Here is a 461,373-nt window from a genome sequence, read left to right on the forward strand (position 1 = left end):
TTTTATTTTTTGCAAACTCCGGATCAAGCACGCTTCCACCATGAACATAGGGAAAGCCAAAATGTTCTTGTGTTGTGTTCAGTCGATTCAGTTCATCTGGCGGAATATCATCCCCCATCATGTCACGACCATTATCGCTAAACCACAACTTGCCAGTTTTTGGATTAGTATCAAACCCAACAGAGTTTCTAACGCCCTGTGCAATTGTTGTCAGCTTTTTGGTTTCCAGATTCAAAGAAAATATACGACCAAATTGTGGTTCGTCTGCACACACATTACATGCCACCCCGACAGGAATAAGCAGTTCACCATTATCCGCAAAGCGAATAAACTTCCAACCATGATGGCGCTTGTTAGGCAGTTCGTCAAAAACCACTTCATAATTAAACTGCTTGTCAGTACCGTTTAGCTGCTTGTCTACATTAGAAAAGCGAATAACTCTATTTACTTCAGCAACAAACAAATCATCACCTTTCATGGCTAAGCCAGAAGGCATATTCAGCCCATGTGCCAACACTATTTTTTGATCTGCTTTGCCATCTTTATTAGTATCAATTAAAGCATGCACCTTACCTGCTTTACGAGAACCAACATACACAACCCCCGTCGCTGATACAGCCATTTGCCTAGCATTTTCGACGTGTTTTGCGAAGTAGCTAATTTTGTAGCCTTCAGGCAGCGATAACTGTTGTAATAGCGATTGTGCATTAGAAACTGGTACAAACATGCATACCAGCAATGCCAATAAATATTTCATAGCAACTCCCTACGCATCAAACTCTGCTTTATCACCATGATTTTCTAACCAAATTTTGCGGTCACCTGAGCGCTTTTTTGCGAGCAACATATCCATCATTTCCATGGTTTGTTCCGGCTCATCAAGAGTCAACTGTACCAAGCGACGCGTGTTCGGATCCATCGTCGTTTCTCTAAGCTGAAGCGGGTTCATCTCACCTAGCCCTTTGAATCGTTGCACGTTAACTTTACCGCGTTTTTTCTCGGCTTCTATCCGTGCCAACACCCCTTTTTTCTCATCTTCATCTAGGGCGTAATAGACATCTTTACCCACATCAATTCTAAATAATGGCGGCATGGCCACATAAACATGCCCTTTGTTGACAAGCGTTGGGAAATGACGCACAAAGAGCGCGCACAATAAGGTCGCAATATGCAACCCATCCGAGTCAGCATCTGCCAAAATACAGATTTTGCCATATCTTAAACCCGATAAATCTTCTGAATCGGGATCAATACCTAACGCAACTGATATATCATGCACTTCTTGCGACGCTAATATTTGCCCTGACTCAACTTCCCATGTATTTAATATTTTTCCACGTAGTGGCATTATGGCCTGAAACTCTCGGTCTCGAGCTTGTTTTGCAGACCCGCCCGCAGAATCACCTTCCACTAAAAACAGTTCTGAACGCTCGGTTTCAGTGCCAGAACAATCGGTGAGCTTACCCGGTAATGCAGGACCTGAAGTAACTTTTTTACGCACCACTTTTTTAGCTGCGCGCATACGCTTTTGTGCATTGCTAATACACAGTTCAGCCAATAATTCAGCCGTATCGGTATGCTCATTTAGCCATAGGCTAAATGCATCTTTTACGATGCCCGATACAAAGGTGGCACATGAACGTGACGAGAGCTTTTCTTTCGTTTGCCCGGCAAATTGTGGGTCTTGCATTTTAGCTGACAATACATAACTACACTTATCCCAAATATCATCCGGCGTTAATTTAACGCCCCTTGGTAATAAGTTACGGAACTCACAAAACTCTCGCATAGCTTCAAGCAAGCCTTGACGTAAACCGTTAACATGAGTACCACCTTGTGCAGTCGGGATCAAATTCACATAACTTTCTGTGATTGATTCGCCCCCTTCTGGTAGCCAATGTAATGCCCACTCAACTCCTTCAGTAGAACCACTAAAACTGCCTGTAAACGGGCTTTTAGGTAATACCTCAAACCCGCTTGCACTGTCTTTTAGATAGTCTTCAAGGCCAGCCTCATAATGCCACTCTTGCGTTTCTTTGCTTTGTTTATTAATGAGGCGAATTTTTAAACCTGGGCATAATACCGCTTTGGCTTTAAGAATGTGGCATAACTTAGATAAAGAAAAGTTAGCTGAATCGAAGTAGCTCGCATCGGGCCAAAAGTGCACAGATGTGCCGGTGTTTCTTTTACCCACAGTGCCAGTGACTTCAAGATCTTGAACTTTATCACCACTTTCAAATGCCATTTCATGCACTTGACCATCTCGTTTAACGCTGATTTCAACGCGCGTTGATAACGCATTTACTACCGAGATACCAACACCATGCAAACCACCAGAAAATTGATAGTTTTTATTTGAAAATTTACCACCCGCATGCAGTTTTGTCAGTATTAGTTCTACCCCTGGAAGGCCTTCTTCTGGGTGAATATCAACAGGCATACCTCGGCCATCGTCGCAGACTTCTAAAGAGTTATCTTCATGCAAAATAACATCAATTTTGGTAGCGTGGCCCGCAAGCGCTTCATCTACACTGTTGTCTATTACTTCCTGGCCCAAGTGGTTAGGGCGTGTGGTATCGGTATACATGCCAGGTCGACGTTTGACTGGCTCTAAACCATTTAAAACCTCAATCGCTTCTGCGTTATAGTTTTGTTCGCTCATAAATGGGTTCTTTTTATTAAATTCGTTCAGTTTTACGTGATTTCTAAAAAATTGACTATGTCGTCAAAATAGCGCTGAAAAGCCACAAAACTGTGATCTCCAGCAAACTCAATACGCTGCTCACTCGCGCTAAAGTAGTGCACTGCTTGTTGATAGGGTAACACTTCATCCCCCATTTGCTGTAATAGCATTAATAATTTCGGCTGCACTAACCTTGGATAATACAATTGCTCGAGCGCATCCACATGCGCTAACGTTAATTCATAGTGTACCTTTTGATATGGATTATACTGCGCTCCTAAATAATCCGCTAATAAATCAAATGGTTTTACCGAAGGGTTTACTACAACTGCTTTTAATCCGTACAATTGTGACAAATACGTCGCATAATAACCGCCTAAAGAGCTACCAACCAACACAGTATCCGCTTCAATTAGAGCTGCGAGCTGTGTGATAGCAATACGAGGATCAAAGCTCAATCTCGGCGTTAAGTATTCACACTTAAAGGACTGCTCAGTAAGCCACCGCCCTAGCTGTTGAGCTTTTAATGACGCTTCTGAACTGTTAAAACCATGGATATAAATTACCCGTCGAGCCATATTACCTCTGAGTCATACCCGTTCTTATCTAAGTTTATCACGCGTACTGCCGGGCCTAAATTTTGTTGTTGCCACTGCGCAGTGAATTTACTAAATTGAATCGAGGTTGCTGGGGTTGCCATTATATTCATCATTCGATATTCGCTTTGATAATCATTGTGAACATGGCCATGTATTAAACCCACAACCTTATTACTATTAACCAAGCAATTCAGTAACTCAGGTCCATTTTCTAAAATGTGTTTATCTAAATAACCATTTATTGGTATTGGGTGATGGTGACAAAACACCAGTACTTGTTCAGAACCTTGTGCCAATACTTGCTGAAGCTCATTTAAATGAGCTTGTTCACACCACCCTGCAGGGGTCTTGCCTTTAGAGTTAACTAATAAAACATCAGCGCCTTGAATCTGCAAATGTTTGGCCGAATGTATTTGCCCACCTGAAATTGCCTCTAATTCCGTCAATTCATCATGGTTGCCAGGTAACCAAAAAACGGGAACCTGCAATCGTGAGCTCTCTACTAACTCTGCAAATAACTGGTATGAAGCTGTACTATGATCTTGGGTTAAATCGCCCCCAAAAATCACGGCATCAATATCTATGGTTGCCAAAAAACCAAGTGTCTTTTGTAAGTTCTCCGCGGTGTTTACAGAAAAGTATTCACCCGATTTATTACTAAATAAATGGCAATCCGTAATATGGGCAAGCTTGATCCGGGCTTTATCAAAGTAATACTTTTGTTCAAACCATGCCATTATTCACATCCCAGTTCAGCGGTACTCTGCCACTTTCAAGACACGCCATTAGCCAGTCCCCTAAGAAAGCATTTAACTGATATTTTTCATCTTTTTGATGCATACTCGGATTAGGGTAGCCATAAGAAGGCTTTACACGCTGGTGAAAATCATGGTGCACCACTTCAGCGACTTTGGCATCATGATACAAACGAACAGAGAACCGTAATTGAGGTATAAAGTCGCTGATACTAGATGTTTGATTAATTGAAATATCTGTGGTGTATTTCGCGCAGTTATCAATCTCAATGACATACTGAGCATCAGCCAATGTCACTGTGCGTGTTTCACCAACGGCTTCAGGAGGAAGTACCTTTAATACTCGCAAGTAATTACGCTCACATAACGTTATATACTTTGGAAGAGATTGAATGTACCCCTGCGTTGTTACTACTTCACTCAAAGTTAAACCTCAACTTTTTCACATCATGGTGCTAAGACCTTGGCCTTATTTATTGCTAACCATTGTAGACTAATCACTGTTGCAGCGTTATCAATTTCGCCACTATTTAGCCGTGTTATCGCATCATCATATGCCAGAACATGGGTTTTTATATCTTCCCCTTCAGTTTCTAACCCGTAAATGCCGCCCGCCTGTGATAAATCTGTTTCCGCCAAATATAAATACAACCGCTCCGTTGTGCCCCCAGGACTTGATAAATACGACATCATAAAGTGCAGTTTATCTAACTGGAGGCCAGCTTCTTCATGAGCCTCTTTTCGCACAACATGCTCATAGTCAGTAGACCCTTCAGCCATACCTGCAATACACTCAAGAAGCCATGGCGAAGACTTCGTCGCCATGGCGCCAATACGGATTTGCTCTATCAACAACACTGAATCTGTTTTGGGGTCATAAGGAAGTACAGCCACAGCATGACCGCGTTCTAATATTTCTCGGCGAATTGTGTGTGATACCCCACCGGCAAACAACGCATGTTTAAAGTGATAGGCTTGTATTTGGAAAAAGCCTTGGTACACATTTTCAATTGAGCTAATTTCCACATCATGATTGCAAAACTCGCTTAGTGAGGCCATTTATTTTCCTATTTTATTTAAGTCTAGGGTTTAAAAATCATTCATTCGGCCCAATATTTAGCGTCATTAAAAGTAAGGTTTTATGGACCCATTTAACTCTTATATATTCTGTTACACTTGTTGGCTTTGAATTACGTATTTATTTTTTCGTTTCTAAAAAAAACAGGGTAACATGCAGTTAGCATAAAAATTGTCTAAGGACTGAACGAAAAATGAAAAAAAGCTTATTATCACTTTTTGTTGGTTTGTCTTGCGCATTAACCAGCAGCCTAACGTACGCAGAAGATCTGCTTCAAGTATACGATATTGCCACAGCCAATGACCCTGTTGTACTCAAAGCAAAAGCACAGGCTGATGCGCAAAAGTTTGCTCAAGATAGCGCGCTTGGAGCCTTATTACCACAACTTGGATTTAGTGCAGGGTACACTCAAGTAGACTCTGATGGTTTTTCTGGAGTTCAAACTGATGCAACTGGCTATACCATAGGAAGTGGCTTTACAGACACATTCAGCCGAAGCCTTTCGCTCAGTCAAACTATTTTTGATATGTCAGTTTGGGAAGCGCTAAGCATCGCAGAAAAACGTGCTATCCAAGCAAGTACACAATATGAACTTGCCCAACAAGAGCTCGTCGTTCGTATTGCACAAGGTTATTTTGACGTACTAAGTGCACTTGATAACTTGGAGTTTGTACAAGCTGAGAAACGTGCTATCGAGCGCCAGCTAGAACAAACCAAACAGCGTTATGAAGTTGGTCTAACGGCCATTACTGATGTACATGAAGCGCAAGCTCGGTTTGACCGAGCTGTCGCAAATGAAATTGTGGCAACCAATGATGTTGAAACAGCACGTGAAGCGCTGCGTACAATTACGGGTAAATACCACAACAAACTTGATTCACTGAATACTGAAACGTTCTCAACGGTATCTCCTAGTCGAAAAGCGACTGATTTTGTAGAAATAGCAAAAGATAAGAATTTATCACTCGCGATTTCAAAAGCCAGTTTAGATATTGCCGATGATCAAATAAAGCAAGCTCAGGCCGGTCATTATCCAACATTAAGCCTAAACGCAAGCTACGGAGATTCACTAACTGACTCTAACGGCAAACTTCACAAACCTCGTGAAGATCAAACATCGGTTGGTATAACGTTTAATGTACCAATTTATTCAGGTGGCCGCACCTTGGCTGCAACGGAGCAAGCCCGTGCACTATATGTTGGTGCAAGTGAAGATTTAGAAGCGAGTATGCGTGAAGTAACTCGTTCAGTGATCACCTCATACAACCAAGTAATGTCAAACGTTGCAACTTATAGAGCACTAGAGCAAGCTGTTATTTCAGCAGAAAGTGCTTTACAAGCAACCGAAGCAGGCTTTGAAGTAGGTACTCGTACCATTGTTGACGTATTAATTAGTACACAGAACCTCTATGATGCAAAACGAAACGTAGCGAATTTACGTTACCAATATGTACTTTCTTCATTACGACTGAAGCAAGCTGCTGGTACGCTGTCTCGTAATGACTTAGAAGCCATTAATAAAGGGCTTACCCAGGGCTAATTCATTACAATTAGTAATCCATAAGTAGTATATTTATAGAGCCGGCCTAGCCGGCTTTTGTATTTTTTAGCACATATAGATAAACTACTCCCATATTAGCAGTGAGAGAAAAGTTTAGTGGTCAAAAACCCCCCTTTCAAATCCGCATTTTTAGCACCTAAGTATTGGTTAACTTGGTTAGGTGTACTGTGCCTGTATACAATTTCTTGGTTACCTCAAAAGGTGCAATTTATACTCGGCAAGGGGTTAGGGAGGCTAGTACATCGCTTTTTGAAAAAGCGCCGTCATATTGCAGAAGTGAACGTTAAGTTGTGCTTCCCAGATCTTAGCGATGAAGAACGCGCAAAGATGGTACTTCAAAATATGGAGAATACTGGCCTTGCCACGTTAGAAACAAGTATGGCTTGGTGGTGGCCCCAGTGGCGTATAAATCGAGTGATCGGTTCGATTTCAGGTATTGAGCATATTCTATCAGTACAAGATAGCGGCAAAGGTGTGCTCTTACTCGTGCCACATATGCTTCACCTCGAAATGCTTGGCCGTATCTTAGGCGTAGAGCAACCCGGCATTGGTTTTTATCGGCCACACAATAATGCGTTAATGGAGTACTTCATGACTAAAGGCCGACTCAGATCCAATGAATTTCTGATCGGCAAACGCGATGTGAAAGGTTTATTACAGGCACTCAAGAACAAAAAATTATGCTACTACTTACCGGATCAAGATTACGGAAGAAATCGCTGCGAGTTTGCGCCTTTCTTCCAAGTCCCTGATGCTGCAAATACCACTGGTACATTACTGTTTGCAAACAGCAAAAATTGTGAAACATTAAGCTTAAGTGGTGTCAGAGATAATAAGGGTCAGTATCATTTGACGATATATCCGGCATTGGAGAACTTTCCAAGTGACGTAGCAAATGATGATGTTCGACGCGTTAATTCTCGTATGGAGCACTCTATCATGCAAGCACCAGAGCAGTACATGTGGCTGCACCGTCGCTTTAAAACCCGTGCTGACGAAAACGCACCATCCTATTATTAATTATTGAGCATGTGAGACTATGGCCAAAAAAAATAAAACGCTTTCATCTGTGTTCTTTTGGGTAAAGCACCTTTCACTCGGCATTATGCTTGTTTGGGCTGCCTATTACTTTTTATATGGCGCTTTACCTAAAATGGATATGAAGCAATCTACTAATGCTGCCGCACAAGGCTTATCACAGTTTTATGAGAGCTTTAAAAATAGAGTTAATAATAGAGACACTGAGCGAGAACAATTTGTCATCGATATTGGCAAACCCACTTTCCCCCTGGACGATGCGCTCGCTCAGCGAGGCTTAGTTGTAAAACCTTCGAGTCAAAACTGGACGGGAGAAGTCGCTCCTCGACGTTTTGAAATGGGGAATACCCTCAAAAGTGCTTTATCATCCTACGCAAAGAAAGAGAATATAGAGCTATTTTGGTATCTGGAACGAGACTATGTTGTAAAGCATAACTTTCGTGTCGATACCGATTTCGTGTCTACCTTATATCAAGTTGGCACAGCCATTAATGATGACTTTGAGTATGAAGTGTACACCTTTTTCTGCCACCGGCAACGTGCTGCAATCATTACCAAAAAGCCATCACAATTTGTGCGAGAAAACTGCCGTCGGCTAACCAATTAATTAAATACTGATGCTGACTTTAACTTAAAGCTCAGTATCAGTTAATTAGCTTTGCAAACGACTCTCATACACCACACGAACCCCTTCAGAAAGTAAGCTAAAGCTGTCTGTTTTTGTTACACATCGCCCTTGTTGGTCTAGGCTTTGTTGGTGGTAACTGTCTCGATATAAACAATAAGCATCGGTTAAAAGCTGCTTCTCTTCCTGAGTCAATATTCCATCTCGTTCCGCATATTCAAAAATACGAATGTTATCTGTATAACGCGTTAGCTCATTCGAATGGTGACTGTGATTTAATACTAAAAATTGCGCAACAAACTCAATATCAGTCATACCACCGCGGCCTTGTTTCAAATCAAATAGCGAGTCAGAATCTTGAGACAAGTGTAAACGCATTTTTTCTCGCATTTGCGATACATCGTCCCTCAGCTTCTCGCTGTCACGAGCTTGCCTTAAGATACAATTCCTGATCTCATCAAAACGCAGCTGCATACTTGGTTCAGCTAAAACCATTCTCGCACGCACCAGAGCTTGATGCTCCCACGTCCAAGCTTGAGTTTGCTGGTAGTTAAAGTAACTCTCTAAATTAATGGCAAGAAGCCCTGAATTCCCTTCTGGCCGCAGTCGCGTATCCAACTCATATAAAATGCCTGATGCCGTTTTAGTATTAAACAAATGCATTAAGCGCTGTGCTAACTTAAGATAAAATTGCCGCGATGAAATAGACTTAACCCCATCGGTATCACTGTCACCATCACGATTATGTACAAAAACCAAATCAAGATCTGAGTCATAACCAAGCTCTAGCCCGCCCGCTTTGCCATAGGCAATTACAGCAAAGCCTTTCTCAGCCTCAGTAGCACCAGTTGGTTTACCATAACGGGTTTTCATTTGTTGCCATGCTAGGTCTACAGCTTGCGCAATTATTGATTCTGCCAATGCGGTTAGATGATTGCTTACTTGAGTGACACTGATTACCCCAGTTGCATCTGCTGCAGCAATACGTAATTGATGGGTTTGTTTAAACTGTCGTAAAGCTTCCATTTGTAGCTCTAAATCGTCAGGTTCTATACGCAAAAATTGATGTCTAATTTCATCTTTATAGGCCGATAATGGCAGCGGTTTATACAACGCAGCAGGATCTAATAACTCATCAAGTAAAATAGGGTATTTCGCTATATGCTCTGCAATCCACCGACTATGGCCACATAAATTAATTAACTGCTTCAGTGCACCTTGGTTTTCATACAGTAACTCTAGATATGTGGTGCGAGAAACCACCGTGCTAATAACCTTAAGAACATGATTAAAAACATCAAACGATGCTTTTTTTGTCACTAACAGTTCCAATAAATGAGGCATGAGTTTATCGAGTATATCCCGGCCTCTCGCACCCATTTGTCGCTTGCGTAAACCAGTTTTAAACTCATCAAGCTTTATCGCCCATTGCTGCACCATATCCTCTGTAAAGTCATCATCAAAGCTTGAAAAATCACTTTCTAACCAAGCGAAAGCATAGCTTTCTTCACAAGGGTTTTGTTCTTGTGGTTGTTCACCAATAACCAAAGCAAATTCTTCTCGTACCGATTTCATTATTTGTTCAATACCATCGAGGCTTTCTTTAAAGTCGATTTTACCAAGCAAGCAGTTCAAACGTTCCACATCCAAACCTGTGTCTGGAAGTGTTTGCGTTTGCTGATCATCAAATGCCTGTAGATACTGTTCCACTTGTCGTAAAAACAAATAGTTACTTTCTAATAATTGTGCGGTCTCAACGGGCAATACTTCCGAGAACTTTAGTTGCTTAAGTGCCCCTAATAATGAAGGTGTTTGTAAAGCAACATCACGGCCGCCTCGTACCATTTGCAGCGCCTGAATAATAAACTCGACTTCTCTAATGCCACCAGCACCCAGCTTGATATTATTAATAAGCCCCTTACGCCTGACTTCTTGCGCAATCATTTGCTTCATTTTACGGAGTGATTCGATGACTGAAAAATCGATGTAACGTCGATACACAAAAGGCCGGAGTAACTTTTTAAAGTCATCACTGTACGAGGTATTAGGGCCCAATACTCTCGCTTTGAGCATCGCGTAACGCTCCCATTCCCGCCCTTGATCTTGATAATAATCTTCCATGGCGGCAAAGCTCATCACCAACGGGCCGCTCTCGCCAAATGGCCGCAATCGCATATCAACGCGAAATACCTGCCCATCGACCGTTACTTGATCCAATGCTGCAATGAGCTTGCGTGCCACCTTGGTGTAAAAAACTTGCGCTTCATATTGCTTGCGCCCACCGCTGGTCGCCACATTTTTGGGGTAGGTAAAGATTAAGTCGATATCGGATGAAAAATTTAATTCTCCCCCGCCCAGTTTACCCATGCCGAGCACAAGCATAGGTAATTCATTGCCAACCTCATCACAGGGAAAGCCACATTGTTTTGCCGTTTGAGCAAATGCCCAACAATTCGCTGCATTAATTAAGCATTCCGACAACTTTGAGATATAGGCAATACTGTCAGCAATCTCATTGTGACAAATAAAGTCTAGCCACATCACCTTTAACCAGTATTTTTGCCGATATCTGCGCAATAATTGAAAGCAATCCTGCTCACTGAGTGTTGCTAACTCCTCTGGTAATGGCGCAGGCGTCTCACGCTGTAACATTTGCTCATGATCCAATAACCACTCGCCAAGTTCAGGCTGCTGCTGCAATAGCCGAAATGCAAAATCACTCAGAGCCATTAATGTCGCTAAAGGCTGTTCAATATCTTGCTGTGGATATATGCCATACCAGCGCTTATTTGCTAATTGTTGTAAAACTGAAGGCAACTCACGGTGTGACATAAAAAATCTCCATTGCTTGGTGGCTCAATAAGTTGGGAGTCGTTATAGTAATAACATTCATAACCAACAGTACAGTGCCCATGAGTTATTTGTCTCTTACTAATATCAACTTTTTTGCCATTATTAGCAGCTTCCTCGTTATTTGCTTAGTGGTTGTGGCACTGCGTTTGGTTGTGCAATACAAGGCAAAGCAAGTATTACATGAAGAAATAGCCAAAAGAGATAACTTTGCTTTAGGCATTAATTATGCTTGCCAAATTGCAGTTATTTGTATCAGTATTGCTTACTTGTTTGATGATATCAGCATGGCAACCGCGCAAAAACAACCGTTACACGCAACCTTATTATTAGTGCTCATATTAGCCTATATCTGGGCGGGTCAATACATACATAGAAAATGGATATTATATAAATTTAACGAAAGCCAGGCCATTTTAAAGCAGAATATCTGCGCAGCTTTGGTTGACTCAGGTATGCTCATTGCCAATTGTATTTTAGTGCTCGCTTTGTATCACTGGGTACACCCAAGTGGCATTAGTGACTTGCTTGTTGTTACACTGGGTTTTGTATTGCTACAAGGTATTTTTGCCTTAGACAGTAAATTACGTGAAAGCCGCTTTGCGAAGGTGAACCAAGGTGCATCATTACAACAAAACTTTAACTTGGCGAATACGTCTATTGGGATACGCTATGCAGGTAAAACGATAGGCTTATCTTTAGCCATCTACGCAGGTTTACATAGCGCTCCATACCATGGAGCAACTGTTGTTGAAAACCTATTTTCAATTGTTTTGCATTGTGGGGCAATGTGGGCACTCCTTTACATCGCCAGTACTATTTTACTCCATTTATCATTACCTAAAGTAAATATAGGATTAGAAGTTGATCATCAAGATAACATTGGCGTCGCTTGTTTAGAATTTGCTGTTTTCGCAGCAATAGGCTATTTACTTATAAACATGTTTTCTGTGTAGTCTGCAATTGGATAAGACTTCACAAGGTGGAGCTATGTCAATTAACCTCGACAATTTTTTATTGGTTGATAGTAACTCAGAGTTTAGCCGAGAGTTCACAGAGTATCTAAAAGCCAACAATCAAGCCGATAATCTAATCGTTGCGGGCGATAACACTCGCCATTTAGTAAAAATGATGTTTGATAACCTCATTAGTGATTATAGCTACTGTGACTTTGCAAATGAAATCAGCGTGTCTGAGTTAGCGACATATCTGCATGAACACCATAAAATCCAAGGGGTGCTAATTTCTTCTGTTGATTACCATTTAGCCAATGAGGCACAGTTGTTTATTCTTGACTCACTGCACCCAAAACGTTATTTGGTAGAACAAACAGCTAATGGCTACCAATATACATTGATATCATCTCATGGACATAATAACCATTTGTCTTGCAACTTTAGTGAAAGTGAAGATATTACCTAACATCGTTCGTTTACATCGTTTTGAGAATGACTAGACGACGGCGTCACGAACGCTTAATATTGGCGCATTCCCCGTTATATCAGGACATTTATGCGCGTTCCACATATCTACCAACCATCAAGCATTACCTTAAAGACTCCCCTTTACCTAGATGATGATGCCGCAGGTCACATTGCCCGTGTATTGCGTATGAAAGTGGGTGAGCAAGTTTCCCTGTTTAACAATCAAGGCGGTGAATACTTGTGTGAGATCTCCGAAATAACGAAAAAGAAAGTCAGTGTTACACCCATTAAATTTGAAGATAAAGACTGTGAATCGCCGCTGCACGTGCACTTAGGGCAAGGTATTTCTCGCGGTGATAAGATGGATTTTACGATTCAAAAAGCAGTCGAATTAGGTATCTCAGAAATCACCCCTTTGTTCACTACCCGTTGCGGCGTGAAACTTTCTGGGGAACGCTTACAAAAAAAACATCAACAATGGCAAAAAATAGCCATTGCTGCAGCGGAGCAATCTGGACGAAATACCATCACGACCATCCATCCCCCCATCGAACTACATGAATGGTTAGCACAGGACAGTGACGCACTTAAACTGACTTTACACCCTCGAGCACAGCACAGTATAAAAACACTACCAAAACCCGAACAAGGCATTCGCTTTGTGGTAGGTCCTGAAGGGGGATTTACCGATCCTGAGATGGAGAACACCACAGAGCAGGGATTTATTGATGTGCGATTAGGGCCGAGGGTATTACGTACTGAAACAGCCGCTTTGACAGTACTCAGCGCATTACAATTGCAATTTGGTGATTTAGCTCTTTAATTTTTTCTGACGACCCCCATATCACAGATAAATAATTCTAAGGTAAATAATAGGTATCAACATGGCAAAAAAGTTAGGGATCATTTCTGATCCAATCAGTGGTTTTAATATTAAAAAAGACACCGGCTTTGCCATGATGATGGCAGCGCAAGCTAGAGGGTATGAGCTGTACTATATGGAGATGGATGACCTCTATTTATACCAGGGTAATGCCATGGCGACAGCCGCTAAAGCGCAAGTGTTCGATGATGAAAAAAATTGGTATCAACTTGAAGAAAAGCAAAGTGTTGCGCTAAGTGAGTTAGATGTCATTTTAATGCGCAAAGACCCGCCATTCGATACCGAATACATCTATGCGACCTATATGCTTGAGCGAGCTGAAGAAGCCGGTACCTTGATCATAAACAAGCCACAAAGCTTGCGTGATGCCAATGAAAAGTTGTTTACTGCTTGGTTCAGTGAACACACTCCTGATACGCTAGTAACTCGTTCACAAACCCAGATCAGAAGCTTTTTAGATAAGCACCAAGATATTATTCTTAAGCCTCTCGATGGGATGGGCGGCGCATCCATTTTTAGAGTTAAACATGACGACCCAAACATTGGGGTGATCTGTGAGACCCTCACCGAACATGGTAGTCGTTTTGCGATGGCTCAACAGTATATTCCTGAAATTAAACAAGGCGATAAACGAGTGCTGGTTGTTGATGGTGAAGTGATCCCTTATTGCTTGGCTAGAATTCCACAAGGCGGCGAAACACGTGGTAACTTGGCCGCAGGTGGACGTGGTGAAGCCCGCCCAATTAGCGAAGAAGATCGAAAAATTGCAGAAGCTGTCGCGCCGACTTTAAAAGCAAAAGGACTGGTATTTGTTGGGTTAGATATCATTGGCAACAAACTGACTGAAATCAACGTGACCGCGCCAACTTGTGTCAAAGAAATAGAAGCAGCGTACGATATCTCAATTATGGACAAACTTTTTGATGCCATTGCACGTAAATTAAACCATACTCATTAAAAACATTAAGAGGGTCTGCTTATGCAATCGTTAGAAAACCACTTTTTAATCGCTATGCCAAGTCTACAAGACCCTTTCTTCAAGCAAACGGTCACCTATATTTGTGAGCACAATGAAGATGGCGCAATGGGGTTGGTCGTCAACCACCCGATTGATGTTACCGTAGGTGAATTGCTTGATAAGATTGACATTGATAACGACAAATCGAATTCTTCAGCACAGCAACAGGTTTTTGCCGGTGGCCCAGTGCATACTGACCGTGGTTTTGTTTTACATACCCCGAAGCCCGGTTACTCATCAAGCCAAGAGCTCAGTTCTGACATTATGATCACCACCTCTAAGGATGTACTCGCTTCGTTAACCACTAATAATAGCCCTGACTCATTTTTAATTACGCTTGGGTATGCTGGATGGGAAAGAGGTCAATTAGAACTTGAACTCCTTGAAAACTCATGGCTCGTGATTGAAGCCCAATCAGGTATAATCTTCGACACTCCACCAGAAAAAAGATGGGAAAAAGCAGTTCAAATGCTCGGTATTGATATTACACAGCTAAGTTCACAAGCTGGGCATGCTTAAAATTTATGACGAAAAAAGAAAAAACACCACAAGGCCAACGTACCGTAATGGGCTTTGATTTTGGCACCACCAGTATCGGTATTGCCATCGGTCAAGAAGTGACTGGAACAGCCAGTAGTATCGGGGCCGTAAAAGCCCGTGATGGCATCCCTAACTGGGACGATATCGCTACCCATATTGAGCAGTGGCGACCCGATTTACTCGTTGTTGGGTTACCGCTGAACATGGATGGTACTAATCAGCATGTAACATTTGCAGCGAAAAAGTTTGGTAATCGCTTACATAACCACTTTAAAACGCCAGTGGAAACGCAAGATGAACGCTTAACTACGGCAGATGCGAAAGCCAGACTGTTCGAGCAAGGCGGTTACAAAAACCTCGGTAAAGGCAATGTCGACGGTATGTCTGCGGTGATCATTCTTGAGAGTTATTTCGAAAATTTGTGGCAATAATAACGCTGCTTTAACGGATTTTTTTCGCGGTATCATCCAGTGTATTTAATACTTTAAAGTGGCTCAGATCAGGAATAAAACCCGCTTCTTCATAAGCTTTTCTGATCGCGCCCTTTTCTCTTAAAATAGCCAACCCGATTTGCAATGCTTTAAATGCGCGCTCACCATCAACATGATGCCGAGACACCACAAAATGACGGCTGCCCAATAACAGTACCACTAAGTTTTTATGCGCGACTAAATGAATATCTGCTAATTTATATTCATTCCCTTGGCTCGGCATCAATGGCATCAACATAAAATCAACCCACTGTTTGCTGACCATCTGAGCTTGTGCCACCCAACTGTGCTCAACAGCCAATCGCTTTAACGGCATTAAGCTCAGCGTTTGCCAGTCAGTGCGCCAACGCGGCGTGCTCACAGCGGTCAGTTCAGCTAAATCGGTAAGCTGTTTCACACCCTGCACTTGCGTGTTATCTGGTGAGTAGTAAATACCGGCATAATATTGACCATACTCAATTACGGCATCACTAATAAATACATGCGCTTGTTCTGCTTTAGCATCAGCAAGCCAATAGCTATCAAAGCTCAATAAAAGTTTGCCTTGGCGAAGCAAGGATGTATTTCTAAAATTGACATTACCAGTTTGGTATATGAACTTTTTTGTAAATCCACCCAGTAATAACGCCTGCTGCACTATAATCATATCAACCACATCGCGACGAATATAGCCGCCACGAAAGTCGCTAATATCAAGTGCAGACCGCCCTGCTAAAAACTTTTGGTAATCTATAAATACATCATCTCTAATGTACATTTGCACACTTTTCTCGTCACTACCATAAGCACTAGGTAGTAACGAGAGTAAAGCGGTTAATATTACTTGCTTAGCCTTTTGTGTCCAAGCCATCAACAGTCACGCCCTGTAAAAAACCAGCACCTTGTTGTTCATTGTTTTGCAGTTTAATCATCAACCGTAAATCATTTGGAGAGTCGGCATGATGCAACGCATCAGCATAATTAACCCGTTGCTGTTTATATAGCTCAAACAATGCTTGGTCGAAAGTTTGCATCCCTATATCACGCGATTTACTCATTGCTTCTTTAATGCCGCCAATATCACCTTTTTTAATTAACTCAGCCACCAAAGGAGAGTTCAGTAATACTTCAATAGCAGCCTCTCGGCCATCGCCTTTTGACGAAGGCACTAATTGTTGTGCGACAATCGCACGCAAATTAAGCGCCAAATCATATTTGAGCTTGTCATGCTTTTCTTTTGGCACCAAGTGCATTATCCGATCAATTGCTTGGTTTGCATTATTGGCATGTAAAGTGGCCACACATAAATGCCCAGTTTCAGCAAAGCTTAGTGCATATTCCATGGTTTCTTGAGAGCGAATTTCACCAATCAGAATAACATCAGGCGCTTGACGTAGTGAGCTTTTTAACGCCGCTTCAAAACTTTCAGTATCAAGGCCCACCTCTCTTTGCGTTATGATGCTCTTGGCATGTTCGTGCACAAATTCAATGGGATCTTCAATGGTTAAAATATGGCCGCGTTGATTTCTATTCCTATAACCAATTAATGCTGCCAAAGAGGTCGATTTACCTGTACCAGTACCGCCTACAAATAACAATAAACCGCGCTTTGCCATGATCACATCAGTGAGCGTAGAAGGCAGGCCTAAGTCATTCACATCTGGAATTTTTGTGACTATGCGCCTCAGCACCATGCCCGCACAGTCTCGTTGCCAAAAAGCAGATACCCGAAAACGGCCTTCCTCTGTGGCTATCGCAAAGTTGCACTCTTTTTCTGTATGAAACTGAGCTTTTTGCTTATCACTCATGGCCGACTCTACAATAGCAAGTGATGTGTCAGCATCTAAGATTTGATCATCAAGCGCTCTCAATTCGCCATCAACTTTGGCACTAACAGCTAAGCCACTTGACACAAATAAATCAGAGGCCTGCTGCTCTACCATCATTTGTAAATAATTACTCAACATTACAGATTAACCTCTTAATATCCTGTACCAAATTGCTTTTTATCTTGTGCTTTTTGCTGTGCATCTTGTTGCGTGATCAAGCCTCGATTAATCAAGTTTGTTAAACATTGATCCATCGTTTGCATACCATGCACTGCGCCAGTTTGAATCGCAGAATACATCTGTGCAATTTTATCTTCTCTGATCAAGTTGCGGATCGCCGGAATACCCAACATGATCTCATGTGCAGCAACACGCCCTCCTCCCACTTTCTTCACCAGCGTTTGTGATATAACTGCCTGTAGTGATTCAGAAAGCATTGATCGAACCATATCTTTTTCTTCACCAGGAAATACATCCACAATCCGGTCAATGGTTTTAGGCGCCGATGTGGTATGCAACGTACCAAACACTAAATGCCCGGTTTCAGCAGCCGTCATGGCCAAACGGATCGTTTCTAAGTCTCGTAATTCCCCCACCAAGATCACATCAGGATCTTCACGTAAAGCGCTACGTAAGGCCGCATTAAAGCTATGTGTGTCACGGTGCACTTCACGCTGGTTAATTAAACTTAATTGATTTTGATGTACAAATTCGATGGGATCTTCAATAGTCAATATATGATGGTGCTTATTTGCATTGATGTAATCAACCATTGCCGCTAAGGTCGTTGACTTACCTGAACCGGTTGGTCCAGTTACTAACACCAAGCCTCGAGGGTTCTCTGCAATATCTCTGAAAATATCAGGTGCACCGAGCTCATCTAACGTCAGTACTTTTGCCGGAATAGTACGAAACACTGCAGCAGGGCCTCGACTGGTATTAAACGCATTGACCCTAAAACGTGCAAGATTCGGTACCTCAAACGAAAAGTCGACTTCAAGATTTTGCTCATAGTCTTTGCGTTGGTTATCATTCATAATATCATAGACCAATGAGTTCACATCTTTTGCTTCTAAGGTAGGGATGTTGACCCGGCGAACATCGCCATCAACCCTTATCATTGGCGAAACGCCTGATGATAAATGTAAATCCGAGGCTTTATGTTGAACACTAAAGGCCAATAATTCAGTAATATCCATGTATGACTCCACAACGAGCTGATAATAATATGGTTACAATAGCAGAACGACTCACATCCGCCTATTCTCGGGTCGAAATAGCCCAGCAAAACTGTCAATTTGAACACCCTTTGACAATATTAGCAGTATCTAAGACTAAACCCTTAGAAATGATTGAAAATGCCTATCAAGCAGGTCATCGTCAATTTGGCGAATCGTACGTTCAAGAAGCCGTGGAAAAAGTTCAGGCTCTCAAACATCTCCAAAATATTGAATGGCACTTTATCGGGCCTATTCAATCGAATAAGTCACGCTTGGTCGCTGAAAACTTTAGCTGGGTACAAAGTGTAGACCGAGAAAAGCTGGCTAGGCGCCTCAATGAACAGCGTCCGAATAACTTGATGCCTTTAAATATACTGATCCAAGTTAATATCAGTAATGATGACAATAAATCGGGCTGCAGTGTCGAGGACATAGACGCATTGGCTAACTTCATTGAAAACAGTAGGCAATTGAATTTACGCGGCTTAATGACAATCACTGAAAATACTTCAGATAAAACCAAACAATTAGAATATTTTCAGCAAATGCGCGCTTGCTTTGATAGACTAAAGAACCAATATCCACAAGTAGATACTTTATCAATGGGCATGAGTGGCGACTTAGAAACAGCGGTTTCGGCCGGTTCGACCATGGTGCGCATTGGCACTGACATATTTGGAAAAAGACAATAAGGTAAGCAGAGTAATGTCAAATAAGAAAATTGCATTTATCGGTACTGGCAATATGAGCTACGCTATCATTGGCGGCATGATAAAAAGCGGCTTTGCACCGCAAAGCATTATCGCTACGAACCGAAATGAAGAAAAGCTCGCCAAGGTTTCAGCCGATTTTAATGTTAAAACAACCACTGATAATATCGCTGCATTACAAGAGGCCGATGTTATCGTCCTATCCGTTAAGCCACAGATGATGGCTCAATTATGTGATACCTTTCAAAACGCGAATATCGATTTAAGCACTAAGTTATTTGTATCAGTTGCCGCAGGGATCACCGTAACAAGACTACAAGATATGCTAGGCCAGCCAGTGAAAATGGTACGCTGTATGCCTAATACTCCAAGCTTACTCGGCTTGGGTGTATCTGGATTATTCGCCAAAGGCATAAGTGCTGAAGAGCATACTTTCATAGAACGTGTATTTTCCAGTACCGGCATTGCAACTTGGGTAGACACAGAAGAGCAGATAAATGATATTATTGCAGTTACAGGCTCGTCTCCTGCTTATTTCTTCTTATTTATGGAAGCGATAGAAGAAAAAGCCCGCTCTCTTGGCTTTGATGCTGAGCAAGCGCGTGCACTGGTACAACAAACCGCCCTAGGAGCAGCTAAAATGGCCGCAGCTCAGCCAGAAATAAGTATTTCACAACTGCGTGCTAACGTCACATCAAAAGGCGGTACAACCCATGCCGCAGTTGAACACTTGAAAGATCATAATTTACAGGCCACAGTTGCAGATGCGATGGATGCTTGTATTTCACGCGCGCAACAAATGGAACAAGAACTATAAGGTTTTACTATGAATGCCATGCAATTTTTAATTGGGATCGTCTTTGATCTTTTTCTGATGGTGGTTTTATTACGCTTTTGGCTGCAGCTTGCTAAAGCGGACTTTTACAACCCACTCAGCCAAACGGTGGTTAAAGCGACCTCTTTTGCCGTAAACCCTCTGCGTAAAATTATCCCGGGAGTTGGCGGGCTAGATTTAGCATCTCTGATACTTGCTTTTTTAGTCGGGTTTGCAAAAATATCTTTGTTAATGGTGCTTTTCTATGGTGGTTGGAACCCTGTTGGCGCGGCGATTACTGGCGCGATGACCGTATTAAAAGAAGCATTTAGCCTCGTTTTTTGGGTGCTAATTATTCGCGCAATCCTAAGCTGGGTAGCACAAGGGTATAACCCAATTGCCGCTGTGTTTGATCAGTTAACTGAACCTATGCTGCGTCCAATCCGTAAAGTTATACCTCCACTTGGTGGTTTAGACTTATCAATTTTAGTCTTGATCATTGGTATGCAATTTTTACAAATCCTAATGATGGACCTTTTAGGTTAATTTAACTGGGCACAATGGTGCCCTTTAGGACTATATATGAAAAACTATTTTTTAGCGCTAGTACTTTTAGCGGTAAGCATCTCGGTTAGCGCAAACTCAACGCAAGGTGGGCAATTTAAAAACCTTGGCCCATTACAAGTACACTACATCGCTTTCCCCTCAACTTTTATTCAGCCAACTATCGCAAAAGCCTACGGATTAGAGCGAAGCAATTATAAAGGCATTATCAATATTTCGGTGCTTGCAAATAAGGAAGGCAACCCGGCTTTAAAAGCGAAGCTGACTGGTGAGGCTCGCAATTTATTAGGCAGTAAACAAACTTTAGAGTTTAAAGAAGTCATTGATGGTGAAGCAATATACTATTTGGCCCAAGTTGATTATCGTAATGAAGAAGTATATCGATTTAAAATCAATATAAACCAAGGTAATACGTATCAAGTGCTTAACTTTCAACAAAAATTTTATGTGGATTAAACAACCATGAGTCAAAGAATAGTCCTTGCTACGGGCAATCAAGGTAAAGTGAAAGAACTCGCAGTCATGCTCAGCGAACTCAATATTGACATCGTACCGCAAAGTCAATTTAACGTAAGTGAAGTCGCAGAAACCGGCACTACTTTTGTCGAAAATGCCATTATTAAAGCCCGTCATGCAGCCAAAGAAACTGGACTACCTGCCATTGCCGATGACTCTGGCATTGAAGTCGACGCTTTAAATGGCGCACCAGGCGTATACTCAGCTCGCTATGCTGGCACCAACGTAACTGACCAGGACAATATCGATAAACTGTTGCACGAGTTAGCAGGTAACGCTGAACGTATCGCACGATTTTGGTGTGTGTTGGTGTATATACGCCATGAGCATGACCCTACCCCAATCATTTGTCAGGCAAGCTGGGAAGGCGAAATCACTCAAACCCAGCAAGGCAGAGAAGGGTTCGGCTACGACCCTGTATTTTATGTACCCAGTGAAGGATGCACGTCAGCGCAATTAACTAAGGATCAGAAAAATGCTCTAAGCCACCGCGGCCAAGCATTAAAAATGTTACTTGCGCAGTTTAAGGCGATTGCGTGAAGCTACCTCCATTAAGTTTATATGTGCACGTACCTTGGTGTGTGCAAAAGTGCCCATATTGTGACTTTAATAGTCATGGTAAAAAAGGCGACATTCCAGAGCAAGAATATGTTCAACATCTGATTGATGATTTAAAATCAGACCTACCTTATGTACAAGGTCGAAAAATTCATAGCATCTTCATTGGCGGCGGAACACCTAGCCTTTTATCAGCAGACGCATACGTGCGATTGCTTTCAGAAGTAGAACTCTTAATTGGTTTTGAACAAGGGATTGAAATTACCTTAGAAGCCAATCCTGGTACTGTCGAAACTGACCGTTTTAAGCGCTATGCCGAAGCGGGCATTAACCGCATTTCAATTGGTGTACAGAGTTTGCAAGAAGACAAACTCAAAGCTTTAGGGCGAATACATGGAGAACAAGAAGCAGTCAATGCCGCCCATGAAGCACAGTCTGCAGGTCTTAATTCATTCAATATGGATTTGATGCATGGACTACCAGGGCAAAGTATTGATGATGCATTGAGTGATTTACAGCGTGTTATAGCATTGAATCCACCACATATTTCTTGGTATCAGCTAACTATTGAGCCTAATACGCAATTTGCTTCAAAGCCCCCTAAATTACCGGAAGACGAAACTCTTTGGGATATCCAAGAACAAGGTCAAGCATTACTAGCCGCTGCAGGTTATCAACAATATGAAATTTCAGGTTATGCTAAACCCGAATTTCAGTGTCGTCACAACCTTAATTATTGGCAATTCGGCGATTATCTTGGCATTGGCTGTGGTGCTCATGGCAAAATTACGCAACCTGAACAGCAAAGTATTTTGCGTACTGAAAAGGTGAAACATCCTCGCGGTTACATGGACTTAACCAAGCCATACTTATATAAAAGTTGGCAAGTTGATGAGCCAGACCGAGCTTTTGAGTTTTTTATGAATTGCTTTCGCTTGCAAGTGCCATGTGACAAAAAAGCATTTGAAAATTATACCGGACTAAAACTTAACGCTGTACAACCGGCGATCAACCTCGCTGTTACACAGGGTTTGCTCTGTGATGAGCCTCATTCATGGTTGGTTACAAATAAGGGCCACAGATACTTAAATGACCTGCTAGAATTGTTCGTTTAAGCTGGCTCTTTTGCCAACTAAAAATAAATAATTAAAAATTACCGCCAAACGGCATATTAATAATAAGGGTATTATGATGCGTAAATTGACCTTTGTAGCTGCAGCAATCAGTGTTGCTCTATTAGGTGGTTGTCAGCAAACCGCAGACAAGCCAGCTCCTGCGCCACAAGTTCAAGTGGAACAAAGTGAAATCACCAAAGCCAATGCATTTTTTGAAGAGGTATTCACCAGCAGTGTAATGCGTAGCCCAATATATCAAACATATATGGGTATTAAGCAAGATTATGATAAGTGGGACGATGATAGTGAAGAAACGACTCTGAAAGAGCTGGCTATCACTAAAAAGAACCTAGTAACACTTAACAGCATTGACCGAAACAAGCTAGATGAGGCGACTCAGGTAAGTTATGACTTGATGAAGCAAAATCTAGAAGACAACATTGCTGATTATAAATGGCGTCATCACAATTACCCTGTAAACCAAATGTTTGGCATACACTCAATGGTGCCAGCATTCTTAATCAACCAGCATCAGATCAGTAATGTAAAAGAAGCCAAAGACTATATCTCACGTTTAAATGGCGTACCAAAAGTTTTTGATCAACTGATCACTAACTTAGAAGTCCGTGCTGATAAAGGAATTATTGCACCTAAGTTTGTGTTTCCACATGTAATTGATTCAAGCAAAAATATCATCGTCGGCGCACCATTTGAAAGCGGTAAAGATTCAACATTACTTGCAGACTTTAAACGTAAAGTTGATAAGTTAGACATCTCACAAGATGAGAAATCAGCCTTAATCAGCGAAGCGACTGACGCACTAAAAGTCGCAGTGAAACCAGCGTATAGCAAGCTAATTAACTATTTAGCAAAACTCGAGAAAAAAGCTGACTCTCGAGATGGCGCATGGAAATTCCCTGACGGTGAGCAGTTCTTTAATAATGCCCTTGCTCGCACAACAACCACAGATTTAACTGCGAAAGAAATCCACCAAATTGGTCTATCTGAAGTTGCACGTATTCATGATGAAATGCGTGAAATTAAAGAAAAAGTGGGTTTCAAAGGCGATTTAGCTGCATTCATGGAGTTCATGAAAACAGATAAACAGTTTTACTTACCGAACACGGAAGAAGGTAAAGAAAAATACCTCAATGATGCGACTGCAATGATTGATAATATGAAAGTTCGCCTTGATGAGCTGTTTATTATCAAACCAAAAGCAGACATGATTGTAAAACGTGTTGAAGCATTTCGCGAAAAAGCTGCAGGCAAAGCCTTCTATCAACAACCTGCGCCTGATGGCTCTCGCCCGGGTATTTACTATGCAAACCTGTATGACATGGAAGCAATGCCAACTTATCAAATGGAAGCGCTGGCGTACCATGAAGGCATTCCTGGTCACCACATGCAAATAGCCATAGCACAAGAACTTGAAGGCGTACCTAAATTCCGTAAGTTTGGCCGTTATACCGCTTACACTGAAGGTTGGGGACTTTACTCAGAGTTCGTTCCGAAAGAGATGGGCCTATATGAAGACCCATATTCTGACTTTGGTCGCTTAGCAATGGAGTTATGGCGCGCATGTCGCTTAGTAGTAGACACTGGCATTCACGCGATGAAATGGACACGTCAAGAAGGTATTGATTATTATGTAAATAACACACCAAATGCAAAATCTGACGGTATCAAAATGGTAGAACGCCATGTTGTAATGCCATCTCAGGCGACCGCATACAAAATTGGTATGTTAAAAATACTTGAACTGCGTGAAGCGGCTAAAAAAGAGCTTGGTGATAAGTTTGATATACGCCAATTCCATGACGTAGTACTAAAAAATGGCCCACTGCCATTAAACGTACTAGAAAAATTCGTCGATGAGTGGGTTGCAAGTAAAAAAGCATAATTTTACTTAATTTAGAAAAGGCTACTTATATGTAGCCTTTTTTATTTATGATATTGACCTGACTGCACCCACCTCTTAGTCAGTACACTCACACAAAGTGATAACCGACTACGTTTTTATTAAACAGATGCATCATCTGCATCATCTGCATCATCTGCATCATAGGTGTACGCTGTATTTTCAAGAATAATATGTAAACATGCGCCACCATGCGCAGGACTTTGCATTTTTACCTCCCCTTTAAGCTTTTGCGTAACTAAGTTATATACGATGCTTAAGCCTAGCCCCGTGCCGCCATCATTTCGTTTTGTGGTAATAAAGGGCTCAAAGATAACCGGAATCAGTTCTTTATCTATGCCATTGCCATCATCTTTAAAGTAAAAATGTACAAAATCATTAACGACCATCGCTGATACAACGATATTAAGTGGCTTACTTGCGATTTTCCCATGTTTAACGGAGTTATTGATGCAATAACTCAAAATCTGGCTAAACGCCGCAGGATAACTTGTTAGGATTAAATCTTCAGGGATCTCGCACTCAACACTGTACTGCTCAGGAACAAGCTCTGATTGATAACAATCAAATACCCCCATAACCAATGTTTTTAAATTAAAGTCATTCATATCATCATACTGTTGATGAACGGCAACCTTTTTAAAGTCGTCTATCAATGAAGCTGTTCGTAGTAAGTTATTCTCTAGTAAAAACAACGCTGACTCAGCTTCACAAATAAGCTTGGTTAACGCTTTCTTTTGTAAAATACCTGACTCTAAATCTGATTTGATAACTTGCACTTGTTCTTTCAAATGAGATTGGCTAGTAATAGCCACGCCCAATGGAGTATTTAACTCATGGGCAAAGCCACTCACCATATTACCTAGACTGGCTATTTTTGCCTCTTCAATAAGTCGAGCTTGCGCGGTACTCAACCTAGCAAGCAAGGTCTCGATATAGAGAAACAAACTATCCAAGTGATGGCCAATTTGTGCAATTTCGTCATCCCCGTGTAAGTTAGTTCTAATCGAGAAATCTTCACCATCAGTGACTTGCTGTAAGACTTTATTGATCTTTAATATATGATTAGATACGCGATTATTAAGGTAATTTAACAAGACTAAACAAAGAACACTAATTAGTACAATTGCCGATAGGTCATAGAATATCAGCGACAACTTATTGTTATGCCTTGCATTTAAAATCCCTTCATTGAGTATTTTTCGATGTGTTTTTATGGCTTCAATACTTTGGTTAAGTGCAGCTCTGAGCCCCTGATTATGTGTCAGGCCTTGCTGCTGTATTAGCGCAACATATTCCAAAAAGCCATGCTGATACTTGGCTAAGTATTGTAAATAAATTGCAGCCTGTTCTGGCAATGCCGTTTTAACCAAATATGTTGTTTTTTCAAAGTACTGCTGATGTAACGTTAAGTAATGAGGCTTTAATCTCAACAGGTAGTCTTTCTCTGCACGCCTTAATTCCAGCACAAGTATTTCTAATTCATTTAAAGCTTCTTTACTTGCCACTGACTGAAGTTGATGTGCATGATAGCGAAACTCACCATACACTCCCTCATTTTCATTATAGCCTAGCTGAGCCTGAGCCTGTTCAAATTGGGCAAAGACCTGTTTGAACTCCTTCACTTTTTCATCTACATTTGCCAGCTGTGTGACTTGCTCTGGTTCATCGATGATCAATACCAGAAGTTGATTAAAATTATCTTGAAAATTAAGATAAAGTGGCTCCATCCCCTGTGCGATATGTTTGTCACGCTCAACAATAAACCGTTCTTTTTGCGAAATAAGCCGGCTGACTGAGTTTTCCAGTTCACTAAACCTACGCTCTAATTTTATGCCATTCGTTATTTCACAATACAAAAACCAGCTTACAGCGCACACGACCGCAGTGCTTATCAATGCCGCACTTTTAAACAGTAATACTGAATGTCTTAATTGCACACAACTCATCCTCTGATCACTATTTCTTTGAGTTTAGTTCAGATAAGTACGAGTACCAGTTATAACAACTGTCTTTATAACTACAAAAATATAACTCTGCCGTATACAAAACGGTATAGCGCAAGAGGGAGTAATGAAATTAAAGGTCAGGGTAGGTACAAAGAAACATCGGGCAATACATTATGCGAGAAGTATTTCTAAAAAATAAAAAGAAGGGTATTCAAAATTCAGACAAGAAAAAACCCGCTGATAAATCAGCGGGCTATAAAAAGTGGTACCAGTGGGCGGACTTGAACCGCCACGCCCGAAGGCAACGGATTTTGAATCCGTCATGTCTACCAATTCCATCACACTGGCATAATTTTTCTTTCATCTTCTAAAACAAGAGAAAATAAAGAAAAACCACTTTGAGCTAAGGCTTTGTTTGTATGCCCTCGTCTCTATGCAATGCATTATACAAATATAACTCTGCCCGGCAAGCTGTTTTTTGCTTATTTGCATCAACTGCTTAACATTTGTTCAAGAATGATGAATTACACACTATGTTCTCTATTCAACTCACTAAAAAGTTATATAGCTAATAGATTTCGCCATTCGTAAAAGCTTTGTGTAGAATAGCCAAAATTTTATTTCCTCTGCCACATTGTGAGTATTGTTATGTCAGACTTTCCAAAAGCGGGCCTACTACGTCGCTTAGCATCGTTAATGTATGATGGCCTTGTTGTTATCGCGTTTGCTATGTTAACCACCATTGTGTATTTAGTTCTTATACAAAGCCTAATTTCCTTCGGCGTACTATCACTTGCCGGACATGAAGACGTATCAGCCTTAATTCAAGACTCACCAATGCTATATGGTTTGCGAGCAGTGTTATTGGTATTAGTCAGCGTGCTGTTTTTTAGTTACTTCTGGACCAAAAGCGGTCAAACCATTGGGATGCGGGCATGGCGGTTAAAAGTTCAAACACCTGATGGTGCTTTACTTAGCTGGCCAAAAGCGATGCTACGTAGCCTAACTGCCCTACTGGGGCTCGGTAACCTACTTGTATTAGTCGATTTTAAGCAAAAACGTGCGTTACAGGACCTGATCTGTGGGACCGAAGTCGTGTTTCTCACAAAAGAAGAAAATAAAAAGGTGTACAACAGTTTAGATTAAGCTTGTTTTTTTGATGGTTAAAAGGGCGCAAAGCGCCTTTTTAACCATGCGGTGCTTATTGCTTTCTCTGTAGCAAATAACTCGCAATAACAATAAAAATAACACTTGGCATCGCCGCCCCTACAAAAGCAGGTACGTTGTATACCATCACAATCGGGCCAAATATCTCATTACTTAGGTGGAATACCAGCCCTGTCACCACACCCATAATGATCCTTGCGCCCATACTCACGGAACGTAGAGGGCCAAAAATAAAAGACAATGCCACCAGCAGCATAACGGCAATGGTAAATGGCTGCATCACTTTACGCCATAATGCCAAATCATAGGTACTTGTATCTTGCTCATTTTGCTCTAAATAAGACAAGTATGACCAAAGCCCACTAAAGGACAAAGATTCAGGCTCAACTGATACTACATCAAGCTTCTCAGAAGTAAGCTGTGATGTATAAAGCATAGACTCTTTATACTCTGTAAGTATGTTAGACTCACCCATATTTACTTCTTCGATACCGCTAAATTGCCAACCTTGGGGAACACTCTGCGCTTGTGCTACACGTGTAATTTTTTCTAACTCTAGAGAAGTATTAAAATGATAAATACTGACATTTTTTAAATCCCCTGACGCTTCAATATTCTCAATATTGATAAAGTTATTACCATCTTTGGCCCACACGCCTTTTTGCGCATTAAAGACTTCACCACCATAAATGGCGTTATTTCTAAGTTGCTTAGCTTGCTTCTCGGATTCTGGAACTCCCCACTCACCCAATGCCATCATAAATACAGCAAGCACAATCGCCGTTTTCATCACCGAGGCGATGATTTGTAATCGAGACATACCAGCCGCTTGCATCACCACTAATTCACTGCTTGAGGCCAAGGCGCCAAGCCCCGTTAAACCACCGATAAGCGCCGCCATCGGGAAAAACACCACGATATCTGAAGGCATACTATAAAATGTATATAGTAGCGCGCTAGTCATATCATAGCTGCCACGACCTACCGACTTAAGCTGCTCTATATATTTGATTAAGGTGTTGATCCCAACAAAAACCAATAACGCAAAACCGGTTGTTTGTAGAATACTGCGCCCGAGGTACCAGTCTAATGTTTTCATCATGCTGGCTGCTCCTTGTTAGCAAACAGCGACCTGATCCACACCCCCATGGGCCGCCCTTTCACAATTAAGTAAGTGCCAATAAACAGCGCGCTTAAGTGTATCCACCATAATCCCACTGTCGCTGGGATTTTGCCCTCAGCCACTAAGAACTTACCCGCATTCAGCAAAATAAAATATCCTAGATATAGGCAAATAGCAGGCACTAATTTTGCAAATTTTCCCTGCCTGGGATTAACGACACTCAACGGCACTGCCATAAGGGTCAATAAAATAATTGAAATTGGCACCGATAAACGCAATTGAAACTGAGCTTGCGCTTGCGGAGTGTCCATTTCGAGTAAGGTCAATGAAGGGATCGCTTCTAATTTTCGTCGCTGATGCTCAATTTCTTGTTCGCGTATTTGTACTTGATAACTCGCAAATTCGGTTTTATTTAGAGCTTGGCTTAATCCATCGGTTTCGTAACGCTTTCCTTGGTCGAGTAACAATTGCTGCTCACCAGACTCAAGCTCTATCACTTGGCCTTTTTGTGCGTAAACAATTCGCGCTCCTTGATTCGACTCTTTATCTGGCATTTGTGCCACAAACACCTTATCTAATTCACGTCCTTGATCAACAATATTATGCACAAAGACAACGGCCTTCTCATTACCTGTTTGTTGAAAACGTCCAGCACGTAACGCTGATAAACCTGACTCAGCATCGGCTTGCTCTTTGAGCTGATATTCTTTTTCACTGGCCCACGGCGCCACATACAAGCTAACTGTACCTGCAATTAATGCGAACAATACACTAGAAACAAGCGTGACTCGCACGACGTACCATTCACTCACACCACACGCACGTAACACCGTCATTTCACTGTCTGCGTAAACACGGCTATAAGCTAAGATAATCCCCAGAAACAAGCTCAAAGGCAAAATATAGACTGCTAATTGAGGCAGTTTTAATAATAAAAAAGCCGCGACCATTTGTGACGGTAAACCCCCTTCGGACGCATCACCTAAAATTCTCACAAACTTTTGAGATACAAAAATGGTCATTAATGTGAGGAACACCGCAACTTGCGATTTCAGCACCTCAGCAGTTAAATAACGAAATATTAGCAATGCTTGCCCCTATAAACGTCTCGTTTCACTGGAATAGTAGGAAATTTTGAGTAAACTGGTTATTTTAGTCACTTTATTATATGTCATCAAATCTAATTATTATACTGACACACAATAGATAATCCTGCATTTATGGTATTGATTGCAGAAGGCATATAAAGTTCAAAAAGACATAACATAGACTCAGGAGTCGTAATGGAATTCAGCGTTAAAAGTGGTAGCCCCGAAAAGCAACGCAGTGCGTGCATCGTAGTTGGCGTATATGAACCGCGCCGCTTATCTCCAATCGGTGAGCAGCTGGATAAAATCAGTGATGGCTACATCTCAAATTTACTACGTCGTGGCGACTTAGAAGGTAAGCCTGGACAAGTTTTATTGTTACACCATGTACCTAATGTACTGAGTGAACGAGTATTGTTAGTTGGTTGTGGTAAAGAGCGCGAACTCGATGACAAGCAATATAAACAAATTATTTCTAAAACCATTAACACCCTAAATGACACAGGTTCAATGGAAGCGGTCTGCTTCTTAACTGAGCAACACGTAAAAGGGCGTGATACTTATTGGAAAGTGCGCCAAGCAGTAGAAACAACACAAGACTGCTTATACACATTCAATCAATTAAAAAGCAAAAAAACAGATCTTCGTCGCCCACTACGCAAAATTGTTTTTAATGTGCCTACAAGGCGCGAACTGACCATAGGTGAAACAGCGATTGAGCACGGCTTAGCCATTGCCTCCGGTGCTAAGCTATGTAAAGACGTTGCGAATATGCCACCTAATATTTGTAATCCACGCTATTTGGGCGAGCAAGCCAAAGCGCTTGAAGAGTTTAATAACGTCTCTGTGGATCTCATTGGCGAGAAAGAAATGGAAGAGCTGGGTATGCATTCATATCTAGCAGTAGGTCGTGGTAGCGTAAATGAGTCTGTAATGTCAGTCATCAATTACCAAGGCGGTAATGAAGACCAAGCACCGATTATCTTTGTCGGTAAAGGCCTCACCTTTGATTCGGGTGGTATTTCACTCAAGCCCGGCGAAGCCATGGATGAAATGAAATACGATATGGGAGGTGCAGCAGGCGTTATTGGGTTGATGCGCTCATTGGTAGAAATGCAGTTACCAATAAACGTTATAGGTATTCTCGCTGGGTGTGAAAATATGCCTAGCTCAAACGCTTATCGCCCGGGTGACATACTGACCACCATGTCAGGACAAACCGTCGAAGTACTCAATACCGATGCCGAAGGACGCTTGGTACTGTGTGATGCACTGACTTACGTTGAAAAGTTTGAACCTGAAATCGTCATTGACGTTGCCACCTTAACAGGTGCCTGTATTGTTGCGCTCGGTGCGCATGCAACAGGTTTATTATCAAGCCATAACCCACTCGCCCACGACTTACTTAAAGCGGGTGAACAAAGTGGCGACAGGGCATGGCAATTACCATTATGGGATGACTATCAAGACCAACTTGACAGCCCATTTGCCGATTTCACCAATTTAGGGGGCCGTGCCGCTGGCACCATCACGGCTGCATGTTTCTTATCTAAGTTTACTAAAAAGTACAATTGGGCACATCTAGATATTGCTGGAACAGCATGGAAAAGTGGCAAGAACAAAGGCGCTACAGGCCGCCCTGTACCGATGTTGACTCAATACTTGCTAAACCGTATTGAAGTGAGCGACGCACAACAGGATTAAGCACTGTGCTAGATTGATGGCGCGGGCTTTCTGTGTCAAAATGCGGCTTTATTTTGAACGCAGTAAATGATGCTATAAAACATGACTTACTGCCTAAGATTAAGCCAACGCCATGACCATCAATGCACAGTTTTATGTGTTAAAGCATGACAATGAGCTGGGAGCAATATGCCCGGCTCATTTTGATCTAGCCGCTCGAACGGCAGCCAAACAGTATCGTGCCGGGCAGCGCATATTTATTTATGTAGACTCGATTGATGATGCACATGTTATTGATGAACATTTATGGTGTTTTGAGCCCGATAGTTTTGTACCGCACAATTTACAAGGTGAAGGTCCAAAAGGCGGCGCTCCGGTCGAAATAGGTCAAACACCGCCAGTAGGAAAACGGACGGTACTGATCAATTTAGCGACTCATCTACCTGATTTTATTCGACGCTTCAGTATGGTGTACGATTTTGTACCCGCTGAACAAAATGCCAAGCAAGCCGCTCGCGAGCGATTTAAACGTTTGCGTCAGTTTGGTGCCAATATTTCTACCAAAGAAATTGAAAATTAAAGTATTTTATTAAGGTTCTGTGAAATGGATAAAACCTATAATCCACAAGATATAGAACAGTCTTTATACCAAGACTGGGAAGAGAATGGCTACTTTAAGCCATCAGGCAAAGGTGACGCATATTCAATTATGATCCCACCACCAAATGTCACGGGTAGCCTACATATGGGCCATGCATTCCAAGACACTATCATGGATACCCTAACGCGTTACAAGCGTATGCAAGGCAACAATACTTTATGGCAAGTCGGTACAGACCATGCTGGTATCGCGACACAAATGGTTGTTGAACGTAAACTCGCAGCCGAAGAAGGTAAAACGCGCCATGATTTAGGCCGCGATGAGTTCATTAACAAAATATGGGAATGGAAAGAGCAATCAGGTGGCACCATCACCAAGCAACTTCGTCGCCTTGGCGCATCAGTTGATTGGGAGCGTGAACGTTTTACCATGGACGATGGCTTATCTGAAGCGGTAAAAGAAGTCTTTGTTCGCTTGCACAAAGAAGATTTGATCTATCGTGGTAAGCGCCTAGTAAACTGGGATCCAAAACTACATACTGCCATTTCTGATTTAGAAGTTGAAAACAAAGACAAGCAAGGCCACATGTGGAACTTACGTTACCCGCTGGCTGATGGTGTTAAAACCCACGATGGTAAAGACTACATTGTTGTCGCTACCACGCGCCCTGAAACCATGCTTGGTGATACAGGTGTTGCGGTTAACCCTGATGATGAACGTTACCAAAACTTAGTCGGCAAAGACATTTTGCTGCCAATTGTGAATCGCCGTATTACTATTGTGGCTGATGAACATGCTGATATGGAAAAAGGCACTGGCTGTGTGAAAATCACACCAGCGCATGACTTCAATGATAATGAAGTGGGTAAGCGTCATCAGCTACCTATGATCAACGTCTTTAATAAAGATGCAGCCGTACTAACCGCGGGTGAAGGCTATACATTTGATGGCAAAGAACTTGAGCTAGATGCGCCAATTCCTGAACGCTTCCATGGGCTTGACCGCTTTGATGCCCGTAAGCAGATCATCGCTGAATTTGAAGAAGCAGGCTTACTAGAAAAAATTGACGATCACAGTCTAACCGTTCCTTACGGCGATCGTTCAGGGGTTGTGATTGAGCCACTGCTTACTGATCAATGGTATGTACGTGTTGCACCGCTTGCCGAACCTGCAAAAGATGCGGTAAAAAATGGTGACATTCAATTTGTACCTAAGCAATACGAGAATATGTACTTCTCTTGGATGAACGATGTACAAGATTGGTGTATTTCTCGACAGCTGTGGTGGGGCCACCGTATTCCAGCTTGGTACGATGCAGAAGGTAATGTATTTGTTGGTCGTGACGAAGCAGAAGTTCGCCGTGACAATAATATTGCTGAAGACGTAATACTGACTCAAGACGAAGACGTGCTTGATACCTGGTTCTCATCTGCTTTATGGACTTTCTCTACCCAAGGTTGGCCACAAAATACTGACGATTTAAAAGTCTTCCACCCATCGGATACGCTCGTCACTGGCTTTGATATTATTTTCTTCTGGGTTGCCCGCATGATCATGATGACCATGCACTTTGTTAAAGATGACGATGGCAAACCACAAGTACCATTTAAAACGGTTTATGTTACTGGCCTTATTCGTGATGAAAATGGCGATAAAATGTCAAAGTCTAAAGGTAACGTACTCGATCCGCTTGATATGATCGATGGCATTGACTTAGAAAGCCTTGTGACCAAACGTACCAGTAACTTAATGCAAGAAAAAGTCGCTGCGAAAGTTGAGAAAACAACCCGTAAGACCTTTGCTGATGGCATCGAGCCGCACGGTACTGATGCGTTACGCTTTACCCTTGCGGCAATGGCATCAACTGGCCGTGATATCAATTGGGATATGAACCGTCTAGAAGGGTACCGTAACTTCTGTAATAAGTTGTGGAATGCCAGCCGCTACGTGTTAATGAACACCGAAGAGCAAGATTGTGGCTTTAGTGGTGGTGAAAAAGAATACTCATTAGCTGACCGCTGGATTTTGGGTCAATTCCAAAATACAGTACAAACGTTTACTGAGCATCTTGATAATTACCGTTTTGACCTTGCTGCTAACACCATTTATGAGTTTACATGGAACCAATTCTGCGATTGGTATTTAGAGCTCACAAAACCAGTTTTATTTAAGGGTAATGAAGCACAGCAACGTGGTACACGCCATGCACTGATCACCGTATTAGAAGGTTTGCTGCGCTTAATGCACCCACTCATGCCATACATTACAGAAACTATCTGGAAACGTGTTGCACCACTGGCCGGTATTGAAGCAAATACCATCATGCTACAAAGCTTCCCTGAATTTGATGCAAGCCAAGTAGATGCGCAAGCAATGTCAGATTTAGAGTGGGTAAAACAGTTTATTCTGGCCATTCGTAATATTCGTGGTGAAATGGACATTAGTCCAAACAAACCATTAAGCGTTCTACTGGCAAAAGTAGATGCGGAAGATGTGCGTCGTTTAGAACAAAACAAAGCATTCTTGAGTGCGCTTGCAAAGCTTGAAGAGTTTACCGTGCTTGAAAACACAGATGATGCCCCAGCGTGTGCCACTGCATTTGTTGGTAACCTAGAGATCTTGATCCCTATGGCTGGCCTTATCGATGTTGAAGCTGAACTTGCACGTATTGCAAAACAACTTGAAAAAGCCGAAAAAGGCCTCGCGCAAGTGGAAAAGAAACTTGCGAATGAAAAGTTTGTAAATAATGCACCTGAAGCGGTATTAGCGAAAGAGAAAGAAAAGCTCGCTGAATTTTCTGATGCTAAAAGCAAGCTGTTAGAGCAAAAAACAAAGATTGAGAGTTTATAAAACCACCGTTTTGTATTCTTAAATTTAATAAAAAAGGGCAGTAAATACTGCCCTTTTCTTTTTAACAAAGCGCTAATTAAAAGTGCATATTGTATTGTGCACCAAATACTGTCGCATGACCTTTTGATTCAAAACCCCACTGTTGACCAAGGTTATCTGATTCTACAAAGTTTTGTGTTTTACCACGCAGCACACTCACACCAACATCTACACTACTCGTAGCGGTTAATTGATATTCACCACCAAATGAAAACCAAGTTCTATCAGTATCAGGAATAGAAATTGACATATGATGCTGATCGGCTGGCGATTCATCATACGCAATACCCGCACGTAACTTTAAATGTTCGCTATACTGGTAATCTCCACCGACAGCGTAACGCAGTGAGTTAGAAAAGTTTTCATCTTTACTAAACACCGTGCCACGTCCTTCAACTTGCGCCGCTAAGGTTTTAAAACTACTCCACCCTGTCCATACAACGCTATAATGCAAAGCCGTTTGCTTATCAATTTGATGAGAGCCAGACACTTCAGCAATCGCTGGTAAAGTAAGTTCTACAAAACCAGGCAACTCTCTTCCTTGCGTACCATAAAACGGGGCACCTGCTGGCAACTGGTTACTAAACTCGCCTTCAAAACGCACATCAGTTTCACTTCTATAATGCACACCAAAACGATTATGATCATCTAGCTGATAACTTAAACCCAAGTTCCAACCATATGCATGGTCATCACCTTCTAGGTGAACCGCTTCTGTTGATGCTGGTATCGCCATTGGCGACGCACCAAACGTACGTAAAATTTTAGCATCGGCATAGACGTGATTTAAGCCAAATGCCACCGTTAAAGCCTCATCAAACTTGTAGGCAACGCTTAGGTTAGTATTGATAGTTACAATCTCAGTTTCACCAGCAAGTTGACCAGGTGCATAGTCGGCCGCAAACTCGGTGGCAAGCCCAAATTGAGAGTATGAACCGACACCAACATACCAGCTATTACCAAGGTCTGTGGTATAAAAAGCCGCTGGCACAACCGCACTTGGTGCGATGCTGCTGTTATTAAGTAAACTTGGGCTTAAACCATTATTCGTTGACGTGCCAGATAAGCTCACATCGGGTTTAACATACATTGCAGCCACACTTACTTGCGACCCTTTAAACTGGCTCATTAATGCCGGGTTACGTGCCACAACGGACGCATCATCAGCCACCGCGGCTTCACCAGCATATGCACGCCCAAGACCTGATACACTTTGCTCTGCTAATTGAAATGCTGCTGCAAATGTTTGTCCAGATAACACCATCATACTCGATGCTAATAAAGTTTTCTTAAATCCTGTCATTCTCAATCCTATCTGTAAACCCGGCTATGTACCGACACCTAAATAATCGCCTACACCCTACCTAAAATCGCAGCAAAGATCTTCATATTCACCAACTTTAACGTCACAACTGCGCAACTTAACATCAATATTAAGATTATAGGAACAGATCGGATGACTTATCAACCAACCTCAATTGATATTAATTCTTATTTGTATTGACGGGACAATGTAACTTCGTATACTCTTGCTCAAGCTTGATCTTGTATGGAGAACTAAATAATGATCACGATGATAATGCTCATAGTCGCCGCGCTGCTATTTTCTGGTGCCAGTGTATTTAGTTTTTGTAAAGCCAATTATTGCGCATGCAATCATGCTGGTGAGTGTGATAATCCAATAAATCATTATTGGCTAGCCTCCATTGTATTCTCACTGTTTGCACTGGCATGCTGCTGCATTGCCTTACACGCACAAAATGGCACTTATTTATGGATATTATTAATGAGTAGTTGCTTATCTGGCGCTTTGCTATCAGCACGAAAGCAGAAGCTCAAACAGTGCGATAAAACTAAACCAGTAGATGATCTTTTAACAGGCGGGATAAATTAATTTGGTAGTCTAACGGTCGAACACTAGCAACAATTTTGATTTCATGTTCCCCATCGCTTAAATCTAGCTCTTTTGCCGTTATATGATGTAAATGCTTGGTGTTGTAAAACACCCTTACTTTAGGTGCTGTCGGCGCTTGCTTATTCCCCTCTAACACCAACGCCAAGCGCTCATTCGTAAGCTTAACAATAGTGCCTACAGGGTGTACGCCCATACATTTAATAAATCTTTGCACTAACTCTGCATCAAATTGCTCTTTATTTGCCAATAGGTATCGCAGCGCATGGACTGGTTCTTCACTCATTTGGTAAGGTCTATCTGAGGTCATTGCATCATACACATCAACAATGGCCATAATACGTGCAGCTTTACTGACTTTACTACCACTCAACCTTCTTGGATATCCACTGCCATCAACTCGTTCATGATGGTTAATTATGACATCCATCATAATAGGGGTGATCCCTTTTTCACCTTTTACTAACCCCAAAGATTGAACGACATGCTTTTTGACCGCTTTATATTCCAGCGCTGTAAGTTTTCCTTCTTTATTAACTATCCCCTGTGGCAATCGAGCATGCCCTATATCATGTAGCATAGCCCCCATAGCTAACTGCTGTATCACCGAGTTTTTTAACCCTAAGTACTTAGCAAATACACTGATTAAGATGGTACAGTTGATCATATGTCGCCAGTTATAACCATCTTTATCCTTCAACCGTGTAAGAATGGCCATTGCACTGCTATTGCGCAGTACTGATTGCACAATTTCTTTGCTCACATCGCTTATCAAGCTAATATCAACTTTACCACCCGCCGTTATGTCACCATATAAAGACTGAATTTTACGATTATGCATTTCAAAGTGCTGACTGGCTTTTTCAAACTCCTTTTCAAGTGATTGTGGTGCAATCAACTTGCTGACTTTTTTAACCGCAGGTTCTGTTGTCGCCGGATCTGTTGATGAAGTTGTAGCTTGGGGTTTAGTAGGTATCGGATCTGGGGCTGAACGCTCAACGTCCTTGGCTTGGTACTTTTCTGGTATCTCAATATCACTTTGTGCAAAGTCGATATTCAGCTCCAACACCCCCTCAGACAGAAGCTTGGCAATAATAGCTTGATCTCTGACCATGCCACGTGATTTTATTTTAACACCAGCATCGCTACGCTGCTTGCTAACACTGTCAACAAACATACCTGGGAGAAGTTCTGATATTGGAAGCGTTACCCGCATATTAGATTTAATACACTATTGAATAGGAAAAGTGATTAATAGCACTTTTTACTATAAAAAGTCTATAATACGCACAATATTTAATAATTTTTACGTAGTGCTTGACAATAAACCCTGACTTTATATTTAACGCCAATTTTATGGTTCTACTTTGATAAGCGAAGGTCAGTTATAGTAAAAAGGAAGCATTGGCTTCCTTTTTTAATTACGAGTGGGTTTATACTTACTCTTGAAAGTAAGTGCCCCAGCCATCATATTCAATATTGTGCTCAACCGCCAACGCAGCTAGCTTATCAACATCTTCCATAATTACGTCAGCATCGAGCTCAACTTCAACCACCACATCAAAGCCCCAGATCTTGCCACCATCTTCAAGTTCTAATTCAGCTGGTTCTTCAACGTCATAACCAAGTTTAAATGCAGCCAATGCCGCACCTTCTAACTTATCAAAATCTTCGCAAACAAAGTGGTGCTCAACTTCATACAATGTTTCTGTTGATGAGCCATCTTCTAATAAAGACTCCACAATTTCTTCGCTAATTTCGCGCCAGTTTTCCATTCGTTTCTCTCATTTTCACATCAAGCTCTGCAATTCTAGCACTCATTAACGCCTGAACTGCACTAGCGTGGTCTCGAGCGCTGGTTTCTTTATCAAGGTAAACCGGCGCTAACATATCAATGTATATTGTACCATTGTCCCATCGGTTTAGCTTAATACAATTGTGCGTGGTATTCATGCATACAGGAATGACGGGCACATCTGCATTCATTGCGGTATGAAATGCCCCCGTTTTAAATGGCAATAGACCTCGGCCGTAGCTGCGGGTTCCTTCTGGAAACATCCACACAGATAAACCTTGCTGTTTAATTTTATCAGCCGATTTTCCCAAGGTGCCCATTGCTTTAGAGCGATTAGTTCTATTAATCAATATATTCCCAGATAACCAATACATTTGACCAAAAAATGGGATCCACTTAAGGCTTTCTTTACCCATACTCACAGTACTCTTTGGCACCGCCGCGGGTAATGTGAATAAGTCATAATTATTCTGGTGATTAGCAACATAAATAGCAGGCCCGGCCTGCTCGCTATCAGGGTGACGTGTTATGACAAGCTTTACACCGATAACACGCGACATTTTGCCAAACCAACTGGCGATGACATGCACGTTGTTTCGGTGAAATGGTCTCACCAAACACATCAACAACCCTAAAATCCCACTTATAACAATAAATAATGCCATCGCGACAATACGCAACAAGACTAACAAAATAGGCGCTCCTCATTTTTATTGCTGCGCATTATAATCAAAATAGCGAACACTTGTAAGCTCAAACTTTTCATAAACACATAAAAGCAAAATGCCGCTTATTTAAGCGGCATTTTTATATTTATACGGTGTGTTTATGACAAATTAAAGGTTAGCTCATCGCTGCCTGTAATTTTTTCATTGCTGACTTTTCTAACTGCCTAACACGTTCAGCAGAAACACTATACTTTTCAGCAAGTTCTTGTAATGTGGCTTTCTCATCTGCTAGCCAACGTGCACTCACTATATCTTGTGAACGCTCATCTAGCGTTTTAAGCGCAGAGAATAAACGATTTTGTGATTGTTCTTTCCATTGCTCCTGTTCAACTTCTTCAGCGAGATCACTGGCTGAGTCAGTTAAGTACTGTACTGGAGAAAAACTTGATGCTGGCGTGTCATCGTTATCGTCATTTGTTAAATCAAAACCCATATCTTGACCACTCATACGTGATTCCATTTCACGTACTTCTTTTTCACTCACTCCCAACTCTGAAGCCACTGTTGACACTTCATCTTGGTTAAACCACCCTAAACGCTTTTTGTTTTTTCGTAAATTGAAGAATAATTTACGCTGCGCTTTGGTTGTTGCTACTTTAACTATGCGCCAATTTTTTAATACATACTCATGTATTTCAGCTTTGATCCAATGCACAGCAAAAGAAACTAAGCGAACGCCCACTTCGGGGTTAAAGCGCTTAACAGCCTTCATCAGGCCGATATTCCCTTCTTGAATAAGATCTGCCTGTGGTAGGCCATATCCTGAGTAGCTTTTTGCAATGTGTGCAACAAACCGTAAATGAGACACAATAAGTTGTTTAGCAGCCTCTAAATCCCCTTCTTGTTGAAGGCGGGTAGCTAACACTTTTTCTTGCTCAGCATCCAACATAGGGATAGTACTTACCGTTTGTAAGTAACCTTCCATGCTTGCGCTTTGCTGACTAGACAATAATGCCATTGCGTATAAATCTTTACTCATTTTTCACCTCAGTGATAAGTATCTTAGTTCAAATTAGCACTCTCTCCTTGAGAGTGCTAAGGTGTATATAATAGGTTTTTCACTTAAAAAGCAAGTTTTTTATTATCCAAAAAAAATAAAAACATAACGAGATGAAATTATTGAACTTTTTAGTTTTATACTACAGGGCAATTTTGACCTTTTTGTACTATAAGTCAAAATTGTGACTGCTAAATGACTAAAATGACTGCTAAAGCGCTTTAATTAACGGTGATCCCACCCTTCACCAGCTAAACCCTATCCGGTTCTATCTCTTTAATATATTTTGCTACAGCGATAAATGAGCCACTAAAACCAAGCCCAACAGCAAGTCCTAATAGTATCATTAACTCATGACCATTGAGGCCCTGTAATATATAACTACTTTGGTATACACCCGCCACCATGCTTACAGCAGACTCTAACCACCAGAGCATCAGCACAACACAAATAAATGCAACAAGGCCACCAATAACGCCATACCATACACCTGTCCAAATAAATGGTGTATGAATAAAGGTATTCGTCGCACCAACTAACTTCAATACTTGGATCTCTTCCTTTTTATCCATAATAGATAACCGAATCGTATTACCGATAATGAGTATGACCGCACTCAACAGCAATAGACCGACAGTAAAGACGCTTTCTTTCAATAAACTGAGTAAAGCGTTTAGTCGCTCCAACCATTCAATATCAAGCTTGCCAAATTCCACCTCTCGTTCCGTTTCGAGCTTATCTAACAACTTTTGCGCTGCCTGAGGTTTACGAAATCGGCTTGTCGGTGTCACTAACACAACATTGGGTAGCGGGTTATCCTCTAAATAATCAAGCGCCTGACCAAAGCCAGAGACCCGTTTAAATTCATCTAGTGCTTGCGTACTTGATATATAGCTAACATTTTCTATTTCTGGGTAGAGTGCCAGCCTTTTGACCAACGTTTGTGTTTGTTGTTCACTCATTTGTTCTTTAACAAATAATGAAATCTCTGCGGCATCATTAAAACCACTGCTTACTTGCTGCACATTTTTAACGACCACGTACAACGTTGCCGGTAGCGTTAAACTCAGCCCCAATACTAAGATAGTCATTAAAGATGCGATTGGTGTACGCCACATTTCACCAAGGCTATGTACTCCTTGGCGGATAATAGTCAAAACAAAAAAGTATATACCTAACAAAAAAGGCTTTTTCTGAGTATTGCTTTGCTTATCCCTACTTTTAAATAATAAGCTCATAAACGGTCCTCAGCTAAAGGGTCCTGCATCAAGCGGCCATGATCTAACGTTAAACTGCGATATTTCATGCGTGCTATCAAGCCTAAGTCATGAGTTGCAATAAGTACTGCAGTACCATGGCGATTAAAGTCTTCAAATAGTTTGAGGATTTCCATTGATAGCTCAGGGTCTAAGTTACCCGTTGGTTCATCTGCTAATAATAACGGGGGAGAATTAACAATGGCACGGGCGATCCCCACCCGCTGCTGCTCTCCGCCAGATAAGGTACTAGGCTGGCATTTCACTTTGTCTAACAACCCGACCTTATCAAGTGCTGCATGAACGCGCTTTGCAATGTGTTTATGGTGCATTCCCTCAATCACTAAAGGAAGCGCAACGTTGTCAAACACATTGTAGCGCTCTAATAGCCGATGATTCTGGAAGATAATACCGATATCACGTCGTACAAAAGGAATTTGCCGATTATTAATGGCATTTAAGTCAATGCCATTAATATAAACATGTCCCGCAGAAGGACGCTCCATAACACTAATAAGTTTGAGTAAAGTACTTTTCCCTGCGCCACTATGACCGGTTAAAAAAGCCAATTCATTATTCGCTAATTGAAAAGTCACTTTTTCAAGTGCTCTGTGACCTCCGGGGTAGGTTTTGCTGACTTGCTCAAATTTAATCATGATAAGCTCGCTTTTTGTATTATTTTTTTAGAGCAAAAATAAGGGAGCGAAAGCTCCCATAAACTGTATAAAAGATTAATCGTCTTGACTAAACAACGCGTCAATAAAGTCGTCGCTTTTAAACGTACGTAAATCATCGATGCCTTCACCCACCCCGATATAGCGGATAGGCACTTGGAATTTATCTGCCACAGCAAAAATAACCCCACCCTTTGCGGTACCATCTAGCTTAGTAAGTGCAATACCTGTTAAGCCCACAGCCTGATTAAACAAGTTAACTTGGCTGATGGCATTTTGCCCAGTGCCTGCATCAATCGTCAGCATCACTTCATGCGGTGCATCTGGGTCAAGCTTCTTCATGACTCGTGCTATTTTTTCAAGCTCTTGCATTAGGTTATCTTTGTTTTGTAAACGTCCCGCCGTATCAGCTATCAAAACATCAACGTTGCGTGCTTGTGCGGCTTGAAACGCATCAAACACCACTGACGCACTGTCTGCCCCCGTGTGCTGTGCAATAACAGAAATATCATTTCTCTCACCCCAAACTTGCAGCTGTTCAACCGCCGCGGCCCTGAATGTATCACCGGCAGCCAGCATCACGGATTTACCTTCTTGCTGAAACTGCTTCGCTAATTTACCGATAGTCGTAGTTTTACCTACCCCATTTACACCAACCATTAAGATCACGAATGGCTTTTTATTTTCAGGGATTTCTAGTGGTTTTTCTGCTTCTTTAAGCATTTCAGCCATTTCTTGCTTCATTAATTCATAAAGCGCATCACCATCTTTTAATTGCTTGCGATCAGCGGCATCCGTTAAGCTATCGATCAGCTTCATGGTTGTGTCAACGCCTAAGTCGGCGGTCAACAACTGAGTTTCTAGCTCTTCAAATAAATCATCATCAATTTTCTTACCTTTGAAAATTGATGCTATACCTGAACCAAGATTAACTTTGGTCTTTAATAAGCCTTTTTTAAGCCGTGCAAAAAAGCCTTCTTTTTTAGGTTTTTCTTTGTTCGCTGCTTGCTCAGCATCTAGCTTCGCTTTTGCTTCTTGCTCAGCGGCTTGTTTTTCTGCAGCAAGCCTTTCTTGTTCAAGCTTGGCTTCTGCTTCAAGGCGCTGGCGTTCAGCTTCTTGCTCCGCAGCTTGTTTTTCTGCAGCAAGTCTTTCTTGTTCAAGCTTGGCTTGCGCTTCAGCTTCAAGGCGCTGGCGTTCTGCTTCTTGCTCTGCAGCTTGTTTTTCTGCTTCAATTCTTTCTTGTTCAAGCTTGGCTTGCGCTTCAGCTTCAAGGCGCTGGCGTTCTGCTTCTTGCTCTGCAGCTTGTTTTTCTGCTTCAATGCTTTCTTGTTCAAGCTTGGCTTGCGCTTCAGCTTCAAGACGCTGACGCTCTGCTTCTTGCTCTGTAGCTTGTTTTTCTGCAGCAAGTCTTTCTTGTTCAAGCTTGGCTTGCGCTTCAGCTTCAAGGCGCTGGCGTTCGGCTTCTTGCTCAGCTACAAGTCTTTCTTGTTCAAGCTTAGCTTGCGCTTCAGCTTCAAGACGCTGACGTTCGGCTTCTTGCTCCGCAGCTTGTTTTTCTGCTTCAATTCTTTCTTGTTCAAGCTTGGCTTGCGCCTCAGCTTCAAGACGCTGACGTTCTGCTTCTTGCTCTGCAGCTTGTTTTTCTGCTTCAATTCTTTCTTGTTCAAGCTTGGCTTGCGCTTCAGCTTCAAGGCGCTGGCGTTCTGCTTCTTGCTCTGCAGCTTGTTTTTCTGCTTCAATTCTTTCTTGTTCAAGCTTGGCTTGCGCTTCAGCTTCAAGACGCTGACGCTCTGCTTCTTGCTCTGTAGCTTGTTTGTCTGCTTCAAGCTTGGCTTGCGCCTCAGCTTCAAGGCGCTGACGTGCTGCTTCCTGCTCTGTAGCTTGTTTTTCTGCTTCAATTCTTTCTTGTTCGAGCTTGGCTTGCGCCTCAGCTTCAAGCCGCTGACGTGCTGCTTCTTGCTCTGTAGCTTGTTTTTCTGCTTCAATTCTTTCTTGTTCAAGCTTGGCTTGCGCTTCAGCTTCAAGACGCTGTCGCTCTGCTTCTTGCTGTGCAGCTTGTTTGTCTGCTTCAATTCTTTCTTGTTCAAGCTTGGCCTGCGCTTCAGCTTCAAGACGCTGACGCTCTGCTTCTTGCTCTGCAGCTTGTTTGTCTGCGTCAAGCTTGGCTTTCGCTTCAGCCTCAAGACGCTGTCGCTCTGATTCTTGCTCAGCAGCTTGTTTGTCTGCTTCAAGCTTGGCGAGCGTTTCTTGCTCTTTAGCGAGTTGCACTTCTTGCTCTTGTATCTGTGATTGTTGCTCAGCATCTTTTTTGCCAAATCCTAACCAAGACAAAAATTTATTCTTTTTTCCCATACTCGCTAAATACCATTTCAATAAATCTGATAAACTAAACTCTGTTTTCGCCTTATTAATAAGCAATAATGCCAAAACACCGTGTATGATCAGGTTAAAATCATAATTTCTTCACCTAAAACGGCAGAAATACAATTAACCAAATCTTCATTTCAAAATTGTTGGGCAGTGTAACATGTTCCGAAGGGATGAAAAATGCACGCCGAATGATTTATAACACATGAAACATTAAGATATTACGAACAAGTAGAGAATGAGAAAAAAAGCCCCAATAAATAAAGTGAATACCGATGGATTTATTCGAGTTATTAGCGGTAAATTCAAAGGCAGAAAACTGCCCGTAAAAGATGTTGAAGGATTAAGACCAACAACTGACAGAATAAAAGAAACAGTTTTCAATTGGCTTATGCAAGACACGAGAGACGCAAGAGTATTAGATTGCTTTGCCGGTTCTGGCGGGCTTGGTTTTGAGGCTTTATCTCGCTTTGCAGCACATACTGACTTTATTGAACTAGATAAGCAAGCAGCCACTCAGTTACAAAAAAACATTACCACATTAAAACTCGATAATGCGAGTGTCATAAAGGATAATGCACTGACTTTTTTGCAAAAAAATAACGCAGCAACGCCATACAGCTTAGTATTTATTGACCCACCATTTCGAAAAGGATTAGCGCAACCCTGTTGTGATGCACTAGAAGCGCAAAACTGGCTCACAAGTGACGCGTTAATTTACGTAGAAGTAGAGAAAGAACTGAGTTTTTCAGCACCAAAAACTTGGCAAGTCATTAAAGAAAAGCAAGCTGGACAAGTACTTTGCCAACTATATCAGCGTGTATCAATCGATAGCGATTAATTAGCGATAATTTAAGCTTTACATGTGGTAATGCTTCGGATTACAATACCGCACCATTTTTGAACCACTTGATCAATCTTTGATCAGCGTGAGCATAGCTCATTAATTAGGTAGGTGAATTTTTAATGCCAGTAATTAAAGTAAGAGAGAACGAACCGTTTGACGTAGCACTTCGTCGTTTCAAGCGTTCATGTGAAAAAGCAGGTATCCTTTCAGAAGTTCGTCGTCGCGAGCATTATGAAAAGCCAACAGCAGAGCGTAAGCGTAAAAAAGCTGCTGCAGTAAAGCGTCACATGAAGAAGCTTTCTCGCGAAAACGCACGTCGCGTTAAATTATACTAATCTGTTTAGGTCTTGTATAAATGAGCCTTTTAATTAAGCTAAAAGACGCACAGAAAGATGCTATGCGTGCTAAAGACAAAATTCGTCTTGGTGCAATTCGTATGGTACTTGCTGAAATAAAACAGCGTGAAATTGATAACCGTGTAACATTAGACGATGCAGGTATTACCTCTGTTCTAGTGAAGCTGGTTAAGCAACGTCGTGACTCATACACTCAGTTTACTGATGCCGGTCGCGAAGATTTAGCTGAAGTTGAAGCTAATGAGATCAAAGTACTTGAAACTTTCTTACCTCAGCCTTTGACTGATGAAGAAATCATTGCTTTGATTGATTCTGCCGTTACCGACACTGGTGCAGCAGGTATGCAAGACATGGGTAAAGTTATGGGTATAATCAAGTCAAAAGCTGAAGGTCGCGCCGATATGGGCAAAATCTCAGGTTTGATTAAACAACGATTAAGCGCATAACCCCCACATACACAGAGTATGATTAAGTAAACCGAGCCTTGCGCTCGGTTTCTTCGTATAGGCATTAAATTTTTGTTAGGAACGCTATAGTAGCGGCATAAATTATGGCTGGAAAAATCCCAAGACAGTTTATTGATGACTTGCTTGCTAGGACTGACATCGTCGATCTGATTGATGCACGTATCGGATTAAAAAAAGCAGGGAAAGATTATCAAGCTTGCTGTCCATTCCATAACGAAAAATCCCCCTCATTCACCGTTGCAAGAGACAAGCAGTTCTATCATTGTTTTGGCTGTGGTGCTAATGGCAATGCTATTTCATTCATCATGGAATATGACAAACTCGAATTTGTTGATGCCATAGAAGAGCTTGCTAGCCTACTAAACCTAGAAGTCCCTCGAGAACAAGGCTCAGGTGCACCTGAGCGGAGTATTGAACAAAAGCGTTCAGACTATGATCTGATGCTCCAAACAGCACAATTTTATCAGCATCAACTGAAGCATCATAAAAATGCTACCAGTGTGATTGAGTATGTGAAAGGCCGTGGTCTATCCGGTGAAACTGTACAACGTTATATGATGGGCTACGCCCCACCTGAGTGGGAAAGCCTCTGCAAACAAATTGGCCGAACCCCCGCACATAAGCAACAACTCGTTGAACTAAAGCTCGCGTCTGAAAAAACGCCTGGGCGACAATTTGATTTTTTCCGTGATCGGTTGATGTTTCCTATCCGGGATAAACGAGGGCGAGTCATTGCATTTGGTGGCCGCGTTATGGGGGCAGATCAAGGTCCTAAATATCTAAATTCACCTGAAACCAGAATATTTCATAAAGGCTTTGAACTTTATGGCTTATACGAGGCCAAACAAGCTAATAATAAGCTTGAGCAGATCCTTATCGTGGAAGGGTATATGGATGTTGTTGCACTCGCTGAGCAAGGGATCTCTTACTCAGTTGCGGCGCTAGGTACAGCAACGACCGCTGAACACATGCAAACCCTGTTTCGCACAACGGACAAAGTAATATGCTGCTACGATGGTGATAGAGCAGGACGAGACGCCGCTTGGCGAGCTCTTGAACATGCTTTACCCAATTTAAAAGATGGGAAGTCATTACAGTTTGTATTTTTACCTGATGGCGAAGATCCTGACTCACTGGTTCAGCAAGAAGGGAAAGAGGCATTTGAAGCCCGTTATGATGCTGCGGACGACTTCTCAAAAGTGCTTTTTAACAAATTGGCGCAAACGTGTGAACTTACCGCTGATGCAGGAAAAGCTAAGTTAATGAGCGAAGCGTTACCATTGATCAGCAAAGTGCCGAGTGAATATTATCAAGAAGGCCTACTTAATACCTTAGCGAAGTTAATTGGCCGGACTCGAGAGCAACTGAGTACTAAACTCACAACACCAAAGCAGCAACAAAGTATTGAGCGTAAATTCAAAGTAACACCGATGCGCAGAGCCATAGGTTTACTGATCCAATATCCTAAATTAGCAACCGATATTGAGTATTTACCCGATTTAGTACAAATGAAAATACCGGGCATCGAACTTCTATTGCAACTGCAGTCTGTGTGTTTACAACACCCTGAATATACAAGTGCGCAATTACTTGAATACTTTAGAGAGCAGCCAGAATATGAGCCTTTAAAAAAGCTTGCTGTATGGCAACATGACATAAATGAGCAAGCGTTAGTTACAGAATTCCAACACACTTTTAAATTTATTGAAGATCAGTGTTTAAATTTTCGATTAGAGACACTATTAATCAAAGACAAAACACAAGGTTTAAATAGTGAGGAAAGACTTGAGTGCGCATTATTAACTCAAGCATTAACGAGTAGAAGAACTAGTCAAAATTAATTTTTGCTGTTATAATGTTCTATTCACGTGCGTCACGTAAAATTATTAGGTGTAGTAGCTGGCGCCTGTTGTATCAACTTATCAGAGTGGAAGCATAATTCTCTATGGATCAAACTCCTCAGTCACAACTCAAACTTCTGATTCAGAAAGGTAAAGAGCAAGGTTATTTAACGTTTGCAGAAGTTAACGATCACCTTCCACAAGACATAATAGACTCAGATCAAGTAGAAGATATTATAAGCATGATCAATGATATGGGTATCAAGGTTGCTGAAAATGCACCAGATGCCGATGAATTGATGATGCAGGAAACCACAACCGATGAAGACGCGGCAGAAGCTGCGGCGGCTGCATTGGCAACGGTAGAAAAAGAAATTGGTCGTACAACGGACCCTGTCCGCATGTATATGCGTGAAATGGGTACGGTTGAGCTATTAACTCGTGAAGGCGAAATTAAAATTGCCAAGCGAATTGAAGAAGGTATCAATCAGGTACAAATCTCAGTCGCTGAGTATCCTGAAGCGATTACATATTTGCTTGAGCAGTGGGACAAGTTTGAAGCGGAAGAAATGCGTCTTAGTGACATTGTTTCTGGTTTCTTTGATCCTGATGCAGAAGAAACACAAATCTCTGCCACACACATTGGCTCAGAGCTAAGTGATAAAGACTTAGCTGATGAAGACAATGAGTCGGACGATGACGATGACGAAGATGAAGTAGACACAGGTCCAGATCCTGAAGAAGCGCGCGAACACTTCGAAAAGCTACGTGAACTTTATACTGCTGCACGTAAAGTGTTTGAATCTAAAGGTCGTTCACATCCAGATGCACAGATAGCAATTCAAGAAATTGGTGATTTGTTCCGTACCTTCAAACTTGTGCCAAAACAGTTTGACCGTATGGTTAATAACATGCGTGAAATGATGGACCGTGTTCGAGTTCAAGAACGTATTGTTATGAAGCAAGCTGTACAAATTGCCAAAGTACCAAAGAAAACGTTCGTAAAGCACTTTGCTAACAACGAAACGGATATGGCATGGGTTGATGCAGAAATTGCTGCTGGCGAAAAATACTCGGCAAAACTTGCTGAAGTCAAACCTGAAATCGAACGTTGCATCAACAAACTGAGTGTAATTGAAGAAAGTACCGGTTTGAGCATCGAGCGTATCAAAGACATCAACCGTCGCATGAGCATTGGTGAAGCAAAAGCCCGCCGAGCTAAAAAAGAAATGGTTGAAGCAAACTTACGTCTTGTAATATCTATTGCTAAAAAATACACCAACCGTGGTTTACAATTCTTGGATTTGATCCAAGAAGGTAACATTGGTCTGATGAAAGCAGTTGATAAGTTTGAATATCGCCGTGGTTATAAGTTCTCGACTTATGCAACGTGGTGGATCCGTCAGGCTATTACGCGTTCAATTGCTGACCAAGCTCGAACAATCCGTATTCCTGTGCATATGATTGAAACGATTAATAAATTGAATCGTATTTCACGTCAAATGTTACAAGAAATGGGTCGTGAGCCTAGCCCGGAAGAACTGGCTGAGCGCATGATGATGCCAGAAGACAAAATTCGTAAAGTACTGAAAATTGCCAAAGAGCCAATCTCAATGGAGACGCCAATTGGTGATGATGAAGATTCTCATCTTGGTGATTTCATCGAAGACACGACTATTGAGTCTCCGATTGATTCAGCAACAATGGAAAGCCTTCGTGGTGCTACCAATGAAGTACTGGCAGGCTTAACAGCTAGAGAAGCGAAAGTATTACGTATGCGTTTTGGTATTGATATGAATACCGACCATACACTTGAAGAAGTAGGTAAGCAGTTTGACGTAACCCGTGAACGTATTCGTCAGATTGAAGCTAAGGCTTTACGTAAGTTACGTCACCCTTCTCGCTCAGATCTATTAAAAAGCTTCTTAGATGTAAAAGGCTAATCCCTTTTTACAAAAAGATTTTTATCTAAAAAAGGCCGCTTTAGCGGCCTTTTTGTTGACATATTAATTAGGAATAACCATGGCTTGGATCCAAATCCGAATTCACGCAAATAAAGACTCAGCTGACCAATTAAGTGATTTATTACTGGACGTTGGTTGCCCTTCAGTCACCTTTATGGACGCCAGTAACAACCCTGTATACGAACCTAAGCCAGGTGAAGTGATCTTGTGGCCTGATACACTCGTTATCGGTCTCTTTGATGCGGCACATGATATGGATGTAGTGGTTGCCTACTTAAAAGCTAACAGCGAATCTGAGCTTACCTATAAGATTGAGCAACTTGAAGATAAAGACTGGGAGCGTGAATGGATGGATAACTTCCACCCCATTAAATTTGGCGAGCGTCTGTGGATCTGTCCAAGCTGGAGAGATATTCCTGAACCAGACGCTGTGAATGTATTACTGGACCCAGGCCTCGCCTTTGGCACAGGGACCCATGCCACCACTTCACTGTGCTTAAAGTGGCTTGAGCGCCAAGATTTAACTGGTAAAACTGTGGTTGATTTTGGCTGCGGCTCAGGCATTTTAGGCATTGCCGCCATTAAGCTTGGTGCAGAACGTGTCATCGGTATCGATATCGACCCTCAAGCACTTGCTGCAAGTAAAGATAACGCCGGTCGTAATGGCGTTGCTGATCAGCTTGAAGTCTACTTACCAGAAAATCAACCTGAATTCAGTGCTGATATTGTAGTAGCCAATATTCTGGCTCAGCCCCTAAGGGAACTGCATGAAATCATTTTAGCATTTCTAAAACCTGGTGGTGAAATCGCCATGTCGGGTATTTTAGAAGAGCAAGCTCAAGCGGTTGCTGACGTTTATGACCCGCATATTGACCTTGATAGCATTGCCCAAGAAGGTGAATGGACGCGTGTAAGTGGTCGTAAAAATATCAAGGCGAGTTAGTAGTTTGTAACTGGTAAAGCCTCTACGTAACAGGCTTTACCTTTTATTATCACAAATCAATCTGACTATTTTGCAACCAAGTTGAATTTTTTAGATTAAAAAACAGCCAAATAAATCCAACTCTCAAACTGTTATAAAAAGTCAACCCACTAAGTTCAAAAAAAAAACAATAATGTTCAATTTATAGCCTTTGATTTTTGCAAAAAAAACCGTAAACTTAGCGCCCCTTGAAAAGAGGCAGATTAAACTACTGTGCGTATTGGTCCTTACCAACTTGATAACAACATTATTGTGGCTCCTATGGCAGGGATCACTGATAGACCGTTTAGACAACTTTGTCGCCGTTTGGGCGCTGGGTTAGCTGTATCGGAAATGATGTCTTCAAATCCAAAGGTATGGAAAACTGACAAGTCAATGAACCGAATGGATCATAGCGGTGAGTCAGGCGTGCGTTCAGTACAAATTGCAGGTGCTGATCCTGAATTAATGGCACAAGCAGCTCAGTTTAATGTTGCAAACGGGGCGCAGATCATAGATATCAATATGGGCTGTCCCGCAAAAAAAGTGAATAAGAAACTGGCAGGCTCAGCACTGTTACAGTATCCGGCATTAGTGGAAGAGATAGTTGAGGCGGTAGTAAATGCCGTTGAGGTACCTGTTACACTAAAAATTCGCACAGGGTGGAATACGGATAATCGTAACGGCGTAGAGATTGCCAAAATTGCTGAACGTAATGGCATTGCCTCACTTGCCGTACATGGCCGCACAAAAGCGTGTATGTACAAAGGTGAAGCTGAATATGTCACGATTAGGGATATCAAACGTTCAGTATCAATACCTGTGGTTGCTAATGGTGATATTACATCTCCAGAGAAAGCGAAGCAGGTACTGGAATATACGGGTGCAGATGCCATCATGATTGGTCGAGCCGCCCAAGGTCGCCCTTGGATATTTAGGGAGATAGACCACTTTTTGCGAACTGGAGAACATCTACCTACGCCAGAAATATCTGAAGTACGTAGTATTTTGATGGAGCATTTAATTAATCTTCATCAGTTTTACGGGGAGCCGATGGGAGCGCGCATCGCACGAAAACATGTATCTTGGTATTTGCAAACCCATGACCAAGCAGGTCAGTTTAGGCGAGTATTCAATGCCCTCGAAGCGCCAAATGAGCAAATCGAGGCTTTGGAAAAATACTTTGAAACACTAGCAGCTAACTAAGAAAGAAAGAGACATACGATGTTCGAACAAAATGTGACTTCTCCATTTATTACTAACGCTCATGTTCAGTCACAAGAGAAACCGCAACCTTTACGTGATGCAGTAAAAAAAGCTGTACATCACTATTTAAAGCAGCTTAATGGTCAAGATGTACAAGACGTATACGACCTTGTTCTTTCTGAGCTAGAAGCGCCATTGCTTGAAGAAGTAATGACGTACACACGTGGTAACCAAACACGTGCAGCGATCTTACTAGGTATCAACCGTGGTACTCTTCGTAAGAAGCTTAAAAAATACGGTATGAACTAAGCACTCGCTTAATTCAGACTAAATACAAAAAGCACTTAATTGTGCTTTTTGTATTTTATAGCTCCCCTTTTCAAGCCAACTTTATTCTTGCCTAACATCTTATCGTTACATTAAACCCTTGCTCATAAAATAAATTGTAATTTTCTCAACAGCACTTTTGTGTTTTCCATCGTTTTCTTCTCTCAGATAGGCTAAAATAGCGCCCTTCTAAGCTAGCCCTTAACTTATCATTGAGGAAACCCTAACCATCATGGATATACATCGTCCAATTCGTCGCGCACTATTAAGTGTGTCAGATAAAACCGGTATCGTTGAATTAGCGCAAGCACTCAGTGCACAAGGCGTTGAAATTTTATCAACAGGCGGTACATATAAATTATTAGCTGATAACGGCATTGCTGCCACGGAAGTATCTGACTATACAGGTCACCCTGAAATCATGGATGGTCGCGTTAAAACACTTCACCCTAAAGTACACGGCGGTATTTTAGCCCGTCGCGGTCAGGACGAAGGCGTAATGACAGAAAACGATATTTCTGCAATTGACATGGTTGTGGTTAACTTATACCCCTTTGCACAAACTGTTGCAAAAGCTGACTGTAGCCTTGAAGATGCCATTGAGAACATTGATATCGGCGGGCCAACTATGGTACGCGCAGCGGCAAAGAATCACAAAGACGTGACAATTGTTGTTAATGCGCAAGACTATACTCGTGTGATTGCTGAACTAAACGAACACAATGGTTCAACAACCTACCAAACACGCTTTGATCTTGCTATTGCCGCATATGAGCACACAGCACAGTACGACGGTATGATTGCTAATTACTTTGGTAAAATGGTGCCTGACTACACTGAAGAAGCAGCCGTTGAAACTAAGTTTCCACGCACAATCAATATGCAGTTCACTAAAAAGCAAGATATGCGCTACGGTGAAAACTCGCATCAAGACGCCGCTTTTTATGTTGAAAATGATTTACAAGAAGCTTCTGTTGCAACTGCGACACAGCTTCAAGGTAAAGCGTTATCTTTCAACAATATCGCTGATACTGATGCAGCCCTTGAGTGCGTAAAAGAATTTGACGTACCAGCGTGTGTTATTGTTAAACATGCAAACCCATGTGGTGTTGCCGTTGACGAGAACATTTTAGCCGCCTATGACAGAGCGTTTAAAACAGATCCTACTTCAGCCTTTGGTGGCATCATCGCGTTCAACCGTGAGCTTGATGCTACAACGGCTGAAGCGATTGTTGCACGCCAGTTTGTTGAAGTGATCATTGCTCCTAGCATCAGTGAAGAAGCAGCACAAATTGTCGCTGCTAAGAAAAATGTTCGTTTGCTAGAATGTGGACAATGGGATGCAAAGACAACCCAGTCTGATATCAAGCGCGTTAATGGTGGTATTTTGGTTCAAGACCGCGACCAAGGCATGGTAACGCTTGGTGACTTGACTGTAGTTTCAAAACGCCAACCTACTGAGCAAGAGCTTAAAGACTTACTATTTTGCTGGAAGGTCGCTAAATTTGTTAAATCAAACGCCATTGTTTATGCCCGTGACGGTATGACAATTGGTGTAGGCGCAGGTCAAATGAGCCGCGTTTACTCAGCAAAAATTGCCGGTATTAAAGCAGCTGACGAGAACCTTGAGGTAAAAGGTTCTGTTATGGCATCTGATGCTTTCTTCCCATTCCGTGATGGAATTGATGCCGCTGCCGCCGCAGGTATTACTGCGGTTATTCAACCGGGTGGGTCAATGCGTGATGAAGAAGTTATTGCCGCAGCAGATGAAGCTGGTATGGCTATGGTCTTAACTGGCATGCGTCACTTCCGTCATTAATCTATGAGCACGAAACGTTTATCGTTTCGTGCTTTTTGTTTGCCCTAAATTCAAGTATTCTGCTTAAAACACAATCACAAAAGTGAAGGACAGAAAAATGAAATTTGGATTAAAAACACTTCTTGCTGTAAGCGTTGTTACTGCTATCGCAGGTTGCGCGAGCAATGGTAACTCAAGTTCTAACGTTGCTTCTGAGCTTGTTTCTGCAGCCAGTAATTCCGAACGTTCTGAGAAAAACCGAGCACGTGACCAATATAGAAATCCGGTAGAAACCCTGGACTTCTTTGGTTTAGAAGCGGATATGACCGTGGTAGAAATTGCACCTGGTGGTGGCTGGTATTCAGAAATATTGGCACCCGCGGTTAAAGGGTCTGGCATTTTATATGCGGCACACTTTCCAGCAGATTCTCAGGTAAAATACTACCAGCGCTCGCTAGCTGGCTTCAAAGGTAAAGTTGCTCAAGATAGCCGTTTCAGTGAAGTGAAAATAACCGAATTTGCACCACTTACGCATTCAGACATTGCCCCTACTGGATCTGCGGATATGGTGCTAACATTTAGAAATGTCCACAACTGGTATATGCGCCAAGGTGATGAAGGTGTATTAAATGCATTTCAAGCGTTTAATAAAGCACTCAAATCTGGTGGCGTATTAGGTGTGGTTGAGCACCGTCTACCAGAGCATCGTGATGACGCAGACCAAAAAAGCTCTGGCTATATGAAACAAAGCTATGTGGTAGATATTGCGAAACAAGCAGGATTTGAATTAGTGGCTCAAAGTGATGTGAACGCTAACCCTTTAGACAGTGCTAATCACCCTAAAGGTGTTTGGACATTGCCACCGCGCTTGGCATTGGGTGACAAAAATGCCGATCAATATAAAGCGATTGGGGAAAGCGACCGCATGACTCTCAAATTTAAAAAGCTTTAATAGGAAAATTAAGCCATGAATGTACTGGTCATTGGCAGTGGCGGTCGTGAACACGCTCTTGCGTTCAAAGCCGCTCAAAACCCTTCAGTAAAAACTGTATTTGTTGCACCTGGTAATGCAGGGACAGCCCTAGAGCCTAAACTAGAAAATGTGGCTATCAAGGTTGAAGACCTCGATGCACTTGTTTCATTTTCAAAAGAAAATAATGTTGAGTTGACCATTGTTGGCCCTGAAGTACCACTGGTACTTGGCGTTGTTGACAGGTTTCGTGAAGAAGACCTTGCGATTTTTGGTCCAACCGCTGCGGCAGCGCAGCTTGAAGGATCAAAGTCGTTTACAAAAGACTTCTTAGCACGTCACGATATTCCTACTGCTGACTATGAAACTTTTGAGCAAATCGAGCCTGCGCTTGTCTACTTGAAAGAAAAAGGCGCACCAATTGTCATTAAAGCCGATGGCTTGGCAGCTGGTAAAGGTGTTATTGTTGCGATGACAGAAGCAGAAGCTGAAGAAGCCATTCGTGATATGCTCGCTGGTAACGCATTTGGTGAAGCTGGCAGCCGCGTCGTAATTGAAGAGTTCCTTGAGGGTGAAGAAGCTTCATTTATCGTCATGGTAGATGGTAAAAATGTTTTACCCTTTGCAACCAGCCAAGATCATAAACGTGCATTTAATGGTGATTTAGGTCCAAATACTGGCGGTATGGGTGCGTATTCACCTGCACCAGTTGTCACAGCTGACATTCATCAACGCATTATGGATGAAGTTATCTTTCCAACCGTCAATGGGATGGCAAGTGAAGGTAACCCATACACAGGTTTCCTATACGCAGGCCTGATGATTGCCGCTGATGGTACGCCGAAAGTGATTGAATATAATTGTCGCTTTGGTGATCCTGAAACACAGCCTATTATGCTTCGTCTACAATCAGATCTCGTAGAACTGATTGAAGCTGCTAATCGTCAAGAGCTTGATAGTACGCCTATTAAGTTTGACCCACGCGCAGCTGTTGGCGTAGTACTCGCAGCGAAAGGTTACCCTGCGAGTTACCCTAAGGGTGATGTCATTTCTGGGTTACAGGTAAGCTATGCTGAGGGTGAAAAAGTCTTCCACGCCGGTACTAAGCAAGATGGTGAAAACGTTGTCACGGCAGGTGGACGCGTGTTATGTGCGACAGCATTAGGCCACACAGTGACCGAAGCACAAAAGCGCGCTTATGCACTGGCAAAAGATATTAAGTGGGCCGGTGTTGAATACCGTACCGATATTGCCTACCGTGCTATTGCCAGAGAGCAATAGGCAACGAAGTTAATATAATAAGGCCAGCACTCGCTGGCCTTTTCTTTACTCTCTCGTAACTTACGTCATTCGCATCACACTAAAAATTGGGTATACTCAATGCATTAGTAAAATAATTAGGATTGCGCTCATGACTGACAAATACCGAGTCGTATTTGCGAGCTTAAATGACGGAATAGCTGCCTCTGATGCCATTACCAATTTAAGCCAAAGACTGAAGATCCCCGAGTCAAAAGTACAAGCATTCTTTGCCAATAAACCCTTATTTTCACCCGCAGATAAGGAAAAAAGTGCAAAACAAATTAAATTACTCAATTCGATGGGGATCAATGCTAAATTACAAGCCTTTGGCACCCCCTCTTCAACCGTAGAGCAAACCGCTCAAACCCAACGAGATGAAAGATTATTTGGTGCATTAGATTACATCACAAGCAGCTTGATCAGAATTGAAGAGCGCCTAGAAGAGTTGGAACAACGTCTTCCTGAACAGCCTGCAGAAAGTATGGAACAAGCTGCTGAGCAATGGGAAGATGATGAGTTATTTGAGGAATTGGAATTAGATAGCCCAGCCCCTAAACGTAGTAAAGTACAATACGGCCTAGGTGTCGTGCTGATACTTTTATTAATCGTTCTCGCAATCGCGATTGCTTTTCCTGAACTCATTACATTAGAAATATGACTGCAACCACATCAGGTACAATTCAAGAAGAACGTGCATTAATTCGTAAAACCGTACGAAATGCACGCAACAGCTTGTCTATAGCTGAACAAAAAGAAGCCGAAACGGCCCTGTGTATTAATTTTTCTCAACATATAAAACTCGATAAACCAGCCCATATAGCCCTATATTTGAGCAACGATGGAGAACTAAGTACGAAGCAATTAATACAACACCTTACAGAAGAAAATCACACCATTTACCTGCCCATAATACACCCTTTCAACGGCACAACATTACTCTTTCAAAGATATGAGAAAAATTCACCCATGATCGCTAATCGCTATGCTATCTTGGAACCTAAGTTGAATTGTAGCCATATATGCCCTCTTTATTCGCTTGACTACCTATTTACACCGCTCGTTGCTTTTGACGAGGTTGGCAATCGCTTAGGTATGGGCGGCGGTTACTACGACAAAACATTAGCAAACTATCACAATACTGGTGCGACAAAGCCCGTTATTGTTGGGCTGGCTCATGATTGTCAAAAAGTCCAACAGTTGCCGATTGCGGCGTGGGATGTACCATTAAAGCATATATTAACACCAAGCAAACTTTACAGTTGGTAAATCATTTGGCCAGTATTTTATGACATTTTTTAGGGTATACTGCGATAAATTTTGACAACAAAGTGAATTGCGTTATGACCCAAGATGAAATGAAAAAAGCAGCTGCGTGGGCTGCACTAGATTACATAGAAGAAAATACCATAGTTGGCGTGGGCACGGGATCTACCGTTAACCACTTTATAGATGCACTGGGCTCAATTAAAGACACCATTAAAGGCGCGGTTTCTAGTTCAGAAGCATCAACGGAAAAGCTAAAAGCACTCGGAATTGAAGTATTTGAGCTAAATGATGTCGCTCAACTCGATGTTTACGTAGATGGCGCCGATGAAATAAATCATAGCAATGACATGATCAAAGGCGGCGGTGCGGCTTTAACTAGAGAAAAAATTGTTGCTGCTGTGGCAAATAAATTTATCTGTATTGTTGATGATACTAAGCATGTTGACACACTTGGTGCATTTGCATTGCCCGTAGAAGTTATTCCTATGGCAAGAAGCTATGTAGCAAGAGAATTATTAAAGCTTGGCGGCGACCCGGTATATAGGCATGGCGTAACAACTGATAATGGTAACGTTATCTTAGACGTTCATGGCTTAAGTATCTCTGAGCCAAAGCAACTTGAAGAAAAAATTAACCAAATCGTGGGCGTAGTGACAAATGGTCTATTTGCACAACGCGGCGCTGACATTGTGATAACTGGTACCCAAAAGGGGCCAAATATAAATTAACAGGAATGAGTCATGAGTACGGTATCGTTAGCAAAAGAGAAGATCAAAATATTGTTGTTAGAAGGTATTCACCAAAGTGCCGTCGAAACGCTAAAGCGCAATGGCTACAGCAACATTGATTATGTCAAAACCTCGTTACCTGAAAGTGAACTTATTGAGCGGATCAAAGACGTTCACTTTGTCGGGCTCCGCTCACGTACGAATCTATCACAAACCGTATTAAACGCCGCAGAGAAGTTAGTTGCTGTAGGTTGCTTTTGTATTGGTACCAACCAAGTTGCACTAGATGCAGCCAGAGAGCGCGGCATTGCGGTGTTCAATGCACCCTTTTCAAATACTCGCTCAGTTGCAGAGCTCGTCTTAGGAGAAATTTTACTACTACTAAGAGGGATCCCGCAACGAAATGCCATGGCACACCGTGGAGAATGGTTAAAATCTGCAGTCGGCTCTTATGAAGCTCGAGGAAAAACACTCGGCATCATTGGCTATGGACATATCGGTACTCAGCTTGGGATCATGGCAGAAAACATTGGCATGCGTGTTGAGTTTTACGATATTGAAGACAAGCTCACACTCGGTAATGCCCAACAAGTACAAAACTTAACGCATTTATTGCAACGTGCAGACGTGATCAGCCTCCATGTACCAGAAACCCCGTCTACCAAAAACTTAATTGGTATGGCAGAGTTAGAAGTCATGAAGCAAGGTGCTATTTTAATTAACGCATCTCGTGGTACTGTTGTGGATATTGACGCTTTGGCTGAGTCACTACGTGACCGTAAACTCTCTGGTGCAGCGATTGATGTATTTCCAACAGAACCTAAATCAAATGACGAAGAGTTTGTATCGCCATTGCGTGAATTTGATAATGTGATTTTAACCCCTCATGTGGGTGGCTCTACTCAAGAAGCACAAGAGAATATTGGCATAGAAGTGGCAGGTAAGATTGCGAAATATTCAGACAATGGGTCTACACTGAGTGCTGTGAACTTTCCTGAAGTGTCTCTTCCTGAGCTTGCTAATCGCAGCCGTTTACTCCATGTTCATCAAAACCGTCCAGGTGTATTAACACAAATTAACCAGGCCTTTGCTCAACATGGTATCAACATCGCTGCGCAGTATTTACAAACTGATGAGTCTATTGGTTATGTGGTTATCGACGTAGACAGTGATCACTCAGAAGTCGCGTTGAAAGAATTGAGCGCGGTTGAAGGCACTATTAGAGCGCGGATCTTGCATTAATCGCAGGCTTTTATCAGAGGGAAATGACGTTGTTCGCCATTTCCCCTTTTTTATGAGTACTTAATTTACCGTAGAGAGCTTAGGCTATTTACCTTGAACCTCTAAGTTTAGTAATTTAGCCAATTCCTCTGGCTGCCCAGCCAACATCATAGCCTGTTGAGATAATGATTCAATATCACTATTCTCTGGCAAAGACACAGACAAACTAAACGACTCTTTACCCTGAGCGAATGCGATGACAGCATCCTTTGCTGCTTGCGGGATCGGAGCCTGTGCTAACTGCATTTGGAGCATATTTTCGAAGCTGGCTTGATCTAACCCAGCCGCCGCGACCTGCTCATCAAGCAACTGAGCCAGTTGTCCTTTATCTCCAATCTTAACTTTTAAAGACTTAGGCGCCAATTGCTGCATTGCATCCATTACTTTGGTTTGCATCTGCAACTGCTCTTCAACAGTTAATGCTGATGTATTTTGTGCCTTTTGCATTTCAAAAGACACCTCCATTAATGGCGTGCTATTATTGAGTTCCATGTCAAAGTTAAGCCCCGAGATCCCTTGCGCAGCCAGATCCATTTTTAGTCGGCTATATCCTGTTTGCGCATCATATGCTAAAGACGTCCCAAAATTATATCGCGCATCTAGCAAAGCTTTAGGTACATTTGTATTGTCTGCTTTAATTGCATCTGACAGTGTAAAGCCTTTCATATTGATTTCAGTAAACTCACTGATTTTGTCTTCTTCGTAACCAATAAGAACAATTTCATCAATGCTAAATGCTACCGCACCTTCTAGGTCTGACACAGTCAAGCCATTAACCACAATATTGCCATTAAATACATTTGCTGATGCATCCGCATAATCAAACTGCATACCAGACTCACTCGCTGAAAGTGCAAATTGTGCTTGCAACTTGTCATCAACAAGCTGATTTACATGCGATTGCATTGCCACATAACCCGCAGCAAGTGCTCCCGTGGCCAACAAAATAATGACTGATTTTTTCATTTACTTTTCCGTATTAAAATAAAGCTTCAAGGGCATCGCTTAAGCAATTAACTGCTATGATCTCCATCCCCTCGATGATTTCCTTTGGTTTATTTGCACTTGGTACAATAGCACGTTTGAAGCCATGCTTGGCCGCTTCTTTTAACCTTTCTTGGCCGCTTGGCACTGGTCTTATTTCACCGCCAAGGCCCACTTCACCAAAGACCACCAGCTCTCGGTCAAGAGCATAGTTTTTAAAGCTAGACACAAGCGCTGTGATCAAGGCCAGATCGGCACTGGTTTCAGAGACTTTGACACCCCCTACCACATTCACAAATACATCTTGATCCGCAACTTGCAAGCCCCCGTGACGGTGCAGCACAGCTAATAACATAGCCAATCGATTCTGCTCTAAACCAACCGTCACGCGTCGAGGGTTAGCTAATTGAGAGTAATCAACTAGAGCTTGTACTTCAACAAGCAAAGGGCGCGTTCCCTCCCAAATAACCATTACCAATGAGCCTGGCGTTTGTTCTTCACCGCGATTAAGAAAAATAGCTGAGGGGTTACTTACCTCTTTAAGCCCCTGTCCCGTCATCGCAAATACGCCTAGCTCATTCACTGCACCAAAACGGTTCTTGTTTCCGCGCAATGTTCTAAATCGACTATCGCTACTGCCTTCAAGTAAAATAGAGCAATCAATACAGTGCTCAAGTACTTTAGGACCTGCCAAAGAGCCATCTTTGGTCACATGTCCTACCATAAAAATTGCGACCTGATTTTGCTTTGCAAAACGCGTTAAATAGGCCGCACTTTCTCGTACCTGCGACACACTACCCGGTGCTGACTGCACATCACTCATATGCATTACTTGAATAGAGTCAATAACCATGATGCTGGGCTTTTCTTTAAGTGCTAACTGACAAATTGTCTCTACATTAGTTTCCGCTAATGTGCGTAATTTATTAGTAGGTAACCCTAATCGGTGTGCGCGCATGGCCACTTGCTGCAAGGACTCCTCACCAGTGACATATAGCGTATTCATCGACTCGGCCAACATACACATAGTTTGTAATAACACAGTACTCTTACCGGCTCCAGGTGAGCCACCGATTAAAATGGCACTGCCAGGAACCACCCCACCACCTAATACTCGGTCAAATTCTTTAAACCCCGTAGTAAAACGCGGTAGGCTCTCTAGGTTAACCTCATCTAGCGTTTGCACGGTTGCTTCAACCATGCCGGCATAGCCAGACATCGCTGAGCTTTTAGGCGCGGCTTTAACTGACGGTACTCTAAACTCCGTGATCGTATTCCAAGCACGGCATTCCGAGCATTGGCCTTGCCAACGCGCAAACTCCGCACCACAATCATTACATACAAATGCAGTTTTCTTTTTTACCATAATACAGGCACACTTTTTGCTTATTTAACTTTTAATCCAACTTATTCGGCAATATATACGAAATACTGGCACTAACAAGCTGAGTTTCTTTAATTGTTTAAGAATAATGTTAACTATGACCTAATATTGTCATAGTATTGGCTAAGTATTTAAAAAATTATAACGATATAGCCTCACGGCACGAATACAGGTATGAATACGGTTCATTATGGCTGAAGATAAGCTGCAAAAATATCAACCCCTCATCGACGACTTAAAGTTGCAATTAGGCGATCCTAATTTTGACCAAATTTTTGCACAAACGACTTCCTCACTTTCGAAGCCTGATCAATTCCTGTTAAAAATGGAAATGTCCCGCCTTTCTCAGCCGGTCGCCAGATTTATAGATTTACGAGGTCAAGTTGCCGGAGAAGTAAAACCTTATGAGCACGATGGCAAACAGCACTTCATGGATAACGTCGCTATTGACGTATTTGAAGAAGAGCTGGCACGCCATGGTAAATATACCTTAGCCGTCTATGAAGCGGTCATGCACACCGAAAATAACTATAAGGTGATGCAAAAAAACCAAGACGAAGAAGAAAGCACACCACAAGCTGGCATTAAAACGGAGAGCGGAGCAAAGTTAATTCGCTTCGCATCATATGAAAGCCGCTGTGAAGAGCGCATGAATTACTCGATAAAAATCACCGTCGATTTTGGTAAAGATGGTACGGTGTCGGCCACCACTTCAGATATTTCTCTCAGTGGTGCAAAAATCAAAGTGTCACCTAATTACAGCGCTGTACCCGGTCAATTAATTGGTATTCGCCTTGTCGGGCTTGAGCAAGATTTTGAATTAGGGCTCAAAGGTGGCATTCAATATGAAGTGGTTGCGATAGAACCCGTTTCTCGTGATTACCAGCATATTCGCTTAAAGCGAACTTTCATTGAAAACAATTCCGGTTTTGACGAATTTTTACAAAGCTTCATTCATGGTAATAAGCGCCGTTACAAAATAAATTTAGATAACACCATGGATGCGGTCGTTTGCAAAGGTTATGAGCAATTTTACTTACCCAGAGTCAGCTCACTATTTGTGTATTTTGCCAAAAAAGGCAAACACTTACTGCCTACAATTGCGCTCACCAATGAAAACAATGCGTTTGTTAACTATTACTTTGAAGATGAAAGAAAAGTCTCATCTTTATACAGCATCTTTAGTCAAAGTCGATTAGCGAAGATCCTCGCGTTTCCCAATGCGGTGAAAGAAGCCACAGTTTATACATTCACACACTCCAATAGCGGAAAAATTTACTATTACTCCGCGTTTGGTTATGAATTAGATGAGCACCCAGAATTAAAAGCCTTATTTTTAGGTTTTGGTAGCCAAAAAGACAGCTGGCGTACTTATAAAGTACAGCTAATGCCAAGCCATCACGAAGATGCCTATATTCCTTTATCTTTGCCTCTTAGTGCCGGTAAAAATGTAGAAAAGCTTAATAAACGCCCGACTCCCCGAGTACAAGGCATTATTCAAGATGTGAAATTTTTAATGTTGCTCACTGATATTTCGAGTAAACAACAACTCGATGTATATCAAGCGCAGCAATTTGATAGCAACTCAGTTAACAAGCTCAAACAGTTTGGCCATGGCAGAGCGGCTAACCCTCCCGCGTTAGAAGTCGTTGCGCTTGAATATGTTAATTTACGCTCGCATAAACGCTACTTGTATAAAACAGCAGTAACCATGCACCTAGATGCAGACCATGCACTTACAGGTAATACGCGTGATTTCTCGGTGATGGGGCTGCAATTGGAAACCCCTACCCCCTCGACGGTTAAAAAAGGCGATATTGTTCACCTTGAATTGCCTGATTTGCAAAAAATTACTAAGCAGCACCAATTAAACCACTTACGCTATGAAGTGATGGCAGTGAGTAAATCAAAAACCATTATTAACCTTAAAGTAAGTAAGTTAACTGACTTACCGCATGTGGGAATGGCGTTCTTCAAACAGTTAATTGATATGAACAAAAGTAAACTACATGCATGTGAAGAAAGCCCCAAGATCCCCGGCCTTTCGACCGCGTTGCGTAATATGGTGACAAAAACGGTCTGCCAATTTCCGCTTTATATCCATAAGGAATCTGCCTTATTCAGTATTGGTGCCATTGGCTTAGGTTTATACCCAACAAATTTACATAGACTGTTGATGGCCTACCATAAAGGTGGCCCTGAACACTTAAATGCAACCAGTCTATTTCCAGAAAACTTTATTGAAGAACACTTAAATGAGGCGTTTCGCCATGCATCACGTCAAGATAAGCCTCTCAAGTATACTGTATTTGTTCGCTTTGACTGTATGAAAGAGCGACTGTCTGAGGCATTAAAAAGCCAATGTGTTGCTTATGATGAGCCCATAGAGCCACTTTATCTCTTTTTGAAAAAAGCGGTGAAAAAAGACATCTTATTTGTCTTCCACTTACATATTTCAAAAACAGGCCGACCAGATACTGACTATCTGGCTAACGAGTTAAAATACGTGAGCCATTATGCATTGCATAAAGCAAAAGATTTAGAAGAGGCGTTATGGTCTGTAACTGGGGTATGTGACTTAATTGACATCAGCGATGAAGCAATACGCCAACTGGATATAGAACCAAGGTATGTTAGCGCCATGCAAGAACGCAAGAGAGCATGGCTTGATGGGCTACTACATTAAGAAATAAAGAGTAGCCCAAGCCAGCATCAAACTATTTATAAGCGAATACTAGGCTAATTGCCCAAACAGTGTTAATCCAGCAACGAGTGCTAAAAATAGCAATACATTACGTTTAACTAACCGCATCATACATGTCGCTTCATAGGTACACCCTGCATATTGCTGTTCAATTTGTTCAGCAGCTAAGGCGGTGGTCGTAACCAACTTACGGTTTGTGATAGAAAAATTTAACGCGTATTTAACCCAATAATGAGTACCTTTTGAAAAGTTCCCAATGATCAAATAACCAAAGCTGGTCAAACGTGCAGGTAACCAGTTTAAGCAAAATAATAACCCGTCTAACCGAGACTGGTATTGATAATGCGCCGCAGATTTTTGCTGCTCAATGGTCATATCAAAAGCAGCCCGAATAGCAGCGTATAACACCGCCCCCGGAACGCCTAACACCACAAACCAAAACATCACCGCACAATAGTGGCGAAAGTTTACCCACGCGAGCGTTTGCCCAAACCATTCACCACCTTGCTCTTGCTCTGTACGCACTTGGCCCATTTGCAAGGCATATAAAGTAGCCGCTTCACTGTCGCCTCGTGTTAGCGCATTTAAATACCCTTTATATTTTCTTCTGGGTTCATTACACCCAAAGCAAACTATTAAAATTACGATATTGAGCACAAACTGCCATAGTGCAAAGTCAGACAATTGATAAAGGTAGGCCACAGCAACAACCGGCAATAGCAAATAGCACATAAACCCAATGCCACTATTTAAGTATTTTTTTATTATTGGGTTGCCATATCCCATGTTTAAATAACGCTGTACATAATAGTCGATTTGCCAGTGTGCACTTCGAGCACCTAAGCGCTCCAGAGTTAAAGCTAAAATAATCGAGATTAGAATCATTACGTTGTCTCATTTCATTTAATCAAGTCAAAAAACCGTTGCCACTCAAATGCAGCGCCAGGATCTGTTTTTCTACCAGGTGCAATATCACAATGACCAACTATCCTCTCGTATGTCATTGCTGGATATTCACGCATCAATTTTTTCGTAAGCCTACTCAGCGCTCTGTATTGCGCATCGGTATAGGCCGTATCATCGGTACCTTCAAGCTCAATGCCAATACTAAAGTCATTACAACGACTTCGCCCAGCAAACTCTGATACCCCAGCATGCCAAGCCCGCTTATTAAATGGCACATACTGCAATAAAGCGCCATCACGACGAATAAAGCAATGCGCTGATACTCTTAACCCATCTAAATCAACAAAGCTTGGGTGCGCATGACAATCAATCACCCCGGTAAATAAATCATCAACATAGGATGTACCAAACTCACCAGCCGGCAGCGAAATATTGTGGATCACTAATAATGATATCTCTTCACCATCAGGTCTGTCATCAAAAAATGTACAAGGCCTGCGCTGCGCTGTATCAGACCAGAACAACTCACTCATAATATGCACTTTTTATTGTTTATATATTTATTTTAACCATACCAACCTTTATTTAAATGCACTACCTTGATTGTGTAATAGCGCGCTACACAGTAAAATTTGTATCAAATCAATCTGGTCAATACAACTTACAAGTGGCGTACTATGCACAGCGAACTCATGACACCTGAACACATTACTTTATTAGTAAAGCAAGCACTCAACGAAGACCTCAACTTCCAATCGGCCAATGATGGCGATATTACTGCGCAGTTAATTCCTGAATCTCAGCAAGCGAATGCATTTGTGATCACACGAGAAGACTGTGTATTTTGTGGTGAAGCGCTTGTACTCGAAGTATTCAAACAGGTCGACGCAAGCGTTAAGGTCATAATGCTGGTAAAAGACGGTGAGCAAGTAGCTGCCAACAGTAAGCTATTTACCGCAGTTGGCTCAGCACGCTCAATACTCACCGCAGAAAGAACCGCACTAAACTTTGTGCAATCGCTCAGTGGCACCGCCACCACAACCGCTCATTATGTGGCAGCATTAAAAGACAGCAACACCCGCCTCCTGGATACCAGAAAAACCATCCCCGGGCTGCGCGCTTTACAAAAGTATGCTGTAACGTGTGGCGGAGGTAAAAACCATAGAATAGGCTTGTTTGACGCCTTTTTAATTAAAGAAAACCACATTGCCGCCTGCGGCGGTATAGCTGCGGCAGTCAACCAAGCCCGAGCAAATCACCCAAATAAGCCTGTTGAAGTCGAAGTGGAGAGCTTATCTGAATTACAGTTAGCATTAGATGCAGGTGCCGACATTATTATGCTAGACAATTTTAGCGTAGCGGATATCAAAAGCGCTGTTTCTCTAACACAAGGCCAAGCGAAACTTGAAGTATCAGGTAATATGACCCTCGACATTCTCACAACCTATGCACAGGCAGGTGTTGATTTTATTTCTAGTGGCGCACTTACAAAAAACTTACAAAGCATCGACCTATCAATGCGCTTCGATACTTAATCGAAATCAAATAGGTGGTGATTAGACGCAAAGTCATCACCTAATAGATTGACAAGTAGGCAAAAAAACCATCTAATACGAACAAAGAATGAGAGTGTAACAAATAATTTATCAAACCAACCACGAATCATGATAAAGTAGTAATTATTGATTAATGTAAATGCTTTAAAACTGAAAAAGTCGTATTTTACCTTGTTACGCTCAGTAAATGTTATTAAAGTATTAGCCTGTATTGCCCGATAATAGAGATATAATGCACCGCGGTGTTAGCAAAGTAACACAGCACTCAAAATGAAACCTTGATAATTATCATAGATTAATTTGGGGTAAATGGTTTGATACTCTAAACTTTGTTAACAACATTGCATGCTAACGAAGGAGATTGTAGCTGGGGTAACGCGCTTAGCGACATGCTAATAATGCGGCAGCTCAAGTTATTGCAATAATTTTAATAATCATCTAACTTAGAATCGAAGTTAGGTATACATCCTTTAGGAGACACATCATGACTAAACAACAACAGGGTGGTTTTACCCTTATTGAATTAATGATTGTAGTTGCAATCATCGGTATTTTGGCAGCGGTTGCATTGCCTGCCTACGAAAACTATTCCAATCGCGCACGCTTCGCTGAAGCCGTTTTAGCGGTTACACCAAGTAAAACAGCTGTTGAATTGGCAATACAGACTAAAAGCCCTGAAAAAATAGACGACTTAAACTCTGCTGTATTAGGTATTCCTGCAGCTATCACGGCAACCACAACAGCTCATGGTGTCGCTGTGGCTAAAGGTGTAATTACTGTAACTTGGAAAAGCGATGGAAGTGCACTTGCTGGTGTGACTTACACCCTGACAGCCGGAGGCGTTAAACCTCCAGTTGCTTGGACACAAGGTGGTACTTGCTTAACAAGTGGTTTGTGTTAATTAATGCTCCGTACCTCGAAAAAGTATAGTTTTTCTGCACGTTTAGATGGCTTTACTCTAATCGAGGTACTCATTGTTGTCAGTATTATTGCACTATTAACATCAGTGGCTTTACCGCGCTACCAACTTTACTTAGATAGAGCACGGTTCTCAGAAGTGGTACTGGCAACGTCTTTATATAAAAATAGCATAGAAACAATATTCTTATCCGGTAGGACTCGAGACTTAACCGAACTAGATGGCGGAAAACTCGGTATTCCAAACAATGACTCTGATCAAGTTTTGCCTCACCGTTATATTGAAACTGCCTCTGTAACAGACGGAGTTATCAGAATTGAAAGCAATATAACGTCAAACAATCAACGTGTTACTTATATTTTAACACCCAGTGTCAGTAGTGCTGGTAACACGCTCACTTGGCAAGTATCTGGCACGTGTAAAGATGCAGGATTATGCTGATGGGTAGGTTATTAGTAAAATGAATGACAAGAAAAAAGAGCCGTCGTTAGATACATTTCAGTGGGTTGGTGTAAGCAGCAGAGGTAAGCGCTTAGAAGGCGAAATGGCTGGAACCAGTGTTGCATTGATAAAAGCACAGTTACGTAAGCAAGGTATTACCCCCTCTAAAGTAAAACGAAAGCCTAAAGCGCTTTTTGGCTTAAATAAAACACAAAAAATCACCGCAAAAGACATATCAATCACGACTCGGCAAATTGCCACCATGCTGATGGCTGGCGTGCCTTTAATTCAAGCTTTAGAGATGATCTCCTCTGGCGTAAAAAATAAAAGCCTGAGTAAATTAATTGCCAGCATTGCCGACGAAGTCAAAGCTGGGCAACCTCTTTCCCGCTCTTTGAGGGCATATCCCCGCTATTTTGATGACTTGTACTGTGATTTAATACAATCAGGGGAGCAATCTGGTGCATTGGATAAAATATTTGACCGTGTCGCGCTTTACAAAGAAAAAGCTGAAGCCTTAAAATCTAAAATTAAAAAAGCGCTTTTTTATCCTATTGCTGTTGTTGTTGTTGCGCTAATCGTCACATCGATACTGTTAATCTTCGTTGTTCCACAATTTCAAGACATCTTTAATGGCTTTGGTGCAGAGCTACCCGCATTCACGTTAATGGTTATTGCCATCTCAGAGTTTATGCAAGAGTATTGGTGGCTGGCGGTCATACTCATTGCCGGGGGCATATATACTTACAAAGAAATGCTGCTGCGCTCTAAGGAATTACGTAACTTTAATGATAGGCTCTTACTTCAGCTCCCCGTTGTCGGTGCCATATTAAATAAAGCTGCTGTTGCACGATATGCTAGAACCCTATCAACTACATTTGCGGCTGGTGTGCCATTAGTGGATGCATTAGATTCCGCCGCTGGCGCGTCTGGAAACGTCATATACCGAGATGCAATCCTTGATATAAAAGGTGATGTTAGCTCAGGAAATCAAATGAATTGGGCAATGCGCAACTCAAAAGTATTCCCCGATATGGTAATACAAATGGTCGCAATTGGTGAAGAGTCTGGCGCGCTTGATAGCATGCTGGCAAAAGTTGCCAATATTTACGAGCAAGAAGTAGATGATTTAGTAGACGGATTATCTAGCTTGCTAGAGCCGCTAATCATGGCGGTATTAGGCGTATTAGTTGGTGGGCTTATTATTGCTATGTATTTACCCATATTTCAGCTTGGCGCTGTTGTTTAACATCATAACTTTCATATCAAACAACCTATTAATAACAAAAACTATGAGCAATAGATGCAAGATGTAATACAGCTTTTACAAAGCGAAACGTGGTTTTTTCTACTCACTGTCGGCCTAGTCAGCCTATGTATTGGTAGCTTTTTAAATGTGGTGATTTATCGCCTACCAATAATGATGAATAACACATGGCAGTCTGAATGCCGCTTGTTACTCACAAACGAACTACCAAACAGACAAGTAGAGAATACCAAAACCTTTAACCTCTCTACCCCCCACTCAAGCTGCCCAAAATGCGGCAATGCGATAAAAGCTTGGCAAAATATTCCTGTGCTTAGCTGGTTGTTATTAAAGGGGCGTTGTTTCCATTGTAAAACATCCATTTCAGTGCGTTATCCCTTAATTGAAATGGGCACTGCGTTGGTATCTCTATTGCTTGCGCAACACTTTGGTCCTGTGCCTATCACCATGCTTTACCTCATCATAACTTGGGCATTGATCGCATTAATCTTTATTGATATTGATCATATGCTGTTGCCTGACCAAATTACCTTACCGTTATTATGGTTAGCATTACTGGCTAGCTGTTTCGATATGACTATCCCTCCTTCAGAGGCCATAATCGGTGCAGCAGTAGGTTATTTAAGTTTGTGGAGTGTCTATTGGCTGTTTAAACTCACAACCGGTAAAGAAGGTATGGGCTTTGGCGACTTCAAGTTACTTGCTATTTTTGGCGCGCTTTTAGGGTGGCAAGCGATCCTTACCATTGTGCTCCTCTCAAGTTTTGTTGGTGCCATTATAGGCAGCGTACAATTGGCGATTCAAGGGAAAGACAAAAGCACCCCAATTCCATTTGGCCCCTACCTCGCTATCGCAGGCTGGCTATGTATTTTGTATGGTGAACAAATACATACTTGGTATTTTAATTTACTGGGGTATTAAAAATGGCACAATGGATTTTAGGGTTAACCGGTGGCATTGGTGCCGGAAAAACAGCCGTGAGTAACGCACTGGCTGACAAAGGTATTTGTATTGTTGATGCTGATGTTATCGCCCGTGAGGTTGTTGCACCTAATAGCGATGGGCTTCAAGCCATAATCGATAAATTTGGTCGTGATATGTTGCAAAGTGATGGCATGCTTAATAGAGCAGCCCTCAGAGAACTGATTTTTAGCAATGAGGCACATAAAAGCTGGTTGAACAATTTATTGCACCCTATGATCCGTGAAACAATACTGAGTCAGCTATCTAGCGCCAACTCGAGTTATGTGGTGCTATCCGCCCCATTACTGTTTGAAAATCAGCTAGATGCACTATGCAATCACACATTGCTAGTTGATGTCAGTGAAGAAATACAAATACACAGAACCACGCAACGAGATAAGGTTAGCAGTGCACATATCAAGCAAATCATTACAGCGCAAATGCCAAGGCAAGAGAAGTGTAATAAAGCTGACAGCATATTAGATAACAGCGGCTCGCTCACACAGATGCATAGCAAGTTAGAAGTATTGCATCAGGGTTTCTTAAAACAAGCACAATCACTATAAATACAGTGTACTAACAACGTACTCTGTATAAATTAATTGGTTACCCCCTAGTTTAGCAACTCATATTTTTGCTAAGCTTAACTCAGTACACGTAAGTATTAGAGGCATTATGGAGCATCATTCACCGCTACTGCGTAAGTTTATTACGTTAGGTAAAGTCACCCCAGAGCAGCTTAAGCTAAAGCAAGCAGAAGCACACTCCACCGCTGAGCTCATTTGTTTGTGCACAGGCATGAGCGGTAAAGAGCTTGCTGAGCAGTGCCTTGACTTATTTAGAGTGCCACTATTTGATTTAACAGACTTCGACGTAGAGCAGCTACCCTCTGACCTGGTAAAAGAAAAGCTGATAAAACAGCATCATTTACTTCCTTTGGTAAAAAAAGGCCGCAAGCTTTACATTGCCACATCAGACCCAACCGATTATGGCGCCTTCGAAAACTTTGAATTCAGTACCGGGTTACAATGTGAAGCTGTGGTTGTCGACTATAAACAACTTGAGCAAAAAATTGATTTACTGTTTGATTCAACCGGTGGGCTATCGCTCAGTGACGAAGAATACAAAGAATTTGCCGATTTAGACATTGAAGACGCACAAAGTTCACAGCAAAAGAATGATGAAGGCGACAAAGATGATGCCCCCATCATTGTCTACATCAACAAAATTTTAATGGATGCCATTAAAAAAGGCGCATCAGATTTACACTTTGAGCCCTATGAGCATAAATATCGTGTGCGCTTTCGTATTGATGGGCTGCTACACGAAATGGCAAGCCCACCCACCAGCCTAGCATCACGTCTCTCTGCACGTATTAAAGTTATGGCGCGACTTGATATTGCCGAAAAGCGTAAGCCACAAGATGGCCGTATTAAATTAAAAATCTCAGAGCGTAAGAGCATTGATTTTCGTGTCAGTACCCTACCAACGCTGTGGGGTGAAAAAATTGTAATGCGTATTCTAGACTCATCCAGTGCCATGCTCGGTATTGATGTATTAGGATATGAGCCAGAACAAAAAGAACTGTACATGAATGCGTTAGAGCAACCGCAAGGCATGATCTTAGTTACCGGCCCAACGGGGTCAGGTAAAACCGTGTCTTTGTATACAGGCCTCAATATTTTAAATCAACCACAGCGTAATATCAGCACCGCAGAAGACCCTGTCGAGATAAACTTAGAAGGTGTAAATCAAGTACAAATTAACCCTCGCGCCGACATGACGTTCGCCAATGCGCTCAAAGCATTTTTACGTCAAGACCCTGACATCGTCATGGTAGGGGAAATACGTGACTTAGAAACCGCCGAAATATCCATTAAAGCGGCGCAAACGGGTCACTTAGTACTAAGTACGTTACACACAAATTCAGCACCCGAAACACTAACACGTTTGTTGAATATGGGGGTACCAGCGTACAACGTTGCCAGCTCAATAAGCCTGATCATTGCACAGCGCCTAGCACGGCGCCTATGCCCTAAATGTAAGCAAGCTGAAACGCTGCCAGAAGAAGAGCTACTTAAGCAAGGCTTTACTGCTGAACAATTGAAAGACATTACCCTCTTTTCACCAAAAGGCTGTGAAAGCTGCACCGATGGCTACAAAGGCCGAGTGGGTGTTTATGAGGTTGTAAAGATAACCCCTGAAATAGCACAAGTGATTATGGAAGGTGGTAACTCAATTAAAATTGCACAAATGGCTGAACAACTCGGGTTTGATAATTTACGTAAGTCAGGCTTAAAAAAAGCAGCAGCAGGCCTAACATCTTTGTCTGAAATAAATCGTGTCACTAGCTTCTAAGCGAGGAGTTTATTACACTGTGGGCTGAGTTAACGACATGGTTAATTATAATGCCCACAGTAGTAAAATGCCCCACCTGCTCTTCACCTGTTACTTGGTCTGAAGAAAGTCAATTTCGCCCTTTTTGTTCAAAGCGATGCCAACTTATTGACCTAGGCGAGTGGTCTTTCGAAAATAATAAAATCTCCACCACGATTCAAGCCGATGCAGAGCTAGATCCAAAAGCCGCGCAAGACTTAATTGAAGATATGGAAGCTTTGCTCGCCAAAAATGATGACTTTTTTAAATAATAAGTCATCAAATTGAACTCACCAATAATGAGTAAAATAAGCTAGATGTTCAGAACCACATACCTGAACATCTTCTCGCTACACCCTATTAGGCGTAAGTGTCGTTACCATTTTATTTGCAGGTAAGTACCAGACGCTATTTTTGTCATTGCTATACGCTCGTTTAGCTGTTTTGTTACTTATAATCCAAAAGGCTACGCCAAAAGTCGCAGCGACCAGTTCAACACTGATTGTGGTTAAATCATAAGCTGACCAAAGACCGGTAACAGGCAGCACAAGGGCAACCACTGAGGTAATGGGAATGCTGAAACATAGCAGCGCAATTATGCGCATGCCTAGTATTGCAGTTCTCGGTGCACCATAAATAAACGCAGCGCCAAGCGTCACAAAAAATGTTAGGTAATAGAGCCACATGTAGGCCACATTTATATTTAAGCTCATCAAACTTAACCACTTTGACGCAGCAAAAGCGCAGGCAATACCAGCAATAGAGCCCAAACTGATCCCAACCGTTAATTTCGCCAATATTGTACTGGCTCTAGATTGCTCTAACACTTGTGCTTTACGGCGCTTTTCAAGCCATAATAAGTTACCAGTATAAAATAAGATGGCACCCAATAGACCCATAATAAAATACGCCCAGCGGCCAAAATCGCCACCAAAGCTGCCGAAATGTAGACCAAAAAAGCTCGACACAATACTGCTCCAAACACCTTGATCCCCCCCTTCTACGCTACTTGTCGATATCTCAAAGGTATAAGGCTGCATATAGAGAAAATCTGTAATTGGACCACGCATCAGAGTATCGGCATTCACAAGTTTAATGGCAGCACTGGGCCCTTGCTTATTTAAACCACTGAAGTCTATATTGTTTATTGTATAATCAGGTGCATACTCACGTACCGCCTGTCGTAATTCTAGCAGTTTAGGTAACTGCTCTACTTGGTACACAATTTCAGATTCAGCAGTACGCTTAAACATCGGCTTATCTCCATACACCTGCGCTAACCCGCCATAAAGTAGGTCGTGAAAAGCAAAAACAAAAACGGTGAATGAAATAATAATGTGAAATGGTAAACTACTCACACCAATTAAATTGTGGGTATCAAGCCAAAAACGTGCTTTTGACTTAGTACTCCTTAACGCAAAAAAGCTTTTTGTGAGCGTCGGTAGCAAGAAGATCACGCCAGAGATCAATGCTATAAAATATAAAAAAGAGGCAATACCTAATACATAAACTCCCGCCTGATCATGGCCTATTTCACCGATTATACCTGCGGTACGATGTAAATAATCCACCAGCATTGATAACTCATTGACGTGGCGAAGCTCTGCAACTAACTCTCCGCTGTCATTAAGTGTGGCATGATAAACCTGATCATCTAACGATAGCCCCCGAGCACTGCCAGCCTCATACCAAGTGATAGGCGAATGGCCTTCTGCAAAATGTAAACTCACAGAGTTAGCAGCTTTCGGATAAGCGACTAATACTTTTTGCAACAATTCATCATATTGCGCCTCTTGAACTTGCGGTAATTGATAACTTGCAGGCGTCGCCCACTGGTCGATTGCCCCTCGGAACATGGTCAATGAACCCGCGAAAAAGCCAATAAATAATAATAAACCTGCGCAAATGCCGGTCCAGGTATGTAGTGTTTGATATGTCCGTATTATGTCGGCGCGAATCTTCATACAAAGCCCCTAACAATGAACAAGCAGCCAAACACACATAAGTTTCCGATGCCTAAGCTGATGGCGGCTTCCTTTGCTGTTTTAAATAAGTAACTAAACGTCACAATTAACATCCACACAGGCGTTACCATCCACATATGCATTTGTGATTTCCATAGCAAACGCTCACCACTGAGTTCGCTGTTGAGATTATCAGGGCCTACCCATGCAAAAAGTCCAACTAGACCAAAGCTTAAGGTTAAGCCAAGTACAACACCTATTACGGTTTTCCATAGCCACTGAACGCGACTTGTTGCTATTTTATGTGTATTCACTTTTGCACCTTACTGAAGAAAACAACGCTGGGTAATATTACTAAGCACAGCATGGTTATCATCAACCAGCTTACTAGCCCTGCCACCCCACTAAATTGCAGCGTTGCTATGTACAATGCCCCGGTTATAAACAGCATGCCCAACCACTTGAAGTACTTGGGTAGTGGCTTTGCACGTAACTGCTGGTGTTTATTACTGCAGTACAACAAAAAAACAGCACACACAATTAGGCCAACGAATAAACTTACAATCACACAAACTCCATCTTTATTTTAATTAGCAAGTATTTACTATGGGAACAGCTCGAATTATACCCAATAACTAAAAACACAACAATGCCAAAAAAAAAAGATACTAACAATCATTTGTATTTGAACTATTGGTGGGGAGATAAATAATCGACGCTAAATAGAGTGAAAGCGTGCCCTAGAAAAGGGCACGCTCATTGCTGGTATATGGATAAGTAATAAGTCGGTGCTAATTTCGGCGCATTTTTTTGTTTTGAATACGTGCTAACTTTTCGCGCTGTTGCTCATCTAACAGCTGCCAAATTTGTTGTTTACTTTTCAACTTAGCTAGCAACACTTGTGCTTTAACGGTCTGCATTTTTGCGATGGTATCTTTGGCTTGCTGCTCGTCAAAATTGTCTGACTCAACAATATTTTTGAAGGCTTTTTTATTGCCAGATCCCATCGCTTTTGCTGCTTTCATTTGGGCACGTTTATCAGAAAGTATTTCTGCTATTTTTGTTTGCTGTTCATCAGTTAAAGACAGCTTAGCGGCCGCATGGCCTGTAAGTAAAAAGTGCTTACCATTATGATGCGAGCTGCCAGTATGGGCCAGTGAGGCAAACACCATACCTGAACACAGTACAACTGAGGCTAACTTAGTTTTAATATTCATATTATCGACCTTTGCAGTGAAAAATTAAACGACCAACCCAGTGTATTCGTTGTAATGAAAAGCAACGAAAAGCAATGTAAAGGCTGTGTAAAGATCTGCAATTTAATGTTCAGCACGGTAAACTAAGATAAAACATACCTTGTATTGGATCTTATGAGCAAATTACTTTTAATAGAAGATGACCATACACTTAGCGATTTATTAAGTGACTATTTAACATCACAAGGGTGTAATGTAGACCAAGCTTTTGATGGCTTATCTGGGTTAGAACAAGCTACCTCTCAACACTATGATGTTATTTTATTAGATGTTATGTTGCCGCATCTTGATGGCTTTGAAGTGCTCAAACGGATACGTCTTACCCACTTAACCCCCATCATTATGCTCACCGCAAAAGGCGATGACTTTGACCGTATATTTGGCCTCGAGCTCGGTGCCGATGACTATTTGCCCAAACCCTTTAATCATCGAGAGTTGCTTGCCAGAATACATGCTATTTGTCGTAGAATCGATTTTATAAAACAAACAGAGCAGCATGAACAGCTGTTGTCATCATCACATGTAAAACTGAATATTGCAGCACGCAAAGTCACGGTTAACGATCATCTACTGGTACTGACCGGAACCGAGTTTTCAATACTGCAAAAGCTTATGAGTAAAACCGGCGAGGTCGTCAGTAAAGACGTATTGAGTCAGCACGTATTAGGTCGACGGTTAGCTCCTTTCGACCGCTCCATCGATATGCATGTGAGTAATTTAAGGAAGAAAATCACGCAATATAATAAAACACCGTGCATTCAAACGGTGCGAGGGAGTGGTTATGTCTTTTTGGCAGAATAAACCCCGCTTTGCGCGATGTCAGTTTAACCGGCCTGGTTCATTATTTTACCAAGCTTTTTTTGGGTTTTGGCTGACTATTTTAGGTATGTTTTTAATGTTACTACTGCTAAGTCAATTACACCCAGAGCAACTAAAGTCAAAACAGCTACATGGAAAAATGCTCGGCTCATTATCACATTTACAGCGCAATATTGAGCGGCTCGTTAACATTAAAAACAAGCCAGTCGACACGGTACTCAAACACTCACGCTTTACAAAAAACAAATGGCTTTATTTATCACACCCAAAAATAGAACAAAGCCTCAGCTCTAAAGCAAATAAACACAATATGGATCTATCACTGTTGTATTTTGACACTCCAACCCCCCCTCTTTTTATTGCAACTGACAGGTATTATGCGTATGGCCCGCTTTCTATCACTTTAAATAACGAGCAATATCAGTTATTCCAAATTAAACCACTGCGCGATCCGCCCTTTGTTACCCGTATCAAGATGCTGCCATTTTGGCTCAAAGCATTGGCAATTTTACTGCCATCAATTGTACTCAGTATTTTATTTAGCCGGCGTTTAGTCGCTCCTTTAAGCGAACTTGGCCAAGCAGCTAAAAAGTTAGCACAAGGGGAATTATCCACTCGAGTTAAAGCACCAAAAAAGCGCCACGACGAAATAGCCTCACTTATGCATGACTTTAATTTTATGGCTGAACGCTTGTCAAATAGTGTTCAAGCTCACAAACAACTGTTAGCTGATGTTTCACACGAGTTGCGATCTCCCCTCACTAGATTGACGCTAGCAAACGTAATGGCACAAGATACCCAAGGAGAAACGCAAAAAAACTATCTAATACGGATTGAAAAAGAGGCCAAGTGTTTAGATAAAATGTTATCGGATGTTTTGACTTTGTCTCGGTTAGAGCAAAACCAACAAACACTGCAAGTTGAAGCAATTAGCCTTGATGGATTAATAAGTAATCTACTTAGTGACGCTCAATTTGAAGCACACCAGAAAGGCTGTACATTCATATCCGAGCTGCCACCTAGCTTGCTATTAAAGTGCGATGCAGCTTTACTTAATAGTGCAATCGAAAACATCATACGTAATGCGATTAAATATGCCCATTCTACGGTCACGCTTACCTTCAAGCATACTGACACAACAATCAGTATATGTGTTCGTGATGATGGTTATGGTGTGAGTGATGAAGCATTAATGCGGCTTTGTCAGCCATTTTATCGAGTATCTGATTCTCGCAACAGAAGTAGCGGTGGAATTGGTTTGGGTTTAGCTATCACAAAGCGCGCAGTTTCTGCACATAATGGTAAACTAATATTAAAGCATAATACCCCAAATGGGCTCGCGGCAGAGATCAGGCTTCCACTATGAACTTTTATAGTCACAGTAAACAACTCGCACAGTACCAACAAGACATAGAACAGCATTGGCAATCATGTCAGCAAGGCTATTTTTCAGCTAAAACCGCTAAGCTGTTTTACGCTTATCACATCCCTAAAGCGGCTAAATATAGTGTTGTACTTGTCAATGGTCGCATTGAATCAGTGTGGAAGTATCAAGAGTTACTTTGGGAGTTTGCAAAAAATAATATTGCCGTATTTAGTTACGATCATATTGGGCAAGGCTTATCACCCCGAATAGTATCTAATTCACACATTGGGCATGTTGAACGCTTTAGCGATTACACGGATGACTTGCACTGCTTTGTCAAGTCCGTCGTTGAGCCGAATGCAGTTGGCAGTACTTTTATATTGGGTCACTCTATGGGCGGGGCAATCAGTTACAACTATCTTGCCAATTACCCTCATCAAATGAGTGGGGCATTCTTGAGTGCGCCGATGTTTGACATTCACACCCATGAAGTACCTTATTCTTTGGCCAAGTTAGTAGCCCACACAGGCAGTCTACTTGGCTTTTCTAAACACTACGCGTTTGGTCAAAGCGACTATGATCCACCGGAGTTTTGGGAAAATAAGTTAACCCAATGCGCCATACGCTATCAGCGCTTTAGAACACTGTATCAAAATGAGCCAGAGCTGCGTTTAGGTGGAGTGAGTTTTAATTGGCTATCACAAGCATTTAATATAATTACCAAACTACCGACTTTTACGCCTAATATTCCAACTCATATCGCCAGTGCCGAGCATGATGTTATCGTAAATAACCACGCACAAGTCGCCATTGCCAAATCACACCCTAATATATCTATTAGTCATTTTGCCAATGCCCGTCACGAATTATTATGTGAGGTGGACGACATTCGTCATGCCGTCTTAGCTGAGATGTATCATTTTTATGATGCGTTAGCATTTACCGCTAAAGAAACCGGATCTTGATGAATAAGCACATCAACGTCTCCCTCGAATGCCGCCTCGATACTGTGCACGACTTCATCTGCCACATGGTGCGCTCTGATCAATGGTAAATCATCATCTAATTCCAAATGAAGCTGAATAAACTTAACTTTACCACTTTGCCGAGTACGTAACTCATGGACGCCAAACACGTCTTCATGGCTAGAGGCAAGTAGGATGATTTCCGCTTTTTCATCATCAGGTAGTTCTTTATCCATTAAATGATCGGCACTTTCTTTGGCTATATCCCAGCAGTTATAGAGTAAGTAACCCGCAACTCCTATCGCAAAAATAGGATCCGCATATTGCATACCATAATACGACAATAAAATAGCTATCAATACGGCAATATTGAGTAAGATATCTCCTTTATAATGCAAGGCATCTGCTTTTACAGCGATCGATTGCGTGCGTTTAACCACTTGATGCTGCACAAATACTACTAACAGCGTACACACAATCGCAAATAGACTCACCCATACACCCAATAACGAATGCCCCAGTTCAACAGGATTGAATATACGTTCAACACCATGAAACGCCAATAAGCATGCTGAACCGGCAATAAAAGCGGCTTGACCAAGCCCTGCAAGTGCTTCAGCCTTGCCATGCCCAAAGCGATGATCATCATCAGCAGGTCTTAGTGCATAGCTAAGTACCAAAAAACTCATCATTGAGGCGCTGATATCCAACATCGAGTCAGTTAATGACCCAAGCATTGCTGCGCTACCTGATGATAACCAAGCCCAGCACTTGGTCGCGATCATAAGGCTGACCATCAACATCGTAAACACACTGGCAAACCGAACTAAAAAATTATAACTACGTTTCACATTATCCTCCGCCGTTACCTCTTGGCGATACTACTGCAAGAAATTTATCACATACAAATTAAAGGCATATGACACCATTACTAAAATAGTTATCGCACTACTCACTTTTCGATATACTAGGGTCATTACATTATTCGAGGTTCTTATGTTAGACATTGTACTATACCAGCCAGAAATCCCCCCCAACACCGGCAATATAATCCGTTTATGTGCCAATACCGGGTATTCACTGCATTTAATCGAGCCATTGGGGTTTGAGTGGGATGACAAACGCGTAAAGCGAGCAGGGTTAGATTATCATGAATTTAGTGATGTGCAACGCCATGCATCCTTTGCTGAGTATGTAGAAAAGCAGCAACCAAAACGCGTTTTTGCTTGTACAACAAAAGGGACTAAATATCATCACCAACCTGAATATCAGCCGGGTGATTGTTTGTTGTTTGGGCCTGAGACGAGAGGCTTACCAGATGATATTATCTATTCATTGCCTGAAGAGCAGCGCTTACGAATTCCAATGCGCCCAGATAGCCGCAGTATGAACCTATCAAATGCAGTGGCTGTTTTCGTCTATGAATCGTGGCGACAACTCGACTTTGCGAACGCTAAATAGCATGTTTGTATTATAGTGAACACTTACATACGAAAAAGCGGAGGTATTACTCCGCTTTTTGTTCTCGACTTAATAATGCCATCGCCGCTTCTTTCACATCCTTTTGTTGATAAAGGACCTGATAAATTTGCTCTGTAATAGGCATTTCAATGCCTGAACGCTGTGCTAACAAGTACACTTCTTTGGTGTTCCGATAGCCTTCAACCACCTGACCTATACTGTCCATGGCTTCTTGCACCGCAAGGCCTTTACCCAAAGCAATACCAAATCGTCGATTCCTCGACTGATTATCTGTACAAGTTAAGATCAAATCACCTAACCCTGCCATCCCCATAAAGGTTTCAGAGCGCGCACCTAGCGCACATCCTAAGCGGCATAGCTCAGCTAATCCTCGGGTGATCAATGCCGTTCTCGCATTGGCACCAAACCCAAACCCGTCCGACATCCCTGCACCAATGGCAATGACATTTTTAACTGCACCGCCTAATTGAATGCCAATAAAGTCGTCATTGTTGTAAACACGGAATGAGCGGCCACAATGCAATAGCTTAGCTAATTCAGCAGCAAACTCACTGTGTGTCGCCGACACAGAAATCGCAGTTACAAGCCCAGCCGCCATTTCTTTAGCGAACGTTGGTCCAGATAGAACGGCTAACGGGATCTCACTGCCAAGTTTTTGTGTTGCAACATCTTGCAGTAGTCGACCCGTTTCTGGCTCTAGCCCCTTAGTCGCCCATGCTACTCTTGCATTAGGTAACAAATCACCACGGATCTGCTCCAAGGTTTGACCAAAAGCATGACTTGGTACAACGACTAACACTAATTCACTTGTCTGTACCGCTTTTTGCAAATCAGCTTCTAGTTCTAGAGAGTCAGGAAAGGTAATGTCTGGTAAGTAACGTTGGTTCTTGCGCTCAGCTGCTAGCGTCTCAACGTCTTGCTCGTTTCTACCCCATAAAGTCACTTTGTGACCATTTCGGGCAAAACAAATAGCAAGGGCGGTGCCATAAGACCCCGCCCCTAAAACAGTTACAGCTGTTTGTGCTGATGTCATCAATTATGCGTCAGCAGTTTGCTCTGCTTGCGCAGCTCGTTGTTGCATGTACTGAGTGAACAATGCATCAAAGTTCACAGGTGCTAGATTTAACTGTGGGAAAGTACCACGGTTAACTAAACCTGCAACCGCTTCGCGTGCGTAAGGGAATAAAATATTAGGGCAGTATGCGCCAAGCATATGTGCCATTTGCAGCTCTTCTAATTCTGCAATAGAGAAGATACCTGCTTGTTGAATTTCACATAAAAATGCTGTTTCTTCACCAATCGTTGCTGTCACAGTCAGTGCCAGAACAACTTCATATACATTTTCATCGAGCTTATTTGAACGCGTGTCCATGTCTAACTTAACTTCAGGTGTCCACTCTTTTTGGAAGATAGCTGGTGAGTTAGGCGTTTCAAACGATACATCTTTAGTAAAGATACGTTGAATGTTAAATTGTGCGCCTTCTTGTTGCTCTGCCGCTGCGTTTTGATTTTGTTCAGTCATGAGTGTTCCTAAATTAAATTTTTTGTTTGTATAATTATGCTGTTAGCAAGGTATCAAGTTTACCTTGAGCTTCTGTGGCCATAAGATCATCACAGCCACCAATATGCTTATCATTGATAAAAATTTGCGGTACAGTATATGCCCCATTCGCTTTATCAATCATCTCATCGCGTAGCTCAGGTTGAACACCAATATCATACTCTGTATATGTGACACCTTTTGCATCAAACAATGCTTTAGCACGATGACAGAATGGGCAGTAATCTTTGCTGTATATAACAACCTGGCTCATTGAATTCTCTCTTTATTTTCCTGATGTAGTTGGTAAGCCTGCATTTTGCCAAGCTCCCATACCACCGTTTAATACGTAAACCTGCTCAAACCCAGCTTTGTGCATTGTATTTGCAATGCCAGATGCAGTCATACCTGTAGTACATACCAATATAATGGGTTTGGTTTTTTGTTTTTCAAGACCAACAAATTCACTTTGTTTTGCTTTTTCAGCACTTAAGTGTTTTGCACCAGCAATTTGCCCAGCATTAAATTCTTTAATCGCTCTAATATCAACAACCTGGCCTTCTTCACGATTAACTAACAAGGTCAATTGTTGCGGGTTTATTTGTCTAATTGCAGAAAACTTACTTTTAATAAAGCTGCTTACTATCATTGCGACTATCGCCAACCAAATAATACTTAATACAGCATGATTGCCAATAAATTCAATATATTGTTCCATGAACCTTCCAACTTTAGTCTCGCAGCAAAACGCAGCGATTATGTATGATTTTTAATAACCCCGAAGTATACATTTTGCGATCACTTGGGTATAGCCCTTTATTAACTCACCCAATAAACAAATCAAAACTTAAACTTGTTGGACACCCGCAAACTTATTACCTGATCAACAACAACGTGAGCATAAATCATCGTTCACAGGCTGAACATTGATGTAAAACAAGGTATGCTAGACCCAGACATCGTGCCATATTTCAGGAGCTCAAATGACTGCACAGAAAAAACCACTTGTTCTAATGATTTTAGATGGTTGGGGTTACAGAGAAGAAACAGAAAGTAACGCAATTTTAGCCGCAAATACCCCGGTATTAGATGAGCTATGGCAAACTCAACCACATACACTTATTTCAGGTTCAGGTTTAGATGTGGGTTTACCTGATGGCCAAATGGGCAATTCAGAAGTTGGCCATGTTAATTTAGGCGCAGGACGTATCGTTTACCAAGACTTTACTCGTATTACCAAAGCGATTGACGATGGTGAGTTTGAGCATAACCCCGTACTAGTATCTAATATTGATAAGGCGGTTGCTGCGAATAAAGCCGTTCACTTAATGGGCTTATTGAGTCCTGGTGGCGTGCATAGTCATGAAGATCATATCATCGCTGCCATCGAGTTAGCAGCACAACGTGGTGCACAACATGTCTACTTTCACGCATTTTTAGATGGCCGTGATACGCCACCTCGCAGTGCTGCTACATCCATTGAACGCGTTGAAGCAACATTTACGTCATTACAATGTGGCCGCTTGGCGTCTGTCGTCGGCCGATATTATGCCATGGACAGAGACAACCGCTGGGAGCGGGTAGAAACAGCCTATGACCTCATCGTTGATGCTCAAGCGCAACATCACTATAGTTCAGGTGTTGAAGCACTAAATGCCGCGTATGAACGTGATGAGAACGATGAATTTGTCACCGCATCTGTCATCCAACCACAAAATGCTTCTGCTGCAACCATTAACGACGGTGATACCGTTATTTTTATGAATTTCAGAGCTGATAGAGCGCGCCAAATAACCCGAGCATTTGTCGATGACGGATTTACAGGCTTTGCTAAAAAACGTGCGCCTCAATTAAGTGCATTTGTGATGATGACCGAATATGCCGCAGACATTGATGCCCCCGCGGCATTTGCGCCTGAAGCGCTCAACAATGTGCTGGGTGAATGGCTTGCCAAGCATAATAAAACTCAACTGAGAATTTCTGAAACAGAAAAATACGCACACGTTACTTTCTTCTTCAGTGGTGGACGCGAAGACCTATTTGAAGGTGAAAAACGAGAACTCATTCCTTCACCTCAGGTAGCAACTTATGATCTGCAACCTGAGATGAACTCCGAACTACTCACTGATACCCTAATTGCAGCAATTCATAGCGGTGAGCATGATGTGATAATCTGTAACTACCCAAATGGCGATATGGTTGGCCATTCAGGCGTGTTTGAAGCGGCAGTAAAGGCCTGTGAAGCAGTCGATAGCTGTATTGGCCGAGTCGTTGCTGCACTTAAGGAAGTAGGTGGTGAAGCACTTATTACCGCCGATCATGGTAACGCCGAGCAAATGGCTAATCCTGCAACAGGCCAAGCGCATACAGCACATACCAGCGAGCCAGTGCCCTTTATTTATGTCGGTCGTGACGCGCAACCTCATTCAGGCAAAGCGCTCAGCGATGTTGCACCAACCATTTTACACTTAATTGGTATGGAGCAACCTGCTGAAATGACTGGTACCCCTATTATGACGATAAAATAACTATGCACATCACCTTGATCAGGTGTGTTTTGTTTATATGTTCATTGGCCGCAACATCTGTTGCGGCCAATGAGTCTCGTACTAAACAAGACTTAACCGAAGTACAAAAAGAGCTTAAAAAAAGCCAACAAACTTACCTACAGCAACAAAAAAATATTACTGCGTTACAAAATACCGTAAAAGCACACGAACTTGATATTGCCAAAAACGCCAAAGCACTGGCGTTGACCCAACAAAGTATTAATGAAAACCAACAGCAACAATATGCTTTGCTCAATGAGTCAAAGAGGCTCAACAAGAAAAAACAAAAGCTGCAAGGCTTACTTGCATCACAGCTAAAAAGTGCATATATGACTGGTACTCATGACTACTCAAAAATGCTGCTCAACCAAGAATTAAGTGCAACCTTTGAGCGCACCTTGAGTTATTATGACTACTTCAATAAAGCAAGAATTTCACAACTAGAAAGTTTAAAAATGGTGGTGGCAGATTTAGCTGAAAACCAAAACAAACTGGCTCGAGCACAAAATCAGTTAGCCAAGCTGCTTACGCAGCAAACGTCACGAAAAAACGCATTAGCTCGTTTACAAACACAACGCAAAACGAGTTTAGCGACACTGAACAAAACCCTCAGTAAAACAGAACAAGCCATTTCATATTTAAAAGAAAACGAAAAAACATTACTCGCGACACTCGAAAATTTAACCAAGATAGAAGTCCCAGAAAAGATTGTACTCAATGGTCTTGCACAACAAAAAGGTAAATTGCTTTTACCAAGTAAAGGGCGAATAAAACACCGCTTTGGACAACGTAAACATGCCGGTATGAACTGGAAAGGTATTGTTATCAAATCTCCAGCGGGTAAACCAGTTAATAGTATTGATCAAGGACAGGTCGTTTATGCTGACTGGCTAAATGGATTCGGCTGGGTCATTGTGATTGATCATGGTAAAGGCTTTATGAGCCTATACGGTCATGCACAAACCTTGCTGAAAGATGTTGGCGACCTAGTCTCCGACGGTGAACCTATCGCTTTAGTAGGGCAAAGCGGCGGACAGCCTAGTTCTGGTCTATACTTTGAAATACGGCATAAGGGAAGCGCTGTCGACCCAGTAAAATGGTGCAGAGCTAGTTAATTGATTAACTGTGCTGCCCAAGACATTGGAGCAGCACATGATAAAGACACACACATTTGTAACTCAAGTTCAACACGCATTCAATCAGTGGCGGGTGTTCTGCTTTGGAATATTACTCGCGTTAACGTTGCAAACGCAAAGCGCGAATGCCACAGCACAGTTTGATAGCGAACAAATTAATGAAATTGTTTATCACATTCATACGTATTATGTGGAAGACATTCCACTTAGTAACATTCAATCGAGTAATATCGACACCTTGTTTGAACAACTCGATGCTTATTCTAAATACTTATCAGAACACGAATTAGACGCCATTTTTAGTGCCGCAAATGGTCGCTATACCGGTATAGGCATAGAAGTTGAACGCGTAGACAATCGCATTGTAATTGTGAATACATTGCCTGGTTCCCCTGCCGCGCAAGCAGGTATTGAAGGCGGCGACAAGCTAGTCGCTATTGGCTCCGATGACGTTACTAGCAAAGATATCGAACATGTTTCTAAGTTGCTCAGAGCCGCTGAGTTTGCAACCATTAACATTACTGTTGAACGCGCAAAAACAAATGTTACATTGGCATTACGCAGACAAGAAATTAACCTTGAGAGCGTTAATAGCAAGCTGTTAAAGAGCGGTAATGGGTACATTGAATTAAACAGTTTTAATAATCATAGTTATCATGATATCTCGCGACACATTAATAAACTGATCAGCAAAAACGGTTCACCTTTAGCTGGGCTTGTGCTCGATCTACGAGACAACCCAGGAGGCACATTGAGTAGCGCTGTGGCCATTTCAGACTTGTTCTTACAAGCTGGTACAATTGTTACCACCAAAGGGCGCTTTTTTGATGCCAACCAACGCTTCACTGCTCAAAGCGGTGACATTCTCAATGGCGCACCCATTGTTGTGCTTATTAATGAGCAATCGGCTTCAGCTGCTGAAATACTCGCAGGTGCATTACAAGACAACGAACGTGCTCTTATTATTGGTAAGCAATCTTATGGGAAAGGATCTGTTCAGTCTCTCATTCCTTTGGGTAACGGGACCACCGCTTTAAAACTGACTACCGCCCGTTATTTTACCCCATCAGGGCAATCGATCGAAGGTGTGGGCATTAAACCAGACGTGATAATAACACCGCAAAACCTTTCGAATTTAGACAAAACAGTTATAATGACTGACGAACAAACGACCAATCTCGCAATATTGGCCAAGCTTGATTCACATATAGTAACGGCGAAAAAGTTACTTAAAAAATAACAATAACTTTATAAAAACAATGATAAGTAGGAACCGTGCTACGGATACTCACTTGGGGAATACTCTTGTTTTGCTTGGCGCTCGCACCTTGCCATGCAAAACAAATTGCCATCGTTATTGATGACGTTGGTAATCATGAGCGTGATCTTGAACTTCTGAACCTTCCCGGTCAGTTGTCGTTTTCGATCTTGCCTCATACTCCTTATTCTCAATTATTTGCTCGACGCGCAAGTCAAGAAAACAAAGAGTTACTCTTACATATCCCTATGCAAGCAATAGAAAGTAAAGAGCTTGGCCCCGGAGCTCTGACATTGAGCATGAATAAGTGGCAATTACAAACCACATTAGGTCATGCACTCGCAACACTGCCACAAGTTAAAGGAGTGAATAACCATATGGGTTCTGCGCTCACCCAATACATCACGCCAATGACTTGGACAATGGAAGTTTTGAAAAAGCGCGATCTATTTTTTCTAGACAGTCGAACCACTGAGCAAACCCAAGCGCAGCATGCTGCCAATTTATTTGGTGTAAGAAATATTGGACGGCATGTCTTTCTAGATAATGTACTCACACAAGCTGCACTCGAATCCCAGTTAACACAACTTAAAGCGCTTGCTGAACACCAACAAGCCGTGATTGCAATTGCACACCCTTATCCAGAAACGGTTAAATTTTTACATAAAGTGCTACCAGAGTTAGTCAGTCAAGGATATGAACTCGTTCCCGTTTCAGAGCTGGTTCAACACAAATATATTCAACTCGCTCAACAGCAAAACCTTCATTTCACACAGGTACCAGCGAGAGACTAAAGTTTTTTGGGTAAAAGCACTTTAAAACTAAGTGCTCAAATTATTTTAACGTTTTTCTTGATATCAGTCAGATAAGCTGCATTTTTTTATACAAAATGCTCTTTGTTCAGTTATAACTAAATAAACCAGCAAAAAATAGGTAACGTGATGCTACATACTGTTGCAGACTTAATGACGCCAACCCCATTCAGTATTACGCAAAATCAAACATTGCGTGATGCACATGACTTAATGCGCACTGAGAGTATTCGACATATTCCAGTCGTTGATCATCAAGGAGCCTTATGCGGCATGCTGACACAAAAAGTCATGGTCGCTGAGGTAATGCGTATTTTGGCTACCTATGGTCCAAGCGCGTTAGAAAGAAAAGAAAAACACACCGCAATATCTGAGATCATGGCAACCGATTTTACCACCATAACCCCAGAGCAAAGCTTAAGTGACGTGGCTCAATTTTTTGTCGATAACCGACATGGCTGCATGCCGGTGGTCAATGATGACAACACCTTGTTAGGTATTTTAACGTCATCAGACTTTGTCAGGCTCGCTGCGGCTTTATTGTCTTAACCCGGTCATAAAGCATCATTATTTTGGCAATAAAAAAGCATGCCTGAGCATGCTTTTTTTCAGTTAAAACACTTTATTCAATTAGGCTTTTTCTTGTAATGTACGTGCAATCGTACGCATACCTAACGTTGTTGCACCCGCCGACCATTGACTGCCGGCATTATTTTGAAATGCAGCAGCTAAATCAATATGTACCCAACCTTGCCCTTCGTTTGGTACAAAGCGCGCTAAGAATCCAGCCGCATTCGATGCACCACCAAAACCACCGCCTTTTTGTGCTCTGCTGTTTGCTGTATCAGCATAAGGTGATGGGCAGTTGTTTTTATGCCAAGGCTCAAGCGGAAGTGGCCAAGCGGCCTCAAATTCATCACTTGCAAACTGTTGAACATCATTAACAAGTGCTTTATCTAAGCCAAATAGCGCGTTATATTCTTGTCCAACTGCAACCAATGCCGCGCCCGTTAACGTTGCCGCATCAATGATCAGTTCAGCACCCGTTTCACCCGCTGCCATCAAGCCATCAGCTAACACCAAACGCCCTTCTGCATCGGTATTGACTATCTCAACGGTTGTACCATTTTTATACGTTAAAATGTCACCCAGCTTATAAGCATGACCAGAAATTAAGTTTTCTGCACAGCACAAGAACAGCTTAATACGCTTTTTCATACCACGTTGAATTGCCAACGCAAGGCCTGCAGTCACCGTTGCCGCACCGCCCATATCACACTTCATACCTAGCATGCCTTCACTAGATTTAATTGAGTAACCACCGGAATCAAAGGTGATCCCTTTACCAACTAGAGCTGCAGCCACTGGCGCATTAGCGTCTCCCGTCGGGTTGTAATCTAGCTCAAGTAACACTGGTGGACGCTCACTGCCACGGCCTACTTCGTGAATACCTATCCACTGCTGCTCAAGCAATGCTTTACCCTTGATGATCTGGTAACTTACATGTTCAGGAGCAAGAGACTGAATAAACTCAGCAGCATTGCCAGCTAAGCTTTCAGGGTACACATCTTCAGCGGTGCCGTTGATCATATTGCGTGCCCATGCCGCTGCTTTTTGCAAAGCAGCCAATTCATTCAAATCCGACTGCGCATTTTCAACAAATGAAACACCATCAAGCTGCTTAGGGCTCACAAACCCTTGATAAAATGCCCACTGTGATTCAGTACACCACGAGTCTCCTGACAAAGATACATTCTTAATACCTTGCTGCGAGATACTACGTGCCGCTTTTTGAATGTTCTTTAATGTTTCAGTTTCTTGTAAATGGATAGTCGCGCCATCTTCAGAAAACGATAGCCCAGTACCTTGACCCCAATGAGATGCAGCAGCTTGCTCACTCAAACGAACAATAAATTTATCAGACATTTTATCTTAACCTTTGCGCTTATATTATAACAGTCAGTGTACACTAGGCCTTTGTATCACCCAACAGACTTGCGATTAAACCATGAAATTTTCTAGCGCATTAAATGAAGCGCAATTAATTAAACGCTATAAACGATTTTTGGTCGATTTAGTCGACCTAAATGGCACTGAGTTCACAGTGCATTGTGCAAACACAGGCAAAATGACAGGGTGTGCCGACTCTGGTTTTAATGCGTTCTATTCCACAAGTAAAAATACCAAACGGAAATATCCACACTCACTTGAGCTAACACAAAACACACTCAATCACTTGATTTGTGTCAATACTAACCATGCCAACAAAGTAGCCATTGAAGCATTGAAAGCGCAACAAATACCGGAACTTACAGACTATAAAGTACATCAAAGCGAAGTGAAGTACGGTACAGAAAATAGCCGTATAGATATACTGCTACGCGACCCTAATCGTGCAGACTGCTACATCGAAGTCAAATCAGTGACATTGTTAGAACAGCAGCAAGGGTATTTCCCCGACACACAAACACTCAGAGGTCAAAAACATCTGAGAGAATTAATGCAGATGAAACAGCAAGGTCACCGAGCTGTGCTTTTATTTATGGTTATGCACACTGGCATAGAATCCGTAAAGCCCGCTGCGCATATAGACCCTGAATATGCTAAACTGCTTGTTAAAGCTAAAGAAATGGGTGTTGAGGTTTATGCGTATAACACCACTATCAGTCTTGAAGAGATAAAAATAAAACACAGTGTGCCAGTGTTTATGGCTTGAGTTTTAAAAACTCGCCCCCATATCGCTGCTCATTAGAATTTAACCTCTATGACTGATTCTTGCTCACTCAAGCAGTAATTTTTGAGACAAAATATTTGCTAAGGGTGTGAGATTCTGCTATTTATAGCCGCCGGCGTTAGCTGGGGTATTGTGTTAAGGATTTAGGAGAATGCTATGCCAGACCAAAAGAAACTAGGGTTGTTGGCTCAAGCCGGTTTACAACCATATCAGGAAAAACCAGGCGAAGAATACATGAATGACGCACAACGTGCGCATTTTAAAGCAATATTAGATGCATGGCGTAAAGACCTACGAAATGAAGTAGATCGCACAAAAACGCATATGCAAGATGAAGCAGCAAACTTTCCAGATCCTGTAGACCGTGCAGCACAAGAGGAAGAGTTTTCTTTAGAACTACGCACACGAGATCGTGAACGTAAACTCATTAAGAAAATAGAAAAAACACTGCAATTAATAGAAGACGATGATTTTGGCTTCTGTGAGTCTTGTGGTATTGATATTGGGATCCGTCGCTTAGAGGCACGTCCAACCGCTGATTTATGTGTTGATTGTAAAACACTGGCCGAAATTAAAGAAAAACAAAACGGTAGAGGTTAAACTCTGCCATTTATGCTTACCCCAGCATTGCCCACTCAAGGGAGCTATCGTGGCCGGTTTGCTCCTTCGCCATCAGGACCATTACATTTTGGTTCATTGGTGGCTGCACTTGCCAGTTACCTTGCAGCAAAACAATACCATGGTAAATGGCTTGTCCGTATGGAAGATATTGACACGCCCAGAATGGTCAAAGGGGCTGATAGCCATATTTTACGTACGTTAGAAGCTTTTGGCTTGCACTGGGATGAACCGATTATCTATCAGAGCTTGCGTCATAACTATTACAATGATGTACTCAGCGAGCTACAACAACAAGACTTAATCTATTCATGCGTGTGCACTCGCAAAGCAATAAAACTCAATGGCGGAATATACACTAACCAGTGTAGAGCATTACAACACCCCGCCGACGGTAACGCACTGCGCCTAAGACAAAATCACCCAGTATTACAGTTTACAGATATGATCCAAGGTACAATTAATACTGCACCGCCACTGGCGCATGAAGATTATATAGTTAAACGCCGTGATGGTTTACATGCATATCAACTTGTCGTGGTACTGGATGATATAGCACAAGACATTAGCCACATCGTTCGTGGCGCTGATTTACTTGAACCCACAGCCCGACAGCTCGGATTATTTCAACAACTCAATAAACCTGCCCCACAGTTTGCACACGTACCCGTGATAGTCACAAAGCCAGGTTTAAAATTATCAAAACAAAACCACGCCCCAGCCATCGACCAGAACAATCCACAACCTGCTTTATGTCGTGCCCTAAATTATTTAGGCCTATCTGTCCCACAAGATATTGCACATAGTCGCAGCGAGGATATTTTAAGCTGGGCGCAAAATCATTTTAATTTACAGGCTATCCCTGCTGTTGGTGAGCTTCAACTCGACGAATGTTCCTAATCTAAGATTATTTATCACCTGTAACTTAATTTTTTCACTTGGCTGGTATATCATAGCGAGCCTTATAAAATCGCCTACACTATAAGCGATTTACAGCAAGCATTTTAGGTCCCTGATTAACCGCTCATAAATAAAGCAGTTAGCTTCAATACACTGGGTCTGATATTTAGTTCAAACATGCATCGGTATGAGTTTTTAGGAGACAGGTTATTATTTCTAAGCTATTAAAATTTTGCAGACAGCTGGTCAATGGCGAAAAAGCCTCATCAGAACTTGTCACTTGTGCTGAACCCCAAGTAATCCCTCGCAGTGAGCACAGCATATCTCGCAAACAGTTTAGCCCTAATGCTATCAAGGTGCTGTATCGCTTAAAAGACGGCGGATATGACGCGTATTTGGTCGGTGGATGTATTCGCGACATTTTACTGGGGGTTGAGCCAAAAGACTTTGATGTTGTAACCAACGCGACACCAGAGCAAATTAAAAAGCTATTTCGTAACTGTCGACTAATAGGTCGACGTTTCCGCCTTGCACATATTGTATTTGGCCGTGAAATCATTGAAGTCGCAACGATGCGTGGACACCACGAAGCCAGCGCCAGTAAAAATCAGACCAGTCAATCAAGTGAGCATGGTCAATTACTGCGTGATAATGTTTATGGCTCTATCGAAGAAGATGCTGAGCGTCGTGATTTCTCTATTAATGCCCTTTACTATTCGATTAACGATTTTACTATTCATGATTTTGCCAATGGCATGAACGCAATTGCTAATCGCAAAATCGAATTAATCGGCGATCCCGAAACACGCTATCGTGAAGATCCGGTGCGTATGCTTCGCGCTGTTAGGTTTGCAACTAAGCTAGATATGGAAATTGCACAACCTACTAAAGAACCTATCTATGAGTTATCAGAGCTATTATCGCATATACCTGCCGCACGTTTATTTGAAGAAACTCTCAAACTATTTTTAAACGGTAAAGCAGAAGAAAACTATCACTTACTACGTGAGTTTGGTTTATTCAAACAGTTATTTCCAGAACTTGACGCCATTATCGAAAGCAGTGAAACCGGGTTTGAGACTCGCTTCATAGCACAAATGTTTGCCAACACAGATAAACGTATTAATGCTGAGAAAAAGGTAACTCCAGCGTTTGTTTATGCCGCTCTACTATGGTTCCCACTACTAAAGCGCAGTGAGCAACTACAAAAAGAAAATATGCCGCTATTTGACGCATATGCACAAGCTATGAACCAAGTATTAAGCGAAAATGCCCAAAATGTAGCTGTGCCAAAACGCTTTACCTTAGGTGCTCGAGATATCTGGCATATTCAACTGCGCTTGGACAAACGAGCAGGACAAAGAGCTTACCGCCTGAGTCAACAGCCGCGTTTCAAAGCTGCTTACGATTTCCTACTCTTGCGTGTGGAAAGCGGCGAACAAGAACAAAGTGACCTTGCACAGTGGTGGACCGAATATTTACAACAAGATGTAAACGGCCAAAAAGACATGGTTAAAGGGCTAGGTCATAGCGATTCAAATAAGCCGCGTCGCCGTTTTCGCCGTAAACCGAAAAAGAAACCGAGTGAATCATGAACACCGTATACATCGGCTTAGGTGCAAACTTAAATGATCCGACAGCTCAGCTACATCGTGCTGTCGATGCGCTAAACACATTAGCTAACAGCCAACTAAATGCGGTATCTAAATTTTATGCATCAAAACCAATGGGCCCACAAGATCAGCCGGATTATGTCAATGCAGTGGCTAGATTAGAGACCTCTCTTGCACCTGAGGCCTTATTGGATGCATTACAAAAAATAGAACTAGAACAAGGCCGACAACGAAAAGATGAACGCTGGGGCGCCAGAACTTTAGATTTAGACATTTTATTATTTGCGAATGAAATAATAAATACACCAAGATTAGTGGTACCTCATTATGGCTTATGTCAGCGTGAATTTGTGGTTTACCCTTTACTAGAACTGGAGCCAGAGCTCACTCTGCCTGACGGTAGAACATTGCAAAGCATCAGTAAAGATGTGGCGTTAAATAATCTAATTCCACTTAATTAATAAAAATGACTTCCGTACTTAAAAGGAAATGACATGCCTAAAATAACTGTATCAACATTGGCAAAAATGAAGCTAGAGCAAACAAAAATTACGGCATTAACCGCCTATGATGCTAGCTTTGCAAAGTTATTTCATGACAATGGCGTCGACATTGTCTTAGTCGGTGATTCCTTAGGTATGGTACTGCAAGGTGGTGATGATACATTGGCTGTCACTACGGATGAAATTGCCTACCATACTCGCTGTGTGCGAGCAGGAAGCAAAGATTTATTTGTTGTTGCTGATATGCCTTTCATGAGTTACGCAAATCCACAGCAAAGCTGTGAAAACGCAGCAAAGCTGATGCGTGCGGGTGCAAACATGGTAAAAGTTGAAGGTGGTGAATGGCTTCATGAGAGCATTCAAGCACTTACTCAACAAGGGATCCCGGTTTGTGGCCATTTAGGCCTGACACCCCAATCAGTACATGTATTTGGCGGATTCAAGATCCAAGGCCGAGAACAACAACAAGCAGATAAAATGGTCGCTGACGCACAAGCCCTAGAACAAGCTGGTGCACAGCTGTTGGTTATCGAGTGTATTCCATCAGCATTGGCTAAGCGAATTACCGATGAAGTAACTATCCCAGTTATAGGCATCGGTGCAGGTAAAGATACCGATGGACAAATTCTTGTAATGCATGATTTAGTCGGTATATCTGCTGGATACATTCCTAAGTTTTCAAAAAATTACTTAGCTGAAAGTGGTAATATGCCTGACGCTGTTAAAAATTATTGTTCAGACGTTAAGTCCGGCGCATTTCCAACTTCAGAGCATGAGTTTAACTAATGCAGTCTACTTCAGAAATTAAATCACTGCGCAGCCAAATCAAAGCTTGGCGACAACAAGGATTAAGCATTGCCTTTGTACCAACTATGGGCAATTTGCATTTAGGGCACTTTTCTTTGGTAGAAAAAGCAAAAACACTCGCCGATAAAGTCGTAGTGAGTATTTTTGTTAACCCAATGCAATTTGGTGCGAATGAAGATCTAGATAATTACCCTCGTACCCTAAGTGAAGATAAAAACGGCCTAGCTGAGCTTGGTACTGATATGGTATTTACCCCTAGCGTTGACTCTATTTATCCAAATGGGCTCGCTGCACAAAGTTATGTAGATGTGCCTGATATTTCACTTGGCTATTGTGGAGGCACGAGACCGGGGCACTTTAAAGGCGTAGCGACCGTGGTTACTAAGCTATTTAATATGGTGCAGCCTGACTTTGCTTGTTTTGGCGAAAAAGATTACCAACAATTGCAAGTGATCCGCACCATGGTGCGAGATTTATCAATGCCTATTGAAATAGTTGGCGTAGCAACACAACGAGAATTTTCAGGGCTTGCTATGAGTTCTCGCAATGGTTACTTAAGTGATCATGAAAAAGACACAGCAAAGGTGCTCTACCACACGCTAAGAGAAGCAGCTGATAAACTAAAAATGGGTAATATCGAATTTACTCAAATAGAGAATCAAGCGAAAGAAACATTACAAAAACAAGGCCTAAAGCCTGATTACTTCGCCATTGCAAATAATAATACATTAAAGCCTGCTACACTTGATGATGATCATTTTGTGATTTTAGCTGCCGCCTTTTTAGGGTCGGTTAGATTAATAGATAACTTACAAGTCTCTCTCTAGAAGGAAGTAAGATGAAAGCAGTGCTACCTCTGTGCGCTATCGCATTATTGAGTGCGTGCCAAAGTAATAATTCAGCTGAGTTAAACCACTGCGCTCAGCAAAACTATCAATGTGAAAGCAGCTGTGGGCAAAGTAGTTTACCAGATACGATGTCTCAGCAGCTCTGTAATAACGAATGCATCGAAACCTTTAATCAATGTAAGGTTCAAGCAGAGAAGTTGACGAAAAATAGTGACTCTCAATATCAGTAATACTAATTATGTGAGGTGTCCTGTCAGACTTACTCTTGCACGCGAAAGCTGTGTAGGAGCGCTGATAGTCTTTTGAGCATTACAGAACTGTAAGAGGGTAATTCACACCATAGGGTGTCGTTTTAGCCTATAGAGCAGCCTTAATGCATAAGATGATGGTTGACCTTATTTGACATAAAAAAGCCGCTCAATTGAGCGGCTTTTTTCTGACATTTTGTTTCTTATAGTAGGCCTAGCTTCTTAAGCTCGATTGTTGCCATCTTACTAGACAAAGGCACGTAACCATCTTTCTCAACAATTTGCTGCCCATCTTTTGACAGCACCATTTTTAAGAACTCAGCCTCAATGGGTGATAATGGCTTGTTTGGGTGCTTATTTACATAAACATACAAGAATCTTGATAACGGATACTTACCCTTCGCAACATTTTCGAGTGTTGCATCAACAAAGTTATCGCCTTTTTTCGCTAGAGGTACAGTTCGAACACCTGATGTCTTATAACCAATACCAGAGTAGCCAATCGCATTCACAGATGATGAAATTGACTGAACAACAGATGCAGAACCTGGTTGCTCATTTACATTATTTCGAAAATCGCCCTTACAAAGCGCTTTTTTCTTAAAGTACCCGTAGGTGCCTGATACTGAGTTACGTCCATATAACTGCACATCTTTTGCAGCCCAGTTACCAACTAAACCCACGTCACTCCAACGCTTTACCTCTTCCCCTGCACCACACTTACGTGTTGATGAGAAAATAGCATCAACTTGGTCAATGCGTAAGCCTTCAATCGGGTTATCTTTATGTACAAATACAGCCAGTGCATCTATTGCAACACGCACTTCTGTTGGTTTGTAACCATAACGCTTTTCGAATGCTTCAATTTCTTTAGACTTCATTTTACGGCTCATTGGGCCAAAGTTAGAAGTCGCTTCTGTTAAAGCTGGCGGCGCTGTTGAAGAACCCGCTGCCTGAATTTGAATATTAACATTTGGGTAAATACGTTTGTACTCTTCTGCCCAAAAAGTCATCATGTTAGCAAGCGTATCAGAGCCAACCGAAGAGAAGTTACCTGAAATACCGCTAGTTTTATTATACTCAACTAAATTTTTGTCTAATGCAGACGCCTGTGTTGCGACTAGTGTTGTAACAGCTACGCCCATTGCGGCGACTAAACTTTTGAATTTCATTTGGGTTGCTCCAATTGTTCTTCCCATTAAATTACGTGTTTTATTCTGCCGTGCTTTAATGACAGTAAAATTACCCTTACATTACACTTTTATGACTTTCATCATTTGTCATAATGTTTACTTTCTCTGGTGAAAATCTAAAAGCAAAACACGATCCCTCACCCACGGTACTTTGAATCTCTAAGCTCGAATCATGCCGCGTTAATACATGTTTGGTGATAGCAAGTCCCAGCCCCGACCCGCCAGTTTTTCGACTCCGAGCTTTATCAACACGGTAAAACCGCTCAGTCAGGCGGTTAATATGCTCAGGTGCGATCCCATCACCATTATCTTCAACCGAAAAACACGCTTGCTCTTCTATAAGCTGCCACTTAACAACGACTCGACCTTCTGGTTTTGTGTAGTGGATCGCATTAAAAACTAAGTTAGAAAACGCACTACGTAACTCATCAGCTGAACCAGCTATGTCTAAACTACTGTCTATTTTAAAAACTAATTGATGATGTTTATCTTGGTTAACTGAGTCCGCTTCAGTTTGGATCAATGCCAACATACCAGGTACGTTTACTGGTCGGTCTTTTTCTTGGCGCCTTGCACCTTCAATACGCGACAAAGATAACAGCTGATTTACCAAACTATCCATACGTTTACACTGTTCTATCATGGTGCCATGTGCTTTTTCCCACATCATAGGTGGGGGCATGTTATCAGCATCCATCATTTCCAAGTAACCTGTCACCACTGTTAATGGCGTTCTTAGCTCATGAGATACATTAGCAACAAAGTCTTTACGCATTTGCTCTAGCTGTTTTAAGCGCGTGATATCACGTACAACCATCATGAGTTGCTCAGCATAGGGCATAACCCTAAATTCTAGCACTTGCTCATTTGAATGACTCGAATCTAACTCTAAGGGATCGTCAAAATCATGTGATTGCATATATTTAACAAATTTAGGATCTCGGATAAGGTTGTCCAAGCGCTGGCCATGATCAGTTGGCCATTGCAGACCAAGCACTTTTAGCGCAAGTTGGTTACACCAAACAATGCTCAAATCCTGTTGTAGAACGACCACCGCATCAGGGACGGCTTCAGCCCCTTCTCTAAAACGGCGGATCAACACGGCTAATTCATTGCGTTTTTTACGATTACGATGCTGGAGGTGGTAAATTCCTTCAAATATCTGTTCCCAAGCCCCCTCTCCTTCCGGTGGATTAAAGCTGCGCTGATTTAGCAACCAATCACTTAATCGGTAAAGTTGATGATAATGCCACAGCAATAATGACAGCGCACCGATAAACAATAAAACAAACGGTGCTCCAATCAAAATACCGATTAATGTTAATGGCAAAAAATACAAAAACAGGCGCTTAAACAACGCCTGTTTATTAATCACTCGGTACATAAATGGTAGACCCTAATAACAATGTGCCATGTGCTTACAATTTACTTGAGAATCGATATCCTGCACCACGCACAGTTTGCACCAACCGATCGTGACCTAGTGGAGCTATCGCTTTGCGCAAACGACGAATATGTACATCAACCGTGCGGTCTTCAACATAAACATTAGTGCCCCATACATGATCAAGCAATTGCTCTCTACTATATACACGCTCAGGGTGCGTCATAAAGAAATGTAACAAGCGAAATTCTGTTGGCCCCATATCTAACTCACTGCCAGCCGAAGTTACTCGATGTGAAATCGGATCTAACCTTAGTCCATGTACTTCGATGGCTTCTTCAAGTGAGGTTGGAGATACCCGGCGGATCACGGCTTTAATTCTTGCCATAAGTTCTTTAGGAGAAAAAGGTTTAGTAACATAATCATCAGCACCTACTTCTAGGCCTTTCACTTTGTCTTCTTCTTCTCCACGCGCAGTCAGCATAATGATCGGTATTTGTCGTGTATATTCACTTTGCTTAAATTTTTTCGCAATTTGTATACCACTGCCACCAGGAAGCATCCAATCGAGCAATACCATATCTGGATACGGTTCAACCATAGCTGTGATCGCAGAGTCGTAATCTTCCGCTTCAATCGCTTGAAACCCATTTTGTTCCAGCACAAATACCAACATCTCTCTGATAGGTGCTTCATCATCAACTACAAGTACTTTACGTGACATTCCCAATGTTCTCTTTCATTACCGAAGATGTTTTCATTATTATGACTAAGTGTGACAGTTTTATGAAAGTGTAACGTGGAATGGCAAAAGGTGCTAAAAAATCGCTTAACTATTTACGCTAAGCGATTTCTCTATCAAATAAACATGACAAGTTTATTGCGATATTTAGGATTTTACTTTAAAAATCATACCGTAATGTCAGCGCCATATGATCCTGATCGGGTGTGTTGTCTAAGCTGAATTTAGAGTACCATAAATACATACGAGCTTGTTTCGATAACTTCTTCTCAACCCCGACTGATGTTGAATTTCCAGAGTCTTCCAACTTACCTTCGGCACCGTCAGTATCCTGATACTGCGCTAATAACTTATAACTGTTAGGCAGCTTGTACGACGCGCTCACTACAAAGCTGTCAACCGAGTTATCACTGTCCACTTTCTCACTTTGTTGATACAAACCGCCTATAGTCGCATCACCAAGCTTTCCTTGCACAACAAACCGAGTAATGTCTCGCCCTGCCACTTTTGTATCTCTTGCAATGCTGGCGTAAATAGAGGTTTTTTTCAGTTTACTGTCACCATATACCCCCGCCATAGACAACCCCGTTTCTCCATCTTGCTTACTGTTGTCTTCAGCAATATAACTGACAACAAATTTCATATGGTTCAGCGACGGTGATGTATATTGAATGGTATCGCCTAAACGATTATCTCCAGCAAACAACGCTTTATTGTCCGAGGTGAAATCATTCATCAAATCAATTTTTCCTTGCGACTTTTTCACCGGTGTATCATCGCGTCCCACCAGTACTTGTCCGTATTGACCCTTTAATCCAACATATTGAGAGCGTGCAGTAATGTTGTCGCCACTTTTTCCATCTTTGTCATTATCAACGGGGTTTACTTCAAATTCATATTTGAAAAAAATATCAAGGCCATCATTCACTTTAGCCTTGCCCTTTAAACCCATTCTAGACGCATAACTTTTAATTGATGTTTCATCGTCATCACCGGTGTCGCTAAACTGTAATCCAGCATGGACTCGGCCATAAACTTTAACGTCATTTGCAAATGTGATGTCAGACACAGCCAGTAAACTGACTGTTGATAAGCACAGGAATATTTTAGTCTTCATAGTAGCGCAGCCTCAAACTCGTGAGAGGAAAACACCAGTTCCATATGGTATTTACATAAATGTCTTATAAATTAAAAATTAGCTGCAATTTGGGATAGATCAAGTTAGCAATTAGGAACAGATCAAATTTATATCAACAATGTAATCACAAGATCAAAATCTTACCAACACGATCCTATCAGGGATCAATATTTTACTAGCTATCGGATCATACACAATGCAATTCGTACGATAAGACTCGCTAATACCCCCTTTAAACTCCACTTCAAGCCACTAAAACACTGATTTTTGATCCAAAACTAATGACATTAAAATGCGGTTAGTATAATGATGATCTCTACTTGATCTTAACATCAATATCATGTATCCCTGCCAGTGAAAGCATAGAATAACAATATTTATCATGGACTTAAATTAAAGGCGGGATACGTGATGTTAATAAAATAATGATCCAAAAAAAAGCCCCTTAAAGGAGCTTTTATATAGAATTAACTTAACGTTAGTAATTATTTGATCTGTTGCTCAAGCTCACCTGATAAATACTTCAAGTGCATATCATCCAAAGAAATTGGTTTGATCTTAGCGGCATTACCAGCCGTTCCGAAAGACTCATAACGATCAACACATATCGCTGTCATTGCTTTGGTTGCCTCAGCTAAATACTTACGAGGATCGAAATTAGCTGGGTTCTCTGCTAAATGGCGACGAATTGCTCCAGTCGATGCTAAACGCAGATCTGTATCAATGTTTACCTTACGTACACCGTGCTTGATCCCTTCTATGATCTGCTCGACCGGCACACCATACGTTTCCGGGATCTGACCGCCATGTTCATTAATCACTGCTAACCAGTCTTGCGGAACAGATGATGAACCATGCATAACCAAGTGGGTATTAGGAATACGTGCATGGATATCTTTAATACGGTTAATTGCTAAAATATCTCCCGTAGGTGGACGTGTAAACTTATACGCACCATGAGAGGTACCACAGGCAATTGCTAAAGCATCAACCCCTGTTTTACTCACAAAGTCAGCAGCTTCTTCTGGATCTGTTAGCAGTTGTTCTAAGCTAAGCTTACCAACAGCACCAATCCCATCTTCTTCGCCAGCTTCTCCAGTTTCTAAAGATCCTAGTACACCAAGCTCACCTTCAACGGATACGCCACATGCATGCGCCATATCGACAGTGCGGCGTGTAACATCAACGTTGTATTCATAGCTTGACGGTGTTTTGCCATCTTCAAGCAACGATCCATCCATCATTACGGATGAAAAGCCAAGTTGAATCGAGCGCTGACAAATGCCTGGAGATGTACCGTGATCTTGGTGCATTACTACTGGAATATGAGGCCACTCTTCGACAGCGGCAAGGATCATATGACGAATAAATGGGGCACCCGCGTAAGCGCGAGCACCAGCAGAACCTTGAACAATAACAGGACTATTTGTCTTGTCTGCCGCTTCCATAATTGCGCGCATTTGCTCTTGGTTGTTTACGTTGAAGGCAGGAACGCCGTAACCATACTCGGCTGCATGATCAAGTAATTGACGCATACTGATTAAAGCCATATTGCTTTCTCCAATAGTCGATGACAGTCTCTATCATCTAGTTTGAACGGGATAATTGTATCTGTGACTAACTTAGCCACCTCGCCTGCTACCGGCGAATCTCTATTTATCAAATATCAAATGTGAGAGAGATATAAGACAAATAATTAGGCCAGCAAACGCTGGCCATAATTCTTTTTACACGCTAGCTCTTTTCTCAAGCATAGCTACTGCTGGCAATTTTTTCCCTTCTAAAAACTCTAAGAAGGCTCCACCACCAGTTGAGATATATGAGATATCATCTGCCACACCATATTTGTCAATCGCTGCTAAAGTGTCCCCACCTCCAGCAATTGAAAATGCATCAGACTTTGCAATCGCATTCGCTATGGCCTGTGTACCATTGCCAAATTGATCAAATTCAAAAACGCCTACAGGTCCATTCCAGACCACTGTACCCGCTTGTTCGATGATTTTTGCCAATGTATTTGCTGTATTAGGACCAATGTCAAAAATCATATCTTCAGCTGTAACATCCGCGACATCTTTGATGGTCGCAACGGCTGATTCTGAAAACTCGGTACCCACAACCACATCACTCGGTACTGGGATTTCACCATTATTAGCTGCCGCTGCCGTAGTAAGCTTATTTGCTTCAGCAATTAAATCTGCTTCATATAGTGACTTACCAACTGGGTTACCCGCAGCGGCAATAAAAGTATTCGCAATACCGCCACCAGCAACTAATTGATCAACCACAGTCGACAATGAATCTAATACTGTTAGTTTTGTTGATACCTTAGATCCACCAACAATTGCAACTAATGGTCGTGCTGGATTATCAAGTGCTTTGCCAAGTGCTTCTAACTCATTTGCTAATAAAGGGCCTGCGCATGCAGTTTCAGCAAATAGTCCAACACCATGCGTTGATGCTTGTGCGCGGTGCGCTGTACCAAAGGCATCCATCACATAAACGTCACACAACGCAGCAAGTTGTTTTGATAACGTTTCATCATCTTTTTTCTCACCAACGTTAAAGCGCACATTTTCAAACACAACAACTTCATTGTCAGCTACTTCAACACCATTTAAATAGTCTTTTTCTAAACGGACTGACTGTTCAAGTGCCTCATTAAGATAGTCAACAACTGGCTGTAATGAATATTGCTCATCATATTCACCTTCAACAGGGCGGCCTAAATGAGACATCACCATGACTTTAGCACCTTTCTCAAGTGCTAATTTGATAGTCGGCAAAGATGCGCGGATCCGTGCATCAGAGGTGACCTTTCCACCTTTGACAGGCACATTCAAATCTTCACGAATTAATACGCGCTTACCGCTTAAATCTAAATCTGTCATTTTGATGACTGACATGAACATCTCCTTACTATACGATACTTATGATTATGAACTATTACTTAGCAGCCATCATGGCTACTGAGGTGTCGAGCATACGGTTAGCAAACCCCCACTCGTTGTCACACCAAACTAATAATTTTACGAGTCTTTTATGACTAACACGTGTTTGTGTGCCATCAATAATACAAGAATGCGGATCATGATTAAAATCAACCGAGACCAATGGTTCTTCAGTATAACTTAAGATGCCATCTAAACGACCGCCTGACGCTTGGCTAAGCACATGATTAATAGTGCTTAAATCAACATCTTGATTCACCGTCACACTTAAGTCCATCGCCGTGACATTAATTGTCGGCACACGCACTGCTATGGCTTCAAAACGTCCATGAAATTTAGGTAGTATACGTTCAATGCCACGTGCAAGTTTTGTATCAACCGGAATAATCGATTGGCTGGCAGCTCGCGTCCTACGTAAATCACTATGGTAGGCATCAATCACTTGTTGGTCATGCATTGAAGCATGAATAGTAGTAATAGCCCCAGACTCAATGACAAATGCATCATCTAAAACTTTGATAACCGGCACTATACAGTTCGTTGTACAGGATCCATTCGACACGATAGTGTCTTCAAAAGACAACTCTTCATCATTAATACCAAAAACAATGGTCGCATCGACATCGGCGTCAGCTGGCTGTGAAAATAACACCTTTTTAGCGCCCGCTTTCAAATGTACTGTGGCGTCTTGGCGAGAATGAAACACACCTGTACACTCTAAAACCACATCAATATCCAGCGCCTTCCATGGAAGGTTACTCGGATCTGGCTCAGAAAATAATTGAATGTTATCGCCTGCGACCCTAAGGTTAGGCGCCTGATAGTCCACATCAAATGCAAAACGACCATGGGATGTATCGTATTTGAGTAAGTGTGCAACCCCTTTAGGATCTGCAAGTTCATTTACCGCAACGATTTGAATATCGTGCTGGCGTCCAGACTCGTACAATGCACGCACTATATTGCGCCCTATACGACCAAAACCATTAATAGCCAGTTTGATTGTCATTGAATTGAAAATCCAGCCTTTAATATAGAAGAAGGGGTGTTCCCCTTTAAGATGGCGCTATTGTAATCGACCAAAGAAAAATGTCTAAGAGAAAAACAACATTTTTTACATTATTGCACTAAGTTTTTCACGACTTCCTCTATTCATCGAATGATATTGGGCTAATAATAGCTCCGCAGTTGCTAACGCATCACTTAATGCATTGTGTTCACTGTATTTCGGTAGGGCATAGCGAGCGCGGCATGCCGTGAGTGTTAGATCCTGTTGTTTGAGCGGCTTACCTTGCACTAACAAACGATGCTTTTCTATTTTTAAGGTATCAATAATGGCTTTGGGTTGGATCACTCTTTGCTGAGCTTTGGCGGCATGTTGAATAAACCCCCAATCAAGTTGTGCATTGTGACAAACTAAAACCCGGCCATTTATCACCTTTGCTAGCCCATCAAGCAATTCACTTAAAGACACGCCTTGAGCGGTTAATTGCGTATTATTCAAGCCATGATAAATAGGGCTTTGCAACAAGCTTGTTACGTTCCTGTTGAGCATATACCCTGCGGTGCTTAAGTCAATTTTTAACGACTGCATCGTCAACCAACCTGCTGACACAATCTCATGCTTTTTCGGCTCTAAGCCCGTTAATTCAAGATCAACAATCACATAATCATGTTCATCAAAATAGCTTTGCCTCAGTTGGAGTGATACCCACTGATTATGTAGCCATTTACCTAATGTCATTACAAACTCCCTCTGGCAAATTTAAATACACTTGCCTGTTGGGCCTGTTTGATCAAGAAAAATGCTTCTTTTAGCTGATGTTTTTGTAGTGACGTGAGGACCTGCGGATCAATACAATTACTGGGTAGTCCATCTCGGTCTATTTGTGTTTTTACGCGCAACTGCGTGAGATAACGCCAGCAATCTTGCAAATCAAAAATATCTTTTTTGCTCAACATATCATATTGTAATAATGCTTCTAACCTCTCAAGCGTATTCGCTTTAAATACACCCGCTTTTAACGCGTATAAACGAACAAGATCATTAATGATCACCACACCTCGGTGCTTTAGATCCAAATATTTATGGTCCGTCGTACCTTTTTTAAGTTTAAATTGATGAAATAACCCAATGGGCACCGAATTTGTATTTATGTCCGTCGCCATCGCGGCATAAAAAAGATCATCTTTACAGATCTGTTCTAATTGAGTGCTTAAATCTCTAAATAACGATGCAGAACCATCTATTAATCGTAAATCAAAGTATATTTTACAATTGAGCATGGCTTTGGGGGTAGGAGATTTAATCCACTTATCAAAGCGTTCACTCCATTGCTTCACAGTCCCTCTGCAGGCATCATTACTTGCCATGATATTACCAGGACAACGTTTAATACCACATGCAACAAGGTGCTCACATACATATGCACCCAAGCGGGCAAAGTATAAAAGCTGCTCATTAGTTACTGTCGCTTCGAGTACTAAGCCATTATCTTGATCTGAATGAAGTGTTTGCTCTTCCCTAGCCTGTGAACCAAAACACACCCAACAAAAAGCACAAGGTGCAGCGCCATACTCCACTTGATATAACTGAATTAAACGAGTGGTTAACGCATCCGTCACGCCACTCAGTATTTTACCTATCGTTGAAATATCTTCGATTTTATTGGAAAACTGTTTAAGCAATTCAGGAAGTTCACTGGCACAGCGTTTAACTTCCATAACACTGCGCGCTTTATAAATTTTACTAATTAGCTGTACCGGATCACTTTTTTGCAGTTTAAGTAGATCCGTACTGGTGATCATCCCTTTAGGAACATATTCTTCGTCTAATACTGGCAAGTGATGTATATTGTGTTTCAACATTAAATGAAGTGCAGAAAATACACGGTTATTCTCAAAAATAAACTTTGGCTTTTCAGTCATAATCGTCTCGACGGGCAGACTAGGGTCAAGCCCCACCGCCAACACACGATTCCTTAAATCTCTATCGGTGATCAAACCGAGTAATTGGCTACCATCGGTAATGATCAAAGATGAAATACCATGGCGTGACATAACCTGAGCTGCCTCTGCAATACTCAAAAGTTTATGTGATGTGATCACCTGCGCTGACATCATCTCATTGACTTTGAATTCTGACCAATTCCGGCTTTTAGACTGATAATAAGTACTTAGTAAGCGATTAGTGTGCGCTCTGACAAAGTGTTGCTCAAACTCTTTATATTCTCTGCGAAGATAATCAAAACTGTGTTGACCTAAAATGTATACCAGTCCAGCAGTTACAACACGCAAACGGTTACTTATCTTATCGCCAGTCAAAAGAGATGGAAAACCAAAGTAATCCCCCTCAGCTAATCGTGTTACGACCTCGCCTTGCACCGACACCAGATCAAATGTGCCAGAACGCACGAGATAAAGATTAACATCTGTCGGGTTTAGCCAATCTGCTTGGTTTTCTTGCGTTAGATATACAATACTTAAATGTTTTGAAAAGTAAGCACTTGCAGCTTCTGGAAGATGACTGAACGGCATTTGTTGGTGTGCAAATGCCATGACATCCTGTACATGAGCAGTCATAATTTGTCCCTGAAAAACACAATTTATAGCAAAGCATTAAAAATGAAGTACAACCTGCTTTGCTATAAATTGTTAGCTCAGTAAACTGAGCTAACAATACTTAGTCTTACTTAATGTGCTTGCGCCGCTAGCGACCCTTTAGGGTTACGAATACTTTCGACCATATCTTGCACTTCTTGAGGCGTATCCGCGGTAAGCTTAAGCACGACCGCCGCTACAGAGAAGTTCACCAACATACCTACAATACCGATCCCTTCTGGTGAAATACCAAATAACCAGTTTTCTGCAGTATTGAGATCAGGACTCACAAATTTAAAGTAAATAATATAAGCCGCGGTAAAGGTTATGCCCGTTACCATTCCAGCAATTGCGCCTTCTTTATTCATACGCTTTGAGAAAATCCCCATGACAATCGCAGGGAAGAAGCTCGCCGCGGCTAAACCAAATGCAAAGGCGACTACTGATGCAACAAATCCAGGCGGGTTAATGCCAAAGTATGCCGAAATCACAATGGCAATCATTGCTGCCAACCTCGCAGCCAATAACTCTTGTTTATCACTGATGTCGGGTTTTAGGGTTCGTTTAAGTAAGTCATGAGAGACCGAAGTGGAAATAACCAACAACAAACCCGCTGTCGTAGACAGTGCCGCAGCGATGCCACCGGCGGCAACGAGCGCAATTACCCACGCTGGTAAATCTGCAATTTCAGGATTAGCTAGTACCATAATATCACGGTCAATTTGAACCTCATTGGCACTATTTGGATCGCTTATCTTACCCGCTGAATACGACATTTTTCCGTCGCCGTTCTTATCTTCGAACGTAATTAACCCTGTTCTTTCCCAGTTTTTTACCCACTGTGGTGCTTCGCTATACAAAGTACCACTGCCATCTTTACCGTTTATGGTATCCACCATATTCACTCGTGCGAATGATGCAACAGCAGGCGCTGTGGTATAAACAATCGCAATAAAGACCAATGTCCAAGCCGCTGAAATACGGGTATCTTTTACTCTCGGAACCGTGAAGAAACGAACAATAACATGTGGTAAACCAGCTGTTCCGACCATTAATGCTGCCGTGATCGCAAATACATCAATCATGCTTTTGGACCCTTCGGTATATTGCGCAAAACCGAGTTCAGCACTGAGCCCATCAAGTTTATCCAATACATACATACCGGACCCATCAGCCAATGTCGCGCCAAACCCAGTTTGCGGCAAGAAATGCCCAGTCATCATCAATGAGATAAAAATAGCAGGAACTAAATAAGCAAATACCAATACGCAGTACTGTGCTACTTGCGTATAGGTGATCCCTTTCATGCCGCCTAATACTGCATAAAAGAAGACAATCACCATACCAATATAAACACCGGTTTCTATGTCAACTTCTAGGAATCGAGAAAAGACCACACCTACCCCACGCATTTGACCTGCGATGTAGGTAAAACAAATAAAGATGGCACATAAAATAGCAACGATGCGAGCAACTTGAGAGTAATAACGATCGCCGATGAAATCTGGCACCGTAAACTTACCAAATTTTCTTAAGTACGGTGCTAAGCATAACGCCAGTAGTACATAGCCCCCCGTCCAGCCCATCAGATATACACCCCCATCATATCCTGCAAAGGAGATGATCCCTGCCATAGAAATAAAAGATGCTGCACTCATCCAGTCAGCGGCAGTTGCCATACCATTGGCAAATGGCGGTACACCGCCACCGGCCACATAAAACTCATTAGTTGAACCTGCACGGGCCCAAATTGCGATGCCGATATAAAGTGCAAAACTTAAACCAACAATAATAAATGTAAGATTTTGTACGTCCATTTTATGCCCCTACTCGTCTACGCCATATTTTTTGTCTAATGAATTCATTTTGAATACATAAACAAAAATCAAAGCAACAAACGTATAAATTGCGCCTTGCTGTGAAAACCAAAAGCCCAGTTTAAAACCAAAAAAACGTACCTCATTGAGCACGTCGACCAATAAAATGCCAAAACCAAATGACACAACAAACCAAATTGCCAATAGCTTAAACATCAGAGCGAGATTTTCTGACCAGTATGCTTTTGCTTGTTCTTCGTCTTTAAAAGCCATTTTTATCCCCTTTCACTTGCTCACAATTGAGCTGTGTTGGTATTAATTGTCACTATTTACCTTAGCAACGTCATTGCAATATGAAATTGAGACCTTAGTCGTAACGGCAGCTTTACGTTTACGTAAACTGCTACACCGAGTGATTCAGTAAATAAAAAAACTAATATTTTACAAGCAGTTATGAACTTCAATCGACTAACTTTATTCATGATTTAATCACAACGGTGTTTATAAGACATTAGTCTAAAACATGATATGAAAGTTAAAATTAGTCATATAAAACATGTAGCTACAGATTGATATCGATAATCTGCATGACAACATATTAGGCAAGTATGTTATGGTAGAAACACCAGAAAATAATAAGAAAAACCATGACTGTAGCTTTAACATTTGTCGCATTGTGTTATATCGGGATTTTGTTTTGGATAGCGAATTGGGGCGATAAAACTACACCCAATGCACTAAAAATCAGCCACCACCCGTTCGTTTATGCGCTTTCTCTAGGGATTTACTGCACGTCATGGACTTATTATGGATCTGTGGGAACTGCAGCAACAAGCAGCTGGCATTACTTACCAATTTTATTAGGTCCTGCCCTGCTTTTCTTATTTGCACATGGCTTTTTAAGAAAACTGGTACTGGTGAGTAAAAAGCAAAATATTACGACCATTGCTGATTTCATTTCGGCTCGCTACGGAAAGCGCCAAGCTACAGCCGTGATGGTGACACTCATCGCATTACTCGCCACCATCCCCTATATTGCCTTGCAGTTAAAAGCGCTTAGCAGCAGTTTTTTACTATTACAGCAAGACGAGAATGTATCAGGCACTATTTTAGCACTAACAGGTACTCTCATCATGGCGCTATTTGCCATATTCTTTGGTACTCGTAAAGTAGATGTCACTGAATATCGTTCAGGATTAATGCTCGCAGTGGCATTTGAATCATTAATAAAGCTAATCGCATTAGCAGCCGTCGCAACGCTTGCATTTATTACGCTATACAAACAACCCGCTCCTCTACTATCATTGACGACACACTGGCAGGGTTTTGATTTTTTAAACTTCAACTTCATAGGCCAATCCTTAATGGCCGCTGCCGCGATTATTTGTTTGCCTCGCCAGTTCCATGTCACAGTAGTCGACAATCAAGATAGGCGTCATTTACATACTGCACGCTGGGCATTTCCCCTCTACTTACTGCTAACCGCAGCAATGATAATTCCCATTGCTACTGCTGCAATACATCCTAATATCGGGTTAGGAGTCGCGGCCGATAGCTTTGTATTAGCTTTACCTCTCATGCACGGGCACTCTATCATTACCACCTTTGTGTTTATTGGAGGATTATCCGCAGCAACGGCTATGATAGTAGTTGCAACGCTCACACTGAGCACCATGCTGTCAAATGATGTTGTTCTGCCATTACTGATCAAACGTAATTTTAGATATAACCCATTAACCAAAAACTATAAATCTCAGATCCTGTTAATTCGACGCTTTATCATTGCTGCAATATTACTATTGGCTTATTTATATCAGCAATGGTTTGGTCATGGAGAGGCTCTAGCCAATATGGGTTTAGTCGCTTTTTCCCTAGTAACACAGCTTCTACCAGCCATTGTTTTTGGCCTTTACTGGCGTAAAGGCCATGCCTATGGGGTATACGCAGGATTATTTGCCGGTTTAGTCTGTTGGGTATTATTTCTAATGCTTCCAGTACTCGATGCCGGCGCAATGATGAGTTATGACTTTCGCCAAAGCGTGATCACCCAAGGTACACTCATTGCTCTGTTTGCAAATATTTGTTGTTATATTAGCTTTTCTTTGGCGGCACATGAACGATTAATAGATAAGATCCAAGCCGCCGCTTTTGTAAACCCCAAAGAGCAAGCCACCTTAGCTAAACGGTTAAATAAAAACGTTAAAGCCAGCGTGTATGACTTTAAAGTATTACTACAAACCTTTTTAGGTGTACAGCGCTCTAATCAATTGCTTGGTCACTATTCACTGAGCCACGATATCGATGACAATAATGCCTACCCGACACCCGAATTCATCGCTTACTGTGAACGCTCTCTTACCGGTGTTTTAGGGGCATCATCAGCTCAAGCTTTAGTCCATACCGTTGCCTCAGGCAAACAAATGGCCTTTGAAGAAGTCGTCAATTTCTTTGATGAAACAACACAAGCCCTGCAATTTAACCAAAACTTACTTTATACCTCTTTAGAGAACTTAAGCCACGGTATTTCCGTTGTCGATAAAGATCTCAAATTAGTTGCTTGGAATAAGCGCTACAGTGAAATGTTCCATTACCCTGAAGACTTTCTTGATGTAGGGTTACCCATTGAACAAGTGATCCGTTTTAACGCCAATCGCGGAGAATGCGGACCAGGAGAAATAGAACGTCAAGTTGAGAAACGCGTACAACACTTACGTAATGGCACATCTCATCACTTTATTCGCCACCGTCGTGACGGGCAAGTCTACGAAATGATTGGTAACCCGCTACCTGAAGGGGGGTTTGTAACCAGTTTTTCTGACATAACAATGCACATCGCAACCCAAAATGCGCTAGAAGAAATCAACATGGATCTCGAAAACCGTATTGAGGCACGGACTCAAGAGATCAGAACTATTAACACGGATTTAGAATCGCAAATAGCAAGTCGAATTGAAACAGAACACGCACTCATTGGTGCAAAAAAAGAGGCCGAGCGAGCCAATGATAGTAAAACACGCTTTCTGGCACTGGCCAGTCACGATATTTTACAGCCACTGAATGCAGCAAGACTCTATCTAGCCGCCATTAATGAACAAACACTAACACCACAAGACCAGGGCAACTTCAATAAACTTGGGGATAGTTTAGATTCAACGGTACATCTCATGTCGGCTCTTTTAGATATTGCCAAACTTGAACAAGGCGCAATGAAGCCCTCTCCTCGCCATTTTGATATTGAGGATATTCTGAACCCACTGGCGAATGAATACGCAATGCTCTCCAAAGAGAAAGGGTTACTCCTAAAAGTACGTAGTGCATGCCATATTGTGCATAGTGATACCACTTACTTACGGCGAATTATTCAAAACTTGGTGTCAAATGCGGTGAAATATACCGATACAGGTAAAGTACTCATTGCCTGTCGTGCCCGAAGACATAATTTACGTATAGAAGTGTGGGACACAGGCACAGGAATAAGCCCATTAGAACAAGAAAAGATTTTTAATGATTTTTATCGTGTGAAAAGTGATGACAATAAAGGCGTTGGGCTCGGACTTGGGGTTGTAAAACGCCTCTGTGATTTGTTATCTATCACACTCGATGTCCACTCAATCCAAAGTAAGGGAAGCCGCTTTAGTATTGAAGTCCCTTATGGCGATGTATCGCTTGCCCCACAGCGACCAAATAAACAAACATTATTGCAAAGCAACAGTGAAAATAAGCAAAAATTATCACTCATTGCCGTTGATGATGATCCAAAGAACTTATCGGCAATGGCTAGTTTATTAGATAAATGGCAAACCAATTACCAGCTATTCGATAACATCAATGACGCATTGGCATATGCACAAGAAAATAAAGCGCCGGATATAATTTTAATGGATTACCAGCTTGGTGTTGATTGCGACGGCATCACGTTAATTAAAACCTTACGTGAAATTTGGCAAAGCCAAGTACCCGCCGTTTTAATCACCGCAATGCGCGATCCACAACTAAAAGCCCAAACAAAAGCGCTCAATATTCACTATTTATCAAAGCCCATAAAACCTGCAAAACTCAGGGCACTATTAATACATCAGCATTAGAAACAGAGAAATATAAAATATTGGAAAATAAAAAATTAATACTGTGCATTCTGTGAGAAATTAACATTCCAAAATGTCCCATTTACTTTTAAAGTAGAGGGATATTATTCATATAGGAATGAGGAAAAATGAATTATATTTTAACAACAGAGTGTAGCGATGATGTCGGCCTCATCGCCAAGATCACTAACTTGTGCTTTGAGCACACCCTAAATATTACCCGAAATAATGAATTTGTAGATAAAGCTGGGCAACGTTTCTTTATGCGTACAGAGTTAACCGGGCAACCCAGCGATAACTTTTTAACTCAGCTGCGCCAACAACTCCCATCAGGGGCGAAAGTCACCATGTATGGTGAGGAGAAAACCAAGGTTGTCTTGCTCGCCACAAAAGAAGCACACTGCTTAGGCGGGGTATTACTTAAACAATTTGAGCAAGCGCTAAATATTGAAATTTTAGCCGTGATCGCAAACTATCCTGACTTAGCCCCATTGGTAAATGGTTTTAACGTCCCTTACCATCACGTATCGCACGAAGGGCTTTCTAGATCAGAGCATGATAAAGCAGTAGGCGATCTCATTGAAAGCTACAATCCTGACGTTATAGGTTTAGCAAAATACATGCGTATTCTTAGTCCTGAGTTTGTCGCCCGCTTTAATAATAAAATTATCAACATTCACCACTCATTTCTTCCGGCATTTATTGGTGCAAAGCCCTATCATCAAGCCTTTGAAAGAGGAGTTAAAATCATTGGCGCAACGGCACACTTTGTTAACGATGAGCTAGACGAAGGGCCCATCATTGCCCAGAATGTCACTCAGGTTAGCCATGCAGATACAGCGCAAGCAATGGCAAAAATGGGCCGAGACATCGAGAAAACAGTATTTTGTAAAGCACTGCAATTAGCATCGGAGCACAAAGTGTTTATCAATGGCAATAAAACAGTGGTTTTTAGCTAAATAAATTGGCAATGAAGTGCGATAGTCGCACTTCATAACTCATACCTTTAAGACATCGCTTCAACAGGTTCAAGCTGCAGTTTTGAAGCTATTAATACCGCTTGTGTCCGATTATAAACACCTAACTTTCTGAAGATAGCCGTAATATGTGCTTTTACTGTGGCTTCTGATATATGCAGCTCAAATGCGATTTGTTTATTCAATAGCCCTTCATGTAAATAGCGCAGTACTTTATATTGCTGAGGCGTCAGTGAGGCTACTTGTTGCGCAACTTCTTTGTCTGCAATTTCCAACCCTGATACTTTGTCTTTAATTGATGCAGGTAACCAACTATCCCCTTCGAGTACGTGCTCAATAGCGCGTGCAATATCCTGTGATGAAGAGGCTTTCGGAATAAATCCCATGGCACCATAGCCCATCACTTTTGAAATAATGGCCAAGTCTTCACTGCCTGAAATAACCACAATAGGTAAGCTGGGGTAGTCTTCTCTTATTCGGATCAAGCCGTACAAATCCCCACTACCAGGCATATGTAAGTCTAACAGGAGTAAATCTAACTCTTCCTGAGAGGATAAAACTGATAATGTTGTCTCGAAGTTTTCCGACTCAAAAACCTCTAAACCTTCAAATTGAGTTTGAAGCGCGCCTTTCAAAGCCTCCCTAAATAAAGGGTGATCATCCGCGATTAAAAACTGATTCATGCTTTACTCCTAAAATTTCGGCTGTCATCTTAAAGAGGACAGCCGATATAGTACGTTTAGAATCCAATGAAATTCAAGCTTTTAACGCATTATTAACGATTCAACCTGTTTTCAATAAGCTCATCCACAACACTTGGGTCTGCTAACGTAGAGGTATCTCCCAGCTGTTGATACTCATTTGCAGCGATTTTACGTAAAATACGACGCATGATTTTTCCTGAACGCGTCTTAGGTAGACCCGGTGACCACTGGATCATATCCGGCGATGCTATTGGGCTTAACTCCTTACGAACCCAGTTTCTCACTTCTTTTGTCAACGCATCGCTTATCTCAATGCCTTCATTTGGCGTGACATAAACATAAATTCCTTGTCCCTTTATTTCGTGAGGGTAACCAACCACAGCTGCTTCAGCTACCGCTTCATGTGCAACGAGTGCACTTTCTATTTCTGCAGTACCAAGACGGTGACCCGACACATTAAGCACATCATCTACACGTCCAGTGATCCAGTAATAACCATCTTCATCACGACGACAGCCGTCACCTGTAAAATAAACTCCAGGATAGGCAGAGAAGTAAGTTTGCTCAAAGCGCTCATGATCGCCATAGACCGTGCGAGCCTGAGATGGCCACGAATCTAGGATCACCAAGTTACCATCCGTTGCTCCCTCGAGTGTTTCACCCTGAGCATCAAATAGTGCTGGTGCAATACCAAAGAAAGGTCGAGTCGCCGAACCAGGTTTCATATCTGTCGCCCCAGGCAATGGCGTGATCATGATGCCACCGGTCTCAGTTTGCCACCAAGTATCTACGATTGGGCATGTACTATTACCAATACTTTCGTAATACCAAGTCCATGCTTCAGGGTTAATGGGTTCACCTACTGAGCCTAAAATTCTTAAGCTTGAACGATTTGATGTTGCTGTTGGTTCATCGCCTTTAGCCATGAGTGCACGAATAGCCGTTGGCGCCGTATATAAAATAGTGACATTATGCTTATCCACTATTTCACCCATGCGACCTGCTGTCGGATAGGTAGGCACGCCTTCAAATATCACTTGGGTACAGCCATTAACAAGTGGGCCATATGCGATATAACTGTGGCCGGTGATCCAACCCACATCCGCGCTACACCAATATACATCCTCTTCTTTTAGGTCAAAAACATATTCATGGGTCATTGATGAATAAACTAAATAACCCCCAGTTGTGTGTACCACGCCTTTAGGCTGACCCGTAGAGCCTGAGGTATATAGTATAAACAAAGGATCTTCAGCATTCATGGGGGTTGGTTCGCATTTCGCTGGCAACTCGCTAACCAAATCATGCCACCATATGTCGTGAGCGTTCCACTCAACTTCTCCACCCGTCAGCTGATGTACAATAACATGCTCAACGCTGGTCACGCTCTCTTGGGCAACGGCTTCATCAACATTTGCCTTAAGTGGTACAGCATTGCCACCACGACGGCCTTCATCAGATGTGATCACCACTTTAGCACCAGAATCTTTTATCCTATCTGCAATTGCTGAAGGAGAAAAACCACCAAATACCACAGAGTGTACCGCTCCGACTCTTGCACAGGCTTGCATCGCATATACGGCCTGTGGTGTCATTGGCATATATATCGCTACTCTGTCGCCCTTTTCAACGCCTAACTTTTTTAAACCATTTGCAAGCTTAGCCACTTCATCATGTAGCTGCTGATAAGTAATATTTTCGCCATCTTCAGGGTTGTCGCCTTCCCAAATCAGTGCGACTTTATCTGCTTTATCTATTAGGTGTCGATCGATGCAATTGTATGAAGCATTCAGTTGTCCATCTTCGAACCACTTAATATCGATATGGCCTTTATCAAATGAAGTATTTTTTACTTTGCTATAAGGGGTCGACCAGTCTAGTCGCTTTCCATGCTCAGCCCAAAAACCGTGCGGATCTTCTATCGATTGCTTATACATTTCGTTGTATTGGTCATTATCAATAAGTGCGGCGTTCTTGATTTTTTCAGGAACAGGATAAATGCTCTGTGACATAGTCATCTCCATGGTAAATTACTTGCCGATAGGCTTTCATCAAGGATCACTCAGCTACGCACTGGAGAGTATTAGACCTTAGTTGTATATGACTCGAAAAGAGTTGTAATTTTAAGCAAATTATAATTTTGTTGAATTAAACAGCACAATCATATAATTAACATCATAAAAGCATGAAATAACATAATTTTACACGATATACATTGTCCCTAATATCAATATAATCCCTTCCAACTTCTCATTCGTGCCACCTTAGTCTCATAGACCAATAGGTAATTGAGTAAAAATCATGCTTAATCAAAAGTGATGATGAACCCTACTTCAATAGTCGTTGCCTATTCAACGTGGCTATAAGGAACAAAAATTATGACAATAAAACATTTCGCAATAAAAACCCTTACAGCAATTGCCGTTTCAGGCGCTTTAAGTGCTCCAAGCTACGCAGCCGCCATTGGTGAAACCAAGGTGAATTATGGCGGGTATGTTAAGTTAGATGCTATCTGGAGTGACTTCTCTGATGGTACATTACCTAGCTCCCATATAGGCAGGGATTTTTACGTTCCGGGTACAACGCCGGTATCCGCGAGTAGCTCTGAAGATGCAGTATTTGATATGCATGCTCGTCAATCTCGGTTTAACTTTTCGACGGCGACTAAACTGGCTGATGGTAGCGACATTAAAACAAAAATAGAGCTAGACTTTATTGTCACAGGCGGGGGAAATGAACGAGTCAGTAATTCTTATTCTCCCCGTTTAAGACAGGCCTTTCTAACATATAAAGGTTGGTTATTTGGTCAGGCATGGTCAAACTTTCAAAATGTAGGTGCATTACCAGAAACGCTGGACTTTGTTGGGCCAAGTGAAGGTACCGTGTTCGTGCGTCAAGCGATGGTAAAATATGCCGTGGGTAACTGGTCGTTTTCCGCTGAGAACCCGGAGAGTACAATAACAACCGCGCAGCAAGGTAGAGTTGTGACCGATGACGCAAGTATGCCTGACTTTACTGCGCGTTATACCCATAAAGGTGATTGGGGCAACGTGGTAGTCAGTGCACTTGCTCGTCAGCTAACCTATAAAACAGGTGCAGCCGATGAGAATGAAACATCATTTGGTATTAGCGCATCGGGCAGAGTTAACTTTGGTAAGAACAACCTCAAGTTTATGCTGACTCAAGGTAAAGGACTTGGCCGTTATGTAGGCCTAAATGTTGCTAATGGCGGTGTATATGATGGTAATGAGTTACATGCAATAGATTCAACATCTGGCTTCATAGGCTATCAACATCACTGGAATACGCAATTGCGCTCAACATTCTTATATTCTTTCTTCTCGGCTGATAATGACACCAATTTACTTACAATCACTGGTGACCCAACAGAATCGAGCATGAGTTACAGTGCTAATTTACTTTACTCACCGGTTAAAAAGCTTACTTTTGGGGCCGAATACAAAGTGGGTACTCGTGAGACTCAAAGTGGCTTAGAAGGTGATATAAATCGCTTACAATTCTCAGCAAAATACGCATTCTAATGCGAATTATGTTTTAGAGAGTTTTAAATAGAATTACCTTAACGAGTGTCTATTGTCTAAATAAAACAGGGGCAAAATTCAAGTGCCCCAAGTCTTAGGCAATAGCCATTTTATTTTACGAAAAGTATATCTTCAGCACTCTATCGCACTTAGGCACTCGTTGAGTATTCAGAAACAGCCTGACAAAAAGTGGTAATATCATCTACCGTTAAGTCTGCACGCCCCATTACTCTCAGCCCTGCATGGCCTTTAGGCACAATTGGGAAAAACACAGGTGAAGTATAAAAACCTCGTTTATAAACTTCACTAGACGTTTGTATCGCCCTTTCAGCATCAAACAATTCCACGACTCTAATAGGTAAATTATTATTTGCATTTATAGTAGGAATTAATTCATCAAATAATGACATAACATGGGATAACTTTTTTTGTAATTGAATGAGCTCATCTGATTCGTGAATCGAAATGGATGAATTAATTGCACCTAAAGAAGCCACATTAGCGGTTTGAGACCACCCTAGCGGGCCACCAAAAATATCAATTTTTCTGCGCATTAACGGATCACCTAAAAGCACTACTCCTCCGGTCGCACCAAACGCTTTCCCTAATGAAGCGACAATTATTGTTCTTTTGTTAAGCTCTTCATAATTTGCTCTGACAAAGCCCACCCCATTTTTTCCATACATACTAATAGAATGAGAGTCGTCAAAATAGACATATAAGCCGTACTTATCTTGTAATGCCTGAAGCTCTTTTACTGGGGCATACCCACCCATACTATATGCGCCATCAGCGATATAACACACGGGACGATCTCCAGCCTCTTTCAATTGTTTTTCGATAAAGTCTAGATCATTATGATCACATGTAAGTACTGTTGTTTCATCTCCGCAAAAAGCTTTCATGTGATTCATAGAGAAATGGGCGAAGCGATCGAAAATCATCACTGGCTTTTTATCGTTAGTCAAAACACCAGATGAAATAAGAGGCAAAACCCCACTGGAGGCCGCCGCACATGAGACTGTCACAATTGCTTCAGCTTTAAACAACCGACTCAGGTTAGTCTCAACTTCATCGAGTAAACTCAACCCGATCCTCGTTCGCGACGTTGGTAATATTGTGACCTTCTCAGTCTCCAACGCCTTAATTGCGCCTGAGATAATTTTAGGATGTTTATCCAACCCAAGATAAGAGCAAGAACACATATTTATAAATTCGTGTCCATTTTGCGTTTTTAGTTTGTTGGACTCCGTATAACGGGTTCTAATATGCGTGAGGTCATTAGATGAAGCTGCATCCCAAGATGCTTCAGCTAAACTGACCATTTTCTTAATATTAGAAAAATTATTCATAATTAATTACTCCTTTAAATTGATACAATTTAAATTTGAAGTCTCCTCAAGAGACAGTAAATACTCTACAAAATAGAGATCCATCAACGCAGTACCTATTGAACTAAATATAGAAATCTTCGAAGCTAGGTCATCATGAGGCATCTCAAAGAGCTCATTGGGTTCAATAGCCTTACTATGCACATCACCGGCTTCCACAATTGCAAACTCTCTATTTTCTGTCACAACAGTATGTTGAGACATTTCTTGATGTGATAATTCTCGGTTTACTCGACTGTGAGAGCCAATTAAGCCAATGTGTGTGCCTGGTGATACTTTCTGCAAAGAGAAAACAGGTTCATTACTTGTCGTTGCAGTAATAACGATTTTTTTATTGCTGACACAATCGGAAACATTGTCTACAACATCAACCACAATGTCGCTGTACTGCGCTAAAAGTACAGCTCGCAACTTAAGCGCTTTAGCATGGGTACGGGAATAAATGCTGATCTGCTTGATAGGCCTTATAGATAAGATTGCGTGTACTTGATATTCCGCTTGCACACCAGCGCCAATTATTCCTAACGAATCAGCTAACTCAGGTGTACAATGCATAGCAATTGCAGCTGAAGCTGCTGCGGTTCGTAATCCTGTCATTGAATCGCCATCAATTAAAGCTAGAGGTACACCTGTTTTAGTACAAAATACATTTGTAATAGCATGAATTGCGGAAAGATTACCTCCTGTAACTAATGCGGCATTTTTTACAATAAATAACTCACTACACTCATCCACTGCAGGCATAGAACCAAACACTGAAAATGGCTTATCTTTAAATATCAATGTCCGTTTCGGCACATTTGATTTCGTTACGGCAAGCTGATGTAACATTTTTCTTTGAAAGAATTGAGTTAATCTTTTTATATCAATAAGCTGCTCTACTACAGAGGCTGTGTATACTCTCATAACAGAGCATCTAAAATAGATTGTGGTTCAACAGGAACTAAAAAGCTACGTTCCCAAATTAAAACAATATCAGATGAGTTTTTTAATCCTTTTGTTTCAACAGTAACAATCCCCTGTCCAGGTCTAGAATTAGAAAGACGCTTACTTAGGATTTTTGACTCGGCATACAGAGTATCTCCGATAAATACGGGGGACAACAGTTGCACGTTTTTCCAGCCTAAATTTGCAATGGCTCTGGCACTCGTCGCAGCTAAGCTAAGCCCCCCTATAATTGAAAATGTAACTAAGCTAGATACTAGCGGCTTTCCAAATTCAGTTGATTCGGCATATTCCGAGTCAATATGTAGTGGGTGCGTATTCATATTAATTAAAGATTGCCAAATATTATCAACCTCTGTGACTGTTCGACCTGGTTTATGCTCAATTACATCACCAACTTCAAAATCATCATAATATAAACCATGACTTTCTACATAACGCTGTCCGCCTACATGTTTCAATTTACTTAATACTTTACTTTTCATAACTTCATCCTGCTGCATTTATTATTTTTCTGGCCATTTTTATAAATGGGGGACCAATCATATTACTTTTCACTGTAGATATACTTGAGCAACTCTTATGGTTCAGTCTTTCACTGGCTTCAATAACTTCATTAGAAAAATCTAATTCCTCCTGTGTTGGAGAAAACACCTCATTAATTAAAGAGACTTGCTTTGGATGTATTGCAATTTTTCCGTGATAACCTAGCCTCCTTGCAATTCGGCATTCTTGATCTAATTCGTTAATATTCTCTAATGAAAAACACGGTGAATCTATCGCATAAGCATTAATTTGATTTGCGGCCAAGGAAATTTCTGTTCGTGCAAATGTTAAGTCTAATGCACTAGGGACTTTCCCCATACTTTCAGAAAAATCTGCTGAACCAAATATAAGCCCATCAATATATGAACTAGCATTAACAATTCTATCAAGAGATTTAAGTGCTTTAATACTTTCAATCACACAAAACAGCTTAACATTTGGAAACGCTTGCCTTAATATATCACCGACGATATTAACGCTTTCAGGAGCTTCAACTTTTGGCAATATAAAAAAGTCTGGAGAAACTTCTCTATTTATAAAAAACAAAATATCTTCCAGTCCATATTTTGTATCTATTGCATTTATTCTAACTGCCGTTTTTATCTGGTTATTTCTTAATAAACTTGCAGAAATTAAGTCCCTTGCTTTTTCTTTTTGTCTTTCAGGAACTGAATCTTCCAAATCAAAATGTGCAACGCTTGCGTTCACTTCTATTGACTTACTAACTACATCATATTTATTCGGTGGAGCACAAAGTAAACTTTTAATCATATATACCTCCAGAACATAAACCCATATAAATTAAAAAACAGGAAACTAAAAAACACTCCCATAAAATGGAAAAAAGACAACGAAAAAAACGTAACACACAGACAAGCTAAAAATCAAATCCGTGAAAAAACAAAAAAAACAAAATAAAAACATAATAAAAACAAAAAACACAACAATTTAAAAACCAGAACCTTATTACTAATATTTGGTAAAATAAAAAGGAATTAAAATTAAAACCACACACTATCAAACACAATAAAAACCAAAAAAAAAAAAATATTAAAAATTAAATAAAAAAATTAAAAACCACACAATTAAGAAGCTAAAATAAAATTCCATCATATTGATAGTTAAATTTTTCATCAAAAAACCTTACCCCCTTAAATACTAACAAGAATCAACTAATATTAGGCAGTATGCCAATCGTATTTGTGAGGTTCATAAAGAGTGCGAAGCTTTACCTAGCCTACAAAACATAATTTATAAATAATGTGTACTTTCCTAATATGAACGCTGTCAGATAAATACAAGTGGTTGTTGATTCTGTGACTATGAGATAATCTCGAGAAATAAAAGGCGATGCAATTTCCCCTCTTCCTTCTGACGAAGTGGTGTATAAAAAGCATACTAATATTCACCATCCAAAAAAGCACAATACTAAATATTAGGACTGTTACCCTAAGTACTGCATAGCTTAATTTAACGAATTACTGAATTTATAAGGAATAAGAACCTAAAGCTTAAATCAACGCTATCTAAGTAAAAATCCTTAGTTTTAATTTGAATAAGCCGGACAATAAATAGAGGGATTAATAGTTTAGTGCTGCATTCAATACAAAAAAAAGCGAAATTTAGCTATGATATAAATGTTATGAAAGCTGTTTACACTCAACTATCCACTTATTTTCACCTAATGACGGCGTTGTTTCCTAAATAATTGAGCTTCTTTGATTTGGTGCGATCAGATCATTAAATACCTTAACTCATGACGCGAAATGAAGAAGAAAACTAGGAATTGGTCACAGTGCAATCGTGCTTTGCTTCAACGCGATAACATCAATATTTGGCTAAGTGATAGTGCCATCTCAAAAAATATCGAAAAACACGGTGCCTGTGGTCGTTCAAATCACTATTCTGATTTAGCAATTGAAACCTGTTTAACTTTAAAGGCTGTATTCCATTTGCCACTCAGAGCCTTAGAAGGGTTTGTAAATTCCTTGCTCACTATGATGGATACCTCGTAGCAATCACCCGTTATTTATATGTATGAAATTTAATGACTTTTGCTAATTATTTGGTATTGACGTGTCCGTTTGACCATCATACTATGTCTCCGTAGTATGACTACATAAAACCAAATCAGACAGTACAATAAGGAATTGTTTTGAAAAAAATGTCTATCGCTGCTTTACTCGTATCTTCATTCGCAATTAGCAGTCATGCACTTGCAACTGATTATACAGTCACAAAGAAAAAACAACCGAGTAGAATGCTAGTATTAAGTTCTGCTGGTGGACTCTCAAGTGAATTATTCGCTGTATTGAACATGGATTTAAGTGATATTCCATATAGAGACAAAACAGGAACTATCACTGGAATTAGCTATGTTTCTGCAAGCTTTTCAGACTCAGCTACCGAAACAGCTGAGTTGTGTTTTTATCGCGCGTATAGCTCAAACCCATTAATGTGTGAGGAAATTGTACCTAACTCATCGGGCATGGTGAATACCTTTAATGGCCAATGGTTCAAAGCAGGTGTTGAAGCTTCAATTGTTCACAGAGTTGAAGCAACGGGCCGTTTTCATTATTTAGAACCAAACAGGGAAGAGAGTGTTACTTTCCACTATACTACGGACTAGTGAGTCTGTTGCCCCTAGCTAAGGGGCAATTTTTTACGCTTAGAAGAGATAGATAATATGGATATATCAAGCACTAAGTGGAGTTCAAACACAGGCGTAACGCCTAAAAACTCTCTAAGGTCACAATCAGTATTAAGCCAATACAAGCAAAACGAGACAAATGTGTCGTTCTCTTCGTTAGCAATAAAGCTAAAGGATGCACAACGAGCGATTGATAACACACAATTCAATCAGCTATCATTGTCTTGGAACAAAGGCAATGGTCTTGCCAGTAATGAACGTAACGAAAAAGAAATTGCTGCTGCGAAGTGGGAATTCGAGAATTTGTCAAAAGGTCAGTTGGAGACAATTGCATTAGACCCAAGTGGTACATTTTCTAATTCGCAAAAAGTATCGGCATATGAACAGTGGCATGTGCTAGATCAAATGATGCTGTCTGATTTACAGAGAAATAGCCTCAAACACGAACGACTATCTGATGCAACGGCATCATTTGAAGATGCATTGCAAACTCATGTCAGTTCATTTTCTGCACTAAGCAAAATGATGGTTTCTGAGCAGTATGTCTCAAACGCGCAATCTCAATTCGCTGCCACAGTCAACGAGCACAGTAAAGCATCATCTAAAAACACAAACCAGTCTGAACATTATTACGCGGTAATGGTGAAAGAGATTTTTGCTGGTGATGAACCCGATATACTTAGTGGTGCTGATGGCATGTCTCTTTCTAACGCCTCAAAAAGTCCATTTGAGTTTTTAACTCAAGAGGATAGAGAGTTACTGTCAGGTATGTACGAATATGTTGACCAAAATGAAATTGACTTTAAATATATTAAGAGGCTTGCCAGTGATCTGGGTGATTATAGAAAGCACAATAATGGCAAGCTTGTAAGTAACTTTAATGATGGTCATTTTGATGCTTCAGGGCGCCAGCTTACTGTTGATTTTACAGCGGAAGATCGGGCCACGATTGATTACTTGCTTTCGAGTGACGGGCTGTCTTCGAGCAAACTAGATCAAGGTTTCATTTCATTTATGACGGAGCCCGGCCTAGGGGCCTTATCTCATGTTGGAAGTTACCAGTTTTTACAGCATATGGTTGAAGTGACTGGCGGCATAGAAACAAGTGTATCGGCAACTGATTTCAATACTTTTAAAGATTTTTCGAGTACTGGCGAGCGATATGTCTTGAGTACCTCAGGCGAAGCTATAAACATCCCAGAGCCTGATGTCGTTTGTAAGAACGGCCATTGCGAAGTTACGGAAAAAGGCCGACAAAATGGGGTTATATTGGAGCAAGACAGAGAAGTGTTTCAGCCTGCTTTCGATTCAAAATCTGCATCAGTTGAATTTTTAATGCAGCAGCTTACAGATACTGAAAAGCATGGTAACATTTGGTATAAATGGCTTAAAAATGAATAGAGTCAGTATAATTAACCAATTAACGTAGACATCAACGGCGTTGCTTCCTAAATAATTGAACTTCTTTGATTTGGTGCGATCAGATCATTAAATACCTTAACTCATGACGCGAAATGAAGAAGAAAACTAGGAATTGGTCACAGTACAATCGTGCTTTAGTTCAACGCGGTAACATCAATATTTGGCTAAGTGATAGTGCCATCTCAAAGTGGCAGAATACCGAATAACACGATGGCCGTGGTCGTTCAAATCCCCTTCTGACTTAGCAGTTGAAACCTGCTTAACCTTAAGAGCCGTATTCCATTTGCCACTCAGGGCCTAGGTTTGTAAATTCCTTGCTCACTATGATGAATACCTCGTTACAATCACCCGGTTGTAGCTGTTTATGCAAATGCAGAAAAATACTTGATGTACAATATAGAAAAAACGCAGGCAAAGGCTTTATAGATACCGTGGTTGATAGCACCGACCTTAAAGTGCACGGAAATGGAGAATGGCATGCGAGAAAACATCGTGCGACTAAGCGCCGAGCTAGGCGAAAATTGCACTTGGCCATTGATGCGACAAGTCACAATATTGTGGGTGCTAAACTGTCGATGGTAAATGTGTCAGATGATTGAGCATATGACACACGAAGTTGCTATGAGGAAGTCGCAGTAAAAAAGTGATTATGCGGACGTCCCCAAGAAACAATGCCGTATTTATGATGCACCAAATAGGGTTAACGCAGTGGAAAGTGAATTCAGGGTACCATCTTCGTTCACTTGCCAAGAAGGCGATGTATCATTTTAAACAATTAATGGGTGATAAACTAAGAAGTCGTCAATTCAATAGTAAGCGTACTGAACGATGATTAAAGTGAAGACAACAAATAAAATGACTAGGCTGGGTATGCCCAAATATCAGCAACAGAGTTAAAACTGAGAAATTGATTGCTAATTAGCTATTTGATCAACACGGCCAAATAGATATCATTCTTTTATAGACTTTGGATATTAAAACAGCCAGATACATTGAATTACCTGGCTGATATCAATTTATGCTTCAGCATCTGCCGCAGCAAGGCCTTGATCTTCACCGTCTTCTGGTTTGATCGTGGCTTGAAGTAATAACATTTCGCGTAATTGACCTTCAATCTCATTCGCAATTTCAGGGTTTTCTTTCAAAAACTTAATTGAATTAGATTTACCTTGGCCCACTTTACTGCCTTTATAACTATACCAAGCACCTGCTTTTTCAACCAGTTTATGCTTAACACCTAAGTCAATCAATTCACCATGTTTAGAAATACCTTGTCCATACATAATAATGAACTCAGCTTGCTTAAACGGTGGTGCGACTTTATTTTTAACGATCTTAACTCGTGTCTCATTACCCACAACTTCGTCACCGTCTTTTACAGAGCCAATGCGACGAATATCAATACGAACAGATGAGTAGAACTTCAGCGCATTACCACCAGTGGTCGTTTCTGGATTACCGAACATCACACCAATCTTCATACGAATTTGGTTAATGAAAATACATAAGGTGTTAGAACGCTTAATATTACCCGTTAATTTACGTAATGCTTGTGACATCAAGCGAGCTTGCAAACCAACATGGTGATCACCCATGTCGCCTTCAATTTCAGCTTTTGGCGTAAGTGCAGCAACCGAGTCAACAATCACAACGTCTACCGCGCCAGAGCGCACTAGCATGTCACAAATTTCAAGCGCCTGCTCACCAGTATCTGGCTGTGACACTAATAAATCATCAACATTTACACCTAATTTTTCAGCATAGACTGGATCTAGCGCATGCTCGGCATCAACAAAGGCACATGTTTTGCCCTTCTTTTGTGCTTCTGCAATAACTTGAAGAGTAAGCGTTGTTTTACCAGATGACTCAGGACCATAAATTTCAACAATTCGCCCAGTCGGTAAACCACCTATACCCAAAGCAATATCAATCCCTAGTGAACCAGTTGAGATAGCTTCAATATCTAGAGCTTGGCTATCACCTAGCTTCATAATTGAACCTTTACCAAATTGACGTTCAATTTGTGACAATGCAGCATCAAGTGCTTTTTGTTTATTATCGTTCATTTGCTTCTCCAATCTTGCGTAATGCGAGTAAGTATACTGTATGGAATCACAGTATCAAGCATATTTTTTATTTAAATTTATTAATTACAATATCTAAAGCAAAAGCAATCACTTGCATTCTTACTTGTGCTCTATCTCCAGAAAAAATACACTTTTTAACTTCAAGTTGTCCTGCTATATAAAATGCAAACCAGACTAACCCTACCGGTTTTTCAACACTGCCACCACCAGGCCCCGCGACACCAGAAACAGCAATCGCGACATCCGCTTTTGCATTGCGTGCTGCGCCTGTAGCCATTTCCCGCACTGTTTGCTCACTGACTGCACCATATTGCTCTAAGACTGCATTCGATACGCCAAGTAAATCATGTTTAGCTTGATTGCTGTAAGTAACAAAACACCGATCTACATACGCTGAACTCCCTGGTGTATCGGTGAGCGCAAAACTAATACCGCCACCAGTACATGACTCAGCGGTAGTGATTGTCAGACGTTTATCCGTTAAAATAGTGCCCAATTGTGCAGCGAGGGCCTTGATCTCTTGTTGTAGCTCCATATTCACCCTTTTAGGTAGATGCATGTCGATAGATTTATATTCTGAACATACTATAAAACAACAAACACCTATGATGCAGCAATATCTTAGGATCAAAGTCGAACACCAAGATATTTTATTATTCTATCGAATGGGCGATTTTTATGAATTATTTTTTGATGACGCAATTCGCGCCGCGCAGCTGCTAGATATCTCTCAAACACACCGTGGTAAAGCTGGGGGGGCGCCAATTCCGATGGCGGGTGTACCTTATCATGCTGTTGAGAATTACTTGGCTCGTTTAGTACAAATGGGTGAGTCCGTTGCTTTATGTGAACAAATTGGTGATCCTGCGACTAGTAAGGGTCCTGTAGAGCGTAAAGTCGTACGTATTGTAACGCCTGGGACTGTCACCGATGAGGCGCTATTACAAGAGCGCCAAGACAATTTACTCGCCAGTATTTGGCAAAATAAACAAGGGCACTACGGCCTCGCCTATTTAGATATCAACTCAGGTAGCTTTAATATTGTAGAATTACAAACAGATGAAGCTTTAAGTTCCACCTTACAAAGGTTACAACCTGCTGAGCTACTCTATCCAGAGTCATTTCAAAACTTATATTTAATTGAACAAATTAAAGGGTGTCGACGCCGCCCAGAGTGGGAGTTTGATTTAGACACTGCCAAACATCTTCTATGTCAGCAATTTAACACCAAAGACTTGATAGGCTTTGGTGTGGAACAAGCACATACGGCACTTGTCGCTGCAGGATGTGTTATGCAGTACATCAAAGATACTCAGCGTACCGCACTGCCACATATTCGCGCTATTACATTAGAAAAAAATGAACATGCTGTCATCCTTGATGCCGCAACGCGTAAAAACTTAGAATTAACCGTCAATTTATCGGGCAGTATTGATAATACGCTCGCGCAAGTACTTGATAAAACCTCAACCCCAATGGGCTCTCGATTATTGAAAAGGCGTATCCATACCCCTATTCGTAATCGCTCAGAACTGAATGCTCGTTTGTCCGCTATTACTAGCTTAATTGAGTCACAACTAAGTATAGAGGTTTATGATGCGCTAAAACACATTGGTGATATAGAACGTGTCGTTGCCAGACTAGCACTGTGTAATGCACGGCCACGTGATTTAACACGTTTACGCTCTGCCTTGCAGGCTCTTGGACCATTACATGACATTTTATCTGACTGTAATGACGCTCGAATCACGCAAATTTGCCAACACTCTACCCCTTTACCAAAGTTACAAGACTTATTAGAGCGCGCAATTATTGATAATCCCCCAGTGCTGATTCGTGATGGTGGCGTGATAGCAACGGGCTATAATGCCGACCTTGATGAGTGGCGTGCACTCAGCCAAGGTGCTACCGATATACTTGAGCAACTTGAAGAACGTGAACGAGAACGCACCGGGATCAATACACTAAAAATTGGCTACAACAAGGTGCATGGTTTTTATATCGAAGTTAGCCGCGCAAATGCACATTTAGTCCCTGTTGAATATATACGTAGACAAACATTAAAAAACAATGAACGCTATATCATTCCAGAACTTAAAGAGCATGAAGACAAAGTACTCGGCAGCCAAAGTAAAGCACTGGCACTAGAGAAACAGTTATATGAACAGTTATTTGAATTTATTGCACCTTACCTTGAGCAACTACAAGTCATGGCAGCATCACTTGCCGATTTGGATGTACTCAATACATTAGCTGAACGTGCTCAAACTCTTGATTACTGTCGACCACACTTGACCGAGTCTGATGAAATTAATATCAGTGCAGGCCGTCATCCAGTTGTTGAACAAGTGAGTAAAGACCCGTTCATTGCTAACCCAGTCCACTTAAGCCCTCAACGAAAAATGTTAGTGATAACAGGGCCTAACATGGGTGGTAAATCAACTTATATGCGCCAAACAGCTTTGATTGTGCTAATGGCGCATATAGGAAGCTATGTACCAGCAAGTCATGCAACTCTTGGCCAAGTTGATCGCATTTTTACACGAATTGGCGCCAGTGACGATTTAGCGTCTGGGCGCTCAACATTCATGGTCGAAATGACTGAAACTGCCACTATTTTAAACAATGCATCACACCAATCATTGGTTCTCATGGACGAAATTGGCCGAGGCACAAGTACCTATGATGGTTTATCTCTTGCCTATGCAACAGCAGACTATTTATCACGAAAGATAAACGCAAAAACTTTATTTGCCACCCATTATTTTGAGCTCACAGAATTAGCAGAACAGCAAAATGGATTAGTCAACGTACACCTCGATGCGGTAGAGCACAACGACACCATTGCTTTCAAGCATACTGTACTAGATGGCGCCGCCAGTAAAAGCTTTGGATTACAAGTTGCGGGTCTTGCCGGCGTACCAAAAGAAGTGCTAAAAGTCGCCAAACAAAAGTTGGTTATGTTAGAGAACCATCAAAGCGTTGTGGAATCGAGTGCACCTGCACAACAAACGCTGGCACTGGCAACTGAACCATCCGATCTTGAACTATCCATTCAAGCAATTGACCCTGATGAACTTTCCCCTAGAGAAGCTCACGCGCTATTATATAAGCTTAAGAAGCTTATATAATCCGTTACTCGACTTATAAAAAAACCACTCAAAGAGTGGTTTTTTTATTAAAGGTTCTAATCAATTACATTTGCTCAAATAGACTATCTGTACTTAAACCTTCATGCTGTAAAATATCTTTTAAACGGCGTAGCGCCTCAACTTGAATTTGACGTACCCGCTCTCGCGTTAAGCCAATTTCTCGACCCACATCTTCCAAAGTCGATGGCTCATAACCAAGTAGACCAAAGCGACGTGCTAACACTTCACGCTGCTTAGGATTCAACTCTCCTAACCAATCAACAATATGCTTGTTAATATCATTGCTTTGTACTTCATTCTCCGGACCATGTCCTTTTTCATCGGCAATAATATCTAATAACGCTTTATCATTCTCACCACCTATTGGTGTATCAACTGAGGTGATCTTTTCATTTAAGCGCAGCATTTTTGTTACGTCTTCCACAGGTCTATCTAAACACTCTGCGATTTCTTCCGCTGTGGGCTCATGATCTAACTTTTGTGTGAGTTCACGTGCCGTACGTAAATACACATTAAGCTCTTTAACGACATGAATAGGTAAACGAATGGTACGTGTTTGATTCATTATGGCACGTTCAATTGTCTGACGTATCCACCATGTTGCGTATGTAGAGAAGCGAAATCCTCGTTCTGGATCAAACTTTTCAACGGCACGAATTAGGCCTAAATTACCTTCTTCGATCAGGTCCAATAATGCGAGACCACGATTGTTGTACCGTCGAGCAATTTTCACAACAAGGCGCAAATTACTTTCAATCATACGTTTTCGAGAGGCTTCACAGCCTTTTAAAGCTTTGCGCGCAAAATAAACTTCTTCTTCAGCACTAAGCAGCGGAGAGAAACCAATTTCGCCTAAATATAACTGAGTTGCATCTAGGTTCTTTACTGTTTCGTCTTTAGCGAAAATGTCTTCATCTTCAATGTTCTCTAAAAGCTCAGTTTTAGGTTCATCCAATGTAACATCATCGTTTTTTTCTTCAAAATCTTCCGTTTTTTTGGTCTTAACATTTGCAGTTTGAGCCATATGCATCCTCCCAAGCGAATGAATGGTTTAAATCATCATACTGTCTGTCAGTGTCTTAATTCTTAGGTAAAAACCTAAGTGGGTTTACAGCTTGCCCTCTATAACGGATCTCAAAGCGAAGCGCAGTTTCAGTGGCGTCTGTACTTCCTATGTCGGCAATTCTTTGACCAACTTTAACTTTTTGCTGCTCTTTGACCCATAACTTCGAGTTGTGTGCATAAGCACTCAAGTAATCGTCATTGTGTTTCAAAATGATTAAATTACCATACCCTCTTAATGCACTTCCCGCATAAACCACAGTGCCCGCTGCGGCAGCTTTTACAGGTGTTCCATGTTTATTAGCAATTAATAATCCTTTATAACCATTATCTTTAACAGAAAAACGTTTTATCACCTTACCCAAAACGGGTCTTTGCCACTGTACCTTTTTAGAAATCATCTGCTTAGGCACTTCGGCACTGCTCTTCTGTTCTTTTTGAACATACTCCCGTTGTTTTGGCTTATCAAGTTCTTTTTTCTGTATTTTGTTACTTTTTTGTTTATTAATTTTAGGGTTAGGGTGTTTTACTGGCTTTTTTTTAACCTTATTATTCTTATTTGCAAAACGCTTTAAATGGATAATTTGCCCGGGATAAATTACGTAGGGCGCTTTTATATTATTTATCCGAGCAACAGTCCTCACATCTTTATTTGCGCTAAAGGCAATAGAAAATAAGGTGTCACCTTTGTGAACTTTATATTGATTATTTTTAATGTGAATTTTATGAGTCGAAGTGGTCTTACCAGAATACAAGGAAGTAACAGGAGCTGGTTTATGGCGAGAAGAGCAAGCACCCAACAACATAGCAACCAGTAAGAGTATTAACAGACGCATTTTCATCATTATTTACTGTTCGCCATATAAAATCGTAAATGCTTAATTGGTATTGTCTCTCAATTAAAAATAGAAATTAAATAATATCACCAGCGACCAAAGGTACAAACTTTACTGGTGCTAATGGGTGTTCAATGAATTGCTCACCTTGACGCACAAAAAGGGTTAACACCTGTTCATTCTCACCTAAAGGTACTATCAACGCCCCACCATCTTGTAACTGCTCTAGTAACGACTGTGGTACTGATTTCGCAGCAGCAGTAACAATGATCCCTGCAAAAGGTGCTTTAGACGACCAACCCAACCAGCCGTCACCATGCTTCATAGCCACATTATATAAATCAAGTTGATGCATTCTACGCTTCGCCTGCCACTGTAAGCTTTTGATTCTCTCAACAGTACACACGCTCTCAAAAAGCTGAGCTAAGATTGCAGTTTGATAACCCGATCCGGTGCCTATCTCAAGAACATTACCCGCTACACCAACCTGTCTGAGTACTTCAGTCATTTTACCAACAATGAACGGCTGGGAAATCGTTTGCCCTTGCCCGATAGGTAACGCCGTATTTTCGTAGGACTTATGCTTTAACACATCATCAACGAACAAGTGTCGAGGGGTTTGCTCTAATACCGCAAGTACTTTCGTATCGACAACTCCGAGTTCTTTAAGCTGCTCAATTAAAACACTTGCACTGCGCGCATAATTGTTTAATAACATTACTTTGACTCTTTTAACCAGCTCGCCATCGCCGTCAGGCTGTCATGCGCCGTCATATCAACTTTTAAAGGCGTAACCGACGCATAACCTTCATTGACAGTATGAAAATCAGTACCCGGCCCTGCATCACTTTCACGGCCTAACGGCCCATACCAAAAAATATCCCGCCCCCAAGGATCAACTTGCTGTGTCATTGTTTCAGCTTGATGCCTCGAACCAAGCCGGCTTACTTTCAGTCCCTTGAGTTGAGAAATCGGTAAATCTGGTACATTGATATTAATGATTTGATCAGTCGGTAGGGGGTGTGATTGCAACTTTTTAATTATCTCAACAGTAACATGCGCTGCAGTTTCATAGTGCACTTCGTCTTTTGAGCACAATGATACAGCAATCGCAGGCAACCCCATGTGCCGCCCCTCGATTGCAGCAGCCACTGTTCCTGAATATAACGTATCATCCCCAAGGTTTGCGCCCTTGTTAACTCCAGCTACAACGAGATCAGGACGTTCATCCATTAATTTGTTTATCCCTATATGTACGCAATCCGTTGGAGTCCCGTTGACTGACATAAACCCATTAGCTAGCTTAGACATACGTAACGGGTTCATCAGTGTTAATGAATTGCTTGCACCACTGCAATTGCGATCAGGTGCCACCACTGTCACTTCGGCAACTTGGCTCAATGCTTGATACAATACCTCAATACCTTTTGCATGCACCCCATCATCATTACTGAGTAGTATTCTCATCTTTATTATTGTCCGTTATGTTATCTTTAGAGGCATCTCGGTGCTTCACCAGCTCCCTGAGTAACGCCGTCGCAAACGTACCTTTTGGTAAACTAAACGATAATTTTATCGTCGTTTCGTCCAATGTTTGCACTTCTAGATCTTGCGGAACTAAACGCAATGCACGGCGCTCATTCTTTAACCCTAATTCAGCAAGACCTTCTTGCCAAGCACTAAATGGTAACAGCCATGTTTTCTCTTGCTCTGTTAAGCCTTTTTCACCTTTGCCCACCAGCGGTGCTGACAAAAGAATATCACCGCCAGTTAACCGAGATATGGTGTTATCACTGATATTTTCTTCAAAAAAGGCATTACTACCACTCAACATAAAGACTTCTTTATGCCACGTTTTGGCCAACCCATGCTCCGCAACGCGCTGGCTAACAATAGCGTTAAAAATGTGAGAGCGCGCGGCCGATATAATGATACCGCGTAATTTCTTATCTCGAATACGTTCACCTGCAAACATGCGTTCGGCCATGTCAAGATTATGCCCATCATGACCAAAACGCTGCTCACCAAAGTAATTTGGTACTCCTTGGCGTACGGCATTAATACGAGATAAAATATCTAATGGTGTACTAATATTACGCAAGGTTATTTGAAACTTATTTCCTGAATGGCAGCCAGTGCGTAGTTTTCTATTGTGTCTAACTTGTTTAATAACAAAAACACTGTCGCTGTTTAATTCTGTAAAATCAATACTCTGCTTAATCGGAACTGGTACACTAAACCATTGACTGGTTACACCGTGTCTGTCTTTTAGGCCGGCATAGCTCACATCTCGTGGCGCGACATTGGCAAATTTTGCAATCATCTTCGCCACGTATTGCGTATTTTCACCTTTTTTGATCACTTGTAGACACACATGCTCACCTTCACCAGTAAGCTCAATATCAAGTATTTCGTCTACAACAAAGTCTTCTGCGCTGGTTTTATAATCTGCCGATGATAATGGCTCACCATATAGATAGTTTAAATCCTTCATATTTTTGTTACCAATACCACTGCGTGTGCAGAAATACCTTCTTTTCGTCCTTCAAAACCGAGTTTTTCAGTTGTCGTAGCTTTGACGTTAACTTGGTCAATAGCAACGCCACAATCTTGTGCTAAATTGGCTCTCATTGCATCAATATGCGGTCGCATTTTAGGCGCTTGTGCCACAATAGTGACATCACAATTTGCCAATGTATAACCTAACTCAGTAACTTGCTCAACAACACGGCGTAATAATATGCGACTGTCTATATTTTCAAATTCATCAGCGGTATCAGGGAAGTGTTTGCCAATATCACCCAAAGCTAAAGCCCCTAGTAAAGCATCACACAACGCATGTACTGCAACATCACCATCTGAGTGTGCAATAAAGCCATATTGATAGGGGATCTTTTCACCACAAATAACCAACGGACCTTCACCACCGAATTTATGTACATCAAACCCATGGCCAATTCTTATCATGTTGCACTCTCTTTTTGCTGTTGAGATATTAAAAAACACGCCAAGGCGTAATCTTCTGGCGTGGTAATTTTTATATTGTCTGAGCGCCCAGCAATAAGCTGTACAGGCTCATTATTCCATTCCATCGCGGATGCTTCATCCGTGATCTTAACGTTGTTTAACAACGCACTTTCAAGAGCAATCCGCAATGCTGCAAATGGAAACATTTGCGGCGTTAATGCTTGCCATAGTTCATCACGCGGCACGGTACCTAAACTATATTCATTGCCACGTTTAATCGTGTCTTTTACTTTAGCAGCTAAAATCCCACCTTGTTCCTTATCGATACACTGGGTCACTAACTGTGTAATATCCGATGCTGTCACCAACGGTCTGGCCGCATCATGAACAAGCACCCAATCAGGCGCATACTCAACTAGCATATTTAAGGCATTTAACACCGAGTCTGACCGTTCTTGTCCACCTGGCGTGCGAATTATTCGCTCGTTATCAATATTTAGCTCTGGGAAATAAGCGTCTTGCTCACTAATAGCGACAGCTATTACGCCCACATCAGGGATATCCAACATTTTGTCTAACGTATGTTCTAGCACCGTTTTCCCCGCAATATTTAAGTATTGCTTTGGATGGGACAGTTGCATACGACTCCCCACACCCGCTGCGGGCACAACAATGGCTATTTTAGGCTTTTTATTCATGGTGTTTTTTTGGCAGAACTCTTATGAATGTTTCATTGGGTTTGATCATACCTAGCTCATGTCGCGCACGTTCTTCTACGCCCTCTAAACCAAGTTTTAAGTCTTCGATATCAGCTTTAAGTAGCTTGTTACGTTTTTCCAGTTTTGCATTGACTTGTTGGTGCGCGGTGACCGCATCCTTAAGCCTTATGTAGTCTTTTAAGCCATTGTGGCCAAACCAGAGCTGATACTGAATAAAGGCCGCTAAGCAAACTAAAGCAAATTGAAATAAGCGCACTATTTAGCTCCTAACGCCTGTTATGCATTTCTAAGATTAATATGGACGTTTTTTTATTGTTCTTACGTTTTTCCAGTTAATCATACTGGCTAACAGCATTTCCCTTAAGCTTAATATCCTGGGGCTTATCGCCTTGCCAAATCGCCATTGATGTCCGCAACATGCGGCGCTGAGTAGCGCTTTTGACGGTTTAAGCATCATGGTAAAGTCATTATCATGACTTCGCCCTGAACAATTGAACCATTGGTGTTGGTTGCAATGTACAGTATTGTCTCGCACTTGATCTATGGTGTCTATGGCTAACCGTGTTAGACCGTCACTTGAAATGATAATGGGTACCACCAGCCCCACAACAGCATAGCGTTTAAAATAACCTTCACATACATCAGCTTGCCATTTTGGTTGTGCTTTTTGACTGCATAACCAACTGCCATTGTGACTGTCTAACTCTAAAGGGACACATCCTTGTACTATATGACGTGCCGCGCGCTCCACATAGTAAGGCAGGCTTTGTAAAGCGCGTGATATCTGTTCTTGATCCGCTCTTTTAGCCAAAGCAGGGATCTCTCTTGCATAAAAGACATTAACTAATTCTGCAAATTGTAATCGCTCATGTTCATCATGCCATAAGCTGTTTTGCGTATTTGATGTCGTTAACAGGTCTTTATCCACGCTATTTCTCACTGAGTATGAAAGTTATAGCATGGCCTATCACTGCAAGCTAGCCTTTCGGCTTTTCCCCTAAGCGTGCCTCACCATTTTCCATAAACTGCACCACTGCCGTGCGTTTTTTCCCTACCAATAAGCTGCCATCACATAAAAACATAAAGTTTTGCCAACAACGCTGGAATACTGCAAAGTTAGTTTCAATCACCTGCTCTCGTGACATACAAAAATACACTGTGGTATTTGCTTCCCAGCCAAGGTGCGTGGAGATTGATTCTGGTAATGACTCCTCACCTTGCTCCCAAGGCTGCTCCCAATCTACATTTTCTGACCAGCTATCTTCTTTACCAACCCACTCTGAAGGGTTAAAAAAGTCAGGGTGATCTTGGTCACGACTTATCATCGTGCTCCACAAAACCGCCGCACGCTCTTTCGTCATGGGCTTTATGGCAGCTAAATCACTTTCTGATATTGGTAAATCTTGATGTTTAAAAACCCATGCTTTTCTAAAGTCTTCAAGCGCAATATAATTCATACAACAGGCCAGTTTGGCAAACATTAGTGCGCAGTATACCGCACAGTAAACGGAGCGAACAGTGAAGCAAACACTAAAACCCGGTATTTATAAGCATTACAAAGGTCAACAATATCGCGTATTCCACTGCGCAACACACAGTGAAACGCAAGAATTGATGGTTGTTTATCAAACGCTATATGGCGATTTTGATTTTTGGGTACGCCCCTTCAGCATGTTTATCGAAAATGTGACGATAGAGGGAGTTGAAATCCCTCGCTTTAAATATATCGCGTCATAGCAACACATTTATCCCCCCTAGCGACAGGTCACCTTTTTATGGCAAGATAAGCCATTGTCATCAGACCAGTCGTTAGGTAACACAGTGAACTTTCAAGGTACTAATAATTACATTGCGAGCAACGCATTAAAACAGGCAGTAAATGCCGCTATTATTTTAGAGAAACCGCTCCTTATAAAAGGGGAGCCTGGTACAGGTAAAACCTTACTCGCAGAAGAGCTTGCCAACAACCTTAACACTCGCCTTATTCAATGGCATATAAAATCAACCACCAAAGCACAACAAGGTTTGTATGAGTATGACGCAGTATCACGCTTAAGGGATAGTCAATTAGGTGAGCAACGCGTACATGACATAAATAACTACATCGTTAAAGGCAAACTATGGCACGCCTTTACCGATGTACAACGCCCCGTCTTACTTATTGATGAAATAGACAAAGCTGACATTGAATTCCCCAATGATTTATTACTTGAACTCGATAAGATGGAGTTTCACGTATATGAAACCGGTGAACGCGTCAAAGCAAAAGTCCGTCCTATCGTGATCATTACATCCAATAACGAAAAAGAGCTCCCAGATGCTTTTTTACGTCGCTGCTTTTTTCACTATATTGATTTTCCATCAGCCCAGCAAATGCAGCAAATTATTGATGTACATTACCCAAATATAAAAGCCGAGTTGGTACAGCAAGCACTGGAAAGCTTTTTTAAATTGAGGGATATACCAGGGCTTCAGAAAAAGCCCAGTACCAGTGAACTACTTGATTGGCTTAAGCTGCTTATGGCAGAAGATATTGACAGCTCAACGCTACATGATAAACAGCATCAAGGTGGTCTTATGCCTTTGTTTGGCGCTCTATTAAAAAACGAACAAGATGTGAGCTTAATTGAAAAACTGGCTTTTATGAGTAAGCGATAAACCATGCTAATTGAGTTTTTTTTCACGCTTAAACGCTATGGGCTAAAGGTAAGCCCACGCGAGCTACTCGACTGCTTGAATGCATTAGACAAAGGGTTAGCCTTTGCCGACATCGATGCTTTTTATGAGTTAAGTAAAATCATTTTTGTAAAAGATGAAACGCAATTTGATAAATTTGACCGTGCATTCGCTCATTACTTCCAAGGTATCGAATCACAAGACTTACTCTCGAAATTACAATCCACGACAAAGCTCCCCAATGACTGGTTGAGAAAAGAGTTTGAAAAAAATCTATCAGAAGAAGAAAAGCAGCAACTCAATGCACTCGGGGGGCTTGATAAACTGCTTGAAACACTCAAGCAGCGCCTCACTGAGCAGCAAAAGCGTCATGCTGGAGGCAATAAATGGGTCGGCACCGGCGGCACGTCCCCATTTGGCGCTTATGGTTATAACCCAGAGGGCGTTCGGATAGGTCAAGATGGTAACCGGCAACGCAAAGCCGTTAAAGTGTGGGATAAACGTCAATACCGCAATTTAGACGCCAACACTGAAATCACCAGCAGAACGATGAAATTGGCGTTAAAGAAACTCCGAAAGTTTGCAAAAAGTGGCGCCAGTGATCAGCTTGACCTCAATGAAACCATCGCTGCAACCGCTAAACAAGGGGGTATGCTCGATGTAAAAATGATGCCTGAACGACATAATGCAATTAATGTCATTATGCTGTTCGATATAGGTGGTTCAATGGATGACTATATTCATTTATGCGAACAATTATTTGGTGCTGCACACAGTGAATTTAAACATTTAGAGTTTTTCTATTTTCATAATTGCGTATATGAACAAGTTTGGCAAGACAATGAACGACGCGATAGCGAAGCACTAGATACTTACCAACTCATAAATCGTTTTGGCAAAGATTACCGACTAATTTTTGTCGGAGATGCCACAATGGGGCCCTATGAAATTACCTATCCCGGTGGCAGTGTTGAGCATTGGAACCAAGAAGCTGGCAGTGTATGGCTAAATCGCCTGACACTGCATTTTGAAAAAGTCGCATGGTTAAACCCACAGCCGGCCACTCATTGGCCCTATTACCAATCAATAGAGATCATTGCTGAATTGATGAAAAATCGCATGTATCCCTTGACGTTAGACGGTATCAGTAAAGCGATAAAAACATTAACTTAATGATTTTAATTATATTTCCCAAAAAAAAAGCCGCGTTATACGCGGCTTTTTTATTTTCATTGTCTACTAAGACATGAAATCAACACCCTCTTGGATGTCTTTAGTTAGTGTTGCAAGCATGTCTTCTTTTGCTTTTTGCTCAAATGCACTTAGCTCGCCGTACGAAAGAATTTCTTCTACGCCGTTTTTGCCTAAACGTACAGGGTGTGCAAAGTATGGAGCATCGCCATTTTCAACAGCAACATATGCATAATCTACAACGTCTTGACCTTGTAGACCTTTAACCAATGAGAAGCAGAAGCGTGCAGCTGCAGCACCCATTGAAAGCGTAGCAGAACCGCCACCCGCTTTAGCATTAACAACTTCAGTACCCGCATTTTGGATGCGAGGTGTTAGTGCTGCAACTTCTTCATCAGTGAATGAAACACCCTCAACTTGTGAAAGAAGTGGTAAAATGGTAGTACCTGAATGGCCACCAATCACTGGTACTTTCACTTCAGATACATCAACACCTTTCAATTCTGCGATGAAAGCTTCAGAACGAATAACGTCTAGCGTTGTTACACCAAATACGCGTGATGCTTCATAAGTACCCGCTTTTTTGAATACTTCAGCAACAATTGGCACAGTGCCATTTACTGGGTTTGTGATAACACCCACAAGCGCTTTAGGACAGTTACGTACAATACCTTCAGCAAGCGTTTTGATGATGCCTGCATTTACATTGAATAGGTCAGCACGGTCCATACCAGGCTTACGAGGCATACCAGCAGGGATCAATACGATGTCAGCACCTGTTAGTGCAGCATCAAGGTCATCCGCACCAAAACCAGCTACTTTCACTGCCGTTGGGATGTGAGAAAGATCAACAGCAACACCAGGAACAACTGGCGCTACGTCGTATAATGATAATTCAGAACCTGCAGGCAAGCCATTTTTAAGTAACAGTGATAAAGCTTGACCAATACCGCCAGCGGCACCCAATACAGCAACTTTCATGTGAATTCTCCATACATTGAAGGTAAATATAGAACGCGTCTCTCTTTCGCAGCTAACCTTCGCATATTGATATGCACTTTACTTGGTGTGCACATTAGCACTCACTTTCTGCCATATGAGACAAAAATAACCACGAGTGCTCAATAATTGAGTTTTTGTGTAATCAACGAATATGAATTTTGATCAACTGCCATCATCATAAAGGTCATAAAGTGCGGTTAATCCCAGTAAAATTCATACAAATTACTAAAAATATAGCCAAAAAAGATAAACAGGCTCAAGTGTGCAGTAAAGATAATGAAAAGCGCAGGTAAAAACAAATTTATCCGAGTTATTTTCATGATTTTTTCGACTATAGTTGTAAAGATCACGGCACTTAGCGTTTACGCTCGCTGAGCTACCCGATTATCCGGCCGCTAAAATTTGGGTCACAACGTAGTTTTGTGTAGAATCCTATACATCGTAATTTCAATGATGGGTCGTTATGCAGCCTCAAGAAAAACAAGAAGCGCTTGTTAAAGCATTTAAAGCTTTACTCAAAGAAGAAAACTTTGGTTCACAAGGAGAAATTGTTGACGCGTTAAAAGAACAAGGTTTCGACAATGTCAGTCAAAGTAAAGTTTCTCGTATGTTGAGTAAATTTGGTGCGGTAAGAACACGTAATGCGAAACAAGAGATGGTGTATTGCTTGCCAGCTGAGATGGGTGTACCAACCGCAAAGAGCCCATTGCGTCAACTTGTTATTGATATCGTGCACAATGAAATGATGATCATCATTAGAACCAGCCCTGGCGCTGCTCAACTGATCGCACGATTATTAGACTCTTTGGGCACTGCAGACGGTGTACTTGGTACTATCGCAGGTGACGACACCATTTTTATTGCACCAGCAAAAATATCAGAAATAGATGCCACACTCGAACGAGTTAAGACGTTATTTGATAACGTATAAAGCGCTATTTTGCTACAAGGTTTATTCGCAGCTTTGCGCCATGGTATTCAGAAATTGAATTGATGGTGCAAAGAAAGCAGCCCCCATATCCGCTTGATTATAGTCTAGCCATAAATCGTAATTTTCGTCCGTCCCTAATCGGGAGTGTAATACAGTATCGAAGGCATCACCCTGAGCGGAGCAACTCACCCATAAACTCCCTTGTTCAAATACATCACCAAATGGCATACTTTGATCAAGTAATAGCGCCAAACCTTTGTCATTGGTAAGTTCTGCTAAAAAAGCATGGCTATTGTCACGTGCCGGCTCAATCAATTCGTTATCTAATCGAGTTCGTCCCATTATTTGTTCTTGCTCATCAAGTGCCAATGCTTGCCAAGCATCAATGTTGAACTTAACTCGCTGCACATGAATATAGCTGCCTTGATGGTCCAACTGCTGAGGATTATCTACTAGAGCAACTTGGCGTTTAAAACGCCCATGAGGCGCATTACCACCATATATAAACCCATTAAAGTCCCTGCCATCCAAAAAGCGAAACCCTCGCACATGCGCCACAAGCTCAACACTTGATGCAAGCATATGTAAAACACTTTGTGCAAAAAGATGATTTACATCCTCACGGTCTGAGCGGATCACATACATTAAATCAAATGGCTGGCTGTGCACCAAATGCTCGGTATTACTGATATGAGGAAAGCTTTTTAACTCTGGTGGAATATATTCCGGATAAATATGCGGCCAATACTGAGCACCAATAGCAACAAAGCTACTGACCATCGATTCAGAGAAGCGATCACTTAATTCGTTTTGCAATCTCTCACAATTTGCTAATGCAGCACGCACAACCTCGTCGTGTCCATCTAGTACATTAAAAAATAAATGAAGACCATGTAGGTTTGCTTCAGCACATACCCCTGATTGCGCTTGCGCCATACTAGTCCTTCCTTAATTCAGCTCTTGCTCAGAAAAGAAATTTACCGCATGTGTCTTTATTTTGAAAGAAACAGGAAGGTTTGCATCAATTACTTTATCCGCTGGCGCAGGCACTTCAATTAACTGCTCAGCAAAGCGTACCCGATAAACGTATTCGGTTCCCACAAAGCGCTGCTGTTCTACTGACACTTGACCTGAGGGGTCATTAACTAACTCTAAATGCTGCGGGCGAACAAAAATCTTACCTTGCTGCTGTGACTGCGATAAAGGCACCATAGAACTTACGTCACCAAAATCTGTGGTAACCCCTGCGCCATTATATCTGGTCGCATCAAGGTAGATCCCTTGCCCTAAAAACTCGGCAACAACCTTATTTTTTGGCTGCTGAAAAAGCGTTTTTGCACAGCCTAATTGCGCAATTTGACCTTCATGCATAATGGCTAATTTATCTGAAAAGGCAAACGCTTCATCTTTTGAGTGACTAACAAAAATAGCCGACACTTGCTGATCTTTAATAATGGCGCGAATATCATTAATTAACTGATAACGCACTTGTGCATCTATATTTGAAAAGGGTTCATCGAGTAGTAATAAATTAGGTCGATAGGCCAACGCCCTTGCGATAGCGACACGCTGCTGCTGGCCACCAGATAGTTCATGCGGGTAACGCCCTCGAAAGTTTGTTAGATGTACTAACTCCAGCATTTCATCGACACGCTTTTCACGCTCAGATTTATCGAGCTTGTTTAACCCAAAGGCTATATTTTGCGCAACGGTTAAGTGAGGGAACAGCGCATAATCTTGAAACATCATACCGATATTACGATGCTGAGGCGCAACAAAGAGCGATTCATCACTCATACATTGACCGTTAATAACGACTTTACCATGCTGAGGTTGAATCAATCCTGCAATAGCCTTTAAAGTTGTCGTTTTACCGCACCCACTGGCCCCTAACAAACATACGATCTCATTTGGCTCAACCGTTAGATTAAGGTTTTTAATCACTGACTGACCGTCATATTTATACGATAGATTTTGTAAAAGTAAGCTACTCATTAATTATGCTGCTCCATAGACCGATTAACAAAATACAACGGAATTAACCCTACCAACACGATAAACAAAGCAGAAACTGAAGCCAACTCTAACTGTTCATCACTCACATATTGAAATACATGTGTTGCTAATGTTTCAAAATTGAATGGACGTAATAACAGCGCCGCGGGTAACTCTTTCATACACTCGATAAAAACCAGCAAAGCTGCTGTTAGAATTCCTCGGCGCAGCAGTGGAAAATGTACAAGCGTCAATGTTTGAAAAAAACCTTTCCCCATACTTTGACTCGCCATATCAAGTGATGGACTTATTCTGACATAGCTTGCCTCAACGGCACCATGCGCAATAGCATAAAAACGCACGACATACGCAAGTATCATCGCGAAAATACTACCACTGAGTAATAAGCCCGGCTCAAAACTTGTTTCAGCAAACCACTCATTGAGTTTAGTATCTAGTAACGTTAATGGTAGTAATACTGCAATTGCGAGTACCGTGCCCGGTAATGCATACCCAGTACTGGCAAAACGCCCTGGTACAGACTTTCTTTTTCCTTCGCCAATCCGTTGATAAAATACAACTAACACACTCAACAAAATAGCAATGGCACTCACCCACAACGATACCTTTAAACTTTGCCATGCATATAAGAAGAACTGGCTGTTCCATGCTTCATCAAAGTAGTCAATCGCGTAACCAGCTAGAATGCTTACGGGTAAAACAAAAGCAATCATTAACACAGCGACACAATACGCTGTTGCACCCCACGCAGACTTACCCTGTAATCGATACAAAGCCGTATCGTTAACCGATGATTGACGTTCATGAATAGTGTCATTTTTACGGCTTAAACGCTCTAGCATGAGAGATACAAATAAAAATAACAGCATGATCCCTGAGATTTTTGCCGCAGCGGTTAGCGAGTAATACCCCAACCACGTATCATAAACAGCGGTTGTCAATGTGCTCACAGCAAAATAATGTACCGTCGCAAAGTCAGCCATTGTTTCCATACTGATCAAAGCAAGTGCTGCAACAATAGCGCCCCGTGCTAGCGGTAAACTGACTTTAAAGAAGCTCTGTAGCGGGCTCATACCCATTAACTGGCTTGCTTGCACCAATTTAAATGATTGCTCTCTTAAAGCTGTTTTAAAAATTAAATATAAATAAGGGTAGAGTACTAACGCAATCATCACAATCGCACCAGGCAAAGTACGAATATCAAAAAACCAATAATCATTAGGAGACTGCCAACCAAACCACTCTCGTAATGTTACTTGCACTGGGCCTGCATAATCGAGCAAATCGGTATAAATATACGCAATAATATAAGTGGGCATGGCAAGTGGCAGCATTAACGCCCATTCAAAGACTTTACGGCCCGGAAACTGGCAATACGCCGTTAACCAGCCAAGCGGCAGTGCAATGACACAACTTAAAGATATCACCCCAAGAATCAGTAATAGGGTATTAGAGGTGTAGTCCCAAAGAACTGTGTTCCACAAATGTGTGAAGACCTCTGAATCTCCTTGCAAAGATTCAAAGATCAAAAAAGCCAGCGGTGCTGATAGACACATGCCTATCAGCCACGCAAATACCTGCCATTTAGACAGTGAAGACGATGCTTGCATTAAAGATCAAATTTAACCTCATCGATCAGCTTAAGTGCTAATGGACGATATTTACTAATTTCAGACAATGGTAAAGCGTCTTCCTTAAACGTGCCCCATGATGCCACCAAGTTCGACAATGCTACTCCAGGTTTAACCGGATACTCCATATTCATTGACGCATACATATTCTGGGCTTTATTGTCGGTCATAAACTCTATAAGTTTCAAGGCATTTTCTGGGTTTTTAGCATATTTAGTCATCACAACCCCTGAGACATTTAAATGCGCACCACGGTTTGTTTGATTCGGGAAGTTAATATGAACAGCATCTGCCCACGTTTTTTGCTTGCTGTCTTGTAACATTTTTCCAAAATAATAACTATTACCTAACGCCACATCACATAAGCCTTCTTTAACCGCTTTCACTTGAGCACGATCGTTACCTTGTGGTTTGCGCGCTAAGTTACTCTTCACCCCTTCTAGCCACTGCTTTGTGTCAGCTTCTCCATGATGTGCGATCATAGACGCAATTAACCCTAAATTATAAGGGTGCTTGCCTGAACGCATGCAAATTTTGCCTTTATAAGTCGCCGACGCTAAATCTTCGTAGCCTAAATCAGCAAGCTTACCGACACGCTCTTTTGACGAATAAACATTACGCACACGCTTCGTTAACGCAACCCACTCTCCAGCAGGATCGCGAAAAGCAACAGGGATGTTACGAGTCACCACATCGCTTTCTATTTTTTGCGTTAGGTTGAGATCATCTAGTTGCATCAAGGCACTAAAGTTTGACGTTAATACTAAGTCAGCTCGGCTATGCTTACCTTCACGTTTTACGCGTTCAATTAGCCCTTTTTTAGCGAAAACGACATTGGTTTTTATGCCTGTCTGTTTGGTGAAGTCATCTAAAATTGGCTGGATCAAGAACGGTTGACGAAAAGAATAGATATTAACCTCGTCCGCTGCCAATGCGGGTAAACAAGTCAAAGATGTAAAAACAATCGCTAATGCTTTTTTCATTAAAGCCTCCAGATAAAAACAATAATTATTATCAGCTAATAATATCTCTTATGATGCTAAAAAACACCCTCTGAATAAAACTAGCTTTATGCTGTTGCAAATAACTGTATCACTAAATCAGAAGTTGCTTGTGAGAAATATCTCACTTCTCATGTGGAGATCAATGATACACATGCTGAAAATAACACCAGAAAAAACATAAGTAACTGTTTTGAATGGAATTAATAAATCATTACTGTTCTTAATCAAAAATAAAAGGCCTTTTAACTGGTTTTGTACCCGTTAAAATTCTCTATAATTTATCTCGTAGTCAAGGAGATGATTACTTAGAAATAAATAAAACTACACAGTTTAGCTTATTTAACATTGCCGGACGCAATTACAGAGGACAATCAGCCGGATGCTGAGGTTTAAGGAAACGCTATAGGATATAGCAAGCACTACAGGGAAATGGACAATCAGCCGGATGCTGAAGTTTAAGGAAATGCTATAGGATATAGCAAGCACTACAGGGAAATGGACAATCAGCCGGATGCTGAGGTTTAAGGAAACGCTATAGGATATAGCAAGCACTACAGGGAAATGGACAATCAGCCGGATGCTGAGGTTTAAGGAAACGCTATAGGATATAGCAAGCACTACAGGGACAAACGGCAGGATGCTGTGGCTACAAAAGGACAAATCACACTAAGTGATCAGGAGTTATACAGGAAGTATCTTTTAAGGGATTATACTAGGACATACGTTAAGCCTTGAAGCAGGCATCATCGTTAATAAACGAATTTTCGTATATTACGGACCAATGGCAGGCAGCCATGTTCATCGGATGAATATAGTGTGTAAGGACAGCAAAGGACCTTAGCAGTGACGCTAATTTTCGCAGAAACAGAACACCAAGCGAAGCCACGGATGCGGACAGTTTTAGGAGTTGATCAGATCAACATTGCAGGATGGACCCTGTAAATAATTCTGTGTAACTGCTCTTAGTTACAAGTATTCAGTTAGTCGGTCTTCAAACATAATCATAAAACGGTTTAGAGCTTGCTTCCAGTTATGAATAGGCATTGTCCACCTCTTGGAAGCATCCATTATCGCTAAGTACACCACCTTGCTAGCGGATTCATCTGTCGGGAACAGTTTACGTTTCTTGGTCGCTTTTCTGATCACACTGTTCAGAGATTCAATAGCATTTGTCGTGTAGATAGCTTTACGAATATCTTGAGGGTAGCTAAATAGAGTATTGAGATTATCCCAATGAGCCGTCCAGGAGCGGCTGATTTGAGGGTACTTTTCATCCCATTTATCACCAAAGTGCTCTAACGCCAACAGGGCTTCATCTTCCGTTGTTGCTTGATAGATTTCTTTTAAGTCAGCGGTAATTGCCTTGTAGTCTTTCCATGGGACGTATTTCATTGAGTTTCGCACCATGTGTACGATACAGAGCTGAATTTGAGTTTTTGGATAAACAGCGTTGATGGCATCAGGAAAGCCCTTCAGGCCATCTACACACGCGATGAGGATATCATTCACGCCTCGATTTTGAAGTTCGGTGAGCACGCTAAGCCAGAACTTCGCTCCTTCGGTTTCGGACATCCACATCCCAAGAAGTTCTTTCTGACCTTCCATATTTACGCCAAGTGCGAGATAAATGGCTTTGTTGATAACCTGTTTATTCTGGCGTACTTTCACGACGATGCAATCGAGATAAACGATGGGATAGACCGTATCAAGCGGGCGAGATTGCCACTCAACCACTTGTTCTAAAACAGCATCTGTAACTTTAGATATTAGACTGGCGGAGATATCCGCATCGTACATTTCTTTGAATGTTGCGACGATTTCACGGGTGGTCATTCCTTTGGCATATAGGCTTAAGATCTTGTCGTCCATCGATTGAAATCGGGTTTGATGTTTACGAACAAGCTTGGGTTCAAAGGACGCGTCACGGTCACGAGGGACTTCTAACTGGATCTCACCATCGTCTGTAATTAGGCGTTTAGATGAGTAGCCATTTCGACTGTTACTATCGTTAGTTGGTGAGTTTTTTTCGTAACCGAGGTGCTCATTAAGTTCAGCATTTAAGGCTGTCTCAACCGTCACCTTGGTTAACATTTTCCTAAAGTCATCAAGATCAGAAGGAGTCTTAATCGACTTAGCTGCTTCGCGAGCGAAGGCTTCTAGAGCTTTCTTATCCATATTGCTTATCCTCAGCCATTACTGGCTTAATTATAAGCAGATACACAATTTAAATTACAGGCTCGCAGGATGCGTTTAGAAGATTCCGTCAGCGCGGCTCTTACGAGTCGCGCGCTTTCTTTTTCAACAACTTGCCCAATTAAGCCATTCTTTACTTCGTTATTAGACATATCATCACAGCTTTTTTCGTTTACTCTTTAAATATGCATCTCTAAAGTCAATAAAGTGGCTCGTCAATTTTTGCGCAGCATCTAGTTCATTATTTTGCTCCAATACCACACATGCCACTTCCGCGGTACCGAGCTGATGTGCATGTGCAGCAACACGTAATTGATAATCAGACAAAGACTCTGGCGATATTGATAAAATAGGTAGTTCATCAAGGTAAGGGCTCTTTCTAAACATCTTTTTGGCTTCTCGCCAAGTGCCATCTAAGAAAATATAAAGCGGCGTTTTACCCTCAATACCCTCTACTTTTGTGATCACTCTCGCCAGCTCTGATTCTCTGTCATCTACCGGAAAAACAATAACAGGGAAATAACGTGGATTATTGAGCAACTCGAGCAATTTTGGATTTGGTTCTGTTCTGTCCCATCTAAACGCATAATTATCTGGTATAATGTCAGCGATCAAGCGCCCAGTATTAGATGGTTTAAAGCTTTCATTGTGATACATAATGAGACACACTGCACTCTGGCAAGTATCTGCTACAGTAACGCCATCGCAAATACATAAGTGCTGTGCCAGTAAACACGCTTCACATCGGTTTAACCTTGATCCTCTGGCTTTATACTCACGCCTTGCAACCGCGATTTGTTGTTGGCGTAAGGCCAATACAGAATTACTCACTAGATACCCTCAAAACAATCAAGCGTGTATTGTAATAAAATTCAGCTATAAAAACAGTAAGGAGCCTCGATGAATATTCAAAACTCTGCAAGATTACACTTTCGCCTTATGACGCAAGACGACGCCCAATTACTATTTGAACTCGATCAAGATCCTGCTGTTATGGCACACATTAACGGTGGCATCGCGAATTCAATGGCCGATATACAAGAGACTTACATTCCTCGGCTAATCGCATTTACAAATAAAGAAAAAGGCTGGGGACTTTGGCATACCAGTCTATTATCAAATAACGAATTTATAGGGTGGATCCTAGTAAGGCCTATGGGCTTCTTTGAAGGTGATAAAAATATGTTAGATTTAGAGCTCGGTTGGCGCTTTAAGCAATCATCTTGGGGCAAAGGGTATGCAACAGAGGCTGCTCAACAAGTTGCCAATTCCATTAGTAAAGCGCACCCTGAGTTAGAAGCATTTTCTGCAACGGCTCTTGTTGAAAATCATGGCTCTTTAAAAATCATGAAAAACATTGGAATGAAATATATCAAAAACTATATTTACAACGATCCGCGTGGCGATCATGATGCCGTACTGTATCGCAAAAGCTTAAAATAATGATGAATATCAGCACACAACTATTTAAAAGAGGTATGTCATGACACACTCTATTGATCAACAACGCATGAACTCAATTCTCAGCAATGACAATACACAACGTTACAAATACTTAATCAAAGAAGTCTCAAGCACAGAACTTGTATGGATCCTCACTGACGAACACGGTTGCGTTATGCTCAATAGCGATGATGAGGATTGTGTGCCTATTTGGCCTAATGAAGAATTTGCCACATTATGGGCTACTGGCGACTGGCAAGACTGTAAACCTCAGTCAATATCACTCAAGAAATGGCATGCTAAATGGACTGATGGCCTAGCAGAAGACGAACTTGCTATCGCAGTATTCCCCATTCCAGAGCAAGATGGTTTAATTGTCTACCCTGATGAGTTCGATTATGAACTCGTGAAGTATAGGAAAAGCAAAAAATAACACATACGACAGAACTTACGCTCTGTAGTTAACAGCTCTCGCTAGAAAACAAAAAACCCAGCTAATGCTGGGCTTTTTTTAACTCTAAGAAAAAGGCTTACTTTTTCTTCACTGCTTTTTTATTTGGTAAGTCAGTGATTGACCCTTCAAATATTTCAGCAGCAAGTCCAATAGACTCATTCAATGTTGGGTGAGCATGAATTGTTAGCGCCAGGTCTTCACCATCTGCACCCATTTCAACGGCTAGACCAATTTCACCTAGCATTTCACCAGCATTAATACCGACCATTGCACCACCGATCACACGGCCAGAGTCTTTATCAAAGATAAGTTTTGTAGACCCTTCAGTACGTGCAGAAGCGATAGCACGACCAGATGCAGCCCATGGGAATACCGCAGTTTCAATACTCAGGCCTTGTTCTTTTGCTTCTCTTTCAGTAACACCAACCCATGCAATCTCAGGGTCTGTGTATGCAATTGAAGGAATGCATTTAGGGTCGAAGAAATGCTTCTGACCTGAAATCACTTCAGCAGCAACATGCGCTTCATGCACCGCTTTGTGTGCAAGCATTGGCTGACCAACAACATCACCGATTGCGAAGATGTTATTCACGTTAGTACGCATTTGCTTATCAGTATTAATAAAGCCACGCTCATCAACATTTACGCCAGCTTTATCAGCATCTAAAAGCTTACCATTTGGCGTACGGCCAACAGCCACTAGTACTTTATCATAACGTACTGGTTCAGCTGGTGCTTTCTTGCCTTCAAACGTCACATATAGACCATCGTCTTTCGCTTCTACAGCAACAACTTTAGTCGACAACATCACGTTAAACTTGTCTTTAACGTAGCGTTGGTAAATCTTAATGATATCTTTGTCTGCAGCAGGTACTAGCTGATCAGCAAATTCAACCACATCAATTTGAGAGCCTAGTGCACGGTAAACAGTACCCATCTCAAGACCGATGATACCACCACCTAATACAAGTAGTTTCTCTGGTACGTCTTTAAGCTCTAAAGCACCGGTAGAATCAATGACGCGATCATCTTCTGGGATGAAAGGTAGGTTAACTGGCTGAGAACCGGCTGCGATAATAGCGTTGTCAAAAGTAACTGTTGTAGTACCCGCTTCGCCTTCAACCGCAATCGTGTTAGAACCAGTAAATTTACCATAGCCACTCACTACGCTAACTTTACGCATTTTAGCCATGCCGTCTAGGCCACCAGTCAACTGACCGATAACAGACTCTTTCCACGTACGGATTTTATCTAAGTCAATTTGCGGTGCGCCAAATGTAACACCGTGTGAAGACATTTCAGCTGCATCATCAATGACTTTAGCAACGTGAAGTAGTGCTTTTGAAGGGATACAACCAACGTTCAAGCATACACCACCTAGAGTGTTGCGAGATTCAATTAGTGTAACGTCTAAACCTAGATCCGCAGCACGGAATGCTGCTGAGTAACCACCAGGACCACCGCCTAGTACAACAACTTGAGTTTTGATTTCGTTGCTCATGTTATTACCTTAACTATTATTCGAACGGGACTGTACTCAAAAAGAGTATCCGTACCAAAATGCCTGCCACATACTCAATATTTGGTACAAGGCAGAGAGAGTTTAAAAATTGTATCATTCACACAAAAAGATGTCCCGCCTATTTATGAGGCGGGACAGCAAATTACATTACTAACTGACGGATATCGCTTAAGTAGTTAGCGAGTGTCACAGTAAAGCGTGCAGCTAATGCACCGTCAATTACACGGTGATCATATGAACAGCTTAGCGGCACCATTAAGCGCGGCTCAAATTCTTTACCATTCCACTTAGGTTTCATTTCTGATTTAGAAACCCCTAAGATAGCGACTTCAGGCGCATTGACGATAGGTGTAAACGCCGTACCACCAATACCGCCTAAGCTTGAAATTGTGAAACAGCCGCCCTGCATGTCTGATGCGGTTAACTTACCATCACGGGCTTTCTTAGAAATGTCCATCAATTCACGTGATAGCTCAATAATGCCTTTGTTGTTCACATCTTTAAATACTGGAACAACCAAGCCATTTGGCGTATCAACCGCAACACCAATATTGACATATTTCTTAAGAATTAGGCTTTCACCGTCTTGCGACAGTGACGAGTTAAACGTTGGGAACTCTTCCAACGCTTTTGCAGCCGCTTTCATCACAAACACAAGTGGTGTGATCTTAACGCCAAGCTTTTTCTTCTCAGCCAAGACATTCTGTTCTTTACGGAATGCTTCAAGCGTTGTGATATCTGCTTCATCAAACTGCGTTACGTGTGGAATTTGAACCCAGTTACGATGCAGGTTAGCACCTGAGATTTTCTGAATACGTGATAGCTTCTTCTCTTCAACTTCGCCAAACTTAGCAAAGTCAACTTTTGGCCAAGGGATAAGGCCAAGCTCACCACCGCCAGAATTGTTGTTATTAGAGATTTGACCTGATTCAACTTTCTTAACCAGCTCTTTCACATAGTTTTGTACGTCTTCTTTAACGACACGACCTTTACGGCCTGTACCTTTAACACGCGCTAGGTTTACACCAAACTCACGCGCTAAGCGACGTACGACTGGAGATGCATGCGCATAAGATGCGTTTGCTTCAAACTCTTCTTTAACATTAGAAGAAGCCGCAGGGGCTGAGGCAGGCTTAGCCGCAGGTGCTACTGAAGAAGCCACTGGCGCTGCTTGCGCAACAGGTGCTGCAACTGGCGCGCTGCCTGCTACTTCAAATACAAATACCAATGAACCCGTTGATACTTTATCGCCAACGTTTACTTTAATCTCTTTCACAGTACCTGCAAATGGTGCAGGTACTTCCATAGCGGCTTTATCGCCTTCTACGTTTAAGATTGATTGGTCTTCGCTGACTGTATCGCCAACCGCGACCATAATATCGGTCACTTCAACTTCGTCGCCACCAATATCAGGAACATTTACTTCTTTATCTGCATTAGCAACTGGTGCCGCAGGCGCTGTTGCTTCAACCACAGGGGCTGCAACTGGCGCTGAGCTAGCTGTTTCAAAAACAAACACTAAGCTGCCCGTTGATACTTTATCGCCAACGTTGACTTTGATCTCTTTAACAGTACCCGCAAATGGTGCAGGTACTTCCATAGCGGCTTTATCGCCTTCTACGTTTAAGATTGATTGGTCTTCGCTAACCGTATCGCCAATAGCAACCATGATATCGGTCACTTCAACTTCGTCACCACCAATATCTGGAACATGGACTTCTTTTAACTCAGCGCTAACCGCCGGGGCAGCAACTTCAGCCGCTACAGCAGGCGTCGCTACTTCAGCCACAGGGGCAGCAGGCGCTGCACCTTGGCTTTCAAAGACCATAATTAACGACCCGGTTGCAACCGTATCGCCTTCTGAAATTTTTATTTCTTTCACTACGCCAGCATGTGCAGAAGGCACTTCCATAGAAGCCTTATCACCTTCAACAGTAAGTAAAGATTGATCTTCACTTATTGTATCGCCCACACTTACTAGGATCTCGGTTACTTCAACCTCATCCGCGCCAATGTCAGGAACATGAATTTCGATTGTCATGATTAAACCTCTTATGCGTAAAGTGGGTTAGTTTTTGTTGTATCGATATCAAACTTCTTAATCGCTTCAACAACCACTGATGATTCAACTTTGCCTTGCTTAACAAGCTCTGTTAGCGCAGCAACCACAACGTAACCCGCGTTCACTTCAAAGTGACGACGTAAATTCTCACGGCTATCTGAGCGACCGTAGCCATCAGTACCTAACACTTTGTAAGAAGTGCTTGGCATAAAGGCACGTACTTGCTCAGCGTAGTTTTTCATATAATCTGTTGCAGCAATGGCTGGTGAGTCACCTAGCACAGTGGCGATATATGGCACTTGCGCATCGTTTTGCGGGTTAAGCATGTTCAAACGTTCAACCGCTTGACCATCACGCGCTAACTCATTGAATGAGGTTACCGAGTAAACATCAGAAGCAACACCGTACTCTTCACTTAGAATAACAGCCGCTTTACGTACTTCGTTTAAGATAGTACCTGAACCCAGTAACTGAACATGGGCTTTTTCACCCGTGTTAGATTCTAGCTTGTAGATACCCTTACGAATACCTTCTTCAGCACCTTCTGGCATTGCAGGCTGATGATAGTTTTCGTTCATTAGCGTCAAGTAGTAGAACACATTTTCCTGCTCAGGACCGTACATACGACGAATACCATCTTGCATAATTACCGCAACTTCATAACCGAACGTTGGGTCATAAGAAATACAGTTAGGCACTGTTGCAGCTTGAATATGACTGTGGCCATCTTCATGCTGTAAGCCTTCACCGTTGAGTGTTGTACGACCTGCAGTTGCACCTAATAAGAAACCACGTGCTTGCTGATCACCCGCCATCCATGCCATATCACCAACACGTTGGAAACCAAACATAGAGTAATAGATATAGAATGGGATCATCGGTAAATCACTGGTGCTGTATGACGTTGCAGCAGCAACCCATGAAGACATAGCACCTAGCTCATTGATACCTTCTTGCAATACCTGACCTGATGTTTCTTCTTTGTAGTAAGAAACAATATCACGGTCTTGCGGCGTATAGTTTTGACCATGCGGGTTATAAATACCGATTTGACGGAATAAACCTTCCATACCAAACGTACGTGCTTCATCGGCAATAATTGGCACGATATTTTTACCAATGCCTTTGTCTTTTAGCAATACATTCAGGGCACGAACAAAAGCCATCGTGGTAGAAATATCACGCTTTTGCTCTTGTAATAATGGCGCAAACGCATCAACTTCAGGTAATGTCAGTGCTTGCGTAAAATTAGGTAAGCGCTGCGGAGTATAACCATGTAGTGCTTTACGACGAGCATGAAGGTACTCATATTCTTTAGAGCCTTCTTCTACCGTTAAATACGGTAAATCTTTAAGCTGTTCGTCAGTTACCAAGTCTTCTAGTCCTAGACGTGAACGTAAATGCTCAACGTGCGTTAGATCCATTTTCTTAACTTGGTGTGCAATGTTTTTGCCTTCTGCCGCTTCACCCATGCCATAACCTTTTACGGTTTTAGCTAGGATAACGGTTGGACGACCTTTCTCTTCTTGTGCGGCTTTAAAGGCTGCAAACAATTTAGACGGCTCGTGTCCACCACGTTTCAGGGCAAAGATTTCGTCATCTGTCATATCAGCAACCAATGCTGCTGTTTCAGGATAACGACCAAAGAAATGCTCACGTACGTACGCGCCATTCTTTGCTTTGTAAGTTTGATAGTCACCGTCGATAGTTTCGTTCATCAACTCAAGTAACTTACCGGTTGTGTCTTTAGCTAGAAGCTTGTCCCAACCTGATCCCCAAACAACCTTGATCACATTCCAGCCAGCACCTTTAAATAGGCCCTCTAGCTCTTGAATGATTTTACCGTTACCCATTACTGGCCCATCTAGGCGCTGTAGGTTACAGTTGATCAAGTAACACAGGTTGTCTAGCTTCTCACGCGCAGCAAACGAGATAGCACCACGTGATTCTGGCTCATCCATTTCGCCATCACCCAAGAACGCATATACACGCTGTGCTGAGGTATCTTTCATACCACGGCCATCAAGGTACTTTAAGAAGCGCGCTTGATAAATTGATGCAATTGGGCCAAGACCCATAGATACCGTTGGGAACTGCCAGAATTCAGGCATCAGCTTAGGATGTGGGTATGAAGAAATCCCCTTTCCATCCACTTCTTGACGGAAGTTATCTAGCTGCTCAGCAGTTAGACGCCCTTCAAGGAAAGCACGCGCATAAATACCCGGTGAAATATGACCTTGGTAATATACTAAATCACCGCCATCTACTTCATTTGGTGCGCGGAAGAAATGGTTAAAACACATTTCATAAAATGCTGCTGACGACTGGTAAGACGCCATATGTCCGCCAAGCTCAAGATCTTTCTTTGACGCACGTAATACGATCATAATCGCATTCCAACGAACGATAGAGCGAATACGACGTTCAATGTTTACATCGCCCGGGTAAGCTGGCTCTTTATCAGCTGGAATTGTGTTTACATAGTTAGTCGTGATGCCAGTTGGCATATCAACGCCATCAAGACGTGCCTGCTCTAATACTTGCTCTAGCAAGAACTGAGCGCGCTCTACACCTTCTTCTTTTACTACCGACTCAAGCGCTTGCAACCACTCTTTGGTTTCTAACGCGTCTACGTCAAATTTATTGACTTCAGACATATGGAGTGTTCCTTATGTTTAAAATACGAATTTATTTATTCAGTTTTAACAAACCAACTTAATTACTGTTGCTTAGTCCGTCTTAGGCTTCGCTCTATTCGAGAGCGCTCTTTACCTGCTTGTAATAAGGCTTCTTCAATGAACGCCAAGTGTGCATTACTCGCTAACCGCGCTTGCTCTGGATTGCCATTGATCACGGCATCCATTAATACTTTACGATGTTCAGCTAGCTGCTCACTGACATCTGACTTTTGTACTAGAACCGTTAAGTTCTGTAATACATTTTGTTCCAATAACGTTTGCATTCCGCGCATTAAGTGCAGTAACACCACATTATGTGACGCTTCTGCTACGGTAAAATGAAATGTGTTAATCGCGGCAGCTGTTTGTGCTAAATCACCTTGAACAGAGGCAATACGATCAAAACTATGTTGTACTTTTTCAAAGTCAGTGCCTGTACCACGTAATGCGGCATAATAAGCAGCAATACCTTCCAGCGCATGACGAAACTCAAGCAAATCAAATTGAGATTCAGGGTGTTTACTGATCAAATCAAATAAAGGATCAGTAAGTCCTTCTTCTAATTGGTTCTTTACATACGTTCCGCCACCTTGACGTCGTGTAACCAGTCCTTTCGCCTCTAGCTTTTGAATCGCTTCACGTAATGAAGGGCGAGACACATCAAACTGTTTGGCAAGCTCTCTTTCTGGCGGCAACTTAGCACCCGGCATCAATGATCCTTCTAAGATCATGTTTTCGAGTTGTTCCAAAATAACATCTGATAACTTAGCTGCTTTTATCTTTAAAGACATTAATCAATCGCCGAATTTAGGTGTATTGCCAACCGCTGAAACCATCAGTAAGTTGGAGTATTAAAACCAAAAGGTAAATTGGTCATACCAAATTTGGACAATACGGTACCAAAATCAAGCTGTACTGTCAAAAATCTGCGTATTATTGCCTTAAACAACTGCAAACTAGAGTCTAAACTTTATACAAAAATATCTATTTGAGAAGCGATATAAAAAAGGTCTGACCAGTTAAGTGTTTTGAAAACACTGTGGTCACTTTTAAACACACTCGATATTATCCGCTAATGCGCTTACGTCCCTCTTTGTAATAAGCCCCTTTATAAACAATAATGAAAGAAACCCTGAACATAATTAAAGGTGCACTATGTCAATGGCTGTCGTCGGCGGTATTGTCTTTTCGGTCTTTCTAATGATTCTATTATTTGTTCGAGGCGAAAACATCAAACGAGAACTTAAAAGAGCCAATGCAAAATTAGAGTCTGCAAGTCGTCAAAAAACACACCTTGGTGGCATTGTGATGGAATTAGCAAAAGAAGAGCAGCTAATGCTCAAAGAACGCATGGCCAGAATTCAAAAGGAAAGCGCTCCAAATGAGCGCTTTGTCGTCTGCACTAAATTATTAATCGACGCGAGTGACTCGGTCATTAGTGATGCCGCATTAGACAACCGAACAGTCAAAAAAGCGTTTGAATATTACCTTTGCCATTTTTCTGATATACCTTTTAGCGAGTTCAAAACCGTCATTTTACAAGATCAAAAACGCCAACAACTTTGGGCTGGTGACAATATTCATGCCTATTTGGAGTTATGTAAAAGCTGCATTGCAACCATTGAATAACCCCGCCACAAGTTTACTTTTCCGTATTACTTTGATGGCTTCTTTAAACGGTAATTAAGAAATATCACCTCACACATTTGTTTACCCATAGCACGTCGATGTAAAAGTTGAATATTCTCTAACGCAACATGACCCCTTGCTGCGACAACCGATACAGGCGTGCGCCTAGTCTTTTTACTTGCGTATATCCGCCCCAAACCACCTAACATGGTTCGCCATGAATTTAGCATAAAAGGGTCTGGGATCACTTAATGAGGGCTACACTCCCCATCAACATCAGATAAATACACCATCAGAGTAAGTGAAATAAAATCCGGAAAATCGCGATGAAATGTGGTTGCTCGTGTAATTGCATGTTCTTGCTCTGGTAAAGTTCTAACAAAATAAGAACTGTCTAACTCTGGTGTCGACTTAAAATAATGACTAACCAGTGCTAATACCAGAGGGTCTTCTGCCAATCCCCTAACAATCGTGTGGTTTCTATGGGGGTTTTCGTAAAAGTTTACATTCAGTTCTATAAACAGTCGACTCAACTGATCACAGACATTCGGCTTAATTTGTAATCCACAAAGGCAATGTGCGTCGAGCAAGGTATCCAGCATAAGATCTGTTGGCTTTGCAAGCAACACACTTGATGACAATGGGACGTTTAACACCTCATCTTTTGTCACGCTGAGCGGGTATTTCCGTTGATAGTAATAAATAACCGATTTTTGCCATGGACCTGAGTAAAAAAGCCGCCTGATAGGGACGATCAAAACCGTATAAATAACAGTGTGCCGTATATAGTGTTGTAAGTTTTTAGATAGCACACTGAATCCTGTTGCCAATTAAATTGAGCCCCAAATTAACACGCTTTATCGTTGGGCTTTCCTGAACTTTCTTCCCACAATGACATGCTAGCATCACAGTCTTTCACTTAGGCACAATAAAAATTCATTATTTCACTCTAGTTGAAAACCTTGCTTTATTCATTTAAAAACTTAAATCAAGTCAGCAAGTTAAACTAACTTTGAAAATTAATTTAAAACTTTTCCTTGAAATACCTCTACGCTGACCATAGATATGTTTTAGGACGCCGACAGGGTCCAAAATTGAAATTAACTATATGTTTATATTGATGTTTATTGCTTATCAAAAAGAATAAACACCATCATTAATCGCTTTATGAGGATGCAAATATGCGAACTATCGACTTAACACCACTACACCGTTCATTCATTGGTTTTGACCATTTATCATCATTAATGGAAGCGGCACAGCGCAATGGCGAAAAGCAGCCTAGCTACCCACCATACAATATTGAAGCGCTAGATAACGACAGATATCAAATTACTATGGCTGTTGCCGGGTTCAACGATGCAGAGTTATCTATCGAGTCAGAAAATAACACCTTATTGGTTAAAGGTGAAAAAGCCGCAAGTGATAACACTGCGCAGCGACAATTTATCCACCAAGGTATTGCAGAACGTAACTTCGAACGCAAATTCCAATTAGGCGATCATGTGCGCATCCTTGGCGCCGAACTAGATAACGGCTTACTTATTATTGATCTACAGCGTGAAGTGCCTGAAGCACTCAAACCTAGAAAAATCGCAATTAATACCGGCAATTTATTGCAAGATTAACTCGCGTTTCAATCCTTTTTCATGTTGTGACATACAGAGCTGCTTCACTGAGTGACAGCTCTGCTTTATGCGTGTAACACATGCCCTGTTTTATTAAATATTTTATCTCACTGGTATAGTAAGTAAATAAAGCACTTGTAATAATGAGCCTTGGCAAATTGCCGCATCGGCTTTAGCAACCACCTTGGGCTTACCGTGCACGGCAATACCAGTGCCAGCTTCGGCCATCATCACTAAATCATTAGCACCATCACCAATCGCTACACTCTGATGCTTAGGTAACGCTAATTTAGTTCTAATATCAGATAAAATATCCGCTTTGCGCTGAGCGTTAACAATATCGCCAATGACATTGCCTGTTAATTTACCCTGCGAAATTTCTAATTCATTAGCATAATACGCATCTAGCTGAAGGGGCTTTTGTAGTGCTTCAGCAAACCAAGTAAAGCCACCGGATGCAATTACTAAATGCCAATCATGGCTTTTTAATATATGACATAAAGCTTGAATTCCAGGCATTAACGGTAAATCATCTTTTAACGTTTGAATCAGCGGTAACTCAACGCCCTCGAGCTTAGCCACTCTTTGATACAAGCTGTCATTAAACGCCAATTTGCCTGCCATCGCTTGTGCCGTTACACTGGCAACCTCATCATACACACCGGCTAACCGCGCTATTTCATCAATGCATTCTATCGTAATGGCTGTGGAGTCCATATCCATCACCATGAGGCCTTTTTGTTGTAGATCAGCTGGATTGGCAATACATGCGCTCTGTAACCCTTGATCATTCGCTACCCCACGCAACCCATGACGAAACTCAGCTAACATCGTATCGCTTAATTCAGTGTTACTATGAAATACCAACGCCGCTGGTAACTGAACATCAGGCTGATACAAGCAAAGAGCTGAAATATCTACTTTATATTGCGCAGCGAAAGAAAGTAGCGTAATCGTACTTATCGCCGTTAACTCATCGCCAAATAACGTAATAAAAAGCCCTTGCTGACGTGAAGGCTGATTATCAGTTAAACGTAATTGTGCATTTTCAACTTGATACCATTTTGTTAAGGTAAGGACTTGTGACAATGGTTGTTCACTAAGGTGAGTAAGACTAACGGATGACATGTTTAGCTCCTAAATAACGTGCAGACCCTTTTTACCATCTCAAGTGTAACCTGTCAGCAAACATCCGGGGCACTATGAAAAATACACAAGCTATTGATTTGATCACTTCCTCCCGTGGCCGCAGAATGATCCGCTTACTTATCGCTGCCGCCTGCTTCATTTTATTAACCAGAATAGCCTTCAATACCAGTTTTGAGTCACACCAGTTGCTTCACAAACAAGCTGACAATACAGCGAAAAGTTTAACGAAACAGCTTGCCTTGAACGCAGCTCAACCTCTTGTTCGTGATGATATTCCTGCATTAAGGAAACTGACCAATCACTTAGCAAGCGACCCGTTTGTGCTCGGAGTCAGTATTTATAGTCAACAGGGTAAGTTGAAAATCAGTAATGATGGTTTTACCCCACAAGAAAATATTCAAGGGCTACCCACTGCGTTACCAGGGATCAGCAAAATAAAAACACCTATCATCGTACAAATTGTTAATATCGAAGAGCAGCCAATCGGGTTTGTCAGTGTCGTTTATTTAACTGAATCAGCGATGGCTCAAAGCCACCAGCACTTTCATGAATTAGGCCGAATGGTATTGCTCATGTTAATGATCACCTGCGTGTTTACTTGGCAGATTGGCCGTGGTTTAAAACGCTGGGAAGTAAAACGTCAAATTCGAAAAAGCGTACAAGATGACGTATAAAGCTGCTCAGCAATGACATCTGCTGACTCATCTCGTAAGTGACACAAGTGAGTAAACACCTCAGCTAAGCGTTTTGGTACATTTATTTGCCCTTGATAACCGGCTAACGGCATAGAGGGGGCGTCAGTCTCTAATAACAATGTATCGAGTGGCACTTGAGCAAAAACGCCCTTGGTTTTATTCGCCCTTGAATAGCTGATCGTACCGCCTACACCTAATTTAAAGCCCTTTTCAATATAGTACTGCGCTTGTTGCAGCGACCCAGAAAACGCATGAATAACGCCGCCGTATAACGGGGAGGTGAGTTTAAAGCTTTGGGCAATCAAGTGATGGCTTTGTCGGTGGTGGACGATTAACGGTAACTTTAAAGTATTGGCTAATTCAATATGCTGCTGAAATAAGTGCTGCTGGTAGACTAACTGCGCACACGTGGCATCTATGCCGCATTCGCCAATAGCAACGAGCCGCTCTACATGCGCCGCTGCAAACTCGGCAAGCTCAGCAAAATGGTCGCTGTGATGCTGAGCAATAAAGTAGGGATGCAAGCCCAGCGCAATATGGCAACTTGCATACTGCTGCTTAAACGTCACTAACGACTTACTTTGTGCCAATGTCACGCCAGGGACTAAAAAATTACTCACGCCTACACTGCGTGCTTCAGATAAATGCAGTGCTAATCCCTCAGCTAATTCAGGAAAATCTAAGTGACAATGGCTATCAAAAAAGCGCATGTTACAGGCACCTGCGCTGCATTACGGGTTCAAGCGCTCGATATTCCATGTACCATCCGCTTGCTTAACGTACATAAACCGGTCATGTAAGCGATGGTCTCCCCCTTGCCAAAATTCAATTTTGCTTGGCTCTACACAATACCCGCCCCAAAAATCAGGAAGCGGAATATCTCCATTAGAGAATTTAGCTTTCATCGCATGAAATGTCTCCATCAAGGCTTTACGAGATGAAACAGGACGTGATTGTTGCGATGCCCATGCAGCCAGTTGGCTTTCTGCTGGGCGAGACAAAAAGTATTTAGCAACCGCAGCCGTCGAAAGCGGTTTAGCTTCACCATAAACAATCACTTGTCGCTCAATAGCGTGCCAAGGGAAGTGTAAGCTCACCTTATTATTACCTTTAAGCTCTTGTGCTTTACGTGAGCCCGTATTGGTAAAAAATACAAACCCTTTCTCATCTAAATGTTTTAATAACACAATGCGCTGAGAGGGCTGACCTGTTTCATCGACCGTTGCCACCACCATGGCTGTAGGGTCGCTAAATTTTGCGTCGACGGCTTGCTGTAACCACGCTTCAAATTGCGCAGTGGGTTCATCCGCAAGCATTTCACGGCGTAGCCCACCTTTACTATATTCACGGCGAATATCTTCAAGCTTCATAGTCTTTCCTTACAAAAAAGCCGCATCAACAACGTTGTAATGCGGCTTTAATTTAACATATCAGGGTTAGTCCTAATGCATACAAATGTAAATTACATTTGCTCCATCACTTCAATACCCAATAAATCTAAGCCGGTACGTAATGTATTGGCAACTAAGTTACACAGCACTAAACGGCTATCTCGTACATCGCTTGCCACATCGTCTTTTAAGATTGGGCAAGCTTCGTAGAACGTCATATACAAACTAGCTAACTCATACAAGTAACCACATAATACGTGTGGTGTTGCCTCACTGATCATCAGATCCAGCACTTCTTCTAGTTGCAACAATTTAATCGCCAGCGCTTTTTCTTGTGGCTGCTCAATATTGATGGTCGCAGTTAAGGCACTGCTATCAATGTCAGCTTTACGGAAGATACTGCGTACGCGTGTATAAGCATATTGTAGATATGGTGCCGTCGCGCCTTCAAAGCTCAACATGCTGTCCCAGTTAAAAATATAGTCGCTGGTACGGTGCTTAGATAAATCAGCATACTTAACTGCACCAATACCTACTTTACGAGCAATTTCAGCACGTTCTGTATCCGATAAACCTGACTCGCGATCAGCTAACTTATCAGTCGCACGGCTAATGGCTTCTTCAAGTAAATCAGCAAGTTTAACGGTGCCGCCAGTACGTGTTTTAAATGGTTTACCATCACTGCCCATCATAGTACCAAACGGGCTGAATTCATAACTGGTTTCATCACGTAGCAAACCGGCTTTACGGGCAGTTAATTCAACTTGGTTGAAGTGCAAACTTTGACGCGCATCAACAAAAATTAAAATACGATCTGCACCCAGTTTATTTGAGCGATAGTCACATGCGGCTAAATCAGTAGTGGCATATAAAAAGCCACCGCCAGATTTTTGCACAATAAATACCGATGGCTCACCATCTTTATTTGCTAACTCATCTAAAAATACAACTTGTGCGCCTTGGTCTTCAACCGCAATGTTTTTGTCTTTTAACAATGAAATAATCGTGTTCAGCTCACCGTTATAGGCACTTTCAGCCATAATGTCATTGCGCGTAAGTGTCACATTCAAACGCTGATATACTTCTTCTGAATGCTTCACAGAAGTATCAATGAACAATCTCCATAACTTCTCACAATGTGCATCGCCACTTTGCAGCTTTACAACGTAATTACGGGCTTTGTCGGCAAAGCCTTCTTCGTCATCAAAGCGTTTCTTCGCGTCACGATAAAACGTTTCTAAGTCAGCTAATGCCACAGATTCTAAATCAATACCTTGGTTTAATAAGTCTTCTAAATGTGCGATCAACATACCAAACTGCGTACCCCAATCACCCATGTGGTTTTGACGCACCACCGTATCGCCACGGAACTCTAAAGCACGTACGACAGAATCACCAATGATGGTTGAGCGTAAATGCCCTACGTGCATTTCTTTCGCCAAGTTAGGCGAAGAAAAGTCAACCACGACTTTCTGTGGCTGGCTATGTTCAGCAACCGCTAATTTCTGGTCTTGGTTTGCTGCCGCAAGACTATTTGATAAAAACTCAGGCTTTAGGTGAATATTAATAAACCCAGGACCTGCAATTTCTGTTTTTTCAGCAATGTCTGATACGTCTAAATTATCAATAATTTTTTGTGCCAGTTCGCGTGGGTTGGTTTTCAGTGCTTTTGCCGCCCCCATTGCGCCATTAATTTGGTAATCACCAAATTGTGGGCGCGTACTTTGCGTTACTGCTGGGTTTGAACCTTCAGGAATGCCAGCTGCACCCATCGCCGCGTTGGCTTTTTCAATTAATATCGTTTTAATATTCATTCTTCATCCTATTATGTGCTGCTTAGGAGCTTGCTCAACTGCACAGCACACTATAAATCTATCACTTAATTTACATGGTTAAAGCCAGTTGATAATACCTAGCATCATTTGGCTTAATGTATATTAGTGTTCGCGTGTGTGGTGGAATTCCACCTCAGGGTAACGTTCCATAGACAAGTTTAGATTCACTCGACTTGGCGCAACGTATGTTAAGTTATCACCACCATCTAGCGCTAAGTTTGTTTCACACTTGCGTCTAAATTCAGCCAGCTTTTTCTCATCACTACAATTTACCCAACGGGCAGTTTGTACGTTAACGCTTTCATATATCGCATCTACGTTATATTCCGCTTTTAAACGGGCCACAACCACGTCAAACTGCAGCACACCAACAGCACCAACAATCAAGTCATTATTCGCCAACGGTCTAAATACCTGTACTGCGCCTTCTTCAGACAACTGTACTAAGCCTTTTAATAACTGCTTTTGCTTCAGAGGATCTTTAAGGCGAATACGTCTGAATAGCTCAGGAGCAAAGTTAGGAATACCACTAAACTTAAGCTTTTCACCTTGTGTGAAGGTGTCGCCTATTTGAATCGTGCCATGGTTGTGTAAACCAATAATGTCACCCGCATAAGCATCTTGGGCACGCTCACGATCACCGGCCATAAATGTCACCGCGTCAGAAATACTGATTTGCTTACCTAAGCGGACGTGATTCATTTTCATACCTTGGTTATATTTACCAGATACAATACGCATAAATGCGATACGGTCACGGTGCTTCGGATCCATATTGGCTTGAATTTTAAATACAAAACCAGAGAAGTTCTCTTCATCTGCTTTAACTTCACGATCATCTGTTTGGCGAGGCATAGGCGTTGGTGCCCACTCAGTCAAACCATCAAGCATATGGTCAACACCAAAGTTACCTAGTGCAGTACCAAAAAAGACCGGAGTTAATTCACCTTTTAAAAATAGTTCGTGATCAAACTCGTGCGATGCACCAATAACCAGCTCTAGCTCTTCTCTTAGTTGCTCAACCAACTCTGAGCCAATTTCAGTATCTAGTTCAGGGTTATCTAGCCCCTTAATGATACGCTTTTCTTGGATCGTATGACCTTGGCCTGTTTGATATAAAATCGTTTCGTCACGGTGAATATGGTAAACCCCTTTAAACTCTTTACCACAGCCAATTGGCCAGCTTACCGGTGCACAGGCAATGTTTAGCTCTGTTTCAACTTCGTCCAGCACTTCCATCGGATCACGAATATCACGGTCAAGTTTGTTCATGAAAGTAACAATCGGCGTATCACGTAAACGAGTTACTTCCATTAACTTACGGGTACGATCTTCTACACCCTTAGCTGCATCGATCACCATCAAACATGAATCGACTGCCGTAAGCGTTCGGTACGTATCTTCTGAGAAGTCTTCGTGTCCAGGTGTATCCAGTAAGTTAACTAGCGCGTCATTATAAGGAAACTGCATTACGGAAGTGGTCACTGAGATACCACGTTCTTTTTCCATTTCCATCCAGTCCGATTTAGCGTGCTGGTTTGAGCCTCGACCTTTAACAGTACCCGCTTTTTGCAACGCCTTTCCGAACAACAATACTTTTTCAGTGATGGTGGTTTTACCCGCATCTGGGTGCGAGATAATAGCAAAGGTACGTCTTTTAGAGACCTCTTGCGTAATTACAGTGTGTGACATTAATAGGTTCTTCTAATTTTACACAGGTTGCGTCTTACCTTTCCAAGAGCGAGTTTTCTGCTCTGTGTCGGGCAACCTATAATTGTTAATCATGATTGAAGACTATTTTCGCTGATCTGACACTGATAAACAATCAATGTGATGGATTAAGTTGCCTATTTTTTGAGGTGATAGGCAACTTTTGTATAAAAACCTGTTTTGATTAATTGCTAAACAGCAGTTTGTGGTTCTTTGTAGGTATTTTTCAGGGTATAAAATAACGCAGTGGCATCGTCAAAATCGTAATCATCAACGACTTCCCCCAGTTTAATTAGCTGCGATTTAAAAGGCGTCTGCTGCAGTAAGTTTAGTAACTCTTCAATTTTATCTGACGCTTCAATATCCGACTCTGCGAGTAGCTCTTCTAACTGCGCAAATAACACATATACCTGCGTATCATCCACCTCGGTATTAGCCACCAAAGGCGGAACTGCAGACGACTCTTTTTCTCAAAGACACGTTAGGCCCACTCTCGGGTATGATCAATCAAAAGCAAATCACTGTTCATAATACCATCGATACTGACAGTTATTTTTTTGGTGAACAGAGCATTACGCATGCATTGCTTACCCACCTGCTAAAGAACTCACTGGAAGGCACAAAGAGCGATCCATCTATCAAACTCAGTTCAAAGCAAAATGAGCAATTCTTAGTGGTGAAAATCCATAATCCAGATCCGGTACCAGAACCTATCAGGGCACAGTTTTTTGCTAAGTTTGTTACTTATGGCAAGCCCGAACATGCAGGCGTTGGCACCTACGCAGCAAAATTACTGACCGAAGTTCAACGTGGTTTTATCGAATATAGAACAGATGACAAGTTAGGGACCGAAGTATTTGTTAGTTTACCATTGTCACAATAATATGATGAGTACACTAATGAGCGGCACCTCAAGTGGCCTTAAAGGTTCCATAGATATTGCTGAAGTCAATATTCTATAGCTAAGCTAGGCCACATTTCTAATTTAGATCTGTTGTCAAATGCGCATCCGCAATTTAGATGTACCGGAGAGCGACTGCCTTCCGGTTACACTGTTTATTTAGTAAAAGATGGCTCAGCGCTTGTTTTAAGCTGCTCAGCTATATTAATTGTCCACTTCCGCTTATTGAGCAAATAGCCTGTGGCCTCTCTTTGTTTATCGTTGTTTCGGCTTTGTGTGATCATTTCTTTAAAATCGATGATCTCAGCAAAGTTCCCTTCGTTGACATCATATTTCCCCCAGTACTGACTCGTGCCTGAACTGCCTCGTTCTATTTCCAGGCCTTCTAAAAAGTTGTTTTTAAAGTCTTTCGCTGCACTGACTAACTTGTCATTACCATTCAACACCTCTTCAACAAGCTGCTTATCAGCCAGATTCAGATGGCCTGTTGCAATCAATTTACCCGAACCGTCAATTGAAAAGCCCCAGTTTTTATTTTGCAGCTCAGGGTTTTGAACGTACAAATCTGCAGACGTTTTGTCATACTCTTGTGCAACTTGATTTGCGGCAGCTGGCGTATCATGCAAATACAGCGTGCTGGTGGAGTTTGCTACACGCTCAATTAACTCTCGATGCGCTTCAAATCTAGCGGGTAGATCGAGTTTACCGTTACTCTTATAGTTAATTACTGTCAATTTGCCGTTGTCAGACTTGGCTCGCATTTGTTCAGTAGGGAGTGTCGGTTCTGAGCTGATAAATTGTGTGGCTGGATCTACTGTAAGAACTTCCTTACTGCTTGAGCCGACATTTTTTATTTTATCAGTAACTTGATTGTTTTTTGCGTGCAAGAATAGCCCTGCACTTGCGTCAATCTTCATGTCATTATCCTTATCACACGTTTCACGCTTAATACCAAACAGTATTAATCCTTCGTCAATTTTAAAGACCCAACTTAACTCCAACCTTATTCGATATTTCTTATTTGCATAACTAACTAGAAAAATCTCCGTCAAGTTAGCTTAAAGTCTGTATGACCTACATTAGGCCACTTAATTAATCTAATTGGAGTAACTCTTCGTTATATCGGTATTAAAGATAAAATATTTAGCAGACTTTCATTTCCATTTAAATCTAACTTAAGAGTGTAAATTACTATATGTTTATACTTTAGCCGAACTGCGCTTACTATGTCATAAAAAACAACACAACCCTCCCTTTGAGACAAAAATGTAAATGAGAAAGAGAACAGGATCAAGGCGTTGTATTTTTAATTAGTAGCGAGTCATAAAATCAAGCCGCTGTTTTCTCGTTCAAAGCAGGTATGTTTTTATATCACAGTTTTTTGCTTTCTGGCGTTCGCTAAATCGCCTCCGTCATGCGCGACGAAGCTATAGATTTTGTAGGAAATGGGTGTTTTTGTAGGAAATGGGTGTTTTTGTAGGAAATGGGTGTTTTTAAAATGCGCTGTAAGCGAGATAGGATGGTGCCCAGAGGCGGAATCGAACCACCGACACGAGGATTTTCAACCCTTAACGCTTGTGCATCTAAAATACTGTTTTTGCTACACAAACCCACAAAATATTTCCTATAACTTTCGTCTAGTTTAATATTTATGGTTAATTTAGCTAAAATTACTTTGTTTTTAATAGCTTAGAAATTTTAGCTAAACATACAATTCTTAATTTTAAAATAATGCCTTTTTTATGACTACTTTTCAATGCTTTGTTTTTTCTTATCATCTGGCGACTTAGGCGTGACCGGCGTTACTTGTGAGTAACCTCGCCGATAAACACGCTTTGTTGTTGCCACACTTGAGTGGCCCAATAACTCAAATGCCTGAGTAATCGTCTCACACTCACTTGCTGTTTTAGCTCGTAAGTCACGATCCTGAAAGCGCTGCTCTGGTTGTAACTCACCACTTTCGATTGCTGCACGCATCGCTTTGTTCCACGCAGTTCTAAAACCGTCGGGGGTCAATGCTTGTTCCTTTCGTGCATTAGCGCTTGATGCAAAGAAATACCAATGCAGTAAAGGCGTTCTGTGCTTTCTCGTGGTACGGTAACCATTAATTTGTTTAAGCTCGCTGATGATAAAGCTAAGGTGATCCACCGCTTCGAACTGCAATCGGCTACCTGTTTTTGATGCTTGGACTTTTAGTCCTTTTTCGTCATCCCAGTCTTTGTTGCTAAGTTTAAGCATGTCGGTTTGCCTTAAACCGGTTGCCAGCTTTAGCGCCACATATAATTGCAGCCATCGAGGGCAATACTTAACAAACACTGCCAATTCATCATCTGTGACTAGTCGATCTCTTGGCTGTTCTGGGTTACGTATAATTCCATGAAATGGTGTGTCGTCAATTACGCCCCAACGCACAGCATGAGACATAATGGTGCTCAGTAACGCAAACTCACGATTGCCTCTTACCGGTGCCCCCTCTCGATTCCTAAGGTCAAGGTATTGATAGGCATGCCTGGCTCTAAGCACTCTCGGGTTCATATGACCAAAGCGCTTTATCAAATGCTTTGACGCACTAATATTACTCTTGTGGGTCGATTCTGCCTTAGTGGGTGAAATCTCTTTGAGATAGCGGTCAATCAAATCATGCATCGTTTGACATTCAAAGTTAATCGATGCGTAAGCGTAGTAATTGCGAAAAGCTTCACTCAGCGTTTTACCAAGGCGGATATCTTTCTGGCCACTTGCCCTCAAGTAATAGGTATTCCCTTTTTTATTAAAGATCATGCCCTTAGGCAGGTTTGCATTTTCTGCAGAACGTTTTCTTCCCATGACCGCTTACCCCGTGTACAGCTCGTCATCACTAAGCTTAGCCCCGCCACGCTTAATTTGACAGCTATCGCCAGCGCCCAGCTCTGTTTCAATCGTTTTACGCAAAACTTTAGGCCAGCCAAAGGCATCTAGAGTGAAAGTAATATGCATTGAGAGCAGTTGCTCAACTTGCTTCTGGCGCTGCTTACGGCCAGTTAACTCAGCAACTTCTGTTTTAGATAGGAATGTGCTCACAAAATCCTCCAACGAATAAGTAACCACGACTAACAACTAGCCGTGAATCAGCTTGGGACTAACCTTATTCGCGATAATCAGAATCTCGCTTTTGCTTATTTCTGCTGATTTCCCAATATTTCAGCGTTTTTTACTCTACTTTATGAGTTTTTGGTTTGCAATAGTGCGAATGAAATTAAAAGGGGCTATTTGTAGTATTTGGGCTACTTTGGAATTATTGTTGATTTATTTAGCTATAAAACTCAATATGATACAAAATCAGATTAGTGGAATTTTTTATGAGCAAGGAGCAGCACAACAACTTAGCTGAAGTCACATTAGAAGGAGACGCAGCGCTAGATCTGTGGCTTCAAGGTAAAGATGCTTGGAATGAATGGATAGAGAGGTATTCAATTCGTGATATATCATTTAAAGGGGTGAGATTTTCTTATAAGAGCCTTGAAGGAAAACTCTCTAATAAAAGGGTTGTAAATAAGGACTCCGAGCTTAATGTCATTGATTTTTCAGGCTTTAAGTTTCACAACGTTACTTTTAGTGGCGCACATTTCCACGGAAAAGTCGACTTTTCCTCTGCTGTTTTCCAAGGAAATACAAGCTTTAATGAAGCTAGATTTTCCGCATTAGCTACATTTTCAAATTCTGCTTTTGAAGGTCGCGTAAGTTTCGAAAAGGCTAATTTTTTTGATAAAGCAGTGTTCACAAAAGTAAAATGTGAGTCGCATATAAATTTCGAACTAGCTTCGTTCAATGGGCCTTTAGATTTTCAAGAAGCACAAGTTTTTGGCCAAGCAGTTTTCAAAAGCTGTAACTTTTCTGGGCATTTAACTTTACTTCACAGCGAGTTTCATTCGCTCTTTCTTTTCGAATATGCTCATATTGGCGGAACGGCTGTTTTTTCTCGAGCTACGTTTAGTGACTGGGCTATTTTTCACGATTCAAACTTTAAAAGCTCATCTTACTTTTCAGGTACATCTTTTAAACACTATACCGATTTCTCTGCATCAACTTTTCGGGATAATGTAGCATTTGAAAATAGCTCCTTCTATGGGGAAAAAGTTAGCTTTAAAAAGTGTCAGTTCCACGCAACGTTTGACTTTCAGCCAGAGGAAACAGCTAATTTAAAATGTCTGGACTTTGAGGGAGCTTCTTTCGACAAGCAATTTACCCTTTCCGGACACTTCAACTGTATCCCAGATCTGAGGCAGACCAAGACATCTCACCATATAGACTTGAGTTTATTAACTATCAAACTAAATCGCCATTTTCTAAAAAATACTGGAATGGAAGCAACCGTAGACCAAGTAGATCCAGACCGTTTATGCCGCTTAAAAGAAATTGCAGAGTCAAACAAAAATCATGAAAGAGCACTCGCATTTCATGCCGACGAATTACGCGCAAAACGCTGGCATGTATTTAGCCTTTGGCAATCAATTCTAGATGGGTTGTACTCACTCACAAGCAATTATGGACAAAGTATCATGCGACCGTGCATGTACCTATTAGCTAGTGTCTTTATTTTTGCTTCTGCCACACTTAGCCAAACTAAACAGTCCAGCTATAACATAGCTCAAATGAAAGCGGCTCTTACGATTTCAGTCGCAACCGCCACACCATTTTTAGCAATATCCAAAGAAGCAAGAACCAAGGGCACCGAAGAACTTTTTAATAAAGAACTCCCTGATAACTACTACCTATACAGTTACATACACTCAGGGTCATCTTTCGTGTTTATGTTCTTGATAGGCCTTGGTTTGAGGAATAGGTTTAGAATCTAAACGATTAGAGCCTAATGATTTTTATTTCAATAGAGGGCGTTAGAGATGTTAAATGACAGAATAGTTGCTTATCTTAGTTTGATTTTCAGTGTTGTAGGGTTTGGCCTCGTAGTTTACCAAAGCCATGAAGTAAAAAAATTAAATGAATATGAAGCTATACGTCAAATCCAAATTTCAGAACCATCTTTTACCATCACTGACTTTAAAAGGTGGGAGCAAGAAGGCAAACTTGGCTCATATAAGATAGAAATATTTAAGCGGTTCGTGATCAACGCTAATATCGACCCTGTAAATAATTCTGTGTAACTGCTCTTAGTTACAAGTATTCAGTTAGTCGGTCTTCAAACATAATCATAAAACGGTTTAGAGCTTGCTTCCAGTTATGAATAGGCATTGTCCACCTCTTGGAAGCATCCATTATCGCTAAGTACACCACCTTGCTAGCGGATTCATCTGTCGGGAACAGTTTACGTTTCTTGGTCGCTTTTCTGATCACACTGTTCAGAGATTCAATAGCATTTGTCGTGTAGATAGCTTTACGAATATCTTGAGGGTAGCTAAATAGAGTATTGAGATTATCCCAATGAGCCGTCCAGGAGCGGCTGATTTGAGGGTACTTTTCATCCCATTTATCACCAAAGTGCTCTAACGCCAACAGGGCTTCATCTTCCGTTGTTGCTTGATAGATTTCTTTTAAGTCAGCGGTAATTGCCTTGTAGTCTTTCCATGGGACGTATTTCATTGAGTTTCGCACCATGTGTACGATACAGAGCTGAATTTGAGTTTTTGGATAAACAGCGTTGATGGCATCAGGAAAGCCCTTCAGGCCATCTACACACGCGATGAGGATATCATTCACGCCTCGATTTTGAAGTTCGGTGAGCACGCTAAGCCAGAACTTCGCTCCTTCGGTTTCGGACATCCACATCCCAAGAAGTTCTTTCTGACCTTCCATATTTACGCCAAGTGCGAGATAAATGGCTTTGTTGATAACCTGTTTATTCTGGCGTACTTTCACGACGATGCAATCGAGATAAACGATGGGATAGACCGTATCAAGCGGGCGAGATTGCCACTCAACCACTTGTTCTAAAACAGCATCTGTAACTTTAGATATTAGACTGGCGGAGATATCCGCATCGTACATTTCTTTGAATGTTGCGACGATTTCACGGGTGGTCATTCCTTTGGCATATAGGCTTAAGATCTTGTCGTCCATCGATTGAAATCGGGTTTGATGTTTACGAACAAGCTTGGGTTCAAAGGACGCGTCACGGTCACGAGGGACTTCTAACTGGATCTCACCATCGTCTGTAATTAGGCGTTTAGATGAGTAGCCATTTCGACTGTTACTATCGTTAGTTGGTGAGTTTTTTTCGTAACCGAGGTGCTCATTAAGTTCAGCATTTAAGGCTGTCTCAACCGTCACCTTGGTTAACATTTTCCTAAAGTCATCAAGATCAGAAGGAGTCTTAATCGACTTAGCTGCTTCGCGAGCGAAGGCTTCTAGAGCTTTCTTATCCATATTGCTTATCCTCAGCCATTACTGGCTTAATTATAAGCAGATACACAATTTAAATTACAGGCTCCTAATATCCCAATAGACTAGTCTCACTGCTCAGCTAGGTAGTTCCTATACTTGAATATTGTTTTGTTACACTTACACCACCTAAATAGATTTCAGCACTCTGCCCCGATCTTTGGTCAAGTCCATGGTCAGTCCCTAATATATGATAGCTAATTACGCCTAGGGAGAAATACTAATTGTAGTTCCTCAGCTAACTTGATTGGAAAATTTAGCTCTTCAGATACCAATATCCATTCGAAGCACTTTATAGTTACAGATGCTAACTCAGGTAAACTAGGGTTGGCTTCTCCAACAGATATATATGGAACTGGCCCTGATATGAAATACGCAAACCAATCACCTATTATTGGTTTAGATACACTTTCAACTACCTTCTTTTTGTCGTTTTTCCCGTCTAACTTCCAATGCTTAGAGGCATTTGCCACATCTCTCAACACAGCAAATAGTTGCTTGCCCAGATCTGGTAAACGATTCACTTTTTGTCTCTGAATTTTTGTACCTTGACTGGTCACCCAGTCTGCGTATAGATGGTTAGCAGTAAGAACAAAGTTAAAGGTAATATAAGAGTTACTCCAATCATCTTGTAGTTGCGAATATTCCCATTTTAACTTTTCAAATAGCTCTTCACATAAATGAAGCCCAACCCTCAGGGAAGGGCCAGTATAGTTATTTTTTTCAAGCATTGGTGCACACCTCATAAATACAGTATCAACCATAATCCATTGTGGTTCTATAACATAAAATAGAGACTTATTATCTCAATTTGTACTAAAAGAAGCATATGTGATTGGAGGCTTGAATACCTAACATAAATTTATAAGAATTTGAAAACAGTGTAACCTTACCAGTCGCCACTCAACAAAAAAGCTTAAATTATCTATTTTAAATTTTTCCGCTGGGTCAACTGTCTATCCTTGCGTTGAATGATTCTTGCCAGCTTTTTTAACTTGTACTGTTGCTCACCGTTTACTTTTTCCAGTTCTGTTGAGCGCTGCTTAATAGTATTTACATCATCTAAAAATTGTGCCCATTCAGCGTCAGGAATAAATATACCGTTCACATCGCAGTACTTTATTTTTTCTGCCATCTATTGCTCCTATCATCGACCTAAATATATGACTGTGATCTGCTCTCGACTGTGGCCGAGTTCATTCGAAACTTGTAATCGCGCTTGCCTATCAAGTTGTTTTTGTTCTGGCGTGAGCTGTTTGCTTGTTGGCCCACCGGCGATTGGGGAGCGCCAGCCTGTTAGCTCTAAGTAGCGCTGTTGGGCATACATGTGCCTAAGCCCGTGGTTTTTATCTAGACCTGCTTGGCTTGTCTGTCGTTCATACGCTTTGAGTTGTTGAATATAGTTTCGGTCGGGGCGGATCAGCGCGCCTCCACCGACTTGCTTTTGCACTTGTTGAAGTAAGTGCCGCTGAGATTCTGTTCTAATAGGAATGACTCTGGGGCGACCGCCCTTTGTCCAGCTGGGTTTTAGCACCAACTGTTCGCCTCGAATGGCATAATTAGGTCGAAATTTAATGGCTTCTTCTCTACGTAAGCCAAACTCTCGCTGCAGCCGAAGTGAGAGTTTAACAAGCGGGTCACTGACTTTCTCAAGCTTATTTTTTTCTAGCTCTTTTGCTTTTGACTCGGTAGGTGTGTGGGTTCGCTTTTCCAAATCCAGTGTGATTGCTTGGTTTGCACCATGGTTAGACTTTGGCAGCATCGAGGCTTTGCCGATTTTTTCCGCCCACCATCTTACATGACTAAGTCGGTTTTTAATGGTGCCAGCAGATAGCCCTTCCCCCTGCCAGCGCTCAACAAGATAGTTTACGTGTTTGGGTTTGAGTGATTGCACCGATTGCAAGCGGTACCCGCCTTGCTTAAGCTGCGCAGAGATCTGGACCAGTACTTTTTTACGCTCAGCCTTAACTCCAAAACTACCGTCTTGGTTTCTGAGCATAAGCCCTTGAAGCTGATATTTTAAATTACTCAATACTTGTTCACTCACCGTGTTTATAAATTCGATTACACGTTATCAACCCAACTAACTATTTGAACCAATATCCAAATGGTAAGTTTTAAATGCCAACTGCACGTTGGAGCGTACAATTTCCGTATAAATACGGATAAGGGCACAACAGTTCAAAATGGCCAAATTAGCCTCGCTTTAGATGCTTCCCGCAGGGGCGTGCATGATAAAGCGCAAATAAAAATGTGCTTAGCACAGGTCAGTTAGGTCATAACATTTCTCCTATTTGGGTTCGTTAGGGATCGCTTAATTCTCTGCAAAACGCAGGTACAAATAGCCAAATTCAAGGCATAAAAGTGCCTAAATCAGATGAACTAATTTGTGAAGTAAAAAGCTCGAAAGCTTGGTTTCTAGTTGTGAGTAAATTTCACGGGTATGACAAAGCCAAAGGCTTTGTTTGATGACGCGATGACCGATGTCTCGCTATTGTTGGAATCGTGTTTAGATTGTCATAACGCGCTCAGAACGTCAACTATTGATTCCCCCCTCTTTTTTCTTCTTGGTTTAGCGCGGGGTTTGCCACCGCGTCACTCCCCCTTACAAAGGGAGTGACGCGTTCTGTCAGTGTCTTCACTTTTTATTTTGAGCAAGGTTGTTATTCTGTTTCAATACCAGTGGGAAAGCACTTAACAATATCAAAGTTGTTCCCGTCTTTAAAAAGCACCATCGATGAATTCGGTCCGATGAAAATAACTGGTAACTTCTTTTCATCTTTAATCAGTACATCATTCTTACAATGATGGTTACTGTTCATATCTGTTGCTTGAGCAACTCTTATCAATTGGTTTTTAGTGAAATTTTCATCTCTAGCTACACTCTGTAAAATTAAAAGCACAACACTTAACATAAACAACGTTTGGATGATTACCTGACGTGAAGAGTCCCAAATTTGGTGCTTAGCAGTTAATACACTCAAAAAAGTCAAAAGCATGGTTATTGGCACCAAGATCACTGCTAATTGAGAAATAACTTTAAAAACATTGATGAATATTCCGATGACTATTGTAAAAGGAAATAACGAAGCCTCTATACCAAAAATCATATTGATTTGACTGAAGGTAGTAACAGTGGCCCAATAACTAAAGCTAGCAAAGAAGAAACTAAAGACTACTTTCGTAGAAGTATATGAAATCAAGTTCTTATATATCGAAGTGTCCTCAAAAAAAATCATAACCGCCCAAGCCATTGTAATTGTTCCGAATAATAGAAGAGGAATTACTAAATTCCCCTCCTTTAAAAATATGGCTAGTACCCATGCAATAGTACCCACTTTGGCTAAATTGTTGACCTGTGAATTACCTCGCTCTTTTTGAGCATAGCGATCTAATCGATACGCCAGATATTCCATAATATTCGGCCAGTTGATTTTCATGAAGAAGGTAAACGAAACTATGAAAAAAACAATCACACAAAGCCAACGGAAAAATTCCGATAGACTTTTTATAGGTATCGATATGTTTTCACCTAGCCCAAACGCAATTGTTACTGAAATGAATAAAAAAACTAGACTTCTAGTTAGATTAATAGAATTACCTTTAGTGATTTCCTTAACTACAGCGCTGTTGTTCAATGCGTTATCATTACCCATATATTTTTCTTCTTTTGTAAAACAAACTTAAAAATGATTTTGCCAAACTACGCTTTGGTAAAAATCTATTTATTTATATTTAAACACTGTATTTAAAGGTATCACCAGCTAAAAGTGATAGTTCACTAAGTTTACAGCTTTAAGCACTGATTTATACTGAACCTAAAACACCTATCACTAATTCACCGACACTGTGCTCTAAAGGCGTTGCAAGGAGCGAATTAAGGCCTTTAAGCTGCTTAAACTAGGAAAATACTAGATTTCATTTATCAGGTAAGGCCTACCATGAAGCAATATGCATTATTTATTGAATTTCAGACACGACAAAGCCCTGCATCGAGGCAGTTCTGATTTGGCTTTGCGAAAGCTTTATCAAGCTATAGGAATATCGCGGTATCGCTCGATAGGTGGTGCTTCGCACTCTTTTTTGGGGATTATCGCTTGGCACACTTTGGCTTTACTTGCCTTCACTTCACCAAACACAAATTTTGCTACACGACTTACTTGCTCTTTGATCACCAAAAACAAACCAAGTGGCTGCATGGTTTCAATTAAAGACTTTACCGTCATATACGCCCATCCCAACTTTTTAGAAAGCTGAGAAATACTTTGTTGGTAGGTATCTCGCTTATTACGAGTCGATAGTTTGCTGGCTTTGATTTTACTGCTGATCAACGCATGTAACATCAGCATTTTGTGTTGGTGACGAGAGTCATATCGGCTTTTTGAGTCGAATAAATGTAGCTGAAGACCATAGAGGGGAAGTGTATGCCCTGCTTGTTGGCCATGAATAATTTGCGTGTAGCTTTGAAGTAGCCGGTAGCCTAGTGAGTGTTTTAAATTAAGCCTCAATGTACGGCTGTAGCCTTTTGTACACTCTTCAAACAGAAATGGCTGTTTTTCATCACTTTCAGCGCTGAGAAGCTGACTCAGCGCATTTTTTACCGCGTTGACTGAATAGCAAAGGTGTTTTGCGATAGATGAAACGCTGGAATTAAATTTTCCGTGTTTAGCATGGTGATACGCAATATGGCCCAAAACTAATGCCTGGGTATCAGATTTAGTCTCATGCAACACTTCTAGTGAGAAGAAGACTTGCTTCTTTTTACCTTGGTTGCCCAAGTTTTGCTTTGCACCTGGTGCAAATTTATTTTTTTGATTGTGACTCAACTCATTTTCGACAGGAACGTCGTCAGCAAATTTTTAACTACCTACTAGACACAGGATTACCCTACAGCTAAGATAGCCATATAAACACTTTCGAATGTTTATGAAAGCCGCGTTGGAAACTTAAGTCGCCAAACTTAATCTGAGTTTCTTTATCGCGGTTTTTTGCTTTCTGGCGTTCGCTAAATCGCCTCCGTCATGCGTGACGAAGCTATAGGTTTTGTAGGAAATGGGTATTTTTGTAGGAAACGGTATTTTTAAAATGCGCTGTAAACGAGAGGGGATGGTGCCCAGAGGCGGAATCGAACCACCGACACGAGGATTTTCAATCCTCTGCTCTACCGACTGAGCTATCTGGGCAAATTTTTTGGCTTGTGCCGAATTAAATGGTGCCGACTATCCGAGTCGAACGGATGACCTACTGATTACAAGTCAGTTGCTCTACCAACTGAGCTAAGTCGGCACACTTAATAATGGTGCCCAGAGGCGGAATCGAACCACCGACACGAGGATTTTCAATCCTCTGCTCTACCGACTGAGCTATCTGGGCAAAATTTGTTGCTTATATTTTAATTCCTAGCAAGGAAATGGTGCCGACTATCCGAGTCGAACGGATGACCTACTGATTACAAGTCAGTTGCTCTACCAACTGAGCTAAGTCGGCGCACCTAAAATGGTGCCCAGAGGCGGAATCGAACCACCGACACGAGGATTTTCAATCCTCTGCTCTACCGACTGAGCTATCTGGGCGTGCGGCGTATTAAACGGGTTTTGCCCTTTCAAGTCAACTTTTTTTTCAAACTTCTGCTTGTTTGAATATTTTTCAAACAAAGGAATGAATTTATTGCTCAAAATGGCTAAGTTTCAAACAACTTAATTTACGTTCAGCTAACCTAAGCTACCCTTTTATCTGATTAAAACAGGCTGCTTAGCGTAAAAACGTAGAGAAAAAAACATCAGACAATGGTACGATTGTCGGTATATTAAGCTTTAACTTAGCTTTAACATTGTGTCGCGAAATATCGGAACATTTCAATGCAAAACTCATCTCCAATAAAAATTGCTGGGCTATTGCCTTTAATACTGATGATAGCCCTTGTCACGGGGGCTATTTGTGCAGCAGCAGCTTATATGCTGCCGCAGGCCAATCAGATAAGTCAGGTGCCTAATATTCAAAAACAAGCCGACGAACTTGCATCGCCTCTTGCCGATATAATGATGAAAACAGGGTTTTCACAGGCTAAGCAAATCCTGCAAGGCATAAAAGAAGGCTCACCCGATGTCGATATCTATTTATATAGCTCAACAGGCATGGCGGAACCGTCTCTTATCTTTCAAACAAGCGACACCCCAGTAGCAGCAATTTCACAGCAAAAGAAAATCATTGAGGGAGATATAGTTACAGTCTATAAGCCTTTAAAGTTGGACGAACAAGCCGTTGGTGAGCTGGTGCTACGTTATCAATCGAGTACCTCTACACAAAGTCCAATGATGGGGTATATGCTCTTTGCTTTAGCGCTGGTTTGTGCATTTTTATTAGCAGCCGTTGCTAAAAAGCGTATTGTGTCACAGCTTAATAATGACACCAAAAAATTAGAAGCTGAACTAAAACTCGTGGTCGATAAACAAGACTATCGTGTACATCTTAATAGCGATTTAGGCTTTGGCCTAGAAAGCATCGCCTTTGCAATTAACAATGTACTGCAACAAGTACAGTCTGTGATTGATAATAACCAAGAGTCACAAAAAGAACTTAAACAATTACAAACAAGCCTTGAAACCGAAGTCCAAGCGCGAACGCTTGCCTTAGAAAAAGCAACACTTAACGCAGAGCGCGCCAATGACGCTAAAACCACCTTCTTGGCCACGATGAGTCACGAGATCAGAACCCCAATGAATGGCGTCATTGGTACCATTGATCTACTACGTCAAACAGAACTTGATGGTGCTCAACATCGTTTAACCACCATTATCCGCGATTCTGCCTTCTCACTACTGGGGATTTTGGATGATATTTTAGACTTCTCTAAAATAGAAGCGGGTAAGCTGCAAATCGACAACAGTATATTTTCAGTTTCAGAAACCATTGAAGAAGTAGCACGCGTACTCTCGTCAGTTGCCAAGAAACGTAAACTCGACTTACAGCTCGCGATTGCCCCTGATATTCCAAACAATCTCGTAGGTGACACGGTTCGTGTTCGACAAGTACTATATAACCTATGTAGTAACGCCATTAAATTCACAACAACTGAAGGTGAGCGACAGGGTTATGTAAAAATCACCGTTGAGGTTGCACAAAACACGTCTGAACATTACACCTTGCGCTTTAGAGTAACCGATAACGGCAAAGGGATGACACAAACTCAGTTACGTGAAATCTTTAACCCATTTATTCAAGCGGAAGGCTCTATTACCCGAGAATTTGGTGGTACAGGCCTTGGTTTATCAATTTGTAAGAGCCTAATTGAATTAATGTTAGGCTCAATTCAAGTCAATAGTGACATTGGCATGGGCAGCGAATTTGTTGTTGAATTGCCGTTTAGCACGCAAGGCAAAGTTGAGTACGCACATAAGAGTAAACTCGGCCAACGAAGAGTTGTAGTTCTGACCGGTAATAATGATAGGCGTAATATTTTATGCCGTTATTTATCATTTATGGGCGCGAATACCGTAGCGCTTGGCTCCATGGATGAGTTTGATGAGTTTCAGTATCAAGAAGGCGTTATTTGGGTCTTAGATGGTTTAGAAGGTATGGCACCCGTTAATGATCAATTACGTTCTTTATTGTATTCATTAGAAAACAACAAACAACAAGTCATCGTGCTAAGCACGATGGATGAAGCCGCTGTAAACCATGAGAATATTTTCTACCTCAATGCGGCACCACTGTGTAAAAGCTCGTTCATGACTTCGGTGATGGTCGCTGCTGGGCTACATAAACCGAAAGCACTTAAACCGTCACGTAGTATGAATAACTACCTTAACGTAGATCAAGCACGTGCTGAAAATAAACTCGTCTTATTGGTTGAAGATAACGTGCTGAATCAGCAAGTACTCACCGATCAATTACACTTGCTTGGTTATGGCGTAGAAGTTGCTGAAAATGGTGAAGAAGGCCTCGAGGTTTGGCAAAAAGGTAACTTCCCTATCATTCTTACAGACTTACATATGCCCAAGATGTCTGGGTACGATATGGTTACTCGAATTCGAGATATTGCAGAGCAAAGTAAAGATATTAACGCTCAGCCGTATATCATTGCAGTAACTGCTAACGCGCTCAAAGGTGAAAAAGAACGCTGCATTGCCACCGGTATGAATGATTACATCACTAAACCTGTAGAGTTGAATGTACTCGAAGCGACATTAATGAAGTGGCAGGAAAAACATGCCAATGACTTACCAACGCCTGAGTCAACCAACAGTGATATTAACACCAACACCACCGATACACCTGCGACTCAAGAACTTAAAAACCCACTTGTTCAAGAACCCAGTAGTGAACCTGAAATATTGGTTACGCCGGCGGTTAATCTAGAAACGCTAAATAAATACGTTAATCATGATGAAGCTAAGCAATTACGTTTTTTCCGGATGTACTTAGAGCAAAGCAGCATGCTAACCAGAGAGGTGAACGGCGCTGTGATTTCTATGGATCAAGCTGCGATCATTGAGGCCTGTCATCAGCTTAAATCAATATCAAATACGATTGGCGCAGAAAAAGTAGCTGAAACCGCGACAGAATTTGAAAGCCAGTGTAAAGCCGGCGATTTAACTGCTGATGAGCTTATCTCATTGCGTGATAGGCTTGACCATGATTATGCTGATGCGACGCAGTTTATTCAAACTCATTTACAACAAGCAGAAGTGAGCGAGTAGCAACCGTTAGTTTAAATGATAAAAAAGGCGCTATAGCGCCTTTTTTGTCTCAGTTTGACCTGCATATAACTATATAAAAAAGTAAAGCTTTGATAGTACGGTGGTTTACATACCCTACTTCCGCCACCTCACATAAACAGCGGATATAACCGCGGTTTAAATATGGTCAATCGTACTTTACTCATTCCAAAGTACATAGATCAACTTAACCACTAATGACGCCATAACAAGCGGAAATATATACTTGCTGTAACGCTGCATTTTATCCAGCCCCAATTTATGCTGATAACGCTCCAATAATGGTACCAAGATCAGTAAAGTAGCAAATAAAACCCCTAATATGATCAATACATTCATTGTGCTACTCCCCCTTCCATCTCTTAACTGTGCCTGTTATATCATAAAAATGAGGAACAAAAAAAGCGCAGCCTAAACTGCGCAGTCGGTTGGAGACGTTAAAATTCTGTCGATTTAGCCTACTAATGCCAGAAGTATCCCTGCTGCTACCGCACTACCCAGTACACCAGCAACATTAGGGCCCATTGCGTGCATTAATAAAAAGTTATGCGGGTTACTTTCAAGCCCTACTTTATTAACTACTCGCGCCGCCATTGGCACCGCAGATACGCCAGCCGCACCTACTAGCGGATTAATAGGGTTACTTGATAGCCTATTCATCAATTTAGCCATGTACACACCGGATGCAGTTCCGATTGAAAATGCTAATGCGCCAAGCAATAAAATACCCAATGTTTCAACTGTTAAGAAGTGCTCGGCCGCTAATTTAGAGCCAACGGCTAACCCCAAGAATATTGTTGTGATATTGATTAACTCGTTTTGTGCGGTATTACTGAGTCTATCCACTACACCACACTCTCTCATTAAGTTACCTAAACAAAACATGCCAACTAAAGGAGTTGCTGAGGGCAAAAATAAGATGGTCAAGCTCAGTACCATCAAAGGAAACAAAATCTTTTCCTTTTTAGAGACCACACGTAATTGCGGCATCGCAATAGAGCGCTCTTCTGGTGTCGTTAATAAGCGCATAATAGGCGGCTGAATAATAGGAACCAATGCCATATAAGAGTAAGCAGCAACAGCAATTGCGCCAAGCAACTCAGGCGCCAATTTTGATGCCAAGAAAATTGCCGTTGGGCCATCCGCACCACCGATGATCGCTATAGCCGATGCATCTTTAAGCGTAAACTCAAAACCAGGTACATAGTTTAACGCGATGGCGCCAAACAGGGTGGCAAAAATACCAAACTGCGCGGCAGCGCCTAAAAATAGCATTCGAGGGTTCGCAATTAACGCACTAAAGTCGGTCATTGCGCCCACCCCCATAAAAATTAAGAGGGGGAATACACCACTGTCTATACCTATGTAATAAACGTAATACAACAACCCACCGGGATCAGCTAACCCAGCCACAGGGATATTGGTTAAAATAGCCCCAAAACCAATGGGTACTAACAACAATGGTTCAAAACCTTTGGCAATGGCCAAATACAATAAGCCACAGCCAACCGCCATCATAATTAGCGCGGGCAGCGTGAAGTTGGCAATACCAGTGGCTTGCCATAAGTTCAATAATCCGTCCATATTAGCTCCTAAGCCAATGCTATCATGGCGTCGCCAGTTGCGACTGAGTCACCTTCGGCTACAAAGACTTCTGATACAGTACCTGTTGAGGTAGCTCGTACTTCAGTTTCCATCTTCATGGCTTCCATGATCAAGACAACATCACCTTGGGCAACCTCATCACCCGCGCGTACTTTCATTTTGAAAATATTACCAGCCAAGGGTGCATTGAGCGTATCTGACGAACTCACCGATGCTGATTGTGGAATAAGCTCGCTGTCTTTCACTTTTACTTCTTTTAATTCTCCGCCAGCTGCAACCACAACGTCATAGACTTTGCCATCAACTTGTACACTATACCGCTCAGGGCTCGCCTTGCTTGGGGTTGGCTTGTTCTGTACTTTTGACTGACTGGATTCGACTAACGTTGGTTTAGGTTCAAACGCATCTGGGTTATGTCTATTTTTCAAGAACTTTAAGCCAACCTGTGGGAATAACGCATAGGTTAAAACATCATCAATTTGTTCTGAAGCAAGTTCAATCGACTCTTCTTTTACCTTCCCTAGCAATTCAGTATGTAAACTTTCTAATTCAGGCTTAATCAAATCCGCCGGGCGGCACTGTATTTCTTCAGCGCCATCCAGCACTTTAAGTTGTAGTGCTTTATCTACCGGTGCCGGTGTCGAACCATATTCACCTTTTAATACACCCGCGGTTTCTTTGGTGATAGTTTTATAGCGCTCCCCAGTGAGTACGTTCAATACCGCTTGGGTCCCGACGATTTGTGAAGTGGGTGTAACCAAGGGTAAAAAGCCTAAGTCTTCTCTTACTTTTGGAATTTCTTTTAGTACATCATCTAGCTTATCAGCTGCGCCCTGCTCTTTAAGCTGATTTTCCATGTTCGTCAACATACCACCTGGAACTTGTGCCAGAAGAATTCGACCATCAACTCCCTTTAAGCTACCTTCAAACGCGGCATATTTTTTACGTACTTCGCGGAAGTAACTCGCAATTTCTTCAAGTTCCGCTAAATTAAGCCCTGTATCTCTGGCTGTTCCTTCTGTAATAGCGGCAATAGTTTCCGTCGCGCTGTGCCCGTAGGTCATACTCATTGACGAAATTGCGGTATCAAGCATATCAATACCCGCATCAATCGCTTTTTGATACGTCGCGGTGCTTAACCCTGTTGTTGCGTGACATTGCATCGCAATAGGCACTGATACGGTACTTTTTAGACCCAATATCAACTGCTCTGCATCATATGGCTTGAGTAACCCCGCCATATCTTTTATACAAATTGAGTGACATCCCATATCTTCAAGCTGTTTTGCTTGCGCTAACCACATATCAAGAGTATGCACCGGGCTCACTGTGTAAGAAATAGTGCCTTGTGCATGAGCACCAACTTTAATCGCAGCTTTCACCGCAGTTTCTAAATTTCTTACATCATTCATCGCATCAAAAATACGGAATACATCCACACCATTTTTGTGCGCGCGCTCTACAAATTTTTCAACAACATCATCAGCATAATGACGATAGCCCAATAAATTTTGGCCTCGTAATAACATTTGCTGCTTCGTATTTGGCATCGCTTCTTTTAAGGCACGAATGCGCTCCCAAGGATCTTCACCTAAATAACGAATACACGAATCAAAGGTCGCTCCACCCCAAGACTCAACTGACCAGTAACCTGCTTTGTCTAACTTTTCTGCGATTGGTAACATATCTTCTAGACGCATACGGGTAGCTAGCAAAGACTGGTGAGCATCTCGTAAAACGAGCTCTGTAAGTTTTAATTGTGACATGAAAGACCCCTATTATTGTTTTGTTCGGTATTGCGTGATTGCAGCACTAATCGCGGCAATGTGAGCATTTGGCACCCCGCCTGACGGCTGGCGACGCGTGGTTGGAACACTAGGAGCTTCTGCATCTGGTTTGGCAATCTTGGACAAATTCGTCACTGCCAAAATTAAAATAGATAAAAACACAAAGACTCCAATCATGCCTGTTAGCATTAGGCTAGCTGCCTGAATTAACAATGCGCCTATATCCATAACTCTCCCCTTTAGTCTCTCGACAAATACAACCTGCGTTAATAATCATTTTTTATAAATATTTATTCACCCATCATACCAAAACATCATCACATGTAAATAACATTGTAAATTGGTAATACCAAAAACAATTTACACATATTTATCATGAAGTTAAAAACAAAGGCGCTATACATGAAGACTAAAAACAGCATAAACATGAAAAATATTCAAAATAAAAGGTGAGAATATCTAAGATTATTTATTTACAACCTCATAAAACTGTCACTAAAACACCACAAAAAAATTGGTAATACCAAAGTAACCATTTATTTAAGTGCATTAAAAAATCGTATTAGGGCCTGCTAAACCAGAGATGTAGAGCACGGTTAATGCGCCCTGCAAAGCAATACGGTACAATGTGATAAACGTTAGGAGCGTATATGTACACAGAAAAATTTGTATTAGATAAGCCGTATTTTCAAGAATGCTTTGATGAATCGATTAAACTTGGCGATCACAATAAACCCAAATATTTTTTACTTGTATTACTCATCGCCTTGGGTCTATTCAGTATTTATGGGCTGACAGAACATTATTTAGGAAACTTCCTGATCCTACTTGCGGTAGTTGAATGTTTAGCTTTTTACTATCGCCGACCATGGTGGATAGCACGTCAAATGTTAAGCCGCGCGAGTGGCAGTACTGTAGAACTTCATATTGATGACACACATATCGAAGCAAAAAATCCTTACAAACACTATCAATTAAGTTGGCAGGAGATTGACAGCATCATTGAAACAGATAAAGGGTTGGTTTTAAAAAGTAATAAAAGGATGCAATACCTTTCTAATCGTTCTATCAGTGACGACACACGGACATTTATTTTATCACAGGCAAAAAAATAGCCACATGCTGTGGCCATTTTCACAAATTCTTGTGCTGATCAGATATTGCCGGTCGTTGGGTTAGACTTTTCAGCCTGAATACGCATGTAGATCTCTTCACGGTGAACTGAAACATCTTTAGGTGCATTTACACCAATACGCACTTGGTTTCCTTTAACACCAAGTACAGTTACAGTAACTTCATCACCAATCATCAGGGTTTCACCTACTCGACGAGTTAGTATTAGCATTCTCTTGCTCCTGTTATTCCAAAAATTAAAAGATTCCGCGTCTTTTTCATTTTAATGAAAAGTTACAGTAAAAGTAAGCAAAAAACGTCCTTACTCAGTACTTTCCGAGAAAAATGTAGCGTGTAATGTCCTTACAGCTAATTCTAGATATTTTTCTTCCACTAATACTGAGACTTTTATCTCAGAACTAGCGTCCATTAGTGTTTTTATGCCTTCTTGGGCTAAAGCACTAAAAAATTGACCGGTCACAGTACAATTTGATTTCATGCCCAAGCCAACAGCAGAGACCTTAGCAACGTCCATGTAACTTTCAACATGGTGTGCTCGTATATACCCTAAGTTTGACTGCAATATCTCAATCACCTGTAAGTGATCATTACTATGCACAGTAAAAGCATAGCCTATTTTTTCGCTATGTTGCTGAGTTTGCGTGATCATATCTATTGCAATATTATTCTCAGTACACAACGCCTCTATCAATTCTAAATTAGGCACATGCGGCATACTACCTATGACAGTAACCTGTACTTCATCGCGTGATGCTGCAATACCTGACACAACCCTCTGTAACATCGAATTGTCGTCATAGGTTATTAAAGTGCCTGCATCAGGAGAAAAACTAGAGAGTACCCTCAATGGCACTTTGTGTCTGCCAGCAGCTTCTACAGAGCGAAGGTGTAATACTTTCGCACCCAAACCAGCCAATGAAAGCATTTCATCACAAGTGATACACGCTAAACGCTGCGCTTTAGGTTCAATCCGCGGATCAGTCGTATATACGCCATCCACATCCGTAAAGATCTGACATTCGTCCGCCTTTAATGCAGCAGCTAATTCAACTGCGGTGGTATCTGTGCCACCACGACCTAAAGTAGTGATATTGCCCTCGTTATCTCGGCCTTGAAAGCCTGCAATAATGGCAATGCGATTATGCTCTAGTTCTTGCGCTAATCGTTTGGTGTCGATGCGCTCAATATGCGCTTTACCAAAATGATTAGTCGTTTGGATCCCGACCTGGTCAGCCAGTAGGCTTATTGCAGAATGACCACGTTTAATGATTGCCATCGCCAACAATGCGACACTCACTTGCTCACCAGTCGTAAGTAACACATCGAGTTCACGGCTATTTGGACGAGTATCTAGTTGTCGGGCCATGTCAATTAAACGATTTGTTTCGCCTGACATGGCTGATAGCACAACAACAACTTGATGACCTTGCTGTCTTGTCTTTACGACTAATTCAGCAACAGCTTCGATACGCTCTAACGAGCCTACCGAAGTGCCACCAAACTTTTGTACAAATAATGCCACCTGTTACTGAGTTTTCTCAGCAACCCATGCATTAACACTTGCCAGTGCAGCATCTAGATTTTGCGGCTCTGAACCACCCGCTTGCGCCATATCAGGACGACCGCCGCCTTTTCCGCCAACTTGTGCAGCCATGTGATTCACTAACTCACCAGCTTTAAGCTTGCCAATAAGATCTTTTGTCACACCGGTGATCAAACTCACTTTATCGCCGTTGGCAACACCGAGTGCAATCACCCCTGAGCCCATCTTATTTTTAAGGTCATCCACCATGCCGCGCAGCGCTTTTGATTCAGTACCAGCCACATTAGCAACCAATAGCTTGATGCCGTTAACGTCAACTGCTGAATCAAGTAATGATGCACCTGCTGCACTTGCTAACTTATCGTTTAATTGAGAAACCTGCTTTTCCAGGCCTTTGGCTTTTTCTAGTAGCGCACTGACTTTTTCTAGTGCGTTGTGGCTATCGCCTTTCACAAGGGCAGCAATATCAGCCAGCTGCTGCTCTTGCTGAGCAACATACGCAATCGCATCTTCACCGGTAACAGCTTCAATACGACGCACACCCGCTGCGATACCGCCTTCAGATACAATCTTGAACAAGCCAATATCACCTGCACGCTGAACATGTGTTCCACCACAAAGCTCTATCGAATAATCACCAATCGATACCACTCGGACTTCATCATCATACTTTTCACCAAACAAGGCCATCGCCCCTTTTGCTTTGGCGTCATCAATATCCATTAACTGCGTATCAAGCGCAAAGTTACTGCGAATTTCAGCATTAACGGCATCTTCAAGTTCACGTAATTGCGCCTTAGTAACCCCTTCAAAATGTGAGAAGTCAAAGCGTAACTTATCAGGCATCACCAATGAGCCTTTTTGTGCAACATGATCACCTAATAATTGGCGAAGTGCTTCATGAAGAATATGTGTCCCAGTGTGATTTTTCTTGATACGGTCACGACGCTCGCCATCAATCTGTGCGTCAGCTTTATCATTAATGCCAATGCGCCCTTGTACTTTACCGTGATGAGCAAATGCATTACCTAGTTTACGCGTATCAGCAACTGCAAACTCACCACCTGTTACTGTCAAAGTACCTGAGTCACCAACTTGACCACCAGACTCTGCATAGAAAGGTGTTCTGTCTAAAACTACAATCCCTTCTTGCCCATCTTCTAGTACGTTAACCGCTTGCCCTTCAAAAAACAGCTCAATGACGGTACCGGTGTAGTGTTCAGCATCATAACCTTTAAAATCTGTTGATTTTTCAGACTTTAATTGTTCATTATAATCTGCACCAAACTTACCAGCTTGTTGTGCTTTTTTACGCTGAACTTCCATACAGTCTTGGAAGCCACGTTCATCAATCGTCATAAAGCGTTCACGCGCTACATCAGCGGTTAAATCGGCTGGGAAGCCATAAGTATCATAAAGCTTAAATACCAGTTCACCCGGAATCACATCGCCTTCGATATTCGCTAAGCTTTCTTCTAAGATTGCTAAACCACGCTCTAGTGTTTTACCGAATTGCTCTTCTTCTATGCGTAGCACTTTTTCAATGATTGCTTGTTGCTTAGCAAGCTCTGGGTAAGCATCACCCATTTGTTCAATTAATGCAGCCACCAACTTGTAAAAGAATGCACCTGATGCGCCTAACTTATTGCCATGACGCACAGCACGACGAATGATCCGACGTAATACATAGCCACGACCTTCGTTTGATGGCATAACACCATCTGATACTAAAAACGCACACGAACGAATATGGTCGGCAACAACGCGTAAAGATTTATCTTCTAAATCTTTGGCATTGGTTACAACAGCAGCAGCTTTGATTAGCCCTTGGAATAAATCAATTTCATAATTTGAGTGTACGCCTTGCAAAATAGCAGCAATACGCTCCAGACCCATTCCCGTATCAACTGATTGCTTTGGCAAAGGCTCCATAGACCCGTCAGCGTGACGGTTGTATTGCATAAATACCAGGTTCCAGATCTCAATAAAGCGATCGCCATCTTCTTCTGGAGATCCTGGAGGACCACCCCAAATATGCTCACCATGGTCGTAGAATATTTCAGAACATGGTCCACACGGGCCTGTATCACCCATTGACCAGAAATTATCAGCAGTATCGATGCGAATAATTTTATCGTCACTTAGACCAATCTCTTTTGACCAAAAGTCATACGCTTCTTCATCCGTATGGTAAACCGTGACCAACAGCTTCTCTTTTGGTAACTTCACCACATCTGTTAAAAACTGCCACGCAAATGTAATGGCTTCTTGCTTGAAGTAATCACCAAAACTAAAGTTACCCAGCATTTCAAAGAAAGTATGGTGACGTGCCGTATAACCGACATTTTCTAAATCATTATGCTTTCCGCCAGCTCGTACACAACGTTGAGAGCTAGTTGCTCGGGTGTAAGGGCGAGACTCAGCCCCTAAAAATACGTCTTTAAACTGCACCATGCCCGCATTGTTAAATAACAAAGTCGCATCATTGCCCGGAATAAGTGAACTTGAAGGGACAATTTGGTGTTGTTGAGTGGCAAAGTAGTCTAAAAACGCTTGCCTGATCTGTGCGGTAGTCATGTGCTGCATGTGATTATTCACCCATTGTTGCTGCTTGCATTGCAAAATCTATTTCTTCATAGCCAAAGCCACGGTACATCATGTATCGTACCCGCTTTGCCTTTTCTTTGTAATCGAGGTTAGGGGCCGTTATTGCATATTTTTTTTCATACGCGGCCTGCGCCAACTGAAACCAATCAACTTCAAGGGCTTCTATAAGTTGCACCAACTGGGCTCGATCAACCCCTTTATTCACTGCCTCAGCCAATACTCTTCTTTGGCCAAGACCTTTATTTATCTGTCGTCGTAAAAAGCTTTCACAATATCGATCTTCATCGATATATCCAAGCCTTTCACACCAGCTTAAAAGCTCTTCAATATAACTTTCAGATGCTTCTTTTGCCTTTAGCTTTGTCGTTAACTCTTTCTTTGAGTATTCTTGGCGAGCTAATAACCACAATACATAATTCTTAAGTTTTTGTTTACTTTTATCATCCATCTAAGCGTCAAATCGCCCTGTATTATTGTCTTCGTTTGTAACTTCGTGCGTTGCTGAATCTTTATTATCAGAAGGTTTTTCATCAGCCATAAAAATAGCCTGAAATGAAACAAAAAAACTAATATAAGACAAGGGGATAATTACCAATAATGGGATCATGCTAAGCGGTATTGACGCAACGATTAACAGCGCAATCACAAAGCCATAAACGCTTAATGGCGCCATATTTTTTTGGAATACAGTTAAAGACTGCATGATCGCTTTAAATATACGCGCTTCACCTTTAAAAAAGACTAAGGGCAATGCATAAGCAAACGCCATTAAGTTCACACAGTGTGCAATTGCAAACAGCATTATATCTGACATCGATAAACTGGCTAACACTGCATTTAACAGCTCATCTGGCTGCTGGTTTGGCGTTGCATCTTGCATAATCGCAAACGCATCAGAAAAGAGTAAATCAGCCAGTAAGGTCAACAAAATAATCACCCCCATCTGGTACAAACCTAAGCGAAATAAGTTTAAGCGCCGTCCTTTTGCACTAAATGGTGCCAAAATATCAGCAAGACTGATACTTTTCCCCTGTTGTTTGCTGATCACAGCCATATACATTCCCGCTGTTAAAAACGGCGATGCAAAAGCAGCCACTATCTGAAGTGGTGGCGCAATCAGCGGAATAAGTGCTGTGATCACGATAAATAAATACATAAAAACAAACGTCATGGGCTGAGTTTTAAAAATAACCCAACCGGCCTTCAACCACTGTATACCCATGGCGGCTTTAAATACTTTAAATTCTGGTGACATAACGGCTCAAAGCTAATAAAAACATGCAGATTATACCCAAGAGGAACAAAATTGCGAGTTTATCGCTCGATTCTAGCGGCGTAAAAAGTAAAAATGCGGCACTCAGGGCCGCATTAAAAAATAAAGTGTATTAAAGCTTATTCTGATTTTGATATTTTCTTAATATTCAACATGTGATCGCCATGTTTTACTTTTGTCTCAAGATAGCTTCTGTTACCGGCTTTAACGTGTGCTTCAGTGCCTACAACTTCATCAACTGTTATCCCTGCATTACGTAGTGCATTGAGTTTTTTTGGGTTATTGGTCATCAATTTGACATGAGATAATCCCATCGCCTTAAGCATTAACACGGCATCTGAAAAATCACGTAAGTCATCATCAAACCCTAAGTGATTATTAGCTTCATAAGTATTCATTCCCTGAGATTGCAACACATAGGCGTCTATTTTATTGTATAAACCAATACCGCGGCCTTCTTGACGAAGATACAATAATATTCCACCTTGTTGGTGCATTGTTTCAATACACTCGTTTAGTTGCTCACCACAGTCACAACGTGAAGAGTGAAAAACATCACCCGTTAGGCATTCTGAATGCATACGGATCAGCGGGATCTCTTGCTGTGACTCAGCCTGGTTAAAAATCAATGCAACATGCTCTTGCCCATCTTGTAAGCCACTAAATGACACGATTTCCGCGGGGATATGACTATGCTGCCCCACATTCAGCTGAACTCTCGCTCTTACTTCTGCCACGACTTCAGAACCTATAAATTTAATTAATGTGATATTATCACAGTCATTCTCTGCAATAATATAGATATGGTGTTCAAATAGAAAAAAACAAGCTCGTTATACGTAACCACACCATCATGAGTTCAATGCTTAACAACAAATAATCACCCTTAAGCCCTCTCTATTATTGAAATACAAATAACACCAGCTAATCTTAATTTAAGATCATATCTTCAACGCGCACTGTACCGTCGGACCTGAACAATGAGAATATTGGCTGCCTTATTATTATCCACACATTTAACAGCTGAGTGTTCAACTTTGAATTTGGACGGGTTTGCCAATCTATCATTAACTACCAGTTCATCTGAGACAGCAAAAATACGGCATTTGATCTCTCAACCTCATGGGGTCAGAGATAATGAAATAGGCTTATACAATTCATCTATCGGTATGCAATTAGAGTGGCAACATTCCGCTCGCTGGCAAACAGTTGTTCAGGCTGTAATAAAAGACCAAGAAAAGCATGGTCTAGACACACTCGCTCAACTGGCATTTATCCGTTTTATGCCCAGTGCAAACTGGACACTACGGGCAGGAAGAACTGGGCTAGATCTATTCATGATGACCGAATACCGTGATATAGGCTACTCCTTTACCCATGAACATTTGCCAACAGAATTTTACGCCATCATTCCGCATCAAAACATTGATGGTATTGACGTACGGTATAAAACACCAACCTCTCTAGGGTTATTGGGTTTACATGCCTTTATTGGCCGCTCAACTGCACCTATTGTGAGTGATGATAACTTCTATTGGGATGCGGAGCTTGCCAACATTAAAGGGCTTACCCTTAACTTAGACAGGCACAATTGGTCATTTCGGATTAACTATACCCAATCCAAGTCAGGAAATGAAAATGAACAACAAAAACAACTAAAAGAAGCTATCTCCCAGGTTCCAGTGCAAATTTGGCCCAATCAAGCGCAATTAACAGACTCATTAAATATTGTGGGTAAACAGTTCAATTATGGTGCTTTGGGCGTCAGATATGACAACGCTGTTTGGCTTGTTCAATCGGAACTCTCTTATATCAATTCTAATTCCGAAGTGCTGAACCACCTAAGAAGTGGTTATGTCAGTGTTGGCAAACGCTTTAATGAACATACATTAATGGCAACCGCATCAATTGCCAAGTCAAATAATCAAGTGCCCGAGCCCCCGCTTGTATCAAACCCTGAGCTCGACTACCTTTACCAGAGTATCATTCGTCACACCAATTTTTATCTGATAGATCAAAATACGCTATCATTCACTTGGCGAATGGAACTAAATAATACCGTAGCCTTAAAAGTTCAAATTGACCACACGAGCGTACAACAGCTGCCATCAGCTTTTTACTTACATAAGCCAAGCCTTAACCCTGACAATGACTTCAATACGTTAGGCGTTAGCCTTAATTGGGTGTTCTAATGTTAAGAGCAACCCTCCTTGTACTCTTATTATTTTGCTCATGGACGCAGGCTCAGCAAGACCTTGTCGTGATCGTCAACAAAACGAACCCTACAGATACACTTTCCCACAAAGCCGTAGTGGATATGTTTATGGGGAAATACCTTGCCTTTCCTGACGGCTCTATGGCGCAAACCTACGATTATCAAAAAGACAGTCAGATCCGTTCTACTTTTCTCAGTGCCATTACTGGGCGCTCAATAAGTCAAATTAATGCTTATTGGTCACGGGTGCGCTTTAGTGGCAAAGTCTCGCCACCACAGGTATTCCCAGATGTCATGACCGTGTTAGATAAAGTTGCACACACAGCCAATGCAATAGCCTATGTGCCAGCCCACACTGTGACTGCTCAAGTGAAGGTGGTATATACAATTGCTCAATAAACATAGTTTAATTACCCGGTTACTGTTCATCGTTATCAGTGCAGCGATTTTATTTGCACTTATTTATGCCAAATTGCATTACAGTAATGTGTTTGACAAAGAAATGCAGCGCTCAAATAATACTATATTACAAATAGGCCAAACCGTATCAGCAACTGCGTCAATTGCGGCATACTTAGAAGACAAAGATTTAGCCAATGAAGTATTAAATGGCCTAGTTAGTAATGATGTGATTTTAGCTGCTCAACTCAATGGCTTGAAAAGCGTACTAGCGAAAAGCATCCTTTATAAAACAGACCTCCCAGTTTCATTCTCGTTGAGTAACCCATTCATTATTGGTGAGAAAATAGGGGCTATTTATATTGAGCCAAACACCATTTTCATTGAACAAAACGCACAAGCGATTGCATTATCGAGTGTACAAACTCTGATGGTTGTCATTGTGCCTATGCTACTGATTTTTGCCGTACTAGTTTACCTCCTCATCACACAACCTTTAAACAATTTAAGTGGCCAGCTCTCGGTAATAAATCCTGGAAGGGGTCAACGCATCGCCATTCCAAAAACGCATAAACACAGTGAAATAGGCACAATATCTAACAATATTAATAAACTACTCTCTCGTACTGAGACGCTTTTTATGCAAGAACGTAACCTCAGGCAAGAAATAGAGCTATTTGAAAAGCGCTTCAGGCTAATGTTTGAAAAGTCCTCATCTCCGACTCTATTAGTAAAAGAGAGGGGCGACATATTACTCATAAATGAAGCTGCTCAGGATTTATTGATTGGACTCGGTCTTGATTTAGAAGAACGCTTCCCTGATGCACTCGGTAAAGCATGTAAGACACCGGATATTCTCTATACCTTTACCAGTAATAGCGTTAACCAAAAGCAAGTAATGCAATCTGAATTTGAATTCTGTAACCAACTCACGCAGGAAACGGTGTGGCTCAACATTATCATTATCAATACAGAAAGCGATGATCAATGGTATTTACAAGTATTTATTAGTGACATTACAATGAAAAAAGTAATGATTTCACAGCTAAAACAAAAGGCCCAGTATGATAGATTAACGGGCCTAAATAACCGATATGGCGCTGAGTTAATTTTACTCGAATGGCTCGATCAACAACGTCCATTTAGCCTTATATTACTGGACTTAGATGAGTTTAAACCCATCAATGATATTCACGGCCATAATGCCGGCGACGCCATGCTGCAACATATCGCTGAACAATTAAAACTGAACGTACGGGAAGACGATTTAATATGTCGCTGGGGCGGAGATGAGTTTTTAATTGCGCTAGCCAATATTTCCAATCAAGAAACAAAAGATATTGCAACCAACCTAACTAACGTTATCTCCACCCCACTAAACTATACCAAAGCAGATCAGGTACATACGTTAGTGGTGAGTGCGAGTTTGGGCATAGCCTGCCACCCACAGCATACAACATCACTCAAAGCTTTGGTGGAATGTGCAGATGTTGCCATGTATACGATAAAAAGAACCAGTAAAAATAACTTCGCTTTTTATCAAATATAAATGTGCTTTAAAATTGCTTTAGTATGTTTGACTGATATTGAGTGATATCTAACTCAATATTATAACGCGCAGTGAGTGTATCCAATTGCGCTTGCCACATCGTTAAATCTTCCATCGTGATGGTATTATCATCCAGCTCCCACAATTGTTTAGAGCCGGTATAACTAAACTGAATCGCCAGCATTGCATCGGCATTGCCCTGCTCAGCTGCTTTCTTTAATTTCGCCATTTTTCGGGTAATTTTATTAAGCGCTTGCTTTAAATCCCATACATACGCCACTTCATACATAAATGGATGATGCTTCACTTTTAACAGTACAACACCAATTGCCGCGCTCGTAAGAATGACCCCCGTTAAATTCCAATGAAAATGACTTCCATCAGAGTCTGGAAACAGTGCGATCAAACACTGCGCGATACCTAAACTGCCCGCCGTTAATGCAACAACACACGCGCCAATAACATAGTTCAGGTGCTTACGATATCTGGCTTTATTTATTGTCTCTAACTGCATAGGGTAATCTCTAAAATACAACTGCTGCGGATTGTACTCGCAATTTAGAAACAAAAAAATAAAAGTCACCCCTTTTTTGATCTTGTTCCGTTCTATGAAATAACTAACCTACAAAAGGAATATGCTATGTCAGCGATCATATATAGTCCGACCCCCTCTATTGCTAAAATAGTTGTCTCTGCGGCTGGTGCCTTAATGGTGACATTTGCTGCATTTGTGTTTATGGATCATTTGATCAGTCAAGATCAAATAAAAGCGCCAACAGTACCAGAGGTGATAGATCTATCCCTTTTCGTAAATAAAGAAGATTCAGCAGTAAAGATCAAAAACGTACTGCCGCCGCCACCAACCCCAAAAGTACAGCCTCCAAGGCCAATAGAGAGTACCTCTTCAACTCCCGTAGACCCAGCCTTTACATTTACACCCACACTTAACATCGGTGAAATCAAGCATGTGTCCCCCATATTGAGCCCGCAAGATACCGAAGCAACTGCGATTGTACGCTCTGAACCGAAATATCCAATTACTGCTGCGCGTGAGGGGATAGAAGGATGGGTACAACTGCATTTTACCATTGCACCCAATGGTCAAGTCACCCATGCCACCGTCGTTAATGCACAGCCAAAGCGTATTTTTAACAAAGAAGCCCTGCGTGCAATAAAACGCTGGAAATACAGACCAAAAATAGTCGATGGACAAGCCATCGCTCAACCTGATCAAAATGTTGTGCTAGAGTTCAAATTAAATCAGTAACTTTATTGGGTAAATACAAGCTGTATTTACCCAATAAACTTTGAGGAAAGCCTATGCTAATAGCCTTAAGATCATGGTTAAAGTTAAATACGCCAGCTAATGATCCACTGCATGAATACAAAAAAACAGGCCAAGACTACTTTCTTGAGCAAGCTATTGATGAGTATAGCCATGATATATTTCACTTTATCAGCAGCCAAAGTAATCGCATATTGGCTGATGATATTTGCCAAAAGACGTGGCTAAATGTCGTAGAAAAACGCCATACTTATCATCAGCAAAGTACCCCTAAAGCCTGGCTATTTTGCATTGCTCGCAACGCATTAATTGACGAGTTACGCAAAACAAAAAGAATGGTACAACTCGATGAAACAACGTTAATCGCTGCACAGTCAGATAGCACAAACGTAGATGCTCTGGGCCAAGCAATGATCACATTGCCATTTTTGCAGCGAGAGGCACTCATGCTTCAGCTTGAAGGATTCTCACTACAAGAGATTTCACAAATTACACATCATAATCAAGAAACCATTAAGACCCGTTTACGATATGCCAAAAAATACTTAAAGATGAATATGGAGAGCAATGATGGGTAACGAAAAGCAATTCGATCAAGCACTCAAACGAGCGTATAAAAAAAATAGAACGCCGCTAAGTGCACATCAGCTTGATGCTTATAAACAAAGTTGTGCGAAGAGTAAAAAGTACCTATCTTGGCAAAGGGCGCAATGGTTGTTGGCTTGTACTGGAGTCGTCTTTTTATGCGCACAATTATTTATTGCCACACCAAATAATGACCCTATTACTTCAGATACACGAGCGAATATCCACTATAACAATATTGAGATACATCGCGTTACAGACGGGCAATACCAGCGTGAAATTGTTGCACAAAAGCAGAACCTCGATGCACAGTTAGCGAAAAGTCAGGCACTACGTCAGGCCACTATTTATCATGGTGAAGTAATAGAACAAGACGTCAATGGCTGGCTTATCGCTGATTGCCAAAGGAACACCTTAATAAGCCTTGAACAAAGCTTATTGGAACAGTTAGTACCAGATTGGAGGACTCTCCCTTCTCATGTTGGTAGGTATTTAGCACTCAATCACAACCGTGTAGGGCAAATCACGGGGTTGCAAATTTCAGGACCAAGCGCTGTTACAAATGGGCAACAAATATATAGTTGCCCATAGTGGCTCACGGCTTATACTCTCATACGCTTAACTTCGCTTAAGACTTTGTTTGTACATACTTAAAAATGCTTCGCTTAAATTAAAATGATGCTAGCGACAAAAAAGCCTATAAGCGCAAGAGCGCCACCCACTAATGCATAAGGCAATTGTGTTTTCACATGCGTTAATAGATCACAACCCGATGCCAGTGCTGAAACGGCACTTGTATCAGAAATAGGCGAGCAATGATCTCCAAAAATACCCCCACTTAAAATTGCCCCAACAACCAGCGAAGGAGGTAATCCCAACGTCTGAATTAGAGGTACACCAATAGGGATTAAAATCGCAAATGTGCCCCATGAAGTCCCGGTGGTAAATGACATCACCGCGCCCGTTAAAAATAGCACTGGCACAATAAAGTAAATAGGTAAGTAGTCACCCACTAAAGAGGCGACGAAAACCCCCGTTCCTAACTCTTTAAGGCTTGCACCTAGTGTTAATGAGAGCAATACAATAGAAACAAGCGGTAATAACTCACCCATTCCTTTAAACCCCACATCAACGAGCTGATGATGTGTGAAACGTTTATGGGTCAACAATAATAGATAAGCGACTGCACACGCCAATACGGTTGCGTACAACACCGACTTTGAACCACTCCCCTGCGCAAGCTCACCACCCCCAGTCCAAAACATAAAGCCAACCATACTGACAATTAAGGTCAATAATGGAATAAGCATAAAGCGTGCTTTACTTGCTGCAGGGCCGCTATCCATTTCCACTGAGTGCTTTGTAAGCTGCTGCTCCGCTTGTTTCATTGGGCCGTGAACTTTGTCGAACACGATGGTGTATAACACAATAAGCAGTGCAATAATGGCGTAAAAATTAAATGCCACACTGCCCCACAAAATGCTAACCGCCGATTGCTCTAACTCATAGTTACTTAGCAGCCCCAGCACATACGCCCCCCAACCATTGAGCAAAATCAAAATGCATACTGGAGCACTGGTACTGTCAATAATGTAGGCCAATCTGGCGCGACTCATTTTAAACTTATCAAACAAGCCACGAGACACGATACCTGAGGTCAGCACACTCATATTCGATTCAATAAATACCGCAGTTCCGGTAAACATCGTTAATAAACCAACTTGTCGTTTGCTCTTAGCAACCCCTCGATTCATCAACACGTTCACAGTAGCAGCCACACCACCAGACTCTCGGATATAGGCCAGTAATGCGCCAATCACGATGCTAAAAATTAGTATTCGGCTATTCCCTGCAGATGTTGCGACTGAAACAACACGCTCAACACTATTCACAACTGTCATAAGTATATTGCTTGCATCACCCTGCAAAACCAGCAAAAACTCTGAGCTTAATAGCGCTAATACCAACGCTAAAATCACTTCCTTGCGCCAAAAAACCACTAAAATGGCTATTAATGGCGGTAATATAGAATACCAAGTCATAAGTTCCCTTACAGGTCGCAATAGCAACAATCGAAAATAATAAATTCAGCCAAACAGCTTAATCAGTTCGACAATAAAAACCAAGTTTTTCAGTTCAATCAAAGTCATAAATGTAACATTAGTACCCATACTGGTACAATGTGTGAAAAAATAGCAATAATCCTAACTGTAAACACTATCGCAACGTTCCAATTGCACCTATAATAAGTACAATTACAAGTTAGTTACAGGTGAAGTATCAAACATGTCTACATTCGTAAAAATAAAGGCTTTAAGGCCTAGTCTATCGAACAGCGAGGCTAAGCTTGCTGATTTCACATTAAACTCCAGTGCTAAAATTAGAGCCCTCTCGTCAGTGGAACTTGCAAGAGCAGCCGGTGTTAGCCAATCTAGTGTTGTAAAGTTTGCACAAAAGCTCGGGTATAAAGGCTTTCCCGCTTTCAAACTGGCTGTCGTTGATGATCTTAACTTACAAGTTCAACAACCACGACCTGCCACAGGGATCATTAATAGCAATGATCCTCTAGAGCAAATCGCCGACAAATTATTATCAAACCAGCACGCAATTTTGTCTGAAACGCATAAACTCAATACCCCAAATCAATTCGAGAGTGCGATCCAAACCATAAAGTCAGCCAAAAAAATCATGATATGTGCGGTTGGTGGAAGTTATACTATGGCCCAAGACTTTGCGCTTAAGCTGCAAAAGCTCGGTTTACCTGCAATTGCACAAGTTGATGAATTATCAGCATCAAGTTACGTCGCAACTATGGGTAAAGATGACTTATTGATTTCTATTAGTGATTCAGGACAGAGCAAAGGTGTCTTAAAAGTAACCAAACAAGCTGCTGTTAATGAGTGCACGATTATTACGATGTCTCGCTATGGCAGTAACCCTTTAAGCGATTTAGCGAATATAAAGCTATTTACCGTCATTGATCATGAGCCAATTAAACATGCATCAATATTAACGCGCACATCGCAAAGTTACTTGATTGACGTGCTATTTATTGGTTTAACGCAGTCAAATTTACATTGGCAAAAACGTGCAGAGCGCGCCAATGAACATATGAGTGAATTACGTCATATTTAACGTTTATATAGTAAGTATGGTTGGCGGCGCTGCAAATAATGCTGCAACGGCCGCTGCCAACGCTGCTTAATAACTCGTTGAGAATCTCCGCCTTCTATTGCCAATCTTAATTTATCTGTTCCCGCCAACTTATCCATAAAGCTTGCGTGTGTAAAAAGCTCAATTCTCTGTTTCGATAGTTGTTGATGGGCGGTTATTAACCAGCTTAAATCTAGTCCGTTACTTTTATGGTTTCTCAAATCAACCCCAAACACGGATTGACCGTTCAGCTTTGGGTTTAATGCAGCGCCAATAATGGGTTCGGGTGTAAATGAAAATTCACCAAGCTTTACCGGTGCGTACCCATACACCTGAAAAGGAAATTCGGTGCCCCGCCCCACTGAGACCGGTGTTGCTTCAAAAAAGCACAATGACGGATATAAAGCAATCGCTCGAGCGTTGGGTAAATTTGGACTTGGTTTGATCGGTAAATCATACGTCATACTAGCGGTATACCCCTCAATAGGGATCACTTTCAAATCAAGCGGCTTACTTTCCTCGAGCCAACCTTCACCCACTATCATCTTAGCTAACTCCCCCACAGTGAGACCATGCAACACTGGAATTGGATGTAGACCAACAAATGATTTAAATTTCGGCTCTAAAATTGGCCCATCAACATAAGTAATATTCGGATTAGGTCTATCAAGTACAATAAAGATTTTATTGTACTCTGCGGCCGCCTCCATCATGTAATGCATGGTACTAATATAAGTGTAAAAACGTACACCGACATCCTGTATATCAAAGATTATTACATCAACGTCATGTAACTGCTCAGCTTTAGGCCGCTTATTTTTACCATAAAGAGATAAGATGGGTATGCCTGTTTTTATATCCGTATTAGAGGCAACATGTTCCCCTGCATCATGGTTGCCACGAAAACCATGTTCAGGTGCAAAGACTTTACTTACTGCCACACCCTTAGCCAATAAACTATCCAATAAATGTCCATCTTTGGTATATGCGCTTTGATTAACCACGAGAGCCACACGCTGCTGTTTTAAGAGTGGTAAATATTGCTCATAGCGCTCAGCTCCAACCTGCAAAGCGAATGAGTTTAGAGAAAGTAAAGTAAATAGAGCTATAAAGAAGAGGCGCATAATCATTATGAGAATAGAAATTTTTGCCATGATGACTGAGAAGATAAAGCGATGCAATAGTCAGATCACCATGCATGTCTATAAATAAGAAGCATAAAAATGATACCAAACTCACATGTCGCAACGCAGCTTTGGTCTACAAAAAATAAAATGGAAGAACTTGGTAGATCATTCGTGAAATTTAAACACAAAAAAACCGATTGACTATAAATAATCATATCGGTTGATTGCTCACTTCAAAAGAAGTGGCGGACGCGGGAGGATTCGAACCTCCGACCGCCTGGTTCGTAGCCAGGTACTCTATCCAGCTGAGCTACGCGTCCGCAATTAAGTTTTTATTTATATCGAACTTTACCGATATGAACGTTGTTCGTAGCCATCATAACTAAATAAACTATCCAGCTGAGCTACGCGTCCGCAATTAAGTTTTTATTTATATCGCTACTTACTGCGATCTCTTTTATATTTTACCACTTAAAGAAAAGTGGCGGACGCGGGAGGATTCGAACCTCCGACCGCCTGGTTCGTAGCCAGGTACTCTATCCAGCTGAGCTACGCGTCCGTATTAAGTTTTTATTTATATCGAACTTTACCGATATGAACGTTGTTCGTAGCCATCATAGCTAAATAAACTATCCAGCTGAGCCACGCGTCCGTATTAAGTTTTTATTTATATCGCTGCTTATTGCGATATCTTTTATATTTAACCACTTAAAGAAAAGTGGCGGACGCGGGAGGATTCGAACCTCCGACCGCCTGGTTCGTAGCCAGGTACTCTATCCAGCTGAGCTACGCGTCCGTATTAAGTTTTTATTTATATCGCTGCTTATTGCGATATCTTTTATATTTAACCACTTAAAGAAAAGTGGCGGACGCGGGAGGATTCGAACCTCCGACCGCCTGGTTCGTAGCCAGGTACTCTATCCAGCTGAGCTACGCGTCCGTAATAAGTACTATTTTAATCGATACTTCATCGATACGACAAACCATTTATAAATAAATGGCGGAGAAGGAGGGATTCGAACCCTCGATAGGGCTACAAACCCTATACTCCCTTAGCAGGGGAGCGCCTTCAGCCACTCGGCCACCTCTCCGTGTCGTGGGGCGTATAATATAGGCTAGAAAAAATATGTCAAACACTTTTCTTGTAAAATCAGGTCATATGGTGATAGATTAACCAGCTTGGTCAAAATGGTGACTTTTCCACAAAAAATTAGTCTGAATTTGGTAAATGAGGGAGAGGATATTGATCTAGTAATGCCTTTTTCGAGCTTTTCAACTCTGCTAAATACGCATCTTGATAACCTAAACGCTGAAATTCGCAAATACACACTCTGCAGTATGCCATTCTTCTTTGTTCGGAATCTTCTTCTGAGACCCTTAATTCATCTAACTCTTTCATGATTATTCCTTAGTTATTCCAAGCAGTATAGAAAACAACTAAGCAGTTACCAGCCATGAACTGAGCCGAATTAAAAGGTAAACAAAAGTCGTTGCAGCTAGTGTATTGTTTTATTTGAGTAATACCTCTAAAAAGCATTAGACTAAAGTCGTAAACTACGATATTTCGCACATAAATAGCAGAAAAGCGCCATTAAGGCGCTTTTCTCATTTAAAACCACATAAGGTCTCAGCGTTAGTCTGCTTGAGGTCTCATATGAGGGAACAAGATCACATCTTTAATCGTTGATGAGTCAGTAAATAGCATCACTAAACGGTCAATACCAATACCTTCACCAGCCGTAGGCGGTAATCCATATTCTAATGCGCGAATGTAGTCTTCATCATAATGCATTGCTTCATCATCACCTGCATCCTTCTCTTCAACCTGACGAGCAAAGCGTGCAGCTTGATCTTCAGCATCATTTAATTCAGAGAAACCGTTCGCCAATTCACGTCCACCAACGAAGAATTCAAAGCGGTCTGTGATAAATGCATTGTCGTCGTTACGACGTGCAAGCGGAGACACTTCCCATGGGTATGCAGTGATGAAGGTCGGTTGAATAAGTTTATGCTCTGCCACTTCTTCAAAGATTTCACATAAGAACTTACCAGGTCCCCATACACACTTTTCAGGAATTTTAACGTGAACTTGTTTAGCAAACGCTTTAAGCGCCTCAAAATGATTTTCAGGATCTTGGAAGATCTCAGCTTGCTTAGCCGCTTCTTCGCTGTGTTCAATGATCGCATCAGCCATGGTTAAACGCACAAATGGCTGACCAAAGTCATACTCAACGCTGTCAGTAACTTCACCTTCTGCATTCTTAGTAGTATTAACAATGGTCGTCGTACCCAACACATCTTGTGCTACTGTACGTAACATATCTTCAGTTAAGTTCATCAAGTCATTGTAATCTGCATACGCTTGATAGAATTCAATCATGGTGAACTCAGGGTTATGACGTGTTGATAAACCTTCATTACGGAAGTTACGGTTTATTTCAAATACACGGTCAAAGCCACCGACTACTAAACGCTTTAAGTACAGCTCAGGCGCAATTCGCAAATACATATCAATGTCTAATGCATTATGGTGTGTCGCAAATGGGCGCGCCGTCGCACCACCAGGAATAACCTGTAGCATAGGTGTTTCAACTTCCATGAACTCGCGCTCAGCAAGGAAACGACGAATACCTTCAATTACTTTTGAACGGATACGGAATGTTTCACGCGTATCAGTATTAGTGATCAAATCAACATAGCGCTGACGATACTTGGCTTCTTGGTCAGTTAAACCATGAAACTTCTCTGGTAGCGGACGTAAAGATTTAGTCAATAACTCGTATTGCACCATATCAACGTATAAATCGCCTTTGCCTGACTTGTGGACTGGGCCTGTTACACCAATAATATCGCCAATATCAAGCTGGCCATATTTTGCTTTTAGATCTTTTTGTACATCTTTAGAAGCATAAGCCTGAATGCGGCCTTTCATGTCTTGCAGCACTAAGAAAGGGCCACGTTTTGCCAGTACACGCCCAGCAACCGATGCCTGCTGGTTTAATTCAACAAGCTCTTCTTTCGATTTATCACCAAACTTAGCTTGTAGATCTGCCGTATAATCTTCACGGCGGAAGCTGTTAGGGTGGCCATTGGCACTGCAATTCTCGCGAATCGCATCCAACTTAGTACGACGCTCAGCAATGAGTTTATTTTCGTCTTGGATTTGATCTGTCATTTTTTAGCTCTTAGTTTAGCTTGTTGATTAAAGGCCTGATTTCAGGCTAGCTTCGATAAATTTGTCTAGGTCTCCATCGAGTACGACTTGCGTATTTCGATTTTCGACACCAGTACGTAAATCTTTGATTCGAGAGTCATCTAATACGTAAGAACGTATTTGACTGCCCCAACCAATGTCTGATTTAGCGTCTTCTTGTGACTGTTTCTCAGCGTTCTGCGCTTGCATCTCAAGTTCAAACAACTTGGCTTTTAATTGCTTCATCGCTTGTGCTTTGTTTTTATGCTGTGAACGCTCATTCTGACACTGTACCACGGTATTGGTGGGTAAGTGGGTAATACGTACTGCTGATTCAGTGGTGTTTACATGCTGACCACCCGCGCCAGAGGCACGATATACATCAATGCGTAATTCAGCTGGGTTAATGTCAATTTCAATGTTGTCGTCAACTTCAGGATAAACAAACGCAGACGCAAATGAAGTATGGCGGCGGCCACTTGAATCAAATGGGCTCTTACGAACCAAACGGTGTACGCCAGTTTCTGTGCGTAACCAACCGTAGGCATACTCGCCACTAAAGCGTACCGTAGCACCTTTAATACCGGCAACATCACCATCAGTGGCTTCAACTAGCTCAACTTTAAAGCCTTTTGCTTCACCCCAGCGCAAATACATACGCAGCAACATGTTACACCAATCTTGGGCCTCTGTGCCGCCTGAGCCTGACTGTAAATCTAAGTATGCATCATTGTCATCGTGTGGACCTGAGAACATTCTACGAAACTCGAGCTTTTCAAGACTCGCAAGTAACCCTGCTAACTCTTGTTCTGCTTCATCAAAAGTTTCTTGATCTTCGGCCTCAACCGCAAGCTCCACCAGCCCTTCAACATCATCTGCGCCAGCAACGAGGTTATCTATCGTTTCCACCACTATTTCTAATGCTGATTTTTCACGGCCAAGTGCTTGAGCTCTTTCCGGTTCATTCCACACTGCTGAGTCTTCAAGTTCAGCGTTAACTTCTTCTAAGCGCTCTTGTTTTAGAGCGTAGTCAAAGATACCCCCGAAGCAGCTCAGTACGCTCGCGAATGTCCTTGATTTGATTAATCACAGGATTCACTTCAAACATGCACATTACTCCAAAAATGTTACTACTGTTATTGGTTATCACACCAGTGTTACGACGGTATGTAATAACCCAAGTGTTAAACGCGCCATATTAACAAAGTTTGTCCCTGCTATAAATCTCTTTATGCGGTTATTGCGCTGATTTCTCGTACTATTAACTGCAATGAAAACTTACCCCGAAACTCATTTATGTCGAGCTGATAAGCAACTTGCGCCGATTGCGCTTGATTATTCGGCCATGCCCTAACATCGACGTTAAATGCAATCGCATCGACTAACTTGCCACTAGGGTGTTTCAATACCAGCTTTAAATGTTTTTCACCCACTATACGCTGTTGAATTAACTCAAATTCACCACAAAAAACCGGCTCAGCAAAGTGCTGTCCCCATGGCCCTGCTTGTTGTAATAGCTGAGCAAAATCCATTGAAAAGCACTCTGCAGGTAAAGCACCATCAGTTAACAAGACACTTTGTTTATGCTCTTCTGACAACAGCTCACCCACCGCACTTTCAAATGCACGCTTAAATTCTTCAAAATGCGTTTCTTGGATTGTTAACCCTGCCGCCATGGCATGACCGCCAAATTTTAAAATTAAACCGGGCTGTTGGGTATTTAGCTGCTCTAATAAATCTCGCATATGTAAGCCGTCAATCGAACGGCATGAGCCTTTTATTTCACCATTATCGCCTTGTGCAAAAATAACCGCAGGTCGATGATATTTTTCTTTTAACCTGCCCGCTAAAATCCCTATCACCCCTTGATGCCAATCATCTTGATACAAACACACTGCATCTGGCACGCTCTTACTGCTCAATACCAATCGCTCAAGCACTGCCTGAGCTTCTTGCTGCATACCTTGCTCTATTTCTCGTCGTTCGTGATTTAAGCTGTCGAGCTCACCTGCGATACGCCGTGCTTGATTCATGTCTTTTGAAAGTAAGCAGGCTATACCCAAACTCATATCATCTAATCGGCCAGCAGCATTAAGACGCGGTGCTAATGAAAAACCAAAATCACTGGCACTCAAACGTGCAGCATTACGGTTTGCAACTTCAATCAATGCCTGTATACCTGGGCGCGTATTTCCACTGCGGATCCTTGCTAAACCTTGGTGTACTAAAGTGCGATTGTTTGCATCAAGTGCCACCACATCTGCCACAGTACCCAATGCAACAATATCTAATAAAGCTGCTAAATTAGGTTGTGGATGTGTTGTGAAGTGCCCTTGTTCTCGCAATGCATTGCGCAGTGCGATCAATAAGTAAAACGCCACCCCAACCCCAGCAATTGACTTAGAAGGAAACCCACAGTCATGGCGATTTGGATTGACGATTGCGTCAGCATTGGGGAGCTGCTCTCCCTGCAGGTGGTGATCGGTGACAATCACAGTAATACCCGCTTGCTTAACAATATCGATACCAGCGACACAGGAAATGCCGTTATCCACTGTGATCACTAAGTCAGGGTTAAGTTGCACAATTTGTTCAGCCAACGCAGGGCTTAAGCCATAGCCTAAGCTAAAGCGGTCTGGTACCAAATAATCAACGCGTGTAAAACCAAATTGTGGCAACCCTTCCATCAGTACAGCCGTACTTGTTGCCCCATCCGCATCAAAGTCTCCGACGATTAATACATTTGATTTTTTACCGAGCATATCGATTAAAATATCACTGGCTTTATCTATATCTTTAAATAACTTGAAATCCAGCAGTGTTTTAGCACTATTGTCTAATTCACAGGCATCTAGTACGCCTCGGGTTGCATAAATCTGTTTGATGACGGGGTGTAAATGGGCGGGTAAATGACTGTCCTCAACAAACGGACGTGTGCGTATCTCTGTGTTCATTCAACATCTCAAGTATTTTAGGCAATAAAAAAGGCCTTAAGGCCTTTTTTAGTCATGATAGTAGTATATCAAAATTACGATTTTTTGCTGTTGTCATCCAATGCTTTAGATAAAGAAGCTGCTGGTTGATAACCCGGGATCAATGTGCCATCTTCTAAAATAATAGCTGGCGTACCAGTAATGCCAAAACTTTGGCCTAACTCATAATGCTCAGCAACTGGCGCACTACAGTTTTCAACTTTCGCCACTGCCTGACCAGCTTTCGCATCTGTCATGGCTTGCGCTGCATCTTTTGCACACCACACATTTCTTAAATCTTCATACCCTGAACCACGTAATCCACCACGCGGAAATGCCATATACTTTACTGTGATCCCTGCCGCCAAGTAATCATCTAACTCACGATGCAACTTACGACAATAACCACACGTGATATCTGTAAAGACCGTGATCTGGTGCTTTTCATTTTCTGCCTTATAGACAATCATAGACTCTTGGTAATCGGCAACCCCTTCCTTACGCAAGCCACTTAACGCGCCTTCCGTAATATTTTCACGATTATCAAGATCAATCACCGTGCCTTGTATAAGATACTTACCGTCTGCACTGGCATACAATACGCCTTTATCGGTGATCACGGTTTTCAAGTTCGCGATTGGGCTATCTGAAATACTCTTAACAATAACCCCTAAATTCGAAAACTGTTCTGTAATTGGATCTGCCACCATCGGGCTTGGAACTGCTAACTCTGGCTCACTGGTCGCCAGTGTCGAAAAGCTACATGCTAAGGCAGCAGCTAAAAATAGTTTTTTCATATTCTGCTCATTAATTATTATGTGGTACCCACTAAGACCGGAGAATTTCAAAAAAATTCCCTTATGCTCGGGGATGATGCTGTTGGTGTAGCGATTTTAATCGTTCACTTGCAACATGTGTATAAATCTGTGTTGTCGACAAATCACTATGGCCAAGCATCATTTGGACGACTCGTAAGTCAGCGCCATGATTCAGCAAATGTGTTGCAAAAGCATGACGCAACGTATGGGGTGATAAAGGCGACGTTACATTTGCCAAAATAGCATAGTGTTTAATACGATGCCAAAAGGTTTGTCGTGTCATCCCAACCCCGCGCTTTGACGGAAACACAAAATCAGTGGCATGCTTAATCAACTGTGAGCGACCAACCTTTAAAAATTGTTCGATCCAATGCAATGCTTCTTCACCCATCGGTACTAAGCGTTCTTTACCACCTTTACCTCTGACTAATACAACCGCTTGGCGCAAGTTAATTTGTTCTATACGCATACCAACAAGTTCTGTTACTCGCAAACCCGTTGCATATAAGAGTTCTAGCATAGCTTTATCACGTAAACCCAGCGCATCATCGGTGTCAGGGGCGTCTAGTAACGCTTCAACTTCTTGCTCAGTCAATGTTTTAGGTAAAGACTGCGCTATTTTAGGTTGCGCAATACTGAGCAATGGCGTCACAGCAATTACTTTCTCTTTTACCCAATATAAAAAAAATCTTTTTAACGCACTAATTGAACGTGCCGTACTTCGTGATTTAAGGCCCGAATCAACCCGATAAGCCAAATACGCTTCAATGTCGTGGCTTTCAACCTCCATCAATGAAATATCTCGGCTCGATTTAATTAAGAACTGGCAGAATTTATCCAAGTCTGAACGATACGCAGATAAGGTATTATCACTCAATCCTTGCTCTAAAAATAAAGAGTCTAAAAATGCTTCTATATAGTCAGCATTACTATTGGTGCTGTCACTGTCATTGAGGTATTCGCTCACAGGCTTCCTGTATCAATTTTTAACGTCATAGGGTAGACTTCGCGCCTATCATAACAGTCAATTAGAAAGTGATAAACACCATGCAGATAGCGTTATTTTATGGTTCAACAACCTGCTACACCGAAATGGCAGCTGAGAAAATCAGAGAAATTATAGGTGAAGAAACGGTTTCATTACACAATATCAAAGATGAACCATTAAAAAATGCAGAGCAATATGACTTTTTGATCCTAGGGATCTCAACATGGGACTTCGGTGAATTACAAGAAGACTGGGAGTCGTGCTGGGATGACATCGAGAATGTCGACCTAGCGGGAAAAACCATTGCCTTATTTGGCATGGGCGATCAACAAGGTTATGGCCAATGGTTTCAAGATGCGCTCGGTATGCTACATGATAAAATAAAACCACAAGGCGTTAACTTTCTTGGTTATTGGCCAAATACTGCGGATTATGAATTTGAAGCATCAAAAGCACTCACCGAAGAGGGTACTCACTTTGTCGGTCTTGCCCTTGATGAAGATAGCCAATATGAAAAAAGCGACGACCGCATTGCTAGCTGGATAGAACTTATCATGACCCAGTATAGTGACTCGCTTTAACTCTAACAAAGCACCGCGCGCCCACGCTGTGAAACACTAAAGTCATGTGGTTTAATTGGCATTCTCACCAATTAGACCATCGCAGGGTCCACCCATGACACCTCGCGGATCCAAGTTCTTACGTTCGGAAAATCTTCAACAGAATCTATCATATCCCATGCGGCTAACAAGGGCTGACCATACAATTCATTGTTTTCAAAAACCATAATCAGATTCTCGCTAGATCCCTTATATCCATCAGGGTGTAATACCACACTGGTTGGTAAACCAACATGTTGAATCGCTGCAACAGACCATGCTATTGCGGCAATTTCCTCTCCTTTCATCCAGCTTTTATTACTACGACATTTATAAACATCATCACTTAATAGGTGCCTCTCAGTCGGCTCACACACTGCTATATGCCCTGCCTCATGCAATATATCACCCGCATAGAGTAATTTATCAATATCGATATGCAAAACACCTTGCTGCAACCTCAACCCTGGCAAAAAGGTATCATGTGTTAAGTGACTTAGTTGAAAAGGTAATTCTATGCGCTCTAAAAATGTCAAAATCTTACGTATAATCGGATCCATCACCAGCTTTCCTTTAAGTTATCACCTACAAATAGTATTCAATGTCATTTTGAAGAATTTTATTGCATAAATAAAGCACCTGTAAGGTGGTGTAATTTGAAAACAGCAATGGCCTACCTGTTTCATAAAGTCACACTTGATTCTAGGTTATCTTGGTATTACATCTTTAAATAAAAACCCCGACATAACGCAATGTACTCTGTCGTATACGTATTATCACTATTACGAACACACAATGAACTCACACACCTTGTTTCAGTAGATATCAATGAAAACTCCATAAGGCGACGACTGGCAGGTTTTGTTGGCGTCATCTGAACATTACACACTCTATGCAGGTGTAAACCCATCATATTGGCATGTTCAGTAAACATATCAGCTTCTACACAGGGTAAAATAACCATCAATTTGCTATGCGAATGACTTACACGAATATAGGCGCTGAGCAACTCACTAAAGCTTAGCCCTTCGGTATGGCGCGCTTTCGTCCGCGCGCTATCAGGGCTTTGTAAACTATGATTGAAATACGGCGGGTTACTGATCACTACATCAAACTTTGTTTCACTAGAAAAGTCCTGAATCGCAGATTGATGAACGGTAATATCAGACCAAGGGCTATTTAAGATATTGGCACGCGCATCTCCCACTGCTTGCGCATCAATTTCCACCGCATCAATCTCCAAGTTTTGATTACGTTGTTTACACATCAGCGCCAATAACCCCGTACCAGTTCCTATGTCTAATAAGCTGCTCGCATCATGAATATTTGCCCAAGCGCCTAGTAAGATCCCATCGGTCGATACCTTCATTGCGGCATTATTTTGTTGTACCTTAAACTGTTTAAATGCAAAGCCAGCCATTATTCACCTTTTCGAAAATCGCCATCACGCGTATAATTGTCACCATTGTCCTTTATTTATGATGTGCTATGCAATTTTCTGAATTTGATCTTGATGCCAAAGTGTTGACCGCTATTGACAAAATGGGTTATCAAACCGCCACCAGTATTCAACAGCTGGCAATTCCTGAAGCGTTAATTGGACGCGATATTTTAGCGTCAGCCCCAACGGGTACCGGTAAAACCGCTGCGTTCTTGATCCCTGCCATTCAACATTTGCTAGACTTCCCACGCAAAGAACCTGGTTTTGCTCGGGTCTTAATTATGACACCAACCCGTGAACTTGCTTACCAGATTCATGAGCAGTGCCAATTGCTTGCAGCCAGTACTCACCTAAAAATCGGGGTGGTTACTGGAGGTATTAATTATGGTACCCATAAAGAGATCTTTGAAAAAAATAACGATATTTTAATTTCAACCCCAGGTCGGTTGATGGAATACCTTGAAACTGAAAACTTTCATGCGGAAAACGTAGAACTGCTCATTTTGGATGAAGCTGATCGCATGCTTGATTTAGGTTTCAAAAAAGAAATGCTGCGCATATGTGAAGAAGCCAAAAATCGTCGTCAATGTTTCTTGTTTTCAGCCACATTAGAAGGCGACAGCGTCGAATTGTTCGCTGAGCGCATCTTAAATGACCCTGCACTGCTTGAAGCAGAGTCATCGCGTAAAGAAAAAGCCAAAATTCACCAGTGGGTTCATTTGGCTGACAACTACACACACAAGTTAGAATTACTGCTGCATTTACTGCAAAGCGAAGAAGAAGTACACAAAGCCATTGTCTTCGTCAAAACCCGCGAGCGTCTAGAGCAGTTAGTGGGTGAACTTTATACGCATGGCGTAAAAACAACATGGCTACGTGGTGAAATGCCACAAGACAAACGTATGACTGCCATGGCTAATTTCCAGAGCGGTCGGACCCGTATTTTGATTGCCACCGATGTTGCAGCCCGTGGTATTGACGTTGCCGACATCACGCATGTGATAAACTTTGACTTACCGCGTACCGCCGATGTTTACGTACACCGCATTGGTCGTACTGCCAGAGCGGGTAAAAAAGGCACTGCAATTTCATTTGTTGAAGCCCATGACGTCGCGATTTTAGCAAAAATTGAGCGTTATATTGATTTAGGTTTAAAACGACGTGTTATTAAAGGGTTAGAGCCGCAAAATAAAGAAGCGCGACCGCCTAAAAAGAAAAAAGATCCAGTCAAAATGAAAGCGAAGAAAAAAGCAAAAACGAAAATTAAGAAAAAGAAATAACCTGAATAAAATGGCCTCTATGAGGCCATTTTAGTTTTACTCTTGCGTAAAAAAGCGCGATACACTAAACGGCGTTAAATCTAAGCTCGTTTGTTGCCCTGTAACTAACTCCATGATCAGCTTTCCTGTGATCGCCGATGTAACTATTCCGGTACGAAAATGTCCACAGGCATTAATATAGCCTTCAACACCGGGCACATAACCCAGTATCGGTAGTTCATCAGGTGTCCCTGGTCTGAGTCCTGCCCAGCAGCGTTTGATATTACTGTCTTTTAAAATAGGTAGGCACTTCAATGCCCCTTGAGAAAGCTCGGTAATTTTATCCAAACTATTCGTCGTATCAAACCCTTTTTCTTCGGTAGAAGAACCAATTAAAATTTCACCATTGTCTTTTTGGGCGATATAACAATCACTGGTACTGACACAGCCATTTAGCACTTTTGGTAAACGTTCAGATAGCACAATTTGGCCTTTAACCGGGTAAACCGGCATATTCAAACCCGTTGCTTTATTAAACAAAGTATCAGCCCAAGCTCCTGCGGCATTTATCAGCGTATCACAGCGGTATGTGTTTTCTTGAGTTGTCACCCCCGTAACCCTGTCGCCTTCTCGTAGTACTTGATTCACTTCACTATTTAGCACCAGCTCTACACCATTTTGCCGTGCACCTTCTAAGTACGCATCAACCAATCGATAAGGGTTAACTTGATGGTCACAGATAAAATCTATGGCGCCAATGGCATCATCAGTAATGTAGGGTTCCTCTTCTTTGAGCTGCTGTGCATCTAACCAGCGAATTTGATCTGCTAAGTGTGGAATACCACTGGTGATCTGATCGGCATAAATACGGTCGTCTTCATTATACATAATGAACTTAAGGCCCGTTTTCTCAAATTTAAAATCTACACCATGTTGCTCAAGTAGCTCTTTATGTAATGATGGATACATAGCATTAGAGGCTAGCGCAAATTCAAAAAAGCAATCTGGAAGTTGATGCGGCCGCATGACCGGTATATCTTTCCCTTTAGCTTCACTTTGTAATTTAGAAAGCGTTTTAAAAAAAATCACGCCACAACCTAACCCTACAGACTCGCCTATAGCCCACAGTCCACCAGCTGACGCCCGCGATGCGTTTCCTGGTTTTTTTATATCAATTAAAGCCACTTTTAGCTTTGTATCTCTACTCAAAAAATAAGCACATGCGGCACCAATCACACCACCGCCGGCAATAACAACATCAAATTTTTTCATTATTGCTCCTCCAAAAAAGTAAACGGGATGGGATCTAGAGGGAAGCGGGGTTTAATAGCCCCGATGTTATCTTTGCAGCCAGATTGATGTAGCCTGTCAATCGCATAACTTGCACATGTTTTCCCTTGGCAGTCTCCCATGCCCAGTCGAGTTCGCATCTTCAAACTGGTGATATCTTTGACACCTTGCGCTAATGCGATATCGACTTGTGCCCGCGTAGTTTTTTCACATCGACATACTACTGTTGCTGGTTTAGTTAACTCCATTAGGCCAACTTGCCTTGCTGAAAACCGATCGAAACCAAATCGAAAACGCTTAATTCGATCTAGTTTTCTCATCACTTTTCCAGCATGCTGCGCGGCTTCTTTACCCGTTAAGACTCCCCGACTTTGCGCTATCCTGAGCGCAGCAATTTGCCCTTCACAAATTGCGGCATCCGCACCGAGTAAACCACTGCTATCACCTGCAACATAAATATTATATACACTACTATGTTGCCACTGATCTAGTGTCGGGATACTGCCACTCACGCTGCTATACTCATGATCCAAACCCATTAACATACCCAGTTGACTGCGAGCTACAAAACCATAACCAACACCAAGGGCTTCTACATCAAGTGTTTTTGTTTGATTAAGATCCGCTTGCCAACGGTCATTGTAAGGCGCTACTGTAATATTTTTTAATGAGTGTTCTCCTTGAGCATTAACAATGCCCCAACCATAATAAAACGGAATATCATGCTTTTTCAGATAACCCATCATGCTCAAGCCCGACAAAGTTAGTTTTGGCTTATTCAATAATGCGACGGCTTCTTTCGCTAATTTACTAAACTGACTCGCCTCATAAACCCCCACAACATCAACACCTGATTTGTGCAGCTGGCAAGCCACTAAGGGCAATAACGGCCCCGTACCTACTAAAGCCATTTTTCGGCCTGGCTGTACTAAGCCACTTTTGATCTGTAACTGCACACCACCCATGAGCATTACGCCAGGTAGCTGCCAACCTTCAAAGGGTATACTTCTCTCGTGGCAACCCGTTGCTAAAATGAGCTCTTGGTATTTAATATTGCTTAGCGTTTCATTTTTATTCAATAGTAAAGAATGTTCGCCTTCAGGCCCAAGAACTCGGGTGTTTTCTAATAATTCGATATGAGTTCGACTAGCGTGATAACGTGTTTGCAGTGCCGCCATTGCCCGTTTTAAATTATCATCTAAATGAGGAAGACTGTGTGTATTTCGTAACGGGCCACGATAAATAACCCCGCCAATTTTTGAGGCTTCTTCGATGACTTTGCTCGTAATACCCAACTTTCCTAGTTGAGCCGCTGCGGCTATGCCTGCAGGGCCTCCCCCAACAATCACCACAGGACATGAATGTGTCATTTTATGCCCTCTTCTGAAAAACGATTCGTTAACGTTTCAACAACCATTTGGGGCTTTACAACCGTTTGACATGCACGTTTTTTATAGCGCTTATTCACTTTCACATGACAACAATGACAAACGCCCATACCACAATATGCACCAGATATACCTTGATGGTCATTCACCATCAGAGCCTTGTGTTCTGTTGCTAAGAGTACGGATAAAATAGTCTCCCCTTCACTTGCTGTAACCTGTCGCTGATTAACGGTTATTTCAAATGACGGTGATGTAATGGGCACAATGTCCTTTGTTCGCCTTAAACACTTCATAACTTGCCTCTATTTTTAAATCTCACTTGAAGAAATTTGAACTTACCCTGCTGTGCGCAGGTTAAATTCAACAGGGATAAAAAACAAACAACAAAGTTACAAAGAGTTAACTTTTTGTGTTTTTTTTGATCTAGATCTTGATTTACTACCCACAGAACCCTTACTCACGGTATATTGAGCAAATAAAGTGGCCAATATCAAAGGAGCAAATGATGAATATTTCGAAAGAACAACAAGGAGCATTATGCAGTGCGTTGGCTCAGCTGCGCCTAAAAGCAGACTTAACATTAGCACCAAAATACCCACACTTTGCAGGTAAGCCATACCCTCTTGGACGCTGCAAAGAGATCAGGGATGAAATGTATAGCTTATTGATGCAACATCAAAGCTACACTGAATTCCCGATATTGAATATACTGAAAACCGCTCAACAGCAGCGACCTGAATTACAAAAAGTGTGGGGCTCCTTAAGGGATGAGTTTTTTCAAAATGCCATGGTGATCGATCAGTGGTACATTGATGTAGCCAACGATACTGTTGATGCAAATAAACCTAGAGTAGAAATAGTGCCTTTTGCACAGTCTGGGTTTAGTCAAATTACCAGCTTCAAGCAATTTGCTCATATCGCACGCCCTTATTGGCAAGTAGAATTATATCGAAATGAGGTATGCCCTGCACTGGCACCTTTTTTACCCATTATATGCGTCGGAAAAAACCAAACAAGCTGGCTGGCCGCTGCCAATGATGAGATGTTAAAAGTTGCCATGCACAGTGAGTTCAAAAGCGCACAAGAAATTATTGAGCTTCTGCCGAGCCCGCCGGCACATATTACAAATAAATGGCAGACAGTATTAGACAAATATGCCCATATTGGCCTACTCAAACAAACGGGATCCGCACGTGATTTTTGTCAAAAATATCGTATTGAGCAGCGACATTTAGACAGTGCGTTTAGAGATGAAATCGTGATCGCCTACACTCACCTGCCTAAAGGTATCTGAGTTAACGGCGTTTCTTTTTGTAACGTAAACCAGTAAATCACGCCAAGCGCTATCAGCATGATTGGAATACTCATCATATTCAAAAAACGCCAACCAGCAACAGCCTCTAACCAACCAGCACCTAACGAGGATATTGCAACCATGCTAAATACAGAAAACTCATTACTGGCTTGTGCTTTCGCCCTTTCACTTGAGTGATAAGTTTCACTCACCATATGGGTGGCCGAAATAAACATAAAATTCCAGCCAACACCTAAAATGCACAGTGCGAATAAAAAGTGCCAATGACTCACTCCCAATAAGTTAATAACGCAGCACGCAATGATCAATAGCCCGCCTGACGCCATAATGGGTGTTTGCCCAAAGCGCTGAATCAACTTTCCGGTGAAAAAGGAGGGCACAAACATACCTAATACATGCCATTCTATGACCAGAGCCGAATCAGCTAAGTCAAAACCATGACGATGCATGGCCAAGGGGGTTGCCGTCATCAATAGGTTCATTATCGTATAGCTCAACATCGCAATTAACACTGCCGTTATAAACTGCGGCTGCATCACAATTTCTCGTAACCCTCTCGCCTTTTGTGAATTCGATGTCTCGCTTACTTCATTAAACCTGACTGCTTGCAGTAAAAATAGCGCCAGTAAGTACAAGCCGCTCAGTGAAATAAAAACATTCGCATAATTAATACTAGGAAAGTAACTCGTTACCCATACCGCTAAATTTGGCCCCAGTATGGCTGCAACCACTCCACTTGCCATGATTATAGATATCGCTGTGGCTGGATTATCACTTGCCTCTATCGCTGCAAAACGATAAAGAGTCGCAAAACCAATGCCGATACCAATTAAAAGAGTAGCAATACAAAACAACAAGAACGCACTTTCATGCAACGCAAAGTAGCCTAAAAATGTACCACTTAATCCCACAATATTGCCTAAGCTAAACCCTCGCCGACGCCCTATTTTTGCCATCACCAATGATGCAGGGATCGTCGCGATAAGTAAGCCAAACATTTGAGTCGCTACAGGTAAGGTCGTCAATGCAGCTGAAGGGCTCAAGGCTTGGCCCACCAATGCCGCAATGGTAACGAGTAAAATGTTGCCCGTCGTAATTAACCCTTGGCACATTGCTAATAGCAGTACGTTTTTGTTCATATCGGGTAGCTTAATTTAAAAAAATTCGGTCGCATGGACGTTACCACCCCACAGTCGGTTTGGGGATCACAAACGGATCATCAGGTGACACTCGGCAACTATTGCGTGTTTCATAGCATCTATCTAAACACGTTTGTTGCTGAGCTCCGGGCTGTGACGTATCATCATAACAATACGATTTGCATTGTGAATGTGCTTGCTCGCAACTCAATCCTTTGCTCGTGATCGATGTATTGACGCTACCACACCCAGTTATTAAACACACAAATGATGTTATTAATATCGCACTTTTTACCATATCGACTGCTCCTTACAAATACGATATTACTTAGACCTATAAACCTAAGTTTATGGAAAGGTATCCGTATAGCATCATAAACGCTTTTAACACTTGAGTACTTATCGTATTTTGTAAGAATATGTAGCGAGCTTAACCTTGTTCAGCACGTAAAAACACCGGCTCGTTAGCTTTAACCGTTGCTTCTTCACTAAAATAATAGCCCGCAACATCAAACGCTTTAAGCGCATCAAGGCTTGTTATTTTATGCTCCATAATAAAACGTGCCATCATACCGCGCGCTTTTTTGGCATAAAAGCTAATGACTTTAAATTGTCCATTTTTACAGTCTTTAAATATGGGTGTAATAATGTCTGCGCTTAATGTCTTTTTATTAACCGCTTTAAAGTATTCATTTGACGCTAAATTCACTATGTGTGTTGCCTGTTGCTCAGCCAACGTTTGATTTAAATTCTCAGCAATAACCGTCCCCCAAAATTCATATAGATTTTTGCCACGGCTGTTTTCTAACTTAGTGCCCATCTCTAAGCGATAAGCTTGCATCAGATCAAGCGGCCTTAATACACCATAAAGCCCAGATAAAATACGGAGATTATTTTGCGCATAGTCTAATGTCGCGTCATCTAAGCTTGCTGCATCTAAGCCGGTATATACATCACCATTGAATGCCAGTACCGCTTGCTTCGCATTCTCTGGCGTAAACGGCTGAGACCACTCACTAAATCGTGCGGCATTTAATCCTGACAATTTATCACTGATTTTCATCAAGCTGCCGATTTGCTGAGGAGATAATTCACGGCATACCGTCATTAATTCCTCACTATGCTCAAGCAATTGCCCTTGTGTATGGCGTGAAATATGTGCAGGAGTGTCGTAATCCAAATTTTTTGCAGGAGATATTACCGTGATCATGGCTAGCCTATTGACTTGAAAATTATTTAATGTCAATTTCAACACTATCCCTGTTTGACTTCAAGCTTAGAATAACCTTTGAATCAGTATGGGATAGCCCTAATTCGTGTAATTACCTAAATGTTCCTTCTGGTTGTGCTTATCTACCTTGAGTCTTTTTAGATACGGACAATTGACCTATTAAAGCAAATCACAGTACTGCAACATAGCGTAATTACACTTTAAATTTGCTGCAAATAGGAATGAGGACAGCTAATGACATCAGCACTAGATAGGCTAAAACAACATTCATCGATTGTTGCCGACACCGGCGACATTGAAGCCATTCGTAAGCATCAACCAGAAGATGCTACAACAAACCCATCGCTATTACTTAAAGCAAGTGAAATGCCTGCATACCAAGCTTATTTACAAAAAGCATGGGACTTTGCCAAAGCAAATGAATCAGACGCTCAACAACAGCTAGAGCTTGCTTGCGATTACTTCGCAGTACTGATCGGTAAAGAAATTGCGGAGATTGTCCCAGGTTACATTTCTACCGAAGTTGATGCTCGTTTGTCTTTTGACGCACAAGCCATGATCAATAAAGCCAACACTTTGTTGAAACTGTATGAACAAGAAGGTGTAAGTAAAGATAAAATTCTGATCAAGATTGCATCAACGTGGGAAGGTATCAAAGCCGCTGAGCAACTTGAAAAAGAAGGCGTAAAGTGTAATTTGACTCTACTATTTAGCCAAGCACAAGCCAGAGCTTGTGCCGATGCTAACGTATTTCTCATCTCACCGTTTGTTGGTCGTATCTTAGATTGGCATGTGGCTAATGGCCTAGAAAAGCCAACCGACCCACTTAATGATCCTGGTGTACAGTCTGTGTGCAGTATTTATGAATTTTACAAACGCCATGGATATACTACTGTTGTTATGGGTGCCAGCTTCCGTAACACAGGTGAGATCATTGCTCTAACAGGCTGTGACAAGCTTACTATTAGCCCAGGGTTACTTGAAGAGCTCGGTAACTTAACGGATGCACAAGAATACCTACTTGAAAACAACTACCCACTGGAAGCAAAACCAACTCCTTTAACAGAAGCACAATTTCGTTGGTTACATAATCAAGATGCTATGGCAACAGAAAAGCTAGCTGAAGGTATTCGGTCTTTTGCAGACGCGCAAGAAACACTGGAAGCACGCTTTAAAGCGCTATAACCCACTAGTCAGCTTACTTTATTTAAAAACGCCGTTTTATACGGCGTTTTTTTATGCCAGGTTCTTTTTGACCTTCATCAAACTGTCACTTTGTTTTAACCTATCTGACACAATATTGTTTTATTTTTAGCCGAGTTGTGGTATACCAAAGTTGCTTGTAGTGCTAGGGCACGCACACAAAGCTGGCGCGAAAGCGTTATTGAGGTTAATAATCAATTAGGAGATATTCATGGATAGCCTAGACGATATAATTGAAATACTAGAAGGTCCTGAAACAAAAAAACGAGCCTCTCAAAAAAGTAAAAAGAGAAAGTGGCGCGAAATTGAAGCGCTAAAAGATAAACAGCGTCTTCGCAAAGAACTACAGGAACTAGACTACTTCGCAGACAACCTAGACTTAGATGATTTGGATCTTGTTTAAGTCAGTCAAAAAGGCTCCTTAGGAGCCTTTTTAAATACACACTTATCTTAATGAAAATATTGATTAAGTAGTTAAGTAAAAATATTTATTGAATATTAAACGTGCGTAATGATTGGAGTATATCTCCACTCATTGAATAACGAAGGTACTCAAATAATACAAAGTCATCTGATTTGTAAAGCATTTTATAATTTTCATACTCCGCATTGACATACTCTTGACTGTTTAAATAGGCTTCGCAAGCCTCAAATGAGTCAGCTAAATCACAAGAACCACGTAATACTGTCACACTGCCATTCGCTTCCCAGCGGATGAAATTCCCTGACTCTAATTTGTTCTCATTCGGTATTATTTGCATGACGCGATGCCCTGCTTCACGATTAACAAAAGTATGAAAGTAATCATCTTGTGTAATGCGCGTATCCACCTCTTTAAAAATGACCAAATTTCTCGAACGACGCTGACTCTCTCCGTCATTAAAAAATGAGATGTCCATACCGACATGTCCATTGGGCATCATTAAAAAGCGATGTGATGTGGTTTTGCCATTGCGCGTTAGCTTTAAGAGCTCACCTTCAAAAGCATACTCAAAGGAATAGATTTCTGCAGGTATTTTGCCTGAAAAATTCCATGATATTTGCAACGTATTTTGATCAAGCACTTCAAATACAGCACTATTTAAATGGACATCTCGCTCATTGAATTGCACGTTTTCTTGTATCAGTAAGCCTGATGTATACACGCCCCCCACTTTGAACGTCGGCGCTTCAGCCTTTAAAAGTGGCTGCATAATGAGCGTATTTGTGTTGACCACTGGGCCTGCAAGAACACTTGCTAACCACGCTCTGTCATTGTCCTGGACCTCTTCAGGTGTCACAGCTGATGTATAACTCACAACACTATTATAAAATAACACCCCATTAAACACCCCTAAAATAGACAGACTTTCAATAGTCGCTTCAAGTTCTGCAGTTTCCAGTTCCCAACTCTCAGGTATCGCATAAGTACCATCTAAAAATGTCGGTGATGCAGCCATAAACTCTCCATTTGCAGAGTTATATGATCCTGATAAATTATTGTAGTTTGATTCTCCCTTTGCTTTTGGGATACGAATCAAAGACTCACTCTCCGGCGTATTTGCCAATTCAAATAACCTTATACGTGAATCAGCGCCATCATCAATAGAGAATGTTAGTGTCTCTTCTGGCCTTTCTAATCGTGCGAGGGTCAATGCTTTGACCTGTTTATCATTTCGCATGACCACACGTAATTGCCCGTCACGTTTATCCAAAATATCGAAACTAAACAATCTTTTATTTTCACCCACCTCATCATCAAACCAAGAAACCTCTACACCTTTCTCAATCTGGTAATCAATTTCTTTAAGCTCATCATCCGCAAATAAAACGCCGCGCTGTTTTGAATTCATCACTAGCGCCAAATTTTCTTGCTGGTTTTGCCACCCGCCCTCAATATCACTTTGGGTAATGTCTATCGGCGCCCACTTAGTCTCATTATCTAATACTGAAATAGCCAGTTTATAGTCTGTAGATAAAACACCATCGGTGACCTTTAAATCTACTTGGTATTCACCAATATCTAAAAAACCAGGGGTGCCTGTTAATTGAATAACACTGTCTTTCTGTTCATAGTTTAACCACTGAGGTTTATTGTCAATCCTAAATGAGATGACATCGCCTTCCTTGTCAGAAGCTGCTAACTCCAGCACAAACTCCTCTAGCGCTTTTATGTCTGTATCCACAATACCTGATAAAAGTGGAGCGGTATTGTTCACTGTCGATGTAGTCGGCTCCTGATTATTAGACCCACCGCCACAGCCATTTAATAACACCCCACAAAAAAACAAAAATATTAACCTTTTTGCCACTTTATCACCCTCATTATTTTAATTACCCATATTATATACAAACGGCCTCGATTATTCTATTTGTTCACTCTCCAATTAATCCATTAAACTCCGGAAAATCAGCACCTCTTGTTCAGCATCAAGCAATTCAAAATCACTACTTGATTCAACTTTAATCGCAAAACGGCGCTTGTCTTTAATCACATATATGCCCTTAGGAAAAGCAGTATATTTGGCATAAAAGAGCTCAGGATTTATCTCTTGCGCAATCAGCCTTTTTTTTCGCTCAGTTCCCGAACTACCCTCATAAATTGCATACTCACCCACCACACACTTCAACGCGTAAAAAACCTCCCCCTCCATAAAAATGGCATAGCTTTTCATACTCTGTACAGTTGCTCCTGCACGGAGCTTTGCATAGATCTCACTAAGGCAGGTGACATGCTGATCAAAGCCATGTTCTTTGGCTATAGTTGAAGCTTCTAATGAGTCTCTCATGGTGATTATTCCTTCTTGACTGCCCATTTAAAAATAAGCCTACCTATTTGATTGGCATATATTTTTATTAATAGAACAAAATAAGGCCCTAGTAGGGCCTTATGTAACATTACAATTGGATAGGTCTATTTACGTGCTTCTAAATCATCTTTAGCTTGCTTTGCTTTATTCAATAATGGCTCTAAATGCGGTAATAACTGCTCACGGAAGTGATATCCAGCCCCACCAGCGATAATAAGCAAGAAAAGCCAGACTAGAAACGACCCTCCCACCGGGTGGTCTTCAGCACGACCAAAAACAAGGATCTCTTTTTCGCCGCCGCGCCAAGTTTTAAACGTCTTTTTCTCTAATACTACATAGGCTTCTAAAGGCAACCTAGCATATTGGCCATACGAGCCGTCAGAGGTTTTTTCTAATGCAATTAAACGTGTATGTGGCGAGGCATTATCTGTCCCTTGATAAATCGCATAATCACCTATTACACGTTGCATCGTATAACGCTCAGCATCTTCTGCTGGCACCATGGCGTACTCTGCCAGCTCATCAATACTTGCCCCAGCATAATGCTTTTGATAGAACGCTCGAATACTCCCAATATATGCATCATAACCATGCTCAGCAGCAATATCCGTTAGTTTCACATCTAAGTCTTGTGCAGCCATCTGCGCAGCATATTCTTTGTCTGCTTTCGCCTGTGCCTCTTCTTCTAACCGTATACGTTCAGCTTCAGCTCTGGTGACTTTCAGTTCCGCTAATTCTCGGGTGTAGCGCTTTAGCGCTGTCATTTTGTCAGAGCAATAAGTGATAACGTCATTAAACGGCTTGGCAGCGCGCCCTGAAATATCAACTCTTTGTGTATTTTGGGCATAGTTTGGATTTAACGCTTCGAGTTGTAACCGTAGCTGTTCATATTCATTAGCAAAGACGGTTTCTTGTGCCAGCTTGTTGTCGGAGCCGATTGACGGTTCATCGAACCAATCTGTTGCGCGCATTTTATAACATGCAGCTGCAACTTCTTCCATTAGACCAGACTCGTCTGAATTGGCAAAAGATAAAGTGGGTAATGTACAAAGTAGGGCTAAGCCAAGAGCTCTTCTCATTAATAATCCTTATTATTTTTTATGAGTATTACATAGAGGTGGGCTTTAAATACGGGAACAACGAGCACCTATTCGTGCATCGTTATTTACTACTTTTAAAGTCCATTTCTCAAGTAGTTTAATTGCGAAAAGTGATACTATAATTTTCTAAATAAAAAGTCATTATAATTATAATAAAATCATAAGGTCATGAGTTTTATTATAAAATAAATCATAAAAAAGAATTAATAGTAAAAGTTACCGCAATTCATTGTTACCACCAAAGTAATAACTTAGCCATGACGCGCTCTATACCTGCCAATTGATCGGCTGTTTATCCATGTCCAATAACAACTGATTCGTTTTAGAAAAATGCTGACAACCGAAGAACCCGCGATGAGCCGACAATGGAGACGGGTGTGGTGCGTGCAATACGTGGTGGCGGACAGTATCGATGTTTTTCCCTTTTTTCTGAGCATGTGCGCCCCATAATAAAAATATAGTGCCCGTGGTGTGCTCATTCACATGTGCAATCACAGCGTCAGTAAAGCGCTCCCAGCCAAGTTTTTTATGTGAATGTGCGGCTCCTTGTTCAACCGTTAATACGGTATTTAACAATAAAACTCCTTGCTCAGCCCATGGCAATAAAAAGCCATGATCTGGGATGGTAAAATCCGCCACATCTTGTACCAGCTCTTTATACATATTTGCCAAAGATGGAGGTGGTTTGACCCCTGGTAACACCGAAAAACACAAGCCATGCGCTTGTTTAGGCCCATGGTAAGGGTCTTGTCCTAATATCACGACTTTTACTTTGTCTAAATCAGTGGCATTCAGCGCTTCAAATACATACTTATCTTGCGGGTAAACCGCAATACCCTCAGCACGACGTTGTGCGACATAACTGAGTGTATCTTGTAAGTAAGTTTGCTTATGCTCTTGCTCTAAAAGTGTTTTCCAACCGCTCATTTGGATAGCCTCATTAATTAACCTCACCTCAATACATCGCACGATCAATTATTGTCATAACGAATTATAATGTGCTTTAGCATCCAGCATTTTATCACACATATCGGTTACTCCTTGGAGCACTCGGGTACTATAACGATGTAGTAAGTCTGCATTCACTTCTATAAATTGCTGATTCGCCACAGCTGGGATCTCAGGCCATTTTTGCCAATCAACCATTTGTATTTGCTTCTTGGTTTTTTCATTAGGCAAGACAATAACGTGAGGACTGGCTTTGATCACATTTTCAATGCTGATTTGTGGGTAGTCAGTACTGCCCTTTGCGAACACATTCTCAACCCCACACACTGATAATAACTGGTGGATCCACGTATTTTTGCTTACCGTCATCATAGGGTCGGGCCACAATTGATAAAAAACCCTAAGCGAATTACCTGTGGCGTAACGCGTTTTTATTTTCTCGAACTCAGCCGTAAATTCGGTTGCAGCTTGTTCGCCTTCTTTTACCTTCCCTGTTAATTGGCCAAACAACCGTAATTCATCGGCCACTTTATTAATGTCTTTTGCCTCGCTATAAACGACTTTAATGCCCAGCTTTGCTACTTTTTCTAAGTCTATTTTTTTACTACCCGTTTGCCATGCAATCACTAAATCTGGCTTTAGTGCCAATAACTTTTCAAGCTGAATACCATTGTAACCCCCGATACGCGCAATAGAGTTGGCTGCATCAGGATAATCAGCATAATCAACCGTCCCCACAATCAAATCACCGGCACCGATTGCAAATAAGTTTTCAACCACATGTGGCGCCAATGCCACAATACGCTTGGTACTGTCAGCTTGAATATGACTACTTACTAATAACAACAGCGCTGTCAAAAAAGTGAACAAACGCATTAAAAATCAAACCCTTTTTGCGCTTTAATGCCCGCTTCAAATGCATGTTTTACATTGCGAACTTCACTGACTGTGTCAGCAAGCTCAGTTAAACGCCGGTGTGCAGCACGACCCGTGATAATGACCGATTGCATTTTCGGGCGGTTTTCTATGGCACTGATAACGTCATCTAAATCGATATACTCATAGGTCACCATGTATGTCAGCTCATCCAATAATACAAGGTCGATACTTTCATCAGCTAACCAAAGTTTAGCCTGTTGCCACGTATCTTGTGCTGCTTTGGTATCCGTCTCTCGATTTTGTGTTTCCCATGTAAAGCCCGTTTTCATTACCGAGAAAGGTACGCCTGCTTTTTCAAGCAAATTACGCTCGCCACACTCCCACATCCCCTTAATAAACTGGGCTACAGCGGCGTTCATACCGTGTCCAACACATCGAGCGACGGTGCCAAACCCCGAGGTAGATTTGCCTTTACCATTGCCGGTAATAACTTGGAATATCCCCTGTTCAGTTTGTGCAGCAGCGACTTTAGCATCTACACTTTCTTTCACTTTTTGCTGGCGTTTTTGGTGCTTATCATGATTTTTTTGTTGTGCTTCTTGTGTCTTATTTTGCTTATCGGTGCTCATATATTCCTCTACTCACCACATGTGATCGCGGTAATTTTTGTTATATCTAAATACTGTTCACATACATCAGCAAGATGCTCTAACTGCGTTTCACGATGTGTATGAAGGTCAAACATATCATTGCCTAATTGACCTTCACTGGCCCAACTCAAAATAGCAGATGCTGCTTCTGTGTTATCAAATAAACCATGTAAATAGGTACCCGCTATTTGGTTATCGTCGCAAATAAAACCATCTTGTTCAGTGCCATCAGGGTGAGCTGTAAAACGCATAAACGGACGTGCCATCGCAGGTCCATGACTGCGTCCACAATGGATCTCATATCCCGCAATGGCAACATTGTTGCCATCTAATTTGCAGGTTCCACTCACTTGAGTCAACGTTTTCTGTGCACTTAGCCGTGTCGTAAATTCAGCCAAACCTAAAGTGGCAATATACTGAACTGATGATTCAACCCCTAACGGATCTGAAATCGATTTACCCAGCATTTGCAATCCCCCACATACGCCAAGTACCTTTCCACCGTAGCGTAAATGGCGCTTGATCTCTGCTGACCAAGTTTGCGACTGTAGAAAGGTGAAATCACTGATCACATTCTTGCTACCGGGAATAATGATCAAGTCTACATTACCAATACTTTGGGTGTGACGCACATAGCGTAAATCAACATTTGGGTGTAGACGTAACACATCAAAGTCTGTGTGATTGCTAATATGAGGCAATAGCAGTACCGCTACTGACAGTTGCTTATCTTCAAGCACATTATCCATCGCCACTGCGTCTTCTGCATCTAGATTCAATGAATGTAAATAAGGCAACACACCCAATACCGGCTTACCGGTTCTTTCTTCCAACCAATCCAGCCCTGATTGTAATAATCCAATATCGCCACGAAAGCGGTTAATCACAAACCCTTTTACCAGTGCTTGTTCTTCCTCACTGAGCAACATAAGCGTACCAACGAGATGCGCAAATACCCCCCCTTTGTCAATATCAGCAATAATGATCACAGGGCAATTTACTTGGGTAGCAAATCCCATATTGGCAATATCATTTTCTCGCAAATTAATTTCTGCAGGGCTGCCCGCCCCTTCAACCATGATCATGTCATACGCGTTTACCAGCCGGCCATGTGATTGTAGCACCGCCTCCATCGCCACTTTTTTATAATCATGATATTTGGCCGCTTCCATATTACTAATGGCCTTCCCATGGATAATAACTTGTGCACCAGTATCGCTATTAGGTTTGAGTAAAATAGGATTGAAATCGGTATCTAAATCTACCTTTGCCGCCACGGCCTGTAAAGCTTGTGCACGTCCAATTTCACCACCACAAGGCGTCACGGCACTATTTAATGCCATATTTTGCGGTTTAAATGGCGCCACTTTATAATTTTTTCTGGCAAACACACGACATAACCCAGCAACCAGTGTACTTTTGCCTGCATCTGACGTGGTCCCTTGTACCATTAATGTTTTCACTGTTTTCTTCTCTATTTTATTCTCAAGGTGCAACCAGCCATAATGAAGTCGACGCGATCGGCTAACTGCGCAATATCTTGATGTAACCACCCTGATTGGTCTACAAAAGTACGGCTCAATTCACCTAAAGGGACAATGCCATGCCCTACTTCATTGCTCACTAAAATCACTTTGGCTTGAGTTTCCCTCAATGCACGCAACAAGGCTGATTTTTGCTTTATATAAGCATTGATGCCTTGCTCACATAAGCCATAGGTTAACCATAACGTTAAGCAGTCCACTAAAATGCACGTTTGCTCATCAGTACCGGCAATAATTTCAGGTAATGTCCAAGACTCCTCGATGACTGTCCAATGCATGCTGCGCGTTTCGCGATGATGCTTTACACGTTGCGCCATTTCCGTATCTTTAACTTCTGCGGTTGCAACATAGAGCAGCTTTTCAACCTGCTCATTTTGTAAATAGTGTTCAGCAAGCTGCTCCGCCAAGCGACTTTTCCCTGAACGGGCACCACCGAGCATCAAGGTTACTCGTTCCGTCATAGCCACACCTGTATACAAAAGCTATAAATCACCAACTCTGCGATTTGTTGTGCCGCGCCCAAACAATCGCCAGTATAACCACCTAACTGATGCTTAAACCACATAATACACAACAAACGTGTTAACCATAAAACACCGACCAAAGCCACGCTTTGCAAGAGGGTAAAGGCACCCAACAACCACATAAGAAGCAAAATACTGCCGGCGCTTGCATATAACACCTGTCGACTGCCAGCTGATAAACACTGCGCTACAGGCTTCACTTTACTTTGAGCATCTTCTTGTGCATAACGTAACAACCCTATAATACTGGTTGCCATCGCACGACTGAGCGTGTGTGCACAAACTAATGCCATTGCTAACCAACTCGCCTGTCCACTCAACAACATAAGTTGTTGATATTTAGCCAACAGCAGCAACACCAAAGCGGCCGTGCCATAGGTGCCTAAGCGGCTGTCTTTCATAATGGTCAGTTTCTGTGATACCGACCACCCGCCTCCAAAACCATCCCACACATCAGCAAATCCGTCTTCATGAAATGCGCCAGTGAGAAGCAAACCCGCTGCCAATAATAAAACGATGGAAATTTCATTGGGTAAAAAGAGCTGTAAAAAATAATAAAGCAGGCCCAAACCTGCGCCAATGCCCCCCCCGACTAATGCAAAATACCGGCTGGCTTCATTTAAACTAGTAGCGTCAATGGGTGCAGGCACTTTAACAGGGATACGTGTTAAAAAACTGACGGCTAACAGCAGCTTTTGCTTATTCACTCTCTACCACCTGAGTTACTTTCGCTTCATCAAAGCTCGCCATATCATTATAAAGCGCTAATGCACTTTGAATAAGTGGCAGGCTCATGGCTGCACCAGTCCCCTCACCCAGCCGTAAATCTAATGCTAATAAAGCTTCAGCGTTTAAATATGCCAGCATTTTTCGGTGGCCCTGTTCACCTGAGCAATGCGCAAAAATCATATACTGTTGTGCGTTCGGTGAAAGGGCGCAAACGATCATTGCCGCAGCCGTCGCAATAAACCCATCGATCAGCAAAACCATTTGTAATTTTGCTGCTTGTTGCATAGCGCCCACCATTTGGCAAATCTCAAACCCACCCAAGCAGCGTAAAATATCAGTTGGACTTATTAACTGAGCTTTATGTCGTGCCAAAGCCTGTGAGATCAGCTGCTGCTTTTTTAAAATAACCTCATCACCGACCCCTGTCCCTTTGCCGACAGTCTCCTGTGGTGTAAACCCACTCAGCGCAGAGAAAATCGCTGATGCCGCAGTGGTATTACCAATACCCATTTCACCAAAAGCAATTAAATTAGTCCCCAATTGGTGGTACTGCGTTGTAAGATCAGCCCCCATTTTTAAGCCCGTGTGAAGCTGGGTATCATCCATTGCTTCATCTATATGCAAAGCTCGCGTGCCATTGCCCAAACGTTGAGAAACAATACCCAGTAAGTCAGCCGGAGGCGTTAAAATACCGCAATCGACAATACTTAATTGCCAGCCTAATTGTCGACATAACACATTAATTGCCGCGCCCCCAGAGGCAAAATTCGCAACCATTTGCCCCGTTACTTCACTGGGTGCAATCGAAACGCCTTGTGCCGCCACACCATGATCTCCCGCAAAAACGATTAGTTGTGGCGCAGTAATTTCAAAACGCGCCTCAGCAAATTGCTTGTCATTTAATTTTTGAGACAAAATACTGACCACTTGGTAAGCCACATGCTCTAATTTACCCAGTGCACCCAAAGGCTTGGTTTTCAGGTCTATTTTATGCTTAATTTGCATTGCAAAATTTTTCTCTAGCGGCGCTATCATCCGTTAACTCTCTGCGTTGGGGATTAAGATTACTAAGATGAACGTTTACGAAACATCAATAAAAACAGGAAAAACACACTACCAATTGCAGAAGTAATTACACCAATCGGCAACTCTTGATTTTCAAAAGAAACTCGCGCGATCACATCTACCCAAATCATCAATAACCCGCCACTCATTGCGGTCGTGATCAGGCCAAGTGTGGTTGCTTGTGATATAAAAAATCGCACAATATGGGGGATCATTAAGCCTACAAAACCCACGCCACCACACATAGCAACAAGTACCGCCGTCAATAAGGAACTTAATAGCAGCATGCCTAGACGTACTTTTTCAACACTGACACCTAACGTGGTGGCGCTCTCATCCCCCAATAATAAAGCGTTAATAGGCCGACGTAATAGCAACATGATCAGCATGCAACCACTCACCACCGAAGAAGGTAACCATAACCACTGCCAGTCTGCTCTGCTAAAGCTGCCTAAGTTCCAGAACAAAATTGCGCTGATCGCTTGTGGGTCGCTCCAATACAAAAGCAAACTGGTAAAAGAACTAAATAAGAAAGACAGTGCCACACCCGCCAGTAACATCGCTTCAACTTGACCTGACGTACGCCCTTTTGCGATCAGTAACAACAATGTCATCGCCAGTAAACTACCAGCAAAAGCAGCACCAGAGAGAGCCAGCCCGGCTTGAATACCCGTGACAGCAAATAACACCACAACCCCAAACGATGCGCCCGATGAAATACCAAACAAATAAGGGTCAGCCAAAGGATTACGCGTTACCGTTTGTAAAATAAGCCCAGCCATAGCCAAACCACTGCCCGCGATAAATGCCAAAATTACTCGAGGTAAGCGTAGTTCAACAATAATTTTCTGCGAAAAATCCCCTGCATCATACTGCCACAAAGCCTGTAATACTTGCTCTGTGGTAATGGCAATAGCACCTAGCTTTAACGCTATGAAAAAGCTCACTAAACAACTTATAAATAGCGTAGCAACTATCGTTGCCCCCTTCATGACTTGCACCCATAGTGATAACGAATATGGGGAACTTGCACAACACCCTCATATGGACAAGGCACAGGAACCACCGATGCACGCACATCATATACGTCAGCTAAAAGCTGTGCAGTTAAGACATCAATAGGTACTCCTTGCGCGACTAACTCTCCTTGCTGTAAAACAAGTATTTCATCACACAATGCCCCTGCTAAATTCAAATCATGAAATGACGCTAGTACTGTAATATTCAGTGACTTTGCCAGCTCCATAATTTGAATTTGATATTTCACATCTAAATGACTGGTGGGCTCGTCCATAATTAAAAAAGTGGGCTGTTGCACTATCGCGCGCGCGATCAATGCCCGTTGTTTTTCTCCCCCTGACAAATGAGAAAAAGGCTGCTGTGCTTTGTCATTCAAGCCAACTTTATCAATCGCATTGAAAATATGTGTTTTGTCTTGCTGGTTAACTGAACTAAACAATGTTTTATGTGGTAACACGCCCATCGCGACAACATCAAATACCGTTAAATTAAATTGATCAGGGATCTCTTGCAGCACAACCGCAACCTGTTTGGCATATTCTTGCCGAGGATAATCAAATAACGACTTTCCAAAAAATGTAATACGTCCAGCGCTTGGCGTTACATAACGATATAAGCAGCGCAGTAATGAAGATTTACCCGCGCCATTAGGCCCTATTAACCCTACAAAGTTGCCAGCTTGAATTGTAAAATCAATCTTGTTCAGTATATGGTGTTCAGCAATTTTAAGGTCTAAGTTACAGACCTCAATAACAGGTGAGCGGTTAGACCCTCGATCGTCCATAGTGACCCTCATGTCTGCATTTAATCAGCTATGATCAGTTTGAAAGCTATATTTCACGGGCTATTAAAAACGACAATACAAGAAAGCATGTCATATCACTGATATAACATATAAATTAATTGAATCACCCAGAGTATGCCCGCTCATGAGAAAGTTGCCGGTCTTGGTATCTGACTTGAGCATATCCAATGCTTTTACAGTTGCGGGGACAGTTGAACACTTTCAGTTCATTCCCAAGAAACACCAACAAACAGTCACTATTATGCTGTCTAGATGTCTAAAATACAACTTTTGGCCACGCTATGCCCTGCTCATCATAGTAGACTTGTACTTTAATCATTGCCCCATAACTCACATCGAACAGGCTTTGCTGTATGGTATTGTACTTTGGAAACGCGAAGATCAACGCCAGTAACTGCTTGATCACGCCGCCATGTGTAACCACTAAATTACATGAGTCATTTGGTGACGCTAATTGTGTATGCCACCACTGTTGAACACGCGTGTAAAACGCTTCCATCGTCTCAGCCTCTGGCGGAGTGCATCGCCAAGGGTTTTGCCAAAAATCACCAATACTCGGGTTATGGGTATTATTCCAAAGCCATTCAAACGATTTGCCATCCCATGCGCCAAAATCCATCTCTTGCAATGAATCAATAATAGATAATGGGGTCTGCCAGCTATCGCTTAAGCTTGTAGAAAATTGACGACACCGCTGTAAGGGGGAAGAGAAGATGCGGTCTATATCAGTCAGCGTATTGGTCTTAGCATACAGCTGCTCTATACCCAATTCACTGAGCGCAATATCAGTACGGCCAGACAACACGCCACTTTGAATAAGTGCGCCGTGGCGTAAAAAGTACCATGTTTGTTGCATAGCGCTCCTGAAATGCAGATACAAAAATGCGAGCTATACGCTCGCATTACACAGAGTAACTGAAGTTACTTCCATCACCCAATTATAAAATTTGGTTTTCTTTCCAAACTTGCTCTTTTTCTAGGCGCTTTTTGCGTTTATCACACGGGTCATCACAATCACATGCTTTATCAATGCCTACAGCACCTAAACCACCACAGCTACCCGCCATAGATTTTTTTTGAACAATAACACCTACAGCCATTGCCACGACAATTAAAATCAGTAAACCAAATGTAAGTAAAAACAGCGACATTGCACAGGCCCCTTAAAAGCAAATAAATAGCTCAACAATTGAGCTCATGACGGTGTAAAACACCCCTCATTATAACGCGGTTATTCCGTACTCACAAATATGGTTTGAACCGCTTACTTGCATAGGTCACTAAGCCATCATCACTTTTACTGATCAAATACACCGCTAGGTCATGCTGCTGTGCATATGCTTTAGCCCGCTCAGTGCCCATTACAGTTAAAGCCGTAGCTAAACCGTCGGCTGTCATTGCTGATGGATGTAACACGGTTACCGACACAAGTTCATGTTTTACTGGCATTCCCGTCATCGGGTCAATCAAATGCGTAAACGTTTCGCCGTCCATTTCATAAAAAATACGGTAATCACCAGAAGTCGCTATACCATTATTTCCAGGTTCGATAGCTTTATGTATTTGCCTTTGGCCCATAGGAGCATCAGGCTGCTCAATGGCAATTACCCACGGCTTATTATTGGCTTTAGTACCGGCGACTCGTAACTCACCGCCGATTTCAACCATATAATTACGAAACCCTTGCTGCTCCAATAATAAAGCAACCTTATCGATACCATACCCTTTCGCCGTGGCCGAAAAAGACAGCTCTAAACCATTTAGAGTCTTAGCCAAACCTTGCTCATTCAGCACTAATTTATCCACGCCAATATGAGCACGCATATCATCTAATTGCGTTTGTTCTGGGCGCTTAGTTGGCCGCTTATCTGGCCCAAATCCCCATAAATCAATCAATGGTCCCATGGTCACATCTAAAGTCTTTGTAGAACGACCCAATCTAATTGACTCAGCAATCACAACTCGAAAATCATCACTGATCTCCATAACCTCATTCGCCTTAAGACCATTAAAACGATTAATCTCAGAGTTTTCGACCCACGGCGACATAGAAGCATTTACCGCAATCAGTGCATCGTCAATTTTCTGCTGTAATTCGCGCTCTTCAACCTGCTTACCTTGGGTAAATACTTTGACATTATAGGTAGTGCCCATCGTTTGACCATGCAATGTCAGAGGTTTAACTGGATCGTGCGATGCATTGTCACAGCCAACTAAAAACAAACCCAAAGACACGGTTAATACAGTACTCATTCTATTCATTTAACTACTGCTCCCTAGAAAGTAAAAAGCCCTCAAGTACATGACTTGAGGGCTGATATCTATTTCAAAACTATGTTTAAAAAAACAAGTGTGCTATTTAGCCACCGAAGTCATCTAGTAAGATGTTTTCTTCTTCTACACCCAAGTCTTTCAACAAGTTGATAACTGCTGCGTTCATCATTGGAGGACCACACATGTAGTACTCACAATCTTCTGGCGCTTCATGGTCACGTAGGTAGTTTTCAAACAATACGTTATGAATGAACCCAGTGTAACCTTCCCAGTTATCTTCTGGTTGCGGATCTGACAATGCAGTGTGCCATACGAAGTTTTCATTTTCAGCCGCTAAGCCATCAAAGTCTTCAACGTAGAACATTTCACGTTTAGAACGTGCACCGTACCAGAACGACATCTTACGCTTCGAATTAAGACGCTTAAGTTGGTCAAAGATATGTGAACGCATTGGCGCCATACCAGCACCACCACCAACAAATACCATTTCAGCATCTGTGTCTTTAGCAAAGAACTCACCGAATGGACCAGAAATCGTCACCTTGTCACCTGCTTTCAATGACCAGATGTATGATGACATCTTACCACATGGTAGCGTTAGGTTGTTTGGCGGCGGAGAAGCGATACGCACGTTAAGCATGATGATACCCTCTTCTTCAGGGTAGTTAGCCATTGAGTATGCACGAATTGTCTCATCATCAACCTTAGATTCAAGGTTAAAGAAGCCAAAACGTTCCCAATCGCCACGGTACTCATCAGGCACATCAAAGTCTGCATATTTAACATGGTGTGCAGGTGCTTCAATCTGGATATAACCACCGGCACGAAACGGTACTGACTCACCATCAGGGATACCTAACTTAAGCTCCTTGATGAAAGTTGCTTTGTTATCGTTAGAGATAACTTCACATTCCCACTTCTTAACACCGAAAATTGACTCTTCAAGTTCGATGTCCATGTCTGTTTTAACATTAACCTGACATGCTAAACGACACCCTTCACGTGCTTCACCTTTAGAAATATGGTCAAGCTCTGTAGGTAGAATGTCACCACCGCCATCATGAATGTGTACACGACACTGGCCACAAGAGCCACCGCCACCACATGCAGATGATACGAAGATACCTGCATCAGCTAAGGCACCAAGTAACTTTGTACCAGCCGATGTTTTGATGCCCTTCTCAGGATCACCATTAATACTAATTAATATGTCACCGCTCGCTACTAACTTAGATTTAGCTGCAATAATAACTAAAACAAGTAGTACAACGATAGCAATGAACATTCCTACGCCTAAAAATACCTCAAGCATGATTTTTCCTCGCTACCTTACAGTGAAATACCAGAGAATGACATAAAGCCAAAGCCCATCAAGCCTACAGTGATGAAGGTAATACCTAAACCACGTAATCCATCAGGTACGTCTGCATATTTCATTTTCTCACGGATACCGGCAAGTAATACAATTGCCAATGCCCAACCAACACCAGAGCCAATACCGAATACCACTGATTCAGTAAAGTTCAAGTTACGCTCTACCATGAATGATACTGCACCAAATATTGCACAGTTTACGGTAATAAGCGGTAAGAAGATGCCCAGTGCATTATAAAGTGCAGGGAAGAACTTATCTAAAGCCATTTCTAAGATCTGAACCAGTGCTGCAATAACACCGATAAAGGTCAAGAAGCGTAAGAAGCTTAAATCTGCTTCTTTAAAGCCTAGCCATTCTAACGCACCAGGTGCAAGCACTGCGTAATACACTAAGTTGTTTACGGGTACCGCAACACCTAGTACGAAGATTACTGCAACACCTAACCCTAATGAAGTCGTTACTTTCTTTGATACTGCTAAGAAAGTACACATACCCAAGAAGAAAGATAACGCTAAGTTTTCAACGAAAACTGCTTTAACGAATAAACTGATATATTGTTCCATCTCTCTCCCCTTATGCCTTCGCTTCTACTTGATCTTTCTTGTATGTACGAAGTATCCAAATGAAGATACCGACCAAGAAGAACGAGCTAAATGGCATAATTAGTAGGCCCATAGGACGATACCAACCACCATCAGAAACCAAAGGTAAAATCTCAGCACCAAATAATGTACCTGAACCAAATAATTCACGTACAAAACCAACTGTCAGAAGTACTACTGAGTACCCTAAACCGTTACCAATACCATCTAAAAATGACATTGTTGGTGGTGATTTCATTGCATAAGCTTCAGCACGACCCATTACAATACAGTTTGTAATGATCAAACCAATGAAAGTAGATAACTCTTTTGCCGTGGTATAAACAACGGCCTGGAGTACCTGGTCAACAACGATTACCAACGAAGCAATAATCGTCATTTGAACAATGATACGTACACTTGAAGGAATATGGTTGCGTATCATTGAGATGAATAAGCTTGAGAATGCAGTTACCACAGTCAAAGCGATTGACATGATAAGCGCATTTTTAAGACTTGAAGTTACTGCAAGTGCAGAACAAACACCTAATACCTGAAGGGCAATTGGGTTGTTAGCAAAGACAGGTCCAAACAAGACGTCTTTCATTTCTTTAGCATTAGCCATTAGTTCAACGCTCCTTTACGTACTTTCGCAAGGAATGGACCAAAACCAGTGTTACCAGTCCAAAAATCAATTGTATTATCTACACCAACTGACGTTAATGTCGCACCTGATAACCCGTCAACCTTGTTGACGTCGCCACCAGAAGTGCCTTTAACAATATCAATTGGAAGTGACTTTCCAGCCCAAGTTGCCGTCCACTTAGGGTTTTGGATTTCACCACCAAGACCTGCCGTTTCATTATGCTTATAGAACTGGATTGCATTGATTGTTTGACCATCGCTGTCTAACGCTAGGAAACCAAACATTACGCCCCATAATCCATACCCTTGAATAGGCAAGATCACAGACGCCACATTACCATTTTCATCTTTACTAAGATAAACAGGCGAGTTGTTTGTCATGCGCTGAACGCCAGCAATGTCATCCGCTTTAGATAACGCAATGCTTCGTGCGTCATCAAACTTCGTCATTTCAAAATCAAATGACATAGGGTCAACGTCAACGAAATCACCTGTTTTCATATTGATAACGCGTGATTCAATGTTAGTACCAAAGGTTGCTTTTACATCAGTAACATCATTAAAGCCTGCTGCCGCTAAAATATTGCGCTGCACGTCTTCAATCTTGTTAGCTTGTTGCAGTGGACGTAACTGCACAGATGCAGCCGATACCACTACCGCACACACTAAACATAGACCAATAACAACGCCTAATGTTTTGCCTATAGATTCATTGTTACTAGACACGTGCTAATCTCCTCTTAACATTAGACTGCACAACAAAGTGGTCAAATAATGGCGCGAACAAGTTAGCAAAAAGAATAGCCAACATCATGCCTTCAGGGTATGCAGGGTTAACTACGCGAACAAGTACAACCATCACACCAATCAATGCACCGTATGCAAATTTACCTTTATTTGTGAATGACGCAGAAACTGGGTCAGTCGCCATAAAGAACATACCGAATGCAAAACCACCAAGTACTAAGTGCCAGTGCCAAGGCATTGCAAATGCTGGGTTTGTTTCAGAACCAAGTACATTAAATAGCGTTGACATCACAACCATACCTAGGAAAACACCTAGAACAATTCGCCATGACGCAATACGTACATATATTAAGAACAAGCCACCAATCATCAGTGCAAGCGTTGACGTTTCACCCATTGAACCTTGAATGAAGCCATAGAATGCATCCCACCAAAGCGCCATGTTGTTAAAATCAACTGCACCTTGTGCAACTTGACCTAAGTACGTTGCACCTGAGAATGAATCTACCGCAGTCCAAACCGTGTCACCAGAAATGTCAGCTGGGTATGCAAAGAATAAGAATGCACGACCCGCTAGTGCAGGGTTTAAGAAGTTACGACCCGTACCACCAAATACTTCTTTAGCAACAACAACACCAAAAGTAATACCTAGCGCAGCTTGCCATAGTGGAATAGTTGAAGGAAGAATAAGCGAGAACAACACAGAAGTTACGAAGAAGCCTTCGTTTACTTCATGCTTACGGATTGACGCGAATAATACTTCCCAGAATCCACCCACTAAAAAGACAGTGCCATAGATAGGTAAGTAGAAACACGCACCATAGAATATTTTAGCGCCCCAGCCAGCTTGTGCGGTTAATTCACCACCCAACGCTTGGAAAATCGCTACCTGCCATGTATTAGCAATTTCAAATCCGTTACCCAGCGCTAAAGCAGCTTGGTGACCGATATTGAACATACCAAAAAACATGGCAGGAAAAGTTGCCATCCACACTAAAATCATAATACGTTTTAGGTCGATGTTGTCACGCACATGCGTGCCGCCTTTGTTGACATAACCAGGCGTATAAAAGACAGTTGCTATCGCTTCATACAGAGCGTACCACTTTTCGTGCTTACCGCCTGCTTCAAAGTGAGGTTCAATGTCTTCTAAAAATTTCTTTAAGGCCATTTTAACCTTCCTTCTCGATAGTAGTCAGGCAATCACGAAGGATTGAACCGTACTCATACTTGCCAGGACACACGAATGTACACAATGCCAGATCTTCTTCATCTAGCTCTAATGCACCTAAGGTAATCGCACCATCTAAGTCACCTGCAATTAGGTCACGAAGTAAAGGTGTTGGTAAGATATCGAGTGGCATAACACGTTCATAGTTACCAATTGGTACCATCGCACGTTTAGACCCACCCGTAGACGTTGTCATTTTGAATAAACGACTCGGTGCTAAGTGTGAAACAAACATACGTGTTACTGAGAACTTGTTACTACCAGGCGCTATCCAACCAAATAGTTCTTTTTCGCGACCTTCAAGTAATACACATACTTGAACATGGTAACGGCCTAAGAAAGCATGAGGTCCGGCTGCTGTTTTACCAGCTAACACAGAGCCAGAAATGACTCGGTTATCACCGTCTTCAAGCTCACCGGCAACTAAATCAGTTAACGATGCACCTAATTGTGTTTTAATTAGACGTGGGTTTTTCACGCGAGGGCCAGCTAAGGATACAACACGCTCAGTGCTGATTTCGCCAGTTAAGAATAACTGACCAAACGCAATCACGTCTTGATAACCTAGATGCCAAACCTGCTTGCTAGCAGACACCGCGTCTAAATGATGGATATGAGTACCAACCAGTCCTGCTGGGTGTAAACCACCAAACTCATGCACTTCTACTTGAGAAAGCGACGAGCTAGGAACTTGACTACCAGCTTGTTTACAAACGAATACTTTACCATCAGTTAGTCTTGATACCACAGCAAGACCCGCTTCAAATGCTTCCACATTTTCAGCGATGATCACTGCAGGATCAGCAGCTAACGGATTAGTATCCATTGCAGTTACAAACACAGAGCTAGGAGTAGCATCTAGTGAAGCAACTTTGCTAAAAGGACGGACACGAAGCGCTGGCCATTGACCAGACTCAACAAGCACTTCTTTTACTTTATCACGCTCAAGGTTGCTTAATTCAGCAGCCGAGAACTTTTCAAAGGTAATTTGCTCATTGCCTTGTACTTCAATCACGATGGATTGTAGTACACGCTTAGCACCACGGTTGATTTCTTTAACTACACCAGCAGCTGGTGCAGTAAACTTGACGCCAGGATTCTTTTTATCTAAAAAAAGAACTTGGCCTTTCTTGACTTGGTCATCCACACGAACATGCATGGTAGGACGCATACCAATAAACTCTTCACCTAGCACAGCTACTCGTTTGACGGCAGAGCCATCATGAATAACTTGCTGAGGTGCGCCCTCTATGGGTAAGTCCAGACCTTTTTTTATGTTGATCATACGCACTTGCATTACATTAACGGAAAGAAATTGAAAAATCTTTTAATTACCACGGCGCTTGTTGCCTCGTATTCGTCAGGTATAAAAGAGCCACCTGTCCAAGTACCGAAACAAGCATCGTAGTCGTGTTCTCACATATTGCCGAGATTTTAACATTAATCACACTGACTATGCGAGGAGAAATATTAAATTAATACGTCTTTACAATGGTTTTTGTGTAGTTATGGGTCTTATATTTATTTCAACATAGACCAAAGTCGAATTGATGAAAAATATAGAAGGGTTTTGAGCAAAAATAAAGCTAGATGGGCGTAAAAATGTAGAATAAATGAACTAGACATACTAAAAAGTTAGGCCTAGTTCATAATTATCAAAATGTTACAACAGGTGATTAATCGTCACTACCGAGTCAACTTCTTGATCGTAATCTACCGTTTCGATACCAAAGCCAAACAAACGTAAGAACTCGTTGTGATAACCAACATAATCAGTCAGTTCATCAATGGTCTCAGTATTAACCGAGTCCCAAATTACTTGAATACGAGACTGAACATCATCTTCTAGCTCTTTATAGTTTTGGAATAAGTGCCCGCCCTCATCAAAACGTGGCGTTTCACCATAAAGACTTTCGCGGAACAATCCATTTATTTGCTCAATCGTGCCCTCATACGTACCATCCGCTTTCATCACTTTAAATAATGCAGAAATATAAAGCGGCATAATAGGGATCGCAGAACTGGCTTGAGTCACCACTGCATTTAACGAAGAAACATATGCTTCTCCCTTTAAAGACGCAGTCGATGCTTTAATGGCAGCTGTTGCTCTATCTAAATCTTCTTTTGCTTTTCCAATCGTTGCATGACCATATATTGGCCAAGTCAGTTCTTTACCAATGTACGTATATGCGGTCGTTTTAAAGTTGTCAGCTAGCACATCAGCTTCTTTTAAGGCGTCAACCCATAATTCCCAATCTTCACCACCCATGACTTTTACTGTATTGGCAATTTCATCTTCATTTGCCGCTTCAACAGTAATATCACCGATTGCACGCGCTGATGTATTTAAATTTTTGGTTGTAACGTCATTGCCAATTGGTTTTAGTACCGAAGAAAACACCTCACCGGTTTTTGGATCGGTACGACGTGGTGACGCTAAACTATAGATAACCAGATCAACCTTGCCCATTTCAGCTTTAATTGCCGCAATCGTCTTTTGCTTTATCTCGTCAGAAAATGCATCGCCATTTATGTTCTTAGACCATAAACCAGCTTCATCTGCCGCTTGCTGAAATGCCGCGGTATTGTACCAACCAGCTGATGCTGTTTTACGCTCAGTGCCTTCTTTTTCAAAAAAGATCCCTAACGTCTTTGCGCCTGCACCAAACGCCGCCGTAATACGAGATGCCAATCCATATCCCGTTGATGCACCAATAACTAATACATTCTTAGGGCCATTTTCAATTGGATCTTGCGCTTTTACATAATCAATTTGCTCTTGAACGTGAGCGGCACAACCAGCAGAGTGTGCGTTAGTACAAATAAAACCACGAATTTTTGGCTTAACGACCATGATAAATCCTATTTACTTTTCAAATAACTGCCATAGTTTAATGGTTGATCAGACAAACACAGGTCTGATCAGCTACTTATCAAACTTTGAACCACCTAAACATGTTGGTGAATCAGGAGTTTGTCCATTTTTATCACTATACTCTTCTGGAGTATAAGCATGGATAGAAAGTGCATGAATATGGTTAGCGAGTTCATCTTTTAAGATTTCATTGACGATACGATGACGCGGCAACAAACGCTTCCCTAAAAACTCTTCACTTACAATAACAACTTTAAAATGTGACTCTTCACCTCTGCTATGCATATGGCTTTCATTCACCACATTCAAGTGCTTACAGGCAATAGCAGCTGCAAGCTTATCATGAATTTTTTGTTGCATTGACATTTCAAGTCCTTATATAACTTTGTAATTTGCAGCTACTATACGCTTTTGCGTGTTATTGACCAACACTACGAAAGGTTAAATTTATGCGCCCACCTTTCACCCGCATTTGTTTTGGCAATGCATGTTGGTAGTGTGATTGACTATTACTGTGCATGAGTAACCCGCTGCCGTTTTCAAGCATTAGATCATAAGTCTTCTTTGAAGATTTCTCTTTTATTACAAATTTTCTTGCAGCTCCGAGCGAAATCGACACGATAAAGGGGTTTATACCAAGCTCGGTTTCATCATCACTGTGCCAGCCCATACAATCTTTACCATCTCGATACCAATTAACCAACAGCGCGTTAAAAGTATGGCCATACGTATTTTGCAAACGTATCCGCATATCATTTAGCACACTAGGCCAGCGTTCAGGGCTTAAAGCCTGCTTTGAATAACTGTAATTGACATCATTGTCTGCAATAAAGCTTTGCAACCGAGGAATATGATGTAACTTACCAAAGACTTGAATTTGTGGCTGCTGCCAATTTAAGTGAGCAGCTAAGTGTTCATACAGAGCAATCCCTTTACTATCGCTCATTACACTCTTTATATAGTCGAAGCCATGAGGCAAGAGCAGTTCAGGGTTTTGCAATGTCATGATACCATTCTCCTATTCTCTATGACTGCTACTATATTGACTATGACAACTGACGCGATACTGGGTGAGCATCACCTTACACTACACCGTTTTCCACTGGAACAAAAAAATCGCAGTTTACAAGCGTGGGATTCGGCCGATGAATATTTACTAGATTATACCTTTGAGCATCATGCTACACCCAGTCATGCGCTTGTTTTCAATGACGCTTTTGGCGCATTAGCCGCAGCATTTATAGCTCAATACCCAACGATTAGGGTTACGTCTGTATCTGACTCATTTGTTAGTCATCAAGCCTGCCAATATAATTTAGCCCAGAACACACTCAACATAGATCAGGTTAGTTTTCAAAATAGCTTAACTTCCCTACCCCAAGATGTTGATTTGATTTTAATGAAAGTGCCAAAAAACGCAGGCTTTATGCAGCATCAATTAGCTCAAATAAGCCAATTAGCGGCTGACATTCCGGTTGTCATTGCAGGTAAAGTTAAAGAAATACACAGCTCTACTCTTAAAAGTGTCACCCATTTTTTATCAGAGCCAACAACCAGCTTAGCCGTTAAAAAGTCTCGACTGATATTTGCCACCAGCACAGGCAAGCCTGTCAAAGACAAGTTCCCAACTAGCTGGGCTTTAGAAAAAACAGAATTTACCATTCACAATCATGCCAATGTATTTTCAAGGGACTCTCTCGATATCGGTGCGCGGTTTTTTTCTAACTACTTACCACAGGGTAAAAAGCCAATAAAAGTCATAGATCTCGGCTGTGGCAATGGCGTAATAGGCCTTTTAACGCTCGCTAAAATGCCTAATGCCAAACTCACATTTGTGGATGAATCAGCAATGGCTGTTGCAAGTGCAGAATATAATGTACTGCATAACTTACCTGAACAAAGCAGTAACTGTACTTTTATTCAAAATGACTGCTTGTCAGACTTCACGCCAGGTTCAGTTGATTTAGTGTTATGTAACCCTCCGTTTCACCAAGCACAAGCAATCACCGATCATATTGCTTGGCAAATGTTTGTTCAGGCAAAACAGACTTTAAAACAAGGTGGTGAATTACGTATTATTGGAAACCGTCATTTAGAGTATCAAGAAAAATTAAACCGCCTATTTGGCAATTGTAAAATTATCGGCAACAACAAAAAGTTTACCGTGCTAAGCGCAACAAAAAGAGGTTAGTCCATGTTAAAACTGTGTATTTTATTCATTAGTCTTCTCGCACTTTCAGGGTGTGCTACACAGCCAAAATCCGTTATTTTGAACCCAATCTATACGAGTGGGAAAGTCAGTCAGATCAATACCAGTATGCAAGCTAATGTGATTGATCATCGGATCACTAACTTTACAATTAAGGTGTTAAATCAAGAGCCCGCAGTATACTTACCTGACGCAAGCTTACCGCTGAAAGTGCAAAGCGCTTTTGCTAATGCACTTACCAGCAATGGGGCGACTGTAATCACCTCCTCAAATCGTAAAATCACACTTAAAATTAATGCTTTTCACAGCAAAATTACCGAAAGCCTAACGCAACATGAAAGCAACGCAACAGCAGACTGGCAAGTTATTGCTTCACACAACAACAATACTTTTGAAAAACGTTATACCGGTCAGTCAAAAATAACGGGGCCGTTAAAACATGACCAAGCTAAAGTTGAAACACAATTGAATGGCTTAATTCAAAAAATGCTTACTCGCATTGTTTCTGATCAAGCGCTAATCGACTTTTTACAAGGACAATAAAATGAAAAATATACTGTTTATCTGTGCGATACTGCTTTTGACTGGGCAATCGTTGGCAGCCAATAAAGAAGGCCGCTTTGTTCAAAAAGACAATCTATTCCCGCGTGTCGAAATCACCACCAGCCTTGGGAAGATCTCGCTTGAACTGGATCGCTCGCGTGCACCCATTACCGTAAATAATTTTCTGACATATGTGATCAATGGTGACTATAAGGGTTCAGTCTTTCACCGTGTTGAGCGTGACGATGCTAATGAACAAGATTTTGTGATCCAAGGGGGTGGCTATGACAAAGACTATGACGGTATGTTTGAACGCCCTCCGATATTCAACGAAAGTGGCAATGGTATGAAAAATGATATTTATAGTGTCGCCATGGCATACCAAGACAGTAAACCTCACTCAGGTACCCGACAGTTCTTTTTTAACATGGACAACAATAAGCACTTAAACCCAGGCCGCGATTGGGGCTTTGCAGTATTTGGCAATGTTACTGAGGGGTATGAAACACTCGATAAAATAATGCAAGTAGAAACGGGCTTTAATGAAAAACTTGGTTATACGTTTATTCCCAAAACACCTGTCATTATTTACGACATTACTGTCTTAAAAGCGATCGAATTTTAAATTATAATAAGAAGCACGAAAATGATCCTCAAAGCAAATTTACGCGACTATTTGGGTTACTATAAAGACCGACGATTGGTCACTATTTTTATGTTGGGGATCAGCAGTGGCTTCCCTTGGGTCTTAATTGGCTCCGTTATGTCTGCATGGTTAAAAGATGAAAGTCTAAGCCGCAGTATGATAGGGCTATTTGGTATCGTCTTCGGGGCCTACACCATTAACTTCTTATGGTCCCCTTTACTCGATCGGGTAAAGATCCCAAAATTAACCAAACTATTGGGCCAACGTAGAAGCTGGATTGCCCTGTGCCAAGTGATCACCGCGATAGCCACTATTGCAATGTCATATATTGTCATTAATGATAATTTGTTCAGTGCCGCCCTACTATGTTTTCTTATCGCCGTAGCGTCAGCGACACACGACATAGCAATTGATGCTTATCGCATTGATATATTACCTGAAGAAGAAAGTGAAAAAGCGACTGCCGCCGCCGCAATGGCCACTTCTGGGTGGTGGAGTGGCTATGCTTTATTAGGTGCCATCCCCTTTTTCTTAGCTGATTCACCCAATTTCGACTGGCCAAAGATTTATTTAGTACTTGGTATGATTATGGGGTTGCTAGTACTCGTTACACTCTTTGCCAAAGAGCCTGAGTCACAACGTGAACATATTCATAAACAGTTAGAATTAGCTTATCAAGCTCGGTTAGGTCACTCACAAAGTACCATAAATAAAGCTTTAGCGTGGTTTGCAGTGACGCTCATAGAGCCTTTTAAAAGCTTTTTCACTAAAAACGGCATAAAAACAGCACTTGCATTATTGCTATTTATATTCTTGTTTAAAATAGGTGAATCGTTTTTAGCAAGAATGTCGATTGTGTTTTATAAGGAAATTGGTTTCAGTAACACCCAGATTGGGCAATATTCAAAGCTAGGAACCGGAGTTATCACCATTATTTTCGCATTTTTAGGCAGTGTCTTTAACCATAAATATGGAATTGTTAAAGGACTATTTATCAGTGGATTAGCGATGGCTGCATCTAACCTCATGTTCTCCTGGATTGCGATATCAGGCCCTAAAGAACACTTATATGCAATGGCGATTGTAATTGATGGTTTCACACAAGCTTGGTCATTAGTCGCAATGGTCGCCTTTATTTCAATGATGTGTGACCGTGCATTCAGTGCGACGCATTACGCCCTACTTGCCTCATTAGGAAGCTTAGGGAGAACGGTTATGTCGAGCTACAGTGGAGTAGTCATAGATGACTGGTTAAATGGTAATTGGGCTGCATTCTTTGCCATAACCGCATTAATGGTAATTCCATCATTATTGTTGCTTTATATGATACGTCAAAAGCTATATGACATAGAGTTCGCGTACCATATTGCAAAAAAATAGAGGTAAGAGTGAGAGAATTGAGGTGCAGTTCCTTGCACCTTCTTACGCTAACTTATTTAATTAGTCTTCGTCTTTATTCACTAGGTTAAGACCTTCATACGGGTCTACCTCTAATGCTTCGCAATAGCGTAAAAATTCAATAACATCTAAACGACGTTCTTGATTTTCAATTTTACCAATAAAAGAATGCGGTGTGCCTAGAACCTGCGCCAGACTGCGCATTGTGTGGCCTTTTTCGTGACGCTTCGATTTTAACCATTTCGTTAATTTACCGTTTTCTTCTGAAGAAACCGTTTTACCCATCATATTTAACATCTCCTACTCGATGATTATTCTAATTTACACTGATATGAAATTTGCCCGTCTCACACCAGCGGTGTACTGTATACCATAGGCATGATTAAAAAATCTATCATTTGTTCCTATGTACCAAATTAGGTATAGCCTATATTTCTGTTAACACCTAATTAAAATTTAACTTTTTACCGACTTTTTATCCAAGCGTATACAGGCATTAACTTTAACAAATTTTTTATAAAATGCATCAGAAAATGAAATAATTTATTTTTTGATTTAAAACAAAGGCTTAGATAAACAAAAGAACAGGTAAACCTGAAAAAGAGAATCTTTTATGTTTAGACTGCTGTTTTTGTTACCTATTTTATTATGTATAGGGTGGTTTTGGTTTTTACGAAGTAATCAAGTTCCGCTGAAGCAAGGCAAGCAAGGATTTATCTACATTCTGATATTTAGTTCTTTTGTATTAGGATTCTTTACATTAATGATCCAAGTCACAAAGACATAAAAAAAGCCACGTTAACTCGTGGCTTTTTTCGTATTGTTCGTGGGGGTGCTTATTAAACGCTGAAGCTTGCCCCACAACCACATGTCGTGGTTGCATTTGGGTTGCTTACAAAGAAACGCGCGCCTTCTAACCCTTCAGTATAATCCACTACACCATCAATCAAATATTGAATACTCATAGGGTCTACAACCATAACCACACCATTTTTTTCAATTTCTAAATCGCCAGGGTTGGCTTTTTCATCAAAAGTGAATCCATATTGAAAACCAGAGCAACCACCTCCAGTTACGTAAACACGCAGCTTCAGCTCAGGATTCTCTTCTTCTTCAATTAATTCTTTTACACGATGCGCCGCAGCATCACTAAATTGAATTGGTAACTGTTCAGACATACTATTCGACCCTTGTACATTTTATGGCTGGATTATCTAATACCCGAGTGTTTTAATCAAGTATAGTCACAGCCCCATAATTGATTAAAATAGCTACATATCAAATATGATTCAGGGACTGTTGCTAAATTACTTATTATGACGGTTGTCTACCATTAACAATTATACGTATATGCCGATACAAAATTTCAGTTTAGCAATAAGACGAAGTGACATTTTTTTGATAGACTTAAGTCTTTAATATGACATGGAATTAAGATATGTCGCTGGATACATTACGGCGTAGTTTGGCCAAACCTAAAACATCAGTACAACTATGTTTGCTTGGGGTCTGTGCGGGCTTAATTGCAGCGATTTTAATCATATTATTTCGTCTCACCATCGTACTGGTGCAATCAACCTTTTTAGATGCCCCCGATCACTTTTCGCAACTTCCTGAATTTCAACGTGTCGCGCTACCAGTACTTGCAGCTCTACTCATTGCTCTATTCGCTAATTTAACTGGTTTTAGACATTACAGATTAGGGATCCCTTTTGTGATCCATCGTATTAAGCATCATTACGGGCAAATGCCAATTTGGAATACAGCAAATCAGTTTTTTGGTGGTGCAGTGGCACTTATCAGTGGCTTCTCTGTTGGCCGTGAAGGGCCTTCAGTGCACATGGGAGCCACAGGTGCCAGTATTTTAGCAGAAAGACTGCACTTACCTATGAATGCATCTCGTACCCTTGCTGGGTGTGGTGTGGCAGCCGGTATTGCAGCATCATTTAATACCCCACTCGCCGCCGTTATTTTTGTTATGGAAGTCGTTTTAAGAGAATATAAAATACATATTTTCGTGCCCATAATGCTCGCTGCTGTCACAGGTGCATTAGCAACCCAATTTGTATTTGGGGCTGGGTCGGAATTGGCGCTGATCAATGTGACCCCCTTGAGCTTTTGGCATTACCCTTATTTAATTCTCTGTGGTGCAGTCCTTGGTGCCGTCGCCTTTAGTTTTAACCAAAACCTTATGCTCATTATCAAAACCTTTAAACCATTGAGTATGTTGCCACGATTGCTATTAGCAGGCTTAATTGCAGGCCTTATCGGTTACATGGTACCTCAGGCCATGGGCTCTGGAATGAGCGCCATTACCATAGCTGTTGATTCACCAGAGAACATTCAATTACTGACCACTATCTTGATCGCAAAATTACTTGCAACACTGTTTGCTATTGGTTTAGGTATACCTGGAGGCCTAATTGGCCCCGTTATTGGTCTGGGCGTTGTCATGGGCACTTTGATGTCCTTTTTTGCACAGTTTATTACTCCAGGGGTAGATGTCAGCGGCACCTATGGGGTTTTAGGCATGGCAGGGTTACTTGCAGCTACCTTGCATGCGCCTTTGGCTGCTTTAACAGCTGTGATGGAGCTCACCTCTAGTCCTGAAATTATCGTCCCCGCTATGCTGGTGATCTCTACCGCCTATGTCACCGCACTGCAAGTATTTGGTAATCGTTCTATTTTTTTACAGCAGCTTGATTTTCAGGGCTTACCTTATCAAGTTTCTCCCGCCAGTGAAGCACTGCAAAAAGTGGGTATAATGGATGATATGGACGAACATTTTAAATTGTTATATTCCGATGACAAAGAACAAATAAAAGAAACACTCGATGCTGTTAATAGTCAAACCCCGCTGATCGTTTATGATGAAGAACACGGTTATCGGTTAGCAGAATATGATCTGAATTTAATGAGCGATCAAAGCATGAATATCTCCTATATTCCGCTTCAAGGTCTGAGCAGTCAAGCAACCTTGTCAGACGCATTTGATGTACTCAAAGATAAACGCAGTGGCGCTGTATATATTTACAATCAAAAAGATGATCAACAAATAATGGGCATATTACGCTGGGACCATATCCGTCATATTTTAACCACGCGTAATAGTTTACTTTAACATTGAGGGCACAATGAGCTTACTTTTAACTTTTAAAGCGTTACATCTCTTTTTTATGATCGCATGGTTTGCGGGTATTTTTTATCTTCCTAGATTATTTGTCTACCACGCAATGACCGAAGAAAAGTCATGCAGTGCCATGCTTAAAATAATGGAGCGTCGGTTACTTTACTTTGTTACCCCATTTGCAATCCTAACTCTGGTTTTCGGCGTATTAACTATCGTTGAGTATGGACGCGAGTGGTTCAGGTACAGTATGTGGCTACACTACAAATTAGTACTGGTGATCATCCTTTATATTTATCATGGCTTTTGCTTTAAATTACTCGCTGATTTTAAGCATGACAGAAATAAACGAAGCGATCGCTTCTATCGTTACTTTAACGAATTTCCAGTGCTGGTATTACTTGCAATTGTATTACTCGCGGTACTCAAACCAAGCCTTTAATTGTGTTACAATGGCGCGCCAAATAACCATGCGACTGCATGCGCGTTATGATGGTGGTTTGCTGCGCCGCAAGCCCGTTGTCAATCAGTGATTAGGAACCACCCCATGTTAAGTTTCCAAGGTGAAAACATTCTTTCCGTAAATCAATTGGACCGAGAGGCAATTGAGCATATTTTTGCTGTCGCAAAACAAATGGAACCTTATGCAAAAAAGCATAAGCGTACGCGTGTTTTAGAGGGCGCTATCTTAGCCAACCTATTCTTTGAACCCAGCACTCGGACACGAGTGAGCTTTGGTACCGCATTTAACTTACTCGGTGGCATTGTCCGAGAGACAACGGGTATGCAAAGCTCTGCATTAGCGAAGGGTGAGTCTCTATACGATACTGCACGTGTCATTTCAGCTTATGCTGATGCTGTCGCAATGCGCCACCCTGATGCAGGTTCAGTCTCAGAATTTGCGACAGGGTCAGACGTTCCCGTTATTAATGGTGGTGACGGGCCCAATGAGCACCCCACTCAAGCCTTATTAGACTTACTGACGATCGATAGAGAGTTGGGCCGTTTTGAGCGTGGCATTGATGGGATGCATATCGCACTGGTGGGCGATTTAAAATATGGCCGCACGGTACACTCTTTATCAAAGTTACTTTGTCATTATAAAGATATTCGCTTCAGTATGGTTGCACCTGACGGATTACAAATGCCCGATTACATCTTAGATAGTGTCAGTAATGCCGGTCATAAAATAGAAATCGTGTCACAAATGGAAGGCAACCTAGCCGCTGATATCGTCTATCAAACACGTATTCAAGAAGAGCGTTTTCCTTCTCAAGAAGAAGCAAATAAGTACCGTGGTGGCTTTCGGATAAGCCAAGCCATTTACAACGCGCACTGCAAACCAAACTCAGTATTAATGCATCCACTGCCGCGTGATAGCCGCAGTGATGCCAATGAACTAGACAATGATCTCAATAATAACGACAACCTCGCAATATTCCGTCAAGTACAAAATGGTGTCTTGATCCGAATGGCGTTGTTTGCATTAACGCTTGGCGTAGAAAACCAAATTACTCAATATGAAGCAGATGTACCTTGGTTCAGCCGTAAGCGTAATAGCTAAGCAGATAGGAATTTAACATGACCATAAGCCAAGATTTATTTTCTCGTGCACAGACCTCTATCCCAGGTGGCGTAAACTCTCCTGTGCGTGCATTCAATGGTGTAGGCGGTACACCTTTGTTTATTACCAAAGCCGAAGGGCCTTTCACCTACGATGCCGACAATAATCGCTATATCGATTATGTGGGATCGTGGGGACCGATGATCTTAGGGCACAATCACCCAGAGATAAAACAAGCTGTTTTAACCGCAGTAGAAAACGGACTAAGCTATGGTGCCCCAACTGAAGCTGAAATTCTTATGGCGGAAAAAGTCAAAGAGCTAGTTCCTTCAATTGAAAAAGTACGTATGGTAAGTTCAGGTACAGAAGCCACCATGAGCGCAATTCGTTTAGCGCGAGGCTACACCAACCGTGACAAAATCCTCAAATTTGAAGGGTGTTATCATGGCCATGCAGATTCTTTATTGGTTAAAGCAGGCTCTGGCGCACTCACCATGGGCGTACCTAGCTCACCAGGGATCCCAGAAGATTTTGCCAAACACACGCTCACCGTATCATTTAATAATTTAGATGAAGTGAAAGCCATTTTTGCACAATACCAGGATGAAATATCTTGTATTATCGTGGAGCCAGTTGCCGGTAACATGAACTGTATCCCACCTGAACCTGGTTTCTTGCAAGGTTTACGTGAAGTGTGTGATGAACACGGCGCAGTACTGATCTTTGATGAAGTCATGACAGGATTTCGAGTTGCACTTGGGGGCGCTCAAGCTTATTACGACATTCAACCTGATTTGACCTGCTTAGGTAAAGTGATTGGTGGCGGTATGCCTGTCGGTGCGTTTGGTGGTAAACAAGCCATTATGGATTATATTGCCCCGGTTGGCCCTGTATACCAAGCTGGTACTTTGTCAGGCAACCCAATAGCTATGGCCGCCGGCTTAAAAGCGCTGGAGCTTTTATCTGCTGAAGGCTTGCATGATGAACTTGAAGCAAAAAGTAAAGCACTATGTGAAGGCTTCCAACACGCTGCTGATGCCGCGGGTATCCCACTGACCACCAATTTTGCCGGTGGTATGTATGGGTTCTTCTTCACTGACGCTGAATCTGTTACCAGTTATCAGCAAGCTACAGAATGTGATTTAGAGCGCTTTAAACGTTTCTTCCATCTAATGCTAGAAGAAGGGGTGTATTTAGCCCCCTCAGCGTTTGAAGCTGGGTTTGTTAGTACAATGCACTCAGATGAAGACATTCAAAATACGATAGCTGCTGCGCAACGTGCCTTTGCTAAATTGTAATACACTGAGTGTTATTACAGTAAATTATTGAATAAAAAGCCCGAAAGGGCTTTTTTTATGCCTGTCTATTTTATTTTGAACTAATATTAGTCATTACACGGTCTACTCTTCTCGAATATTTTTAACATTCAAAAGTGAATCATATGCAAGGACTAAGAACGCTCAGCGCGCCCGCAACTCAATTTATGGCGCAATTAAAATACAAAACAAAAATAACCTTAGTGTTCGGTATTTTACTGGTTCCATTGAGTTTAAGTTTATTTTTTCTTACCAACATTCTGTCTGACTCTATTCGTGTTAGTAAAGAACAGCAACATGGTTTAAGTATCTACCCTAAATTGCTGTCGAATATTATGCAAGCGCGAACGCAAAGCAATAAACAAGTCGCTGAAGCTGCGGGTTTTAAGCTAACAACACAAAAAAACTCCTCCGTCTTAGAGCTGGTTTCTATTCAATCTAAGCTAGCGATTGATGATAATTTAACCCGCTCCTATATAAACCGAACTTTGGTTGAGTCAACGCCTCGCCTATTGGCACAAATAAATGCTGTTGCAGAACAAGCTAATAAAGTCATTAATGCCGGTCGCTTTACTCCGGATAGCTTTATTGCACTGTCTAATTTGAATAAAGGATTACCAGCTTTTAACGAACAACTACAAAGCAAGTTACTTGTAGCCTTGCACGCTATGCCAAGTACAAAAAAAGCGCTTCAAAAACATGTTGAGGCATTAGAGAAAAGCTTAGATGAATACAGAAATGCCGTCACCAATAAGCTCTTAGAACCTGATGACTTAGAGCTCAACGCCAGTCAGTTTTCTCGCTTTCACCAAAAGGTATTGGATGACGTTAATGCCTTAGTCAATACGGCTACCCCACAATTAAAGTCTTTATTAGCGCAAAAATTAGAACAGCAGCGCCTGATCCGAAATACCGTGGCATTTGCCGCACTCGTTAGTTTGTTAATTGCAGTTTATTTAATGTTAGGGTTTTATTTTGCAGTTTCAGATAGCATTTCAAACTTTTCGCAGACTGCAGCACGAGCTGCGCGTGGTGATTTAAGTGCCAAAGCCACAGCGTATGGTAAAGACGAGATGTCGATCATTGTAGAGCAATACAACAAAGTAATTGATGCTTTCGTGCATCTATTAGAAGATGTGAACGTGACCAGTAGTGATTTGCACACCGCGACTAAACAACTGAGTCAAATCAGCCAAGACACTCGGGATGATGTTGATCAGCAACAAAATAAAATCCATACCATTCATGCTGCTTTAAGTGAAATGGCGCACTCTGCAGACTCTGTTGAAACCTCTGCTCAGCATGCAACCGAACTTGCAACCACCGCAGCAGAACACGTCAAGCAAGGTACCACCAATACCACCGAACTAGCTCAACATATGACAGAACTACAATTAGAATTTGAAGAAAGCAGAGTCGCACTCGATAAACTTGCACAAGATAGTCAAAATATTAGTAAAGTCAGCGCCGCTATTAGTGAAATCGCAGAGCAAACCAACCTACTGGCACTCAATGCCGCGATTGAAGCCGCCAGAGCTGGAGAACAAGGCCGCGGCTTTGCGGTTGTAGCCGATGAAGTACGCACACTGGCAAAACGCACACAGCAGCAAACAGAAGAAATACACAGTATTATTAGCTCCTTACAAAATGCCTCAAACGACACCCAAAGCAAGATGCGTAATAGTGTTGAAAAAATGGAGCTTGGCGTAAACGCGGCGAACCAAACCAACCAAGTGCTAAAAGCTGCGGAACAAAGCATGAACGATATTGACCAGCAGGGACACCTTATTTCAGGTTTGGTCAAGCAGCAATCTAACGCAACACAACAAGCACTGACTGACTCAAGTGAAATAAGTAACTTAGCAGAACATACTTTGGTGTCTGCCGAAGCTACTCAAGAGGGAGCGCATAAGCTGTCTGCTATGGCCACCAATTTACAAACCGCGATGAGCCAATTTAAGACTTAATGATATCCAGTAAGTTTTCAAAGCCTCAGCTACTTAATACAGCTAGGCCTCGGCTCAAATTCACTGGTCCGCAGCGGCAGTTGGATCACCTTACCACACCCTGGAGGGGCTTGCTTACCGGTTTTTTCGTTAACAAAAGCCCAACGAATGCCATCTGGCCGCGAGTCTGCAATGGCTTGCGGGTTTAGCGGTTTTAAGTAACGAATATAGAGCTCTAAAGCACCGCTGGCACCTGTGAGGCCCGTTGTGCGGTTATCATCTCGCCCTAACCAGGTCACAGTTACCGTATTATGGTCAAACCCAGCAAACCAGCTATCACGTAAATCATTACTCGTTCCCGTTTTACCTGCAAGTTGAATTGACGGAAAGTGTGCATTTATGCGCCGAGCGGTACCATCTTTGGTCACCCGTTTTAGCCCATACTTAATCATATAACTTGCTTCTACTGAAAAGCGTGTATCTGCATCAACATTATGCTCATATAACACTCGCCCAACTGAATCTGTCATCGCAGAAATGCTGGTTAATTTTCGATATTGTCCGCCACTTGCGATGGTGGTGTACATTTGCGCCACATCAAAACTAGATAGCTCTATCGCGCCTAACAATAAAGAGGGGTATTGGTTTATTTTATCTTCTATTCCCAGTTTATTTAGTGATTCAGCAACGTTGTGAACCCCAATATCAAGCCCTAGATTCACCACAGGAATATTAATACTGCGACTAAATGCCCTGAACAAAGGCATATAACCCCTAAACTTATGATCAAAATTTTCAGGTTTCCATGTATCGCCCGCTTCATCTGTTACTTGAAGTGGAGAGTCATCTAATAACGTGCCTAAATTATATTGTGATTGCTCCAACGCCGTTAAGTACACAGCGGGCTTCACAAGAGAACCTATATTACGTTTGGTGTCTAGTACTCGATTAAAACCGTTATAACGCACTTCTCGACCAGCAACTAAAGCAGAGACGCCGCTTTTTTCTATGTTAACTGAAATCATGGCTGTTTCTAGTTGCTTGGTTTTAAAGCGCCGCTCTAAATAGGGTAATCCTGCACCAATGGCTTGCTCCATAGCCGTTTGCTTTTGCAAATCAAAATAAGTAAAAATCCGCACTCCGGCATTCACTATCTCTTGATTTGGTAAGCGCTTTTTCAGCTCTCGATTAACCAACTCAAGATAGCCTGGGTAGCTCTTATGTAGACTGTTTTTGAGAGTCTGGATTTTGATTGGCCTCGCTAGCGCCTGACGGAATTCATTAGTGCTAATATGGCCGGACTCAGCCAGCAAACGTAGTACCAAATCTCGGCGTTCTTGTACTCGTTCAGGGTAACGTCGCGGATTATAATAAGAAGGCCCCTTAACCATCGCCACCAGCAAAGCAATTTGATCAAACTCCAGCTCATCTACAGGCTTTGCAAAGTAAAACTCTGCCGCTAATCCCATTCCGTGCACGCCTTGATTATAGGCTTGGCCTAAATAGACCTCGTTTAAATAGGCTTCAAGGATCTCATCTTTGCTGTATCTATAATCCAGAATCAACGCGATAAACGCTTCATTAATTTTTCGAACAATGGATCGCTCTCGGGTTAAATAGAAATTTTTGGCCAATTGCTGAGTGAGTGTACTACCCCCTTGCACGGTACGACCAACTTTTATATTGGTATAAAACGCGCGCATAATCGACCATAGCGATACCCCATGATGTTCATAAAAATCTCGATCTTCGACGACTAATAACGCTTTTTTAAGGATATTAGGGAATTGGGCTAACGGTACAAATTCACGGTCTTGATTACTTTCATTACCAATACGAGCTATCTGAACGGGCTCAAGTCTGGCTGAATTAACCCTGCGTCCACTTTGATCAACAATGCTGGCGAGCTTTTTACCCGCGAAGTTTAAAGTAAAGATACGTGCGTGCTCACTGCCATCGTGAAAATTAAAGCTGCGCCGATGTACCTCAATAGTCCGCCCTTGTAAAACATACTGCCCTGTGCGATTTATTCTATTAACTTGTGAATAATTTAAGCGCTTTAGCTCCCATAGCACCTCCTCTTCTGACAAATATTGATCTGGGTAAAAGGTCATTGCACGTGCATACACTTGCACTGGGAGTTGCCACTTATTGCCTTCAAATTGTTTGGTGATTTTGGCATCTAAATAGACCACATAAAACGCCACCACAACAATACACGCCAAGCTACCTTTCCATAATAAGTTCCAAAGGGTGCGTAATGTTCGTTGTTTAATTCGTTGAAATAATGACTGGGCAGTAGGTTTTTTTACCGCTTTTTTTCTGGGTTTTGGCTTGGTTGCTTTTGCTTTGGTTTTATTGGCTGACTTATCAGCTTTGTCAGTGCTTTTTTTAGAACCTGTGTTTTTTTCTGCCATGCCTACCGTACAAAAGAAAGTTATAAATAATTGATAAGCGTAGGTTACCGCAGATTAACCAGACCTGAAAGTAACAACGGGCCCACAGGCCCGTAAATATTACAGATAAGGCTGTTATTTTATTGTGAGCGAACACTCACAAACTCTGGATAAGCATCAATGCCGCAGTCATGCTGATCCATACCATTTATTTCTTCTTCTTCCCCTACTCGGATCCCCATTGTCGCTTTGAGCAATGCCCAGACTAAGTATGACATTATAAATACAAACCCAACAATACATACCAGCCCTATAAGTTGAACCCCATAAGATGCATCGCTGTTTGACAATGGCACTAACATAACACCCAACATCCCACATGTACCATGTACAGAGATAGCGCCAACCGGATCGTCAACCTTTGCTTTATCTAAAAATATAATACTAAACACCACCAGCGAACCACCCAAAGAGCCCAATAAACACGCCATCAGAGGTGTCGGTGAAGCTGGCTCTGCAGTAATGACCACAAGACCTGCTAAAGCACCATTTAAAATCATTGTCAGATCAGCTTTACCCCACAAGATTTTGCAGACTAAAAGTGCAGCAATAGCACCAGTAGCAGCAGCGGCATTGGTATTGAGTAATATTTGACTTACTGCAATAGCATTATCTTTATCCGCCAAAAACAACTGAGAACCGCCGTTAAAACCAAACCACCCCATCCACAGTATAAAAGTACCTAATGTTGCCAATGGCATATTTGATCCTGGGATTGGGTAAATCTCGCCATTACGACCATACTTTCCTTTGCGCGCTCCGAGCAATAAGACACCCGCTAATGCTGCTGCTGCCCCAGCTCCATGCACAATCGCAGATCCTGCAAAATCCACAAAACCTAGCTGAGATAAAAACCCTCCTCCCCAGGTCCAGAACCCTTCAACTGGATATATAAAGCCCGTTAACGCCACTGTAAACGCTAAAAATGCCCACAGTTTCATGCGCTCTGCAACCGCACCTGAGACAATCGACATTGCCGTCGCAACAAAGACGACTTGGAAGAAAAAGTCAGCCTCTAACGCATGTGTCGCATCTGTACTTGCCATGCCAATTAAAGCACCAAACGCCGGCACTACCCCACCTTCAGTATTTCCCACATACATAATGTTGTAGCCAATCAGCAAAAACATGGTGCACGCAATAGCATAAAGTGCGATGTTCTTGGTCAGTATTTCGGTGGTATTTTTAGAGCGAACAAGCCCCGCTTCAAGCATGGCAAAACCTGCCGCCATCCACATAACTAGCACGCCAGAGATCAGAAAGTAGAAAGTATTTAATGAAAATTTAAGTTCTATGATTGCGTTTTCCATATTCCAACTCCTCAAATAGCTTCTTCATCTAGTTCACCAGTACGGATCCGCACTATTTGATCTAAATCGTAAACAAATATTTTTCCATCCCCAATTTTCCCTGTATGCGCAGCCTGTGTTAATACATCCACAACACGCTGAGCATTTTCTGTATGCGTAGCAATCTCTAACTTTATTTTGGGTATAAAATCCACTTGGTATTCAGCACCACGATATAATTCCGTATGACCACGCTGGCGCCCAAATCCTTTAACATCGACCACCGTCATCCCTTCTACGCCTAAATCAGCAAGCGCTTCTCGTACTTCATCCAATTTAAATGGTTTTATTATTGCACTTATCATTTTCATTGTTAGTCCCCTTAGGACAGGCTTATCCTGTACACTGGGGTAATCCAACCTTTATGCCATAATTTTTTATTGTTTAATTTGAAAAACTTAACATATTAAATATTACGATGCGCATAAAAAATGCACCATCGAGGTGCATTCTATTTGTTTATGTTCTGAACTGGTGCGTTAATTGTGAACTACGACACAATTACGTTGCCGTGCCTTGGCTTGATAAAGGGCCTTATCTGCTGCCCGCATTATTTGACTTAATGAGCCATGATTGCAAAAAGCTAAGCCAATGCTCACCGTACTAAATAGTGTTTCTCCATTTATATCAAATTGCGTTTTTTCTAACCTAGAACGAAAATCATTCATTACCCGCTCTGCAACTTGCATATCATTGCCCGGTAATACCACCGCAAACTCTTCTCCACCTATGCGCGCAACAGTACAATGATTAAAAGCACTTTTAAGTAACTCAGCAACTTGAGTTAAAACAGAATCGCCTCCCTCATGCCCATATTGATCATTAATACTTTTAAACAGATCTAAATCAAGCAGCGCCAATATATATTGGTCAGGTTTTGACTTGAATAATTTTTCAGCTTGCTGACAAAAAAAGCGGCGATTATATAAACCGGTTAAATAATCCCGATGCGCATACTCTTTTATTTCCGCAATGAGGTTTAATTGCTCCATCGTTTGCATAATACGGCAATGGAACTCTTCATTCATAAATGGTTTTGCTAAAAAGTCATTCGCGCCAAATTTAATAAATTTAGCCGATAAACCATGGCTACCCGCACCTGACAAACCAATAATTGCCAACTCATCTCGGCCTCGATTATTTCTAATGGCTTTAACCAACTCAAATCCATCCATCGTTGGCATGGCATAATCAGTTAAGAGTAATTTGATCTCATAATCTTCTTTGAGCATGTGCAATGCTTGCTCACCGTCTTGAGCTTCAAGTACAGTAAACAGCTGCTTTTCAAGCATTTGGCGCATTACTGCTCGGCTGATCATCGAGTCATCAGCAACCAATGCTTTACAGCCTTGATTACGCAGCAGGCGAGAAACCAACTTCACAGCATATAAATATGAATCACGATTGTCTTTGATAACATAATCAACCACACCGAGTTCAAGCATTTGCTGGCGGCTGTATTCATCAATCTTTGACGTGAGCACAACGGTCGGTACATTTTGTCGTAGCGTATGCTGAACAACTTCTCCATCCATTGCATCGGGTAACGTCAAATCAACCAATGCTAATGTATATTGGTGCTTACTTAAGTATTCTCGACTTTCTTTTAAAGACCACGCAAAGTCAATTTCGACTTCTAAATATAAGCTGGATAAATGACGCAGCACTTGCTGTACCACTTTACTGTCTTCAACAATTAACACTCTTTGCATGGTAACGAGGCTCTATAACTACTAAGAGAAATGGGACGATTCAAGGATTTAAGAGACTAAATACTTTAATACGACATAATAAAGTCGTAAATATACGCGATTTTTGTTACAAAAAAAACCACAAACGCGTTACAAATTACAATCAATTTAGCATTTATACCTAGGTCAATTTCATTAGAAGCAATGGTCTCATCATGCGGCTATTTAAACTCAAATCCTTTGCAATATACAAAATATTCCTCTTTAATTAATCAATTGCAAAACATAGGATTATTATGAAACCCATTACAATCTTGCTATTTATACTTGCGTTTGCTTGTCATAGCATCAGTGCCAACGAGCATGCACGAATCATAGACATTGATAGTCACGTGATTACTAAGCATAAAGCGACCATTAATGATCAAAAGCTCAGTTATACCGTTAATACCGGTACCCAACCAGTATGGGATAATGAAGGTCAGCCTATTGCAACCTTACACTATACCTATTACAAAAGAGATAAAATCAAAGACGACAGTAAACGGCCTTTATTGATCTCCTTCAACGGAGGCCCAGGTTCCGCATCAGTATGGATGCATGTTGCTTATACCGGACCTCGCGTACTTAACATTGACGAAGAAGGTTACCCAGTTCAACCCTATGGTTTGCAAGATAACCCTTTTTCTGTGCTTGATGTGGCAGACATTGTTTTCGTGAACCCAGTTAATACTGGCTATTCTCGAGTACTCCCCAATAAAGATGGTAAAATGCCGAGTAAGGCAGAGCAAAAGAAATTGTTCTTTGGTGTAAATGCCGATGTCACGTATTTAGCAGAATGGTTAAACACCTTTGTAAACCGTCACAACCGCTTTCGCTCTCCAAAGTTTTTAATCGGTGAAAGCTATGGTACAACTCGTGTTTCAGGATTAGCTCATGCATTGCAAAATCAGCAATGGATGTATATTAACGGCGTCATTTTAGTCTCACCGACAGATATTGGTATAAAGCGTCAAGGCCCAGTAAAAGCGGCAAATAGACTCCCTTATTTTGCGGCAGCCGCTTGGTATCACAAAGCATTAGACTCAGAGCTACAAAACCAAGATTTATTAGATGTTTTATCAGAGGTCGAAAAATATACCATTAATCAATATTTGCCAGCGCTTGCTAAAGGGGCATTTATTAGTGAAAAAGAAAAACAAAAAACCATTGCGCAAGTAGCTAAATACAGTGGCCTATCGGAAAAATTTGTAGCGCAAAATAATCTCGATATTCCTAATGACGCATTTTGGAAAGAGCTATTACGCGATAAAGGCTATACATTAGGTCGTCTTGATTCTCGTTACTTAGGTATTGATAAAAGAGATGCCGGATCACGACCTGATTACTGGCCTGAACTAACCTCTTGGTTGCATTCATTCACCCCTGCAATTAATTATTACTTAAGAGAAGAACTGAATTATAAAACCGACGTAAAATACAATATGTTTGGCAACGTCCGCCCGTGGGATCGCAGTAACAATAATACAGGTGAGCAATTGCGATTAGCGATGGCACAAAACCCGTACTTAAACGTTATGATCCAAGCCGGTTACTATGACGGAGCGACGAACTACTTTGATGCCAAATACACCCTATGGCAACTCGATCCAAGTGGTAAAATGCGCGATAGGCTCAGCTTTAAAGGGTATCGCTCAGGTCATATGATGTATTTACGTCGAGCTGATTTGGAAAAGTCTAACCAAGAATTACGCGAATTTATAAAAGCGTCATTACCAAGCCCAGAACAGGCCGCTAAATACTAAGCAATTTAGCACCGCAAAGGCGTAATCATATTGCGCCTTTCTCTTTTTTGTATTCATAAATTCTCTTCGAATATTCGCGCTGTGTCGTGTGCTTTGATAATATCGCTTTTTTAAACATCTTTAGGGGCGTAAAGATGCAAGGTACTTTGAGCAAATTAAAAGCACAATTGACCAATCCTATCCAATATCAGCTACCCGTTGGTGAAGAACTCATTAATTTAAACGACTTTATTGGTAAAACAATCACATTGACTCACACGGGTAATATTTTCTGTAGTAACTGTGGGAAAAAAACCAAAAAAAGTTACTCGCAAGGCCACTGTTTTGTATGCATGAAAAAGCTCGCGAGCTGCGATATGTGTATTATGAAGCCTGAAACTTGTCATTATGATCAAGGGACATGCCGTGAGCCTGAGTGGGGTGAGAATAACTGTTTTGTTCCTCATTATGTCTATCTAGCCAATACATCAGGTTTGAAAGTGGGTATAACACGCCATACGCAGATCCCAACACGCTGGATAGATCAAGGCGCAACACAAGCATTACCCATTTTTAAAGTACAAACCCGACTACAGTCAGGGCTGGTTGAAGTCGCCTTAGCTGAGTTTATTGCCGATAAAACAAATTGGCGTAATATGCTTAAAGGGGTAAGCGTTGATGCTGATCTTAAAGCCGCAGCAGCGGAGTTGATCCCACAGATCCAAGCTAAATTAGATGAACTTGCAGAGCTATTTGGTGCAACGGCCATTGAAAAGCTCGATGAAGATGTTATCGATTTATCGTTTCCAGTCGAGACATTTCCAAGCAAAGTCACCTCATTTAACTTTGATAAAAACCCTGAAGTCAGCGGCGTACTTCAAGGTATTAAAGGTCAATACCTTATATTCGATACTGGCGTGATCAATATTCGTAAGTTTACTTCTTATGAAGTGAGCTTTGCTGAAGTATAAAAGTTAACCCAATTATCTGCAGTCAGAGGTTTGCAAAACAAATAGCCTTGTAATGTATGACAGCCCAGTTTTTGTAAGAACTGGCGCTGCTCTGGCTTTTCAACACCTTCAGCGACAACATGCAGATTCAGCGCTTTAGCCATCGCTATAATGGCGCTGACAATTTCACTGTTTCCATACTCATCTGGGATTTTTGCGATAAAACTTGCGTCAATTTTTAGGATATCAATCGGTAGTTTAGTTAAGTAACTTAATGCCGAGTAACCGGTGCCAAAATCATCTAGTGCAAGCGAAACACCTAAGCTCTTTAGTTTTTTCAACTCCGCTTTTGCATCATGCAGATTGCTAATAAAACTACGTTCGGTCAGCTCAATTTCCAGATACCGACCACTCAGACCATGTTTATTTAATGCAGTGGCTACTGTTAGAACTAATTCCCCCTGACACAAGCACTGTGCAGACACATTAATCGCGATACGACGAATATCAATGCCTTGATAACGCCAAAGTGCCATTTGTTCACATGCTCGATTGATCACCCATTGATCTAACTTGATGATCAGCCCGAGCTCTTCAGCCAATGGAATAAACTGTGCTGGGGAGATCATACCTAAATTAGGATCCTGCCACCGAAGCAAACACTCAACACTATTGATACGACTGCTAACCAAGCACTGTAACGGCTGAAAGTATAATTCAAATTCATTATTATCTAACGCGTTTTGAAAACGGCTCAACATAGATAAACGTTCCAACGAACGTGCATTCATTGACGCTTTATATAACTGAAATGAATTTCTACCTATTTCCTTCGAACGATACATAGCAACATCAGCATGTTTCAGTAACGCTTCACTTTCTATGCCATCCTCTGGGTAAATCGCAGCACCAATAGAGGCGGTTGCTGCCACACAGATCTCTCCCAATTCAAAAGGGAGGCTCAATTGCTGAAGAATGTGATTGGCGAAACGTACTACACTGTCAATTTCTTTGACTTCTGTCATCAAAACAACGAACTCATCGCCCCCAAGGCGCGCCAAAGTATCGCCTTCTTTTAACATACCCTTTATGCGCTCGCTGACGTGTATTAATAGTTGATCTCCTGCACTGTGTCCCAATGAATCATTCACTTCCTTGAAACGATCTAAGTCGATAAACATTACAGCTAGGGTTTGTTTATCTCTATGTGCACTTGCTAGTGCCATAGATAATCGATCATGAAACAAGCGCCGATTGGGCAAGCTCGTCAGCTCATCAAAGTACGCCAACCGCGCTATTTTTTCTTCAGCATTCTTTCGTTCGGTGATATCACTAAAAATCGCAGCATATAATACATCTTCGCTATAAGGCTCTTTGATCTCTATGATCGTCAACCACTCAACATAGACATCACCACCTTTCTTACGATTGCAGATCTCCCCTTGCCATACACCTTTGTCACTGAGCTGCGCCCACATCTGTTGATAGTATTCTTCAGTGTGCAGCCCTGAACTCAGCATACTGGGATCATGACCAAGGACTTCATAATCTTGGTAACCCGTCAGAGCACTAAAAGCAGGGTTAACTTGAATGATCTCACCAGAACTACGCGTGATCATAATGCCATCTAAAGATGCATCAATGATCCGGTTGGCCAAGTATAAGTTCTTTTCCGATTTCCTTAACGCTATATCTCGTTGAACCAATACCTTTTCAAGTTCACTACAATACGCTGTTTCTATTTCAGTCAGCACATTTTTTAATCCTAACAAACCGATCACCGCATCACTATCCGGCTCTTTTACAACTAAGTGCCTAATTGATTTGGTAGTCATCAGTCTATATGCATCAAATAGGCTGTCTTTTGGCGTGACATAGTGCATTGGATGAGTCGCCAATTGCCAACAGTGCATTGTCCAATCTGGGTTGAGCACCATGTAGGCAATATCACGCTGTGTAATAATGCCATATTGTTCTAATACCTCGTTATGCACCAGCACAGCCGTGACAGTGTTGGTTTTCATCATATCAATTGCATTTGATATACACTCATCACTTTTTAGTATGTAAACTTTTCGTTCAAAATGTTCTTCTATCGGTCTAAAATGCAAATAATGATCAAGCCCTTGATTACGAACAATATCAGAAAGTGACACAACCCCCACCGCCTGATTTTGCTCATCTTTTACTAACAAATGACGAATGCCTAATTGATGAAACTTAATCGTCGCTTCTCCTAGCGTTTTATCAATACGTACATCGTGTACAGGCTGCGCCATTAAGCCACCAATAGGTGTTTGAGTGAAATTAGGGTTTGCAAAGTTTAATTTTACGCAGTCTGATTCAGTCCATATTCCGACAATTTCATCATCATCCAATACAAATATGGCACTGACCTTATGTGCCCTCATTTGCTTTACAGCATCAATTAAGGGTGTATGACATCCACAAGATACTAATTGATTAGAAAAGATATCTTTAACTTGTAATTGGCGGTTATCAGTTTCCATCAGCTCGACCTCGCTTTTTAGCACTGCGAACCAGTATAATATTGCTCACCATCTATACTTTGATTGAAAACAAAAAATGTCAATAAAGCACTACCCCATACTACTTATCATACATGACGATATAGAGCTTATTGAAAATCAGGATACGCTTAAAGAATCTACTTATGGCATTGATAAAAAAGAATTTAAGGATATTTTCGTGATTTATGAGAATGGCGAGTGCTACTCATTAGATACACAACAGCACGAGCCTTTTTGTTTAGTAAAACTAACCAAACTAGTGCAACAGTCTCTTATTGACGAGGGCCATTGCTGTGTAGAAAAGGTAAAAATAATAGATACGCGCCAGGCATTTCATTTACTGCAGGGATCAACTTAGCCACTGCGTCGATATTTAGCCGTTTACCAATGCTTTTATATGCGTTACGGCGCTTCGCCCGAGCGAAGACAGATCATAGCCCCCTTCCAAATAGGAAATGATCCCCAACGCGCCTGAGTCTCTCACAAAATTGATCACCTGCTCAGTAAACCATTGATAATCTGATTCAATAAATTTTAAGCTACCCATTTCATCTTCTAAATGCGCATCAAATCCTGCACTTATCAAGATCAATTGTGGTGAAAAGGACTTCAGCTTAGGCAACCATTGCTGTTCGTACAATGCGCGAAGATCATTGCCGTCACTGGCAATCGCTAAAGGTGAATTCAATACTGAATCGGTGTTTTCAATTACTGTATTTGGATAAAATGGATATTGAAATAACGAGCAAAACAACACATCTGGGTCAGACTTAAAAATATCTTGGGTCCCATTACCGTGATGTACATCAATGTCAAGAATCGCGATACGCTCAATACCCTGTTGTTTTGCATACGCCGTGGCTATTGCCACATTATTAAACACACAAAAACCTGCTGAGGTATGTTGGTTAGCATGGTGCCCTGGTGGACGTACATTACAAAATGCTGCATCTAAGTTACCAGCTAAGATCTCATCAACCGCTAAAATCCCAGCTCCCACAGCACGTTCAATGGCTTTGAAAGAATCAGGGCAAAGCCAAGTATCACCGTCTAGCTCCGTTAACCCATGCTCAGGCAGTTGAGTTAAAACTCGGTCTATAAGAGCGTGATCATGTACCAACGCAATATGATCAAGCGTGGCTGAAGGCGCTTGCTTTTGCGACACAGCAATATCGAGCCCAGATGCCAACAACCTATCTGATATGGCATCTAAACGAGCTGGGCATTCAGGATGATCAGCGATCATCTTATGCTTGCGACAATGAGGGTGACTGATCACAGCGGTGCGCATCTTAGATCCTTTCTAAAAACTTATACACAATAAAATAATATGTACAAAGTGTAGCAAAGCTTATGTCGCCCTACTTTGCTACTTTGGTGTAATGAATACAAACTCAGTTTTTATTTAGCCGTCAAGCTTAGATCATGAAAATCAAAACTAAAATCTGAAATATCAGGGTTCACAAATTCCATTGTGGCCGATTTTACTTGCTGGGTTTTGTCAAAAACAAAATCAATATAGGCATCTGCCTCAAGTAGCCTTTCGTCCCATCGCACCACAAAACGATTTCCCGAGACATGCTCTAATTTACCTTTGAGCATTTTAGTATGCGTAAAGTCAATACGCAGTTCACCCACTAACTCTTCAATAATTACATCACCATACCAATCACTTTTTAATGTACCGGTGTAATACTGTGCTGGAAAAGCTTTTCGGATCTCTTTAGGAAATGTAATGCCGGCGTTGGCATATAGCTTAGCTTTTTCATTTTTGTATTCTGTTGCTAATAACGTTACCCAGTCTCTATCCGTTTGCCCTAGTGCATCTTCAAACACTTCATGAATTATCGCAGTCAACGCTGGGTAAGCCTGTTGATTCGAAAGCACCACGACCCCAAGCTTCTTTTCTGGGATCATCGCAACCTGTGAAACCATCCCTAAAATCCCACCACCATGGCCCACTTTTTTATAACCAAAGTAATCCTCAATTGACCAACCTAAACCATAACCCCTAAATTGCTGTCGGTATGCATTAAAAGAAGTGGGTTCTGTCAGGCGCATAATATGCGGGTGCCACATTTGTATCTGATGTTTACTGTTATACAACTGCTCACCAGCTGACGATTTGCCCGATGCGAGTTGAGTAAGTAACCACTTACTCATATCATCAACATTAGACGCAATTGCACCTGCACCTCGAAAGTCTTCTAAGTAATTAACAAAGAATGGAGTCAATTGACCTTTGTCAGGTATATTACCAATCGCCCAGTTAGTATTGTGCTTTGTAATACGCGAGAAACCAGCTCTAGATCCATCCATTTTGAGTGTTTTGAAAATCCGCTGCTCGATGAATTCTCTCCAGCTCATTCCAGATATTCGAGCAACCACTTCTCCTGCAACCACAAACATTAAATTATTATATGCATATTCACTACGAAAACTTGAAGTCGGCGGAATGTACTGTAGTCCTTTAATAATATCTTGCACCGACTTATCCGTATCAGGCCAAATCATTAAATCCCCGGCGCCTAAACCCAAGCCACTGCGATGACTCAATAGGTCTCTGATAGTCATGTGAGCCGTAGCATACTCATCATATAAGCGAAATTCAGGTAGATGCTTAATAACCTTGTCATCCCAGCTTAACTTACCTTCATCAATAAGCATCGCTAACCCAGCAGCAGTAAACGCTTTAGAGTTTGAAGCAATGCCAAATAAGGTGTTTTTATCTACTTTTTTACCAGATGCTAAATCTCTTACACCGTACCCTTTTGACACTACAACTTGGTCATTTTCTACCACGGCAATTGCGATACCTGGCACATTAAATTGTGCCATTGCAGCGTATACAGCATTATCAATATCAGTAATATTCACTTTCGCGGTAGGAGCCGCGCCAAATGAACCCAAGCTCACAGTAAGTAAAGTCGCAGCGACCAATGTATTAAGGTATTTCATTATTAATAACTTCTTTATTTTGTATAGATTGAGAGTTCGATTTCTTTGCGCTGAGTTTGCCTATCAATAACAGACGCTTGCTCCTTGATGCGTGCCAAATAATATGTTGGGAAATTGTGCTCTAACCCGCCGGCATATACATGCTGAACATACCAATCAAACGGTAACTGGTCGGTTATCAAAGTATTGGCAATATAACAATACGCACTCACACATTGACCTGAATTTAATTGAACTGATACTTCTGTGCGGTCGTAACGTACACCTTCAATTTCATCGAGTAATGCTTGTTCGTGCTCATTCAACGCATACACAACGCCAAAAACCTTATCTTTTTTGTTACTGCTCTGATGAATATTGCACTTTGCAGAGCCATCTGTACTGAGCATCGAGAACTGCAACTCAAAACTAGGCAACTGAGCTACCCCCACCTTTTTCGCTAGCGGTAATCTAGCTAATAGTCGCTGACTTGACATATTAGAGCCAAATGCAAAATTGTAGAGGGTTCTTTCTTTCATGACCAAATTCTCTTTAAATAACCACACGAATCGCAAGTGCAATTAAAATGACACCAATCCCTCTGTCGAACCAATGTCCCGCTTTATGAAAAAATGCACGTACTGAACTTTTCGATAAAATAATCGACAAAAATGAAAACCATAACCATGTAGCAACAGCCATATATCCGCCATAAAAGGCTTGCACAACGCTTGGCGTTTCAGCCGATATAACCAAAGTAAATAGTGATAAAAAGAACAAGGTTGCTTTTGGATTAAGGGCATTAACCAAAAAACCTCTTCGCAACGCCGCCAACGGTGACTCAATTTCTGAGTACTCTGCATTCATGGTTTGCGCATCTGTATTCGCTTTGACTCTTAATGCTTGAATACCCATATATGCTAAATACGCACCCGCGACATACTTCAATAGATTAAATGCCGCTTCAGACTGAGACAGCACAATCGCTACGCCTAATAAACAGTACGTTACATGTACCAAAATACCCAAAGCAACACCACCGCTAGTCCATAATGCATTGGTGCGGCCACGTTGCACGCTTTGTTTTAAAACAATTGCAAAATCAGGTCCAGGGCTCGCTACAGCAAAAAAGTGTGCAACCGCTATCAATAAAAACTCATCAAGATAGCCGAGCATGGCGCTGTTCCTCAAGTGCTAATAGTAGCGGGTTAGGAGTATCACTAATGTAGTGTTTAAGTTGCTTTTGTGCTTTTTTATATACGCTACGCAAATGGGGTTTTAAATGCTTTTTACCATCGACTTGTGGTTTAAAGTGGCAGATGAGCGCATGCATAAAGACTGTTTGTGGCTCGGTCAGTGCCGCTTGACGATTCGCATAGGGGTTGTAACATGACCCACATCCCCCTTTAAATTGATATACCGTGTTACTCATCATTACACCGAACCCTAAAAAACAGGCCAAAGCATCACTTGCTGCAGCGACTTGTGCTTCACCTCCAGGTGGCAAAATACCTCGATGGTATATCATCACCGTCGCCAGTGACCCTGCAAAACTTGCAACTAAATCTTGTGGTTGATTAATCTGATTAGGATTATAAGAAAGCTGCATATTAATAGTCGGTGCATTTACCAATTGGGCTTTCTCACCACGAATTTCATCTACGAAGCTAAATTTAGGCATACTTTGCTGTTGCATATGTTGCTGCGGGTTTACCACACTTATGGGCCATGATTGCATGCCTGCATAGTTACTAACCCGTGTAAACACGGTACTGGCCATTTGCTCAACGCTATTGACTTGCTCTGGAAAAAACGTGCCTGTTGGCTCAACTATTTGTGTTTCAGCCATAAAATACTGACCGTCAAACTGCTCACATGCCCATACAAAAGTGTCAATTAACCATTCGACTTCAGAATCGCTTAATAAAGGAGATGATTTAAAAAGTGCCAACATAGTTTATTTTTCCTTATTAGCCCATTTCCACGCATCAGTGCCATATAGTGGCACTGTTGATAATGCATGATGATGGCTGCCACTGGTCTCTTTTGTAGAATACGACAAATAAATCAAGCTACGTGTTGGGGCATCAAATATGCGTCTCACTTTCAGTGATTTAAATAAAATGCTTTTCGAGGTTTTAAACACAATCTCACCGCTCTTTGATAAATTAATTTCCTCTAATTGCTCAGCAGTAATTGGCCCTGTTTGGCGACAGGCAATCGACATATCAGAGGGATCTGAGAAATCAAGATCCGCTTCAACGTGACTAATATGGCAGGTAACACCTGTTACTAAAGGGTCTTGTTGCGCAGAGACTACAACATCTTTGGTAGTAAATAACCCTAAGCTCACTTTAGCAGCATCATCCGAGCAAGCACTCAGTAGACTAACGCATAATACTAGCGCTATCAGTTTGTAATTAACCATTTGGCTTTCCTTCCTAATTTACTTAGTATATTTGGCATTTACGCATAAACTACATAATAAGTCATCATGCCACACCTGATCATCGAACACTCTAACAATTTGCCTATGTCTGAAATGCACTTACTCGACGTATTACACGAAGCGGCGGCATCAACACAACTATTTGACCCTACAACAATAAAATCTCGTGCGATGGCGTTTAAGCACTTCAAACTAGGTAATAATAAATGCGGGTTTGTGCATGTACAGGCCCATATTATCGAAGGGAGAACCGTAGAGCAAAAACAGTATTTAAGCGACACCCTACTTCAACAGTTAGAGACACACTTGCCCGGTCACTATCAGTTAAGTATTCATATTTACGATTTAATGCCACAAATATATCGAAAAAACTGAACTGAGCTATTAGCTATCGTATAATGAAATATGAGTTACATTTTCCTAATGAGTTTATATGAAATTTCCTTGTAGAATCGACAAGTTTGTCAGTCACCTTACTGAATTACCCCGCACCAAAGTCAAAGCGGGTATCAAAAAAAATAAAGTCACTGTTAACGGTGAAATCATTACTAAGTTTGATCATTCAGTAACTTTGAATGACGAAATCACATGGCAAGGAGAACCACTCAAGTATCTAGGAAAACGGTACTTTATGTTAAATAAACCAGCTGGATATGTTTGCGCAAATAGTGATGAGTTACATACCACGGTGTTTGATTTGTTAGATGAAACACACTTAAAAGATTTTCATGTTGCAGGCCGTTTAGATATTGATACAACCGGGCTGGTATTAATGACAAATGATGGCGATTGGTCACATAAAATTACCTCGCCAAAAAAACAAAAATATAAAACGTACCTAGTTGAAACACAAGATATCATCACCTCCGACGCTATTGAACAGCTCCAAACTGGCGTGCAATTACATAACGAAAAACACCCAACTGCTCCAGCAATAGTTGAACAGTTGGCAAGCTACAGCCTACGCCTATCAATTTATGAAGGTAAATATCATCAAGTAAAAAGAATGCTTGCCGCTGTAGGTAATAAAGTCGTTGAACTGCATAGAGAAAATATTGCAGGTATCGCATTAGATGAGAGCTTATCAGCAGGAGAATATCGCCTGCTTACAGATGAAGAAATTAACATAATTAATGCAAAATAGCCTTATTTTACGGGAATATGAGTAAATATCATCTCATTTTCCCGTAAATACGTTATATGTTACTTACATGATTTCAATAAACGTGATAATTAATATAACTGGCATGTTTAAAGGGGCATTTTGTGTTTTCATCATTAACGTTAAGAATTAAAATAATTTTATTCGCAGCAGCATTTTTCCTGTCGTTGCTACTTGTTGCTATATTGGGCTTACAATCACTTAGACATGCAAGTGAGGTAGACAACATTGCGCGTATTAACCAGCTAATGAAAACCACGGTTAATATTGTCGAGCAGTTTGAGCAATATACGTTAAGTGGTGAACTATCAGAAGCACAAGCCAAACATCTTGCCATTGAGATGCTTCGTAGCAATAAATACCACGATTCTGAATACGTCTATGTGGTTGACGATAGGTTAAATTTCGTGGCTACACCCCATGATCCTCAACTTCATGGCACCAGCTTTAATGACTTCAAAGATGCCAAAGGACAAAGTATCGGGAGAATGGTAGAGCGCTTGGTCGGCAGAAAAACCAATCAAATAATTACTTATCACTGGGACTCGGTACGCGATGGTGAAACAGTCGACTTGACGTCTGTGGTACAAAAAACAGCTAAATTTGGCTGGTATATTGGCACCGGAATTAGTTACAAAGAGGTCGATGAGCGATACTGGGAAACCGCTCAGTGGCTATTATCTTTATCTTTGATTATCGCCGTTGTACTCACATTTGCGCTCAGCAAATTTGGTATTGGGCTTTCCAATAAGCTAGGGGGAGAGATCAATGATGTACTGACCATTGTGAATCAAGTTTCCAGGGGCAATCTAACTTCTCCTATTAATACCTCTGAAGCACACCCTGATAGCATGATGTCAGCAATGGATTACATGCAAAAAGGCCTCCGAGATGTAGTCGGTGGTATTGTCACTGTGAGTGACTCTTTAAAAGTGCAAAGTTTTGACGGTGAAAAACGCTCTGATGAGTTAGAGCATTTAACGCAAAGCTTAAGCGATGAAACACAAATGGTCGCATCGGCAATTACAGAGCTTACTGCATCCGCTCATACTGTGGTAGAACATGCAGAACAAGCCGCAACATCTGTACAAGAAGCTGAGAACCAAGGTCAAAATGCAGACAGATTAACCTCAAATGCGGCTGAAGCAATCGAGGTATTAGAACAACAAATTGATAGTGCAGGAAATAACATTCAAATACTTGATGAAGAAGTAAATAACATCGCAAACGTTTTGAGTGTGATACAAAGTATTGCTGAACAAACCAATTTATTGGCTCTGAATGCTGCAATTGAAGCTGCGCGAGCGGGCGAACAAGGACGAGGTTTTGCGGTTGTTGCTGATGAAGTTAGGCAGCTGGCACAACGCACTCAAACAAGTACCGAAGAAATTCACACTATGATAGGTAAACTTCAATCAGCCACACAAGATGCAAAATCATCTGTATCTCTAAGTATAACTACCAGTGAAAAAACCGTAACCATGTCAAAAGAAGCGAGTGAAGAGCTACGCAGAGTCGCCAGTTCTTTGGGCGCAATCTCTCAAATGAGTCACCAAATTGCATTGGCGGCTAAAGAACAACTTGATGCGGGTGAAGATACTGCTAGACGAGTAGTAACCATTTCAGATACTGCATCACAGACCGCAAATGTATCGCAGCAAGCACACTTGGCAACGGATAGTATTAAAGAACTAACAGCGACTTTAGAGCGTGAAATGGATAAATTCAATGCTTAGTTTGACTATTAAAAACATAGTAATCAAAAACTTAATACGGAAAAGTTAGCATAATTTGATGTTTAATTCTTTTTTCGTAAAAATTAATTAATTCATTTCTTTTTTTGTTTAATTAGTGTTAAATTCTTAATTGTAACTAAAGATAATTGTAACGAACCATATCGTTTCAATTTTTATGGTTACAGTTAACCCCAAAAGTACAGACATAAATTGAAATACGGATAATATATCTATTTAATATAAATACTTTGCAGAAGGAATATCAAAATGAAAGCACTATCATTAGAAGCGTGTAAAAAAGTCTGCGGTGCAAATATTTGGGCCCCAGAAAAACCAGCAATTTCAGTCAAACCAAATAGTCCTATCGAAAAACAGAAACGTAGTTAGCCTAGATGAAATCGGAAAAAAGCTTATATCGGTTGCTATTGATTTACGCTGTATCAATAGTAACTTTGTTTATTTTAAAAGACGACCCAGCTGTTTTCACTTACTCACTGTTTGCATTAGGTGTATTGGCTTTTTTTTTAGCGCTTAGAATTGGTGATGTGAACATTGTAACAGTCATTATCTTAGTAGCTCTATCTCCCTTAGCTGAGTTTATTATTTTTGGCTTTGGTTTGGTCGATCTGAGATCTTCAAGTGGAGATCGATTGATTCAAAATAGCATTATTTTTGGCATTCACCTTGTTATTGATGTTGTTGTATTAATTCCTATGACATACAGAGTTGAGATATCTAAAAAACTATTTCCCATTGAAAAAATTAAATACAATATCGCTGACAGTTTGCTACCCTGGGTACAGCTGATCGGAATATTCGTCAGTGTTTTCGCTCTTGTAGAAAATTACTTACGAAATGCTAAAGGTTATGATATCGCTTTATTCTTTTATTCTTTTTCGATATCTGGCTACATTGTATACTCATTTTCTGCTATTTTAATAACCATATTATTAGTAATGTCTTACAAAAACCACTATGGCTTTAAAACTCCGACTCTACTTTCACGGCCATCCAAATAATTGTATTTAAAGGGCTATAAGCCCTTTAATTCACACTTAACTATTTAATTTCAACCCTTTGCGAGCGCATAACGATCTCATCATTCAGCTCAATACCGATACCTGGCTCTTCTGATACTTTGAAGATACCATTTTCAGGTTGAGGATCTTGAATACATAGCTCACGGTTCCACTTTTTAATCGCGTAGGTATGATGTTCGTGAATAAGGAAGTTTGGAATAGCTGTTTCTAAATGCAATGACGCCGCGGTTGCAACTGGTCCACCACAAACATGCGCTTGTACGCGTACATCAAAAATATCTGCATAATCACACACTTTCTTAGTTTCAGTGAAACCACCACACAAGCCCACATCTGGCTGTAATACATCAATGCTTTGATCTTCAAAGTAAGGACGAACACCCCAACGATTATACAGGCGCTCACCACCCGCAATGGGCACAGCAACTTTATCTGCAACTTTCGCATGTAACGAATGGTTTAAGTAATTCACAGGCTCTTCATAGAACATGCAATCAAACTCTTGTGCAATTTCTCCGATTTGAATCGCTGAAGTCGCGCCAGGTAAACTGTGGCATTCAAAGATAATGTCTACTTCATCACCCACCGCTTCACGAATCGCTTGCATACGCGCGCGATACAATTTCATTTCTTGGCGAGAGATCAGCTTAGTACGATCATAATAGGTGTTACCCGCCTTATCATACATAATTGGATCGACCTTAACCGCATCATACCCTTGTGCAATGGCTTTTAAAGCAGCTTCTGCGTATTCTTGTGGCTGCACAAGCGCTTTAAATTCATCATCCCAATCAAATTGTAATTGTGATGCATAAGTACGTAGCTCTGGATTTACTTTACCACCAAGTAACTGATACACAGGCAGCTTAAGCGCTTTACCCTTGATGTCCCATAAGGCAATATCAATTGCGCTCATCGCGGCATAAACCACTGGCCCACCACCAAGTCCCCAAAAGCTCTCTCTTAGCATACGAGACCAAAGCAGCTCCGTCTGGAATGGGTCATGCCCTATCAGAAATGCTTCTGCCATTTCTTTAATCATACTAGCAGCAGCACTATGACCTAAATCATACGCTAAGCCAGCTTCTCCCACCCCTGAAATACCTTCGTCAGTATGAATTCGAATAAAAACAGGGGTCCAAGCTGGTCGTTCTGGACAGTGAATATCAAATACTTCGACGCGATTAACTTTCATGTAAACTCCTATTGAGCAAAACCAGGATCAAGACGATACGCCTTTCTCAACATGGCTGGCCAGGCTAACTGCCCACCTGTACTGCCGCTGTGTACCACGCTTGCTTGTTTATAAATATTATCAATGATGGGTTTTGGAACTTGAACAGCTTTTTGTCCTGTTGCCTGAATGGCGACCTGAATTTCACACGCTCGCTGTAAATCGTAAAAACGCATAAATGCATCACCTACCGTAGGCCCAACAGTTAAGCCTCCGTGATTGACCAAAAGCATATGATTCGTAACTCCCAAATCATCTTGTAACCGCTTTCGCTCATCATCATTAACAGCCAACCCCTCGTAACCATGGTATGAAAGTGAAGGTAATGAAAACATAGAATGCTGACTTAAAGGAAGTAACCCACACTCACTACTAGCAACGGCAATGGTTTCTTTGGTATGTAAATGAATGACACAATGTGCATCCTCACGTACCTCATGAATGGCACTATGAATTGTAAATCCAGCAGGGTTTATTTCAAATGGCGTGTCGTCGATAATATTACCAGTCAAGTCTACTTTGACAAGGTTGGACGCAGTAACTTCGTCAAAGCTTAGACCAAAAGCATTCACAAGATAATAGTCTGTGCCGGGCAATCTAGCGGACATATGGGTATAAATTAAATCTCCCCAACGCATGTGTTCTACCAAACGGTAACATGCAGCTAAATCAACTCTCAGTAGCCATTCTTGCTCACTAACCTTGTCTTTTAAATCAAGTTTTGGCAGCTCTAGCATATACTTTCCTTTTAACTTGGTAACATACCCATCAATATAGATGTTTAGAAGTCTAAATCACTCAGCTCGTTTGTTCAATGAAAAATAAAAACCACCGACTAGCGGTGGTTTTTCACTAAGCAAAATAGAGTATTATTTTACTTTAGATAAATACTCTGCAATCGCGTCAATCTCAGCATCAGATACGTTCGCTACCATGGCTTTCATTGCCATCGACATACCATTATTTCGTTTACCTGACTTAATATCTTTCATCTGCGCAGCTAAATACTCTTTGTTCTGACCATTTAATTTCGGATACATTGCCATTATAGGCGCTTTACCTTCAGCACCATGGCATGTTTGGCACATTTTAGCTGTATAAAGCGCTGCGCCATCTGCAGCGCTCACCGCAGTGGTACCCATCGTGGAAAGCGCCAACCCGACTCCCATTATTACTTGTTTTATCTTGCTCATAACTTTACTCTTTTTTAAATAAACGGATAAATCTTTTATAGTGTAGACCAATTACTTTCACTACACATACGCACTTACTCGCTTCAAAGATCGCAATGAGTACTCCCCTAGCAACGATAATTGGCCTAGATAAAAACACTGTAACCAACCATAGTGAGTGGCAATTTTACGTTTTACCAAACTAAATCGTCTGGGATCTCATAATCTGCATATGGGTCGTTTTCATCTGGCCCCTGGCTGTCATCTTCAACATGGAATACGATGTATTTCTCATCCACCTCTGCAACCTTTCTTGCTGGTTCATCTTGAAGAACAAAAAACTGACCTTCTAGAACACAAATAGCTAAACGCCCCTTAGATAATGCATTCTTAGTTGGTTCGTCTACATCCAATTCTTTTACTTTATTGTTGTAAGTAAAATTGAAAGTCAACTCCCCACGGATCTCATCTTGATTGTGGTGCTCAAGAATTTGTTTAACTCGAGCAACTTGCTCTCGCTCTTTGAGCTCAGTTTTTTTCGCTTGATTCTGCTCTTCAGCTTTTTTCTGCTGCTCTAACTTCGTTTGCGCTATGTGCTTTTGTAAATCACTCGGATCGCTCGTAGCGCCTTTTTTCTTTTTCTTCTGCGCTTTACGCTTTTCAGATTTAGCCACTTTGGCTTTATGTTCCGACGTTAATCCGGCTTTCAAAAGCTGGTCTTGTAATGAACCCATAATGCAGTGCTCCATGAAAATATAATGCGCTATATTTTAACCTAGTTGATTTTTTTCACCAGATAGAAAACACACATTTCTGTGGCTTATTTACTAGAAAAGGCACAAACAGTAATTTAGCAAGTCCATCAGCAGGTACCATGATTTAGCGCAAGTTATTTGTATCTATCAAATTTAAAGTTATGATGACGAGTGAATTTAATAAAAAATATCACCCACTTGTTCAATACTGACACTTGAGTTATTCCATGCCATTAATGCTATTACTTAGCTGCTCTCTTTTTACATTTTTTGTATTGTATGCACCGCAGCCTTTGTTAATGGTATTGGCAACGCAATACCAAGTAAGCCCTGCCAGCAGTGGCAGCTTGATGTCTGCGACCATGCTGCCACTTGCAATCGCACCAATTTGTTATGGCATTTTATTTGCGCGGTTTAACCCGCTAAGGATTTTAAAGTATGCCATGTTCTTACTTGCATTCACCTGCATCGTCTTTGTCCATGTGCCCAACTTTGAATTGCTGCTCGCCACACGTTTTATACAAGGTTTGATCTTACCCGCCGCGTTGACAGCCATGACAACTTACATCGGCTTACAGTACCAAGGGCTAAATTTACATAGGAATATGACGCGATATATCGCAAGCTCAATTATGGGAGGGTACTTAGGCCGGGTACTGGCAGCAAATTTCGCCGCTTTTTTTACTTGGCAAAGCTTTTACTATTTAATTGCTGTAATGCTTGTGATTTTAGCATCTGCTATAAATATTCAACCAAGCAAACAAAGCTCTGCCAAGCAGACTTTGCCCAGACCACTGAAAGACTATATTAGCTCATTGAAAGAAAAACAGTTGCTCAGACTTTACTGCGCGGTGTTTTGCATGTTCTTTTGCTTTTCAGCCTTACTCAATTATTTACCCCTGATTTTACAACAAAACTTTAATATCACTGATAGCAAAATAATAGGCTGGATTTATACAAGCTATTTGATTGGCGCAATACTGTCGCTCTCAACAGCCTGCCTTAACCGATTTATTAATAACCGATGGGTATTTTTAAGCTTAGTATTTGCGGCATATGCCATAAGTATCGCGCTATTATCAATCGCTAATTTAAGCCTCTTTGTTGTTATGTTTACACTTTTTTGTGCCTGTATGTTTATGATCCACTCAACAGCAGCGCCATTAGTAAATCAATTAAGCAAAGCACCGACTTCTATAACCAATGGAGCATATGTCTCATTTTATTACAGTGGTGGCGCACTGGGCGCTTACCTACCAGGGCTTATTATGCAGAACCATGGCTACAGCGCCTTTATTATCAGTTTATTGCTCGTAAGCTTAGTGGGTCTGGTTTTAGTAGCGAAGAATTACAAACACGGGATGTCAACTATGCGTGGGTAATGTCCTGTTTGTCGCCAAAAAGTGTAGAGATCATGCTGCTGTAACACCCAGGTTTTATCATTTTCAAACGGATGGCATTGCCATTCTAGCTCATTTAATAAGCCACTATCTAGCCACAGTTCAACCGCTTTATTATCATCATTCATTAACGCAAGTGCAGACACACAACCGGGTTTGACCCCTAAATATTTATCTAACCGTTCCGTAGAAGCTAATCCTAAACGAGATAGTTTTTGCTGTGTAGATAAGGCTTTTAAATCAACCTTCAAATCAGCACGGGTCAAACACAAAATGTGCTTCTTTCCTCTATTATCGCGTAAAAACAAGTTTTTGATCTGGACACCACTGCGTTTGAGTCCAATTTTTTGTGCATCTGTACAAGTAGGTAAAGGTGGATGTTCGTAACTTTTAAAGCTGATATTGAGCGTGTCTAATACCGTTTTGAGCTGAAGCTGTTCAGGTGTCATGAGCACTCACCTCTGAGCTGAACACTTCTTTGCCGCCAAAATACTTGGCTTACTTGATATCCTTTCGGACAATACCCTCTTTCTTTCAGGTTTGCTTCTAAAAGCGTGACGGCTTCTTCTTCCAAAGCCAGTTTTAATTCAGCAGAGTCTTCAACTCGTTCATATTCAGAGAAACGCTTAAGCTCACTGCGTGTCATTGCTTTACGGCCATCGACTTTCATCATTGGTGTAGGGGCAACCGTCACTATAAAGGCAAAGAGATCAGCCCCTAGCTCCGATTTTTTTGTATGAAGAACCTGTTTTTCGATTTCATAGCTTGGTTTGGGTGTACTACTACACCCCAAAATTAATAATACGCTAGGGAAAATAACGGCTAGGCTTTTTATCAAAATATTCTACCCTCTTAAACTTTATAGCCAGTCTAACAAAGGCAGCAGTAAAATTGTTAATTTTTTAATATTGAAAAAACTTGACTCAAGAGAGAAAAAACTATAAATTTCTGCTCGTCTTTGACGGAATGTGGGGCTATAGCTCAGCTGGGAGAGCGCCTGCCTTGCACGCAGGAGGTCAGCAGTTCGATCCTGCTTAGCTCCACCACTTTCCGTATCTTATTTTGAAATTTCAAGATTCTATTTATACTACTCTTTAGTTATTTATATACCCTTGAGTCTATGTACCTCACATAGCTATATCCAACTTTAAATCATAAACGCCGCCTTCGTTTTAAACATGGTGTTAGTTTGAACTGTAAACAATACCAATAGCATCATTGAAATTCGATTAGCCTATTATTGCTTTAAATCATGAGAACTTCACCACCAATCATGTCAACGCGCATTCTTTAAATTTTAATCCATCGTAGTTATCGAATTCTTAAGAATTAACCCTAGTCACAATTAAAGTTAGACACCGTTGAAATGCAATATATTTACGGTAATTTTCACGGTAAAGCATCAATAAACAGTCTATTGTTAAAGTGAGATCGTAGTTCGAAAACTCAATATCAACGTGTTTTCTCTCAACTTAACTATGCGACAATTACAAGCAAGTTGGACTTCAACTTTGCTGATACTAAAGTCAGCCGGAGACGCTATGTCAGCTATTTACATTGCTGGAATTGCTTTATTTTCTGTTTTTGCACAATGGCTTGCATGGGTTTTTAAAGTGCCAGCGATCCTATTCTTACTGTTAGTTGGGCTTCTTTTAGGCCCTATTTCAGGCCAGCTAAGCCCAGATGATTTATTAGGGGACTTACTGTTCCCTATCGTTTCTCTTTCTGTTGCGGTGATCCTATTTGAAGGCTCGTTGACGTTACACTTTAGAGAGCTCAAGGGGATTGGAAAAATTGTCCGCAACCTATGCTCCATAGGGATGCTTGCAACTTTCGTCATTATTGCTCTCAGTGGCTATTTTATACTGAATTTAGACTGGCGGGTCGCAGCTGTGTTAGGTGCTGTGCTTGTCGTTACAGGGCCCACCGTCATTGCCCCAATGCTCAATGCGATGCGCCCGACACAAGACATTGACCGTGTATTACGCTGGGAAGGTATTGTTATAGATCCAATCGGAGCGCTATTTGCTGTACTGGTGTTTGAAGCGGTTAGTTTTGTTGGCCAAGGCGAAGTTTTAAGTCACACCTTAATAGCACTTTTTACCACCTTAGGTGTTGGAATGAGTGTCGGTATTATTTGCGGCTGGTTAACCAGCTTATTGATCAGAAAAGAGTGGCTTCCATACGAACTGCACAAGTTTGGGATCCTTGCCTTGGTGCTTTTTAGCTTCTCTTTATCCAACTTCTTAAGTCACGAATCAGGATTATTGGCTGTTACTGTATTTGGTATTTGGTTGGGTAATCAGGATGATTTAGAAATAGACTCAGTGCTTGAATTTAAGGAAGATCTTTCCATGATCCTCATCTCAAGCTTATTTATTTTACTTGCTGCTCGTCTGCAAATCAGCGATTTGATGTTACTCGATATCAATATTTTTATCTTCCTTGCCATCGTACTCTTTGTCGCAAGGCCTATCTGTATTGCCATCTCAACATTTAATAGCGACTTGCCATTTAAATCTCGATTACTACTCTCATGGATAGCACCTAGAGGCATCGTCGCAGCAGCTGTCGGGTCAGTTTTCGCACTTAGCATGTTTGAGTCAGGTATCGCTGACGCTAACAAAATTGTGCCTCTGATATTTACCGTGATAATTGTCACCGTCGTGCTGCAAAGCTTAACTGCCACTCCGCTTGCTAAATTACTGGGGGTGCGCCAGCCAAGTCCTAATACTTTACTCATTATTGGGGCTAACCATGTCGCACGAGCGATAGCATGTGGTTTGAAAGACCAGAATATTGACGTTCACTTATCAGATCCAGCTTGGGAGAACTGTAAAATGGCACGCATGGATGGATTACCCTGCTATTACGGTAACCCTCAATCTGAGCACGCAGAACGTTACTTACCTCTCACACAATTAAAATCGGTCATTGCACTTTCCCCTAATCGTCACCACAACGCCTTGGGTGTGCAGTATTTCTCGCATTTATTAAACGAGCAAAGTGTGTTTTCACTGCGTTCTTCAACCAACCATGCGAAAGCAAACAAGGATAGTGCAACCTTTTTGTCACGACAGATATTATTTGGTGAGCAAGGTAACTACGCACGTTTAAGTAGTTTAATTGCAAAAGGAGGTAAAGTAAGTGCTACCCGTTTGTCGGAAGAATTTACATGGCAACAGTATCTAGACATAAATAAAGAAGCGATCCCATTGTTTATTATCTCTGAGCGCAATAAGGAAGATGATCCTTTACTCATTCGGCCATTTATTATTGATATGCAGAAAGCGCCAGCAGAAGGAGAGAAAATTGTCGCTTTACAACCGCCAAAAATGACCGTGCTCAAGGACACAGCATTTAGTAAAGAAGCACCCGAGCAAGCGCAGATAGAAAGTTAGCAACATAGAGGCTGGCTATAAAGTACGATGTAGCCCACTTTTTACCAGCCTACATAGGCAAACGAGCCCGACGTATAACACTTGGTGGCATGCGCTCCGCGAGCTTACTTAAAGCACGTTCTATTTGTTGATGCTGTTGTTTATCCGCAACGGCAGAGTGGAACAACCATCGATACGCGTCTTCATAATCTCTCGGGCTACCATGGCCATTATTAAATAAACCAACTAAACGTAGCTGTGCGCTTAAGTTACCTTGAGCTGCAGCCTCGCGTAAATAGGTTATCGCCATTGCTTTATCTGCTTGAACAAGCTGCCCTACATCATAATATCGACCTAGTTGTTCAAGGGCCGATGCTAACCCCTGCTCAGCAGCACTGCGCATATAATAAAGCCCTAATTCGACGTCACGCTCCACGCAAACTGCATACGCTAACATATCACCATATAAAAATTGATAAGACGGTAACGCCATTGTCTCCGCTCTGGCTTCAATATCTTGAACCAGCTGACATTCATCAGCTTTCACACGCTCTAAATGCGTGTTCTGTTTTATAAGCTCTATTAACTCAGCCTGAGTATACAAGGGAACAGCCTCTATGGGCTCCTGTGCGGCAGATATTTGCCAACAGAGCAGAAAACCCACACTACACCACTTCTTCAACATAAGTACCTTGACGTCAATAACACACCTGAATATTTATACAAAGACTATACCAACAATCAAATTTTAGGCATAAAAAAAGCTGCAATTGCAGCTTTTTTTTATTTGGTTGAGTTTACTCGCCAAATGGGTTGCGTAAAACCATCGTTTCTACGCGATCTGGGCCAGTTGAAATAATATCAATTGGCACACCAGTAATTTCTTCTAAACGCTTAACATAGTTAACAGCTGCTTCTGGAAGCTGTTCAACTGACGTTGCACCGAATGTATTCTCAGTCCAACCAGGCATTTCTTCATAAACTGGCGTTACTTTTTCGTAACCTTCAGCGGCTAATGGAGTGATATTTGTTACCGTTCCATCTTCTAACTGATAACCAGTACAGATTTTAATTGTTTCTAAGCCATCCAATACATCAAGCTTAGTTAAACAAAAGCCTGTGATACTATTGATTTGAATTGCACGACGCATCGCAACCGCATCAAACCAACCAGTACGACGTAAACGACCTGTCGTAGCACCAAACTCATGGCCTTTGTCACCTAAGTGCTTGCCTACAGGGTCTTGCTTATCCAAACCATCGTATAGTTCTGTTGGGAAAGGACCTGAACCAACACGAGTCGTATACGCTTTAACAATACCAAGTACGTAATCTAAGTTTAACGGACCAAAACCAGCACCCGTCGCAACACCACCTGCTGTGGTATTTGAAGACGTTACATATGGGTATGTACCATGGTCGATATCAAGTAACGTACCTTGTGCACCTTCAAATAAGATGTGTTCACCTGCAGCACGCTTTTGATCAAGTAGTTCTGTAACATCAACAACCATTGATTTCAGAATATCAGCAACAGCCATTGCATCATCATACGTCTTTTGGAAGTCTACTGCGTCAACTTTGTAGTAATTAACAAGTGCGAAGTTATGGTATTCAAGTACTTCTTTAAGCTTAGTTGCAAATTGCTCAGGGTTGAATAAGTCACCAACGCGTAATCCGCGACGTGCAACTTTATCTTCGTATGCAGGGCCGATACCACGACCAGTTGTACCAATTGCTTTCTCGCCGCGAGCAAGCTCACGTGCTTGGTCTAAAGCAACATGGTAAGGCAAAATAAGAGGACAAGCTTCACTGATCAACAAACGCTCACGTACTGGTACGCCACGTTCTTCTAACATGCCAATTTCTCTCATTAGCGCATCAGGCGCTAAAACCACACCGTTACCGATCACGCACTGCACGTTTTCACGTAACACACCTGAAGGGATCAAATGTAGAACGGTTTTTTCACCGTTAATTACCAATGTATGGCCTGCGTTATGGCCTCCTTGATAACGTACAACAAGAGAAGCCTTATCTGTAAGTAAGTCAACAACCTTACCTTTACCTTCGTCACCCCATTGGGTGCCTAATACAACGACGTTTTTACCCATTGCAAAATCACTTAGAAAAAATTAGGCGCAGATTTTACCAGAAAACCATGGTCAAGATCACCTTGTTTAGATTATTTTTTCCTCGTTCAATTTTTAAATCTCAAAAGTCATTGAATTAAAAACAAAAAAAGCTCTGAAATATCAGAGCTTTTTTATAGAGGTCTGCATGCACTACTGTGCGTTTGCCCCTTTCATGTAATTGAAGAAATCACTTTTAGGCGAAAGCACCATTACATCATTTTTGTCTTTAAAAGTATTTTTGTACGCTTCTAGCGAACGAACAAAACTAAAGAACTCAGGATCTTTGTTATACGCATCTGCATAAATCTTTGCAGCTGTTGCATCACCTTCACCTCGAACACCACGCGCATTACGTTCAGCATCAGCCAACATAACCGTCACTCGGCGGTCTACTTCAGCTCGGATCGTCTCAGCCTTCTCTTGACCTTCAGAACGGTGCTCTTTCGCCACAGCGGTACGCTCAGCGCGCATACGTTGGTAAATTGAGTTACTTACTTCGTTCGGTAAGTTAATTTGCTTAACACGAACATCCAATACTTCAATACCTAGCTCTTGTGCACTTTCTGATGCTTGAACCAGCGCTTCAGCCATTAACTCGCTTCGCTCACCTGATACAATTTCACGAATAGTACGCGAACCAAAGTTTGTTCTCAGTCCATTGTTCACTTTTTGTTTTAGTAGTGTTTCAGCGTATGCTTTATCACCACGTGCACGTAAGTAAAATGAACTAAAGTCATTAACACGCCACTTTACAAAAGAATCAACAATCAAATCTTTCTTTTCACTGGTTACAAATCTATCAGGTGCGCCATCAAGTGTTTGAATACGCGCATCTAAACGACGAACTTGACTGAAAAATGGAATTTTCAGATGCAAGCCAGGTCCATAAACTACAGCGTCATCATTGCTATCTTTTTGTACTTTACTAAAAAGTAAAACAATCGCACGTTGACCTTCTGTTACCACAAACACCGATGAAAAAGACATCACGACCGCGGCTAGTAGTAGTACAACACTAAAGTTTTTCATTGCCATTACCTCCCGCTGTTAAATCTGTCTTGTGTATAGCGATCATTACTGCTATTCACTGTGCTATTACGTGATTGACCCAGCGTCTTACGAAGCTGGTTAATATCGTTTTGGTTCGGTAAAGTCATCGGTGTGCCACCTGAAGACTGGTTCATGATTTTATCAAGCGGTAAGTACATCATGTTATTTGAACCTTCAACGTCCACCAACACCTTAGTACTACGCCCTAATACCTCTTCCATTGCATCTATGTATAAACGCTGACGCGTTACTTCTTTCGCTGCAATATATTCTGGTAATAGTTTCTCAAATCGTGCCACCTCACCCTGAGCTTCCAATGTAATACGCTCTCGGTAACCTTCGGCTTCTTGAGTCATTCGGGTTACTCGACCACGTGCACTCGGCTCAATCTCACGCGCATATGCTTCAGCTTCACGAATAAAACGCTCTTCATCTTCTTGTGCGGCAATGGCATCATCAAACGCATCTTTTACTTCTGATGGTGGGCGCGAATCTTTAAAGTTCACATCGGTTACCAAAATACCGAGATTATAAGGTTCAATAATTTTGTTGAGTTCATCCCATGTACGCTGACGAACTAACTCACGACCTGTTGTTAATACTTGGTCCATGCGTGAGTGACCCACTACATATCGTAAAGCATTATCAAGAGATTGCTGCAAACTGTGATCCGCATCCGTCACACTAAACTTATATAGTGTTGGATCCATAACACGGTATTGCACCTCAAATTCGACGCTTACCACATTTTCATCTTCAGTGAGCATAAAGCCTGATGCTGATAACGAACGAACGGCTTCGATATTAATCGGAATAACACGCTCAATAAACGTCATTTTCCAACGTAAACCTGGCTCAGCAATACGGTCAAATTTACCGAATTGTAATACGATGCCACGCTCAGCTTCCTTAACGGTATAAATACCACTTAAAGCCCAAACAACAGCAGCGATAAGCAATACAAATGTAATGCCAGCACCACCGATGCCACCATTCCCCCCGCCGCCGGATTTACCGCCGAACAAACCACCAAACTTGTTACTGAACTTACGGAATACTTCATCTAGATCAGGTGGGCCTTGATCTCGTCCACCACGGTTTTTATTTTTCCATGGGTCGTTATCATTGCCATTATTACCCGGTTCATTCCAGGCCATAGCTATACTCCATTGTAATTAAAATGAATTAAGATAAATCTAACAAATATAGAACGCATCTCATACAAAAATGCGTGCAAAACTGTAATTTATTGTGAAAATTTTATTTTATGATAAAACTTTCTATCTCTGAGCCTTGCTCTTTTTTAAGTTTTTCCCAATCAACGTGAGGCACTCTTACGTCAATCAACCAATTGCCCTGCTCGTCATAACTTTCTTGCTGAACAGCACTGAGATTAAACAATGCCCCTCGTAGACGTCCAAAACTTGGCGGAATACATAGACTCTCTGAGAATATCTTTTTCGCCAGTAATTCAGAAATCGCATCACTGAGTAATTCTACACCCGCTCCGCTATGCGCGGATAACCACACACGAATAGGCATACCTTCGTCATTACGATCAATGCGAGGCCTAACCTCATCAAGCAAATCGATTTTGTTATACACCAATAACTGAGGAATATCATCTGCTTCAATTTCCGTTAGAACCGATTGTACCTCTTCTATATTCTCTTTTCTTCTGCTATCCGCCGCATCAATCACATGAATTTGTAAATCGGCTTCACGCGTTTCAGTCAAGGTTGCTTTAAAAGCTGCCACTAGGTCATGGGGTAAATGGCGAATAAACCCTACCGTATCAGCTAAAATCACCGGACCAATATCGTCTATGTGCAACTTTCTTAAGGTCGGATCAAGCGTTGCAAATAATTGGTCTGCTGCATATACATCAGCATCTGTAATATGATTAAAAAGAGTCGACTTTCCGGCGTTGGTATACCCGACTAGCGATACAGTGGGTACTTCGTTCCGTGTTCTGGCCCGTCGACCTTGCTCTCGCACCAGCGCGACTTTATCTAACCGCTTGCGAATACTTTTTATACGCTCACGTAGTAAACGACGGTCAGTTTCCAGCTGTGTTTCACCAGGTCCTCGTAACCCAATACCGCCTTTTTGTCGCTCTAAGTGGGTCCAACCTCTGATCAAGCGGGTAGACACATGACGTAGTTGAGCAAGCTCAACTTGTAATTTACCTTCGTGCGTTCTAGCACGTTGGGCGAATATATCTAAAATCAGCGTCGTTCTATCTAATACTCGACACTGGCAAATACGTTCTAAATTGCGTTCTTGCGAAGGGCTGAGTTGGTGATTAAATATGATGACATCTGCATTGTGGATTTTGACAGTTTCAGCGATTTCTTCTGCTTTACCCGTGCCGACGAATAATTTAGCATGTGGTGATTGACGGCTGCCTTGCACAACCGCCAAACTACTAACACCAGCAGAAGATACCAACATTTCCAGTTCATGAAGATCTTCACGATCTCCTTCATTTGGAAACTCGATATGGACTAAAACTGCCTGTTCGCCGGCTTCATAACGGTCAAACAAGCATTACGCTCCTAGTTTTTATTGATAGCTACCTTCATCGCTTTGCTCAGCAACATCATTGCCTTGCGCACTTTGAAAATTCACCGCGCGCGCAGGCACAACAGTAGAAATAGCGTGCTTATAAACCATTTGGTTTACTGTGTTTTCAAGCAAAATTACAAACTGGTCAAACGATTGAATTTTACCCTGTAATTTAATGCCGTTAACTAAAAAAATTGAAACAGGAATGCGCTCACGACGTAAGACATTCAAAAATGGGTCTTGTAACGATTGGCCTTTTGCCATTTTCTTTTCCTTCGTTCTAGGTGTTATTATAATTTCGCTGTCATCAAATCGGAACAGATTGATTTAACAACTACTATTAGCTTAGCGAAGTTAGTACGCGTTGCAAGTTTTCTTGATCATCAGTCTCTAACCAATTCACATCCGGCCAGCTCCTTAACCAAGTAAGCTGACGCTTCGCAAGTTGTCTGGTTGCCGCAATCCCTTTGAATACCATTTCGTCATGATCGCAGTTTCCCGCTAAATGTTCCCACATTTGTCGATACCCTACACACCGTATCGACGGTAAATCTGGATGTAAGTCTCCACGCTGATATAAGGTCGAAACTTCATTTTTAAACCCCTGATCTAACATTATATTAAATCTTTTTTCAATACGATCATGTAATACTTTACGATCAGTGGGAGCAATCGCAAATTGATGAAATTGATAAGGGAGTTGAGGCTGTTTCTGCTTTTGCAAAACAGTCATAGTTTCACCCGTCAAACGATATACTTCAAGAGCTCGATTAATACGCTGAGAGTCATTTTCACTGATTTTTGCTGCAGCATCTGGGTCAACCGCTGCCAGTTGCTTATGCAAACCAGCCCAACCAATTTGTTGTGCTTGCGCTTCTAACTCTTGACGTATTATAGCATCAGCTTCAGGTAAAGGAGATAGCCCTTCAATTAAACCTTTAAAATACATCATCGTGCCTCCCACCAAAATAGGCACTTTTCCTTGCTGGTGTAACTGATCAATTTTTTCAATCGCATCACGGCGAAAATCAGCCACCGAGTAGGTTTCAAGCGGATCTAACATATCAATTAGATGATGTGGTGCGAGTGATAACTCCTCTGCATCAGGTTTGGCTGTGCCTATGTTCATGCCTTTATATACCAAAGCAGAATCAACGCTGATCACTTGTGTATCTAAATGTTGGCATAACTCAATGGCCAATGCCGTTTTTCCTGCGGCAGTGGGGCCCATTAAGGTTATAACGGGTAAATTATTCACTCTCAGACTCTTGCTGTAATAACTTCAAAAATATACTGCTTTCTATTTTAACTGCTTTTTCCTGAATGCGCGCCAAACATTCGGTATTTTTTTCTACTGCCGGCTGAATTTTTGCAAAATGCTCCGATTCAAAATAACGTTTAGGTGTATGGCCATTGAGCCACTCTAGCCAATGTTCTAATGAATCTGGATTTGCACTGCACCCCGCCAACAGGGCTGTCATAAATGTTGCGACATCAATACTGTACAAGCTCATTGGCATCTTTTTTATCATTGCGTATTGCTCAAACAATGAAATTTCAAAACCCAATAAAGTTAACCACGAACGTTGGTCATGCAACAGTGCTAAGTCTGCTTTCTCTAAATTAACTCTAACGGGTAATAGCAATGCTTTACCCAGTAAGGCAGCATCCTGCTCTATAACTTTTTGCCAGTAAGTGGTTAGAGCATGTTCAAAGTGTGAAATATACATATCACCATCACGCTTAATTAACACAGCACCATTCGGAATACTCAACCAAGAGACTTGCTGAACTGAGTTGACCGCAGGCTCTGCCACCTCAACAACATTATCAAAATGGCTGGCTTGTTGATGAGACAGCCCCTGATAAAGCTGATTTGCATTATATTTACGAGAATTGTGCGGCTGTGCAGAGTGAGCGCCAAAACCCGACTCTCCGCTGTTTGCGCTGACGCCTCGGCCACCATTGGCACCATAGCCACCTTCAGAGCGTTGCGAGCTTGTATTACTTCCTTGTGGATCATAACTTCCAACAAGATCCGTATAGTCGGGATTCGTTTCATTAATGCTTTGTAGCGAGCTGCGGTACGTCTGATGCTGTTCATCTTGTTGCTGGGGCATTTGCATAGCACGAGACTCATCACCGATTCCAACCGTTTCATCTTCTAAAGGTGCGATCAGGTCCGCGGGTAATACAACTTGCTTAATAGCGTGTACAATAAAATCATGCACTAACCGTGCTTGATGAAAACGCACTTCATGTTTAGCGGGATGCACATTCACGTCAACCTGGCGCGGATCTATTTCTACATACACAACAAACCCCGGTAAAGCTTGCTCTCCTGCAGCTTCTTCAAAAGCTTGCCTGATCGCATGCAGCACCAATTTATCGCGCATCATTCGCCCATTAACATAGCTGTATTGTGTGCTATTGGTATTGCCAACGGGTAACACCCATCCATAAAGCTTTAGGCCATCTGTCCCTGATTCAATAAAAGACGCTAATTGCTCAAACTCCTTTCCTGCAACTTGTGCAACACGTTTTACACCCTGTGATGACTCACGAGCACGGTATTGACGCACTACTTTTTTGTTGTGTGTCAAAGTTAATGCAATATCGAAGCGACTTAGCGCAATACGCTTTAATAGCTCATCAATATGACTGAATTCTGTTTTCTCTGTACGTAAAAATTTACGACGTGCCGGCGTATTAAAAAACAGATCTTTTACTTCAATCGTCGTGCCATCAGGATGCGCTGTCGGCTGGACTTGAACTGCCATATCTCGCCCTTCAGCAAAAGCCTGCCATGCAGTTTCTTGCGCTGCGGGCTTTGAGCTGAGTGTTAAACGCGAAACAGAGCTAATAGAGGCTAATGCTTCTCCTCTAAATCCCAATGACGAAATGCATTCTAGGTCATCTAGGCTTTTTAACTTACTCGTTGCGTGACGAGATAACGCTAGGGTCAACTCATCTTTAGCAATCCCTTTACCATTATCGCGAATACGTATGAGCTTATGACCGCCTCGCTCGATATCAATGTGGATCTTGGTTGCACCGGCATCAATGCTGTTTTCCACCAGCTCTTTGACAACCGAGGCTGGACGCTCTACCACTTCACCGGCTGCTATTTGGTTAGCTAACCGTGCAGGTAATATCTCAATACTCATAAACTAGGCTTTTGGGATCATAAGAATTTGGCCAATATATAGGGTGTTTTTCTTTAATTGATTATGTTTTTTTAAAGCGGATATTGTAGTGCCGTAACGACTGGCTAAGACACTCAGCGATTCGCCACTTTTCACTTTGTGCTGTACCGGCTTATTATGTTTTAACCGCGCAAATAATGAGTCATCAGGCGGGTTGCGCTTATAGTAATTCCTAATCGATGAAAAAATAGCCTGTGCTAATCGTTGCTGATGTTGTGCTGTATTTAGCTTGCGCTCTTCTTTTGGGTTAGAAATAAAACCAGTTTCCACCAATATTGACGGAATATCAGGTGACTTTAATACGCCAAAGTTTGCCGCTTGCGGCCTTTTCTTATGTAGCTTAGAAACGCCTTTTAGTCCCTTGACCACTTCATCAGCAACCTGAAATGCAGTTTTCATTGAATGATCCATAGACATATCAAGTAGCGCTTTAGCTAAATACCTTTCATTCGCAGTATCTTTTATTAAACTGGCTGCACCACCTAATAATTGAGAATGTTTCTCTTTGTCTTCTAACCACTTACCTACTTCTGAGTTAGCACGGCGCAGTGATAAAACCCACACTGACGTCCCATTTGGTCCAGGGCTAGAAAATGCATCTGCATGTATTGACACAAAAAAGTCAGCGCGCTTTTGTCGTGCCTTTGAAGTTCGTGTATTTAACTTTAAATAATAATCGCCTGTGCGGATCAAACGCGCTTTCATTCCTGGCTGTTTATCTACCAAACGTGCCACTCGTTTTGCTATTTGTAAGGTAATATTCTTCTCATAAGTGCCCGCAGGTCCAATGGAACCTGGATCTTCTCCTCCATGCCCTGCATCAATGGCAATAATAATATCCCTGTCCACGGTGCGCGTGCGCTTTTTCGCTGCACTTTTATCAATCGCATACGATTGTTTCTTTTTAGAGTATAAATCAACAACTAACCGATTTTTATACGGTCCAGTTGGTGCCAAAGCAAACACAACTGGTTTTACCGTACCACTTAATTCAAACACCACACGCGTACTATTTTTTCTTTTCGGTTTACTGTATCTCAGTTTACTGATCAAATTGTGCTTTTTCGGCACTTTCGGTAAATACTTCGCCTGCTGTGTATTTTGCAAGTCGATAACCAAACGTAAAGGGTTTTGCAGCATGAAATAACTAAAATCTGGTTTAGACGACATGTCAAAAACCACACGCGTACTCTCAGGTGAAGGCCAAACTCGCACCCCTTCCATTTTATTTTTAGCGAATGCTTCTATACTTAGGAATAAGCACAATATTACTGTGCAAAGCACTGCTGCATGATGTTTGAATACTCTCATTTTACCCTAAACTACTGATAATTTTTTCCCCGCGAGTACTCTTCGCGGTAAGCCTGATGCTACGTTGCTGATCTACATAGGCCATTTCAATATCAAGATCTGGCGTTGGGATAAACCCAGTACCTTTTTCGGGCCATTCAACGATACAAATTGCTTGCTCAGCAAAGTAGTCTCTGATCCCCATGTACTCTAATTCTTCTGGATCGCCTAAACGGTAAAGATCAAAATGGTAAACTGACACATCATCTAACTCATAAGGCTCCACAAGCGTATAAGTGGGACTTTTTACTTTGCCATTATGCCCAAGCCCTTGCACTATCCCTCTGCTTAATGTGGTTTTACCAGCGCCTAAATCACCATTTAAAAACAACACAGCGCCTTGTTTAACCGCGTGAGACAAGCGCCTACCCATCTCCACAGTTGCTGCTTCATCAGCTAGATGCAGGCAAAAAACGTCATTCATGTTTACCCCAATAAATCTCTAATATGCTTAAATAAATCACCGGCAAGCAATCCTTTTTCACCTTCGATAGCAGCATTTTCAGCTGCCAAACCATGAATATACACAGCCAAACTGGTCGCGGCAAATTTCTCCATGCCCTGTGCAATTAAACTCGCAATGATACCAGATAATACATCTCCCATCCCAGCACTGGCCATCGCGGCACTGCCTGAACGGTTAATATTCACTCGACTTTGATGGCAAACTAAACTGCCAGGTCCTTTAAGCACCACAGCGTACTCATAATAACGCTGTAATTGTGCTGCCACTTCAAATCGATTCGACATACTTTCAATATTACTTTGCGCTAACAGCCGCCGCGCTTCACCAATATGTGGCGTCATAACAGCTTGCCGATAACGCAAAGAAGAGCTCGCTTGCAAATTTAGAGCGTCCGCATCACAAATTACAGCCCCATCAAAGTTATAGCTGCGATTAAACAGTGCTTTGGCCCAGTTATCTTGGCCAAGTCCAGGGCCTATTACTAACACATCAGCTTTAGCGAACAAGCTATCTATATAGCCTTGGTTTCCTTCAACCGCTTCTATGCCGTGTACCATGAGTTCATATCGCCCTTGTTGAACGATAGCAACATTGTCAGTATGTGTTAATACACTGACCAAGCCCGCGCCTGACCTTAAGCTGGCTTCACTCGCTAAACGGATCGCGCCGGCCATTCCTTTATTGCCACCGATGAGTAAAACATGACCACATTGGTTTTTATAACAGTCATTCGCTCGGTGTATCCTCAAAGCCATAAACGCAGAGTAAGACCAGTGAGAAACCTCCGAGTTCACTTCTTTGGAAAAAGCCTCTGAAACGCCCAAAGATGCAAACAACAACTTGCCACAAAACTGTTTTGCTCTACCTGTTAGGATACCTTGTTTAAGTGCTATAAAAGTCAGTGTAATATCTGCCAAAAACGCACCATCAGCCACAACCCCTGTTGAAGCATCTATGCCGCTTGGCACATCAATACTAAGTCGCAGCGCGCTATGCTTGTTACAGTATACAAAAAGGCGTTTTAACGGTTCACTTAACCGACCTGAAAAACCACTCCCAAAAACACCATCAACAATAACATCAAATGAGCACTTATTCGGCACTTCACTCAATACCGAAAGGCCTGCTGCATCGACTTTTTGATACGCTCTAAGTGCATCATCAGCCAGTAAGCTCGGCGAATAAACGCCAACTATAGTTACCTTGCGTCCCTCTTTATGCAATAGCTCAGCCAGTAAATAAGCATCACCTGCATTATTGCCCTTACCCGCAAGAATTAAAATATGCTCTGCATTCACAAGTTCATGGTCGAATAAATCAAATAACGCATCAGCTGCGCATGCCATTAATTGCGATAAATTGAGACCAACAAGATGAGCTGAGCTTGCTTCATTATCCCTCACTTGCTGGGCCGTATAAGCAAACTGTGGTAAATTAGCCGTGTATTTAGCTGCCAAGATCGATTTCCCGTGACTATCACTCATATTGACTATACTGAACTCGCAAAAAAAATTAAGCAATGGGGCCATGAACTTGGTTTCGCAGAAGTTGGGATCACTGACATTGACTTGAGCGAACACGAAGCACAACTGCAACGCTGGTTAGATAAAGGTTATCACGGTGAAATGGATTATATGGCTGCCCATGGTATGAAAAGAGCCCGCCCAGCGGAATTGGTGCCTGGAACTCAACGTGTTATTTCTGTCAAAATGAACTACCTCCCCCCTGATGCCAGCTTTGCCAGAGCACTGGGGAATAAACAAACTGCCTATATCAGTCGTTATGCGCTAGGCCGTGACTACCACAAAGTATTGCGGAATCGACTTAAAAAGCTGGGGCAAAGAATTGAGCTGGAAGTAGAACAACTAGGATACCGACCTTTTGTTGACTCGGCTCCTGTGCTGGAACGTCAATTAGCTGAAAAAGCCGGCCTAGGTTGGCGTGGTAAAAATAGTTTATTAATTCATAAACAAGCTGGATCATGGTTTTTTTTAGGTGAGTTATTTGTCAGCATCCCCTTACCCATAGATGCGCCCAATGAAGAAGAAGGATGTGGCAAATGTAATGCCTGCATTACTTTATGCCCTACAGGTGCAATCGTCGAGCCCTATGTGGTCGATGCTCGAAAATGTATTTCATATTTAACCATCGAATTACAAGGTGCTATTCCTGAGCAATATCGTCCATTACTCGGAAACCGTATTTATGGGTGTGATGATTGCCAACTTGTGTGCCCATGGAATCGCTTCGGACAATTAACAGACGAACTAGACTTTCACCCTCGCCAACAAATTAAAGACCAAGATTTAATGACATTGTTTGCGTGGGATGAACGTACTTTTTTGAAAAATACAGAAGGCAGTCCTATACGCCGTATCGGTCATGAACGTTGGTTACGTAATATAGCTGTTGGGCTAGGCAACGCACATTATGACCCTAGCATCATTGAGGCGCTAAAAGCTCGTCTTAACAGTGCGTCTCCTCTTGTTAAAGAACATATAGAATGGGCACTCACTCAACAGCATGATAAACAAGTAAACACGGAGCGAAAGAAGGCCCGACTCATTAGAATCATCGAAAAGGGCCTCCCGAGAGACGCTTAACCTTTTGCATGTTCAGACAATAGCGCCAAATCACCTTCAATTTCGTTAAAAGCACTTTTAACCATGTCGATGGCCTCTTCTCGAGCAACTGAATTTTGGATTGCTTCATCGACATTGCTAAAAATGAACACCTCTTGATCTTCATCTAACCCCATTGTGGGAATTCGAGTTTCGAAACGTTCTTGTAGCGCACGGAACACCGCTTCATTTTGCTTGCGATTGGTTTCTAACATGCCCATTAAACTTTTGAACTTACCATTTATCATAGTCTGTGCTTTGTCTAAATTTCTACGCTGGGCTGACAGCTCATCACGCGTCAAGATTGCTAACAACTGCTGCTCAGTTACACTTACCATAAAACAAATATGGTCTCGTATTCGGCCATGCTTATTCTCATCATCTGGCATATTCAAAATGAGCACGCTGATAAAATCATAATTTACTAACACTCGGCTCGTAAATTCATGCAATCGCCCCTTAGATTTTAAAATATCGAATAACTCAATGACAATGGGCGAACATAATCCTGTGGTGGCAAAGTGATGGCGCTGCTCATCAATGCGAATTTCAACATTGCTGTTTAAACCAAAGCTAGACAAACATTTCGTCATGGCATTAGCCAGTGTAGGAATATCATCTAAAAGCGAAATTTGTTCGATGTAATTAACTATTTGGCCCATTTCACTGCTGGTGGCCATTGCATCAAATGCGGTTGATGTAGCTTCTTCTACTTGCTGTTCAAGAATATCTTTATCTAATAACATTTGACTTAAGTTTAAGAGCTTTGTTTTTAATTCACCTTGACCAAAAGGCTTAACGATATAATCTTCAGCACCGACAGAGTAACCTTCCATACGCTCTTCTACCGACCCTCTCGCCGACACAAACATCACCACAATATGATGTGTTTCTGGATTGGCCTTTATCGCCCTGCATACCTCGTACCCATTCATTTGCGGCATACTAACATCGAGTAAGACCACTTGAGGATCAAATGACTCAATCATGTCTAAACATTCAGGTCCACTGCTTGCCGTCAGTAAATCAAAATTAAGGTCTTCAAGGATCTCTTCAATAATCTCTAAATTAAATGGTTCGTCGTCGACGGCTAAAATGCGCTGCAGGGCCATAGAACTCTTCCTTTTATGTTATCTCGCTCACTCTATTTATAGTCGTGATTTTCATGAATGCTAGTATGTTGACCGTTTTAATGTTGACTTAATGGCAATTCAATGTGAACCGTTGCACCGCCAAATTCATTGTTGCAGGCATAAATACAGCCTTTGTGAAGCAAAATAAACTCCTTACAAATCGCCAATCCTAAGCCGGTACCACCAGCACCGCTATTCGTTTTGCTACTTTGCACAAACTTCGAAAAAACCTGTTCGAGTTCATCATCTGGGATCCCTACACCCTGATCGCTTATGGCCACAGCAACTTTATTTCCGATTAAGGTCACATCCACTTTAACCTGACTATCCTCAGGACTAAATTTAAGCGCGTTACCTAAAAGGTTGCGGATCACTTGATTCATTTGCTCTTGATCGCAATAAAGTAAAACAGGCTCCACAGGTACACTTAGCGCAAATTGGATTTTTTTTGCTAAGGCACTACCCGCGACGTCATCAATGCCGGTTTTAATAATACTGGTAAAATCATAATTGCTGGGGTTAAAAGGAAAGTGACCTGCATCCAAACGTGATAAATCGAGAAGATTATTTAGTAGTAATAACAAACGTTCACCACTGGTTTCTATTCTAGCTAAGTACTTTTGTAGCTTTTCTAATGGTGCTTCCCCACAGCTTAACTTATCTAGTCCAAATCGAGCGAAACTCAAAATGGAATGCATAGGCGTGCGTAATTCATGAGACATATTGGCTAAAAATTCAGACTTACTTAAATTCGCAGCTTCTGCAGCATCTTTTGCTCTTTGTAATTGAGCCGTTCGGGCCTGAACTTCAACCTCAAGCACTTCTTTTGCCTCTTCTAAAACTTGTTGCTTTTTCTTTAACTGCGCAACATTTTTAAATATCACTGCAAATGCCACTTCACCATGATGATCTATTTCATTAAAAGTGCCCATTAAAGGAATATCCCCCGACGCTTGCGGCAATATCAACTCGCAATTGAAATGCCTCTGTACGCCCACCTCTTTTATTGCAGCTTTTAACGAATCGCTGCAATCCGTGGCAAATAAATCGTAAATAGAGCGTGCTTGTATCTCACTTTGTGACAACTTAAGTAACCGCATTGACGCATCATTCGCTTCGATAATAGCGCCACTGCGCTTAAATAAAACAATTGGGTCTGGTGTATGTTTATAAATCACCCGTAATAAACTATCACGTTCAATCAGTGCATCCACGGTATCTTGTAGTCGCTCTACCAATTCTTGATTCTGCCGCCGTAGTAACTCGGTTTGCCATAATTTATGCAACGACTGTAGCAATTCACTCTCATCAAACGGCTTTAATAAAACATCTTCGACACCTTGTCGAATCGCTTCCATCATATCGACTTGGCTTGCTCGCGAGGTGACCAATAAACAACGGCAATTAGGTGACAATGCTTTCAGCCGCACAAACATCCCAACACCAGTCCCATCCTCAAAGTTAAAATCGCTGATCAACAAATCAATGTGCTCTTTACTCGCCAAAGCTAATGCTGAATCGATTTTTGTCGCGGTAAAAACTTTGAGCTGCGCCCCCCGTAAACTCATGGCTAGTTGTTCTAAACGGGACGGGTCATGATCAACCAGTAGTACAGTGGGGAGCACTAAACGTTGATTCGCGCCAACCTCTAGTACACGCTCCAATAAATGCGTGATCTCTTTATTGGCAAAAAAAGGGTAAACCACAATGCCATTCGGCAGTGCTTTATTAAATTGGCTGAATACTTCTAAATGCTCAGTATTATCGGGCTTTGGTGCTAAAAGAATTAATTTACAATGCTCTTTTAAGGGGCAGAGCACGGTTAAATAATGACTGGGGATGCCATGTGCGATGGCGATAACATCGTAATGTGTAAATGTAATGCCTTCATCAAGCATATTGTAGTGAATATGCTCAACCTGCCCTCCTAACAACTCAAACAATACTTTGAGCCGCATTGCTAGCACACTATTGCTATCTATAATTAATACTTTATTCGACATAATCCATGTATATTCCTTGCCCTAACACACACAGTGTAGTCGAATTTTTAAACTTGGCAGAAAACGTACGCTACCGCGTAAATAGCTGCTTTCCTAGAATGGTTAAACTAAACCGCTCTTCATCCATAAGGGCAATATTGGGTAGTTCACCCCAGTGACTATAACCTTGGCGTTTAAACAATTTAATACTTGGCACGTTATGTGAAAAAATAAACCCCACTAAGGTATCCACGTCAATTTTTACCGCGTGGTGCTCCGCAAACTCAAGCAATTGGACCCCTAAACCCTCACCGCGAGCGCTCCCCGTAATATAAATGCTAATTTCACATGTGCCAGCGTAAGCTGGGCGGCCATAAAATGATTTAAAACTCAGCCATGCCACAACCTTCCCTTGCAATTCATATACAAACAAAGGTCTATTTGGTGTGTGACTAAAAAACCACTCTGCACGCGCCTCTACGGTAGTCGGTTCAGTATCAGCCGTTACCATACGACTGGCGATAGTTTCATTATAAATAGCAACGACAGCTGGTAAATCTCGATGTTCGGCAATTCTAATAGTCATAGTGTAAGAAAGATGATCAAATCAAGGTCTATTGGCGTATCATAAAAGAGTTCATCAAACAAAGGAAAGGCAATGCTAAACAAACTACTCAAACTGACTCTCATTTCATCAAGCTTATTATTGAGTTCGCAAGTACTCGCATCTACATGCGATGATTTTACCAATGTGGAATTAAGGAAATTACGCTCTGAAGATACTCTCAATTTATGCCAGTTTAAAAACAAGCCTTTGCTTATCGTCAACACCGCCAGTAATTGTGGCTTTACCGGTCAATTTGAAGATTTAGAAAAACTCCACAAAAAATATAAAGATCAAGGGTTAGTGGTATTAGGCTTTCCCTCAGATGACTTTTTCCAAGAAGAAGATGATGAGAAAGACACCGCCAAAGTTTGCTTTGTAAACTATGGAGTTACATTCAATATGCTTGCAACATCAGATGTACGAGGAGATAGCGCCAACCCTATCTTCAAACACTTAGGTGATAAAACCAGCTCTCCGAAATGGAATTTTTACAAATACCTAGTTTCAGCAGATAGACAAACCATAACACGCTTTAATAGTCGCACTAAACCCCTATCAGACGAAATGGTGAATGCCGTAGAAAAAGCATTACAATGAGATAGTGAGTTTTTAATACAAGTGTATTAGAATAAATGATGAATAAAAATTAATCACAAGCGAAATATGGAGAAGTTATGACAGTTGCAAGCGCAAGGCACATCCTAGTTGATAGCGAAGCGGAATGTTTAGACTTAAAATCGCGCATTGCTGCCGGTGAAGACTTTGCTGAATTAGCAAAACAGTATTCTAGCTGTCCGTCAGGACAAGACGGTGGTGCTCTTGGCGAGTTTGGCCCAGGAATGATGGTCCCAGAGTTCGATACAGTGGTATTTTCTGCACCATTGAATGATGTACAAGGTCCTGTTCAAACACAATTTGGTTACCATTTACTTGAAGTAACAAGTAGAACTGAGTAAGTTACTATATATTCCAATAAGCCGCTTCTAGCGGCTTTTTTTTGAGGTAAATTTAAAAAGGAACACTGTTGTGCAACTCTTTGGTTCTGATACATCACCCTATGCTCGCCGAATTCGATTATTCATTGAACATCATGCCCTCGATATAGAGTATATTCACCTCGATATCTTTTCAGATGCTGGCAGAAAGCAGCTCATCACACATAATCCAGCTCGTAAAATCCCATTTTTAATAAATGGGCCACAGCAAATAAGTGACTCTAACGTCATTTTTCGCTATTTAAATGAACTCTATGATTTGCCTCGGTTAACCTGGTGGCAAGAAAATCAGCTGACTAATATTAATGCCTGTAACGATTCATTGGTTGAACTACTTATTTGCGAGCGCTCAGGCTTTGACACGCAAAGTGATGCGCTATTTTTTAACCTACAAAGAGAGCGTATTGAACAAGTACTTTTAAATTTAAATGAACAATGTGTGAAAACTGACTTTTTAGACTGTCAGTACTTGCAGATCAGTTTATACTGCTTGCTAGATTGGATTGTGTTCAGAGAATTGACCGATCTAACTTCATTTGCTGAATTATTGAACTTTCACAAGCTTCAATCACAACGCAAAGGAGTAAAACAGAGCGATCCACGCAACTAAATAACATATTTAAAAAAGGTATACGCCATGAGCGACATTGAAATTGAATCAGAACTTGTCACCTTTGTTGAAAAGGTTCGCCTCGGTGAACAAGTATGGGCACTGGGTGCTGAAGATGGTGGCGTTGTGGTATGTGAATCAAACCAGTTCGAAACGACTGACGTTTTACTCGTTTGGGATAGCGCAGAAAAAGCCCAGGCTCAGTGTAAAGATGAATGGCAAGGCTATACACCAACACCCATTACGCTTGATGAGTTTTTAGATGAGTGGGTAGAAGACCTCAATGAAGATGAAGCGTTATTAGGCCTTAACTGGAATGACGAAAATGTATGCTTGGAAATCGAACCAACTGGTTTGGCGCGAGCGTTAACTGACTAACGCTACCAAGGTACCATCAATAGCACGCACATAAGCCTGTGTGTGCTCATTTTTACTGCAAGGGGGCATTAATGGCTCTGCACCTGCAGCCACTGCCTTATCATAACTTTCGCTGACATTATTACAGAGCATGGTTAACTCAAAACCCAATGCAGGTTGTTTTGGCTGAGACCGAATATAGCTTTGTTTAAACTGTGCTTGGGCATAGGGGTGACTGGCAAATCCAAGAGTCACTTGGCCTGTGTTTAATTCACCATAATCGGCTGATTCAGTGAACTCAACCGCACTCAAACCAAAAGCCTGATAATAAAAATCAAGCACCTCTTCTACGTTATCAACATAAATAATTGTTTTTAAATACCGCATGCTACTCGCCAAAAATTATAAAGCATCATCAAACACTCTGTAACTAAAGCATATTTTTTAAGCTGGGTAAAATACAATCAATAAAGTTTGCAAAACTAAAGCAGGTTGTACAAGGCAATAATGAGGTGAGTGATAGTGAAGTATAAAATGAAGCAGATACAAAGCAACATACCGCTTTGTCGAATTTTAAAAGCGAACTGAAAAAGCTGTTTGGCGCTCTTGGAAGGGATCGAACCTTCAACTTAGCCTCCGGAGGGCCACGTGATATCCATTTCACCACAAGAGCGACACAGCAGTTTTTCAACCGTGTTTATAATAATGCTATCGATGGCCAAATACTAGCATTTGTGCGCTACATGCTTAATTTTTAATCTAAAAATCAAAAAAACACTATACATTGCACAAAAAACGCGATATTTAACTATGCTTAGTTATACCTTCGTCGGTGCAACATGCCATTTGTGTTCACCGAACAATGCGAAACAGAGTAAAAACTCTATAACAACAAGCGCATTGTGCTTAAAAAATATCAAGAGGATTATTATTATGACCCCGATGACCACTGAACAAGTAGCTGAATTTCTTGGCGTAAAAGTAGAGCGAGTAAAGAGACTATCTAGAGAGAACTTACTTGTTGCAAAAGATAATGATGCTGATGGTCAGCCTATATTTGATAAAACAGATGTAGAAAAGTACAAAGAGCTAGCACAAAGGTTAGGCGGGATTTAGTCAAACGAGGCTTTGTAGCCTTGCAATGAGGGGCGACGCATATGAGTGCGCTCCTCTGCTTTGATACCACTCGATACTCAATAGTAAATACACAACCTGATAAGCCAGTAACTTATTATTAGCATAGTGAGGTAAAGGAAGGTGTCTGTGTATATAGTATGTTTTTAATAGCGCACACTGTTCTTGTGTATCTAAATTGAAACTACAACTTAGTGCAGCCAAATCAAAGTAAACATCATTGTATTGGGCATACTCAAAGTCAATTATTTTGGCGCCATGCTCAGTATTAAGCAAGTTATCAAAGACCAAGTCATTATGACAAAAAGCCAGCTCTTGAGGTAACGCCTCAATTAATGATATTGCCCATGAAATATGATGCTCTGCGAGTATATTACTCCCCGTATTAAGCTGTTTAACAAAACCAAGTATATTGATTGGGGCCGTGCTGTCGACGTCCTGATATTCATGAAGAGTGACCAAACATTCAATAATGCCTAGATCAAGTTCAAAAAATGGAGCAACTTCGTCAATAAACTCCAACAGCGCGACCTTTTTCTCAAAGTCGTAAGCTATCAGTGACTGACTGATACCAAGATCAGCGAGCGCACTTTGAATCTTTAAAAGCCAAACGGGGATCTCATCCTGGTAGCACTTTAATAGCAACTTTCCTTTGCTCGTCTGCAATAAGAAATTTTTATTACTTAAGCCTTTATCTAAGTATGTAATATCGTCTACGCGCAATGTTGGTAGCATTGACTGCGCAAGTGATATTAAATCAGCCTGTAGTAACATTGTTTAATCATATTCTAATTTTGCTAATGATTGGCCTTCACGTTGCTCATGTTCATCATACCAACGTTTGTAACCCCAACACACCAACACGGTATAAAATACAAATAAAACCAGCGTTGGATAATAACCTTTTGCAAAATATAAATAGATTGAAGCAGTATCAATCACTATCCAATATAAAAAGTTCTCTAACACCTTTTTAGCTACTAAGTACGTGGTAACAATCGCAAAACAGGTGGTAAAGCTATCAAGATATGCCAGTTCAGCATTGATATAATTATCCGTCAAATAACCTAATATGACAGCAATTATACTGGTCACTATAATAATTTTAATGTGTCGGCCAAGCGACCAAGACACAATGGGCACTATGGATTGCTCCTGCGTTTTTTGCCACATTCTCCAGCCAACAACCGCCATTATCATGTAATAAAAATTCAGCGCAGACTCCATCACCAAAGCGCCATTCCAATACATCACCGTGTAAATAAACGTACTGATAAATGCAGCAGGCCAACACCAGCTACTCTCTTTGATGGCCAATAGCAAGTATGCCAAAGAGAGCAATACCGCAATATACTCCCAATACGACATCGCGGTAAAACCAGAAAGTACGTCTCGTATAAATTCAATCATTGGCAGACAAGTCACCTGAAATAAATTTACACACAAAAACGATTTTTCCATAAGTAATGAACGAGCGCTTCATTTCTGACTGTAGTGTTTGCATAACTAAATCATAGTCACCAAACACCTGTGTAGACATCGTATTGGTTATGACTTTGAGTTCTGGATTTTGATTTAAGCGGTCAATGAATTCTTTAATAAATGGAATATAGTCACTATGAAGTGGGTATTTACTGATCTCAACTGACAGTTTCATTACAGCTCTCTAAAGGGAATATAGACATGGCTATTGTAGCCGCCGATAGCGACTTTGGCGACCATTACTCACGCTAAACGCATGTAAAGCAATTATAAATGAATACATATTAGCAGCATTAAACAGGGCGATTTAAGGATTAAAACGCCCTCACTCTAGTTAGGCGCCAACAATACCAAGTGGTTTGGCATTTTTCCATGCGCCACGCGTAAAATCAGGTACATCAACAGAGCTACTGCGGTTTGCAACCGACTGTGCCGATAATGGCGATATAACAGACCACGCAGCCCCATCATAGACATCTTGATCAAGCGGTTCGCCATTACGCAAACAATAAATCATTCGCCAAAACATCAAAAAGTCCATGCCTCCATGACCGCCATTGCGCTGTGCTTCTTCTCCCATTTTAACCCACAGAGGGTGATCGTATTTATCATACCAAGCCTGCATGTCATGGTCCCATTCATGAAAGCTCTTGCTGCCATTGTTTTCTAAGGCAATCCGATTTGGGAAACCTGCAAAGACACCATTGGTCCCTTGGATTAAATTATGCCGTGAATATGGCCTTGGGGTTGTTGTATCGTGTTGTACCATAATACTACGACCCTGTACGGTTTTAATAATCGTGGTATTCATATCACCCGCAATATAATCAAGCTGATTGCGTGGATGATCCGCTGCAAATTCACGTTTGGCATAAGCGCTTCGGCCTAACGCTGGTGAGCTCATAGAGGTCAAGTAATCAAAACGATCACCACGGTTAATATTCATATACTGTGACACCGGCCCTAAACCATGAGTGGGGTATAAGTTACCATCGCGTTTTGCATGCCATTCAGTGCGCCATGAGCCCGTCTTATGCTCAATTTCTTTCATTTGCCAGCGTAGTTCATGTATATAGGCCGCTTCTCCGTGTAAAAGCTCGCCAAATAAACCTTGCCTAACCATATTTAGTACCATCAACTCATCACGACCATAGTTGACGTTTTCCATCATCATACAGTTTTTCTGCGTACGCTCTGCGGTATCGACAATTTGCCACATTTCTTCTACCGTCAAGGCCAGAGGTACCTCGACAAAAGCGTGCTTTGCGCTATTCATGGTATCAATCGCCATCGGAGCGTGCCATGCCCACGGAGTAGAAATAATCACTATATCAATATCATCACGCGCTAGCATTTGTTGATAAGCTCGCTCGCTCCCAGAGTATAACGCGGGTTTTTCTAGACCCTTTTCAACTAAATACTGAGCAGAACGTTCCAAAACCTCGTCATGCGTGTCGCAAATAGCGACTATTTTTGTGCCTTCAATATGACTCATACGCTTTACATGACCATAACCACGCTGCCCAACGCCAATAAAGCCAACGCGCACCACCTGCATTTTTGGTACGACCAACCCTATAACAGATTGACCCTGAGCTGGTGGCAATTGAGGGGATGATGCATTCGTTTGCGCACATCCAACAACAACGCTTGCTGCAGCTGTTGCACTGGCTGCTTTTAAAAAATCACGGCGGTTAAACTTTTTCATTATTATCCTTTGTCATTACCACAACTATTCTGGCCCTATATTACGTTATTAGAGACCACCAACAAGTCTGACAAGCATTAAAAAAAGCGCCTAAGCGCTTTTTTTAATTTTTAATAAGAATGCCCTTTAAGGTGCTTTCTTTATCAAGTATATCTTGGTACAACTTAAACTGATTACGTGCACGCTCTAAATTGTGCGTGGCGTGCTTGGTTGCAAAGTAATTATCACCATCTAAATAATCCGTTAAAAAGCGCAGACCTATCATGAACGGCATTACCTTCGCACCAAGTAAGAAGCTCATTTTTTCTTGCTCAGTGATCGACTCAGCTAAAGGCGAAACATAGCCTTTGACAATAGCTTCGAATATTTCTTCTCGTACTTTTACAGCTGATAAATCTGTAGAGTCTTCGGCTTCTGGTGAGCAAAAAGTACGTACCATATCGCCAAAATCAAATAACCAATAACCCGGCATACAGGTGTCTAAATCAATGACGGCCTTACCTTTATTGCTGCTATTGCAAAAAAGCATGTTATTAATTTTAGTATCGTTGTGACAAGGCCTCAGTGGAATAGTCCCAGCCAATGCCTCCAGTTCCGCAACTAGGTTAACTTGGCTTTCACAAAAAGAGATATCCGCCATACAATTCGCTACACGGTTATGCTCATCTGTACTCACCATATTTTTGAATGTCTCAAAGCGCTTGGTTAAGTTATGAAAGTCCGGGATCACATGATGTAATGTTTGTGCATTAAAGTCTTCTAGCGCCCGAGCAAATAGCCCAAATGCATTGGCTGCCGTTTGCGCTTTCTCAGTGCTATTAACCACATCTTCACTGTAACTTCCCCCAATAAACTCTAATGCACGCCATACATCGCCATTATGGGTTACTAAGTATTTACCATTGATCGTTGGTAAATGCTTAATGATATTCAGTTTATACTTACCTATAACCGCTTTGTCTGACAGGTGCTGCTCGATAGCCCGTGCATTTTCTACAAGGTGTTCTGGCTGTGGAAAAACATCAGTATTAAGTTTTTGTACCACGACTGCCTGATTGCCATCTTTCAGTAACATTGTGGTATTAATGTGACCATTACCAATCGGGTTCATTACCGCTGTGCTGCTATCTAAACCAAATTGTTGCGATAAATAATGCACTATCGCAGTATTCTTCATGCGTACCTCATTGCGTGACCGCGTGTGTGAAGGGGCTGAGACTTGCTCATCCATGACGTAATTCATTTAATTTTCCTGCTACGCTATCTAGTTCTTCTTTGAAGGTAATGCCATACCAATCATCTATGGCTGAATAAACTGTGACATGAATTTCATTCAAGGATATACATGCTTGAATACAATCGGGCAAATAACACTCTTTTTTGACAACGTTGTCATAGCTATCTAAAAACCGAGAGAAATCATGATTCAGGTATGTCATAAGCTTAGGCGTGATCCCCCAAAATGTCATTGAGGCAAGTGTGTTTTCATTGATCAGTATTGTTTCACCCGCACACTCACCGAGTAACTGTTCTTTTTCTATCTTAATATTTAGACATTCTTTAACCGATACGAGAGAGTCACCGTCTAACTGACATAGGCCACGATTTACGCCTCCCTGCTCCGACAAAGTACGCTTAATTGGATAGCCCACCATAGCCATATGATGTTCATCAGTGGCTGTTTCAACAAAATGAGTCACTAATTGCACGTAGGCATTCGGCCCATAGTAATCGTCTGCCGTGATCACAATGGCAGGTCGTGTAATATAATCACGCGCTGCCAATAACGCATGCCCTGTCCCCCAAGGTTTTACACGCGCTTTAGCTTTATCAAGGTGCTTTGTTGGCACATCAAATATAGTCTGTTCAACTAAATGAATGGTTAAACGCTGAGGTAAACGGGGAATAATGCGTGTTTCTACCGTGGATTTGATCGCTGAGTTAATCACCAATACAACTTCCATGACTCCCGCATTATGGGCATCTTGAATGCTTAACTCCATAATGGAGCATTCTAGCCCGGGGATTTCTGCTATCTGCTTATTGCCACCAAAGCGGCTACCAAGGCCACCGGCTAGTATCACCAGCAGCGGCGAAAGCGCTTTGTTATCCGTATTTCCGATTACCATATCAGACCACTAAATATAAATAGGCGGACAAGTTTACAGCGCTTTTTAAATAATAGAAAGTCATTGCAAAATTTGCGTTAATCAAACTTTTGGCAGAGATACTTCACCTCAAGGTACTCATCTAACCCTTGTTTAGCTCCTTCGCGTCCTAACCCTGATTGCTTGATACCACCAAATGGCGCTACTGGATTCGAGATCATGCCTTCATTTATGCCAATCATTCCGTACTCTAACGCATGAGAGACCCGATGTATTTGTGACACATCTTGTGAATAAAAATAGGCCGCAAGCCCCTCTTCTACCCCATTAGCAAACACTAAACTTTGTACTTCATCAAAAAACGCCATCACAGACACAATGGGCCCAAATATTTCAGTGTTGGCAATGTCCATCTCGGGTGTCACATGAGTCAAAATAACAGGGGCCATAAACAATCCAGCTTCTTCTGCTCCTTGGTAATGTATTTTTGCACCTTGTTTTAATGCTGAGGCGATCAAGCCTTGTACTTTGGCTTTAGCAGACTCATTTATCAAGGGTCCTAAATCGTTACCTGCAACCATCCCATCACCTACTTTTAAAGTGGCAACCGCCGTTGTAAGACAACTGATAAATTCCGCCATACACTCTTGCTCAACCAGCACCCTGTTTGCCGCAACGCATGTTTGCCCCGCATTACGAAATTTAGCAGCCATCAAACCAGCAACCGCTGCAGGTATATTTGCACTACCATAGACAATAAATGGCGCATTTCCGCCAAGCTCCATTGATGTACGTTTGATTGTCGTAGCCGAATGCGACAATAATAACTGCCCTACTTTTGTGGACCCAGTAAACGTTAACTTACGCACAGCTGCCGATTGGCAATAGCCTTCAACCAATTTAGCGGGTTGACGCGTAATAAGCACTTGAAAGGCGCCAGCTTCCATACCAGCCTGAATTGCAAGTTTAGCTAATGCAATGGCACTCAATGGAGTTTCTTCAGATGGTTTTAAAATAAAGCTACATCCCGCCGCATAAGCTGGTGCAACTTTGCGCGTGATCATGGCAAGCGGAAAATTCCAAGGAGTTATACCCAGAACTACTCCGACTGGCTGTTTAATGGTGCTCAATTGCACCGATGTATTTTGACTGGGGATAGTCTCACCATAACTTCGTATGGCTTCTTGCGCAAACCACTCAACAAAACCCGCAGCATAGCGCACTTCACCCAGCGCTTCATGCAATGGCTTGCCTTGTTCTGCAACCATCAATTCTGCCAGCATCTCTTCATGAGATAAAATTAATGCATGCCATTTTTTTAATACTTCTGAGCGCAGAGAGGCCGATACGGTGCGCAACTGTTTTAACGCGCACTGAGCGCCACTTAGAGCTAACTCGCAACCGAGCTCATCAACCGATGAGACTTCTTTAACCACGCCAAGATTGGCAGGGTTTAACACTGAAAATGTATCATCAGTTTGGTATGACTTACCGTTAATAAAAGAATGTTCGTGTTCTAAGAGCAATTGCATCAAGATAACCCGTAAATCTAGTTATGATTAATATGCCACAGTTATGGCGCTATAAACAAAAAAACCGCAGCACTTATGCTACGGTTTTCATCACAATAAATGACAGAGACTAACTATTAATGGTCTTCATTTACGATGTTTAAATTGTACTTGGGAATTTCAACCACAAGATCTTCATCTGTGATAATAGCCTGACACCCTAAACGTGATTCTGGCTCTAAACCCCATGCTTTATCTAGCATGTCATCTTCTAATTCATCACTTTCATCTAATGAGTCAAACCCTTCACGTACAACAATGTGGCAAGTAGTACACGCACACGACTTCTCACATGCATGGGGAATGCTAATGCCATTTTTCAATGCCACGTTTAACACTGTTTCCCCTTTAGGTGCTTCAATCGCCGCGCCTTCAGGACATAATTCTTCATGGGGTAAAAAGATGATTTGTGGCATATTACACCTCGTCTACAGACTGCCCTTGCAGTGCTTGTTTAATTGATACATCCATACGACGTGATGCAAATTCGCTACTCGCGGCATCAACATGTTCAATGGCACTCTTAATTTGATCCGGTAACGTTGCTTGCTCACGCGTGTTCGCCAGCTCCGTCATCGCTTCACGTAAATCAGCAAGTTCTTGCTCATTTAATAAATTACTGTCTGTTAGCAAAGAAGCTTCTAGAGCTTCAAGCACCCTGAGCGCTTCTACTTGCTGCTCTTTTAGCATACGCGCTTGCATATCTTCTTTGGCGTTACTCATTGAATCTTTTAGCATTTGAGCAACTTGATCATCTGATAAACCAAACGAAGGCTTCACTTGGATATCAGCTTGAACACCGGTTGATTTTTCTGTGGCTGATACACTCAATAGCCCATCCGCATCCACCTTAAACGTAACACGAATATGGGCAGCGCCCGCAGCCATTGGCGGTATGCCTTTTAAACTAAATTTAGCCAACGAACGACAATCATCAACCAGCTCTCGCTCACCTTGGAGTACATGCAACGACATCGCCGTTTGACCATCTTTAAAGGTCGTGAACTCTTGCGCTCTGGCAACTGGAATAGTGGTATTGCGCGGGATGATTTTCTCTACTAAGCCACCCATCGTTTCAAGACCCAGGGACAACGGCAATACGTCTAATAACAACATATCAGAGTCAGGCTTATTGCCAACTAAAATATCCGCTTGAATAGCGGCACCTAATGCAACGACTCTATCTGGGTCGATAGACGTTAATGGCTGTTTTGCAAAAAAGCTTTCCACGTTTTCACGAATAACCGGCATCCGTGTAGAGCCACCCACCATAACAACCTGCAGTACTTCTTCATTAGTCACACCGGCATCTTTCACTGCACGGCGACAAGCTCGTAGGGTTTTCTTCACCAAAGGCATCACAAGTTCAGCAAATTCGCCTTGTGTTACTGCTACGGTGTGGGTTTGTTGTCTAATATCTAATTTAACATTAACCGTTTTATAGCCACTCAACGCTTCTTTACATGCTTTGGCTTTATTCATGAACAAACGTAATTCATGGGCATCTAAATCATCAATACCAACTTTTGATTTAAATAATGACACCAACATGGAATCAAAATCATCACCGCCTAAACTTGAGTCACCACCTGTGGCCAATACTTCAAAAACGCCTTGGTTTAGACGCAAAATAGAAATATCAAACGTGCCACCGCCTAAATCATAAACCGCAATGACCCCTTCTTGGCCTGAGTCTAAGCCATAGGCCACAGCGGCTGCAGTTGGCTCATTTAGCAATCTTAATACATTAAGCCCAGCAAGTTCAGCCGCATCTTTGGTGCTTTGGCGTTGTGCATCATCAAAATAGGCAGGTACCGTGATCACAGCACCTAGAATGTCTTGACCCGCAAAACTATCAACGGCACGTTGATTCAGAGTTTTTAGAATTTCAGCCGATGCCTGTACAGGGTTAACTGGGCCAGCAACAGTATTAATCGCAACATTGCCGCTTTGTTCAATAAACTCATAAGGCAACTGACCATAGCTTTGCTCGATTTCAGATAACGTTTTGCCTAAAAAGCGCTTCACTGAAATTAGGGTATTGGTTGGGTCTTCAACAGATGCTTGTTGCGCCTGTTGGCCAACAATGATCCCCTGCTGTTGATACCTAACCACAGAAGGTAACATGGCTGTGCCAGAGACATCAGTCAGCGTTTTAGCTTCCCCGCTTTGTACCGTCGCAACTAATGAGTTAGTAGTTCCTAAGTCTATACCAATCGCGAGTTTATGTTCATGTGGTGCCGCGCTCTGCCCCGGCTCAGCAATTTGCAATAAGGCCATTATGCTCTTCACTTTGCAGCTCACCTTCGAAAAGGTCAGCCTGTAAGATTAATCAAATAAACTGTCTTCAATACGTGCGAGTTCATCACGTAATTTAAATACAAACTTGAGTTTACGAATGTTATCAGCAGCTTCAAGTAACATACTTTCATCAGCATCATCTGCTAATTGCGTAAATAACTGCGCGCTATACTGTTTGTCTAATGCGTCGATTTTAGCTTCGAAGTTTTCAATGGCTAGTTCAACGTCACTGCTATCAGCAAGCTCTGCTAGCGTTTCACGTAATTCCATTTGCTGCATTAAAAATAATGGGTCTTGCAATGTTTGTTGCTCGGCTCGAATATCTACGCCGCGTTCGCTCAGCATGTACTCAGCACGTTTCAGCGGGTGTTTCAAAACAGCCAATGCATCGTTAATTTCAGCTGTTTTTTGCACTGCAAGTAGCTTTTCGCGTTCACTCTTCCCTGCGAATTTGTCAGGGTGTATCACGCGCTGTAAATCTAAATACTGTTTATTAATTTTAACTAAATCAACATTGTAGGCTACTGGAATATCAAACAACTCAAAGTAACGCATATCACTTATTCACTTCTAAAAGGCTTTGCTAAAATACAATAAAGCCCCACCAAAGTAGGGCTCTATACCCAAAAAATATTTCTTCAGGTATGTTACATCCGTAAAACGAATAAGTTAAACGGTAAAGCTTTCTCCACAACCACATTCATCTTTTTGGTTCGGGTTAATAAATTTAAACCCTTCATTAAGACCTTCTTTCGTGTAGTCTAGTTCTGTGCCATCAATATATACTAAACTTTTAGCATCGATAATGACCTTCACATCTTGGTGTTCGAAAACTTCATCACCTTCACTTAATTCATCAACAAATTCGAGTACATAAGCAAGACCTGAACAGCCCGTGGTTTTTATGCCAACACGCAAACCTAGCCCTTTGCCACGATTATCTAAAAAGGTTCTAACTCGATCTGCTGCCGCGTCTGTTAATGTCACTGCCATAACTATTTACTCTTACTTTGCTTGTTTACTTTTGTAATCAGCAATTGCTGCTTGAATTGCATCTTCTGCTAGGATTGAACAGTGAATTTTCACTGGTGGTAATTCTAGCTCTGCAGTGATATCTGTATTTTTAATTTCAGCAGCTTCATCTAACGACTTGCCTTTAACCCACTCAGTAACCAATGACGAAGACGCAATAGCGCTACCACAGCCATACGTTTTAAACTTAGCATCTTCAATGATGCCACCATCAGATACTTTGATTTGCAGCTTCATTACGTCGCCACATGCTGGCGCGCCAACCATGCCCGTCGCAACATTTGGATCATTTTTGTCTAAAGAGCCTACGTTACGTGGGTTCTCTACGTGGTCAATTACTTTATCACTATACGCCATAATACTTTCCTCACTATATGCTCATAGCGTTGAGCTACAAGCAAAAATTGCTTAATGCTTAATGGTGTGCCCATTCAACGCTATCTAGGTCTATGCCCTCTTGATGCATTTCCCAAAGCGGTGACATTTCACGTAGGCGGCCAATCGACTCTTTCATTAATTTGACGGTGTAGTCGATTTCTTCTTCTGTTGTGAAGCGGCCAATACTGAAACGAATTGAACTATGTGCAAGTTCGTCGTTACGACCTAGTGCTCTTAATACATATGAAGGCTCAAGACTCGCTGAAGTACATGCTGATCCTGACGACACAGCAATGTCTTTAACTGCCATTAGCAAAGACTCGCCTTCAACAAAGTTAAAACTGATATTTACGATGCCTGGTACAGACTGCTCAACACAGCCATTGAAGTACACTTCATCCATACCATCTTCACCCATGACACCATCAATCAAACGCTGACGAAGCGCGCTGATGTGTGCATGGTCTTTTTCAAAATCTTGTTTTGCAATACGAAATGCCGTACCCATTCCAACCAGCTGGTGTGTTGCTAAAGTACCTGAACGCATACCACGTTCATGACCACCACCATGCATTTGTGCTTCTAAACGAGCACGTGGCTTACGACGTACATAAAGTGCACCCACCCCTTTAGGGCCATAGGCTTTGTGACCAGAGAAAGACATAAAATCAACTTTCAACTCTTTCAGGTCAACTTTAACTTTACCTGCGCTTTGTGCACCGTCAACATGGAACATGATCTTACGCTCACGACACATTTCACCAATTGTTGCGATGTCTTGAATAACACCTAACTCGTTATTTACGTGCATTACGCTCACCAAAATAGTGTCTTCACGCATTGTCGCTTCTAACTTTTTCAGGTCAAGCAAGCCATTTTCTTCAACTTCCATATAGGTTACTTCAAACCCTTGGCGCTCAAGTTCACGACACGTATCAATCACTGCTTTATGTTCAGTTTTAACGGTAATGACGTGCTTGCCTTTTTTCTGGTAAAAATTCGCAGCACCTTTAATTGCAAGGTTGTTTGATTCTGTTGCGCCAGAAGTAAATACAATTTCACGCGGATCCGCATTAATTAAATCAGCGATATCATTACGCGCTTGGTCAACTAGTTCTTCAGCCTGCCACCCAAAACGGTGCGAGCGAGATGCTGGGTTGCCAAAATTCCCTTCCATTGTCAGACATTGCATCATTTCGTCGGCAACGCGCTGATCAACCGGAGTGGTTGCTGCATAATCTAAATAAATCGGTAACTTCATTTGTTTCTCCGCTTGACGTCAACCTTAAAGTTGACAGCTCACTTGAATATTGTCTAATTGCTTCATCGCACTATTGACGCTGTTATCCTGACGTAATGCAACAGATTGCACTTCAGAATTCGCGACTAATTCGGCAAGGGAAATGTTTTTTAAAAAATCTTCGATGCGCTGGCTTAAATCAGACCACAATGTATGCGTTAAACAGCGCATTCCACTTTGGCAACCGCCCCCTTCTCCATGACAACGTGTCGCGTCGACTGACTCATCAACGGCGTTTATCACGTCACCCACAGAAATTGCTTGCGCATCACGACCAAGTAAATAGCCGCCGCCCGGACCTCGTACTGAGCTCACTAACCCATGTTTACGTAATCGAGCAAATAATTGTTCAAGGTAAGATAAAGATATTTCCTGACGACCCGAAATATCAGCAAGAGGGACTGGGCCAGCTTTAGTATGCAACGCAACGTCTAACATTGCTGTTACCGCATATCTGCCTTTCGATGTTAATTTCATAAAGCCCCCGAGCTTAATTACCAAAGCGCAAATTTTAATTACCTGACTAAGATAGTCAAGTATTACTCACTTGTAATACCAGTCTAATCAAAGATACCGCCCAAATACCCGACTAAACTACTCAAGTATTACCATATTGTAATTACCCGAGTAATTTAGTCAAGTATTATCTTGTTCAGATCGTGTGCGAACAGATGAGTCTATTTGCTATGGCTATTTTTGTGTCGATTTATTTATTGAGGTTAAAATACCACGCAAAATATTAAGCTCTTGATCTTCCGGACGGGCGCGGTTGAACAAGCGTTTTAGCTTGGTCATAACCATGCCAGGGTGCTGCTTTACAATAAAGTTGGTTTCATTAAGCGTACTTTCTAAATGATCATAAAATAACGCCATTTGCTTCGCACTTGGATAAACAGCATCATCCTCTTCAACTGTGGCATCTTGCGTCGCTAAGAAGGCCATACGTGTTTCATACGTTAAGGTTTGTACAGCCATTGCTAAATTTAACGAACTATATTCAGGGTTGGCTGGAATACATACGTGGAAGTTACACAGTTGTAACTCTTCATTGGTTAAACCGCTATTTTCACGACCAAACACCAATGCAACAGGACCCGTATTTGACTCTTTAACCAATTTTTCAGCACATTCTCGAGGGTCAACCATTGGCCACGATAAGGTACGTGACCGTGCACTAGTACCAATGGTTAATGCACACCCATCAATCGCTTCCGATAAGGTATTAACTGTGGTTGCAGCACCGAGTACATCAGTGGCACCCGCAGCTAGAGCACTCGCATGACTATCAACTTCACAAGCAGGGTCAACCAAATAGAGCTTGGATAACCCCATTGTTTTCATCGCGCGTGCGACTGAACCAATATTGCCTGAGTGAGATGTATTTACTAATACAATGCGAATGTCTTCTAATGCCATCGTTATAAGCCCTGATAAAAATAATGCGGGAGTTTAGCACAGCTTGCGAACAGCCCCATAGTAAAACCCGCAGGAAAAAAATTAGTTTTGAAAGATCAGTCAAGTACAAAAAACAACCAACTTAATTTCATAATTATTGTTTACTTTGTAGCAAAAGTCGCTAAAATACGCCGGCTTGAAATAATACTGTTCTTTTACAACCCAAAGGTAATGCTATGCATCCAATGTTAAACATTGCGGTACGCGCTGCGCGTAATGCAGGTAAAGTGATCTTACGTGCATGTGAAGATTTATCAAAAATCGAAGCTCAACAAAAAGGTAGCAACGATTTTGTTACGAACATCGACAAAGACGCTGAAGCGATCATCCGTGATACGATTTTAAAAGCTTTCCCTAATCACTCATTAGTAGGTGAAGAGTTAGGTGTAATTGAAGGCTCTGATGCAGATTACCAATGGGTTATCGATCCACTTGATGGCACAACCAACTTCATCAAGGGCATTCCTCACTTTGCAGTATCAATTGCATTAAAAGTGAAAGGTCGTGTCGACCAAGCTGTTATTTATGATCCAATTCGCAGTGAATTATTCACCGCTTCTCGTGGTCAAGGCGCTCAGCTAAATAATACCCGTATTCGTGTAACGAAAAGCAATGATATTGCAGGATCAGTATTAGCAACTGGCTTCCCGTTCAAACAAAAGCATCACTTAGATGCTTACACTGAAGCATTCAAAGCATTATTCATCCACACTGCTGACATCCGTCGCGCTGGTTCTCCTGCGTTAGATATGGCGTATGTTGCTGCAGGTCGTATTGATGGATTCTTCGAATTAGGTTTAAAACCTTGGAATACAGCTGCTGGCGAATTACTCGTTAAAGAAGCCGGTGGTATGGTTATGGACTTTGCAGGTGGTGCAGGTTACAACCAAAGTGGTAATGTGATTTGTGGTTCACCAAAGCTTTGCCAACTTGTGGTAAAAGAAATTCGCCCTGTATTGACTGAATCTCTACTGTGCTAATTTAAAAAGTTTTGAAAAAGGAGGCATTAGCCTCCTTTTTTATTATTCAATTACTAACCTTCCTACTTAATTTTGTGGTTCATAATACGGGTTTTGCAGCGTAATCTTTCGCGCATTGTCCATGGGCAAAGCTGCTATTTTTGCTGAAAAATATCGCTCGAATAACATATCAAACTCACCATTTTGCTGCATTAACGCCAAACCTTTTTTCAGCGCTTCTGCTACCTCGGGCTTTTCTTTACTTACGAAAAAATAGAATGCACTTGGGTAATACAAATACAAGTTTGGTAGGATCACAAGATCTTCACTGTGTTGATCTGCCAGCTCTGAGCTTACCTCGATAAAAGAGCGAGGAAAGTAGTCAATTTTGCCCCTGATCACCATCGCAAACATAGCTTGGTACTTAGACATTGGCCGAACGGGTAGGTCATTAAATGCGAGTATTTTTGTATCAGGCCAATCATGGCCCTGAACCGCAGTTAATTTAGCTAGCTGCTCCTTATTTTGTACTTTTTCAAAGCGTGGCAAGTGACTACGTTTTACCAATAAAGCACGTTTGCCAATAAATCCTTTAAACAAGGGTACTGGGACAGCGATCGCCAGCTGCTCGCGTTCAGGGCTAGTCATACTCCAATGCAGATCCACCTCACCACGACTTAAAGCCAGCAACGTACGCTGTTGATGTGGATGCACTTCAATATGCTCAATTTTCATCTCAAGCTGCGCAGCTTGTAACGCCTTATCTAGCAATTCATATAAATATAAATCACGGTCATAGAGTGCACGCTGCTCCTTAGCAACATATAAACTAGATACCGCGTATGATGTACAAGCCCAACTACACAATAGGCACAGCCATATGAATTTCCCCATATGCTCGCTCCAAAGTTGTTTTCAATTAAGCTACACGTTCGTGCCCCGTTACTCAAGAGTTATCACCTGAACTTGAATAATAAATTTAGCGCTATTCTTTATATCAACTCATTTCACACATGACTACATAGTGCACTCTTGTGCCATACTTTGAATACTTACCACAGGTGCAGCTGGTTTGCGTCGATTACATACAAACAAATAACTATTTCGATAACGCTTCGCTTCTTTTTTTGCATCGGTTGCCAAGGCGGCAACTTGATGGCTATTGTGACAACTCTCTAAATCAGGTCTCACTAAACCGATTGATAACGTTAATAAAGGAACGAACTGCTTTTGCCCTTCTCGGTTAGTCGCCCAATAACCACCAGCATCAACATGCTCAGAAGTAAAAAATGCTTTAGATTGTAGTTCAAACTGATTGATTATTTGATGACACACTTGCTCAGCATCTTGACCATCAAACACCACCATAAAATCATCACCACCTATATGCCCAACAAAGCACTGACTTTGAGCACATACTTCAACACTTACATCTGCCAATAATTTAATGACACTATCACCGCTAGCATAACCATATAAATCATTGAATTGTTTGAAGTGATTCAAATCAACATAGGCTAACGAAAAGCTCTTTTGAGTTCGTAAACGTTGCTCTATTGCTTCATTAATTGCCACATTCCCAGGTAACATCGTCAATGGGTTCGCATGTTGAGCATGGCGGATTTTTTCTTCTGTAATATGCTTTAAAATATCACGCAGCGGTGCAAGGCCTAGGTATTTTTCATCTCGGGTTACGATAATATGGCGGCGAATATCAAACTCTTGTTCTGTGATCTGCTGACTTACCACATCCAATTTGGCATTTTCATTAACAATGAGAGGTTGCTTATCCATCAACTCAGTTACAGGCTTTTTCGCATATAAAGCATGACCATAAGGTGCGGCAAATACCTCGGTCAATTGGTCTCGATGTAATAAACCTACCGGCTGCTGAAATTCATTGGTCACGGCTAAGCTCATTAGTAGCTTATTTTTTTCAAAACGCTTATGAGCATCTTTACAGCGTGTGCTTTGATCAATGGCACCTTCAATTTGCGCTAACAACCCCACAGACATTGTCATTTCACTATTTCCCCCTGGTGGTCGCAACCGTAATTGCGCAACTTGGGCTGACTCTAAAATGACAGGAGGTTCATGAGCAGGTCTTGCAAGTAAAAACCCCTGTGCATGATCTATACCTAGCTTTTCCAGTAATGTTAGCTCTTCAAGCCGTTCAATACCTTCCGCTATCACCGACGTATTAGTCACTTTGGCTAATTCAATAATAGATTTTAAAAACTCTCTTTTTACCGCGCTTTGGTCACAGTGATCTATAAAGTATCTGTCGACTTTGACAAAATCAGGGCGCAGCTCAGACCACTGCTTTAAACCTGAATAGCCTGCCCCTAAATCATCAATTGCAATGTTAAAGCCGAGCTGTCTATAGTGCTCTATCGTCTTCAATAATAAGAAGCCATCATCCACTTTATCCTGTTCAGTCACTTCAATGACCACTCTATTCGCTGATAAACGATATTTTTGCACTAAGTGGAGCGTCTCCCCTTTCGGGTGGCTTGGGTCGAGTAACGTATTTGGGCTAACATTGATAAATAATTTACCCGGTAAATCTAGCTCAACAAAACGAGCAATGGCTTTTTCGCGGCACAGTAATTCCAATTCTGACAATTTGCCATGCTCACTGGCAATAGCAAAAAGTCGATCAGGAAACTCTAAGTTAGAATCTGTGATCCCCCTGCTAAGAGCCTCAAAACCAAGCACATGTTGTTTTGAAATATCATAGATTGGTTGAAATAAAGTGCGTACAGCGCCTTGCTGTAATAATTCTTCTAACGTTTTTAAATCAAGCGGGGAGTTAATAGGCGCATTGTCCACTGCATTCAGACCAAAAGATTGAGTAATAATCGAACACGCTATCAATATTTTATGACATTTTTATTGCAGGCAGTAAAATTGTCCCTATAAAGAGCTATTATAAAAGATAGAACCACCATAAAAAAACCAGTGCATTAGCACTGGTTTTTTTATTTTAAAATGCAGTTTTATTTACTCTGCATCTTCGTAATCAACATCATCAGAAGAAGCTTTAAAGCCATGTTTTACAAGTACCTCTAAGTAAAAAGAAGGTTGTTCTAAACGCGCAGCTTCGTCAATGCATTTGTTAATTTCATGGACTTTAATAACATCTGCTTGAGATTCAGTGTGACCAAATCGACAGTCAAAGTCCCAATAATCAACACCCGCTGGTAACGTTTTATTACGCTCACGACGAAGATATTTTTTCACTTCGTATTTTATCGCGTCAACTAAACGAGCAGGTTTTAGCTTAGGGTGTGTCAAAGCAAAAGTTTTTTTCATGATGATCTCTGTGTCAGGACAGTTTAATTCAAGTCTGCCGAATGGTAGAAGTTAGTCTATCTATTTTACTGCAATTTATGCACGGTAGCGAATACTAAAGCAGCTTTCTCTAATCCCTTTATAATTTCAGATATGAATTTCAGCAACAAGCACGCCCGATTGCTTTAAATACTCCAAAACGACACTGATTGTACCTAACACTTAAATTCAGCCAAGGGACTTGTAAGTTTCTATTGCAGTTCATAGTCAGTTGAGTAGACTCTTTAAATATATCAGCATTTATAGAGTGAACTATTATGCCCGGACTCCCTGCGGCCAGAATTACAGATATGCATGTTTGCCCTATGGTCACTGGCGTGGTCCCCCATGTTGGCGGACCAATATCAGGGCCGAGTGTCGCCAATGTTCTAATCGGTAGCTTACCTGCTGCCGTGGTGGGTGATTTAGCAGTGTGTGTTGGTCCACCCGATAGTATTGTCAAAGGCAGTGTGACTGTACTTATAAGTGGCCGACCGGCGGTACGCATGGGTGATATGACAAGTCACGGCGGTAATATTGTGCTTGGTATGCCCAACGTATTAATAGGGTAAATAATGAATAAATGGGGTGATATCACCCCATTAACCTGATCAAAAGCCTAAGTTAAGATTTTCATACTCTTTTAACGGGAAGCCTTTCATGGTGCCATGTCTGTCGAGCCATTCAACAAGAATTTTCATCCATTGATAGCCTAATTTAAAATTCCAAATCGGGTTAAACAGTGGTACATACTTCATTTGCACTAACTGAGCACGCAAGGTGCGCACATCCTGCTCGCTTTCCATGATCCAAATACGGCCATCAGGGAAATACACTACCGCTTCATAGTCGAGCTCATCGACCATAGGTCGTCCCGCTTCGTCACTGTGATGTACAACCCAACCTCCACTGCCCGCTTTCATACAACCTGCATTCACACGAACAGCTATTTCTTCAAGCAGTAAAGATAAGTTCCCCGTATGTGCACCTTCTTGCCTACCATATTCCTCATACGTGCGAATAAATGTATCGCTGCCATCCACATCTCGTTGTAAAAAATTATCTTTCTTACCATTGGTTGCAGCGCGAACCACTTGTTGCTCTTCTTCAGAAAAAAAGCGCTCTTTGGGAAATACCCCCCACAAGTCATAATCGCCCGTTTGTACCCCTTTGAAATTAGACGGTGCTTTGGCGCCATAGCCTAAAGGGTTCGTCAAACCACATAACTGTATATACGTTTCACCCGTTTCCAATGTCACATTGTGTTTTCGCGCATCAGCACACGCAGAGGCTAAAGTACTATCTTGAGAATAACATACTGCCCAGTCACTGCTATTTGGACTGTATGCCCTTGACCCCTGTTGTAATGACGCAACCTTAATCAACACAAAATTATGATGCTGCCCGTCTTTTGCCGCAGCAGTCACGGTATACATATTGTCAGTGACTTTTGTCTCTTTATAGTGCTTTTTTGCTCTAATCATCAACGCCGGCAAGCCTGTACGGCGCGTTTCAGATATATACAGAGGAATTGACATCGCACCATACTTGTTAATAGCTTCAGCAACTTTGTTCTCTTGCCAGCCTACCGCTTTACCCCCAGTGCCCTTTTTGCCTAAGGCTGGATCCGCTAATACAAAGCCAGCCATGGGCCCCCAGTCACACGACTTGGCTTTTACATGGTACCCTTTGGTTGCATAACCTTCATTAATTAGCTGTGTCGCATAGATACCCACAGCACGAGTAGACACAACACTATTTGTTTCTTCTGCTACTTTCGCAAATACAGCAGAATGCGCCTGCGGTATACCCGCTAATAGTTCCGCATTTTCGATGCCATTTTTCACGGCTGCTCCTTAATAATACGTGATAATTGTTGTAATAAAGATCAATGTGCTGAGTATTGGCCAAAACCACACCCCGGCAATTTTTTTGTAAAATTTAGCATCTCCACCCAATGCCTCAGCCTTATAATATTTATGGGCGATATACATAAACATCGAAGCAAGTAAGTACAGAAGGAAATAAAAGATTTCAAAGTACACCACTTCGTCAATCTGCAAATGCTCTCGAATACTGTAGTGCGCCAGCAATATAGTAAAAACAACCGCGGTAATGTTATTTCGTAAATCACCATAAGGGGTATACGCCATGCTCACGATACAGGCATACAATAGGCACACCATCACCATGACGGGCAATAAAGTAGTCACAAATGGCCCGAGAAACTCTCGTTCAATATTGATGCTGTAATTCAATTCAGGGCTAATATCTTGGTTTACAAAACTATCCATACCAAAGTTAGTGTTATAGTTTTGGAAAGTATATTTGTAATAGCTTTGCTTTAAACGCCACTCCTCCATCACAATGTCTGCCGCCATCGCGGGGTTGTCCATTTTGCCTAGTTGCTCATACGCTTCTAGGTCGGGCACCAAAACAATATTACTCCCCAAATCAGCGCTATTGAGTCGCAAAACGATATTCTTATGATCAAAAGGGTATTTGGAATAATCAAATTGTTGGCGCGTTTCTACCGAAAAATACCAACCAACTAAAAGCCCGCCATTATCCAACTCTTTGCGATATTGCTCTGTGATCGTCGATTCAATTGCCTCATTAAACTTAATCCGTGCGGGAATTTCATCTCGTTGTTTTGCCGTTAGTTTTTGCCACACCAACCCAGTGAGGTGTACATTATTGGCATTCACAAATTCAATAGACTCAACATAAATTCCTGTAGCGACATAGTTTGGTTCCGCAATGCGCATTTGCAGCATTCGATTACGGTAGCTGGTTTCTAAGGCTTCTCGTTGTGCAGTAGAAGTGATCACAACCGTGCTGTGTTCTTCAATTGTATTAAAGTTGCGGGCAAACTCTAACACCATAACCGTGCTAAAAATCAATAACAGCGAGATCGCAATATTGTTTTGTGCCCAAGTAATATGCTTGCTGCGCGTCCATAACAAAATGGCAAAAATCAATGCCGCGGCATAACACCCCACAGCAACAATGTTCATTTGTCGTCTGGCATCTTTGTCCATTTCGAACATATCTGCCGACATTCTGGTGATCAATACCCAGTTTGTGTACGGAATTTTAGTACACGCGGCATAATGCTCATCATTATTCATTACCTCACCATTGAAGAAGAGGTAATCAAGCTCTGGGTCAAAGCACTGTTTTATCTTGTTTAAATAATCAAACTCAGGTTTTTTCGACAAACTGGTGACGTTCTCACCTTCACGGACATAAGAAAAAACAGGGTGAGAAATTAGGTTTTGTTGTTTTGAAAAAATAATCCCATAACCACCTAAACCAAATTTTAGCTTTTTCAACGACGCCGTTAAGTGGTCTAACGACACATCTGAGGGAATAACACCGAGCGGCGCTTCTTCATTCGCTTGTCCAGCTGATGAGCGATAAAAAGGCACTGAATAGGTCGTCATTAGTACATTATTTTGCGGTTCATAATACGGTTCTGTCCATATCGGCCCCTCTTTTAAAGGCCGGTGATACCAGCTAAACTCCACATCAGGTTTATCATAATCAACCAAATCAAACTTTTTATCTATACCTGAAAGCCGTTCATAATAAGGACTAAAATAGCGGGTATTACGGTCAAATTGAAATGGGTGAAACGTCACATTAAGCGAAAATATCTCCTCGTTTTTATTAAACGAATCCTCTAATAACTTTGGCGCACGCTGTTTATCTTCAAGGGCAGTAATGCGCTCAGCAAAGCCATCAACAAACTGCATTGTCTCACTGAGTTTTTCACCCATTTTCTGAGATGCCGAATAAGTTTGCTGCCTAACTTGGGCTTTAATTTCTGACTGAAATCGGTCATGTTTTTGGTAAATGATAAATGTACTGTACACCGCACTTAACGCGCTAAATACCATGAAAAACCATAACATAGGCGTGACTAAGTGACTGCCGAAGCTTTTTGCTAAATCTACGCTTTTGTGATTACTCATCGTCATTTTTTACTTTCATTTTAAAATTAATAACTTGCACTACAGGACCACGATAGCCCTCAAGCGCATATAAAATAACGCCTTGATATCTCAGATAACAAGGCTAGATATTTTCAGGTTTAATTAATTCCTTTTTGACCTGCAATCATACTGTAACTGGTATTGAGTTTTTCTAGAGACATGGCTAACTCTTGCAACGCGTTACGCTCGGATTGAGCAGCAGCATTAAGCCGAGTCATGGCTGGCCTTCTTGGGCTCGTTCTGTGGGTAGAATCTAATTGCATTAACCACGCCTGCACAGGATAGAGTACATCCCGTTGCAATATTTCAAGTCGTCGTGCAATCATCTTTAAACTCCCATCAATGGCCTGGCAATTATGCGGTCGCATTGCCCCCTGTGCACGCTGGGTGAAAAACTTGTAGTAAATACCCACACCTTTATCAATTGACTTCGTAATTTCATGACGACGACCAAACTTCACCCAGGTTAGCTTTTTCCATTGCGCAACAGACACTGGTTGATTGGCTAGCGCATTTAACTCCCCTTTTAACGAAGCATTCCCAATCATAGTTCTATTTATAATCCGATAATCAAGCGCTTGTAATGCTAATTCGAGTTTTTTGATTTGAGCCAAATAGTCAAATTGCTGTGTTCGTTGCTGGGCTAAATTACCTTTATTAAATAACTCAACCTGATCTAATACACTGGTACCGCGCTTCACCAGTGTATTAACCTGAGAGAGCTTTTTCTTATTAAACAGCTCCACTTGATCTAGTACGCTGGTGCCTTGTTTGACCTGCGTCTCAGTCTCTTGTAATGCAGAACGATTAAAGCGTGTTATTTCATCGAGCACCCCTAAACCCCGTTTTTCAACGGTATTGGTTGCTCTCAAGCTATTGTTGTTATGTAACTCAATTTCATCCAGTAGACCTTTACCACGCTTAACCTCTGTATCTACCTGCTTCAAAGAGGATTTATCAAATTGCCTAATGTCATTCAACAATGAGCTCGGCTTACTCAACTCCACTTTACTCAATTGTGACTTATCAAACGTTTGGATATGTTGTAAAAATGGCGCAGGGCCCACTTCATCCGCTTTGGTTTTTAACCCTTTTAAGCGTATTTTCCGAGAATCTATATACTCTTGTGCTCGCTCTTTTAAAGATTCAAATTCAGAGACATGTTCAGCACAATAATCTAACCAAATTGCCATATCTTGATTATCTCGTACCGTGGCAAACAAAGTTGAATCTGTGGCGTTCACAATTAAATAAGCCGCTATCAAAGGATCTTTTAATAACTCATCAGATACATAAGGGTTATGTTTATTAATTTGCGATAAATGGCGATTGAGCTTTCGAGTAAAGTAATACTCTTTCGCAAGCACCGCGATTTTCTGAATATAAAACGCCGTGAGTGACAAAACCTTACTGACATTACCTGGGACTGTGATCCCTGAAACAACAGAGAAGCTGTTTTCCAGCGCTTTGACTAATTGCACGGCAGCATCACGCATCGCCAATAAAAACTGATTATTAGCAAACGTCATTAATGCTGTACGTAGTTGATACGTTTTATTGGCAAGCATCATCGTTTTGCTATCTTTGTAACGTTGATAACAGCCTTTTACCGCAATTTTTACCGCATCCGTATATTCTTTTACTGATTTACCCGCCGATACAATCGAGTTAATCCCGGGGACTAAGGCGATACACACTTCCGCCACTAAACTAATCAGCAAGTCCCGAATACTAACCCAGCAATCAGTCACAAACTTGATGAAGTCTTCAGCTATGCCTTTTAAAAACTCATAAATTGTCTGAGCAATGTCTTTGATCCATCCATACCCTTGCTTAACTTGGGCCGCCATCACATTACCCGTTTTCATTTGTACGGCGATTGAGCCGGCTATTTGATTGATCTGTGATGATTCACTGCGTTGTTCATCATTATGATTGGCACGAGTTTGTCGATCGTTTTCGGTTTTTTCTCGGCGTGATTCTGTAATGTCTTTTTTGGCTTGCTTGACCATCTCCTTTAGGTCATCTTTATACAGAAACTTCGCTTTACTGCCATACAGGATCCGTACACAATCGCGCTTGGCCTCTTTCGCCAACAACAATGAAAAGTCGTCTATTTTTTGGTCTTCTTCTTTGGGGAACAAGAAGTTATGTAATCGCTCCACCGGAAACTGCTTATCCGACTGATTACGTTGACTAGAGCGCCACCCATCTAAGTTTAAATACTTTTCTTCTTTACTTACTTGCCATAAAAAATAGGCGCTTTTTAGCTCTTTAAAAAGCTCTGGCGTCGGTGACGTACTATACACATCAACTTTAGCGTCTACTTTGCGCAATAACTTGCCCCGCGACGCTAAGCGTACATTGGTATCTGACTTCCATGTATTTAAAATATGTGTGGTTGCAAACGGCATAAGCACCCCAATAACAAAAATTATGCTCTATCAATCATAGACAATAAAATGGCAGCATTGATAGCATGACCCACCATATTATCCGGTGGCATCACGACTGGAAGCTCAGGCGCAACAATAGAGCCAGTGCCTGACCAAAATACCGCATAACCTAACCACCCTATATCGGTATCTAATCCAATACGTTCAGCCAACTGTTGTGAGCGAATACGCAGTGTTTCATTCGGTGATTGCAGCCAGTTTTCAACACAGTGCAATAATTTTTCACCTTCAGTCGTCATATCTTGCTTTTGCTTAAGAACACGACCACCCCAACGAATGGCAACCATTACGGGTAATCCATGCGCAATAAGCTGTATTGCATCTCGTTCTAATTCATTTTTTAATAACTGCTGAACAGCATGTTGAGGTGACCATGCTACCTCTAATATCTCCTGAGCCTCCTTCGAGGGTTGATATTTGGATAAAATAGTACCAATAGTCTGCTGCTTAAGCTCACTGATGATCTGGGCATTAATGATTTCCACAAAAACCTACACTTTTAATTTATTTTAACTAATGCACCAGTGATTTCAGCCATTGCTGCACCACTGAGTTTTGCCATCGCGGTTGAGGTCACTTGCGCACCCGCCGTGCCTTCAAGCTTTGCAATAGCCGTAGACTTTACATTCGCCCCCGCAGTCCCCTCTAGATTAGCCTGCGCAGTGGCTTTAATATCCACATTCGCCGTGGCGCTTATCTTCGTTGATGCACTGCTAGAAGTCGTTAAATTCAGGGCCGTAATTTTAGTATCTTGACTGGATTTCAACTCAATATTGCTGGCTTCAATTTTAATGCCAGAACTACTAATCGTAATTTTGTTACTACCCACTTTAAGCGCTATTTCAGAATCACCTTCTATCGATATTTTATCGGCTTTTAAGCCATAGTTTTTAGTCACTTTAACTGTTTGTGATTCTTCTATCGTGGTTGTCTGAGATTTTTTAACCGTCAGCGCATCTTCAGCATTAACGAGAGTTGTGGCATTATTCGTTACCGTAATGTCTAAATCTTTACCTGAGCTTATCGACAGTTTTTCTTCGCCTTTTTTATCGTCAAAGCAAATTTCATGTCCGGTGTCTTCAGCCAGCCCCGTTTTAATACTCGACTGAGTGGCATCTTTTTGTGCGTAGGGAGGTTGTGTACTGCTATTGTAAACACTGCCGATCACAATTGGCTGGTCAATATCACCATTAATGAAATCAACAAGTACCTCATCACCAATACGTGGAATAAACTGCATACCCGCATTTCCCCCAGCAGTTTGCTGCATGACACGAAGGTAACAGCTGGTTGACTTCGCATTACTTACATCCCACATAAAGTGGACTTTGATACGACCGTCTTTGTCTTGGTTTATCTCACCTTTGCTATCAAATGATCCCGCGTCTGTCACCACCAGCGCACTGGTGATCCCGCGTACTGCAGGCTTATTGATAAAAGCAGGCGTCAGCGCTAATGCACTGTCTCGACATGTTACATTACAAACATAACTGGTTCCGACATTTGCTTGCGTCACATCAATTTGGTGTTCAACAGCCAACGTATTATATTGCCCTTGCTGCTGACTGTTTATGTGCGTGTCAATTGTCAGCATATTCCCCACTAATACCACATTGGCATCCGTGGTCATGCGAATATTTGTCGCTTGTGCCTCTTGGGCATTATTTAGCTGAGTTGCCAGCGTACTCACATCGGTAAAATCACCCGCATCACTGTTTAATGCAAAGTGCTCAAAGCTGCTATTGGCAACCGAGGTCACATTACTCGACGATTGCTGCGCACTGCCAGTTTCTGACTTTGCTTTGGTATAGTTATATCCCGATAAAGATAACGATTTCTTTGCCAAACGTTGCTCTGGTTGCCAAGACTGTATAAGCAAGTTTTTTGCCGATTTAACCAAACTATGATCAAACTTAGCTGTCTTATTATCGTCAAAAGGGGCTGAGGCTAACTGCAACTCCAACGTATGTTTTCCATCGCTTTGCGAGAAGAAAAATACAACGCCAGCCTCGGCAATAATCCGCATTACAAACTCAAGGTCGGTCTCATCGTATTGCGTACAGTATTCTTTTTTCGTTGACGGCATCGAACCAAACTTATACATCCCTTTGAAGCCTGCATTATCAAAAATATCTGACAAAATATCTTTTAGAGTTTGTGCTTGGTAAATACGATACGTGCGGCTAAAGCGTAATAGCCATAGCCAAGACTCAAGACGAATATGAAAGGCGCGAATGTTTTCGGTGTGTGCTTCTTGCTCGGCGATTTCTACTACGTAGGCATTATAATCAAGCAGCTTGTTTGGCCGCCCTGCGACATCTTGATACCAGCTCAACGACAAAGTTTCACCGAGCGCACTCGATAAGTCATCACCGTCACTGACTAACTCTACGTTAATCGATACGCCATCACATAACTTATCGCTTATTGAACACGTATTTAAACGGTATTCTTTCCCTTGCTCTGTGGTAGCAATTAAGTAGCTGGTTTCACCCGCAATATAGGTATCCATAATATTTACTCCAGCGTGTTAATTAATCGACTGCACTAGACGCAAAGGCACAGTCAATTGAGCATAAAAAAGTGGGTTAAGAAGGCTCTGGGGATCACCCACCCCATTAATACTAAGTGTTGCGCCTGCTTCATCTTGATAAGGCAGCATCAGTGTATTTTTATTAGCACTCACTTTACGCTTATCTATCAAGCGTAATAGGCTCCACACTCCGTCATAGCTGTGAGTTTGCTTTTGATTATTTAAATCAGTCAAGGTCACAGATAACCCCTCAGAAGAGAAGTCTTTTGGCCATACACCATTGACTTCAATTAATGGACCATGGGTATAAAGTAAATCAATATCAGCAGACTTCAGTGTGAAAGAGTTCAATTTTGGAGACAATGATTGGGGTTTAATCGAAACTTGAACTTGTAACTCATTAGCTTGGCCGTATAGCTGGCGCTGCATCTTTTTAAATTGCGTAAAAAATTGCAGGATCTCGGCATCAAGTGATATCAACGTGTGACGATTAAAAATGGCCATCTGGTATTGCTCATCGACCAATAAGAAGTGAGATAAAATATCCGACTCAAATTGCGTAACACTGCTGTCTGAAGCAAAAAAACCTGCCAATGAGTTTAAATTGAGATCATCGCCTTTAAGCGAAAATGGGTAATACGGGGCAATTGACTCGCTATACGGTTTAACGACCGCACTTTGCCAATGGGTTTGCAAATAGCCTTGTACTTTCTCTTTGACGTGCTCCGTTGTTTTAGCCACAGTAAGTGCCGCTAAGTTTTGCATAAGTCGCTCCGAATGCGGTCTCAACCATAATCCTGAAAAGGCATCAAAGTTACTGCTTTTTTGAATTTGCTTAAAGTAAGTTAGCCCAGGAATAACATCATCATCCGCGTTGGTCATCCACGCTTTTAAGGCAATCAGTTGCCCTAAGAACGTTTGGTATTCATTACGCATCGCTTCTTGCTCACCTGCAAGTAACTGGTATTGAGAAAAAGACTGCCTAATTTTTTCGCTGATCTCGTTATGTTCTTGTGCCAGTGCAATTTCCAATAACTTTTGTTTATCAAGTTTACTACTGGCCACCTTTGCTAGTTTCTCGACTTTCGCTGCTTTTACAGCCAAGCTTTTAGGTGCTTGTTTGGCTACATTGGTATCTGACATCGCATCCGGCACTTCAACAGTGGGGATCACCACATAATTACGCAACGTACTATACAATTGCATCAACGGAGACGTATCATTTGAGGTCAACGCCGTCATGACTTGTTGCAACGTCAGTGACTGCTTTAGCTCTAAGCGTTGATAATACTTCTGCCAAAAGCGCGTATAGTCATTTATATAGCTGTACTTTAAGTAATTCCCTATACGAGTCAGTTCACGCTTGGTGGGGGCAACTTGAAACAAGCCATGGTTTTTCTTTACCATTTGTTGCATAAATTCAGACTCAGGCACAAAAGATAATTTCTGCATTGCTTCGGGTGTATACAATGCAGGCACTAAAAAGCTGCTCTTTTCACCTTTTATCGCAAATAAAATCGTGTTGTTTAATGTATCCCCTAATAGGGCTGGGCGAATATCTATCAATCGATTAAATTGCGGCAGCTGCTTAACATATTTATACATCAATTGATTGGTATCTTGCAGTGCCAACTGACTATCGACAATAGCTAGCAGCTCATCATTGGTCACGACTGGATCATACCCTAATTCATAAAAGTCATTCAGCAAGGCAATAAAGTTTTCTGTTTGTATATCATCCATCACACCGCTTTCGAGCAAGGAGGTTGACATATATTGTAAAACCACCTCTTTGTTTTCTCTGTTAGAAAAAGACAAGTAAACATCTTTTACATTGATCACTTTTAAGTAATCTTCTAACTCGAGATAAACAAATAACTCTTCTTCTAAGTACTTTTTCATACTGGGTTCAATTGCCACTGACAATTGATTTTTGTATAAAGCTTGATAGTGCTCCGCACGCTCAATAGACGTTAATATATCTAGCGCATACCAAGGTTTAGAGAGCTGAGCTTGATTAAAGTTAATGTAAGCTGAGCGCAATAAAGTTAAAGGCTCTACAAGGGTGGAAGGTTCATCCACATTAAAAGCTGAATTGTCTAAGTTGGCTTTGTACGACTTATGCACATCTCTAAACTCAGTGTGCAGCATTTCATTATATGTATATGCTTGCCAACCAATCCAACTGGCAAAAAACACAATGGCAGCACCAGATGTAAACATTACTGCTTGTTTAATACCATGTTGCCAAACCTTCCAGCGGTTAGTAGGTGCACCGTGAGAGGCAGGTAAAACATGCTCCGCAAACGTTTTGGTTAACTGTGCTTTAGGTTTTAGGTTAGATTCTTGCACCACAGGTAGCAGTGTTTGATTTACTTCAATCAATGCATGTGCAGTTGCTAAATTAACTCGCTGAGTCGCAGTTTCTGACTCTACCAAATGAAAGCTCTCTAACTGAAAAGGTACTGCTAATCCGTTAAAATCAAACAATTCATCGACAAAGCCTGTCACCGATAGCTTTAAGTACTGTAACTGCATCGGCCCTAATAACTGCTTACGTTTAAAACCCTCATCAAGCTGTAACGACACTTGATGTAAGTTGTTCGCAAATAAACGCTTAAATAAATCATCATAGGCTTGGCTGAGCGCCTCAGTGACTTTTTGATTATTGCCTTCTAAGAAAAATGACAGCTCGCTTAAGTCACTTTGTTCATGCAAGGTTTCAGCAATACCATCCAGTTTGTTCACGCCACATAAAAATAGATGCAAGGGGATTTTATAGCCACTGAGTAAATAGAGTGACTCCAGTTGAGCCTTCACATCGGCAATGTAATCCTGTTTTACTTTTTGAGCACGCTGAATCAAACTGAACGCATCATTGAGCAGTAATAGTCCGTTTATGGGTTGTTTTGGTCTGACATGATTAAGCCAAGATAAGAAGTGTGCACGTTCGGCTTTGTGGCTCGCTTTGACATGCCAAATTAATGCCCCTTGAACGTGATATACGGCAATATTTGCGGGCATATTTGACAAAGTAACCCGGTTAAATTGGGCAAATGTTTCGTTAATATTTTCCTCAGATGCAACAAGGTACCATGCGGTATCATAAATATTGCTACTGAGTTTTATCTTCTTAGCAATTCTGCGATACAACAACGAATATTGTTTAAACTGACTACCTCGCATATAGCGGCGAATAGCGAAAGCTTTCATATTCGGAAAAAAATAAACCACAATACCTAGCAACGCAGTCAACCCACTGCTCCAATAGTATAGGCCTGACAAATCGAGCCAGACACTCAGCCCAGCGATCACAACACTGACAATAACCAACACACTGGCGATAATAATTCGCACCATTTAACTACTCACTGATTTTTTTTATATAAGGGTTGATGTTACAAAGTTCAGTTAAGTGTTCACTCACGACTTTTGCTTGTGCAAAACCTGTTGCGATGTACCCGACAAACTGACGTTCTCCACGCTGAATGATTTGTAAAGGGTACTGAGAATTTGTGCAGGCATTATGTAGTTTTTCAGCCCGCGCAATATTATTAAATGCACCCACTTGCACTAAATACTGCACTTGGGGTTCTAGCGCGTTACTGGGAAGAGAAACATCTAGGGTAGCAGTCTCTTTATTCTCACCTTTTGTCTGTCCGTGTGTTTCCCCTTGCTGAGCTAGGTTACTGGTCGGGGTTAACGAATCACCCACGCGGAACGCGGTCGGATCTGAGTCCAAAGGAAAAGTGGCCTGCTCAAAAAACTGGGTATTTTCCATATACATTTTTTGCGGCTGTAACTGTTGAATATGTTGATAGGTATCATCAGCCATCTGTTGATATTCCAAATTTTGCTGCTGATACATATCACCTAAATAGTGGTTATAGCTTACTAAACCAGCTATCAATATCACCCCAACCGCAATCCAAAATGAAACCGGAGTGATCCCTTTAAATAAACCAAAACGTCTTCTAAGCTGGGTAATCCGGTGAGGTTTTTGCGTGGTAGGCAGCCCAAACGCCCTCAGCTCTGATAGCGCATAGTGAATATCCATGATGATTTGCTTTAATTCAGCACGGTGATGGTTATGGTACTTGCCCTTAAAACCCAACTGTAAAATAACGTAGCACACTTTCAGTAATGCTAAATGCTTCTTCGGTGAGCCCATTAACTGTTTAATTAAATTAAAGAACGTTTCACCACTATTACGAATACCAAATAATTGACTTACTAAGGTTTTATTTTGCCACTGTGTGGTGTCTAACTGACTCTCATAGCCAACACGCTCATCAAAATATGCTGCCCAAATAAAACATAATTTATCAAGTAAGGCGGGAGATACCGCCAAGGCTTGCCCTCGGTGTTTGATGTTTTTTAATTCAGTAACAATATTAGCTCGATAGTTGTCTAACGACGCTAAATCATCCAGTGATTTAATGGCATCAATCATCGGCATCAAAGGTAAACTCAAACGCATAAGCTCTTCGCCCTGCCATTCAAACTCACTGAGCAAATCTTTGAGGGCGGTGTTTCTCTCGTCAACTAAAGAGAATTGATTCACGGTATAGCTTGCATTAGTCATATTAATTGATCATAAATAGTTTGACATCATCAACATGAATTCGCGCATCTATATGAAGCGCTAGCATCTCTTTATTTTCGATAATTTGTAGCCATAATCCATCGTCTACATCCACCTCGAAATAAGTGGCATCAGCCTGTTCTTTTAGCTCAGCAGGCGGAAAAGGCAGCGCTTTAACCGACACCCCTTGCGTTGCATTTTTGATGCAATTAACAATGCTCTTATTGCCCGCAAGTTTAAATCCGGTTTTAAAGACTTCTTTCGCTATATATCCTTCAGAAGCAATCACCGCAATAACAATACGCTGTGATTGCAATACATCTCCTTGTTTTACTTTCGCCAACAGCATTCTACGGCTATCAAAAAGTGACTTATCCCAAAAATATTCAATCACATTCTGTTGCTGTGTTATCGATAGCTTATCTTTAATACACGACAACACTTCGTGAAATTGCTTAAACAGATTTTCAAATGTCAGTGGGGTCCATGGTAAACGTGGCTCGTAATCCACACTCAATAACGCGGCTTCAAACTGCTTTAACTCAAAGAAAAACCGGCCCAGTTTATAATGTTGGGTTTTTTGTGTGGCTTCTAACCATGGCAACCAATGGTAAATGGTGCTAAGTAACTGCTGCTCTTTAAATAGCGCTGCATTACTTTGTGTCTCTAGTGCCGTATTTAAGCGCAGTAACAACTGGTTTGCCTTGGCATTAGCCAATATTTCAAGCTCTTTTACCCGCTCCAATAAAATGTCTGCGGCACCAATGCTTAAACAATCAGGAATGAATGAGCGATCAATGACAACGGCACCGTTGCCGTCCACTTCTAGCACTTTACCAACCGCTAATTTTACAAACCCATCGAGGTTATCTTGCTCTAATTTTAGTGCGGCATTGAGTGATGCTGTTTCAACTTCAATCTCTTCTTGGGCATTCGACGTAAAATCATAAATTTTTGTGAAAGCCGTTTTATAACGTGACGTGGTTGAGTCATTTTCAAAACTGTTATTACCCCCTAATAATGCAGGAACAACCAAGTAAATCATTTGGTCAACACTGCCGGCAGGAATACTCATCGCCACTTCTTTGGCTATTTTAAAGTACTGCCCATCGGGTAATATGCCCTCACATGCCCGTACTGAAAACTGACCAAGCTGCAATAACGACTCATTAATACTCAATTGCGTTAATCCGCAATGAGGTGCAAATTCACTGGTTGTTAAAGCGCTGTAGCGTTGTGTTACTCCTTCCAAATGGGCTTCCATTTGCTGAAAATGCTGAGGGTATAAAAATGTCCCTTCACGCCACACAATTTTGTTGCTCAAATTAAGCTCCCCAACTAAATAAACTATCTAACAGGCTTTCTTCTGAGATCTCATTAAACTTTACGCCTGTTCCATTAATGCCAATCCACAGCTCGGTTTCTTCTGACACATCTTCTGGTAATTCAATCAGCGCTTTGGTTGATCCGGCTTTGTATTCTGTAAATTCGACTAATACGGCCAAGTAACGCACCCCAGGTAACAACTTTACAATGACTTCCTCGCTGGTATTTGGCATCACCGGATACAAGCGCTTTTTCTCGATTAATTGCTCAGCCAATACCGCGGTATCGCCGTTAAACAATGTGATAAAGTCATTCTGGGAAAAGCGGTCTTTCTTCGTTAACTGATAAATACGCACAGCAACAGGATTGGCCGCGTCATTCGCCCAATTCAATTGCTCATTGGTTTCCATCCGCAGTTTAATTGGCAAAGAATAACGCTGTAATGCATCCCCGCCAGAACACCCTGCTAGTACCAAACAGATAAGAATTAATATTATTTTTGCATGCATTCAATTAGTATCGCTTTAAACTGACGTTTAAAATGCCCTTCTTTAATTTTTCTTTCATAGTAACTTTTATACGCATTCCAATGCTTAGAACTTAACATTGAAGGCGTCCCCACCATTTCATCAATAAGCTGTGGGTCAAACTCTTTTATAAATTCATCAACCACATCATCCATCATCATCAACAACTGCTTTTGCTGCTGCCATGGATTTTGAGTTACTGCCAATAGCTGATCTAATTTATGTTCAATCGCACTTTGATTACTGTCTGTTGTCACAGCTGTATCAACATTCATATCATGCGACATTTCAATAAAATCGTCTGTTTGATGTGTGCTGTTTCGCTCTGAGTTAACCTGATCTAACTCACTTTCCAAATCAGCAAATATATTGCTGGCATCAAAAGCGATGTCATCGACACTTTCAAAAAAAGTGTCTTGTGATTGCACCTCTGGCGCTGTACTTGCTATCGATTCATTTTCATTTGAAAACAACAAAGTATAGCCATTGAATGTAATGACATCCCCATCAGACAATAACGCTGATGAATTGGCTAACTGTGCCCGACCATTCAGTTTAACGCCCTCAATTAAAGCCACCAACTTATACTGTGCCGTTGCTTTATCTACCAACACTTTAACAAGCTGTGGTGCATCATCTTGCCCGTCATCAACGCTCGGTAAGATAAGGTCGCATTCAATCGACCCTCCAAGTACCACGCCTTGTTCTGAAACGGTTGCCATACGCGACAACAGTCTAATATCATCAGGGCATTCAGTAACTTGTAAAATAGCTGCGTTCATTTACTGCTTCCCATTATTAGGCACAATGCAATTTGATACGGCGGTATTAAATGCATCTAAAAAGGTAGGTTTATCGTTCAAAAATGCTTTAGAAAACAATACGCCTAAATCAATGGTTCCATACTCTGTACGTGAAAAGGCGGTGTCTTGTAAGCGCAACAGGGAGATTTCATGCTCAAACTCATGTTCATCTAATAAAATTGCATCCACCTCGTGGCTGATCAAAAGCTTAACCAACGCGGTCGCACTGCGCGGTTTCATCTTTACATTATATTCAGCACGCTTTAATGCCAGCCATTCATCTGAGCCAAATTCAGCAGCCACTTTATAACGCTGATAAAGTGGGTTAGTTGTTTTTATATCAATTTTGTTACCTGCAAAATACCAATATAGGTGCTTAGCTGCAACAGGCACAGACACTTCACCAAACTCACTGCGTGCCTCACTTTCTGCAACCGCAAAAATTGCATCTAACTTACCCGTTCGCAAGCGCAGCTCAACATCAACCCAATCACTAAACTCAGCTCGATAAGGCGTTTCTAAGCGGTTAAATGCACACTTTATTTGCCTGACCACAGTGCCCTTGACACGATCATTCTCAATATAATGATAAGGGTAAGCTTCATGCGTTGCTAAACGCATTAGGTCTTTTCCCAACACGCTAAAAGCAATACAGCTCATCCCTATCAGCAAAGCAGTTTGTGCTACTAACTTCAGCATAAATACCTTAATTTACCAACAAGTCGAAGCCGCTAGCATCCGCCTGACCATGAATGGCCACGGTGCTAATCGTCTCGCCTTGACTTATTTTCTCAATACATCGCTCTGCCAGTAATGGCATAAGATGGCGATTAATAATTTGCTCTATCGCTCGTCCACCGATTGTCGGCTCATTGCCTTTAGTTACCACATAATCAACAAAGCTTTGATCATACTCTAGTGTTGCCTCATACGTTTCAGCCAATTTCTGAGCAACACGTTTTAACGAGATCTCCGTGATTTGCGCTAATTCAGCTTCATTTAATGGGTAATAAGGAATGATGTTACAGCGACCCAAGAATGCCGGCTTAAAGAATTCCTGTAATGCTGGGCGCACATTATCAACTAAAGAAACTAACTCAGGGCGCTCTGCATGGTCATTACAGTAATCAACAATAGCACTGTCTGCTGCATTAGAAGTCATAATGATCAACGTATTTCTAAAATCGATATTGCGTCCTTCACTGTCTTGGATGCAGCCCTTATCGAAAATTTGATAGAAAATATCGTGCACACTTGGGTGGGCTTTTTCCATTTCATCAAGTAACAAAACACAATAAGGATTACGACGAATGGCTTCAGTGAGTACCCCGCCTTTCCCATATCCAACGTAACCTGCTGGTGAGCCTAATAACATAGACACTTTATGCGCTTCTTTAAACTCAGTCATGTTGATGATGGTCATATCTTGCTCGCCACCAAATAGTTGATCTGCTAACGTCAATGCGGTCTCTGACTTACCAACCCCACTTGGACCACACATTAAAAATACCCCAACTGGCTTACGCTTATCTGTTAAACCAGCACGTGATACTCGGATACTCTTAGCGAGTTCATTCATCGCATGTGATTGACCAATAATACGTTGATGCAAAGAATCTTCTAGAGTCAGTAATTTAGCCACTTCATCTTTGAGTAGGTTGCCCACAGGGATACCTGTCCATGCGCCAATGACTTCTGCAATGGTTTGCTCATCAACAATCGCATGGATCATTGGATCTTCACCTTGCAATGTTTTTAACTGCGCTAGTAATTGCGCAAAGTCGCCTTCTGCTTCACCTTTTTGAATAGCGGCGAGCTCACCTGCTAATGCTTTTTCTTTGTCCCATTGCTCAGTGAGTGCTGTAAGCTGCTGCTCAAAGCTCACCTTTAATTGGGCTTTTTCGCTAATCGTCACCTGTTGATTAGCCAACATTGCGTCTTCTTTGTTTAACGATTCAATCTCTTTGTCTAGGTAACGAATACTTTGCTCTACCGACTCAATTTGCGCTGGCTTTGAGCTTTGCGTCAATGCAATCCGCGCACAGGATGTGTCTAATATGCTAATGGCTTTATCAGGCAGTTTTCTGCTTGGTAAATAACGCACCGATAAACTCACCGCAGCCTCAAGTGCCGCTTCGGTAATAAACACATTATGATGTGACTTCAATGATTCAGCGACACCCCGTAACATTTGCAAGGCATCTTCTTCATTTGGCTCATCAATTTTGACAACTTGAAAACGGCGAGTAAGCGCTGGGTCTTTTTCGAAATACTTTTTATATTCTTCCCACGTGGTCGCAGCCAATGTTCTAAACTCACCTCGTGCTAATGCTGGTTTTAACAGGTTTGCGGCATCATTTTGACCTTCAGCTCCCCCCGCACCAATTAAGGTGTGTGCTTCGTCAATGAATACCACGATTGGTACTTCAGACATTTTCACTTCATTAATGACGTCTTTTAGTCTGTTTTCAAACTCACCTTTAACGCTCGCGCCTGCTTGTAACAGTCCTAAATCTAAGGTGTGAATTTGCACACCGGCTAATACCGCAGGCACTTCATTATTAGCAATCTTTTGTGCTAATCCTTCAACGACTGCAGTTTTACCTACCCCCGGTTCACCAACAAAAATAGGGTTGTTTTGACGTTTACGACACAAAATATCAATCGCTTGGCGCACTTCTTCAGAGCGACCAGAAATAATATCTAACTCACCCTTTTCTGCCGCTTGCGTTAAGTTAACGGTAAACTTATCTAATCCGCCAGTTACCACTGACGCTGGCGCACTACTGCCACCTGCATTACCACTTTTTACTGGCACAGATAACGTTTTGATATGTTCTTTTAAGCTCTCAATTGAAACATTTTTCAGGGCTTTAAATTCTTTACTGTTAAATGCCAAAGGATCTGGCTGTAAAATACTTAAGAGCAAATGAAGGCCTGCAACACTGCCATGAGAAAACTCCACAGATGCCACCAGCCAAGCCGACTTTACCGTCTCAATGAGTTCAGGGCTGATCGTTGGCTGACCCGAATGTACTTTTTCTAACTTACTTAGCTTCTGCTCTAACTCTTGTACCAATCCAGCAATATTGACTTTTTGTGATTCAAGAAACTGTTGCAGCTTTGGGTCTCGCCCTTGTAATAAAGACATCAACCAATGCTCAATTTCAATCGCACCAACTTGCGATTTCATCGCGTCGGCCGCCGCATATTCGAGCGCATTTTTAAGGTTGCTATCTAAATAAGCAATTAATTTTGAAATAGAAACTTGTGACATACGATCCCTTATACTCTAACGAGCCCTTACTATTCGTTTAAATACACCACTGCGCGTTGTTAGGTTCGAATTTACCCCCAACACAATGGCCTCAGGTTGTTGCTTAGTAAGTTTTAAACATGATGCCTGTGAGCCAGTATATTCAGCCTCGACATCAACTACAACCTCATGATTAACATAGTAATTACAAAGCGATTTAATCGCCTGTAACCGACCAACTAATTCACTGTCTTGTCGTTCAAGTTTGGCAAAACATGATGCCGACTCAAACTTTACTTTGACGATTATTTTTCTACCTAACTGCGGAAACTTTCGCCCTAAAACGGCACCCTGCCCTAACTGACACCGACCAATTTGGCTACGCGCTTGTGCTGGGATCACTTTCTCTTCTAATTCAGTGAGGGACACCGAAATATCATTCGGAAAGTAATGCTTGAGCAACAAGACTAAATTATTCAGTGAATAATGTTCACTTCGAACCACCAAAGTCGCAGGCAGCATCGACAGTGCTTCATATTGCGCCGTCAATGAATAAAAATATGAACGTTTTAACGTCAACGTTTCGTAAGCGCTTTGCGTTTTTTCAGCGCGAAATACCAAAGAGGAATACGACTTTAATTGCAAAGCTTGATGGACAAAGGTATTGTCAAAAATAGCCAAAAAGCGCAAATACGCCCGATTTGACTTTAAATACGCTTCTTTGAGCCAATCCAAAATAAAATTAGGCAACCCGCCCTGAGGGCCAAATAAAGTGGCTTCATGCGCACTCACCACGTAGTGTTTATCAGCTAATTCGTCATACTTTATGTGTCGATTGGTGTAATTATCAGAAAACAGCTCTTGCTTAAAGCTTACTTTTTTAGCACCAAACAACCTAGCCAGACGTGTAAAGTGCAGCGCAGAACTCACTCGATTAAACACGCGCTTACTTAGCTGCATACACGCACCCCAAGCTGTGCATCAAAGCGCTTAATCGGCCAATTGAAGCTGGTATATTGCACATGTAACTGACAACATCGATCAAACGGTGTTTGCGCAAGGAAGAAGTCATTCAGTAACTCGCCAAACAGCGACAAGTCGGCCGTTAGCTCTGAGTTATCAAGTGTGATTGTCAAATTAAGCCCTGGAACAAATACCATTCTACCTTGCACCTGAAATGGGGCGTTTATCTTCTCAGCTTTAACATGGTAAATCGCGTTGAGTTCTTGATGGGTCGCATTGGTATTGACGAACAATCGCAAAAACCCTTTTAAGGTTTCTTTGGCGTCCTCTGCTTCTAGCAATTGCGATAAGTTAAACGATAGCAAACGCAGCATATTCCAATAATTGCGCTCATCAGTCACGGTGCCCACAGGTTGAATGGTCACTCCCCCAACCCTAAATTCACCTGCTAACGCTTCTTCGGTGTTAACCAATATACGGTTTCCAACATGGACCTTGTTGGCTAGTTCCGCATCAAAGCAGGTAATTTCAGCGTAGGTAGTAAAGCCATTCGGATATGCTTTGGTTGCATTATTAATGGGCAATACCAAATGCTGCACCTCATCTACGGCATCGATGCTTTGCGAATGACTTGCCGCCGCGAGCTTAGTGATTTTTGACCAATATAGTTGTTCTTGAAAGTCGACCGTTTGGGTGCCAATAACTGGAGGGATCTCAGTTTGGCCACTGGATGACACCTGATAAACACGGTCGATAGAGTAAATATGAATGTTATTTTGACTGGCATCGGCAATGATCGGATATGAAAGCTCTTGATAATTTACCCGCACTGGCTCTGAAGTTTGATGAAACAAATTACTAAACAGCGTCTTATTAATTTTAACCGATAGATTTTTCTCATCGAGTAAACCAGCGCCTAGTTCATTTAAATAAAAATCTAAATAGACCGTTTGCCCAGGCTGTACTGGGATGTGCTTATCGTTACGTAAAATAAAGAAATGGCGCTTATCTGGTATCGCAAAGTACTCTTTTAACTTGAAGTACACCGGAATTTCGTTACTTTTAAGCGGTGAAACCAAGGAATTCTCATCACACAACAAAGATTTAAAATTACCCTCTCCGATATCATATGCTTGCTCAGCGCCCTCCACACATAGCGCGACTTTGATAACCGCTTGATTGATGATGTCTGCCACATTGCGACCAATAGACTCATTACTAAAATGCAGTTGAATTGCCTGCAGCAGTGCATGTTGTATATCGACTTCGTCACTCACAGGCTTTAATGCCACACGTAGACAATACAGAGCATGTTTGGTATCAAGGCCTTGAGGCATCGCATGCTCAAACGGTGTTTGCTCTAATTTAAAACCCGCTACAGACAAAGGGCTAAACGTGATTGGTAATGCATTACTCAATTTAATGCTGACGTTTTCTTCACCGGCTTTGAGTACATCTAAATCAACTTCTACATGTTTACCTAATAATACCGGCTTATTAAAGTCATCTGTGCTGGGCTGAAATTCAGCTTTTACCACCGTGGGCAGTGTCTTAAACAAGTTTGGAGAAACAATCTCACTGAACTCTTCAATATGCTTGGTTCTCAGTGAATCGATCTCCATTGCATTTTTTGCAGCCACCCACGCAAAGCTGTCGATCAAACGCGTTACATTCGGATCTTCGCGCCCTTTGTCATTTAAATTAATATGTTCCGCTTCACGGCGAAAACGCTTACGAAACCCCTCTAAACCATGGCGTATGCTGGCAAGTTCATCTTCAAAGTGTTTCAACATACGGTTAATCATATTGGCTTTCGTTCTCTATCATGACGGTCATTTGGCTCAAATTCACATCGGTATCAAATAGCAATACCTCTTCTTTGCCGTTGATGGTGATCATGGCTGATATTTCAAACTTCATGGTATTCGACAGTAAATCTTGTTGCTCATGCTGGATATAAGCGACCTTAATAGTGTGTAATCTGGGCTCAAATTGACTGATTTTATTTTTAATTCTTATCGCAATTTGTTCACCCGAGTTAAGTCGACTAAATAAAGCAATGTCTTCTAAGCCAAAGCAAATACTCGACTGACTCGCCAAACTGTTACTATCATCATGTAAAAAAGCCGCTTCAGTTTTTAAAATAAGCCCAATATTGTGGTGAATAGACTGTACTAACTCATCACTCGAATTATGCGTCGCGCTATCCGTCTCCATATAAAATGCACTAAAGAAGCTCATGACTCAACCGCCGTTGATAGACTCACCATACTGGCAACGCGGTCATATTGATATTGCGGTACTAAGTCGATATGACACGCGTATCGTTTGGTATCACCCTGTTCTTCGATGACGCGTACCTTGGCTGATTTTAGAGGCATACCCGCTAAAGTCATTTCATCCGACACAACCGAGTTCGAGCAGTATTGCTCTAACCAATGGCTCAACCGATTCTCACAATCATGTGGCTCTAACGCTGAGCCTATCATTTCACGCAGCTGTACCTTTAAATAATGGGCAATACGACTGATCATTAGAGTCGTTTGAATCAAAAAGCGGTTTTCTCCTTGTGCCTCTTCCTTGACCGAGCAATTAGATTGAAAGAAGTACTTGCCATTGAGTGGGTTATGAAAAACAGGAATAAGACCCTGTTGTGATAAGTAAGATGCAGTCGATCCAGACATGCGCGTCTTAAACACGGTGGTGAATTGCGCTTTATCACCAAAACAACTGATAACGCTACCACCGGAAGAGTCTAACTTTCGTGATTTTAAAAAACCAAACCAACGAACGCGGTTAAACTCTAATAACACATTTTTCAAAAAGGAGGTTGCCGCATTTCCCCAAATAAAATCCCCGTCCGTTTCTTCATCAAATATAAAGCCACACGGGTAAAAACGATAGGCTTCACGCACCGCTGATTTATTAAATACCAACCCTAAAAAATGACTGTTACTGCTTTGTCTCAGTCGATGCCAGCTGGCAAAGTCATTATCAGCTAACACACGATTGAGTTTGGGGACGTCGCATAAGAAGGTTTCACCAGGTGCGCCTAAAAAATTATCATCAGCATCGAGCAAGATGGGGCATAAACTTTTTTCCCCTAATTCAGCCAAAAGCTCTAGGGTATAAAGTGCATCAAATTCGTCGGCATAATCGAGTTCTAGGCTCACATTGTGGTCAATCACGAGTAAGCCATAGGGCTCACCACCCAATGTATTAAACTCTTTATTAGCAATAACGTTGTACAACCGGGTATGTTTAATTGAAGTCGCAATATTTAAGTCATGTGAAATCTCTTGCCACGAGATATTCATGATCTTAACTTTTATCGATTTATAGTTAACGGGCAAGCTCACTAACTCTTGCAAGTTACGCCAGCGCGCCTCAAGATCCACAAACTTTTGTGAAGCCATGATTAAAGACAGCTGTTCACTGATCACCCGATCAATTTCACTAATTAGGTGCTTAGCCTGCGCTTTAGGCGGTATATGTGGCTGACTTAGTTCAGTGTGCAACTTCACGCGATAAATCCTTGCAACGTATTTCAGTCAATGTGTGTTCTGTATGATTAAAACGAGGTACCTAAGTACCTCGTTTTTGCAGCTTATCAATCTGTTAAATTGACGCTGTTCTGGTCAACCTTAGCCCGGTAAGCTCGCTACCATACGCACAGAAGTGGTTAGCTCTTCCATTTGTAGCCAAGGTCTTAGGTGTGCAATCGCAGAATAAGCACCAGGGCGACCTGGTTGCTCGATAACAGAGATTTGTGCTTCAGCCAATGGCGTTTTAGCACGTTCTTCGTTACCCATCGCACCTGAGTTGGTATAAGTTGCAATCCACTCACTCATTTGCTTTTGAATATCTGCTGATTCCATGTTTGAACCAATATTATCGCGGCCCATCACTTTTAGGTAATGTGCAATGCGGCTACTGGCCATAATGTAAGGTAAACGTGCTGAAATTGCCGCGTTTGCCGTTGCGTCTAAGTCAGTATATTCTTTTGGTTTTTGCGTTGTCTGGCCACCTAAGAACACAGCGTAATCTGAGTTTTTATAGTGAACTAAAGGCAAGAAACCAAGGTCACTTAGCTCTTTTTCACGCTCGTCTGTTAGGTTTACCTCAGTAGGACACTGCTGGGTAATATCACCAGAATCTGTAAAGTAAGTTAAGTTAGGTAACGACTCAACTTTACCGCCATTGTCCATACCACGAATCGCCGTACACCAACCAAATGCTTCAAATGCGTTATTCATATTTAACGCCATATCAAACGCTGCATTTGACCATACTAGTTCGTCGTTACTTGCTGGTTTTGGATTACCGGCATTGTCCGTACTCAGCTCTTCAAAATTAAATGACTTAATTTTTTTGCCTTTACCGCCATATGGCAAGCGCGCCATAGTGCGAGGTAGCGTCAATGCAACATAACGTGCATCATCACTTTCTCGGAATGAGTTCCATGACGCATAGCTTGGTGAATCAAATGCTGGCGCAATTGGTTTGCCTTCGCTGAACGTTGAGAAACTGTTCAGTTCAAACATTTCAGGTGCTGCTGCTGCAATAAAAGGTGCGTGGCTTGCTGCTGCAACTTCACCCATATAACGCAGTAACGCGACATCTTCATCGCTTTGTGAAAACTCGTAATCACCTAAAATTAACCCATATGGCTCACCACCAGCAGTACCATATTCGTGCTGGTACATAGAGTTAAAAATAGGGCTACGATCAACCGCAGGCGCATCTTCAAATTGCTCTAATAACTCATCTTTTGAGATATTTAATAACTTAACTTTCTGCGCAGTGCCAAGCGCACTATTGCGGATCAGTTTCTGCAGACCCAACCAAGACCCTTCAAGCTCCTGAAAAGTATCTTTTTGCATGATTTGCGATAGCTGCTCAGACATTTTTGCGTCAATCGCAGCTACTGCATCTTCAATTGTCGCTGTCAGGTTTTTATTCCACGTTACCGTGCCTGACATCGCTTCTTGCGTTAAAGACGTTAATAACTCTTTCGTTCTATCTGGTGCAGTTTGGCTTGTGGCATTAATTGCTTGATCTAAAAACGAGAGGCTTTCGCCTTCGCCACCAGCACCTTGCTGTAACTCTTCAGACATTACTCTTCTCCTTTCGCGCCAAGTTCTTCAGATAATGCGCTGATAGAGTCCGAGCTTTGCAAGATATCTTTTAATAACTTTTCAAAGTCACGCGAACGGTCAGCTTTACTGAGTAGTTCATTTAATTGATTACGCGTTTCAAGCAGCTTTTTAAGCGGCTCGATTCGCTGTACCAATGCATCTGGTTCAAAGTCTTTCATTGATTCAAAATCAAGGTTCACTTCAAACTGACTGTCATCATTTTCAATAACATTGTCGACTTTAAGCGACAAGCTTGGCTGAATACGCCCTAGTACTTCATCAAAGTTATCTTGATCTACTTGAACAAACTCACGATCTTCAACTTCTTTTGGATCTTCTTTGTCACCAGAGAAGTTACCCAAAACAGCTGAAACGAAAGGAAGTTCTTTTTTCTCTGAAGCGCCATTAGTTTCAACATCGTAAGTAATACTTACGCGGTTTTTACTCACGCGCTTGTGCTGTGAATTAAGTGCCATTTGCTATACCTTACTTAAGATCTGCCGCAGACGTTAGTTGGTTAGTTGTTGCATCGTATTTCACTGATGCTGCTTTCTCTAACTTACCGCCTTCATCTTCAACGAAGAAGATTTGTTCAATTTTAGTATAAGTTAACGAGAATGACTCTGAAGGTTGACCGCCATCGCTACCAGAAATACTAAAGTTAGCCATACGTGCTTCTTCTAACGAAATAACATAGTAAGGAATGATCCCTTTACCGTCACGTGATGGCTTAGTCATTACTAGTTCAATTGTTTTACCATCTGCACCCGGCTGGAACAAATAAGTTAACAAATAAGGTGTTGCGCCATCATATGTCTTAGAGATACTGATCTCACCAAGTGCAACCATACCGCTGTCTTGGTTATTTGCATTGCCAATATCTACTGACACACCACGCATTGCGCCCCAAGATAGACTATCGACTGCAAACCAACCTTTTTTACTATTTAAGTCAACAACCGTTGCTGCGCCTTTAATAGTGTCATTACCGTCGATTCTCATGAAGATTGATGCCATCTCTCTTTCTCCTTTGCTATTTTAGTTTGCCTACTGTGCCGCAGGCATTAATATATGATAACTACCATAATGGCCCAGAGCTTGAAGAACTGGCCTTTGGTTGCTGCTCTATTACCGGCTCAACCTTTTCAGGCTCAACAGGTGTGTGTGTTTCTTCTACAATAACAGGTGTCTCTGTTATCGTACTTTGTGGTGTAATCACTGGAGCTATTTGCTCGTTAAGCAATTCACCCAAGTCATTTTCAACCCCAGTTAACTTGCTAATTTCAGCCAGTACTGGCGAATCTTTGGTGATCAGCTCGTTCATTAATTCCGAAAATGACATATTGCCCCACCGGATCGCACGCGCTAATAAATAAGGAATTGGACTGTGCGGCTCTGTTTGTTTAAAAAACACCGCAATTCGGTTCAAATCTTCAAGCGCATTCTCTCGAGTATAAGTGCTTATATCACTTTGCGCTTGAGGCCTTACAACAACCGCTTCACGCGTTTCAATTTCGGGCGTCACATCAGGTTTTATCATAGCGTCACTGTCATTTGTCTGAACAGGCTCAACAGGTGCCGGCGCAATGTCTTCTTTTTTAACCACATCAGGGAAAAAATACTGATACATCGCTTTAATTTGCTTGAGGTTGTCTTTTACAAAACGAAACCCAAGCAACGCCAAACCATTTTTATTTCGATAACCGTTAATAAATACATCAATTTCACCTATTTTGCTGTCAATTGATGTAATCGTTTCAAACTGCGCGATTAACTGTGCTTTATGCGATTGGATCACACTGGCAAACTCGGCTTTTTGTTGTTCTAATTTGCCAGACTTATGAGCAGATAAGTAATCACTAAATGTATAGCTGTCTATGAACGGAAACTGCATGAGAGGCGCATTTAATAAGCCTGTATTTGGGCTATCCCCGGTTAACTGCTCTAACGGTCGAGTTTGGTTTTCACACTGCTTACGCATTGCTTCAGCCGCCTCTAATCCCGCCACTTTTTTATCTGGTAAACGGGGGTGAATCGTCTCTTTTAAGGAGTTTAGCGCAAATAAAAAGTCACTTAGCCCCTCATCTAATAAAGACAGGTCAGCCTTTTTATAAGGCAGCGCTGCAAGCCACCACACAAATACTTCGATATCGCGAGACTCATTTTTTAACGTCTCTGTACAGGCTTGCTGTAGTTGATACCAAGCCTCAGCATTTTGGCGCTGTAAGTCTTGATCTTGTGCCGAAGTTGGTGTTTCTAATAATTTACGAAGGCTGGACTGAGCAACATTTAGTAAGTTTCTAAGCTCTCTAAATTTTGCACGTTGTTCTTTTAAGTAAATACCAACTTCTAATTCACTGTCTTGAGTATATAGCAACATAAATAGCTAAATACTACTCCCTTAAGATTGCGATAAAGTATAGAAACAGTTTGGAGCATAATGAGATAAAGTCAAGACAAGAATCTATGATTAAATACAGTTCAAACCACTTATTTCACCCACCTAGTTCACCCTCTAGAAAAATGAAAAAACAAAAAGCCAAGTAATTGATATTTATAGATATTAAATTAATTAAAATCTCCATATTTTGTTCACTTTTCAGGAGTAAAAGGGGCATATGCAGCAGTTGCAACTATGAAACAAAAATGAAAATAAAATAATACAAAATGGAATAATTAGAACTTAAAATACCGATTTATTCGCCATAATATAAGTAAAGAAATATTTAATAGCAATGGAAGTTCGTACGATAAAACTGAGTGGTGTTTAGCGTTTTCAAATAGTTTAAACGAAGTCGTTTTTGATAATAAAAGGAAGTAATTGTAACTCCACCCAATTTAGTACAGTTCTTTTGTAGAATTTTATGCAGCCTCAAGATAACTAATTGGTGTCATATCACCAAGTGAATCATGGGGTCGTTCATAATTATAAATATCTAACCATTCATCTGTGATTTCACGTACTTCTTGTAGTGACTCAAACAAGTATAAATCTAGCACTTCTTCACGGTAACTTCGGTTAAACCTTTCCACAAAGCCATTTTGATAAGGGCTACCAGGTTTTATAAACTCTAGCTTAATACTGTTTTCCATCGCCCATGTTTCAAGCATAATGGAAGTAAACTCTGGGCCATTATCTACTCTAATTTGTTTTGGTTTGCCGCGCCAAGCAATGATCTGTTTTAGTGTCCTAATTACTCTCTCAGCCGTTAAACTGGTATCAACTTCAATCGCTAATGCTTGTCGATTGAAGTCATCGAGTATATTCAATGTTCTAAAGCGATGTCCGTAGCTTAGTGCATCACTCATAAAGTCCATTGACCAAGATTCATTATGTTGCAGTGGGGCACTTAATGGTTCTGGCGTTCTCGTTGGTACACGGCGTTTTCCTTTACGTCTCAAATTGAGTTTTAGCATGTTGTAAACTCGTTCTACACGCTTCTTATTCCAAGGTTTTCCCTTATTGCGAAGCCTTTTAAATAGTTTGGGCAGCCCCCATCTTTGGTGACGTTCGACCAATGCTAGCAATGCGTCGATAACCTCATCATCTGATGGCCGTTTATGTTTGTAATAAAAAACTGAGCGGCTTAGCCCTGCCACTTCACAAGCAAATGCGACGCTGACGTTAAATTGAGTTCTCAAATGCTCAACCCAAGCTCTGCGTCTACTTGTTTTTACAACTTTTTTGAGATGATTTCCTCAAGCATCGAGTGTTTTAAGCTCAGAGTGGCAAACATATCTTTTAGCTTGCGGTTTTCATCTTCAAGCTCTTTTAATCGTTTAACATCAGAGACTTCCATCCCACCATATTTAGAACGCCACTTGTAAAATGTACTTTGGCCAACACCATGTTTGCGACATATTTCTGGCACAGGAACGCCAGACTCAACTTCTTTGATCATGCCCACGATCTGTGTTTCGGTGAACTTACTTTTTCGCATCGTAAAACTTCCTTCTTCTGTTGATAGAAATTCTACTTAAGAACTGTTTCATTTTTTGGGGGAGTTACAGTGTGGAGATATTACGTATATTTGGACTGGTCAGAAGTGGTCATATTTAGCAGTAGTAATTGATTTATATGCAAGGCGGGCTATTGGCTGGGCCATGTCAGAAAAGCCAGATACAGCCCTAACTATCAAAGCATTAGATAGAGCATATGAACAAAGAGGCAAACCTAGAGGGGTTATGTTCCATTCGGATCAAGGCAGTCAGTATAGTTCAACAAAATTCAGGCAAAGGTTATGGCGTTATCAAATAACACAAAGCATGAGCCGCAGAGGTAATTGTTGGGATAATTCCCCGATGGAGCGCGTATTCAGAAGCCTCAAAACAGAATGGGTTCCAAGTACGGGCTACAACTCATTTAAAGAAGCAGAGCAAGATATTAGCTTTTATTTGATGAACTATTACAACTGGAGCAGGCCGCATAGTCATAATGATATGAAAGCCCCAGCAGTAGCAAAAGAAAAACTTAATTCACTGTCCGGAATTAGTTGACCACAACAACCTTCTTGCAAAAATACATGGCAGCTTTGAGTTACATTAAATTAGAGGAATATCAAAATAGGTATTTCTTCCAAAAGCCCCCTTTAGCTTTAGCTGGACTATAGAATTTAAGTAGGTATCTAAATCAGTTTCAATTGATGTTTTGACTTTATCGAGTGAAGTATATGCCTTGATAGCGGCACGGGTGTCATGAAGCATGAAAGGACTGCTTTTTTCTACCCCTGCTGTTTGTCCTCTCATCCAGTAGACTTTAGCTCCTTGCAAAATATTCCTAAAAAGATTCCACTCATAGAAGTGAATCCCATTATATTCATAGAAGTTTAAGAATGGGAGGTTATGTAAAAATATAAAGTGCGAGTTATCATCGGTTGCCTTTTCTAGCCCTTCATACTTTCTTTGATTCAATTTCTTCCTAATACTTGGATGATTGAGGTTATCTTTGAACACTCTTAATTGACGTTCATAATCTTTTAAAATTCCAGTTGTTAGTTCCCAGCAGCGTTCAGAGTAGAATTTAGGAAGCCATTTAGTTCGATATTTAACTTGGACAAAATAAAATTGTTCGAAAAGTTGATCTTCAATAACTAAGTCAATGTCGTAGCCTTTTATTTCAGCATTATTATTCGGGTTGATACTTGGATATATTTTAAAACGCTTTACATCAAGATTGCTCAAGTATTGATAGATGTAATCTCTTTCAAAAATATCACCAAATTTAATAAGCTCTTTTTTCAAGCTTTCTTCTTGACTATATAATTTGGACGCCATGTAAGTTATGTGACGTGTCGCTAGCTCAAAACCTAGGTTACCAGCTTTAAACGAAGAGCCATCAAACCGGAGTGCATCAAAATGAGCACCTTCAAACTTGTTTAACTTTGATAAATTGCTAATCAAAAAGTTGAGTGATTCAGATCTACAAAGGTTGTTTTCGATGAAAAAGCTCACTGGTATATCAAATCCCTTAAGTTTGAAACACTCAGTAAATGTCATGATAGCAATACATTCTCTGATAAAAAGGAAGTGCTTGGAGGATTTAGCAGATTCGGACAGGAACATTGGCTTTATTGAGAGAACTTTATCGAAAACTTGATCAATAATCTCGCTTGCAACTTCTAGTTGTACATATCTCCTGCTCATTAAAGATGTTGCTTTGTCTAAATACCCTTGGTCTGCAAAGTTGGATTTATCTTCTAGTAATTCGGATAACCCATGAGCAACATGGAATTTTTCGGCAGGCTCCGCCAATTCTAGTTTAAACCCTTCTTTCAACTTTCTAACATTAATATATCCAGACTTAACGAATACATATGTAACTCCCCCAAAAAATGAAACAGTTCATAAGTAGAATTTTCCATTAACTAAAATAGGAAAATTTACGATGAGAAAAAGTAAGTTCACCGAAACTCAAATTGTCAGCATGATCAAAGAAGCTGAATCAGGTATTCCAGTGCCTGAAATTTGCCGTAAACATGGCATAGGCCAAAGCACATTTTACAAATGGCGCTCAAAATATGGTGGTATGGAAGCATCTGATGTTAAACGCCTTAAAGAACTTGAAGAAGAAAATCGTAAGCTAAAAGATATGTTTGCAACGCTGAGCTTAAAGCACTCGATGCTTGAGGATATCATTGCAAAAAAGCTGTAAAGACAAGTAGACGCAGAGCTTGGGTTGAGCATTTGAGAACTCAATTTAACGTCAGCGTCGCATTTGCTTGTGAAGTGGCTGGATTAAGCCGCTCAGTTTTTTATTACAAACATAAACGGCCATCAGATGATGAAGTTATCGACGCATTGCTAGCATTGATCGAACGTCACCAAAGGTGGGGGCTGCCCAAACTATTTAAAAGGCTTCGCAACAAGGGTAAACCTTGGAATAAGAAGCGTGTTGAACGTGTTTACAACATGCTTAAACTCAACTTAAGACGTAAAGGAAAACGCCGTGTACCAACGAGAACGCCAGAACCGTTAAGTGCCCCAGCAGAACATAACGAATCTTGGTCAATGGACTTTATGAGTGATGCATTAAGCTATGGACATCGGTTCAGAACATTGAATGTACTCGATGACTTCAATCGACAAGCATTAGCGATTGAAGTTGATACCAGTTTAACGGCTGAGAGAGTAATTAGGACACTAAAGCAGATCATTGCTTGGCGCGGCAAACCAAAACAAATTAGGGTAGATAATGGCCCAGAGTTTACTTCCACTATGCTTGAAACGTGGGCGATGGAAAACAGTATTAAGCTAGAGTTTATAAAACCTGGTAGCCCTTATCAAAATGGCTTTGTGGAAAGGTTTAACCGAAGTTACCGTGAAGAAGTGCTAGATTTATACTTGTTTGAGTCACTACAAGAAGTACGTGAAATCACAGATGAATGGTTAGATATTTATAATTATGAACGACCCCATGATTCACTTGGTGATATGACACCAATTAGTTATCTTGAGGCTGCATAAAATTCTACAAAAGAGCTGTACTAAATTGGGTGGAGTTACACATAGATTTCACTTAAGAGCATTGACGATATTAATATCGAACTATCAATACCTAACAATATCTCTCTCTTTATTTTGTACCGTTCTGATATTCGATCAACGTGATAACTAAATGTGATTGCAATTTGACGGTCTATATAATTATATATTGAGCTTTTATATGACTCATCTGACGCATTGTCTTTATCCACTGCCACTATCAGTCTGAAATACTTTCGAATTTCTTCTAATATTTTTGAGCTATCGGCCTCATAACATTCTTTCGTAGGGGCGTTTTTAAGCTGATATATTTGTTTTTCAGCAAGACACAAATTCCTGAAAAGAAAATTTTCAAATATACGAATATCACTTCGAAATGGGATTAATGTGTTTAAGACACTTCGTACACGATCACCTAAAGTATCAGAACTCATACCTAGGATATCCCTATTTTTAATAGGATCTAACGCAAACTTCACTAAATCATTGTCTATTCCATGATATATCAAATGTATAACCCACCTTGAAAATTGATTGGCAATCAGTAGATAAATCATGATATGTTATCATCAAAATGATTACAATATGGGTTCATTATGAGTATGTTTATTGATAAGGGAGTCAGCTACGTACAAAAGCAGAGGCTTGCTTATATAGACTTCTTACTGATGTTTAGAGGCTACTTTAGCAGAAGTGATTTAACAGCGAAGTTCGAAATGGGAATGGCAAATGCAACTCGTGACATTGCCCTTTATAAAGAGCTATCGCCAAAGAATATCGAGCTTGAAAACTCTACAAAACAATATTTACAGTCAAAGAACTTTAAACCTCTTTTTAATCATGATGCGAAAAAAACGCTAGTAAAGCTCGCTAACGATATTACAGATGGCTTTGATGCTATCGGTGATATTAGCTTCCCAATTGATGCGCCAAGTCAGCTTAATATTCCTGACATATTTATTGTTGCCAAGCTTGTACAAGCGATTCTTAATAAGAAGCCTGTAAATGTAATTTACACATCCCTTAGCAGCGGCTCTGCCTCTAGAGAGTTGATACCTCACTCTATAGTTGATAACGGACTACGCTGGCACGTGAGAGCCTTTGATAGAAAAACAAAGTCATTCAGAGATTTTGTGCTTACTCGCGTAAGCAAAGTTACTATTAAAGACCAGATTATCGAGCCATATGAGGACAAGTTAGAGGATCATCAATGGATGAGAATGATGCCGTTACAGCTAGTACCCCACCCTAAAAATGTGCAGCACCCTACTGCAATTGCAATGGACTATGGGATGGAAAACGGTGTTCTTGAGTTAAATGTAAGAGCTGCACTGGCAGGATATTTACTTAGACGATGGAATGTGGATTGTACCTTAAATGCGGAGCTGTCTGGTGGTGAATATCAGTTATGGCTTAAGAATAGGCAAACTCTATATGGAGCAGAGAATCTTGCCATTGCTCCCGGTTATCAGCAGTCAGAGGACGACTAATGTACGACAAAAGAATTGGTAAGTATCTTCAAAATATTGAGCAATCCAAAGCAATTGATTACTCGAAATTTCTCGCTTTATTACCTGAAAAATTATGTGAGGAAGTTAAAGATAAAGCGACTATAAATTTTCTTGGTAAAGGTTCCGTAATCGTTAAAATTTATTGTGAGCAGCTATTAGAAAAATTACGCTCATTGACGATAGAGCCTTCTAGTCGCATTGATGCTGCATTGCAGGGTGATTCTCATAAAGTAAATACATCGACTAGCTACTTGTTGGCGTACCATCAGTCTACTCTTGATGTTCATCCCGATACGATTATCAGTTGTAATGGTGAAGCACATCTGAGATTCCAACCGAAAAAACGTCTGGTTATTATTGAAAATGCTGAGCTTTTTTTCGCAAGAGAAACACTATTTTCGCAAATGAACAAAGCGTTCTCTCTTTCCTTGTCATTTGAAAACACAGATTTGATATTTGGTGCCGGAAATCAAATATCCAATAAGCAAAACTATACATTTATCAATCAGTATGAATCGATTTTATGCTTCTTTGACTACGATTTTGGCGGTTTGAAAATATATAAGGCAATGCGAAATTTGGTAGGAAACAAGGCTAAATTCTTAGAGCCTAACTCAGATAATTTAAATGAATTCTTCATAAAAAAACCGAAGACTCACGAACAATACACAAAGTCGTTAGAAGCTGCCAACAATCTCGGCTTAAGCAAACTATATAGCTTGTTTGAAGCAAAAAAATCATTCATGGAACAAGAAGCTTTGTTGGCGTTATAAGAAGGAATTAAAACATTGTCTCATCAATTTAATTTTGTATTAAAGAAGCTGGTATTGGTAGATTCGGCTGGTTTTTGTTACTCAGAGATAGAGCTAGATAAACACACAATATTACTTGGCGAAGGTAACGTTGGTAAATCAAGCCTTCTTAATTGTATTCGTTTGTTTCTGTTGCCAGAAGTCAACTTCAATCGAGCAAAAGATAAGTTCAACTTCAAAAGTTCAAATGGCTATGAATATGATAAAAACGAGTCATATGGGCATTATTTCCCTAGCAAGTACTCGCATTTAATTATCGAAGTTGAGAAAGTTATCGCAGGCAAACTATACACCCACTGTCAAATTCTAAATAGAGGCAAGAACCTTTCATTTGAGCGTATTTTTACTGCTTTGCCATACCAAGAAATTCAGCATTTATTTTGGCAAGTAGAGGAAGAGGACGAACATAACATTGGCTCTAGAGTAGAAAAGTTATCTACACAAGATGTGTTCACTAAAATTAAGGCCAAAGATAAGCACTGTATTTCAGTCAGAGACCCTCAAAAATTGAAGGATTTGATGTATGCACGAGACATACTATCTGAAACTGAAATGCGCTACAGCCTTTTTCCACTCAATGATGCATCTGACGAAAACGTAGAGTCGTTGAGAGCATTAATTTTAATGCTTTTCGATATGGAAACGTCAAATGAAGGTGTTGCTAAAGCGGTTGCTAATATCGTTGAGTCGGAGAAAAAAGAGACAAGCGATGCACTGAACTTTGATATTCAATCCTTTTTAGCAGCACATGACTCACTTAAGCTTGAAGAGCAAAAGTTAACTGATATTGAAAATAAGGCAAGAGAGTTTGAGATTCTTAAATCTAACTTTGCCAAATATAGTGAACTGTCTGAAGTTGAGACTCGTTTTGTTGATTTTTATTTATGTCTGAACAGTAAATTAAAACAGGTAAGTGGATCAGTCACTACATCAGCAAATAAAATTAAGGAGCTTCAACAACAATTATCTCCTATTACTGAACAAGTTAGGACAATTAGTCAAAATTTGTTTACTGCTAATGCAAATATTAAAACTGCTGAGCAAAGTATCTCTAAAACTCAAAAAGACATTGATAAGGGAGAGTCTGAACTAAGTCGTTATGTAAACATGTCACAACAGGAAGTACTAGAGCTTCTTGATGAGGAGCTGAAGGATACTCAAGATAAAATTCAATCACTCAAAGATGTAAATGCAAGGCGAGTAAGAATCAACAAGCTTGAAGCTCAAATTACTCAAAATAGGATCACACAACAAAATATAGAGTCAGAGATTAAGAACTCTGAATTTGCGATTCAAAAGCAGTTACCAAATGATACGTTAGAACTGCTTAATTCCATTAATCAACGACTGGTATTAGCGAATCCGGGTAAGGAATTGGAAAAACATGAAATAGATGCAATTGATAACTTTAAAGACTTATTTAGTGATCAAGGGTACTTATATAATTTTTGGGGACAGGAGTTTAAAAAATCCAACACAAGGATGAGTCGTGACTTACAGCGAGAACTAGACAATATTGTGTCAGAAATAAATGCAGATCTTTCTGAAAAATCTGCACTTGAAAGGCAAGATTATGAAAACCCTTTAATTGTTGAGAAGAAGCTTCAGGAGCTAGATAGGGAGTTAAAGGCTATAGCGCGTGAAAAAACAGTTATATCTGAACTAAACGATAATGTTGGTGCTTTAAAGGTCTATAACAAGCAACTTAGTGATAACCAAGTTGCGATTACTGAGTTTACTCCCCAAGTTGAAAGCCTATTGAAACGACAAGCTGAATTATCAGAGCAAATAGAATTTGAACAGCAACAGAAGGTAGCTTTCAGTAACGAACAAACGCAGCTATTTACGCTTCAAGGAAGTGCTAATGGTACTAAGCAAGCCTACCCCAAAATTCAAAAGCAGCTCGATAAGCAGAGTACTTTCAACAATACGGCTACTGTGACACCTGAATATTTGTCTTTACTTCAAAATGACTTGCGACAGGTCGATCATTTGCGAGCGCAGATTCTTGAAGGACTGCGAGAATTTGCGAGGGATGAATTTATTGATTTAGATAACGATCTATTTAGCCCAAGCCCAATGCCAAGCACCATTTATCAAGCATATAGTAACGTTAAGCAAGTTTATGAAGAGCTTGAAGGCCAAAGGCAGATACTTAAATCAAAAAACCGCTCTCATAATGAAAGTGTCAGTAATTATGTTGATATTTTAGAAAAGAACTTTGAGCATATTAGCCGCTTTGAGAATCAACTAAACCGCTCATTTGAAGGTATTTCAGTTAATGATTTAACTGAAATTGAAGTGTCTATTCATGTAGATCCGCGCTTTAAGAACCTCATTTCTGAAATTCAAAAGAGTTATAACGAATTTAGCGACCATTCACTATCAGAGCAGTTCTATCTGAGGCTTCAAGCATTTAGCAATGCGTTTTTCAAAGATGGCGAGCGTAATAAGCTAGTGATGTCTGACGTAATCAAGAAAGTCAGTTATAGAGTTAAAAAAGATGGTCATGACAGTTGGCAAACGAAGCAACAATCAACTTCTACAACTGCATTGATCAACCTTAAACTTGTACGAATATTACTCGCCAAATTACGAGCTGATAGCTGTATGGTGAAGCTGCCAGTGATAATGGATGAAGCGGCAAATATCAATGTTAATCAATACGAATGGCTTTTAAGAGATATCAAGGACAGTGGTTTTTATCTGTTTACCGCAGGAACTCATAGCTCTGGTGCTGAGTTGGTTCACATGATCGGAAATCACTATGATGTTGATGCTTTAAAATCGGCAAAACCATACACAGCCGAGAGAGCACGAGTAGTTTGGGATGGCCCACAGTCATTTTACGACGAAGATGGCTTTGAATCATTTACAGAAGATGATCAGATTGAGCTTTTGGAAGGTGTAGATGAAACAATTTAGCGCCATTCAAACGCTTAAAATAATGTTAGAGCGACCTAACATTATGTTTAATATCATTAAAAAAATGGACGCTCAAAATGAGCGTTTCATTAGTGAGGGAGCCGTTGCTTTTGAGGTATTAGAAAGTATAAAGCACCTTGATAAGCTAGAGCAGCACCGATTCAAAATAGCTTATGCAACGGAAAGCTTGGCAAAGTCACATATAGTGGCTGATCAAGATCAGGTTGATAATGTTAGCCGCTTGATGTTTCAAGAATCCGTTGTCTCTATTTTTAGGCTTTGCGAAACATCCCTATATCAAGAGCTAACAGATGCAAAATTAAAAGCTGAACTCGCTTCTTTTTGGCATATTCAAAATAAACTTCTATCTGATGACTGTAGTTTCAACTCAATGGACTATGACTATACAGAATTAGTAGAGGAACTATTTCATAAGCTGGGCAGCTTGCTTGATTTGCTAAAACGCAACTTAGTTAGAATGCAGAGCATTAATGGTGACTTGGAAAAGCTATCTTTTGAGGTGAGCAAAGACGACATCGACTTTGTTAAGTACAGGCAAAAAGTCCTAGATGATGTAACGCACTTATATGAGAGGCATATTCTTCCAACACAGCGGTTTGTTAATCCTGATGTAAAATTGGTTGATGGAGACAACCTGCTAGCGACAATCAACTCTATAAAGTCACTATTTGATGCTCATGGAAAGCACGAACTTTCTGATCAGGTCTTTCGTTATGGACTGAGTTTTACCAATATTATTAATCCGCTAAAAGATGTTTCGAATCAGATAAATGGTTTTATTCGCAAGACGCAGAAAAGTTTAACCCAGTTTAATGCGATGGAGTGGCACTTTGAACGCTTTAAGAAAAAGTATGAAGAAACTCTGGATGGACGAGTTAACCGCACAAAAATAGATAACTCTTTCGCAGATGATGTTCCCTTCATGAGAAATGTGAAGCGAATACTGAGACCCAAAGGGTTAAAAATTGAAAATAATAGCTCTTACTTTTACAACATATTCAAAGACCTTGAGTATCGAATTCAAGACCAATTACTACTATCAAACGAAGACATTGAAGCAGAAGGTCAAGCTTTGGTTTCTTTCACCTCGAAAGATCGCTTAAAAAGAGCAAAGGCAATATACGACTTGATAGAAAAACTCTCATTGAGAGAGTCAAAGGACGTAATTGCTACCTTACATTACCGCCTTCAAAGTTTGTTGCCTGAGTATCACTTTGTAGATCTTATAAATGCGGTCGTTCATTTCATGAAAAAGACACTTGATGGAAAACGCCTGATTAAGACAAATAACAAGGCGTTCATTCAACAAGAAAATAAATATTACGTATATAGGATTGTCATCTTGCAGGAGCCTAACTAATGGAAAGTGAAGTTATTTACAGCTTTGAAGAAATCCCTTACACCAAAAGTACTGAGATTTATCGATTATTCTCTCAAGGTCGTGTACTCAACAAGCAGCGTTATGACGATGCTCATGGTTGTTTAGTAGATGATGATTTATTCACACTAGTATTCAATAAAATTAAGCACTTTTCCCTTTTCTTTAAACATATGGGGTATGACCTAAAGTTTGATGAAGAAGGTGACTTTTACTTCACTCAAGACCTTCGTGACGCTAACAACGATGAATCAGATGACAACGCCATGAAGATTCAATCTATCTTGCTTTTTATTGGGAGGTACTATGCAACTGTGGGCGATTTAGCACAGTTGCAAGATCCTATGTTTGGGCTAAAGGAATCAGATATTAATGCATTAAAGCAGGATGATTTGTTAGCAAGCTCGCTAAAGGCTTTAAGGATAGACAATTGGGATAAAGCACTGGAATACTTAACAAGTAGAAGCCTTGTTTTTAAAGTCTCACAGGATAAATATGTATTAAGCAAAGCTGCTATGACATTTTTGAGCAGATTGATAGAGGCTCATTCTGAATTTATTAATGATAAATAGATCAGGTAATAAGCATAATCCTAGGCACTTATTTATTAGGTTATTAACTTCATATGCAAATCGTTAATGTTAACAAAAATTTTCTTAAAACTAGGTACGGGCCTGATGGAATTCATGTATTTGATCGTCAAACAGGACTAAATCTTTTGTTGGATGAAAGTGTACCTAACCGAAAAATCTGGACGCTTGCACCTAGACAAGTTTCTATTGCGTTAACTAATAATTGTAACCTGCAATGCAAACACTGTTACGCACCTAAATCAAAGAGTTTCCTAGACAAAAGCTTAGTAAAGAAATGGATGAAAGAACTAGATCTAGCTGGCAGCTTTGGAATTGGTTTTGGAGGTGGAGAACCTACCCTTCATCCTGATTTTAATGAAATTTGCCACTATGGAAAAAATGAGACATCACTAGCAATTACGTTTACAACTCACGGCCTTACACTCAGAGAGTCTTTAATTAAAAACATTGAAGATAACGTGAACTTCACGCGGGTAAGTATGGACGGTGTTGGAGAAACCTACGAGTCCATAAGAGGGTGTTCATTTGCTAGTTTTTTAAAAAAATTATCTCTTTTAACAGGTCGCATCAATTTTGGTATTAATTATGTGGTTAACCGTGACACCGTAAAAGATATTGAACAAGCGATAAACATTGCCGAACTTTATGGAGCAAGTGAAGTGTTGTTCCTACCCGAAGAAGCAGTAGGACTGGGTTGTCAGGTTGATACTCAAACTTTAGACAAGTTATCTTCATGGGCGGGTCAATATAAAGGAAAGTTGAGGCTTTCAATTAGCTCCTTAAGGAAAAGCTCGGTAAATTACCTGAATGCTCTTGAAAATGAGCTAGAGCATTTGGCTTATTCTCACATTGATGCAGATGGTTTATTAAAGAAAACATCATTTGACAAAATGGGATATAAGATATCTGAGGAAGGGGTTATGAAATCCTTTGAAAAGTTGTGCAATGCAGAGGAAAGAATAATATGAAAATATGGACAAGCTATGGAGCTGAACACTCATTAAATTTGGTTATTATTGGGCATTTCAAAGACGCAATAGAAGCAGAAGAGTTTGAATCGTTAGTTTCATCGCTAACAAATTTTCTAGTGAATGATTCTGATTTTGATGTTGATTCGGATCGATTTAGTTCTGGGATGCTCGACTACCTCGGCAAGAAAAATCTTTTTTGCTTGTCTCCTCAGCAACTTGGTCAATTATTGTATGACATGCGTTTGGAGAGGGAAGAAAATAAAATAGTCATTTCTTCTGATGATGATCTTAATGCTCTCACAAGTTTGCTTATTCATTCAGGAGCGAAGGTCGAAATGTTTTCAGCCCACGATCATCCACATGAAGAACACGGAAGGTAACCTATGCTTGATTGGCAGAGATTTAGTCAACTAGCAGGTGATGAAACTGCTAACTTTGAAAAATTATGCAGAGGAATTATACGAAGGCAGTTCGGTTACTTGGGGGCTTTAAAAGAACTCAAAAATCAGCCGGGAGTAGAATACCATTTAAATCTAACTGAAACGAATAGCAAACTTGGAAAAGCTGGACAATCGGTAGGCTGGCAATGTAAATGGTTTCAATATAAAGCTAATGGAGAGTTTACTGCATCAGCAAAAACACAAGTTGAACATTCGCTAAAAAAGACAAAAGAGCATTTACCAAGTATTGATGTTTGGATTTTATGGACACATAAAACTTTAGCTAAATCTGATCAGACATGGTTCTATGGTCTTGAGAGTAAATATGGCTTTAAGCTGCATTTATGGAATGAAGAAGATTTAAACTCGTTATTGTCTGGAAACGCTTTAGATTTAAGGCACTCGTATTTTGGTGAATTGGCCTTAACTCCAGAAATGTTAAGTAAACAGCATGCAATATCTGTAGCCCCAATCCGCAAACGTTGGCTTCATGACGTACATCAAAAAACAGATATTGAAGAAATTACAAGAAAAATACTGGGGGAACCTAGTGCTTGGAAAGGGTTTGTAAATATTGCTAAAGAGCTTACTTGGGCAATCGAAAAAATAGAAAAAGCACTAAGCGATGATATTTATAAGGCTTGGAAGCAGAATTTAAATTCATTTGTTCATATATGTCAGAATTTAGTATGTTCTTTTGAGCTTTTTAAAAACACCATATCTGGAGAACATATCTCTTATGTTGAAACCTTACTAACAGATATAAGCGACAAATCCAGCACTAATATCTCACAAGTTTTAAGAGTTATACGTAGAAAAAACCTTCCATTATCTCTTGTCATAACAAATGCCATAGCAGCTATTAAAGATGCAAAAAAGAATCTCAAAAAAGCAGTAGAACTATTTACTCATCAACTAGTTGCAGTGGTTGCGGATGCTGGAGGAGGCAAAACTCAATTCTCAGCAGAATTGTCTTCGGATGCCAATGATAGACCTGCTGGTATATTACTATTGGGAAGAGATTTAAAATCAAACTTCACATTAGATGACATAGCTAAGCGAATATCCTTTTATTCTGGCCCCATTGAAAATTTTGAACAGCTTATTATTGCTTTAGATGCAGCGGGTGCAAGGAGTGGCTGTAGGCTTCCAATTATTATTGATGGGCTTAACGAAGCTGAAGACCCTAGAGAATGGAAACCTTTATTAGCATCTGCCGAAGTTCAGCTCAAGAATTACCCTAATGTTGTCTTAATTTGTACTTTAAGAACAGGGGAAAGAAAAAGGAACTACCCAGTCCGGTTAGCCAAAAAGAATAATAGCCGAGAGGACTTTGCGCACAAAGGCTTGCCAGACGATTGTTTTATTATTGAATCAACTGGATTTAGTGAAAAAGTTACAATGCGTGCTATCAATGCGTATTTTCGTCATTATAAGATCAAGGCTAACCCCTTAATCGCGCCAAGAAGCTTTTTTAGGCACCCACTCAATCTAAAGATTTTCTGTGAAGTTACTAATCGTGAAGCCAGAGAATTTGTTACAGTAACCCATTTTCCTGCTTCAATTTATAGCTTGTTCGAAGCACAGGTTGACCATGTTGCTCAAACTATATCGTCAATGACCAATTTATCCATCAATTACAATGCTGATGACATCGAAGATGCGATATATTTTTTGGGAGAGACCATTTGGAACGAGGGCTGTAGAACCGTTCCTGAAAAAGAGTTTCGTCAACGATTTCAGATAGAGGCACAAGACTGGTATAGCGATATAGTTAACCTTTTATCTCAGGAAGGACTCTTATTTAGAGATCAAGCAGGAAGAAGGGACTTTAACTTAACCCCAGCTTACGATCGAATGGGAGGGTATTTCGTTGCATACTATCTTTTGCAAAAGAATGAAAAAAGCGAAAATTTAGAATGGCTAAATGATGACTACTGTAAACAAAAGTTATTTGGTGAGGGGGAAGAACAGCATGAGCTTTCACAAGACATTCTATACGCACTAGTGGCACTTTTTCCTAAGTATAACTCAGATAACTTGTGGCAATGTGTACCTCAAGAATTTCAAAATAATATTCTAGAACTGTCACATTTGATCGACGCAAATGATATTGATGTTACAACGAAGGAAGCTTACTTCAAAAATATCCTTGATAAAGGCTTAGATAGAAATACGATTGAAAAACTTGAAGACTTAAAAATGGTCGCTGATCACCCTTTCAATGTTTACTTTTTTGATGAAATATTAACTCAGCTTTCGATGTCTGATAGAGACCTATCATGGTCTGAGCATATACGACTTCATAATGACGATATAATCGAAGCCTTAAATTACCGGATTGACAACTGGCGCTCAAAAAAATCAGAAAACAGTGAAATTGACAAATATAGAGCTTTATCTATTTCTTGGTTATTAACATCTACATCTATCGAATTGAGAGATAAAGCCAGTGAAGCACTGTTTTATTTTGGTATCCGTTATCCTGCAACACTTTTAGAACTCACATCTAATAAGTTAAGTGTAAATGACCCTTATGTTATCGAAAGAATGTTGGGCGTAGCTTACGGGGTTGTTGGAACTTTAATAACACATGAAAGGGAGAGTCAGGCAATAGCAGATTTTTCCAATATGCTCTATAAAAGAATTTTTAGTGACGAGGCTGATGTTCAATTAGTGCATTTATTTTCCAGAGAATATGCGAGCCAAACGATACAAATAACTCACAAGCACCTCAGCTCTGCTATTACTACCACACAGGCATTAAAATCGTCGTACCCGTTTTCTTCAATGGTATCTATAGCATGGGGAAAAATGAATGTGAAAGACTTAGCTTCAGGAGAATCGCCTTTCAGAATGGATTTTGAAAATTATACGATTGGGCGACTGATTCAAGATCGAGGAAATTATGATTTTGATCATCCAGATTACCAAGATGCTAGAGCCAAGATTCTGTGGAGGGTTCATGACTTGGGCTGGAGCGGATGTAAGTTCAAAGATATTGAGTCAAGAGTAGGCTCTGGCAGATATCACTCAAGAGGTGAGAGAGCCAAAGTAGAGCGATATGGGAAAAAGTACTCTTGGATCGCTTACTACGAACTAGCAAGTGAATTAGACTGTTTGGGAAAGCTTAAAAAGTGGCATAAAAGGTTTGATGCCGATATTGACCCATTCTTCCCAGAACCAATTAAAGAGTCAATAAAGGCTTCCCCAAGGTTCTTAGGGAATACAACAGAATCCTCATCCGAATGGATTTCTACAAGTGAAATTCCATGTATAGAAAAACTCACGACCAAAGACAACGACTCTGGACAAGCTATATCGTGGGTTTTACTAAAAGGTACAACGACTGAAGAGTCAAAGAGACTCGATAGAAACTTTTATTGCTCCATGAGAATGTTTTTTACAAATAAGCAAAATGAAAAGAAGCTTAAAGATTATCTGAACGAAGATAAACAAATGAATTGGCCCGAACAGCAACAGACTACATATGTGTATTCAGGTGAAATATACGAAAACACTCTAAACGAAGTAGATACGGAGCAAGTCATTCAAATAACAGTGGGAAGTGAATCAAAAGAAATTGAAACTCCTGAAATAAAATTTGAAGAAGGTGGTTTCAGTATCGGACAGCCTATAAAACGAATAGTTGAGCAGCCTGTATATGACGAAGTTTCAATTAAATATCCTTTAATTGGATATTATTGGGAAAGACAAGGCGGAGAGTCAATTAACACAAACAGCAATTTATTGGCCCCTTGGTTAGTAAAAACACTTTCCTTAAAATTTAACCCTGTAACTCGTATTTATTTAGATAAAGAAGGAAAAGAGGCTGTAAAACAGATCAAAGAAATAGGTGAGGAATCGAGTAATAGCGAAGAATTATTCTATTTAAGAGAAGACCTGTTTGAAGAGTTACTGAAACAAGAAAACCTTATCGCTGGATTTAATATATATGGTGAGAGACGGATAGCTCGTGTTGATGACCTGCATTCAGAAAAAGAACATGTCGCGTTTAAAGAGTTTCAAAGTTCAATTTTTGTCAAGTAGCTCCATCTTTTATGGATTCTAACAGACTATGTCAAACACCATAGTCTGTTAGAACGACCATTTGTCTACACCAATTCAACAGCCTCTGTTTTCAACCTTCAAAGCTAATATTAATTTATAAAAGTCAGAATTAGATCCACGCTTTCAATATGTTTTTAACCACAAATTTCCTAATATTAAACTTTACTGCAAATAGAGTAGAGGTGACTTATGGATACTATAGTTTGTGATTGGCAAATCGTGACAGTTAAAGATAACGATCATAATATCGGTCAAGTTTTGTGGGGCATCTGTGTTGAAGATAAATCTTTTAGATTTGGCAACGGTGACTATATCTGCACCTCAAAATTGGTTGAAATAAAGCCTAAGAAAAACCTGATAAAAACAGCAAGCGGCAGTATCTACAAAGTAGTAGGTGAAGGTAAAAAAGTTACCGGAGCCTGTAATTTAAATTGTGTATCTGCTTATAATTAAGCCAGTAATGGCTGAGGATAAGCAATATGGATAAGAAAGCTCTAGAAGCCTTCGCTCGCGAAGCAGCTAAGTCGATTAAGACTCCTTCTGATCTTGATGACTTTAGGAAAATGTTAACCAAGGTGACGGTTGAGACAGCCTTAAATGCTGAACTTAATGAGCACCTCGGTTACGAAAAAAACTCACCAACTAACGATAGTAACAGTCGAAATGGCTACTCATCTAAACGCCTAATTACAGACGATGGTGAGATCCAGTTAGAAGTCCCTCGTGACCGTGACGCGTCCTTTGAACCCAAGCTTGTTCGTAAACATCAAACCCGATTTCAATCGATGGACGACAAGATCTTAAGCCTATATGCCAAAGGAATGACCACCCGTGAAATCGTCGCAACATTCAAAAAAATGTACGATGCGGATATCTCCGCCAGTCTAATATCTAAAGTTACAGATGCTGTTTTAGAACAAGTGGTTGAGTGGCAATCTCGCCCGCTTGATACGGTCTATCCCATCGTTTATCTCGATTGCATCGTCGTGAAAGTACGCCAGAATAAACAGGTTATCAACAAAGCCATTTATCTCGCACTTGGCGTAAATATGGAAGGTCAGAAAGAACTTCTTGGGATGTGGATGTCCGAAACCGAAGGAGCGAAGTTCTGGCTTAGCGTGCTCACCGAACTTCAAAATCGAGGCGTGAATGATATCCTCATCGCGTGTGTAGATGGCCTGAAGGGCTTTCCTGATGCCATCAACGCTGTTTATCCAAAAACTCAAATTCAGCTCTGTATCGTACACATGGTGCGAAACTCAATGAAATACGTCCCATGGAAAGACTACAAGGCAATTACCGCTGACTTAAAAGAAATCTATCAAGCAACAACGGAAGATGAAGCCCTGTTGGCGTTAGAGCACTTTGGTGATAAATGGGATGAAAAGTACCCTCAAATCAGCCGCTCCTGGACGGCTCATTGGGATAATCTCAATACTCTATTTAGCTACCCTCAAGATATTCGTAAAGCTATCTACACGACAAATGCTATTGAATCTCTGAACAGTGTGATCAGAAAAGCGACCAAGAAACGTAAACTGTTCCCGACAGATGAATCCGCTAGCAAGGTGGTGTACTTAGCGATAATGGATGCTTCCAAGAGGTGGACAATGCCTATTCATAACTGGAAGCAAGCTCTAAACCGTTTTATGATTATGTTTGAAGACCGACTAACTGAATACTTGTAACTAAGAGCAGTTACACAGAATTATTTACAGGGTCAGTTACCGTTGAACTCTGTGATTTTGAATTACTTCGCAGTGGTTTCAGCCCTGAGCAAATACTTTCATTGAAAACCGCAACACGTCAGCATTAACATAAAACTGTATGTTGCGGCAGCTATTCCATAGACAATAACACGTCTTTACTTATGGCAAGCTATAGTTATATCTGTTTAATAAAAGCTAGTGCTTATTTAATTCTGAAAGTGCCTGTTTACATTCTGAGCTACTAACACTAACACATCTGCCCTGCGGCAAAGCCACAGCTCCACGCATATTGGAAGTTATAGCCTCCCAACCAGCCTGTTACATCGGTTACTTCGCCAATAAAATATAGGCCTTGCGCTTTTTTGGCTTCAAAGGTTTTTGAGCTGAGTTCATCCGTGTCCACGCCGCCTAAGGTTACTTCAGCGGTGCGGTAGCCTTCGGTGCCATTGGGTTTGATGGTCCAATTATGAATATAAGTGGCAACGGCCTCTATTTCTCTGTGACTTAACTGGTTAAGTGCTTTGTCTGGAATGGCGTCTTCAGTAATTAAAATTTCAATAAAACGTTTTGGCAATAGGGTACTTAAACTATTTTTAAGCGATTTACTGCCCTGCTCCGCGCGCCATTGATGAAGGGTGTCTGACAAGTTTAATTCGGGCAGTAAGTCAATCGTAACGACCTGACCTGCTCGCCAAAATGATGAGATCTGTAACACGGCGGGACCTGATAAGCCTCGGTGAGTAAACAAAATATTCTCTTTAAACTCAGTGCCGTCTTCACTGCTTACGTTACACGCGATGCTCACGCCTGATAGCCCTTCAAATCGTGCTTTATCATGATCATGCAAAGTAAATGGCACCAGTGCCGCCATTGTTGGTAATACATTTAAGCCAAACTGCTCGGCGATTTTATACCCTATCGGCGTTGCGCCTAGTTTTGGCATAGTTAATCCACCGGCGGCAACCACCAATGACGCACATTTAAATTGCTGCTCTGAGGTTGTCACAACATAACCACCTTCTGCCGCTGCCACAACGTTCAACACTTCACTCCGTAAAAAATGTTCAACACCCGCCCATTCGCATTCTGTCATTAAAATATCAACAATGTCTTGGGCACTGTTATCACAAAAAAGCTGACCCAAAGTTTTATGGTGATAGGCCAAGCCGTGACGGTCTACTAACTCAATAAAGTCATGCTGGGTATAGCGGCTTAAGCACGATTTAACAAAGTGTGGATTGGCACATAAATAGTTGCTGGGTGACGCCTCTTCATTGGTGAAATTACACCGTCCACCACCACTGATCAAAATTTTACGACCAGGCTTTTTACCCATATCAACAACAGCGACTTTTCGGCCTCGATAGCCAGCCTGCGCGGCACACATTAACCCAGCAGCTCCGGCACCAATCACAACAACATCAAATTGCAGCACACTTTTACTCATCAAAATAAATTTATGCGCGCATTGTAACAAAATTGCACTCGTAGCAAAATTACTTGCTCAAACTCCGGCCAAAAAAGCATATTCTCACTAAAATGTGAATTTATTTCATCTTGTTTACATTCATTTACACTGCTGTGCACACTGATTTACAGAATAAATAATTTTTATAAATGTAATAAAAACATAATACTAGGGCGTTTTTTGCACAGCTTGGACGGCTCCTTATAACAAAAACAATAGTGCACATAACAAAACAACACTTTAAAAAAAATAACTTTAATTTTACCTTCGTTAACCTTCTTGCAAATAAGAAGCATCAACAAAAACAAGGTAGGGGAAATTAATGACAACAACAAAATTAAAATTAGGTGCAATTTCACTGGCAGTGACGGCAGCATTTACGGCACACAGTGCGCTAGCAACAAATAACAATATTAACTTTGCGCAAACCGCTGTGAAAATGCAAAACCAAGCAACCCTCGGTACTCAGTTCATCATAAAATATAAAGAAAACAACGAACAAATGATGACTTTATCGACCGAGCAAATGTCTGACGCGAATGTACAGCAACGCGCTCAGGGGTTTGTTCAAACATTTAAAAGCCAAAAATCGACTGTTTCAACGCACTATGTGCGACCAATGGCGCTGGCAAACCACCACGTTATGCGGGTAAATAAAAAACTAACAACCCTTGAAGCAAACGCGTTAATGCAAGAAATCGTTGAGTCGGGTAATGTTGAATACATTGAAATAGACCAAATGCTCCAGCCATTTGCCACACCTAACGATCCGCGTTATTCAGATCAATGGCATTATTTTGAAGCCAATGGCGGTTTGAACTTACCGACTGCTTGGGATAGTGCGACAGGTGCAGGTGTAACGGTTGCTGTACTTGATACAGGCTATCGCCCACACGTAGATTTAAACGCGAATATTTTACCTGGCTACGACATGATCTCTAACTTACAAGTCGCGAACGATGGTGGCTTACGTGATAATGACGCACGAGATCCGGGTGACTCAACAACACGCGGCGAGTGTGGTACAGACGCGCAAGGCAACCCAGTACCAAGTTCAGACAGAGATTCAAGTTGGCATGGTACTCATGTTGCAGGTACTGTTGCTGCGGTAACGAATAATGGCGAAGGTATTGCAGGTGTTGCATACGATTCTCAAGTCGTACCTGTCCGTGTCCTTGGTAAATGTGGTGGTTTAACCTCTGATATTGCTGATGGCATTATCTGGGCATCTGGTGGAAGTGTTGCTGGCGTACCGGCGAATGCCAATGCCGCTGATGTTATTAATATGAGTTTAGGTGGCGGCGGTGCATGTAGTGCAACGACGCAAAATGCGATTAACCAAGCGCGAAATAATGGCTCTGTCATTGTTATCGCAGCAGGTAATGACAACGATAATGCTAACAACTACAACCCTGGTAACTGTAATGGTGTCGTGAATGTTGCATCCGTTGGCCGTAACGGCGGCCGAGCTTACTATTCAAACTATGGTACCTCTATTGATGTAGCAGCACCGGGTGGCGCACAAAGCTTTGCCAATGACTCTGAAGGGGTTTTATCTACGCACAACTCAGGTAGCACGGGACCTGTATCTGATAGCTACCATTACTCGCAGGGTACTTCAATGGCGGCCCCTCATGTGGCAGGTGTTGCTGCATTGATCAAGCAAGCAAAACCCAATGCAACACCTGATGAAATTGAGACTATCCTAAAAGATACCACTCGTAGCTTCCCAGCAACGTGTAACAACTGTGGTACTGGTATTGTTGATGCCGCAGCGGCTGTAGCGCAAGCGACAGGCACACCGCCACCGACTGGCGATGACAACGTGTTAACTGATGGCGTTGCGAAAAGTGGCTTAAGTGCAGTAAAAGATAACCAAGCGTTCTATACACTTGAAGTTCCTGCTGGCGCAACTAAAGTCAGCTTTACTACATCTGGTGGTTCAGGCGATGTTGACCTTTACGTACAAGCAGGCACAAAGCCAACCACAAGCAGCCATGCATGTAAGTCTGAGCAATCATCGACCAGCGAAGTGTGTGAAATTGATAATCCTACAGCGGGTACTTATCATGTGCTATTAAGTGCCTATTCTGCATATTCTGGGGTGAGCTTAACAGGTGAAGTCACAACGGGTGGCGGTACAACGCAACCAGGCGGTGGCTCACAAAGCAACCTAGCAGCCTCAAGAAATCAGTGGTTACACTACACCATTGATGTACCTGCAGGCATGAGTAGCTTTACGGTAACGACATCAGGTGGTACAGGTGATGCAGACTTATACGTCACTCAAGGTTCACGCCCAACAAGCAGCAGCTATGATTGCCGTTCATGGAATTCAGGCAACGCTGAAACATGTACGTTTAATGCGCCAGCTGCAGGCACATGGCATTTAAGCCTTAATGCATATGCTACTTTCTCTGGTGTTACACTCAATGCTGAGTATAAGTAACTTATAAAATTTAAATACTTCTATAAGTAACAACTCCCATTCCCTGGGACAGGCTGAAGCAATTACTTCAGCCTTTTTGTTTATCATGACGCAGCCTAAGCTCATCTTAAGATAATGAATTTACACTAAACCTAAACTCGTTCTAATACGTTGCATCTGTTCTTGTAACTGCCCTTGAATATCCGTTATTTGCTGACCCGAACCATTTACCTGCTGCTTCATTTGTGACATTGCAATGCTAAAGTTATCTAATAACCCGCTTTGCTGTTGTGCAAGTTCCATAGCATTATCTGCGACGTGATTAGCACTTTGTGCGCTGGTCGCTACGCCTTCTGAATTACGTTTAAGCTCATGAGCGTGAGAGGTTTGCAACTGCGCATCTTCTGCCAATGCTGATATTTGCGTTGATACTTTCTCAGAGTTCTCACCTAACACGCTCAATTGCTGATTAATGTCTGACAATGAGTCTTGAGTTTGCTGAGCGAGCTTTCTCACTTCATCAGCCACTACAGCAAAACCACGGCCATGCTCTCCCGCTCTGGCCGACTCAATCGCGGCGTTTAGTGCTAGCAAATTTGTTTGCTCAGCAATAGTGCGGATCATTTCAATCACTTTCCCTACATCAGATACGCCGTTTAGTAACTCATTTAAACTGGCTAACCCTTGCTCAACACGACTTTGCGTTTCAGAGCTTGCGCTGAGCATGGCATCAGCAAACTGCACACTTTGCATCATGGCTTTGTGCGTGCTGCTGGCATTATCAGAGACTTGCGTATTTATATCATTCACCTCACCGCCCATTGCTTTAATTGTTACCAGCATGGTTTCGGTCTGCTCAACCTGATCATATGTGGTGTCTGACTGGCGGCCTATTTGTGCAAGGTTATTACTCATTTGCTGCATAAAATCGTTGATCACTTCTAACATATGCGAGCGTTCTTGCGCTTCGTTACGCTGTTGGTCAATTAATTGATTAAAGTAGGTCGCTATTTCGCCCAGTTCTGTGTTGGCATTTTTACTATGAATATTTTTTAATTCCTTACTTTCAATCAAATCCGCAAAACCATCACGTAATTGGCGTAAAGGCGTCAAGACCTGATTAAACTGCATCACATACACACCAACCGCCAGTATCACTAATAGACCTATTGCAACACCAAATATTAATAGTACTTGCTCTTTTAGCTCGCTCTGCTCATTTTTCAACGCTTGCTCCGCGCTTAGCATGATATCTGCAACACGCTTAATATCAGCGCGTAAGGCATCCATCCCTTGTTGTCTTTGTTTAGCTTGAACCAGAGTACTTTGTAAGTCGCGATCAAAGCGCTTTGGCCAACTCACAAGTTCTGCTTTTATTTCTTCCGCCAAGTCTTCAGCTTCTGCGCCAAAAAATAACTCGTCTTCATCGACCTCTGACATTACACCTAAATTTTCGAGATCTTCTAATTTGCGTGCCAAAGTCTTTAAACTATTAATGGTTTGCTGCAAGCTCGCTTCTGTCGATGGGTCAAAGTGGGCATTAAGCTGATAGGTATAAATGCCCAAGTTACTGACTTGAGCATAATAATCTGATGTCAGTGAAAAGTACTGTGCACTCAAGGAATGTGGTTGCGCTTTTAATGTATAGCTAATTAGTGACGATGCAGACCCAGCCATTTGTCTCAGTGCATTGTCTAATAATGCCATTTCATTGCCTGATAGCTTGCCTAATGCACGATATTTACCGTTAATATCGGCATCGAGCATATCTAGTTGCTCGCTAATATGCGTCCCTACACTTTCAGGGAGTATAGAGAGGCTTTCAGATTTAATTTCACCAATAATCTGTGAGGACTGCCCTAAATACTGGCTGTCTCCTGCTTTTAGGTAGCTTTCAATACTGTCTTCTAAATCAATTAAGATGGTATTTTTCAATTGTGTATACGCAGTATTTTGCGTATCAAGGGTACTCAGTACATTTGACGCCCAAAACAGCACACCCGCCAAAAAGACACTGGCCAATGCCAATAATATTGCTAATAATCGAGTAAATGAAGATACACGCATGGTCACACCCTAATAATAAAAAGCGTGGGTAGACTATTAACCTTTTATGACAATTTAATGTAATTTGTTTGTTTCATATGCAGCAACAGATAAAAACATCCTTTCTTCGTACCTTTTATCTGTATTTTACCCAATTAAGCTACTTCATGGCTGACTTCACATACACATCAAAGCGGTTTTTCTTGGTGGTGATCTGCATGCTTGGCTTTTTATCGTTCAAAAAAGGTGCATAGTCAGGACGTTTAACCACGACCCGTTTGCTAGCAAGCGCGTAAGCAAAGTCAAATAGCCCATCCGCGTCGTGATCATCCCCAACCAAGGTTTGAAACACGCGCATCTCTTTTTTTACTAATGCCGATTTCTCACGGTGTGGAAACATAGGATCTAAGTAAACTACATCAGGCTGGCAGATTGTCGATGCTAACAATTCGTGACTAGAGCCAAATGCCATCGCCATATTGCTTTGCATCCAAGCGCCTATATCTGCATCTTGATAGGCCCGTTGTAGTCCGTCGAATAGAAGCGCCGCGACGACTGGATGTCGTTCATGTAATGTTACTTGGCAGCCAAGTGAAGCTAATACAAATGCATCTCTTCCAAGCCCTGCTGTTGCATCTAAAACATGAGGGGTAGCCCCTTTATTTAAGCCAACGGCTTTAGCAATCGCTTGACCTTTTCCACCACCAAACTTGCGACGATGCGCACTTGCTCCGGTGACAAAATCAACTTGGATTGCGCCTAATTTAGGCTCATCACTTTTAAATAGCTGAAGCCCTAATTGGTCATATATTAATTTAAAGTCTTTACCTTGCGCATGGTTTTGCGCCCATACAGGCAAAGCAAATTTTTGTTCAATTTGATCTAAGTAAGGACGGTTTTCTGGAAAGGGGGTGTGAATAACCAACTGCAAGCTCCTAAAATTATAGCCTTCACAGTATATCTAATCAGTAATCCACACGACATAAAAACTTACTTGATAGGGCAAAGTTAGTTATGTTTACGATATATGATTAAAACAATTCAATATCAGTTTGCGCAGCAACCTCTTCTTCACCCCAAGGTTTCGCAATTTTATTCAAGCTTTCAATTAATTGGTGGCGTGCCTCAGTAATATCCGACAACTTAAACTTAATAATTGATAACTCATCATCAACAAACGAAAAATGTTGATAGAGTTTGTCTAGTGCTTCCACCTGCTCAGCCGTCAGCTGCTTGTCTTTTAAGCCATTAATTTGCTGTACCAAGGCACCCAATTCAGTTACTTTATTGGAGTGATGCCCCCCAATACCTGCAAGTTGATCTGACAACTCTTCAAATACGCGCCCAATTTGATCCACTTTACTCAATGCTTCTTCACTCACCTCCATATCTTTAATTTTGGCATTGGTTGCTTCTAAAATATGCGGTAACAAATCTTTGTAACGCCCATACATAGCATTGTCGTCCACAGGCATATTTTTAATTAATAAAGAGACCTTAGGGTAATTAATAATTGTACGACGACCAAAATCCACAAAGCGACTACCATCGCGATGTTTGCTCAGCAGTTCTTGTTCAATTGGCTGCATTGCGCCATTACCGGATAAAAATACTTCAGTTTCGTGATACCAAAATGCCACAGCAACATCTAGCTGTAACGGCACAAAAAACTCAAAGAAATACCCCGATAGAGTTGTTAAATCATGGGCATTATACGACTGCCCAACATAACGCATGATCCGCCCCATATCGCCAGAGTCTGTCATAGCTATCTCAGCGGTGATTTGCGCTCGACGAATATCTTGCGTTAATTTACGTGATTGTTGACGATATGCATCTAGCACTTTTATACGGGCAATGAGTTCATCACTGTCAAAGGGTTTAGCCACGTAGTCTGACGCCCCCGCATTGTAACCCCGCATTCGCTCAGCCAGTTCTGACTTTGACGAAAGGAACATAACAGGTATATCAGCTGTACGGCGTGCCTTTTTTAACTTTTCGCAGACTTCAAAACCCGACATCCCCGGCATTTCAACATCAAGTAAAATAATGTCTGGATGATACTTTTCAGCTAGGCGCAGTCCTTCGTCACCATTTTTGGCGTGTATCAATTTACAAAAGTGCGACAATGCCTCTTCTATAATGTGATGTACTAATTTGTCATCATCTATAGCCAACACCAGTTTGGTCATTGTGCTTTCCCTATCAAATCATATCTTTAAAAAGCATAGACCGAGATGATAAATTTGCGAGCAAGTTTCTGATAAAATAAAAGCACCCTTAGGTGCTTTTATTTTATCTACTGTTACTTTAGTAACCTATCATGCTGCCACATCAATACCGCTGTGGCGCAGCAGTGCATCCACTTGTGGTGCTCGACCACGAAAACGGGTAAATAGCGTCATTGGTGATTCTGACCCACCCATTTCTAAAATGTTCTCCATAAATGCCTGGCCAGTCTCGGCATTAAAAATACCGTCTTCTTCAAACTTAGAGAATGCGTCAGCTGACAGCACTTCCGCCCATTTATAGGAATAGTAACCTGCGCTGTAACCACCCGCAAAAATATGGCTAAAACCATGCTGGAAACGGTTAAACTCAGGTGCTTTTACCACAGCAACTTTTGCGCGTACGGTATTTAATACCTGTTGAATTTGGCACCCTGCCTCAGGTTGGTAATCAGCATGAATATGAAAGTCAAATAAACTAAATTCAATTTGGCGTAACATCTGCATCGCGGATTGATAGTTTTTAGCCGCTAATAACTTGTCTAGTAATTCTTTTGGTAATGGCTCATTTGTTTCATAGTGCCCTGAAATAAAACTCAACGCTTCTTCATCGTAACACCAGTTTTCCAAAAATTGACTCGGTAATTCAACTGCATCCCATGCAACTCCATTAATACCCGCCACTGGCGCTGCATCAACTTGCGTTAGCATATGGTGAATACCATGACCAAACTCATGGAATAACGTAGTAACTTCGTTATGGGTAAATAACGCGGGTTTATTACCTACGGCTTTATTAAAGTTACAAACTAAATAAGCAACGGGGGTCTGCAATTGACCATTAGCACGCACCTTTCTGCCCATGCAATCATCCATCCACGCACCACCTCTTTTATGCTCACGTGCGTACAAGTCTAGATAAAAGTGGCCACGTAATTGGTTCGTTTTGTCGTGAATAGCAAAAAAACGTACATCTTCGTGGTAACTATCAAAGTCTGTAATTTCAGTTACTTTAATACCGAATAAACGATTAACCGTTTCAAATAAGCCATTCAGTACACGGTTTGCCGGAAAATACGGGCGTAACTGCTCATCAGAAATTGCATACTTGTCTTGTTTTAGCTTTTCGCCATAGTAGCCATAATCCCAAGCTTGCAGCTCACTGATGCCATGTGCTTGCTCGGCAAACTCAACTAATTCTTTTAATTCACCATTCGCTTGCGCTTTTGACTTTTCAGCTAAGTCATTTAAAAACTCAAAAACTTGCCCCGGTGAATCGGCCATTTTTGTTGCCAGTGATTTGTGTGCATAGCTATCAAAACCAAGTAACTGCGCTATTTCATGGCGCAGCGCTAACGCTTCAGCCATAATCTCTGAGTTATCGAATTCATTGGCATTTGGCCCTTGATCAGACGCTCTGGTTGAAAATGCGCGATATGCTTCTTCGCGTAATTCACGATTGTCAGCGTACGTCATCACCGGTAAATAAGACGGAAAATCGAGGGTAAATACCCAGCCTTCTAACTCTTTACTTTGTGCTGTATGCGCAGCTAACGCCAACGCTGATTCAGGTAACCCCGAAAGTTGGCTCTCATCCGTAATGTGTTTTTGCCAAGCTTGTGTGGCATCCATCACATTATTACCAAACTTTGCGCCCAGTTCTGATAAACGTGCACTGATCTCGCCATAGCGACTTTGCTGCTGCTCATTTAATGCGATGCCAGACAACGCAAAGTCTCGTAATTGATTGTCGATCGTGGTTTGCTGAGCAATAGACAATGTTGAAAATTCAGCAGACTCTTTTATCGCTTTATAGGCGTTATACAAACCTTGATGTTGACCACAATAGGTAGAATACTCTGAGATCAGCGGTAAACATTCATCGTAAGCCTCTCGCAATGCATCTGAATTTACCACTGAATGCATATGTGAGACAGGTGACCACATACGCGATAATTTATCGTCTGCTTCCTCTAAAGGTAATACTAAGTTTTCCCAATTAAATGTGCTATTTTCGAGCACATCATCAATGGTTTGACGACAGTGAGCAATCGCTTCTTTAAGGGCGGGTACTACATGCTCTGGCTGAATCTTAGAAAATGGCGGTAGGCCTTCAAGCCCGATTAGTGGATTGCTCATGTAATCTCTCTTTTATTTTTTATCTAGATATTGAAATTGGGGCAAACATCGCTATTTCAAGCAGTAACAAAGAATTCTGATCAACCTGAAAGAAAGCCTATAGCTGTTCTAAAATGAACATCTATACGTATTCTTCCGTTAAGCTTAAGTTATCATCACGCAGAAAGTTCAGATCTTTACCTAAATTGGTATTACACTGTTATTTTTTCATCGGCTTGATGGTCTTACTACTTTAAGCGTAGAACATATTATTTAATTTTTAAGGGTAAATTATGGCTCAACATTTTGATTATATTGCTATTGGCGGAGGCAGTGGTGGTATTGCGTCTGCAAACCGAGCAGCAATGCGTGGCGCAAAAGTGGCCATTATTGAAGCCAAACATATGGGTGGAACCTGCGTAAATGTTGGGTGTGTACCAAAAAAAGTTATGTGGCATGGCGCGCAAGTCGCTGAAGCAATTAAATTATATGCTCCCGATTATGGTTTTGATGTTGAACTTAAAAACTTTAATTGGTCTAAGTTAGTCGAGAGCCGTCAAGCGTATATTGGTCGTATTCATCAAGGCTATAATGGCTACTTAGCCAAAAATGGCGTTACCGTGATCAATGGCTTTGCTAAATTTATTGACAACAAAACGGTTGAAGTTAATGGTGAGCACTACAGCGCGGATCACATTTGTATTGCGGTAGGCGGTCGTCCATCTGTACCAAACATACCGGGGGCTGAACATGGTATTGACTCAAATGGCTTTTTTGAGCTAAATGAGCAACCACGTAGTGTTGCTGTAATTGGTGCAGGGTATATTGCCGTTGAATTAGCGGGCGTTTTACATGGCTTAGGCACTGACACGCATTTATTTGTCCGTAAACATGCCCCGTTACGCAGCTTTGATCCGCTAATTGTGGAAACCCTCACTGAAGTAATGGACAAAGAAGGTCCAACGCTACACACCCACTCAACACCGAAAGAAATTACAAAAGAAGCCGACGGTTCTGTGACTCTGCACCTTGAAAATGGTGAAAGTCATAATGTCGAGCAGCTTATTTGGGCAATCGGTCGAGAGCCAGTAACCGACTTGATCAATCTAAAAGCCACCGACGTTGATACCAACCAACGTGGTTTCATCAAAGTTGATGAATTTCAAAACACCTCGGTTGATGGCATTTATGCGTTAGGCGATATTATGGAAGGCGGCATAGAGCTTACACCCGTGGCTGTAAAAGCTGGCCGTATGTTGGCAGAACGCTTGTTCAACCCTGAATTGCCCAATGCCAAAATGGATTATAGCTTAGTACCAACGGTGGTATTCAGTCACCCACCAATCGGTACCATTGGTTTAACTGAACCCGAGGCAATTGCACAATATGGCGAAGATCAAGTTAAAGTATATAGTTCGTCTTTTGCTGCCATGTACACCGCAGTTACGGCCCATCGTCAACCTTGTAAAATGAAGCTAGTGTGTGTTGGCCCTGAAGAGAAAGTGGTTGGCTTACATGGTATTGGATTTGCAGTTGATGAAATGATCCAAGGTTTTGCCGTTGCCATGAAAATGGGCGCAACCAAAGCAGATTTTGACGCAGTAGTTGCAATACACCCAACTGGCAGCGAAGAGTTTGTGACTATGAGGTAGGGGTAGAAATACAATCAATATAGATTGAATTTCATATGGCTACGTTAGGCCACCTAAATGCAGCAGCATTAGGTGGCCTAGCCATTACAATTCAATTCAATTCAATTCAATTCAATTCAATTCAATTCAATTCAATTCAATTCAAAGTAAATTAGAACAGATCAATTCACCATATTTATAGACACAAGGTTTAATAACGCCTTTATATCACTCAACAACGATCTCCGTTAGAAGCAAAGCTGATTTACTTGATGTTTCTCTCAAAAAATAAACATCACCATAAAATAGACTTCCCGTAAAAAGTACTAACTAACAGTTACGTTATAAAATACCTGTTTTAAATGACTTTACGGCACTTCGAATTACACATTTGACCTTCACTGTTCAGCTAGATAAACCCGAGGCTTCCCATATCGTATAAATCGCAAGATATACCTGCCTACTTCACATTTATTTCACACCCAGTTATTTAATGTCGCCTCATCAGAATTAAGGAAATAAACATGAGTATAAAGACTATATTTTCAACTAAAGGGTTCAAAATAATGGCAGGGCTATTCTTCTTTTTAGGCGCAATTTACTATGCATTTTTTACATTAGACACTGAAAACTTGACCACCGAGCAAATAGTCGATAGCTACAATTATACGCCTGTTGAACATATGAATTTTGAGTTAAATGAACTAGATGACAGGTTATTTGAGTTCAGTTATACCACTTTTGATGGTTCAAAAGTAAAAGGGCAAATTAATTATCCTCAAGAGGTGAAAGACAAATACCCTGTTTTAATAGGTCTACATGCTATGGGCCGCAGCTACCCTCGCTGGTGGACTGATTCGATAAATGGACGACCCACTGTTACCCAAGTTAACAAGATAACCCAACAAGCACTACAGAAAGGGTATGTCGTCATTGCAATTGATGCCAGATATCATGGTTCGCGCAAAGTCGCTGATAAATCTCTCCGATCGATCATGTTCGATGTGAACTTTCTAGGTGATAAAACCGATTATGTAGAGATGATGAGCCATACCATTCTCGATCACCGTGTGCTGCTCGACTGGATTGAACAACAAAAGCAACTGGATATCAGCAATGTTCACGTTGCCGGTTATAGTATGGGCGGCCAATCAAGCCTTCTGTTAGCGGGTGTGGATAAACGAGTTAGTAATGTTTTAGCCATTGTGCCACCACACATTGAAAATACCACAGCTTCAGTTGCCCCGAAAAATGTGGCGTCTTTGTTGAAAGATCAAAAAATATGGCTGGTCACAACAGACAATGATGAATATGCCAGTGAAAGTAATAATTTGGCTTTGTATAACGCACTTGCATCGAGTAATAAAAAACATATTATTTTTAAAGGTGGGCACATAATACACCGAGAGTATGTTGAATCACTGGCTGACTGGTTTTAGATCTGTTTTTTCCTCTTCAACAACGCAGTCGCTCACTGCTTTGCTACAGCAAGTCTTTTGATTTGCCAGAAGGCTTGGCCTGTTTCCCAAGGCTAAACTATACTCTCAACACTGAGCATAAGCAGAGAGTATTTCCCATTGTACAAAGTAATAAGCTTTTTAATCTTATTATTGCCAGTAATGTCAGTGGCGAATTCAGATCCTACAACAGCTGAAAATGAATACTTACTCCAGCAAGCACAATACTTTTTATCGTCCGAACCGACACAATCACTGCGTATCCTGAACGAAGAACTCGCGCTCCCAAAATTAACAAAAAAACAGCAAATACAGTGGTATCTGCTCAACACCAGAGCCGTGATTGTTACCAATCAACTGAACAAGGGATATTCGTCACTTGAACAGTTATTTTTATTAAATGAACACCCATATTTTTATGAAAAGCTACCAACGATCCTCAGTATGACCGGTGTTTGGTTACGTAAATCGTCTTATTTAAGCGATGCCGAAGCCACATTCACATGTGCGTTAAAGCAACCTTCATCTCTAAATCAGCAAATGAGTTTAAAAGTAAGCTTGGCGATTATCGCTCGCCAACAAACTAACTATATTCGTGCTAAAGCACTATACAGAGAAGCATATCAAATTGCTGAGAAACTCAAAAATGAGCGCGCATTAGCCACTATCGCAAATAACTTAGGTGTCCTCGCATTAGATAACAATAAATTACGGCAAGCAAATGGCTATTTTCGTAAAGCCTTGGCTGGTCATCAACTACAAGCTAAAAAGCCAGGTCATATAAATGCAGGAATAAACTTGCTGTTTGTCTTTTTATTACAAAAGCAATTTATTAACTATCAGCGTTTATATGACCCCATCGCTAAACTGGTTGAAAGCGTTCCTGATCAGCCTAAACGAACTTACCTTTTGTGGGTCAACAGTGGCTATCAAGCAGCACAAGGAAAGTTAATCTCGCAACAATTGAGAGCACAGTTAAAAACAGAGTTTGAGCAATTAGAAAGTAAAGGATTAAAACGGCTTATATACAAGCACTTAGCCCCTACTTTGAACATAGTATTAAATTTACCTGCTCAGCAAGCGAGCAAAACATTTAACGCACCTTGGTTTGAGCAAGTGAAATTGTGTAATTGGTAGTTTTTATATACGTTGAACTTTATAAATATAACATAAACGTTAGGTACAGTAGGTTTGAAGACACGACATAATAAAAATAATGATGGGGTGGCGTAGCCGTGGTTTTTCATGACATAACACTCATGTTTGCATTAACACTTGCCGCCTTAATCGGTGCGGTAATGATTGCTGCAATAGGAAAAATGAGTGAATCTGCACTCGGCGCGAGAATGTGGGCCCTCGGATATAGCTGCTTAGCAATTGCCTATGCCATTAACGTATTTGTCTCCTCTGAATGGAACCCCGTAAGAGGCTTTACATACAATACGATGCTTATTGCCGGACACACATGGTTGCTTGCGGGCACGTGGCAATTTATGAATAAACCGCTGCCGACTCGCACTATTTCTCTGCTGTTTATTAGTATTTTTGTAAGCACACTTATTTTCACTTTTCTCATTCCAATAAGAGATGTGCGCTTAGTGACAATTGGGGTTTGGCTCATTATAGTCCGTACCAGTTTTGCTTACTGCCTATGGCAATATGCAAATAATAACCGCTATGAACGGACTATTTCACGTGTGGCGGCTTGTTTAGTGTTAATTGAGGTGCTTGCCACCATTATTTACACCACTAATGGTGCATTGGGCGAACTGCCATTAATTGGTAAACAATCAGGTACCGTTGCGGTTATCACATGGCTTGGTGCGCTCATAGGTATCATGGTAGGTGCCCCTATTTTAATGCTACTCAGTACCAGTCGATTTATCGCTGAACTGGATAAAGCCGCACATCATGACCCTCTTACTGGCCTATACAACCGCCGCGGGTTCTTTTATGTAATTAGGCCTTTACTAACCATTGGTGCTCGACAACATAACAATATACATGTGCTAATGATCGATATTGATAACTTTAAGCAATTAAATGACGCTCATGGCCATTTAATTGGCGACCATGTGCTTGAAGTAGCAGGAAAAGTATTATCAACCACCGTGCGCGAAAGCGATGCTGTAGCACGATGGGGAGGAGAAGAGTTTTGTGTCCTGACCTATGCAATGCACACAGATCATACGATTGAATTAGCAGAGCGTATTCGTAAGCTGTTTACAGAAAAGTGTTCTTTACTCCCTGAGTTACATCATGAAAAAGTCACCTTCAGTATTGGTATTTCTATCAATTGTAAATACGGTGAGCCATTCGATGATATTCAAACGCGCGCCGATAAAGCCCTTTATACCGCGAAAGAAACCGGTAGGAATAAAACCATGTTATATAGTGAATGAGCAGATAAGGCAGGCTTAATTATACTAGCTTCGCACGACGCAATTACGCCCTTGTGCTTTCGCTTGATAAACTGCGTGATCTGCCAATTTTAATGACTGGCTAAAAGGCAGTTGTAAATTGACCTCAGCCACACCACAGCTCACCGTGATCATAATGGTTTCAGAGCCATAATTTATGTGTTGCTGCGATAAGGCTTCTCGCAGCCGCTCTGCCACATGGTAAGCATTGTCGGCATTTGTATGCGGTAACATAGCGACAAACTCTTCCCCGCCGAGTCGGCATAAACAGTCTTCGGTACGCAGCACTAATTTACAACACCCAGCAAAAGCTTGTAATACAATATCGCCAACCTCATGACCATAGGTATCGTTGATCGCTTTGAAATGGTCGATGTCGACGACAACCATACTCAAAGGCAATTCAGCTCGCATGTGACGGCTTATCTCTCGCTCAGCATAATCCATTAAATAGCGTCGATTTTTAAGCCCTGTCAATGCATCTTGAAATGCTAAATCTGAGAGCTGTTGCTGCAATGCCCACAGCTCACTCACCAAAATGCGGCGGCTACAACAGTCTGCAATCATCTCTGCATATGACACCTCCGCACTTTGCCACTGCCTAGCCCCATCGGTTCCCTCACAGCAAACAATGCCATGAGGAATACCATTTTTAAAAATGACCGTATCTAACATCGTGGTTATACCGTGCGGCTGCAAATAATCACTGGAGAATTCAGCGGTACGAGGATCTGTTTCAGCATCACACGCTGCAATTGACTCGCCATTTTTTAGCGCAGTAAAATAAGCTGGGTAACGCTCAAGACTTAACTTTGCGTAATCCATTTGCTCAACCTTCGTTGACCAATCAGTATTCGCTACATTAAGTAAGAAACGCGGCTGGATAGTGTCATCAAATAACCACACTGACACTCTACTCACAGCTAAAGTAGCGCGCCCTTCGTCAATAATATCCTGTAAAAAGGCTTGATAACTACCAGAAACATCAACCTCCTGAGAACAGACTCTTCTCAACCGTTGCGTTACTTCACTTAAATCATTGAGCATAAGACACCAAACAGTTACAAACACACTTTTCTACATCTATATTAATGATACGCAATAATCGGAAAAAGGATGAACTATTTTGTACATCAATATGGGTAACTTGTTTTGATACAAGTAAAAATGAGGGTAAAGTGCCTACGAGGCAAACACTGTACCATGAGACAATTCAACAGCCATCATCCGAGACAGCTGCTAAATTATCATATGACAATAATTATGATAGATATTTCAATAAATACTTTTTAAAGATTGGATCAGTTTGAGCCAATGCTTTTTGCTCAGCCAAAATGTCTTGTAATATCGAGTTTGACGTCAATGGGTTTGCCAGTACCACTCTAAATACCACCGTCGGTTGATGATCGTACTGTGCTGGAGTCAATCGAGTACGAGATACAAATGAACGCCCCGTTTCACGCTGACGCTTTTGCATACTGGCAGTAAACCGATTGAGCGCTGCATATATTTCAATGCGCTCAGCCTCATCAGCCTCTGCGATAGCAAGTTGTATTTGCTTTGGCACATATCGGTAAGTCAATAAGCACAACTCGGGTTCCGAGATCAGTTCAAAGTCAGGGTCATTTTCTATTAATTCGGCAAAGTAACGCGCTTTATCAATGCCTTTATCAATCAGCATTTCGTAACCCTTACGACCAATAACACGCATACACGCATGTACCAGCATAGCCATGCCTGGGCGGCTACCCTCTAAGGTATGACTACCTAAATCTTTTGAGCCTTTACGTAGGATATACTCGGCGTGGTGCTCAATCGCATCAGCGGCTGCTGGGTCTTTGAATAACACTAGCCCCGCGCCCATCGGCACGTACATTTGCTTATGCGCATCAATCGTAATGGAATCAGCGCGCTCAATACCCGCTAATAAATGCCGGTTATTGTCAGACAACAGTGTCGCCCCACCCCAAGCGGCATCCACATGAAAATAACACCCGAGTTCAGCACTTAAGTCAGCCATGTCGTTCAACGGATCAATATTGCCCGTTTCTGTTGTACCTGCAACTCCCACCAAAGCTAAAACTTTAATGCCTTTTGCTTGCAATTGATGCGCTGTTTCACGCATTTTTTCAACATCAACTTTGTTATTTTCGTCTGTGGCAATGCCAATAAAGTTTTCTCGACCAAGCCCTAAAATATCAGCAGCCTTACCTAAGGAATAATGACCCCTATCAGATACAAGCACAGCCAATCCTTTATAACCGTAATGCAGCATGCCCGCGAGCATCCCCTGTGCAGCAATGCCTTTAAATTCGCCATCGGCTTTTAATAAACGGTTTCGGGCAATCCACAATGCGGTAATGTTGGCAATGGTACCACCGGAACAAAATGCACCGAGTGATGTTTTGGCACTGTGCATCCATTTGTCATAAAAATGTTCATCATTACCGTATGCTAAATGGTGCATCATACCCAGCACTTGCCGCTCCAAAGGCGTAAACGCTTTAGAGGTCTCAATTTTAACCAGGTTTTGATTTAAACCCACCATCAATTTAGACAGAGGCAACACAAAGTGGGGTAACGCTGAGGTCATGTGTCCAATAAAGCTTGGGGCAGCCGTATGGACTGAATGTGCCACCAGCTGCTCCATTATGTCTTGTGCATAATCAGAAACGAACATCGGCTCTTCAGGCAACACCGCATCTTGAAAGTCTTTTTCAATTTCATGTAAAGGCTTTTCAATTGCCGCGATATTCTCATTCAAGAACCCAGCTAAATTACTAGAGATTTCTAACTCTATTTTACTCAGAGTCGAATCTGGCGCTTCTGGCACCGTAAAAATACGCATTAAACTTTCTTCAGAAGCGACAGCACAACGCTTTGGACCCATCTTGCTACCTAATTCTCTAACTCTGTATTGCTGTTTAAGCAATAGTAATATGAGTTGTTATGACGAAATGGCTAACTTTACTGCAAGTTAGTAGATTTGTCTCGCTTTGAACGCTGAAAAGTCGCGAAATCCCATAATGTTTAGTGACACTATCATTTAAATATAACGACACTTAATTGAAATTTACATGTATATTTAATTTTCTTTAAGTTTAAAAATGGTATAACTAAGAATTAGCTGACCTTTGCATTGCGCTCACTTCATGTTTAAAATTAAGGGACGCTATTAAAAAGGACAAGTATGCTCAGAAGGACTTCTCTGATAGTTTGGCTCTGTATTGGTTTTTTTACTTTTATTGCAAGCCTTATCAGCTATGTTGGCTATAGCTATCACACAACCCGCCAAGCTATCATGAACGATATTGATACGCGCCTATTACATGCCGCCAAAGCGGCACAATTAATCATTGGTGATAACTATCACGATCAATTAAATGATATAGATGCCATTCAATTTGAGCAGCTCAGCACGCAGCTAACCGAACTCACGAGCGCTCTGGACGTAGAATATGTATACACTATGATTTACGACGCACCATTGGTACGTTTTACATCATCTAGCTATACACAAAAAGATTTAAAACTTGGCCGCTTAACACAGTTTTTAGATCCGTATCTAGAAGCTACCGTGCTTAACAAAGGTGCTTTTCGCTCAACAGAGCCCGTGTTTGAGGTTTCGGAAGATCAATGGGGTCACTTTAAAACCATTTTAGTACCCTTTGTTAGTGGCAATGGCACCATTTATCTTACCGGTGCTGACATCACCACCGATGACGTTGCACAACAGCTACGCGTGAGCGTAGCCAAGGCAACGTTAACCGCCAGTTTCTTCTTTTTTATAGCGCTGCTTGTGGCGGGCATTTATTTTTTATTATATAAAAAGTCGATGACATCAGATACACGCACTGGTTTTGCCAACCGAATTGCATTAGAACAAGATTTAACCAAGAACAAACAGCAACATTTGAGCTTAGCCATTATTTGGGTCAGTGAGCTCGAAGACATCATTAGCTTTTATGGTGCCAGTGTTGGCGATCAAGTTATCCAACGTATTATGAAGCATTTCAGTGAATTTACTTATCCATATCCAGTTTATCGCCTCGCAACATCAAAATTGGTCATTATGTGTGATACCGACAAAGGCGAACATTATCTTACGAACTTAATTAAAGAATTTCCGAGTTCTCGACCAGTACTTAATAACCCACACCTTTATATTCAACTTAGTGCGGGTATTGCGTCAGGCAACAAATCGCTGTTACTCGACAACGCCTATGTTGCGTGTCGCCAAGCAAAACAACAAAACAAAACCGTATGCCTCTATGCGATTCACAATAACGATGCAAAACAACAGCAAACCAATCACCTCGCATTGGCAAATACCTTACAAAATGCATTTGAACAAAATAGAGTCGTAGCCTATTTCACCCCTCGTTTTGATGTTGAAAGAAATGCTGTTACTCAGCATATTTGCAGTGCACGCATTATCAATGAGCAGGGCGCTATTTTAAGTGCTGATATTTATCAAAAAGTGGTTCAACGCTCGCGTATGGAAGGTAAGTTAACCCATAATATTTTAACCCAATGTGTTACACGTTTTAGAAAAACAAATACCGCTTGGAGTTTAAAGTTAAGCTATCACGATGCCACAGATCCACAACTCATCGATATTATTAATCAAGAGTTACGCCGCTACCCACAACCTGCTTTGATCACCTTTGAGCTTGATGAACAAGCCGTATTGAATAACTTTAATTCAATGGCTGCCAGTATCAATATGCTCAAAAGTAAAGGGGTAAAAATCCTAATCAACGGCGTCAGCAGTGGGCTGTTAACCGTCAGCCGTGTTATGAAACTCAATATTGACGCAATTAAGCTCGATGAAAACATTTCAGCACATATGCACCGAGATGAGCAGGTTTTTGAGTTTATCGCTCACTTAGCAAAGCTGTGCAAAGACCGAGATATACAGTTGATAGTTGGAGCGGTATTAGATGAAACGCAATTTAAACGCTTTATTGAGGCGGGCGTTAATATGATGCAAGGGCGGCACATAGGCAGAGCCACCCCACACATCAAGGCTGATCAGCGTAAGCTGGTCCACTAACACAAAGTCATTACAGCTCGATCACCAAGCGAGTACTAGATTGACCACTCATCCAATACTTACGCTCAAAAGGCGTGATCGCCTGCTCACAGCTATAGGGTTCAACAGCCGTTGGGTGACCAGCCAACTGCAAGGCGCGCGCAAATTCCCTCACATAAATATCCCAGTTACTGCGCACTTCAAGTTGACCACCTAGCTTAACAATAAAAGGGAATACCGCAGCTCCGTGCCAGCGACGACCAATATGCTTAGCCTTTGGCCAAGGGTTTGGATACAGTAAATAATGGTGTGTCGGCTGCCAATTCGCCGCGACTGCTAAGCGCCAAAAATCATTTAAATCAGCTTGCACCAAAATATATTGGCCTGAGTCTGTCTGCTTGTATTCCACATCATGTTTATCTAATCGGTGTGATGACTTATCAATACCAATGATCAATGCGTTCGGGTGCAATTTGGCTAAATTCGCCGTGCTTTCACCCACTCCACAACATGAGTCTAAAATAATGTCGCCCGCAAACGCTTGTACACGCGCATTAACTTCGTCAAATGCCTTTTGCGTATGAGCCGCAATGGGCTTTTTAAACTCAGCAGTTAAGTGCTTATTTACAATTTCATCCAGCTTTTCATGCAAGCTAGGTTGGTTTGAGACAATACTTCTCGAATTTGCTTCTGCCATCAGTGACGTAACCCTACTCCTCGGCGGATCAATGTCAGCGCCAAGATAAATAACCCAGTAATAAATGCTAATAATACCGTAAATGCCACATAAATGTTGACATCAGATACGCCTAAAAAGCCAAATCTAAATGCATTCACCATGTAAATGATTGGATTGGCTTGCGATACGCCCTGCCAAAACTCAGGTAACAAGGTGATCGAGTAAAACACGCCGCCTAAGTAAGTCAGTGGTGTTAAAATAAAGGTAGGAATAATACTAATATCATCGAAACTATTAGCAAATACCGCATTAATTAACCCGCCCAGTGCAAACACCGCCGAGGTCAGTACTACGGTGGCAATGATCACGCCAATATTGTGTATTTGTATATCGACAAAAAACAGTGAAACTAAGGTCACAATAAAGCCCACCAGTATGCCACGCGCCATGCCACCGCCCATGTAACCCAGCACAATAATATAATTAGGCACTGGCGCAACCAGAAGCTCTTCAATGCTTTTTTGAAACTTAGTGGAGTAAAAGCTTGATGCCACATTAGAATAAGAGTTGGTGATCACCGACATCATAATTAAGCCTGGAACAATAAACTCCATATAACTAAAGCCACCCATTTCACCAATTCGTGAGCCAATTAAGCTACCAAAAATAACAAAATAAAGTGTCATGGTTATCGCTGGAGGCACCAAGGTTTGCACCCAAATTCGTAGGAAGCGAATGCACTCTTTGATCCAAATACTTTTTAAAGCTACGCCATAGCGAGTAATACTCATGATTCACGCCCCTGCTCTAATAGCCCAACAAATAACTCTTCTAGTCGGTTTGCTTTATTTCGCATACTCAACACCGTATTCCCTTGTGTGCTCAGCTGACTGAACACCTCATTTAAACTTTGTGATTTTTTAACTTCAACTTCTAAGGTGTGCTCATCGGTTAAGTTAAACGCATAGCCTTCAATATTCACCGGTTGTACTGGCGTTTGTAAATCAAGCACAAACGTTTCTTTGTCGAGCTTTGCCAAAAGCGCTTTTATCGTGGTGTTCTCAACTATTACGCCTTGATCGATAATGGCAATGTTTTTACACAGTAGCTCAGCTTCTTCAAGGTAATGTGTCGTTAAAATAATCGTGACACCTTGCTCGTTTATCTCTCTGAGAAAGCTCCACATTGAGCGGCGCAATTCAATATCAACCCCAGCGGTTGGCTCATCTAATATTAATAACTTGGGTTCATGCATCAAGGCACGCGCAATCATTAAACGGCGTTTCATGCCACCTGATAACGTGCGAGCTTGTTTGTCTTTTTTCTCTAGTAAGCCAAGTTGTGCTAAATATTTATCAGCACGTTGATGTGCTTCTTGACGTGGTACGCCATAGTAACCAGCTTGATTCACTAAGATTTGGCTCAAGGTTTCAAATTGGCTAAAATTAAACTCTTGCGGGACCAACCCTAATTCAGCTTTAGCATCTTCCAATGCAGTATCAATTGAGTGGCCAAATACACTAACCTGCCCAGCGGTTTTATTTACCAAGGATGCTATAACACCTATGGTGGTTGATTTACCCGCGCCATTAGGCCCCAGCAAGGCAAAGAAATCACCTTGTTCTACTTTTAGGTCAATGCCCTTTACAGCTTCAACGCCATTTTTATAGACCTTTTTCAGGCCTTGAATATCTAATGCGATCGTCATGCTATTTTTGTTCTCCATAACCCCACCTCTCGGTTAAGGTATGCTCTATATTAAGATGATCTAAAATACGGGCAACCATAAAATCAACCAAGTCATCAATCGACTCAGGTTTATGATAAAAGCCCGGTGCTGCGGGCATAATCGTTACCCCCAACTGGCTCAGTTTTAACATATTCTCTAAATGAATGGGGCTAAAAGGCGTTTCTCTTGGTACCAAAATAAGCTGGCCGCGCTCTTTAATAACCACATCGGCAGCTCGTTCTAATAAATTATCCGACGCACCCAACGCTATCGCAGATACCGTTCCTGCACTACACGGGCACACCACCATTTTTTTCGGTGCTGCCGACCCCGATGCCACAGGACTAAACCAATTGTCTTTACCAAATACCTTAATTTGCTCTGGCTGCGCGTTAAACAGCGTACTCAACTGCTCGCTGGCTTTTTGCTCATTACCCGATAGTTTAACGTTCGATTCAATGTCTAATACCACCCGCGCGGCACTCGAGATCAGCACATAAACTTGGTAATTCATTGCGACGAGTACTTCCAGTAATCGCAATCCATAAGGTGCACCCGATGCACCACTAAATGCCAACGTAATCGCAGGTTTAAAACTCTTCACACCATCTACCCTTTTATGTTAATTCGCAGTATATCAGCTAACTATGTCTGTTTTATGCAGTGCAGCCAGTAGCTTTTGATGTAACCCACCAAAGCCACCATTACTCATGATCAAAATATGCTGACCCGCTTGCGCGTTAGCACACACCTGTTTGATAATTTCATCCACACTTGAAAAGCACTGGCGGCCCGCTTTACTCGCTTCATCGCGGAGTGACCAATCCAAGTTATCGGGTTCAAACAAATATGCTTCATCCGCCTCACTGAGTGACGCCAATAATGTTTGTTGATGCACCCCCATTTTCATCGTATTTGAACGCGGTTCTAAAATCGCAATCACAGGAGCAGCCCCGACTTTTGCTTTTAGCCCTGCAAGGGTTGTTTTAATGGCTGTAGGATGATGCGCAAAATCATCATACACACTGACGCCATCGATCTCAGCAAGCAGCTCCATACGGCGCTTTGGAGAAATAAACTCGCCGAGTGCATCAATACTGACAGAGACAGGAATACCCACATGGCGCGCCGCCGCAATGGCCACCATGGCATTTTTTACATTGTGCTCACCAATAGCCTGCCAATTCACAACCCCTTCACGCTGCCCGTGTAAGCATACTTCAAACTGACTACCGTCTGCTTTGCGCAAGTTATACGACCAATCGCCGTTTAAAGTTTCTTGTTCGCTCCAAAAACCACGTTTAATCACCTCAGCAAGTGCGGTGTCATCCGCAGGATAAATCGCTTTACCTTGCGCAGGTAACGTTCTTAACAGATGATGAAACTGTGTTTGAATGGCATTTAAATCGGAAAAAATGTCAGCATGATCAAACTCTAAATTGTTCATAACTAAAGTGCGGGGTAAGTAATGCACAAACTTACTGCGCTTATCGAAAAAGGCGGTGTCGTATTCATCGGCTTCAATCACAAAAAATGGTGTATCACTAACCCGTGCCGACACCCCAAAGTTTTGCACAATGCCGCCAATTAAAAAGCCCGGGCGCAGCCCCGCATATTCTAGTATCCACGCCAACATACTCGCGGTCGTAGTTTTACCGTGCGTCCCCGCAACGGCCAGTACCCAACTGTCTTGCAATAAGTGATGCTTTAACCATTCAGGGCCAGAGGTGTACGGAATATTTTTCTCAAGCACGTATTCAACACATGGGTTGCCTCGACTCATAGCATTGCCAATCACCACACTATCTGGCGCAGGGTCTAACTGGGCCGTGTCATAACCTTGCGTTAATTCAATGCCAAGTTCTTCTAACTGCGTGCTCATAGGCGGATACACGTTTTGATCAGAACCCGTAACTTTATAACCCAAAGATTGTGCGATTGCTGCTATGCCACCCATAAAGGTGCCACAAATACCCAAAATATGGATATGTTTATTGTTATTTTGCGTCGTGACCATGACGATGTATGCCTTTATTTAAAAAATTGAGACTGCTGGATTTTGCAAGGTGCTTACTATGCCAAAAAATCACGCAACACACCATAAACCATACTGCAAAACAGCTGTGCTAAAACGCCAAGAATAGCCCCACAATCCTGAATTATTGATGAGTGAATCACGCTCTCTCAAAATGCAGTTAAAAAAAATGCCAGTCTCAGACTGGCATTTTTTCAACTCAAACTCAGCTTATGCTACGCCGTATTGATCTCGGTATGCTTTAACTGAGGCAAGGTGTTCACCCATGCTACCTTGTTCTTCAAGGTAAACAATTAAGTCAGCTAGCTTCACAATTGACACTACCTCAGTGCCAAAGTCTCGCTCAACTTCTTGAATTGCCGATAGCTCCGCTTTGCCTTTTTCTTGACGGTCAAGTGCAATTAACACACCGGATAAATCAGCACCTGCGGCGGCAATGATCTCCATCGACTCACGAATAGCAGTACCTGCGGTGATCACGTCATCAACTAACATGATACGCCCTTCAAGCGCTGAGCCAACTAACGAGCCCCCTTCGCCATGCTGCTTTTTCTCTTTACGATTAAAGCAATAAGGCACGTCTTTGTCATAATGATCAGACAGCGCAACCGCAGTCGTCGTCGCAATCGGAATACCCTTGTATGCTGGGCCAAACAGTAAATCGTATTCAATACCAGCATCTTCAAGTGCTGCGGCATAAAAACGCCCTAAACGCGCTAAATCACGACCGGTGTTAAATAAACCAGCATTGAAAAAATACGGGCTTGTACGGCCTGATTTAAGGGTAAACTCACCAAATTTAAGCACCTGCTTTTCAAGTGCAAATTCAATAAACTCTTTTTGATATGCTTTCATACTTTTACCTACTTAAGTGATACCTAACGAGTACCTAAACTAAACTGGAACAACAATCGATTATGCTAATGCTTTCTTTTGCAGGTCGATAATTTCACGAATTGAATGCTTAGCAAGCCCTAATAGCTCATCAAGTTCTTCAAACGAGAAAGGTTCACCTTCAGCGGTGCCTTGTACTTCAATCAGCTTGCCTGTTTCTGTCATGATCACATTCATGTCAGTTTCAGCTTCTGAGTCTTCTAGGTATTCTAAATCAGAAATGGCTTGGCCGTTATAAACGCCCACAGAAATCGCCGCAATCATAAACTTAAGCGGGTTATTGTTGATCATGCCTTTGGCACGCATATGCGTTAACGCATCAACCAACGCAACACACGCACCACTGATAGACGCAGTACGAGTACCGCCATCAGCTTGTAACACATCACAGTCAATCGTAATGGTGTTTTCGCCAAGGGCTTTTAAGTCAACCGCAGCACGCAATGCACGTGCGATCAAACGTTGAATTTCCATCGTACGGCCGCCTTGCTTGCCACGCGCCGCTTCACGGTTATTACGGGTATGTGTAGAACGTGGCAACATACCGTATTCTGCCGTGATCCAACCTTTACCTTGACCTTTCATAAAGCGCGGCACACCGGCTTCAACCGTTGCAGTACAAAGTACTTTTGTATTACCAAACTCTACCAATACCGCGCCTTCGGCGTGAATTGTGTAGTTACGTGTAAATGTTACCGGTCTGATCTGGTTTGCTGTTCTTTCACTTGGACGCATCCACGTTCCCCTAATATTCAAAATTTCAGTCATTATAATGGGTCAGACAGTACGATGCCATGTCGATTTAGACAAAACAACGACATTGAGTGAAAATTGCTTACTGCGTTGATTTTTTATTAAGCTATAATAGCAGCTGGAAATTTTGTTAATATATTAGGAACTTTACATGATCCATAGTATGACCGCCTACGCACGCCGAGAAGTTAAAGGTGATTGGGGCACAGGAGTTTGGGAAATCCGCTCAGTAAATCAGCGTTACCTAGAAACCTTTATCCGCGCACCTGAACAATTTCGTGGTATGGAGCCGGTAATACGCGAGCGCCTACGTAAACATCTACAACGCGGAAAAGTAGAAGTCTATTTAAAGTTTACAGCCAATCCAGCTCATGTAGGTGAGCTATCTATTAATGAAACATTGGCTGAACAGCTGATCAACAGTGCAAAATGGGTCCAGCAACAAAGCCAAGGTGACATCAACCCCGTTGACATACTGCGCTGGCCGGGCGTAATGGAAGCACAAGAAGTTGATCTAGACATCGTAAATAAAGCCCTACTACTTGGCTTTAACGACCTTATTGAAGACTTTAAAGCCGCACGTGCAAGCGAAGGTGGTAACCTAGAAACCATGATCACCACGCGCCTAGATAGCATTTTAGAGCAAGTTGCGATTGTAGAAGAACACATGCCAGAAATCGCCAAATGGCAACGTGAAAAACTCAATGCTAAGTTAGAAGACTTAAAAGCCGACATCGATGAAAATCGTCTTGAGCAAGAACTTATTTACCTTGCTCAAAAACAAGATGTGGCTGAAGAGTTAGATCGTTTAAAGTCTCACGTAACAGAAGCACATAAAATCATTAAAAAAGGCGGCGCATGCGGCCGTCGTTTAGACTTTATGATGCAAGAGTTTAATCGCGAGTCAAATACCCTTGCCTCAAAATCAATTAATACCGACATCACCAGCGCAGCGGTAGAGTTAAAAGTACTGATTGAACAAATGCGTGAGCAAATTCAAAATATTGAATAACATCTAAATCAGTGCAGAATCACCCAATATAGCCCAGTCATACTGGGCTTTTTTGTTTTTAGCGTCTGAGTAATTTCGATTTGAAACAATAAAAGCGATAGGAAGTATTTACAATACCAGCAAACCTGTCCTTATTTATTGAAAGTTCAGTTTAGACTGAATATTCAAATATCAAAGATATTTGTGCATAAATTTAGCAGAACGTCTCAAGCCTCCCGCTGCTTTTATCTCCAATTGGCTTTAAAAGTTAAAATAAAAAGCCCTATTGCAATTCAATAGGGCTTTTTATATTAGGGCGCTATTATCGGTAATTAAAAGCGGTAGCTCATTGCTGCGGAGATCTCACCAATATCATTTTCAGAGATAAAGTAGTGACTATAATCAACACCAAACTTGATAGAATCAGTTAAACTGTAATGCAATCCAGTGCCAACATAGCCGCTTTGCCCACTTTGCCTGTGATGAATATTCGTCTGGCCATTTAGTAAACTATTAATATCTGATTTCCAATCAAACACACCAATAAATAACCTACCCGTTATTTTTTTTGCCAACTCAGTATCGTAACCCACTTGTAACGCACTACCTTCTGGTAATACTGGTGCCAATTTTGATAATTCACGATGCATTCCACCAAGGTTTGCCGTTTCCCCTTTATAGTCAACGCGCCCCTTGCCTAGGTCTAAATACCTAATGCCCACCTCCCAATGTGGTGAAAGTTGATAAAACGCCCCAATAGACCAGCTAGTACTTTTATCATCAAGGTAAGTGTAAGCAAACGTATCGTTCGTCACTTTACTGTCTGCTGAAGATACCCCAACAGAGCCGCTCACTTGCCATTCACCAGCCATCGTTGATGCACTCACTAAACTCATAGCGCTAACCAAAGAAAATGCTGGCATGCCCGATTTACTGCGGCGTATGAACAGTGCTGAAATCAACAATAGGCTCAATATACCCATACTACCCGAAGAACTGTTTTCAACTTTGCTTTCAGTCTTACCCTTTGACAGCTGCGTAACAGTAACACTTACTTCTCCCTCAGCGGTTGCGCCATGTTCATCACTCACCACATAACTAAGCGTGTCTACTCCTTCAAATCCGCTTACCGGTGAATAATGTAGCAAGTTGTTTTGTACTGCTACTGTACCATATGTTGCTGATACTGAAACGAGCGTTAGCACAGACCCTTCTGGATCCGAATCATTAGCTAACACATCCACTTTCAACATACTACCATTGCTATCTACACTGTCATTGACGGTTATAGGTGCTTGGTTATTCACAATTGAAACAGCCACTGTACTTTGCGCTGTACCACCCTTACCATCGGTAATACCGTATTGGATTGTGGCAATCCCTAAGAACATTTCAGGCGCACTATAAGTGAGCTGGTTATTAATAATAGATACTTGTCCAAAATCTACCGACGCACTGGTAAGTGTTAGCGCATGACCATCTTCATCGATATCATTGGCCAATACATCAATTATCTCACTCAGACCTGATAATACCGTTACGGTGTCGCTGTTTGCGATAGGTAAAGTGTTAGTTGATACAGTAACCGCAACACCACCAGGGTCTACTACAGTACCATTTTCTATACCATCATCATCATTAGGGCCGCCATCTTTGATCTGTAGTTGCACACAATAATCTCCTTCGGTCATTCCTGCCACCCATTGCGCATCCCCGGGAGGAGGACAAAAACCTAATTCACCGCGAGCAGAAAGTACTTTATTATTTGCATCAATTGTAAAGTTACTCCACTGCCCATCGTTAAATTTACGATATACAGCACTGCTTGGAATAGGTTTGCGCTGAGGAATTACCACTCGATAAATATCCCCTTCTTTTGGTAGGCCCACAGCAACATAATCAAAGATACCACCGATGTTTGTCGCCTCGCTATCTACCGGTATCTCTGATGCGTTAAGTTGTGCCCCTCCGGTTTGGTTTTGCGCAACCGTTACTCCTTTACGCAAGCAAACACCCGCTTCACCTTCAACTAAGTACTGCGATGACTCGTTCACTTGTTGTGGTAAAACGTTACAAGCGTCGATATTGTCTAGATAATCAGGAATACCATCACTATCAGAATCTTGATAGCCCTCTTCACTATCTGGAATTAAGTCACCATCACTATCAATATCCGCTAAAACAGCAAGTGATTCCACCACCTCAATATATACTTCACCTCTGGTTGATAGACTCGGTGACGCATTATCTGTCGCAATCACCACCACCTTGTAAATCCCATTTGATAGGGTCTGTGGATTGAATGTAAACACATCAGTTAAAGAGGAGTCGTTTTCAAACTCTACTGGCGCTTGCCACGTCACACTCACGCGGTCATTTGCATTGATGTCTGACACTTGAGCCGTAATTGAAACCTGTGCATCCGTGGCAGTAACTAAGCTACGCTCTTCATCATTTTGAGTAACAATAGTCCGAACTGTGGGTGCAACATTTTGCTCAACAATGGTGATTGTCGTCGTCGAATTCGCGCCAACATTAAGCTCATCACCTAATGTAACCTCAATTGTTTCACTGTTTTCAACTTCACTGTCTGCAAAAACAGTAAATTCAATACTCGCTTGTGTACCAGAGGCAATAACAAACTCACCCGATTGTAAATCATGATCCGCCGCATCTGCACTACCGCTCACAGAATATGGAATAGTCACAGGGTAACTTGGTGCCTCACCGTTTAAGTATACTTCCATACGATAGGTTTGCTCTTCACTTACCGCTCTATCTTTTTGAAGTGAAACCAATGGGTTAATATTCACTTCCTGGCTTGCAACCACTTGCTGACCTTGGCTATCTTTTGCTTGCCAGTAAACAATATGACTGCCGGGCGCAAAGATTGGTTGACCAGAAGCTAAAGACACAGGTAACGCGTTACCATCGCCATCATTTGCAATCGCAGCACCCAGATCAACTTTAGTGAATAAGCCTGTTGCATTCAGCGTAATTGGTTGAGGTGCAGTAATTGTGGGTCTACTTACCGTTGCAGAAGAACCATCAATGGAAATTTCAGCAACCGCTTCATCACGCCCTTTAGAGCTATCTTCAACAAGATACGTCACCACAGCCTGACCTTTTGTCATATCTGTAACTTGCAAATTAAGTACATTACCGTCAATTGTTATGTTACCAATCGATGTTTTAGCACCCACGATGCGTAACGCATCGCCGTCTAAGTCGGTATCATTATCCAAAACAGGTAACGTATATTGGCCTGTTGCGTTTGATGTGAACGTGTAACTATCATCAATGGCCACTGGTAAGTCATTAACCGAAGTCACTGTCATTGTAACCGTAGCGACCTCAGAGCTGAGCTCACCGTCGCTCGCTACAAAGCTGAATGAATCAGTGCCATTAAACTGAGGTGCAGGGGTATATGTGAAGCTTTCATTTTGGACTGAAACTTGGCCGTATTGCGCCTGACTTTGTAATTGAATCGTAAGTGCATCGTTATCAATATCATTGATACTCGCCACAAAGCTAATTGTACCGTCCTCTTTCACTGTGTGCTGCATATTATTGGCAACAGGTGCAGCATTCACCGCAAGCACTTCAATCGAAAACGCGGCTAGACTATGACTCAATTCACCATCGCTCACACTGATAACAATATTAGGATAACTGCCTACATAATCTCGGTTTGGCGTACCCGTTAGTAATCCAGTTTCAGAATCAAACGTTGCCCAACTAGGCTGGTTGCTAATCTCGAATGTCAGTGTGTTTGAGTCAACATCTGCAGCCGCAGGTGCAAAGCTATAAGCTTGATCCTGCTTCACTGTCAACTCTGGGTTACCTGAAATAATAGGAGCGTCATTCAAAGCATTAACCAATATCGCAAACGGCGCCAAGCTCGTTTGTGTATTTCCATCGGTGACGGTAATTACGATACCATCATAGCTTCCTTCTTGACCATTAGTTGGCCTCCCTGTTAACTCTCCGGTCGTCGTATCAAAACTTGCCCAAACGGGTTGGTTTTGAATAGTAAATGTGAGTGTATCCCCTTCTAAATCACTCGCTGTAGGCGTAAAGCGATAGATTTCACCTTCATTCACCGATGTTGCAGGTTCCCCTAAAATGACAGGCCCATCATTCACTGGCTCTACGGTAATATTCACTTTAGCTTGATTAGACACCAACCCTCCAGCATCTTTTACCGTGTAAGTGAAATTATCAGCACCAAAAAAGTCTGCGTTAGGTGTATAAAGAATCGCACCTGTCGCTGTTACTTTTACTGTGCCATTGTTTGGTGAAGCAACCACGGTCACCGAAGTTGGAGTCAGCTCACTATCTACATCAATGTCATTACCAAGCACATTGATTTCAATATTGCCATCTTCTTTAATTTGCGCAGTATTATCTATTGCAACGGGCGCATCGTTAACCGCTTTAATGTCAACTTCAACGGTTGCAGGCAGGGAGCGCAGGCCTTCACTATCTGCAAGCGTATAAGTAAAACTTAACTTACCATTTTTATCTTGCTTAGGCGCAATGGTTAATTCCCCATTATCACCCACCGTAACAGTTGCTAAATCATAATCACCATTATTATCTAGACTAATGTTAGACGCCGAAAAACTTGCATCTTCAACATCTTGGTCATTGCTTAATATAGCAAGCATAACCACTTTATCTTCGTCTGTGGACACTGAATCATTACCAACCTCCGGTCGGTCATTGACCGCTCCAATGTTGATAGAAACCGTTGCTTCATTTGACTCTGCGCCATCACCATCCGCAATCACATATTTGAAGCTATCAGCATTATTTGCGTTCCCATTAGGCGTGTAAATAAGGCTACCTGTTGCTTGATCAATCGACACCTGACCTTTAGTTGGTGAGTCTGTAATGCGGATATCTTTCGTTGGGTTACCGTCTTCTACGTCGGTTGCTTTATCTCTAATCGCAAGCGCTTCTGATGCGGTATCCTCTGAAATATTTACAATAAAATCAGCCGCTTTAGGGATGTCATTAACAGCTGAAATTTTAACCTGAACAGTCGCGTCCTTTGAAAGCGCTTGCGTTGAATCTTTTACCGTATAAGTAAAGCTATCGTCTCCGTTTTCATTCTCATTAGGCGTATATAAAACAACCCCATTTTCAACACTCACTTGGCCTTTACTTGGCTGCTTCACAACCGTCATCGACGATGCAACCATGTTATTTTCTGGATCTGAATCGTTTGCCAGTAAGTTTACCTTTTCAGATGGGGTATCTTCTGTCAGCTCAATAAGATCACCAACTACATTTGGCGCATCTTCAACAGCTTTTACGTTAATCGTCGCGGTATACTTTACAGACTCAGCTTTGGCTTTATCTTGGTAGTAGAACGTAAAACTGTCTTCGTGATTTTCACTGTCATCATGGGTGTACTCATAACTGCCGTCTTCATTTAAGGTTAAAGTACCATAGTTAGGCTTAGTACCGAGCAAGGCAACAATACGATCTTCAGAATCTAAGTCGTCGTCTTTGGCATTGACCATTAAACCATGCTCTGAGGCGACAGTTAAAGTCTCACCTTCATTCACTGACAGCTCTAGATTACTGCCCGTAGGCGCATCATTGGTGTTTTCAACTTTGATGGTAAACGCGTCAAGCTTAGTTGTTGCTTGGGCACTATCCATGACAGCAATCACAATACCTGATGTTGACCCTACATGTTCATCTAATGGACTCCCCGTCAGCTCACCGGTGTTTGTATTAAACGATGCCCAACTTGGCTTATTTACAATGCTGAATTTGAGTGTGTCACCCTTATCAACATCATTAAAGGTGGGTTTAAAGTGGTAAGTCGCATCTTCTTTCACCGATGTTGCAGGTGTGCCTGAAATCACAGGCGCATCATTTATGTTTTCAACTGTTAAAGTGAAGGCTGGCAATGATGTCGCTGCTTCGCTGCTGTCGGTGACCGTGATCACAATCCCTTGTGCGCTGCCAACATGATCGTTGTTAGGCGTCCCTGATAGCTCACCTGTTTGTGTATTAAACGACGCCCAATCTGGCTTATTTACAATGCTGAATTTAAATGTGTCACCCTTATCCACATCATTAAAGGTGGGTTTGAAGCTGTAAGTCGCATCTTCTTTCACCGATGTTGCAGGCGTACCTGAAATCACGGGCGCATCATTGATGTTTTCAACTGTTAAAGTGAAAGCGGGCAATGATGTCGCTGCTTCGCTGCTGTCGGTGACCGTGATCACAATCCCTTGTGTGCTGCCAACATGCTCGTTGTTAGGCGTCCCTGATAATTCACCTGTTTGTGTATTAAACGATGCCCAACTTGGCTTATTTACAATGCTGAATTTGAGTGTGTCACCCTTATCAACATCATTAAAGGTGGGTTTAAAGCTGTAAGTCGCATCTTCTTTCACCGATGTTACAGGTGTGCCTGAAATCACGGGCGCATCATTGGTATTCGTTGCACTAATGGTAAAACATTGCTCAGCACTTTCACTCGCAGTACCATCAGAAGCAATCAAACAAATTGGGAATTGCTGCGTCTTTCCTGGTTGGGCCACAATATCACTATTGTTTGGCGTGCCTGTAAGCTGATTTTGCGATGTTAAACTTAACCAACTTGGTAAACTCGTCTCCGGTTTAACCGAGAAAGTGACTGTATCTTGATTGGCATCCGTTGCTATCAGTGTATACGTGTACAATTGGCCTTGAACTGCATTCATGACCGGCGTTGAAGTAAACACCGGCGAAGCAAGTTCATTTACTACGTCTGTGATAGTCACAGTCACTTGCTGTATGTCGTGTCCATTAAACTTATCATCAACACGTACATCTACCAAATAGCTATTATTCCCATCGCTGTCTGTTGGCGTTTCAAAATCAGGTGCGCTTTTAAAGGTCAAACTTCCTGAGCTATCTAACTGAAACTTCTCTGAGTCTTTACCCGCCACTAAGCTATACGACACAATATCATTTACATCAACATCAGTGGCAGCGACTTTAGTCACTGCGGTGAGGTTCTCATTTATATTAATGCTGGCCGTATCACCACCAGAATTTGAGGTAATAACAGGGCTATCGTTGGTGTTTGTTGCGGTAATCGTAAAACACTGCTCAGAATTCGCGGTACTATCAGCAGCACTTAAACAAACGGGATAATCTACTGTATTACCGGGTTGAACCGGTATATCTGTATTGCTTGGTGTGCCCGTTAGCACCGCCCCCGTAGGTAGGCTATAAACTTTACCTTCATCATTTGCCGACCAACCAAGTACCCCTTCCGGGGATAGGGTCATACCCCAAACGTTCCCTGTGGTTGTAATGTTTAATACCTTGGTTAAGTCTGTCGCTAAGAGCTTTTTAACTCCTTTACCTGTTGTACTAAAATAGAGGTTATCATTCGCATCGACTTTGATATCAGATATATAGCTTACATTTACATCATTAGAATAATCAACCACCTTAACTGGCTGACCCGCACCGCCGTCATATTTATAAATACTCTTTCCAAAATAGCTCGCAATAAATAAATTATTTTTTGAATCAAAGCCGAGACCAAATGGGCCTGATACTTGAACGTAATCATCAACCGTTTTAGTGGCTATATCGATCTTCGAGACCTTACCGCTATCATGCTGGGCAACATACATCAACCCATCTTTGACAACCATAGAAAGGGGGCTATCAAGACTTGCGAAATCCTGTTCACCTTGTTGTGGATTACTCAATTCAACTCGGGTTATTTTATCTAGAGTATAATAAGAAATATATAAATACCCATCATGCACCAGTAACCCGTACTTATGGGACGCTTCAACCGTTGCGAATGGTGACTTCACTCCATTAGGGGCAATCTTTAAAATGCTCGAACCAACAAGTTCTGCAACATAGGTATTCCCTTGTTCATCACGTGCAACACCACCTGGTAACTCAACCCCCTCAACAATAACGTTGGGCTGGGTACTGCCAGCCCCGAGCTTAAGCCAGCTCGGTAAACTCGTTTCCTCTTTTACTGCAAAAGTAATTGGGTCATTGTTACCATCTGTGGCTTGCACGGCATAAGAGTACAACTGATCTTGCACGGCACTCGTGACGGGGCTGGAAGTAAATTGAGGTGCGACCTGGGCAGAAGCATTGCTTTCTAATGCATTGTTTGCTAAAGCATTGTTTGACTGGCTAAGCAGTAACCCTGACAATGCCAAAGGTAAAAGTGCGTGTTGCCTGCGCTTAGTTAAGCTTCTGTTAGATAACCCCAATGATTCTGGGATAGCACGGCCCTTGAGCGATAATTTCATTTCAATTCACCTACTAAAAAACTGATTATTTTCACCGATTAATTAGACGTAGATGAATAGGGCTTATTACAATAGAATCAACAATGTACAACCTAATAAAAAGTACAAACCTTGACGCTTTCACTTTCATGACTGTGGACGTATTGCTTTATCGTTATCACTATCCTACCTAACATCGACTTAATCTGAACTTAGATATAATTCGAGCTAAATACCAACAAAAAGCTAAACGTGTTAGATAGAACTTATATTATTGATATTAATGCAAAATTGTACCACAAGCAAAAACAACAGTAAATTACACTAAATTACACTAATACAGACAAAACCACCAAATCACAACAAAACCCACATTAAACACAACCTTAGTAAAACCTCACCACTTACCGCACTCACCAAAACCACTTTAAAACAAATAAAAAACATATAAATTAATAAGTTAGAACATCTTGAAATATATACCTTAAAAACAAACAAAAGTAAGAATATAGTATTAACTTAAAAGTGGCACTTTCATCGAAAACAGCATAAAAATGATAAAAATATTTATATACAACAGCTTAAATAAGAAAAAAATTGAGATTGAAATATTAAAAAAAATAAAAAGAAAACTTTTAACGGTCTTTGAAGTAAAAAACACAAAAAACCTCATATTTACAAAATAAAAAGCTATCCACCAAAAAAAAAGCAGTTACCTTTTATTTTCAACAATATAACGCCAATTTTGAAATAAGTCAGTTTGAGAAAAAAATTATCTAAAAAATAAAGGGAAATTATTAAATTGCTTTTTTTACAACACTTATCACTTAAACAACATTGGCATCAAGGCATTCATCTCCATTGGCATTGCCAAAAAGCCTATCTTTAACTCTTGGCTTTAACGAACTCATTGAAGACTTTAAAGCGCACTTCGCAGCGAAGCTGGCAACCTAGAAACCATGATCACCGCGCGCCTAGATAGCACTTTAGAGCTAGCTACGATTGTAGAAGAACACATGACAGAAATCGCCAAATGACAACGTGAAAAGCTCAATGCCAAGCGAGAAGACTTAAAAGCCGACATCGATGAAAACCGCCTTGAGCAAGAACTTATTTACCTTGCTCAAAAACAAGATCTGGCTGAAGAGTTAGATCGTTTAAAGTCTCACGTAACAGAAGCACATAAAATCATTAAAAAAAGGCGGCGCATGCGGCCGCCGTTTAGACTTTATGATGCAAGAATTTAATCGCGAGTCAAATACCCTAGCCTCAAAATCAATTAATACCGACATCACCAGCGCAGCGGTTGAACTAAAAGTATTGGTTGAACAAATGCGTGAGCAGATCCAGAATATAGAATAAAGCTCACTAGCGTTCACAAAAACCCTTAAAGTATTGAAAAACCTAGCTTTATAGCGGGGTTTTGTTTTTTATCGTTCCGTATTTTTTCATTCTGTTTCATCCAATTGGTGAGTATTGTGGTGAGTATTTTTCACTGCTAGTCTCAAGCTACTGGTGAGTACAAGAGGTGAAAAAATGCCAAATTTAACAGTTAAACAAGTAAACATACTTGCTAAAAGCGAACCTAAAAAAACGTCTGATGGAAACGGTCTGTTATTTGTCGTTCCCAAGCGTGGCGAACCTTATTGGTCCCTGAGATATACCTTTAACGAAAAGAGGAGGGAAAAGTCTCTAGGTAAATTCGGGCAACTGACACTGGCTGAAGCGCGCGGTGAGGCTGAAACGATCAGAGCCATGCTAAGAGAAGGCATTGATCCACTATCATTGAGCTCTCTCACCAAACATAGCGGAATGACTTTCAACGAGCTATTTCAAGATATGTATGAAAATAAGCTGCTCAAACGATTAAAAAGACCTGATATTCCGAAAAGTAAATATGACAACAATGTAGCCAAATTCATTGGTCACCTTAAAGTTGAACAGGTTAATGCCTTCCACATTAGAGATATCCTAAATATCATTACCGACAGTGGGCGACCTACAGTGGCAAACGACGCCCTTGATCTACTTAACAACCTTTTTAAGCATGCTATTCAATTAAATATTACACTAAATAATCCCGCATCTGCCTTCAGCTATAAAGACGCTGGAGGGGATGAATCATGCCGAGAACGAGTATTGACGATTGATGAAGTGGAGCAAGCATTCAGCGTATTCAGAAAATACCCCGAGTCTTTTACTCGCGACAACTACCTGGCCTGCTGTTTGTTAGTGGTTTTGGGAGTACGTAAATCTGAATTAATTCAAGCACCATGGCATGAATTCGATTTAGACAATGCGGTTTGGCATTTACCAAAAGAGCGTACCAAGAAAAACTTTAGAGCTATCAAAATTCCGTTACCTCCTCTCGCTGTGGAATGGCTTAAAGAACTAAAAGTTCGTTCACATGGCTCAAGTTATGTATTTCCAGCGAGACGCAAAAGTAGTAAACCGTATATGGGTTCAGATACCATCAACAGCGCAATAAATTCGCTGTTCGGTATAGATCGTAGTAAAAAGGTTCAGCCACCTAACCGTATGGGCGATTTAGAACATTTTAGAGTGCACGATCTTCGACGTACGTTCAGGTCTATTGGGTCAGAGCTAAAATTTCAAGATGATCATTTAGAGCGTTGTTTAAATCATAAAATCAGCAAGTTAGATGAGATTTACAACAAGCATGACTTTTTTGAACAGAGGAAGGAAATTCACCAAGCAGTATGTCTAAAGATAACCAAATATTTGTGATTTCTGTTGTATTAATTTAAACCGCCCCAATACTGTATATAAATACATTATTAAAGGTGATTTAATGGTTCAGGAACTAGGTGATTTTGATAATTTAGAAAAAGTAAAAATAAATAATAAGCTACTCAGTAGCATGTTTTTCCATACAGAGGGTTATGACGGTGAGGGAATTAACCCTTTAAACGGCAACGGACATTACCGTGGTATTGCACGCCCATATGTTTCTTATCTGATTCAACGCCTTTTTAACATTCATAGGTTTCCATGCTGTATTGAAGCAATAGCTAGGCAAGATGACAGAGCTATAAAAAGCTACTTTGAAGATCTTTCTGATACTGAACTTTCCAATCACCTCTCAGAACTAGAAAGAGTTTATCGACACACTCAAGCCCAATTGAGTGCTATTTCAAGTAAAATCCGAGTTAGGCGAGGCTTGAGAAAGAGTATGAGTGAAATTGCTGCATGTGCTGTAATTCATGCTAAAAAGAACAATCTTACTCAAGTGCAAATTCCATGTAATACGTTTGATTTCTATGCTTTGGCACCTTCAGGAGGTTTCGACGATGGTGTTTGGTTTTACCGAGATATTCCAGTAGAAGATATATTGCTTTGCCACCACACCATAAATGGGCTTCATCAAGTAGACTCAGATGTTTTAGTTGTAAATAAGAGTCCGAGGGGAATAATCACTATTGATCTAAAAGACATCCATGTTTCCGAAAAAGTAACTGTCAGTCGTGAAGCTGTTGAATTGTATGAAAGCTGCATAGAACATGGTACATTCGAATATACAAAAGCCTTTAAAGATTTTTATCTAGCGTTTAAGTATGATAGTTTAAAGCGTGTAAATACAATTTACAGAGACCAAAATATGCTTGGCAGAGCTCTTCATTTCCTAATTGAAAGGTATGGTAAAAAACACTCCCCAAGAATAAGCAGAGAAAAGCTCTATTCATCGCAACCATAGGATTATTTGTTTATCCAAAGCAAAATATCCGACAACAACCAGCGGGCTTTTCCCTTGCCAACTCCAGAGGCTGGCGGGGTTTCTCCCACCTTTTGCATGCGCCACCATGTAGTGCGGCTAATGCCAGTTCTGCAGCAGCGCTCAGTCTCGCTTATCAACCGCTCTTCTTCGCCATAAAGCTTTAAAATTCCCGCTCGTTTTTCAAATAGCTCGTTATTCATGTTCGTCTCCCAGTTCCACGCGATTCTTCAGTACCCAAGCATCAACTTCTACTCTCTTGAAAAAGGTTCGCCGCCCCCCCAAGTTTGTAACAGGGCAACCCATCCCGTACTTGTTGCCGCAAGAAATTTGGGCTTAGTGCTGTATACTGGACACACTCGTCAAATGTAAGAAATTCTTTGCTATTGAGCGCAACTTTGCACAGCTGGTTTTCAATAACGCATTTTATTTCGTCAAATAGTTCGTCAGTAAGCATTAGTAATTCTCGCTCTGGGAAAGTGGGATTAGCATTACTATTCAATGAGTTATTATTTTGGTGGAAGTGGGATAGATCCACACTTTCACCGCATTCGCGACAGATTTTTTCGGGAAAAAACTTAATAAACCGATCTCCTCCTATTTTAAATGTACGTCGCGTGCCCTCATTTGAAATGGCCCAACCTTTTTGAAGCATATAATGGGCTGTTTGACTGTATTCATGAGCAACAGACTCGATTACTTCTGATTTGAATAGCTGCTGAGGAATGTACCAAGCCAGTTCCGGCTCTGATTCGAAGAATCCTATGCTCCCGTTATACGACTCCCCCCGAGGACTCAGGCTATGTCGCCACTTATTGATTAGCTTGATAAGCTTCTTAATAATTTTCTTACTTTCTGAATTTTCGGTGCTATTTCGGTCATCTAGCCAAATTGTTGCTACTTGTTCTAATGCATCTTTAACTTCACCCAAGTGCCATGGCTACAATCCTAAATTAATGGCAATTTCCCCCGCGGCGGCTAGCAGCGCAAATTTATCTAAAACGTTATTAGCTTGGCTCTCTATGTTTTTTGGCCAAGGCCACTGCTCCCGAATATCTTTGTACTCTTTAATAACCTCATTGTTTGGGCAATCAAAATTTGAGAGAGCTTCCACCCACGATTTAATGAAAGTACCATGGTATTTACCTATGCTGGCTGATAAGTACTCAGCAAACTCTTTAGCCGAAGTAAATCCATGAGTATTTTCGAAAGCATCATATTTGCTAAATACTGGAACCTCTATTAACCGGACTGACTGCCCTGCACTAACACTTTGATTAATGCCTAACAAAACCTAAACTCTTTGACGCTATTTCTGTGCTCTTAGTATTTGGAACTTTATGGGATCACTCAGTCATTGCGCCCCTTTATTTATTCCTGCTAAGCCTATTCATAACCTGTGCTTGGTATACAAAAAATATCAACTTGGCTCATATCTCTGGGTTTATTTTTGCGTTAACGGCAATTAACTTTACGATTTTTTCAACCGGGATAATTGATATTGTGGCCCTGCAAGAAAACCAATTGTTACGAGGAACCATTATTTTAGGAATACAGCTCATTTTTAGCGTAATAACTATGATAATATTAATATTTCGAGTACAGCTATCACGTAAATTATCTAGTTCAAATAATATCAAGCTAACGCCTTTCGATGGCATATTCTATTGGTTGTACATTTTCACTTCTATTATTTATGCCCTTGGGCTTTTAGAAAATGTTGCATGGTCGTATTTCAAAATAGCATCTATGGATCTCATCTACAGTAATATAGCGGGGTTAATTTATATCTCTTGGGCATTGTGCTGTTACATGTTTTTAACCATGGTAGTTCTTTCAATAAATAAACCACGCTTATAAACAATATAAAGTAAAAAGTAACTCACACCACCCGATTGTCAAACAAAGTGATTTCCCACTCGCTTTCGACACACTAAAATCAAGAGTTTATTGCAGCTTTTAGAATTCAACCGTACTACACCGACCAAAGCATAAAAATGCACAGCTAAATAGAAACTATGCGCATTCCACCACGTGCTAGGTTACCTATTGTGATTAGGTTTTTACTTAAAATTTACTTTGGGGAGATTTTTTCACACCTATTCCCACAAAATGATTTTACCAACAACAAACTAGCAAACGATTTCATGTTAAAACATCGCTTTAAAAAGGATTCAAAAGCCATAACTTTAATCATAAATGGATTTGACACTGAATTATTAACCAACGTCGTGGGTATGAAAAGCTGCATAAACATTATGCAGCACTGCAATACCGTATATTTAGCATTAAGGAATCACCTTAAAAGCCCACAACATAGAGCAACTACCGTCTTGGCATGCATACGTTCTTTGGAGGCAATATGAAACACAACACAAGTAGAAGAAAAATACAAATTGATAGATTCAAAACTGAGATGCAAAAAGCCATGCGAAGCTTACGTAAAAAACACGGCCTGACGCAAAAGCAGCTCGGATTAATATTGCATGTTGACCAAGCAACAATTAGTAACTTTGAGAGTGGTAAAACTATCATGAGCATCACACAAGTTTATGAGATGATGCTAATTTTCGGTAGCGATTTTACTAGCCCTGTGATGAATGAATTATTTAGTAATAACTTAGCCATCGATAATCCAGTGCACAGTGCTGTACTAGTTGCCTAGCCGTATGACTGGTATTTAGCAGCAAAATACCCAGTACCTACTATCCAGCCCTACAAAATGTGGGGCTTAGCCATATAAATTTAGCGTAAAGCTTTTATTTCTCACTTCATAAATCATCATATACAACTCACGATCAAATATGTTGATCAATAAGAAAAAACTCGCCACTATCTAGACTATATTTTTACTATCGACTCAGCGTACATGAAGTTACTCGAAAATGTGTCCCCCTTAAAACAACTTGAGATCATTAACCGTCTTGATTTTTTCAATGAATTTACTTTGGCTGAACGACAAGTCTTGCTCGAGTCATTTAGTCACTTGTATTTAGTACATCAAAGCCATCACGCGTTTAAACGTTTTGAATTAGATAACCGACTTTTTATTGTGCTCAGTGGTGAGTTTAGTATTTTTAAGAAAAGCCAATTGCTTGAATTAGGCCGTGTGGGGCCTGGTGAGTTTATTGGAGAGGGCGCTTTTATTTGCAATCAAGAACACTCTACCAGTGCCAAAGCGCTTAAAGACAGTATCTTGCTAGCTATTACACCTGAGGCAATGACAAAACTACCTAATGTTATTCGAGAAAAAATGAAGGATAGAATTATTGCGGGTATGAGCACTCGGATCAGCACGCTCAGTAATTATATTGAAGACAATATCTAGTGGATTTAAATGTGATTTAGCGAAAAAAGGCATGTGCAAGAACCCATGCCTTTAATAAAACCATAATTAGAATTGAGCAATCAATCCCTTAATTTAATAATGTATTAAACGCATTAAACAGTTTTTCAAGCTCTTCAATCGTGTTGTAGTGCATACATCCAATACGGACGACGCCACCCTTATCCATCACACCTAGCTGCTCACATAAACCTTGTGCATAGAAGTTACCATCCCATACACACATATGCTGGTTACCTAAAAACTCAGATACAGCACGTGGTTCAAGGCCATCAAATGTCAGTGCAAAAGTCGGTGTACGCTCTTTAAGGCGGGTTAAATCTGAAATACCAAATAATTTAATTTGTGGAAATTCAGCTAAGCGCGTTAAAAAGTATTCACTTAACGCCATTTCATGCTGTTTGGTCTTAGCAAAGCCTTCAGCTAAACGCTGACGACGTGGTGTTGCCTCTGGCAAGTCACTTAAGCTGGCAATATAGTCAATTGCAGCCACAACACCCGCAAGGCCTTCAAAGCTCTGTGTGCCGGTTTCCCAGCGGCCTGGGATCACGTCTTTTGCAGGCTCTACTTTATAAGGGCTAAACCCTTCTAAGTGTTCACGCTTACCATAAACAATACCCACATGCGGGCCAAAAAACTTGTAGGCTGAACAGGCTAAAAAGTCACAACCCAGCGCTTGCACATCAATAAGCTCATGGGGGGCATAGTGCACAGCATCAACATAAACTAAAGCGCCAACTTGGTGGGCTAATTCAACAATGTGTTTTATATCGTTGATAGAACCCGTTGTATTTGACGCATACGTCACAGCAACCAGTTTTGTATTACGGTTTAATAACTGCTTATAGTGCTCTAAGTTTAACGTGCAATCAGCTTCATTAATTTGCAGGGCATGTACTGTCGCTCCTTTATCTTCGGCTGCTTGACGCCATGACGACACATTTGAGAAGTGATCGGCATTGGTAACAATAACCTCATCGCCCGCCTGCCATGCCCTAGAAAGTGCACGGCTAAAACTAAAGGTTAGGCTTGTCATGTTTGCACCAAACACGATTTGCTCTTTGCTTGGCGCATTGAGTAGCTCTGCAACCGCTTGGCGAGCGTTGTTAAGCAAGTCTACCGTTTTTTCACTAGAGAAGAATGCGCCACCTAAGTTGGAATTGTAGTACCCCAAATAAGCCGACATCGCGCTCAATACAGACTGTGGTACTTGCGAGCCACCTGGGCCATCCAAAAAGATAGGGGATTGGCCATTTACTTGCTGCATTAATGCCGGAAATTGACGGCGAAGTTTAGTTAGTTCCATGAGCCACTCGTGTTATGAAGTAAATACAAAACAATCTAAATAGCCAATTTTATCAGCATCTAGTTTATTCATTGGAGTCGCGTTATGCCAAACTTCACGGTCGTTGATCAAAGCAAACAGGCCGTCTTTGATTTCCATTTTAAAGCAAGGCTCTACGTCTTTGTTTTCATAAACCAATAGCTCACCACCGGCGATGTTCTCATGTGATACACCACATACACAGACATGATCAAAACCATCTTGATGAATGCCTTCTGGCGCTGGCGGTGTGTCACTTTCAATTGCTAGCATACGGAATTGATGCACCTCAATTTCACGCTCCGGTGAAATGCCTGTCATAGCACGAAACTCATTTAATAAGTGTTTAAAGCCATCACTTTGCAATAAGCTGTCTTCAAGGTTTTCATATACGCGCTCTACATTACCCTGAAAAGTATTAATCGCGTCATCTTGAACAAAGGCTTTTGCAGGCTGCAATGACACATGATCATCTGAAAATTTAATTACTGAGTAACGACGCTTTCTGAATGCACCATCCGCATACGGGTTACTTGGTAGTTGATTAAATGAGGGCTTCACTGCGTCGATATGCGCTTGTTGGATGAAACGAAGTTGAAGCAAGTTCTGATTGTTTACTGCGGTCATTTTGCTCTCGCCTATTGATGACAAATTGGCGATAATTCTAAGCGAATGGAAAATAAATACTGTTTAATTTACCTATTAATATGCCACAAAATAGCAGTAACAAACCAAAATACACGAAAATATTGAATATTTATTCTATTATTTGAAAATCGACTGTTTCTTGTTTTTTAAGTATTAAAAAAGCCGACATTTTGCCGGCTCTATTGCTCAAAAAGGCTACACAGCTTGCTGGATGATCACTTCATCTGCTTTTTGTGTGTATTGAGGCATTTTATGGAAGTTGAGATAACGATAAGTATCAGCGGCGGTCACGTTGATCTGCTGCGCATAATCTTGATACTCCGCAGGCGTGGGCAGTTTGCCTATAATGGCAGCGACCGCAGCTAGCTCAGCTGACGCTAAAAACACGTTAGCACCAGTCCCTAAACGATTCGGAAAATTACGCGTAGAAGTTGATACCACGGTTGCTTTATCTGCAACCCGAGCTTGATTACCCATACATAACGAGCACCCCGGCGTTTCGATCCGTGCGCCTACTCGACCAAAAATACCATAGTAACCTTCGTCGGTAAGTTGATCTTTGTCCATTTTAGTAGGTGGTGCAACCCAAAGCTGAGTGGGTAGTCGGCCGCCATAGTTATCTAACAATTTACCTGCGGCGCGAAAATGGCCAATATTAGTCATGCATGAACCGATAAACACTTCATCAATTGACTCACCTTGCACAGTTGATAGTAAACGCGCGTCATCAGGGTCATTCGGTGCACATAAAATGGGCTCTTTAATATCGGCCAAATCAATGTCAATCACGTGGGCATACTCGGCATCGGGGTCCGCTTGCATCAACTTAGGGTTAGCCAGCCATTCTTGCATTTTTGTAATACGACGCTCAATCGTACGAACATCTCCATACCCTTCAGAGATCATCCATTTCAGCATCACAATGTTGGAATTTAAATATTCTGTAATAGACGCTTCTGAGAGTTTAACCGCACACCCCGCCGCAGAACGTTCGGCTGATGCATCTGATAATTCAAATGCTTGCTCGACCGTTAAGTGCTCAACGCCTTCAATTTCTAGTACTCGGCCAGAAAACTCATTAATTTTGCCTTTTTTCTCAACGGTTAATAGCCCTTGCTTAATTCCATAATACGGAATCGCATGTACTAAATCACGTAATGTGATCCCGGGCTGCATTTCACCTTTAAAACGTACAAGAATTGACTCAGGCATATCAAGGGGCATAACCCCTGTCGCTGCCGCAAAAGCCACCGCGCCAGAACCGGCAGGAAAAGAAATCCCCAGTGGAAAGCGTGTATGCGAATCTCCCCCAGTTCCCACAGTGTCAGGTAACAACATGCGATTTAACCAAGAGTGAATGACACCGTCACCTGGACGTAACGATACACCACCCCGGTTCATGATGAAGTCTGGCAAGGTATGATGAGTATTCACATCAATGGGTTTAGGGTACGCTGAAGTATGGCAGAACGATTGCATGGTTAAATCAGCGGAGAAACCTAAACAAGCTAAATCTTTTAATTCATCACGGGTCATTGGGCCGGTAGTGTCTTGCGAGCCAACAGTCGTCATTTTAGGCTCACAATATTGCCCTGGTCGCACACCGTCAACACCACACGCTTTACCCACCATTTTTTGGGCTAAGGTAAAACCTTTTGATGACGCTTGGGCTTCTACTGGTTTACGGAAAATCGTTTCGGCCTCAAGTCCTAATGAAGCCCGTGCTTTGTCAGTCAAACCTCGACCAATGATCAAGGGGATACGACCACCTGCACGCACCTCATCAAGAATAACCTCTGATTTGAGTGAAAAGGTAGAGAGTACTTCATCCGTACCATGGCGCTTAACTAGACCTTCGTAAGGGTAAATATCGATTTGATCTCCCATATGTAGCTCTTCGACCGGCAATTCAATCGGCAGCGCACCGGAGTCTTCCATTGTATTGAAAAAGATAGGAGCAATTTTGCCACCTAAACAGACGCCACCAACCCGTTTGTTTGGCACAAAAGGAATATCATCTCCCATAAACCATAATACAGAGTTGGTTGCGGATTTACGTGACGAGCCAGTCCCTACTACATCACCCACATACGCTAACGGTAAACCCTGTTTTTTTAGCGTTTCTAATTGTGTAATTGGACCAATCTCACCTGACTTTTCAGGGTTAATACCATCGCGGTCTATTTTAAGCATCGCCAGCGCATGCAACGGAATATCTGGACGAGACCATGCATCTGGTGCCGGAGACAAATCATCGGTGTTGGTTTCTCCAGTTACTTTAAAGACGGTGACAGAGATCTTTTCGGCAACGGCTGGTTTATCAGTAAACCACTGTGCGTTAGCCCAAGATTCAATCACCTGTTGAGCAAACTTGTTACCCGCTTTTGCTTTTTCTTCTACATCGTAAAATGCGTCAAACATTAATAGTGTATGAGATAGCCCTTTCGCAGCGATAGGAGCCAGTGCCTCATCGTCCAAAAGCTCGATCATAGGTGCAATATTGTAGCCACCTAACATAGAGCCAAGTAACTCTGCTGCATACGCGTTTGTTATGAGTGGTGATTGTGTATCACCTTTTGCGATAGCCGCTAAGAAACCCGCTTTAATATAGGCTGCATCATCCACCCCAGGTGGTACACGATTGACGAATAAATCGAGAATAAACTCTTCTTCACCTGCTGCCGGCGACTTAACAAGCTCGATGAGATCTGCGGTTTGCTGCGCATCTAATGGCTTAGGCACTATCCCAAGCTCTGCACGTTCTTCGACGTGTTGACGATATTCTTGAAGCATAATTTTACCCTCTTGATGACGTGAACTGGCATAACCTGTTTAATTGTAAAAAGCTTATGACCATAGATTCTGTGGCTTAGTATATGGCGTTTAGATATCGATGAGAATAAAACAGCAGGTATAAGGCTTTATACTCACTATAAATTTTGTGAATGAGCAGAGCAGTAAATCCATATTATGATGAATGAATAATTACAGGATACCGCTTTCCATCATAATTAAAGACTTTGATTTTTATAAGCTTTTAAGAAGGTATTTAGTTTTAGCGCTCGCTAGCATATCTATGGCTCCCAATGCATATAACATCTAACTAATATTTACAGCTTGTATGACGGCAGGTCCATGCTAAAGGCTAAACTGTTTAAAATCGACGTAAGAAGATGAATATATAGAAGCTTGGCCGATCCTGCGTTTTAGGCGAGAGATAATAAATTCAAATATAAGGAATTCGATGGATAAAAGTACTTTTTCAGGACGATATGATTAGTATCTTGTGGTAGCCGCAGATACAAAAAAGCCGAGCTATTGCTCGGCTTTTTTAGTGTCTTCTACAAGACTTACTCTGCAGACTGCGCGTCTTCTTGAGTTTCTTCAGTCGCAGGACGACCTAGAAGCTCAACATAAGCCATTGGTGCATTATCACCAGCACGGAAGCCACACTTAAGAATACGAGTGTAACCACCTGGACGGCCTTCGAAACGAGGACCAAGTTCGCTGAATAACTTACCAACTACTTCATTATCACGCGTGCGAGCAAACGCTAAACGGCGGTTTGCTACACTGTCAGTCTTAGCCAGTGTGATTAAAGGTTCAATTACACGGCGTAACTCTTTCGCTTTAGGCACAGTTGTTTTGATGATTTCGTGCTTCACCAATGAACTAGCCATATTGCTGAACATCGCTTTACGATGGCTGCTGTTACGGTTTAATTGACGACCACTCTTACGATGGCGCATGACCCTATCCTTCTAACTAAACTAATATAGTAACTTAGCTTATTCAGCTAAGCTTGCCGGAGGCCAATTTTCTAGGCGCATGCCTAGAGAAAGACCACGTGAAGCCAGTACATCTTTTATTTCAGTCAAAGACTTCTTACCAAGATTTGGCGTTTTCAGAAGCTCAACTTCAGTACGCTGTACTAAGTCACCGATATATTGAATTTGCTCGGCTTTCAGACAGTTTGCTGAACGTACTGTTAGCTCAAGATCATCAACTGGACGAAGCAGAATAGGATCGAATTCTGGCTTCTCTTCTTTCTCTTCTGGCTCAGAAACATCACGTAAATCTACGAATGCATCTAATTGCTCAGCTAAGATAGTAGACGCACGGCGGATCGCTTCTTCAGGATCTAATGTACCGTTTGTTTCCATATCAATGATTAACTTGTCTAAATCTGTACGTTGCTCAACACGGGCTGATTCAACCGAGTACGCAATACGTTCAACCGGGCTGAATGATGCATCTAGCAACAGACGACCGATTGGACGCTCATCGTCATCAGAGGATAAACGACTAGACGCTGGCACATAACCACGACCGCGCTCAACACGAATACGCATGTTGATATCGCTATTACCTGCCGTTAAATGACAAATAATGTGATCTGGGTTGGCGATTGTTACATCTCCATCGTGCTGAATGTCTGCCGCTGTCACAGGGCCTACACCAGATTTTGTCAGGGTAAGAAAAACTTCATCTTTACCTTCTAGAGATACAGCTAAACCTTTAAGGTTTAACAAAATTTCAATGATGTCTTCTTGTACGCCTTCTTTCGCGCTGTACTCATGCAATACACCATCAATTTCAACTTCAGTTACTGCACATCCTGGCATAGACGAAAGTAGTATACGGCGTAAAGCGTTACCCAAAGTGTGACCAAAGCCACGCTCAAGTGGTTCTAAAACAACTTTAGAACGCGTCGGGTTGATAGCGTCGATATCGACTAATCTTGGCTTTAGGAACTCAGTTACAGAACCCTGCATTTTATCCTCTCTTAACTCTTAACTTTACTTCGAGTAAAGTTCGACGATTAATTGTTCGTTAATGTCCGCAGACAGATCAGAACGCTCTGGTAGGCGCTTGAAGCTACCTTCCAATGTCTTACCGTCAACTTCAACCCAAGTAGGCTTCTCACGTTGCTCAGCCAACTCTAGAGCTGCAATGATACGTGCTTGCTTTTTAGACTTCTCACGAATTACTACAGTATCTTCTGGAGTAATTACGAATGAAGGAATATTTACAACACGACCATTAACCATTACCGATTTGTGGCTTACTAGCTGACGTGCTTCAGCACGTGTGCTTGCAAAGCCCATACGGTAAACTACGTTATCTAAACGTTGCTCTAAAAGTTGTAATAGGTTTTCACCAGTATTACCTTTTAGGCGAGCAGCATCTTTGTAGTAGTTGCGGAATTGCTTTTCAAGTACACCGTAGATACGACGAACTTTTTGCTTTTCACGTAACTGTAAACCGTAATCTGATAGACGACCTTTACGTGCGCCATGCTGACCAGGTGCTGTCTCAAGTTTACACTTTGAGTCGATTGCTCTCACGCCGCTCTTAAGGAACAGGTCAGTACCTTCACGACGACTCAGCTTGAGCTTAGGGCCCAAATATCTTGCCATGTTCTTTCTCCTAACCTATTGTTATACGCGACGTTTCTTCGGTGGACGACAACCATTGTGTGGAATTGGCGTCACGTCAGTGATGTTTGTGATACGGTAACCAGCAGCATTCAAAGCACGAACAGCAGACTCACGGCCTGGACCTGGTCCTTTAATGAATACTTCTAGGTTCTTAAGACCGTACTCTTGAGCAGCAGTACCTGCACGCTCAGCAGCAACCTGTGCAGCGAACGGAGTAGACTTACGAGAACCACGGAAACCAGAACCACCTGCAGTCGCCCAAGAAAGAGCATTACCTTGACGGTCAGTGATGGTTACAATCGTGTTATTGAATGATGCATGAACATGAGCCATACCATCAACAACTTGCTTTTTAACCTTTTTACGACGAATTGGTGCTTTAGCCATAACTTACCTCACCTTATCTTTTGATAGGCTTGCGAGGACCCTTACGAGTACGCGCGTTAGTCTTAGTACGTTGACCACGAAGTGGTAACGAACGACGATGACGTAAGCCACGGAAACAACCAAGGTCCATAAGACGCTTGATGTTTAAAGTCACTTCACGACGAAGATCACCTTCAACAGTGTACTTACCTACTTCTTCACGAAGTACGTCAAGTGTTTCGTCTGAAAGCTCACCGATTTTAGTATTTTCGGCGATACCAGTCGCTGCTAAGATAGCCTTAGAGCGAGTTTTACCTACACCATAGATAGCAGTTAAACCAATTACTGCATGCTTATGATCAGGGACGTTAATGCCAGCGATACGGGCCACTAACACATCTCCTATATTTCGATTCGATTCCCATCTGTTTGAAAAGCCCGTAAGGATACTCAAACGAAGACCGAACCACATTTAAAAACACAGGCCAAGTAGTATTACTTAGCCTGCATGAGTTTATTAGCCTTGCCTTTGCTTATGCTTAGGCTCACTGCATATCACTCGTACTACACCAGCACGTTTGATAACTTTACAGTTACGGCAGATTTTCTTAACGGAAGCACGTACTTTCATTGCTCAACTCCGTGAAAATAACCTTATCGGCTATAGCCTTTAAGGTTTGCTTTTTTAAGCACAGAATCATATTGATGAGACATCATATGAGTTTGTACTTGTGCCATGAAGTCCATGATCACAACAACGATAATCAAAATTGATGTACCGCCGAAGTAGAATGGCGTTTGCCATGCCATGGTCATAAACTCGGGCACCAGACAGATAAAGGTTATATACAAAGCACCTGCCAATGTCAGGCGTGTCATCACTTTATCAATGTATTTAGATGTCTGCTCACCGGGACGAATTCCTGGGATAAAAGCGCCAGATTTTTTCAGGTTATCTGCTGTCTCACGCGGGTTAAATACCAACGCAGTGTAGAAGAAGCAGAAGAAGATAATAGCCGCGGCTAATACCATCGCATACAGAGGCTGACCAGGAGTCAACACTGCAGAGATAGCTTGTAGCACATCAGCGACCGGACCTTCACCTTGGCCGAACCAGCTTGCTATAGTACCAGGGAACAGAATTATACTGCTAGCAAAGATTGGTGGAATAACACCCGCCATGTTTACTTTCAGTGGTAAATGCGTACTTTGAGCAGCAAATACCTGACGACCTTGTTGGCGTTTTGCGTAGTTAACAACAATACGTCGTTGACCACGTTCAAAGAACACAACAAGATAAGTAACAGCGAATACGATTACCGCAATCAATAGCAGTGCTAAAACATGCAAATCACCTTGGCGCGCCATTTCAGCTGTCGAACCAATCGCAGACGGCAGGTTAGCTACAATACCAACAAATATTAGAACAGAGATACCGTTACCGATGCCACGTTCTGTAATTTGTTCACCCAACCACATAAGGAACATAGTACCAGTTACTAAACTCACCACAGCGGTGAAGTAGAAACCAAAACCAGGGTTAACAACTAACCCGTCCATCATGCTTGGTAAGCCAGTGGCAATACCAATAGATTGGAATGTAGCAAGCACGAGCGTGCCATAACGCGTATATTGACTGATCTTCTTACGACCCTGTTCGCCTTCTTTCTTAAGCTCTATCATCGCAGGATGTATGTGCGTTAATAGCTGCATAATAATCGAAGCCGAAATATAAGGCATAATACCGAGTGCCAATACCGAAGCTCGCTCAAGCGCACCACCGCTGAACATGTTGAACATTTCAACAATGGTGCCCTTTTGTTGCTCGAAGAACTCGGCAAGTACAGCGGCGTCAATCCCAGGGATCGGCACAAATGAACCCAAACGGTAAATAATGATAGCACCCAATACAAATAGTAATCGACGCTTCAGTTCCGAAAGCCCACTTTGTGCACTTTGCATATCTTGACCTGGTTTAGCCATTGTGTACTTCCTTAGTCTTCTACCTTGCCTCCGGCAGCTTCAATAGCTTCGCGAGCACCTTTAGAAGCCTTAAGGCCTTTAACGGTAACTGCGCGTGAAACTTCGCCAGATTTAACAACTTTAACGAACAAAACGTTCTTTTTAACTAGACCAGCTGCCTGTAGCGCGCTTAGGTCTACCACATCGCCTTCAACTTTAGCGATTTCGTATAGGTTTACTTCAGCAGATACTAGTGATTTGCGTGAAGTGAAACCGAACTTAGGTAGACGACGTTGCATAGGCATTTGACCGCCTTCGAAACCAACGCGTACTTTACCGCCAGAACGTGACTTTTGACCTTTGTGACCACGACCACCAGTCTTACCAAGACCAGAACCGATACCACGACCAACACGTTTAGCGGCAGTTTTTGAACCTGCAGCAGGAGAAAGTGTATTCAAATGCATTCGAATTACCCCTCAACCTTAACCATGTATGAAACTTGGTTGATCATACCACGTACACATGCTGTGTCTTCCAACTCAACAGTGTGATTGATACGACGTAAACCAAGGCCACGTAAAGTAGCTTTATGCTTCGGTAAACGACCGATAGAGCTCTTTACTTGTGTAACTTTTACAGTGTTATTAGCCATGGTTAATTACCCCTGAATCTGTTCAACAGTCAAACCACGTTTTGCAGCAATACCCTCTGGAGAATTCATGTTCTCTAGAGCTGAAATTGTTGCACGAACAACGTTGATTGGGTTAGTTGAACCGTAACATTTAGAAAGAACGTTCTGTACGCCCGTAACTTCTAATACTGCACGCATTGCGCCACCTGCGATGATACCAGTACCTTCAGATGCTGGTTTCATGAACACTTGTGAACCTGCGTGACGGCCCTTGATAGGGTGTTGCAGTGTGTTACCGTTAAGATCAACGTTGATCATGTTACGACGCGCTTTTTCCATTGCTTTTTGAATAGCAGCTGGTACTTCACGTGCTTTACCGTAACCAAAACCTACTTTACCTGCGCCGTCACCAACTACTGTTAGTGCAGTGAAGCTAAAGATACGACCACCTTTAACTACTTTAGACACACGGTTCACCGCAATTAGCTTTTCAGCTAAATCAGGCTGTTGTTGCTTTGCTTCTACGTTAGCCATTGTCTACTCCTAGAATTGCAAACCGGCTTCACGCGCAGCATCAGCTAGCGCCTTCACACGGCCGTGATATTTAAAGCCACTGCGATCAAAAGCTAGCTTTGCTATGCCTTTGTCAGCTGCACGTTCAGCAACCGCTTTACCTACAGCTTGTGCTGCAGCAACGTTGCTTGTACCTGTAACTGTTTCGCTAATTGCTTTCTCAACAGTAGAAGCAGCAGCCAGTACAGTACCCTCAGCATTAACTACCTGAGCGTAAATGTGACGTGGCGTGCGGTGGATAACAAGACGCGTTGTGCCTTGTTCAATAAAATTTCTACGTGTGCGTTTAGCACGACGTAGACGAGCTGTTTTTTTATCCATCGTCTTACCTTACTTCTTCTTGGCTTCTTTACGACGCACATGTTCGTCTGCATAACGAACACCTTTACCTTTATAAGGCTCTGGTGCACGGTATGCGCGAATGTTAGCAGCTGTTTGACCAACAACTTGCTTATCTGCGCCCTTAACAAGAATCTCAGTTTGGCTTGGAGTTTCAATCGTGATACCCGCTGGGATCTCGAAATTAACTGGGTGTGAAAAGCCAAGAGTTAAGTCTAATACTTTACCCTTAACTGCCGCACGATAACCAACACCGATTAACTGAAGTTTCTTCTCATAACCTTCATTCGTACCAACAATCATGTTGTTGATAAGTGCACGAGCAGTACCTGCTTGTGCCCATGCGTTCGCAACTTCACGAGGTGTAGTTGTGATCACGTTATCAGTAAGAGTTACTTCAACAGCGTTGTTAATAGTACGAGTCAACTCACCGTTTTTGCCTTTAACTGTGATGTCCTGGCCTTTAATTGTAACTTCTACACCGGCAGGAACTGAAATTGGAGCCTTCGCTATACGAGACATTGTTCCCCTCCGATTAAGCTACAAAGCCAATGATTTCACCACCGATACCAGCACTACGTGCGGCACGGTCTGTCATCAAGCCTTGAGAAGTTGATACGATAGCGATACCTAGACCACCCATTACCTTCGGTAACGCGTCACGTTTCTTATAGATACGTAGACCTGGGCGACTAACACGCTGGATGTTTTCAATAACAGCTTTACCTTCGAAATATTTTAATTCGATAGTCAATTCTGCTTTTACGTCACTAGATACTGCGAAGTCAGTAATGAAACCTTCGTCTTTAAGTACCTTTGCAACTGCTACTTTCAGCTTTGAAGTAGGCATTGCAACAGCAACCTTCTTCGCAGTCTGACCGTTACGGATACGTGTGAACAAATCCGCAATAGGATCTTGCAAGCTCATTGTCTTACTCCCGTGATTCTATTACCAAGAAGCCTTTTTAAGGCCAGGAATTTCACCGCGCATAGCTGCTTCGCGAACTTTAATACGGCTCATGCCGAATTTACGAAGGAAACCATGTGGGCGGCCCGTAATGTTACAACGATTACGTTGACGTGCAGGGCTAGAATCACGCGGTAGAGCTTGTAGCTTTAATACCGCATCCCAACGATCATCTTCTGACGCATTAACATCAGAAATGATAGCTTTTAGTGCCGCACGCTTTTCAGCGAACTGAGCAACTAATTTAGTGCGCTTTGCTTCGCGCGCTTTCATAGAATTCTTTGCCATAACCCTACCCTTATTTCTTAAATGGGAAGTTAAACGCTTCTAACAACGCACGGCCTTCCTCATCAGTTTTCGCAGAAGTCGTGATTGTGATATCCATACCGCGAACACGGTCTACTTTATCATAATCGATTTCTGGGAAGATGATTTGCTCACGTACGCCCATAGAGTAGTTACCACGTCCGTCAAAAGACTTAGCACTTACACCGCGGAAGTCACGAATACGAGGCATTGCAATTGAGACTAAACGCTCAAAGAAATCCCACATACGTTCGCCACGTAGGGTTACTTTACAACCAATTGGGTAGCCTTCACGAATCTTGAAGCCAGCTACTGACTTACGTGCTTTCGTGATAAGCGCTTTCTGACCAGAGATTGCTTCTAGATCGTTTACAGCGTTTTCTAGAATTTTCTTGTCAGCTAGGGCTTCGCCCACACCCATGTTTAATGTGATCTTTTCGATCTGAGGGACTTGCATAACAGAGCTGAAACCGAACTTCTCTTGAAGTTCAACTACTACTTTGTCTTTATATACTTCATGCAGTTTCGCCATCGTCTACTCCAACTATTAGATAGTTTTACCAGTAGATTTGAAGATACGTAATTTCTTACCGTCTTCAATCTTGAAACCTACACGATCCGCTTTACCAGTTTCCTGGTTGAAGATCGCAACGTTTGATACGTCGACTGACGCTTCTTTCTCAACAATACCACCAGCTTGCTGCAACTGCGGAACAGGCTTTTGGTGCTTCTTGATTAAGTTAATGCCTTCGACAAATACTCGACCAGCTTCAGTTACAACTGAAAGCACTTTTCCGCGCTTACCTTTGTCTTTGCCGGCTAGTATGATTACTTCGTCATCACGACGGATTTTTGCTGCCATGATAGATTCCTTATAGTACTTCTGGGGCTAGTGAAACGATCTTCATGAACTTTTCAGTACGCAGTTCACGAGTCACAGGGCCGAAGATACGAGTACCAACAGGCTGTAAGCTATCATTTAAGATAACAGCCGCATTGCTATCGAAACGGATCAAAGAACCGTCCGGACGACGAACGCCTTTTCTAGTACGCACAACTACCGCGTTTTTAACATCACCTTTCTTCACTTTACCGCGAGGAATTGCTTCTTTAACAGAAACTTTAATGATGTCACCAATCGCTGCATAGCGACGGTGCGAACCACCAAGGACTTTTATACACTGCACTTTGCGAGCGCCGCTGTTATCAGCAACGTCCAGCTGAGTTTGCATTTGGATCATCTGAATGAGCTCCGGTGTAGTTTTAACACGCTTTAATTTGTTTAAAATCAAAGCACTTCGATTAAATACCACTCAAAAAACAATTAGATTGTCGTTCAAGGGCGGGCAATTGTACCAGCAAAGTACTAGGTTGGATAGCTCAATTTTTAATTAATTCGAACTATCTACTCACTTTCCTTAAGCACTTTTCTGATATGAGGACAAGGAGTTAATTTTTCAAGATAGAAAATCAAACTCACTCAACAGGTTAAGTTTTAACCAACACCATTGATGCGAGATAAAAAGTGTCCTAGCTAAATCCTAAAAACACTCAATTAATTATTTTCAGTTCCCCTAGCACAAGTGTTTATGTAATACCTCACTACTTTCCTCGCAAAAAAGTCGTATTTTATAACCGAAAAAGATACACTTACCTTCATGAAAAAAATAATAAAGAGTCGCTGTGTTAAAGCTCAATGAACTCTATCAACAAGTACAACCGCTTGGTCAAGGGGGCATGAGTACCGTTTACTTGGCTATTGACCCTCAACTTGGGCGCCGTGTTGCGATTAAAGTACTGGATATAAACCATACTGACAGCACACATGCATTGCGTGAGGCACAATTGTTGGCGCAATTTAATCACCCCAATATCGTCCATGTTTATAAAGTACATCAAGACCAAACGCAACTTGCCATTGAAATGGAGTACGTTGAAGGGGCCACATTAAAGCACCACTTAAAAGCCAATCGATTGAGTACCGAGCAAAAACTTGAGATTTTACTGAATATTGCCAATGGCCTTGATGCAGCTCATAACAAAAACATTCTGCACTTAGACCTAAAGCTCGACAATATATTAATCGATGAACAAGGCTCCGCCAAAATTGCCGACTTTGGTATTTCGCAGTTTAAAGGTGAATCACAACTAAACACCAGTTCAAGTTTCGGTAGCCTGACCGCCATGTCACCCGAACAGCTCAACAAACAACCCCTTGATAGTAAGTCCGACTTATTCTCGTTTGGGTTATTGGCCTATCAACTCTTTGCTGAGCGACACCCTTATGCCTCGCAAGCCACGCAAAATACCCCAACGGCCATTGCCGAACAAATAAAGCATGTACCTTGTCAGGCCGATGCCCGTCACGTGATTGACATGCCAAGTCAACTGGGGCCATTCCTTAATCGATTGTTGTCGTATGAAAAAGCCCTAAGACCGAATAACTTTGCAGATGTTGCGCACCACATAAAGCAGCTATTGCTCAATGTCAGCTATGACAACTGTGATGTAACACAGGCAATTAATGACACGCCTTTAGAAAACCCGCTCAACCATACTCGAGCTCATAACATCGCTGATAATAAAGATGAGCAACCGGCTGCTAAAAAACGCCACCCTTCTCTTTTTACATCTGCAAGTTGGTCTGCAAGCCTACTGGTTACACTGCTAATCAGCCTCGCTGGCGCAGGCTACTGGTATTGGCTTGAAACCAAACCCAAAACCTATTTGGCTGCACTGCCCATTCATTTTGACGAACAACACGCCCTGACCGACACACAGAAACGCATTGTTAACCTCGGCATGGCCGATGCCATCAGTAATTTTACGTTTCAAAATAACGCCATGTTGCAGGTTTCTAACTCCGAAGTAAAAACCGCCATCAAATTGATGGGCGAAGATGCCTCGCTGACTGATTTAGGCAAAGCGCTTGGTGCAGATCTGTTACTCGAGCCAATCTTAGCTTGCCGCGCTTCAATTTGTGAAGTCACCCTCAATACCATTGAAAGTGAAAAAGCCAGCATTATTAATACTGTTAGGTACAGTGTAGACTCTGAAAGTTTTTCTGAAATTTACAGTAACACCATCCTTTATATTAATGATTTATTCTCTGAAAGCTACTTCGCACCACTATATAGTCAACAGATGTATCAAAAGTATGTCACTTTAGCTGAACAAGCAAAAAGCGGCCATCTCAGTCTCAAGCAAAAAGTGACTGAGATTAAACAACTCATTCGAGAAGCACCTAACTTTCACCCTTTATATAAATTATATAGAGAAGTAGCCATTCACGCGCATTCTCAAAGCTCAGATAATACTCTTTTATATGATTTGTTGGACGTGCTAGAAAATGCCCCCGAAAGTTATAAGCAAAGCCCTGTTTATGTGACCGATAAAGTACGAATCTATCAGACTCTAAAAGAATGGAATAAAGCGGAAGAACTTTTGGCTTTTTTGGAAAGCTCCAAAAAAATTGAGCAATATGAATTACTGATGTTGAAAGCGAGTTTATTACGAGAACAGAATAACAATACAGCCGCATTGATTAATGTTACTAAAGCCTACCAATTAAGGCCGACGCTACAAGCCACTCGAAATACCGCCATTGCATACTTTTTTAATGGTAATTATCAACAAGCGATTGAATACCTCGATTTAGTCAATCAAATGGCCCCGAATGATGTATGGGCACTCAATACCTTTGCCGATATTTCTTTGGCCAGTGGTAATACCGAGCAAGCCATTGACGCTTATTTGCGCCTCATTATAGACTCACCAGACACAACGAGTTTGCACTCAAATTTATCAATCGGTTATATGCTTCAAGGCAATTACACCGAGGCGTTAAAGTCATCCCAAAGAGCCTACGATAGCAACTCAGCGAGTATTTATATCTCTCTGAATTTTGCAGATAGCCTAACTTTTGAAAACCAACTAGATAAAGCCAATGCTATTTATCACAATATTATAATTAAAACGGAAGAAGCGAAGGATTTAGATGCGTTATTGGTTCGCGTACAAGCATTATTACACACGGGTAAAAAACTCAAGGCGCTAAGGCTATTTAACAAAATAGAAAAACAAGACCCAAACCTTTACGATAGCAAATTTATTAAAGCTATGATGTTAACCAAGTTAGGGGAATATCAGTCGGCGCTTGTTGCCATCGAAGAGAGTTTAGACGCGGGATGGAATATCGCCTTTTACAAACTACCCTGGTTTATCCCTTTGTGTGAGTATAACTTGCAACTCAGTTTATCTAACCGCACAGAAAGCCTAACAGCTATCTGTACGGAAGCTTTATGAGGCTAGTTTGGCGGAATTTTCTGAATTATGATCTTTGGATCTTGCGAAAAGTATAACTGGCTCGCATCATCGCCTAACTGCGCGATTACTCTAAAGTCGACTTCATAGTTGGTGTCTGCTTGCAATGGTACGGCAGGGAAAGCTTGGGTTTTCTCTTGCTGCATTTTCGCCAACACCTCCGCGGGGATCATGGCATTTTCAACAATGTTGGCAATGGTCACCACTAATGCGGCGCCTTTGTCTGTGACCTCACTGCTTAACTGGTAATTAAAATTGTCTTGCGCATCCGTAAATAACGTCCCGTTACCAAACAAACGCCAGCCAGCAGCAAAACTGTTTGAGTCAAGGGCGTAATGCAGCTCAACTGGCTGCCCGCTAGGCAACTCTGACAAGTAAATACTGAGTTCATCTGCCGGGTGACCCTGTTCATTGAGAATAGCCCATGCATCGCTGGTTTCAGTAGGCGCTATGGTGAATTTAAATTGTGTTGTCATACTCTATGATCCTTAATTTAATCATGAATATGAAAGCATAAATTAGTATGTACCACAATTACAGCACATTACACTTTATTTTATTACAACATCTGGCTCACGGTCGCATTTAATTACTTTGACTCTTTGCATATGCCGCAATGCACCTCAGCTAATATCATGACAGAAAAGCACTCACCCTCGATTAATTAGGCCTAGTTCACATCGTAATACTAAACCGAAACCCAAAATAATTTCCCTTAGGGTAAATATCTATAATTGAACCTAAGGTGGGACGATATCTAAACCACAGCCAAGATTTAACCTGTCAGTGATGCCGAGGTTCATCACTCCTCTAAGTGTTTAATCACCATTATTATTGATTTTTTATGCCTTATAAGATCATTGCAACGTTGAAATTATAGCCCTTGCCTCTTAAAGGTTCACCTTTACTTAGAACTTAGAACTTAGAACTTAAAACTTAAGACTTAAAACTTAAAACTTAAAACTTAAAACTTAAAACTTAAAACTTAAAACTTAAAACTTAAAACGATATTCTGCGGCTTCTATGCGCAGTAGCTCTTGATAAAAATCAGCTGGCAGTACCAGAGCACTCGGATCATCACGCACTGCTTTAACTTTAAGCTGTTCCATTAAACTAAGCCTTTGCTCAAGCCAACGTTCACTGAAGCGTGGATTGTTTCTCAAATGAGTAACCGACCTAAACTCAAAATAAATCGTTCGTCTTCGCTTGCCCGTTAACTGCCGATCTGAACCATGTACTGTATTAACATGATGGATCACAACATCACCCGCCTCTACCGCGACGTTTTTACTTGCCACACCACCTTGTTCCAGTGCATCTTTGAGTTCACATACACTCTGTGTTTGTAAATGTGAGCTAGGGATCACTTTCAATGCGCCTTGCTCTGCGAGAGCGTCATCTAAATAAACCCCTACAGTGACAACTCCTTCATCTGATCTCTCAGCCATATCTCGATGCCAATCGAATGATTCATTATTCACAGGGTCTTTTATCACCAAAGACTCATAAACCGGTAACGCGGGCTCTCCAATCAAGGTTTCGACCACATTGAGTACACTGGCATGAGTAAGCAAAGAGGCAAAATGAGTTTGATATTGAAATAAGTCATTAATACGAGATATTGATAACTGACCCCGATGTTTATATATCGCAATGTAATTGAGATCTAGCCCTTGCTCTGCCCTCTTTTTCGCATCAGACAGCAGTTGTTGCGCATGCTGCTGAAGCTGTGACAACAACGTTGCTTCAATTCCCTGCTTCACGACAATATAACCTTGCTGAGCAAACTCATCACGCCACTGCTGCTTCATACTTACGTACACCTTTTTATTATTTATCTCAGACAGTACTGCTGATATAACATAAAAGGCCTCATAAGTAGGCCTTTTATGTTAATTTAACGTTCACGCGCTCGTTTTGTTGTTATCCACCAAACAAGCCCTTGAACTTGTCTTTAAGTTTGTCTTTTAATTTATCTTTCACGCCTTCTTTCGCGGCACTGCTTATATCTATATTTACATCTACTTGATGAAAAGGGCCTTTAATGCGCAGCGGTACCTTCAAGCCGGTACTTTTATCTGTACTCGCCTGCCCTTCAACCGTATCAACAATACCAGTCACCAAACGGTAATTGACATAGGTTTTAGGTAAATCCACCTCACCAGAGCCAGTAATGCGTACTAACGGGCTCGCTAAACTCAAGTCATTATTGCGGCCAATACCCTCTTTAAATATAAAGCTGCCAGTTAAAGCTGAAAAATCAGTTTTTTGCTGTGGATCATAGTCAGCATTTAACCCTTCCTTTAATGAGGAAAAGTCACCTTTGAGCATCTCTTTGGCTTTACGAGTCATTTCAGCAATGTTTGCGCCTTTGACACCGCCATCTTTAAAGCTAAACGCTATTTTACCCGCTAAAGCGGATACAAATTGTTTTTGGCTTTGTCCTTGGGTTGTTAAATTCCAATCGATACTGCCTTTACCCAGTACTTTATCAAAACCAACAGCATCTGTTAGTAAAGGTTCTGCGTTGATGTTTTCTAACTCGAAATTGGTTGCCACTTGATAGGGCTGGTTCGTTGCGTCTACATTGACACTGCCTTTCCCCTTGCCTTCATAGGCGTTAAATTCATCAAGGCTAAGTTGCGCAATACTGTTTTTAAGTTGCAGTGAAAACTGGTTTTTCCCTAAAACAATATCTCGAGCTTTTAAACCTGTCGAGCGTACCACAACATGCGCGTCAAGCTGCCCCAATTCCGATAAGTCAATGGGCGTGTCATCCCACACAATAGGTGTGTTAGGTGTTTGCGTATCGGGCTTATCAGGTGCCGGAGTCGCAACAGAGTCAGGCAGGTAAGGATTTAAATCTAACATGCCTAAATCAATATTGGCGGTAATATCTGGCTTTTTTCCTAATACAACTTTGCTTTGGCCTTTTATTTCCAACTCGTCTAACTTGGCAACCAAAGAGTTAAGCGTAAATGTATTACCCACAAACGACATACTGCCAGCAATGCTAAATTGATTAAATGCGTTCTCTTTGGCCGTTAACGCAATATTTTGCCACTGGGTTATTGCTTTAACTGACTCACCCGCGAGGGTTAAGTCACCTTGAATATTTTTACCTTGCTGTGCAATCACCCCATCAAATTCAAGATTCAACAATTGTGAAGTAAGACGCTGTTGAATATTAAAGGTGTCTCCCACAATGGCTTTGGCTGGTGTATCAACTACGGACGTCAATTCAAACTTTTGAGATTGATAAGTTACCGCCCCGTTAATCGTCAATGCTTGATACAAAGATGGGAGCTGAATATTTAAGTCAAGTTCATTCAGCTGCTGCTTAACGCCTGTTTGGCCATCAATATAAGTAAGTGAACCACCATAAATAGCAACTTCACCAAGGCTCACATCAAAGCCACTGGGTAATGTAACGGCTGACGGTTGCTGTGACTTTGCAGTCTGTTGCGTAACAGGTGCATCTGCTTGTGTCGGAAATAATTGCCAGTTAGGCTGACCTTGCTGGTCAGTTTCTAGCGTTATTACTGGGTCATTAATTACAAAACGCTCTAACTTAGCCTCACCTGACAATAGCGAAAGCCAAGGTATATGTACTGACAATTGTTCCATCGAGAGCATATGCTCTGTGCTGCCCGTTGCCATATTCGAAAAACGTACATTATTTAAGGTGATATTTAGACTTGGAAATATCGACACCTTGCTATCACCTGCAATTTGCAAAGTTCTGCCTGTCGTTGACTCAACTTGTGTCGAAAGTTCGTCAATAATTGTCTGTGTTGGCACCAAAAAGGGCGCTGCCATTGCAACACCAACCACTACTACGACCACACCGCCAATAATTTTAACTACTGCGTTCATACCTTTCCCTATATATCTCATTACGCTATGCCTATTATAGTAGCCTTGCTACGTTATAAAAGCATTACTGAGTATGTGAGAGAATGTAGCTTACTCCCACATTCAATGTCATTCAAAACGAGATGCCACACAATATAGTCCCCTCATAAAAGTACATTCTAAAAGGTGTACCAAAAATTACTGACACAATTATCTATGCGCAGTGATTGTAACTTTCACATTCTTCGGTATGATCCACGACCTTGTCAGTTTTGCTAACCCTTAGCTAAACTGTAATGATAAAAATATGCTTATGTGTGGAGGCTCTAGCCAGTATGAAGAAGTTGCTTATTTCCCCGTCGAAAATGGCTCTAGGTGAACAAGAAAGTCAGATTTACCAAAATATATTAAAACAAGCCACTGAGATAAGCTTAAACTTGATGGCAGTTAAAGTAGAGCAGCACCCTGAAGACTTTTTAAGTTGGTGCTATGAATTACACGATGTTGCAAAAAACCGCATCAACTTTGAGTTACTTGACGACCACCAGTTACCTATCGTCAAAAAATTGCAAGATCAACTTGCCTCAGCAATTAGCTTTTTACAGCTTAAAACCTTACGTGTAGCGCCTTGGCCTGTAATCACGGGCTTTGTTTCTCAGCATAGTGAAGTGCTCGCACTAGAAGAGCAACTAAAGCTTACTGACTATATTGCTACATTACGTGCAACGCCACTTAAAGACATGATTGTGGAAGACAGGCTTACCTTCAGTGGTAAACATGCCGCCTCTTTAGATCCAAGTCTGTATAACTTTGATGTTGAATGGTTTGCCTCAACTAAAAATGCAAAAGGCTTCCACCAACTGTTTGCTGATTTCCCGGGCGAATTTGATACGGCACTGGCACACATCCCACTTGAAGGGGCTGTGAGTGAACAAGATTACCAACAGTTTATGATTGCCTACCTTAGCGCATTTGCCAACAGCGAAGAAAAACCAACTTTGGCTCCTGCGACTCGATTATTAGCCATGCGTCGTCCCGATGTGTTTACGCCGATAACCAACACAAAACTTGACGCACTATGCTCAGCTTTAGGTATTACCAAACTCAATAACCGTGACTTTGAGCGTTATTGGACTGACATTGTAAAAACAATTCATGCAATGCCTTGGTTTACCATGACTTCAGTTGCTGATGAGTTTGAACAACAGTTAGCCAGTATTAAAGCGCTAATTCCATGCTGGTTTTATCATGCGGATAAAGACACGGCCAACCAGTCTAATTATATCAAGTTGCTAAACAAGCCAACGAGAAGTGCAAGCTCTGGGGCTAAAAAGTCAGTTCGCCGTGGTAAAGAGTCAGCTGAGATATTAGTCGACCGAGCTTTAAGCGATGACTCTATTCCACAGCATATTCGTGATAAACGTGACTCGATTGTCTCTGAGGTAGAAAAAGGCCGTAGTGTCGATGAGACCATTTCATTAATGCGCGCGATATTTGGCTAACCCTTCTTAGAATATGGCTCTAATCGAGCCATATTCCATTTCATGACATTGACTCGTAAACTTATGCTACATCGCTGTGCAAAGTTAAAATCATTGCACCAAGTAAGGTCAACTTTTTTCCAACAACTTAGCCCCCACCCCTAGCAAGAATAAAAAAATCAACTATACATCAATGTAATGAATTAAAAATAACGCAATTTATTGCAACTGGCGCAATCATTGCTGAATTATTTATCTCTCTAGCGCATTGAGGAATAACAATGAAAAAACTACTACCACTGATATTCACAGCATCATTATTAAGTGCAACATCATTTCACAGCGTGGCAGAAGTCACTGCGAATGTAGCCGCAAGTTCCAACTACTTTTGGCGTGGCATCACGCAAACCAAAGATGGCTCAGCCGTTTCAGGGGGAATTGATTATAGCGATGACTCTGGCTTTTACGCGGGTACCTGGGTTTCTAATGTCGACTTTGGCAGCAAAACGAGCTATGAACTAGATTTGTATGCGGGATTTACTGGCACCCAAGGTGAGCTAGGTTACGATGTTGGTTATATCCACTACGCCTACCCTGATGCATCAGGTAGTAGTGATTTTGGCGAGTTATATGGTGCCTTAAGCTGGCAATGGCTAAGTGTGAAAGCCAGTTATCTGACCCACGCACAAGAAGATCAAAGTACGGAAGAAGAAATGCTGTATCTAGAGTTGGGTGCCAGCTTTACAATTTTAAATGGCACAGAACTGGCGTTCCACATCGGGCAGTCAAGTGGCGACACTGTTATGGAGTGGACCGGTGAAGACGATAGCTATATAGATTACGGTGTCAGCATTGCCAAAAACGGCTTTACCCTAGGACTAATTAAAACAGACTTAGACGCCGATGACGACGTAAAAGCATATGTCAGTTATGGGCTCGACTTCGAGCTCTAGCATAGTACGACCTCTTAACATAACCAAAAAAGGCCCGTTAGGGCCTTTTTAATATTAAGGCACACTATGGCCAGTCGAAGCTTGCCATATACGATACCACTGCTCTGGATTCATCGTCAGTAATTTGCTCTTAATCGCAGCGTTCACTCGGTCAATATTTCCCGTGCCCAGTACAATCGACGGCTTACTTGGTAAAGTCGCTAACCAACAATACACCACTTGATCTAATGAGGTTGCGCCAATTTCCTCACCAACCTGCTGTAACGCAGCTTGTAATCGTACTGCTTTTTCATCTTTACTGCTAAATAACTTACCACCCGCCAGCGGCGACCAAAACATAGGTGTAATGCCTAGCTCTTGGCATTGATCTAACGTGCCATCTTCTAATACTTTCATTTCATAGGGCGAGCATTCAACTTGGTTGCTCACTAATGGAAAGTCGCACCGTGATTGTAACAATGATAATTGCGAGCAAGAAAAATTAGAAACACCAAAGTGCAATACATCGCCTTGCTGTTTTAATTGCTGAAAAGCCTCAGCGACTTCGTCAGCACGCATTAAATAATCTGGTCGGTGGATCAGTAATACATCAATCCTATCTGTATTAAAGTGCTTTAGTGATTGTTGAACTGACGCCAAAATGTGCGCTTTGCTTGAATCATAATGGTTGGCTTTCCCAGACAGCCCCTTTTTAGCCAGCGCCGGACGAATGCCACATTTGGTAATGATTTTGATCTCATCTCGAATGCTGGGGGCTAATTTTAATGCTGCACCAAAAGCACTTTCACACTCATATTGACCATAAATATCAGCATGGTCCGTCTGAGTGACACCTAACTCAATACATTGCTTGATAAAGCTCACACATTGTTGCTCAGATAGCTGCCAATCCAACAGTCGCCAAAACCCCATCACAAACGGATCGATTACCCTTTTACTTGCATTCATAAAGTAACCTCTAATCGACTAACCACTTCTTTGGCTTTATCAACAGCCAGTTGAACATCCACATCTCGCGCTAGTGCCACTCCCATCCGGCGAGTGCCTTGCACTTCTGGTTTACCAAATAACCGTATATCTGTATTTGTTAAACTCAAGCCATGGGCGACGTTGCCAAACTCGACTTGATTTGACTCACCTGTCACTAAAATAACGCTTGATGCAGAAGGGCCATAAAAATGAATATTAGGGATCGGTAACCCTAGTATAGCTCGCACATGCAGTGCAAACTCACTCAGGTCTTGCGAGATTAAAGTCACCATACCAGTATCATGTGGCCTAGGAGATACTTCACTAAAATAAACTTCGTCCCCTTTAATGAATAACTCAACGCCAAACAGCCCACGTCCACCTAACGCATCAGTAACCAAAGTCGCAACTTGTTTGCTGCGCTCAAGTGCTAACTTACTCATAGCTTGTGGCTGCCAACTTTGTTGATAATCGCCATTTTCTTGGACATGGCCTATCGGTTCACAAAAGCTCGTTCCCTCAACATGGCGTACTGTCAGTAATGTGATCTCATAGTCAAAGTCAACAAACCCCTCAACAATCACTCTACCTTGCCCTGCTCGCCCACCTTCTTGCGCGTACTGCCATGCTTGCTCGATATCCTGAGCGCGCTTAACCACACTTTGCCCCTTGCCCGAAGAGCTCATTATTGGCTTTACCACACACGGAAAGCCTATCTCTTCTATGGCACGCTTAAAGTCATTAAAGGTATCAACAAATTGATATTCTGACGTAGGGATGTTTAAGTCTTCCGCAGCCAAACGACGAATACCTTCTCTATTCATAGTGAGTTGCGTTGCCTTAGCGCTGGGAACTACGGTAAACCCTTGGGCTTCTAACGCGACTAATTTCTCCGTCGCAATGGCCTCAATCTCAGGCACAATGTAATCAGGCTGCTCTAGGTGGATAATTTGCTCAAGCTTCTCTCCATCTAACATAGACAATACGTAAGACTTATCCGCTACCTGCATTGCAGGTGCGTGCTCGTATCTATCTAATACAATGACTTCACAACCTAAACGTTTAAACTCAATCACCACCTCTTTACCCAACTCGCCACCGCCACAAAGCAATACTTTGCATGCCGTAGTTGAAAAAGGCGTGCCTAACTTTTTAATTTTCATTTTTTTCCTTGGTAACCTATCAGCAAGCCTTATAATGCCCGATGTACAAATACTTGAGTAGTAAATATTTATTGCTCCACTAGATACTTAATGACAGACTTTTATCTCTTGCTTGGCTGGAAGCTTCAATTGTCTATTTGTTATTAGGGTGATTACTCGTAAAAATAACAATCGCAATATTTGTTACACGATACAAATCCACAATGCAGAATATAATGAGCACACTTAGACTCATTAACCAACGCAGCCGTATTCCTCCCAAGAGTTAAACTCACCGTTATGTGATCATCACAGTACTGCTGTATTTTACACCGTTATTATGCTGTAGCTGGAGCTTATCACCGTGTGTAAGTGCACCAACACCAGCTGGAGTTCCTGTCATTACAATATCTCCTGGGTAGAGTGAAAAAACTTGTGTAATGTTTGCCATCAGTTCCTCAATAGAATTGATCATCAAAGAAGTATCACCTCGTTGCTTAAGCTCACCATTAATCCAAAAGCGATATTCACTATCGCGCAGTTTATGATGCTTTGTTACCGGTGTAAAAGGTGTCAATGCACAACTCCCATCGTAGGCTTTCGCCCGCTCCCACGGTAAACCTTGGCTTTTTAAGCGCGTTTGCACATTCCGTAATGTAAAATCTAACCCCAAACCCACACCAGCCACCGCATCTGAATAACACACGGTATCTCGATCAACGACACTGCCAATGAGGATGACTAATTCTGCTTCATAATGATGTTCACCTAAATCCTCACGCAATTTTATTTCGCTGTCAAACGATTGAAAACTGCTACTTGGTTTCATAAATAACAATGGCTCATCTGGAAGAGGATTATTAAGCTCTTGCGCGTGCGCGACATAATTTCGACCAACACATACTGCCTTCCCTACTGGTAAATCAATGATACTGCCATCGTCCCATACCGCTTTATACAACATATTCATTTACTCACTGTATTTAATTAATTACATCATAAGTTCACATTTTACTAACGCATATTGCACCTAAGTACAGCACAGGTTATAACATGCTTTATACTAACTAAAATAAACAGGTAATCCTATGCAAGACCATGCCAATGTCGTCTTGAGTGACTTTATTGAGTACCCTCAAGATGAAATGTTACAGCGTGCCAATCACTTTCTCGACAATACTAAGCGCCGCCATTCTATCCGTAGTTTTAGCGACCGTCCTGTACCACAAGAGATAATAGAAGCGTGTATAAAAACAGCGGCAACGGCACCCAGCGGCGCAAACCATCAACCTTGGCATTTCGTTGCAATAAATAGCCTTGATGTAAAAAAACAAATCCGCCAAGCGGCTGAAGATTTAGAAAGATCATTTTATGAAGGCAGGGCAGGCGAAGAATGGTTAGATGCATTAAAGCCACTCGGTACCGACGCGCAAAAACCGTATTTAGAGCATGCACCTTGGCTTATTGCGGTATTCAGTCAAAAGAAAGGTGGGATCCAAAGCGAAGATAAAAATACCAATTACTATGTACATGAGTCGGTTGGACTCGCGACTGGGTTTTTAATTCAAGCATTACATAATGCAGGCCTTGCGACCTTAACGCACACACCAAAGCCAATGAGCTTCCTTACCGACATTTGCGGCCGAGACCGTGACAATGAACGTCCGTATATGCTTTTAATTGCTGGTTACCCAAGCGAAAATGCCACTGTGCCAGAGCATGCATTGGTCAAAAAACCCTTCGAAGAGATCGCAACCATTTTGTAACGCGCTTACCTCGCTGGCCGTGAAATTACTAACACGTTCAGCGAGCGCCTCTTATTGCAATAGGGCAATGCATTTTTACACAAGCTTCACTTTGACTATATACTTTAAGAGTAACCTAAACTAGGAGTGCCATAATGCTGACCAGTATACAAGATGTATTAAAAACCGTGCGACCTAACCAGCGCTGTATTAGTGCGGCACAAGCTAAAACTGAGCTACTTAATAATCACGGTCTACTAATTGACGTAAGAGAGCCCAGTGAACATCAACAAAAATCGATTGCCAATGCCCTTAATATTCCAAGGGGCTTACTAGAGTTTAAATTACCTGACATTGAAAAGGACGCCGAGCGACCCATATACTTGCACTGTGCAGCAGGGGGTCGCGCCATATTTGCAGCAGAGCAACTAACGCGTATTGGTTATCAAGATATTAGCGTGATCACCTGTAAATTTGACGATGTTTACGCAACGCTCTCATAATCCATATTACTTTTGCTTTTGGAGGTACGTGTTGCTTTTAGTCGTATCTCCTCATTGTATAAAAGTGTAGGAGCACGCTTACCCTTCATAACAATTGTTCAATATTTACACACATCTTTTCCCACCCAAGTCCAGCTAAAATTCCCTTAACATAACCAGTACGAGAGGGAACATACGATGTTAAAAAAGTACAAAGTAATTGGGTTACTTATCTCTGCGCCATTCATGCTCATGGGCTGTAATAGCGATAAAAAATCCGAAGTAGATAACTCATTCATAGGAGTATGGCAAAAAACCGCATACGGTGAAGTACTCGATATAAGCAAAGATACCATTTCTCGTTACGCATATAATCAACATAGCTGCATCAAAACACATACTCTACCGCGTAATAATGGCCTTCCTCCTGAAATCTCAGCACTCTCTCGTACTAACAGTGATATGCTGATTGTTACCTATCAAAATGAACTGAGTAGCAACCAATTTTCTAAAACTCTCTCTTTGCCCACATCATGTAAAACCCCTATCAACACCACAGACCACATCTCAGCGACCCAAACGTTTGAATACTTTTGGCATACTTTTAACGACTATTACGCATTTTTTGAACTCAGAGAAGTCGACTGGCAAGCACAGTATGATCAGTTTAAACCATTAATCACTGATACAATGGACGATGAAGCACTCTTTACTATCATGTCGACAATGGTTGAACCTTTGCAAGATGGTCATGTCTTTCTCAGTGCGGAACAATTTGAGTTTTCAGGTGCAAAACCGTCCCCGTTATTGGATGCAATTCAGGGGCTCGCTCGCGCCTCGCTTCGAACCGGTCAAGAACTTGATGAGTCAGATGTGATCAGCAGCCTTATTGCCAGCCACCAAAGTATTACTAGCACGTATATTACTCCCGCTAGTTTGCGCGCATTACCCGAAACCAAAGAGATGAAAACATTTATTTGGGGGAAAACTACCGATAATATCGGCATTTTGACAATTAATAATATGGCTAATTTTGCAGCTATTGAGAATGCACACGACGCCGAGCAGCTAACAGCATTACAGGTGCAATTAGATGTGATCATGCAAGATCTGGCTGAGACAGATGCATTGATTGTAGATATTCGTATAAATACGGGGGGAAGTGACAAGCTAGCCTTAGCCATTGCAGGTCGGTTTGCCACGCAAGATATTTTGGCTTTTAACAAACAAGCTATCAATAAAAGCGGCTTAGGTACCCCCGTACAAGCACTAGTAAAGCAACACAGTGCACCATACAACAAACCCGTTTACTTACTCACCAGCCAAATTACAACCAGTGCAGCTGAAATTTTTACCATGGCGATGCGACAATTTTCTCATGTAACACAAGTTGGTGAAGAAACATCTGGCGAGTTTTCAGATGTCCTTTCTTTTACGTTACCAAACGGATGGGAGATGGGCTTATCGAACGAAGTGTATCGTAATGCGCAAGGAGAGAATTTTGAGCGCGTTGGCATATCACCCCATATCAATGTCTCTGCATTCAACACCTACGAAATGGATTCACACCACTTTGCCAGTTACGACTATGTACTCAACCACTTAGGTAAGCAGAGTTATCTTCCACTTGAGCCGCATGAATTTACAGCACAAGTGAATGAGATTATGGCTGAGTACCACTTACCGGGGCTATCAGCTGCCATAATACATGAAGGCGCTACGGTATTTTCTTCTGGATTTGGGGTACAAGATCTTAATAACACTGCAGTGTCTGCAGATACCCCCTTCTTTTTGGCTTCAGTGAGTAAAGTATTAGTCGGCGCAACACTTGCCCAAGCTTTAGACAAAAAGCATATTTCATTAGATGAAAAAATTGCCCCGTTACTTCCCTTCCCACTGTATGTGCCTAATAACCAAGCCAACGAAATCTCTTTTCGTCACCTTATTACCCATACCAGTAGCATCATAGATAACCCACCAATTTTTAACTGTACTTACTATGTGCTAGACAGCCAAGTGAGTTTGTATAATTTGATGACAGAAGAAGATCTTTGTCCACCACAAGTCGATGCCGATTTACCTGAGTTTTTCCGTCAATACCTAAGTGATGAGGGAACGTTTAACACTCCACAAAATTATAGCCAGCAATACGACTATTCTGTCGGTGAGGTACACATATACTCTAATATTGCGACTAATTTAGCCGCTTATGCACTCGCGAAAAAATTAGATACCCCGTTTACCGAACTGTCACAACGTTATGTCTTCACTCCGTTAAATATGCACAATACCTATTGGGGCCTAGATACACCCAGTTCGGATGTTGCAAAGCGCCTCTATTTAGATCCAATCACGATGCAACCTGCCGTATACCCTAATTACCGCAGTATTACCTATGCCGATGGCTCAGTGATATCCACCGCTAATGATCTGACATATTTTCTCAAGGCGGCGATGAATAAAGGTAAAGTAGACGGCAAACAAGTCTTTTCGCGAAATATGGTCAACCAAATGCTGTCATCACAAACTGAAACTCCAACACGCAGTCGAGACATAGGGTACTTTTGGCAGCTAGATGGTGACATCATTCATCACAATGGGGCTGATCCGGGTGTACTCACTTATTTAATCGGCGATACTCGCACACAAAATGGCATCATCTTGCTCAGTAATGGCGATATTAACGTAGATATGCATGAAGAAGCTATGGAGGAAATTAAAACGCTAGCACTACGCTTAGCTTACACCTACCAACCATAACGTATTCGCGAGGTGCGATGCACCTCGCCTCAATTAAGTTGATAACCTAGCCCACGGTACAATATATCCTATTAACTTGGGGTTATATTGATTTCGACACGGCGATTCTGTGCTCTTCCTTGTGCCGTTGCATTGGTCGCAACAGGCTCCTGCTCGCCTAACCCTTTTGCACTTAAGCGATCTTTATCTATTTGCTGCGCAGATAAATAATCTTTCACACTCTTTGCACGTTGCTCACTCAGGCCTTGGTTAAAGGCATTATTGCCTTCACTATCCGTATGCCCAGTTATTATGAGTTGTGTCTTTGTGTAACGCTTCATCACCTGCGTTATTGCGTTCAACATACTATAAAAATCGGCAGAAATGGTCGCTTGGTTTGATGAAAAAGTAATATGTCCAGGCATGACTAAGCGCATGGAATTCCCTTCACGGATCACCGAGACCCCAGTGCCAGACAGCTGATCCTTAAACGCAGCTTCCTGCTCATCCATATAACTTCCAATTGCTGCGCCTGCAATGCCACCAATTGCCGCACCAATAAAGATACGCTTATCTTTATGGTTACCGGTTGCTTTGCCTAAGATTGCACCTGTTGCGGCACCAACAGATGCGCCTTTTTCAGCATTCGTCATCGTACAACCAGATAAATAAGTTGAATAAATACCTATTAATAAAAAAAGGGTAAGACGTGCCATTCAGATACTCTCTATTCACTGTGTTTTTGCACTAGTATGCAAACACCGCCTGAATAGAGAGTTAAGCTATGGTGATTGAGGCAACAGTACCTTGGGTATTTTGGGCAAGTGATAAGGAGCGATCACTCTGTCTAAAATGCCCGTTTTAGCTATATCCATCATGCCTTGATTCATTTGCATTGCCAGAGTGCTTTTAGCAAATGCTTTACTAAACGCCATATGACCATAAATTGTGTTTGTATGCCGATAAGCGACTTTTTTTAATTTCGAAGCAGGCTGGTCCAATACACTCATGGCTACTTCAGCAGTGTCTTCAACGGCGATAACTAAGTCCACTCTGCCTTTCAATAATAAATCAACAGCAACACGTTCAGAGGGTACAGCAACTTTGTTTAAACTACGATCTTCATTGAATTGTGTAAAATATACGCCACCACGCATCACTGCGATCCGCTTATTTTTAAGGTCCGCATATGTATGTACTTCAATATCACTGCTTTGTTTCGCATAAAAAACAAAAGAAGAGGGCAATGCCATATAAGGGGGTGATACAAACTGCATCATTCTTTCTCGTTCTGGTGTCTTTATTAGACCACCCAGTACATCCACTTCTCCTTGAATTAACATACGCATACATCGAGAAAATGGACAAGGTACAGGCTCTATTTTGTACCCTTTTTTTGTATAAGGTTGTAACTGAGTCAAAATATCAATAATCAAACCCGTTACATCTCCCTCATCAGTTATTACGCTGTATGGAGGTGCATGGTCTATTGCAACATATACTTTATCGTGGTCAGCATAGGCACTATTTACTAGCAGTAATCCCAGTAGCCATAAGCTAACAATAGAGTATTTCAAATCATCGTACCTCTGCTGTTTAATCACAACCAATCAAACTCATTCTAAAACAGTGTTTACGCCTTGCTAATCGTACAATAATGCCTATCAAGCATAGTAAAAAAACACTACATCGCACAGTCACAAAAATGTCATAATTATATGTAAAGCTGGACTGCTAACCATAACATAAGGTGAACCATGGTATTGAGTATTTTCTATCAGTTTTTTTTGTTAGGCTGCACCAGCTTCGGAGGGCCAGCCGCACACCTCGGCTTTTTCAAAAAACACTTTGTCGATAGTTTAAACTGGCTCTCAAATGAGCGGTATAGTTCTATGATCAGTTTATCACAGATACTTCCGGGGCCTGGCTCTAGCCAAGTAGGCTTTGCTATTGGGGTAGAACGAGCTGGCTTACTTGGTGGTATTGCTGCTTTCATTGGCTTTACACTCCCCTCTTTTTTGATCATGCTTATTTTAGCAATGACCGCCGCTCAGCTTGACGGCGCGATCAGTGACGTTATCCATGGCTTAAAATTATTTGCCGTGGTCGTCGTTGCAGATGCAATTTTAACCATGGCAAAAAGCTTCTGTAAAACAGCCCCTTTAAAGCTGATCACCTTTGCTAGCACCTTATTTATGCTCATCTCGCCAAGTGTGTTTAGCCAAATATGGTTACTCGTGATCGCCGCTTGTGTAGGTTTGTTATATCGCTTCAGTAGCATACCCGAAGTGTCTGAAAAACAGGATATGCAGTGGCAATGGCCAACGCTAATAGTCTTTGTAGGTTTATTTGTGTTATCAATCCTAAGCCTACCAAGTGATATTTTTGCACAGTTCTACCAAGCTGGCGCACTGGTTTTTGGTGGCGGCCATGTGGTTCTGCCACTATTACAAAATAGCGTCGAGCATTTGTCTCAGGAAAGCTTTTTAACAGCGTATGCTGCAGCACAAGCCGTGCCAGGTCCAATGTTTACAATTGCCACCTATTTGGGGGCTGTGGCTCAACCAGATAACATTTTAGTGGGTGCCATAATCGCAACACTGGCGGTGTTCTTACCTGGCCTATTACTCATGTATACCTGCCACCATAGCTGGTATGCACTAAGTAATTTACCTAGGTTTGCCAGTGTCACTGCCGCTATTAATGCCGCGGTTGTTGGATTACTTGCTGCGGCCTTTTATCAGCCTATTTGGTTATCCGCTGTCTCGGATCTCTGGCACATCGCGATTGTCATCATAGGTTTTGCTTGCATGAAACTATTCAAGCCACCACTTTGGACAATGCTCGTTGCATTTTCGGCTTTAGGGTTCGTCTTGTAAGGTATTAATTTGCAGTTGCCCCGAAACACTTTGGTACGGGCGCAACTCAAATTCAGGCATAACCGCTAACATATGGTCCATAATATCAGCTTGTAAATGCTCATAAAACACCCACTGTTTATTTGCGCTAAAGCAATAGAATTCAATCGGTAAACCATGGTGCTGCGGTGCAAGTTCGCGCACCATCAATACGCAATCTTGACTGATATCTTTATGCTTGCGCAAATATGCTTCACCATAACGACGATACAACCCTACATTAGTCAAAGGTTCAGGTAAGTCCCCAAAGCTCGTCAATTCAGGAAATGTACTTTGAAGTTGCGCAACTTTTGTTGTTGTTAGTGTCCTTATGCTATGCATATCAAGTAGCAGAGACCGCTTAATTCTTCGCCCTGCAGACTCTTGCATTGCACGCCAGTTCTTAAACGAATCAGTAATCAGCATGTAAGTCGGGATCGTCGTCACTGTATTGTCCCAATTACGAACCCGTACTGTATTTAGCCCTAAGTCGATCACCTCTCCATCGGCTCCAAATGCATCCACTTGGATCCAATCACCGATGGTAACGAGCCTGTTTGCGGCAATTTGTATAGAAGCAACTAATCCTAAAATGGTGTCTTTAAACACCAACAATGTCACAGCCGCTATGGCACCAAAGCCTGATAAAATGTAGGTAGGAGACTTATCAAGTAGCAAACTGATGATTAAGATACTGCAGATAATAAAGGTCATCAATTTAGTGACCTGCACAATACCTTGTATTGGTACGTCTTTCGCGAAGCGTAACTGGCTATAAATACCATGGGCTAAGTTAACTAAACTACTGACCAAAAAGCCCGACACGATTATCAAGACGATTTGACCAACTGATTTTAAGCTCATCAATACCCACTCAGGGGCGACCAATACTCTCGGGTAGAACGCAAGAAAAGCAACACAGCTGAGCATAGCTGCCAAGCGTCCAGTTAACTTATTAAGATGCTCACTGAGCAAGCCAAATCGTGAAGGAGAAAACTTCATCAGCGTATTTTGAATCGTTGGAAAAACTAATCTGCGCGTAAATAAATACACCAGTACAACCGCCAAAAAGCCAATACTATTTGCAGAAATACTGCTTAATAATACATCTTTAGGCAGCCCGTCAAACCAAGGCTCTAATAAATCTGTTATGTGGGCGATACCCATACTTGCCTACTCCTTACTAACGACTCTGTGCTGCTAGCCACTTCCATGTTAAAAGTCAAAACCACTATAACTCCTGATGCATGCTGTGAGTTATTTATAGTGCTCGTTTACTACTTGAGCTTTTGTAACTCAGTTAGTTGACCATCTTTTTCGTTCCATAAACGGTTCAATTCAGACTGAAAACGAACTCTAAACTCGTTATCATTACTGTAATCACCAATCAGCTCCTCACTCACTGGCATCACCTCAATATGAACATCCACTTGATTAACTTTGCCACTGACAAAATCAACAAAGCTTGGGATCCCTTGAGGGTAGTGAATGGTCACATTAACAACTTTGTTAATTTGCTCTCCCATCGCCTGCATCACAAAAGCAATGCCGCCTGCTTTAGGTTTTAACAAATTTTCAAATGGACTTTTTTGCCTTTGGTGCTTCTCAGGGGTAAAGCGAGTACCTTCAACAAAGTTAACAATACTGACAGGCATGGTTTTAAACTTTTCGCAGGCTTTGCGTGTTGTTTCTATGTCTTTGCCTTTAAGTTTAGGGTTCTTACGTAATTGACTTTTGCTAGTTCGAGTCATAAATGGAAAATCTAACGCCCACCAAGCCAACCCTAAAATTGGTACGTACAGCAATTCTTTCTTTAAAAAAAAGTTTAAAAATGGAATTTTTCTATGCAATACCCGCTGCATAATCACAATATCTACCCAGCTTTGATGATTTGCGACGACCAAATACCAATCTTTTTGCTTAATATTTTCTAGCCCAGTTACATTCAGCTGATATGGCGCTATTAAATTTTGATTTAAGTTGTTACCTGCGACCCACAAACTGGCGCACTCTTTTGCCACTATACTACATAACTTTTGCCACGCCGGAATAGGGAGCAACTTTAATAGCCCAAAAATAAAAATGGGAATAAACCACACGAGAGTATTCAGTACATATAAGAGTAAACTGAAAATGCGACGTAACCACGACATTCAATGTTTCCTTTACAACAGCCTAATTCAAAAGGCGCACACCTTGCTAGACATGTGCGCCTAATTTATGACAAAGGATAATACCTTGTTTTTGGATTACGAAAAACCACCGAGCATAAAAAGCTTAGTCCTCAAAGTAGGTATATCCGGCAAGTCCAGCATTCAACTCTGCTAAGTATTGTGCTTTGATTTGTTTGGTTATATCTAATTTACTTACTTGCTCAGAGAAGTTGTCAGAGAGTTTTTCGTGATCATAATGCACGACTTTTAACACATCTGCGACACTGTCGCCTTTTATTGCATTCGTTAACATGTAGCCTTGCTCTGTCATTTCTACATGTACCGAATCAGTATCACCAAAGAGGTTATGTAAGTCCCCTAAAATCTCTTGGTATGCCCCGACCATGAACATAGCTAGGTGATATTGATCACCAAATTGATAAGGGGGGATTGGTAAACTAGATTCTATGCCTGACCCTTCAACATACTCTCTAATTTGGCCATCGGAGTCACAGGTAATATCTTGGATAATAGCGCGCTGTGTAAGCGGCTGTTCTAAGGCTTCGATGGGCATGACTGGAAACAGCTGCTGGATCCCCCATACATCTGGTAACGACTGAAACAAAGAGAAATTCACAAACAACTTATCAGCAAGCTTTTCATTTAAATCATCTAGTACTTCTCGATGTGAACGCGCATTCTCGTTTAATGTTTCTCGCACTTGGTGCAAAATAGTAAAGTACAACAACTCAATTTGTGCCCACTGAGTCATGCTGACTAAGCCGTGTACATATTGCCCATGAGCCTCACTAAATAAATGCATGGCATCATGATAGGCCTCAAGTGCTAAGCGTGGTGTAATACGGTGTAGCACCTGCCATAACTGATGTAAAATAACATGATCTGTTTTATTTGGCGCAGTACCACACGTCTGTTTAGGAGCTTGCTCAATATCAATAACGTCGGTCACTAACACTGCATGATGTGCTGTTAATGCTCGACCTGACTCTGTGATAATGGCTGGGTGTGTCAAATCATGCTGCTCGCAAACCTCTGCAAAAGCACTCACCACATTACGAGCATACTCTTCAACGGTGTAGTTCATTGAACAGGCACTACGAGAACCTGACCCTTCATAATCAACACCTAAACCTCCCCCCACATCAACCGTTTTTAAAGGCACACCTAAACGCGTTAATTCTGCAAAATGACGGGCACACTCTATTAAAGCGCGTTGAATATCTCGGATGTTGGCTATTTGTGAGCCGATATGAAAGTGCACTAAATTCATCAAGTGCAATTTATCATGCTGCTTCAACGTCTCTACCGCTTCTAAAACCTGGCCAGCCGTTAAGCCAAACTTACCTTTCTCGCCACCGGTATTTTGCCACTTGCCTTTACCAACTGAATTTAAGCGAATACGAATACCAATAGACGGCTCAATACCCAGATCATCGATTTCTTTAATTAATGAGGTCAGTTCTGATAGCTTTTCAACCACGATATTTACTTTATGGCCCATGGCCTGTGCAATACAGGCCAACCGCAGAAATTCACTGTCTTTATATCCATTACATACAATGGTAATAGGGCTCGTCGCGATACCTAAAATCGCCATCAATTCAGGTTTAGAGCCGGCCTCTAATCCAACTAAACCACTCGGGTGTGCCAATAATTTACTCACAACAGAGCGTTGTTGATTTACTTTAATCGGGTAAACACAGGTGTATTCACCTTGATAAGCCTTTTGTTCACACGCCAATGAAAAAGCATCTGTCATGGTATCAACCCGATGCTGCAAAATATCGGTGAATCGCACCAATACAGGTAACGTTAGTCCTTGCGCTTTAAACTGCTCAACTAAGTCAGGGAATGAAATTGCTGGCGCTGCTTTTTTACCATCGGGAAATGCAACCAATTCACCTTGTTCATTGATATCAAAATAACCATCACTCCAATGTGCAACATTGTAGATATCTCGTGCTGTGTCTAAGCCCCACTTCATGGCAACCCCAAATGACTTTTATCTAAATGCGTATTTTAATACGCGTTTAGATTATTAGCGACCACAATTCATCGGCTTTACTGCAAATTTTAGCTTCGGATCACTTATAACCTTCTCACCCAAAACCTAAGTAAAAGGTATTAACACATAAAGATTGCTAGTGAAGCGCACGCTCATACTAAAATACAGTTCTGATCACTGCGATGAAATTTAATTATAGGTTGTATATTTACTAACATGCCCATCGCCACTATTTTTAAAGATACGCGAAAATAGATTGAGCAATTTCTTGCTCACTGGCAAAATTACCCGAAATAGAATAGTAAGTGTGAAATAAATATGGCAAACCTAGAAGCTAACCGCTGGTTCACCGAGGTAAGTGACCGTGATGGCAGCGCTTTTTCTCTGCGCATCAATAAAAAACTCGATGAAATCCAATCACCATTTCAAAAAGTCGAAATGTATGAAACAACCGATTTTGGTAATTTAATGATAATTGACGGTTGTACTATGGTGAGTAGCCGCGAAAACTTCTTTTATCATGAAATGATGAGCCATCCCGCTTTGTTTTCTCACCCAGCACCAAAAAATGTGGTGATCATTGGTGGTGGTGACTGTGGCACATTGCGTGAGGTATTAAAGCACCCTGACGTAGAATCAGTGACCCAAATAGACATCGACGAAGTGGTCACCAATATGTCCCTTAAATACTTCCCTGAGCTATGTGAGTCAAATAATGACCCACGCGCTACCGTGATGTTTGACGATGGCATTAAATTTATGCGCGAAGCAGCAGCTGACTCAATCGATGTAATCATTGTTGATGGCACCGACCCTGTAGGTCCGGGTGAAGGGTTATTTAATCATGCCTTTTATACTAGCTGCCTAAGCGCATTACGTCCCGGTGGGATCATGATCCAACAAAGTGAATCACCGCTTATGCATATGCCTTTGCTCATTGAAATGCGCGATGCTATGCGTGATGTTGGGTTTAACGACTTACAAACCTTACCGTTCCCTCAACCGATTTACCCTAGTGGTTTATGGTCATCTACCATGGCACGAAAAGGCGAAGCTTTCTCTGGGTTTAGAGAGCAAGATGCTGACAATGCCAAGTTTCATACTGACTATTACAACGTCGGCATTCACAAAGGCGCACTAGCTACACCAAACTTTATGAAGCGTGCATTTGAAAAATAAATAGAATTATATGAATAAAAAAACCCAAGCCTTGGCTTGGGTTTTTTTATTCACTCAGTACCTAACGTTACTTGTGGTATCGCGCACTGAACTCATGTACTGCATTAATAAATACGCCTGCATTTTCTGGGTCAACTTCAGGGGTAATTCCATGGCCTAAGTTAAATACATGACCATTACCTTCGCCAAACCCAGCGAGGATATGCTGTACTTCTTCACGTATACGCTCTGGCGTACCGTGTAACATTGACGGGTCCATATTACCTTGTAATGCAACTTTATCACCTACACGACGTTTCGCATCACCAATATCAATAGTCCAATCCAGTCCAACAGCATCACAGCCTGTTGCTGCAATTGCTTCTATCCACTGACCCCCATTTTTAGTGAATAATGTTACTGGCACTTTGCGACCATCATTTTCACGGATAAGACCATCAACAATTTTATGCATATATTGCAAAGAAAACTCTTTGTAATCACGCGGGCTTAACACTCCCCCCCATGAATCAAATATCATCAATGATTGTGCACCAGCTTTAACTTGCGCATTTAAATAATCAATGACTGAGTCCGCTAACTTATCTAATAGTAAGTGCAGTGTTTTTGGCTCAGCAAAAGCCATTTTCTTGATTTTCCCAAAGGTCTTGCTGCTACCACCTTCAATCATATAAGTGGCTAATGTCCAAGGTGAACCAGAGAATCCGATTAAAGGCACTTCCCCTTTTAATTCGCGGCGGATAGTGCTCACTGCATTCATGACGTATCCCAACTCATCGGTTGGATCTAGCTTAGGAATTTTCTTCACATCAGCAAGAGAACTGATGGGGCGCTCGAATTTAGGGCCCTCGCCTGTTTCGAAGTATAAACCTAAGCCCATTGCATCTGGAATCGTCAAAATATCGCTAAATAAAATAGCCGCATCAAGTGGATAACGGCGTAACGGCTGTAATGTTACTTCACATGCCAATTCAGCATTTTTACACAAGCTCATGAAGTCACCAGCTTGAGCGCGAGTAGCACGATATTCTGGTAAATATCGGCCTGCTTGACGCATCATCCATACTGGAGTGACATCAACAGGTTGTTTCATCAACGCACGTAAATAACGATCATTTTTCAATTCGCTCATAGCGACTCTCTCAATTCCAATGCTTTAAAAATTGTGCAGATTGTATCACTATCCACGCGAACGCTCTATTAAAAGCCAACATCAAAATAACGGAATATGATCTAGATTAAATCCCATTTACCCATAAGACCTAATCAAAGCTGATCTCAAACAACCCGCACACTTAAAACACAAAAAAGCAACATAATATCAACTTTGATAGGAATCAGCTTACTTACCAAAATCACAACAAATACTTTTTATAATAAAAATAGCAATTATTATCAACGAGCTAATTAGAATATTTACTATACATTCAAATACTTTTTATTGCCGTTAAATATTAATTTACCTAAAACAACAACGACATACAAAACAACAACTTACATTATTAATTGATAAATAAAAGAAAAATAGGTTGACCTTTGAGGCAGATTTCATTTTCATAGAGGAAAACAATCCGCAAAAGGAGTCAACTATGCTTTCTAGATTAGAACAAGCCCAACAAAAGTGGGGAGGTAGCCATAGTGTTATTGATGCATGGTTGGCTGAACGTCAGGAATTATTATTGCTATATTGTAAAATTGCTGGCTTTTCACCTTATGAAAAAAGTGAACAAGCACTGCCAGATCAGATGCAAATTCAATCTTTTTGCCAAATATTAATGGACTACCTATCAGCAGGCCATTTTGAAATTTATGACAACATTGTTGAAGCTTGTAAAGAAAAAGGGCCTGAGAGCGCACAGCTTGCGCAAGCTCTGTACCCTAAAATAGCCTCTACAACTGACATTGCCTTAGACTTTAATGATAAATATGCAGAGGCAAGTCAGGACAACGACCTTATTGATTTCGATAGTGACTTATCTAAATTGGGTGAAACACTAGAGCTTCGCTTTGAGCTCGAAGATGAGCTGATTGACAACCTCTATGCAAATTATAGTCGTTAACCCATTCTTCTTTGCGGGATGTTAAAATACATCCAATAAAAAAGGGCCTATAGGCCCTTTTTTATTGTGAATAATTGCCAGCAATTATTCAGCAGCAGCTTCCACTTTTTCGTCTTGGATTTCAAGTAACTCTACTTCGAAAACCAATGTTGAATTAGCTGGGATCTTACCAAGATCACGCTCACCATAACCTAAGCTTGAAGGAATGGTAAATTTGAATTTAGACCCTACTGGCATTAGCTGTAAACCTTCAGTCCAACCGGCAATAACGCGGTTTAATGGGAAAGTCGTTGGCTCGTTACGAGAATAAGAGCTATCAAACTCAGTACCATCAATCAAAGTACCTTTATAATGTACTTTAACCACGTCAGTCACTAATGGCTTTTTACCATCTGCAGTGCTTAGCACTTCATATTGTAGGCCAGACTCAGTAACCGTAACACCTTCTTTTTGGGCGTTGTCAGCTAAGAATTTTTCACCTTCAGCTTTGTTCTTTTCAGCATCTGCTTTTGTTTTCTCAGCTTGTAGCTCACGTACTGATGTATCAAGTGCAGTTAACACTTCACGAATTTTTTCTTCGTCAAGCTTCGCTTCGCCCGCTAACGCATCTTGGAAGCCACGCATTAATAACGCTTGATCAAGTTCTACACCAAAGCCTTTTTTGTCAGCTAAATCTTTTTGTAGGAAATTACCTACTGAAGCGCCAATACCATAAGCTTGTTGTTGTAGTTCTGTTTCAAGCTTCACTTCTACTGGCTTCTCTTCAGCTTTTTGATTACATGCAGTCAATGCTAAAATTGACGCAGCAACTAAAGACAATTTAATCGTCTGTTTCATTCTATTTAGTCTCTCTTAATCTGACTTACCTTACAGCAGTCTGTTAATATTATATTAATGGTTAAATCTATTGTAGCCACATTATCATTCATCGCAGTCGATGCCAAACGCAAACGCTAAACAGCGTATAGTAAACGCGACTTTAGCGGGTTGATACGCTAGTATCAGAGAATGCATCACTTTAAAATGGGCAGATAGCACATAGTCTACCCTTTGAGTAACATGACGTTAAGGGAAAATACCGATATTATGCCCAATGTTTTTCATGCCAGTGTTTTACTGTCACTTATGACTTTACTAGGCTGCTCTGATGCACCCAACCAAGCCGATTTGACTGTTGAGCATGCTGCACGTGGCGCTTTTGCAGCCGCTTTATCCCACGATGGCCGCTATAGCCTAGTTTCGTCTGTAGAACATGGTGTTAGTCTATGGGATAATCAAGAGCATGGTTTAAAATATCAGTGGCATCAATCCCAAATACACAACAACTTAGTCCATTCGCTCGCCATTGCCTATGACAATAGCTTTGCTGTTACTGCTGAAAACAACACCTTTGCTATTTGGAATATACAAAGCGGCCAAAACCAAGGGTTCTTTCAAATAAAACAAGGGACCATTCGTGATATTGCAATTAGCAATCAAGGCCGGTACGTCTTATATGGTCGCAGTGACAACGTAGTTGTTCACTTAGACTTAGTCAGTGGCAGGCGCATAGAGTTCCTTGGTCATCAAGAAAAAATTAATAGTATTGCATTATCTCCCAATGGCCACTTTGCACTCACAGGTGCCAATGACTACAGTGCCTACTTTTGGGATACACGAACTGGCCAGGTAATTCACCGTTTCAACCACCCCAGTAGAGTGACCAAAGTCGCGCTCGATGCCAGTGGCCAATACGCTTTTACCGCTGATAGTTTAAAAAAAGCCAGTATTTGGCAATTGACTTCAGGTGATCTTGTCTCACAATTACAGTATATTGCGCGACAGAAAATATTCAGTGCAGTGCGTTTTGGCCAAAACAGTGATTTGCTTCTTACAGGGTCGCCTAGCCGCCAATTAGATTTGTGGCAGGTTAGCAACGGAGAAAAGCTAGCTTCATGGCTGGTCGAACCCAGAGCGGGTAGCAGACCTAAATCGGCGGTGGTATTTGACGTCGCATTTTTGGAGCAAGAACACGCACTGCTCACCGAAAGCTCTAGCGGATTACTAGAGCGCTTTAAGCAAGCGAGCCGTTAATGACTGATTTAGAAAACAGGGTGATGGAATTAGAAGCCAAAGTCTCTTTCCAAGATGATACCATCGAGACCTTAAATGATGAACTTCGTACTCACCAAAGACATCTGGCAAAAATGCAGCGCCAAATTGAATTAATTGGTGAAAAGATGAAAGAGAGTCAAGACTCAGGGCTTATCCCACAACATCAAGAGCCCCCACCGCCGCATTACTAACCTAAAAAGCCAGATCTTACTCTGGCTTAAATACACCAATCACCTGCTCAAACTGCCTTGTAGAAGCTTGCACGGCTTCTTTTGGTTGTGTCATAACATGACCACATGCAACGCACTCAACTTTCTCTACGTCATGCTCTTTAAATAGCATCATCACATCCATCTTTTTACATTCAGGACACGATGCGCCGGCAATAAAACGTTTCTTTTGTCTCACTCTGCTCCCCTACAACTGGGTTATATTACAACGACGCCATTTTATCCTAAAGCGACTAAGCATGATACGCTTGAACAGGATAAAGCAGATCATGTTATGATAGTGGCAATGCGTCTTTAGAATTGAAATTATGATCCAGCTGTCTGATATTGAATTACTTCGTGGTGGTAAAACACTGTTAAAAAATGCCAACGCTACTTTATTTCCCGAACATAAAGTCGGCTTAGTTGGCGCAAATGGGTGTGGTAAATCGTCTCTTTTCGCGCTGCTAAAAGGTGAGCTACAATTAGACTCTGGTAATTTTCAATTTCCTAAAGACTGGTCTATTGCCTCAGTAAAACAAGAAACGCCCGCATTGGAGATCAGTGCCCTCGAATATGTATTGCAAGGACATACCGAATATTATCAATGTCGCACAGCACTGCAACAGGCGGAATTAAACGGTGATGGTGCAGCACAAGCCAAAGTTCATCAAAAGCTAGAATTAATAGAAGGCTATAGCATCGAGTCTAAAGCGGGTGAGCTACTTCATGGTTTGGGGTTTAGCAACGAGCAAATAGACAATCCTGTGAGTGCCTTTTCTGGTGGCTGGCGAATGCGTTTAAATTTAGCCCAAGCGCTCATTCGCGATGCTGATTTACTACTGCTTGATGAACCTACCAACCACTTAGATTTAGATGCAGTCTATTGGCTAGAACGCTTTTTACGAGCTTATACTGGCACGCTGGTATTAATCTCTCATGACAGAGAATTTTTAGATGCGGTAATAGACCAAATTTGGCACATAGATCAAAACCTTATCAATGTGTACAAAGGTCACTACTCTCAATTTGAACGCCAAAAAGCAGAGCGTATGGCGCAACATCAAGCGCTATTTGAAAAACAGCAAGAACATATTGCGCATTTAGAACAGTTCATTACACGATTTAAAGCCAAAGCCAGCAAAGCCAAGCAAGCCCAAAGTCGCGTAAAAGCGTTAGAACGTATGGAAAAGCTGGCACCAGCCCATGCAGACTCGCCGTTTAATTTTGAGTTTGCAGAGCCCAGCGCACTGCCTAATCCATTGATGACCTTAGACAACGCAGTGGCAGGATATGGCGATATCACTATTTTACATCAAATTAAATTGAACCTGGTACCAGGCAGCCGCATCGCCTTACTCGGTCGCAACGGTGCAGGTAAATCGACGCTGATTAAACTACTCGCTGGTGAACTCACTCCACAAGCCGGTGAAGTGTTTCAACACCAAGGCCTAAACGTCGGGTACTTCGCTCAACACCAATTGGAATCGTTAGACTTGCAAGCAAATGCCATCACGCACTTGCAGCGTTTAGACCCTAAAGCCAGTGAGCAATCATTAAGAGACTTTTTAGGCGGGTTTGCGTTTATTGGCGATAAAGCTTTAGAGCCGGTCGCCCCATTTTCTGGCGGAGAAAAAGCGCGCTTAGTTCTTGCCATGCTTGTTTATCAAAAGCCCAACTTGTTATTACTTGATGAGCCGACCAACCATTTAGATCTAGAAATGCGCCATGCACTTGTTATGGCACTCCAAGGCTTTGAAGGGGCAATGGTCACCGTATCTCACGATCGCCATATGCTGAAAAACACCGCCGATGAGTACTACTTAGTCGATAACGGAACCGTCACCAAGTTTGGTTACGATTTGGATGAGTATTATCAATGGTTACTTAACGCCAACAAAGAAGCTGCTAAAAAGCCAGAAACTGAGGCAAAAAGTCACTCTAGCAGTAATCGCAAAGAACAAAAGCGTCTAGAAGCCGAGTTTAGGAAATCAGTCCAACCGCTTAAGAAACAAATAGAAAAGTTAGAAAAGTCACTCGATAAATATACCGAAGAACTTTCTGCCATTGAAGTACAACTGGCTGATAACGATCTTTACCACGACGACAATAAAGCTAAGTTGACGACCTTGCTTAGCCAACAGGCTGACGTTACCCCAAAGCTCAATCAAATTGAAGAAGATCTATTAATGGCCCTTGAGGAATTAGAAGAAAAAGAACAGACCTTCGAGCAGGGGCTCAGTGCATGAAAACCCCCTCAGCAGCAGAGTTTTGGCATTTCTCTTGTGAAGTCTATGCATTGACAGGGGTGCAACCACACCTATTGTCACTACAAGATTTACATAATAAAAATGTCAATTTATGCTTGTTACTGCTGTATTTGGAGAAACACCAAGTACAGCTTTCACTAGCTCAGGGTCAGATGTTAGAAAGCCTTTGTCGTGATATCGATGCACAACTTTTGATACAGCACCGTTTATTGCGACAAACATTAAAATCAACATACCGACAGCATCCAAGTTATCATGATGTTCGGGCCCAATTACTTGACAGTGAATTAGCACTTGAAAAGTTTCAACAATCGCTATTAATTGAAGCATTAAGTAAGACCGAACTTTGCCATGATTCAACTCCAAACAACCTCTGTTTATACCTTGATAAACAATCTGAGCAAAGCCTCCGACTGTGCTGTTCAGCTCATAAAACATGATCGAGATCAAACTGACACCCTAAGTAAAATAACTCATCTATAAAACTTGATCTTGATCATCATTCACTCAGCCACCCTCTACTAATATGTATACATCAACTAACTAGGAGGCACGGCAATGAGCGTATTCTTCAGAGACTTTTTTACTGACCCAGTCTTATTTTTATCATTCGGGTTTTTAGCGATTGTTATCGGCCTGTGTCTTTTCTATGTGTACTATTTTATGAAAAAAATCAACGATGCCGAAGTACCTGAGCCATAGCATTGTTATGCCACACACAAGATAAACAGTCAGTTCTCAATATTAAGAATTAAGCACGACGCACAAAGCACCTTACTAACCCAGTTAGTCGGGTGCTTTTTATTTGCTGTGATTTCACTTATATAATTCTCAACAGGTGCGGTGTTTTTTGCTAAACTAGTGAGCCCGTTGATAGCAAGATGTTTTATGGACTACTCATTTAAAAGTGCATGGTGGATGCGCAATAGACATGTGCAAACAATACTGCCGCGGTTTTTTAGACCTTTTCATAAAGTCCCCGTATGCTTTGAAGAATTAAATACGCCAGATGGCGACTTTCTTGAACTAGCTTGGGCACCACAGAAAAAAGCCAAAGCACCTATTGCTATTGTTTTACATGGTTTAGAAGGTAATATTAATAGCTTTTACGCCAAAGGGATGCTGAACGCGCTGAATAGCAATGGCTTCAATACTGTCTTGATGCACTTTCGAAACTGCTCACGTGCGCCCAATAGATTAGCAAGAGCTTATCACAGCGGGGAAACAAGTGATTTAGCGTATTTAGTGCAAACATTAAAGCAGCGTTATGTGGATAGTCCTCTTTATGCGGTTGGGTTTTCTCTCGGCGGAAATGTACTGGCTAAGTATTTAGGCGAACGGCAGGACAATAGCGGTTTATCTGGTGCCGCGGTGATTTCAGCCCCTTACCACCTGTCATCCTCTTGCCAAGTGATCCGACAAAGCTGCCACGGCCTATATCAAAAATACTTACTTGATAGAATGAAAAAGTCATTCTCGCGAAAACTACCAACGATTCAAAGTGTCTTACCAATAGATAAGAACACGCTAAGCAACCTAAATGATCTATGGCAGTTTGATAACCTCATTACTGCCCCTTTACATGGATTTAAAGGCGCGGAAGATTATTATCAAAAGGCCAGTGCACAATCCTATCTAAAAACCATTCAGACTCCAACATTGCTGATCCATGCCAAAGATGATCCGATGCTATCTAAAGAAGCAATTCCGAATCAAAACCAAGTCAGTGATTCTGTTAAGCTGGCAGTATCAGAACAAGGTGGGCATGTTGGGTTCATTGGCGGTAGCAATCCATTAAAGCCTCAGTTCTGGCTTGAACAAATCGTGCCACACTATTTCTCCTCACTTAAAGTTACGGACAAATCTCGATGATCATTCCCCATCAACAGCTCGACCCTAATACACTGACTAACCTACTAGAGCACTATGTACTGCGTGAAGGGACTGACTATGGTGAACAAGAGTTTTCTACTGAGCAAAAAATGGAACACGTTAAAGCCCTGCTTATCTCAGGAGAGGCTTTGATTGTATTCTCAGAGCTACATGAATCTGTCAATATAGTGACTAAAGCCCAATTTAATGCCATGCAAAGTGAAGATTACTCTTAAGGGAGTTCTTACTGCTTTGCTTTTCAGTTATAGTTTAGTCATGACAACTAAACTATATAGGCGAAATCATGACCTTACGCTATTCTCTTTGCGCTTTGGCATTGGTAGTTTCAGGTGCACAAGCTAAAGATTATCAAGCATCTGAACTTGCTCACCGTCTTGCACAACAAAATATTCTCATCGATACACACATTGACGTACCGTATCGTTTAAAAATGCAATGGGATGATGTAACTAAAGCAACAGACGGTGGTGACTTTGATTACCCAAGAGCAGTACAAGGCGGCTTAAATGCGCCCTTTATGTCAATTTATATTCCTGCCAACCTAGAATTTGAAGGTAAAGGAAAAAGCTATTTACTGGCAAACCAATTAATTGATGGTATGGAAGC

Annotated in this window: 428 protein-coding genes, 13 tRNA genes, 2 pseudogenes and 1 riboswitch (2 of these 444 only partly in view); of the genes and pseudogenes, 164 read left to right on the forward strand and 279 right to left on the reverse strand. The window is 41.5% G+C overall.

Going from position 1 to position 461,373, the window contains the following annotated elements:
* The 6 genes in view from PCIT_RS07925 to nudF are tightly spaced (at most 32 nt apart) and all read right to left on the reverse strand, a layout consistent with a single transcriptional unit that may run on beyond the window.
* A protein-coding gene (locus tag PCIT_RS07925; protein WP_010362509.1) for a PQQ-dependent sugar dehydrogenase crosses the window boundary here: on the reverse strand, window positions 1-757 show its 5' portion. The gene continues 353 nt to the left of window position 1, outside the view; 757 of the gene's 1,110 nt are visible here — the first part of the coding sequence; it begins with the start codon at window positions 755-757; its stop codon lies beyond the left edge, outside the window.
* Window positions 758-766: 9 nt separating this feature from the next.
* The gene (parE, locus tag PCIT_RS07930; protein WP_010362508.1) at window positions 767-2,662 is read right to left on the reverse strand and encodes a DNA topoisomerase IV subunit B; all 1,896 of its coding nucleotides are present in this window, start codon (window positions 2,660-2,662) and stop codon (window positions 767-769) included.
* A gap of 32 nt (window positions 2,663-2,694) precedes the next feature.
* The gene (locus PCIT_RS07935) at window positions 2,695-3,261 is read right to left on the reverse strand and encodes a YqiA/YcfP family alpha/beta fold hydrolase (protein WP_010362507.1); all 567 of its coding nucleotides are present in this window, start codon (window positions 3,259-3,261) and stop codon (window positions 2,695-2,697) included.
* Window positions 3,246-4,019 (reverse strand): metallophosphoesterase family protein, encoded by a 774-nt coding sequence (locus tag PCIT_RS07940; protein WP_010362506.1) that lies wholly within the window; start codon window positions 4,017-4,019, stop codon window positions 3,246-3,248. Before PCIT_RS07940 ends, PCIT_RS07935 begins: the two co-directional genes overlap by 16 nt.
* Complete coding sequence (locus PCIT_RS07945) at window positions 4,006-4,461, reverse strand: DUF1249 domain-containing protein (RefSeq protein ID WP_010362505.1); 456 nt, start codon at window positions 4,459-4,461, stop codon at window positions 4,006-4,008. The genes PCIT_RS07940 and PCIT_RS07945 overlap by 14 nt, the downstream gene beginning before the upstream one ends.
* Window positions 4,462-4,484: 23 nt before the next feature.
* A complete protein-coding gene (gene nudF, locus PCIT_RS07950) occupies window positions 4,485-5,096 on the reverse strand; it encodes an ADP-ribose diphosphatase (protein ID WP_010362504.1) in 612 nt (203 codons plus the stop codon).
* 212 nt (window positions 5,097-5,308) lie between these two features.
* Between nudF and tolC the strand changes: the two genes are divergently transcribed.
* The 3 genes from tolC (at window position 5,309) to PCIT_RS07965 (ending at window position 8,321) form a co-directional block, all read left to right on the forward strand.
* On the forward strand, window positions 5,309-6,655 hold the full coding sequence (tolC, locus tag PCIT_RS07955; RefSeq protein ID WP_010362503.1) for an outer membrane channel protein TolC: 1,347 nt from the start codon (window positions 5,309-5,311) through the stop codon (window positions 6,653-6,655).
* 117 nt (window positions 6,656-6,772) lie between these two features.
* Window positions 6,773-7,696, forward strand: coding sequence for an LpxL/LpxP family Kdo(2)-lipid IV(A) lauroyl/palmitoleoyl acyltransferase (gene lpxL / locus PCIT_RS07960; RefSeq protein ID WP_010362502.1), 924 nt, complete (start codon window positions 6,773-6,775; stop codon window positions 7,694-7,696).
* A gap of 19 nt (window positions 7,697-7,715) precedes the next feature.
* Window positions 7,716-8,321: a TcpQ domain-containing protein gene (locus PCIT_RS07965; RefSeq protein WP_010362501.1), complete on the forward strand. Its 606-nt coding sequence runs from the start codon at window positions 7,716-7,718 to the stop codon at window positions 8,319-8,321.
* A gap of 45 nt (window positions 8,322-8,366) precedes the next feature.
* Here PCIT_RS07965 and glnE read toward each other — a convergent pair whose 3' ends face one another.
* Window positions 8,367-11,171 carry a bifunctional [glutamate--ammonia ligase]-adenylyl-L-tyrosine phosphorylase/[glutamate--ammonia-ligase] adenylyltransferase gene (gene glnE, locus PCIT_RS07970; RefSeq protein WP_010362500.1) on the reverse strand — a complete coding sequence of 935 codons (2,805 nt, stop codon included), beginning with the start codon at window positions 11,169-11,171 and terminating at the stop codon, window positions 8,367-8,369.
* 80 nt (window positions 11,172-11,251) lie between these two features.
* Here glnE and PCIT_RS07975 point away from each other — a divergent pair, with 80 nt between their 5' ends.
* The 6 genes from PCIT_RS07975 (at window position 11,252) to ruvX (ending at window position 15,485) form a co-directional block, all read left to right on the forward strand.
* On the forward strand, window positions 11,252-12,145 hold the full coding sequence (locus PCIT_RS07975) for a DUF350 domain-containing protein (RefSeq protein ID WP_010362499.1): 894 nt from the start codon (window positions 11,252-11,254) through the stop codon (window positions 12,143-12,145).
* A gap of 34 nt (window positions 12,146-12,179) precedes the next feature.
* Complete coding sequence (locus PCIT_RS07980) at window positions 12,180-12,611, forward strand: hypothetical protein (protein WP_010362498.1); 432 nt, start codon at window positions 12,180-12,182, stop codon at window positions 12,609-12,611.
* 90 nt (window positions 12,612-12,701) lie between these two features.
* Complete coding sequence (gene rsmE, locus PCIT_RS07985) at window positions 12,702-13,436, forward strand: 16S rRNA (uracil(1498)-N(3))-methyltransferase (protein ID WP_010362497.1); 735 nt, start codon at window positions 12,702-12,704, stop codon at window positions 13,434-13,436.
* Window positions 13,437-13,497: 61 nt separating this feature from the next.
* Complete coding sequence (gene gshB, locus PCIT_RS07990) at window positions 13,498-14,454, forward strand: glutathione synthase (RefSeq protein ID WP_010362496.1); 957 nt, start codon at window positions 13,498-13,500, stop codon at window positions 14,452-14,454.
* A gap of 21 nt (window positions 14,455-14,475) precedes the next feature.
* Entirely contained in the window at window positions 14,476-15,033 is a 558-nt protein-coding gene (locus PCIT_RS07995; protein WP_010362495.1) for a YqgE/AlgH family protein, read from the forward strand.
* 5 nt (window positions 15,034-15,038) lie between these two features.
* On the forward strand, window positions 15,039-15,485 hold the full coding sequence (gene ruvX, locus PCIT_RS08000; RefSeq protein WP_010362494.1) for a Holliday junction resolvase RuvX: 447 nt from the start codon (window positions 15,039-15,041) through the stop codon (window positions 15,483-15,485).
* 10 nt (window positions 15,486-15,495) lie between these two features.
* Here the strand turns inward: ruvX and PCIT_RS08005 are convergent, their stop codons facing one another.
* Genes PCIT_RS08005 through PCIT_RS08015 form a run of 3 tightly spaced genes read right to left on the reverse strand, consistent with a single transcriptional unit; the run spans window position 15,496 to window position 18,552 of the window.
* Entirely contained in the window at window positions 15,496-16,395 is a 900-nt protein-coding gene (locus tag PCIT_RS08005; protein WP_010362493.1) for a hypothetical protein, read from the reverse strand.
* Entirely contained in the window at window positions 16,373-17,491 is a 1,119-nt protein-coding gene (locus PCIT_RS08010) for a PilT/PilU family type 4a pilus ATPase (RefSeq protein ID WP_010362492.1), read from the reverse strand. The genes PCIT_RS08005 and PCIT_RS08010 overlap by 23 nt, the downstream gene beginning before the upstream one ends.
* Before the next feature lie 14 nt (window positions 17,492-17,505).
* Entirely contained in the window at window positions 17,506-18,552 is a 1,047-nt protein-coding gene (locus PCIT_RS08015) for a type IV pilus twitching motility protein PilT (protein ID WP_010362491.1), read from the reverse strand.
* 2 nt (window positions 18,553-18,554) lie between these two features.
* Between PCIT_RS08015 and PCIT_RS08020 the strand changes: the two genes are divergently transcribed.
* From PCIT_RS08020 to PCIT_RS08050, 7 genes are all read left to right on the forward strand, one after another.
* Complete coding sequence (locus PCIT_RS08020; RefSeq protein ID WP_010362490.1) at window positions 18,555-19,265, forward strand: YggS family pyridoxal phosphate-dependent enzyme; 711 nt, start codon at window positions 18,555-18,557, stop codon at window positions 19,263-19,265.
* A 13-nt stretch (window positions 19,266-19,278) separates the two neighbouring features.
* Window positions 19,279-20,100 (forward strand): pyrroline-5-carboxylate reductase, encoded by an 822-nt coding sequence (proC, locus tag PCIT_RS08025; protein ID WP_010362489.1) that lies wholly within the window; start codon window positions 19,279-19,281, stop codon window positions 20,098-20,100.
* Window positions 20,101-20,109: 9 nt separating this feature from the next.
* On the forward strand, window positions 20,110-20,643 hold the full coding sequence (locus PCIT_RS08030) for a YggT family protein (RefSeq protein WP_010362488.1): 534 nt from the start codon (window positions 20,110-20,112) through the stop codon (window positions 20,641-20,643).
* Window positions 20,644-20,679: 36 nt separating this feature from the next.
* Complete coding sequence (locus PCIT_RS08035) at window positions 20,680-21,117, forward strand: DUF4426 domain-containing protein (RefSeq protein ID WP_010362487.1); 438 nt, start codon at window positions 20,680-20,682, stop codon at window positions 21,115-21,117.
* 6 nt (window positions 21,118-21,123) lie between these two features.
* Window positions 21,124-21,717 carry an XTP/dITP diphosphatase gene (locus PCIT_RS08040; protein WP_010362486.1) on the forward strand — a complete coding sequence of 198 codons (594 nt, stop codon included), beginning with the start codon at window positions 21,124-21,126 and terminating at the stop codon, window positions 21,715-21,717.
* The gene (hemW, locus tag PCIT_RS08045) at window positions 21,714-22,850 is read left to right on the forward strand and encodes a radical SAM family heme chaperone HemW (RefSeq protein ID WP_010362485.1); all 1,137 of its coding nucleotides are present in this window, start codon (window positions 21,714-21,716) and stop codon (window positions 22,848-22,850) included. Before PCIT_RS08040 ends, hemW begins: the two co-directional genes overlap by 4 nt.
* Before the next feature lie 76 nt (window positions 22,851-22,926).
* Window positions 22,927-24,753 (forward strand): DUF885 domain-containing protein, encoded by a 1,827-nt coding sequence (locus PCIT_RS08050; RefSeq protein WP_010362484.1) that lies wholly within the window; start codon window positions 22,927-22,929, stop codon window positions 24,751-24,753.
* A 119-nt stretch (window positions 24,754-24,872) separates the two neighbouring features.
* Here PCIT_RS08050 and PCIT_RS08055 read toward each other — a convergent pair whose 3' ends face one another.
* Both PCIT_RS08055 and PCIT_RS08060 read right to left on the reverse strand, forming a co-directional pair.
* Entirely contained in the window at window positions 24,873-26,711 is a 1,839-nt protein-coding gene (locus PCIT_RS08055) for a sensor histidine kinase (protein ID WP_010362483.1), read from the reverse strand.
* Window positions 26,712-26,983: 272 nt separating this feature from the next.
* Window positions 26,984-27,068 (reverse strand) — tRNA-Leu (locus PCIT_RS08060).
* A 300-nt stretch (window positions 27,069-27,368) separates the two neighbouring features.
* Between PCIT_RS08060 and PCIT_RS08065 the strand changes: the two genes are divergently transcribed.
* Complete coding sequence (locus tag PCIT_RS08065) at window positions 27,369-27,866, forward strand: RDD family protein (RefSeq protein WP_010362482.1); 498 nt, start codon at window positions 27,369-27,371, stop codon at window positions 27,864-27,866.
* Window positions 27,867-27,921: 55 nt separating this feature from the next.
* Here the strand turns inward: PCIT_RS08065 and lptG are convergent, their stop codons facing one another.
* Both lptG and lptF read right to left on the reverse strand, forming a co-directional pair.
* Window positions 27,922-28,989, reverse strand: a complete 1,068-nt coding sequence (gene lptG, locus PCIT_RS08070) for an LPS export ABC transporter permease LptG (protein ID WP_010362481.1) — start codon at window positions 28,987-28,989, stop codon at window positions 27,922-27,924.
* Window positions 28,986-30,098 carry an LPS export ABC transporter permease LptF gene (lptF, locus tag PCIT_RS08075; protein ID WP_010362480.1) on the reverse strand — a complete coding sequence of 371 codons (1,113 nt, stop codon included), beginning with the start codon at window positions 30,096-30,098 and terminating at the stop codon, window positions 28,986-28,988. The genes lptG and lptF overlap by 4 nt, the downstream gene beginning before the upstream one ends.
* Before the next feature lie 195 nt (window positions 30,099-30,293).
* On the opposite strand from lptF, the gene pepA reads away from it, so the two are divergent.
* From pepA to PCIT_RS08090, 3 genes are all read left to right on the forward strand, one after another.
* Window positions 30,294-31,802: a leucyl aminopeptidase gene (pepA, locus tag PCIT_RS08080; protein ID WP_010362479.1), complete on the forward strand. Its 1,509-nt coding sequence runs from the start codon at window positions 30,294-30,296 to the stop codon at window positions 31,800-31,802.
* 112 nt (window positions 31,803-31,914) lie between these two features.
* The gene (locus tag PCIT_RS08085) at window positions 31,915-32,361 is read left to right on the forward strand and encodes a DNA polymerase III subunit chi (RefSeq protein ID WP_010362478.1); all 447 of its coding nucleotides are present in this window, start codon (window positions 31,915-31,917) and stop codon (window positions 32,359-32,361) included.
* 24 nt (window positions 32,362-32,385) lie between these two features.
* The gene (locus PCIT_RS08090) at window positions 32,386-35,232 is read left to right on the forward strand and encodes a valine--tRNA ligase (RefSeq protein ID WP_010362477.1); all 2,847 of its coding nucleotides are present in this window, start codon (window positions 32,386-32,388) and stop codon (window positions 35,230-35,232) included.
* A gap of 76 nt (window positions 35,233-35,308) precedes the next feature.
* Here the strand turns inward: PCIT_RS08090 and PCIT_RS08095 are convergent, their stop codons facing one another.
* Entirely contained in the window at window positions 35,309-36,574 is a 1,266-nt protein-coding gene (locus tag PCIT_RS08095; protein ID WP_010362476.1) for an outer membrane protein transport protein, read from the reverse strand.
* A gap of 261 nt (window positions 36,575-36,835) precedes the next feature.
* On the opposite strand from PCIT_RS08095, the gene PCIT_RS08100 reads away from it, so the two are divergent.
* Window positions 36,836-37,165, forward strand: a complete 330-nt coding sequence (locus PCIT_RS08100; protein WP_021032230.1) for a hypothetical protein — start codon at window positions 36,836-36,838, stop codon at window positions 37,163-37,165.
* Here the strand turns inward: PCIT_RS08100 and PCIT_RS08105 are convergent.
* The 7 genes from PCIT_RS08105 to ftsY all read right to left on the reverse strand — a co-directional run bounded on the left by PCIT_RS08105 (window position 37,125) and on the right by ftsY (window position 44,985).
* A complete protein-coding gene (locus PCIT_RS08105) occupies window positions 37,125-38,399 on the reverse strand; it encodes a cyclic di-GMP phosphodiesterase (RefSeq protein WP_040696825.1) in 1,275 nt (424 codons plus the stop codon). The two genes, PCIT_RS08100 and PCIT_RS08105, sit on opposite strands and share 41 nt — an antisense overlap.
* 223 nt (window positions 38,400-38,622) lie before the next feature.
* On the reverse strand, window positions 38,623-38,958 hold the full coding sequence (gene rraB / locus PCIT_RS08110) for a ribonuclease E inhibitor RraB (RefSeq protein ID WP_010362474.1): 336 nt from the start codon (window positions 38,956-38,958) through the stop codon (window positions 38,623-38,625).
* Entirely contained in the window at window positions 38,936-39,643 is a 708-nt protein-coding gene (locus PCIT_RS08115; protein WP_420492145.1) for a 1-acylglycerol-3-phosphate O-acyltransferase, read from the reverse strand. Before PCIT_RS08115 ends, rraB begins: the two co-directional genes overlap by 23 nt.
* Window positions 39,644-39,821: 178 nt before the next feature.
* Window positions 39,822-40,685, reverse strand: coding sequence for an RNA polymerase sigma factor RpoH (gene rpoH / locus PCIT_RS08120; RefSeq protein WP_010362472.1), 864 nt, complete (start codon window positions 40,683-40,685; stop codon window positions 39,822-39,824).
* A gap of 269 nt (window positions 40,686-40,954) precedes the next feature.
* Window positions 40,955-41,941, reverse strand: coding sequence for a permease-like cell division protein FtsX (gene ftsX, locus PCIT_RS08125; protein WP_010362471.1), 987 nt, complete (start codon window positions 41,939-41,941; stop codon window positions 40,955-40,957).
* Complete coding sequence (gene ftsE / locus PCIT_RS08130; protein WP_010362469.1) at window positions 41,938-42,615, reverse strand: cell division ATP-binding protein FtsE; 678 nt, start codon at window positions 42,613-42,615, stop codon at window positions 41,938-41,940. Before ftsE ends, ftsX begins: the two co-directional genes overlap by 4 nt.
* Before the next feature lie 75 nt (window positions 42,616-42,690).
* A complete protein-coding gene (gene ftsY, locus PCIT_RS08135) occupies window positions 42,691-44,985 on the reverse strand; it encodes a signal recognition particle-docking protein FtsY (RefSeq protein ID WP_192992791.1) in 2,295 nt (764 codons plus the stop codon).
* A gap of 253 nt (window positions 44,986-45,238) precedes the next feature.
* Between ftsY and rsmD the strand changes: the two genes are divergently transcribed.
* The 15 genes from rsmD (at window position 45,239) to serA (ending at window position 60,275) form a co-directional block, all read left to right on the forward strand.
* Entirely contained in the window at window positions 45,239-45,841 is a 603-nt protein-coding gene (gene rsmD / locus PCIT_RS08140; RefSeq protein ID WP_010362467.1) for a 16S rRNA (guanine(966)-N(2))-methyltransferase RsmD, read from the forward strand.
* Between the two features lie 125 nt (window positions 45,842-45,966).
* Window positions 45,967-46,182, forward strand: coding sequence for a 30S ribosomal protein S21 (rpsU, locus tag PCIT_RS08145; RefSeq protein WP_010362466.1), 216 nt, complete (start codon window positions 45,967-45,969; stop codon window positions 46,180-46,182).
* Window positions 46,183-46,202: 20 nt separating this feature from the next.
* On the forward strand, window positions 46,203-46,649 hold the full coding sequence (locus PCIT_RS08150; RefSeq protein WP_010362465.1) for a GatB/YqeY domain-containing protein: 447 nt from the start codon (window positions 46,203-46,205) through the stop codon (window positions 46,647-46,649).
* Window positions 46,650-46,753: 104 nt separating this feature from the next.
* Entirely contained in the window at window positions 46,754-48,511 is a 1,758-nt protein-coding gene (gene dnaG / locus PCIT_RS08155; RefSeq protein ID WP_010362464.1) for a DNA primase, read from the forward strand.
* A gap of 104 nt (window positions 48,512-48,615) precedes the next feature.
* Entirely contained in the window at window positions 48,616-50,454 is a 1,839-nt protein-coding gene (gene rpoD, locus PCIT_RS08160; RefSeq protein WP_010362463.1) for an RNA polymerase sigma factor RpoD, read from the forward strand.
* Between the two features lie 79 nt (window positions 50,455-50,533).
* Complete coding sequence (gene prmA, locus PCIT_RS08165) at window positions 50,534-51,418, forward strand: 50S ribosomal protein L11 methyltransferase (protein WP_010362462.1); 885 nt, start codon at window positions 50,534-50,536, stop codon at window positions 51,416-51,418.
* A 252-nt stretch (window positions 51,419-51,670) separates the two neighbouring features.
* On the forward strand, window positions 51,671-52,642 hold the full coding sequence (dusB, locus tag PCIT_RS08170; protein ID WP_010362461.1) for a tRNA dihydrouridine synthase DusB: 972 nt from the start codon (window positions 51,671-51,673) through the stop codon (window positions 52,640-52,642).
* Window positions 52,643-52,660: 18 nt separating this feature from the next.
* Window positions 52,661-52,951, forward strand: coding sequence for a DNA-binding transcriptional regulator Fis (fis, locus tag PCIT_RS08175; protein WP_005491017.1), 291 nt, complete (start codon window positions 52,661-52,663; stop codon window positions 52,949-52,951).
* A 250-nt stretch (window positions 52,952-53,201) separates the two neighbouring features.
* The gene (purH, locus tag PCIT_RS08180) at window positions 53,202-54,788 is read left to right on the forward strand and encodes a bifunctional phosphoribosylaminoimidazolecarboxamide formyltransferase/IMP cyclohydrolase (RefSeq protein WP_010362460.1); all 1,587 of its coding nucleotides are present in this window, start codon (window positions 53,202-53,204) and stop codon (window positions 54,786-54,788) included.
* Window positions 54,789-54,885: 97 nt separating this feature from the next.
* The gene (locus tag PCIT_RS08185; RefSeq protein WP_010362459.1) at window positions 54,886-55,719 is read left to right on the forward strand and encodes a class I SAM-dependent methyltransferase; all 834 of its coding nucleotides are present in this window, start codon (window positions 54,886-54,888) and stop codon (window positions 55,717-55,719) included.
* A gap of 15 nt (window positions 55,720-55,734) precedes the next feature.
* Window positions 55,735-57,018: a phosphoribosylamine--glycine ligase gene (gene purD / locus PCIT_RS08190; protein ID WP_010362458.1), complete on the forward strand. Its 1,284-nt coding sequence runs from the start codon at window positions 55,735-55,737 to the stop codon at window positions 57,016-57,018.
* Between the two features lie 130 nt (window positions 57,019-57,148).
* Entirely contained in the window at window positions 57,149-57,697 is a 549-nt protein-coding gene (locus PCIT_RS08195; protein ID WP_010362457.1) for a hypothetical protein, read from the forward strand.
* Entirely contained in the window at window positions 57,694-58,305 is a 612-nt protein-coding gene (locus PCIT_RS08200; protein ID WP_010362456.1) for a 5-formyltetrahydrofolate cyclo-ligase, read from the forward strand. The genes PCIT_RS08195 and PCIT_RS08200 overlap by 4 nt, the downstream gene beginning before the upstream one ends.
* A gap of 74 nt (window positions 58,306-58,379) precedes the next feature.
* Window positions 58,380-59,033, forward strand: coding sequence for a ribose-5-phosphate isomerase RpiA (gene rpiA / locus PCIT_RS08205; RefSeq protein ID WP_010362455.1), 654 nt, complete (start codon window positions 58,380-58,382; stop codon window positions 59,031-59,033).
* Window positions 59,034-59,045: 12 nt separating this feature from the next.
* Window positions 59,046-60,275 (forward strand): phosphoglycerate dehydrogenase, encoded by a 1,230-nt coding sequence (gene serA, locus PCIT_RS08210; RefSeq protein ID WP_010362454.1) that lies wholly within the window; start codon window positions 59,046-59,048, stop codon window positions 60,273-60,275.
* Between the two features lie 84 nt (window positions 60,276-60,359).
* Here serA and PCIT_RS08215 read toward each other — a convergent pair whose 3' ends face one another.
* Both PCIT_RS08215 and radA read right to left on the reverse strand, forming a co-directional pair.
* Window positions 60,360-61,280, reverse strand: a complete 921-nt coding sequence (locus tag PCIT_RS08215; RefSeq protein ID WP_010362453.1) for a hypothetical protein — start codon at window positions 61,278-61,280, stop codon at window positions 60,360-60,362.
* A gap of 13 nt (window positions 61,281-61,293) precedes the next feature.
* Complete coding sequence (gene radA, locus PCIT_RS08220) at window positions 61,294-62,664, reverse strand: DNA repair protein RadA (RefSeq protein ID WP_010362452.1); 1,371 nt, start codon at window positions 62,662-62,664, stop codon at window positions 61,294-61,296.
* Window positions 62,665-62,872: 208 nt separating this feature from the next.
* Between radA and PCIT_RS08225 the strand changes: the two genes are divergently transcribed.
* Window positions 62,873-65,368 (forward strand): PilZ domain-containing protein, encoded by a 2,496-nt coding sequence (locus tag PCIT_RS08225; protein WP_010362451.1) that lies wholly within the window; start codon window positions 62,873-62,875, stop codon window positions 65,366-65,368.
* Between the two features lie 48 nt (window positions 65,369-65,416).
* On the opposite strand, the gene ampE is transcribed toward PCIT_RS08225, so the two are convergent.
* Both ampE and ampD read right to left on the reverse strand, forming a co-directional pair.
* Window positions 65,417-66,271 (reverse strand): beta-lactamase regulator AmpE, encoded by an 855-nt coding sequence (gene ampE / locus PCIT_RS08230; RefSeq protein WP_010362450.1) that lies wholly within the window; start codon window positions 66,269-66,271, stop codon window positions 65,417-65,419.
* A gap of 14 nt (window positions 66,272-66,285) precedes the next feature.
* The gene (gene ampD / locus PCIT_RS08235) at window positions 66,286-66,825 is read right to left on the reverse strand and encodes a 1,6-anhydro-N-acetylmuramyl-L-alanine amidase AmpD (protein WP_010362449.1); all 540 of its coding nucleotides are present in this window, start codon (window positions 66,823-66,825) and stop codon (window positions 66,286-66,288) included.
* 144 nt (window positions 66,826-66,969) lie between these two features.
* On the opposite strand from ampD, the gene nadC reads away from it, so the two are divergent.
* The 8 genes from nadC to yacG all read left to right on the forward strand — a co-directional run bounded on the left by nadC (window position 66,970) and on the right by yacG (window position 74,086).
* Window positions 66,970-67,827 carry a carboxylating nicotinate-nucleotide diphosphorylase gene (nadC, locus tag PCIT_RS08240; RefSeq protein ID WP_010362448.1) on the forward strand — a complete coding sequence of 286 codons (858 nt, stop codon included), beginning with the start codon at window positions 66,970-66,972 and terminating at the stop codon, window positions 67,825-67,827.
* 505 nt (window positions 67,828-68,332) lie between these two features.
* Window positions 68,333-68,749, forward strand: coding sequence for a pilin (locus PCIT_RS23225; protein WP_010362447.1), 417 nt, complete (start codon window positions 68,333-68,335; stop codon window positions 68,747-68,749).
* A gap of 3 nt (window positions 68,750-68,752) precedes the next feature.
* Window positions 68,753-69,208 (forward strand): pilin, encoded by a 456-nt coding sequence (locus PCIT_RS23230; protein WP_010362446.1) that lies wholly within the window; start codon window positions 68,753-68,755, stop codon window positions 69,206-69,208.
* A 19-nt stretch (window positions 69,209-69,227) separates the two neighbouring features.
* Window positions 69,228-70,457, forward strand: a complete 1,230-nt coding sequence (locus tag PCIT_RS08255; RefSeq protein WP_010362445.1) for a type II secretion system F family protein — start codon at window positions 69,228-69,230, stop codon at window positions 70,455-70,457.
* A gap of 54 nt (window positions 70,458-70,511) precedes the next feature.
* A complete protein-coding gene (locus tag PCIT_RS08260) occupies window positions 70,512-71,396 on the forward strand; it encodes a prepilin peptidase (RefSeq protein WP_010362444.1) in 885 nt (294 codons plus the stop codon).
* Between the two features lie 2 nt (window positions 71,397-71,398).
* The gene (coaE, locus tag PCIT_RS08265) at window positions 71,399-72,004 is read left to right on the forward strand and encodes a dephospho-CoA kinase (protein ID WP_010362443.1); all 606 of its coding nucleotides are present in this window, start codon (window positions 71,399-71,401) and stop codon (window positions 72,002-72,004) included.
* Window positions 72,005-72,113: 109 nt separating this feature from the next.
* Window positions 72,114-73,796: a type IV-A pilus assembly ATPase PilB gene (gene pilB, locus PCIT_RS08270; protein ID WP_010362442.1), complete on the forward strand. Its 1,683-nt coding sequence runs from the start codon at window positions 72,114-72,116 to the stop codon at window positions 73,794-73,796.
* A 50-nt stretch (window positions 73,797-73,846) separates the two neighbouring features.
* Window positions 73,847-74,086, forward strand: coding sequence for a DNA gyrase inhibitor YacG (yacG, locus tag PCIT_RS08275; RefSeq protein WP_010362441.1), 240 nt, complete (start codon window positions 73,847-73,849; stop codon window positions 74,084-74,086).
* Window positions 74,087-74,164: 78 nt separating this feature from the next.
* On the opposite strand, the gene PCIT_RS08280 is transcribed toward yacG, so the two are convergent.
* From PCIT_RS08280 to PCIT_RS08290, 3 genes are all read right to left on the reverse strand, one after another.
* Window positions 74,165-75,778, reverse strand: a complete 1,614-nt coding sequence (locus PCIT_RS08280) for a PepSY-associated TM helix domain-containing protein (RefSeq protein ID WP_010362440.1) — start codon at window positions 75,776-75,778, stop codon at window positions 74,165-74,167.
* On the reverse strand, window positions 75,775-76,092 hold the full coding sequence (locus tag PCIT_RS08285; protein WP_010362439.1) for a hypothetical protein: 318 nt from the start codon (window positions 76,090-76,092) through the stop codon (window positions 75,775-75,777). Before PCIT_RS08285 ends, PCIT_RS08280 begins: the two co-directional genes overlap by 4 nt.
* 477 nt (window positions 76,093-76,569) lie before the next feature.
* Window positions 76,570-76,995 (reverse strand): Spy/CpxP family protein refolding chaperone, encoded by a 426-nt coding sequence (locus PCIT_RS08290; RefSeq protein WP_010362437.1) that lies wholly within the window; start codon window positions 76,993-76,995, stop codon window positions 76,570-76,572.
* A gap of 153 nt (window positions 76,996-77,148) precedes the next feature.
* On the opposite strand from PCIT_RS08290, the gene PCIT_RS08295 reads away from it, so the two are divergent.
* Genes PCIT_RS08295 through PCIT_RS08305 form a run of 3 tightly spaced genes read left to right on the forward strand, consistent with a single transcriptional unit; the run spans window position 77,149 to window position 80,184 of the window.
* The gene (locus PCIT_RS08295; RefSeq protein ID WP_010362436.1) at window positions 77,149-77,835 is read left to right on the forward strand and encodes a response regulator transcription factor; all 687 of its coding nucleotides are present in this window, start codon (window positions 77,149-77,151) and stop codon (window positions 77,833-77,835) included.
* Complete coding sequence (locus PCIT_RS08300; RefSeq protein ID WP_010362435.1) at window positions 77,816-79,219, forward strand: ATP-binding protein; 1,404 nt, start codon at window positions 77,816-77,818, stop codon at window positions 79,217-79,219. Before PCIT_RS08295 ends, PCIT_RS08300 begins: the two co-directional genes overlap by 20 nt.
* Window positions 79,216-80,184, forward strand: a complete 969-nt coding sequence (locus PCIT_RS08305) for an alpha/beta fold hydrolase (RefSeq protein ID WP_010362434.1) — start codon at window positions 79,216-79,218, stop codon at window positions 80,182-80,184. Before PCIT_RS08300 ends, PCIT_RS08305 begins: the two co-directional genes overlap by 4 nt.
* Here the strand turns inward: PCIT_RS08305 and PCIT_RS08310 are convergent.
* Window positions 80,142-81,035: a cation diffusion facilitator family transporter gene (locus PCIT_RS08310; RefSeq protein WP_010362433.1), complete on the reverse strand. Its 894-nt coding sequence runs from the start codon at window positions 81,033-81,035 to the stop codon at window positions 80,142-80,144. The two genes, PCIT_RS08305 and PCIT_RS08310, sit on opposite strands and share 43 nt — an antisense overlap.
* A gap of 145 nt (window positions 81,036-81,180) precedes the next feature.
* Between PCIT_RS08310 and trmL the strand changes: the two genes are divergently transcribed.
* Window positions 81,181-81,645: a tRNA (uridine(34)/cytosine(34)/5-carboxymethylaminomethyluridine(34)-2'-O)-methyltransferase TrmL gene (trmL, locus tag PCIT_RS08315; RefSeq protein WP_010362432.1), complete on the forward strand. Its 465-nt coding sequence runs from the start codon at window positions 81,181-81,183 to the stop codon at window positions 81,643-81,645.
* Between the two features lie 46 nt (window positions 81,646-81,691).
* Here the strand turns inward: trmL and gpsA are convergent, their stop codons facing one another.
* The 4 genes from gpsA to PCIT_RS08335 are packed head-to-tail and all read right to left on the reverse strand — an operon-like array spanning window position 81,692 to window position 83,924.
* On the reverse strand, window positions 81,692-82,699 hold the full coding sequence (gpsA, locus tag PCIT_RS08320; RefSeq protein WP_010362431.1) for an NAD(P)H-dependent glycerol-3-phosphate dehydrogenase: 1,008 nt from the start codon (window positions 82,697-82,699) through the stop codon (window positions 81,692-81,694).
* 3 nt (window positions 82,700-82,702) lie between these two features.
* The gene (gene secB, locus PCIT_RS08325) at window positions 82,703-83,188 is read right to left on the reverse strand and encodes a protein-export chaperone SecB (RefSeq protein WP_010362430.1); all 486 of its coding nucleotides are present in this window, start codon (window positions 83,186-83,188) and stop codon (window positions 82,703-82,705) included.
* A 34-nt stretch (window positions 83,189-83,222) separates the two neighbouring features.
* A complete protein-coding gene (gene grxC, locus PCIT_RS08330) occupies window positions 83,223-83,480 on the reverse strand; it encodes a glutaredoxin 3 (RefSeq protein ID WP_010362429.1) in 258 nt (85 codons plus the stop codon).
* A 12-nt stretch (window positions 83,481-83,492) separates the two neighbouring features.
* Window positions 83,493-83,924, reverse strand: a complete 432-nt coding sequence (locus PCIT_RS08335) for a rhodanese-like domain-containing protein (protein ID WP_010362428.1) — start codon at window positions 83,922-83,924, stop codon at window positions 83,493-83,495.
* 265 nt (window positions 83,925-84,189) lie between these two features.
* Here PCIT_RS08335 and gpmM point away from each other — a divergent pair, with 265 nt between their 5' ends.
* From gpmM to PCIT_RS08360, 5 genes are all read left to right on the forward strand, one after another.
* Window positions 84,190-85,734 carry a 2,3-bisphosphoglycerate-independent phosphoglycerate mutase gene (gpmM, locus tag PCIT_RS08340; protein WP_010362427.1) on the forward strand — a complete coding sequence of 515 codons (1,545 nt, stop codon included), beginning with the start codon at window positions 84,190-84,192 and terminating at the stop codon, window positions 85,732-85,734.
* A 2-nt stretch (window positions 85,735-85,736) separates the two neighbouring features.
* Window positions 85,737-86,870, forward strand: coding sequence for a murein hydrolase activator EnvC family protein (locus tag PCIT_RS08345; RefSeq protein WP_040697527.1), 1,134 nt, complete (start codon window positions 85,737-85,739; stop codon window positions 86,868-86,870).
* A 37-nt stretch (window positions 86,871-86,907) separates the two neighbouring features.
* On the forward strand, window positions 86,908-88,131 hold the full coding sequence (locus PCIT_RS08350; RefSeq protein WP_010362425.1) for a S41 family peptidase: 1,224 nt from the start codon (window positions 86,908-86,910) through the stop codon (window positions 88,129-88,131).
* Window positions 88,132-88,175: 44 nt separating this feature from the next.
* Window positions 88,176-88,943 (forward strand): divergent polysaccharide deacetylase family protein, encoded by a 768-nt coding sequence (locus PCIT_RS08355; protein ID WP_040697564.1) that lies wholly within the window; start codon window positions 88,176-88,178, stop codon window positions 88,941-88,943.
* 147 nt (window positions 88,944-89,090) lie between these two features.
* Entirely contained in the window at window positions 89,091-89,510 is a 420-nt protein-coding gene (locus PCIT_RS08360; protein WP_010362423.1) for a CBS domain-containing protein, read from the forward strand.
* 81 nt (window positions 89,511-89,591) lie between these two features.
* On the opposite strand, the gene pepB is transcribed toward PCIT_RS08360, so the two are convergent.
* A complete protein-coding gene (gene pepB, locus PCIT_RS08365) occupies window positions 89,592-90,887 on the reverse strand; it encodes an aminopeptidase PepB (RefSeq protein WP_010362422.1) in 1,296 nt (431 codons plus the stop codon).
* 82 nt (window positions 90,888-90,969) lie between these two features.
* On the opposite strand from pepB, the gene sfsA reads away from it, so the two are divergent.
* From sfsA to PCIT_RS08405, 8 genes are all read left to right on the forward strand, one after another.
* On the forward strand, window positions 90,970-91,677 hold the full coding sequence (sfsA, locus tag PCIT_RS08370; protein WP_010362421.1) for a DNA/RNA nuclease SfsA: 708 nt from the start codon (window positions 90,970-90,972) through the stop codon (window positions 91,675-91,677).
* Window positions 91,678-91,851: 174 nt separating this feature from the next.
* Entirely contained in the window at window positions 91,852-92,295 is a 444-nt protein-coding gene (dksA, locus tag PCIT_RS08375; RefSeq protein WP_010362420.1) for an RNA polymerase-binding protein DksA, read from the forward strand.
* Window positions 92,296-92,307: 12 nt separating this feature from the next.
* The gene (gene gluQRS, locus PCIT_RS08380; protein ID WP_010362419.1) at window positions 92,308-93,213 is read left to right on the forward strand and encodes a tRNA glutamyl-Q(34) synthetase GluQRS; all 906 of its coding nucleotides are present in this window, start codon (window positions 92,308-92,310) and stop codon (window positions 93,211-93,213) included.
* A gap of 242 nt (window positions 93,214-93,455) precedes the next feature.
* Window positions 93,456-94,808 carry a polynucleotide adenylyltransferase PcnB gene (gene pcnB, locus PCIT_RS08385; RefSeq protein WP_052023307.1) on the forward strand — a complete coding sequence of 451 codons (1,353 nt, stop codon included), beginning with the start codon at window positions 93,456-93,458 and terminating at the stop codon, window positions 94,806-94,808.
* The gene (folK, locus tag PCIT_RS08390; protein ID WP_010362417.1) at window positions 94,805-95,287 is read left to right on the forward strand and encodes a 2-amino-4-hydroxy-6-hydroxymethyldihydropteridine diphosphokinase; all 483 of its coding nucleotides are present in this window, start codon (window positions 94,805-94,807) and stop codon (window positions 95,285-95,287) included. Before pcnB ends, folK begins: the two co-directional genes overlap by 4 nt.
* Window positions 95,288-95,320: 33 nt before the next feature.
* Window positions 95,321-96,115 carry a 3-methyl-2-oxobutanoate hydroxymethyltransferase gene (gene panB / locus PCIT_RS08395; RefSeq protein ID WP_010362416.1) on the forward strand — a complete coding sequence of 265 codons (795 nt, stop codon included), beginning with the start codon at window positions 95,321-95,323 and terminating at the stop codon, window positions 96,113-96,115.
* The gene (gene panC / locus PCIT_RS08400; protein WP_010362415.1) at window positions 96,115-96,963 is read left to right on the forward strand and encodes a pantoate--beta-alanine ligase; all 849 of its coding nucleotides are present in this window, start codon (window positions 96,115-96,117) and stop codon (window positions 96,961-96,963) included. The genes panB and panC overlap by 1 nt, the downstream gene beginning before the upstream one ends.
* 11 nt (window positions 96,964-96,974) lie before the next feature.
* A complete protein-coding gene (locus PCIT_RS08405; protein WP_010362414.1) occupies window positions 96,975-97,214 on the forward strand; it encodes a hypothetical protein in 240 nt (79 codons plus the stop codon).
* Window positions 97,215-97,435: 221 nt separating this feature from the next.
* Here PCIT_RS08405 and PCIT_RS08410 read toward each other — a convergent pair whose 3' ends face one another.
* From PCIT_RS08410 to PCIT_RS08460, 11 genes are all read right to left on the reverse strand, one after another.
* Window positions 97,436-98,404: a PstS family phosphate ABC transporter substrate-binding protein gene (locus PCIT_RS08410; protein WP_010362413.1), complete on the reverse strand. Its 969-nt coding sequence runs from the start codon at window positions 98,402-98,404 to the stop codon at window positions 97,436-97,438.
* 76 nt (window positions 98,405-98,480) lie between these two features.
* On the reverse strand, window positions 98,481-99,809 hold the full coding sequence (gene phoR, locus PCIT_RS08415; protein ID WP_010362412.1) for a phosphate regulon sensor histidine kinase PhoR: 1,329 nt from the start codon (window positions 99,807-99,809) through the stop codon (window positions 98,481-98,483).
* Between the two features lie 34 nt (window positions 99,810-99,843).
* Window positions 99,844-100,533, reverse strand: a complete 690-nt coding sequence (gene phoB / locus PCIT_RS08420; protein WP_010362411.1) for a phosphate regulon transcriptional regulator PhoB — start codon at window positions 100,531-100,533, stop codon at window positions 99,844-99,846.
* A gap of 178 nt (window positions 100,534-100,711) precedes the next feature.
* Window positions 100,712-101,668, reverse strand: coding sequence for a porin (locus PCIT_RS08425; protein ID WP_010362410.1), 957 nt, complete (start codon window positions 101,666-101,668; stop codon window positions 100,712-100,714).
* A gap of 506 nt (window positions 101,669-102,174) precedes the next feature.
* Window positions 102,175-103,239, reverse strand: coding sequence for a class II fructose-bisphosphate aldolase (fba, locus tag PCIT_RS08430; protein WP_010362409.1), 1,065 nt, complete (start codon window positions 103,237-103,239; stop codon window positions 102,175-102,177).
* Window positions 103,240-103,416: 177 nt separating this feature from the next.
* Complete coding sequence (locus PCIT_RS08435; RefSeq protein ID WP_010362408.1) at window positions 103,417-104,595, reverse strand: phosphoglycerate kinase; 1,179 nt, start codon at window positions 104,593-104,595, stop codon at window positions 103,417-103,419.
* 40 nt (window positions 104,596-104,635) lie between these two features.
* Window positions 104,636-105,649 carry an erythrose-4-phosphate dehydrogenase gene (gene epd, locus PCIT_RS08440; protein WP_010362407.1) on the reverse strand — a complete coding sequence of 338 codons (1,014 nt, stop codon included), beginning with the start codon at window positions 105,647-105,649 and terminating at the stop codon, window positions 104,636-104,638.
* Window positions 105,650-105,754: 105 nt separating this feature from the next.
* Entirely contained in the window at window positions 105,755-106,384 is a 630-nt protein-coding gene (locus PCIT_RS08445) for a 3'-5' exonuclease (RefSeq protein ID WP_010362406.1), read from the reverse strand.
* The gene (locus PCIT_RS08450) at window positions 106,384-108,222 is read right to left on the reverse strand and encodes a DUF294 nucleotidyltransferase-like domain-containing protein (protein ID WP_010362405.1); all 1,839 of its coding nucleotides are present in this window, start codon (window positions 108,220-108,222) and stop codon (window positions 106,384-106,386) included. Before PCIT_RS08450 ends, PCIT_RS08445 begins: the two co-directional genes overlap by 1 nt.
* A gap of 110 nt (window positions 108,223-108,332) precedes the next feature.
* A complete protein-coding gene (locus PCIT_RS08455) occupies window positions 108,333-110,057 on the reverse strand; it encodes a sodium:solute symporter family protein (protein ID WP_010362404.1) in 1,725 nt (574 codons plus the stop codon).
* 9 nt (window positions 110,058-110,066) lie between these two features.
* Complete coding sequence (locus tag PCIT_RS08460; RefSeq protein WP_010362403.1) at window positions 110,067-110,330, reverse strand: DUF4212 domain-containing protein; 264 nt, start codon at window positions 110,328-110,330, stop codon at window positions 110,067-110,069.
* 374 nt (window positions 110,331-110,704) lie between these two features.
* On the opposite strand from PCIT_RS08460, the gene PCIT_RS08465 reads away from it, so the two are divergent.
* Window positions 110,705-114,142, forward strand: a complete 3,438-nt coding sequence (locus PCIT_RS08465; RefSeq protein ID WP_010362402.1) for a PAS domain-containing hybrid sensor histidine kinase/response regulator — start codon at window positions 110,705-110,707, stop codon at window positions 114,140-114,142.
* A gap of 128 nt (window positions 114,143-114,270) precedes the next feature.
* On the forward strand, window positions 114,271-115,101 hold the full coding sequence (gene purU, locus PCIT_RS08470) for a formyltetrahydrofolate deformylase (RefSeq protein ID WP_010362401.1): 831 nt from the start codon (window positions 114,271-114,273) through the stop codon (window positions 115,099-115,101).
* 47 nt (window positions 115,102-115,148) lie between these two features.
* Here purU and PCIT_RS08475 read toward each other — a convergent pair whose 3' ends face one another.
* Window positions 115,149-115,802 (reverse strand): response regulator transcription factor, encoded by a 654-nt coding sequence (locus PCIT_RS08475; protein ID WP_010362400.1) that lies wholly within the window; start codon window positions 115,800-115,802, stop codon window positions 115,149-115,151.
* 92 nt (window positions 115,803-115,894) lie between these two features.
* Window positions 115,895-117,835 (reverse strand): acetate--CoA ligase, encoded by a 1,941-nt coding sequence (acs, locus tag PCIT_RS08480; protein WP_010362399.1) that lies wholly within the window; start codon window positions 117,833-117,835, stop codon window positions 115,895-115,897.
* 366 nt (window positions 117,836-118,201) lie between these two features.
* Between acs and PCIT_RS08485 the strand changes: the two genes are divergently transcribed.
* On the forward strand, window positions 118,202-119,365 hold the full coding sequence (locus tag PCIT_RS08485; protein WP_010362398.1) for a DcaP family trimeric outer membrane transporter: 1,164 nt from the start codon (window positions 118,202-118,204) through the stop codon (window positions 119,363-119,365).
* Window positions 119,366-119,514: 149 nt separating this feature from the next.
* Here PCIT_RS08485 and PCIT_RS08490 read toward each other — a convergent pair whose 3' ends face one another.
* Genes PCIT_RS08490 through PCIT_RS08505 form a run of 4 tightly spaced genes read right to left on the reverse strand, consistent with a single transcriptional unit; the run spans window position 119,515 to window position 123,018 of the window.
* Window positions 119,515-120,717, reverse strand: coding sequence for an aminotransferase class I/II-fold pyridoxal phosphate-dependent enzyme (locus PCIT_RS08490; RefSeq protein ID WP_010362397.1), 1,203 nt, complete (start codon window positions 120,715-120,717; stop codon window positions 119,515-119,517).
* A 6-nt stretch (window positions 120,718-120,723) separates the two neighbouring features.
* A complete protein-coding gene (locus tag PCIT_RS08495) occupies window positions 120,724-121,662 on the reverse strand; it encodes an ornithine cyclodeaminase family protein (protein ID WP_010362396.1) in 939 nt (312 codons plus the stop codon).
* Window positions 121,659-122,186, reverse strand: a complete 528-nt coding sequence (locus PCIT_RS08500; RefSeq protein WP_202889058.1) for a MaoC family dehydratase — start codon at window positions 122,184-122,186, stop codon at window positions 121,659-121,661. The genes PCIT_RS08495 and PCIT_RS08500 overlap by 4 nt, the downstream gene beginning before the upstream one ends.
* Before the next feature lie 4 nt (window positions 122,187-122,190).
* Window positions 122,191-123,018: an HpcH/HpaI aldolase/citrate lyase family protein gene (locus PCIT_RS08505; RefSeq protein WP_010362394.1), complete on the reverse strand. Its 828-nt coding sequence runs from the start codon at window positions 123,016-123,018 to the stop codon at window positions 122,191-122,193.
* 995 nt (window positions 123,019-124,013) lie between these two features.
* Here PCIT_RS08505 and PCIT_RS08510 point away from each other — a divergent pair.
* From PCIT_RS08510 to PCIT_RS23110, 5 genes are all read left to right on the forward strand, one after another.
* Window positions 124,014-124,262 (forward strand): transposase, encoded by a 249-nt coding sequence (locus tag PCIT_RS08510; protein WP_084622659.1) that lies wholly within the window; start codon window positions 124,014-124,016, stop codon window positions 124,260-124,262.
* A gap of 149 nt (window positions 124,263-124,411) precedes the next feature.
* Window positions 124,412-124,876 carry a hypothetical protein gene (locus PCIT_RS08515; RefSeq protein ID WP_010362393.1) on the forward strand — a complete coding sequence of 155 codons (465 nt, stop codon included), beginning with the start codon at window positions 124,412-124,414 and terminating at the stop codon, window positions 124,874-124,876.
* Window positions 124,877-124,933: 57 nt separating this feature from the next.
* Window positions 124,934-126,298, forward strand: a complete 1,365-nt coding sequence (locus PCIT_RS08520; RefSeq protein ID WP_010362392.1) for a hypothetical protein — start codon at window positions 124,934-124,936, stop codon at window positions 126,296-126,298.
* A 344-nt stretch (window positions 126,299-126,642) separates the two neighbouring features.
* Window positions 126,643-126,918: a transposase gene (locus tag PCIT_RS23105; protein WP_010362391.1), complete on the forward strand. Its 276-nt coding sequence runs from the start codon at window positions 126,643-126,645 to the stop codon at window positions 126,916-126,918.
* A gap of 83 nt (window positions 126,919-127,001) precedes the next feature.
* The gene (locus tag PCIT_RS23110) at window positions 127,002-127,151 is read left to right on the forward strand and encodes a hypothetical protein (RefSeq protein ID WP_238348007.1); all 150 of its coding nucleotides are present in this window, start codon (window positions 127,002-127,004) and stop codon (window positions 127,149-127,151) included.
* Window positions 127,152-127,335: 184 nt separating this feature from the next.
* Here PCIT_RS23110 and recA read toward each other — a convergent pair whose 3' ends face one another.
* Together recA and PCIT_RS08535 are read right to left on the reverse strand one after the other, a co-directional pair.
* Window positions 127,336-128,385, reverse strand: coding sequence for a recombinase RecA (gene recA / locus PCIT_RS08530; protein WP_010362389.1), 1,050 nt, complete (start codon window positions 128,383-128,385; stop codon window positions 127,336-127,338).
* A 67-nt stretch (window positions 128,386-128,452) separates the two neighbouring features.
* A complete protein-coding gene (locus PCIT_RS08535; RefSeq protein WP_010362388.1) occupies window positions 128,453-128,941 on the reverse strand; it encodes a CinA family protein in 489 nt (162 codons plus the stop codon).
* A gap of 22 nt (window positions 128,942-128,963) precedes the next feature.
* Here PCIT_RS08535 and mutS point away from each other — a divergent pair, with 22 nt between their 5' ends.
* Window positions 128,964-131,537 (forward strand): DNA mismatch repair protein MutS, encoded by a 2,574-nt coding sequence (gene mutS / locus PCIT_RS08540; protein WP_010362387.1) that lies wholly within the window; start codon window positions 128,964-128,966, stop codon window positions 131,535-131,537.
* Between the two features lie 64 nt (window positions 131,538-131,601).
* On the opposite strand, the gene rpoS is transcribed toward mutS, so the two are convergent.
* From rpoS to PCIT_RS08590, 10 genes are all read right to left on the reverse strand, one after another.
* Window positions 131,602-132,582 carry an RNA polymerase sigma factor RpoS gene (rpoS, locus tag PCIT_RS08545; RefSeq protein ID WP_010362386.1) on the reverse strand — a complete coding sequence of 327 codons (981 nt, stop codon included), beginning with the start codon at window positions 132,580-132,582 and terminating at the stop codon, window positions 131,602-131,604.
* A 55-nt stretch (window positions 132,583-132,637) separates the two neighbouring features.
* Window positions 132,638-133,465 carry a peptidoglycan DD-metalloendopeptidase family protein gene (locus tag PCIT_RS08550; RefSeq protein ID WP_010362385.1) on the reverse strand — a complete coding sequence of 276 codons (828 nt, stop codon included), beginning with the start codon at window positions 133,463-133,465 and terminating at the stop codon, window positions 132,638-132,640.
* Window positions 133,466-133,532: 67 nt separating this feature from the next.
* Complete coding sequence (locus PCIT_RS08555) at window positions 133,533-134,174, reverse strand: protein-L-isoaspartate(D-aspartate) O-methyltransferase (RefSeq protein WP_010362384.1); 642 nt, start codon at window positions 134,172-134,174, stop codon at window positions 133,533-133,535.
* Complete coding sequence (gene surE / locus PCIT_RS08560; protein ID WP_010362383.1) at window positions 134,174-134,923, reverse strand: 5'/3'-nucleotidase SurE; 750 nt, start codon at window positions 134,921-134,923, stop codon at window positions 134,174-134,176. Before surE ends, PCIT_RS08555 begins: the two co-directional genes overlap by 1 nt.
* Window positions 134,904-135,950, reverse strand: a complete 1,047-nt coding sequence (truD, locus tag PCIT_RS08565) for a tRNA pseudouridine(13) synthase TruD (protein WP_010362382.1) — start codon at window positions 135,948-135,950, stop codon at window positions 134,904-134,906. Before truD ends, surE begins: the two co-directional genes overlap by 20 nt.
* On the reverse strand, window positions 135,947-136,423 hold the full coding sequence (gene ispF / locus PCIT_RS08570; RefSeq protein WP_010362381.1) for a 2-C-methyl-D-erythritol 2,4-cyclodiphosphate synthase: 477 nt from the start codon (window positions 136,421-136,423) through the stop codon (window positions 135,947-135,949). The genes truD and ispF overlap by 4 nt, the downstream gene beginning before the upstream one ends.
* Window positions 136,420-137,121, reverse strand: coding sequence for a 2-C-methyl-D-erythritol 4-phosphate cytidylyltransferase (gene ispD, locus PCIT_RS08575; protein ID WP_010362380.1), 702 nt, complete (start codon window positions 137,119-137,121; stop codon window positions 136,420-136,422). Before ispD ends, ispF begins: the two co-directional genes overlap by 4 nt.
* Entirely contained in the window at window positions 137,114-137,398 is a 285-nt protein-coding gene (ftsB, locus tag PCIT_RS08580) for a cell division protein FtsB (RefSeq protein WP_010362379.1), read from the reverse strand. The genes ispD and ftsB overlap by 8 nt, the downstream gene beginning before the upstream one ends.
* 36 nt (window positions 137,399-137,434) lie before the next feature.
* Window positions 137,435-138,070, reverse strand: coding sequence for a hypothetical protein (locus PCIT_RS08585; protein ID WP_010362378.1), 636 nt, complete (start codon window positions 138,068-138,070; stop codon window positions 137,435-137,437).
* A 49-nt stretch (window positions 138,071-138,119) separates the two neighbouring features.
* A complete protein-coding gene (locus tag PCIT_RS08590; RefSeq protein WP_010362377.1) occupies window positions 138,120-138,599 on the reverse strand; it encodes a DUF2947 domain-containing protein in 480 nt (159 codons plus the stop codon).
* Between the two features lie 61 nt (window positions 138,600-138,660).
* On the opposite strand from PCIT_RS08590, the gene PCIT_RS08595 reads away from it, so the two are divergent.
* From PCIT_RS08595 to PCIT_RS08605, 3 genes are all read left to right on the forward strand, one after another.
* Window positions 138,661-138,879: a DUF1653 domain-containing protein gene (locus PCIT_RS08595; RefSeq protein WP_010362376.1), complete on the forward strand. Its 219-nt coding sequence runs from the start codon at window positions 138,661-138,663 to the stop codon at window positions 138,877-138,879.
* An 84-nt stretch (window positions 138,880-138,963) separates the two neighbouring features.
* On the forward strand, window positions 138,964-139,800 hold the full coding sequence (locus tag PCIT_RS08600; RefSeq protein WP_010362375.1) for an AAA family ATPase: 837 nt from the start codon (window positions 138,964-138,966) through the stop codon (window positions 139,798-139,800).
* Window positions 139,801-139,803: 3 nt separating this feature from the next.
* Window positions 139,804-140,991 carry a vWA domain-containing protein gene (locus tag PCIT_RS08605; RefSeq protein WP_010362374.1) on the forward strand — a complete coding sequence of 396 codons (1,188 nt, stop codon included), beginning with the start codon at window positions 139,804-139,806 and terminating at the stop codon, window positions 140,989-140,991.
* A gap of 66 nt (window positions 140,992-141,057) precedes the next feature.
* Here PCIT_RS08605 and mdh read toward each other — a convergent pair whose 3' ends face one another.
* Window positions 141,058-141,990, reverse strand: a complete 933-nt coding sequence (gene mdh / locus PCIT_RS08610) for a malate dehydrogenase (RefSeq protein WP_010362373.1) — start codon at window positions 141,988-141,990, stop codon at window positions 141,058-141,060.
* A 484-nt stretch (window positions 141,991-142,474) separates the two neighbouring features.
* Here mdh and argR point away from each other — a divergent pair, with 484 nt between their 5' ends.
* A complete protein-coding gene (gene argR, locus PCIT_RS08615; protein WP_010362372.1) occupies window positions 142,475-142,942 on the forward strand; it encodes a transcriptional regulator ArgR in 468 nt (155 codons plus the stop codon).
* Between the two features lie 21 nt (window positions 142,943-142,963).
* On the opposite strand, the gene PCIT_RS08620 is transcribed toward argR, so the two are convergent.
* From PCIT_RS08620 to PCIT_RS08645, 6 genes are all read right to left on the reverse strand, one after another.
* The gene (locus PCIT_RS08620; RefSeq protein WP_010362371.1) at window positions 142,964-143,878 is read right to left on the reverse strand and encodes a Dyp-type peroxidase; all 915 of its coding nucleotides are present in this window, start codon (window positions 143,876-143,878) and stop codon (window positions 142,964-142,966) included.
* Between the two features lie 12 nt (window positions 143,879-143,890).
* A complete protein-coding gene (locus PCIT_RS08625) occupies window positions 143,891-144,937 on the reverse strand; it encodes an ABC transporter ATP-binding protein (RefSeq protein ID WP_010362370.1) in 1,047 nt (348 codons plus the stop codon).
* A complete protein-coding gene (locus PCIT_RS08630; protein ID WP_010362369.1) occupies window positions 144,937-146,568 on the reverse strand; it encodes an ABC transporter permease in 1,632 nt (543 codons plus the stop codon). The genes PCIT_RS08625 and PCIT_RS08630 overlap by 1 nt, the downstream gene beginning before the upstream one ends.
* Entirely contained in the window at window positions 146,568-147,572 is a 1,005-nt protein-coding gene (locus PCIT_RS08635; RefSeq protein WP_010362368.1) for a Fe(3+) ABC transporter substrate-binding protein, read from the reverse strand. The genes PCIT_RS08630 and PCIT_RS08635 overlap by 1 nt, the downstream gene beginning before the upstream one ends.
* A gap of 987 nt (window positions 147,573-148,559) precedes the next feature.
* Window positions 148,560-149,768 (reverse strand): IS256 family transposase, encoded by a 1,209-nt coding sequence (locus tag PCIT_RS08640; protein WP_192992771.1) that lies wholly within the window; start codon window positions 149,766-149,768, stop codon window positions 148,560-148,562.
* A 174-nt stretch (window positions 149,769-149,942) separates the two neighbouring features.
* Entirely contained in the window at window positions 149,943-150,617 is a 675-nt protein-coding gene (locus PCIT_RS08645) for a tRNA-uridine aminocarboxypropyltransferase (protein ID WP_010367785.1), read from the reverse strand.
* A gap of 69 nt (window positions 150,618-150,686) precedes the next feature.
* Here PCIT_RS08645 and PCIT_RS08650 point away from each other — a divergent pair, with 69 nt between their 5' ends.
* Together PCIT_RS08650 and PCIT_RS08655 are read left to right on the forward strand one after the other, a co-directional pair.
* Window positions 150,687-151,229: a GNAT family N-acetyltransferase gene (locus tag PCIT_RS08650; protein ID WP_010367783.1), complete on the forward strand. Its 543-nt coding sequence runs from the start codon at window positions 150,687-150,689 to the stop codon at window positions 151,227-151,229.
* Between the two features lie 40 nt (window positions 151,230-151,269).
* The gene (locus tag PCIT_RS08655) at window positions 151,270-151,662 is read left to right on the forward strand and encodes a DUF2750 domain-containing protein (protein WP_010367782.1); all 393 of its coding nucleotides are present in this window, start codon (window positions 151,270-151,272) and stop codon (window positions 151,660-151,662) included.
* A 97-nt stretch (window positions 151,663-151,759) separates the two neighbouring features.
* Here the strand turns inward: PCIT_RS08655 and lpdA are convergent, their stop codons facing one another.
* The 4 genes from lpdA to pdhR form a co-directional block, all read right to left on the reverse strand.
* Window positions 151,760-153,184: a dihydrolipoyl dehydrogenase gene (gene lpdA / locus PCIT_RS08660; protein WP_010367779.1), complete on the reverse strand. Its 1,425-nt coding sequence runs from the start codon at window positions 153,182-153,184 to the stop codon at window positions 151,760-151,762.
* A gap of 163 nt (window positions 153,185-153,347) precedes the next feature.
* Window positions 153,348-155,246 carry a pyruvate dehydrogenase complex dihydrolipoyllysine-residue acetyltransferase gene (aceF, locus tag PCIT_RS08665; protein ID WP_010367777.1) on the reverse strand — a complete coding sequence of 633 codons (1,899 nt, stop codon included), beginning with the start codon at window positions 155,244-155,246 and terminating at the stop codon, window positions 153,348-153,350.
* A gap of 11 nt (window positions 155,247-155,257) precedes the next feature.
* Window positions 155,258-157,924: a pyruvate dehydrogenase (acetyl-transferring), homodimeric type gene (aceE, locus tag PCIT_RS08670; RefSeq protein WP_010367775.1), complete on the reverse strand. Its 2,667-nt coding sequence runs from the start codon at window positions 157,922-157,924 to the stop codon at window positions 155,258-155,260.
* A gap of 62 nt (window positions 157,925-157,986) precedes the next feature.
* Entirely contained in the window at window positions 157,987-158,736 is a 750-nt protein-coding gene (pdhR, locus tag PCIT_RS08675) for a pyruvate dehydrogenase complex transcriptional repressor PdhR (RefSeq protein ID WP_010367773.1), read from the reverse strand.
* Between the two features lie 364 nt (window positions 158,737-159,100).
* Between pdhR and PCIT_RS08680 the strand changes: the two genes are divergently transcribed.
* Window positions 159,101-159,574, forward strand: coding sequence for a hypothetical protein (locus tag PCIT_RS08680; protein ID WP_010367771.1), 474 nt, complete (start codon window positions 159,101-159,103; stop codon window positions 159,572-159,574).
* A 248-nt stretch (window positions 159,575-159,822) separates the two neighbouring features.
* On the opposite strand, the gene PCIT_RS08685 is transcribed toward PCIT_RS08680, so the two are convergent.
* Window positions 159,823-160,386 carry a hypothetical protein gene (locus PCIT_RS08685; RefSeq protein ID WP_010367767.1) on the reverse strand — a complete coding sequence of 188 codons (564 nt, stop codon included), beginning with the start codon at window positions 160,384-160,386 and terminating at the stop codon, window positions 159,823-159,825.
* A 369-nt stretch (window positions 160,387-160,755) separates the two neighbouring features.
* On the opposite strand from PCIT_RS08685, the gene PCIT_RS08690 reads away from it, so the two are divergent.
* Window positions 160,756-161,202: an Hsp20 family protein gene (locus PCIT_RS08690; RefSeq protein WP_010367765.1), complete on the forward strand. Its 447-nt coding sequence runs from the start codon at window positions 160,756-160,758 to the stop codon at window positions 161,200-161,202.
* A 102-nt stretch (window positions 161,203-161,304) separates the two neighbouring features.
* Here PCIT_RS08690 and serB read toward each other — a convergent pair whose 3' ends face one another.
* A complete protein-coding gene (gene serB / locus PCIT_RS08695) occupies window positions 161,305-162,330 on the reverse strand; it encodes a phosphoserine phosphatase SerB (RefSeq protein WP_010367763.1) in 1,026 nt (341 codons plus the stop codon).
* Window positions 162,331-162,404: 74 nt separating this feature from the next.
* Between serB and PCIT_RS08700 the strand changes: the two genes are divergently transcribed.
* Window positions 162,405-163,025, forward strand: coding sequence for an AhpA/YtjB family protein (locus PCIT_RS08700; RefSeq protein ID WP_010367761.1), 621 nt, complete (start codon window positions 162,405-162,407; stop codon window positions 163,023-163,025).
* On the opposite strand, the gene PCIT_RS08705 is transcribed toward PCIT_RS08700, so the two are convergent.
* The 5 genes from PCIT_RS08705 to PCIT_RS08725 form a co-directional block, all read right to left on the reverse strand.
* Complete coding sequence (locus tag PCIT_RS08705) at window positions 162,992-163,756, reverse strand: TatD family hydrolase (RefSeq protein WP_010367760.1); 765 nt, start codon at window positions 163,754-163,756, stop codon at window positions 162,992-162,994. The two genes, PCIT_RS08700 and PCIT_RS08705, sit on opposite strands and share 34 nt — an antisense overlap.
* 21 nt (window positions 163,757-163,777) lie before the next feature.
* Window positions 163,778-164,416, reverse strand: a complete 639-nt coding sequence (pdxH, locus tag PCIT_RS08710) for a pyridoxamine 5'-phosphate oxidase (protein WP_010367758.1) — start codon at window positions 164,414-164,416, stop codon at window positions 163,778-163,780.
* Window positions 164,417-164,508: 92 nt separating this feature from the next.
* Entirely contained in the window at window positions 164,509-166,251 is a 1,743-nt protein-coding gene (gene argS, locus PCIT_RS08715; RefSeq protein ID WP_010367756.1) for an arginine--tRNA ligase, read from the reverse strand.
* A gap of 123 nt (window positions 166,252-166,374) precedes the next feature.
* Window positions 166,375-167,964, reverse strand: coding sequence for a peptide chain release factor 3 (prfC, locus tag PCIT_RS08720; RefSeq protein WP_010367753.1), 1,590 nt, complete (start codon window positions 167,962-167,964; stop codon window positions 166,375-166,377).
* A 209-nt stretch (window positions 167,965-168,173) separates the two neighbouring features.
* Complete coding sequence (locus tag PCIT_RS08725) at window positions 168,174-168,407, reverse strand: hypothetical protein (protein WP_157592796.1); 234 nt, start codon at window positions 168,405-168,407, stop codon at window positions 168,174-168,176.
* Between the two features lie 74 nt (window positions 168,408-168,481).
* Between PCIT_RS08725 and PCIT_RS08730 the strand changes: the two genes are divergently transcribed.
* Entirely contained in the window at window positions 168,482-168,865 is a 384-nt protein-coding gene (locus tag PCIT_RS08730; protein ID WP_010367749.1) for an ATP-binding protein, read from the forward strand.
* Window positions 168,866-169,038: 173 nt separating this feature from the next.
* On the opposite strand, the gene PCIT_RS08735 is transcribed toward PCIT_RS08730, so the two are convergent.
* The 3 genes from PCIT_RS08735 to PCIT_RS08745 form a co-directional block, all read right to left on the reverse strand.
* Window positions 169,039-169,800 (reverse strand): hypothetical protein, encoded by a 762-nt coding sequence (locus tag PCIT_RS08735; RefSeq protein WP_157592797.1) that lies wholly within the window; start codon window positions 169,798-169,800, stop codon window positions 169,039-169,041.
* 829 nt (window positions 169,801-170,629) lie between these two features.
* The gene (locus tag PCIT_RS08740; protein ID WP_010367746.1) at window positions 170,630-171,709 is read right to left on the reverse strand and encodes a tyrosine-type recombinase/integrase; all 1,080 of its coding nucleotides are present in this window, start codon (window positions 171,707-171,709) and stop codon (window positions 170,630-170,632) included.
* A gap of 6 nt (window positions 171,710-171,715) precedes the next feature.
* Window positions 171,716-171,943 (reverse strand): DUF4224 domain-containing protein, encoded by a 228-nt coding sequence (locus tag PCIT_RS08745; protein WP_010367744.1) that lies wholly within the window; start codon window positions 171,941-171,943, stop codon window positions 171,716-171,718.
* Window positions 171,944-172,221: 278 nt separating this feature from the next.
* Between PCIT_RS08745 and PCIT_RS08750 the strand changes: the two genes are divergently transcribed.
* Both PCIT_RS08750 and PCIT_RS08755 read left to right on the forward strand, forming a co-directional pair.
* Window positions 172,222-173,718 carry a pentapeptide repeat-containing protein gene (locus tag PCIT_RS08750; RefSeq protein WP_010367743.1) on the forward strand — a complete coding sequence of 499 codons (1,497 nt, stop codon included), beginning with the start codon at window positions 172,222-172,224 and terminating at the stop codon, window positions 173,716-173,718.
* Between the two features lie 45 nt (window positions 173,719-173,763).
* Window positions 173,764-174,024, forward strand: a complete 261-nt coding sequence (locus PCIT_RS08755) for a hypothetical protein (RefSeq protein ID WP_010367741.1) — start codon at window positions 173,764-173,766, stop codon at window positions 174,022-174,024.
* A 10-nt stretch (window positions 174,025-174,034) separates the two neighbouring features.
* Here PCIT_RS08755 and PCIT_RS08760 read toward each other — a convergent pair whose 3' ends face one another.
* The 11 genes from PCIT_RS08760 to PCIT_RS08810 form a co-directional block, all read right to left on the reverse strand.
* Window positions 174,035-175,243 (reverse strand): IS256 family transposase, encoded by a 1,209-nt coding sequence (locus PCIT_RS08760; RefSeq protein WP_192992771.1) that lies wholly within the window; start codon window positions 175,241-175,243, stop codon window positions 174,035-174,037.
* 212 nt (window positions 175,244-175,455) lie between these two features.
* Window positions 175,456-175,989 (reverse strand): hypothetical protein, encoded by a 534-nt coding sequence (locus tag PCIT_RS08765; protein WP_010362906.1) that lies wholly within the window; start codon window positions 175,987-175,989, stop codon window positions 175,456-175,458.
* Between the two features lie 194 nt (window positions 175,990-176,183).
* Window positions 176,184-176,393, reverse strand: coding sequence for a hypothetical protein (locus PCIT_RS08770; protein ID WP_010362905.1), 210 nt, complete (start codon window positions 176,391-176,393; stop codon window positions 176,184-176,186).
* 12 nt (window positions 176,394-176,405) lie between these two features.
* On the reverse strand, window positions 176,406-177,290 hold the full coding sequence (locus PCIT_RS08775; RefSeq protein ID WP_040697025.1) for a phage integrase N-terminal domain-containing protein: 885 nt from the start codon (window positions 177,288-177,290) through the stop codon (window positions 176,406-176,408).
* Window positions 177,291-177,921: 631 nt separating this feature from the next.
* A complete protein-coding gene (locus tag PCIT_RS08780) occupies window positions 177,922-178,914 on the reverse strand; it encodes a hypothetical protein (protein ID WP_010362903.1) in 993 nt (330 codons plus the stop codon).
* 372 nt (window positions 178,915-179,286) lie between these two features.
* Entirely contained in the window at window positions 179,287-180,084 is a 798-nt protein-coding gene (locus PCIT_RS08785; RefSeq protein WP_010362902.1) for a helix-turn-helix domain-containing protein, read from the reverse strand.
* 281 nt (window positions 180,085-180,365) lie between these two features.
* Window positions 180,366-180,441, reverse strand: a tRNA-Phe gene (locus tag PCIT_RS08790).
* Between the two features lie 27 nt (window positions 180,442-180,468).
* Window positions 180,469-180,544: transfer RNA gene (locus tag PCIT_RS08795), tRNA-Thr, on the reverse strand.
* An 11-nt stretch (window positions 180,545-180,555) separates the two neighbouring features.
* Window positions 180,556-180,631: transfer RNA gene (locus PCIT_RS08800), tRNA-Phe, on the reverse strand.
* A gap of 38 nt (window positions 180,632-180,669) precedes the next feature.
* A tRNA-Thr gene (locus PCIT_RS08805) sits at window positions 180,670-180,745 on the reverse strand.
* 10 nt (window positions 180,746-180,755) lie between these two features.
* Window positions 180,756-180,831, reverse strand: a tRNA-Phe gene (locus tag PCIT_RS08810).
* Window positions 180,832-181,116: 285 nt separating this feature from the next.
* On the opposite strand from PCIT_RS08810, the gene PCIT_RS08815 reads away from it, so the two are divergent.
* Window positions 181,117-183,957 (forward strand): ATP-binding protein, encoded by a 2,841-nt coding sequence (locus tag PCIT_RS08815; RefSeq protein ID WP_010362901.1) that lies wholly within the window; start codon window positions 181,117-181,119, stop codon window positions 183,955-183,957.
* A gap of 177 nt (window positions 183,958-184,134) precedes the next feature.
* Here the strand turns inward: PCIT_RS08815 and PCIT_RS08820 are convergent, their stop codons facing one another.
* From PCIT_RS08820 to PCIT_RS08835, 4 genes are all read right to left on the reverse strand, one after another.
* Complete coding sequence (locus PCIT_RS08820) at window positions 184,135-184,314, reverse strand: hypothetical protein (RefSeq protein WP_010362900.1); 180 nt, start codon at window positions 184,312-184,314, stop codon at window positions 184,135-184,137.
* Window positions 184,315-184,428: 114 nt separating this feature from the next.
* The gene (locus tag PCIT_RS08825) at window positions 184,429-185,559 is read right to left on the reverse strand and encodes a sodium ion-translocating decarboxylase subunit beta (protein WP_010362899.1); all 1,131 of its coding nucleotides are present in this window, start codon (window positions 185,557-185,559) and stop codon (window positions 184,429-184,431) included.
* Window positions 185,560-185,567: 8 nt separating this feature from the next.
* Window positions 185,568-187,346 (reverse strand): sodium-extruding oxaloacetate decarboxylase subunit alpha, encoded by a 1,779-nt coding sequence (gene oadA, locus PCIT_RS08830; protein WP_010362898.1) that lies wholly within the window; start codon window positions 187,344-187,346, stop codon window positions 185,568-185,570.
* Window positions 187,347-187,358: 12 nt separating this feature from the next.
* Window positions 187,359-187,595 (reverse strand): OadG family protein, encoded by a 237-nt coding sequence (locus tag PCIT_RS08835; protein WP_010362897.1) that lies wholly within the window; start codon window positions 187,593-187,595, stop codon window positions 187,359-187,361.
* Window positions 187,596-188,017: 422 nt separating this feature from the next.
* Between PCIT_RS08835 and PCIT_RS08840 the strand changes: the two genes are divergently transcribed.
* The gene (locus PCIT_RS08840) at window positions 188,018-188,482 is read left to right on the forward strand and encodes a YcxB family protein (RefSeq protein WP_010362896.1); all 465 of its coding nucleotides are present in this window, start codon (window positions 188,018-188,020) and stop codon (window positions 188,480-188,482) included.
* Window positions 188,483-188,520: 38 nt separating this feature from the next.
* Here PCIT_RS08840 and csrA read toward each other — a convergent pair whose 3' ends face one another.
* The 6 genes from csrA to PCIT_RS08870 form a co-directional block, all read right to left on the reverse strand.
* Window positions 188,521-188,712: a carbon storage regulator CsrA gene (gene csrA, locus PCIT_RS08845; protein ID WP_010362895.1), complete on the reverse strand. Its 192-nt coding sequence runs from the start codon at window positions 188,710-188,712 to the stop codon at window positions 188,521-188,523.
* A gap of 90 nt (window positions 188,713-188,802) precedes the next feature.
* Window positions 188,803-190,023, reverse strand: a complete 1,221-nt coding sequence (locus PCIT_RS08850) for an aspartate kinase (RefSeq protein WP_010362894.1) — start codon at window positions 190,021-190,023, stop codon at window positions 188,803-188,805.
* Between the two features lie 3 nt (window positions 190,024-190,026).
* On the reverse strand, window positions 190,027-192,630 hold the full coding sequence (gene alaS / locus PCIT_RS08855; RefSeq protein WP_040696277.1) for an alanine--tRNA ligase: 2,604 nt from the start codon (window positions 192,628-192,630) through the stop codon (window positions 190,027-190,029).
* 4 nt (window positions 192,631-192,634) lie between these two features.
* Window positions 192,635-193,099, reverse strand: coding sequence for a regulatory protein RecX (locus PCIT_RS08860; protein ID WP_010362892.1), 465 nt, complete (start codon window positions 193,097-193,099; stop codon window positions 192,635-192,637).
* On the reverse strand, window positions 193,100-193,906 hold the full coding sequence (locus PCIT_RS08865; protein ID WP_010362891.1) for a BPSS1780 family membrane protein: 807 nt from the start codon (window positions 193,904-193,906) through the stop codon (window positions 193,100-193,102). It lies immediately after the preceding gene.
* Between the two features lie 137 nt (window positions 193,907-194,043).
* Window positions 194,044-194,661, reverse strand: coding sequence for a GTP cyclohydrolase II (locus PCIT_RS08870; protein ID WP_010362890.1), 618 nt, complete (start codon window positions 194,659-194,661; stop codon window positions 194,044-194,046).
* Window positions 194,662-194,904: 243 nt separating this feature from the next.
* On the opposite strand from PCIT_RS08870, the gene PCIT_RS08875 reads away from it, so the two are divergent.
* From PCIT_RS08875 to PCIT_RS08885, 3 genes are read left to right on the forward strand one after another with little or no spacing between them, the layout of a single operon-like run.
* The gene (locus PCIT_RS08875) at window positions 194,905-196,116 is read left to right on the forward strand and encodes a hypothetical protein (RefSeq protein WP_010362889.1); all 1,212 of its coding nucleotides are present in this window, start codon (window positions 194,905-194,907) and stop codon (window positions 196,114-196,116) included.
* On the forward strand, window positions 196,116-196,538 hold the full coding sequence (locus PCIT_RS08880; protein ID WP_010362888.1) for a type 2 periplasmic-binding domain-containing protein: 423 nt from the start codon (window positions 196,116-196,118) through the stop codon (window positions 196,536-196,538). The genes PCIT_RS08875 and PCIT_RS08880 overlap by 1 nt, the downstream gene beginning before the upstream one ends.
* Window positions 196,528-198,087, forward strand: coding sequence for a sensor domain-containing diguanylate cyclase (locus PCIT_RS08885; protein WP_010362887.1), 1,560 nt, complete (start codon window positions 196,528-196,530; stop codon window positions 198,085-198,087). The genes PCIT_RS08880 and PCIT_RS08885 overlap by 11 nt, the downstream gene beginning before the upstream one ends.
* A gap of 7 nt (window positions 198,088-198,094) precedes the next feature.
* Here the strand turns inward: PCIT_RS08885 and PCIT_RS08890 are convergent, their stop codons facing one another.
* Window positions 198,095-198,601 carry a DUF3087 domain-containing protein gene (locus tag PCIT_RS08890; protein WP_010362886.1) on the reverse strand — a complete coding sequence of 169 codons (507 nt, stop codon included), beginning with the start codon at window positions 198,599-198,601 and terminating at the stop codon, window positions 198,095-198,097.
* A gap of 126 nt (window positions 198,602-198,727) precedes the next feature.
* Here PCIT_RS08890 and PCIT_RS08895 point away from each other — a divergent pair, with 126 nt between their 5' ends.
* Genes PCIT_RS08895 through PCIT_RS08905 form a run of 3 tightly spaced genes read left to right on the forward strand, consistent with a single transcriptional unit; the run spans window position 198,728 to window position 200,548 of the window.
* Window positions 198,728-199,354: an energy transducer TonB gene (locus tag PCIT_RS08895; protein ID WP_010362885.1), complete on the forward strand. Its 627-nt coding sequence runs from the start codon at window positions 198,728-198,730 to the stop codon at window positions 199,352-199,354.
* Between the two features lie 53 nt (window positions 199,355-199,407).
* A complete protein-coding gene (locus PCIT_RS08900; protein WP_010362884.1) occupies window positions 199,408-199,950 on the forward strand; it encodes an RNA polymerase sigma factor in 543 nt (180 codons plus the stop codon).
* Window positions 199,940-200,548 (forward strand): hypothetical protein, encoded by a 609-nt coding sequence (locus PCIT_RS08905; RefSeq protein WP_157592765.1) that lies wholly within the window; start codon window positions 199,940-199,942, stop codon window positions 200,546-200,548. The genes PCIT_RS08900 and PCIT_RS08905 overlap by 11 nt, the downstream gene beginning before the upstream one ends.
* A gap of 74 nt (window positions 200,549-200,622) precedes the next feature.
* Here the strand turns inward: PCIT_RS08905 and PCIT_RS08910 are convergent, their stop codons facing one another.
* Complete coding sequence (locus PCIT_RS08910; protein ID WP_010362882.1) at window positions 200,623-201,999, reverse strand: Na+/H+ antiporter NhaC family protein; 1,377 nt, start codon at window positions 201,997-201,999, stop codon at window positions 200,623-200,625.
* A 244-nt stretch (window positions 202,000-202,243) separates the two neighbouring features.
* Here PCIT_RS08910 and PCIT_RS08915 point away from each other — a divergent pair, with 244 nt between their 5' ends.
* The gene (locus tag PCIT_RS08915) at window positions 202,244-203,092 is read left to right on the forward strand and encodes a MurR/RpiR family transcriptional regulator (protein ID WP_010362881.1); all 849 of its coding nucleotides are present in this window, start codon (window positions 202,244-202,246) and stop codon (window positions 203,090-203,092) included.
* Here PCIT_RS08915 and PCIT_RS08920 read toward each other — a convergent pair.
* The 12 genes from PCIT_RS08920 to xerD all read right to left on the reverse strand — a co-directional run bounded on the left by PCIT_RS08920 (window position 203,089) and on the right by xerD (window position 212,187).
* Window positions 203,089-204,240: an exo-beta-N-acetylmuramidase NamZ family protein gene (locus PCIT_RS08920; RefSeq protein ID WP_010362880.1), complete on the reverse strand. Its 1,152-nt coding sequence runs from the start codon at window positions 204,238-204,240 to the stop codon at window positions 203,089-203,091. The two genes, PCIT_RS08915 and PCIT_RS08920, sit on opposite strands and share 4 nt — an antisense overlap.
* Before the next feature lie 240 nt (window positions 204,241-204,480).
* Window positions 204,481-204,557, reverse strand: a tRNA-Arg gene (locus PCIT_RS08925).
* A 162-nt stretch (window positions 204,558-204,719) separates the two neighbouring features.
* Window positions 204,720-204,796: transfer RNA gene (locus PCIT_RS08930), tRNA-Arg, on the reverse strand.
* 160 nt (window positions 204,797-204,956) lie between these two features.
* Window positions 204,957-205,033 (reverse strand) — tRNA-Arg (locus PCIT_RS08935).
* A gap of 67 nt (window positions 205,034-205,100) precedes the next feature.
* Window positions 205,101-205,177: transfer RNA gene (locus tag PCIT_RS08940), tRNA-Arg, on the reverse strand.
* A 58-nt stretch (window positions 205,178-205,235) separates the two neighbouring features.
* Window positions 205,236-205,328 (reverse strand) — tRNA-Ser (locus PCIT_RS08945).
* A gap of 119 nt (window positions 205,329-205,447) precedes the next feature.
* On the reverse strand, window positions 205,448-205,636 hold the full coding sequence (locus PCIT_RS08950) for a hypothetical protein (RefSeq protein WP_010362879.1): 189 nt from the start codon (window positions 205,634-205,636) through the stop codon (window positions 205,448-205,450).
* 234 nt (window positions 205,637-205,870) lie between these two features.
* Window positions 205,871-207,412: a lysine--tRNA ligase gene (gene lysS, locus PCIT_RS08955; RefSeq protein ID WP_010362878.1), complete on the reverse strand. Its 1,542-nt coding sequence runs from the start codon at window positions 207,410-207,412 to the stop codon at window positions 205,871-205,873.
* 27 nt (window positions 207,413-207,439) lie between these two features.
* Window positions 207,440-208,538, reverse strand: a protein-coding gene (prfB, locus tag PCIT_RS08960) for a peptide chain release factor 2 (protein WP_157592766.1) whose coding sequence is annotated in 2 segments (ribosomal slippage) — window positions 207,440-208,462 and window positions 208,464-208,538 — 1,098 coding nt in all. Because the reading frame shifts where the segments join, the coding sequence is not laid out codon by codon here.
* Between the two features lie 121 nt (window positions 208,539-208,659).
* On the reverse strand, window positions 208,660-210,384 hold the full coding sequence (gene recJ / locus PCIT_RS08965; RefSeq protein WP_010362876.1) for a single-stranded-DNA-specific exonuclease RecJ: 1,725 nt from the start codon (window positions 210,382-210,384) through the stop codon (window positions 208,660-208,662).
* Between the two features lie 74 nt (window positions 210,385-210,458).
* Window positions 210,459-211,199, reverse strand: coding sequence for a bifunctional protein-disulfide isomerase/oxidoreductase DsbC (dsbC, locus tag PCIT_RS08970; RefSeq protein WP_010362875.1), 741 nt, complete (start codon window positions 211,197-211,199; stop codon window positions 210,459-210,461).
* Window positions 211,200-211,260: 61 nt separating this feature from the next.
* On the reverse strand, window positions 211,261-212,187 hold the full coding sequence (gene xerD / locus PCIT_RS08975; RefSeq protein WP_010362874.1) for a site-specific tyrosine recombinase XerD: 927 nt from the start codon (window positions 212,185-212,187) through the stop codon (window positions 211,261-211,263).
* 80 nt (window positions 212,188-212,267) lie between these two features.
* Between xerD and fldB the strand changes: the two genes are divergently transcribed.
* The gene (gene fldB, locus PCIT_RS08980; protein WP_010362873.1) at window positions 212,268-212,789 is read left to right on the forward strand and encodes a flavodoxin FldB; all 522 of its coding nucleotides are present in this window, start codon (window positions 212,268-212,270) and stop codon (window positions 212,787-212,789) included.
* 71 nt (window positions 212,790-212,860) lie between these two features.
* Here the strand turns inward: fldB and PCIT_RS08985 are convergent, their stop codons facing one another.
* Window positions 212,861-213,367: a hypothetical protein gene (locus PCIT_RS08985; protein ID WP_010362872.1), complete on the reverse strand. Its 507-nt coding sequence runs from the start codon at window positions 213,365-213,367 to the stop codon at window positions 212,861-212,863.
* Window positions 213,368-213,525: 158 nt separating this feature from the next.
* Window positions 213,526-214,227: a tRNA1(Val) (adenine(37)-N6)-methyltransferase gene (locus PCIT_RS08990; protein WP_010362871.1), complete on the reverse strand. Its 702-nt coding sequence runs from the start codon at window positions 214,225-214,227 to the stop codon at window positions 213,526-213,528.
* Window positions 214,228-214,295: 68 nt separating this feature from the next.
* Here PCIT_RS08990 and srmB point away from each other — a divergent pair, with 68 nt between their 5' ends.
* Window positions 214,296-215,528 carry an ATP-dependent RNA helicase SrmB gene (gene srmB / locus PCIT_RS08995; RefSeq protein ID WP_010362870.1) on the forward strand — a complete coding sequence of 411 codons (1,233 nt, stop codon included), beginning with the start codon at window positions 214,296-214,298 and terminating at the stop codon, window positions 215,526-215,528.
* Window positions 215,529-215,564: 36 nt separating this feature from the next.
* Here the strand turns inward: srmB and PCIT_RS09000 are convergent, their stop codons facing one another.
* From PCIT_RS09000 to PCIT_RS09010, 3 genes are read right to left on the reverse strand one after another with little or no spacing between them, the layout of a single operon-like run.
* On the reverse strand, window positions 215,565-216,779 hold the full coding sequence (locus PCIT_RS09000) for an NAD(P)/FAD-dependent oxidoreductase (protein WP_010362869.1): 1,215 nt from the start codon (window positions 216,777-216,779) through the stop codon (window positions 215,565-215,567).
* Window positions 216,779-218,167 carry an FAD/NAD(P)-dependent oxidoreductase gene (locus tag PCIT_RS09005; RefSeq protein WP_021032182.1) on the reverse strand — a complete coding sequence of 463 codons (1,389 nt, stop codon included), beginning with the start codon at window positions 218,165-218,167 and terminating at the stop codon, window positions 216,779-216,781. The genes PCIT_RS09000 and PCIT_RS09005 overlap by 1 nt, the downstream gene beginning before the upstream one ends.
* Window positions 218,164-218,478 (reverse strand): 2Fe-2S iron-sulfur cluster-binding protein, encoded by a 315-nt coding sequence (locus PCIT_RS09010; protein ID WP_040696260.1) that lies wholly within the window; start codon window positions 218,476-218,478, stop codon window positions 218,164-218,166. Before PCIT_RS09010 ends, PCIT_RS09005 begins: the two co-directional genes overlap by 4 nt.
* Before the next feature lie 209 nt (window positions 218,479-218,687).
* On the opposite strand from PCIT_RS09010, the gene PCIT_RS09015 reads away from it, so the two are divergent.
* Window positions 218,688-219,479 (forward strand): hypothetical protein, encoded by a 792-nt coding sequence (locus PCIT_RS09015; protein ID WP_192992787.1) that lies wholly within the window; start codon window positions 218,688-218,690, stop codon window positions 219,477-219,479.
* On the opposite strand, the gene PCIT_RS09020 is transcribed toward PCIT_RS09015, so the two are convergent.
* From PCIT_RS09020 to yaaA, 3 genes are all read right to left on the reverse strand, one after another.
* Window positions 219,458-220,639, reverse strand: a complete 1,182-nt coding sequence (locus tag PCIT_RS09020) for an MFS transporter (protein WP_010362865.1) — start codon at window positions 220,637-220,639, stop codon at window positions 219,458-219,460. The genes PCIT_RS09015 and PCIT_RS09020 overlap by 22 nt on opposite strands.
* A 40-nt stretch (window positions 220,640-220,679) precedes the next feature.
* On the reverse strand, window positions 220,680-220,937 hold the full coding sequence (locus PCIT_RS09025) for a hypothetical protein (RefSeq protein ID WP_010362864.1): 258 nt from the start codon (window positions 220,935-220,937) through the stop codon (window positions 220,680-220,682).
* 132 nt (window positions 220,938-221,069) lie between these two features.
* Window positions 221,070-221,849 (reverse strand): peroxide stress protein YaaA, encoded by a 780-nt coding sequence (gene yaaA, locus PCIT_RS09030; protein ID WP_010362863.1) that lies wholly within the window; start codon window positions 221,847-221,849, stop codon window positions 221,070-221,072.
* Window positions 221,850-222,104: 255 nt separating this feature from the next.
* Between yaaA and tal the strand changes: the two genes are divergently transcribed.
* Window positions 222,105-223,055 (forward strand): transaldolase, encoded by a 951-nt coding sequence (gene tal / locus PCIT_RS09035; RefSeq protein ID WP_010362862.1) that lies wholly within the window; start codon window positions 222,105-222,107, stop codon window positions 223,053-223,055.
* A 229-nt stretch (window positions 223,056-223,284) separates the two neighbouring features.
* The gene (locus PCIT_RS09040; RefSeq protein ID WP_010362861.1) at window positions 223,285-223,476 is read left to right on the forward strand and encodes a DUF3545 family protein; all 192 of its coding nucleotides are present in this window, start codon (window positions 223,285-223,287) and stop codon (window positions 223,474-223,476) included.
* An 85-nt stretch (window positions 223,477-223,561) separates the two neighbouring features.
* Here the strand turns inward: PCIT_RS09040 and PCIT_RS09045 are convergent, their stop codons facing one another.
* From PCIT_RS09045 to PCIT_RS09160, 24 genes are all read right to left on the reverse strand, one after another.
* Window positions 223,562-225,364 (reverse strand): hypothetical protein, encoded by a 1,803-nt coding sequence (locus PCIT_RS09045; protein WP_010362860.1) that lies wholly within the window; start codon window positions 225,362-225,364, stop codon window positions 223,562-223,564.
* 75 nt (window positions 225,365-225,439) lie between these two features.
* Window positions 225,440-225,841 (reverse strand): hypothetical protein, encoded by a 402-nt coding sequence (locus PCIT_RS09050; protein WP_010362859.1) that lies wholly within the window; start codon window positions 225,839-225,841, stop codon window positions 225,440-225,442.
* A 125-nt stretch (window positions 225,842-225,966) separates the two neighbouring features.
* Window positions 225,967-226,941 carry a hypothetical protein gene (locus PCIT_RS09055; RefSeq protein WP_010362858.1) on the reverse strand — a complete coding sequence of 325 codons (975 nt, stop codon included), beginning with the start codon at window positions 226,939-226,941 and terminating at the stop codon, window positions 225,967-225,969.
* Window positions 226,942-227,229: 288 nt separating this feature from the next.
* Entirely contained in the window at window positions 227,230-227,889 is a 660-nt protein-coding gene (gene ung, locus PCIT_RS09060) for a uracil-DNA glycosylase (protein ID WP_010362857.1), read from the reverse strand.
* A gap of 54 nt (window positions 227,890-227,943) precedes the next feature.
* Window positions 227,944-228,786 carry a cobalamin-binding protein gene (locus PCIT_RS09065; RefSeq protein WP_010362856.1) on the reverse strand — a complete coding sequence of 281 codons (843 nt, stop codon included), beginning with the start codon at window positions 228,784-228,786 and terminating at the stop codon, window positions 227,944-227,946.
* The gene (gene cobO, locus PCIT_RS09070) at window positions 228,786-229,418 is read right to left on the reverse strand and encodes a cob(I)yrinic acid a,c-diamide adenosyltransferase (protein WP_010362855.1); all 633 of its coding nucleotides are present in this window, start codon (window positions 229,416-229,418) and stop codon (window positions 228,786-228,788) included. The genes PCIT_RS09065 and cobO overlap by 1 nt, the downstream gene beginning before the upstream one ends.
* 8 nt (window positions 229,419-229,426) lie before the next feature.
* Window positions 229,427-230,902, reverse strand: a complete 1,476-nt coding sequence (locus PCIT_RS09075) for a cobyric acid synthase (protein WP_010362854.1) — start codon at window positions 230,900-230,902, stop codon at window positions 229,427-229,429.
* Between the two features lie 11 nt (window positions 230,903-230,913).
* The gene (cobU, locus tag PCIT_RS09080) at window positions 230,914-231,444 is read right to left on the reverse strand and encodes a bifunctional adenosylcobinamide kinase/adenosylcobinamide-phosphate guanylyltransferase (RefSeq protein ID WP_010362853.1); all 531 of its coding nucleotides are present in this window, start codon (window positions 231,442-231,444) and stop codon (window positions 230,914-230,916) included.
* The gene (locus PCIT_RS09085; RefSeq protein WP_010362852.1) at window positions 231,441-232,214 is read right to left on the reverse strand and encodes an adenosylcobinamide-GDP ribazoletransferase; all 774 of its coding nucleotides are present in this window, start codon (window positions 232,212-232,214) and stop codon (window positions 231,441-231,443) included. The genes cobU and PCIT_RS09085 overlap by 4 nt, the downstream gene beginning before the upstream one ends.
* On the reverse strand, window positions 232,207-233,271 hold the full coding sequence (gene cobT / locus PCIT_RS09090; protein ID WP_010362851.1) for a nicotinate-nucleotide--dimethylbenzimidazole phosphoribosyltransferase: 1,065 nt from the start codon (window positions 233,269-233,271) through the stop codon (window positions 232,207-232,209). The genes PCIT_RS09085 and cobT overlap by 8 nt, the downstream gene beginning before the upstream one ends.
* Window positions 233,272-233,303: 32 nt before the next feature.
* Entirely contained in the window at window positions 233,304-234,293 is a 990-nt protein-coding gene (locus PCIT_RS09095) for a FecCD family ABC transporter permease (RefSeq protein WP_010362850.1), read from the reverse strand.
* On the reverse strand, window positions 234,290-235,105 hold the full coding sequence (locus tag PCIT_RS09100; protein ID WP_010362849.1) for an ABC transporter ATP-binding protein: 816 nt from the start codon (window positions 235,103-235,105) through the stop codon (window positions 234,290-234,292). The genes PCIT_RS09095 and PCIT_RS09100 overlap by 4 nt, the downstream gene beginning before the upstream one ends.
* A gap of 142 nt (window positions 235,106-235,247) precedes the next feature.
* Window positions 235,248-235,368: riboswitch (cobalamin riboswitch) on the reverse strand.
* Between the two features lie 14 nt (window positions 235,369-235,382).
* Window positions 235,383-235,982 carry a histidine phosphatase family protein gene (locus tag PCIT_RS09105; RefSeq protein ID WP_010362848.1) on the reverse strand — a complete coding sequence of 200 codons (600 nt, stop codon included), beginning with the start codon at window positions 235,980-235,982 and terminating at the stop codon, window positions 235,383-235,385.
* An 82-nt stretch (window positions 235,983-236,064) separates the two neighbouring features.
* Window positions 236,065-236,277, reverse strand: coding sequence for a (Na+)-NQR maturation NqrM (gene nqrM / locus PCIT_RS09110; protein WP_010362847.1), 213 nt, complete (start codon window positions 236,275-236,277; stop codon window positions 236,065-236,067).
* 91 nt (window positions 236,278-236,368) lie between these two features.
* Window positions 236,369-237,388: an FAD:protein FMN transferase gene (locus PCIT_RS09115; protein ID WP_021032183.1), complete on the reverse strand. Its 1,020-nt coding sequence runs from the start codon at window positions 237,386-237,388 to the stop codon at window positions 236,369-236,371.
* A 97-nt stretch (window positions 237,389-237,485) separates the two neighbouring features.
* Entirely contained in the window at window positions 237,486-238,712 is a 1,227-nt protein-coding gene (gene nqrF, locus PCIT_RS09120) for an NADH:ubiquinone reductase (Na(+)-transporting) subunit F (RefSeq protein ID WP_010362845.1), read from the reverse strand.
* Between the two features lie 17 nt (window positions 238,713-238,729).
* Complete coding sequence (gene nqrE / locus PCIT_RS09125; RefSeq protein WP_010362844.1) at window positions 238,730-239,338, reverse strand: NADH:ubiquinone reductase (Na(+)-transporting) subunit E; 609 nt, start codon at window positions 239,336-239,338, stop codon at window positions 238,730-238,732.
* A 10-nt stretch (window positions 239,339-239,348) separates the two neighbouring features.
* Complete coding sequence (locus PCIT_RS09130) at window positions 239,349-239,981, reverse strand: NADH:ubiquinone reductase (Na(+)-transporting) subunit D (RefSeq protein ID WP_010362843.1); 633 nt, start codon at window positions 239,979-239,981, stop codon at window positions 239,349-239,351.
* On the reverse strand, window positions 239,981-240,727 hold the full coding sequence (locus tag PCIT_RS09135; RefSeq protein WP_010362842.1) for a Na(+)-translocating NADH-quinone reductase subunit C: 747 nt from the start codon (window positions 240,725-240,727) through the stop codon (window positions 239,981-239,983). Before PCIT_RS09135 ends, PCIT_RS09130 begins: the two co-directional genes overlap by 1 nt.
* Window positions 240,720-241,919 carry an NADH:ubiquinone reductase (Na(+)-transporting) subunit B gene (locus tag PCIT_RS09140; RefSeq protein WP_010362841.1) on the reverse strand — a complete coding sequence of 400 codons (1,200 nt, stop codon included), beginning with the start codon at window positions 241,917-241,919 and terminating at the stop codon, window positions 240,720-240,722. Before PCIT_RS09140 ends, PCIT_RS09135 begins: the two co-directional genes overlap by 8 nt.
* A gap of 1 nt (window position 241,920) precedes the next feature.
* Window positions 241,921-243,264 (reverse strand): Na(+)-translocating NADH-quinone reductase subunit A, encoded by a 1,344-nt coding sequence (locus PCIT_RS09145; RefSeq protein WP_010362840.1) that lies wholly within the window; start codon window positions 243,262-243,264, stop codon window positions 241,921-241,923.
* Between the two features lie 378 nt (window positions 243,265-243,642).
* On the reverse strand, window positions 243,643-244,833 hold the full coding sequence (fabV, locus tag PCIT_RS09150; protein ID WP_010362839.1) for an enoyl-ACP reductase FabV: 1,191 nt from the start codon (window positions 244,831-244,833) through the stop codon (window positions 243,643-243,645).
* Between the two features lie 72 nt (window positions 244,834-244,905).
* Window positions 244,906-245,220, reverse strand: a complete 315-nt coding sequence (locus PCIT_RS09155) for a BolA family protein (protein WP_010362838.1) — start codon at window positions 245,218-245,220, stop codon at window positions 244,906-244,908.
* 52 nt (window positions 245,221-245,272) lie between these two features.
* Window positions 245,273-245,860, reverse strand: a complete 588-nt coding sequence (locus PCIT_RS09160; protein WP_010362837.1) for an alpha-ketoglutarate-dependent dioxygenase AlkB family protein — start codon at window positions 245,858-245,860, stop codon at window positions 245,273-245,275.
* A gap of 42 nt (window positions 245,861-245,902) precedes the next feature.
* Here PCIT_RS09160 and PCIT_RS09165 point away from each other — a divergent pair, with 42 nt between their 5' ends.
* The 4 genes from PCIT_RS09165 to PCIT_RS09180 are packed head-to-tail and all read left to right on the forward strand — an operon-like array spanning window position 245,903 to window position 249,632.
* Window positions 245,903-247,045: a methyltransferase gene (locus PCIT_RS09165; protein ID WP_010362836.1), complete on the forward strand. Its 1,143-nt coding sequence runs from the start codon at window positions 245,903-245,905 to the stop codon at window positions 247,043-247,045.
* A 3-nt stretch (window positions 247,046-247,048) separates the two neighbouring features.
* The gene (locus tag PCIT_RS09170) at window positions 247,049-247,606 is read left to right on the forward strand and encodes a YajG family lipoprotein (RefSeq protein ID WP_010362835.1); all 558 of its coding nucleotides are present in this window, start codon (window positions 247,049-247,051) and stop codon (window positions 247,604-247,606) included.
* 1 nt (window position 247,607) lies between these two features.
* Window positions 247,608-248,231: a peptidylprolyl isomerase gene (locus PCIT_RS09175; protein ID WP_010362834.1), complete on the forward strand. Its 624-nt coding sequence runs from the start codon at window positions 247,608-247,610 to the stop codon at window positions 248,229-248,231.
* A 21-nt stretch (window positions 248,232-248,252) separates the two neighbouring features.
* A complete protein-coding gene (locus PCIT_RS09180) occupies window positions 248,253-249,632 on the forward strand; it encodes an AmpG family muropeptide MFS transporter (protein ID WP_010362833.1) in 1,380 nt (459 codons plus the stop codon).
* A gap of 60 nt (window positions 249,633-249,692) precedes the next feature.
* On the opposite strand, the gene PCIT_RS09185 is transcribed toward PCIT_RS09180, so the two are convergent.
* Window positions 249,693-249,938: a helix-turn-helix domain-containing protein gene (locus tag PCIT_RS09185; protein ID WP_010362832.1), complete on the reverse strand. Its 246-nt coding sequence runs from the start codon at window positions 249,936-249,938 to the stop codon at window positions 249,693-249,695.
* Between the two features lie 551 nt (window positions 249,939-250,489).
* Complete coding sequence (erpA, locus tag PCIT_RS09190) at window positions 250,490-250,828, reverse strand: iron-sulfur cluster insertion protein ErpA (protein WP_010362831.1); 339 nt, start codon at window positions 250,826-250,828, stop codon at window positions 250,490-250,492.
* Window positions 250,829-251,088: 260 nt separating this feature from the next.
* Here erpA and PCIT_RS09195 point away from each other — a divergent pair, with 260 nt between their 5' ends.
* The 5 genes from PCIT_RS09195 (at window position 251,089) to PCIT_RS09215 (ending at window position 257,624) form a co-directional block, all read left to right on the forward strand.
* Window positions 251,089-252,771: a chloride channel protein gene (locus PCIT_RS09195; RefSeq protein WP_010362830.1), complete on the forward strand. Its 1,683-nt coding sequence runs from the start codon at window positions 251,089-251,091 to the stop codon at window positions 252,769-252,771.
* 13 nt (window positions 252,772-252,784) lie between these two features.
* Window positions 252,785-253,219 (forward strand): CopD family protein, encoded by a 435-nt coding sequence (locus PCIT_RS09200; protein WP_010362829.1) that lies wholly within the window; start codon window positions 252,785-252,787, stop codon window positions 253,217-253,219.
* 105 nt (window positions 253,220-253,324) lie between these two features.
* Window positions 253,325-254,341, forward strand: coding sequence for an aspartate carbamoyltransferase (locus tag PCIT_RS09205; protein WP_010362828.1), 1,017 nt, complete (start codon window positions 253,325-253,327; stop codon window positions 254,339-254,341).
* Between the two features lie 17 nt (window positions 254,342-254,358).
* Window positions 254,359-255,639: a glutamate-1-semialdehyde 2,1-aminomutase gene (gene hemL, locus PCIT_RS09210; protein WP_010362827.1), complete on the forward strand. Its 1,281-nt coding sequence runs from the start codon at window positions 254,359-254,361 to the stop codon at window positions 255,637-255,639.
* Between the two features lie 143 nt (window positions 255,640-255,782).
* Complete coding sequence (locus PCIT_RS09215; protein WP_010362826.1) at window positions 255,783-257,624, forward strand: methyl-accepting chemotaxis protein; 1,842 nt, start codon at window positions 255,783-255,785, stop codon at window positions 257,622-257,624.
* Window positions 257,625-257,653: 29 nt separating this feature from the next.
* Here PCIT_RS09215 and mrcB read toward each other — a convergent pair whose 3' ends face one another.
* From mrcB to PCIT_RS09235, 4 genes are all read right to left on the reverse strand, one after another.
* Window positions 257,654-260,020: a penicillin-binding protein 1B gene (gene mrcB, locus PCIT_RS09220; RefSeq protein WP_010362825.1), complete on the reverse strand. Its 2,367-nt coding sequence runs from the start codon at window positions 260,018-260,020 to the stop codon at window positions 257,654-257,656.
* Window positions 260,021-260,139: 119 nt separating this feature from the next.
* On the reverse strand, window positions 260,140-261,369 hold the full coding sequence (locus PCIT_RS09225) for an ammonium transporter (RefSeq protein WP_010362824.1): 1,230 nt from the start codon (window positions 261,367-261,369) through the stop codon (window positions 260,140-260,142).
* A gap of 11 nt (window positions 261,370-261,380) precedes the next feature.
* Complete coding sequence (locus PCIT_RS09230; protein ID WP_010362823.1) at window positions 261,381-261,719, reverse strand: P-II family nitrogen regulator; 339 nt, start codon at window positions 261,717-261,719, stop codon at window positions 261,381-261,383.
* 168 nt (window positions 261,720-261,887) lie between these two features.
* Window positions 261,888-263,120: a GGDEF domain-containing response regulator gene (locus PCIT_RS09235; protein WP_010362822.1), complete on the reverse strand. Its 1,233-nt coding sequence runs from the start codon at window positions 263,118-263,120 to the stop codon at window positions 261,888-261,890.
* 275 nt (window positions 263,121-263,395) lie between these two features.
* On the opposite strand from PCIT_RS09235, the gene PCIT_RS09240 reads away from it, so the two are divergent.
* A complete protein-coding gene (locus PCIT_RS09240; protein WP_010362821.1) occupies window positions 263,396-264,904 on the forward strand; it encodes a S10 family peptidase in 1,509 nt (502 codons plus the stop codon).
* A gap of 134 nt (window positions 264,905-265,038) precedes the next feature.
* Entirely contained in the window at window positions 265,039-265,854 is an 816-nt protein-coding gene (locus PCIT_RS09245; protein WP_010362820.1) for a DUF2797 domain-containing protein, read from the forward strand.
* Here the strand turns inward: PCIT_RS09245 and PCIT_RS09250 are convergent.
* Entirely contained in the window at window positions 265,827-268,343 is a 2,517-nt protein-coding gene (locus PCIT_RS09250) for an EAL domain-containing protein (RefSeq protein ID WP_010362819.1), read from the reverse strand. The two genes, PCIT_RS09245 and PCIT_RS09250, sit on opposite strands and share 28 nt — an antisense overlap.
* Window positions 268,344-268,419: 76 nt before the next feature.
* On the opposite strand from PCIT_RS09250, the gene PCIT_RS09255 reads away from it, so the two are divergent.
* Window positions 268,420-268,722 (forward strand): DUF4144 family protein, encoded by a 303-nt coding sequence (locus PCIT_RS09255; protein WP_010362818.1) that lies wholly within the window; start codon window positions 268,420-268,422, stop codon window positions 268,720-268,722.
* A 15-nt stretch (window positions 268,723-268,737) separates the two neighbouring features.
* Here the strand turns inward: PCIT_RS09255 and PCIT_RS09260 are convergent, their stop codons facing one another.
* The 6 genes from PCIT_RS09260 to PCIT_RS09285 all read right to left on the reverse strand — a co-directional run bounded on the left by PCIT_RS09260 (window position 268,738) and on the right by PCIT_RS09285 (window position 273,729).
* Window positions 268,738-269,655 carry a histone deacetylase family protein gene (locus PCIT_RS09260; RefSeq protein WP_010362817.1) on the reverse strand — a complete coding sequence of 306 codons (918 nt, stop codon included), beginning with the start codon at window positions 269,653-269,655 and terminating at the stop codon, window positions 268,738-268,740.
* Window positions 269,656-269,765: 110 nt separating this feature from the next.
* Window positions 269,766-271,322 (reverse strand): serine hydrolase, encoded by a 1,557-nt coding sequence (locus PCIT_RS09265; protein ID WP_010362816.1) that lies wholly within the window; start codon window positions 271,320-271,322, stop codon window positions 269,766-269,768.
* A 14-nt stretch (window positions 271,323-271,336) separates the two neighbouring features.
* Window positions 271,337-271,840: a gamma-glutamylcyclotransferase family protein gene (locus PCIT_RS09270; RefSeq protein WP_010362815.1), complete on the reverse strand. Its 504-nt coding sequence runs from the start codon at window positions 271,838-271,840 to the stop codon at window positions 271,337-271,339.
* Between the two features lie 13 nt (window positions 271,841-271,853).
* Window positions 271,854-272,477 (reverse strand): LysE family transporter, encoded by a 624-nt coding sequence (locus PCIT_RS09275; protein WP_010362814.1) that lies wholly within the window; start codon window positions 272,475-272,477, stop codon window positions 271,854-271,856.
* Window positions 272,461-273,255 (reverse strand): hypothetical protein, encoded by a 795-nt coding sequence (locus PCIT_RS09280; protein ID WP_010362813.1) that lies wholly within the window; start codon window positions 273,253-273,255, stop codon window positions 272,461-272,463. The genes PCIT_RS09275 and PCIT_RS09280 overlap by 17 nt, the downstream gene beginning before the upstream one ends.
* Window positions 273,256-273,258: 3 nt before the next feature.
* Window positions 273,259-273,729, reverse strand: coding sequence for a CreA family protein (locus tag PCIT_RS09285; RefSeq protein ID WP_010362812.1), 471 nt, complete (start codon window positions 273,727-273,729; stop codon window positions 273,259-273,261).
* 66 nt (window positions 273,730-273,795) lie between these two features.
* Between PCIT_RS09285 and PCIT_RS09290 the strand changes: the two genes are divergently transcribed.
* The 4 genes from PCIT_RS09290 to PCIT_RS09305 all read left to right on the forward strand — a co-directional run bounded on the left by PCIT_RS09290 (window position 273,796) and on the right by PCIT_RS09305 (window position 277,667).
* Window positions 273,796-274,125 carry a 5-carboxymethyl-2-hydroxymuconate Delta-isomerase gene (locus PCIT_RS09290; protein WP_010362811.1) on the forward strand — a complete coding sequence of 110 codons (330 nt, stop codon included), beginning with the start codon at window positions 273,796-273,798 and terminating at the stop codon, window positions 274,123-274,125.
* Between the two features lie 58 nt (window positions 274,126-274,183).
* Window positions 274,184-274,894 carry a 16S rRNA pseudouridine(516) synthase RsuA gene (rsuA, locus tag PCIT_RS09295; RefSeq protein WP_010362810.1) on the forward strand — a complete coding sequence of 237 codons (711 nt, stop codon included), beginning with the start codon at window positions 274,184-274,186 and terminating at the stop codon, window positions 274,892-274,894.
* Window positions 274,895-275,016: 122 nt separating this feature from the next.
* The gene (locus PCIT_RS09300; protein ID WP_010362809.1) at window positions 275,017-276,648 is read left to right on the forward strand and encodes a methyl-accepting chemotaxis protein; all 1,632 of its coding nucleotides are present in this window, start codon (window positions 275,017-275,019) and stop codon (window positions 276,646-276,648) included.
* A 392-nt stretch (window positions 276,649-277,040) separates the two neighbouring features.
* Window positions 277,041-277,667: a hypothetical protein gene (locus tag PCIT_RS09305; RefSeq protein WP_010362808.1), complete on the forward strand. Its 627-nt coding sequence runs from the start codon at window positions 277,041-277,043 to the stop codon at window positions 277,665-277,667.
* Window positions 277,668-277,707: 40 nt separating this feature from the next.
* On the opposite strand, the gene PCIT_RS09310 is transcribed toward PCIT_RS09305, so the two are convergent.
* The 4 genes from PCIT_RS09310 to PCIT_RS09325 all read right to left on the reverse strand — a co-directional run bounded on the left by PCIT_RS09310 (window position 277,708) and on the right by PCIT_RS09325 (window position 280,828).
* Entirely contained in the window at window positions 277,708-278,883 is a 1,176-nt protein-coding gene (locus PCIT_RS09310; protein ID WP_010362807.1) for a mandelate racemase/muconate lactonizing enzyme family protein, read from the reverse strand.
* A gap of 8 nt (window positions 278,884-278,891) precedes the next feature.
* Window positions 278,892-279,659 (reverse strand): class II aldolase/adducin family protein, encoded by a 768-nt coding sequence (locus tag PCIT_RS09315; RefSeq protein ID WP_010362806.1) that lies wholly within the window; start codon window positions 279,657-279,659, stop codon window positions 278,892-278,894.
* Between the two features lie 132 nt (window positions 279,660-279,791).
* Window positions 279,792-280,115 carry a c-type cytochrome gene (locus PCIT_RS09320; RefSeq protein ID WP_021032184.1) on the reverse strand — a complete coding sequence of 108 codons (324 nt, stop codon included), beginning with the start codon at window positions 280,113-280,115 and terminating at the stop codon, window positions 279,792-279,794.
* A 173-nt stretch (window positions 280,116-280,288) separates the two neighbouring features.
* Window positions 280,289-280,828, reverse strand: coding sequence for a DUF2058 domain-containing protein (locus tag PCIT_RS09325; RefSeq protein ID WP_010362804.1), 540 nt, complete (start codon window positions 280,826-280,828; stop codon window positions 280,289-280,291).
* Between the two features lie 248 nt (window positions 280,829-281,076).
* On the opposite strand from PCIT_RS09325, the gene PCIT_RS09330 reads away from it, so the two are divergent.
* Window positions 281,077-282,231 carry an MFS transporter gene (locus PCIT_RS09330; protein ID WP_010362803.1) on the forward strand — a complete coding sequence of 385 codons (1,155 nt, stop codon included), beginning with the start codon at window positions 281,077-281,079 and terminating at the stop codon, window positions 282,229-282,231.
* Here PCIT_RS09330 and PCIT_RS09335 read toward each other — a convergent pair.
* Entirely contained in the window at window positions 282,198-282,698 is a 501-nt protein-coding gene (locus PCIT_RS09335) for a prolyl-tRNA synthetase associated domain-containing protein (protein ID WP_010362802.1), read from the reverse strand. The two genes, PCIT_RS09330 and PCIT_RS09335, sit on opposite strands and share 34 nt — an antisense overlap.
* Complete coding sequence (locus tag PCIT_RS09340) at window positions 282,695-283,087, reverse strand: hypothetical protein (RefSeq protein WP_010362801.1); 393 nt, start codon at window positions 283,085-283,087, stop codon at window positions 282,695-282,697. The genes PCIT_RS09335 and PCIT_RS09340 overlap by 4 nt, the downstream gene beginning before the upstream one ends.
* A gap of 132 nt (window positions 283,088-283,219) precedes the next feature.
* On the opposite strand from PCIT_RS09340, the gene PCIT_RS09345 reads away from it, so the two are divergent.
* Together PCIT_RS09345 and PCIT_RS09350 are read left to right on the forward strand one after the other, a co-directional pair.
* Window positions 283,220-283,295 (forward strand) — tRNA-Ala (locus tag PCIT_RS09345).
* 495 nt (window positions 283,296-283,790) lie between these two features.
* Complete coding sequence (locus PCIT_RS09350) at window positions 283,791-285,650, forward strand: cation:proton antiporter (RefSeq protein ID WP_010362800.1); 1,860 nt, start codon at window positions 283,791-283,793, stop codon at window positions 285,648-285,650.
* Window positions 285,651-285,699: 49 nt separating this feature from the next.
* On the opposite strand, the gene PCIT_RS09355 is transcribed toward PCIT_RS09350, so the two are convergent.
* From PCIT_RS09355 to PCIT_RS09405, 11 genes are all read right to left on the reverse strand, one after another.
* The gene (locus tag PCIT_RS09355) at window positions 285,700-286,314 is read right to left on the reverse strand and encodes a tetratricopeptide repeat protein (RefSeq protein ID WP_052023283.1); all 615 of its coding nucleotides are present in this window, start codon (window positions 286,312-286,314) and stop codon (window positions 285,700-285,702) included.
* Window positions 286,315-286,426: 112 nt separating this feature from the next.
* Complete coding sequence (locus PCIT_RS09360) at window positions 286,427-287,743, reverse strand: adenylosuccinate synthase (protein WP_010362798.1); 1,317 nt, start codon at window positions 287,741-287,743, stop codon at window positions 286,427-286,429.
* Window positions 287,744-287,914: 171 nt separating this feature from the next.
* Window positions 287,915-288,793, reverse strand: a complete 879-nt coding sequence (gene hflC / locus PCIT_RS09365; protein ID WP_010362797.1) for a protease modulator HflC — start codon at window positions 288,791-288,793, stop codon at window positions 287,915-287,917.
* Window positions 288,794-288,798: 5 nt separating this feature from the next.
* Window positions 288,799-289,971 carry an FtsH protease activity modulator HflK gene (hflK, locus tag PCIT_RS09370; RefSeq protein WP_010362796.1) on the reverse strand — a complete coding sequence of 391 codons (1,173 nt, stop codon included), beginning with the start codon at window positions 289,969-289,971 and terminating at the stop codon, window positions 288,799-288,801.
* A 103-nt stretch (window positions 289,972-290,074) separates the two neighbouring features.
* Complete coding sequence (gene hflX / locus PCIT_RS09375) at window positions 290,075-291,361, reverse strand: ribosome rescue GTPase HflX (RefSeq protein ID WP_010362795.1); 1,287 nt, start codon at window positions 291,359-291,361, stop codon at window positions 290,075-290,077.
* 18 nt (window positions 291,362-291,379) lie between these two features.
* Window positions 291,380-291,646 (reverse strand): RNA chaperone Hfq, encoded by a 267-nt coding sequence (gene hfq, locus PCIT_RS09380; RefSeq protein WP_010362794.1) that lies wholly within the window; start codon window positions 291,644-291,646, stop codon window positions 291,380-291,382.
* Between the two features lie 76 nt (window positions 291,647-291,722).
* Window positions 291,723-292,640, reverse strand: coding sequence for a tRNA (adenosine(37)-N6)-dimethylallyltransferase MiaA (gene miaA, locus PCIT_RS09385; RefSeq protein ID WP_010362792.1), 918 nt, complete (start codon window positions 292,638-292,640; stop codon window positions 291,723-291,725).
* Window positions 292,633-294,549 (reverse strand): DNA mismatch repair endonuclease MutL, encoded by a 1,917-nt coding sequence (gene mutL / locus PCIT_RS09390; protein WP_010362791.1) that lies wholly within the window; start codon window positions 294,547-294,549, stop codon window positions 292,633-292,635. Before mutL ends, miaA begins: the two co-directional genes overlap by 8 nt.
* Window positions 294,550-294,552: 3 nt before the next feature.
* Complete coding sequence (locus PCIT_RS09395) at window positions 294,553-295,899, reverse strand: N-acetylmuramoyl-L-alanine amidase (RefSeq protein WP_010362790.1); 1,347 nt, start codon at window positions 295,897-295,899, stop codon at window positions 294,553-294,555.
* Window position 295,900: 1 nt separating this feature from the next.
* Window positions 295,901-296,362, reverse strand: coding sequence for a tRNA (adenosine(37)-N6)-threonylcarbamoyltransferase complex ATPase subunit type 1 TsaE (gene tsaE, locus PCIT_RS09400; RefSeq protein WP_010362789.1), 462 nt, complete (start codon window positions 296,360-296,362; stop codon window positions 295,901-295,903).
* 2 nt (window positions 296,363-296,364) lie between these two features.
* Complete coding sequence (locus PCIT_RS09405) at window positions 296,365-297,861, reverse strand: bifunctional ADP-dependent NAD(P)H-hydrate dehydratase/NAD(P)H-hydrate epimerase (protein ID WP_010362787.1); 1,497 nt, start codon at window positions 297,859-297,861, stop codon at window positions 296,365-296,367.
* Window positions 297,862-297,873: 12 nt separating this feature from the next.
* Here PCIT_RS09405 and queG point away from each other — a divergent pair, with 12 nt between their 5' ends.
* The gene (gene queG / locus PCIT_RS09410; protein ID WP_010362786.1) at window positions 297,874-299,007 is read left to right on the forward strand and encodes a tRNA epoxyqueuosine(34) reductase QueG; all 1,134 of its coding nucleotides are present in this window, start codon (window positions 297,874-297,876) and stop codon (window positions 299,005-299,007) included.
* Here queG and PCIT_RS09415 read toward each other — a convergent pair.
* The 3 genes from PCIT_RS09415 to PCIT_RS09425 form a co-directional block, all read right to left on the reverse strand.
* The gene (locus PCIT_RS09415) at window positions 299,004-300,137 is read right to left on the reverse strand and encodes a response regulator (protein WP_010362785.1); all 1,134 of its coding nucleotides are present in this window, start codon (window positions 300,135-300,137) and stop codon (window positions 299,004-299,006) included. The two genes, queG and PCIT_RS09415, sit on opposite strands and share 4 nt — an antisense overlap.
* Window positions 300,138-300,214: 77 nt before the next feature.
* Window positions 300,215-302,161: an ATP-binding protein gene (locus PCIT_RS09420; protein WP_010362784.1), complete on the reverse strand. Its 1,947-nt coding sequence runs from the start codon at window positions 302,159-302,161 to the stop codon at window positions 300,215-300,217.
* A gap of 70 nt (window positions 302,162-302,231) precedes the next feature.
* Window positions 302,232-302,726, reverse strand: coding sequence for a GNAT family N-acetyltransferase (locus PCIT_RS09425; protein ID WP_010362783.1), 495 nt, complete (start codon window positions 302,724-302,726; stop codon window positions 302,232-302,234).
* Window positions 302,727-302,798: 72 nt separating this feature from the next.
* On the opposite strand from PCIT_RS09425, the gene PCIT_RS09430 reads away from it, so the two are divergent.
* The 4 genes from PCIT_RS09430 (at window position 302,799) to PCIT_RS09445 (ending at window position 304,730) form a co-directional block, all read left to right on the forward strand.
* Window positions 302,799-303,344 carry a glutathione peroxidase gene (locus PCIT_RS09430; RefSeq protein ID WP_010362782.1) on the forward strand — a complete coding sequence of 182 codons (546 nt, stop codon included), beginning with the start codon at window positions 302,799-302,801 and terminating at the stop codon, window positions 303,342-303,344.
* Window positions 303,345-303,421: 77 nt separating this feature from the next.
* Entirely contained in the window at window positions 303,422-303,703 is a 282-nt protein-coding gene (locus PCIT_RS09435) for a peptidylprolyl isomerase (protein ID WP_010362781.1), read from the forward strand.
* Window positions 303,704-303,773: 70 nt separating this feature from the next.
* A complete protein-coding gene (locus tag PCIT_RS09440; protein WP_010362780.1) occupies window positions 303,774-304,352 on the forward strand; it encodes a glutathione S-transferase family protein in 579 nt (192 codons plus the stop codon).
* A 27-nt stretch (window positions 304,353-304,379) separates the two neighbouring features.
* Complete coding sequence (locus tag PCIT_RS09445) at window positions 304,380-304,730, forward strand: DUF2750 domain-containing protein (protein WP_010362779.1); 351 nt, start codon at window positions 304,380-304,382, stop codon at window positions 304,728-304,730.
* Here PCIT_RS09445 and PCIT_RS09450 read toward each other — a convergent pair.
* The gene (locus PCIT_RS09450) at window positions 304,719-305,096 is read right to left on the reverse strand and encodes a VOC family protein (protein WP_010362778.1); all 378 of its coding nucleotides are present in this window, start codon (window positions 305,094-305,096) and stop codon (window positions 304,719-304,721) included. The two genes, PCIT_RS09445 and PCIT_RS09450, sit on opposite strands and share 12 nt — an antisense overlap.
* Before the next feature lie 211 nt (window positions 305,097-305,307).
* Window positions 305,308-305,382: transfer RNA gene (locus PCIT_RS09455), tRNA-Arg, on the reverse strand.
* A gap of 260 nt (window positions 305,383-305,642) precedes the next feature.
* On the opposite strand from PCIT_RS09455, the gene PCIT_RS09460 reads away from it, so the two are divergent.
* Window positions 305,643-305,825 (forward strand): MerR family transcriptional regulator, encoded by a 183-nt coding sequence (locus PCIT_RS09460; protein ID WP_010362777.1) that lies wholly within the window; start codon window positions 305,643-305,645, stop codon window positions 305,823-305,825.
* On the opposite strand, the gene PCIT_RS09465 is transcribed toward PCIT_RS09460, so the two are convergent.
* From PCIT_RS09465 to trmJ, 15 genes are all read right to left on the reverse strand, one after another.
* On the reverse strand, window positions 305,826-306,617 hold the full coding sequence (locus PCIT_RS09465) for a phosphotransferase (RefSeq protein ID WP_010362776.1): 792 nt from the start codon (window positions 306,615-306,617) through the stop codon (window positions 305,826-305,828).
* A 3-nt stretch (window positions 306,618-306,620) separates the two neighbouring features.
* Window positions 306,621-307,250: a nicotinamide riboside transporter PnuC gene (pnuC, locus tag PCIT_RS09470; protein ID WP_040696297.1), complete on the reverse strand. Its 630-nt coding sequence runs from the start codon at window positions 307,248-307,250 to the stop codon at window positions 306,621-306,623.
* Window positions 307,246-307,500 (reverse strand): hypothetical protein, encoded by a 255-nt coding sequence (locus PCIT_RS09475; protein WP_010362774.1) that lies wholly within the window; start codon window positions 307,498-307,500, stop codon window positions 307,246-307,248. Before PCIT_RS09475 ends, pnuC begins: the two co-directional genes overlap by 5 nt.
* A 159-nt stretch (window positions 307,501-307,659) precedes the next feature.
* Complete coding sequence (locus PCIT_RS09480; RefSeq protein ID WP_010362773.1) at window positions 307,660-309,033, reverse strand: Gfo/Idh/MocA family protein; 1,374 nt, start codon at window positions 309,031-309,033, stop codon at window positions 307,660-307,662.
* 103 nt (window positions 309,034-309,136) lie between these two features.
* Window positions 309,137-310,210, reverse strand: a complete 1,074-nt coding sequence (locus tag PCIT_RS09485) for a phosphotransferase enzyme family protein (RefSeq protein ID WP_040696299.1) — start codon at window positions 310,208-310,210, stop codon at window positions 309,137-309,139.
* A gap of 46 nt (window positions 310,211-310,256) precedes the next feature.
* Complete coding sequence (locus PCIT_RS09490; protein WP_010362771.1) at window positions 310,257-311,162, reverse strand: NTP transferase domain-containing protein; 906 nt, start codon at window positions 311,160-311,162, stop codon at window positions 310,257-310,259.
* 77 nt (window positions 311,163-311,239) lie between these two features.
* Entirely contained in the window at window positions 311,240-312,673 is a 1,434-nt protein-coding gene (locus PCIT_RS09495; RefSeq protein WP_010362770.1) for an NAD-dependent succinate-semialdehyde dehydrogenase, read from the reverse strand.
* A 116-nt stretch (window positions 312,674-312,789) separates the two neighbouring features.
* Window positions 312,790-313,128 (reverse strand): ISC system 2Fe-2S type ferredoxin, encoded by a 339-nt coding sequence (gene fdx, locus PCIT_RS09500; RefSeq protein ID WP_010362769.1) that lies wholly within the window; start codon window positions 313,126-313,128, stop codon window positions 312,790-312,792.
* A 1-nt stretch (window position 313,129) separates the two neighbouring features.
* Window positions 313,130-314,992 (reverse strand): Fe-S protein assembly chaperone HscA, encoded by a 1,863-nt coding sequence (gene hscA, locus PCIT_RS09505; protein WP_010362768.1) that lies wholly within the window; start codon window positions 314,990-314,992, stop codon window positions 313,130-313,132.
* 48 nt (window positions 314,993-315,040) lie between these two features.
* Complete coding sequence (gene hscB / locus PCIT_RS09510; protein ID WP_010362767.1) at window positions 315,041-315,568, reverse strand: co-chaperone HscB; 528 nt, start codon at window positions 315,566-315,568, stop codon at window positions 315,041-315,043.
* Window positions 315,569-315,682: 114 nt separating this feature from the next.
* Complete coding sequence (gene iscA / locus PCIT_RS09515) at window positions 315,683-316,006, reverse strand: iron-sulfur cluster assembly protein IscA (protein WP_010362766.1); 324 nt, start codon at window positions 316,004-316,006, stop codon at window positions 315,683-315,685.
* Between the two features lie 12 nt (window positions 316,007-316,018).
* Complete coding sequence (gene iscU / locus PCIT_RS09520) at window positions 316,019-316,402, reverse strand: Fe-S cluster assembly scaffold IscU (RefSeq protein ID WP_010362765.1); 384 nt, start codon at window positions 316,400-316,402, stop codon at window positions 316,019-316,021.
* A 58-nt stretch (window positions 316,403-316,460) separates the two neighbouring features.
* Window positions 316,461-317,684, reverse strand: coding sequence for an IscS subfamily cysteine desulfurase (locus tag PCIT_RS09525; RefSeq protein WP_010362764.1), 1,224 nt, complete (start codon window positions 317,682-317,684; stop codon window positions 316,461-316,463).
* A 24-nt stretch (window positions 317,685-317,708) separates the two neighbouring features.
* On the reverse strand, window positions 317,709-318,200 hold the full coding sequence (gene iscR, locus PCIT_RS09530) for a Fe-S cluster assembly transcriptional regulator IscR (RefSeq protein WP_010362763.1): 492 nt from the start codon (window positions 318,198-318,200) through the stop codon (window positions 317,709-317,711).
* Between the two features lie 213 nt (window positions 318,201-318,413).
* The gene (trmJ, locus tag PCIT_RS09535; protein ID WP_010362762.1) at window positions 318,414-319,139 is read right to left on the reverse strand and encodes a tRNA (cytosine(32)/uridine(32)-2'-O)-methyltransferase TrmJ; all 726 of its coding nucleotides are present in this window, start codon (window positions 319,137-319,139) and stop codon (window positions 318,414-318,416) included.
* Between the two features lie 215 nt (window positions 319,140-319,354).
* On the opposite strand from trmJ, the gene suhB reads away from it, so the two are divergent.
* Complete coding sequence (gene suhB, locus PCIT_RS09540) at window positions 319,355-320,158, forward strand: inositol-1-monophosphatase (protein ID WP_010362761.1); 804 nt, start codon at window positions 319,355-319,357, stop codon at window positions 320,156-320,158.
* A gap of 66 nt (window positions 320,159-320,224) precedes the next feature.
* Here suhB and PCIT_RS09545 read toward each other — a convergent pair whose 3' ends face one another.
* From PCIT_RS09545 to PCIT_RS09555, 3 genes are all read right to left on the reverse strand, one after another.
* Window positions 320,225-321,031 carry a substrate-binding periplasmic protein gene (locus PCIT_RS09545; protein WP_010362760.1) on the reverse strand — a complete coding sequence of 269 codons (807 nt, stop codon included), beginning with the start codon at window positions 321,029-321,031 and terminating at the stop codon, window positions 320,225-320,227.
* Between the two features lie 123 nt (window positions 321,032-321,154).
* Window positions 321,155-322,954, reverse strand: coding sequence for a GGDEF domain-containing protein (locus PCIT_RS09550; RefSeq protein ID WP_040696303.1), 1,800 nt, complete (start codon window positions 322,952-322,954; stop codon window positions 321,155-321,157).
* A 186-nt stretch (window positions 322,955-323,140) separates the two neighbouring features.
* Window positions 323,141-323,452 carry a DUF6172 family protein gene (locus tag PCIT_RS09555; RefSeq protein ID WP_010362758.1) on the reverse strand — a complete coding sequence of 104 codons (312 nt, stop codon included), beginning with the start codon at window positions 323,450-323,452 and terminating at the stop codon, window positions 323,141-323,143.
* Between the two features lie 296 nt (window positions 323,453-323,748).
* Between PCIT_RS09555 and PCIT_RS09560 the strand changes: the two genes are divergently transcribed.
* Window positions 323,749-324,042 (forward strand): PAAR domain-containing protein, encoded by a 294-nt coding sequence (locus PCIT_RS09560; protein ID WP_010362757.1) that lies wholly within the window; start codon window positions 323,749-323,751, stop codon window positions 324,040-324,042.
* Between the two features lie 39 nt (window positions 324,043-324,081).
* On the opposite strand, the gene PCIT_RS09565 is transcribed toward PCIT_RS09560, so the two are convergent.
* From PCIT_RS09565 to PCIT_RS09665, 21 genes are all read right to left on the reverse strand, one after another.
* Window positions 324,082-325,317: an anthrax toxin-like adenylyl cyclase domain-containing protein gene (locus PCIT_RS09565; RefSeq protein WP_010362756.1), complete on the reverse strand. Its 1,236-nt coding sequence runs from the start codon at window positions 325,315-325,317 to the stop codon at window positions 324,082-324,084.
* Window positions 325,318-325,326: 9 nt separating this feature from the next.
* Window positions 325,327-327,453, reverse strand: a complete 2,127-nt coding sequence (locus PCIT_RS09570) for a PDC sensor domain-containing protein (protein WP_010362755.1) — start codon at window positions 327,451-327,453, stop codon at window positions 325,327-325,329.
* A gap of 113 nt (window positions 327,454-327,566) precedes the next feature.
* The gene (locus PCIT_RS09575) at window positions 327,567-329,882 is read right to left on the reverse strand and encodes a hypothetical protein (protein ID WP_010362754.1); all 2,316 of its coding nucleotides are present in this window, start codon (window positions 329,880-329,882) and stop codon (window positions 327,567-327,569) included.
* A 20-nt stretch (window positions 329,883-329,902) separates the two neighbouring features.
* On the reverse strand, window positions 329,903-330,409 hold the full coding sequence (locus PCIT_RS09580) for a DUF6931 family protein (RefSeq protein ID WP_010362753.1): 507 nt from the start codon (window positions 330,407-330,409) through the stop codon (window positions 329,903-329,905).
* A gap of 14 nt (window positions 330,410-330,423) precedes the next feature.
* Window positions 330,424-332,436 carry a type VI secretion system Vgr family protein gene (locus PCIT_RS09585; RefSeq protein WP_010362752.1) on the reverse strand — a complete coding sequence of 671 codons (2,013 nt, stop codon included), beginning with the start codon at window positions 332,434-332,436 and terminating at the stop codon, window positions 330,424-330,426.
* Window positions 332,437-332,454: 18 nt separating this feature from the next.
* Window positions 332,455-335,817 (reverse strand): type VI secretion protein IcmF/TssM N-terminal domain-containing protein, encoded by a 3,363-nt coding sequence (locus tag PCIT_RS09590; protein ID WP_010362751.1) that lies wholly within the window; start codon window positions 335,815-335,817, stop codon window positions 332,455-332,457.
* A 4-nt stretch (window positions 335,818-335,821) separates the two neighbouring features.
* Window positions 335,822-337,042 (reverse strand): type IVB secretion system protein IcmH/DotU, encoded by a 1,221-nt coding sequence (gene icmH / locus PCIT_RS09595; protein WP_010362750.1) that lies wholly within the window; start codon window positions 337,040-337,042, stop codon window positions 335,822-335,824.
* A 1-nt stretch (window position 337,043) separates the two neighbouring features.
* Window positions 337,044-338,366 carry a type VI secretion system baseplate subunit TssK gene (gene tssK / locus PCIT_RS09600; protein ID WP_010362749.1) on the reverse strand — a complete coding sequence of 441 codons (1,323 nt, stop codon included), beginning with the start codon at window positions 338,364-338,366 and terminating at the stop codon, window positions 337,044-337,046.
* Window position 338,367: 1 nt separating this feature from the next.
* Window positions 338,368-338,877, reverse strand: coding sequence for a type VI secretion system lipoprotein TssJ (gene tssJ / locus PCIT_RS09605; protein ID WP_010362748.1), 510 nt, complete (start codon window positions 338,875-338,877; stop codon window positions 338,368-338,370).
* On the reverse strand, window positions 338,862-339,677 hold the full coding sequence (locus PCIT_RS09610; protein ID WP_010362747.1) for an FHA domain-containing protein: 816 nt from the start codon (window positions 339,675-339,677) through the stop codon (window positions 338,862-338,864). Before PCIT_RS09610 ends, tssJ begins: the two co-directional genes overlap by 16 nt.
* Window positions 339,678-340,397, reverse strand: a complete 720-nt coding sequence (locus PCIT_RS09615; protein ID WP_010362746.1) for a type 2 periplasmic-binding domain-containing protein — start codon at window positions 340,395-340,397, stop codon at window positions 339,678-339,680. It abuts the gene before it with no gap.
* Window positions 340,398-340,404: 7 nt separating this feature from the next.
* A complete protein-coding gene (tssH, locus tag PCIT_RS09620) occupies window positions 340,405-342,975 on the reverse strand; it encodes a type VI secretion system ATPase TssH (RefSeq protein ID WP_010362745.1) in 2,571 nt (856 codons plus the stop codon).
* A gap of 15 nt (window positions 342,976-342,990) precedes the next feature.
* Window positions 342,991-343,914, reverse strand: a complete 924-nt coding sequence (locus PCIT_RS09625) for a type VI secretion system baseplate subunit TssG (RefSeq protein WP_010362744.1) — start codon at window positions 343,912-343,914, stop codon at window positions 342,991-342,993.
* Entirely contained in the window at window positions 343,905-345,722 is a 1,818-nt protein-coding gene (locus PCIT_RS09630; protein WP_010362743.1) for a type VI secretion system baseplate subunit TssF, read from the reverse strand. Before PCIT_RS09630 ends, PCIT_RS09625 begins: the two co-directional genes overlap by 10 nt.
* Entirely contained in the window at window positions 345,715-346,158 is a 444-nt protein-coding gene (gene tssE, locus PCIT_RS09635; RefSeq protein WP_010362742.1) for a type VI secretion system baseplate subunit TssE, read from the reverse strand. The genes PCIT_RS09630 and tssE overlap by 8 nt, the downstream gene beginning before the upstream one ends.
* Window positions 346,155-347,441, reverse strand: a complete 1,287-nt coding sequence (locus tag PCIT_RS09640; protein WP_010362741.1) for a type VI secretion system contractile sheath domain-containing protein — start codon at window positions 347,439-347,441, stop codon at window positions 346,155-346,157. The genes tssE and PCIT_RS09640 overlap by 4 nt, the downstream gene beginning before the upstream one ends.
* A gap of 120 nt (window positions 347,442-347,561) precedes the next feature.
* Window positions 347,562-349,034: a type VI secretion system contractile sheath large subunit gene (gene tssC / locus PCIT_RS09645; RefSeq protein ID WP_010362740.1), complete on the reverse strand. Its 1,473-nt coding sequence runs from the start codon at window positions 349,032-349,034 to the stop codon at window positions 347,562-347,564.
* Window positions 349,034-349,531 carry a type VI secretion system contractile sheath small subunit gene (tssB, locus tag PCIT_RS09650; protein ID WP_010362739.1) on the reverse strand — a complete coding sequence of 166 codons (498 nt, stop codon included), beginning with the start codon at window positions 349,529-349,531 and terminating at the stop codon, window positions 349,034-349,036. The genes tssC and tssB overlap by 1 nt, the downstream gene beginning before the upstream one ends.
* Window positions 349,532-349,541: 10 nt before the next feature.
* Window positions 349,542-350,072, reverse strand: a complete 531-nt coding sequence (locus PCIT_RS09655) for an Hcp family type VI secretion system effector (RefSeq protein ID WP_010362738.1) — start codon at window positions 350,070-350,072, stop codon at window positions 349,542-349,544.
* Window positions 350,073-350,133: 61 nt separating this feature from the next.
* A complete protein-coding gene (locus PCIT_RS09660; RefSeq protein ID WP_010362736.1) occupies window positions 350,134-351,435 on the reverse strand; it encodes a type VI secretion system protein TssA in 1,302 nt (433 codons plus the stop codon).
* Between the two features lie 482 nt (window positions 351,436-351,917).
* Window positions 351,918-352,996, reverse strand: a protein-coding gene (locus PCIT_RS09665; protein ID WP_420492144.1) for an IS3 family transposase whose coding sequence is annotated in 2 segments (ribosomal slippage) — window positions 351,918-352,744 and window positions 352,744-352,996 — 1,080 coding nt in all. Because the reading frame shifts where the segments join, the coding sequence is not laid out codon by codon here.
* A 61-nt stretch (window positions 352,997-353,057) separates the two neighbouring features.
* On the opposite strand from PCIT_RS09665, the pseudogene PCIT_RS09670 reads away from it, so the two are divergent.
* A pseudogene (locus PCIT_RS09670) lies at window positions 353,058-353,552 on the forward strand (IS3 family transposase); the annotation flags it as partial.
* Window positions 353,553-353,597: 45 nt separating this feature from the next.
* Here PCIT_RS09670 and PCIT_RS09675 read toward each other — a convergent pair.
* Complete coding sequence (locus tag PCIT_RS09675) at window positions 353,598-354,830, reverse strand: hypothetical protein (protein WP_010362732.1); 1,233 nt, start codon at window positions 354,828-354,830, stop codon at window positions 353,598-353,600.
* Between the two features lie 109 nt (window positions 354,831-354,939).
* Here PCIT_RS09675 and PCIT_RS09680 point away from each other — a divergent pair.
* The 11 genes from PCIT_RS09680 to PCIT_RS09730 all read left to right on the forward strand — a co-directional run bounded on the left by PCIT_RS09680 (window position 354,940) and on the right by PCIT_RS09730 (window position 370,446).
* Window positions 354,940-356,018, forward strand: a protein-coding gene (locus tag PCIT_RS09680) for an IS3 family transposase (RefSeq protein WP_192992789.1) whose coding sequence is annotated in 2 segments (ribosomal slippage) — window positions 354,940-355,192 and window positions 355,192-356,018 — 1,080 coding nt in all. Because the reading frame shifts where the segments join, the coding sequence is not laid out codon by codon here.
* 614 nt (window positions 356,019-356,632) lie between these two features.
* A complete protein-coding gene (locus tag PCIT_RS09685; protein ID WP_010368018.1) occupies window positions 356,633-357,526 on the forward strand; it encodes a WYL domain-containing protein in 894 nt (297 codons plus the stop codon).
* A complete protein-coding gene (locus PCIT_RS09690; RefSeq protein WP_010368019.1) occupies window positions 357,526-358,320 on the forward strand; it encodes a hypothetical protein in 795 nt (264 codons plus the stop codon). The genes PCIT_RS09685 and PCIT_RS09690 overlap by 1 nt, the downstream gene beginning before the upstream one ends.
* Before the next feature lie 15 nt (window positions 358,321-358,335).
* Complete coding sequence (locus PCIT_RS09695; RefSeq protein WP_010368020.1) at window positions 358,336-361,284, forward strand: hypothetical protein; 2,949 nt, start codon at window positions 358,336-358,338, stop codon at window positions 361,282-361,284.
* Complete coding sequence (locus tag PCIT_RS09700; RefSeq protein WP_010368022.1) at window positions 361,271-362,665, forward strand: hypothetical protein; 1,395 nt, start codon at window positions 361,271-361,273, stop codon at window positions 362,663-362,665. Before PCIT_RS09695 ends, PCIT_RS09700 begins: the two co-directional genes overlap by 14 nt.
* Window positions 362,665-363,255 carry a condensin complex protein MksE gene (locus PCIT_RS09705; RefSeq protein WP_010368024.1) on the forward strand — a complete coding sequence of 197 codons (591 nt, stop codon included), beginning with the start codon at window positions 362,665-362,667 and terminating at the stop codon, window positions 363,253-363,255. The genes PCIT_RS09700 and PCIT_RS09705 overlap by 1 nt, the downstream gene beginning before the upstream one ends.
* Before the next feature lie 53 nt (window positions 363,256-363,308).
* Complete coding sequence (locus tag PCIT_RS09710) at window positions 363,309-364,244, forward strand: radical SAM protein (RefSeq protein ID WP_010368026.1); 936 nt, start codon at window positions 363,309-363,311, stop codon at window positions 364,242-364,244.
* Window positions 364,241-364,627, forward strand: coding sequence for a DUF6375 family protein (locus tag PCIT_RS09715; RefSeq protein WP_010368028.1), 387 nt, complete (start codon window positions 364,241-364,243; stop codon window positions 364,625-364,627). Before PCIT_RS09710 ends, PCIT_RS09715 begins: the two co-directional genes overlap by 4 nt.
* Before the next feature lie 3 nt (window positions 364,628-364,630).
* Window positions 364,631-368,737: an NACHT domain-containing protein gene (locus PCIT_RS09720; RefSeq protein WP_010368030.1), complete on the forward strand. Its 4,107-nt coding sequence runs from the start codon at window positions 364,631-364,633 to the stop codon at window positions 368,735-368,737.
* A gap of 210 nt (window positions 368,738-368,947) precedes the next feature.
* Entirely contained in the window at window positions 368,948-369,211 is a 264-nt protein-coding gene (locus PCIT_RS09725; RefSeq protein ID WP_010368032.1) for a hypothetical protein, read from the forward strand.
* Window positions 369,212-369,237: 26 nt separating this feature from the next.
* Complete coding sequence (locus PCIT_RS09730) at window positions 369,238-370,446, forward strand: IS256 family transposase (RefSeq protein WP_192992781.1); 1,209 nt, start codon at window positions 369,238-369,240, stop codon at window positions 370,444-370,446.
* A 268-nt stretch (window positions 370,447-370,714) separates the two neighbouring features.
* Here the strand turns inward: PCIT_RS09730 and PCIT_RS09735 are convergent, their stop codons facing one another.
* Window positions 370,715-371,902: a BaiN/RdsA family NAD(P)/FAD-dependent oxidoreductase gene (locus PCIT_RS09735; RefSeq protein ID WP_040696958.1), complete on the reverse strand. Its 1,188-nt coding sequence runs from the start codon at window positions 371,900-371,902 to the stop codon at window positions 370,715-370,717.
* A gap of 355 nt (window positions 371,903-372,257) precedes the next feature.
* Here PCIT_RS09735 and PCIT_RS09740 point away from each other — a divergent pair, with 355 nt between their 5' ends.
* Complete coding sequence (locus PCIT_RS09740; protein WP_010363651.1) at window positions 372,258-374,384, forward strand: S8 family peptidase; 2,127 nt, start codon at window positions 372,258-372,260, stop codon at window positions 374,382-374,384.
* 120 nt (window positions 374,385-374,504) lie between these two features.
* Here the strand turns inward: PCIT_RS09740 and PCIT_RS09745 are convergent, their stop codons facing one another.
* The 4 genes from PCIT_RS09745 to prlC form a co-directional block, all read right to left on the reverse strand.
* Window positions 374,505-376,430, reverse strand: coding sequence for a methyl-accepting chemotaxis protein (locus PCIT_RS09745; protein ID WP_010363653.1), 1,926 nt, complete (start codon window positions 376,428-376,430; stop codon window positions 374,505-374,507).
* A 139-nt stretch (window positions 376,431-376,569) separates the two neighbouring features.
* Complete coding sequence (locus PCIT_RS09750) at window positions 376,570-377,334, reverse strand: class I SAM-dependent methyltransferase (protein WP_010363656.1); 765 nt, start codon at window positions 377,332-377,334, stop codon at window positions 376,570-376,572.
* Between the two features lie 106 nt (window positions 377,335-377,440).
* The gene (locus PCIT_RS09755) at window positions 377,441-378,601 is read right to left on the reverse strand and encodes a response regulator (RefSeq protein ID WP_010363658.1); all 1,161 of its coding nucleotides are present in this window, start codon (window positions 378,599-378,601) and stop codon (window positions 377,441-377,443) included.
* Window positions 378,602-378,730: 129 nt separating this feature from the next.
* Complete coding sequence (prlC, locus tag PCIT_RS09760) at window positions 378,731-380,776, reverse strand: oligopeptidase A (protein ID WP_010363660.1); 2,046 nt, start codon at window positions 380,774-380,776, stop codon at window positions 378,731-378,733.
* A 272-nt stretch (window positions 380,777-381,048) separates the two neighbouring features.
* On the opposite strand from prlC, the gene gorA reads away from it, so the two are divergent.
* The 4 genes from gorA to PCIT_RS09780 all read left to right on the forward strand — a co-directional run bounded on the left by gorA (window position 381,049) and on the right by PCIT_RS09780 (window position 386,245).
* Window positions 381,049-382,407 (forward strand): glutathione-disulfide reductase, encoded by a 1,359-nt coding sequence (gene gorA, locus PCIT_RS09765; RefSeq protein ID WP_010363662.1) that lies wholly within the window; start codon window positions 381,049-381,051, stop codon window positions 382,405-382,407.
* Window positions 382,408-382,910: 503 nt separating this feature from the next.
* Window positions 382,911-383,825, forward strand: coding sequence for an alpha/beta hydrolase (locus tag PCIT_RS09770; protein WP_010363664.1), 915 nt, complete (start codon window positions 382,911-382,913; stop codon window positions 383,823-383,825).
* Between the two features lie 138 nt (window positions 383,826-383,963).
* Entirely contained in the window at window positions 383,964-384,980 is a 1,017-nt protein-coding gene (locus PCIT_RS09775; RefSeq protein WP_010363665.1) for a tetratricopeptide repeat protein, read from the forward strand.
* A gap of 122 nt (window positions 384,981-385,102) precedes the next feature.
* Window positions 385,103-386,245 (forward strand): GGDEF domain-containing protein, encoded by a 1,143-nt coding sequence (locus PCIT_RS09780; RefSeq protein WP_040696944.1) that lies wholly within the window; start codon window positions 385,103-385,105, stop codon window positions 386,243-386,245.
* A 24-nt stretch (window positions 386,246-386,269) separates the two neighbouring features.
* Here the strand turns inward: PCIT_RS09780 and PCIT_RS09785 are convergent, their stop codons facing one another.
* The gene (locus PCIT_RS09785; protein ID WP_010363669.1) at window positions 386,270-387,310 is read right to left on the reverse strand and encodes a sensor domain-containing diguanylate cyclase; all 1,041 of its coding nucleotides are present in this window, start codon (window positions 387,308-387,310) and stop codon (window positions 386,270-386,272) included.
* Window positions 387,311-387,524: 214 nt separating this feature from the next.
* Window positions 387,525-389,153 (reverse strand): pyridoxal-dependent aspartate 1-decarboxylase PanP, encoded by a 1,629-nt coding sequence (gene panP / locus PCIT_RS09790; protein ID WP_010363670.1) that lies wholly within the window; start codon window positions 389,151-389,153, stop codon window positions 387,525-387,527.
* A 300-nt stretch (window positions 389,154-389,453) separates the two neighbouring features.
* On the opposite strand from panP, the gene PCIT_RS09795 reads away from it, so the two are divergent.
* Entirely contained in the window at window positions 389,454-391,319 is a 1,866-nt protein-coding gene (locus PCIT_RS09795) for an EAL domain-containing protein (protein ID WP_010363672.1), read from the forward strand.
* Between the two features lie 10 nt (window positions 391,320-391,329).
* Here the strand turns inward: PCIT_RS09795 and trmB are convergent, their stop codons facing one another.
* From trmB to rph, 7 genes are all read right to left on the reverse strand, one after another.
* Complete coding sequence (trmB, locus tag PCIT_RS09800; protein ID WP_010363674.1) at window positions 391,330-391,995, reverse strand: tRNA (guanine(46)-N(7))-methyltransferase TrmB; 666 nt, start codon at window positions 391,993-391,995, stop codon at window positions 391,330-391,332.
* Window positions 391,995-392,762: an ABC transporter permease gene (locus PCIT_RS09805; RefSeq protein WP_040696964.1), complete on the reverse strand. Its 768-nt coding sequence runs from the start codon at window positions 392,760-392,762 to the stop codon at window positions 391,995-391,997. The genes trmB and PCIT_RS09805 overlap by 1 nt, the downstream gene beginning before the upstream one ends.
* 2 nt (window positions 392,763-392,764) lie before the next feature.
* Entirely contained in the window at window positions 392,765-393,685 is a 921-nt protein-coding gene (locus PCIT_RS09810) for an ABC transporter ATP-binding protein (RefSeq protein WP_010363677.1), read from the reverse strand.
* A 1-nt stretch (window position 393,686) separates the two neighbouring features.
* Window positions 393,687-394,310, reverse strand: a complete 624-nt coding sequence (locus tag PCIT_RS09815) for a flavin prenyltransferase UbiX (protein WP_010363679.1) — start codon at window positions 394,308-394,310, stop codon at window positions 393,687-393,689.
* Between the two features lie 33 nt (window positions 394,311-394,343).
* Window positions 394,344-395,723: a UDP-N-acetylmuramate:L-alanyl-gamma-D-glutamyl-meso-diaminopimelate ligase gene (gene mpl, locus PCIT_RS09820; RefSeq protein WP_010363681.1), complete on the reverse strand. Its 1,380-nt coding sequence runs from the start codon at window positions 395,721-395,723 to the stop codon at window positions 394,344-394,346.
* A gap of 228 nt (window positions 395,724-395,951) precedes the next feature.
* Window positions 395,952-396,596 carry an orotate phosphoribosyltransferase gene (gene pyrE / locus PCIT_RS09825; protein ID WP_010363683.1) on the reverse strand — a complete coding sequence of 215 codons (645 nt, stop codon included), beginning with the start codon at window positions 396,594-396,596 and terminating at the stop codon, window positions 395,952-395,954.
* A gap of 60 nt (window positions 396,597-396,656) precedes the next feature.
* Window positions 396,657-397,370, reverse strand: coding sequence for a ribonuclease PH (gene rph, locus PCIT_RS09830; protein ID WP_010363685.1), 714 nt, complete (start codon window positions 397,368-397,370; stop codon window positions 396,657-396,659).
* Between the two features lie 169 nt (window positions 397,371-397,539).
* On the opposite strand from rph, the gene PCIT_RS09835 reads away from it, so the two are divergent.
* The gene (locus tag PCIT_RS09835; RefSeq protein WP_010363687.1) at window positions 397,540-398,400 is read left to right on the forward strand and encodes a YicC/YloC family endoribonuclease; all 861 of its coding nucleotides are present in this window, start codon (window positions 397,540-397,542) and stop codon (window positions 398,398-398,400) included.
* A gap of 311 nt (window positions 398,401-398,711) precedes the next feature.
* Here PCIT_RS09835 and PCIT_RS09840 read toward each other — a convergent pair whose 3' ends face one another.
* A complete protein-coding gene (locus PCIT_RS09840; RefSeq protein WP_021032244.1) occupies window positions 398,712-406,679 on the reverse strand; it encodes an Ig-like domain-containing protein in 7,968 nt (2,655 codons plus the stop codon).
* Window positions 406,680-407,561: 882 nt separating this feature from the next.
* On the opposite strand from PCIT_RS09840, the pseudogene PCIT_RS09845 reads away from it, so the two are divergent.
* From PCIT_RS09845 to PCIT_RS09855, 3 genes and pseudogenes are all read left to right on the forward strand, one after another.
* Window positions 407,562-408,020: pseudogene (locus tag PCIT_RS09845) on the forward strand (YicC/YloC family endoribonuclease); the annotation flags it as partial.
* Window positions 408,021-408,194: 174 nt separating this feature from the next.
* Window positions 408,195-409,406 (forward strand): tyrosine-type recombinase/integrase, encoded by a 1,212-nt coding sequence (locus tag PCIT_RS09850; protein ID WP_010363699.1) that lies wholly within the window; start codon window positions 408,195-408,197, stop codon window positions 409,404-409,406.
* A 64-nt stretch (window positions 409,407-409,470) separates the two neighbouring features.
* Window positions 409,471-410,373, forward strand: coding sequence for a hypothetical protein (locus PCIT_RS09855; protein ID WP_010363701.1), 903 nt, complete (start codon window positions 409,471-409,473; stop codon window positions 410,371-410,373).
* Window positions 410,374-410,375: 2 nt separating this feature from the next.
* Here PCIT_RS09855 and PCIT_RS09860 read toward each other — a convergent pair whose 3' ends face one another.
* Genes PCIT_RS09860 through PCIT_RS09870 form a run of 3 tightly spaced genes read right to left on the reverse strand, consistent with a single transcriptional unit; the run spans window position 410,376 to window position 411,682 of the window.
* Entirely contained in the window at window positions 410,376-410,594 is a 219-nt protein-coding gene (locus PCIT_RS09860) for a helix-turn-helix transcriptional regulator (RefSeq protein ID WP_010363703.1), read from the reverse strand.
* Between the two features lie 41 nt (window positions 410,595-410,635).
* Complete coding sequence (locus PCIT_RS09865; protein WP_040696948.1) at window positions 410,636-411,322, reverse strand: hypothetical protein; 687 nt, start codon at window positions 411,320-411,322, stop codon at window positions 410,636-410,638.
* Between the two features lie 9 nt (window positions 411,323-411,331).
* Entirely contained in the window at window positions 411,332-411,682 is a 351-nt protein-coding gene (locus PCIT_RS09870) for a hypothetical protein (protein ID WP_040696952.1), read from the reverse strand.
* Between the two features lie 1,071 nt (window positions 411,683-412,753).
* On the opposite strand from PCIT_RS09870, the gene PCIT_RS09875 reads away from it, so the two are divergent.
* Together PCIT_RS09875 and PCIT_RS09880 are read left to right on the forward strand one after the other, a co-directional pair.
* Window positions 412,754-413,056 carry a helix-turn-helix transcriptional regulator gene (locus tag PCIT_RS09875; RefSeq protein ID WP_010363709.1) on the forward strand — a complete coding sequence of 101 codons (303 nt, stop codon included), beginning with the start codon at window positions 412,754-412,756 and terminating at the stop codon, window positions 413,054-413,056.
* 204 nt (window positions 413,057-413,260) lie between these two features.
* Window positions 413,261-413,719: a cyclic nucleotide-binding domain-containing protein gene (locus PCIT_RS09880; protein WP_010363711.1), complete on the forward strand. Its 459-nt coding sequence runs from the start codon at window positions 413,261-413,263 to the stop codon at window positions 413,717-413,719.
* A gap of 88 nt (window positions 413,720-413,807) precedes the next feature.
* Here PCIT_RS09880 and PCIT_RS09885 read toward each other — a convergent pair whose 3' ends face one another.
* From PCIT_RS09885 to rplN, 20 genes are all read right to left on the reverse strand, one after another.
* The gene (locus PCIT_RS09885; RefSeq protein WP_010363713.1) at window positions 413,808-415,043 is read right to left on the reverse strand and encodes a cysteine desulfurase-like protein; all 1,236 of its coding nucleotides are present in this window, start codon (window positions 415,041-415,043) and stop codon (window positions 413,808-413,810) included.
* Between the two features lie 12 nt (window positions 415,044-415,055).
* Window positions 415,056-415,688 carry a 2OG-Fe dioxygenase family protein gene (locus tag PCIT_RS09890; protein ID WP_010363715.1) on the reverse strand — a complete coding sequence of 211 codons (633 nt, stop codon included), beginning with the start codon at window positions 415,686-415,688 and terminating at the stop codon, window positions 415,056-415,058.
* Between the two features lie 216 nt (window positions 415,689-415,904).
* Window positions 415,905-418,502, reverse strand: coding sequence for a bifunctional aconitate hydratase 2/2-methylisocitrate dehydratase (gene acnB / locus PCIT_RS09895; RefSeq protein ID WP_010363716.1), 2,598 nt, complete (start codon window positions 418,500-418,502; stop codon window positions 415,905-415,907).
* Window positions 418,503-419,059: 557 nt separating this feature from the next.
* Window positions 419,060-419,458 carry a 50S ribosomal protein L17 gene (gene rplQ, locus PCIT_RS09900; RefSeq protein ID WP_010363718.1) on the reverse strand — a complete coding sequence of 133 codons (399 nt, stop codon included), beginning with the start codon at window positions 419,456-419,458 and terminating at the stop codon, window positions 419,060-419,062.
* Between the two features lie 39 nt (window positions 419,459-419,497).
* Window positions 419,498-420,484, reverse strand: a complete 987-nt coding sequence (locus PCIT_RS09905) for a DNA-directed RNA polymerase subunit alpha (protein ID WP_010363720.1) — start codon at window positions 420,482-420,484, stop codon at window positions 419,498-419,500.
* Window positions 420,485-420,508: 24 nt separating this feature from the next.
* Entirely contained in the window at window positions 420,509-421,129 is a 621-nt protein-coding gene (gene rpsD / locus PCIT_RS09910; RefSeq protein WP_010363723.1) for a 30S ribosomal protein S4, read from the reverse strand.
* A 21-nt stretch (window positions 421,130-421,150) separates the two neighbouring features.
* Window positions 421,151-421,537, reverse strand: coding sequence for a 30S ribosomal protein S11 (rpsK, locus tag PCIT_RS09915; RefSeq protein WP_010363724.1), 387 nt, complete (start codon window positions 421,535-421,537; stop codon window positions 421,151-421,153).
* Window positions 421,538-421,550: 13 nt separating this feature from the next.
* Entirely contained in the window at window positions 421,551-421,907 is a 357-nt protein-coding gene (gene rpsM, locus PCIT_RS09920; RefSeq protein WP_010363725.1) for a 30S ribosomal protein S13, read from the reverse strand.
* Window positions 421,908-422,033: 126 nt separating this feature from the next.
* Window positions 422,034-422,147, reverse strand: a complete 114-nt coding sequence (gene rpmJ / locus PCIT_RS09925) for a 50S ribosomal protein L36 (RefSeq protein WP_002959476.1) — start codon at window positions 422,145-422,147, stop codon at window positions 422,034-422,036.
* 23 nt (window positions 422,148-422,170) lie between these two features.
* Entirely contained in the window at window positions 422,171-423,499 is a 1,329-nt protein-coding gene (secY, locus tag PCIT_RS09930; RefSeq protein ID WP_010363748.1) for a preprotein translocase subunit SecY, read from the reverse strand.
* Between the two features lie 11 nt (window positions 423,500-423,510).
* Window positions 423,511-423,945, reverse strand: a complete 435-nt coding sequence (gene rplO, locus PCIT_RS09935) for a 50S ribosomal protein L15 (protein WP_010363750.1) — start codon at window positions 423,943-423,945, stop codon at window positions 423,511-423,513.
* 5 nt (window positions 423,946-423,950) lie between these two features.
* The gene (rpmD, locus tag PCIT_RS09940) at window positions 423,951-424,133 is read right to left on the reverse strand and encodes a 50S ribosomal protein L30 (RefSeq protein ID WP_010363752.1); all 183 of its coding nucleotides are present in this window, start codon (window positions 424,131-424,133) and stop codon (window positions 423,951-423,953) included.
* A 6-nt stretch (window positions 424,134-424,139) separates the two neighbouring features.
* Entirely contained in the window at window positions 424,140-424,646 is a 507-nt protein-coding gene (gene rpsE / locus PCIT_RS09945; protein ID WP_010363754.1) for a 30S ribosomal protein S5, read from the reverse strand.
* 9 nt (window positions 424,647-424,655) lie between these two features.
* Window positions 424,656-425,006 (reverse strand): 50S ribosomal protein L18, encoded by a 351-nt coding sequence (rplR, locus tag PCIT_RS09950; RefSeq protein ID WP_010363756.1) that lies wholly within the window; start codon window positions 425,004-425,006, stop codon window positions 424,656-424,658.
* A 9-nt stretch (window positions 425,007-425,015) separates the two neighbouring features.
* Entirely contained in the window at window positions 425,016-425,546 is a 531-nt protein-coding gene (rplF, locus tag PCIT_RS09955) for a 50S ribosomal protein L6 (RefSeq protein ID WP_010363759.1), read from the reverse strand.
* Between the two features lie 13 nt (window positions 425,547-425,559).
* On the reverse strand, window positions 425,560-425,952 hold the full coding sequence (gene rpsH / locus PCIT_RS09960) for a 30S ribosomal protein S8 (RefSeq protein ID WP_010363760.1): 393 nt from the start codon (window positions 425,950-425,952) through the stop codon (window positions 425,560-425,562).
* 21 nt (window positions 425,953-425,973) lie between these two features.
* Window positions 425,974-426,279, reverse strand: coding sequence for a 30S ribosomal protein S14 (gene rpsN, locus PCIT_RS09965; protein WP_010363762.1), 306 nt, complete (start codon window positions 426,277-426,279; stop codon window positions 425,974-425,976).
* Window positions 426,280-426,289: 10 nt separating this feature from the next.
* Window positions 426,290-426,829 (reverse strand): 50S ribosomal protein L5, encoded by a 540-nt coding sequence (rplE, locus tag PCIT_RS09970; RefSeq protein WP_010363764.1) that lies wholly within the window; start codon window positions 426,827-426,829, stop codon window positions 426,290-426,292.
* Window positions 426,830-426,844: 15 nt separating this feature from the next.
* Entirely contained in the window at window positions 426,845-427,159 is a 315-nt protein-coding gene (gene rplX / locus PCIT_RS09975) for a 50S ribosomal protein L24 (protein WP_010363766.1), read from the reverse strand.
* 10 nt (window positions 427,160-427,169) lie between these two features.
* The gene (gene rplN / locus PCIT_RS09980) at window positions 427,170-427,538 is read right to left on the reverse strand and encodes a 50S ribosomal protein L14 (protein WP_010363768.1); all 369 of its coding nucleotides are present in this window, start codon (window positions 427,536-427,538) and stop codon (window positions 427,170-427,172) included.
* A gap of 442 nt (window positions 427,539-427,980) precedes the next feature.
* On the opposite strand from rplN, the gene PCIT_RS09985 reads away from it, so the two are divergent.
* Window positions 427,981-430,602 carry a serine/threonine-protein kinase gene (locus PCIT_RS09985; protein ID WP_010363771.1) on the forward strand — a complete coding sequence of 874 codons (2,622 nt, stop codon included), beginning with the start codon at window positions 427,981-427,983 and terminating at the stop codon, window positions 430,600-430,602.
* Between the two features lie 2 nt (window positions 430,603-430,604).
* Here PCIT_RS09985 and PCIT_RS09990 read toward each other — a convergent pair whose 3' ends face one another.
* The 3 genes from PCIT_RS09990 to PCIT_RS10000 all read right to left on the reverse strand — a co-directional run bounded on the left by PCIT_RS09990 (window position 430,605) and on the right by PCIT_RS10000 (window position 434,496).
* On the reverse strand, window positions 430,605-431,096 hold the full coding sequence (locus PCIT_RS09990) for a hypothetical protein (protein WP_010363773.1): 492 nt from the start codon (window positions 431,094-431,096) through the stop codon (window positions 430,605-430,607).
* Window positions 431,097-431,612: 516 nt separating this feature from the next.
* Window positions 431,613-432,431 carry a phytanoyl-CoA dioxygenase family protein gene (locus PCIT_RS09995; RefSeq protein WP_192992790.1) on the reverse strand — a complete coding sequence of 273 codons (819 nt, stop codon included), beginning with the start codon at window positions 432,429-432,431 and terminating at the stop codon, window positions 431,613-431,615.
* A gap of 112 nt (window positions 432,432-432,543) precedes the next feature.
* Entirely contained in the window at window positions 432,544-434,496 is a 1,953-nt protein-coding gene (locus PCIT_RS10000; RefSeq protein ID WP_010363776.1) for an AsmA family protein, read from the reverse strand.
* 314 nt (window positions 434,497-434,810) lie between these two features.
* On the opposite strand from PCIT_RS10000, the gene PCIT_RS10005 reads away from it, so the two are divergent.
* Complete coding sequence (locus PCIT_RS10005) at window positions 434,811-435,977, forward strand: hypothetical protein (protein WP_040698148.1); 1,167 nt, start codon at window positions 434,811-434,813, stop codon at window positions 435,975-435,977.
* 260 nt (window positions 435,978-436,237) lie between these two features.
* Window positions 436,238-436,909, forward strand: a complete 672-nt coding sequence (locus PCIT_RS10010) for a TorF family putative porin (protein WP_010363778.1) — start codon at window positions 436,238-436,240, stop codon at window positions 436,907-436,909.
* A gap of 54 nt (window positions 436,910-436,963) precedes the next feature.
* On the opposite strand, the gene PCIT_RS10015 is transcribed toward PCIT_RS10010, so the two are convergent.
* From PCIT_RS10015 to PCIT_RS10025, 3 genes are all read right to left on the reverse strand, one after another.
* Entirely contained in the window at window positions 436,964-437,857 is an 894-nt protein-coding gene (locus tag PCIT_RS10015) for an aldo/keto reductase (RefSeq protein ID WP_010363779.1), read from the reverse strand.
* Window positions 437,854-439,041, reverse strand: a complete 1,188-nt coding sequence (gene purT / locus PCIT_RS10020; RefSeq protein WP_010363780.1) for a formate-dependent phosphoribosylglycinamide formyltransferase — start codon at window positions 439,039-439,041, stop codon at window positions 437,854-437,856. Before purT ends, PCIT_RS10015 begins: the two co-directional genes overlap by 4 nt.
* Before the next feature lie 277 nt (window positions 439,042-439,318).
* On the reverse strand, window positions 439,319-439,990 hold the full coding sequence (locus tag PCIT_RS10025; protein WP_238348009.1) for a fumarylacetoacetate hydrolase family protein: 672 nt from the start codon (window positions 439,988-439,990) through the stop codon (window positions 439,319-439,321).
* Window positions 439,991-440,108: 118 nt separating this feature from the next.
* Between PCIT_RS10025 and PCIT_RS10030 the strand changes: the two genes are divergently transcribed.
* The 3 genes from PCIT_RS10030 to PCIT_RS10040 all read left to right on the forward strand — a co-directional run bounded on the left by PCIT_RS10030 (window position 440,109) and on the right by PCIT_RS10040 (window position 444,007).
* Complete coding sequence (locus PCIT_RS10030) at window positions 440,109-440,786, forward strand: nitroreductase family protein (protein WP_010363782.1); 678 nt, start codon at window positions 440,109-440,111, stop codon at window positions 440,784-440,786.
* A 134-nt stretch (window positions 440,787-440,920) separates the two neighbouring features.
* Window positions 440,921-441,268: a rhodanese-like domain-containing protein gene (locus PCIT_RS10035; RefSeq protein ID WP_010363783.1), complete on the forward strand. Its 348-nt coding sequence runs from the start codon at window positions 440,921-440,923 to the stop codon at window positions 441,266-441,268.
* A gap of 177 nt (window positions 441,269-441,445) precedes the next feature.
* Window positions 441,446-444,007 (forward strand): serine hydrolase, encoded by a 2,562-nt coding sequence (locus PCIT_RS10040; RefSeq protein ID WP_010363785.1) that lies wholly within the window; start codon window positions 441,446-441,448, stop codon window positions 444,005-444,007.
* Window positions 444,008-444,078: 71 nt separating this feature from the next.
* Here the strand turns inward: PCIT_RS10040 and PCIT_RS10045 are convergent, their stop codons facing one another.
* Both PCIT_RS10045 and PCIT_RS10050 read right to left on the reverse strand, forming a co-directional pair.
* Entirely contained in the window at window positions 444,079-444,702 is a 624-nt protein-coding gene (locus tag PCIT_RS10045) for a YiaD family glycine zipper/OmpA-like lipoprotein (protein WP_010363787.1), read from the reverse strand.
* 66 nt (window positions 444,703-444,768) lie between these two features.
* Window positions 444,769-445,563 (reverse strand): substrate-binding periplasmic protein, encoded by a 795-nt coding sequence (locus PCIT_RS10050; protein ID WP_040698160.1) that lies wholly within the window; start codon window positions 445,561-445,563, stop codon window positions 444,769-444,771.
* 180 nt (window positions 445,564-445,743) lie between these two features.
* Between PCIT_RS10050 and chrA the strand changes: the two genes are divergently transcribed.
* Window positions 445,744-446,865, forward strand: a complete 1,122-nt coding sequence (chrA, locus tag PCIT_RS10055; protein ID WP_010363791.1) for a chromate efflux transporter — start codon at window positions 445,744-445,746, stop codon at window positions 446,863-446,865.
* Here chrA and PCIT_RS10060 read toward each other — a convergent pair.
* From PCIT_RS10060 to speA, 3 genes are all read right to left on the reverse strand, one after another.
* The gene (locus tag PCIT_RS10060) at window positions 446,848-448,050 is read right to left on the reverse strand and encodes a mechanosensitive ion channel family protein (RefSeq protein ID WP_010363793.1); all 1,203 of its coding nucleotides are present in this window, start codon (window positions 448,048-448,050) and stop codon (window positions 446,848-446,850) included. The genes chrA and PCIT_RS10060 overlap by 18 nt on opposite strands.
* A 110-nt stretch (window positions 448,051-448,160) precedes the next feature.
* Window positions 448,161-449,036, reverse strand: a complete 876-nt coding sequence (locus PCIT_RS10065) for an acyltransferase (protein ID WP_010363795.1) — start codon at window positions 449,034-449,036, stop codon at window positions 448,161-448,163.
* Window positions 449,037-449,160: 124 nt separating this feature from the next.
* Complete coding sequence (gene speA, locus PCIT_RS10070) at window positions 449,161-451,041, reverse strand: biosynthetic arginine decarboxylase (protein ID WP_010363797.1); 1,881 nt, start codon at window positions 451,039-451,041, stop codon at window positions 449,161-449,163.
* Window positions 451,042-451,380: 339 nt separating this feature from the next.
* Here speA and speE point away from each other — a divergent pair, with 339 nt between their 5' ends.
* Window positions 451,381-452,241 (forward strand): polyamine aminopropyltransferase, encoded by an 861-nt coding sequence (speE, locus tag PCIT_RS10075; RefSeq protein ID WP_010363799.1) that lies wholly within the window; start codon window positions 451,381-451,383, stop codon window positions 452,239-452,241.
* 67 nt (window positions 452,242-452,308) lie between these two features.
* On the opposite strand, the gene hemE is transcribed toward speE, so the two are convergent.
* Window positions 452,309-453,373, reverse strand: a complete 1,065-nt coding sequence (gene hemE, locus PCIT_RS10080; protein WP_010363801.1) for a uroporphyrinogen decarboxylase — start codon at window positions 453,371-453,373, stop codon at window positions 452,309-452,311.
* 457 nt (window positions 453,374-453,830) lie between these two features.
* Between hemE and PCIT_RS10085 the strand changes: the two genes are divergently transcribed.
* Window positions 453,831-454,301, forward strand: a complete 471-nt coding sequence (locus tag PCIT_RS10085) for an Rsd/AlgQ family anti-sigma factor (RefSeq protein WP_010363802.1) — start codon at window positions 453,831-453,833, stop codon at window positions 454,299-454,301.
* 84 nt (window positions 454,302-454,385) lie between these two features.
* Here PCIT_RS10085 and fkpA read toward each other — a convergent pair whose 3' ends face one another.
* A complete protein-coding gene (gene fkpA, locus PCIT_RS10090) occupies window positions 454,386-455,138 on the reverse strand; it encodes an FKBP-type peptidyl-prolyl cis-trans isomerase (RefSeq protein ID WP_010363804.1) in 753 nt (250 codons plus the stop codon).
* A gap of 249 nt (window positions 455,139-455,387) precedes the next feature.
* On the opposite strand from fkpA, the gene PCIT_RS10095 reads away from it, so the two are divergent.
* Together PCIT_RS10095 and PCIT_RS10100 are read left to right on the forward strand one after the other, a co-directional pair.
* Window positions 455,388-456,374, forward strand: coding sequence for a WD40 repeat domain-containing protein (locus tag PCIT_RS10095; protein WP_010363805.1), 987 nt, complete (start codon window positions 455,388-455,390; stop codon window positions 456,372-456,374).
* Window positions 456,374-456,586: a SlyX family protein gene (locus PCIT_RS10100; RefSeq protein WP_010363806.1), complete on the forward strand. Its 213-nt coding sequence runs from the start codon at window positions 456,374-456,376 to the stop codon at window positions 456,584-456,586. Before PCIT_RS10095 ends, PCIT_RS10100 begins: the two co-directional genes overlap by 1 nt.
* 16 nt (window positions 456,587-456,602) lie before the next feature.
* Here the strand turns inward: PCIT_RS10100 and PCIT_RS10105 are convergent, their stop codons facing one another.
* Window positions 456,603-456,803 carry a YheV family putative zinc ribbon protein gene (locus tag PCIT_RS10105; protein ID WP_010363807.1) on the reverse strand — a complete coding sequence of 67 codons (201 nt, stop codon included), beginning with the start codon at window positions 456,801-456,803 and terminating at the stop codon, window positions 456,603-456,605.
* 130 nt (window positions 456,804-456,933) lie between these two features.
* On the opposite strand from PCIT_RS10105, the gene PCIT_RS10110 reads away from it, so the two are divergent.
* The 5 genes from PCIT_RS10110 to PCIT_RS10130 form a co-directional block, all read left to right on the forward strand.
* The gene (locus PCIT_RS10110) at window positions 456,934-458,853 is read left to right on the forward strand and encodes an ATP-binding cassette domain-containing protein (RefSeq protein WP_010363808.1); all 1,920 of its coding nucleotides are present in this window, start codon (window positions 456,934-456,936) and stop codon (window positions 458,851-458,853) included.
* On the forward strand, window positions 458,850-459,314 hold the full coding sequence (locus PCIT_RS10115; RefSeq protein ID WP_010363809.1) for a TIGR02444 family protein: 465 nt from the start codon (window positions 458,850-458,852) through the stop codon (window positions 459,312-459,314). Before PCIT_RS10110 ends, PCIT_RS10115 begins: the two co-directional genes overlap by 4 nt.
* Window positions 459,315-459,762: 448 nt before the next feature.
* Entirely contained in the window at window positions 459,763-460,746 is a 984-nt protein-coding gene (locus PCIT_RS10120; RefSeq protein WP_010363811.1) for a hydrolase, read from the forward strand.
* Window positions 460,743-460,982, forward strand: coding sequence for a YheU family protein (locus PCIT_RS10125; RefSeq protein WP_010363812.1), 240 nt, complete (start codon window positions 460,743-460,745; stop codon window positions 460,980-460,982). Before PCIT_RS10120 ends, PCIT_RS10125 begins: the two co-directional genes overlap by 4 nt.
* A 68-nt stretch (window positions 460,983-461,050) precedes the next feature.
* Window positions 461,051-461,373: the 5' end (the start) of a dipeptidase gene (locus PCIT_RS10130; protein WP_010363813.1), read on the forward strand. 862 nt of this gene lie beyond the right edge of the window; 323 of the gene's 1,185 nt are visible here — the first part of the coding sequence; its start codon is at window positions 461,051-461,053; its stop codon lies beyond the right edge, outside the window.

The sequence above is a fragment of the Pseudoalteromonas citrea genome (assembly GCF_000238375.3).
GTDB lineage: Bacteria > Pseudomonadota > Gammaproteobacteria > Enterobacterales > Alteromonadaceae > Pseudoalteromonas > Pseudoalteromonas citrea.

Excerpts from the sequence above, each read along its gene's own strand:
- parE (WP_010362508.1), bottom strand. The coding sequence starts at position 2,662 with ATGAGCGAACAAAACTATAACGCAGAAGCGATTGAGGTTTTAAATGGT.
- PCIT_RS07935 (WP_010362507.1), bottom strand. The coding sequence starts at position 3,261 with ATGGCTCGACGGGTAATTTATATCCATGGTTTTAACAGTTCAGAAGCG.
- PCIT_RS07940 (WP_010362506.1), bottom strand. The coding sequence starts at position 4,019 with ATGGCATGGTTTGAACAAAAGTATTACTTTGATAAAGCCCGGATCAAG.
- nudF (WP_010362504.1), bottom strand. The coding sequence starts at position 5,096 with ATGGCCTCACTAAGCGAGTTTTGCAATCATGATGTGGAAATTAGCTCA.
- tolC (WP_010362503.1), top strand. The coding sequence starts at position 5,309 with ATGAAAAAAAGCTTATTATCACTTTTTGTTGGTTTGTCTTGCGCATTA.
- PCIT_RS07965 (WP_010362501.1), top strand. The coding sequence starts at position 7,716 with ATGGCCAAAAAAAATAAAACGCTTTCATCTGTGTTCTTTTGGGTAAAG.
- glnE (WP_010362500.1), bottom strand. The coding sequence starts at position 11,171 with ATGTCACACCGTGAGTTGCCTTCAGTTTTACAACAATTAGCAAATAAG.
- PCIT_RS07975 (WP_010362499.1), top strand. The coding sequence starts at position 11,252 with ATGAGTTATTTGTCTCTTACTAATATCAACTTTTTTGCCATTATTAGC.
- PCIT_RS07980 (WP_010362498.1), top strand. The coding sequence starts at position 12,180 with ATGTCAATTAACCTCGACAATTTTTTATTGGTTGATAGTAACTCAGAG.
- rsmE (WP_010362497.1), top strand. The coding sequence starts at position 12,702 with ATGCGCGTTCCACATATCTACCAACCATCAAGCATTACCTTAAAGACT.
- gshB (WP_010362496.1), top strand. The coding sequence starts at position 13,498 with ATGGCAAAAAAGTTAGGGATCATTTCTGATCCAATCAGTGGTTTTAAT.
- PCIT_RS07995 (WP_010362495.1), top strand. The coding sequence starts at position 14,476 with ATGCAATCGTTAGAAAACCACTTTTTAATCGCTATGCCAAGTCTACAA.
- ruvX (WP_010362494.1), top strand. The coding sequence starts at position 15,039 with ATGACGAAAAAAGAAAAAACACCACAAGGCCAACGTACCGTAATGGGC.
- PCIT_RS08005 (WP_010362493.1), bottom strand. The coding sequence starts at position 16,395 with ATGGCTTGGACACAAAAGGCTAAGCAAGTAATATTAACCGCTTTACTC.
- PCIT_RS08010 (WP_010362492.1), bottom strand. The coding sequence starts at position 17,491 with ATGTTGAGTAATTATTTACAAATGATGGTAGAGCAGCAGGCCTCTGAT.
- PCIT_RS08015 (WP_010362491.1), bottom strand. The coding sequence starts at position 18,552 with ATGGATATTACTGAATTATTGGCCTTTAGTGTTCAACATAAAGCCTCG.
- PCIT_RS08020 (WP_010362490.1), top strand. The coding sequence starts at position 18,555 with ATGACTCCACAACGAGCTGATAATAATATGGTTACAATAGCAGAACGA.
- proC (WP_010362489.1), top strand. The coding sequence starts at position 19,279 with ATGTCAAATAAGAAAATTGCATTTATCGGTACTGGCAATATGAGCTAC.
- PCIT_RS08030 (WP_010362488.1), top strand. The coding sequence starts at position 20,110 with ATGAATGCCATGCAATTTTTAATTGGGATCGTCTTTGATCTTTTTCTG.
- PCIT_RS08035 (WP_010362487.1), top strand. The coding sequence starts at position 20,680 with ATGAAAAACTATTTTTTAGCGCTAGTACTTTTAGCGGTAAGCATCTCG.
- PCIT_RS08040 (WP_010362486.1), top strand. The coding sequence starts at position 21,124 with ATGAGTCAAAGAATAGTCCTTGCTACGGGCAATCAAGGTAAAGTGAAA.
- PCIT_RS08050 (WP_010362484.1), top strand. The coding sequence starts at position 22,927 with ATGCGTAAATTGACCTTTGTAGCTGCAGCAATCAGTGTTGCTCTATTA.
- PCIT_RS08065 (WP_010362482.1), top strand. The coding sequence starts at position 27,369 with ATGTCAGACTTTCCAAAAGCGGGCCTACTACGTCGCTTAGCATCGTTA.
- lptG (WP_010362481.1), bottom strand. The coding sequence starts at position 28,989 with ATGATGAAAACATTAGACTGGTACCTCGGGCGCAGTATTCTACAAACA.
- pepA (WP_010362479.1), top strand. The coding sequence starts at position 30,294 with ATGGAATTCAGCGTTAAAAGTGGTAGCCCCGAAAAGCAACGCAGTGCG.
- PCIT_RS08085 (WP_010362478.1), top strand. The coding sequence starts at position 31,915 with ATGACCATCAATGCACAGTTTTATGTGTTAAAGCATGACAATGAGCTG.
- PCIT_RS08090 (WP_010362477.1), top strand. The coding sequence starts at position 32,386 with ATGGATAAAACCTATAATCCACAAGATATAGAACAGTCTTTATACCAA.
- PCIT_RS08095 (WP_010362476.1), bottom strand. The coding sequence starts at position 36,574 with ATGACAGGATTTAAGAAAACTTTATTAGCATCGAGTATGATGGTGTTA.
- PCIT_RS08100 (WP_021032230.1), top strand. The coding sequence starts at position 36,836 with ATGATCACGATGATAATGCTCATAGTCGCCGCGCTGCTATTTTCTGGT.
- PCIT_RS08105 (WP_040696825.1), bottom strand. The coding sequence starts at position 38,399 with ATGCGGGTAACGCTTCCAATATCAGAACTTCTCCCAGGTATGTTTGTT.
- rraB (WP_010362474.1), bottom strand. The coding sequence starts at position 38,958 with ATGGAAAACTGGCGCGAAATTAGCGAAGAAATTGTGGAGTCTTTATTA.
- PCIT_RS08115 (WP_420492145.1), bottom strand. The coding sequence starts at position 39,643 with ATGGCATTATTTATTGTTATAAGTGGGATTTTAGGGTTGTTGATGTGT.
- rpoH (WP_010362472.1), bottom strand. The coding sequence starts at position 40,685 with ATGAGTAAAGATTTATACGCAATGGCATTATTGTCTAGTCAGCAAAGC.
- ftsX (WP_010362471.1), bottom strand. The coding sequence starts at position 41,941 with ATGAGCTTATTATTTAAAAGTAGGGATAAGCAAAGCAATACTCAGAAA.
- ftsE (WP_010362469.1), bottom strand. The coding sequence starts at position 42,615 with ATGATTAAATTTGAGCAAGTCAGCAAAACCTACCCCGGAGGTCACAGA.
- ftsY (WP_192992791.1), bottom strand. The coding sequence starts at position 44,985 with ATGGGAAAAAAGAATAAATTTTTGTCTTGGTTAGGATTTGGCAAAAAA.
- rsmD (WP_010362467.1), top strand. The coding sequence starts at position 45,239 with ATGAGAAAAAAAGCCCCAATAAATAAAGTGAATACCGATGGATTTATT.
- rpsU (WP_010362466.1), top strand. The coding sequence starts at position 45,967 with ATGCCAGTAATTAAAGTAAGAGAGAACGAACCGTTTGACGTAGCACTT.
- PCIT_RS08150 (WP_010362465.1), top strand. The coding sequence starts at position 46,203 with ATGAGCCTTTTAATTAAGCTAAAAGACGCACAGAAAGATGCTATGCGT.
- dnaG (WP_010362464.1), top strand. The coding sequence starts at position 46,754 with ATGGCTGGAAAAATCCCAAGACAGTTTATTGATGACTTGCTTGCTAGG.
- rpoD (WP_010362463.1), top strand. The coding sequence starts at position 48,616 with ATGGATCAAACTCCTCAGTCACAACTCAAACTTCTGATTCAGAAAGGT.
- prmA (WP_010362462.1), top strand. The coding sequence starts at position 50,534 with ATGGCTTGGATCCAAATCCGAATTCACGCAAATAAAGACTCAGCTGAC.
- fis (WP_005491017.1), top strand. The coding sequence starts at position 52,661 with ATGTTCGAACAAAATGTGACTTCTCCATTTATTACTAACGCTCATGTT.
- purH (WP_010362460.1), top strand. The coding sequence starts at position 53,202 with ATGGATATACATCGTCCAATTCGTCGCGCACTATTAAGTGTGTCAGAT.
- PCIT_RS08185 (WP_010362459.1), top strand. The coding sequence starts at position 54,886 with ATGAAATTTGGATTAAAAACACTTCTTGCTGTAAGCGTTGTTACTGCT.
- purD (WP_010362458.1), top strand. The coding sequence starts at position 55,735 with ATGAATGTACTGGTCATTGGCAGTGGCGGTCGTGAACACGCTCTTGCG.
- PCIT_RS08195 (WP_010362457.1), top strand. The coding sequence starts at position 57,149 with ATGACTGACAAATACCGAGTCGTATTTGCGAGCTTAAATGACGGAATA.
- PCIT_RS08200 (WP_010362456.1), top strand. The coding sequence starts at position 57,694 with ATGACTGCAACCACATCAGGTACAATTCAAGAAGAACGTGCATTAATT.
- rpiA (WP_010362455.1), top strand. The coding sequence starts at position 58,380 with ATGACCCAAGATGAAATGAAAAAAGCAGCTGCGTGGGCTGCACTAGAT.
- serA (WP_010362454.1), top strand. The coding sequence starts at position 59,046 with ATGAGTACGGTATCGTTAGCAAAAGAGAAGATCAAAATATTGTTGTTA.
- PCIT_RS08215 (WP_010362453.1), bottom strand. The coding sequence starts at position 61,280 with ATGAAAAAATCAGTCATTATTTTGTTGGCCACGGGAGCACTTGCTGCG.
- radA (WP_010362452.1), bottom strand. The coding sequence starts at position 62,664 with ATGGTAAAAAAGAAAACTGCATTTGTATGTAATGATTGTGGTGCGGAG.
- PCIT_RS08225 (WP_010362451.1), top strand. The coding sequence starts at position 62,873 with ATGGCTGAAGATAAGCTGCAAAAATATCAACCCCTCATCGACGACTTA.
- ampE (WP_010362450.1), bottom strand. The coding sequence starts at position 66,271 with ATGATTCTAATCTCGATTATTTTAGCTTTAACTCTGGAGCGCTTAGGT.
- ampD (WP_010362449.1), bottom strand. The coding sequence starts at position 66,825 with ATGAGTGAGTTGTTCTGGTCTGATACAGCGCAGCGCAGGCCTTGTACA.
- nadC (WP_010362448.1), top strand. The coding sequence starts at position 66,970 with ATGCACAGCGAACTCATGACACCTGAACACATTACTTTATTAGTAAAG.
- PCIT_RS23225 (WP_010362447.1), top strand. The coding sequence starts at position 68,333 with ATGACTAAACAACAACAGGGTGGTTTTACCCTTATTGAATTAATGATT.
- PCIT_RS23230 (WP_010362446.1), top strand. The coding sequence starts at position 68,753 with ATGCTCCGTACCTCGAAAAAGTATAGTTTTTCTGCACGTTTAGATGGC.
- PCIT_RS08255 (WP_010362445.1), top strand. The coding sequence starts at position 69,228 with ATGAATGACAAGAAAAAAGAGCCGTCGTTAGATACATTTCAGTGGGTT.
- PCIT_RS08260 (WP_010362444.1), top strand. The coding sequence starts at position 70,512 with ATGCAAGATGTAATACAGCTTTTACAAAGCGAAACGTGGTTTTTTCTA.
- coaE (WP_010362443.1), top strand. The coding sequence starts at position 71,399 with ATGGCACAATGGATTTTAGGGTTAACCGGTGGCATTGGTGCCGGAAAA.
- pilB (WP_010362442.1), top strand. The coding sequence starts at position 72,114 with ATGGAGCATCATTCACCGCTACTGCGTAAGTTTATTACGTTAGGTAAA.
- yacG (WP_010362441.1), top strand. The coding sequence starts at position 73,847 with ATGCCCACAGTAGTAAAATGCCCCACCTGCTCTTCACCTGTTACTTGG.
- PCIT_RS08280 (WP_010362440.1), bottom strand. The coding sequence starts at position 75,778 with ATGAAGATTCGCGCCGACATAATACGGACATATCAAACACTACATACC.
- PCIT_RS08290 (WP_010362437.1), bottom strand. The coding sequence starts at position 76,995 with ATGAATATTAAAACTAAGTTAGCCTCAGTTGTACTGTGTTCAGGTATG.
- PCIT_RS08295 (WP_010362436.1), top strand. The coding sequence starts at position 77,149 with ATGAGCAAATTACTTTTAATAGAAGATGACCATACACTTAGCGATTTA.
- PCIT_RS08300 (WP_010362435.1), top strand. The coding sequence starts at position 77,816 with ATGTCTTTTTGGCAGAATAAACCCCGCTTTGCGCGATGTCAGTTTAAC.
- PCIT_RS08305 (WP_010362434.1), top strand. The coding sequence starts at position 79,216 with ATGAACTTTTATAGTCACAGTAAACAACTCGCACAGTACCAACAAGAC.
- trmL (WP_010362432.1), top strand. The coding sequence starts at position 81,181 with ATGTTAGACATTGTACTATACCAGCCAGAAATCCCCCCCAACACCGGC.
- gpsA (WP_010362431.1), bottom strand. The coding sequence starts at position 82,699 with ATGACATCAGCACAAACAGCTGTAACTGTTTTAGGGGCGGGGTCTTAT.
- secB (WP_010362430.1), bottom strand. The coding sequence starts at position 83,188 with ATGACTGAACAAAATCAAAACGCAGCGGCAGAGCAACAAGAAGGCGCA.
- grxC (WP_010362429.1), bottom strand. The coding sequence starts at position 83,480 with ATGAGCCAGGTTGTTATATACAGCAAAGATTACTGCCCATTCTGTCAT.
- PCIT_RS08335 (WP_010362428.1), bottom strand. The coding sequence starts at position 83,924 with ATGGAACAATATATTGAATTTATTGGCAATCATGCTGTATTAAGTATT.
- gpmM (WP_010362427.1), top strand. The coding sequence starts at position 84,190 with ATGACTGCACAGAAAAAACCACTTGTTCTAATGATTTTAGATGGTTGG.
- PCIT_RS08345 (WP_040697527.1), top strand. The coding sequence starts at position 85,737 with ATGCACATCACCTTGATCAGGTGTGTTTTGTTTATATGTTCATTGGCC.
- PCIT_RS08350 (WP_010362425.1), top strand. The coding sequence starts at position 86,908 with ATGATAAAGACACACACATTTGTAACTCAAGTTCAACACGCATTCAAT.
- PCIT_RS08360 (WP_010362423.1), top strand. The coding sequence starts at position 89,091 with ATGCTACATACTGTTGCAGACTTAATGACGCCAACCCCATTCAGTATT.
- pepB (WP_010362422.1), bottom strand. The coding sequence starts at position 90,887 with ATGTCTGATAAATTTATTGTTCGTTTGAGTGAGCAAGCTGCTGCATCT.
- sfsA (WP_010362421.1), top strand. The coding sequence starts at position 90,970 with ATGAAATTTTCTAGCGCATTAAATGAAGCGCAATTAATTAAACGCTAT.
- dksA (WP_010362420.1), top strand. The coding sequence starts at position 91,852 with ATGCCAGACCAAAAGAAACTAGGGTTGTTGGCTCAAGCCGGTTTACAA.
- gluQRS (WP_010362419.1), top strand. The coding sequence starts at position 92,308 with ATGCTTACCCCAGCATTGCCCACTCAAGGGAGCTATCGTGGCCGGTTT.
- folK (WP_010362417.1), top strand. The coding sequence starts at position 94,805 with ATGAACACCGTATACATCGGCTTAGGTGCAAACTTAAATGATCCGACA.
- panB (WP_010362416.1), top strand. The coding sequence starts at position 95,321 with ATGCCTAAAATAACTGTATCAACATTGGCAAAAATGAAGCTAGAGCAA.
- panC (WP_010362415.1), top strand. The coding sequence starts at position 96,115 with ATGCAGTCTACTTCAGAAATTAAATCACTGCGCAGCCAAATCAAAGCT.
- PCIT_RS08405 (WP_010362414.1), top strand. The coding sequence starts at position 96,975 with ATGAAAGCAGTGCTACCTCTGTGCGCTATCGCATTATTGAGTGCGTGC.
- PCIT_RS08410 (WP_010362413.1), bottom strand. The coding sequence starts at position 98,404 with ATGAAATTCAAAAGTTTAGTCGCCGCAATGGGCGTAGCTGTTACAACA.
- phoR (WP_010362412.1), bottom strand. The coding sequence starts at position 99,809 with ATGTACCGAGTGATTAATAAACAGGCGTTGTTTAAGCGCCTGTTTTTG.
- phoB (WP_010362411.1), bottom strand. The coding sequence starts at position 100,533 with ATGTCACGTAAAGTACTTGTAGTTGATGATGAAGCACCTATCAGAGAG.
- PCIT_RS08425 (WP_010362410.1), bottom strand. The coding sequence starts at position 101,668 with ATGAAGACTAAAATATTCCTGTGCTTATCAACAGTCAGTTTACTGGCT.
- fba (WP_010362409.1), bottom strand. The coding sequence starts at position 103,239 with ATGGCTTTAATCAGTATGCGTCAATTACTTGATCATGCAGCCGAGTAT.
- PCIT_RS08435 (WP_010362408.1), bottom strand. The coding sequence starts at position 104,595 with ATGTCAGTCATCAAAATGACAGATTTAGATTTAAGCGGTAAGCGCGTA.
- epd (WP_010362407.1), bottom strand. The coding sequence starts at position 105,649 with ATGACAATCAAACTGGCTATTAATGGTTTTGGTCGTATAGGGCGCAAT.
- PCIT_RS08445 (WP_010362406.1), bottom strand. The coding sequence starts at position 106,384 with ATGACATTAGGTAAATGGCTACATAATCAGTGGGTATCACTCCAACTG.
- PCIT_RS08450 (WP_010362405.1), bottom strand. The coding sequence starts at position 108,222 with ATGACTGCTCATGTACAGGATGTCATGGCATTTGCACACCAACAAATG.
- PCIT_RS08455 (WP_010362404.1), bottom strand. The coding sequence starts at position 110,057 with ATGGACGTACAAAATCTTACATTTATTATTGTTGGTTTAAGTTTTGCA.
- PCIT_RS08460 (WP_010362403.1), bottom strand. The coding sequence starts at position 110,330 with ATGGCTTTTAAAGACGAAGAACAAGCAAAAGCATACTGGTCAGAAAAT.
- PCIT_RS08465 (WP_010362402.1), top strand. The coding sequence starts at position 110,705 with ATGACTGTAGCTTTAACATTTGTCGCATTGTGTTATATCGGGATTTTG.
- purU (WP_010362401.1), top strand. The coding sequence starts at position 114,271 with ATGAATTATATTTTAACAACAGAGTGTAGCGATGATGTCGGCCTCATC.
- PCIT_RS08475 (WP_010362400.1), bottom strand. The coding sequence starts at position 115,802 with ATGAATCAGTTTTTAATCGCGGATGATCACCCTTTATTTAGGGAGGCT.
- acs (WP_010362399.1), bottom strand. The coding sequence starts at position 117,835 with ATGTCACAGAGCATTTATCCTGTTCCTGAAAAAATCAAGAACGCCGCA.
- PCIT_RS08485 (WP_010362398.1), top strand. The coding sequence starts at position 118,202 with ATGACAATAAAACATTTCGCAATAAAAACCCTTACAGCAATTGCCGTT.
- PCIT_RS08490 (WP_010362397.1), bottom strand. The coding sequence starts at position 120,717 with ATGAATAATTTTTCTAATATTAAGAAAATGGTCAGTTTAGCTGAAGCA.
- PCIT_RS08495 (WP_010362396.1), bottom strand. The coding sequence starts at position 121,662 with ATGAGAGTATACACAGCCTCTGTAGTAGAGCAGCTTATTGATATAAAA.
- PCIT_RS08500 (WP_202889058.1), bottom strand. The coding sequence starts at position 122,186 with ATGAAAAGTAAAGTATTAAGTAAATTGAAACATGTAGGCGGACAGCGT.
- PCIT_RS08505 (WP_010362394.1), bottom strand. The coding sequence starts at position 123,018 with ATGATTAAAAGTTTACTTTGTGCTCCACCGAATAAATATGATGTAGTT.
- PCIT_RS08510 (WP_084622659.1), top strand. The coding sequence starts at position 124,014 with ATGAAGAAGAAAACTAGGAATTGGTCACAGTGCAATCGTGCTTTGCTT.
- PCIT_RS08515 (WP_010362393.1), top strand. The coding sequence starts at position 124,412 with ATGTCTATCGCTGCTTTACTCGTATCTTCATTCGCAATTAGCAGTCAT.
- PCIT_RS08520 (WP_010362392.1), top strand. The coding sequence starts at position 124,934 with ATGGATATATCAAGCACTAAGTGGAGTTCAAACACAGGCGTAACGCCT.
- PCIT_RS23105 (WP_010362391.1), top strand. The coding sequence starts at position 126,643 with ATGATGAATACCTCGTTACAATCACCCGGTTGTAGCTGTTTATGCAAA.
- PCIT_RS23110 (WP_238348007.1), top strand. The coding sequence starts at position 127,002 with ATGATGCACCAAATAGGGTTAACGCAGTGGAAAGTGAATTCAGGGTAC.
- recA (WP_010362389.1), bottom strand. The coding sequence starts at position 128,385 with ATGAACGATAATAAACAAAAAGCACTTGATGCTGCATTGTCACAAATT.
- PCIT_RS08535 (WP_010362388.1), bottom strand. The coding sequence starts at position 128,941 with ATGGAGCTACAACAAGAGATCAAGGCCCTCGCTGCACAATTGGGCACT.
- mutS (WP_010362387.1), top strand. The coding sequence starts at position 128,964 with ATGTCGATAGATTTATATTCTGAACATACTATAAAACAACAAACACCT.
- rpoS (WP_010362386.1), bottom strand. The coding sequence starts at position 132,582 with ATGGCTCAAACTGCAAATGTTAAGACCAAAAAAACGGAAGATTTTGAA.
- PCIT_RS08550 (WP_010362385.1), bottom strand. The coding sequence starts at position 133,465 with ATGATGAAAATGCGTCTGTTAATACTCTTACTGGTTGCTATGTTGTTG.
- PCIT_RS08555 (WP_010362384.1), bottom strand. The coding sequence starts at position 134,174 with ATGTTATTAAACAATTATGCGCGCAGTGCAAGTGTTTTAATTGAGCAG.
- surE (WP_010362383.1), bottom strand. The coding sequence starts at position 134,923 with ATGAGAATACTACTCAGTAATGATGATGGGGTGCATGCAAAAGGTATT.
- truD (WP_010362382.1), bottom strand. The coding sequence starts at position 135,950 with ATGAAGGATTTAAACTATCTATATGGTGAGCCATTATCATCGGCAGAT.
- ispF (WP_010362381.1), bottom strand. The coding sequence starts at position 136,423 with ATGATAAGAATTGGCCATGGGTTTGATGTACATAAATTCGGTGGTGAA.
- ispD (WP_010362380.1), bottom strand. The coding sequence starts at position 137,121 with ATGAATAAAAAGCCTAAAATAGCCATTGTTGTGCCCGCAGCGGGTGTG.
- PCIT_RS08590 (WP_010362377.1), bottom strand. The coding sequence starts at position 138,599 with ATGAATTATATTGCGCTTGAAGACTTTAGAAAAGCATGGGTTTTTAAA.
- PCIT_RS08605 (WP_010362374.1), top strand. The coding sequence starts at position 139,804 with ATGCTAATTGAGTTTTTTTTCACGCTTAAACGCTATGGGCTAAAGGTA.
- mdh (WP_010362373.1), bottom strand. The coding sequence starts at position 141,990 with ATGAAAGTTGCTGTATTGGGTGCCGCTGGCGGTATTGGTCAAGCTTTA.
- argR (WP_010362372.1), top strand. The coding sequence starts at position 142,475 with ATGCAGCCTCAAGAAAAACAAGAAGCGCTTGTTAAAGCATTTAAAGCT.
- PCIT_RS08620 (WP_010362371.1), bottom strand. The coding sequence starts at position 143,878 with ATGGCGCAAGCGCAATCAGGGGTATGTGCTGAAGCAAACCTACATGGT.
- PCIT_RS08625 (WP_010362370.1), bottom strand. The coding sequence starts at position 144,937 with ATGAGTAGCTTACTTTTACAAAATCTATCGTATAAATATGACGGTCAG.
- PCIT_RS08630 (WP_010362369.1), bottom strand. The coding sequence starts at position 146,568 with ATGCAAGCATCGTCTTCACTGTCTAAATGGCAGGTATTTGCGTGGCTG.
- PCIT_RS08635 (WP_010362368.1), bottom strand. The coding sequence starts at position 147,572 with ATGAAAAAAGCATTAGCGATTGTTTTTACATCTTTGACTTGTTTACCC.
- PCIT_RS08640 (WP_192992771.1), bottom strand. The coding sequence starts at position 149,768 with ATGGATAAGAAAGCTCTAGAAGCCTTCGCTCGCGAAGCAGCTAAGTCG.
- PCIT_RS08650 (WP_010367783.1), top strand. The coding sequence starts at position 150,687 with ATGAATATTCAAAACTCTGCAAGATTACACTTTCGCCTTATGACGCAA.
- PCIT_RS08655 (WP_010367782.1), top strand. The coding sequence starts at position 151,270 with ATGACACACTCTATTGATCAACAACGCATGAACTCAATTCTCAGCAAT.
- lpdA (WP_010367779.1), bottom strand. The coding sequence starts at position 153,184 with ATGAGCAACGAAATCAAAACTCAAGTTGTTGTACTAGGCGGTGGTCCT.
- aceF (WP_010367777.1), bottom strand. The coding sequence starts at position 155,246 with ATGACAATCGAAATTCATGTTCCTGACATTGGCGCGGATGAGGTTGAA.
- aceE (WP_010367775.1), bottom strand. The coding sequence starts at position 157,924 with ATGTCTGAAGTCAATAAATTTGACGTAGACGCGTTAGAAACCAAAGAG.
- pdhR (WP_010367773.1), bottom strand. The coding sequence starts at position 158,736 with ATGTCTTTAAAGATAAAAGCAGCTAAGTTATCAGATGTTATTTTGGAA.
- PCIT_RS08680 (WP_010367771.1), top strand. The coding sequence starts at position 159,101 with ATGTCAATGGCTGTCGTCGGCGGTATTGTCTTTTCGGTCTTTCTAATG.
- PCIT_RS08690 (WP_010367765.1), top strand. The coding sequence starts at position 160,756 with ATGCGAACTATCGACTTAACACCACTACACCGTTCATTCATTGGTTTT.
- serB (WP_010367763.1), bottom strand. The coding sequence starts at position 162,330 with ATGTCATCCGTTAGTCTTACTCACCTTAGTGAACAACCATTGTCACAA.
- PCIT_RS08700 (WP_010367761.1), top strand. The coding sequence starts at position 162,405 with ATGAAAAATACACAAGCTATTGATTTGATCACTTCCTCCCGTGGCCGC.
- PCIT_RS08705 (WP_010367760.1), bottom strand. The coding sequence starts at position 163,756 with ATGCGCTTTTTTGATAGCCATTGTCACTTAGATTTTCCTGAATTAGCT.
- pdxH (WP_010367758.1), bottom strand. The coding sequence starts at position 164,416 with ATGAAGCTTGAAGATATTCGCCGTGAATATAGTAAAGGTGGGCTACGC.
- argS (WP_010367756.1), bottom strand. The coding sequence starts at position 166,251 with ATGAATATTAAAACGATATTAATTGAAAAAGCCAACGCGGCGATGGGT.
- prfC (WP_010367753.1), bottom strand. The coding sequence starts at position 167,964 with ATGTCACACACTGTAATTACGCAAGAGGTCTCTAAAAGACGTACCTTT.
- PCIT_RS08730 (WP_010367749.1), top strand. The coding sequence starts at position 168,482 with ATGATCAATCAAAAGCAAATCACTGTTCATAATACCATCGATACTGAC.
- PCIT_RS08735 (WP_157592797.1), bottom strand. The coding sequence starts at position 169,800 with ATGAAGATTGACGCAAGTGCAGGGCTATTCTTGCACGCAAAAAACAAT.
- PCIT_RS08740 (WP_010367746.1), bottom strand. The coding sequence starts at position 171,709 with ATGGGAAGAAAACGTTCTGCAGAAAATGCAAACCTGCCTAAGGGCATG.
- PCIT_RS08750 (WP_010367743.1), top strand. The coding sequence starts at position 172,222 with ATGAGCAAGGAGCAGCACAACAACTTAGCTGAAGTCACATTAGAAGGA.
- PCIT_RS08755 (WP_010367741.1), top strand. The coding sequence starts at position 173,764 with ATGTTAAATGACAGAATAGTTGCTTATCTTAGTTTGATTTTCAGTGTT.
- PCIT_RS08760 (WP_192992771.1), bottom strand. The coding sequence starts at position 175,243 with ATGGATAAGAAAGCTCTAGAAGCCTTCGCTCGCGAAGCAGCTAAGTCG.
- PCIT_RS08765 (WP_010362906.1), bottom strand. The coding sequence starts at position 175,989 with ATGCTTGAAAAAAATAACTATACTGGCCCTTCCCTGAGGGTTGGGCTT.
- PCIT_RS08770 (WP_010362905.1), bottom strand. The coding sequence starts at position 176,393 with ATGGCAGAAAAAATAAAGTACTGCGATGTGAACGGTATATTTATTCCT.
- PCIT_RS08780 (WP_010362903.1), bottom strand. The coding sequence starts at position 178,914 with ATGGGTAATGATAACGCATTGAACAACAGCGCTGTAGTTAAGGAAATC.
- PCIT_RS08815 (WP_010362901.1), top strand. The coding sequence starts at position 181,117 with ATGCAAAACTCATCTCCAATAAAAATTGCTGGGCTATTGCCTTTAATA.
- PCIT_RS08820 (WP_010362900.1), bottom strand. The coding sequence starts at position 184,314 with ATGAATGTATTGATCATATTAGGGGTTTTATTTGCTACTTTACTGATC.
- PCIT_RS08825 (WP_010362899.1), bottom strand. The coding sequence starts at position 185,559 with ATGGACGGATTATTGAACTTATGGCAAGCCACTGGTATTGCCAACTTC.
- oadA (WP_010362898.1), bottom strand. The coding sequence starts at position 187,346 with ATGTCACAATTAAAACTTACAGAGCTCGTTTTACGAGATGCTCACCAG.
- PCIT_RS08835 (WP_010362897.1), bottom strand. The coding sequence starts at position 187,595 with ATGGATATAGGCGCATTGTTAATTCAGGCAGCTAGCCTAATGCTAACA.
- PCIT_RS08840 (WP_010362896.1), top strand. The coding sequence starts at position 188,018 with ATGTACACAGAAAAATTTGTATTAGATAAGCCGTATTTTCAAGAATGC.
- csrA (WP_010362895.1), bottom strand. The coding sequence starts at position 188,712 with ATGCTAATACTAACTCGTCGAGTAGGTGAAACCCTGATGATTGGTGAT.
- alaS (WP_040696277.1), bottom strand. The coding sequence starts at position 192,630 with ATGCAGCACATGACTACCGCACAGATCAGGCAAGCGTTTTTAGACTAC.
- PCIT_RS08860 (WP_010362892.1), bottom strand. The coding sequence starts at position 193,099 with ATGGATGATAAAAGTAAACAAAAACTTAAGAATTATGTATTGTGGTTA.
- PCIT_RS08865 (WP_010362891.1), bottom strand. The coding sequence starts at position 193,906 with ATGTCACCAGAATTTAAAGTATTTAAAGCCGCCATGGGTATACAGTGG.
- PCIT_RS08875 (WP_010362889.1), top strand. The coding sequence starts at position 194,905 with ATGAGAATATTGGCTGCCTTATTATTATCCACACATTTAACAGCTGAG.
- PCIT_RS08880 (WP_010362888.1), top strand. The coding sequence starts at position 196,116 with ATGTTAAGAGCAACCCTCCTTGTACTCTTATTATTTTGCTCATGGACG.
- PCIT_RS08890 (WP_010362886.1), bottom strand. The coding sequence starts at position 198,601 with ATGCAGTTAGAGACAATAAATAAAGCCAGATATCGTAAGCACCTGAAC.
- PCIT_RS08895 (WP_010362885.1), top strand. The coding sequence starts at position 198,728 with ATGTCAGCGATCATATATAGTCCGACCCCCTCTATTGCTAAAATAGTT.
- PCIT_RS08900 (WP_010362884.1), top strand. The coding sequence starts at position 199,408 with ATGCTAATAGCCTTAAGATCATGGTTAAAGTTAAATACGCCAGCTAAT.
- PCIT_RS08905 (WP_157592765.1), top strand. The coding sequence starts at position 199,940 with ATGATGGGTAACGAAAAGCAATTCGATCAAGCACTCAAACGAGCGTAT.
- PCIT_RS08910 (WP_010362882.1), bottom strand. The coding sequence starts at position 201,999 with ATGACTTGGTATTCTATATTACCGCCATTAATAGCCATTTTAGTGGTT.
- PCIT_RS08915 (WP_010362881.1), top strand. The coding sequence starts at position 202,244 with ATGTCTACATTCGTAAAAATAAAGGCTTTAAGGCCTAGTCTATCGAAC.
- PCIT_RS08920 (WP_010362880.1), bottom strand. The coding sequence starts at position 204,240 with ATGATTATGCGCCTCTTCTTTATAGCTCTATTTACTTTACTTTCTCTA.
- PCIT_RS08950 (WP_010362879.1), bottom strand. The coding sequence starts at position 205,636 with ATGAAAGAGTTAGATGAATTAAGGGTCTCAGAAGAAGATTCCGAACAA.
- lysS (WP_010362878.1), bottom strand. The coding sequence starts at position 207,412 with ATGACAGATCAAATCCAAGACGAAAATAAACTCATTGCTGAGCGTCGT.
- recJ (WP_010362876.1), bottom strand. The coding sequence starts at position 210,384 with ATGAACACAGAGATACGCACACGTCCGTTTGTTGAGGACAGTCATTTA.
- dsbC (WP_010362875.1), bottom strand. The coding sequence starts at position 211,199 with ATGAAAAAACTATTTTTAGCTGCTGCCTTAGCATGTAGCTTTTCGACA.
- fldB (WP_010362873.1), top strand. The coding sequence starts at position 212,268 with ATGCAGATAGCGTTATTTTATGGTTCAACAACCTGCTACACCGAAATG.
- PCIT_RS08985 (WP_010362872.1), bottom strand. The coding sequence starts at position 213,367 with ATGGATCCGATTATACGTAAGATTTTGACATTTTTAGAGCGCATAGAA.
- PCIT_RS08990 (WP_010362871.1), bottom strand. The coding sequence starts at position 214,227 with ATGGCTGGCTTTGCATTTAAACAGTTTAAGGTACAACAAAATAATGCC.
- srmB (WP_010362870.1), top strand. The coding sequence starts at position 214,296 with ATGCAATTTTCTGAATTTGATCTTGATGCCAAAGTGTTGACCGCTATT.
- PCIT_RS09000 (WP_010362869.1), bottom strand. The coding sequence starts at position 216,779 with ATGAAAAAATTTGATGTTGTTATTGCCGGCGGTGGTGTGATTGGTGCC.
- PCIT_RS09005 (WP_021032182.1), bottom strand. The coding sequence starts at position 218,167 with ATGACACATTCATGTCCTGTGGTGATTGTTGGGGGAGGCCCTGCAGGC.
- PCIT_RS09010 (WP_040696260.1), bottom strand. The coding sequence starts at position 218,478 with ATGAAGTGTTTAAGGCGAACAAAGGACATTGTGCCCATTACATCACCG.
- PCIT_RS09015 (WP_192992787.1), top strand. The coding sequence starts at position 218,688 with ATGATGAATATTTCGAAAGAACAACAAGGAGCATTATGCAGTGCGTTG.
- PCIT_RS09020 (WP_010362865.1), bottom strand. The coding sequence starts at position 220,639 with ATGAACAAAAACGTACTGCTATTAGCAATGTGCCAAGGGTTAATTACG.
- PCIT_RS09025 (WP_010362864.1), bottom strand. The coding sequence starts at position 220,937 with ATGGTAAAAAGTGCGATATTAATAACATCATTTGTGTGTTTAATAACT.
- yaaA (WP_010362863.1), bottom strand. The coding sequence starts at position 221,849 with ATGATCACGGTAATATCTCCTGCAAAAAATTTGGATTACGACACTCCT.
- tal (WP_010362862.1), top strand. The coding sequence starts at position 222,105 with ATGACATCAGCACTAGATAGGCTAAAACAACATTCATCGATTGTTGCC.
- PCIT_RS09040 (WP_010362861.1), top strand. The coding sequence starts at position 223,285 with ATGGATAGCCTAGACGATATAATTGAAATACTAGAAGGTCCTGAAACA.
- PCIT_RS09050 (WP_010362859.1), bottom strand. The coding sequence starts at position 225,841 with ATGAGAGACTCATTAGAAGCTTCAACTATAGCCAAAGAACATGGCTTT.
- PCIT_RS09055 (WP_010362858.1), bottom strand. The coding sequence starts at position 226,941 with ATGAGAAGAGCTCTTGGCTTAGCCCTACTTTGTACATTACCCACTTTA.
- ung (WP_010362857.1), bottom strand. The coding sequence starts at position 227,889 with ATGAGCGGTTGGAAAACACTTTTAGAGCAAGAGCATAAGCAAACTTAC.
- PCIT_RS09065 (WP_010362856.1), bottom strand. The coding sequence starts at position 228,786 with ATGCGTTTGTTCACTTTTTTGACAGCGCTGTTGTTATTAGTAAGTAGT.
- cobO (WP_010362855.1), bottom strand. The coding sequence starts at position 229,418 with ATGAGCACCGATAAGCAAAATAAGACACAAGAAGCACAACAAAAAAAT.
- cobU (WP_010362853.1), bottom strand. The coding sequence starts at position 231,444 with ATGACGGAACGAGTAACCTTGATGCTCGGTGGTGCCCGTTCAGGGAAA.
- cobT (WP_010362851.1), bottom strand. The coding sequence starts at position 233,271 with ATGATAGCGCCGCTAGAGAAAAATTTTGCAATGCAAATTAAGCATAAA.
- PCIT_RS09095 (WP_010362850.1), bottom strand. The coding sequence starts at position 234,293 with ATGAAGGGGGCAACGATAGTTGCTACGCTATTTATAAGTTGTTTAGTG.
- PCIT_RS09100 (WP_010362849.1), bottom strand. The coding sequence starts at position 235,105 with ATGGACGATCGAGGGTCTAACCGCTCACCTGTTATTGAGGTCTGTAAC.
- PCIT_RS09105 (WP_010362848.1), bottom strand. The coding sequence starts at position 235,982 with ATGCAACAAACATGGTACTTTTTACGCCACGGCGCACTTATTCAAAGT.
- nqrM (WP_010362847.1), bottom strand. The coding sequence starts at position 236,277 with ATGTCGCTGTTTTTACTTACATTTGGTTTACTGATTTTAATTGTCGTG.
- PCIT_RS09115 (WP_021032183.1), bottom strand. The coding sequence starts at position 237,388 with ATGAATAGAATGAGTACTGTATTAACCGTGTCTTTGGGTTTGTTTTTA.
- nqrF (WP_010362845.1), bottom strand. The coding sequence starts at position 238,712 with ATGCTTGAGGTATTTTTAGGCGTAGGAATGTTCATTGCTATCGTTGTA.
- nqrE (WP_010362844.1), bottom strand. The coding sequence starts at position 239,338 with ATGGAACAATATATCAGTTTATTCGTTAAAGCAGTTTTCGTTGAAAAC.
- PCIT_RS09130 (WP_010362843.1), bottom strand. The coding sequence starts at position 239,981 with ATGGCTAATGCTAAAGAAATGAAAGACGTCTTGTTTGGACCTGTCTTT.
- PCIT_RS09140 (WP_010362841.1), bottom strand. The coding sequence starts at position 241,919 with ATGGCCTTAAAGAAATTTTTAGAAGACATTGAACCTCACTTTGAAGCA.
- PCIT_RS09145 (WP_010362840.1), bottom strand. The coding sequence starts at position 243,264 with ATGATCAACATAAAAAAAGGTCTGGACTTACCCATAGAGGGCGCACCT.
- fabV (WP_010362839.1), bottom strand. The coding sequence starts at position 244,833 with ATGGTCGTTAAGCCAAAAATTCGTGGTTTTATTTGTACTAACGCACAC.
- PCIT_RS09155 (WP_010362838.1), bottom strand. The coding sequence starts at position 245,220 with ATGTCAATGCAACAAAAAATTCATGATAAGCTTGCAGCTGCTATTGCC.
- PCIT_RS09160 (WP_010362837.1), bottom strand. The coding sequence starts at position 245,860 with ATGACATTGCAAAACCCTGAACTGCTCTTGCCTCATGGCTTCGACTAT.
- PCIT_RS09165 (WP_010362836.1), top strand. The coding sequence starts at position 245,903 with ATGACAACTGACGCGATACTGGGTGAGCATCACCTTACACTACACCGT.
- PCIT_RS09170 (WP_010362835.1), top strand. The coding sequence starts at position 247,049 with ATGTTAAAACTGTGTATTTTATTCATTAGTCTTCTCGCACTTTCAGGG.
- PCIT_RS09175 (WP_010362834.1), top strand. The coding sequence starts at position 247,608 with ATGAAAAATATACTGTTTATCTGTGCGATACTGCTTTTGACTGGGCAA.
- PCIT_RS09180 (WP_010362833.1), top strand. The coding sequence starts at position 248,253 with ATGATCCTCAAAGCAAATTTACGCGACTATTTGGGTTACTATAAAGAC.
- PCIT_RS09185 (WP_010362832.1), bottom strand. The coding sequence starts at position 249,938 with ATGATGGGTAAAACGGTTTCTTCAGAAGAAAACGGTAAATTAACGAAA.
- erpA (WP_010362831.1), bottom strand. The coding sequence starts at position 250,828 with ATGTCTGAACAGTTACCAATTCAATTTAGTGATGCTGCGGCGCATCGT.
- PCIT_RS09195 (WP_010362830.1), top strand. The coding sequence starts at position 251,089 with ATGTCGCTGGATACATTACGGCGTAGTTTGGCCAAACCTAAAACATCA.
- PCIT_RS09200 (WP_010362829.1), top strand. The coding sequence starts at position 252,785 with ATGAGCTTACTTTTAACTTTTAAAGCGTTACATCTCTTTTTTATGATC.
- PCIT_RS09205 (WP_010362828.1), top strand. The coding sequence starts at position 253,325 with ATGTTAAGTTTCCAAGGTGAAAACATTCTTTCCGTAAATCAATTGGAC.
- hemL (WP_010362827.1), top strand. The coding sequence starts at position 254,359 with ATGACCATAAGCCAAGATTTATTTTCTCGTGCACAGACCTCTATCCCA.
- PCIT_RS09215 (WP_010362826.1), top strand. The coding sequence starts at position 255,783 with ATGCAAGGACTAAGAACGCTCAGCGCGCCCGCAACTCAATTTATGGCG.
- mrcB (WP_010362825.1), bottom strand. The coding sequence starts at position 260,020 with ATGGCAGAAAAAAACACAGGTTCTAAAAAAAGCACTGACAAAGCTGAT.
- PCIT_RS09225 (WP_010362824.1), bottom strand. The coding sequence starts at position 261,369 with ATGGAAAACGCAATCATAGAACTTAAATTTTCATTAAATACTTTCTAC.
- PCIT_RS09230 (WP_010362823.1), bottom strand. The coding sequence starts at position 261,719 with ATGAAAATGATAAGTGCAATAATAAAACCATTTAAATTGGATGAAGTA.
- PCIT_RS09235 (WP_010362822.1), bottom strand. The coding sequence starts at position 263,120 with ATGCAAAGAGTGTTAATTGTTGAAGACAGTAAAGTGGTACAGCAAGTG.
- PCIT_RS09240 (WP_010362821.1), top strand. The coding sequence starts at position 263,396 with ATGAAACCCATTACAATCTTGCTATTTATACTTGCGTTTGCTTGTCAT.
- PCIT_RS09245 (WP_010362820.1), top strand. The coding sequence starts at position 265,039 with ATGCAAGGTACTTTGAGCAAATTAAAAGCACAATTGACCAATCCTATC.
- PCIT_RS09250 (WP_010362819.1), bottom strand. The coding sequence starts at position 268,343 with ATGGAAACTGATAACCGCCAATTACAAGTTAAAGATATCTTTTCTAAT.
- PCIT_RS09255 (WP_010362818.1), top strand. The coding sequence starts at position 268,420 with ATGTCAATAAAGCACTACCCCATACTACTTATCATACATGACGATATA.
- PCIT_RS09260 (WP_010362817.1), bottom strand. The coding sequence starts at position 269,655 with ATGCGCACCGCTGTGATCAGTCACCCTCATTGTCGCAAGCATAAGATG.
- PCIT_RS09265 (WP_010362816.1), bottom strand. The coding sequence starts at position 271,322 with ATGAAATACCTTAATACATTGGTCGCTGCGACTTTACTTACTGTGAGC.
- PCIT_RS09270 (WP_010362815.1), bottom strand. The coding sequence starts at position 271,840 with ATGAAAGAAAGAACCCTCTACAATTTTGCATTTGGCTCTAATATGTCA.
- PCIT_RS09275 (WP_010362814.1), bottom strand. The coding sequence starts at position 272,477 with ATGCTCGGCTATCTTGATGAGTTTTTATTGATAGCGGTTGCACACTTT.
- PCIT_RS09280 (WP_010362813.1), bottom strand. The coding sequence starts at position 273,255 with ATGTTGGCACTTTTTAAATCATCTCCTTTATTAAGCGATTCTGAAGTC.
- PCIT_RS09285 (WP_010362812.1), bottom strand. The coding sequence starts at position 273,729 with ATGGTTAATTACAAACTGATAGCGCTAGTATTATGCGTTAGTCTACTG.
- PCIT_RS09290 (WP_010362811.1), top strand. The coding sequence starts at position 273,796 with ATGCCACACCTGATCATCGAACACTCTAACAATTTGCCTATGTCTGAA.
- rsuA (WP_010362810.1), top strand. The coding sequence starts at position 274,184 with ATGAAATTTCCTTGTAGAATCGACAAGTTTGTCAGTCACCTTACTGAA.
- PCIT_RS09305 (WP_010362808.1), top strand. The coding sequence starts at position 277,041 with ATGAAATCGGAAAAAAGCTTATATCGGTTGCTATTGATTTACGCTGTA.
- PCIT_RS09310 (WP_010362807.1), bottom strand. The coding sequence starts at position 278,883 with ATGAAAGTTAATCGCGTCGAAGTATTTGATATTCACTGTCCAGAACGA.
- PCIT_RS09315 (WP_010362806.1), bottom strand. The coding sequence starts at position 279,659 with ATGCTAGAGCTGCCAAAACTTGATTTAAAAGACAAGGTTAGTGAGCAA.
- PCIT_RS09320 (WP_021032184.1), bottom strand. The coding sequence starts at position 280,115 with ATGAGCAAGATAAAACAAGTAATAATGGGAGTCGGGTTGGCGCTTTCC.
- PCIT_RS09325 (WP_010362804.1), bottom strand. The coding sequence starts at position 280,828 with ATGGGTTCATTACAAGACCAGCTTTTGAAAGCCGGATTAACGTCGGAA.
- PCIT_RS09330 (WP_010362803.1), top strand. The coding sequence starts at position 281,077 with ATGCCATTAATGCTATTACTTAGCTGCTCTCTTTTTACATTTTTTGTA.
- PCIT_RS09335 (WP_010362802.1), bottom strand. The coding sequence starts at position 282,698 with ATGACACCTGAACAGCTTCAGCTCAAAACGGTATTAGACACGCTCAAT.
- PCIT_RS09350 (WP_010362800.1), top strand. The coding sequence starts at position 283,791 with ATGTCAGCTATTTACATTGCTGGAATTGCTTTATTTTCTGTTTTTGCA.
- PCIT_RS09355 (WP_052023283.1), bottom strand. The coding sequence starts at position 286,314 with ATGTTGAAGAAGTGGTGTAGTGTGGGTTTTCTGCTCTGTTGGCAAATA.
- PCIT_RS09360 (WP_010362798.1), bottom strand. The coding sequence starts at position 287,743 with ATGGGTAAAAACGTCGTTGTATTAGGCACCCAATGGGGTGACGAAGGT.
- hflC (WP_010362797.1), bottom strand. The coding sequence starts at position 288,793 with ATGAAAAACTTTAGTGTTGTACTACTACTAGCCGCGGTCGTGATGTCT.
- hflK (WP_010362796.1), bottom strand. The coding sequence starts at position 289,971 with ATGGCCTGGAATGAACCGGGTAATAATGGCAATGATAACGACCCATGG.
- hfq (WP_010362794.1), bottom strand. The coding sequence starts at position 291,646 with ATGGCAAAAGGCCAATCGTTACAAGACCCATTTTTGAATGTCTTACGT.
- mutL (WP_010362791.1), bottom strand. The coding sequence starts at position 294,549 with ATGAGTATTGAGATATTACCTGCACGGTTAGCTAACCAAATAGCAGCC.
- PCIT_RS09395 (WP_010362790.1), bottom strand. The coding sequence starts at position 295,899 with ATGAGAGTATTCAAACATCATGCAGCAGTGCTTTGCACAGTAATATTG.
- tsaE (WP_010362789.1), bottom strand. The coding sequence starts at position 296,362 with ATGAATGACGTTTTTTGCCTGCATCTAGCTGATGAAGCAGCAACTGTG.
- PCIT_RS09415 (WP_010362785.1), bottom strand. The coding sequence starts at position 300,137 with ATGGCCCTGCAGCGCATTTTAGCCGTCGACGACGAACCATTTAATTTA.
- PCIT_RS09420 (WP_010362784.1), bottom strand. The coding sequence starts at position 302,161 with ATGTCGAATAAAGTATTAATTATAGATAGCAATAGTGTGCTAGCAATG.
- PCIT_RS09425 (WP_010362783.1), bottom strand. The coding sequence starts at position 302,726 with ATGACTATTAGAATTGCCGAACATCGAGATTTACCAGCTGTCGTTGCT.
- PCIT_RS09430 (WP_010362782.1), top strand. The coding sequence starts at position 302,799 with ATGCTAAACAAACTACTCAAACTGACTCTCATTTCATCAAGCTTATTA.
- PCIT_RS09435 (WP_010362781.1), top strand. The coding sequence starts at position 303,422 with ATGACAGTTGCAAGCGCAAGGCACATCCTAGTTGATAGCGAAGCGGAA.
- PCIT_RS09445 (WP_010362779.1), top strand. The coding sequence starts at position 304,380 with ATGAGCGACATTGAAATTGAATCAGAACTTGTCACCTTTGTTGAAAAG.
- PCIT_RS09450 (WP_010362778.1), bottom strand. The coding sequence starts at position 305,096 with ATGCGGTATTTAAAAACAATTATTTATGTTGATAACGTAGAAGAGGTG.
- PCIT_RS09460 (WP_010362777.1), top strand. The coding sequence starts at position 305,643 with ATGACCCCGATGACCACTGAACAAGTAGCTGAATTTCTTGGCGTAAAA.
- PCIT_RS09465 (WP_010362776.1), bottom strand. The coding sequence starts at position 306,617 with ATGTTACTACAGGCTGATTTAATATCACTTGCGCAGTCAATGCTACCA.
- PCIT_RS09475 (WP_010362774.1), bottom strand. The coding sequence starts at position 307,500 with ATGAAACTGTCAGTTGAGATCAGTAAATACCCACTTCATAGTGACTAT.
- PCIT_RS09480 (WP_010362773.1), bottom strand. The coding sequence starts at position 309,033 with ATGAAAAAGTTTAACCGCCGTGATTTTTTAAAAGCAGCCAGTGCAACA.
- PCIT_RS09485 (WP_040696299.1), bottom strand. The coding sequence starts at position 310,210 with ATGAAGAATACTGCGATAGTGCATTATTTATCGCAACAATTTGGTTTA.
- PCIT_RS09490 (WP_010362771.1), bottom strand. The coding sequence starts at position 311,162 with ATGGTAATCGGAAATACGGATAACAAAGCGCTTTCGCCGCTGCTGGTG.
- PCIT_RS09495 (WP_010362770.1), bottom strand. The coding sequence starts at position 312,673 with ATGCAATTGCTCTTAGAACACGAACATTCTTTTATTAACGGTAAGTCA.
- fdx (WP_010362769.1), bottom strand. The coding sequence starts at position 313,128 with ATGCCACAAATCATCTTTTTACCCCATGAAGAATTATGTCCTGAAGGC.
- hscA (WP_010362768.1), bottom strand. The coding sequence starts at position 314,992 with ATGGCCTTATTGCAAATTGCTGAGCCGGGGCAGAGCGCGGCACCACAT.
- hscB (WP_010362767.1), bottom strand. The coding sequence starts at position 315,568 with ATGCGTTACTTTGAGTTGTTTGATATTCCAGTAGCCTACAATGTTGAT.
- iscA (WP_010362766.1), bottom strand. The coding sequence starts at position 316,006 with ATGGCAGTGACATTAACAGACGCGGCAGCAGATCGAGTTAGAACCTTT.
- iscU (WP_010362765.1), bottom strand. The coding sequence starts at position 316,402 with ATGGCGTATAGTGATAAAGTAATTGACCACGTAGAGAACCCACGTAAC.
- PCIT_RS09525 (WP_010362764.1), bottom strand. The coding sequence starts at position 317,684 with ATGAAGTTACCGATTTATTTAGATTATGCAGCAACCACTCCGGTTGAT.
- iscR (WP_010362763.1), bottom strand. The coding sequence starts at position 318,200 with ATGAAATTAACATCGAAAGGCAGATATGCGGTAACAGCAATGTTAGAC.
- trmJ (WP_010362762.1), bottom strand. The coding sequence starts at position 319,139 with ATGGCATTAGAAGACATTCGCATTGTATTAGTAAATACATCTCACTCA.
- suhB (WP_010362761.1), top strand. The coding sequence starts at position 319,355 with ATGCATCCAATGTTAAACATTGCGGTACGCGCTGCGCGTAATGCAGGT.
- PCIT_RS09545 (WP_010362760.1), bottom strand. The coding sequence starts at position 321,031 with ATGGGGAAATTCATATGGCTGTGCCTATTGTGTAGTTGGGCTTGTACA.
- PCIT_RS09555 (WP_010362758.1), bottom strand. The coding sequence starts at position 323,452 with ATGAAAAAAACTTTTGCTTTGACACACCCTAAGCTAAAACCTGCTCGT.
- PCIT_RS09560 (WP_010362757.1), top strand. The coding sequence starts at position 323,749 with ATGCCCGGACTCCCTGCGGCCAGAATTACAGATATGCATGTTTGCCCT.
- PCIT_RS09570 (WP_010362755.1), bottom strand. The coding sequence starts at position 327,453 with ATGACGATGAGTAATCACAAAAGCGTAGATTTAGCAAAAAGCTTCGGC.
- PCIT_RS09575 (WP_010362754.1), bottom strand. The coding sequence starts at position 329,882 with ATGCCGTTTGCAACCACACATATTTTAAATACATGGAAGTCAGATACC.
- PCIT_RS09585 (WP_010362752.1), bottom strand. The coding sequence starts at position 332,436 with ATGGATACCTATATTGCGGGTGAAACCAGCTACTTAATTGCTACCACA.
- PCIT_RS09590 (WP_010362751.1), bottom strand. The coding sequence starts at position 335,817 with ATGGTGCGAATTATTATCGCCAGTGTGTTGGTTATTGTCAGTGTTGTG.
- icmH (WP_010362750.1), bottom strand. The coding sequence starts at position 337,042 with ATGACTAATGCAAGCTATACCGTGAATCAATTCTCTTTAGTTGACGAG.
- tssJ (WP_010362748.1), bottom strand. The coding sequence starts at position 338,877 with ATGCATGCAAAAATAATATTAATTCTTATCTGTTTGGTACTAGCAGGG.
- PCIT_RS09610 (WP_010362747.1), bottom strand. The coding sequence starts at position 339,677 with ATGAACGCAGCTATTTTACAAGTTACTGAATGCCCTGATGATATTAGA.
- PCIT_RS09615 (WP_010362746.1), bottom strand. The coding sequence starts at position 340,397 with ATGCTGAAGTTAGTAGCACAAACTGCTTTGCTGATAGGGATGAGCTGT.
- tssH (WP_010362745.1), bottom strand. The coding sequence starts at position 342,975 with ATGTCACAAGTTTCTATTTCAAAATTAATTGCTTATTTAGATAGCAAC.
- PCIT_RS09625 (WP_010362744.1), bottom strand. The coding sequence starts at position 343,914 with ATGCAGCTAAGTAAGCGCGTGTTTAATCGAGTGAGTTCTGCGCTGCAC.
- PCIT_RS09630 (WP_010362743.1), bottom strand. The coding sequence starts at position 345,722 with ATGATTAACCGTATGTTGAAACACTTTGAAGATGAACTTGCCAGCATA.
- tssE (WP_010362742.1), bottom strand. The coding sequence starts at position 346,158 with ATGAGCTTCTTTAGTGCATTTTATATGGAGACGGATAGCGCGACGCAT.
- tssC (WP_010362740.1), bottom strand. The coding sequence starts at position 349,034 with ATGTCTGAAGAGTTACAGCAAGGTGCTGGTGGCGAAGGCGAAAGCCTC.
- tssB (WP_010362739.1), bottom strand. The coding sequence starts at position 349,531 with ATGGCACTTAATTCACAGCACAAGCGCGTGAGTAAAAACCGCGTAAGT.
- PCIT_RS09655 (WP_010362738.1), bottom strand. The coding sequence starts at position 350,072 with ATGGCATCAATCTTCATGAGAATCGACGGTAATGACACTATTAAAGGC.
- PCIT_RS09660 (WP_010362736.1), bottom strand. The coding sequence starts at position 351,435 with ATGTTGCTATATACTCAAGACAGTGAATTAGAAGTTGGTATTTACTTA.
- PCIT_RS09685 (WP_010368018.1), top strand. The coding sequence starts at position 356,633 with ATGAGTATGTTTATTGATAAGGGAGTCAGCTACGTACAAAAGCAGAGG.
- PCIT_RS09690 (WP_010368019.1), top strand. The coding sequence starts at position 357,526 with ATGTACGACAAAAGAATTGGTAAGTATCTTCAAAATATTGAGCAATCC.
- PCIT_RS09700 (WP_010368022.1), top strand. The coding sequence starts at position 361,271 with ATGAAACAATTTAGCGCCATTCAAACGCTTAAAATAATGTTAGAGCGA.
- PCIT_RS09705 (WP_010368024.1), top strand. The coding sequence starts at position 362,665 with ATGGAAAGTGAAGTTATTTACAGCTTTGAAGAAATCCCTTACACCAAA.
- PCIT_RS09710 (WP_010368026.1), top strand. The coding sequence starts at position 363,309 with ATGCAAATCGTTAATGTTAACAAAAATTTTCTTAAAACTAGGTACGGG.
- PCIT_RS09715 (WP_010368028.1), top strand. The coding sequence starts at position 364,241 with ATGAAAATATGGACAAGCTATGGAGCTGAACACTCATTAAATTTGGTT.
- PCIT_RS09720 (WP_010368030.1), top strand. The coding sequence starts at position 364,631 with ATGCTTGATTGGCAGAGATTTAGTCAACTAGCAGGTGATGAAACTGCT.
- PCIT_RS09725 (WP_010368032.1), top strand. The coding sequence starts at position 368,948 with ATGGATACTATAGTTTGTGATTGGCAAATCGTGACAGTTAAAGATAAC.
- PCIT_RS09730 (WP_192992781.1), top strand. The coding sequence starts at position 369,238 with ATGGATAAGAAAGCTCTAGAAGCCTTCGCTCGCGAAGCAGCTAAGTCG.
- PCIT_RS09740 (WP_010363651.1), top strand. The coding sequence starts at position 372,258 with ATGACAACAACAAAATTAAAATTAGGTGCAATTTCACTGGCAGTGACG.
- PCIT_RS09745 (WP_010363653.1), bottom strand. The coding sequence starts at position 376,430 with ATGCGTGTATCTTCATTTACTCGATTATTAGCAATATTATTGGCATTG.
- PCIT_RS09755 (WP_010363658.1), bottom strand. The coding sequence starts at position 378,601 with ATGACCAAACTGGTGTTGGCTATAGATGATGACAAATTAGTACATCAC.
- prlC (WP_010363660.1), bottom strand. The coding sequence starts at position 380,776 with ATGAGCAATCCACTAATCGGGCTTGAAGGCCTACCGCCATTTTCTAAG.
- gorA (WP_010363662.1), top strand. The coding sequence starts at position 381,049 with ATGGCTCAACATTTTGATTATATTGCTATTGGCGGAGGCAGTGGTGGT.
- PCIT_RS09770 (WP_010363664.1), top strand. The coding sequence starts at position 382,911 with ATGAGTATAAAGACTATATTTTCAACTAAAGGGTTCAAAATAATGGCA.
- PCIT_RS09780 (WP_040696944.1), top strand. The coding sequence starts at position 385,103 with ATGTTTGCATTAACACTTGCCGCCTTAATCGGTGCGGTAATGATTGCT.
- PCIT_RS09785 (WP_010363669.1), bottom strand. The coding sequence starts at position 387,310 with ATGCTCAATGATTTAAGTGAAGTAACGCAACGGTTGAGAAGAGTCTGT.
- panP (WP_010363670.1), bottom strand. The coding sequence starts at position 389,153 with ATGGGTCCAAAGCGTTGTGCTGTCGCTTCTGAAGAAAGTTTAATGCGT.
- PCIT_RS09795 (WP_010363672.1), top strand. The coding sequence starts at position 389,454 with ATGCTCAGAAGGACTTCTCTGATAGTTTGGCTCTGTATTGGTTTTTTT.
- trmB (WP_010363674.1), bottom strand. The coding sequence starts at position 391,995 with ATGGCAGAAGCAAATTCGAGAAGTATTGTCTCAAACCAACCTAGCTTG.
- PCIT_RS09810 (WP_010363677.1), bottom strand. The coding sequence starts at position 393,685 with ATGACGATCGCATTAGATATTCAAGGCCTGAAAAAGGTCTATAAAAAT.
- mpl (WP_010363681.1), bottom strand. The coding sequence starts at position 395,723 with ATGGTCACGACGCAAAATAACAATAAACATATCCATATTTTGGGTATT.
- pyrE (WP_010363683.1), bottom strand. The coding sequence starts at position 396,596 with ATGAAAGCATATCAAAAAGAGTTTATTGAATTTGCACTTGAAAAGCAG.
- rph (WP_010363685.1), bottom strand. The coding sequence starts at position 397,370 with ATGCGTCCAAGTGAAAGAACAGCAAACCAGATCAGACCGGTAACATTT.
- PCIT_RS09835 (WP_010363687.1), top strand. The coding sequence starts at position 397,540 with ATGATCCATAGTATGACCGCCTACGCACGCCGAGAAGTTAAAGGTGAT.
- PCIT_RS09840 (WP_021032244.1), bottom strand. The coding sequence starts at position 406,679 with ATGAAATTATCGCTCAAGGGCCGTGCTATCCCAGAATCATTGGGGTTA.
- PCIT_RS09850 (WP_010363699.1), top strand. The coding sequence starts at position 408,195 with ATGCCAAATTTAACAGTTAAACAAGTAAACATACTTGCTAAAAGCGAA.
- PCIT_RS09855 (WP_010363701.1), top strand. The coding sequence starts at position 409,471 with ATGGTTCAGGAACTAGGTGATTTTGATAATTTAGAAAAAGTAAAAATA.
- PCIT_RS09860 (WP_010363703.1), bottom strand. The coding sequence starts at position 410,594 with ATGAATAACGAGCTATTTGAAAAACGAGCGGGAATTTTAAAGCTTTAT.
- PCIT_RS09875 (WP_010363709.1), top strand. The coding sequence starts at position 412,754 with ATGAAACACAACACAAGTAGAAGAAAAATACAAATTGATAGATTCAAA.
- PCIT_RS09880 (WP_010363711.1), top strand. The coding sequence starts at position 413,261 with ATGAAGTTACTCGAAAATGTGTCCCCCTTAAAACAACTTGAGATCATT.
- PCIT_RS09885 (WP_010363713.1), bottom strand. The coding sequence starts at position 415,043 with ATGGAACTAACTAAACTTCGCCGTCAATTTCCGGCATTAATGCAGCAA.
- PCIT_RS09890 (WP_010363715.1), bottom strand. The coding sequence starts at position 415,688 with ATGACCGCAGTAAACAATCAGAACTTGCTTCAACTTCGTTTCATCCAA.
- acnB (WP_010363716.1), bottom strand. The coding sequence starts at position 418,502 with ATGCTTCAAGAATATCGTCAACACGTCGAAGAACGTGCAGAGCTTGGG.
- rplQ (WP_010363718.1), bottom strand. The coding sequence starts at position 419,458 with ATGCGCCATCGTAAGAGTGGTCGTCAATTAAACCGTAACAGCAGCCAT.
- PCIT_RS09905 (WP_010363720.1), bottom strand. The coding sequence starts at position 420,484 with ATGCAGGGTTCTGTAACTGAGTTCCTAAAGCCAAGATTAGTCGATATC.
- rpsD (WP_010363723.1), bottom strand. The coding sequence starts at position 421,129 with ATGGCAAGATATTTGGGCCCTAAGCTCAAGCTGAGTCGTCGTGAAGGT.
- rpsK (WP_010363724.1), bottom strand. The coding sequence starts at position 421,537 with ATGGCTAAAGCACCAATTCGTCGTAAAAAGGTTAAAAAGCAAGTTGTT.
- rpmJ (WP_002959476.1), bottom strand. The coding sequence starts at position 422,147 with ATGAAAGTACGTGCTTCCGTTAAGAAAATCTGCCGTAACTGTAAAGTT.
- secY (WP_010363748.1), bottom strand. The coding sequence starts at position 423,499 with ATGGCTAAACCAGGTCAAGATATGCAAAGTGCACAAAGTGGGCTTTCG.
- rplO (WP_010363750.1), bottom strand. The coding sequence starts at position 423,945 with ATGCATTTGAATACACTTTCTCCTGCTGCAGGTTCAAAAACTGCCGCT.
- rpmD (WP_010363752.1), bottom strand. The coding sequence starts at position 424,133 with ATGGCTAATAACACTGTAAAAGTTACACAAGTAAAGAGCTCTATCGGT.
- rpsE (WP_010363754.1), bottom strand. The coding sequence starts at position 424,646 with ATGGCTAACGTAGAAGCAAAGCAACAACAGCCTGATTTAGCTGAAAAG.
- rplR (WP_010363756.1), bottom strand. The coding sequence starts at position 425,006 with ATGGATAAAAAAACAGCTCGTCTACGTCGTGCTAAACGCACACGTAGA.
- rplF (WP_010363759.1), bottom strand. The coding sequence starts at position 425,546 with ATGTCTCGTATAGCGAAGGCTCCAATTTCAGTTCCTGCCGGTGTAGAA.
- rpsH (WP_010363760.1), bottom strand. The coding sequence starts at position 425,952 with ATGAGCTTGCAAGATCCTATTGCGGATTTGTTCACACGTATCCGTAAC.
- rpsN (WP_010363762.1), bottom strand. The coding sequence starts at position 426,279 with ATGGCAAAGAATTCTATGAAAGCGCGCGAAGCAAAGCGCACTAAATTA.
- rplE (WP_010363764.1), bottom strand. The coding sequence starts at position 426,829 with ATGGCGAAACTGCATGAAGTATATAAAGACAAAGTAGTAGTTGAACTT.
- rplX (WP_010363766.1), bottom strand. The coding sequence starts at position 427,159 with ATGGCAGCAAAAATCCGTCGTGATGACGAAGTAATCATACTAGCCGGC.
- rplN (WP_010363768.1), bottom strand. The coding sequence starts at position 427,538 with ATGATCCAAATGCAAACTCAGCTGGACGTTGCTGATAACAGCGGCGCT.
- PCIT_RS09990 (WP_010363773.1), bottom strand. The coding sequence starts at position 431,096 with ATGACAACACAATTTAAATTCACCATAGCGCCTACTGAAACCAGCGAT.
- PCIT_RS09995 (WP_192992790.1), bottom strand. The coding sequence starts at position 432,431 with ATGAAGCAGCAGTGGCGTGATGAGTTTGCTCAGCAAGGTTATATTGTC.
- PCIT_RS10000 (WP_010363776.1), bottom strand. The coding sequence starts at position 434,496 with ATGAACGCAGTAGTTAAAATTATTGGCGGTGTGGTCGTAGTAGTGGTT.
- PCIT_RS10005 (WP_040698148.1), top strand. The coding sequence starts at position 434,811 with ATGAAGAAGTTGCTTATTTCCCCGTCGAAAATGGCTCTAGGTGAACAA.
- PCIT_RS10010 (WP_010363778.1), top strand. The coding sequence starts at position 436,238 with ATGAAAAAACTACTACCACTGATATTCACAGCATCATTATTAAGTGCA.
- PCIT_RS10015 (WP_010363779.1), bottom strand. The coding sequence starts at position 437,857 with ATGAATGCAAGTAAAAGGGTAATCGATCCGTTTGTGATGGGGTTTTGG.
- purT (WP_010363780.1), bottom strand. The coding sequence starts at position 439,041 with ATGAAAATTAAAAAGTTAGGCACGCCTTTTTCAACTACGGCATGCAAA.
- PCIT_RS10025 (WP_238348009.1), bottom strand. The coding sequence starts at position 439,990 with ATGAATATGTTGTATAAAGCGGTATGGGACGATGGCAGTATCATTGAT.
- PCIT_RS10030 (WP_010363782.1), top strand. The coding sequence starts at position 440,109 with ATGCAAGACCATGCCAATGTCGTCTTGAGTGACTTTATTGAGTACCCT.
- PCIT_RS10035 (WP_010363783.1), top strand. The coding sequence starts at position 440,921 with ATGCTGACCAGTATACAAGATGTATTAAAAACCGTGCGACCTAACCAG.
- PCIT_RS10040 (WP_010363785.1), top strand. The coding sequence starts at position 441,446 with ATGTTAAAAAAGTACAAAGTAATTGGGTTACTTATCTCTGCGCCATTC.
- PCIT_RS10045 (WP_010363787.1), bottom strand. The coding sequence starts at position 444,702 with ATGGCACGTCTTACCCTTTTTTTATTAATAGGTATTTATTCAACTTAT.
- chrA (WP_010363791.1), top strand. The coding sequence starts at position 445,744 with ATGGTATTGAGTATTTTCTATCAGTTTTTTTTGTTAGGCTGCACCAGC.
- PCIT_RS10060 (WP_010363793.1), bottom strand. The coding sequence starts at position 448,050 with ATGGGTATCGCCCACATAACAGATTTATTAGAGCCTTGGTTTGACGGG.
- PCIT_RS10065 (WP_010363795.1), bottom strand. The coding sequence starts at position 449,036 with ATGTCGTGGTTACGTCGCATTTTCAGTTTACTCTTATATGTACTGAAT.
- speA (WP_010363797.1), bottom strand. The coding sequence starts at position 451,041 with ATGAAGTGGGGCTTAGACACAGCACGAGATATCTACAATGTTGCACAT.
- speE (WP_010363799.1), top strand. The coding sequence starts at position 451,381 with ATGGCAAACCTAGAAGCTAACCGCTGGTTCACCGAGGTAAGTGACCGT.
- hemE (WP_010363801.1), bottom strand. The coding sequence starts at position 453,373 with ATGAGCGAATTGAAAAATGATCGTTATTTACGTGCGTTGATGAAACAA.
- PCIT_RS10085 (WP_010363802.1), top strand. The coding sequence starts at position 453,831 with ATGCTTTCTAGATTAGAACAAGCCCAACAAAAGTGGGGAGGTAGCCAT.
- fkpA (WP_010363804.1), bottom strand. The coding sequence starts at position 455,138 with ATGAAACAGACGATTAAATTGTCTTTAGTTGCTGCGTCAATTTTAGCA.
- PCIT_RS10095 (WP_010363805.1), top strand. The coding sequence starts at position 455,388 with ATGCCCAATGTTTTTCATGCCAGTGTTTTACTGTCACTTATGACTTTA.
- PCIT_RS10100 (WP_010363806.1), top strand. The coding sequence starts at position 456,374 with ATGACTGATTTAGAAAACAGGGTGATGGAATTAGAAGCCAAAGTCTCT.
- PCIT_RS10110 (WP_010363808.1), top strand. The coding sequence starts at position 456,934 with ATGATCCAGCTGTCTGATATTGAATTACTTCGTGGTGGTAAAACACTG.
- PCIT_RS10115 (WP_010363809.1), top strand. The coding sequence starts at position 458,850 with ATGAAAACCCCCTCAGCAGCAGAGTTTTGGCATTTCTCTTGTGAAGTC.
- PCIT_RS10120 (WP_010363811.1), top strand. The coding sequence starts at position 459,763 with ATGGACTACTCATTTAAAAGTGCATGGTGGATGCGCAATAGACATGTG.
- PCIT_RS10125 (WP_010363812.1), top strand. The coding sequence starts at position 460,743 with ATGATCATTCCCCATCAACAGCTCGACCCTAATACACTGACTAACCTA.